This window comes from Arthrobacter sp. Soc17.1.1.1 (assembly GCF_036867195.1).
Taxonomy (GTDB): Bacteria; Actinomycetota; Actinomycetes; order Actinomycetales; family Micrococcaceae; genus Arthrobacter_D.
On the sequence record NZ_JBAJII010000001.1, the window covers coordinates 737,080 to 1,198,452 of the forward strand.

Sequence of the window (461,373 nt, forward strand, 5' to 3'; positions counted from 1 at the left end):
AGGTTCAGGCCCACGAGCAGGGCGACCCCTCGCGGGCCGCGCTATCGGGCAGGCACCTCGGCCTGTACGCCCTGGTGGTCCTCGGGATCACCCTGTTGGGGTTCCTGGTGCTGGTGCTGTGAGCACGGACCGCGACCAGGGGAAGACCACCGACGCCGCCGGCGAGAACGGCGGTTCGCTCGGATCGCTGCCGCTGCTCCGCGGCGAGCGGATCTGGAACGGCGCCGACTTCACCGGCGTCAACATCAGCCTCGCCATCGCCACCTGGGCGTTCCTCGTCGGCGGGTCGACGGCGCTGCTCGTCGGCTTCCAGCAGGGCATCGCCGCGATGGTGATCGGCAACGCCATCGGCCTCGGCTTCATGATCCTCGCGAGCGTCGTCGCCAGCCAGCGCTACGGCGTGGAGCAGTACACCATGCTCCGGCCGGTCTTCGGGCTGCTCGGCGTGGGCATCCTCGTCTTCACCGTCATCCTGATCACCGAGATGGGCTGGTCGTCGCTCCTGGCGATCATGGTCGGCAGGGCGGTCACGCAGGTGTCGAACTCGACCTTCGGCACCGACTTCGGGCCGGAGAGCCTCATGGTGACCCTCTTCGCCCTCGTGGCGATCGCCGTCTCCTGGTGGATCCTGTCGCGCGGCCCGGTGACCATCGGCCGGTTCAACAAGTTCATCGCCCCGGGCCTGATCGTCGTGACCGTGTTCCTCATGGTCTTCCTCGTCCTCAACACGTCGTGGGACACGCTGGTCGACGCGGCACCGCTCGCTCCGTTCGAGGACGACCGCGTCAACTTCGCCCTCGCGGTCGAATTCAACGTCGGCGTGGGCGTGTCCTGGTACCCGGTGATGGGCTCGCTCGCACGCCTGACCAAGACGCCGAGGGCCGCCCTCTGGCCCTCGTACCTCGGACTGCTCGGGGCCACCCTGATCGCGCAGATCGTCGGCATGGCCGCCGCCCTGACGCTCGGCGACTCCGATCCGACGGTGTGGATGCTCCCGTTCGGAGGGCCGATCCTCGGCGCCTTCATCCTCCTGTTCATCGCCTTCGCCAACATCACCAGCACGGCGTCCATCGTCTACTCGACGGTCCTCGCCATCCGGCAGGCGAGCGGCAACCTGCTCTCCCGGGTACGGTGGGCCTGGCTGTGCGCGGGGTTCTTCGTGCTGCCGGCCATCCTCGCGTTCTTCCCCGGCTTCATGTACCTGCGGTTCATGGCGTTCGTGACCCTCAGCGGTGCCTTCCTGGCCCCGATGTGCGGGGCGATCATCGCCGACTACTTCCTGCTCCGCCGCCAGCGCGTGGTCCTCGAGGACCTCTACCGCCACCGGGGAGAGAGCGCCTACCACTTCTCCGGCGGCATCAACTGGGCCGGACTAGCCGCCGTCGTCGTGGGGGCCGTCTTCTACCTCCTGATCTACAACCCGGTCACGCTCACCACCCAGCCCGCCTTCAGCTACATCACGGCGTCGTTCCCCGCCGCGATCGTCGGCGCGATCGTGTACTACGTGCTCGCCCGGGTGCTCTACGTCCGCCGCGGCGTCGGCGGCTACGCCCCCGCAGGGACGATCGAGGGGCGCGCGTGAGCCGCGCCGCACGGGCTGCCGTCCACCGCATCGGTTCGCAGAATCTCGACCTGACAACCGTCACCGTTGCCGATCCCGGTCCGGGCACCGTCCTGGTCCGGATGGGCGCCTCGGGGGTGTGCGGGTCGGACCGCCACGTGCTCGACGGCGATTGGACGCTGCCCTCGCCCACGGTGATGGGCCACGAGGGCGCGGGCACCGTGGAGGCGATCGGCGACGGCGTCATCGACGTGGCGGTGGGCGACCACGTGATCCTCTCCTGGTTCTACCCCTGCCGGCGCTGCACAGCCTGCCTCTCGGGTAAGGCCTACGTGTGCACGGGCAGCCGCTCCGAGGAGTGCCTCCTGCCCGACGGCAGCAGCCCGCTCACCCTCGACGGCGAGCGCGTATTCCCGTACCTGACCGTCGGGTCCATGAGCGAATACGCCGTCGTGCCCGAGTCCGGTGCCATCCGCATCCCGGACGAGGTCCCGTTCGACGTCGCCAGCCTCATCGGCTGCTCCGTGGCCACGGGCTTCGGTGCCGTGGTGAACGACGCCGGCGTGGAGGCCGGCACCTCCGCCGTCGTCGTCGGGACCGGTGGGGTGGGGCTCTCGATCATCATGGCGCTGCGGCTCGTCGGGGCGAACCCGATCATCGCGGTCGATCTCAGCGAGGAGAAGCTCGCGGCCGCGAAGGAGTTCGGGGCAACCCACACCCTGGTGCCGTCGGACGGACTCGCGGAGGAGATCGCAGCGATCACCGGGGGAGGCGCCGCGTACGCGTTCGAGGCGATCGGGCGGGTGCAGACCATCGAGTCCCTCCCCTCGCTCATCGCACCCGGGGGCAAGGCGATCATCGTCGGGCTACCTCCGGAGGACAGCCCGGTGTCGATCGACGCGCTGTTGCTCGCGGAGAGCGGCAAGTCGCTGATCGGCTCGAACTACGGCTCGACCGTGCCGGGGCGGGATTTCCCGCGCCTGGCCGCGCTGTACCTGGCGGGGAAGCTGCCCGTGGACCGGCTCATCTCGCACCGCATCGGCCTCGACGAGGTCAACGAGGCGTTCGACGCGATGCGCCGGGGCGAGCGCGCCCGGAGCGTCATCGTGTTCTAGGCACGACGACGGCGAGAGCTCCGCCGTCGTCGAAGGGTAGAGGACGGGGAGCTGCCTCCACTGATGTCAGACCTCGGGGGCGGCCCGGCATCTTCGCGACCGGGACGGCACAGATCGCGGCTGCGGTGCGTGAGCTACTGCGAGGCCGGCTCCGTCGGGCGGATGTCCGGGACGTCGTGTATAGCTGAGGACAGGCATTCAAAGGTCATCTGTGGCCTGATGATCGTCACAGCTGTCGTCCACCCCCTTCAAGGAGAGCCCATGAAAGTCCTGATCACCGGAGCACACGGCAAGGTAGGCCGTGCCACCACCCAGGCGATGATCGACGCCGGGCACGAGGTCATGACCACCGATCTGACCCGTCCGGGCTTCGACCGCAAGCCCGAGGGTGCCCCGAAGTACACGATGGCCGACCTGACGGACGCGGGCGAGGCCTACGCCGTCGTGCGCGGCGCGGACGCCGTCGTCCACATCGCGGCGATCCCGGAGCCGACCGGCAACCCGCCCCACGTGGTCTTCCAGACCAACCTGATGGCGACGTTCAACGTCCTCGAAGCGGCCATCAGCTTCGGGATCAAGCGATTCGTGTACATCTCGAGCGAGACCGTGCCGGGCTTCTTCTTCCCCGAGCGGGATTTCCTCCCCGACTACGCTCCCGTGGACGAGGAGCACCCCATCCGTCCCCAGGATCCGTACGCACTGTCGAAGCATTTCGGTGAGCAGCTCATGGATGCGGCCGTCCGACGGTCGGACATCCAGTGCATCTCGATCCGCCCGTGCTGGGTGCAGTTCGAAGGCAACTACGAACTGAACCTCGGCCCGCAGATCCGCGACAGTTCCGTGTTGAGCCCCAATCTGTGGAGCTACATCGACGCCTACGACCTGGCCGACGCCATCGTGCTCGCCACGGGATCTGACCTGCCGGGTCACGAGGTGTTCTACATCGCGTCGCCCGACAACGTGGGGGGCTACGACTTCGCCGAGGTCCTCGAGCAGTACTACGGCGACCAGATCGAACTCCGGGAGCTGAGCCGGCCGGACGCCTCCGGCATCTCGAGCGCGAAGGCGCAGCGGATGCTGGGCTGGACCCCCAAGCGTTCGTGGCGCGACTACCTCGATGCGGACGGCAGAGCCCTCCAGCAGTAGGGCCAGACATGGCACAGGGCGGGACTGGCGTCCCGCCCTGTGCCATGTCCCGACTGCGCACCCCCTCCCAGCGGGGCCGCTCGGTCCCGCGCCCGGCCGCGCTGTATCTCGCGGGGAAGCTGCCCGTGGACCGGCTGATCTCGCACCGTATCGGCCTCGATGAGGTCAACGAGGCGTTCGACGCGATGCGTCGCGGCGAGCGCGCCCGGAGCGTCATCGTGTTCTAGCCGACGACGGCCGATGGGGTGGCTGGGGCTGCTGCAGCGACCGTCGTCGAGTACAGCAGCGGGGCGCCTGCAGCAGATCGTCCACCTTCGGCGTCACGAAGCTGCTCGTGGACGGCATCCTCCACCTGCCAGTAGGTATTTCTTCGGGCACTCCGATTCGGGTCGAGGTATCCCGGTGGCGTGAACCAGGGGATGCCGTACTTCGACTCGACGTTCCACTTCCCCTCGTGGATCACATGATGATGCCGCGAGCACAGGAGGACGCCCTGGCTGATACTCGTTGTTCCACCTCTGGCCCAGGGCGTTATGTGGTGGGCCTCGCACCAGGTGGCCGGAATGGAGCAGTCCGGGAACGCGCAGCCCTTGTCTCTCGCAACGAGTGCCCGCCGCAGATGCGCGGGGAAGAGGCGTTGTGCCCGCCCGATGTCGAGGATCTGACCCTGTCCGCCGAGGACCATCGGAATGATGTCTGCATCACAGGCCAGCATGCGGATGCTCCGTGCGCTCATCTGCTGCCCGAACACAGCGTGGCCGGCACGTTCCATCTCGCCCACGAGGTCGGAATAGCTGATGGTCACCATGATCTGGGGCCGGTGTCCGCCTGCTGCGGGAAGCCTGTCGGTCGACAAAGCGATCCTGCAGGCGGCGACCAGCCCGTCGAGGAGGCTCTGCGGGCGTGTCGGCCGATCTGTATCGCCCGCGCGGATGTCGGCCACGCCATCGTCGCCCGCTTCGCTCTGGCGCCCGCCCGTGACACCAGCGTCACCCTCTTCGTTCTCGGCGGCCATCACGTCGGCTCGGTCTCCACCGATGATCGGGTCCCCGGTGTTCTGAAGGGTGGCCACATCCCTCCTCGGATTCGTCGCGGTGTTCATGACGGTGACCAGATGCTCGAACTGCTCGTCGGTGGCGCCGATCTCCAGAAAATGCAGACCGTTGCGTCTGCCCTTGAGGAAGACACCCTGCCGTGCCTTGAGGACCTTCTCGGTGGGTTCCAGCCCGTCCTGGTTGAGCACGCCCTCCCAGCGTCGCGCGAGAATCCTCAGGAGGTCTTCGTCCGATTCGACTGCTTGCCGCGTGAGGTGCTGCTCCATCGAATCGAGTTGCACCGGCGTTGCGAAGGACCGCACCCGTTGCACCGCCTCATGGACGATCGAAACAGCGCATCCGCTGACCTCACCCGCGCTTGCTGCAGCACCGAGGGTACTCATCGACGCGGGAGTGGCAGAGCCGATTGCAGTGACGCCGGGCAGGAGGCTTGCCGCGAGCCTCAATCGGCGGTTCGCCTCGGTGCGGCTGATGCCGAGCCTGGCCCGCAGGAAGTCGGCACAGGACCTGAATTCGGGGCGGAACCCATCATCGTTCCGCTGTTCGGCGCCAGCTGAAGTGCTCCCGCCGCCGCCGCCCCCGGCGACGTCGTCCTGCACTGTCGACAGGCTTTGCTGCGCCCGCAGAAGGAGGGATCCAGGGGCCTCCTGCTCCCCGGTGCCGGTGACGCCGTGTTCCTGGGCGGCTCCAGCGGCAACGATCTGGAGATGATCGATGACCTTCGAGAGCTCTTCGATGTCCACGAGTGCTCGCACGACGTCATGCTTGCCAAGGAGAAGGTGACGCTCGGTCAGTTCCTGCGCGAAAGCGAGCAGTTCCGACCGCATCGACTCCAGGGAAGTAGCAGTTCCCTCGGGCTGCTTGAGCGGGGCGGTGTCCATGACTCATTTTATCGAACACTCGTACTATTACAGTGGGCTCGGACTCTTTGTGGAGGAGAAGTCGAGCACTCTTCCTCCACAGCCGTCAGCTGTCATCGCCGGTCGCGCCAGCGAGTCGGTGTACCGGAGAAATTGGCGAGCCGTGGCGCCATCAGGCACATCTGACTCGTACAGCCCAGGATGAAGCCGACGATCAGCGCTCCGTGGTCGAGAGACCGTCCGCGAAGCGCAGGAGCTCTGCACCCAGCCGGCGGGCCCGGTCGGCCACTACCTCAGGGGTGTCAACAGCAGCAGACGACGCCGGGCTGCCCGCCGAAACCTGCGCGACGGGCTCCCGCTGGATGTCGATGTCGAACACCACGTGATCCGGGTGGTGCCAGGTCGAGAAGACTTCTACGGGCCGACCGTCCTGGTCGAAGCTCGTACCCTCCAGCAGCAGCACGGGCGACGACGCCTCCAGGTGCAGCAGCCGCAGCAGGTCACCGTCACCCGGCACCGCGCGGATCTGCCGCTTGCCGGAGGCGATCTGCACCCCGAACTGCTCGCCCAGTACCGCATGCAGCGACGCGTCCCGCAGTGATTCGGCGTCCAATGCGGAAAAGACAGGTGCCGGCAGCCACGTATGGATGACGGCGATGGGTACGCCGTCAGCCGTACGCAGCCGCTCGAGGGCGAGGACCTGTGGCGTTCCGAGGACCGCCGTCGATGCATCGGCGTCCTGCACGGTCAGCGACAGCACCTCCGTACCGACGCTCGCCCCGGTGCTGCCCAGCTGCGCCGAGAGCCCGGACGTGCGGTGCACCAGCCGGTGGTGCTCGCGGCGAGGAGCAACGGTACTGCCGCGTCCGCGGCCCCGCTCGATCAGCCCTTCATCGGTCAGCGCACCGAGGGCCTGACGCACCACGGACCGGGACACCCCGTACCGCACCTGCAGCTGTGCCTCACTGGGCAGCGACGTGCCCGGCGGCAGCGAATGGTTCAGGATCTGCGCGCGCAGATGCCCGCGTAGCTGTAGGTGCAGCGGCTCGCTGCTCCCGGCATCCAGTGGGCGCTCCCGTGGATCGTCTGGCTCCGTCATGAGCTGCTCCGGTTCACGATGCTGGTCGGGGAACTACGTGTCGGCGCCGTCGGAGGACGACGAGGCGTCGTCATTCGGCGACGACGCGTCGTCGTGCTCCTCGAGGATCTTGCCGTCGTGGACCCGCTTGAGCTCGACACCCTCGAGGTAGCTGGGGACGGGTGGGTCGAGGTCTTCGTCGCTTGTCATGGTTCCGATCCTAGGCGCGTGGGAGCAGCTACTTCTTCTGCGCGGTCCGCCAGACGTGGTCCCACCCCGGCGCGAGCGCAGCGGCTCGCCGCATCGACAGCACGAGGCTCGCCTCGCGGGCGATGCCCTGGCCTGCGATGTCGAACGCCGTCCCGTGGTCCACGGAGACGCGGACGACGGGCAGGCCGACGGTGATGTTCACGCCGTCGTCGCCGTAGACCGCCTTGAAGGGTGCGTGGCCCTGGTCGTGGTAGCAGGCGATGACCATGTTCCACTTGCCCTTGACCGCGGCGGGGATGAGCGCGTCCGCGGGGATGGGCCCGTGGACGTTGATGCCTTTCTCGCGGGCGGCGGCGACGGCGGGGGCGAGGATGTCGGCGTCCTCGTCGCCGAACAGGCGGTTCTCGCCGGCGTGCGGGTTCAGTCCGGCGAGGCCGATCGGCTCATCCGGGTTGCCGAGCGCCTTGGTGAACGCGCTGACGAGCTCGATGACGTTGCCGGTGCGTTCCGGCGTGACGTCCTCGATGGCCCGCCGCAGGGAGACGTGGGTGGTGAGGTGGAAGAAGTAGAGGTCGCCCGCGGAGAGCACGAGGCTGAAGTTCTCCACGCCGAACTCGTGGGCGAGGAGTTCCGTGTGGCCGGGCCACTTGTGCCCACCGGCGTGCATCGCGGCCTTGTTGAGCGGCGCCGTGACGATGCCCTGCACCTTGCCCTCCCGGGCCAGGCGGCAGGCCTCCACGACGAAGCGGTAGGAGCCGTCGCCCGCGGCGGGGCTGAGCTCGCCGAGCTTCACGTCCGCCAGCGACGGGCCGGTCTGCAGCAGCTCGATGATGCCGGGCTCATTGGTCGCGTCCTCGATCGAGGACAGCACGCGGACCTTGTCCGGGTCGCCGCCCACGTTGGTGACGCCCTGGCGCATGGCGGCCTCGTCGCCGATGACGACGGGCCTGCATTCCTGCCGGACGTCGTCGTGCCCGAGGAGGGACTTCGCGGTGATCTCCGGTCCGATGCCGGCGACGTCGCCGAGGGTGACGGCGAGAGTGGGGATGCTCATGAGGATGCCTCCGTTGAGTGGGCGAGGGTGGTGGTCAGTGTCCGGGTGAGTTCGGTGACGGTGTCGAGCAGGGCGGTGACCGGCCCGAAGCCGCCGGCCTTCGTGACGACAATCTTTCCAGCAGCGGTGCCGCCTTCGACGACGCCGACCGGAATGCCCTCCTGGATGGCGCCGGTGATGCGCAGCGCCTGGGCGCGGGTGGCGTCGAGGACGGCGCGGGCGCCGTCGCCGCCGACAAGCACGAGGGCGCCGACGGACGTGCGGGCCAGGGTCTGCTGCACCACCGACGCGAGACTGGCCGCGATGGCGGTCCCGCTGAGGGTTCCAGCGCCGCCGACCGCCTCGGGGGAGGTGATGACGACGACCCGCGGCAGGGATTCCGGGACCTCGAGCTCTGCGGAAGCCCACTGCGCGAGCCGGTTCGGCTGATCGAGCAGGGACTCGTCCGGCTGCAGGATACGGAGGTCGGCGGAGTCCAGCTGGGACTGCAGGTGGTCGGTCTGGGCGCGGGCGACGTCGTGCAGCGAACTGACGACGACGACGATCCGCTGCCCCTGAGCGGCGGGTGCAGGTTCTGCTGCGGCGTGTACTGCTCCGGCGTCGGCCCATGCGGCTGCCATCGCTGCGGCCAGACCGGCCGACCCGGCGGGGATCGCCGTCGGGCCCACGACGACGAGCGCGGCCGCGAGGGCGCGCAGGTCGTCATCGGATGCGGCGTTGACGACCACGACGCCGCTACCCGCCGCGTCCCGAAGGGCCTGCGCATCCCGCTCGGCGGAGCCGCTGAGGCTGATCGTCGTCGTGCCGGGCAGGAGCTGCGAGAACTCGCTCGTCGGGACCGGCGTGACCGGGTCGCGGCCCGCGGGGGAGTCCTCGACCGGTCCGCCATGGACGCGCAGCAGGCCGTCCTCGATGGTCCGCCCCATGGCCGGGTAGGCCGGGCATACGACGGCGAAACAGCCGGGATGCTGCTCCTGCCATGCGTCGAGCGCTCCGGCCACCTGCGCCGGGACGCTGCCGCGCATCGTGGAGTCGATCTTCAGGTACAGATGGTCGGCCCCGGCGGTGACGAGGTTCCTGATGGCGCTCGCCGTGGCCTGTCGGGCGGTGGCGGAGTCCAGAGCGCGAGCGTCAGTGTTGACCGCCAGGGCGCTGCCCGGTACCACCGAGTCGGGGAGCAGTTCCCCCAGCAGCAGCCGGGAGGACCAGCCGGTGCGGGAGAACTGGACCACGGAGTCGGTGGCGCCGGTGACGTCGTCGGCCGCGATGCCGACGATGGGTGCTGTGGATGCCACGGTCAGCTGTTCTCCTCGGTCCGACGGGGCCGGTCCGTGGGTGCGGACGGGTCGCCCGCGGGTGGGAGCTCGGAGGCGGAGGTGGGGAGGACCTGCGCGGCGTCGTCCGTGTCCAGGCCGCCCTGGCGCTTGAGCACCCAGGTGGCCAGGAGCGGGGCGAAGATCGCGGTGACCAAGACGGCCGAGGCGACCTGGGCCGTCGCCACCTCGACGAACGGGGAGAAGCTCGGGTCCGCGGCGGCGACGATCGCCGGGGTCGCGATCGAGTTGCCGGCCGTCGTCGCCGATGCGATACCGATGCCGGACTTGGCGCCGCGGCGCAGGACGAAGCGGTAGCCGATGTACACGAGGGTGCCGGTGATGAGGGTGGCGGCGATGCCGACGAAGATGCCGCTGATGCCGCCGGCGATGACATTGCGGAGGTCGATGCCGGTGCCGAGGGCGAAGGCGAAGAACGGGATGACGATGTTCGGGACGGGCCGCATGACCTCGGTCCACTTCGCGTCGAGGTTGCCGACGATGAAGCCGAGGATCAGGGGGATGACGGCGGCGAGCAGGGTCAGGAACGGGATGTTGCCGAGGCCCGACATGCCGAGGAAGAGCAGGGTGAAGAAGGGGCCGTCGTTGATGGCCGAGGCCATGTAGGCGCCGCGGTCGCGGTAGTCGCCGTAGCGGCCGGTGAAGGCGAGCCAGAGGCCGCCGTTGCTGTTGTCGAAGGACGCCAGCAGGGCGAGGATCGAGATGCCCAGGAAGCCCTCGATGCCGACGACCAGGCCGAGGCCCGCGACGAGGGCGGCGGGGATGACCGTCTTGAAGAGCAGGACGACGCCGGTGGTCGCGAGCACGGGACCCGACGCCTTGGCGGTGATCTGCATGCCGGTCGCGAAGATCAGGACGGCGATCAGCGGCAGGGCCGAGTCGGCGAACAGGGCGGTGGTGAAGCTGCCGAGTTCCAGGAAGCCGGGGGCGAAGGTCCCGACGATCGAGCCGAGGATCAGGGGGATGAGCATGAGTCCGCCGGGGATGCGGTTCATGCCGTCGAACAGGGGGATGCGGGACTTCGGAAGCGATTCGGCTGCCATGGCGAATCTTCTCTCTGTACGGGAGGTCTGTTTCGGAGGAGTACGTACAACTAGTACGGACACGATGTACCTACTGTAGGCCGCGTGGGACACATCACACAAGAAAGAGCAATCCTTTCGCCCGGCCTCGCAGAACTACTCCGTAGTCTTCACTGCCGTGGCGCACGTCCACCTGACCCGACGGGAACCGATGTTGATCATCACCTTGAACGGCGACCGCGGGGGCCGCGCCGCCCGCGCCGAGCAGTGACCCCCTCGACGACCGCCGCGTCGGCACTGGTGGTCATCCCCGCCTTCGGTTCGCCGGAGCTGACCGATGCGGTGGTGCGTGACCTGTGCCGCGACGGGAGCGACCTCGACCCGGCCCTGCGCATCGTCGTGGTCGACAACGCCGGTGACTACGTGCTGCCCGAGGGGAACATCGAGGTCCACCGCCCGGGGCGCAACCTGCGGTGGATCGGCGCCGCCAACTGGGCGCTGCAGAGGGCGTCGCGGGACGGCCATGCGGTCTGCGTGGTGCTGAACAACGACATCCGGCTGTCGCCCGGATTCCTCGACGGACTGCTCGCGCCCTTCTCGACAGCCGACGACATCGCGCTCGCGGCGTCCTGCTACGACGATTTTTGGCTCCACCAGCGGGCCTCGGCGATCCCGGATACCGCCGCGGAGTACGTCCCGCGCGACGTGCTGCGCGACGTCGACTTCTGTGACGGCACCGCCATCGCGTTCGCGGTGCCCGCCGTCGTCGAGCTGGGGGGCCTGGACGAGGTCACCTTCCCGCGGCACGGCTACGGCGCGGACATCGACCTGGCGATCCGCGTGCGGGCGGCCGGCCTGCGGTGCGTGGTCACGGAGGGCGCCTACGTCTCGCACCTGCGGCGGCAGACGATGAACCGGACCGGTCAGAGCTCCGAGGGCAACCGGGCGGAGATCCTCCACGGTCTGGACGCCAAGTGGGGCGACGGGTGGCGGGCCGACGTCGGGCTCGGTCCGGACTCGTTCCCCGCCCACAACACCGGGAGCGGCGCGTCCTGGTACCTGACGGCTCCGGCATGGTGAGGCCTTCCGGACGGTCCCCGGGCCGGATTGTCTACGCGGGGTTCGCCACGCGCCACCACAGCGGCGGCGTGCACGTGATGACCCAGCACGTCCGGCTGCTGCGTGAGCGCGGCCACGAGGCCTGGTTGTGGCTGCCCGACGCGGACGACCGCACCGACTGGATCGGCGACGACGTGCCGATGCTGTTCGGCGCCACGACCGCGATCGGCGCCGACGACCTCCTGGTGCTGCCGGAGACACCGACCATCCAGGGCCGCGATCCGGCACCCGGAGCCCGCAAGGTCATCTTCAACCAGAACCACTTCTACACCTTCGCCGCCGGCGAGCCCGGCGAGGATTTCCCCGGGTGGTCACCGGCGCCCGCAATCTGGGTGGTGTCCGAGGAGAGTCGCGACGTGCTGTCCGCCGCGCTGCCCGGCCTGCCGGTGAGCGTGGTGCCCAACCCGGTCGACGGCGAGCTGTTCGCCCCCGGTGCTGCCGACCAGCTCCGGGTGAGCTGGTTCCCCAAGAAGCGGCCGCGGGAAGCCTCGCTGCTGAAGCGGCTGCTGGCCGACGAGCCACGGCTCTCGGGGGTGGAGCTGGTGGAACTGGTCCAGGCCCCGCGGGCGGAGGTGGCCGCCACTCTGGCGGGCTCGGCAGTCTTCGTCGCCCTCGGGCACACCGAGAGCTACGGTCTGCCGGTCGCCGAGGCGCTGGCGTCGGGCTGCCTTGTGGTCGGATACGACGGCGGCGGCGGGCACGAGCTGTTCGAGGCGCCCGGCGCGTGGCGGGTGCCGGACCAGCGACCGCTGCTGATCCGCGACCGGGTGGCAGACCTGATCCAGGACCTCGACGCCCTGGCGCCGGTCCGTGCGGCGAACCGCCGCTGGGTGCTCGACCGCTACCCGTTCGCCCGGACCGGCGCGGCGCTGCAGGAGGCGGTCGCGGCCGCACGGGCACGGCCCGGCGCAGACGCCGTGGCCGTGCATCCGGTCGCCTGGCTCGACACCCTCGGCCCGCACTTCACAGCGTATGCGTGAGGATTCAGTGGGCTCCCTTCACGACGTTGACGAGGTCTTCACCGGCCACGTAGCGGCGCACCTGCGCGTTGACCAGCGCGAAGGCCCGTGGGCCGGACTGCGCGATCGAGCCGGCGGCGTGCGGAGTGATGATCAGGTTCGGCGCGTTCCACAGCGGATGGTCAGCCGGCAGGGGCTCGGGCTCCATCACGTCCAGGGCGGCGCGCAGCCGCCCGGACGTCAGTTCCGCGAGCAGTGCCAAGGTGTCCACCACCTTGCCGCGCGCCACGTTGACCAGCAGGGCGCCGTCGGGCATCCGGGACAGGAACTCCGCGTCGACGAGCCCGGTCGTGTCCGCGGTGAGCGGAACGGTCAGCACCACCACGTCGGCCTCGGGCAGCAGGTCCGGCAGCTCCGACGTGGCGTGGATGCCGTCGCGTGCCGTGTGCGCCACGAGCACGGGAACGGCGTCGAAGCTCCGCAGGCGGCGCGCGGTCTGCTCTCCGAGATCACCGGCGCCGATGATCAGCACGCGCTTGTCACGCAGGTCGTCGGCCTCCATCGGGTCCCACCGGCCCTGTCGCTGCGCCTCACCGAAGTGGGGCAGCCGGCGCAGCGTGGCCAGGACGACGGCCAGGACCAGTTCGGCGACGGCCGGGCCGTGCACGCCACGCGCGCTGCACAGGGTCACACCGTCCGGGACGTGCTCGAGGATGTCCTCGACGCCGGCGCTCGTCAGCTGGGTGATCTCGAGCTTCGGCATGGCGGCGAACTTCTGGGCCAGATTGGTGGAGTCCTCGACCTGCGGCACCCAGAAGGTGGTCTCCGCCAGGCGCTCGGGCCTCTCGTCCTCGCCGTTCCAGACGATCACCTCGACCTCGTCGGGAAGGGCTCCGAGGAGATCGCGGGCATTCGGATCGGGTACGCATACGACAGTCATTTTGTCAGTGTAAACATTCCCTTGACGAGGCAGGGCTATGGTGTCAGCAGGACTTCTACAGAACTGAGAAATTCATCCACGGTGGCCGGAAACACCCGTGCCCGACGGATCAGCCGCGCCCGTCGGGGCGGCTTCGAAGGCAGAACCGAACTTCTACAGGAGACTCGTCATGGCCATCACACAGCTCACCTACCCGCACCAGGAGCCGGAGCTCACCGGCGAGGACATCCGGCTCCGCAACTGGGCCAGGAACTCCCGGCTGGGCCTGCCCGGCTCGGTCGTCGCGCCGGCCACCGAGGCGGAGCTGTGCGACTTCCTGGCCAGCAGTGACGGCCGGGTCCGGATGATCGGGAGCCGGATGTCTCCCGGCAGGATGATCGAGGTCGCGGACGGAGCCGGCACGCTCCTGGACCTGAGCAGGCTGAGCGGCCTGATCTCCAGCACCGAGGACACCGCGACCTTCGCCGGTTCGACCTCCCTGGCCGAGGTGTACGCGTTCCTCACCGCGCGGGGGCAGATGCTGGACGCCTCACCCGGGGTGATCGCCGAGCAGACGCTGGCCGGCGCCCTGTCCACCGGAACCCACGGTCAGGGCCTGCAGCAGAGCTCGATCGCCGGCGCCGCGCTGGCCATCCGCATGGTGCTGGCCGACGGCACCGTCGCGGAGTTCGACCGTGACCACCCGGACTTCCCCGCCGTCCAGCTCGGCCTCGGCTCACTGGGCGTGATCACCGCCGTCACGCTGCGTGCACGGGAGTCGATGATCTACACCTGCGTGAAGAAGGCCGTCGACGCGGGCACCCTCGAGACGGACCTCGAGACCTGGAACCGGAAGAACATCCTGGTCAAGGCGTGGTGGTTCCCCCAGGAGAACCAGGTCCAGGTGTGGACGGCCAACGAGGCGTCCGACGACGAGGTGTCCCGCTACCGGGCTGGCGGCAGTCAGCTCGTGGAGTACGCGACGACCGATACGTCCATGAACAGCACGATCGAGTCCACGCTGCAGCACCTCCGCGACGACAGCAAGGGTGTCGCCGACAACGGCAAGTCGCTCCGCACGGTGTCGCGCTTCCGGGACTTCACCGACGTCACGGGTGACATCTACCAGGTGTTCTGCAAGGGGATCGCGACCCCCCAGATCAACGTGGAGATCGGCATCCCGCTCGCCCGGGCCGGAGCGGTGATCAGGAAGATCAAGGACTGGCATGCGGAGACCCGCCCCCGCATGCACTACCCGGTGATCCTGCGCTGCACCGGCGCGTCCGAGGGATGGCTGAGCCCGTCCAACGGCCAGGACACCTGCTACTTCGGCTTCGTGGTCTATTACGCGGCGGACGGTTCGCTGTCCGAGGAGGGGAACAGCTTCCTCCGGGCGGTGGAGCGGGCCCTGGCTGAGGAGGGTGGCCGGCCGCACTGGGGCAAGTACTTCGACGAGTCCCTCTACGACTGGCCGGCGCTCTACCCCCAGTGGGAAGCCTTCCGCCGGGTGCGCGAGACGCTGGACCCGGAGCACAGGTTCGCGAATGCATTCACCGATGCGCTCCTCGACTGACCCGACCCGCCCACTAGGACAGGAACACCACCGATGAATGCCTGGGTGACCTTGCTGACTCAACCCGACTACCTGATCGGGGTCCGGACGCTCCGGGCCTCGCTCGAGCGCTCCGGCAGCACCGCCTCCCTCGTGGTCATGGTGACCGAGGGGATCGACGAGCAGGCCCGGCGCCTCCTGCAGGACGACGGGTGCCTCCTGCGCGATGTGGCACCGCTGCGTCCCGCCGGGGGATCGGCTGACAGTTACGCCAACGCCCGATTCGCGGAGGTGTGGACCAAGCTGGCCGTCTGGGGCCTCACGGAGTTCGAGCGCGTCGTCTTCCTGGACGCCGACATGCTGGTGACCCGCAACATGGACGAACTGTTCTCGCTGGACCTGGCCGACGGCGCCATCGCCGCCTGCCACGCCTGCCGGTGCAACCCCAACCGGATCGCGAGCTATCCGCCGAGCTGGACACCCCAGACCTGCTTCTACACGCACTGTCGGGGCGGGGACCACGTCACCGAACCGGGTGCGACGGACAACTACCTGAACGGTGGCTTCCTCGTGCTGTCGCCCGACGAGGCCGTCCTCGCCGACATGGTGGGGCGGCTGGCAGGGGTGGACGACCTGTCGGACTACCCGTTCGCCGAACAGGACTTCCTCAACGAGTTCTACCGCGACCGCTGGCGTCCGCTGCCCTACGTGTACAACGCGCTGAAGACCCTGCAGCACCAGCACCCGTCGGTCTGGGATCCGGCGTCGGTGAAGAACATCCACTACATCATCGACAAGCCGTGGGCGAAGCCGCTGGATCCTACCGACCGGTATGTCGAGGTGAACCGGCTCTGGTGGGAGATGGCCGATACCCTGAGCGCACCTGTCGGCTCCTGAGCCAGGAGACGAGGGTGCTCGGCCCCAACCGGGCCACCGCGTAAAGAGTTCACGTCCCCTGCATTCCGCGCCGCCACGATATGCGTCCGCACGGCGGCATCCGGTCCTCTTCGTGTTGTCGCCGATAACAGGGCATATGACACGGTCAGTCCGTGGAAGTGGAATCAAAACGCTCTAGCTTCTTATCAGCCTCTGGCGCTTCACATGGTGCTGGTTTGGTCGCAATGGCTGCTGCAACTAGTTCGAAGGCAGTCTCGATAGGCACGTGCTCCCAGATCCGCAGCACAGTCCACCCCGCCTCTTGAAGAAGCTTTGTGTTGCGGAGGTCTCGTTTCACGTTCCCAGCGAGCTTCGGTGACCAGTAGGTCTGATTCACCGACGGCTGTGACCCGTGTTCGGGGCAGCAATGCCAGAAGCACCCGTCGACGAACACTGCGACGCGCCGACGGGTGAAGACGATATCGGGACGGACGCGGCCTCCGGGCAGGTCGATGCGGTAGTCACACCGGTAACGGAATCCTGAACGGTGTAACGCTGAGCGCAGTGCCAGTTCGGGCTTCGTGTCCCGGCGCCGATTTGCCTGCATATTCCGGCGACGCCCCGCGCTGGCTGCGGCAGGGGATCGTAAGGCTCCTGCTTCTGATGTACCCCTGCCCATAACACCTACGTTACTCGCGCGAAATGATGCACCCTGTGAGATCTTCATTCACGCTCGTGCGCCCCGTGGACGCCGTGATCGCGGAAGATACGAGTGATGGCTCGTCGGCAGTGTTCCTCGTGAACCGAAATCAGCCTCAATCAATGAGGTTCTCAATTGCTGTCGCTGATCCCGATGCGACCACGATAAGCGCACGGCTGGCCCTGCACGATGACGACCGCCACCCGAAGAACGCCTCCGGGGACTGAAACCAGGCCGTTCGCAGACACTTCTACGGCGCAGCGATGACCGACAGGAAACTCATAGCAGCACTGACCCTCGTGTCAGGGCCAGCCAACTCCCTGACCTGGCCCACGGTCGCTTCCGTCATGTGAGCTGGCCAAAGCGGCATCCGAGTGTACGCGTTTCAAAGGAGTCAGTGGGCCCTGCCAAAATAGGACGATCATGCATGAGACAAAACCCATCACCGAGCTGACAACCGTAGAGATCTGTGCCGGAGCGGGAGGCCAGAGCCTCGGACTTCATCTTGCCGGGTTCCGTCACACCCTCGCCGTCGAGATCGACGCCATCGCAGCTGAGACCCTCAAGCGCAACTTGTCGCGGCTTGCTACGGCCGGAGGGCACCCGGCACCGGACATCGCCATCGGGGACGTCGCTGACGAGTCTGTCTGGAACCCCTGCGACTACCCGGGCGTCTCACTACTTGCCGGCGGTGTGCCGTGCCCGCCGTTCTCCATTGCCGGTAAGCAGCTGGGATCCTCGGATGAGCGGGATCTGTTTGCGTGGGCTGTCGAGGCTGCAGGCCGTATGAAGCCTGACGCCGTCCTGCTTGAGAATGTCCGTGGGTTATCAATGCCGCGTTTCGCCGGATACAGGCAGGCCGTGCTCGATAGGTTCGCCGAGCTGGGGTACCGGGCCGACTGGCGACTTTTAGAGGCCAGGGACTATGGAGTTCCGCAGCTGCGGCCCCGTTTCATTCTCGTAGCGTTGCGTGATGAGTTTGCACCGTATTTTGCGTGGCCTGAGCCGATACCTTCTACGCAGACGGTAGGTGGTGCTCTTTACGATCTGATGGCAGAAAACGGATGGCCGGGCGCCGAAGCCTGGGCGATGAGGGCCAATCGGGTGGCCCCAACCGTTGTTGGTGGTTCGAAAAAGCACGGCGGACCCGATCTCGGTCCGACCCGGGCGAAGCGTGAGTGGCGCTTACTAGGTGTTGATGGTCTCGGAATCGCGGATGCTGCACCTGGTCCTGATGTCCCGGCTGACTTCATCCCCAAATTGACGAATGAGATGGTCGCCCGCATCCAGGGCTGGTGGGGTCCCGAATATGAGTGGGACTTCGCCGAACGTAAAGGGCGTAAGACGTCGACATACCGGCAGATCGGCAACGCGTTCCCCCCACCGGTGGCGCGGGCCGTCGGGGTTGCCATTGCGTCGGCACTACGGAAGGAAGTGAGCGCAACCGGCAATCACGGTGTGGCCAGCCATGACGAGGTGTACCGGGCGCTGCGTGAGCACGGGGGTTTTGTTTCGCTTGCAGGGCTCCGCAGAGTACTTCGTGGGACCCTGGCCGACCGGGAGATCGAGCGCAGGGTGGAGTTCATCCGTCGTGATTTCGACGTTGAGGTGCGTCTGCGCGGCGGCGCACCCACATACAAGCTGGGGGAGTGGCGTGCATTCCGCGGGCAGGAGGACCACTCCCGCCACGAGGTTTTCGCGATCGACCGGCTGCGCTCAAAAATCAGCTGAGCGAACCGGCTTTTGCTAAACGCAGTCGGTTCCCCGAGCAAACCATTCCATGCCCCGGGCTGCGTGGCGCAGGCGGTAAATATGCTTTCAGTGTCAGGATATTGGCAGTCTTCATCAAGAACCAGCTCGAGGAGTTCCTCAATGTCAGACTTCGGCATACCTCCCACAGGGGAGGACATCAAAGCGGTCATCTACCATCGCCTGAAGCAGGCGATGACCGAAGACGGCGCGAAAGTAACAATTGACTGGCGCGGCCAGCCACGTCACTTGTACGTAATTTCCCTGCCGGTCGACATGCTCTTCTTCAACCCTGATACTCACCGTATCCGTGCACAGCGGACGCTCGATCCGGAACGGGATCAGGCAATCCATGAAGATCCCTGGGGATTGGTAGCCCAGAATTACCTCCACGACCTGCTGAGGCAACGGCCTTCAAACCCGGATCAGACGGATCCTGATTACACGGCGTTACTGGAAGAACTGGATGACGACGGTCAGCGCGAGCCTGGCATCGTCAGCCCGCACGGGATCCTCGTGGACGGCAACACCCGGGCCGCGGCGCTGCGCGACCTCAGCGTGCAGAACATCCGGGTCGGCGTCCTGCCTGATGACACCTCTCGTCAGGACATTAACGCGGTGGAGCTGTCTCTCCAGCTCCGGAAGGACCGACGACGTGACTACTCCTATATCAACCGCCTCATCGCGATCGACGAGGAACTAGGGCGCGGACGCTCTGAGGCTGATGTGGCCAGGGGTTTCAACATCAAACTCGGAACCCTCCAGCGCGACCGCTGGGTATACCAGCTCATCCTCGATGCAATCGAGCGCAGCCGGACTTCAGGCGGTGCGTCCCTGCGGCTGATTGATTTCGAGCAGCACCAGGAAAAACTGCGTGAACTCCACCGGGACTACACAAAGCTAGCTACGACTGATCCGGATGCCGCGAAGCGACTCAAGCAATCACGTCTGGCGATGGTACTTCTGGATTACCCGAAAACTTCTTTGCGCCTTGCCGAATCAGACTTTCACGCACGGTACCTCGAAAGCCGCCTGCCGGATGACCTGAGAGGCACCGCTTCGAGCACGAAGAAGATCACCGTTCCGGGTATCCCAGGGGTAACGCTGCCAGCCCAGAGCAACGAGTCAGCGGCAGCTGAAGCCCTCACGAACCAGCTGCTCCAGGCCAGAGCAGTGGCCGGGAACGCCAAGAATGCGTCCCCGGAGGATGTCGCCGACGCATCAGCTGTCATCGATAAAGCAAGGCAAGCGTTCGCCGTGGCAGTGAAGCTCGCCGGGCAGAATGCTGAGCTGGTCAAACGCCAGACCGCGGTTCCCGAACGGCTGACCGACGCAGCAGAGTACGTCACGCAATGTGCAAATGAGTTCGCAGAAGCAAAGGCGAGACGTGCCCTTGACGAGGAAGCCTTCGATGACTCACTTCTCGTTCTCCGTGACAGCCTTGAAAGTCTCGCACGGCAGGCCGGGCGAACCTTTCCCACTCCGGGAGACGGCGTAGCCTGGCTTCTCAGCTCCGTGCGCCCACTGTGATGTCCGCGAGCCCTGCCAGCCTCAGTATCAGCTTCGCGGCCGAGGTAACACGCGCCCGGCTTATCGTGCGGACCGGACTAGAAGGCGATCTTCGCAGACTGGCACTCGGTTTTCACACCAGCACACACCGGTCGCCGGGCACCGTCGAAGTTGATCTAGATGATTTCCTGACGAATCTCGAAGTCCTCAGCACATGGCCTCACCAGGCTGACGGTGAAGTGACCTGGGATGCCCGGCTACAGGCGCTGGTCGTCGATTCGCTGCACGATGCGCAAACGCTCTCCCATCAGCTCAGCAACCCGGAGAACCAGGAAGTTGCGGAGGTCGCCTGGACTCCTAACATTCTCGGACCAGAGTGGACAGGCGATCTCACTTCGTTTCAGCGCCGTGACATCACCAAGCTCCTGTCCCTGCGCCATGGAGCAAATTTCTCAGTTCCCGGAGCGGGAAAAACGAGAGTTGGCTTAGCGGTGTTCCAGGCCCTGCGCCTCCGGGAGGGCATCGAGCGACTGCTTGTCGTCGGGCCGAAGTCGAGTTACAGCGCATGGCAGTATGAAGGCGCCCACTGCCTGAACCCGGCCCTGTCACTCGAAGTAGTCGGCAGTGCTCCATCAGCCACCGCCGACACGCTACTCATCAACTATGAGCGCCTCCCCACCATGGTCAGCGCACTGAGCCGGTGGCTCACCGAGCGACCGTCGATGATCATCCTTGATGAGGCTCACCGAATGAAGCTCGGCGCGGAAGGGGCATATGGCGCAGCTTGCCTCGCCCTCGGCTCGCGCAGTAATCGCCGGCTGATCCTCACGGGGACACCAGCACCCAATGGAGTCAGGGATTTGGAGAACCTGTTCGGCTTTGTATGGCCGGGCACTGGCCGGCACAGCGTCGTGCGGGCTGTCAATGGCGGCAACCTCGCCGACGCAAGCCGCGCACTCAGGCCTCTCTTCACGAGAACCACGAAGAACGAACTCGATCTGCCGCCCGTGGAAACCCTGATCACCCCCGTTCCCCTGCCGCCGCTGCACGCTGAGATATACGAGGCTCTCATCGGCCAGTTCTCTGCCCGTGTGGGCGGACATGAAGGAGATTTCCAGGCTCTGGGCCGGGTCATGGTCTATATGCTCATGGCTGCGACGAGCCCCGCTCTCCTCGCAGTCGGAGGTACAAGATACGAACCGCTTTCGTATCAGGTTCCGCCGCTTTCCGTACCGCGAGACTCAGCGCTCTATCAGCTGATGCAGGATCTACCGTCGTACGAGATGTCGCCGAAGTACCAGGAAGTCCTCGCGATCGTCAGCGAGAACGCCGCGCAAGGCCGTAAGACTCTCGTCTGGTCGACTTTCATCCGCAGTCTCACCACCCTGCAGCAGCTTCTCTCCTCATTTCACCCTGCTCTGGTCCATGGAGGTTCTCCGGACCGCGAGGAACAGATCCAGCGGTTCAGGGACGATCAGGACTGCATGGTTCTCCTCTCTAATCCCGCGACGCTGGGAGAAGGAATCAGCCTCCATCACGACTGCCATGATGCGATCTATGTCGACCGGGATTTCGCGGCCGGCCGTTTCCTCCAGAGCCTGGACCGGATTCACCGTCTCGGGCTTGACCATGGCGTCAGGACACGCATCACCGTCCTTGCCGCCGAGCGGACCATCGATGAAGTCGTCACTGCACGGCTTTCTCAGAAACTGATATTCATGGGGGGCATCCTGGACGATCCGGCAGTTCAGCAACTCGCTGACCTGAATGAGGAGCCTGCAGCAGGCGGAAACCTGGATACGGCAGACCTGCAGGCACTCATGGGGCACCTCCGTGCGCCTTCCGCCTGAGCAGATTCTGCTAGCTGCTAGACGCTGGCTGGAGGTTCTTCCCACAAGCGGTGGCATACCGCGGGCGCAGGCGTTACTGACGAACCATATGCAGTACAGCGATCTCGCTCCTACTCAGTACGCGACTGCACTTGGCTGGTTGCGCGAGGTAGACCTCCTTGAGTCAGCCGGCTCGGTCTCCTCTCCGGCGAATCTCATCCTGACAGCAATTTTCGAGAAGGCAGCGCCTGCCTGGATGCAGGACGCCGATAAGCTCATCCGATCGCCCGATGAGCTACCGTCGGACCTTCTCTCCGCCGGGGACGCGCTAGGCGTGGATGCGAACGAGGTCTTTGAGCAGCTAGTCATCAGCTGGGGCAAGGTCGATACCGCGAGGCGCGAGCTCGTAGGTGCCGCCGGCGAAGCAGCTCTTGTCGCCCTGCTGACGGAGCGCACCGAGGGCCGCGTAGATCACGTCTCGACGCGGTCAGATGGGTTCGGCTACGACATCGCTTTCTTCCACGATGCTGGTCGCGCTCATCTGGAGGTCAAGAGCACAACCCGTACCGGCCGTTTCACGGCGTACCTGTCGCGGCACGAGTGCAGCGTGATGCTCCGCGATGCCCAGTGGGTTCTGGTCGCCGTGCGGCTCACGGCCAGCCTCGATATCGCCGGGGTCGGCTCGGTGCCCCGTGACTGGATCGCGGCGAATGTACCTTCCGACTCGGGGCCGTTCGGGAGCTGGGCGTCATGCAAACTCGAAGTACCCCCTGAGATTATTCAGGATCAGGTTCTGCAGCTGGGCAGAGAAGCAGCGAGCTCGCTCCCGCCGTGGCGTATAGCGCGGTAGGGCGGATGCTCTCAAGGCGCAGGCAGGCTAGTGATTTATTGGCTGCTGATACCTGCCAAGGATTTTCGGAGCGAGGATGTTAGGAAATGGCAACGAGAAATGGGGAAATAACGTGGAAGCACCAGCATGGAATGATCCTGAAAACAATGCCGGAAGTATGATCCGGGGGGCACAGTGGCTCCTGCAGGTAGTCGGGGAAGGGAATACTTTCACAAAGAACGAGCTTCGCCGTGATTTTCCCGAGGTCTCGCAGATAGACCGGCGAATCCGGGATCTCCGCGATTACGGATGGATCGTGTACTCGAGCACTGAAGACGCCTCACTGCTCCTGGAAGATCAGAGGTTCGTCAAAGCAGGAGCAGCTGTATGGGACCCGGAAGAACGCCGGAAGGCCGCTCCGCACAAAACCATATCAGCGAAGGAAAGGCAAGCGGTCTTAGTACGAGATGGATACATGTGCACCCTCTGCGGAATCGCGGCCACAGAGCAATACCCCGACGACATCATCACCACGGCTGTTCTCGCGGTCTCCCGGAGACTCCTCCTCACCGCCGACAACGATGACGAAGAAGTCTTCATGACCGAGTGCAAACGGTGTAAATCAGGACTCGGCGCAGCGCCTATCGACGCACGAGATGTTCTCTCTGCCACCCGTGACCTGAACCCGCGAGAACGCCGCAGGCTCCTGCGCTGGATGGAACGCGGCAGGCGAGGTACAACCGAGCTGGACCGTGCATGGGCGGCATACAGGCGCATCCCGTCGGACCGGCAGAAGGACTTCATAGACCAGATTCGGCTGGAGGAGTGAAAGCTTCCTGAGCCTGCAGGTCAAAAGGCGCCCGGTTGACGCAGAACAAGCTGATCTATCCAGGGCGGCACCCTTCATATTCTGTTAATAAAAATTATGGACGTCTCACCGGATTCCAGGCCGGGCTGCACGCCTAATATTCTGCAGAAGCTATTAGCACGCGTAAACTAAGCGCTTTCACTAAGGGAAGAAATTGACCAGGGTTATCCTTCTGCCATGCGCAGACCACACTAAGATCGCCCATAAAGGGAAATTAGCAGGGGCGGCTGAGTGCAGTCCGCAGATGGGGTAGAGACTGTGAGTTTGTTGTCTTGCTGATCCCAGGTGTGCTGCTCGCAGCACACCTGGGGCCCGGCCCGATCCAGGCTGAAGGCCCGGTTTGATGGATGGCCCCGCTGCCTTCCGCGACTCTGGGGAGCAGCACAGGAACCACAGCTCAGTGACCTCAGGCTTCTCACCGGAAGCCAGCGGGACGAACCAGCCTGGCAGAACTACCATGCGCCGCAAGGTGACGCACCCCGGGCCGGGACGTCATCTGACCCCTTGAAAAAGGCTTTGTGGTCGGCCTTGCCTCATGGATGCTCTGTCCGGGTCCGGGAACGGTTCTGCTGGCTCCCGTCCTTTCCGTTCTGACATGCGGGACACAGGAATGCGGGTTTCAGGCGATATCCGCGCGAATGTCAGTAGTTCACCTTACAGTTGCATAGTGCTGAAGAGGGGGTGCCGGTGAACCGGCTGGACTATGACCAATGGCAGTCAAGGCTGTCCGGGGAATTCTTTCCTGTTAACCGGCCCGGTGAACCCGTCTTCATGTTTCTCGATGACGAGGAACTCAGCCGGATAGCGTCCGATGTAAATGATCCAGAGGACTCACTCAGGTCAGCTGTGCTTTCCGAGCTGAGGCAAACCGACAGGCAGAACATTTTCGACCGTATCGACGGGCGAATCGCCCGCTGGAGGGGAGGCGCACAGGATCAGCCGCCACCCTGCCTGCCCCTGCTGGCGGTCACGGTCCTCGCGGGCACCAGGATGCGCAGGGACGGGGACTTCTCATCCGCTGCCTACTACCCCCGGCTGATCACCTTGATGACGTCCGGCCCGAACAGCCTCACCGCCTCGGGGATGAAAAAGCATTTCGACCAGGTCGCCCAGATGTGGGAGACGCTCGACGTCTGGATCGAACACCACCAGCACCTCGTCGGCCCCAGCACCATACGCACCCACCCCACCTTCAGCAGAGTCGGTTACCCCCTCTCCCAGACGGTCCTGAAGGCATCCGACCGGGAACGGCTATCAGACTTCTTCGACAGGCTCCACGTTGACCGGACCTCCCCGCCACCGGCCTCCCAGCTGCTGCGCAAGCTCCGCATCTGGCTCAACAGGCCACGGGGACTGTCCTCCGGATTCCTGGACCTCGTGCAGACAGGGGAAGGTAATCCCCTCCTGCTCGCTGTGATCACCAAACTCGCAACCGCACAGGCAACGGAAACCTCCCCGACCAGCACGTACGTGCCCCTTGAACTCGCGCTGCGCATCAACTCGCAGGACTGGTCCGCAGACTGGGTGATCCCCGTGCACAAGGATCTGGAACAGGACGAACTGCTCCAGAACAACGCAGCCCCGTTGATCATCACCAGACCCGCCTACGGTCCCGTGTATGACGTAGAGGCCGGGGCCATCCCCGCAGGCCCTTCCTTCATTAACCACCCCTACCGGGCCACAGGAACCAGATCGTCGCTCACGAAGAAAGTACGGCAGCTGTGGATACTACGCCGCGAGCCCCTGTCGGGACAGTGGCAGTCCGTACCCGGAATGCACCCCGGCGAGCAGCACCTTCTGGTCGTCCGGGACCAGGATGCCACCGAGATCAGGGACCTGCTCACGAAAAGCGCAGCACCCGGACACCGGAAACTCCGGAGCGCTCTCTTCCCTGGCTGGACTGTCTACGCCGATGTGTCCTTCATCGAACCCATCGATTTCTCCGCGCCCGGCTCATTCAACAGCCCGGCCCAGCTCTTGCACGCACCCTCTAGCACCCGCGCGAAACTGATCAATGGGCTGGCCCTCCGGACAGATCTCGGAGGACGCCACTACCTCCTGGGCGGTGAGCCCGACGTGCAGCTTCCTGAGAACACCGCAGATGGCCAAGTCCGGATCGTCCTGGACCACAAGCTACCCGGCACATCAGTGAGAGCCAGCGGCCTGCCCTTCCCGCTTCGCCCCTTCGGCCCCTTCACCCCGGGAAAGCACTCCATCCGCGTTGACAGCACAGAACTCGAGTTCTTCGTTCATGCCAGCGGCTCCGCGGCCCAGCGGGAAACCCAGCATGAGCGGACCGCCGACATCGAGGCGCTCAATTCCGCCCAGAGGGGTGAAGCACCCCAGTATGTGCTGAACAGGCGGGGAAGGGCGGCGGCAATATGGTTCGTTACCCCCGCCGGGCTTGTGCGACAGCACACCGAACCATTCCCCCGCCAGTCCCTCACCCGCCTGGGCTTTCCCGAGTCTTACCACTGGAAAGCAAAAGTCCCCGGCGGTACAAGCTGGGCCATCACCGAAAAGGCCGGGAAATTCTCCGATCCGCAGTGCATCACCCCTATCCCGCCGAACTTCGGAGTACTGGACGCCCCCGCCCGTGCATTCTGGCGGCGCGTCGCAAAGCAGACGGTAACGAACCCTGACAGGCTCTGGCGCGACTACCTGTCACAGTCCATCCAGGAGAGCATCCATGGACGGTGACCTGCTCCTTCACTGGCTGAGCTCCCGTGAGAAAGACTCCTTCGGCACCGCGATCACAGCAATCGCCGCCATGGCCGAAGGCACAGCGCAAGCTAGGCACAAGGCTGCCTGGACCTGCCTCAGAGGGATGGAGGAACTGGGGCACCTGGACCTGCTACGGGCAGAGAGCCGGTGGTGCATCCGTCCCACCACCATCACCCAGCTCCCCGGACCAGCGGCGCTCGCCCTGATTATCGGCAGGCGGACCCCGGACCTGGAGGCTCACCTCGACGACGCCGCGGCGCTGCACAGGATAGATCCTGCGCCATCCGGGGCCGTATCGTCGGGCAGGCCTTCGACCCTGCTCCTGGAATACGACAGCGAAGCGGACCTGGAGCAGATCGCAACCCGCGCGGGAGCGCTTTTCGTCTCGTGCATCGCGACTGCCAGAGCCGGGAAGCTCGAACCGCTCGCCCCGGGGCTGCGCACCGCCGGGCCCAACCAACATGGATCCCAGATCGACAGGTACAGCGTCCGGGCCCGAAGATTCGAGACTGCCGGGACAATGCGGGAGAACGGGCTGTTCCGGCAGCTTGTCCACGGCCGTAACCAGTACTGGATCCACAGGGCAGGAGAATGGTTCTCCACCACGCATGCTGAAGGCGTCTGCCTTTCCCTGAAGGGTGACGGAACCTCGTATCTCCGGTTCCTGGACGCCGAGGGAACCGGAGACCCTGCCGGTACGCTGCGGGTCGACCCTGCGCTGGTGCTGCCGGTGCGGTGTCGCCAGGTGCTGACCCTGTGCAGCGGGGTCAGTCCTGCCTATACGGCGGACAGGGCATGGATGTACCACAACGTTCCCCTGTCCGTCGCGGCGGCTGTTGCCCGCTGCGTCCACCAGTCTTTGCGGGTGCCCTGATATGTGCCCGCAGCACTCCCGCCTACCTCACAGGAGAGAATGATGACCCTGGATATCGTCGAGACCTTCAGCCATCTGCGGGGCTCCTACTTCCGCTATTACGACACCCCTTTCGGGCTCGCGGATAAGAGCCTCGAGCAGGAGCGGCGCCGCATCCTGGACCGGGACAATGGCGTCTACCGTGAGCCCTTCATCGAGCTGAGACCGGAATACAAGGTATCCGCACTGTCGCTCGAGGAGTCCGCAGCAACGGCGAGCGCTTCGGCGGACCTCGCCGACTTCGCCCGGATGGGACTGATCCCTGACGGCCGGGACCTTTACACGCATCAGGAGTCCGCGCTGGTATCGGCGGTGCGCGATAGGCGAAATGTCGTGGTGACCGCCGGCACCGGTGCAGGCAAGACCGAAGCCTTCCTGCTGCCTCTGCTCTCGAATCTCCTGTCCGAGTCAGCCTCCTGGGCCGGGCGCGGGGCATCCCCGGCATCGTGGTGGGATCGGGGCAGCACGCCATTCACGCCGCAGCGTGCGACGGAAACCGGGCGCGTTAAGGCTGTCCGCTCCATCATCCTGTACCCGATGAACGCACTGGTCGATGATCAGCTCATCCGGCTTCGCAGGACCCTGGACAGCGACGCGGCGCGCAGCTGGCTGGACGCGAACCGGCGCGGTCATCGCTTTTACTTCGGGCGGTACACCGGCGCCACTCCTGTCACCGGGGAGCCCGGCGACAGTACTGCCTTGCGGAACCTGCGTTCCTATATGCGGGACATTGATCACCGGAGCGCGCAGCTGGAGAAGCTTGAGGGTGACTCCCGGTATTTCATGGCGCGTCCCAGGGGAGCGGAGATGGTGTCCAGGTGGGATATGGCCGATGCGGCGCCGGACATTCTCATCACCAACTACTCGATGCTCAACGTACTGCTGCTGCGTGGTCGCGATAGCAGGTACTTCGACTCCACGCGTCGGTGGCTCGAGGCCAGTCCCGCGAACCGGTTCACCTTCGTGGTCGATGAGCTGCATTCCTACCGGGGTACTGCCGGGACCGAGGTCGCGCTGCTGATCCGCAACCTGAAGATGAGACTCGGGCTGGCGGAGGACTCCGGGCAGTTCCAGGTCATCGCCGCCTCGGCTTCCCTGGAGGCGGGCAGGGACGAGGGCTTCGTCGAGGGATTCTTCGGCGTTCCCCGCCAGTCCTTCGATTTCCTGTCCGGGCAGCTCGTGCGTGCACAGGATTCGGTGCTGGATCTTTCCGGGACGGGATTCGCGGATGCTGAGGGCGTTCCCTCCAAGGAGGATATGTCCGCTGCGGCCAGCGCCCTCGGTAATGTCTTCTTCCGGGGCTCGGACGGGACATCCCAGCCGAAGCCGGAAGCAAAATCACTGAAGGCCCTGGGGGACGGCCTGTTTCCCGCGCTGCCGGCGGATGCGCGCGCCGGAGCGCTGCAGAAGCTCCTGAAAACCGCCGGATCAGCAAGAGAAGACTCCGGGGATCTGAGGTGGCCGCTGCTGCGCGCTCATTTGTTCTTCCGCAATGTCCCGGGCATGTGGGCCTGCACGGACCCGGCATGTCCCCAGGCGCCTAGCGGGAGCAGCAGTGGCCGCCCGGTCGGGCGCCTGTACTCCGAACCGGTTAGCCGGTGCTTGTGCGGGTCGCGGGTGCTGGAATTCCTGTACTGCCAGAACTGCGGAGACGTCTTCCTCGGAGGTTACGCGCCTGCGGGCTCGACCCAGCGTCCCGGGGCGCAGGTAACCCTCCTGGCCGACCTGTCGGATATCGACAGGCTCCCCGACCGGGCAGGCCTTGAACGGACTGCCAGCAACTACCTGCTCTACTGGCCCCGTCAGCAGCGGCCTGATCTGGACGAGCTGGAATGGACCGCTGATGGCAGGAAGGTCGAGTACGCCTTCCGCCGATCGGTTCTGATGCCCGGGACCGGCGAACTGCGCCCGACGGCGGATGACGACCATACGGGTTGGACCTTCCACGTATCCTCCCCTACGGCCAGGCAGGGCCCCGCGGCGGGCGTTCCCAAGCGGGACCCCGAGCAGCTCTCCCCGTTCCCCACGCGGTGCCCGAACTGCGCCGATGACTGGGAGATCACGCACACCGCCGACGGGCCGGTGCGGGGAGACGACAAGAAACGCCAGCGCTCACCGATCAGGGCCATGCGGACCGGTTTCGAGAAGATCAACCAGGTGCTGATCACGGAGCTGCTCCAGGACCTTGACCCGGCAAACCGGAAAACCATCGTCTTCACCGACAGTCGGCAGGACGCCGCTAAACTCTCCTCCGGTATCGGGCTGCGGCACTACCAGGATCTGCTGCGGCTGCTTCTTCACGCCGAACTCGCCATCGCGGACCGGACCACCGCCGATATCTCCCTGGCCAGGGAGCGCATCGTCGGCGGAGAGCGAACGCAGGAGAACCTGGAGGCCGTGAAACGGCTGAAGGATAAGGACCTGGGAGCCTACAGCACCCTGCGCGCGGTCTGGGAGGACGAGAGCGAGCTGCCCGAAGCCGAAGCCATCCGGCGGATGTCCGAGCCGCCCGCGCTCCCTGCGCTGACCGGGCGTGTCGGCAAGCGCCTGACGCAGATGGGGCTCAACCCCGGAGGCCCGGCCGCGTCCCTCCAGCACACCAGGGAAGACCCTCCCTCGGCGTGGTCCCGGATGTACCGCTGGGAGCCCTCCCCGGAACGCAGGCAGGACCTGTCCCTCGCACAGGAAAGACTCCAGGACGCCATCGACCTCACACTGCAGAAAGAGGTCATCGACGGATTGTTCTCGGGAGCAGGACGCGACTACGAATCACTGGGGCTGGGATGGATCGGACCGCTGGAGCCAGGTGCCGCCGTCCAGCATTCCCCCTCCTCCCCGGACGCTATCGCCCAGTCCAGCCTGCGCATCCTCGCGGGAATGCGCAGGTTCGCCGGTATGAGGAACGAATCGGAAACACCGCCCCGGAAGCTGAAGAACTTCTGGAAGGCAGCCGCCACCGGGCTCGGCCTGGACATGGACGACATCCAGGCCGGAGTCCTCCGGGCATGGGGCGGAACCGTCTCGAAGTTCCTCATCCACCCCGATGGAGTGACCATCCACCCGCCGGCGGACACCGAATGGATCTGCCGGAACTGCCACCGCCGCCACCTGGTGTATGCGTGTGGCCTGTGCACCTACTGCGGGAAGGACCTCCCCGAGGGGACCGCCCGCGAGAGCGAGCTCGTGGACTACTACGGGTACAAGGCCGTTCACGCACAGGGAGAGTTCCGCCTGACAGCAGCCGAGCTGACCGGCCAGACCGACCGGCTGGACGCCCAGTCCAGGCAGGCCCGCTTCCAGAATGTCTTTCTCGACCAGGCAGAGAACAGGAAAACCGACGGCATCGAGCTTCTATCAGTCACCACCACCATGGAAGCCGGCGTCGACATCGGCGCCCTCGACTCCGTGGTCCTGGCGAACATGCCGCCCACGCGATTCAACTACCAGCAGCGCGTAGGACGCGCCGGGCGCCGCCTCACCCCGATGGCCGTGTCCCTCACCGTCTGCAGGGGCAGGACGCACGACGAATACTACTTCGGCCGGCCAGAACTCATCACCAACGAGCCGACGCCGAAGCCCTACCTCGCACTGGACCGGCCGGAAATCGTCATCCGCGCCCTGAGAAGCGAGGTACTCCGACGGGCATTCGCCGATCTCACCGCTACCCTCACGGAGGAAGAGGGCTTCTCCGGGCCGGGTAGCAACACGCACGGCCAGTTCGGGCTGGTATCCGACTGGCCGGCAGCCGCCCCGCGGCTCGCCGGATGGCTCCATGACCGCCAGGACCTCATCAGCGACGTCATCCGCGGATTAACGGAATACACAGATCTCCCCCCGGAGGACCTAGCCCGGGCACGGCAGAGCATCGGCTCGCTCGCCGAGGACATCTCGCGGATCACCTCCGGCCACACCGCGGGCCATCCCGATCTCAGCCAGCGGCTAGCGGAAAACGGGCTCCTGCCCATGTTCGGTTTCCCCTCGAAAGTCCGCGACCTCTACCTTCAGAGGCCGCGCTCGCCGTTCCCCTGGCCACCGGATAACACCATCAACCGCGATGCGGCAATGGCTGTCAGCCAGTTCGCCCCGGGCAGCGAGCTCGTGCGCGACGGCAGGATCTACCCGGTCATCGGCGTGGCATCCTTCCGCCCGGCCGGCTTCACCGTCCGCCCCGAGGACAATCCCCTCGGCGAGGAACGACTCATCGACATCTGCAGGCAGTGCGCATTCGTCGAGGAGAAACCGGCAGGAGCGGACCACGCCGATCAATCCTGCCCGCGGTGCGGCGCCGACCCCGGAACCTTCGGCACCATCGACCTCCGCGAGCCCGAAGGATACCGGGCAGGCGATTCCAGGGACTTCGACGGAAACTTCTCATGGTCACCCACCTCGACCTCCACCCGAGCCGTCGCCGATCTGCAGGCACTGCTGCAAGTCCCCCTCAGCGACTCCGTCGCCTACTCCGGCCGCGGCAGGAGATACGTAATCAATGACAACGCGGGCAAGTCCTTTCAGTTCCAGCAGGCGCCCCCCGCCGGCCAGTGGGGCGGATACCTCGCACTTACCCCGGGCACGTCGGGCAGCCAGCAGTCAGCACCAATCATCATGGCCGCACTAGGAACGATCCAGCCAACAGACTTCCTGTTCTACGGGCCCCGCTCAGCAGTCAGCGAAGCCCAGGGACTCCGCCTTGACCTCAGGGGCGGCCGGACGCAGCCATACGGGGTATACGACTCCATCCAGGGCCGCAGGGCCGCATGGTACTCACTGAGCTTTCTCATGAGGACAGTGGCCGCTAAAAATCTCGACATCCAGCCCCAGGAATTCAGCGCCGGAATCCACACAGGAATGCAGCAGGGCGAACCCACCACCTTCGCCTTCCTCGCCGACACGCTGGAGAACGGAGCAGGATTCAGCAGCCACCTCGGATCCCCCGGCGTCCTTCCCGGATACCTCGCGGACATCGACGCCTACCTCGCCGACCTCGGAGGCACCCACTCCACCGAGTGCTCCTCCTCCTGCTACCGCTGCCTCCGCGACTACTCCAACATGGCCTACCACGCCCTCCTCGACTGGCGTCTCGCAAGGGACCTCAGAGCGGTCCTCGATGGCCAAGCACTAGCCATCGACATCAGCCACCACCAGCAGGCCATCAGCAGCTGGGCAAAGGTCTACAACGTGACAGGTATCCATAATCATTTCGCCGCCTGCGGCCTCTGGGAAAACCCCGCCGACGGGCGCGTCGCGGTGATCCTGCGCCACCCGCTGGAATCCGCGGAAACCGGCCTGATGTCCGCCCGCCTCACCAAAGCAACAGAGCAGATCCGCGCGGACCACAAGAACCTCGACGGGGTGGTGTACCTCGACGCGTTCATGCTCGACCGCAACCCAGGCCATGCTGTCGGGCTGATCAGGAGCATCAGAACCGATGACTAACCCAGCGGGCATCATCCCGGTCAGCAATCCCGGGAACAGCCAATGACCACGACGGTCACGGCCATGGAAGTCGTCTCCCGGTTCCGGCGTTCTCCCAGCGCACAGACGATCTACCAGAACTGGCTGGCGTCCGAGCACAAGCGGCACGTTGTCTCCGTCGTCATGAGACACGAGGCGCGCACAGTGCTCGCACTGGAAACTGAGGAGATCCTGCAGGTATGCAAGACAACAACGCATGCCCTCGGCAACGTCAAGCGCAGCCAGATATCCTCCGTCCACTCGATCCGCGACTGGCATGCACCCTTCGCGACCATGCATGTCCTTCATTTCATCACCGAGCACCTGGGAAAGCTGCCGACCTGGGAGGAATTCCGGGCCGCCGCACAGCAGCCCCCGTTCTCGGACATGACCTGGACGCCGGCTCGGGACGCCATCAAGGAAGCAATACGGCGAGGATCCGCCCCTGATGACGCGAGGGGCGCCATGCGCTGGCGCATAGGAAACTTCTACTACTCCTTCCTTCGCGAGCAGTACGTCCAGGCGGTACTCCGGGACATAGGGGTGCCCGTCCGGCAGCACCCCCTGGCAGATGCCCTGTTCCGCGTCGACTGCTGGGCCGGTGACACGAACATCGATCTCTACATCGGAAATCCCCTCTACCGGAAGGAAAAAGAGGGCCGCAAACTGCAGGCGAGGCGCTTCCTGAATGACTCCCGACCCCCTTTCCGGACCTGCGGACTGGAACTGTGCACACAGCACATCTTCGGTGAGGTCCACCTGCCCGGCCGCGACGTCATCCAGCGGGCCGCGGAACAGATCAGCCAGCAACGCCGGCAGTAACCGCCGGCAATCCCGGAATGCTCACCCAGGGTGAAGAGAGCACCTGCCCCAGGAAAGCAGATGCCGCGCCAGTGATCCCGCGAAGCACCCAGCCGTGCCAGGCACCATCAAGCTTATGCTCATCATCGCGACTGGAAGTGGTGTGTCCTGGGTTTCGCGTGGTCCGAATTTCTTGGATTCTCATGCCACGGTGATGATGCGGTTGCGCTCAAACTCTATCGGGCTGAGCCATACAAGCTGGCTATGACGGCGTTTTCGGTTGTGCCAGATCTCGAGGTAGTCGAACATCGCGTTCGCCAGTTCGATGCGGGTGTTCCACTTCTGTCGGTCCAGGAGCTCGACCTGCATCCGTGACCAGAACGACTCGATCATCGAGTTGTCGTAGCAGTCACTAATGCTGCCCATCGAAGCCATCAGGCCAGAATCACGCGCCCTCTTCGTAAAGGCCCAGAACCGGAACTGGACCCCGTGATCGGAGTGAATGATCGTCCCCAAGCTGGTGCTCTTCCCAATCCGGCTGTCGATGGCCATTCCCAGCGCGTTCGTCACCAGTGCGGCCGTGGGCGAAGAGTCGATGGACCAACCGACGACTCGCCGTGAATAGGTGTCTAGGACCGCGCAGCAGTAGATTTTTCCCTCGCGCGCTTGCATTCCAGCAGTCGTCGCAACACGGTTGCTCTATGAGGTTCCCAGTAAGGCAGCAAGACGTTCGGCGGGTGTGTTCTCAGTCGAGGGATTTACGGGGCCGGTCGTTCAATTCCGCGGCGACTTCGAGAAGATGCGTGGGGCCATGGGGCGAGGTCGGTGCCTTTGGGTGCCTCTGTGTTTGTCAAGCGGCTGGGTGGGCTGTCGTAGCATCATGGGTGGCAGGTCAGCGAAGTAGACCTCGACGTTCGTCGCGACGCTGAAGGCGCGATGCTCGGCCATTTCGGCGCCTTGGTCCCAGGTCAGGGACTACCGACGCGATGCGGGTAGGTGGTGGACTGTGGTGATCAGCGAATCGCGGACGGCTTCGGCGTTCCTCTCGCGGCCGAGATGTGCGAGCATCACGAACCGGGTCGTCCGCTCGACCAGGGTGGCGATCGTGGAGCCGCCTAGAGCACTGATGATGAGATCACCTTCCTTACGTTGTTGTGTTGGGTGATTTCGGGGCTGTCGTAGTGTTTCGATCACCCTCGGGCAGCGGGTACGGCTGAGATCGCCCTGCCGCATGGACGGCTTACTGGGAATGACCGCCCGCTGCCCGCCGATGACCCGACCGCTGATTGAGAGTTGCGACATTGATCGCTGGGTAAGGACGTGCCGGCGCGGTTATCGACAGGGCTACCACTAGCTGTTCTGTGTCATGACGTTGGTGACGCCTTGGTGGAGGCGTGCGGCTGGAGGCCGGTTCCCGATTGCGGTATGGGCTCGATGGTAGTTGTAGTGGATGTTCCAGGTCATGATCGCGGCGGCGCGTTGTGCCTCTGAGGTCCATTCGCGGGCGTAATGAAGCTCCTCGGCCAGGGTTCGGTTGTAGCGTTCCACCTTGCCGTTGTGCTTCGGAGTGTGGGGTCGGATGCACTAATGACGGGCCGCGGTGGCCAGGATGCTCCGGTTGAACTTCCTCGCACGGTAGTTGGCCCCGTTGTCGGTCACGGCGCGGGTGATGCGGTGGATGCCGTGAGCGGCGAAAAACGCCCGTGCCCGAGCCCAGAACCCGATCGTGGTCGCCAAGATTTCGTTCGGCAGGGCCTCGGTGTAAGCCAGGCGTGAGAACCCGTCCACGGCCGAATGCAGATACACGTAGCCGACCCGGGCGCCCGCGGTCTTGGCTTGGGCCTTAGCATTGGTTTTGGCCCGGTCAGCGGCCTTCGCGGCCTCTGATCCTCGCCCGTGAGTTCGCCAACCGCCGCCATCGGGGATCCGCCAGACTTTCTTCACATCGAGGTGGACCATGTGAGCAAGGTACCTGGCCACTATTCTGCTGCTTGTGCGGTTCCCGGCACCGGTAGGGTCGATGTCCCGCCGACGGGAGATCCCGAGCCTGCGCAACCACCGGGCCACAATCACCGGAGAGATCCCGTGGCCTTCCCGGACGAGTTCGAGGTGGATCTGACGCACTGCCCACTTGTGCTCTCGGAGCAGGTCATTTAGTGGCGGGTAATAAGGCGTACGAAATAAGTATAACAACTTAGGGGAGAACCCAATTTGGCGCAGCAATCATCCCAGGGTTTAGGTCCTCTAACAGACGCCCCGAGCTAGTTTCTGCTACGACCAGGTCGAACCGCGACGCCAAATCATTTACAACATCTATGGGACGCATCGTGGTACTCGAAGCGAGCCAAATTGACCAAATCTCCAGCATTGCATCAACTAGAGACTGCCCCAGTTGCGCCAGGCCGACTTCTCCAGCAACATCGTGTACGCCATTGTGAAGATGCATATTTCGGGCAGAGTAAAGCGATTTGAGTTGAGCGCTAAAATATTTTGTTCGGTGTTCGAGCCGATTTTTCAAAAGGTGAGGATGCACTGCTAAATCAGTTAAAACCCGAAGTTCAGTTGTGTATTCGTGAAAAATTTCAGCTGCAATTTCACTGAAAGCCGCTCCCTTCGTGGAATTTGAGTTTGTTTTCGATTCCCGAAGAGTCATGCTCCATGCTGAGAAGTCGCCTAAAGTTGCAAAGCTCGAATTTCCGTAGGTGACGCTACCCTCAGATACCTGAACTTGGTTAAGTAAGAAGCGAGTACGATCAGCTTGGTTTTTGCAAAGTACAGATAATCGCTTATGGAATAAAGCAGCAGCGTCCAGATGCAGAGAAGACAGATTCAGTTGATCTGCAAGTTGACCGGCCGCGCCATGTCGACGGAGTCTACGAGCTCGCTTTTTTAAGGTTTCAGCCAAACGGACTTGGTCGTTGTGTGTTCGTGTACTAGCTGCGGAGTAACGAATGAAATCCCGGTACGAAATGAAAAATAGTTGCCTTAGTTCTAGAAGCGTAAGCGCCTTTCCGCAAGCGTCTATATCGTCTTTTTCAATCCCTGCTGCGTCAAGTGCAACCCAACTGAAAGAAGCGCGTGTGACCGTCGCAGGAGCTGTGCGTATCATCGAATTTACCCTCAAAGTCGAGGTGAGTTTTTCGATGGGTTGGAAACCAACAAGGTTTATTGAGTCCCCTTTTCGTTCGTCGCGGTCAAGAAGTGCAAACGAATTTTTCTTACTTTGTCGTTCAGCGGTTCCTACTAAAGAATACAATGAAAGGAGCGCGGTGGGATGTGCCGCATGATATGCATCGAGAATGCGTTGAACAATTCTGAGCGCCTTATTTCCAGCGCTTTCCGAATCTGACGCTGTAACGAGTACCTGTAAAAAAATACGCGGACCAATTAGGTGATCTCGATTGGCAAAGAGTAGTCGCTGGCGTGAAGCTGTGCGAACGAAATCTGCTACTCGTTCTCCTGCCTTTCCCCAAAGTTCAAATCCTACTTCGCGGGACGCGTCACTGAGAAGAGTGACCGATTTATCAACTATCAAAGTCTCGAAGTCGATAAGTTCCGAAGCTCCGAGAATTCCAACAGCAACTATATGCTCTACAGTTGCTGGGGTAAGAAGTTTTTCAATTTGACTTTGAGCACTAAGAAGACTTACTTTTTTCTGGCTTATGATCTCCTTCATTCTTTGATGGAGACCGTTGATTGACCGCTGATCCTCGATCAATCCAATTGCCAATTCTTTAGACCAGCGGTCTAAATGTTCTGGATGTACTGCCGTGTTGATCGATTCTGCGCATACTGACTGTAAAAAAAGATTCCATTCGCCAGGTTGTACAATCTCTACTTCATTATTGCTAAGCCGAGAATACCAATCTGGGGCTGCCGATAGCGCTGAGCTTCCCGGCAAGCTTTCATAAGCTTCCTTAGCGGCGTCACGTGCAGCGTTGCGTAACCACGGGCGAGGCTGAGCTGTTTTGTCATGACTGCGAGAAACCGTATCGGCCCAAAGCACTGTTTGTGCGAGCGTGGGATGGGCCAGCGCGGATCTTGTTAGAACGGAGCGTTCTCGGGCTGCTCGAATTGTACTGATGACGAGATGGTTTAGAGCACGCCATTCCGCCGTTGAGTTCTGGGTGGTCTGCACACTCATATTCTCTCCCGCTACTAAACTAAATAGTTGGCGTTGCTCGTCTCTTCCCTTGGGTGACGGGCTAGGCAGGAACAAAGATTAGCAATCTGACACGCTGTTGAAGGAAGGCTACGAATCAGAGTACAAGACCAGTGTTCGGCGATTGGCGATTGGTGTTCCGCGACTGACGACCGGTGATCGGTTGTGGCGTTGAGGTACATCCTAAATGCGGGCTCTTGGGACATTCGGTGGGGGTAAGTGTTTAAGGCCCGCCGGTTGAGGGGTGGCGTGGAGGGGCCGAGGTCGTGAGGATCAGAAGCGCCAACTGACGGACCCGACCCGAGGACCTCGACGTGTCTCACCCTACTTCGGGGTGCGCTGACGCGCGCTCTGCTATTAATCCTTGTTTGCGCTGCAACTCGTTGTTGGGCCTTGGTGGTCTCCACGTCGAGCAGGTCGAGGAGGTCGAGCGTGACGACGGACTGCTGACGGTGACTGTCTCGACGCCGGTCGGGCTGATTGGTTGCCCGGGGTGCGGGATCATCGCTGTCGGCCGTGGCAGGCGCCGGCGGGTTCTGCACGACGTACCCGGAGTAATCCGAGTACGAATGATCTGGCGGCAACGCATCTGGCGGTGCGGTGACGCGGACTGCGTCAACAAGACGTTCGTCGAACAGTTCCCGTCACTGGTTGCTGCGCGTGGGTCGATCACCACATGCGCGGTCATCTGGGCGATCGGACAGCTCCGCCGGGAACACGCAACCATCGCAGGTCTCGCCCGGCAGCTCGGGACGTCATGGAAGACTGTATGGCGTGCGATCGAATCCGAGCTCATACAGCTCGCTGCTAGGTCTTTGCGGGATGTGTTGCGCCAAGTACACCCCAACGCAACTACGCACCGGCGCTGGAATCGCGTTGTTCTAGGGCCTGTTCACGGTGTTTGCAACAGGGGTGATCGAGGGTCTAGACATCGTGCAACGCTGGTGCGGCGATACGCTGCTTCAGGTTTGTGATGGTGCTCGTGATGCCCAGGTGACAGCCCAGAAGCCACGCGATCACGGTGGCTAGCACTAGAACAAGGGCTACGCCGGCGAGGAGTTTCAGCGACGACGAGTCCACCAATCCCAATTCCCAGTTGCTCACAGGTTGTCCTGCCCGGCCTGGCCGCAAAGGGCTGAGAATACGTGGGAATTGTTTCCGCGAAGGACGTTACCCGTTTCGTCCGTCTTGATACCGAGGCTATTTGGAGGGTCGGAGGGTCGGAGGTTCGGTGTGATGAGATTCGACGCCCAAGGCCAAGTTTTCCTCGTAGCGGATGTGCCTAGCGAGGTTGCTCGGGCGTTGGTCGCCGGTAAACATTCCTGGAGAAGGTTCGATCGAAGCAGTGTGTCGGGCAGAGTTCCGGTGAGCGATCTTACCGACGTCGTCGAAACCTTGACGGAGCTCCCACTTCCGAGGGTGTGATCACTGCGCGTGAGGCGGGAGCCTGACGGAGATCGACCCCAACTACCAGCCCGCTATCAAAAAGCTCGAACAGCTCCAGCCGCGAGGCCAGGCCCAGCCATCAAGGCCCCAACCACCAAGCAAGCCATCAATGAGCAATGCCTACAGGCCCGCTCAGGGAACAGCACCCGTCACCCACGCCGGCTATTGGTCTTCAACTAAAGGACCCTTGTATGACCGTTATTGGGGTACAGGCCCGGACGATCAAATGATCAACATGATGGTCACGCCCAGAAAACTTCATCGCTCACAGTTCTATGGCTCGATAGTGCTAATGGGGTTGTTTCTTGTCGCCGCTGTCGTCTTTGTCTTTTTTCGTTGGTTTGCTTGGAAAAGTCAATGAAGTCGGGACCGATTCCACTTCGACTGAGGAATACGTTTGTGAGCAGGCCCAGCGAATGGGGGGCCCAATACCACCAGGATGTGCTAAGTACGGTATCCCCGAGTTGCACTTCTCGCGAAAGCTCCGCAAGGCACGAGGAGCGGCAAAGGGAGAGTGCGGGCTATGGACGTTCTGGCCAGTACACGAATCATGCTTACTGTCAGCGCGGCCTCAAACATCCGTTAGATGCGACGGAGTCCTGAAGTGAAGGCACGGAGCCAACCGTTTGGAGGGCTCCCGAGCCTATCCGGCAGTTTGCGCTTCAAGTGCGGCAGATGCGTAATGTCTATCCCATCGGTGACCTCCGTAACCGACGCTGTCAGTCGGGGCCGCATGGCGGAACATGGAGTGCACGTGGGCGCTTGTAGCTGAATCGAACGTATTTGCTACACACGGTCGCGACAGCGCGAAACAACTCATAGAACCTAATTTTGTGTGGCAATACTCAGTACCAAAATCTACGGTTCACTGCTGCTTACAAGGGTTGAGTTCCGCGATATCAAGGGGAGGGCACGTCCGGGACAAGTGCTAGGTACCGGGCGTGTTGTCCGTCCCAGTAGCGGATCCTTGAGCGGCATACTCTGTGCCGAGCTAGCGCGGCTGCGTATCGACCCTGCCCGTAGGCTCGGTTCATGAGGTCCAAAGCTAGGAAGTGGCCGACAAAAGGCCAAGCTGTGGCAATGGGAGTTGTTGCGTTGCTATGGATGGCTAGCAATTGGGTGTGCGTGTCGTATGAAGGGCGCTCTGCGACTGGGTTCTACTGGCCGGTACAGGGACTGAACCTTGTTCTCCTGGCAGCGTGCGTGTGGTTCTACCGCAGAGCTGCGAAAAACCCGTTGAAGTCGACTCAATGATGTAAACGGTAAACGTCGAGCGGGACTTCCGCGCTAACTCCGCTCAGTATGCGCGGTCCGCCACTTTCGGACCTCCGTCGCTGTTCATGACCCCCAGTAGCGGAGAATAAGTGCATGCCTGAATCCTGTGCTTTCTGTGGGTTGGCGGGGCCCCTCACCCGCGAGCACGTCTTCGGTCAGTGGGTGAGCAGGACCGGCTTGGATCTAGGTCCGATGCGTCACCATGCGGGTCCGTTGAATGCTCTGCCGCGCGATATGGGAGAGCAGCCCCCTTACCGGCAATCCGTGAAGAGCTTCTGCGCCTTGTGTAACAACGGGTGGATGAGCAACCTCGAAACTGTCGCGCAGCGCGTGTTGACCCCGCTCATCCTAGACAAGCCCGGGATCATCGCGCCGGAAGATCAGGCGGCGATCGCTGCCTGGGTTCACAAGACCGCCCTGACAGCGATGCTCCTCTCCAGCAAGGAGCAGCGGGAAAACGGCTACGGGCTTTCCCCGTCCGAGTACGGAGCGCTCTACGAGCGCCGCGAACTGGTGCAACCGCTGGATTTCAGCCAGTTCTGGATCGGCAGATTCGAGGGAGTGAAGGGATTTTCGGCTGTACGAGTCACTCCGCTGACGGTTCGGATTCCAGGTTTCCCCGAGCCGCCATTACCTCAGGGGTACGCGATGACGGTTGTCCTTGGTGCGGTCCTCCTGCACGGCGTGCGGTTCATCACTCCGGGTCTTCGGGTGGACACGACGACGGATCTGGGGATGCCACCGTTGTGGCCATCGGACACGCCGGTGACGTGGCCAGTCGGCCAGACGTGCACGGAGAAGTCTCTGCTCGCTCTCGCGAATGGGCACACGTTGAGCGCAACGGGCGGGGAGATTCGACTGCAACCGTGGTCCCAGGCAGCTCACCTCCCGCGGAGCGCCTTCGAGAATGGCTCTGTCAAAGTCCCTGCGCTGTGCCGTAAGCACGACATTTATTACCCCGCGGTCCTATTACGGGAAGCGCATCAGGGGCGGTTCTACGCATTCATTACTTCATGCGAGTGCACCGGCACCGCCTATCTGATTCAAACGGACTCTGACCGCGTCCGCTTCCGAGGCACGGGCGAACCGGAAGGAATCGCGGCCATGTACGCGGAGATGGATGGGGACGAGTTCGTCATTGAGGACCAGGGCGGGGAGTTCGCCTGCAAGAGGCTGCTCGCCTGACGTGATCAGCAGCGCCAAGCAGGGAAGCGCACCTGCTGCCTGCGACGGTCTCGACGCGAGTAAGATCCGCCGGTGACGGCTATAACTACCTTCTGCGCACGGTCGTTTCCGCAGACGGCGACAAGTTTCTTTGAGCGCCCCTGACCCACTACTACGCCTAGGCAGGAACCCCACCGGGCCGGTAGCTTGGGTCCGGCGTCGTGTCCCTCGGGAGCGGTCAGCTTGCAGTGGGTGATTGGGTGTCCGAGGTGCAGCTTCAGCTCCTCGTGAGGAGAGGCCATGACCCGATCACCAGACATCCACTTGGATTAGCGTTCCCGGCCTACAAGTCGCTTTCAGAGCGGATTGAGGCGCCGACTGCGGACCTCGATCCAACTCTGTCTCCTGGCGCGATGGGCACCGCAGTCGCGCAAATTGAAGCGGAAGAGACCGAGCGCGGCAAGCGATGGTCCATGGCGGGGTTCGATTTCACATTCTTGGTTCAAATTCAGCATCCGCCTTGAGCAAGCGCGAATGCAGGGGCGCAGGGCCTTGGTCGGGGAGGCTCAACCGCAGGCTGGGTGGTGCGACCTTGCTGATTATTGACTCGCGCGTCCCTAGTACACCAGCCGGCCCGCGGTGCGCGTCCATCTGATGACAACGGTTGCTTAAGGTTGAACCGTTGTCGCTTCAGCGTGTTTGGTTGAAAGTTCGCCGGGCTGCTCATGCCCGGAGGGCTCTTCGCTGTCTTCGCCCTTGTTCTCGCCAAAGACGAACGTGTGAACATCAAAATCGGGATCATGGTTGCCTGCAATGAGGCGCGCTTCCCACGCAAGAAGAGCCTGGTTTCCGGGGAGTTCTGCGACGGCGTTTGCGGCGAACTTGATCGCCTCGTCGTGCCTGCCGGCGGCTTCAAGCTCGTCGGCGATGAATAGTTGAATCAGCGCGTCGATGACAGGGGGAAGTGGCGCTTGGCTCTTGGTGTGCCGAGCGTCGTTTCGGGCCTGAGCCATGGTGACCCACTCATTCACACTCCATGCCGGCATCGGGTGGTTGGATAACAGCGAAACTGTGAACGCACTGGCCGAGGGCGCGTCCAATACAGCCTTATAGTCATCAATGAACGTCGTTGCCTCGGGGCGGTGACGAGCTGGGTCAACCCATGCATGCCAGAGTATGTGCGTTGCGATGAGGGCCGTTTTGGCCTCGCCGTCGGACAGCGTGGGAACCAAGTTTTCAATCTCCTGACAGACTTGATCGAGCGGGAATCCGTCGCTGTGATCCCCAGCAATCCGTCCGATGAGTGCCTCGGCGAAGCCATCAAGCCGGCGGGTTGCCGTTGCCGCCGTGAGGCCGCCGGTCTGCCAAATCCAGTACTGAGGCGCGAGCTGTACCTCAACGATGCCTGGCAGGGCGTCGCGGTAGTCCCAGGGTGCGGGCGCCACCTTATCCGCGTCGGCGGTATACCGACGGACGACATGTCTGATGAGGCGCCACAGGCCGGCGAGGGTAAGCACTCGCTCGAAGTTCGGCTCGTAGGCCGTCTCAGCGCCGTCGGTGAAGACCCACACGCCTTCGCCGAGGTCTTCGAGTACGTGGCTTCGTCGCGACCGGATGTCGTAGGCGATGCTGAGCATCCGTTCGATGTCGGGCGCCCGGGGCGGCCGGACAGTTCCCACTGCGTCATCGCGGTAGTAGCCCGGTGATAGTCGGGCCAGGGTAGAGGAGACGAAACGTCGTTTCAGACCTGCCCGATCAGCTTCGAGGACAGCTGCGCGCACCCTGTCGGTTACAACCTCACCCGCATCAAGCAGGGCCGCGTCGACGATCTTGCGCTTAGAACCGTCGTAGCGGTCCCAAGTCACTGGAGTCGACAGCTCGTCGTCCGACATTGACTCAAGTGCAGCGACCAGGTCGGTATAGGCGCCGGTGGGGTCATCGAGGGCTCGTCGTGTCGCATCGACCGCGTTGCGGATGACTCGCATAACACGCGCGAAGTCCTCTCGGCTGAGGCTAAGAAGGTCGCGCATGAACTGCCGGAGATCGTCCCACTGGTCGGGCTGGACCGTTTGCCTCGGTTCAAACAGCTCCGGGAAAAGATCGTTGGCCGAGCGTCCGCGCGGTGTACCGTCGCCCGTAACCAGACGCCGGGTCTGGTCGTAACTCCGGCTCACGGTGCGGTTCAACGCAAACGTCATCAGGTAGGCAAGGTCATCGACGAGGTCTGTCCCACTAGTGGCGATCATGAAGTCATCGGTACCGTCGGGGCGTTGTTGCTCGAGTCGGTCGACGACCGCGATCATCGCCGATGAGATGTGCCCCATCTCCGTCGAAGCGATCACTTCGCCGACCGGCAATGCGATCGGCGGGTCACCGATGAACCAGGCGTTGCTGTAGACCGTGTAGCGGTGCTCGGTCTCATTAAGCGGGACATGGGGACGAAAGAATCGTCCTGCTGCAATCTGGAGCATCAGCTGCCCTCGTAACTTTCGTGCAATTTTCTTCTTAGCCACGTTTCTAGTGTCGCTTGGCGAGGTGTCGGCACGTTGCGGATTCTCGATCCTAGACCTCGGCTTCCTCGTGCTTGCCTGGCCTTGGCTTCGAATCGTGGTGCTGAGGGCACTGCTGCCACTCCTGCGAGCTACTCTTGTTGCTGCTGCGCTGCCGCCCATTGGGGCTTCCATATGGTCGTTAGGGCCTTAGCTATTTTACGGCAGCATTCTCAATTCTGGTGCGTAAATGCTCTCGACAAATCAATACACGATGTCATCAGGGGGGTGGTAGGTGGGGGAGCGGCTGGGAGTTGCTGCTCGCTGCCGCTGCGCAGCTGTTCTGGTGTCGTTGGGAGGTGAGTGTGCAGTGCAGGGTCTTTCATTGCCCTTTCTGTCGCCCGTCTCCGGCTGGTCGGTGACCGCCTTTCTCAAGAGCTTTCATCGCCTTACGGGCGTGTCCCGCAGTGCTGGAAGGCGGGCATCCACAGCACCCCATTCGAATACCTCGCCCGGAAGGCGCGTAAGCGCCTTGAGCGGGACGCCGAACCTCACCGTAACGCGTCGAAGCTCGTCATGAGCCGTCCGGGGACTTTTGGACGAGGCTCAGTCGGAAGACCTCGTCAAGTGGCTGGTAGCAACAGGAGACACATTCGCGCGGGTCCTCCTAAGGTACTTGTAAGGCTCCCCTCCTGGGCTGGGTATCGACCTGGTACCCAAAAGGGTGCGATCGGTGGACTCCCGGCGCGGATAGCGGGTTTACAGCCCGCTATCCTGAAACTCCGTGCGCAGTGTCGCGCCCGGCTGCAGGAGACAGGTGCCGTACATGCAGCAGCTTCCCACGCCCAGTAACACTCGGAACCAGCACAGCCACACCCCGCCGTCACAGCTGGACCGCATCACCGAACTTGCCGGCGACCTCGCCGGGCAGTTCGAGCTGGTGCCGCTCCTCGAACGTGTACTCGGGCACGCCGCCGCCCTCCTCGGGTGCGAGAGCGGCTCCATCTCGATCGTCCACGAGGCCGAGGGCTACTACCGCAAGGAAGTGGACCAGGGCGTCGGCTGCCGGGAGGGCCAGACCTTCCCCCTGACCGAGGGCCTCACCGGGCAAATCGTGAAGACACGCGGCACAGTCATCCTCGACCGCTACGCATCCGTGCCGATGGGCCACATCGACGCGGCGGATCCGCGGTGGGGGAGTGCCGTCATCGGCGTCCCGATCACCTGGGCCGGCACCATCATCGGCACGTTCGCCATCTTCAGTGACGGGCCTGGCCGGGTTTTCAGCCCAGCCGATGCTTCCCTCGTGGAACTCTTCGCCAACCACGCCGCCATCGCCATCATGAACTCCCGGCTCCACCAGGCCGCCGCTGCAAAGGAACGCGAGGCCGCCGTCGCGGGTGAACGCGAGCGTGCCGTGCAGGAGGTGCATGAGACCATCGGTCGGTCCCTGGGCTCGCTCCTGTTGCATCTCGACCGTGCGGACAAGGCGACGCCAGCAGGCTCGCCCTCCACCCAGCACATAGACTCCGCACGGGTGCTCGCCCACGAGGCGCTCTTCGAGACCCGCCGCACCGTGCTGGGGCTGGGACCCTCCAGCCTGGCCGACCGCTCGTTGGAGGAGGCGGTCCGCCAGGAACTCGACCGGGTGAGCGCGAACGATCCGATGGACGTGACGCTCCTCGTGACCGGCAATCCTCACGAACTGGCACCCGTCGTCGCCCATCAGCTCTTCATGATCATCCAGGAAGCCGTGGCCAACGCGGTGGCCCATGCCAGCGCCACCGCGTGCCGGGTGGGCATCTTCTACGACACCGCCGGCATCACGGCCGTCGTCGAGGACAACGGCCGCGGGTTCGAGGGCCAGCAGAGAACGGACCTGAAGGGCAGCCGGCTCGGGATGCACGGCATGGCAGCCCGCGCCCACTACCTGCGGGGCGAACTCCACGTGGAGTCGACACTGGGCTGGGGGACGAGCGTCCGAGCGCAGGTGCCGTACTCCTCGAACGGCGACGCCTCCCGGGAACGGTGGAAGGTCCTCGTCGCCTGCACCCAGCCCCTACTCCGGGCCGGGCTCGTCCGGCTGCTCGAGACGTCCGAGCCGTCGGTGCAGGTACTGGGCGAGTTCGGGACACTCGAGGACCTCACCGAAGCGGTGTCCCTCCTGCAGCCGGACATGATCGTCCTCGACGAGCACCTGCTGTCTCGGTATGCCGAAGCCCGGGCGACGGGAACGGACACTGTCGAGCGGCCGGTGGTCGCCGTCGTCGACCATTTCGCGGACGAACTGCTGGCGGCCGCCGCGTCGTCGGGCGTACGCGGCTTCCTTTCACTTTCTTCCACGCCGGCGGAGGTGGCACGCGTCGTCGTCGCCGCCGCCCGCGGCGACGCCCTGCTGGACGGGGCGATGTTTACACGCCTCACGGAGAGTCGCGCGGCGGACACAAACGAGGCGATATCACTGACGGCCCGCGAACTCGAGGTACGGGACCTCCTGGCTGAGGGACTGGCGGACAAGCAGATCGCCACGCGGCTCGCCATCTCGGTGAAGACTGTCGAGAAGCACGTGAGCGCCATGCTGCGGAAGACCGGCGCACGTAACCGCACCATGCTGGTAGGCCTGCAGCACCAGGGCCAGGCAATCGCGAACTCCAGGTAGGCTGCGGCACCGGTCCTCAGCCTACGTACTGAGGCGCCACCAGCACGCGTGACAGGTGTGCGGCTCGGAGGATAGTTACGAAGACCCAGCGGCGGTGGCGTTGAGGATGAACCGGGCTGTCTCCTGCGGCTGGTCCCAGTGCGGGAAGTGCCCGCAGTCCTCGAAGACGTGCAGGGTGGCGTCCGGATAGAGAGACATGGCGACGGCGGCCTCACTGAGCGGGGTGACCCTGTCCGATCGGCCCCAGCCGAATGCCAGCGTGCCCTTGATCGTCCCCTGCGGCGCGCCTGCCTGGCGCGGCCCGTGCGCGAGCGATCTACGCGCTTCGTCGAGACTGGGCGAGGTGGCGAATCCGCGGAGCTCCGTCAGGACGAGGTCCGGGTCGAGCTTCCAGGGGGCCGCGGAGAACTGGGCGAGCAGCGCCGTCCGGCCCGCAGCGTGCTGGACGAGTGACGGCAGGACGGGCTGGAGGCGCCGTACCAGTGCAATGGACGCGGTGATGCTGCCGTTGAAGATGCGCACCTGGGTGTCGTTCCAGAATCCTCCGGGATCGAGGGAGACGACGTTGCCGGCGTGACCCCGGCGCGCCAGCTCGACCACGGTCCGCGCACCCATCGAGCTTCCGACTATGTCCGCGTCGCGCAGGTTCTCCTGCTCGAGGAACTGCTCGACGGCGTCCGTGAGGGTTGCGATGGTGACCTCACCCGGGAGCGGCTCGCTGCTGCCGAATCCGGGGAGGTCGATCGCGATGACCTCGCGCTGTTCCTGCAGCAGGGGGAGGACGGGATCCCAGGTGCGGACGCTCGAGCCGAGCCCATGCACGAGGACGAGTGGCTTTCCGGTGCCGGTTCGTTCGGTGCTCAACATGTGGGGGGCCTTCCGTAGCCGGCGCGAAAACCCAGTCTATGTGGGCCCACATCGCTGTAGCTGATCCCCGCAGGACGAAGGGAACCTTCTGTAAGAATGGGCGCATGAGCCAGACAGAGATCCGCCATTACCAGGAGTCCGTCACGATCCAGGCATCGGCGGACAGCATCTACGATCTGGTCTCCGACATCACCCGCACCGGCGAGTGGAGCCCGGTGTGTGCCCGGTGCTGGTGGGAGGACGACGTCAGTGCAGGCCAGGTCGGCGCCTGGTTCACAGGGCGCAATGAGCTTCCGCACCGAACCTGGGAGACCCGGTCGCAGGTCGTGGCCGCAGAGCGAGGCCGTGAGTTCGCCTGGGTGGTCGGCGGCGATCGAGTACGCTGGGGCTACACACTGGCGCTGGCCGGCACCGGAACAACCCTGACCGAATCCTGGGATTTCCTGCCGGGCGGCATCGCTTTCTTCGACGAGAAGTTCGGGGAGGATGCACCCGCGCAGATCGACGACCGGACCCGGCAGGCGCTCGACGGCATCCCGACAACCCTTGCCGCCATCAAGCGGATTGCCGAGTCCGGCACGTCACGTGAGGATGACCTGTCCTAGTGCACTGACCCGCACCAGGGTCAGGCAATCGCGAACTCCAGGTAGGCGGCGGCGCCGGCGGAGGCGACTTCCTGGTCCTGCTCGATGGTGCCCGTGGAGACACCAATGGCGCCGACGATGCTGCCGTCGCGCACCAGCGGGATGCCGCCGGGGAACACCGCGAGCCGGCCGCCGTGAGCGTCGCTCAGCCCATAGATGGGGCCATCCTGTCGGGTGACGCCCTGCAGGTCGCCGGTCTCGCACTGGAACGCGATGGACGTGTAGGCCTTGTTGATCGCGATGCTGATGCTGCCGATGTTCGCGCCGTCCATCCGCACGTGCGCCTTCAGGTTCCCGCCGGCGTCGACCACGGCGATGTCCATGGGCTGGCCGATCTCCTCGGCCTTCGCTGCCGCGGCGTCGATGACGAGGCGGGCCTCTTTGGACGTGATGGTTTCGAGTACTGATCCGAGAGTCATGGGGGTCCTTCGTCGTCGAAGTGGGTGGCCGGGCGGCCGCGGCCCACTCAACCACGCGTATCCATTGCTGACGAGGTGGTGATTACCCCCAGGGGGAGGGCGGGAGAACCCCCATATTCAGGGCGGCAATGCGCACCTAGCGTGGGGGTCAGCCTGACCAGGAGGAATCACCATGGCCGTTGTACCGCTGAAGGACATCGTCGACCCGGCATTCGAGGCACGCTACGGGGTGCCCGCCATCAACATCTTCAACGACCTGACTATGGAGGGCGTGCTCGCCGGCGCCGTGGAGGCCAACTCCCCGGTGATCCTGCAGACCTCGGTGAAGACCGTGCGCAGCATCGGCTCCCGCGTGCTGTTCGACATGTGGCAGTCCATGACGCGCGGCATCGAGGTGCCCGTCACCCTGCACCTCGACCACTGCCCGGACCGCGACGTCGTCACCGAATGCCTGAAGGCCGGCTGGAACTCCGTGCTCTTCGACGCCTCCAACCTCCCGGTCGAGGAGAACCAGCGCCAGACCGTGGACGTTGTCGCCGAGGCCCGCAGCTACGGCGCCCAGGTGGAGGGCGAGATCGAGGCCATCACCGGCGTCGAGGACGACCACGGGTCCGACGACGTCTCCAGGCAGCAGAGCCTCGAAGTGGCACTCGCGTTCATCGATGCCACCGGGATCGATGTCTTCGCCCCCTCGATCGGCAACGCCCACGGCAGCTACAAGGCCGCCCCCGTGCTCGACGCCAACCGTGTCACGCAGATCGTCGAGGCACGCAACGTCCCCATTGCCCTGCACGGCGGCAGCGGCCTGAGCGCCGAGCAGTTCGCCGATCTCATCGCCCGCGGCTGCGCGAAGGTCAACATCTCCACGGCGCTCAAGGAGACGTACATGCAGTCCAGCCTGGCGTTCCTCAAGCAGGCCGAGCAGAACAGCAAGTGGGACCCGCCGTCGCTGTTCAAGCACACCCGCTCCGACGTCGTCGCGATGGTCACGGACCTCTGCAAGCAGTTCGGCAGCGCCGGCAAGGGCGGCCGCTGAGCATGCCGGCCCTCATCTTCGACTGCGACGGCGTGCTCGCCGACACCGAGCAGTACGGCCACCTGCCCGCCTTCAACCGGACCTTCTCCGAGTTCGGCGTGCCCGTGCAGTGGAGCGTCGACGAGTACGCCGAGAAGGTGAAGATCGGCGGCGGCAAGGAGCGCATGCGCAGCATCCTCACCCCCGCGCTGGTCGCCGAGCTCAGCCTGAACGACGACTCCTCGACCGACGCCGCGATCCTCGCCTGGCACAAGCGGAAGACAGAGATTTACAAGGGACTGGTGGAGAGCGGCGTCATGCCCGCGCGGCCGGGCATCGCGCGCATCGTGCGGGAAGCGCACGACGCCGGGTGGACGCTCGCCGTCGCCTCCACCTCCGCGGAACCGGCGGTGCGCGCGGTCCTGGCGCACGCCGTCGGGGATAACCTTGCTTCCCACTTCGCGGTGTTCGCCGGCGACATTGTGCCCGCCAAGAAGCCCGCGCCGGACATCTACCTGCTCGCCCTGTCGGAGTTGAGAGTGCCGGCCGACGACGCGATCGTCGTCGAGGACAGCGGCAACGGGTTGCGCGCTGCCGTCGGTGCAGGCCTGGCCACCGTGGTGACGGTCAGCGGCTTCACGCGCGAGGAGGACTTCACCGGTGCCGCGCTCGTCGTGAGCTCCCTCGGCGACCCGGACGGCGAACAGGCCGAGGTCCTTGAGGACCCGCACGGTGTCGGGGTCCGCGGCGTCGTCACCCTCGCCACCCTGCAGGCCCTACTCGATGCTTCCAGGGCGCCGTCCGCTTCCCATGCATCGTCGACCCGAACGGAGATCCCATGAGCACCACCACGATCGACGACGTCGAATACGTCGTCCACTCCCTGGCACAGACAGCCGTCGAGAAGGAGAAGGAGTTTGGCGACCTCGACGCCGTGGTGGGCGACGGCGACCTCGGCTACTCACTGGCCCGCGGCTTCGAAAAGGTGCTGGCGGACTGGGACTCGTTCAAGCGTGATGACGTCGCCACCTTCCTGCAGCAGATCGCGCTCGCCATCTCTAGCAGGATCGGCGGCACCTCGGGGCCGCTCTGGGGGACGGCCTTCCTCCGGGCGTCCGCTGCCGCGAAGACCACCGAGACGATCGACGGGGCCGCCGTCGTCGCCATGCTCCGCGGTGCCACCGACGGCATCAAGAAGCGCGGCAACGCCGACCTCGGCGACAAGACGCTGCTCGACGCCCTCATCCCCGCCACCGACGAGCTCGAACGCCAGCTCGCCGTGGGTGCCTCGCCGGAGGAGTGCCGGACGGCGTTCGCCGCGAAGGTGCGCGAGTGCGCGGACGCGACGTCGAGCATGCAGGCGAAGCGCGGCCGTGCCAGCTACAGCGGGGAGCGCAGCATCGGTTCACCCGACGCCGGTGCGGTGGCCGTGGCCGTCATCATCGAGCGCATCGTGGCCGACTGGCCCTGACTCTTCCTTCTGCCCGTCCCAACTCACAACGATGTGGAGCCCCCATGAAGAAGTTCGTCAATGATCCGCAGCAGTTCGTCCCGGAGATGCTCGAGGGCCTCGCGCTCGCCAACCCTGACACCCTGAAGTACGTGCCGGAGTACAACCTGATCATGCGCGCCGACGGCCCGGACGAGAGCAAGGTGTCCATCATCCAGGGCTCCGGTTCCGGGCACGAGCCGGCCCACGTGATGATCGTGGGCAAGGGCATGCTCGACGCCGCGTGCCCGGGCGACGTGTTCGCGGCCCCGCCGTTCGACTACGTGTACGAGACCACCAAGCTCATGGCGTCGCCGAAGGGTGTGCTCCTGCTGGTGAACAACTACACGGGCGACAAGATGGTGTTCGAGATGGCCGAGGAGATGTCCTCGGCGGACGGCATCGAGGTGAAGACGCTGTTCATCAACGACGACGTCTCCGTGGAGGACTCGACCTACACGATCGGGCGGCGTGGGGTGGCGGGCAACTTCTTCGTCATCAAGGCCGTGGCCGCCGCCTCCGAGCGCGGTGCGGACCTCGGCGAGATCATCCGCATCGGTGAGAAGGTGAACGCGGTGACCCGCACCATGGGCGTCGCGCTGACCGCCTGTACGCCGCCGGCCAAGGGCAGCCCGCTGTTCGAGCTGGGCGAGGACGAGATCGAGATCGGCGTGGGCATCCACGGCGAGCCGGGCCGCCGTCGGGGGAAGATGATGCCGGCCAACGAGATCGTCGAGGAGATGCTCGTCCCGATCGTGAAGGACCTGCCCTTCAAGGAGGGCGACCGGGTGGCGCTCATGATCAACGGCCTCGGCGGCACCCCGATCAGTGAGCTGTACCTGCTGTACGGGCAGGCGCACAAGCGCCTGGCGGAGCAGGGCATCAGCGTGGGCCGCAGCTATGTGGGGGAGTACTGCACCTCCCTGGACATGGCCGGCGCGTCCATCACGCTGGTGCGGCTCGACGACGAGATCGAGTCGCTGCTCATGGATCCGGCGGAGGTCCCGATCCGCGTGTTCTAGGTTCACGGCGTACGACGGCGGGTCGCTCACCTCTCGGTGGGCGGCCCGCCGTGGTTGCATGAGCCGAGTCATTCCTCGTGCTACGGGTCCGCCAGGTGCTTAGTCGATGAAGGTCACTTGGATGTCGAGAGCGCCGAACATCCCAGTAACTGCAGCTCGGGTGTTTTCGGCGGCCCGCTTGAGAAGTTCGGACTCTTCGGCCGTGGCGGCCATCTTCGCTTCGGCCGCTACGTAGTACTGCGAATCATCGGGTAGATTGCTCGCGTCCGCCACACGGTCGACTATGCCGCGCTCCAGGTCGTACCGCTCAGTTCGACTGTGATCGATATTGGGCTTGTCGAGTTGCGGTTCTGGCAGCCGCACCTTCACCGACTTGCCGTCGTCAGACAGGATGAGGTCATTGTCGGTAAGGTCGGACATGTCGACAAAGGCGTTGACGGTGCCAGCCGTAACTAGTAATGTCCGGCGTCCGGAGACAAAGTCTGGCGCTCCCACTAAGTCCTTTTCTGTCTCTTCGGTCACTACCTCGAAGTTACCCACGGCGGCATGGTACTCACTGAGGTCTTGAATGGAGGTCAGAAGGGCGGGGCGATCCTTTTGGCTACCCTGAAACGGGCTCAGCCCATACTTATCTGCGACACCGAGTCCTCCCAACGCCAAAAAAGCGCCAACCGCCATGGACAAGATGATCTTTGGAAGCTTTGCGATTGTCGGCTCCGTTTCAGCCTTTGAGAGGCCCGGGGGCCGATGTAGTGGTTGCCTGTCCAGCGCTGGTGCCAGATGAGCTAATTCGGCCTTAGTGTAGCGCGTGTACTGCCCCAGCCTGATGATCATCAGCACGTCCGAGCATGACTCGGCCCGAGTTCGATCTCTGAGCGTTTAGCAAGGCGAGATCCTCCACTGCCCGCAATGTCGCCACGCGTGAACAATCGTGGGCTGACCGTGTCGTCGGCCAGCCCACCGCTCTTATCGCGCTTAAAAGTAAACGGTCGAGTCGGATTTTTTATGTTCGGGGTGCGCTGGTCTGCAACGCTAACTTTGTCGAGATCACCTACACAGCGACCGTCTCGTAATCGTCATCAGGGTCAGTCGCCAGCGCGACTGGCAGCGGCAGGCCGTACTTATCGCAGAGGAATCGGGTTTGGCAGTACCGCTGAGCATCAGCGGCTACATTACCAAGAATTGCAGAATTCATACCCGCACCGATTAACACGCCCACGAATGGAACGACCTTGGCAACGTTCTTGAGTGGGACTCTTGCACCGGCCGGACCCAACTGCTGCATCAACTTCTCAAGAGCTGTAAGGAGGCGGTGGTCGGCTCGAAGCTTGGGGGACCAATTGACGCGCCCTTTGACGGCCGCTGCAGCGTGCGCGACATCACGCAGCGGCTCCACTTTCGCTGCCTGCGTCATGAAGGATCGTCTAACGAGGCGCTGAATGAAAACCTGCTCCTTCGGGTCCTTGGCGTCGTAGCCATAGGAGTACGCAATACGAGTTGCGATCGAGACGCTCAGAACCTGAATGACGAGTACGTCCGCTGTCATCGCGATGGGAATGCCGGCAACCGGGACCAGAGCTAGCAGGCCCATGGCACCGCCCTCCACCGCGCCTGCAGTTCGCCATCTGAGCGTATTGAGGGTTAGTAGCCGATCACAGACCTTTAGGTCCTGCTGCCTCAGCGCAGTGAACGAGTTGAGATCGACGCCGCGCTTACGCGCAAGTTTCTCTACGGTTTTCGGGTCGTTTAGCTCGGTGGCCCAGTCGTTCACCAGCTCCAGCAGAGCTGTTGCCGCTTCAAGCGCTGGACGTGCTGCCCTACTGGCGACCGCCTCAGTTGCGCGATAAACCGGCCGCGTGACAGCTTCCGGTATAGCGTCAGCAACCCGGCTTACGGCGTTTCCTGCGACTTTACCTGTCCGGCTAAGCGCAGAATTCGCCCAATTGGGTAGGCCGCGGCGATTGTCGCGGCGCTGCCAGTGCCCGTTGAGCGTCTCCCATACCTGGAGCTCATACGCCGTCATTGAGATTACGCCCTCGAGAAGAGGGCTGCTGTCATCGCTCATTGTGACTCCTTGGTGGCTGGAATTGCAGATAGCACGGGGATGCTCCCCGCTGAACGTTGTTTGAGTGCGCCACGCGGGGGTGAGTTTCGCTGTTCTTATTCAGCAGGGTCGGTAGGTTTTTCCGCCGGGCGCGTAGCAACGAGGGCCGGTGTAGGGGTCTTTCACTGCAGGGGGAGCGGGAGGGATGTACTGCTGGGCGGGTGGGGTGTAGGGCGCGGGCACAGGCGGGAGGTTCCGGATTCGCTCCTGCTCTGCGGCGGCCGCCGCTTCGGCTGCCAGGCGGTCTGCTTCGGCACGAGCGCTGGCTTCTGCCTGAATCCGTTTGGCTTCGACCCGAGCGGCCTCCGCGGCTTCCGCCTGGATCCGTTCAGCCTCGACCCGTGCGGCTTCTGCCACCCGCGCTGCTTCTGCTTCAGCGGCCGCAACCCGCGCAGCCTTCTCGGCCTCCTTGAGGGCGGTGGCTTTGGAGTTCGCGGTAGTCAGCGACTTCTCGCCCTTGGTGATCTGACTGTCGAGTTCACGCGCCAACGCTGTGGTGCGGTCTGCTCCGAGCGCGAGGACACGAACGGTGTCCTTGCCTGCTTCGAGCGCCTCCCTGGCGGCTTTCGCGGTCGTCAGGGCTGCGAGGATGCCGGCGGCTGTTGCAGCGACGGCTGTTCCTGTTTCGCCGACGGGTTTCTCGACGGCTGCAGCGAGCTCCTCTAGGGCCTCGGCTGCCTCTGACGGGAGGGTGCAGCCCTCTGCGACGTCCAGCAGTCCGACGCTCGCTGTGGTGGCCTCGTTGTACGCCGCTTGAACCTCGTCGTAGTACTTCTTGTTCGGCTCGATAAGGATGGGCACTCCCAAACCCGCTCGGGCGAGTTCCGCGTTGACCAGGGTCTGATCCTCGATGAATACGGCGGCCAGCACGCGGTCGTACTTGTCCGTCCGCTCGATATCGAAGTCGAGGCCGACCTTTGTTCCGGGAGGCGTCAACGATTCGAGCTGTTGGGTGGCCTCCGGGCCGAGGCACTCGATGGGTTTGTCCGGGTCCTTCGTCTCGGGCGTGTCCACATTCAGGAGACGAACAGTCTGGTCTTCACCGTCGAAATTGATGACGAGGGTGTCGCCGTCGATCACTCGCACCACGGTGCCGGGCTGGTAGTGAGCTGTCGGTTCGCTGGATAACTCGGGCGCGGTGCAGGCAGTCAGCGTCGAGGCTAGGACCGCGACGGTCAGGAGTGCTGCCGGTGCGAGCCGGCGAAAATGAGCATGGTTCATCGATCTTCTTCTGCAGGTATGAATGCGGATGCTGTGATTGCTGAGAACTATGTCCTCCGGCCATCAGCCCCGCTGGTTCTGATCGTCACCTCTCGACGTGGCTCTGCCTGAAACTCGCTGCCCAAAGGCAACCGCACAGAGGATGACATCAAAGATCTAGCACAAATTCGTTGTTCTGCTTTTCGAGCCGCTGACGGTATTGGGTGTTGCATGCTTCCGGCGGAACGAAATTTCTGATGATTGGAACCCGTCAGGCGCGCTGATTTTTTGGCGTCACCTCCAAAGTGGACCTCCTTTTCGCATTCGATGTGTGCCCTTTGTCGGTCATAAATCCTGACCGAAAGCTGAGCTTGCACAGAGTCGGCGGACGGCGATCGATCGTCGTGGCCGCCTCGGCGGTACCCCGATCAGCGAGCTGTATCTGCTGTACGGGCAGGCGCACAAGCGGCTAGCGGAGCAGGGCATCAGTGTGGGCCGCAGCTATGTGGGGGAGTACTGCACGTCCCTGGACATGGCCGGCGCGTCCATCAGGCTGGTGAGGCTCGACGACGAGATCGAGTCGCTGCTCATGGATCCGGCGGAGATCCCCATCCGAGTTTTTTAGGTTCCAGTGCATGACGGCTGGTGGCGGGTTCCCTGCTTCGGCGCAGCTTCCACTGGATCGCGCTCAGTGCCGTTCTGCTCTTCGCCGCGCTCAGCTCGGCTGCTGGGATCTACGTGCTAAACCACTTCGGTCAGCCGCGGTGGTCCCCGGAAGGAAACGCACCCCTGAGTGCTCCGTCGCTCTCCGAGACACCGATCGTGGGGGAGTTCCTGGTACCACTGGACTCCGCACTGGAAGGAGTGGTGGGCGGGGTTAACGACTTCTGGGCGTTCCAGCAGGCCCTCCCCATAGCCTGGACTTCCTGGCCACGTCCGGCTGGGCATTGCTGGTGTCATTCCCCCTGGTCATTCTCGCCGCGTGCGTCAGCTTCGCGAAGGCTCGACGCCGGAAGGCTGAGTTCACGAAGTACCGTGCCATTGTCGATTCGCTCAAGGATGAGCTCGAGCAGGTCAAGCGTCAGATCGCGGCCGGATACCCCGCCCATCCGGCACGTTCCGCGGGCGAAGAGGATCACCGTCTATCTAGCCCTAAGCCCTATCCCGTGTCCAAGCCGGCGCGGATGCCGGTGGCTTCGGCCTGCTACTGCCTCTGGCGCGGACCAGGACAACCCCCGTCGACACCACGCCGTGAGCGTGCCGCGGCGTCGAGTAGCTTGACCACTTCGTCGTCCTCGGTGGTTGAGAAGTCGTTGTAGTAGCAGCTCACGGCCTCGAATCTCCGCGGTGCAACGAGGCTCACGATCGCGTCCGCCTCCGTGAACGAGGCCACCGTCGATGCCGGCGCTACTGGTACCGCCAGGATCACACGTGCCGCGCCGAGTTGCTTTGCCACCTGGCACGCCGCCCGCGCAGTGGAGCCGGTGGCCATGCCGTCGTCCACGACGACGACGATACGCCCGTCGACATCTGTCCGGGGTCTTCCGTGCCGGTACCGGGTCCGGCGCTCCTCCAGGAGGGCGCGTTCATTCGTCTCGACCGTTCGCAGGTCCTCCTCCGTGACATGAGCCTGCGAAAGGACGTGCGCATCGAGGATCCGGGTGCCGCCCTCCCCAACGGCGCCCATGGCAACCTCTGGCCGGAACGGAACCCCCAGCTTCCGCACCACGATCACGTCCAGTGGCGCACCAAGGATTTTCGCCACCTCGAAGGCGACCGGAACACCGCCGCGGGGCAGACCCAGCACCACCACGTCCTGACCCCGTAGCCCTGCGAGCCTGTGTCCCAACCGCCGTCCGGTGTCCGTCCTGTCCACGAAGGTTCGGGACTCTTTCCTCGGCACGCTGTCCTCCTTGGGTGGTCGGCGGCCTTCATCCGGCGTCTGCACATTGAAGGCGGCGGCCTTGTGTCGCGTGATGACGGCTCGATCGCTCCTTCCTAGGGTTCCATCTTCAGTCAGCTTCAGGGCTGCTGTTCAGAGTCTTTCGTCCGCGCCTTCAGAGCAATTCACAGCGTGTCGGGAACGGGGCGTCCCGGGAAGAGCATGGCGTACTGCCTGCGATACAGCCGGCGTCCTACGAGACGGTAGGCGAGGCGGACCGGCGGCGGGATTGCCTTGAAGAACTCCTCCCGCTCGCCGGGCGGATTCGTGGCCAGCACCATCCCGAGGTACCCGACCAGGAACTTCTTGTCGAACGTCTCCACACCGTGCTTGCCGATCTCCTGCCCCTCCTTCTCGGTCATCACTCTGTCCACAGCGGGCATCACCTCGGTGACCTCGCGGCGCAGGTGCACCTGGAGGACGGTGGACAGCTCCTCGTACCGATCAGCGAGGTCCGCTCTCATGCTTGCGTCGGCTGTTTCCATCCAGCCCAAGCGGACCGGCTCGATACTCTCGAGCCGTTGCGTGACCTGCCTGTGCTGCCCGAGCATCTGCTCTATGTGCAGGGCGCACCCCGGTGCTCTTTCCGCCAGCCGTGGGTACATGAGGAGGTCCTCGCCTTCATGATGCACATGGAGCACCTTGTCGAAGTTCCCCAGTACCTCGCCTACGTAGGCGGCGCGGGCGGTGTCACCGGGCGCGACGGATCTCACCAGGTCGGGCGCCTCGTCGTACGCCCACAGGAAAAAGCGGTGAATCCGCCGCATGCTCGCCGATCCCGTGCAGAGAACGGGCCCTGATGGTACTGGCGCTGCAGTCTCGCCGGGTCTCATGGTGAAGAAGTCGGTCATGGGATTGCCCCTCACGAAGTTGGTCGAGACCAAGTCCTTCCCCGGCAGGATCCTAGGCTTCGCTTCCGCTTCGCACAATGGCCGCCCAGCACCCTGCGCCACCGAGGCCGAAGGCATCTCAGGCTCAGCAGGGACGCCAGCTCTTCCCGCCCGGCGCGTAGCAACGGGGTCCGATGTAGCCGGGGTAGGGATTCCCGGCCGCAGGGGAGCGGGAGGGATGTACTGCTGAGCGGGCGGAGTGTCACCGGTGTGCCCTGTATTCTGCAAAGACTTGTCTCATCACGATGCCGCCCAACTCTGCGGTGGCATCGACACTTCCGGGGGTTCCCATCAATTTGTTTCCGCATCCGCCTGCCCAAAAACTGTCGAGGCGTTCAATGGCGCCGTGGTCCGCGCCGTTCCTCGCGGGAGCGGCCGCTATCGCCCTCCTCGCAGGATGTGCCACCACACCGGCTTCGGACTCGGCGGCGGTCGCCGAACCGGCCGTGCAGGCCAGCCAGTCCAGCACGGCAACGGAGTCCGCAACACCGTCGGCGACGCCATCCCCGACAGCGAGCGCCACGCCGTCGGACGTAGCCCCGCTGGATTCCGAGACGGTCCCGGACGTGACCGGCACGCCCCGTGCTCCGTCGGATCAGCCGGCCTTCGACACCACGGCGCTCGCGCTGCTGGAGACCCTGCCCGTCAAGGGCCGTGCACCGAAGACGGGGTACGACCGCGAGCAGTTCGGCCAGGCCTGGGCCGACGTCGACCGCAACGGCTGCGACACCCGCAACGACATGCTCAACCGCGACCTGACGGACATCGTCCACGCGAACTCGGTGTCCTGCAAGGTGCAGTCGGGCCTGCTCGACGACCCGTACACAGGGACCGAGATCCCGTTCCTGCGGGGCCAGGCGACGAGCAGTGACGTGCAGATCGACCACGTCGTCGCGCTCTCCGACGCCTGGCAGAAGGGTGCGCAGCAGCTCACCGCCGAGCAGCGCCTCGCCTTCGCCAACGATCCGCTGAACCTGCAGTCCACGGACGGTCCCACCAACCAGCAGAAGAGCGACGGCGACGCCGCCACCTGGCTGCCGCCGAACAAGGGCTACCGCTGTGAGTACGTGGCACGTCAGATTTCAGTCAAGGCGACCTACACACTGTGGGTCACCCAGGCCGAGCACGATGCCATGGCGAGCATCCTGTCCAATTGCAACGGCATCCTCGCGCCGACCAACCAGATGGCCCCGTCGGTGGCAGCACCGGTGGAACCGGTCGAGGAAGCAGCTCCGGTCGTGGAGCCCGTAGCTCCTGCCCCGGCGCCCGTCGTGCCGGAACCGGTGGCACCGCCCGTCGTCGAGCCCGCACCGGTAGCTCCGGCTCCAGCGCCGGTGGCTCCTGCCCCCGTGGCGCCCTACCCGAACTGCGATGCTGTCCGCGCAGCGGGCGCTGCCCCGATCTACGCGGGTAGCCCCGGTTTCCAGTCGAAGCTCGACCGCGACGGCGACGGAGTCGCCTGCGAATAGCAGCAGAACCGAACACGACGACGGCGGGGCAGTCACCTCAGGTGACTGCCCCGCCGTCGTCGTCCAGCATAAAGCCCTACATGCTCCAGGGCTCCGCGTGGATGTCCGTCTCGTCGGACCAGCGGCGCTGCAGGGCGAAGAGCTCGTCCACGATGTCCTGCGGCAGCGGCGTGATGTCCTGGCTGAAGGAGAGCAGTTCCTTCAGGTTCTCCTCGCGGCTCGTCGAGCCCACGGTGGAGACCACCTGCGGGGTGCTGTGTGCGAAGCGGATGCAGAAATCGGCCCAGCTCGCGACGCTCGAACGCTCGAAGATCGGCGCCACCTCGACAGCACGCTCCTGCAGGTAGGGCTGCCACGCGGCCCCAGGGACATCGCGCAGGGTATGCACGGGCGCACCGGCCACGGTGCGCATCGAGATGATGGCCTTGTCCTGTGCGAGCAGTTCGTCCCAGAGCTCGTTGGAGGCGAAGCGCTGCAGCGGGTTGAGGTAGAAGATGTAGCCGTCGATCAGCCCGTCGAGGTGCCCGGCCCGCAGCGCGGCGAGGGGCGCCTCGGAGGTCCAGGGGAAGATCTCCAGGACGAAGCGACGCACGAGGCCCTCGTCCTTGATGCGCTGCAGATCGGCGAGGGTGGACCCGCCCGTGACCATGTCCTCCGCGAAGGCGCCGGCGCCGGTGAGCTGGCCGATGTCGATGGAGCTGATGCCCAGGGGTTCGATGTTCTCGGCGATCGTCGCCCGGACGTCGTCGGCCGTGCCGCCGCCGAGCTTCACGATGACGGGCGGGATCTTGCTGGGCTCGTCGGCCAACGCGGCTCCGAGGACCTCGAGGGCGTGGTCGTACTGGCGTGAGGTGTGGAGCCAGAGGCCGGCGTCGATCGCCGTGCGGGCCATGGCTGCCTGCTGCTCGCGGGGGACGTCGTCGTGCCCGAGCCGCGTGGTGCCGTAGATGTACGGGGGGAGGTCTGCCAGAGGTTTCATTGCCTCAGGCTACCGGAGCGGGAAATCCCTCCCCGGGTCCGCCCGGCCGGTGTGACAGAGTGGCAGGCATGCGCCACACGCCCCACTTCGTCCTGTCCGACGTCGGCGAGGTCAAGAGACTCGTCCGCGAGAATCCCTGGGCGACGATCGTGTCCTCACCGGCCGGCGGACTCGTGGCCTCGCACTACCCGGTGATGCTCGAGGAGACGTCCGACGACAGCATCAGCATCGTCAGTCATGTCGGTCGCCCCGACGAGCAGCTGCATGAACTCGGGAACCACGAGGTGCTGGTGATCATCCAGGGCCCGCACGGCTACATCTCACCCGGCTGGTACCCCGAGGACCAGATCATCCCGACGTGGAACCACGTCACCGCACACCTGTACGGGAAGCCGGAGATCCTCACCGACGAGGAGAACTTCCTGGTGCTCGGGACGCTGGTCGACCACTTCGAACACGTCATGCCGGAACCCTCCACGCTGACACTGGACCCCGACGGATCGCGCCGCGTCGCCCGGGGGACGGTGGGGATCCGCCTGCGCGTGACCCGGTTCGACGCGCGGCTCAAGCTCAGCCAGGACAAGGCTCCCGCCGTGGTGGAACGGATCGTGGACGAGCTCGAGCACGGCGAGCACTACGCGAACCCGGCCCTCGCCCGCGAGATGCGGCGGACAGGGCAAGGATGAACAGCTACGTGGGTGGCGTCCTTCTCCGCTCCGCGCGCCTGGTCGGGACCCCCGGTGAACCAGTGGACCTCCTCGTCGAGGACGGCATCATCACGGCCGCGGGCCAGGGCCTCGAGCCCGGCGCCGCCCGGACGGTGGATCTCGGCGGACGGTGGGTGTCACCGGGTCTCTGGGATTCGCACGTGCACATGGGCCAATGGGCGCTCATGCGTCAGCGCCTCGACCTGTCCTCGGCGACCAGTGCCGCCGGCGCCGCGGCACTGGTCGCCGGGCGCCTGCGCTCGACGCCACCGGCGGCCGGACAGCCCCTGATCGGCTACGGCTTCCAGGACGGACTGTGGCCGGACGCCCCGACACAGGAACCGCTCGACGCCGTCGGGGCCGACGTGCCCGTCGTGCTCGTCAGCAAGGACCTGCACGCGGCCTGGCTCAACACCAGGGCCCTCGCCCTCCACGGGCACGCCGACCACCCCACGGGGCTGCTGCGCGAGCAGGCCGCCTTCGACGTCAACGCCCGCATCAGCTCGGTACCCGACGAGCACCTCGACGGCTGGGTGGGGGAGGCGGTCGACGCCGCAGCCGCCCGTGGCGTCGTCGGCATCGTGGACCTCGAGATGACCCTCTCCCTCGACCGGTGGGCCCACCGTGTGGCCGGCGGCATCCGGGGCATGCGGGTCCGGGCCGGCGTGTACCCGCACGACCTCGACGCCGTCATCGCGAGAGGGCTGCGCACCGGGGACGTCATCGGGGGTACGGAGGGCCTGGTGACCATGGGCCCGTTCAAGATCATCACCGACGGTTCGCTGAACACCCGCACCGCGTACTGCCATGCGCCGTATCCCGGCCTCGACGATGCCCCTGAAGGCCGGGGGATCTGCACGGTCGACCGCGGCCGGCTCATCGACTACCTCCGCCGCGCGTCGACGGCGGGCCTGGTGCCGGCGGTCCACGCGATCGGGGACGCGGCGAACACCCTCGCGCTCGACGCGTTCGAGGAGGTGGGCTGCGGCGGAAGCATCGAGCACGCCCAGCTCGTCGACGAGGCCGACTTCGGACGCTTCGCGCGGCTCGGCATCACTGCCAGCGTCCAGCCGGAGCACGCGATGGATGATCGCGACGTCGCGGACCGTTACTGGCCGGGGCGCACACACCGGGCCTTCGCCTTCGGGAGCCTGGTCGAAGCGGGCGCGGAGGTCAGGCTCGGCTCGGACGCGCCGGTCGCACAGCTGGACCCGTGGGTGTCGATGGCCGCCGCCGTGTCCCGGGCACGGGACGGGCGGTCACCCTGGCACCCCGAGCAGCGCGTGCTGGCATCGGTGGCACTCGCTGCGTCCACCGACGGGCGCACGATGCTCCGGCCGGGATCCGTCGCGGATCTCGTGGTCACGGAACTGGACCCGCTCCGCGCCGACGACCACCAGCTGCGGAACTTCGCCGTGTCGGCGACCATGCTCGGGGGCCGGTGGACGCACTCCACCCTCGACGAGGACGCAACCGTCCAGGGCTAGCTGTCGGGGTCCGGGGGACGTCCCGGGTGCGGCAAGATGGAAGGCATGGACCGGGCCGCCGAGATCTCCGCTTTCCTGCGCTCGCGACGCGCACGGCTTTCACCGACCGAGCTCGGAGCGCCGTTCGACGGCAGGGTGCGGCGCGTGCCCGGGCTCCGGCGCGAGGAAGTGGCCCGGCTCGCCGGCATGAGCCCCGACTACTACACGCGGATCGAGCAGGGCCGCGGTGGCGCGGTGTCGCTGGAGATCATCGACTCCATCGCCCTGGCCCTCCGCCTCGACACGGTGGAACGGAACCACCTGCTGAACCTCTGCGGCACTCCGCTGCCGCACCACACGCCCGGCCTGGAGCCCCAGCGCGTGCGCCCCGGGTTGTACGACCTGCTCGCCGTCATGGAATCGGTACCCGCGATCATCCTCGGACGCCGCACCGACGTGCTGGCCAGCAACCGCCTGGCGAGGGCCCTGATGACCGACTTCGAGGCGCTTCCGGCTCCGCACCGCAACTACGCCCGCTTCATCCTGCTCGATCCGAAGGCCCGTGAGCTCTACCGGGACTGGGAGCAGGTGGGCGAGCAGACCACCGCGATGCTGCACCTCGACGTCGGACGCTTCCCGGAGGACCGCCAGCTGGCCGAACTCATCGCCGATCTGCGGGCGGGTTGTCCTGAGTTCACCCGGTTCTGGGAGGACCAGAACGTCCACGAGAAGGACCAGGGCGAGATCCGGTTCACCCACCCGGTCGGCGGGGAGTTCGTGCTGCACTACCAGACCCTCCTGGTCCCGGGAGAAGCGGACCAGAGCGTCTGCACCTACTACGGGGCTCCGGGATCCAGCAGCGAAGCCGCGCTCGCGAGGCTCGCCGGGTTGACGACGTCGTCCCCTGCCTCCGCCTGATCCTGCCGCCGCCGTGGCGCGTGCCACATCTCAGGCTAGCCCTGCGCAAACTAGGTCCAGCGGGGTAGGTCTTGGGCGGTTGGGTGCTCCGGGGGAGTGATGGACTGAAGTCTGTACCAACCCCCACAGGCAGGAGCGCCACCCGTGACGAGAGCATCGGATGCACTGTCGGTTGCAGCCAGTCTGAGCCTGATCCAGGACGAAATCGCCGGAGCAGCCGGCAGCCTGCAGGAGGACCAGCTCGCAGCGCTCGTGGCCGAGATCCAGCAGGCCCGGAGCGTCTTCGTCACCGGTGGAGGCCGTAGCGGCCTCGCCCTGCGCATGCACGCCATGCGCCTCATGCACCTCGGACTCACGGTGCACGTGGTGGGCGAGACGACGACGCCGGCCATCGGCTCCGGCGATCTCCTGATCGTCGCCTCCGGCTCCGGGACCACCGCCGGCGCAGTCGCTGCAGCAGAGACCGCGGTCTCCGTGGATGCCCGGGTGGCGGCCCTGACCACCGACGGAGAGTCGACGCTCGCCGGACTGGCTCACCGCGTGGTGGTCATCCCCGCCGCGCAGAAGACGGACCACGGCGGCACGGCGTCCAGCCAGTACTCGGGCAGCCTCTTCGAGCAGGCACTGCTCCTGGTGCTCGACGCCACGTTCCACACCCTCTGGAAGGCCGACGGCACCCCCGCCGAAGACCTCTGGCCCCGGCACGCCAACCTCGAATAGCGCGCCACCCCTGATCCCCCCCCAGCCAGCAAAGGAAACATCATGAAACTGCAACTCGCCATGGACGTACTGACCGTCGAAGACGCCCTCGAGCTCTCCGGGAAGGTCGCCGAGTACGTCGACATCATCGAACTGGGCACCCCCCTGGTCAAGAACGCCGGACTCTCCGCCGTCACGGCCGTCAAGGAAGCCCACCCGGACAAGATCGTCTTCGCGGATCTGAAGACCATGGACGCCGGCGAGCTCGAGGCCGACATCGCTTTCAAGGCCGGAGCCGACCTCGTGACCGTGCTCGGTGTCGCCGATGACTCGACCATCGCCGGAGCCATCAAGGCCGGCAAGGCCCACGGCAAGGGCGTGGTCGTGGACCTCATCGGCGTCGACGACAAGGCAGCCCGCGCCAAGGAGGTCACCGACCTCGGTGCGCAGTTTGTCGAGTTCCACGCCGGACTCGACGAGCAGGCCCAGGACGGTTACGACCTCAACACCCTGCTGACCGCAGGCAAGGAAGCCGGCGTCGCCTTCTCCGTCGCCGGAGGCGTGAAGCTCGCCACCCTTAAGGACGTCCAGGCCTCGGGTGCCGATGTCGCCGTCATCGGCGGCGGTATCTACAGCGCCGACGATCCCGCACAGGCCGCGAAGGAACTGCGCGCAGCGATCAGCTGATCAACCCGCTCGACCAGCAGGACAACGGACAGGCCGGCTCCTCGGGGCCGGCCTGTCCGTTTCTCCGGGGGCGCTGTGCGAAAGCACACCGGGGTTCCGCTGATCGGTGGAGAACAGCCAGTACCGCGTGGTGCTGCCGCTGGGACGATGGAACGGACATCCAATCCAGCGTCAGAATGGACAGCCATGGGCAACGAAGCCGTAGCCACCCCGAACCCGTCGACCTTCGAGGGGAGGGACGCCGCCTTCCTCCAGGACTTCGCAACGCTCTGCACCTTCGGCGCCACGCCCGGCGGGGGAGTCGAGCGGCAGGCAGGCTCCCCGGCGGACGGCGAGCAGCGGGCCTGGCTCACGCGATTGCTCACCGACGGGGGCTTCACGGTCCGCTTCGACCGGATCGGCAACCAGTTCGGGCTCCTCGAGCTCGTTCCGGGCGCACCCTATGTCCTCGTCGGCTCGCACCTCGATTCCCAGCCCTCGGCCGGCCGGTACGACGGCGCGTACGGGGTGCTCGCTGCCGCGCACGCGGCCTTCGCGCTCGCGGAGGAGTGGCGTGCCGCCGGTGACACCCCGCGCTACAACCTGGCGGTGGTGAACTGGTTCAACGAGGAGGGCGCCCGCTTCAAGCCCTCCATGATGGGCAGCTCCGTCTTCACCGGCAGGCTGCCCCTCGAGGATGCACTCGCCACCGAGGACCCCTCCGGCATCCCCGTCCGGGACGCCCTGGCGGCCACGGCGAGCCAGGGCACGCTCGACGGGCCGGACCCGGCCTACTACGCCGAGATCCACATCGAACAGGGCCGCGGGATGGAGCGCGACGGTGTCACGATCGGCGCCGTCGCATCGAACTGGGCAGCCAACAAGTACGAGTTCGTGGTGCACGGCGAGCAGTCCCACACCGGCTCGACCATCATGGCGGATCGGCAGGACGCCCTCCTGGGAGCGTCGCTCCTGGTGGTCGCCGCCCGGGACGTCGCCGACCGGTTCCCCGACGGCGTCCTCCACACCTCGGTGGGGCAGCTCGACGTCTACCCGAACTCGCCCGTCGTCGTCGCGTCCCGGGTGACGCTGCTGCTGGACCTCCGCTCCGCCGACGAGGAACTCCTCGCCGAGGCCGACAGGGCACTGCACGAGCAGCTCCCGGTCATCGAGGAGCGCGCACGGGTGCGCATCGAGAAGACCGGCTCGCACTGCTGGGGCGTGACGCCCTACCAGCTCGAAGGCGTCGAGCTGGCGGAGAAACTCGCAGCGAACCGGGGCCTGAAGCACGCCCGGGTCAAGACCCTGGCGGGCCACGACTCCACGAACATGAAGGACATCGTCCCGACCGTCATGCTGTTCGTCCCCTCCGTCGACGGGATCTCGCACAACGAGCACGAGTACACCACCGACCAGGACATCGTGGACGGCCTGCACGTCCTGACCGACGTCGTCCGCGCGCTGTGCGTCGGGGAACTCGACCGGTCCGCGGCCTGACCCCGGCATGACGAGAGGAGCCCCGCCATCGGCGGGGCTCCTCTCGTCAGCTGCAGCTCAGGCGGTCTCGGACACTCCGCACCACGTGGCGATGAACAGCGCGATCGTCTTGGTCACGGTGCGGACGGACTCCACAGAGACCCGCTCGTCGAAGCCGTGGATGGACTCCGACGTCGGCCCGTACACCAGGGCGGGGATCCCGGCGTACAGCGAGAACACGCGTCCGTCCAGGTAGCCCGGCGTCGTGAAGCTCTGCAACTCGGCCCCGGTGACATGCTGGTGCGCCGCCGCCAACGCCTGCTCGGCCGCTGATCCCTCCTCGAGGACGTAGCCCTCGGAGAAGAAGCCCGTGCGGACCGCGGAGATCTCCGCCTCGCTCTCGATCGAGCCCAGGCAGTCCTCGATCTCCCGCCAGGCGTCCGCTGCGGAGATCCCGGGGTAAAGGGATGCCCGGACGTCGAACTCGCACCAGGAGGGGACACTCGAGGGCCAGTCGCCGCCGGCGATGGTGCCGATGTTGAAGTTGATCGGATGCTCGAGGTCCTCGAAGTACCGGTGGTTGCCCTTGTCCGCGTTCCAGCGGTCCTGCACCGTGCGGAGTTCCTGCATGACCGGGTAGGCGGCATCGATCGCGTTGAACCCCGACGCCATCTCCCGCACGTGCGTGGGCTGACCCGAGACACGGACCCGGAACCAGATCACGCCCACGTTCGCGCGGACGAGCATGTCCTCCTCCGGTTCGGGGATGACGACGGCGTCCGCCGTGTAGCCGCGCTGCAGGGCCGCGAGGGACCCGTTGCCCGTGCATTCCTCCTCGACCACCGACTGCAGGTGGATCCGTCCCTGCGGCGACAGGCCCGCGGCGCGCACGGCGTCGAAGGCGAACAGGTTCGCCGCGAGCCCTGCCTTCATGTCCGCCACGCCGCGCCCGTACATCCACCCGTCGATGACCGGTGCGTCCCAGGGGCTGCGCGACCACGTCTCCTCGGGACCGGTGGGGACGACGTCGACATGTCCGTTGAGGATCAGCGAGCGGCCCTCCGCGGACCCCTCCGGCGTGTAGGTGCCGACCACATTGGTGAGGTCCTCGAACGCCACGGTGGTGGGGCCGTACCCGACATGGCCGGACAGGGACTCCTCCTCGAGCTGCCACCGGTCCATCTCGAGCCCCCGCTCCTGGAGGGCGGCGAAGAGCAGGTCCTGGGCGCTGGACTCCTGGGCCCGCAGCGACGGGTGACGGACGAGCTCGGCCGTGAAGGCGAGCTGACGGTCGAAGGCGGCATCGACGGCGTCGAGGATCCGGCGGCGCTGTCCGTCGTCGAGGGGCACGCCTCCTACGGGGTTACTGGACAATGGCCTTGTCCTTCACGCGGAGGCGCTCGCCGAAGAAGCCACCGGCGGCGGTGATGAGCGAGACGGCCATGAGCAGCAGGGCTGCGGTCCACGATCCGCCACCGGAGGCACCCTGCAGTGCGACGGCGATCAGCGGGAGGAACCCGCTCAGCGCACCGGCGAGGTTGTAGCCGAGCGCCACGCCGCTGTAGCGCAGGCGGGGTGGGAAGAGCTCGGTCAGCAGTGCACCGGTGACGGCGTAGGCGATGGAGAGGAACGCGATGCCGAGCGTCACGGCGAGGATGATCGCGGCGGGGTTCCTGGTGTCGATGAGCCAGAACAGCGGGAACGCGGCGACGGCGGTGATGATGCCGCCGATGAACGTCATGCGGCCGGGGCCCACCCGCTCGCTGATGCGTCCCATGACGAGTACGACGCCGATCTGGAAGACGGCGGCGACGAGCGTCGCATTGACCATGAGCCCGCGCTCGAGGCCGAGCGTGCCGGTCCCGTAGCTGATGACGAACGTCGTCATGACGTAGAACCCGCCGACACCGAGGAACGCGGCGGCCACGGCGACGATCAGGCGGCCCCAGGCGTGCCGGAAGACTTCCAGGGCGGGGATCTTCGCGCGTTCCTCGAGCTTGACGAGTTCGCGGAAGATCGGCGACTCCTCGACCTTGAGGCGGATGTAGAGGGCGATGAGCAGCAGCGGGAAGGCGGCGAGGAACGGCAGGCGCCAGCCCCAGGCGTCGAAGGACTCCGAGGGCAGCAGCAGCACGAGGGCGAAGGCGCCGGAGGACATGAGCGTGCCGACGGGTGACCCGACCTGGACCAGGGCCGCGAACCGGCCGCGCTTCTCGATCGGCGCGTGCTCGACGGCGATGGTCATCGCGCCGCCCCACTCACCGCCGACGGCCAGTCCCTGCATGAGCCGCAGGATCGCGAGCATGACGGGTGCCGCGAGGCCGATGCTGCCGAAGTCGGGCAGGACGCCGATGAGACCTGTGGCGCAGCCGATCATGACGATGGTGATGAGCAGGGCGGGTCGGCGGCCCACGCGGTCCCCGATGAAGCCGAACAGCACGGCGCCCAGGGGCCTCGCGGCGAAGCCGACGCCGAAGGTCGCGAAGGCGGCCAGGGTCGCAGCCGTGGGATCGAGGGTGGTGAAAAAGAGGCGGTTGAAGACGATGGCCGCGGCGGTGCCGAAGAGGAAGTAGTCGTACCACTCGAGCGCGGTGCCGACGAACGCGGCGCGGGCGATTTTGCCGGCGTCCGCACCGCTGACTTTCGGGACGTCGGACGGGGTGGTGGGTGTTGCCTCGGAGGGTTGCATGGTCAGGCTTCCTGGTCGGAGGGGTGCGTTGCGGTGGCAGGGACGGGGACGGCCGTCCGGGAATCGAGGAACGCGTCGCCGAAGACGCACGCGCCGCCGAGGACGGTGGCGAGGACCTCGATGGCGCCGATGCGCTCCGGGTCCACGTGGGCGGGGTGGTCGGAGAGGACGACGAAGTCGGCGAGCTTGCCGGGCTCGAGGGTGCCGCGGCGCTGCTCGTCCCCGGCGGCCCACGCCGCGTCGACGGTGTAGGCGCGGAGGGCCGCCTCAGCATCGACGCGTTCGTCGGGGCCGATCACGGCGCCCGAGGAGGTGCGGCGCTGAACCATGGACTGCATGCCGAGCAGGGGAGCGCCGCTGGCGACGGGGCGGTCCGAACTGCCGGGCACGCGTACGCCGGAGGCGAGGAACGAGCGGTGGCGGTAGACCCACGGTTCGCGGTCCGGGCCGACGGCGGCGGCCATCGTGTCGCCCACCTCGTACAGGAAGTGCGGCTGCGGGACGGGCGTGATCCCGAGCTCCGCGAACCGGTCCAGCTGGTCGGGGCGCACCATGCCCGCGTGCTCGATCCGATGGCGGACGTCCGGCCGGGGCAGTTCCTGCTGCGCCGCCGCGAACGCGTCGAGGGCGACGTCGACGGCGGAGTCGCCGATGGCGTGTGCCGCGACGGTCCAGCCCGAGTGGTGCGCCGCGATGATGCGGCGGGTCAGCTCCTCGATGGAGAGCTGGAAGGCGCCGGTCCCGTGGGCGTGGTCGCAGAACGGTTCGGTGACGGCCGCGGTACGCCCGATCAGCGAACCGTCCACGAAGATCTTCATCGCGCCGATCCGCACGGCGTCGTCGCCGAACCCCGTGGAGATCCCGAGGTCCAGGCCGAAGTCGATGCGGTCGTCGCCGTGCGACGTGACCGGGTGCAGGGCGTCGCTGGCGACCATGAGCTGCACGCGCGTCTTCAGCGCGCCCTGCCGGCGGGCGAGCGTGTAGGCGGCGAGTTCGACGGGGCTGCGTCCGATCAGCCCGCCGCCGATGCCCGCTTCCACCACATGCGTCAGGCCCTCGGACGCGTACACCTCGCTGGCCGCTGCGATGGCGTCCGCCAGGTCCGCGACGGGATAGGGCAGGACGAGGGCGGTGACGAGCTGCTGGGCCCGTTCCTCCAGCAGGCCCGTTGGGCCGTCGGTGTCCGTCACCACCTTCCCGCCCTCCGGCGTCGCGGCCGTGCCGTCGAGGATGCCGGCCAGCTCGAGGGCGAGGGAGTTCACCGAGCACATGTGGCCGGAACGGTGCTTCAGCCAGACCGGGCGTCCCGGGGCTGCGGCGTCCAGCAGCGTGCGGTGCGGGTGGGCGCCGAGGACGGTGTCGTCGTACCCGGAACCGACGAGCCACTGGCCCTCGTCGAGGACCGCCGCGAAATCCCGCACTGCTGCGGACACCTCGTCGAGGGTGCGGCAGCCGCTGAGGTCGAGCTCCTGCAGCGACTGCCCGAACCACGCCATGTGGTTGTGGGAATCTCCAAACCCAGGGACGACGACGGCCTGATCCAGGTCGATCGTGCGCCGGGCCGGGAGGTCGGAGACGTCGTCGTCGAACCCGACGATGCTGCCGTTGAGGATGCCCATCGCGTGGGCCGTGGGCCGGTCCTCGTTCACGGTGGAGAGTCGGGCGTTCGTGATCAGGAGATCGAGCATGGAGGTCCCTGGGGTGGAGAGGCGGCCGTGGTGACGAGTCCTACCAGTGTGGTCCCCGTCACCTGCGCCCACAATGGGAGGATGGCACCGCCTCCAGCCGTAGAATGGGCATATGCCCAACGAGGTCGAACAGTCGCAGAATGGCCCCTCTCGATCGGTCCTCTCCGAGGTCGTCACACGCTGCCTCGCGGACATCGACGGCATCACCGAGCGGTTCCTCATCGATGTGCAGGACATCGACGGCTACGCGGGCTCGTCGGTGCAGGACAAGGACCTGCGGGAGACGGCCGTCGCCTCGATGGAGCTGCTCCTGCGGATCGTGGGCGACCTGCCCGTCCCCGAACGTCTTGCAGGGATCTCGGAGGCGCTGGGCCACCGCCGCGCCAACCAGGGTGTCCCGCTGGAATCCCTGCTGCGGGCCGTCCGCATGGACTTCCGGATCCTCTGGACGGACATGCTGGCCCGGGTCCCGGCCGAATCCCTGTCCGACTTCACGCAGGACGCCGTCCGCGTATGGGAGGCCGTGGAGTTCCACACCACCCGGGTACATGCCGGCTACATGGACGAACTGGCGTCCATGGCCCACGAGAAGGAGCAGCAGCGCGCATTCCTCCTGTCGAGGCTCCTGTCCTCGGACGGGCGGGACTCGCAGTTGCTCGGTCAGGCCGCTCGGGCGTTGGGAGTGACCTCCTCGGGTGCGTTCGTCGTGGCCGTCGGTGCGGAGAGCGCGCGCAAGGAGTTCCGGGCCGGCGTCGCCCGCGCGCAGGCCGAGGACTACCTGCACGAGCGCGACGGTGCCCTGATCCTCATCCTCGAGGACCGGCGTCCGCCGTCCGGCAGGGCGGGTTCGGCGGTGCCGGCCTGGCTGACCAGACTCCGGTGCTTCGTGGCTCCCGTGGCGGAGTCCCTGGCGGAGGTCCCGAAGATGGTCCGTGTGGCGCTCGAGGCGGTGGCCGTCCTCGACCTGGCCGCACCCGGGCACCAGACGGTCCGCCAGGCCTGGGGTCCGGTGGCGGCCGAACGGCTCGGTGAGTTCGGCGAGGTGCTCGCGGAGGCAGTGCTCGCACCGTTGGCACGCATCCCGGCCGCGGAGCAGGACCGTCTCGTGGAGACCGTCCTCGCCTACGCGCGGACCGGGTCGGTCTCCCTCGCCGCGCAGCAGCTGTACTGCCACCGGAACACGGTGCTCAACCGGCTGGCCCGCGTGCACCAGCTCACCGGATACGACCCGGCCGTCCACACGGATGCCGCCACGCTCATGACGGCGCTGCAGTGCAGAGCGCAGCAGCAGCAGCAGCCGGGGGACCTGTTCGGCCGGTGACGCTCCGCCGTCGCTCGCTGCTGCCTAGCGGGCCACGAGTTCGAACGGCGACGACGGCGCCCCGGTCCACCGGAACAGGTCGAGAACCGCGGTCTGCCGGGTGACGCCGTCCTCGACAGCGCGGCCCTGGGTGGCGATGTAGAAGTAGCCGTTGCCGAGGGACTCCAGGCCGACGTCGGCGGTGAAGTTCCAGCCGCGGATGCCGGTGGGCTCGTGGTGCAGGCCCTGCTCGAGCAGCGGCAGCAGGAGGCCTTCCTCATAGGCGGGCTGGCCCTCGATGGCGCCGCGGACGGGACGGGAGGAGCCATCGATGGCGAAGAGCGAGTAGTTGGGGAACTGCGGTTTCACGCCCTTGTAGACGCCGAGGAGCCAGGTGTGGGTGAAGGCGTCGTAGTCGAGGTTCTGCACCCCGTAGGTGGTGTTGCCGGTGCGGACGAAGTACTTGCCGTCGGGGGTTGCCGGTCCGCTGGTGTGCGGGGCTTCCTGGGTGAGGGGCTGCTCGTACTTCCTCCAGCGCGTGACGTCGTACTGCAGGAGCACCTGGTGGTCGTTGTCCGTGCGCTCGGTGTTGGAGTAGATGCCGTAGGCGACCGTGAGGAGCTGCTTGCCGTTCTTCCAACCGAACGCGGGGCCGAAGGTGACGCCGTCGATCCCGCTGCTGCCGTACCGGTGGTCCGGGGTGTCGGCGATGGTGCCGTCGAAGACGCCGTCGCCGTCCATGTCCGCGGTGAAGTCCTGCACCACCTCGTCGAGGTGGACGGCGGTGACGATGCCGTCCGTCTCGGCGTCCATGTCCATGCCGGTGATGCGGTCGACGTCGAAGATGGCGATGTAGAAGGACTCGGCCTCCTTGTACTCGAGGGACCCGTAGACGCGACCGTCCTTCTCGTTGAAGTCGAGGTCGCCGAGGTGCCCGGTGAAACCGGTGACGGTGCCGAGCACGGTTCCCTCGAGGTCGGTCTTCACGAGCATCGTGGTGAAGGAGTAGTAGACCACCTCGTTCGCGGCGTCCACGGCGATGCCCTGCACGTGCCCGGCGGGCCAGGCGCCGCCGTTCACCGTGGCGGGGAAGTCCTCTACGGCGGGTTTTGCGGAGCCGGTCACGAGGACTGCGGACAGGAGGACGGACAGGACGCGGACGATGGCCTTCATGGAAGCTCCTGGTCAGGCAGCGGTGGTGTCACCTCCACGCTGTCGACGCCGGGCCACGGGGGCGTGGCGCGGATGGAACCGGAAGGTGAACAGCCCGCGAAGTCGCGCTAGGCCCGCAGGGCAGGGGTGGTCGCCCGCACCACGAGTTCCGGCGGCAGCAGCACGTCCTGCGTGGCTTCACCCCTCAGGGTCCTCAGGAGGGCATCCACGCTCAGTGCTCCCATCGCCCTGAGATCACTCCGCACGGAGGTGAGGGGGACGGGAAGCGTGGCAGCCAGGTCGAGATCGTTGTATCCGATGAGCGCCACGTCCTCGCCGACCCGCTTCCCGGCGTCGCGGATGGCCCCCATGGCGCCGAGGGCTAGGAGGTCGTGGACGGCGAAGACGGCCGTCGGTGGATCGGGTAGCCGCATGAGCTGGTTGCCCGCCTCCAGCCCCGAGGGCGTGCTGAACGTCGACTGTACGACGGAGGAATCGGGCAGGGGGTGGCCGGCGGCTTCGAAGGCCCGGCGGAAACCGAGGGTGCGCTCGCGGCCCGTACTCGCCAGCTGGTCCCCGGCGATGACGCCGACCCGACGGTGTCCGAGGCCGAGCAGGTGCTCGGCGGCGAGCTGCCCGCCACGGTAGTCGTCCGTGGTGACGGACAGGTGCCCCTCGAGCTTGCGCATGACGAGCACGTAGGGGACGCCGCGGGCCCGGAGCTCATGGGCGGCGGTGTCCCCGATGTGGGAATCGCCGATGATGACGCCGTCGATCCGCCGCGAGAGCATCGCGTCCAGGCGCACACGGCGGTGCTCCGGGTCGTCCAGGGTGTTGGCGACGACGGTCCCGTAGCCGGCAGCACCGGCCGCGGCGTCGATGCTCTCGTAGATCGACGCGAGCACGAGGTCGGTCAGGCGGGGCACGAGGACCCCGATCAACCGGGACGACCCGGTCCGGAGCCCCGCCGCACCGACATCGCGCCGGTAGCCGAGGGCAGCCGCGAGGTCGCGTACCCGCCGCACGGTGTCGGTGCTGATACCGGCCGGGTCGTCACTCAGCGCGCGCGACGCCGTGGAGACATGGACCTGCGCGTGGCGTGCGACGGTCGTGAGCGTCACGCGGGGTGCCCGTGCCGGCTGCCCGCTGGGATCTTCCTTCATCGCCCTGAGTCTAGGACTGCAACGGCTCCGCGTGTCGCCCTTCGCCGGATCTTCGCAAAGGTTTGCGCCGGGCACAGCGTGAAAGGCGCGGTGCAGCTTTCACCTCGCGGAAACATTGACGAAACCCGGCGCCTGTAGTGTGATGAGCACCACATCCGCCCCGCTGATCTTCCTGCAGCGGAGTGCGCAAACGATTGCACGAAGGACTGATGTTCATGTCCCAGACGATCTTCTCCGAGACCCTCGACCGGATCCGTACCGGCGTGGCGGAGCTCTCCTCCTTCCGCGCCGGCGACCGTCCGGGCTGGACCCGGGAGGTGTTCAGCGAGCCGTACAGGGCGTCGCGGGACTGGACAGTCGCCCGCATGCGTGAAGCAGGACTCGAGGTCGGGACGGACGCCGCCGGCAACATCGTGGGCCGCCTGGCGGGTCGCACGCCGTCCGCTCCGGCGCTCGTCACCGGGTCGCATACCGACACGGTGGACGGCGGCGGGCGTTTCGACGGCATCGTCGGCGTCCTCGGATCCATCGAGGCCGCCCGGCTACTACAGGAATCCGGGAGGCAGCTCGAACGGGACCTGCTGGTGGTCGACTTCCTCGGCGAGGAATCGAACGTCTTCGGCCTCAGCTGCCTCGGGAGCCGCTCCGCGGCGCAGGAACTGACGCCGTCGGACCTCGACCGGCGCGACTACCGCGGCATCACGCTCGGACAGGCGTACACCGACTACGGGCTCGACCCCTCCCGGCTGCTGGACGTCCCCTGGGCGAAGGACCCCCTGCACGCCTTCGTGGAGCTGCACATCGAGCAGGGCCCCACCCTCGAGAAGCGGGGTCTTCCACTGGGCGTCGTCACCGCCATCACCGGGATCGAGCGCTTCATCGCCACCTTCGCCGGGTCTGCCGATCATGCGGGAACCACCTCGATGGAGGACCGCCGGGACGCCATGATCGCCGCCGCCGAGGCCGTCCTCGCGGTGCGCGCCGAAGGCTGCGGGGCGCCCACACACGGCGTCGCGACATCGACCCGCGTGGAATCGGAATCCCGGTCACCGAACGTGGTGCCGTCCCTCGTCCGCATGTACAGCGAGGTCCGCAGCGTCGACTCCTCCTGGCTGTCCGGCGTCAAGGGACGCCTCACGGCGGAGATCGCCGCGAAGGCGACCGATCTCGGCGTCGACGTCGGCTTCGAGTGGTCGACGGACAACACCGTGGTCCAGGCGGACCGGGGCGTGCAGGATGTCGCGGGCGCAGCCGCCGACGCCCTCGGGCTGCCGTGGATGCCGATCCCCAGCGGGGCCACGCACGACGCCGTGCACATGGCCTCCCTCGCACCCATGGGCATGATCTTCATCCCCTCCAAGAACGGCAAGAGCCATTGCCCCGAGGAGTGGAGCAGTACGGAGGACATCGCCACCGGCGTGAGCGCGCTCGTCGCGACCCTCCGACGGCTCGACGGCACCGATACCTGACCGACCGACTGACCGGCTCTTCGACCCCCACCCGCCCCTGCCGACCGGAGTTCCCATGAAAACTGCACTGACTCCCGAGGGACTGTCCACGGACATCCTTGCGATCGCCAACCTGCCCGTCCTCTGGATCCTCGCCCTCGGGGTCTTCGGCGCCATCATCGTCCAGTCGCTGATCTACATGAAGGCCGCGAAGAAGGCCGGACCCGCGGCGGACATCTCACCGGAGGAGCTGCGGACGTCCTTCCGCGCAGGTGCCATCGCCGCGATCGGGCCGTCGCTGGCCGTGGTGCTGGTCAGCATCGCCCTCCTCACGCTGTTCGGCACGCCGGCCGTGCTGGTGCGGATCGGCCTCGTCGGCTCGGCCGCCACCGAATCGGCCTCCGCGAGCCTCGCTGCCGGCACCATGGGCGCCACCCTCGGCGGACCCGACTACACGCAGGCGGTGTTCGTGGTCGCCTTCATGGCCATGAGCCTCTCCGGCGCCGGCTGGATGCTCGCGACGCTCGTGCTGACACCGATTCTGCGCAGGGGCGACACGAAGCTGCGGCGCGTCAATCCCGCCCTGATGGCCATCGTGCCGGCTGCCGCCCTCATCGGGGCCTTCGCAAGCCTCGGTATCGCCGAGCTCGGCAAGACACCGGTCCACATCCTCTCGGTCATCGTCTCGGCCGTCACCATGGCCGTGTGCATCGTCCTCGCGAACAGGACCTCCGCGACCTGGCTGAGGGAGTGGGGCCTCGGCATCTCGATCATCGTCGGGCTGTTCGCCGCCTACATCGCCCACACCTCCGGCATGGCCCCCGCCGCCTAGGCAGTACCTCACCCGAAAGGAACCACCATGTCTGCTGCAGATACTGCCGTCACCTCCTCCGCATCGCTCGCCGAATTCGACCGCACCACCTCCCGCTGGGGCCAGCTCACCATGGGCACCGCCCTCCTCCTCTCCCTCGCCGCGCCCCTGTACCTCGTCTTCTTCACGGACCTGGGCATCACCGCCGGGATGATCTGGACGGCCTATCTCGCCGTCGCCGCAGCGTTCTTCGTGCTCTGGTTCGTGGAACCCATCACCTACTACCCGGTGCTCGGCCCCGCCGCGATGTACCAGGCGTTCATGATCGGCAACATCGCCAACAAACTCCTGCCCTCGGCCCTCGTGGCACAGGCGGCCGTCGGAGCGAAAGCCGGCACCAAGCGCGGCGAGTTCGCGGCCCTCATGGCCATCTGCGGCGCGGCGATGGTCCACGTCGTCTCGATGCTCGTGTTCGTCGGGGTCCTCGGGACCTGGCTGGTCAGCATCATCCCCACCGACATCGTCGACGTGGCGCGGCTCTACATCTTCCCGGCGATCATCGGCGGCGTCCTCGTCCAGCTGATCGTCACCATGAAGCAGCCCCGCGTGACCGTGATCGCCGTCGTCGTCGCCGTGGTGGTGCTCTTCGTCCTGGTGCCGGCGGTTCCCGCACTCGCCAAGCCGGCCACCGGCGTCGTCGTCCTGATCACCGCCGTGCTGGCCTGGTTCCTCCGCTCGCGCAAGGCGACCGCCACGCCCACCACCCTCGTCAACTAGGCTCCCAGACAGACCCGCCCGAAAGGACACCATGACCATCGACACCGCCGTCTTCGACCTCTCCGACGCCGACACCACCGCCATGCATGAGCTGTACCAGCACCTCCACGCCCACCCCGAGCTCTCCATGCAGGAGACGCACACGGCGGCGTTCATCCTCGAGAAACTGAACCACCTCGGCCTGGAGACCTTTCTGTGCGGGGGGACCGGCGTCGTCGGGATCCTGCGCAACGGTGACGGCCCGGTGGTCGGCTACCGCGCCGACACGGATGGCCTGCCCATCGCGGAGGACACCGGCCTCGCCTACGCCAGCACGACGGCGGGCAATCTCGCCGACGGCACCGACGTCCCCGTGATGCACGGCTGCGGCCACGACACCCACATGACCGTGGGCCTCACCGCCGCCCAGCTGCTGGCAGAGAGCCGCGAGGCATGGTCCGGCACGGTGGTCTTCATCTTCCAGCCCGGCGAGGAGACCGGCGAGGGCGCGGAGGCGATGGTCGAGGACGGCCTGTGGGACAAGGCGCCGAAGCCGTCGATCATCTACGGGCAGCACGTGTGGCCGGGACTCGCCGGCACCGTGAACATCAGCAAGGGCACCGCCATGGCGATGGCCGACTCCTGGAAGGTGACCGTGCACGGCAAGCAGGCGCACGGCTCGCAGCCGGAGCAGTCGATCGACCCGATCGTGCTCGGCGCCCACATGGTGGTCCGCATCCAGACGATCGTCTCGCGCGAGGTGCACCCCATGAAGTCCGCTGTCGTCACGATCGGCACCTTCCACGGCGGGCTGAAGGAGAACATCATCCCGGCGTCGGCGGAGTTCACGCTCAACGTGCGGACGTTCGACGTCGACGTGCGCGAGCGCGTCCTCGGCTCGCTGCGGCGGATCATCAGCGCGGAAGCCGCGGCGTCGGGAGCGCCGGAGCCGGTGATCGAGCAGATCACGAATTTCCCCCAGTGCTACAACGACCCTGCCTCGACGGAGGATCTGATGGCGGTTCTCGGCGAGGTGCTGGGGGAGGATGCCGTCATCGAGTCCCCGCCGGTGATGGGCAGCGAGGACTTCGGTCTCCTTGCCGAGGCCATCGGTGTACCGAGCGTCTACTGGTTCTTCGGTGGACACCCGCAGGAACTGCTCGACGGCGACGACCCCGTACCGGGAAACCACTCGCCGTACTTCGCGCCGGCGATCGAGCCGACGCTCTCCACCGGAGTCCGGGCCGCCATGACGGCCCTGCTGTCGAAGGTCGGGACCACCGCGTGACCGGTGCGCTCTCCGACCTGTCCGCCGTCGAACTGACGGGGGCCATCCGCCGTCGGGAGGTGTCCGCACGGGAGGCACTCGAGGCGCACTTCGACCGCATCGACGCCGTCAACGGCCCGATCAACGCCGTCGTCACCGAGGACCGCGAGGGCGCCGCAGCGCTCGCAGATGCGGCCGACGAGTTGACGGCGTCGAGCGCCGACCTCCCGCCGCTGCACGGTCTGCCGATGACGCATAAGGACACGCACAACACCAGGGGACTGCGCACCACGCAGGGATCGACGGTGTTCAAGGACTTCGTGCCGACGTTCGACGACCTGATCATCGGCCGCCTGAAGAGCGCCGGAGTGGTGACGACGGGCAAGACGAACGTGCCTGAGTTCGCCGCCGGCTCGCACACCTTCAACGAGGTGTTCGGGACGACGGTCAATCCGTACGACACCACGCGCAGTGCCGGCGGCAGCAGCGGGGGAGTGGCGGCATCGATCGCCGCCCGCATCCAGCCGCTGGGCGACGGCAGCGACATGGGCGGCTCGCTGCGCATCCCCGCGTCGTTCTGCAACGTGGTCGGGTACCGGCCGTCGATCGGCGTCGTCCCCGCCGTGCCGACGCGCAACGCCTGGGCGTGGCTCGGCCGGAACGGGCTGATGGCGCGTGATGTCGAGGACATCGCGCTGGGGATGACGGCGATCGCCGGTGCCGACCCGGCGGTTCCGTACGCCTACCCCGTGCCGGGCTCGTTCGCAGCCCCGCTGCAGCGGGACCTGACCGGGATGCGCATCGGCTGGTCACCCGATTTCGGGGTGGGCGTGCCGGTGGACCGTGAGGTACTGCGGGTCCTCGAGGGACAGCTGCAGGTCTTCGCCGACCTCGGTGCGATCGTCGAGGAGGCCGCGCCGGACCTGCGCGACGCCGACCAGGTGTTCGGTACGACGCGCGCCTTCGACTTCGTGCTGGGCCTCGGCGAGCTCGTGCGGAAGCACGGCGATGCGATCAAACCCGAGATCCGCTGGAACGTGGAGCAGGGTCTGCAGCTCACGGCGCAGGACATGGTCGACGCCGCCCTCGCCCGGACGCGGCTCGACACCAGCGTGCGGCGCTACTTCGGGACCTACGACGTCTTCGCGAGCCCGACGGCGCAGGTTCTCCCGTTCGACGCCACCGAGCGGTATCCGACGTCGGTCAACGGCGTGGAGTTCGAGACGTACCTGGACTGGATGCGTTCCGCCTGCCTGATCTCGGCGACCGGGCTGCCTGCCGTCTCGGTGCCGGCCGGCTTCAGCGAGGGTGGCCTGCCGGTCGGGCTGCAGCTCGCGATGCCGCACGGCAGCGACGTCGAACTCCTGCAGGTCGCGTATGCGTTCGAGCAGGCGACGGGGTGGGCGAAGCGGGCGCCGGAGCTGGAGGGCTTCCGCTAGCGCCGGAGCAGACCCTCGACCTGGTTCCCGATCAGCACCCCGTCCCGGTCCATCCAGTAACGCCGCAGGACACTCAGTCCCACGCAGGTATCCATGGACTGGACTCCCGGCAGTGCCCCGATCTCCTCGGTGATGAAGTGGGCCAGTTCTGCAGGCCCGGAGAAGACGCCGTTGTAGATGACCGATGCCTTGCCGGTGACCATCGACACCATGCGGGCCGATTTCTGCGTGCTCAGCTCGTCCAGCACGGTGGCGATGGATCGGGGCTTGAGCTGGAGGGAGATGATGGCGTTGAGGGGGAACCCGGCAGCTGCGGGTTCGACTTCGACACGTGGTGACACGGCGCCGCTGCCCAGCAGAAGCTGCATCCCCCGGTAGGCCGACGAGTTGCTGATGCCGAGCTGTCGAGCGGCCTCGGCCGCGGAGATCCGGGCATTCCCGCCAAGCTCCGCCATGATCCGCACTTCCACGTCGCTCAGGTCCTCGAGCCCGCCGATCGGTGGCCTGTTCACGGGGACGACGTACGTCTGTAGCGCAGCCTGCTGCTCGCTGGACAGGCGCTGCAGGCGCCATGACTGTCCCACCCGCTGGGATTCGAGGACCAGCTGGCTCTCCGTCGAGGCCACCCCGGGGATCGACGGAATGGTCCGGGTGAGGAGCTCGTCGATATCGGTCCCGTGCAGGGGGAAGAGATCCGCATAGATGTCGGCACTCCCGGTCGTGAGCAGGAGGAACTGGATCTCCGGGATCGCTTTCAGCGCCACGGCGACGTCGCGCGCCCTGCCGGGGGTGCACCTGAACCACAGCTGCCGGGGATTCCCCGAGGTGACGAGCGGCCAGGCGAAGCGCCCGATGACCCTCACCAGTCGGTCGCGCTGGAGGCGGTTGAGCCGACGCGTGATGGTGCTCGTGGGTTCGTCGAGTATCTCGGCGAGGGCGTTCGCCGGCACCCGGGGTGCGTGCTGCAAGGCGGCAACGATATCGAGATCGGTCTCGTCCATCGCGGCGGGGCGGCTCGAGGGCTGCAGGGTGGGTGCTGCGGTCATGATGTCGAGACTACAGGCGGGTTGCTCAATCCTCAGCAGTTGCGCGCAAGCTTTCCTCAGTTGCTCGGACATATTTGAACGAATTGTTCGAAATATGTTGCCTACTTGAATGAACAGGCCTAAGTTGGTCGTGAGACGCACGCCACACGGACCGTTGCGCGGTGCCTCTACCATCACGGGAGAAGAGATGACCATGACTGTTGCAGAACCCTGGCGCTGGCCCGAGGAGACGTGGAGGAGCCACGTCGAACAGGTTCGTGCAGGACGATCGCTCGTCGATGCCGATCAGGCACGACGCTGGAAGGACGGAGCGAAAGCAGCCGTCCTGTTCTCCTTCGACTCCGACCACGAGACTCCCTCACTGCGCGACGGCGAGACCTCGCCGGGGCGAATGGCGCAGGGTGAGTACGGTGCGCGGGTAGCCGTACCGCGTATCCTCGATCTGCTCGGGCGGTACGAGGTGCCGTCGTCCTTCTACATCCCGGCCGTCTGCGCACTCCTGCGGCCGGACGAGGTGCCCGCCTATGTCGACGCCGGCCACGAGGTGGCCGTCCACGGCTGGATCCACGAACGGAACACCCAGCTCACGTACGAGCAGGAACTGGATCTGCTGGGCAGGGCCCTCGGGGTCCTCGAGGAACAATCCGGGCAACGGCCGGTCGGCATCCGCACGCCGTCCTGGGACTTCTCCGACTCGACCCTGCGGGTCATCCGCGAGCTCGGGTTCCTGTACGACTCCTCCTTGATGGCCGATGACGAACCCTACGAGCTCCTGGCCGAGGGGGAGCCCACCGGCATCATCGAGATCCCGGTGGAGTGGATCCGCGATGATGCGCCGTATCTCATGATGGACCGCTTCGCGTCGCTGCGGCCGTACATGGCGCCACGCCAGCTCGTCCAGATCTGGAAGGACGAGTTCGACGCCGCCTATGCCGCGGGAGGTGTCTTCCAGCTGACGCTGCACCCCCACATCATCGGGCACCGATCACGCCTCGTGGTACTCGAGGAGCTCCTCCAGCACATCCGCACGCACGATGACGTCTGGGTCACTACGCACGCCGAGCTCGCCCACCATCTCCGTCCCGCACTGACCTCCGAGGAAGCCCGATGAGCACAGAAACCACCGCCACGGCGGTTCACGAGACGAAACTCAGCGCCCGCGGGCGGAAGGCCATCATCGCGGGCGGTATCGGCAACGCCGTCGAGTGGGTCGACTGGGCCGTCTACACGACGTTCTCGTCGATCTTCGCGCACCACTTCTTCCCGCCGGGCGACCCGGTGGCGGCGCTGCTCGCCACCCTTGCGATCTTCGCCGTCGGATTCGTCATGCGCCCCGTCGGTGCCGCGGTCATGGGAACCTATGCCGACCGCCACGGCCGCAAGAAGGGCCTGGTTCTCACCATCGGCATGATGGCGGGAGCCACCGCCATCATCGGCTTCGCGCCGACGTACGAGTCGGTAGGGATCCTCGCCCCGATCATCCTGGTGATCGCCCGGATGATCCAGGGCTTCTCGGCCGGTGGGGAATTCGGCTCGTCCTCCGCGTTCCTGGTCGAGTCGGCAGCCCCCAAACGCCGGGCGTTCGCCGGTTCGTGGCAGCAGGTCTCTGTCGGCGCCGGCGTGCTCATCGCCTCCGGGATGGGCGCGATCATCACCTCCACCCTGTCTCCCGAGGCGCTGGACAGCTGGGGCTGGCGCCTCGCCTTCATCGTCGCCGCCCTGCTGGGTCTCGTCGGGCTGTGGCTGCGCTCGTCGGTCGAGGAGACCGATTCGTTCACCACGGCCAAGGCGCAGGCGGAGGCATCCACCGAACAGCGCCGCAACTCGCTCTTCACGATGTTCGTGAAACACCCGAAGGCGGCGCTCAGGGTCTTCGGCATCACCATCGCCGGCACACTCCTCTACTACATGTGGGTGTCCTACATGCCCACGTACGCCGCCGTCGCGACGGGGATCCCGCTCAATCAGGCGCTCACCGCCAACTTCATCGCCGTCGGAGTGTTCCTGGTGCTCCTGCCGTTCGCCGGGATCCTGTCCGACAGGATCGGACGCAAGCCCACCATGAGCGCCTTCGCGGGCGGATTCCTCCTGTTCTCCTGGCCGGCTTTCGCCCTGCTGAACGGCAACTTCTGGATGCTGCTCCTCATCGAGCTGATCGGAATCGTCCTGCTGCTGGGCTACTCCGCGAATTGCGCCGTCATCATGGCCGAGCAGTTTCCACCCGAGGTCCGGGCCACGGGTATCGGTTTGCCCTACGCCCTCGCCGTCGCGATCTTCGGTGGGACGGCGCCCTACATCACGACCTGGATGAACACGAACGGGTATGGCGGGCTCGTGTGGGTCTATTGCGCCGTCGCCGCCGCGATCGGTCTGGTCGTGTATCTGACGATGCCCGAGACGAAGGGGAAGGCACTCGATTGATACGCCACGTCGTCGTGACAGGAGCGGCAAGCGGGATCGGCCGGCAGACGGCACTCCGCTTCGCGGCGCTGGGGGACCGGCTCACTCTGGTCGATGTCCAGCAGGATCGCCTCGACGCCGTTGCATCCGAATGCAGGGCAGCAGGTGCCCCCGACGTCCGTACCGCCGTGCATGACCTCCGATCAGGCACAGCACCGCAGTCGATGATCGAGGAGGCCTGGGATGTCGCGCCTGTCGACGTCCTCGTGAACTCGGCGGGCGTCTACCCGGCCACACCCTTCCGCAGCCTCGATGCGGACACGTGGGATGCGGTCCTGCACCTGAATACGAGGGCGCCGCTCCTGGCGACCGTGGCGCTCGCCAACAAGGCGGTGGATGCAGGACGCCGGGCGAACGTCGTCAACATCTCCTCGGGCGCCGCCCTCCGCGCTCGTCCCGGCGCGGCACCCTACTCGACGTCGAAGGCCGCCCTCGAGATGGCGACGAGGGCCTCCGCACTCGAACTCGGCCCGCTGGGCATCCGGGTCAATGCCGTCGCACCGGGATTCGTGACCGTCGACAGTGCGGCCAATCCGGTGACGGAGGACTACGCCGCAGCAGTGTCCGGGAACCCGCTCGGTCGCAGGGGAGTACCCGATGACATCGCACGGGCCGTCGTCTGGCTCACAGGCGACGAGGCGGAATGGATCACAGGGGAGATCCTGAGGGTCGACGGCGGGTCCTCCACCGGCGCCCTGAACCTGCCCCTGCACTGGCCCACCGACCTCACCAAGAAGGAGCAGAATGACTGACCATCCCTACACGATCGTCGGCGCGGGTGCCATCGGCGGCACCCTGGCAGTGCATCTCCACGCCCAGGGGGTACCCGTCCAGCTGATCGACGCCGACCATGAACACATCGCGGCGATCCGGGCCGGAGGGCTGCGGGTCGACAGCCCGCAGGGAACGATCACCGCAGACCTGCCGGCGTTCACACTCGACGACGCCCCTCAGGAGCTGGAGCGGGTGCTGCTCGCGGTGAAAGCACAGGCCACCGCGAGCGCCGCGGCGTGGATCGCTCCGCGCCTCGGCGCCGACGGCTACGTCGCCTCCCTGCAGAACGGCCTCAACGAGGCGACGATCGCGCACCATGTGGGGGTCGAGAGGACCGTCGCCGCGTTCGTCGACCTCTTCGCGGACGTCGTAGGGCCCGGAGTCATCAAGGACGGCGGGTCCGGGGGGATGGCGCTCGGCGAATACGGCGGCGGCACCAGCGCCCGGACCCGCCGCCTCGCGGAGGATCTGCGGCACTGGGGCACGCCGAAGGTGACGGGCAACGTGCAAGGGTATCTGTGGTCGAAGCTCGGCTTCGGCGCGATGCTCACGGCAACGGCACTCGCGGATCAGGACATGAGCGAGCTGATCGATCGTCATCGTCCCGCCATGAACGGCCTCGCCGCCGAGGTCTTCGATGTCGCTGCGGTCGAGTCCGTGGAGCTCGAACCCTTCGATGCGTTCGATCCGGAGAGTTATCGCCGGGGAGCTGACCCTGATCGGAACACGGCGGCGACCGATGCCCTCGTCGCCTGGCTTGCGACGCAGAGCAAGACCCGCTCCGGGATCTGGCGTGACATCGTGGTCCGCAAACGGCCCACCGAGGTCCCGACGCAGTACCTCCCGGTGCTCGCCCTGGCCGAACGCCACGGCATCGCGACGCCCCTGCTCCGGGATCTGCTGACCCTGATCCAGCAGCGTGAAGCGAACACCATCGACATGAGCGAGGACCACCTCGCGGCCCTCGACCGGAAGGCGGCATCCCGAGCATGACCCCGACATCCCAGCTCCGCTCCTGGATGGAGTCGCACCGCGACGACATGGTGCAGGACCTCAAGGACTACGCCGCGTTGGAGACACCGTCCGACGACAAGGAACTCCTCGACACCGGCCTCGGCTGGCTCGAACGTTGGCTGCACGAACGGCTCGGTGCACCGGCCTCCCGCCGTGTGGTCGACGGCGGCCGGTACGGGGACATGGCGATCGCGGATTATCCGGCGGAGCGTCACGACGGCGAGTGGCTGACAGCGCTGTGCCACTACGACACCGTGTGGTCGAAGGGGACGGTGGACGACTGGCCGCCGAGCATCGAGGGAGACCGGCTGACAGGTCCCGGGGTCTTCGACATGAAGGCCGGTCTGGTGCAGCTGGTCTGGGCCCTGAAGGCCGCCGCAGCACTCGATCTCCCGCGGCCACATGTCCGACTGGTGCTCAACGGTGACGAGGAGATCGGCAGTCCGGTATCCCGCCCGGTCATCGAGGAAGCGGTCTCCCGCGGCGGCCCGGTCTTCGTGTTCGAAGCGAGCGCGGAGGGAGCGATCAAGACGGCACGGAAGGGTGTCGGCATCTTCCGCGTCGAGGCGCAGGGCCTAGAGGCCCACGCAGGGCTCGATCCCGAGGTGGGGGTCAGTGCCATCGACGAGATCGCGCGCGTCGTCGTCCGGCTGCATGACGCGGCCGACCTCGCGGCGGGGACATCGATCAATGTCGGGCTCCTGACGGGCGGCACCCGGACGAACGTCACGGCCGGCATCGCGATCGCGGACGTCGACGTCCGGGTGTCGTCGGCCGCCGAGGCGGCGCGCGTCGATGCCGTTCTCGCAGACCTGGTACCCAGGGACCCCCGCGCGTCCCTCACAGTGAGTGGGGGATGGAACCGCCCCGTGATGACCCGCTCGGCGGGCACCGCAGATCTCTTCTCCAGGGCGGTCGAGGTGGCCGGGAACCTCGGGTTCACGCTGACGGAGACGTCGGTGGGCGGCGCCAGCGACGGCAATTTCGCTGCAGCCCTGGGACATCCGGTGCTGGACGGTCTCGGTGCCGTGGGAGCGGGAGCCCACGCGCGCAACGAGTGGGTCAGCCTCGACGGGCTCGTCGAGCGTGCCTGCCTGGCGGCGGGTCTGCTGGAGTCCGTCGCCCGTGACGCGACCGTGCGGGGCGTGGACGACCGCGTGGGGGTCTAGACGCCGCAGGTGATCCTGGGCGCCCGCCGCCGGCGGCTAGGCTGTTGGGGGCCGTAGGAACGTGCGGCCGGGTCTTCAGGGGGAACAGTGCACGGTCTCAATTTCACGGCGATCGACTTCGAGACCGCGAACAGCAAGCGCGGTTCGGTCTGCGCCGTCGGCCTCGCGAAGGTCCAGGACGGCGTCGTCGTCGGCTCCGCGTCCTGGCTCATCAAGCCTCCGCGCTCGGTGGGTGAGTTCGCGCCGCGGAACATCGAGGTCCACGGCATCCGGCCCGCCGATGTCCGGACGGCTCCCCGGTGGCCCGAGAGCCTGCAGCGCATCCAGGCCTTCGCAGGCTCGGACCCGTTCGTGGCGCACAACGCCTCCTTCGACCGATCGGTGCTGCGGGGCGCCTGCGCGGAGTCGGGTCTCCCCGTACCCGGGACCGCATTCCACTGCTCGGTCCAGCTGGCGCGGCGGCTCCTCGGCCTCGGGTCGAACAGGCTCCCGGACGTCGCGAGGGCCCTCGGCCTGGGCGGGTTCCGTCACCACGACGCAGGGAGCGACGCCGAGATGTGCGCGGCGGCCGTCGTCGCCATCGCACGCAGGCATGTGCTGCACTCACTGGACGTGCTGTGGCCCACGGCCGGACCGGCGGCCGTGTGAGGTAGGGGACTAGGAAGCGCTCTTGTGCGCTTCCTCGTTCCACAGCGTGCTCATCTCGGTCATCGCCCGGGTCATGATGGCCAGCATCGCCGCGTGCGCGTCGGAGGAATCGCCGCGCTGGATGGCGCTGGCCACATCGACGTGCATCTGCAGCGCCTCCTCGTGGGGGTGCTGCGGCATCAGGCCGTAGTGGGTGCGGCCGGTGAGGACCTCCGCGACGAGCGAGTCCAGCATCCCGAACATCTCGTTGCCCGAGCTCGAGAGCACGAGGCGGTGGAACTGGATGTCGAGCGTGAGGAACAGCTCGGTGTCCCCGCTGCGGCCCGCCTCCCACAGCTTCCCGGACAGCCCCATCAGCTCGCTGGCACTGGCCAGGGGTGCGCGCATGGCGGCCAGCGCCGCGGCCTGGGGCTCGACGGCGGTGCGGAGCTCGGAGAGCGACCGCAGCTGGGCCACGCGGCCGTGCGACGCCAGTCGCCACCGGATGACCTGCGGATCGTAGAGGTTCCACTCCGTGGCGGGCCGTACCTGCACGCCCACCCGTCGGCGGGATGCCACCATGCCCATGGATGCGAGGACCCGGAGGGCTTCGCGCACCACGGAGCGTGACACCCCGAACCGCTCCTCGAGCTCGTCGATCCGCACGATCGAGCCGGACGCCATCTCCCCGCGGCACACGGCGAGGCCCAGCCGGTCCACCGTCGACGCGTGCAGGTCCGCTGCCGGCGCGAGCTGGGTCTGGAGCATGGGGAGAGCCTAACAAAGTCCGATCACTGGCTCCTGAGGGGTTCAAAAGTATGATCTGTCGGTCTACTGTGAGGGCTTACAGCAGATGTAACGCGCATCTACTCCCAGCACCGCTGACTGCAGGTGCTCCTCAATGAAGAGAAGTGGAGAAACCGTGGAACGCAGGAATTCGCGCGCCCTCGCAATGACAGTGCTGACGTCGGTCCTGGCCGCAGCGTCGCTCTCGGCCTGCAGCGGCGGAGGCGGAGGCGGGGAGGGTGATGCAGGTTCCGACACGGTCCGCGTCACGCTGGCCAACCATGTCTGGACGGACGCCATCGTGGAGGCCATCCCCGAGTTCGAGGAGGAGACCGGCCTGACGGTCGAGGTGACCCAGCTCGGCGAGGACCAGCTCTCGGCGCAGTACAACGTGCAGCTCAATGCCGGCACCGACGAGATCGACGTCATGATGTACCGCCCGCTGCAGGAGGGCAAGCTCTTCGCCCAGAACGGCTACCTCGCGGATCTCACGGAGCGCGTCAGCTCCAACGCGGACTGGGAATGGGACGACTTCCAGGAAGGTCCGGTGGACTCCACCACCTTCGAGGAGCAGGTGGTCGGTGTCCCCACGATCACCGAGCGGGAGGTCCTCTACTACCGCAAGGACCTCCTCGAGAAGGCCGGGCTCGAGGTGCCCACGACGCTCGAGGAACTGGAAGCGGCCGCCAAGCAGATCAAGGAGCAGAACCCCGACATCGCCGGGTTCGTGGCCCGCACCGGCAAGTCGCCCGCCGTCACCCAGTTCTCCAGCTTCCTCTACGGCTTCGGCGGCGAGTTCATCGACGACGAGGGCAACTCCGCCGTCGACTCGCCCGAGGCCAAGGAGGCCTACGCCTACTACGGCCGGATGATCAACGAGTACGGCCCCGCCAACGTGAGCACCGACATGAGTTGGCCCGAGGCGATGGCCATCTTCACGCAGGGCGGTTCGGCGTTCTACACCGAGGCGGACAGCCTCTACCAGAACGCCACGGACCCCGCGAACTCGCAGGTGGCGGAGACCGTCGGCTTCGCGCCGATGCCTGCCGGGCCCGCCGGCTCCAAGCCCTACAACGTGCCCTCGTGGGGCCTCGGGATCAACGAGGCCTCGGGGAACCAGGACAACGCGTGGAAGTTCATCGAATGGGCGACCAGCAAGGACATGGTCATGCAGATCCAGCAGGAGGGCGTCCCGGGCCCCCGCAACTCGGTGTGGCAGGATCCCGCCGGGACCGAGACCTACCCAGAAGACCTGGCGGCTGCGATCGAGGTCAGCGCCGAGAACGGCGTGGGCGCCGACCGTCCGCTCGTGATCAACGTCGGCGAGGCGCGTGAGATCGTCGGCGACCCGATCGTCGTCGGCATCACGGACGGCGACGTCGACGCGGCCGCCGACGCGGCGGACGAGGCGTTCCAGCAGTTCCTCGACGACGAGCGCGAATAGCACTCCCTGCCGGCCGTCGCCGTCGTCCTGACCGGGACGACGGCGACGGCCACCGCACAGCCCCTAAGCTCCCCGCCGCCGATAGGACGTGGATGATGGCAGTCGCCGCACTTCCCCCCAAGAGACTCCCGCAGAAGCAGACCGCCTGGAAGTCGTACTCCGACTGGGCCAACGAGCACCGCAAATGGCTGTTCGCCGCCCCGGCCATGATCTTCGTCGCGGTCCTCATCGCGTTCCCGCTGGGCTGGACGCTCTATCTCAGCCTGACCGACGCCTCCGGGTCCGTCCGGGCCGAGTCCGAGTTCATCGGCTTCGAGAACTATGCCGACGTCCTCACGGACACCGAACGCTTCTGGCCGGCGGTCGCCCGGACGTTCGTCTTCACGGCGGTGGCCCTGACCGTGCAGCTGGTCCTGGGCATGGCAATCGCCCTGCTGCTCTGGCGGCCGTTCAAGGGCGAGAAGTGGGTGCGCGTCGCGATCCTGCTCCCGCTCGTCGCCACCCCGGTGGCCGTCGGCATGATGTGGCGGCTCATCTTCGACCCGAACATCGGCTTCGCCAACCAGCTGCTCGGCTTCGTGGGGATCGGCCCCCAGCCCTGGCTGTCCGGCCAGTACTCGGCCCTGCCGACCGTCATCTTCATCGACATCTGGCAGTGGACCCCCATGGTGGTCATCATCCTGCTCGCCGGCCTGACGTCGCTGTCGGACGAGCCGGACGAGGCCGCGAGGATCGACGGCGCCAGCGCCTGGCAGCGCTTCCGCTTCGTCACCGTCCCGCTGCTCATGCCCACGATCATCGTGGCGATCCTGCTGCGCAGCATCGACGCGCTGAAGACCTTCGACCTCCTGTACGCCACCAAGGGCCGCGGCGGCGGATCCTTCCACGAGGTGGAGACGCTGAACGTCTACGCCTACGGGCTCAGCTTCGACTACAACGACTACGGCGTGTCCTCGACGGTGCTGATCATCTTCTTCATCATCATCGTCGCCGTGATGTTCCTGCTGACCCGCCGCCGGAAGGAAGTGCAGAAATGAGCCTCGCCGAACCGAAGCTGATCAGGCCGGGTTCCGACCGGGCAGCCCTGTCCGGAGCGCCCGCCCGGCGCAGGAAGCCGTTCCGCACGCGTGCCTACAAGGTGTTCCGCGCGGTGGCGCTCATCGTCGTGGTCGCCGCGTTCATCGCGCCGCTCGTCTGGATGTTCCTCGCCTCGCTGAAGACGAACGTGGACATCTACGACGCGTCCAAGACGCTCGTGTTCACGCCCACCACGGCCAACTACGAGACCGTGCTCGGGCGGAACAACTACCTCTCCTTCGTGTTCAACAGCTTCTGGGTGGCGTTCGCCTCCACCGTCCTGTCCCTGATCATCGGCATCCCCGCCGCCTACTCGATGAGCCGGTTCGCCATGCGGCGCTCGGCACTCGTGGTCCTGATGGCCCGCATCATCCCCGGTGTCAGCCTGCTGGTGCCCTGGTACTACGTGTTCTCGAACCTGTCGATGGTCGGCGGCTACAGCGTGCTGATCCTCTCGCACATGTTCGTGGCGCTCCCGCTGATCGTGTACATCCTCATGTCCTACTACGATTCGATGCCCCTGGAACTGGAGGAGGCCGCCCGGGTGGACGGCCTGACGCACATCGGCGCCTTCCTCAAGGTCACGCTGCCGCTGTCCGTCGGCGGGATCGCGACGGCGAGCATCCTGGCGTTCATCTTCTCCTGGAACAACTTCATGTTCGCGCTGGTCCTGTCCGGAGCCGACACGAAGACCCTGCCTGTGGCCATCTTCAACTTCGTGGCCTACGCGAGCATCGACTGGGGAGGACTCATGGCGGCCTCCGTCGTCGTGACCATCCCCATCATGGTCATCGCCCTGTTCACCCAGAAGTACATCGTCTCCGGGCTGACCGCCGGCGCGACGAAGGGTTAGGCCATGGATCCCGATTCCACGCCCGTGGTGGTGGTGATGGGCGTGCAGGGCTGCGGCAAGAGCACCCTCGGCTCGCTCCTCGCCGGCGCGCTCGGCGTCCCGTTCGTCGACGGCGATGACCTGCACCCCCAGCGCAACCGGACCCTCATGGCAGCCGGCACACCCCTGTCCGACGACGACCGCCTGCCCTGGCTCGCGGCCGTCGGGCAGCGGCTGGCTGACGGCGGCGCGGGTGTCGTGGTGGCGTGCTCGGCGCTCAAGCGGGCGTACCGCGACCTGCTGAGGGACATGGCCCCCGACGTCGTCTTCGTCCACCCCTACGGGTCCAAGGACCTCGTGGCTGCCCGGATCTCCCTGCGGGAACACGAGTACATGCCGCCGTCACTGCTCGACTCGCAGTACGCCACGCTCGAGCACCTCGACGCTGCGGAAGCCGGGATCACCCTCGACCTCGCGTCCCCGCCCTTGGAGCTCGTCTCCTCCGCCGCGGCGTTCATCACCGGAAGCAGGGTCCGTGCGCATCAGCAGGGTTGAGACCTTCCTCGTCCCGCCCCGGTGGCTGTTCGTCCGCGTGGAGACCGACAGCGGGATCGTCGGCTGGGGCGAGCCCGTCGTGGAGGGACGCTCCGAGACCGTCCGCACCGCCGTCGAACAGCTGTCCGAACTGCTCATCGGCGCGGACCCGCTCCGCATCGAGGACCTCTGGCAGGTCATGACCAAGGGATCCTTCTACCGCGGCGGGCCGATCCTGGCCAGCGCGGTCGCGGGCCTCGACCAGGCGCTCTGGGACATCCACGGCAAGTCCCTGGGCGTCCCCGTACACCAGCTGCTCGGCGGCCACGTGCGCGACCGCATCCGGATGTACGGGTGGATCGGCGGTGACGAGCCCGCCGCGATCGCCGACGCCGTCGCCGCCCAGCTGGCCGTGGGACTCACCGCGGTCAAGATGAACGCCAGCGGACGCATGAGCCCCATCGCCAGCGTCGCCGAGATCGACGACGTCGTGCAGCGCGTCGCCGCCGCGCGCGAGGTCCTCGGTCCGCACCGCGACGTCGCCGTCGATTTCCACGGCCGCTTCACCCTCGCCAACACCCGCCGCGTGGCCCCGCTCCTCGAACAGTTCCACCCCCTGTTCTTGGAGGAGCCCACCGTGCCGGAGAACTCACACCTGATCGGCGGCCTCACGGCATCGACCACCATCCCCGTGGCCACGGGGGAGCGGCTCTACAGCCGGCAGGAGTTCCTCCCGGTCCTCCAGGCGGGCATCGCCGTCGCGCAGCCGGACCTCTCGCACGCCGGCGGCATCACGGAGGTACGGAAGATCGCCTCCCTCGCCGAGATCTACGACGTCCAGCTGGCCCCGCACTGCCCGCTCGGGCCGCTGGCGCTCGCGGCCTGCCTGCAGGTGGGCTTCGCCACCCCCAACTTCCTCATCCAGGAGCAGAGCATCGGCATCCACTACAACCAGGGCGCCGAGGTGCTCGACTACGTGCTCGACAAGACACCGCTGAAGTTCGTCGACGGCTTCGTGGAACGGCTCACCGCGCCCGGCCTGGGCATCGAGATCGACGAGGCCGCCGTCCGCCGCGCCGACAGGAGCGGCCACGCCTGGCGCTCGCCCGTCTGGCGGCACGACGACGGCGCGTACGCCGAATGGTAGGGAGAGGACCCATGGACCCGCAGACCCTGATGGCAGGACTCGGCTCGGCCCGGCTGCTGGCGATCATCCGCGGCGCCGACGAGGAGGCGTGCTTCCGGACGGCCATCACGCTCATCGACGAGGGCGTGGCGTATCTCGAGGTGTCGCTGAATTCCGCCAACGCCCCCGCCGTGATCGCGCGCATCCGGCGCGAGGCGGGCGATGACGCCGGCATCGGGGCCGGCACCGTCCTCACGGCCGACGACGTCGCGCGGGTGGCCGACGCCGGGGCCGGGTTCGTCGTGACGCCGGCGTTCGGTCCGTCGCTCGAGGCCGCGGTCGCCGTCGGGCTGCCCGTCCTGGCCGGTGCGCTCACGCCGTCCGAGGCCTACGCCGCGATGACCGGCGGCGCATCGGCGATCAAGCTGTTTCCCGCATCCCTCGGCGGTCCTGCCTATCTGAAGGCGCTGCGCGACCCGTTCCCGGACGTCCCCTTCGTCCCGGTGGGCGGTGTGGACCTCGACGCCGCGGCGGAATACCTCCGGAGGGGCGCCTTCGCGGTCGGCGTCGGATCACCGCTGATCGGCGATGCCGCCGCCGGAGGGGACATCGATGCCCTGCGGACTCGCGCACGGGACTTCCTGGCCGTCGTCCGGGACGCGCCGCAGTGACCGTCCTGCCACCCGTGGAGGTGCTGACCTTCGGGGAGACCATGGGCTCGATCCGCACCCCGAGACCGCTGCGGATGGGCGGGGCGATGTCCATGTCGCTCGGTGGCGCGGAGACGAACGTGGCGATCGCGCTCTCCCGCCTCGGCCACACTGTGCGCTGGGCGGGCCGGGTCGGTGACGACGGGATCGGCGCCTTCGCGGTACGGACCCTGCGGGCGGAGGCGGTGCTGACGGACGCCGTCACCGTCGACGGGACCCGCCCCACCGGGATGATGCTGCTCGAGAGCCATGGCATGGGGTTCTCCCGCGTCGCCTACTACCGCGCGGCGTCGGCCGGGTCCGCGCTGCGCACCGAGGACCTGTCGACGGCGCTGGAGGCCGGCGCGAGGATCCTGCACCTCACCGGCATCACCCCCGCCCTGTCGCCCGGCGCGGCCGAGGCCACACTGGCCGCTGCCGTCCGGGCCAGGGCGGCCGGCATCCTCGTGTCCTTCGACGTGAACTACCGCTCCACGCTGTGGTCCGAGGAGCACGCTGCTGCGGTCCTGTCCGGCCTGGCCGCGCAGGCGGACGTCGTCGTCGCATCCGAGGACGAACTCCGCCTGGTGTGCCCGGCGGACCTCGGCGAGGACGACGCGGTGCGGCACCTGGCCGGCCTCGGCGTCCGCGAGGTGGTCATCAAGCGGGGCGGGCAGGGTGCGACGGCGTGGTCCTTCGGGCCGGGGGACGCCGCCACCGAGCACCGGGACGCACTGGTCGTGCCGGTCGTCGACACGGTCGGCGCCGGTGACGCCTTCTCCGCCGGGTACCTGTCGGCGACGCTGGACGGCCTGCCGCTGGGGCGTCGCCTCGAGCGCGGCGTCGCCCTCGGTGCGTTCGCCGTCGCCGATGCCACGGACTGGGAGGGCCTGCCCACGCGGCAGGACCTGGCCCTGATCGGGCAGCCGGCCGGTACCACCGTCCGGTAGGGCCTAACTCAGGATGTCCTTCGTGCTGAACCGCCCATAGGCCAGCGTCCCGAACACGGCGATGTAGCCGAGCTGCAGCAGCGCGTTGTCCGCGAACGAGTTCCACACGATCGGCTGGCGCAGCAGGTCCGCGAACCCCAGCCAGTAGTTGGTGAACAGCCAGGGGTGCAGCCATTCGAGCTGGGGGAGCGCGCCGAGGATCTGTGACACGGCGGCCAGCGCGGCCGTCGCGGCCATCGCCCCGACCGGGATGGTCGTCAGCGTCGAGATGAACAGGCCGATGGCGCTGAGGCCCATGAGCGACACCGTCACGTACAGGGCGAGCAGCAGCAGCCGCCCGAAATAGCCGGGGATGCCGACGGTGTCCCCGGACAGCAGTGTCACGGGTCCCACCGGGAAGAGCAGCGCGCCGATGATCGCTCCCGTGACCACGACGGTGAGCGTCGCCACGAAACAGAACAGCGCCGCCCCCGCGTACTTCACGAGCAGCAGGCGCACGCGCCCGGCCGGCGCCACCAGCAGATAGCGCAGCGTCCCGAGGTTGGCCTCGCCGGCGATCGTGTCACCGGCCACGACGCCGATGGTCAGCGGCAGGAACAGCGGGATGGCGACGGTCAGCGCGGTCAATGAGACGAACAGGCCGTTCTGCGTGATGCTGTTGAGGAACGCCGGGCCGCGACCGCTCGCCGCACCGTCGGAGGACACGCGCACGACGACGGCGATGAGGATCGGGATCAGCGCGAGTGCCCCGATCATCGCCCACGTGCGGAGCCTGCGGAACAGCACGGTGATCTCGGAGACCACGAGCTCCAGCCCGAGCGACCGTTCAGCCTGCAACATCGAAGCCTTCTCCCGTGAGTGCGACGAACCGGTCCTCGAGGGAGGCCCCGCTCGCCTCGAAGCCCCGCACGCGCACGTCGGCGCGCACCAGGGCGGCGTTCACCGTCTCCGGTTGCAGCCCCGGCACCGAGAGCTCGGCGGTGATGACGTCGTCGCGCCCGTGGATCTCGGGCAGCAGTCCGAGCCCGGTGAGGACACGGTGGGCGTCGGCGTGGTCGGGTGTGGTGATGCGGACCCGGGCGGTGCCCGCGGACCGCAGCTCGTCGAGCGTCCCCTGGGCCACGAGCCGGCCTGCGCTCATCACCGCGATCCTGGTGCACATCTGCTCCACCTCGGCGAGCAGGTGGCTGGAGACGAAGATGGTGGTGCCGTCGTCGGACAGGGACCGGATGAGGTTGCGGACCTCGCGGGTGCCCTGCGGGTCGAGACCGTTGGTGGGCTCGTCGAGGATCAGCAGGTCGCGCGGCGCCAGCAGCGCATTGGCGATCCCGAGGCGCTGCTTCATGCCCAGCGAGTAGGCGTGGGCACGCTTCTTCGCCGCATGGCCGAGACCGACGCGCTCGAGGGCGGCGTCCACGCGCGCGTCGCGGGTGGCCGGTGAGGTGTGGCGGTCGGCGGCGTCGAACCGCTGGAGATTCGCACGCCCCGAGAGGAACGGATAGATGGCCGGCCCTTCGACGAGTGCCCCCACCCGCGGGAGGACGGCCCGGGCGTCCTTCGGCATGGCGCCGTCGAGCAGCCGGATCTCCCCGCTGGTCGCGGCGGCGAGGCCGAGGAGCATGCGGATGGTGGTGGTCTTGCCCGACCCGTTGGGACCGAGGAAGCCGAACACCGTGCCGCGGGGGACGGCGAGGTCGATGCCGTCGACGGCGCGCTGACGGTTGAAGATCTTCGTCAGGCCGCGCGTCTCGATCGCGAAGTCACCGGCGCTCACCCGCGGGCCCGCACTGTTCGTGCGGACTCCGCGGGTACTCCTGCGGTCACTTCCGGGAAGCGGCGACGAGCTGGTCGACGCCGACGGCGCCTGCGAGGATCCGGCCGTCGTCGGTGATCAGCACCGAGACGAGGGACGTCTGGAGCGCCTGGCCGCCCTCGACCTCGGTGAGTGCCTGCTCCAGCATCGCCTGGGCGCCTGCGACCTCGTCGGGATCCATCCCCGGCTTGATCTCCATGATCTCGCCCATCCCGGCGGCGTCGCCGGCCGCCGGGGTCATGCCCAGCGTGCCCGCGGTCCCGGCGGGGAGCTCCACGATGGTGCTCCAGCCCTGGCCGATGACCGTCGGCTGCTGCTGCGCCTCGGCGGGAGCCTGCTTGAGCTGCTGCTTGGCCTCGAGTTCCGCCTTCAGCTCGTCCGCGGTCGGGGCCTCCGTGACGGTGGCACCGGCCGGGGGAGTGAACGCGAACACGTCGGCGTCGGGGGCGCTGAAGTCCACCGAGCTGAAGCCGGCGGAGAACGCGGCCTCCTCCTGGCCCCTGGCCAGGACGGTGACGTTCAGCGGGACGCCGGTCTCGGAGTCGACGCTCACGGAGACCGACCCGATCAGCGTGGCGTCGTCGTCGGGGGTGAGCACGAGCTCGTAGGCGCTGCGGCCGGCGACGCGGCTGGTCCCGTCGACCGTCACGTCGGTGCTGGGGTCGATCCGGGCGAGGAACACCTCGGCGACCTCGGCGGGCGTGCGGGGGAGGTCCTGGAGCTCGGGGTACTCGGCGGTCCTCTTCTGCAGCTCGGCCTCGAGGTCCGCCTTCACGGTGTCCTTGTCGGGAAGGGCGGCGTGCACGGCCTCGTTGGACGCGGAGTCGTAGTACCAGGCGTCGGTCCCGTTGACGATGACGTCGCGCTGCGCCAGCTGGTCGAGCACCTGGACGCGGTCCTTCTCGGTGCCGTCCACGTACACCTGGGCGGTGTGGTCGCCGGTCAGGAGCTCGAGGGCGGTGGAGGTGGGGTCGGAACTGGAGGTGCGGCCCGGGGGAGTGGCCATGCTGATATCGGGGAGGCCGAGGTCGGAGGACTGCTCCACGGTGCCGGAGTAGGCGTCGTCGGCGCTGGTCGCGACGAATTCGAGGAGCTCCTGCGCCGTCTTGGCGGGCAGTTGCGGTTGGGCTTCGGCGACGGCGGAGCCGCTCACGGCAGCAGTGACGATGACAACCGGGACGATGCCGGCAGGAAGCCAGCGCCAGTTCTTGTTCATGATTGAGCCTTCCGAACGGATCTGTGCCCCATCTGGCGCCAAGGCTACACCTGCAAGCTGGACGTTGGGCACATGTACTTCGGTGAACGAGCGGGGGCGCCGGGGAGTGCCCTGAAACGCAGGAAGGGGCGGCCGGAGCCGCCCCTTCCCGTCGTGCCTGAAAGCCCTAGCGCGTGACGCGGCGGCGGCCGGCGACCGTCTCGGCGACGCCGATCAGCAGCACGGCGGCGATGACGGACACGATGAAGCCGAGGACGTTCAGCTCGAAGATGTCGCCCGTTCCGAGGAGGCTCGCGATCGACCCGCCGATGACGGATCCGACGAGGCCGAGCAGCAGCGTGGCGATCAGCCCGAGGTTCTGCTTGCCGGGCTTGACGAGGCGTGCCAGGGCTCCGATGATGAGCCCCGCGATGATGAAACCGATCATGATGAATCTCCTTCTCGTGGACCCGCTCTGGGCGGGAAGCCTATGGTCCTCGTCGTGGCAAGCGAGCAGCTTTTCGCGCATCGGGCGTTGCCATGACCGTCGATCAGTTCGACGATAGAGGAATGCTAAGCCTACTGCGGGATTGTTGATGGCGCGACTCGACCGGCCCGATCGCCCGCGGGGTGCCCGGTTCGCCGGGCGCACCAGGCCCCACGGCGCCAGCCGCGTCATCGGGCTGGTGGTCGGCTGGCTGCTGGTGCTCATCGGGCTGGCGGCCCTCGTCCTCCCGGGGCCCGGCCTGCTGGCCCTGGTGGCCGGCCTCGCGGTCCTCGCGCAGCAGTACGAGTGGGCGCGGCGCTGGCTCCAGCCGGTCAAGCGGAAGGCCTTCGCCGCCGCCGCGCAGGGCGTGAGGACCACGCGGAACATCGTCCTCAGCTTCACCGGCGCCCTCGTCCTGGTGCTGCTCGGTGTGCTGTGGGGCGTCCACCCTCCGACGCCGTCCTGGTGGCCGCTGGCCGAGCGGTGGTGGCTGCCCGGCGGCTGGAGCGTGGGCTCCGGGTTCGTCGTCTCCGGTCTCCTCGCAGCCGCCTTCATCGTCTACAGCATCCGGCGCTTCCGGCCCACCACCTGATCCCACCCGATCCCACCACCCGATCCCGCCCGACCGACACGAGGAGCACCCATGGCCCACGCCCGCACCATGCTCGACACCTACCCCCGCGATCGCGACGGATTCGACAGCGACCTGCTCGCCGAGTGCATCGAGGCGTGCTTCGACTGCGCGCAGACCTGCACGGCCTGCGCGGATGCGTGCCTGGCGGAGGAGATGGTGGCCGAGCTGCGCACGTGCATCCGCACCGACCTCGACTGCGCGGACATCTGCGCCACGACGGGGAAGGTGCTGTCCCGCCAGACGGGCTACGCCGCGGAGCTGACGCGCTCGGTCCTCGAGGCCTGCCGCACGGCGTGCAGGATCTGCGGCGACGAGTGCTCCGGGCACGCCGCCATGCACGAGCACTGCCGGGTGTGCGCGGAGGCCTGCCGGCGCTGCGAGCAGGCGTGTGACGCGCTGCTCGCATCGATGGGGTAGGTGCAGGGCCCGCCTGCTCGCAGCGCCCGGCCGCACGGCGGCGCCGCACCCCGACCGGGATGCGGCGCCGTCGTCGGTACCGCTGATCCTTCCGCGCTAGTCCTTCCCGTAGTCCTCGCCGTAGTCCAGGCGCGTGCGCACCAGCGTGCCGCTCGGTGCGCCCTCGCCCGGCAGGGCGTTCCGGGTGGAGTACAGGTACCCGCCCCTGACCTCGACGTCCGCCGGCTGGGTCGCGTCCGTGAACAGCTCCGCCTCGTCGCTCCCCGCCGGGACGATCGAGATCCGGTTGGCGAACAGCTCGGTGACGAAGAGGTTGCCGTAGCGGTCGAATGCCAGCCCGGTGGGTGACGTCAGGCCGGAGACGACGATCTCGATGTCACCCGAGTCCGGATCGAAGCTCCGCACGGAGCCGAGCGTGGGATCCTCCGGGATTCCCGGCAGCGACGTCAGGTACAGCAGCCCGTCGGGCCCGAGCTCGATGTCCGTGGGGACGGGCTCCGAGTTGAAGGTGTAACCGAGGACGCATTCGGGCAGCGCGATGCCCTGGGCCGCGAGGGAGTCGCGGAGTTCCGCCGTGGCCAGGGTGGGCACGGGGTCCAGGACCGTCGCGTCGACGTCGTCGTCCCAGGTGTCCACCGTCCAGACGGCATTGGCCCCGGCGTCCGCCACGTACACGTACCGTCCCGATTCGGACACCGCCGTGGCGAACGGGTGCGAGTAGACCTCGCCGCCGCGCGGCAGCAGGAACTCGCGGAGGTCCGCGGGCAGCTCGGCCACGCAGTCCTCGGGCAGGTCCTGGAACCCGTACTCGTTGTCGGCGTCGTAGTTGTTCTCCGTCTCGAGTGCTGCGAAGTCGGCGAGCACGCGGGTCTCGCCGTCCTCGAGGACACTGACGTTCGCGACGAACGGATCGGGACTGCCGGGCCCGCCGGCGCTCTCGGTGTAGTAGACGTCGCCGCGCCGGGTGGCCACCCCGCCGATCTCGATGCCGGCGCGCTCCACCAGCGTCGACGTCGCGCCGTCGGCGCCCACGCGGGTCAGCAGGCCGGCGAAGTTCTGGGAGACGTAGGCGGTGTCGTCGCGGCCGACGGCGACGCGGAGCGGTGACAGGAGGCCGGTGGCGAGATCGGTGGAGTCGCCCGCGGTGACCTCCCAGTCATCGTGTCCATCGGTGGACGCGGGTGGCCCTGCGGTCGCCGTGCCGGCGGAGGAGGTGAGGGCGACGGCGAGTGCCGCCGCCGCAATGGACGTGCGTGTACCTTTCATGGTGCCTGTCCTTGGATGCGAGGAGTTGTCGAGACGCTCAGACCGGCCCAGCACCGAGCAGCGGCACCGCCGCTGTCCTGACCGCACGGCCCTCCGATGCCCCCCGGGTCGTCGTGCGGCTTCAAGCGTAGGACTGCCGCCGGAGGGTGTCCATGGTCCCGGCGCGATATCGACGTCATCCGGGACGGAACGGTTCATCCCGTCAGCGCGCCGGCCTGCTCCTGCAGCTCGCGGGCCTTCTCCTCAGCGCCGGCCTCGGAGTGCAGGCGTGCTGCCTCGGCGAGGTGGCGGGCCGCCTGGCGCGGCGCGTTGCTCGCGGCGTGGTACTGGCCGAGGCATTCCTCGAGCTCGGCGACCGATTCGGCATCGAGGACGGCGCGGTGCCCGTCGACGTGGTCCAGCAGTTCCTTCCCCCGGCGCAGGTCCGAGGTGAGAAGGGCGTAGCGGGCCTGGACGAGGCCGAGTTCGAGCCGCTGGAGCTGCGAGCCGACGAGCGCGAAACCGCGTTCGGCGTTGAGGACTGATGCGCGGACGGAGTCGTCCACGATGCCGGCCTGCAGTTTGAAGCGCGCGCTGGCCTTGTGGAACTCGGCCCAGGTCTCGAGGTCGGCCTGCGGCAGCAGCAGCCTGGCCGCCAGGGCGTGCTGCTCCTGGCCTATCTCCACCTCCCCGCGGCGGAAGGCGACGTTGCCGATGGCCCAGGCACCGCGGGCGACCTGGAGGGACGGCACGGAGGGGGCGCCCTCGGTGAGATCGAGGGCCGTCGCCACCTCCCAGGCCTCGTCGAGATCGCCCCTGACCGCCAGCGCGGCGATGAGGACGAAGGCGGCCTGCAGGCGGGCCGGGGCGAGTTCCGGCAGTTCGGCCGCGGACGCGACGGACCGGTGCGCGAGGTCGACGGCTTCGGCCAGGCGCCCCGTGCTGCGCGCGACCATGGACAGCCGGCCCTGCACGATGGAGCGCAGCTCGGCCGAGGCGATCATCAGCGACGACGACTCCATCTGCAGCAGGACGGACTCCGCCTCCTCCATGCGCCGCAGGGCGATCAGTGACTGCGCCTGGAGCATGGACATGTCCCACCAGGCTGGCGCATTGCGCTGCTGGTAGGCGATGTTGGCCGCGTGCTCGGCCTCCGATGCCACCAGGGCGTTGTCGTGCAGGTCGCGGGCATGGTTCGCGGCGAACATCGCGCCGGCCAGGGCCGGGTGATCCTCGAGGTCCGGCGGCTCCACCCACCAGTTCAGCGTCTGCACGTCCATGCCGAGCCGCGAGGCGAAGTGCTGCACCATGTCCCGTGTCGGCTGACGCAGCCCGCGCTCGAGCAGGGAGATGAAGTGGGTGGAGTACACCCCCGCACCCAGCTCGACCTGCGTGAGCCCCTTGGCAGTGCGCGCATGGCGCAGCATCTCCCCGAATCGCATGTGTTTCCGTCCCCCAGATGTGCCGTCACAGCGACCCGCACCGCAGGGTCCGACGAGTGATCCTCCCTGTCTAGCAGATCCTCCGGACATTCGGGAACGGCTGGAGCCTCAGAGGTGCCGGACCGGGACCCGCCTGGGGAGGACGGGGGAGGCCAGCAGCGTCAGGATGCCGGCGAGGGGCACCACGATCAGCCCGACCCGCAGCGAGGAGGCATCGGCGACGGCGCCGACGATCGGCGGCGAGAACAGGAATCCGAGGCGCAGCAGCCAGCTGATCACGGTGAGCCCCGTCCCGGCACGGAGCCCGGGCAGTTCGTCCGCGGAGTGCATGGCGGCGGGTACGAGCGTGGCGACGCCGAGTCCCGCCAGGCCGAAGCCGAGGATGGTCAGCGGGACCGACGGGAACAGCAGGGCCACGCCCATGCCGATGGCCGCCAGCGCGCCGCCCGCCTGTGCCACGGCCCGCTGGCCGAACCGGTCCACGAGGCGGTCCCCGAAGAGGCGGCCCGCGAACTGGAAGGCGACGAGGGCGACGAAGCCGAGACCCGCGATGGTGGGCGTCGCTCCGAGGGAGCCGGACAGGTAGACGGCCGCCCACGTGCTGCCGGCGTCCTCGACGAGGGCCCCGGCGATGCCGATCACCACGAGCGCGGCGAGGATGCCGACCGTGACGAGCACCTTCGGGCCGGCGCTCCTGCTGCCCGCTGCGGTGGACGCGTCGTCGGGCTGCGGCGCGGTCGGCTCGGGACCGGGGAGGAGGAAGCGGTAGCACACGAGGGTGAGCGCGCTGAAGAGGACGAAGGACACCGACAGGTGCAGTCCGCGCGGGATCTCGAGACCTGCCGCCGTCGCGCCCATCAGGCCACCCAGCACGGCGCCGATGCTCCACACCGCGTGGAACGAGTTGAGGATGGAGCGCCGGTAGAGCTTCTGGACCCGCAGCCCGTGCGAGTTCTGCGCCACGTCCGTGATGGCGTCCATGGCACCCGCGAGGAACAGGGTGCCCGTGAGGACGGCCCAGGACGGCGCGATACCGGCCAGGAGGATCGACAGTCCGATGAGCCACGTGCCGACCGTCGCGACCCGCGAGGACCGGAAGCGGCGCACGAGGAAGCCGGAGGCGAGTCCCGCCGTGATCGCCCCGAGCGGGAACGCCGCGACGGAGACGCCGAATGCGGCGTTGCTGAGCTCCAGCCCGTCCTTGATGGCAGGGTAGTGCGGGAGGATGTTCGCGAACATCGCCCCGTTGGTCAGGAACAGCGCACTCACGGCGAAGCGCGCCCTGCCCAGCCGCTGCGCGGTGTACTCCACGGGCTGCGTCGGCGCGGGAAGAGTCATGGTCGGACGATCCTTTCGACGGCCGCTCGGACCGTGCTCACGGGCATGGGGTCGAGCGACAGCGCGCGGTGCAGTGTGGTGCCCTCGATCAGCGCGTCGAGCATGAGAGCGGTCTCCGGGTCGAAATGCCTGTGCAGCGCCTCGCGGCTGCGTGCCATCCATGCGTCGGTGATCGCGCGGAACTCCGGCCGCCGTGCCGCCAGGGCGTAGAGCTCCAGGCTGGCGAGCATGGTCTCCGGGTCGTTGAGCGTCGGCCCGGCGATCAGGCCGACGACGGCGTCGCCCGCCGCCTGGGCGGTCCCGGCCTCCGTCAGGGCCTGGTCGAAGGCGTCCGCCGTGCGCTCGGCCAGCCGCGTGAAGGCGGCGTGCAGGAGGTCGTCCATGCTGCCGAAGTGGTACGTCATGGAGCCGAGGGGCACGTCCGCGGCGGCAGCGACACGGCGATGCGTGGTGCCGGCGACACCGTGCTCCGCGAGGACCCCGAGGGCGACGTCGATCAGCCGGTCGCGCCGGCCGGGATCATGGCGACGAGACCGGGCCTCGGGATCGCGGTTCCCCGCGACGGTCATGATCCGACCCCGCCCTGGAGGTTCTCCCCGTGCATCCACCGCTCCCCGCATCCGCCGTCATCGTCGTGTACAAGTGTACGCATAGTACGTACACCTGTACACAACCGATGATCGCGTGCCGCGGGAGCGGAGGCTCAGGCCTCGGGCGGCAGGGCCTCGTGGTGCTTCCTGCCCTTGGACCGGCGGTCCTCCTTCATCTCCGCCTCGAAGAGATGGCGCTTGCCGTCGACGAGCGCATCGCGGGCCTCCTTCTCGAAGGCCTTGAACTCGGCGTAGTAGTGGTCGTCGTAGTCCTCCACGATCTGGAACGTCCACCGCCCCTCGATCACGTTCCGGCCGATGATCTCCTCAGCCAGCCTGTCGGCGATCCCGGTGTGGCCTGCCTTGCGGAACAGCTCCTCCGCGTCGGAGAGGTTCAGGTCGGCCTTGCCGGTGAGGCGGTGGAAGCCGTAGAGGTAGCCGCGGGCCTGTTCCAGGACCTCGAGGGCCTCGGAGAGTTTGCCGAGGGCTTCGACGGTGATGTCGGAGACCCCGTCGGGGCGCTGGTGGTGTGCATCGGGACCGGGGGTGTCGAGGGTAGCCATACTTCGTACCGTACCCAGACTGCCCGGTGTCCAGACAGCCGCATGCCAGGCCTGACCCAGAAGTCCGCTCAGCCCAGTTCGGGCTTCGCGATCACCGCGATGTCGTCGTCGCCCGAGCCCGCACGCTGCGCGTCGGTGAGGGACTGCAGCACGGCGGTCACGGCGGGCAGCGGATCGGGGGTGGAGCGCAGCATGAGGCGCGCATCCTTGGCGAGGAGGTCCGCCGAGAACTGGGTGTCCCCGAACGTCCCGCCGGTGATGACGGGCCCCTTCATGCCGGCGATGACGCCGAGGCCGGTGCCCTCGAGGAGGTCCAGGGTGCCCGCGGCGTCGAGGCCGTTGGCGCGGCCGAGCCGCAGTGCCTCCACGAGTCCCTGCAGGGTGACGCCGAGCGCGAGGTTGGCGAGCAGCTTGCCGGTCGCCGCGTCCGACGGCGTGGCGACCCGCCGGAGCCGTTCGGCGTCGGCCCACAGCGCGGCCAGCGGCTCGACGACGTCGACGTCCTCCGGCGCACCGCCGAGCAGCACGCCCAGCCGGCCCGCCCGCGCCGGGGCGAGGCTACCGACCATGGGTCCGTGCACGTAGCGGACGCCGGCCGCCGTGGCGTAGTCGGCGAACTCGCGGGCGTCCTCGGGGGAGACCGTGGTGACATCCAGCCACACCGCCTCGGCGGGGATCTCCAGCCCGGAGAGCACCACGGCGCGCACGGTGTCCGGTCCGAAGAGGACGGTCATCACCACGTCGGCGTCGCGGACGGCGTCCTCGGGCGAACCGGCCGGCGTCGCCCCCGCGTCGCGCAGCCGGTCGACGGCGGCCGCCGTCCGGTTCCAGGCGGTCACCTCGTGGCCGGCGGCGAGGAGGTGCACGCCGAGTTCGTATCCCATGCGTCCGACGCCGAGCAGTGCGATCTTCATGAATCCTCCGGTTGCTGGTCGATGTGCCCATTGTCCCGGACGCGGGCCCGGGATAGATTCGTCGAGAGGAGTGAGACCGGTCTCACATCGACCCGGCGAGATCACCGAGAGAAGGAGCCCGACCATGAGTACGGCCCCTGCAGCACGCCGCGTCGCAGTCCTCGGCGGCGGCATCCTCGGAGTCTCGACGGCGGTGCACCTCCTGCGGGAGGGCGCATCCGTCGTCCTGGTCACGGAGGCGGACCTCGCGAGCGGGGCCTCGGGCAGGTCGCTGTCCTGGCTCAACAGTGCCGGCGAGCGGCCCACTCCGTACCACCGGCTGCGCCTCGCGGGGATCGACCGGTACCGGACGCTGTTCGCCGCCGATCCGACCCGCGACTGGCTCCGCTTCGACGGCGGACTGCACTGGGCGGGGACCGGCTCGGACGAGGACACGGTGGCACGCCATGAGTACGAGACGGCGCATGCCTACGACTCGGTCCTCGTGGCGCCCGCCACGGTGGGGGATCACACCCCGGGTATCAGTCCCGAGGCCGTCGGGGCCGTCGCGATCTTCAACCCCGGCGAGGGCTGGGTGAGCCTGCCGCACCTGATCGAGTTCCTGATGGGGGAGTTCACGGCGCGTGGCGGCGAACTCGTGACGAACGCCGGCGCAGCCCGCGTCCTGGTCGAGCACGGGCGCGCCGCCGGTGTCGCCACCGCCGCCGGAGCCGTCGCCGCGGACGCCGTCGTCGTCGCCTGCGGACCGCAGACCCCCGCCGTCGTCGCCGAACTGGGGGTGGAGATCCCCGACGCCTCACCGGTGTCCATGCTCGTGACGACCGCTCCCGTGGAGCACCCCGTCCGCGCGGTCCTCAACACGCCGCGCGCGGCCGTCCGGCCGAACCCGGGCAACACCCTCGCGCTCGACCACGACTGGTACGAGGAGAGCATCACGCAGGACGCGGACGGCACCTACTCGATCCCCGAGGAGGTCGTGGACGAACTGGCCGCCGAAGCGGCCGCACTGCTCGAGGGTCGTCCGCATCTCACGGCGGCGTCATGGAAGATCGGGCGCAAGCCCATCCCCGGTGACGGCGAGCCCGTGCTCGGCGAGCTCGACACCGTTCCCGGCTGCTTCGTGGCCTTCACGCACTCTGGCGCGACGCTCGGGCTGATCGCGGGCGAACTGCTGGCGGGCGAGATCATGACGGGCCGCAGGCACCCGATGCTGGAGACCTTCCGCCCGGGCCGATTCGCGGTCAGGGCTTCCGCGGAGGCGGGCCGATGGACGAGCGGATCCTGAGCTCTGCCGGGAGCATGTGCAGGCGCGGCTCGTACTCGGACGCGCCGATGCGCGACACCACCTGGTCGACCGCGAGCCGTCCCATCTCGTCCACGGGCTGGGCGACCATGGTCAGCGGCGGCTGCATGACCGTCGCCCAGCTGGTGTCGTCGAAGCCCACGAGGGAGACGTCCCCCGGGTAGGACAGGCCCAGGCCCTGGACCGCGTGCAGCGCGCCGATGAGCGCCTCCGCCTCCGACGCGAAGAGGGCGGTGGGAGGGTCTTCCGACTGGAGCATCGCATGGGCGGCCTTCGCCGCGGACTCCTCCGTCTTCGCCCCCGTGGTGACCAGGGCCGGCGCATAGGGGATCCCCGCATCCTGGAGCGCATCCAGGTACCCGCGCAACCGCTCGGCATCGCTCCACAGGCTCCGCGTGTTGACGGTCAGGAGGTCGTCCAGGGTCTCGATGCCGGCGTCGGTGGTGGGACCCCACAGGAACCCGATGCGGCGATGGCCGGCCTCGATGAGCGCGCGGGTCACACGCCGCGCCTCCGCCCGGTTGTCGACGACCACGGCGTCGAGGTGCAGCCCGGGGATCAGCCGGTCGATGAGCACCACCGGCGTGCCGCGCCGGGTCGCCTCGGTGAGGTGCTCCGCCTCGGGTGCGCCGACCGCCGCGGAGGACACCACGATGCCGTCCACCTGCTTGTCGAGCAGGACACCCACGGCGTGCCGCTCGGCCGCCAGGTCCTCGTAGGTGCTGATGACGATCACGTCGAGGTTCCGCGCGCTCGCCGCGTCCGACGCGCCGCGGATCAGGCCGGAGAAGAAGGTGTTGCCGATGTCCGCGACGACGATCCCGAGGGAGTTCGTGACGCCGGTGGTCATGCTCCGCGCCAGGATGTTGGACCGGTACCCGAGGCGCTCGGCCGCGGCGAGCACGCGCTCGCGGGCCACGGCGCTGACCGACCCGTAGCCGCCCAGCGTGCGCGCCGCCGTCGCCCGCCCGACGCCGGCCTCCGCCGCGACGTCGGAGATGGTGGGCGCGCTGCTGGAAGGATGCTCGGACGCCATGGGCTAATGGTAGCGAGGGAGCGGGGCGCCGGAGTCGGCCAGCGCGGCCCGCGCGCCGTCCGGGTCCGCCTCGGAGAACGGCCAGCCGCGCCCGAACGCCCCCTCCACGGTGCACTGCCGCGCGGAGTAGAGCGCCGCCGTCCGCATCGCGGCCGCCACGGCCCCGGCATCCACCCGCCGGTCCCGGGACCACCCGGCCCTCACCAGGTCGAGGAGGAAGGCCGTCAGGTACGCGTCCCCGCAGCCCATCGTGTCGACGATCGACGACGGCGGGACGAACTCCGCGCCGCCCTCGTGGAACACGCCCCCGTCGAGGAAGAGGGCGCCGTCGGTGCCCCGCGTCGCGAGCGCGGCGCCGGCGCCGTGGCGGACCGCCGTCAGGAGGAGCTCGCGCGACTCGCGGTCACTGAGGTCGGCGCAGGAGAACTGGCCCAGATCCACGGAGGGGCACACGGCGGCAAGATAGGCATCCGAGCGCCGGTCGTCGTCGGCGGAGAAGTCGAAACTCACGCGGGGGACGGCAGTCCGGACGGCCGGGAGGTGCTCCTCGATGCCGGAGTAGACGCTCGAGTGCACGACGTCGAACCGGCCGATGTAGTCGAGGTCCTCCGGGGAGGGCCGGAAGGGCTCGCTCAGGGTGATCCCTCCGCCGTTCCAGTCCAGGAACCTCCGTTCGCCCTCCTCGAGCCGGATGTTGGTCCAGCCGCTCGGCCCGTCGCGGGTGACGGCATGCGAGATGTCGACGGACTCGGCCAGCAGGGCCGCCTTCAGGAGGCCACCGAACCGGTCGGCGCCGAACACGCCGACATACGCCGACTCCGCCCCGAGGCGGCGCGCGAAGACGGAGAAGTTGACGCTGTTGCCGCCCGGGTAGGACGTGCGGCGGTCGATGAAGCGGTCGACGATGTTGTCGCCGAGGCCGAGAACGCGCATGGGTACCTTGCTGCTCGAAGGAGGGACCATCGGCCGGGTGCCGTGCACCCGGCCGATGGCGGGATCATGCCGGAGGTCGGCTCAGTACTCCACGACCCGGTAGTACCGGCGCAGGTCGAGCGAGTGGTCGCGCTGCTTCTCGAGGTGCTTGCTGATCCGGCTCGTGATCGTGTCCATGACCAGCGGGCCGAGCAGCCCCCGGAACTCGTCGTCGATGCCTTCCAGCGGGTAGTCCGCCGTATCGAGGACGGTGGTGGCGTTCGAGTACTTCTCGGAGAACGCGACGACGCGCTCCATGAGGGGCCGCGTCTCGTCCTCGCCGACGAAGAGCAGGACGCTGGTGTCCTGCTCGATCAGCTCCAGGGAGCCGTGGAAGAACTCCGCTCCGTGCACCCTCGTGGTGTGCAGCCACTGCATCTCCTCGAGGATGCACATGGAGTACAGGTACGCGTGGCCCCACAGGTTCCCGCTGCCCACCACGAAGTGGAAGTCGGTGTCCCTGTGGCGCTCCGCGAAGGCCTCCGCCATCGGTTCGGCCTGGCGGGCCACGGCGACCAGGGCCTTCGGTACGGCCGGCAGCTGGTCGACCAGCTTGTCGTAGCCGGCGAACTCGCCGCGCTCCGACAGGAAGCGCGTGGTGAACAGCAGCAGGCCGAGATCGAACGGCCAGGCGTCCGGCTCGGTGATGAGCGCGTGATCCACCGCCCGCGCGATAGGGCTGTCCGCGATCCCCGTGAAGCCGACGGTGCGGACACCGCGGTCCCGGCAGTACTCGATGCAGCGGACGACGTCCTCGGTGGTGCCCGACGCCGAGGTGAAGACGGCCACCGCGCGCTCGTTCAGCAGGGCGTCGCCGGAGAGGACCAGTTCCGCGGCGATGGCCGAGCGGACGGGGACGGTGGTGCTGCGGCGCATCAGGTGCTCGTAGGGCCACATGGCGGCGTAGGTTCCTCCCGACCCGACGAGGAAGACCGCCTCGATGCCGGCGAGGCCGCCGACGACGTCCTCGATCTGTGGCTGGAGGGCGAGGAAACTCTGGGCGCGTGCGAGGAACTGGTCCTCATCGAACTTCAGCATGGTGATCCCTTCGAAAGAGGCGAGAGTGACCAGTTGATACCGGTATCACCGGCACATCGTTGCACGGGAAATTCCCGAGCGTCAACCATTCCGGGCAGCATTCGAGCGTCCAAAGGCTGGCGGACAAACTTTGTGCCCACTGCTCTGGTACCGGTATCAAACTTGCGCTACTGTGATCCGCACCACGTGGAAAGGGCGGGCCGATCGGGCAGCCGCCGTCCGCGGGGAAGCTTCCGGGGAGGTCCCGGTCCATGAAGGAGGCTCGGCCATGAACAACGTCCGACTGAGAGTGTGTGCGGTGTCCGCCGCGGTATTGATCGGCCTCACGGCCTGCGGAGGGGGGATCGACGTCGAGGCGGCCGACCTCACGGCCGAGCCCGAGTACGAGGGCACCCTCTCGATCCTCACGAAGTTCGGCGGCGAGCCGCTCTCGCCGTACTTCGAGGACCTGGCCGCCGAGTACACGTCCATGCACCCCGAGGTCGATTTCGAGATCATCCAGGAGACCGACCAGAGCATCAAGGACAAGACGAAGACGCTCGTCGCCTCCTCCGCACTGCCGGACATCTACTTCTCGTGGACCGGCGACTACGCGGACAAGTTCATCGAGGGCGGCCTGGCCACGGACCTCACCTCCGTGCTGGCGCCCGACTCCGAGTGGGGGAGCACCTTCGGGGCCGCGTCACTGGATGCCTTCGCGAAGGACGGGAAGTACTTCGCCGTCCCCCTCTACAACAACGGCAAGTTCATGGGCTACAACAAGGCGGTCTTCGACGCCGCGGGCGTCGCCGTCCCCACGACGTTCGAGGAGCTCATCGCAGCCTGCCCCGCGCTCGAGGCGCAGGGCGTGGAGCCGCTGGCGTTCGGGAACAAGGACGGCTGGCCCGGGCTGCACTTCCTCCAGCAGCTCTTCGCCTACAACGTCCCGCAGGACGTGCTCGAGAAGGACTTCGAGCCGGCCACGGCCGCCTGGGACCACCCGGGATACCTGAAGTCGCTCGAGGAGTTCCAGACGGTGGTGCAGGAGTGCACCGGCACGGGCTCCGACTCCAACGGCGTGCTGTACTCGACGGCGCAGCAGGCGCAGTCGTCCGGCCAGGCCGCCATGTACTTCCAGGAGATCCTCGAGTTCGACTCGGTGGTCACCGAGTCCTCCGCGATCACGGCCGAGGACTTCGGGATCTTCGCGCTGCCGGCCCCCGAGGGAGCCGAGGGTGACCCCGCCGCGCTCGAGGGCTCACCCGAGGGCATGATGGTCAACGCCAGGTCCCCGCGGCAGGCGCTCGCCGTCGACTTCCTCCGGTTCGTCACCAGCAAGGACAACGCCGAGAGGCTCGCCGGTGCTCCCTACAGCCAGCCGAGCACGATCATCGGCGCCGTGTCGGATACGACGGCGAGCCCCGCTGTCGTCGAGGGTGTCACCGAGCTGAACGAGGCCAGCTATATCCTCGGGTGGCTCGACGCCGTCACCGTGCCCGATGTCGCCGACGCATGGCTCGCCGGCGGCGAGGCCCTCGTGTCCGGATCCGAAACCCCCGAAGAGGTCCTGAGCAATGTCCGCGCCGCTTCGGACAGCGCCGAATAGGACGGCCGCCGCACCACTGCCTCTCCACGCCGTGGAGGCAGCGGTGCGGCGCCGCCGCAGGCCCCGCGGCTGGGCATGGGTCGCACCGGCACTCCTGCTGCTGGGCGTGTTCGTGTACCTCCCGCTGCTGCAGAACCTGCAGTACAGCGTCATGAAGTGGGACATCTACGCAGGGGGCTCCACCTTCGTCGGGCTGGCGAACTACGAGAAGCTCGTCGACGACCCGGTGTTCTGGCGCGCACTGTTCAACAACTCGGCCTATGCCGCCGTCTCCCTGGTCTGCCAGGTCTTCGGCGCGCTGCTCCTGGCCGCGCTGGTCGAGGGCCTGCGGTCCGAGCGGTGGCGGCGGGCGCTCCGGGCCATTTACTTCGTCCCGTCCGCGATCTCCCTGACGGTCGCAGGGCTGCTGTTCTACTTCGTCTACGAACCGGAACTGGGGATCCTCAACGCGCTCCTGAGGGGCGTGGGGCTGGACACCCTGACGCAGGCGTGGCTGGGACAGGAGGGCACGGCGATCTGGGCCGTGATCGCGATGAGCCAGTGGCAGGGCTTCGGCTACTCCACGCTGCTGTTCGCGATCGCCATCCAGCGGATCCCGCAGGACCTCTTCGACGCGGCGTCGCTCGACGGCGTCGGCCCGATCCGGCGGTTCTTCCAGGTCACCGTCCCCCTCACCCGCGAGATGACCGGACTGATGATCATCGTCACGCTCTCCGGGGCGTTCCAGGTGTTCAACGAGGTCATGGTCATGACCAGCGGCGGTCCCAACAACTCGAGCCAGGTCCTGGTGACATGGCTCTACCGCATGGGGTTCGGCCGGAACGACTTCGGCTACGCGGCGGCCATCGCCACGGTGATCTTCGTGCTGACGCTCGGCATCGCACTGCTGCAACTGGCCATCACACGCAAGAGGAGAGTCGAATGGTGACCCGAACGGGTGTCCTGGGCGTGATCGTGCGGACCTTCGTCGCGTCCTTCCTGCTCGCCCTGGCCGTCGTCGTGATCTATCCGCTGCTGTGGATGGTCCTCAACGGCTTCAAGACCAACAGCGAGCTCTTCGGGAACCCCTTCGCGCTGCCGCTCCAGGTCACCTGGGAGAACTACGCGAAGGCGTGGAACCGCGGTGTGAGCAGCTACCTGATGACCAGCATCCTCGTGACCGTGACGTCGACGATCGCCACCGTCTTCATCAGCGCCTGGGCCGCGTACGGGCTCACGCGGCTGCAGATCCCCTTCAGCCGGACGGTCCTCGCGCTCATCCTCGGCGGCCTGATGCTCGCCCCGGCCGTCGCACTGATCCCGCTCGTCCGGATGTTCCAGGCGCTCGGGCTCTACAACACGTTCTGGGCGCTCCTGATCCTCTACGTGGCGTTCCGGATCCCGTTCACCACGTTCCTGATCCGCGCCTACATGGTGGACCTTCCGGTCGAGATCGACGAGGCGGCGGCCGTGGACGGGGCCGGCAAGGCCAGGGCCTTCTGGAGCATCGTGCTGCCCATGTGCAGGCCGATCCTCGTCTCCAGCGTGATCCTGAACATCCTCTTCACCTGGAACGAGTACCTGTTCGCCATGGTGTTCACCAGCGGGGGAGACCTGCAGACACTGCCCATCGGGCTGACGAACCTGATGAGCAAGCACGGCACCGAGTACCCGGTGGTCTTCGCCGGCATGACCATCGCCGCCGTCCCGGTGATCCTGCTCTTCTTCCTCACGCAGAAGTACTTCGTCAAGGGGCTCGCCGACGGCGTCGGGAAGTAGCGCGAGGGCTGTCAGTCGGCGCTGACCTGGTGGCGGAAGATGTCCCGCCGGGCGTGCAGGCCCCAGAGGAGGTCGGCGAGGACGTTCGGGTCCTTCTCCGGGTCTCCCTCGATGATCCGGCCGCCGATGATGAGCTGCGACACCTGGATGCCCTCTTCGCCGAGCACCTCGTGGAGGAGCTGGGCGTAGGCGGCCTGGCCGGCGAACGCCACCGACGTCCCCGTGACGGACCGTCCGGGCTTCACGGCGGATCCACCGTTGACGAAGAGGATGGTGCCACGGTTCGCACCGAGGAACCGCATGCCGGGCAGCACCTGGTGGACGGCGGCGACGGGTCCGTAGATGGAGAACTCGATGGGACCGCGAAGATCGGCGGGTGTCGTCTCGAGGACGGGCCGCATGAAGTCCTTCTGGGGGAGGGGGCTGTACTGCAGCACCTCGATGGGGCCGAGGGTCTCGGTGGCCGCCTCGAGGGCGGCCGTGATGGATGCGGGGTCCCGGACGTCCGCCGTGAAGCCGCGGGCGTGGATGCCTTCCCTGCCGAGGTCCTCCGCGAGGGCGTCGAGCTTGCCCTGGTTGCGCGAGATGAGCGCGACGGAAAATCCTTCGGCTCCGAAACGCCGTGCCACTGCGGCTCCGAGGCCGCGTCCTGCTCCGATGATCGCGAGAGTTGTCATATCCGGTTCAAGAGCATCCGGGCCGTCGGCATTCCATGGCCCGGCGAGGGCCCCGTCCTAGTGCAGCGTCCCGAGGATGATGCGCTGGATGACGACGGCCGCGGCACCGCGCGCCCACTGGGCGAAGTCCGAGGGCTGGCGGCTCAGGCGCAGGGGTGCCGCCTCGGGATCGCGGTGGTAGGCGATCGAGTCCCGGAGGGCGGTCTCCGCGACGTCCGCGAGGTCCATGCCCTCACCCGAGAGGACCACGAGGTCCACCATCGTCAGGTTCGCGACCGCCGAGACCAGCAGGCCCAGTGACTGGCCGGCCGCCTCGACGACGGCACCCGCCACGGGATGGCCCGTTGCCGCGAGGTCGAGGATCTCCGCGTAGGGCAGCTGCTCCCCGGTGGTCGCGGCGAACTGGGAGCGGATGGCGGGGATGGTGAGCACCGCCGAGGAGCACCCGCGGTGCCCCTCCATGCAGCGGGGCCCGGACGGGTCGAGGGGATAGTGGCCCACGAGGCCCAGGCCGGCGTCGGGCGGGGCGATGACGGCGTCGTTGATGACGAGGCCGTAGCCCACACCCGCACCCACCGTCAGGACGGCGAAGTTCCTCTCCCCACGCCCGGCGCCGAACCACTGTTCGGCGACCGTGAGGGCCACGACGTCGTTCTCCACGGCGACGGCCAGCCCGGTCCGCTGCTGCAGGAGCTCGGCGAGGGGGACGTCGCGCCACCCGAGGAAGGGGGCCCGCAGCACCATCCCGCCGGGACCCACCTTGCCGCCGATGCTGATGCCGATGCCGCTGAGGCCGTCGAGGGGGCCGAGGTCCGCGACGGCGTCGAGGATGGCCCCGAGGACGTCCTGCACGTCGTGGCCGGGCAGCGCCCGTTCGCTCGCACCGACGACGTCGGACTTCAGGTTGGTGGCGACGGCGGCGGCGGTGTCCCCGGTGAGCTTGACGCCGACGAACCGGTGCGAGTCGGGGCTGATCTCCAGGGGGCGGATGGGCCGCCCGATCGAGGCGACGGCGGCTCCGTCCGCTTCGCGGAGCATGCCGGAGTCGAGCAGGGGCTTGCTGAGGCGCGTGAGGCTCGCGACCGACAGGCCGAGGCGTGCCGCGAGGTCGCCGCGCGAGATGGGGCCGCGGATGAGGACTTCGCGCGCGAGCGCCCGGGCGGGGCTGGAGGGGGCGAGCGAGGTGACCGCGTCCATGGGTTTCCGTTCACACGAGGGGACTTATTTTCAGAATAGCGCTAATCCGTGCTCTTCCGGAGCTTCTGATGCTGCTGCGGCGCTCTCGGCGTGAAATTTCCCTCAAAGATGTGACGGTTGACACCGCTGTTAATTCTGTCGTAAAAATAAACCCTGCCCTCGTCGGAGACCGGCGCCGGCGGCACGCCATCACACTGCACGAAGGAGAGCCTGTTGTGAAGCTTCCCCCCGGACCCGCGAGGCGGGCCCTCCGATGCGTGGCAGGAGGTGCGTCGCTGGCCCTGGTCCTCTCGGGATGCAGTGCCTCCGAGGACGTCGTCACCCTCGATTTCTTCCAGTTCAAGCCCGAGGCCGTGGCGAACTTCAGCGCCATCATCGACGAGTTCGAGGCAGAGAACCCGGGCATCAGGGTGGTGCAGAACCACGTGCCGGACGCCGACACCGCCATCCGCACCCTCCTGGTGAAGGACAAGACGCCCGACGTCCTGACGCTCAACACCAACGGGCGCTACGGCGAGCTCGCCCAGGCCTGCGTCTTCGCGGACCTCTCCGACCTCCCCGTCGTGGAGCAGGTCCGGCCCGCCGTCAGCGGGATCGTCGAGGACCTCGGCTCCTGCGCCGACGGCGAGGTGAACGCCGTCCCGTTCTCGAGCAACGCGAGCGGCATCCTCTACAACAGGGACATCTTCGCGCAGTACGGCGTCGAGGTGCCCACCACGTGGGACGAGCTGATCGCCGCGGCCGAGACCTTCGAGGCAGCCGGCGTGACGCCCTTCTACACCACCATCAAGGACGCCTGGACCATGGGCCCGGCGTTCGTGAACCTCGGGGGAGCGCTGCAGCCCGAGGACTTCTTCGACCGCCTGCGCGCCGAGGGCCCGGACGTCGCCTCGGGCGAGGTGTCCTTCTCGAAGGACTACCCGGAGGCGATGGAGAAGCTCACCACGCTGTACGGATACGGCCAGGACGGCGCCGCGGGCCGTGACTACAACGCGGGCAACGCGGCCTTCGCCTCGGGGGAGTCGGCGATGTACCTGCAGGGCAGCTACGCCATCCCGGCGATCCGCGCCGTGAATCCCGACGTGAACATCGGCTCCTTCCCCTACCCGGCCACCAACTCGCCCGAGAAGACCGTCGTCGTGTCCGGCGTCGACGTCGGAGTTTCGATCGGGCGCGACACCGAGCACCCCGAGGAGGCGAGGAGGTTCGTGGAGTTCCTGATGTCCCCCGACGTCGTGGAGCGCTACGCCCAGGAGCAGAGCGCGTTCTCGCCGCTGGCGACGGGCGCGGACACCACGGACCCGGCCCTCGCCGGCCTCGCGCCGTACTTCGAGGACAACCGGATCATCGGCTTCATCGACCACCAGCTGCCCGCGAGCCTGCCTCTGCCGCAGTACCTGCAGGCCCTGGTACTCGGCGGACGCACCGAGGACTTCCTGGCCACCATGGACCGCGAGTGGAGCAAGATCGCCGCGCGCACCATCCCGAACGAGAAGGACTGACATGAGCACCCACGTGAGCGGGCCCCGGACGAGGATGCGTCCGGAACGGCGCGCACCGCGCGTCTTCTACCTGATGGTGCTCCCGGCCCTCGCCCTGTTCGCCGTCTTCCACACGGTGCCGCTGCTGACCGGCATGTTCTTCAGCCTGACCAACTACGCCGGGTACGGCGAGTGGTCCTTCGTGGGCCTGCGGAACTACGTGAACCTCTTCGGCGACGACCGCATCTACGGGGCGTACGGTTTCACGTTCCTCTTCGCGATCGTGTCCACCGTGGCGGTGAACATCATCGCCCTGTCCATCGCGATCGCCCTGAACGGACGCATCCGCTTCAAGACGGGGTTCCGGGGGATCTTCTTCATCCCGAACATCCTGTCGATCCTGATCGTCGGGTACGTGTTCAACTACCTGTTCTCCAACTCGGTGCCGGCGATCGCCGACGCCCTGGGCATCACGTCGCTGACCACCAGCATCCTGGCGAGCGCCGACACGGCGTGGATCGGCGTCGTCATCCTGTCCGTGTGGCAGGCGGCCGCCTTCAACATCATCATCTACCTCGCCGGGCTGCAGACCATCCCGACGGAGCTCTACGAGGCGGCGGCCCTGGACGGCGCCTCGCCGTGGAAGCAGTTCACGTCCATCACGTTCCCGATGATCGGCGCCTTCTTCACCATCAATATGGTGCTCAGCCTCAAGAACTTCCTGCAGGTGTTCGACCAGATCGTCTCACTGACGGCCGGCGGTCCCGGCACGTCGACGGAGTCGATCTCGCTGCTCATCTACCGCGGCGGCTTCCAGGGCGGGGAGTACGGCTACCAGACGGCGAACGCCGTCATCTACCTCTTCGTGATCATCGCCATCTCATTCATCCAGCTGCGCGTCCTGCAGCGCAGGGAGGCCTCGTTCTGATGACCGCTACATCGCACTCCGCCGAGCGCCGCGTCGTCGCGGACCGGCCCGTCGCCGACGCCGACCGCCCCTTCCGTCCCGACCGCCGCCGCGTGAACTGGTGGCTGACGGCGCTCGTCGCCGTCTGCGCGCTGACGGTGCTGATCCCGCTCTACCTCACGGTGGTGACGGCGCTGAAGACACCGGACCAGCTGGGCGGGACCGGCTTCGGGCTGCCGACGTCGGCCCGCTGGGAGAACTTCGCCGAGGCGTGGACGCTCACGAGCTTCCCGCGGGCCCTGCTCAACACCGGCCTGGTCACCGTGGGCACCGTCCTGCTGACCCTCGTCACCAACTCGATGGTCGCCTACGCGATCGCACGGAACATGCACCGCCGGTTCTTCAAGGGGCTGTACTTCTACTTCATCGCGGCCCTGTTCGTGCCGTTCCCCATCATCATGCTGCCCGTCGTGAAGCAGACCGCCATCCTCGGGCTCGACAACCAGCTCGGCCTGATCCTGCTGTACACGGTGTACGGGCTCTCGTTCAACATCTTCGTGTACGTGGCCTTCATCCGGTCCATCCCGCTGGAGCTCGAGGAGGCCGCGCTGACCGACGGCGCCACCACCTGGACCGTCTTCTGGCGGATCATCTTCCCGCTGCTCGGCCCGATGAACGCGACCGTCGGCATCCTCACCTGCCTCTGGGCGTGGAACGACTTCATGCTGCCGCTGGTGGTCCTCTCGGATCCCTCGGCCCAGACACTGCCGCTGGCACAGTTCATCTTCCAGGGGCAATTCAATACCAACTACCCGGTGGCATTCGCGTCGTACCTCATGGCGATGGCACCGTTGTTGGTGGTGTACCTGTTCGCACAGCGCTGGGTGATCTCGGGCGTCATGCGCGGATCGTCCAAGTAGCACCCCTTCCCCGACCGTCCTCCGAACCACCCTCGAAAGGCCCGCCCCCGTGACTTCCACCGTCAATCCCGACGTCGAACCCGCCGTCGACGCCACCGCGGAACTCTCCGCCGATGCTCTCGCCGAGCGCATGCAGGACCCGCACTGGTGGCGGCAGGCGGCCGTGTACCAGATCTACCCGCGCAGCTTCGCCGACTCCAACGGTGACGGCATCGGCGACCTGAAGGGCATCACCTCCCGGATCCCGTACCTCGCGTCGCTCGGCGTGGACGCCGTCTGGCTGAGCCCGTTCTACCCGTCGGCTCTCGCCGACGGCGGGTACGACGTCGACGACTACCGCGACGTGGACCCGAAGCTCGGCACGCTCGATGACTTCGACGCCATGATCGCCGCGCTGCACGCGGCCGGCATCAAGCTCGTCGCGGACATCGTGCCCAACCACACCTCCGACCGCCACGCATGGTTCCGGGAGGCGCTGGCCTCCCCCCGGGGATCGGCGGCCCGCGAGCGGTACATCTTCCGTGACGGGCTCGGCCCCGACGGCGCAGAGCCGCCCTCGGACTGGGACTCCGTGTTCGGCGGCCCGGCCTGGGAGCGCACGGAGGACGGCCAGTGGTACATGCACATCTTCGCCCGCGAGCAGCCGGACCTGAACTGGGACAACCGGGAGGTCCGCGACGACTTCCTGAAGACCCTGCGCTTCTGGTCCGACCGCGGCGTGGACGGGTTCCGCGTGGACGTGGCCCATGCCCTGACGAAGGACATGAGCGAGCCGCTGCCGTCCAAGGCGGAGCTCGGCCCCGAGGGCGGCAACAACCGCGGGAAGCACCCCTTCTGGGACCGCGACGAGGTGCACGAGGTGTTCGCCGAGTGGCGCACCGTGTTCAACGAGTACACGCCGCCGCGCACCGCGGTGGCCGAGGCGTGGGTGCACGCCGACCGCCGTGCCCGCTACGCCAGCCCCGAAGGGCTCGGCCAGGCGTTCAACTTCGACCTCCTCAAGGCCGACTGGAACCCCCGCCAGTTCCGCGAGATCATCACGAAGAACCTCGTCGAGGCCACGTCCTCCGGCGCGTCGTCCACGTGGGTCTTCTCCAACCACGACGTCGTCCGGCATGCCACGCGCTACGGCCTGCCGCCCGCCGGCCCCGGGAGCGAGGACGGCCAGGACGGCGCGGCGTGGCTCATGAGCGGCGGCACGGAGCCGCAGCTGGACCGCGGGCTCGGCGAACGCCGCGCGCGCGCCGTCTCGCAGCTCATGCTCGCCCTGCCCGGCTCCGCCTACCTGTACCAGGGCGAGGAACTGGGCCTGCACGAGGTCGCGGACATCGCCGACGAGGACCGCCAGGACCCCACGTTCTTCCGCAACAAGGGCGTCGACGTGGGCCGGGACGGCTGCCGGGTGCCGCTGCCGTGGACGCGCGACGGCAGCTCCTTCGGCTTCGGCTTCGGCGGCGCGCACCTGCCGCAGCCCGCATGGTTCGGCGAGTACGCCGTCGAGGTGCAGGAGGAGGACCCGTCCTCCCACCTCAGCTTCTACCGCCGGGCGCTCGCGCTGCGGCGTGAACTGCAGGGCGAGGAGGACTTCGCGTGGGTCGACGAGCCCTCCGACGACGTCCTGCACTTCACGCGTCCGAACGGCTGGCACAGCATCACCAACTTCGGCTCCGCGCCGGTGGACCTGCCCGAGGGGACGGTGCTGCTGAGCAGCTCGCCGCTCGAGGACGGCAGGCTGCCGGGCGGCACGACGGCCTGGCTGGTCTAGCGTCCGGCCCGGCCGGCCGTCGGGGCCGGCCGGTGCCGGGAGAACCGGTTGCGGGGCCGCCCGGGACCTCGGGATACTGGGAGGACCGGCAGTACCAGGCGGAGGGGTAGCGGCATCAGCGGATCTCGGGAGAACGAGGAGAGGCTGCGCAGGGCGGCCCAGTACCGGGCTGCCCGCGGCGCCGGGGACGCCGGCGATGCGCTGACCGAACTGGAACGGCAGAACGAGGGGGACGCCGCCGACGGCGAGCTGGCCCCGCTGCGGGAGGGCGAGGACGAGGTCAAGCGGGCCCGGCTGATCGTGGACCGAGCCGTGGCCCGCGGCGACTTCGACAACCTGGCCCTCGCCGGCAAGCCCATCCCCGGACTGGGCGAGGCGCACGACCCCGACTGGTGGGTCAAGGGCCTCATCCAGCGCGAGAACATCACCGGGCTCGGCCCTGCGGCCATCCTGCTGCGCACGGAGGACGCCGAACTGGACGGCCGCCTCGACCGCCAGTACACGGAGCAGCAGGTCCGCGACGTCCTCGAGGACTTCAACTACCGCGTGATCGATGCACGGCGCCAACTCCTCGGCGGGCCGCCCGTCATCACCAAGCTCCGCGACGTCGACGCCGAGGTGGAGCGCTGGCGCGAGCGCAGGGAAGCGGCCCGCCGGGCGGCCGAGGCGGAGGCCCCGCCCGAGCCTCCGAGGGCGTCATTCTGGCGGCGGGTCTGGCGCGGCAGGAACTGACGGCGCTACAGGTCGGCGTAGCGCCTGGCCTGCGCGAGCGCCTCGCGCATCCCTGCGGCGTCGTGCACCGTCCCGTACGCGGGGGTGTCGCGCTGGTAGCGCCAGCCCTCGGCGAGGGGACCCACGTCCACGGCGTCGAAGCCGAACTCGTCGAGGAGCTCCACGACGGCCTGCTTCGCGTCCGAGTCGTCGCCCGCGACGGGCAGCGCCCGGCGGTTCGGCGTGCCGGCGGGTGTGCCGTCGGTGGTCAGCTGGGAGGCGGAGATGTTGTTGAAGACCTTGACCACGGACGAGCCCGGCAGGTGCCGCTGCACGAGCTCGCTCGTCGTCGTGCTCTCGTCGTCCAGCTCGGCGATCCGGCCGTCCCGGTACTCGTAGTAGTTGCAGGTGTCGATCACCAGCTTGCCCACGAGGGGTTCCACCGGCACGGTGTCGAGGGCCTTCAGCGGGATGGTGACGACGACGACGTCGCCCTCCGCCGCCTCCTGTGAGGTCCCGGCGCGCGCCGCGTCGCCGAGTTCGCCGACGAGGTCGGAGAGGCTGTCCGGGCCCCGGGAGTTGCTCATGACGACCTGGTAGCCCCGCGCGACCGCGAGGCGTGCGAGCTGCGAGCCGATGTGGCCGCTGCCGATGAAGCCGATGGTGCTGCGCCGGGCATCCGTCCGGTTCGTCCTGTTCTCGCTCATGTGCAGCACAACCTTCCTGAGCGGCAGTTATTCCTCCTGCCCCCGATCACGTCCGGGGGGCGCCGTCCGTCCAGACGTAGAACTTCTCGGGGCGCCCCGCCGATCCGTACTGCGGGACGATTCGGGCCTGCCCCCGCGCCACGAGGAACTCCAGGTACCGACGGGCGCTCACGCGCGCCATGCCAAGGCGTTCGGCGACGTCGGACGCCGACGTCCCGCGGCCCTGGCTGCGCAGGTCGAGCATGACGGCGTCGAGCGTCGGCGCGGACAGGCCCTTGGGTGTGGTGATCGTGGCGGTGGCCGACGGCGCGCCGCCCCCGCGGGGTCCCGTCGTCGCCCGCAGGAGCTGGTCGATCCGGCCCTGGTCGAGGGCCGCCGAGCCGTCCGCCGCGTGGCGGTCGAGGTCGCGGCGGTACGCCACGTAGGAATCCAGCCGCTGGTTCAGCACCGCGGCGCTGAACGGCTTCACGAGGTAGTGCAGCACCCCGCCGGCGACGGCCGCGCGGACCGTGTCGAGCTCCCGGGCGGCGGTGATGGCGATGACGTCGAGCGGGTCGCCGGGCCGGTTCCGCAGCGCGCGCAGCACGTCGATGCCCGTCATGTCGGGCAGGTGGATGTCCAGCAGCACGAGGCGCGGCCGCAGGGTCTCGGCCAGCTCCAGCGCCCGCGCGCCGGTGTGCGCGGCGCCGACGACGTCGAACGCACCGTGCGCGAGCAGGAACCCGGTATGGATCCCGGCCACCTCGTGGTCGTCGTCGACCACCAGGGTGGGGATCGGGGCAGGCGCGGCGGTCATGGCACCTGCAGGTGGGGTCGAGGGGCGTCGACGAGCGACGGCGCGAGCCAGACCGTGAACTCGGCCCCGCCGCGATCGGATTCGTCGACGACCACGTGTCCCGACCGGCGGCGGGCGATCCGGTCCACGAGCGCGAGGCCGAAACCGCGCGTCCCGGTGGAGCCGCCGTCCTTGGTGGAATAGCCGGAGGAGAAGATGCCGTCCACGTCCTCAGGGGCGACGCCGGGACCGTTGTCGGCCACGGTGATGCGGGTGTGGTCGTCGTCGGCGAGGTGCACCGTGATGAGCCCGTCGGCTCGTCCGCTGCCGGTCACGGCCTCCATCGCGTTGTCGATGAGGATGCCGAGCACGGTGACGACGTCGGTGGTGCCGTCGGGTTCGAGTACCGAGGTGTCGTCGATGGTCAGGGTGATGCCTTTCTCCGCTGCGATGGTGCTCTTGGTCATGAGCAGGCTCGCGGCGTCCGGATCCTGGATACCGGGCGCGATGCTCCCCGACACGAGGGATCCGCCGTGCCCGGAGCGGGAGATGAAGTCGACGGCCTGCGCCGTGCGGCCGAGCTCGAGCAACCCGGAGATGGTGTGCATGCGGTTCGCGAACTCGTGGGCCTGGGCGCGCAGCGCCTGGGTGGCGTCGCGCTCGCCATCGAGATCCGTGAGCAGCTGGTACAGCTCGGTGCGGTCGCGGAGGATCATGACGCGGCCCACGCGCTTGCCGTCCACGAGGGCGTCCGAGGTACGGGCGAGGAGCACGCGCTCGCCGGACAGGACGGTCTCGTCCGTGTCGGCGGGATCGGTGAGCACCCGGGCGAGGGCCGGTTCCATGACATCGGCCGCCGGCCGGCCCGTCGCGGTGTCGTCGAGCTCCAGCAGCCTCTTCGCCTCGTCGTTGAGCAGCGCAATCCGGTGGTGCTCGTCGACGGCGACCACGCCCTCGCTGATGCCGTGGATCATGGCGTCGCGCGTCTCCAGGAGGGACGCGATCTGCTCCGGTTCCAGGCGGTAGATCCGCCGCCAGACGAGCCGGGAGATCCAGATCGCTCCCGCCGACCCGACGAGTGCGGCCACGATGAGCCATGCCAGCAGGCGGGGGAGGTCCTCGTAGAGATCGGCGTCGAGCTCGGACTCCAGCGTGCCGACCGACGCCGTGCCGATGATGGTGCCGTCGCTGTCGAAGATGGGGACCTTCACCCGCCAGGACTTGCCGAGGGTGCCGGTCTGCGTGCCCACGAAGGTCGCGCCGGAGAGAGGCACCGACGGATCGGTGGAGACGACCTCGCCGATGAGCGCAGGATTGGGGTGGGAGTAGCGGATGCCGTCCCCGTCCGTGACGACCACGTAGGTGACGCCCGTGGACTGGCGGATGAGGTCGGCGATGGGCTGGATGGTCGCGCTGGGATTCGCCTCACCGAAAGCGTCGATGACCGAGGGCAGCTGGGCCACCGACTGGGCGACGCCCACCATGCGGTCCTGGTACTGCTCCCGGATCTGCTGGCGCTGCATGGCGACGGCGGTGGATCCGGCGACGGCGACGATCACGAGCACGATGGCCAGCTGCAGGAAGAACAGCTGTGATCGAAGCGACATCGACCTGATCATCTCCATAGTGTGACACGCCTGGGCACGTCACACCGGGTCGCCGTCGGACCCCGCCCCGCCCGTGGGACCACAAAGACCAATACGAGCACTACGACCGCATGCTTTACCGCCGGTGAGCCGCGTTCCTAGCCTGAGACCAGCAGTGGTGACCCACATCACATCTCAAGGAAGAGAACACCATGATGATCGAACGCACGACGACGCGCCGCTCGGCCCTCACCTCCCTCGCCCTCGTCTCCGCGCTCGCCCTCTCGGCCTGTGGCTCGATGACGGAGAGCACCACCGCCGGGGATGCGGAGGGCACCATCGAGAAACTCAACATCGTGGTCCCCGCCGATCCGGGTGGAGGCTGGGACCAGACCGGCCGGGCCATGGAGACGGACCTCAAGGAGAACGACCTCGTGGGCAACGCCTCCGTGGTCAACGTCGGCGGCGCCGGCGGCACCAACGGTCTCGCCCAGCTCGCCACCGAGACCGACCCCAACACGCTGATGGTCATGGGCTACGTCATGGTCGGGGCCGTGGAGACCAACAAGGCCGCCACCCGTATCGAGGACACCACCCCGATCGCCCGGCTCACCGAGGAACCCCTCGTGATCGTGGTTCCCGCGGACTCGCCGTACCAGACCGTCCAGGACCTCCTCGACGACATCGAGGCCAAGGGCAAGGGCGTCTCCATCACGGGCGGCTCGGCGGGCGGCGCCGACCACATCCTCGCCGGCTCGGTGCTGAAGGAGGCCGGCATCTCCCCGGACAGCCTCAACTACATCCCCTACTCCGGTGGCGGCGAGTCGCTCGCGGCACTGCTCGGCAACAAGGTCAACGCCGGCATCTCCGGCGTCGGCGAGTACGCGGAGCAGGTCGAGGCCGGCAAGCTCCGGGCGCTCGCGGTGTCCGGTGAGGAGGCCGCCCCGCAGCTGCCCGACACCCCGACCCTCACCGAGGAGGGCGTGGACCTCGTGCTCACCAACTGGCGCGGCGTCGTCGCTCCCGGGAACATCGACGAGGCCCAGGCCGAGAAGCTCACGCAGCTCGTGACCGACCTGCACGCGACCGACACCTGGAAGGCCACGCTCGAGGAGAACAACTGGTCGGACGCATTCCTGTCCGGCGAGGAGTTCCAGACCTTCCTCGACGAGGACATCACGAGCGTCAAGACGACCCTCACCGACATCGGACTGCTGTAGCCCATGAGTACCTCCATCCAGAGCAACCCCGGGAGCGGCACGACCGCCGCTCCCGGCAAGCCGATCGGTGAGCTGGTCTTCGCGCTCCTGATCGTCAGCATCGGCGTCGTCGGGTTCGTGGCCGGTGCGGGGATCCAGACCCCCACCTCGGCCAGCGACATCGGACCGCGCGCCTTCCCCTTCGCCGTCTCCGCACTGCTCGTCGCCGTCGGCGCGGGCCTGGTGATCCAGGTGCTCCGCGGCCACCGCGGCTCCGCGGACGAGGGCGAGGACGTGGACCTCGACGCGAAGACCGACTGGCTGACCGTCGGGAAGCTCGCCGGGTTCGTCCTGCTGCACGCGTTCCTCATCGTCCCGCTCGGGTGGCCCCTCGCCGCGGCGATCCTCTTCTTCGGTGCCGCCTGGTCCCTGGGGGCCCGCCCCTGGTGGCGGAACCTCGTGACCGCGATCGTCCTCGCCCTGGTGCTGCAGTTCGTGTTCGGCGGCCTCCTCGGCGTCTCGCTGCCTCCCGGCTTCCTGGAAGGGCTGGGTGTCTTCGGTGGATAGCTTCTTCCTGCTGATGGAGGGCTTCGCCACGGCGATGCAGCCCATGTACCTCCTCTTCGCGCTCGGCGGGGTGCTCGTCGGCACCGCCGTCGGCGTGCTGCCGGGTATCGGCCCGGCCATGACGGTCGCCCTGCTCATGCCCATCACGTACAGCCTGGAGCCGACGGCGGCGATCATCGTGTTCGCCGGCATCTACTACGGCGGCATGTACGGCGGGTCCACGACGTCGATCCTGCTCAACACGCCCGGCGAATCGTCCTCGATCGTCACGGCGCTCGAGGGCAACAAGATGGCCAAGGCCGGCCGGGGAGCGGCAGCGCTCGCGACCGCGGCGGTCGGCTCGTTCGTCGCCGGCACCATCGCGACCGTCCTGCTGAGCTTCCTGGCCCCGTACGTCGCCGCCTTCGCCGTGCAGATCGGCCCCGTCGAGTACGTGGCGCTCATGGTGGTGGCCTTCCTGACGGTCGGTGCACTCCTCGGCTCGTCGGTGCTGCGCGGACTCGCGTCCCTCGGCCTCGGCCTGTTCATCGCCCTCGTGGGCTTCGACGCCCTGACCGCCCAGCAGCGGTACACCTTCGGCAGCCCGTTCCTGGCCGACGGGATCGACGTCGTCCTCGTGGCGGTGGCGCTCTTCGCCGTCGGTGAGGCGCTCTACGTGGCCTCGCGGCTGCGGCACGGACCCATCAAGGTGATCCCCGTGACGGGCGGCTGGACGAGCTGGCTCCGCAAGGACGATCTCCGCCGGTCCTGGAAGCCGTGGCTCCGCGGGACGTTCATCGGCTTCCCGGTGGGTACCATCCCGGCCGGCGGCGCCGACGTCGCGACCTTCCTGTCCTACGCCTCCGAGCGCAAGCTGGCCAAGGGCGAGAACAAGAAGCAGTTCGGCAAGGGCGCCATCGAGGGTGTCGCCGGTCCGGAGGCCGCGAACAACGCGGCCGCCGCCGGCGTGCTGGTGCCCCTGCTGACGCTCGGCATCCCCACGACGGCCACGGCCGCCATGATGCTCGTAGCGTTCCAGCGGTACCAGATTCCCGTGGGCCCGCAGCTCTTCGAGTCCAACAGCGCCCTCGTGTGGGCGCTCATCGCGAGCCTCTACGTGGGCAACCTGATGCTGCTCGTGCTGAATCTCCCGCTGGTGGGCATCTGGGTCAAGATCCTCCAGATCCCGCGGCCCTACCTGTACGCGGGCATCCTGGTGTTCGCCGTGCTCGGCGCGTTCTCGGTGAACTTCACGCCGATCGACGTGATCATCCTCCTGGTGGTCGGCATCCTCGGGTTCTTCATGCGGCGCTTCGGCTATCCGATCGCGCCGATGGTGGTGGGCCTGATCCTCGGCCCGATCTTCGAGAGCCAGCTGCGCCGGTCGCTCGCGATCTCGCAGGGTGATCCGGTGGCCCTCATCCAGTCGCCGGTCGCTGCGACCATCTACGTGGTCCTGATCGTCATCTTCGCCCTCTCGTTCCTGCTCAAGCGCCGTCAGCGCCAGTTCGAGGCGATGGTCGCCGCGAATGCCGACGCGTCGGACGTCGTCCGCGGTTCCGTGGCGCCGTCCGAAGGTGCTCCGACGGACGCGACGGCGGTGGCCACTGCTCCGGCGGCCACCACGACTGCACAGACGACCACGACTGCACCGACGACCACAGCTGCACCGACGACCTCGGGCACCCCCGACCGGAAGGACACCGACCGATGAGCGCGATCGTGGTGGGCTACGTGCCCAACGCCCTGGGGGAGGCCGCCGTCGCCGAGGCGGTGGAGGAGGCACGACGCCGAGGGGCCGAGCTGGTGGTCATCAACACCACGCGGGCCGACCGTCTCGTGAACCCGGCCTACGCCGACTCCGAGGACGTCTTGAAGCTGGAGGGCATGCTCAGTGCCACCGGCGTGCCCTACTCCATCCGTCACAGCATCTCGGAGGCGACCGCCGCGGAGGAGGTCGTCGACACGGCGGAGGAGCTGTCCGCGGAGCTGATCGTGATCGGGCTGCGGCATCGCACGCCGGTGGGCAAGCTCATCATGGGGTCGACGGCGCAGACCATCCTGCTGTCGGCACCCTGCAACGTCCTGGCGGTCAAGCTCTGACGCAGTGATCGTCCGCGGCGATTGTCCGCGATGGAAGGGTCCGCGACCCGGCAGCCGTGCGAAGGCACGACTGCCGGGTCGCTGCTCTGCCCGGTCCCTAGGCGGCGACGGGGTGCACGATGAAGTCGACCACCGAGTGGGTGAACGTCCGCGTCCGCAGGGGCGGAGGCGATCCGGGCAATGGAGGCGCGGTGGAGACGTAGGTGTGCCCGGTGGGGGTGCGGTACTCGATCGCGTGCTGTGGACCGGGCAGGGGCCGGGCTGACCAGCCGGGCGCTTCCTTGACGTAGTTGCAGCTCTCGCACAGGCCCTGCCCGCCCTCGGCGTCCGTGGTCCCGGTGACGCGCCACGGGACGATGTGGTCGGCATGCCGGATCGGCGCGTCACAGTACGGCGTGCGGCAGGTGGCGTCCCTCGTGGCGATCAGGCGCCGGAGTCCTGGCGGGAACAGCCGGGCACGGGAGTCCATCGCCACCAGCCGGCCCGTCTCCGGTGCGGTGTACAACCGGCGCAGCCACACCGGAAGGGCTGCGTCGTCGTGTGTGCCGGGACGGTCGGCTCCATCGGCTGTGATGCCGCTGCCCTCCCTGCCCTTCCTGTGCTCCTGCGCACCGTCCCGGACGAGATCCCGGGCCACCTGCGCCGGGACGGTGCCGTAGCCGGGGAGATGGGCCGGCTCGCTGTCGCCCTGGAGCAGGGTGCGGTCGGTCATGATCAGCTGGACCTCCGTCCGCACGGTTCCTGCGGGCGAGCCGGTGAGACGCTCCACGAGGGCGTCGGCCATCACCTGGCCGCGGCTGCGCCCGTGGCTGCCGCCCTCGCCGATCTCGGCGTCGGCGTGGCGGGACAGGGCGGAGTACGCGCTGATGGCTTCGGCGGCAGGAAGCAGGGCGGTCAGGTAGGCCATGGTGTCCGGGGCGGGCCTGCAACTGACGTAGCGCTCACCGACGGCCCTGCGGGCTCGGGCCACGGCGGCCTCGGGCTCGAGCCGGTAGGCGATGCTGCGGGTCCTGTTCGTCAGGCTCCGGGTGCCGACGCCGTCGAGTGCGCCGGTGTCGGCCGCCAGCTCCGTATCCACAGCGTGCCTGTTCGCGGTGCTGAGGCAGACGGTCTCGCGGACGATCAGCGTGGCGCGCCACTCGGTCAGGACACCGGTCTGCAGGGCCCTGAGGGTGCGGGGCATGTCGGTCACCAGGATCCGGGCGAGGCCCAGCAGCCGGGAGCCCTGGTGCGGGGACTCGCGCCGTGCCAGCGCGACCTCGGTGCCCACGCCCCGCCCGCGCTGATCGGCCGGCACGCCGGCGGCTGCCTCCGCTCGTCGCCGGGCGGTGTCCAGCGCCAGGGCCGCGCGGGCCTGGTCGGCCGCAATCGCACTCTTCAGGTCCTCGAGCGCCCTCAGGTGCGAGATGAGCGCCTCCTCGTACCCCTCGGGGATCGCCTCGGGGAGGGTAGTCGGGATCGCATCAGGGAGGGCATCCGGGACCGAGCCTCGAAGGTCAGCGGCGGTCGGCCTGCCGCAGGAGGCGCAGGCGCCGTCGGCATCGGGGGCGGCATTGCTGGCCCGGGTACCAGCGGGACGCTGCGCCGAGAGACTCCTCGGGGCTATGGCATCTCTCGACGGGGTACCAGCGGGCCGCGGCGTCGAGGGACTCCTCGGGGATGCGAGGCTCGCGGTCCACCCGCGCAACACCGACAGATCCACGGCCGGCGTGTAGGAGCCGGAGGGGTGTCCGTCCTGAGTGCGTCCGCCGTTGTCGAACATGTATTCTATTGTACTATCTGTGATGTAGAACACAATAGCTAATAGTGACGTGGGAGGGAACGTCCGAGTGCAAGCGTCGGTCCTAGGCCTTCGGCGCGAACAGCTCGAGTGCGATGTTGTCCGGGTCACGGAACTCCAGGATGTAGCCCGCACCGATGTCCTTGATCCCGGAGTGCCGGATGCCGCGTTCCTCGAGCTGCCCCACGGCGTCGTCGAGCACGTCGCGGCCTTCGACCGTGAACGCGAGATGGTCGAGGCCCACCCTGTTCTCGCTGAAGACGTCGTCCGCTACCGGCCGCAGGCCGAGCAGCGTGGCCCCGAGCCGGTAGATCACCCCGCCGTACAGGAAGCCGAGCTGCTCGCGCGTCTCCTCGTCGGCACCCTCGGGCACCTCGAACGCGACGGGCAACCCGAAGACGGCGTCGTAGAACGCACGGGACGCAGCGATGTCCGTCACGGTGAGGCGGACATGGGCATAGGCCTTGATGGGGATGGTCATGACCGCAGTGTTGCACGCCCCACCGGTCCGTGGGGCGGAACCGGGGACGCCCCGGACGCTCGATAGTCTGGCGGGATGACCGCCCTCGGGGAAGCCTCCTCAGCCCTCGTCCCGACAGCGGGTGCCGTCGTGCTGCTCATGGCCGTCACCGTGGGAGTCCTCGCCTGGTCCCGCTCGCCCCACCACTGGGCTCCCGCGCTGGCCGTGCTGCGCGGTGCGGTGCAGCTGGGGCTCATCAGCCTGATCCTCGGCGGGGTGATCACCAGTGCCCTGTGGGTGGCCTGTGCGCTGCTGGTGATGTTCACGGTGGCTGCGGCGACGGCGACCCGCCGCATCGGCTCCACCCGGCGCCATGTCCTGCTGATAACGCTGGGGATGGGATCGGGCGTCGTCGTGACCCTCGCCGTCGTATTCCTCACGGGTGCGATCGAGGCCGAACCGCGCTACCTGCTGGCCCTCGGCGGGATCGTCATCGGCAACACCATGTCCATCGCGACGCTCGCCGGGCGCCGCCTCCACGAGGCCACCCTGGAGCGATGGGACGAGGTGGAGGGCTGGCTCGCGCTCGGGGCGACGCGCCGCCGGGCGACCCTCGACATGGCACGGACCACCGTCCACTCGGCACTCATCCCGTCCACCGATCAGACGAGGACCACCGGGCTGGTCACACTGCCCGGTGCCTTCGTGGGCGCGATCTTCGGCGGGATCTCCCCGCTCGAGGCGGGCCGCTTCCAGATCGTGGTCCTCGCGTCGATCATGGCGGCAGGCGCGGTCACCGCCGTCGTGCTGGTGCGCGGGCTCGCGCCCGCAGGGGTGCGGCCCGACCCGCTGCCGTAGCGCGACGCCGGTCCCGGGAATGGGGACACGCTCCCCAGCGCTACAGGGGGCATGAAGAAGATCGGATTCCTGTCCTTCGGCCACTACCAGGACGTGCGCGGCTCGCTCGTCCCCACGGCCCGCGAGGCCCTCGTCCAGGCCGTGGAACTCGCCGTGGCCGCGGAGGAGCTCGGCGTCGACGGTGCCTACATGCGCGTGCACCACTTCGCCCCGCAGTACTCGGCGCCCTTCCCGCTGCTGGCGGCCATGGCCGCACGGACGACGACGATCGAGCTGGGCACCGGCGTGATCGACATGCGGTACGAGAACCCGCTGTACATGGCCGAGGAAGCCGCGGTCACCGACCTCATCAGCAACAGGCGGCTGCAGCTCGGGATCAGCCGCGGCTCGCCCGAGACCGCCCTCGACGGCTTCCGCAGCTTCGGCTACGTGCCCGGGGACGGCTCCACCGACGCCGATCTCGCACGTGACAAGACGGCCCTGTTCCGTGCGGCGATCGCCGGGCACGGCATCGCCGACGCCAACCCGCGCATGACGGGCAGCACGGGGAAGCTGCCCATCGACCCGCTCTCACCCGGACTCTCCGAGCGCATTTGGTGGGGCTCGGGCACCAGGGCGACGGCGCGGTGGGCGGGGGAGCAGGGCATGAACCTGATGAGCTCCACGCTGCTGACCGAGGACACGGGCGTGCCGTTCGACGAACTGCAGGCGGAGCAGATCGACGTCTTCCGGAAGGCCTGGGCGCAGGCGGGCCACGAGGGGACGGGGCGGGTCTCCGTGAGCCGCAGCATCCTGCCCATCGTCAGCGAGGCGGACGAGTACTACTTCGGCGTCCGTGCCCAGCGGGAGTCGACGGACCAGGTGGGCATCCTCGACGGCGCACGGTCCCGCTTCGGGCGCAGCTACATCGGGCCGCCCGATGTCATCGCCGAACAGCTCGCGGCCGACGCGGCGGTGCAGGCCGCCGACACGCTGCTGGTGACGATCCCCAACCAGCTCGGCGTCGAGTTCAACGCAGCGCTCCTCGGCAACATCGTCAGGCTGGTGGGCCCCGCAGCCGGTCTGCGCTGACGCCACCCGGCCCGCCGCGAGGCGGGCCGGGTGTCCGGGTGCCTAGGACGCGGAGGAGTCCACGCCGCCGGTCAGTTCCAGAGCGACGTCCGCCACGGTGCGCCTGCCCTCCTGCGCACGGGCGACGAGTTCCCGCAGGGCGGCGCGTTCGTCGATGCCGCGCTGCGCCATCAGGATGCCCTTGGCCATGCCGATCCGGTCCCGCGTCTGCAGGGCGCCGGCCAGTTCGGCCCGGATGCGCAGGGGCGTCTCCGTGGTCTGTACATGGCCGAGCAGGGCGGCGGCGGAGGCTGCGAAGCGCGTCAGCGCGTGCTCGGTCGCCTCGTCGAAGGCATGCGCCTCCGTGGAGTAGACCTTCATGGCGCCGATGGCGGCCTGTCCCTGGACCAGCGGCACGCTCTGGCAGGAGCGCACCGACATCCCGGCGGCCGCCGCAGCCCATCGGGGCCAGCGCTGGCCGGGGGTGGTGGTGTCGTCGACCCGTGCGGGGCTGCTCGTGGCCCACGCGTCGAGGCAGGGCCCCTCGGAGAGTTCGTACTGCAGTTCGTCGGCCCGCAGGACCGATGCGTCGGTCGCGCCGCTGCTGGTCCGTCGACCGTGGTGGATGAGGGAGACGCCCGCGCCGGTGGCGCCGGGGATGAGGTCCCGTGCCGCTTCGGCGAGGAGGTCCACGGCGTGCTGGACGGTCTCCTCGGTGAGGAGCAACCCGCGGATACGGCCGAAAGCCGCGGCGAGTTCGTTGAGAGTGGGTTCGGAGTTCATGGAGTGCCTTCAGAAATCCTGTGCCGGTCGGAACCGACGGTAGATCCAGCCCACTACTGGACCGGTTCCAAGATAGCCCCCGGGCCCGCGCCGGGCAAATCTCCTCATCGGGCCTCCAGGGTGCGCACCATGGCCGGACCGGAGCATGGTTTGTACCATGGGTGCAGTTGTCACGTCGGCGTCTTGCCCGAAGGGATCTGCGATGAACGAAAGGCCCGCTCTGCACTCCCCGGAGCACACGCAGCACCTCCTGCAGGATCTGGTGATGACCTGTACCGGGCTGGACGACTTCCTCCAACGGCTCGTCGAGGTCGCCTCCGGGGCGCTCGCCGAGGACCCCGGGCAGGTCATGGTCGGCGTCACCGTCCTCCGGCAGCGCGCGAAGGCCGCGATCACGGGCACCTGCCCGGCGGCACACACCCTCACCGCCATCCAGTACCGGTTCGGCGACGGCCCCGCCGTGCAGGCGGCCGCCGGGGAGACGGTGGAGGTGGCGGACTTCCTGCGGAGCGCCGACTTCCCGCTCTACGGCACCGCCGCCCTGCAGCGGGGCATCCGCTCCGCGCTCGGGGTGCCGGTCCCGCTGGACGGCCCGACGACGGCCGTCCTCACCTACTACGCGCGTGAACCCCGTGCCTTCCCCGAGGAGACGGTCCACCGCGCGGAGCAGTTCACGGCCTCGGCGGCCACACCGCTGGGACTCACGGTCCGGCTCGCAGGCCTCACCGACAAGACCGAACAGCTGGCCGCTGCCATGGAGTCCCGCACGACCATCGACCTGGCGGCGGGCGTGATCATGGCACGCAGGGGATGTACGCAGGACGAGGCGATCGGGCTCCTGCGCGCGGCCTCGAGTTCGCGGAACATGCGGCTCCGGGATCTTGCGTCGAATGTCCTCGCGAGCACCGTCGAGGCCCCGGTCAGCACGCACTTCGACTGAACCGGGCCCCCGCTCGGGTCAGGGCCGCCGGGCGGCCGAGGCCACGACGCCCTCGGCGATGACCCGCAGCTTCGCGTTGCGGCTGCTGGAGGCCCGCTGCAGGATCGCGAGGGCGTCGGCCTGCGAGCAGGTGTTCTGGAACATGATGATGCCGACGGCGGTGTTGATGACCCGGCGTGAGGCCAGGGCCGTCTCGAGGTCCTTCTGCCGGTCGTCCAGGTATGCCGCCCGTACCGCGAACCGCAGGGAGGCGGACGCGGACCCGGCGAGTGCCTCGGCGGCCTCGACAGCCGCGCTGCCGAAGGCATGGGGCTGCGCCGCATAGACGTTCAACGCCGCCTGCCCCTCGTCCCCGAGGTCGATGGTGACCCCGAGGATCGACCGGACGTGCCCGGTGTCGAGCCGGCCGAGGTAGGTGGGCCAGCGCGGGTCACGTGCCGTATCGGAGCAGTACACCGTCATCCCCGTCGCGGCCGCTTCGAGGCACGGCCCCTCCTGGAAACGGTTCTGGAACTCGTCGGCTCTCCGTGCGATCCCGTCGCTCGCCGCCAGCGTGCCGGCTTTCCGCCGTCGCACCAGCGTGATCGCGCAGGAGACGTCGCCCGTCATCGACAGCCGGCGCGCGGCGATACCGGCGAACTCGTCGAGGAAGGCCTGGATATCGGCCGTTTCGGTCAGCAGCGCGAACAGTTCGTCGCCGACACTGCCCAGTTCCTGCTGCTCTTTCATCTCGTGTCCTTCGACCCGGCCGACATAGCGCTCCGCAGTCTACGCCGCGCGTGCCCGGGCCGGTTCAGTCTCCGAGGGTTGCGCGGTCCGCTGCGGCGTGGTCCACCTCCTCCTGCGCCCCGGCGACGGCGTCGTCCGCCTTCCGGGCCGCCCGGTCCAGATCGGCCGCCTCCGACGCGATGTCGGTGTGCTCCCTGCGCAGCGCCTCCAGCCGCTCCTCGAGATCCTCGATCGACGCGGCCACCCCGTCGCGCCGCACCGCCAGGCGCTGCGCCCGTCGCCGCAGATCGGCAGCGGCATCCTCGGCTTCCGCGAGTGCGTCGCGTGCCGCTGCGAGACGTGCCTCGGCCTCCCTGCGCTCGCGGGCTCCCGGTTGCTTCGGGCTCCGTCCGTGCCCCGGGGCCGCATCGTCCTCGGCATCCCCGCCGTCGCCGCCCTGCCCCGGCGCGGTGAACGGACCGCCCACGGCGCCGTTGAGGTCCACCGGATCCCAGCCCGACGCCTCCAGCGTGCGGACGAGCCGTCCGGTCAGCACCGCCGCTGCTGCCGCCGGGTCCGCGAGGGCGGCACGCAGCGTCTGTTCGACGCCGGGCAGGGCGGCGGCCCCGATGTCGACGCCGGCCTCCGCGGCCGCCTCGAGCGACTGGCGGGCGACGGCGGCGAGCAGCCGCTGGCGCTGCTGGCCGAGCGCCTGGAGCTGCGCCCGGTCGAGGCCGGCCTGCGCCTCCTTCAGCGAGGCTCCGAGGTCCAGGACCTGCTCCACCTCGTCCCTGCGGCGGGTGACGAGCAGGTTGACGAGCCAGGCGGCCGAGGCGGGCTTGGGGAGTCTGCGCAGGGCAGCGGCGAGCTCCTTGTCGCCCGCCTGCGAGGCCTGCTTCGCGGCGGCGTTGCGCGCCTCCGTGAACCGGTCGAGCGGCAGCGCGTAGAGGGCCGAGGCCTGGTCCACGAGGTCCATGGTGCTGCGTCCTTCCGTCCGGCCTGCGGGCGTCACCCGGGAGCGAGGTCCTCCAACCGTCCCACGGGCAGCGCGATCCAGCCCTCCCGGCGCGCCTGGTCGCGGTAGTCCGTCGGGACGGGGTGCGTGAGGCCCAGGGCGTGGGCACGCGCCGCGAGGGCCGCGACGACGGCGTCGAACGCGTCGTCGGAGTCCGTCATGAGCTGCCGGCCCGGCGGCGTGAGGTCCAGCCAGGGCACGCGCGCCAGGAGCTGCGCCAGGAGCCCACCCCGCACGCCGGCGTCGTTCTTGTACCCGCGCGTGTCGAAGCCCCAGACGCGCAGCGCGGCGCCGGGATAGACCTCGACGGCGGTTCCGCCCCCGGAGCGGTCCACCGGCGTCCCCAGCGCGTCGCCGATCGCCTCGAGCAGGACGGCGCAGTGCATCGCGGTGAGGCCGAGCCGGTCGGTCGCGACGCTCAGCGGCCACCGACCCGTGAGCTCCCGGGTGGCGCGGTCCGTGGCCCGGTAGGACAGGCGGCGCCGCCATGCCATGCCCTGGTCGGCCCCGGTGTCCATGCGCCCGCCGGAGGCATGCCGGGCGAGGAAGGAGACGAAGTCGTCGGGCCACCCGAACGCGCAGTCGATGCCCAGGCGGGCGACGGCAGGAGCGACGGCCGCGATGTCGGCGTCGGGCACTGCCGTCCGCACCTCGGCCGTCACACGAGACCGTGACCAGTCGAGCACCGCGAGGGCCGTGCCCTTCGATTCTGCTGCGAGATCCACCCCGGCTGTGAGCACGCCCGATTATAGGCACCGGTCCCGGCACGCACCAGCAGCAGTCCGCGCACCGGGAGACCCCTGCCCCCGGTAGAGATGGAGGGTGTCCCGCGGCGTCCCGACGCCCACCCGCGAGTTCCAGGAGTCCTCCGTGTACACCTCGGTTGCAGACCAGACCACCGATCAGCTCGGTGGGCCGCTCAGCGTCCTCGTCCGGCAGAAACGGGACCATGTCCGGCTCTCCACGCTGATGGAGCGGCTGGAGGGGACGACCGGCGAGGACCAGGCTGCCGTGCTGATCGGCATCTACCGGCTGGTCTTCCCCCATGCCTTCGCCGAGGAGTCGGTGCTGTGGCCCGTGATGCGGCGGGTCCTGCCGGACGGCGAGGAGCTCACCCTCGAGGTGGAGCGCGAGCACCAGGAGGTCAACGAACTCGTCACGAAGCTCGAAGGGCTCGAGGACGGTTCTCCCGAGCGGGCGGACGTGCTCGGCCGCCTCACGGAGGTCCTCGACGACGACGTCCGCGACGAGGAGGATGCCCTGTTCCCGCGACTCCAGGCCCGGGTCAGCCGGCGGGAACTGCAGGTGCTCGGCATGCTCTGGGAACTCGTGCGGCGGATCGCCCCCACCCGCGCCCACCCCGTGGTCGCCCGCCGCCCGCCGGGCAACGTCGTCGCCGCCCTGCCGCTGTCGGTCCTCGACCGCTGCCGGGACGCCGTTGACCGCGCGCTCCTCGACGCTCCGGAGTCCGCGGCGCCGGCACTCCACCGGGCCGGTTCGGCGCTGGCCGCGGCCTCGCACGCCGTCGAGCTGCTGCCCATCATGCGGTCCGGCGAGGACTCCTCCACGCGTGCCATCGCGGGACGGCCACCGTTCCCGTGGGGGACCGCGGTGCTCGGTGCCGCCGCCGGGCTCGTCGTCGTCGCGCTGCGCCGGTCGGTACGCCGGCGGTAGGACTCCGGCGCGGGCTGGTCGCGGGCCGCCGGTCGGTGTGTACTGGGTAGAGGTGTACTGGGTGGGGCGGCGTTGCCCGCCCCTGCGAGGAGAGGACGTATGCGATGGAAGCCCGATGCCCCAGCTGCGGGTCCGCCCTGACCGAGCTCGACGAGGACCAGTGGCCGGCCGAAGGCCCCGTCCCCGCCGGGACGATCGCCGTGTTCCAGTGCGAGCAGGACCACCGCGTCACGGTCGGGCAGACGCAGGTCTCGGCCTAGGCTCCCGCGTCGTCGATGATGCGCGAGAGCTCGTCCCGGAGCACCCGCGCCTCGTCGACCGTGATCTCGAGGTGCTGGTCCTGTTCCACCCAGCCGATCCTGATCATCGGCCGGTCCTGCGCGTCCTCGGTGTGGGACAGTCCGACGGCGAGGGCACGGCCCCCGGTCCGCGTCACGTCCCCGACGATCAGCTCCCCGCCGTCATCCTCTGCAATGGCCATGGCTCCTCCTCAGGTCGGACTGTTCCTCCCATGCTAGGCGCCGGCGTCCGCCGGGCGCAGGGCGAGATTCGGGTGCAGCAGCTCGAAGCCCTCGTTCGTGAGGGCATCCCGGTCGAAGGCGTCCGGCAGCAGGACCACGGTGGCCCTGCTGTCGCGGATGGTGGGGCCCGCCGTCCCGGGTTCGAGGGGCGTGCATTCGAGGCCCACCCCGATGCCCTCCTCGACGAGGAGGCACACGGTGCCCTCGGTGCCCGTCCCGTCCAGGGGCGTCGCCGCGAAGTACTCCACGCCGTCGCGCTCTGCCAGGAAGCGCGTGCTGTCGAGGTCGATGCCGTCGAGGTCCGTCCGGATGGTCAGGATGTCCTGCTCCGTCTGCTCCTTCTCGAGCAGCCCCATCACCGGCCCTGTACAGCCCGTGAGGACGAGCACCGCCGCACCGCTCCACGCGGCCGGCAGCAGAAGACGGGACAGCAGGCGGCGCATGAAACTCCTGGGGACGGAACGGGAGGTGGCGGTCCCAGCCTAGCCAAGCACCGCGCCTAGGGTGGAGGCCATGGACTCCACCTCGCTGGCAGGGCGCACGTTCGTGGTCACCGGTGTCAGCCGGCGCAAGGGCATCGGCTACGCCGTCGCCTCGCGCCTCGCCGGTATGGGCGCGAGCCTCTTCCTGCACCACTACGCACCGCACGACGCCGAGCAGCCCTGGGGTGCCGACAGCATCGACGACGTCGTCACCTCCCTGCGCGGCCGGCTGCGGGACGGCGCGGACCTCGCCCACGCGAGTATCGACCTCGCGCGACACGACGGCGGCGAGCTGCTCATCAAAGCGGCCCGCTCGGCGCTCGGCCACCTCGACGGGCTGGTCTGCAACCACGCCAGGAGCGGGGGCGACGGACGGCTCGACGAGATCTCCTGGGAGGACCTCGACGCGCACTGGCAGGTCAACACGCGCTCCACCATCCTCGCGACGCAGCACTTCGCCGACCAGCACGACGGCCGGGAGGGCGGGCGCGTCATCTGGATGACGTCCGGGCAGGTGGCCGGCCCCATGACGGGGGAGATCGCCTACGCGGCGTCCAAGGCGGCGCTCGCGGGACTCACGGCCTCCGTCGCCGACCACCTCGCGGACCGGCGCATCCTGCTGAACACCGTCAACCCGGGCCCGGTCAACACCGGCTATCTCGACGACGACACGGCGGACCGGCCGCTCGAGACCCTGCAGGACGTCCTCGCGCACTTCCCGTCGGGGCGCTTCGGAGAACCCGACGACCCCGCGCGGCTCATCGCCTGGCTGCTGAGCGACGAGGGGCGCTGGATGGTGGGCCAGGTGCTGAGCACGGAGGGCGGGTTCCGGCGCTGGTGAGGTTCCCCCTCGACGGCTAGCGGATGCCGCTCCGCGCGAGGCCCTGCACGAAGTACTTCTGGAACGCGAGGAACATGATGACGATCGGTGTGATGGAGAGCAGCGCGAGCGCCATGATGGCCCCGTAGTCGGCGCCGTACTGACCCTGCAGGTACAGCAGCCCGATGGGCAGCGTGAACAGCTGGGCGTCCTTCAGCGCGATCAGCGGCCACGCGAAGTCGTTCCACTGGTACATCACCGTGAGCAGCACCAGCACGGCGATGAGCGGCTTGCAGAGGGGCAGGATGATCTGCAGGAAGATGCGCACCGTCCCCGCGCCGTCCATCCTGGCCGCTTCCAGGAGTTCGTCCGGGATGGCGATGATGAACTGTCGGGCGAGGAAGATCCCGAAGGCGGACGCCGCCGACGGGAAGATGACGGCCCAGAACGTGCCGTAGATCCCGAGCTCGGTCACGAGGCGGAACTGCGCCACCATCAGCACCTGGACGGGCACCATCATGGTGCTGAGGACCAGCAGGAAGACGAAGCCCTTGCCCCTGAAGTCGAGCTTCGCGAAGGCGTAGCCCGCGAGCAGGTTCACCGAGACGGTGAGCACCGTGATGATCGCGGTGACCACCACCGAATTGCCGAACCAGGTGGCCGCGGGGAAGGTGCCGAAGATGGTCCGGAAATTGTCGAGGGTCCATGCGGACGGCCAGAGCTGCAGCTCACGGCTCACGACGTCGGCGCTCGGGGAGAAGGCGATCGTGATCATCCAGTACAGCGGGAACATCATCACGAGACCCACGACGGCGGCGGTCACCAGCCGGGCGATCGCTGAGGCCCGCTGTGCGGGTGACACGCGCCGGACGCGGGGTGGAGGGCCTGCCGGGCCGGCGGGCCGCTCGCGGGTGGGAAGGGGATGTGCCATGGGGATCCTGTCCTGTCCTGGAGGGCTAGCCGACGGTGTCGCGCGAGCGGTTGCCCCGCCACTGGATGGCCGTGAAGACGAGCGTGACCAGGAAGATCACGATCCCGATGGCTGCGGCGTAGCTCTGGTCACGGGTCACGAACCCGTTCTCGTAGGCGTAGGTGACGAGCACCGACGTCGACCGCCCGGGCCCGCCGCCCGTCATCACGAAGATGGTGTCGAAGACCTGGAACGAGTAGATGACGTCCATGATCAGCAGGAAGAACGTGGACGGTCCCACGAGCGGCACCGTGAGATAGCGGAACTGCTGCCACGAGCTCGCCCCCTCCAGCCGCGCGGCCTCGTAGAGTTCCGGCGAGATGCCCTGGAGCCCGGCGAGGTAGATGACCATGTTGAACCCCACCCGGATCCACAGGGTCACCAGGATGATCGAGGCGAAGGCCGCCGTGCCCTGCGACTGCCACGGGACGGTGGCGAGCCCGCCCTCCCGGAGCAGCTTGTTGATGATGCCCGTGGCCTCGTCGAACAGCAGGACGCCCATGAGGGCCGTCGCGATGCCCGAGATGACCATGGGCAGGTAGATCAGCGTGCGGAACAGCTTCCGGCCGGGCAGCACCGAATTCATGAGGACGGCGAGCCCGAGCCCGAGGGCCAGGCTCAGGGGCACGGTGATCAGCGTGAACGCGGCCGTGTTGAGCGCCGACTGCCAGAACGTGGGATCCGTGACGAGTCGCCGGTAGTTCTCGAGGCCCACCCAGCCGCTGGCCCCGAAGCCGCTGGACTCCTGGAAGCTGATGAGGAACGCCCAGCCCAGCGGGAGGAAGAGGAAGATACCGAGCAGGATCAGGTTGGGGCCGAGGAATCCGGCGGCAGCGCCCGTGGAGCGTTGCCGCCGCGAGGCCCTGCCGGGCTGCGCCGTGTAGGTGGCCGCCGGGGAGGGCGGTGGTGCGGTGCTGCCGGTCGACTCCTCGCGGGCCGAGGTGTCGGCGGACATCAGCCGGCTGCCTCGTCGACGGCCGCAGCGATGGTGGCGAGCGTCTGCTCGACGGGCTGGCCCTGGGTGAAGGCGGCCTCCAGCTGGTCCCGGAGCTTCGGGTTGATGGTCGCCATGGCCGGTGACGTGAGCTGCTGGACGTCACCCGGCTCCAGCGTGGTGGCCTGCTCCACGAAGATGCCGGCGATGTCGGGCCGCGTCTGGTAGTCCAGTTCCGTGCCGACGAGGCTGTTGAGGGTGGGCAGCTCCATGGCGCGGGCGCAGAAATCGGACATCTGGTCCGGCTGCGTCATGAACTTCAGGAACTCGGCCGCGAGCTCGGGGTTGCGCGCGTTCCTGGTGGCGACGAGGGCGTTGCCACCGAGGTCGCAGGCGCCGCGCTCGTCGCGCGGGAGGTAGGTGGCGCCCCACTCGAAGCCCTGGATGTTCTCCTCGAGACCGGGCAGCACGAAGTTGCCCACGAAGGCCATGGCCGTCGTGCCCGCGGAGAACGCGTCGTCGGCGTACGTGGAGGACTTCACGGAACTGCTGGGCGGCACGAGGCCGTCGGTGAAGAAGCCCTGCGTGAACTCGAGCGCCTTCCGGCCGGCGTCGGACTCGATGGCCGATCCGGTGAGGTCGTCGTTGAACAGGCGCCCGCCCGCCTGGAACAGCCAGCTCAGCCACCGCGTGGAGCCGCCGAGCTGCCAGTTGTACACGAAGGGGTAGAGGTCGTCGGGGAGGGAGCCGCGCAGCTTCTCCGCCACCTGCCGGAACTCGTCCCACGTCCAGGCGGACTCGAGGCTGTCAGGGACGGCCCCGATGCCTGCCTGCTCGAAGAGGTCCGTGCGGTACACGAGGGCCGAGGTGTCCGTCTGGTGGGGGACGCCGAAGGGCTTGCCGTCGAACTGCACCGCCTCCCACATCGACGGCAGGAACTCCTCGGCGGCCGCGGTGTCGAAGTAGTCGCTGAGGTCCAGGAGCTGGTCCTGGCTGCTGTAGGCGCCGATGGTGCCGTAGTCCACGCGGAAGAGGTCGGGGGCCGTGCCCGCCTGCAGCTGCGCATCGATGTTCTGGAAGATCTGTTCGTAGGGGACGAGGTTGAGCTCCACCTTCGTGCCGGAGTTCGCGGCCTCGAAGGCGGCGATGCCGTTCCGGAACCCCTCCTCCTCGGCCGGGCTGCCCCATGTGGTGAAGGTGAGGGTGTCGGCGTCGCCGTCGCCGCCCCCTCCACCGTCGTTGCCACCTCCCGAGAATCCGGCGCAGCCGTTGAGTGCCGCCGCCGCTGCGAGGAAACCTGCGCCGCCGAGGATCTGCCGTCTGGAAATGGTCATCGTTGTGCCTTCCGGGTCAGGGTGCTCACAACGTACAGCACGCCACCGACACGGCGAAGGGTCTTGCTACGCGGGGACGATCACGCTAGGGCTGCCGGCGCGGCGATCAGAAGCCGACGACGGCGTGCGGCACGTAGTGCTCCTCGAGGGCCGCGACCTCGTCCGCGGTCAGCTCGAGGTCCAGCGACGCGACGGCGTCCTCGAGGTGGTGCGGCTTGCCGACGCCGACGATCGGTGCCGACACCACGGGATTGCGGGACACCCAGGCGAGGGCCACCTGGGCCCGGGTCACGCCGCGTGCCTCGGCCACCGTACCGACGGCATCGGCGACACGGCGATCGGCGTCGACAGTGCCGTAGAGCGTCCTGCCGAACTGGTCGGACTCCGAGCGTGACGTCGTCTCGTCCCACGGCCGCGTGAGTTTGCCGCGCGCGAGCGGGCTCCAGGGAAGGACGCCGATGCCCTGGTCGGCGCACAGCCCGTACATCTCGCGTTCCTCCTCGCGGTTGATGAGGTTGTAGTGGTCCTGCATGGTGACGAACCTCGTCCACCCGTTCAGGCGCTGGAGGTAGAGGGCCTTGGAGAACTGCCACGCGAACATCGAGGACGCGCCGAGGTAGCGCACCTTGCCCGCCTTCACGACGTCGTGCAGGGCCTCGAGGGTCTCCTCGAGGGGCGTCGAGGGGTCGAAGCGGTGGATCTGGTACAGGTCCACGTAGTCGGTGCCGAGGCGGCGGAGGCTGTTGTCCAGTTCCGCGAAGATGGCCTTGCGGGACAGCCCGGCGCCGTTGGGCCCCTCGTGCATGCGCCCGTGGACCTTGGTGGCGATGACGGTGTCCTCGCGGCGCGTGAAGTCGGCCAGGGCCCGGCCGACGATCTCCTCGCTCGAGCCGTCCGAGTAGACGTTGGCGGTGTCGAAGAAGTTGATCCCGGCGTCCACGGCGGCGCGGATCAGGGGCCGGCTCTCCTCCTCGGGCAGCGTCCACGCGTGGTTGCCCCGGTCCGGGGTGCCGTAGCTCATGCAGCCGAGCGCGAGGGGCGAGATGTCGAGGCCGGTGGAGCCGAGTTTCACGTAGCGCATGGTCCCACTCTAGTCAGGACCGCGCGGGGAGGGGGGAGGAGCGGGCGCCCAGTGAAGCCGTTCGCTACCGTGGACGCCCGCGGGCGTGACCCTCACGGATCGGGCAGGGGGCTTCCCCCACGGAGCCCCTACCATGCCAGCAGCAACTGTAGCCGTGGACCGGTGGAAAACAAACCACTTGACCGGTTTATTGCGGCCGGAGGAAGAGCTCCACCAGGTGCGGCACCTGCTCCTGCCGATCGGCGGCCATGACGCCGGGCAGCAACATCCGCCACAGGTCGCCGAGGCGTTCCAGCACGTCCTGCCGGTTCGTCAGGATGCCGGACACCATCTGCACGCCCGTGTAGGAACCCACGACCAGGCGGGCGAACCCCTCCGCATCGAGGTCCCGGCGCAGGTCGCCGTCGTCCTGCGCCGCGCGCGCGAGCTCCGCGAAGCGCGTCGACCAGTCCAGGTAGGGCTGCCGGACGTCCTGCCCGAAGGCCGACGCCTCGAAGGTCAGGCGGATGCCGGCGCGCATCAGCGGGTGCTCGATGAGCTGCAGCGTGAACGCGCGGCAGACGAGGACGATGGTCTCCAGCGCCGGCCGGCCCAGTGCCTGGACGCGCACTCCCTCGGCCGAGGCCATCGCGTGCTGCTCCTCGATGACGGCGACGGCGAGGTCCTCCTTCGCGGGGAAGTGGAAGTACAGCGCGCCCTTGGTGACGCCGGCCCCGGTGGCGACGGCGGCCAGGGCTGTGCCGCCGTAGCCCTGCTCCTCGAAGATGCGGGCGGCGGCTCCGATAATCGCGGTGCGCGTGGACCGCGCGCGCTCCTGCTGCACCATCAGGTGCCGCCGGATCCGGATGCTCGGGTCATGCTCCAATTGTCCGCCCGGTGGCAAGAGGCACAGCGCATGTCGCGCCGGCTGGGGGAGGATGGCTACGTGACACGCTCAGGATCCGGCGACCCGGACGATCAGACACCCGCCCCGCGCCGGCCCCTGCGGCGGCGGAGGCCGCCGGCCCCGGCCCCGGAGCCGCACGGCTCCTCCGTGGCCCGGCGGTTCCGCCCGCACGCGTTCGCCGACGGCCTGCGGGTCAGCGCGGCGTGGACGGCCCGGAGCATCATCGTCCTCGCCGGCCTCGTCATCCTCTGGTACCTGACGCGGGCGCTGTGGTCGATCGTGCTGCCGACGCTGTTCGCGCTGCTCCTCGCCTCGGTCCTGTGGCCCGTCAACCGGTTCCTGCGCCGCGGCCTGCCCAAGGTCCTCGCCGCCCTCGCCACGCTGCTCGGGTTCATCGGCGTGGTGGTGGGGATCGGCGCACTGACCGTGCCCGCCATCGCGAGCGGCATCACCGACCTCTCCACCCTGGCCCGGGACAACATCGCGGACCTCGCCGCCTTCGTGGCCCGCCCGCCGCTCAACCTCGACGCGACGAACCTCGACGGCATCGTGGACACCGCCCTGGCCCAGCTGCAGGCGAACGTGGGGAACATCGTCAGCGGGATCACGGCCGGCCTCGGCGAGGTGACCTCGGCCACCGTCGTCGTGCTGCTGGCACTCGTGTTCACGTTCTTCTGCCTCAAGGACGGCGACCGCTTCATGCCGTGGGCGTCCCGCTGGACCAACTCCGCCGCCTACGGCCACGCGTCGATGATCGCGAGCGGCACCTGGCGGACGCTCTCCTCCTACATCTTCGCGCAGGCCACCGTCGCGCTCGTGGACGCCGTGTTCATCGGCCTGGGCCTCGTGCTGCTGGACATCCCGCTCGCCGTCCCGCTGGCCGTGCTCGTGTTCTTCTCCGCGTTCGTGCCGGTGGTCGGAGCCATCGTCTCCGGACTCGTGGCCACCCTCGTGGCGTTCCTGGCCTACGGCTGGGTGACGGCCCTGATCGTGCTCGGCCTGGTGATCCTCGTGCAGCAGCTCGAGAGCAACTTCATCCAGCCGCTCCTGGTGGGCCGCACGCTCGAGATCCATCCCGCCGTCGTCCTGGCCTCCGTCACCGCGGGCGGCACCCTCTTCGGCATCATCGGCGCGTTCCTCGCCGTGCCCACCACGGCCGTGGCGATCGTGGTCCTGCGGTACCTGCGCGACCTCTCCATCGAGAACCGCCCGGAGACCGGCGTGGCGTCCGGCGACCCCGACGCCGTGCCTGCCCACGCCTCGCCCGCCACGCGCGGGGGCGGGTCGGCCGAGGACACGCCGGCCGAGCCCGGGCCCGTCGGGCACCGATCGGAGCAGCCCGGTGACTAGGCGTCCCGTGATCGCCGTGCTGGAGGGCGGGCGCCCCGTGCGGGGGCTCGAACGCGTCGCCGGGCTCGCCGACGTGCGCGTCACCGGGGCGAACGGCCTCGCCCGGGCGCTCGACGGCGCCGACGTGCTGTACCTCTGGGACTACTTCTCCGGCGCCCTGCCCGCCGCCTGGCATGCCGCCGGGTCCCTGCGCTGGCTCCACGTGGCGGCGGCCGGCGTGGACAAGCTCCTGTTCCCCGGGCTGGTGGCCTCCGACGTCGTCGTGACCAACGCGCACGGCGTCTTCGACCAGCCGATGGCCGAGTACGTGCTGGGCGCCATGCTGCACGCCGCGAAGGGCTTCGGCCCCCTGCGCGACGCCCAGCGCGAGGCGCGGTGGGCGTGGCGCGAGGGGCGCAACATCGCCGGCAGCCGGGCGCTCGTGGTGGGGACGGGCAGTATCGGCCGCGCCACCGCCCGGCTGCTGCGGGCCGTCGGCGTGCGCGTCGAGGGTGCGGGACGGACCGCGAGGGAGCACGACGACGATTTCGGCCGCGTGCACGCGACGACGGACCTCGCGGCCGTGGTCGGGGCGTTCGACTACGTGATCCTCGTGGCACCGCTGACGCCGGCCACCGAGAACCTCGTGAGCGCGGAGGTCGTCGCCGCCCTGAAGCCCACCGCCGTCCTCATCAACGCAGGGCGCGGCCGGCTCGTGGACGAGGGCGCCCTCGTAACCCGGCTGAGCGCCGGGACCCTCGCCGGCGCGGTGCTCGACACGTTCGCCGTCGAGCCCCTGCCGCAGGACAGCCCGCTGTGGTCGCTGCCCTCGGTGCTCGTGACCCCGCACATGGCGAGCAACGCCGACTCCTGGCTCGATGACCTCGCGGCGCAGTTCGAGCGGAACCTCCTGCTCTGGCTGGACGGGCGGCCGCTGCCCGGCGTCGTCGACAAGGCGCTCGGCTACGTGCCCTCGGCGGGCTGATCGGCCGGCGGACCCTGGCGTCGGGGATTGGCGCGCGCCGCGCGGCGGGTGAGACGATGGCGGCTGCCGCCACCCAGACCGACCAGGAGCCACCCGTGCGCATCCGCCTCCTCCGACCGGAGATCCGCAACAGCGCCCGCTCGGTCTGGCTGTACTTCGGCCTCATCCACCTCGGGTTCCTCGCCCGGCTGCTGCCCTTCATCCTCGGCGGAGGAGTGCTCAGCGACATCCGCTTCTACCGCGAGTGGGCCTACCTCGCGCTCGACGACGGCACCTGGCAGGGCATCGACACGGCGTGGGTGTACCCCGTCGGGGCGCTCGCGCCGATGGTCGCCGCCACGGTGTTCGGCCCCTACCTCTACCAGCTCGCCTGGTTCGTGCTGTTCGCCGGCCTCAACGCCCTCGGCACGGCCGCCCTCCTCCGGCGGGGCACCGCGTTGTCGTCCACGGCCGCCTACTGGTGGCTGAGCGCGACGGCGCTGCTCGGGCCGGTCGCGGTCGGCAGGATCGACGGCCTGACGGCACCCATGGTCGTCACCGCGCTGCTCCTGGTCGCCGCGCGTCCGTTCCTCGCATCGCTCCTGCTCAGCGCCGCCACCTGGATGAAGGTGTGGCCCGCCGCCGTCGTGCTCGCGGCGCTCGTCGTGGTCCGGCACGGACGGCTGCGCATCCTCGGCGCAGGGATCGCGCTGACGGCCGGCATCGCCGCCGTCGTCGCGTTGTTCGGCGACGTCCGCAACCTCACCGGTTTCCTCAGCGCGCAGGGCGCCCGCGGCATGCAGCTCGAGGCGCCGCTCAGCACGCCCGGCGTGTGGCAGGCGATCACGGGGACCTCGGGCGCCTACTTCTTCGAGGACGAGGTCATCAACACCATGGAGGTCCGGGGCGCGCTGAGCGGGTTCGTCGGGGACCTCATGACCCCGCTGCTCGCCCTCACCGTCGTCCTCGTCGCCGCGTTCCTGGCCATCGCGCTGCACCGCGGTGCCCGGGCGGACTCCCTGCTCGCCACCGGGTCGCTGGCGCTCGTGAGCACCCTCGTGGTCTTCAACAAGGTGGGCTCCCCGCAGTTCATGCTGTGGATCACGGCCGTGATCGCCGCGGGGCTGGTCCTCGACCGCGCCGCCGAGTGGCGCTACCCGGCGATCGCGATGCTCGGCTGCGCGGCCCTCACCACGCTCGTGTACCCCGTGTTCTACGACGCCCTGCGCTACGAGCTCAACCCCGCCGTCGCCGTCCTGCTCACGCTCCGGAACCTGCTCGTGGTGAGCATCCTCGTCTGGTCCCTCGTGCGCCTCGGACGCCTGACCGCCCGCGCCCGCATCCCCGCCGCCGCGACTACGGGTGCCTGACGCCCTGCCCCGCAAGGACGGCCCGGTAGCCCTCCCGGTACGTCGGGTAGGTGAAGGAGAACCCCGTGGAGCGCAGCAGCCCGCTGTCCACGCGGCGCGCACCACCGCGGGTGGGCGCTGATCCGCCGCGGGGCGGCTCCGGCAGGCCGAGCTCGGCGGCGATGAACCGCAGCACCTCCCCGAGGTCCACGGGCAGCTCGTCGCTGCCGAGGTAGACGGGCGCGGGCTCGGCGACCTCCGTGACGAGATGCACGATCGCCCCGGCGGCGTCGTCCCGGTGGATCCGGTTGGTCCACTGCGGTTCCGCCGGCAGCACGGCCGACCCGCTGGTCACCTGGTCGATCAGGCGCGTCCGGCCGGGCCCGTAGATCCCCGAGAGCCGGAGGACCGTCCCGCGGTCCGACCGGTCCAGGAGCACCTGCTCGGCCTCGCGCACGAGCCGCGCCGTCGGCGCCGTGCTCTGCGCGGGTGAGTCCTCCGTGACGAAGCCGCCGTCGAAGTCCCCGTACACCGCCGTGGAGGAGACGAAGAGGATGCGCCGCGGCGAGACGCCGTCGCGCTCGAGGGCGTCCAGCACGTTGGCCGTCGCGTCCACGTAGGCGCTGCGGTAGGCGGCCTCGGTGCGCTCGCCGGCCGCCGTGGCGATGACGACGACGTCGGTGTCCTCCGGGACGGGCGGCAGCGGCCCGGTCAGGTCCGCTGCCACGCCCTCGATCGCCCGGGGGAGCCGGTCGGGGGAGCGGCGCCAGCCGACCACCCGCGTGCCGGCGGCGGCGAGCCGCAGCCCCACCTCGGTCCCGAGATCCCCGCAGCCCGCTATCAGCACCGTCATCGATCCAGCCCTCCCGCTCGCCGGCCCGGGCGGCCGCGCACGTCGCCAGTCTAGGGTGCCGGCCCCGGCCGGCCTCCCAGCCGCCGGCCGTAGACTGGCCGCAGCGTGCCGGGAGTGCCGGGCGGAGGAGCGAGCGAGGGGGATACGTGGGACGGGTCATCTCGGTCTCGGACAGTGCGGTGATCGCACGGTCGCCCCGGACGCTCTACGCCATGGTCAGCGACGTCACGAGGATGGGCGAGTGGAGCCCCGAGAACAGGGGCGCGGTACTGGCCGGCGCGGCGGCGGACGGCGGGGCGGACGTCACCGTCGGCACGGTGTTCGACGGCGCCAACACGCGCGGCCGTGTCAGCTGGACCACGCGCTGCACCGTGACGGTGGCCGAGCCCGGCCGCGAGTTCGCGTTCCGCGTGCACGCGATCGGCGGCACGAGGCGCCGGGTCCCCGCCCGCATCGCGTCGTGGCAGTACACCTTCGAGGAGCACGACGGCGGCACGCTCGTCACCGAGACGTGGACGGACGACCGGCCCTGGCACGATGCCGCCGCGCAGGCGTTCGACTACGTGGCGACCGGCGGGACGACCTTCGCCGCGTTCCAGCGCGGGAACATCCGGCGCACGCTGCGGAACCTGAAGGCTGCGGCCGAGTCCGGCACGCCCCGGCAGGGCCGCTAGTCGCGGATCCGCACCGCGGTCTCCCGCAGGTACAGGTCCACCCGCGAGTAGGCGTCCCGGGTGAGCGCCTTCCAGAGTTCGACGGCGAGCCGCGGCTCCTCCCTCTCCACGGTCCGGATGGCCTGGGCGGTGAGCACCTTGACGTGGACGTCCTCCAGGGCCTTCACGGTCGTCTCCTGGCGGTCGTCGCTGCCGAGGGCCAGCTCGCCGAACGTCATCCCGGCGCTCAGGGTGGTCAGCTTGAGGCGCTCGCCGGTGGGCCCGGGGACCGAGGTGACGATCCTGCCGGAGAGGATGAAGAACACGCCCCCGAACGTCTGCCCGACGCGCCGCACCACATGGCCCTTCTCGTAGGTGCGGTCCTCCATGTGCCGGGTGAGGGCCTCGACGTCCTCGTCGGAGAGCGGGCCGAGCGCCGGGCACTGCGCCACCTCCACCGTCGAGGGGAGCAGGAGGTCGCCGCCGTACCGCAGGATCAGTTCGTTCTCGCACCACTCGACGGCGGCGGTCCGGGTGTCGAAGGTGGGGACGGGCCGGTCCACGTCCCTGAACGTCTCGGCGAGGGTCCCCTCGCCGTCGATCAGCACCAGGTCGCAGTCGACCTTCGCGAGGTTCTCGCGCACCTCGCCGAGCAGGCGGAGGGAGACGTTCGCCACCTCGTCGACGCGGCGCAGGTCGAGGATCACGAAGTCGACGTCGTCGTCGAGCCCGCTCAGCTCGCGCACCATGGACTCGGTGCCGGCGAACAGGAGGTCGCCGTTGAGCTCGATCACCATGGCCTGGTGCCCGTGCCCGCGCAGCACGTCCATGGCCTCGTCGGTGCGGCGGATCCCCGACGGTGCGGCCAGGATGTCGTAGGTGGCGCGGATGGCCGACCGGCCGGCCCTCGCCGCGCGCACGAAGTGCAGCTCCATGTCGCGGGAGAGGCGCTGGCTCGTCGCCATGCCGCGCACACTGCTGCCGTGCTCGTCGAGCGGCGGCGAGTACACGGCGAGCCCCACCTGGCCGGGCAGGACGGCGATCGTCCCGCCACCCACGCCGCTCTTGGCGGGCATGCCCACGGTGCTGATCCACGTGCCGGCGTCGTCGTACATGCCGCACGTGGTCATCACGGACAGGACCCGCTCCACGGCGAGGAGGTCCATGGCCTCCACGCCGGTCAGGGGGTTGCGGCCCGAGTTGGCCAGCGTGGCCGCCATGACGGACAGGTCGATGCAGTTGACCATCACCGAGCACTGCCGGAAGTAGTCCTCGATGACGGGTGTCGGATCGTCCTCGATGATGTCGAACGACCGCAGGAGATAGGCCAGGGCCCGGTTGCGGTGGCCATGCTCCAGTTCGGACCGGAAGATCTCCTCGTCGACGCCGAGCTGGCGTCCGGCGAAGTGCGAGTAGGTGCTGAGGATGCGCTTGAAGCGCCGGTTGCCGCCGCGGGACTGCACGAGGGACGTGGCCGTCAGGGCGCCGGCGTTGATCATGGCATTCGCGGGGCGGCCCGTGCCCGGCGCGAGCGAGATCTCGTTGAAGGAGTTGCCCGAGGGCTCCACGTCCACCTTCGCGTCCACGGCATCCATCCCGAGGTCGGAGAGCGCCAACCCGTACGTGAAGGGCTTCGAGATGGACTGGATGGTGAATTCCTCGCGCGTGTCACCGACCTCGTACATGTAGCCGTCCACGGTGGTCAGGCAGATGCCGAAGTTGTCCGGGTCCACGTTCGCCATGGCGGGGATGGTGCTGTACGGCTTGCCGTCCTTCAGATCCGAGATCTCCCGGTGGATGGTCCGGAGGTAGCTCTCGATCGGTGATTCCATGCTCTCCACACTACGGTGAGCGGCGTCCCCGTCGGAGCGGCGGTGGTCAGCCGGCGCTCAGCTGGTGCGCACGGTGGTCATGGTGTGGCGGATGGAGAGCACGAAGAGCTGGGCGATGGCGGTCGTGATGCCGAGCAGCAGCAGCACGGGCGCGGCGAAGATCGTCCTGTCGTACCAGGGGGAGACGTAGCTCTGGCCCATGGGGAGCGCCTCCATGTACTGCTGCGCGTAGATCGACGGCGCGGCGAGGAAGAACACCGCGAGCGCGACCAGGACGCCGGCGGTGATCCAGGCCCACCGGTCGTACGGGTTCCGTGGCGGTGCCCCGACCTGCTGCGCGGGGGCCGCCACCTCGCGGATGGCGGAGGTCTCGACGGCCGGGGCCGGTTCGTCGGGCAGCGCGGGGGCGAGCGGCGCCGGTGACGCCATGCGCGAGGCCGACTCCGTGGCTCCGCCGCGCTGGTAGATACCCTCGTAGCGCGGGTCGTACGTGGACTGCACGCGGTCGCTCATCGATCGTCCCTCCCCCTGGTGTGATGGATGACCCAGTAAAGCACGGTGGCCCGGACGAGGGAACGGCGCTGCGGTCCCCGGCGCCGGCGTGGTCAGCGCCGGGTGGCGAGGCTGTGGAGCAGCCGCTCCTCGGCGTCGTGCCCGGGGGCGATGCCGCGGGGGATCCGCAGCAGGAAGATCACGCCGAGCACCCACCACAGGCCGAAGAGGATCCACGGCGGCGGCGTGAGCGCGGCGGGCATGCCGGGCAGGTAGAGGCTGAGCAGGCCGACGCAGAGCACGACGGCGATCCAGCCGATCACGGTGCCACCGTTCCCGGCCCCGCCGATGCGCAGTGGCCGCTCCATGGCGGGCTCGCGACGGCGCAGGATCACGAAGACGAGCGCCACGAGGATGTAGGCGAGGACGATGCTGGGAGCACCGGAGTCGACGAGCCAGCCGAGCATCTGCGTCCCGAAGAACGGGGCGGCGAAGGACAGCGCGCCGATGAACACCAGCGCGTTCACCGGGGTGCGGTAGCGGGGGTGCAGGACCCCGAACCAGCGGGGGAGCATGCCCGATCGCGACATCGAGTACATCAGCCGGGACGCGCCGAGCAGCAGCGAGTTCCAGGAGGTGAGGATGCCGGCGATCCCGCCGGCGATGAGGACATTGGCCATGATGCCGGTCCCGAACATCACACCCATGGCGTCGGCCGTGGCGATGTCTGCCTCGGCGAGGTCCGCCGCCGGCATCGCGGAGGAGGTCGTCACGATGGTCATGACGTACCAGATGGTCGCGAGGACGACGGCGACGACGACGAGGCGGCCGATCTGCCGCGCGGGGATGTTCACCTCCTCCGCGGACTGCGGGATGACGTCGAAGCCCACGAACAGGAACGGCACGACGACGAGGACGGCGAAGAAGCCTGCCGAGCCGCCCGTGAAGAACGGCTCCATGTTCGTGGTCGATCCGCCGGTGAAGCTGCCGAGGACCAGGATCAGTCCGATGACGAGCAGGAACACGACCACGAACGTCTGCGCGGCACCGGCGATCTTCACGCCGCGGATGTTGACGAACGTGATCACGACCGCCGCGACGGCGCCGACGAGTGCCCACGTCAGGTGCACCTCGTCGCCTGCCACGGTCCAGAGCGGGATCCGGCTGAGACCGGGGAGGATGTACTCGGCCGTGCGGGGCAGGGCGACCGCCTCGAAGGCGACGATCGTGACGTAGCCCCCGGTGATGGCCCAGGACCCGACGAAGGACCATCGGGGACCCATGCCCCGCAGCAGGAAGTTGTGCTCGCCGCCGGCCTTCGGCATCGCGGCCGTCAGTTCGGCATAGGTGAGTCCGACCACGCCCATGATGACGCCTCCTGTCACCATCGCGAGCACCGCTCCGCCGGTTCCCGCCGAGGCGATCCACCCGCCGGTGAGCACCACCCAGCCGAAACCGATCATCGCGCCGAACCCCAGGGCGAGGGCGTCCCAGTTCCCGAGGACCTTCAGGAGCGAGGTGTCCTCCCCGTGCGTCGCGCCCTCAGGGCTATCCGGTGTCGGCATGATTGCTCCGTCCTCTGCAGGTCCACTCGCGGGTGATTCACTGTAGGCGGTCGAACGGGCCCGTGGGGAGTGTCGGGGCGACGGCGGATGATGGAATGATCTTCTGGCCGCGGACCCGCGGCCCGGACCACGATCGGAGTCGCGAATGCCAGCGCGTCCTGCCCGCCGCACGACGAACCCACCGCGCCTGTCCCTCCGGCCCCCGCAGGGCGTGACGCGCGTGGACGAGCCGCAGCTGCTCGACGGCGACCACCGCGAGGGCGAGCACTACGAGCGGCTGGTCCTCGACGGCGAGGAGCTCGCCGGGATCACCCTGCAGGAGTGCGTGCTCGACGGGGTCTCGCTCAACGACACCGAGCTGCGGGGAGCCCGGATCATCGAGTGCGCGTTCGAGGACCTCTTCGCCCCGGTCCTCCGCGCCCCGCGGAGCAGCTGGCGGGAGACGTCGCTGCGCAGCACGCGCTGGGGGTCCGCGGAGCTCTACGACAGCAGGCTCGACGCCGTCCACCTCGACGGCGGGAAGCTCGACTACGTGAACCTCCGCAGCGCGCGGCTGACGGACGTGCTCGTGAGCGGATGCATCATCGGGGAGCTGGATCTCACCGGCGTCACGGCGACGCGGCTCGCCCTGGCGGACTGCACCATCGGCACGCTCACGCTCGATGGCGCGCAGCTCCGGGACGCCGACCTGCGCACCAGCAGCTTCCGCAGCATCAAGGGGCTCGACGGGCTGCGCGGCGCCACGATCGACGAGTACCAGCTGCAGCTGCTGGCGCCCTTCCTCGCCGAGAGCATGGGCCTGCGGGTCGAGGACTGACCCGAGCCGCAGCTACTCGGGGTGGCCCGGGCCGGCAGGGTGCGCGACGCCCGGCGGATAGCCGGGCCCGCCCGGGTGCGCGGGGCCGGAGGGATGGCGGTCGTCGTCGTAGTTCCGGCCAGGGGCCGCGGCCGGCGGCGATGCCGGACCAGGCGCCGGGGCAGGCTTCTGGACGGGGGGTGTGACGGGGGGCCTGATGGGGGTCGGGGCAGGAGCCGGTCCGGCCGCGGCACGGTGTGCAGGCGCGCGGAGCGGCGCGAGCGGCTGCCCTGCCTGGGACTGTGCCTGCTGGGACATCTGCTCCGGTGTGCGCGTGCGCGTGCGCGTCCACGGCGGCACGTCCGGGTCGGCCGGCAGGAGCGTGGCGTGGGCGCCCCATCCCCCGGGGTGCGGAGCGGCAGGCTGCAGCACGGGCTGCGGCGCGACGGTGCGCGTGCGCCCGATGCCGCGGCGGTCCGCGAGGCGCACGATGACGACGGCCGTGACCGCCATGGTCAGGGCGGACACGACCAGCCCGCCCACCGAGCCCTCGGTGGAGTTCACGTCCACGAGGCCGAAGGCACCGAGCGCGAAGATCGTCATGTTGTTGATGGCGTGGACCGCGATCGCGGCCTCCAGCCCGCCCGTGCGCCAGCTGATCCAGCCGGCGAAGATGGCGAAGATCGCCACGTCCGTCTGGCCGAGCGGGTCGTAGCCGTGACCGAGGACGAACAGGGGCACGGGGAGCAGGATCGCGTAGGCCGGGTGCCGCAGCCAGCTGCCGATGGCCTGCATCAGGAAGCCCCGGAAGACGTACTCCTCCGCGGCGGCCTGGAACGGGACGGCGAGGAGGGACAGCGCCAGCATGACGAGGAGGATCGTGGTGTCCTGCTGGACGGGTGCAGCGGCGGCCTCCTCGGGGAAGAAGAACCCGATCACGGTCGAGACCGCGAGGCTGGCGAGGAACACGGCCAGCGCCGCACCGGTGCAGACCGCGAGCCATCGCCAGCGGATCCGGCCGGCCACGGAGGACAGCAGGCCGATGGGTTTCGGCCCCGTGATCAGTGCCGCGAGGGCGAGCGCCGGGATCATCAGGATGAGCGACACCAGGGTGAAGGCGAACATCACCGGGTTGGTGAGGTCCAGCACGGTCAGGGCCTCGAGGTAAGGATCCACGCCCGTGGGCGAGAGGAACGCCAGCCCGAGGCCCGCGACCACGACCACCAGGAGGAAGACGATGTAGAACACGAAGCCGAGCAGTGCCGTGAGGAGCGGTTTCCACCAGCGGTGACGCGGCCACGAGAGGGCCAGGCGGTGGAACTCGTACTGTCCGTCGACCTGTTGCATGGTTCTACCGTAGTGCGGATTCCTTGGCGCTCTCTGCGATGTTCTCCCTGCGGTCCCGCCGGTGGCGCAGGTGGCCGAGGAGTGTGACGACGGCGGAGAGCAGCGCGGACACGGCCACCCCGAGCCAGAGGCCCACGGAGAGCGTCAGCGCGCCCACCACGGCACCGGCCATGATGAGCACGATCGCGGAGGCGCGACGCGCCCAGAACGGGCTCTTCCCGCCGGCGAGCCGGGAGTCCGAGGCGAGGCCGGTGATCGTGGAGGTCACCACGACGGTGGTGATCTCCGCGACCTTGAGGCGCTTGGCGGTGGCGGCCTGGACACCCATCACGGTCGCGAGCACCGATGTCGTGATGCTGCCGAGCACCTCATCGGCGTGGACGTCCACCAGCGCCACGTACACCGCGAGCGCCGTCAGGCCGACCGTCACGGCCAGCAGGGTGCCCGAGGTGCGGCCGGACCATCCCTCCGGCGCCTTCCTCAGCACGCGGCCGGCAAGGGCCGCGCCGACCATGAAGAAGACGAGGGCGAGCGCCGGCCGCAGGATCGGGAGCTCGGCACCGCCGGCGAAGGCCATGCCCAGGAGCACGACGTTGCCGGTCATGTTGCCCGTGAAGACGCGATCGAGCCCCAGGTAGCCGACGGCGTCGATCACTCCCGTGGAGAACGTGAGCGCGAGCATGAGCCACAGATGCAGGCGGTCCGTGGCCGGCCGGTTCTTCTTCACCATGTTTTCCTTCGGTAACAACCTTGAAACGAATGTATACGAAGCTTATCGTCGTACCGGTGATTGTATTCAATACGGATACCCATCGCAGTGCAGAAGAAGTTCCGTCCGCCCCCTCGTGAGGAACCCCATGCAGCACTACCCGCAGCACCCCCGGGGCCCGATGCCCCGCCGTCCCGGGAGGTCGGTGCGCCTGCTCGCCGCGGCCGCCGTCGCCCTGGCAGCCCTGACCGCGTGCCAGCCCGTGCAGCCGCTCCCGGCGGCGCCCGTGCGCGACGACGTGACGGGCACGCCCGTCGGGGACACCGCCGTCCGGGAGGGCGGCGACCTCGTCATGGCGCTCTCCGCCGAGCCGGACCGCCTGGACCCGACGACGTCGTCGTCCCTCTACACGCGCTACGTCATGCAGACCATGTGCCAGAAGCTCTACGACATCGACGCCGAGGGCGAGCTCGTCCCGCAGCTCGCCACGGCCCTGCCGGAGATCTCCGAGGACGGCCTGACCGTCACCATCCCCGTGCGCACCGACGCGGTGTTCGCGGACGGCGAGCCGTTCGACGCCGACGCCGTCCGTGCGACCCTCGAGCGCCACCTCACGCTCGAGGGCTCCACGCGCAAGAGCGAGCTCGGGCCGATCAGCGGGATCCGGGCCGTGGGCGCCGACCGCGTGGAGATCAGCTACGAGAAGCCGTTCGCACCGCTCACCGCGGCGCTCGCCGACCGCGCCGGCATGATGCTCTCGCCGAAGGCGATCGCGGAGCAGGGCGCGGACTTCGGCACCAGCCCGGTGTGCGTGGGGCCGTTCAGGTTCGTGGACCGCGTGCCGCAGACGTCCATCACCGTGGAGCGCGACCCGCTCTTCTACGACGCCGAGAGCGTGCACCTGGACACCATCACCTACCGGATCATCACCGACGCGAACATCCGCGCCGCGAACCTGCGCTCCGGCGACGTGCAGGTGGCCGACACCATCTCGCCGCAGGACATCGACGCGCTGCTCAAGGAGGACGGCGTCGGCGTGCTGCAGGTCGGTTCCCTCGGCTACCAGGGGCTCACGGTCAACGTGGGCAACACCGAGGGCGTGGGGGAGCCCACCGGCAGCATCGACACCCCGCTCGCCCAGGAGAAGGCGGTCCGCATGGCCCTGTCCATGTCGATCGACCGGGAGGCCCTCGTCAACACCGTGTTCAACAGCTGGTTCGAGCCCGCCTGCTCGCCCATCTCACCCGACAGCCCGTACAGCTCCGCAGCGAGCGAGGCCTGCCCGCCGTACGATCCGGAGGGCGCGAAGAAGCTCCTGGCGGACGCCGGCCTCGAGACCCCGTACCCCGTGCGGATGCAGGTCACGAACACGCCGGACACCCTGCGCTACGGGCAGGCGCTCCAGGCCGCCGTGGCCGACGGCGGCTTCGAGCTCACCGTGGTGCCCGTGGAGTACTCCACGCTCCTCGACGTGCAGTCCCAGGGCGATTTCGAGGCCCTGCAGCTCGGCTGGTCCGGGCGGATCGACCCGCACGGCAACATGTTCAACTTCCTCTCGACCGGGGGCGGCAACAACTACTCCGGCTACAGCAACCCCGCCGTGGACGACCTGCTCACGCGCGCCGCGCAGATCAACGACGTCGGCGAACGCGCCGCCCTCTACGGCCAGGCCGTGGAGCTCGTGCAGCAGGACAACCCCCTGATCTACCTGTACCGGCAGCGGAACCTCACCGCCTACAGCACGGACGTCGCCGGCGTGGAGACCTTCGCCGACGGCGTGGTGCACCTGAGCAGCGCCGCCTTCATCGAGCCGACCGCCGAGGAGAACTGACATGGGCCGCTATCTCGTCACCCGGCTCTGGCAGTCGGCCGTCACCCTGATCCTCGCCTCGATCGTGGTCTTCATCGGGGTGCGGCAGCTGCCCGGCGACCCCGCGCTCGCCATGGCGGGGGAGGAGGCGACCCCCGAGCAGCTCGCCGCCGTGCGGGCGGAGATGGGCCTCGACCAGCCCCTCGTCACCCAGTACCTCGCGTTCGTGCGGAACATGTTCCGCGGCGACTTCGGCGAGTCCACCCGGACGGGCACACCCGTCACGGAGCTGATCGCCACCACGCTGCCCGTCACGCTGTGGCTCTCGGCGTACGCGATCGTGGTGGCGATCGTCGTCGGGATCGTCTTCGGCGTGATCGCCGAACGGTTCCGCGGACGCTGGCCCGAGTGGGTCGCGAACGCCTTCGCCCTCATCGGCCTGTCCGTGCCGAACTTCTGGCTCGGCATCCTCGCGATCCTGTACCTCGCGGTGACCCTCGGCTGGTTCCCCGCCTCCGGGTACGTGGACGTGCTCTCGGACCCGCTCCGGGGCCTCTACTACCTCACGCTGCCGGCCCTGATCCTCGGTACCGGGCTCGCGGCCGTCATCATGCGCCAGACCCGCGCGTCGATGATCGAGACCATGACCACGGACTACGTGCGGACGGCGCGCGCCAAGGGCCTCGGCCGCGGCCGGGTGCTCGTGCGGTACGGGCTGCGGAACTCGCTGATCGTCGTCGTGACCATCGTGGGCCTGCAGCTCGGCGGCCTCATCTCGGGCGCCGTGGTCACGGAGCGCATCTTCGCGCTGCCGGGCTTCGGGAAGCTCACGCTCGACGCCGTCTTCACGCGCGACTACCCCGTGATCCAGGCAGTGGTGCTGATCATCACCGTCAGCTACATCCTCATCAACCTCGCCGTGGACGTCCTGTACTCGGTGGTCAACCCCAAGATCCGCGTCGGAGGAGCCAACTGATGGCCGTCGAGACACTCACCCCCGGGACAGGGACGGGTGGCGCGGGCCTCGGCTCCGGCCGCGGCCGCATCCTGTCCTCCCTGCGCTCCAACCCGCTCGGCATCACCGGCGGCATCATGCTCGTGCTCGTGGTGCTGGCCGCGCTCCTCGCCCCGGTCCTCGCGCCCTACCCGCCCACCGAGGTGCACTTCGACACCCCGTTCCAGCGGCCCCTCACCGAGGGCTTCCCGCTCGGCACCGACGACCTCGGGCGGGACATCCTCTCCCGCCTGCTGTTCGGGATCCAGACCTCGCTGCAGGTCGGGGTGCTCTCCGTGCTCCTCGCCGTGGTCATCGGTACGCCGCTCGGCCTGCTCGCGGGCTACTCCCGCGGGTTCGACGCCGTCATCTCCCGCCTCACGGACGTCACGCTCGCCTTCCCGTTCCTCATCATCGCCGTCGGCCTCGCCGCGATCAGCGGACCCAGCCTCGGCAACGCGGCGATCGCGCTCGGCATCGCGCAGATCCCCACCATGATCCGGGTGGTGCGCGGCGAGACGCTGCGCATCAAGGAGAGCGACTTCGTGCTCGGCGCCCGCACGATGGACGCCTCGCCGACGTGGATCATGCTGCGGCACGTCCTGCCGAACGCCACCTCCGCGATCATCGTGCAGGCCACGGTGATCATGCCCGTCGCGGTGATCGGCGAGGCCCTGCTGTCCTTCCTCGGCCTCGGCATCCAGCCGCCCACCCCGAGCCTCGGCATCATGCTCTCCGATGCCCAGCAGTACCTCTTCCGCGCACCGAGCGCGGCCATCTTCCCCGGCGTCGCGATCGCCCTGATCTGCCTTGCCTTCAACCTGTTCGGCGACGCCCTGCGCGACGCCTTCGACCCGACGAACACCCGGAAGTGACACGAATGACGTACACGGCCCCACCCTCCTTCACCACGCGACCCACCCTCCAGGGCACGTTCGGCATGACCGCGTCCACGCACTGGCTCGCCACAGCCTCCGCGCAGGCCGTCCTCGAGCGCGGCGGCAACGCCTTCGACGCCGCCGTCGCCGGCGCCTTCGTCCTGCACGTCGTCGAACCCCACCTCAACGGACCCGGCGGCGACATGACCGGCGTCTTCGCGACCGCGGAGGAGCCCGGCCGCCCGGTGGTCCTCATGGGCCAGGGCCCCGCCCCGGCCGCCGCCACCCGCGAGCACTACCTCGCCGAGGGCCTCGAGCTCGTGCCCGGCGCGGGTGCCCTCGCCGCGGCCGTCCCCGCCGCCGTCGACGCCTGGCTCCTGCTGCTGCGCGACCACGGCACCTGGGAACTCGCGGACGTCCTCGCGTTCGCGATCGGGTACGCACGCGACGGCCACCCGGTCGTCGGGCGCGTGGGCGCGACCATCGCCGCCGTGGCGGATCTGTTCACCGAGCACTGGCCCACGTCCGCGGCCCTCTGGATGCCCGAGGGCCGGCCGCCGCGCGAGGGCGAGGTCATCCGGAACGAGGCCTACGCGAGGGTGCTCGGCTCCCTCGTCGCCGCGGCCTCGGACGGCGCCACCCGTGCCGAGCGGATCGACGCAGCACGCCTCGAATGGCGCACGGGCCTCGTGGCGCAGGCCTCCGCCGCGTTCGTGGCGATGCCGCACCGGCACTCCTCCGGCCTCGACCACGCCGGCGTGATCACGGCCGAGGACTTCGCCGGTTTCGAGGCCGGCTACGAGGAGGCGACCACCCTCGAGTTCCGCGGGCACACGATCGCCAAGACCGGACCGTGGGGCCAGGGCCCCGCCCTGCTGCAGACCCTCGCCATCCTCGACGGGTTCGACGACGAGCGCCTCGACCCGTCCACGGCGCTCGGCGCGCACACCATCCTGGAGGCGCAGAAACTCGCGATCGCCGACCGCGAGGCCTACTACGGCGACGCCGACGTCCCCCTGGAGTACCTGCTCTCCGCCGAGTACACCGCCGGGCGGCGGGCCCTCATCGGCGACGAGGCATCCCTCGAGTTCCGTCCCGGCACGGTGCCCGGCGTCGAGCCGTTCGTCCCACCGCTACGCACCGGCTACACCCCGCCGGCACTCGCCGACGGGAGCGGCTTCGCCGGGGTGGGCGAGCCGACGGTCTCGCGCGAGGGGGAGACGCGCGGCGACACCTGCCACATCGACGTCGTCGACGCGGCGGGCAACATGGTCTCCGCGACGCCGAGCGGCGGCTGGCTGCAGTCCTCGCCCACCATCCCCGAACTCGGCTTCTGCCTCGGCTCGCGGCTCCAGATGACGTGGCTCGAGGAGGGCGGCCCGTCCACGCTGCAGGCCGGGAAGCGGCCCCGCACCACCCTCACGCCCACACTGATCCTGAAGGACGGCCGGCCCGTCGTCGCCCTCGGCTCCCCGGGCGGCGACCAGCAGGACCAGTGGCAGCTGCTCTACATCCTCCGCACCATCGTGGGAGGCTACACACCGCAGCAGGCCATCGACGCGCCGTCGCTGCACACCACGTCCATCCCCGGATCCTTCTGGCCGCGCACCTGGGAGCCCGGCGGCGCCGTCGTCGAGGACCGCCTCGGCGAGGATGTCATCGCCGACCTCGAACGCCGGGGCCACGTCGTGACGCGGGCGGGGGACTGGTCGCTCGGGCGCCTGTCCTCCGTGGCCAGGGACAACGAGACCGGCGTGCTGTCCGCCGCCGCCAACCCGCGAGGAGCACAGGGCTATGCTGCAGGACGCTGAGAACATCCTCGAAGTCACGGATCTGGAGGTCGCCTTCGGCGACACGCCCGTGCTGCACCGCATCAGCTTCTCGATGCGGCGCGGCGAGCGCGTGGCCATCGTGGGCCAGTCCGGCTCCGGCAAGTCGACGGCGATCGGTGCGATCCTGCGCCTGCTCCCCGGCAGCGGGCGCATCTCGCACGGCTCCATCGTGCTGGGCGCCGGACGCACGCGGGGCGACGTCGAGGACCTCGCCACGGCGACGGAGCCCGTGCTGCGGACCATCCGCGGGCAGCGCGTGGCGCTCGTGCCGCAGGATCCGATGTCCAACCTGAACCCGGCCATGAAGATCGGCCCGCAGGTCGCCGACGCGATCCTCGCCAGCCTGCGCGGTGAGACGAAGCCCGACCGCGCCGAGGTGCGGAAGCGGGCCGTCGCCCTCCTGTCCGAGGCGGGCATCCCCGACGCCGACCGCCGCTACGGGCAGTACCCGCACGAGTTCTCCGGCGGCATGCGGCAGCGCGTGCTCATCGCCATCGCCCTCGCGGGTGAGCCGGAACTGCTCATCGCGGACGAGCCGACCTCCGCGCTGGACGTCACGGTGCAGCGGCAGATCCTCAACCACCTGCAGTCGCTCGTGGACGCGCGCGGCACCTCGCTGCTGTTCATCACGCACGACCTCGGGCTCGCCGCCGATCGCACGGACCGCATCATCGTCATGTCCGAGGGGCGGATCGTCGAGGTGGGCACGCCCCGGCAGATCCTCCTCGCCCCGCAGGAGGAGTACACGCAGCGGCTCGTCGCAGCAGCGCCCTCCGTCGCGGCGGCACTCGACGCGGCACCGCTGACGGCGTCGGCTCCCGCGGACGGCAGGGCGCCGTCCATCCTCGTGGTCGAGAACCTCGTCAAGGAGTTCGCCCTCCGCGGCCAGCGCGGCAGCACGGTGCGCGCGGTCAACGACGTGTCCTTCACGGTGGCGCGCGGCACCACGACGGCGGTCGTCGGTGAATCGGGCTCGGGCAAGACCACGGTGGCGCGCATCATCCTCGGACTCGAGACGGCGTCGTCGGGGCAGGCACTGATCGACGGGGAGTCCCTCGCGACCACGCGCGGCGCCCAGCGCCGGGCGCTCCGGCGCAAGGTGCAGCCCGTCTTCCAGGACCCCTACGGTTCCCTCGACCCGACGTACAGCATCGAGCGCCTGATCGACGAGCCGCTGCGCATCTTCGGCGTCGGCGACCGGCGCAGCCGCCAGGCGCGGGTGGGGGAGCTCCTCGACCAGGTGGCCCTCCCGCGGTCCGTGGCGCAGCGACGGCCGAACGAGCTCTCCGGCGGCCAGCGGCAGCGCGTCGCCATCGCCCGCGCGCTCGCCCTCGAACCGGAGCTGCTCATCTGCGACGAGGCGGTGTCCGCGCTCGACGTGCTCGTGCAGGACCAGATCCTCGCGCTGCTCGCCGACCTGCAGGATAGGCTCGGTCTCACCTACCTCTTCATCACCCACGACCTCTCGGTGGTCCGGCAGATCGCCTCCACCGTGGTGGTGATGAGGTCCGGCGACGTCGTCGAGAGCGGTTCGGTGGACGACGTCTTCAACCGCCCGCGGGCCGAGTACACGAAGGAGCTTCTTGGAGCGATCCCCGGTGCGGCCTTCGCGGCCTGAGGCGGACGCGGCCGCCCCGCAGCGCGTCCTCGATGCCCTCCGCCGCGACATCATCCTCGGCACCCTGCGCCCCGGCACCCGGGTGACGGAGGCCGCGCTCGCCGCCACGTACGGCGTCTCGCGCATCCCCGTCCGGGAGGCGCTGCGCTCCCTGGAGGCGGAGGGCTTCGTCGAGTCGCGGCCCTACGCCGGCTCCACCGTGGCGAAGATCCCGCTCGACGACGCCGAGGACCTGTTCGCCGTCCGCCGGGTCATCGAGGCCACCATCGCGCGGCGCGCGGCGCTGCGCGCGACGGCGCACTTCGCCGGCGAGGCACCGAGCACCGAGTGGTGGACGGCGCGCCGCGCCCTGGTCGGCATCCTCGACGACGGCGACCGCGCCGTGGCGGCCGACGCCCTCGCGGACCTGCCCGAGCTGAACATCCGCTTCCACCTCGGCGTCGCCGAGCTGAGCGGCAGCGCGTCCCTGGCGGCACTGCTGCGGCAGATCTCCGGCAGGATCGAGTGGCTCTACGCGGCGGACGTGGACAACCGGGGCAAGCAGTCGTGGGGCGAGCACCGCCTGATCATCGCGGCGATCGACGCCGGCAACGCGGACGAGGCCGAACGCCTCATGGCGGGCCACGTGGGCTCCTCGCAGCGCGGGTACATGGAGCGGTTCTCGGCGGACGCGCCGGGACCGGGGGGTGCGGGCACGACGGCGGCGGACGCTACAGGAACGGACGCAGCGGGGCGAGGATGAGTTCGCTGGCGCGGGCCACCACATGGCGGCCCTCCCACTCCTCACGCGTCAGCTCGCGGCTGTTGGACGAATCCACCTCGAAGATCCGCTCCATGGTGCCCGCGAGGTCGCGGTCGAAGATCTCGAGGTTGATCTCGTAGTTGCCCGTGAGGCTGAGGCGGTCGATGTTCGCCGTGCCGACCGTGCTCCACTCGCCGTCGATCGTGGCCGTCTTCGCGTGGATCATGGAGTTCTGGTACAGCAGGATCCGCACGCCCGCGTTGATCAGCGACGAGTAGAAGCCGCGCGACAGCCAGTCCGAGACCACGTGGTTGGAGTCCTCGGGGAGGATCACGCGGACGTCCACGCCGCGGCGGCTCGCCCGCAGGAGGGCGTCGAGGATCTGCCGGTCGGGGATGAAGTACGCGGTGGTGATGAAGATGTGGTGCTTCGCGCGGTTGATCGCCTCGAGGTAGATGCCCCGGATGGGGAACACGAGGTAGGCGGGGAGGTTGTTGACGGCGCGGATGCGCGGTTCCCAGAAGGACGCGCTCAGGTCCGGCAGCTCCGGCCGGCGCGGCTTGGCGCGGAGGTTCCAGAAGCTGGCGAACGCCTCGCGGAGCTCCCACACGGACGGGCCGCGGATCTCCAGGTGCGTGTCGCGCCACTTCGTCGCGTACAGGGAGCCGATGTTGTACCCGCCCACGAACCCGACCTCGTCGTCGACCACGAGGACCTTGCGGTGGTCGAAGCCCGTGCCGCGGATGTTCGTGAACAGGATCGACGGGCGCAGCACGGGGAAGCGGTAGGCGTTGACGAGCGGGTGGAAGGAGTAGAAGAACGGGTTGACCACGAGGTTCGCGAAGCCGTCGTAGATGACGAAGACCTTCACGCCGCGCTCGGCCGCCCGGTTCACGGCGTCGCGGAACCTCGCGCCGACGGCGTCGCCCTTCCAGATGTACGTCTCGAGCAGCACCTGGTGCTCGGCGCCGTCGATCGCCGCGATCATGGCGTCGAAGAGGTCCTCGCCGTAGGTGTACACCGTGGTGTCGGTATCCGCGATCGATGTGTGGAAGGTCCCCGGCTGGGGGAAGCCGGGCCGCCGGGTGCGGCGGCGCTTCTGGTAGGTGTCCACGCCGACGAGGCCGCCGATCACCACGGCCTGCGCCGAGAACAGGGTGATCGCGGCCCGCTTGACCGTCACACCGGCGAACCCCATCATCGTCCTGCGCTCCAACCACCTCATGCGCCCAGCGTATCGCCCCTTCCCGGACAGGCCGTGACGCGGCCCGGCCGGGGGGCCGCGCCGTTGGTGCTGGCGCTGCTCGTGCCGACCGGCTAGTGCCGGCCGATCTCCGTGGCCTGCGCGACCGCGGCGTCGACGCCGGCCCGCCACGGGAAGCCGTGCCCCGGCAGGACGGTGCCTGCGGCGGTGGCGCGCAGTGCATCGAGTGAGCGCAGGGCCGTCGCGAAGTCCGCGGTCGCCGCCATGGCCACCACCTGCGGGCCCGGGTGGCCCGTGTAGGGGTCGCGCGTGACGAGGGCGTCGCCGCTGATCACGGCGTCACGGTCCGGGAAGTGCAGGGCGCAGTGCCCCCTGGTGTGGCCGGGGGTCGGGACCAGCAGGGGCGCACCGGGCAGGGCGGCCAGTGCCTCGGGGGTCAGCGGCAGGGTGTCCTCCACGCCCTTGACGGCCACGGCCCCCGCGGCGGCCATGTGCACGAGGCCGGGGATGGCGCGCGGGTGCCGCAGCGGGTAGAGCAACGGCGAGCGTTCCCGCTCGTAGCTGTAGGGGTGTGCGGCGAGGGACGCGTCGTCGGGGTGGCAGTACACGGGGATCCCGTACCGGGACCGCAGGTGCTCGGCGGTGCCCACGTGGTCGAAGTGGGCGTGCGTCAGGACGACGGCGCGGATGTCCTCCGCGGACCGGCCGATCCGGCTGAGCGCCTCGAGGAGCAGGGCCTTGGAGCGGGGGAGTCCGGTGTCCACCAGGAGCAGGCCGTCATCGTCCTCCACGAGGTAGACGTTGGTCCGGGCGTGCTCGATGAAGTGGATCCCCGGGGCGATGTCCGTCCTGATCATGCGTCTCCTTCGCTCGTCACCTGCACCCGACCCTAGGCATCCGGGGCGGACGCGGACAAGGGCTCGATCAGGTCCGGTCCGTCGTTGCGCACCGACCCCACGCGGTTGCCGACGAGCCGCGGGACCAGCTCGGGGTCGGGGATTGCGTCCAGGAGTCCCTGGACGGCGGGCCGCGAGTCGTTGCGGGGGTCGAGCCAGTCCCCGCGCAGGTCCGGCGGGACGATCACGGGCGTGCGGTCGTGGATCTCACCGAGCGCATCGCTCGCCGGTCGCGTGATGATGGTGCAACTGACCACCCACGAGCCCTGCGGGTTCTCCCCGGACACCGTCGCGGGGTCGCGCCAGAACTCGTACAGCCCCGCGAAGCCCAGGTGCCCGCCATCGGTGCCGTGCAGGTAGATGGGGGTCTTCGACCCGTCGCCGTTCTTCCGCCATTCGTAGTACCCGTCGGCGGGCACGATCGCCCGGCGTTTCAGGGCTGCCGTCCGGAAGGAGGGCTTCTCCAGGACGGTCTCGCTCCGCGCGTTGATCATGCGCGAGCCCACCGAGGACGACTTGGCCCACGACGGGATGAGGCCCCACCTGGCGAGCTCGAGCCTGCGCGTCAGCTCGCCGGTCTCCGGGTCCAGCCGCTCGACGACGAGCTGCACGGTGTCCGTCGGCGCCACGTTCCACGAGGGCCGCACCTCGTCCTCGACCGCCTCGTCCACCTCGAAGGCGTCGATGAGGTCGGCCCTGTTGCCCGCGATGACGAAGCGCCCGCACATGTCAGCCCGTGCCTCCCGCGCCTACTTCTTCCTGCGGTCGAGGATCAGGGACAGGGCGATCCCCAGCATCCAGCTGTCCTTCGCGAGCGCGACGCCGTCCTGCGTGGGGCGGATGCCGTCCTCCATGGTCAGCTCCGGCGTGCGCAGGTACATGGTCACCATGCCGGCCGAGAAGGCGAGCAGGCCGAGCCCGGCCACCCTGCTCGGGACGAAGGGGGCGAGCAGCGCCGCGCCGAGGCCGATCTCGCAGGCGGCGAGCGCCTTGCCGAACTGCTGGGCCTCGAGCTGGCTGAGCTGCGGGAAGGCCCGGGAGGCCATGGCCTGCAGGTAGCCGGCCGAACCCTCGTCGAGGCTGGTCTTCCCGAGACCGGAGTTGAGGATGAAGGCCCCGGTCGTGAGGCGGAGGGGGATGTGGCTGAGGCGCAGACCCATGATGGTGCCTTTCGATGGCGAAGTACGTGGCCTCAGCAGCCTACGACGCCGGCCCAGCGCCCCGCCAGCCCTTCGCCTCCCGCACCTGTTTCCTCAATGTTTCGCGCCATGCCGTGGCGCGTTCATGCAGCCCCCAGCCGGCCCTGCTTGGATGGGTACGAAGGCAGCGAAGTCCCATCAGCTATCGGAGTAGGTTCCATGGTCCCCCGGACGGCAGAACATCCTCGGCCCCAGCACTTCATCCTGCACATGAGCGACACGCACCTGATCGACGGGGACCGGCCCCTGTACGGGGCGGTCGACAGCGAGGAACGGCTCCGCGAGGTGTTCGACGACCTCGAGGCCTCGGGCGCCAGGCCGCAGGCCATCGTCTTCACGGGAGACCTCGCCGACAAGGGCGAGCCCGGCGCGTACGCGAAGCTCCGCGCGATCGTGGACCCCGCGGCGGCCCGGCTCGGGGCCCGGGTCGTCTGGGCCATGGGCAACCACGACGACCGCGCCGCGTTCCGGGCGGGACTGCTCGACGAGACGACGCCGGTCGGCCCCGACGCCCCCGTGGACGCCGTGCACTTCGTCGACGGCCTGAGGATCATCACCCTGGACTCCACCGTCCCCGGCCACCACCACGGCGAGTTCACGTCCGGGCAGCTGCGCTGGCTCGCGGGCGAGCTCGAGGTGCCGGCACCGCACGGGACCATCCTCGCCCTGCACCACCCGCCCGTGCCCAGCGTGCAGGACCTCGCGGTCCTCGTGGAGCTGCGCGACCAGCGGAGCCTCGCCGACGTCGTGCGCGGCTCGGACGTGCGGACCATCCTCGCCGGGCACCTCCACTACTCGACGACGGCGATGTTCGCCGGTGTGCCGGTGTCGGTGGCGAGCGCCACCTGCTACACGCAGGACCTCCTGTTCGACGGCGGCGGCAGCCGCGGGCGCGACGGCGCACAGTCCTACAACCTGGTGCACGTCTACGAGGACACGATCGTCCACTCGGTGGTGCCCGCGGGCCGCCACGCCTCCGTGGGCGAGGTCGTCCCGAGCGAGGAGGCCCGGCGCCGGCTCGCGGCCGCCGGCGTGACGATCGCCGACACGCGCCGGGCGCGCCAGCTCACCTCGGCCTGACGCCCTCCTCCAGCGCGCCGGGCAGCCCCACGCTGAAGAGCGTCCGCGGGTCCTGCAGCAGGGCGGGGGGATCGAAGTCCGCGCGGCGCAGCCACCCGTGCAGGCGTGCCGGGCGCAGCAGGCCGTCCTCGTGCATGAGGACCGGGCCCACGCGGCCTGTGCGGAAGTGCTCGCCGTCGGGATCCGCGATGGCGAAGGCGTCGCCGTCCTCCACGGACTCCTCGAACACGTGGAGCTGCCGCTCCCACTTCGGGGCGGCCCGTCCCCCCGGCGGCTCGGGCGGCATGAGCAGCGTGGCGTCGCCCTCCGGCGGATGGGACGCGGCCCGCCACACCCACAGCCGCCTCCCCTCCGGCTCGACGGGGAGACGCTCCTGCTCCGGCACGGGCCAGACGTAGGGCAGGTCCTCGGGGATCCCGGGGAACCGGCTCCGGTAGATCTCCGGCGCCTTCTGGATCAGGTTCGACTGGTGGCTCACGTGGAACGCGGGCTCGCCCAGCCACGGCGGCATCGGCACGTCCGGGTCGTCGAGCACGTGCGGGGCGAACTCGAGGATCTGCCGGTGCGTGGAGTCCGCGTGCCCGCGCGACACCCACTCGGACACCATGGCCAGGCCGTAGACGGTCAGGGCCGGCACGTAACCCATCCACATTCGGATGGCAGGGTGCTGCCGCCACCCGTAGTCGGGGATCACGAGGGCGCGCAGTGCCTGCAGGGTCTCCACACGCTGCTTGCCGAGCCTCGCCTGGTCCAGCACCCGTGCGCTGGCCGCGAAGTCGGGGTAGGGCAGGAAGGTCTGCATCGCGCCAGTCTCGCATGCGCCGCGGACAGGCCGGCAGGCGGCCTAGATCTCCCAGGGAGCCTTGACCGGGAAGTACTTCTCGAGGAAGTCCGTCACCAGGTGGGCCCGCTCCTCGGCCCCGACCTCGGGGAAGCTGCCGTCGTTGAGGCAGAAGAAGTCCTGGTTGCGCTTGTCCAGCATCTTGTTGAGGCTCTTCAGCCCCGAACGCATGGTGGTGTCCACGTACTTCACCCGGGCCATCTCCTGCGTGACGGCCCGCCCGGTGAGCAGGGCGTAGTAGTGGTACAGCGAGTTGGTCACGGAGATGTTGTCCTTGGCGCGGAAGCGCGACGCCGCGGTCGCCTTGAACTCCGCCGCGAACTCGTCCTCCATCTCGAGCAGCACGCTCCTGCGCAGGGGGGCGGCGGTGTGTTCGAGGTGGCGCGTGGTGATGCGCCCGAAGCGCTCGTGCAGCAGGCGCCGGTTGACGCGCGCCGCGTTCTCGAAGCCGCTGCGCTCGGCGTCGTTCTCGCCGAGGCCGATGCGCGTGTCCGCCTCGATGAACTTCGTGACCCCGCCCGGGGAGAAGAACATGTCCGGCGCCACGGGACGGCCGAAGAACATGTCGTCGTTGGAGTAGAGGAAGTACTCGGACAGTCCCGGGATGTGCTGCAGCTGCGCCTCGACGGCCTGCGAGTTGTGGGTCGGGAGGACGGACGGGTCCTTGAAGTGCTCCTCCGAGCGCACGAGCGTCACCGACGGGTGGTCGGCGAGCCATGCGGGCCGGTCCGAGTCCGTGGCGATGAAGATGCGGCGGACCCAGGGCGCGAACATGTAGACCGAGCGGAGCGCGTACTTCAGCTCGTCGATCTGGCGGAAGCGGGCCTCGTGGTCGTCGCCCTCGCCCACCACCACACCCTGCATACGGGCCGCGCGGGCGGCCTGGAACTCGGGGCTGCTGCCGTCCACCCAGGAGAAGACGAGGTCGATGTCGAAGTCGATGTCCGTGGCGTGGTCCGCGAACATGTTGTCGATCGTGGGCCAGGTGAGCCCGTGGCGCTCGACCTCCCCGCGCACCACCTCGGCGGCCGGGAGGGTGCGTCGTGTCAGGGAGTTCTCGACGGGCAGTTCGATGGCCGACCCGAGCGCCCACAGCTCGATCTGCACGCCGGCGGACGGGCCGTAGGCGAGGCCTCCGAGGGGTTCGATGCGCGGGCGGAACAGGCGGAAGATCCGCGCCTTCCGGCTCTTCGAGAGCTCGCCGTCACTTACGAGGAGCGTGGTGCGGCTCTTGGTGTCCACGGTGCGGGAGTAGAACGGCTCGTCGCGGCACGCCACGACGAGCGCCGCGACGAGCCGTGCGCGGTCCGCGAGGTCGACGGCGATGACGGGCCGCTGGTCGTTGCCGCGGACCAGGAGGAACTCGATGCCCGCCCGGTCCAGGGCCGCGCGGATGAAGAGCAGGTCCTCGACCATGGCCTGGTGGGGCGTGCGGTCCTGGTTGATCAGGGTGAAGCGCCGCTTGACGGTGGTGATGTCCGAGCGGCCCTCGAACCGGGCTACCGCTGCGCGAGACGCCGATTCGAGGATCTCGGCTTCATTCTCCGGCTCGGGGGCACCGAAATAAATGTCGTGTTGGGCAGCCGTGTCTGTAATCGGAACCTCCGGGAGTGGGTGTGTGCGCTCCCCATGATAGGGCCTGGCGGGGCGGTGTCGATGCGGGCGGACACAATACCGCCTCGGGGCGACCCGGTCCAGCCCTTCGCGCGACGGATTCAGGGTTACTGCGGAGTGCGGCGTACCCGGGACGCCACCCCGGCGCGCCGCGCCTGCACGGCGACGGCCTTCTCGTAGTAGGTGACGAGCTGCTCGCACAGCACCGGCCACGTGCGTCCCTGCACCGAGGCGTGGGCGGCACGGCCGAAGGCGCGGCGCTTCGCGTCGTCGCCCGTGAGGTCGGCGACGGCGGCGCGGAGCCCCGCCAGGTCGCCCGGCTCGTAGATCCATCCCGTGCGGGAGGGATCCACGAGGTCCAGCGGCCCGCCCCGGCCCACCGCGACGACGGGCACACCGGACGCCATGGCCTCCTGGATGGTCTGGCAGAACGTCTCGGACTCGCCGGGATGCACAAACACGTCGAACGTGGCGACCATCCGCGCGAGGTCCAGTCCGGTCCGGAAGCCTGCGAAGTGCGCGCGGGGCAGCCGCTCGCGCAGGCTCTCCTTCTGCGGCCCCGATCCGATGATCACGAGCCGCGTACCCGGCACGGCGTCGAGCACGGCGAGGTCGGCCACCTGCTTCTCGGCCGCGAGCCGGCCCACGTACCCGACGATGCGCTCTCCGGGCGCCGCGACGGTGTCCCGCCAGGCGGCATCGTACCGGGTGGGGGAGAAGCGCTCCGTGTCCACGCCGCGCCGCCACAGATTGAGCCGCTGCACCCCGTGGGAGCGCAACTGCTGCAGCGCGAAGGTGGACGGCACGAGGGTGAGGGTCGAGGCGTCGTGGATGTTCTCGACGCGCTGCCAGAGGAGGGACTCGAGCCAGGGGAAGCCGTAGTGGGCGGCGTACGCCGGGACCTCGGTCTGGTAGACGGAGACCGACGGGACACCGAGCTGCTGGCACGCCTGCACCGCGCGCCAGCCGAGGACGAACGGGGAGGCGATGTGGACGACGTCGGGCCCGAACTCGGCGAGGATGCGGCGCACGCGCGCCACCGTGCCGGCCGCCAGCCGCACGTTCGCGTACCCCGAGAGGGGCATGGAGGGGAGTGAGTGCACCGGGTACCCCTCCACGGTGGCGGGTGCCTCGTCGTCGAGCCAGGACGACGACGGGGCGATCACCAGCACCTCGTCCCCGCGGCTGCGCAGGTGCGCGAGCACCTTCAGGAGCGAATGCGTGACCCCGTTCATGTGGGGCAGGAACGATTCTGCGACTACGGCGATCCTCACGCTCCCAGCCTCGGCCGTCGAGGGGGAGGGCGGGCCACGGCCGCATGGAGGTCGGGTGAACTCCGGGCGAACTCGCTCCGGGTCGCGGTTACTCCCGCCCGGCGTGCCCGCCGGATCCGATGCCGCCTGCTCCGCCGATGGCGCCCGGTCCGATGCCGCCCGCTCCGCCGGTGCCCTGCCCGCTGTGCGCGCCGTGGGCGAGCTGCTGGGCCAGCGTGTCGATCTGCAGGCTGACGGTCCTCAGCTGTTCCCGCACCCGGGCCTCCGACTCCGCGCCCTGCGCCGCAGCCGCCTGCTCGTCCGCAGCGCGTACCGTCGCCACGTTTTCCACGAGCCAGGAGGCGAACGCGGCCGTGACGGCGCTGAGCACGCCGATCCCGCCGAGCATCAGTCCGGCCGCCACGATCCGCCCGGTGCCGGTCACGGGGTAGTAGTCGCCGTACCCCACGGACGTGACGGTCGTCAGCGCCCACCACAGCGCGTCGGGCAGGGTCAGGATGTTCGCGTCCGGTGCGTCCTGCTCGACATCGAGCACCGCGAGCGCTCCCGCGTACCCGAGCACGGTCATGGCAGAGAGGACGTAGAGGAGGATGTGCCCGCGCAGCGCGTCGCCCCCGGACCGGTTGAGGACGTGCAGCAGGGGGACGAGGCGGAGCAGGCGCAGGGGACGCAGCATGGGCAGCAGCAGGATCACGAGCTCGTGCAGGTGCCGCACGAACCAGCGGCCCCGCTCCGGCGCGAGGATCAGGCTCACGAGGTAGTCGGCGAGGAAGAGGGCCCAGACGCCCCAGATGACGCCCTCGAGGAGCCGGGCCTCCGCCGGATCCGGCTCGGCCGTGACCTGCAGCGAGTACGCCGCGAGGTAGAGCACGGCGGCGAGCATGAGGGGTATCTCGGAGCGGCGGCGCCACTGCGCCTGCTTCGCCTGCCTCGACTGCTGCGTCGGCTTCGTCTGCTGCGTCGGCACGTGCGCGCTCCTCCATAGGCTCCCCCGTGCCAGGCGGCCCCGGGATTCCTCAGCCTACGGACTGCCCGGCGGCCCCGCAGGCCCGATTCCCGTGCGTCAGTACTCGCGGTAGAGCTCGCCGACGGGGACATCGGCCACGAGGCGGTTGCCGGGACCCGGCAGCGGGCACGCCCACTGCTCGTCGTAGGCGCAGGACGGGTTGTACGCGAAGTTGAGGTCCACCACGAGGCTGCCGGGAGCCCGGCCCTCCCCGAGGTGGGCGCCCTTGATGGTGTCGAGGACGTACCGCCCGCCCCCGTACGTGCCGCCCGCCCTGCCCGCCGTACCGTCCCGGAGGGGCAGGAACAGGCCCCCGCCGTAGGAGCCGAGCCTCCACAGTGCCAGGGTCCCGAGCCCGGACAACACCAGGGTGCCGAGGCGCCGGAACGGCACCACGCCGTCGGTGCCGGTCGCCACGTCCATCTCCTCGCCCGCGCCCTCGTCGTCGAGCAGGGCCTCGAAGCGGTACGCCGGATCGTAGGGGGCGACGGCGAGCCCGGGGAAGGACGCCTTCGCGTGCTCCCCGAGGGCCGAGGCCGGGTGGGTGCGGAAGAGCTCGTCGCGGCCCCTCCGCCACAGGGCGTGCGCGGCCTCGGGCGAGTCGGACGCGGCGCGCTCGCGCACGTCGTCGTACAGGCCGAAGACGCGCCGGCGCCAGTCGGCAGTGGCCAGTGCGGTGGTGAGCGCCGTCATGGTGTCAGGCTACGGGACCGCGGCAGCGTCCGGGTGCCCCCGCGTACTGTAGCGGGGTGACTCTCGGCATCTTCTGCATCGTGCTGGCCTCCATCCTCGTGGGGGCCGTGGCACAGCGTATCGCCGGCCTCGGGTTCGCCCTGCTGATCGCACCGTTCCTCGTGATCATCCTCGGACCGCACGCCGGCGTACTCCTCGTCAACATCTGCGGCGTGGTGTCCTCGGCCATCATCGTGGGCCGGGTATGGAAGGACATCGACTGGAGCATGTTCCGCTGGCTCGTGCTGCCCTCGCTGCTCGGCTCCGTCCCCGGGTCGTTCCTGGCCGTCGCCGTCCCCTCGGCGCCCCTGTCGGTCACGGTCGGCGCCGTGGTGCTCGTCGCCCTCACCATCTCCCTCGTGCTGCAGCGGTCCGACGTCGTGGTGCGCGGCAATGCGCCGAAGGCCGTCGCGGGGTTCACCGCCGGCCTCACGAACTCGATGGCCGGTGTGGGTGGCCCGGCCGTGAGCGCGTACGCCGTGCTCTCGCGCTGGCCGCAGCGCGCGTTCGCCGCGACGCTCCAGCCGTTCTTCGTCTGCATCGGCATCGTGACGCTGGTGCTCAAGCTGGTGCTGGACCCGTCCCAGGCGCCGGTCCTCGCGGCGTGGATGTGGGTCGCGATCGGGCTGGCCATCATCGCCGGTATCTACGCGGGGGAGAAGCTCGGACGGTTCGTCCGCGACGACCAGGCGCGGCTGTTCGTCATCGTCATCGCGTTCGTCGGGGCGGCCCTCGCCGTCGTCAAGGGTGTGCTCGACCTCTCCGCGTGACCGGCGCCACCCCGCCCGGAGGGGTCCGCGGTCCGCGTCGCGCGGCACCCCGGGCTCCCGCCGATGGCACCATGGAGGGGATGAAACTCCCCACCAGACCCCGTGCCCTTCCCATGCCCCTGTGGCTGCAGGGGGTGTTCGAACTCGGCCAGGCGGCCCTGATCTCGGCGCTGCTCGTCCTCCTGCCGGTCGCCGCGGTCTGGCTCACCGGCGGGTTCGCCGACCGGACGCCGGAGTCCGCCGCACGGCTGGCCGGGCAGGGGTGGCTCGTCATGCACGGCGTGCCGCTCTCGCTGGGTCCGGGGCTCCTCCACGCGGTGCCGCTCGGGCTGATCCTCGTGCCCCTGCTCCTCGCCTGGCGGGCGGGTCGCCGCCTCGCCCGGGCCTCGTACACCGATCAGCTGTGGCAGGCACTGCTCGGGGCGCTGCTGACCTACGCGCTGATCGGCGCGGCCGTCGCGCACTTCTCGGTCACCGCCGACGCGTCGGCGTCCGTGGTGGCCGGGGCGCTGATCCCGCCGGTGTCCGCCGGGATCGGCCTCATCACGGGCGCCTACCGGGAGGCGGGGGCGTGGAGCCGGCTCGTCGGCGTCGACTTCGCCGCCTGGGTGAGCCGCACCAGCCAGCACTCCCGCTGGGCGGGCTCCTACGCGTGGTCCGTCCTCCGCTCGGGCTTCCTGGCGGTCATGGTGGCCCTGAGCCTCTCGGCCGCGCTGCTCGCCGTGGCCGTCGGGCTGAACTGGGCGGGTATCGCCGCCATCTACGAGCGGATCGACGGCGGGATCGCCGGGGCGTCCGTGGTGACCCTGCTCCAGCTCGGGTTCCTGCCCAACCTGGCCGTGTGGACCATGACCTGGTCCACAGGGGCCGGCTTCGCGCTCGGTACCGGCAGCTCCCTCACACCGCTCGCCAGCACCGTGGGTCCCCTGCCCGCGCTGCCGATCCTCGGAGCCCTGCCCGCCGGTACGCTCGAGTACGGCTACGCGGCGCTGGCCATCCCCGTCCTCGCGGGTCTCCTCGCCGGGTGGTGGTTCTTCCGCGAGGGCGAGAACCACTTCGACGAGTGGCTCGTCCTCCACAGCCCCCACCGGTGGCTGACCTCGACGGCGTCCACCCTGGCGCTCGCGCTGCTCATCGGCATCACGGCCGGGATCGCCGGCGCGGGAGTGGCCCTCGTCTCGCGGGCCTCGCTCGGCGTCGGCCGCTTCACGGACCTCGGTCCGGACCCGCTCGCGGTGGGCCTGTGGCTGGCCGTCGAGGTGGCGGTCGGAGCAGTACTCGGCCACGCCGTCGGGCCCCTGCTGGAGCGCGAGCCGCGCCGCCGCTAGGGGTGTGTCCCGGGCGGGTTCTGCTGCACGGGCGGGTCAGCTGCCGAAGCCCTCGAGCTCGCGCAGGCCGTCCTCGCACTGCCCCTGCGCCTCGAGCGTGAGGGCGCGCGACATGCAGTCCTCGTAGGTTTGGGTGACGGGCCAGAGGAGCACCGAGGCGCCGATGCCGGCCAGCAGGAAGAGCGCCGCCGCGAGACCGAGCGACGTCGCCACCAGGACGAGGCGGGGGAGCTTCGCGCCGATCGCCTTCACGAGGGCGACCACGCCGGCGCCGAGCGCGAACAGCGACAGCACGAGCGCGATCACCTTCCACGGCAGCACCAGGCTGCTCGCCAGGACGGCGCCCAGCAGGGTCAGCAGGAACAGGCGCAGCCACAGGCGCGCCGAGGCCTCGCCGTCGGTCCTCGTCCGGCCGGCCCCGGTGTGTCCCGGAGCGCCCCGTCCCGTGCCCTGCTGCGTCATCGTTCCTCCCTCGGCATGGTTCAACCCTAGGCGAGCGGCGACCTAAGGTTGAGCCATGCGCATAGTAGTCCTCGTCTCCGGCAGCGGTTCCAACCTCCAGGCCGTGATCGACGCCGTCGCCGACGGCACCCTGAACATCACGCTCGCGGCCGTGGGCGCGGACCGGCCCGGCACCGGCGGCGTGCAGCGGGCGGCCGAGGCGGGCATCGCGACCTTCGAGGTCGACTTCCGCCGGTACCCCGACCGGGCCGCGTGGAACCGGGCACTCACCGACGCCGTCGCTGCCCACGAGCCCGACTACGTGGTGTCCTCGGGCTTCATGCGGATCGTCGACCAGCACTTCCTGGACCGGTTCCCCGACCGCTACCTGAACACGCACCCGGCCCTGCTGCCCAGCTTCCCGGGGGCCCACGGCGTCCGTGACGCCCTCGCCTACGGCGTCAAGGTCACGGGCTGCACGATCATGATCGCTGACGCCGGCGTGGACACCGGGCCCATCCTCGCCCAGGCGCCGGTCGCCGTCCTGCCCGACGACACGGAGGCCACCTTGCACGAGCGCATCAAGGTCGAGGAGCGCAGGCTCCTGATCGAGACCCTCGCGGGGCTCGCCGCGTCCGATGCCGCGTCCGCCACGTCCGCGGCCAGGTCCGACGCCGGGGCGGGCGCCTGACATGCCCCTGGTCGCGAACGCCGTCTACGTCGACGGGAAGAAGCGCATCAACCCGGAGACCCTGGACCAGACGTTCGAGATCATGCGGGACAGCGGCGGCATGGGCTGGATCGGCCTGTACCGGCCGGACCGCGAGGAGATCAGCGCCGTCGAGGCCGAGTTCGGCCTCCACCCACTCGCCGTCGAAGACGCCACCAACGGCCACCAGCGCGCCAAGCTCGAACGCTACGAGGACACCCTCTTCCTCGTGCTGCGGCCGGCCCGGTACCTCGACGCCGAGGAGAAGGTCGAGTTCGGTGAGCTGCACATCTTCGTCGGGCAGGACTTCGTGGTGACCATCCGGCATGCGGAGTCGCCCGACCTCGGCATCGTGCGGCGCCGGCTCGAGGCCGACCCCGCGCTGCTGGGCACCGGGCCGCAGGCCGTGCTCTACGCGCTGCTGGACCAGGTGGTGGACGAGTACGGGCCCGTGGTGCAGGGACTCGAGAACGACATCGACGAGATCGAGAACGAGCTGTTCGGGGGAGCACCCGACGTCTCACGCCGGATCTACGAGCTTCACCGCGAGGTCATCGAGTTCCAGCGGGCCGCGCAGCCCCTCGACGCCATGATGGACGGGCTCCTGCGGGGCTCGGAGAAGTACGAGATGGACGCCGAACTCACGCGGAACCTGCGCGACGTGCAGGACCACGTGATCCGCGTCGTCGAACGCATCGCCACGTTCCGTACGCTGCTCCAGAATGCGCTGACCGTGCACTCGACCCTCGTGGCCCAGCGGCAGAACGAGGAGATGACCCGGATGACGGAGACGTCACTGACGCAGGGCGAGGAGGTCAAGCGGATCTCCTCCTGGGCGGCGATCCTCTTCGCACCCACCCTCATCGCCTCGATCTACGGCATGAACTTCGACGTGATGCCCGAGTTGCACTGGCAGCTCGGCTACCCGTTCGCCCTCGTGCTCATGGTGGGCATGGGCGTGGGCCTGTACTGGGCGTTCAAGCGCAACCACTGGCTCTAGGCCCGGCCGCCTCGCGCCGCCGGGCCCCGCTCCGTCAGTGCAGCCGCGCGCTCCTGGTCTCCGGGGCGTTGAACGCCATGAACACCACGGCCAGCAGCACGAGCCCGCCCGTGAGGGCGAATGTGAGCGGGAGGCCGAGGAGCGGCCAGAGCAGGGTGCCGAAGATCAGCGGCACGAGGCCCGCGCCCACCCGGGAGACGGTCGAGGCCCAGCCGAAGCCGCTGCCCCGCAGTTCCGTGGGGTACAGCTCCGAGACGTACGTGTAGAGCACGGGGATGGCCACCTGCACCACGAACCCGAAGCCGAGCAGCCAGGCCGTCGCCACGGCGGGCAGGTCCAGGGTCAGTGCGAAGGCCACGAGGAGCAGCGCCGATCCCGGGCCCGTGATGGCGAGGAGCCACTTCCGGCCGATCCGCTCCACGAGCAGGGCTGCGGCGACGACCCCGAGGAAGCCGACACCCGTCATGAACGTGGTGGTGATGAACGCGACGGACTGGGCGTAGCCGGAGGCGATGAGGATCCGCGGCATCCACGTCAGCGCGCCGTAGTAGACGAGCAGGATCGTGAGGAACAGGCTCCACGCGGTCAGCGTGATGCGCCAGTCGTAGCGCCACAGGCCGGTGAGCTGCCCCGAGATGCTGCCGAGGGACAGGCGGGGGATGTCCTCCGGATCGGGCAGGCGCCAGGCGCGCTCCGTCGCGCCGGTCCGGGCGACGAGGCCGTCGATGACCTCCCGTGCCTCCTCCTGCCGACCGCGCTGCACGAGGTAGAGCGGGGACTCGGGAACACCACGCCGCACCCAGAACACGAGGAGCGCGGGGAGCACCATGACGAGCATCGCGTAGCGCCAGTCGCCGAACTGCGCGACGACCGCCGTCGTCACCACCCCGCACAAAAAGGCGCCCACGGGCCACCACGCGTCCATGGCCGTGAGGACCCGGCCGCGCTGGCGCCGCGGGGTGAACTCGCCGACCAGTGCGTAGTCCACCGGGATGCAGCCGCCGAGGCCGAAGCCCGCGAGGAACCGGAACACGCAGAACCAGACGATGTCGGGGGAGAACGCCCCGAGCACCGTGAAGACGGAGAAGACGAGCAGCGTCAGGGTGAACGCCTTCTTGCGGCCGATGATGTCCGCCACCGACCCCCAGGCGAACGCGCCGACGGCCATGCCGATCAGGTTCGACGTCGCGATCCACGCGGCCTGGCCGGAGGAGAGCCCCCAGTCGCCGATGAGCAGGGGGATCAGGTAGGCGTTGAGGGTGACGTCCCAGGCGTCGAACATGAAGCCGAGGCCGCCGATGAGGAAGATCTTCCCCTGGACCTTCCAGCGCCAGGGGAGGTCCTGCACCACCTGGTCGCCGGTGGGGAGCTGTGTGTTGATGCTCATGATGCCTTCGTCGAGGGGGCCGGGTACTGCGAGAACTGTACCGGGAAGCACCCCCGCGGGATCGCCCGGCTGCCGGGGGAGTGCGGGACCGGCGAGGCGGTCCCGCACGCCACCGGCTATAGACTGGTGCGCGACCCCGGCGACCCCCGACTGACGGAGAACTGCGTGAGCCCCCACCTCGACCGTGTCCCCATCCGTCGAGCACTGATCTCGGTGTTCGACAAGACCGGCCTGGAGGAGCTGGCCCAGGGCCTGCACCGGGCGGGCGTCTCGATCGTCTCCACCGGCTCGACGGCGCAGCGCATCGCCGCCGCAGGCGTCCCCGTGACGGAGGTGTCCGAGGTAACCGGTTTCCAGGAGACCCTCGACGGGCGCGTGAAGACCCTCCACCCCAAGGTGCACGCTGGGATCCTCGCGGACCGCCGCCGCCAGGAGCACGTGGACCAGCTGGCCGAGCTCGACATCGAGGCCTTCGACCTCGTGGTCGTGAACCTCTACCCCTTCGTGGAGACGGTCCGCTCGGGTGCGGACTCCGACGCCGTCGTCGAACAGATCGACATCGGCGGCCCGGCCATGGTCCGCTCCGCGGCCAAGAACCACCCGTCGGTCGCCGTCGTCGTCGATCCGGCCCGGTACGCCGACGTGGTCGCCGCGGCGGCCGACGGCGGTTTCGACCTGAGGGCACGACGCCGGCTGGCCGCGCTCGCCTTCGCGCACACCGCCGCGTACGACACCGCCGTCGCGTCCTGGACGGCCGAGCAGTTCGACACCGACGACGACGACTTCTCCTGGCCCGGGTACGCGGGCCTCGCGCTGGAGCGCTCCGAGGTGCTCCGCTACGGCGAGAACCCGCACCAGCAGGCGGCGCTGTACGTGGAGAAGGGCGCGACGCCGGGGATCGCCCAGGCGGACCAGCTCCACGGCAAGGCCATGAGCTACAACAACTTCGTCGACGCCGACGCAGCCCTCCGCGCGGCCTTCGACTTCGACGAGCCCGCCGTCGCCATCATCAAGCACGCCAACCCCTGCGGCGTGGCCGTCGGTTCGGCCGACGCCGAGGACCCGATCGCGGACGCCCACGCCAAGGCGCACGCCTGCGACCCGGTGTCGGCCTTCGGCGGGGTCATCGCCGCGAATCGCGAGGTCGCGGCCCGCATGGCGGAGACCGTGAAGGACATCTTCACGGAGGTGGTGATCGCGCCGTCGTTCTCCGCCGAGGCCGTGGAGATCCTCTCGCAGAAGAAGAACATCCGGCTGCTGACCCTGCCCGAGGGCTACGGCCGCAACCCCGTGGAGTTCCGCCAGGTGTCCGGGGGAGTCCTCATGCAGGTCGCCGACACCCTCGACGCCGACGGCGACGACCCCTCGGGCTGGACGCTCGCCGCCGGGGAGCGCGCCGACGACGCCACGCTCGCCGACCTCCGGTTCGCCTGGACGGCCTGCCGGGCCGCGAAGTCCAACGCGATCCTGCTGGCCAGGGACGGCGCCTCCGTCGGTGTCGGGATGGGCCAGGTAAACCGCGTGGACTCCTGCCGCCTCGCCGTCGAGCGCGCCAACACGCTCGCCGACACCGAGCGGGCCCGCGGGTCCGTGGCGGCGTCGGACGCGTTCTTCCCCTTCGCCGACGGGCTCCAGATCCTGCTCGACGCCGGTGTCCGCGCCGTCGTCCAGCCCGGCGGGTCGGTGCGGGACCAGGAGGTCGTCGACGCCGCGAACGCTGCCGGCGTCACCCTGTACCTGACGGGCGCGCGCCACTTCTTCCACTGACGCCACCGAAGGCCCACCGTTAGGCGAAGGCCCGCGGACCTCGGTAAGTTAGAGCCGATGGGCAACCCCCAAACCGACCACCGCAGATCACCAGGGAGAAGCCAACCCATGGCCAAAATCATCTACACCCACACCGACGAAGCGCCGATGCTGGCCACCTATTCGTTCCTGCCGATCATCGAGGCGTTCGCGTCCACGGCGGGGGTCGAGGTGGAGGTCCGGGACATCTCGCTCTCGGGACGCATCATCGCCCTCTTCGGCGACCACCTCACCGAGGACCAGCAGATGGCCGACGCGTTGGCCGAGCTCGGCGCCCTGGCGAAGACGCCGGAAGCCAACATCATCAAGCTGCCGAACATCAGCGCGTCGATCCCGCAGCTCAAGGCGGCCATCGCCGAGCTCCAGGGCCAGGGCTACGCGCTGCCGGACTACCCGGACCACCCGTCCACGGACGAGGAGAAGGACGTCCGCGCGCGGTACGACAAGGTCAAGGGCAGCGCCGTGAACCCGGTGCTCCGCGAGGGGAACTCGGACCGCCGCGCACCGGCGTCGGTCAAGAACTACGCGCGGCAGAACCCGCACAGCATGGGCGCCTGGACGCCGGAGTCGAAGACGAACGTCGCCCACATGACGACCGGCGACTTCCGCTCGAACGAGCAGTCGGTCGTCATCCCGGCCGATGGCACCCTCCGCATCCAGCAGGTCGCGGCCGACGGGACCGTCACCGTGCTCAAGGACTCGATCCCCGTGCTCGCTGGTGAGGTCGTCGACGGCACCGTCATGCGCGCCGATGCGCTCAACGAGTTCCTCGAGGCCCAGGTGGCCCGGGCCAAGGAGGAGGGTGTGCTCTTCTCGGCCCACCTCAAGGCCACCATGATGAAGGTCTCCGACCCGATCATCTTCGGCCACGTGGTCCGCGCCTTCCTGCCCGAGCTCTTCGCGACGTACGGCGAACAGCTCACCGCTGCCGGCCTCAGCCCGAACAACGGCCTGGCGTCGATCCTCGGCGGCCTCGACAAGCTGCCGGAGGACGTCCGCGAGGGCGTCCAGCAGGCCATCGCCAAGGGCATGGAGGACGGCCCGGCGATCGCCATGGTGGACTCCGATAAGGGCATCACCAACCTGCACGTCCCGAGCGACGTGATCGTCGACGCGTCCATGCCCGCGATGATCCGCAGCTCCGGCCACATGTGGGGGCCGGACGGCAAGGAAGCCGACACGCTCGCCGTCATCCCCGACAGCAGCTACGCCGGCATCTACCAGGTGGTCCTGGATGACTGCCGGGCCAACGGCGCGTTCGACCCGACCACCATGGGCACCGTGCCCAACGTCGGCCTCATGGCGCAGGCCGCCGAGGAGTACGGCAGCCACGACAAGACCTTCGAGATCCAGACCGAGGGCAAGGTCCAGGTGCTCGACGCGGACGGCTCCGTGCTGATCGAGCACGACGTCGCCCCCGGTGACATCTGGCGTGCCTGCCAGACCAAGGATGCCGCGATCCTCGACTGGGTGAAGCTCGCCGTCACGCGTGCCCGCGCCTCGGCGACGCCCGCCGTGTTCTGGCTCGACGAGAGCCGCGCCCACGACGCCAACCTCATCTCCAAGGTCGAGGCGTACCTCGCCGAGCACGACACGGACGACGTCGAGCTGCAGATCCTGACGCCCGTCGACGCCACCGCCTTCACGCTCAAGCGGATCCGCGAGGGTGCCGACACCATCTCGGTGACCGGCAACGTGCTGCGTGACTACCTGACCGATCTGTTCCCGATCCTCGAGCTCGGCACGAGCGCCAAGATGCTCTCGGTGGTGCCCCTGATGAACGGCGGCGGACTCTTCGAGACCGGTGCCGGCGGATCCGCCCCGAAGCACGTGCAGCAGCTCGTGAAGGAGAACCACCTGCGCTGGGACAGCCTGGGCGAGTTCCTCGCCCTCGCGGTGAGCTTCGAGCACCTCGCGACGTCGACCGGCAACGCGCGTGCGCAGGTCCTCGCCGACACGCTGGACCGCGCCACCGGCACGTTCCTGCTCGAGAACAAGTCGCCCAGCCGCCGCGTCGGCGAGATCGACAACCGCGGGAGCCACTACTTCCTCGCCCGCTACTGGGCGGAGGAGCTGGCCGAGCAGGAACAGGACGCCGAGCTCGCCGCGAGCTTCGCGCGCGTCGCCGAAGCGCTGACAGGCAACGAGGAGACCATCGTCTCCGAGCTGCTCGCCGTGCAGGGTTCACCCGCGGACATCGGGGGCTACTACCACCCCGACGTCACGAAGGTCACCCAGGTGATGCGTCCCTCCGCGAAGCTGTCCGAGGTCCTCGAGATCCTGGCTAAGTAGTTCCCCACCCGGTTCCTCACCGATCAGCCGGCGTACCGCTCACGCGGTACGTCGGCTGATTACTTTAAGAACAACCATTTACATGCGTCACACGACGGGTCTATGGTGGCTCCACGGTCTCAACCTGGGGTGGTGTAGCAATGAAGATGCAGAAGCGTCGGTCTCCCGCTACCACCCTGCGCGTGTCGCTCCTGACCGGCCTCGGAGCCCTCGGCTGGCTGGCCCTCGGGGCCACCGGAGCCTCGGCCGCCGAGTCTCCCCGCGACGCCGGTCTCCTCGAATCGTTCGTCGGCATCGTCGATTCCGTGACCGCACCCGCCGTGTCCTCCCTCTCCACGCCGCTCTCCCCGGTGGCCCCCGCGGCGCCGGCATCCGCTGCCGCGCGGCCGGTCCTCGCAGATCTCCCCGTCGTCCCCGACCTCGTGGCCCGCGTGCCGCAGGTCGTCGCGCAGCCGGCGGGCACCGTTTTCGCCCCTGTGACCTCGACGGTCGACTCCCTCGTCGCCCAGGTGCCGATCGTGCACTCCCTGGTCCCCGCCGGGACGGTCACGGGTGTGACCTCCCCGGTGATCGGGGTCGTCGACGGAGCTGTCGGTCACGTCACCGCGCCGGTGCTCGAAGCAGTCGCGCCGGTCACGGGGGTCGTGACCCCGGTGGTCGACGCCGTCGTCCCGGCTCCGGGCGTAATTCCTCCCGTCGACGTCGTCCCCCTGCCCGCGGCCGTGCCTGGTGCTGCTCCCGCAGTCCCCACGGTCGATACCCTCCCTGGCATCCAGGAAGCATCTGCCGAGCCGGTCCGTGCCGACGTCGCCGCCTCCGACGGTGTCACCCCCGCTTCCGGCGGAGCGGTCCAGGAGGCGCATCGGAGCGGCTCTGCTGCTCCCGACCACAGCGTCGGAGCAGCCGGCCGGAACAGTTCCGTCCTGCCGGTCACCGCGGCCAGCGTCGCCGGGGACATCGCAGACTCCATTGCCCCCGTTCTCGCCCCCGTCGTCGTAGGTATCGCTCAGGCGACGACCGCCGTGCCGGACCTGCCGACCGCGCCCATCGCCGTGTCTGCGGGCGCCCTGGCGTCCATGACCGCCGGCGGAACCTCGGCGCCGCTCGCGGCGCTCAGCGGCGCGGCCCTCCTCCTCGTCGTCCTGCTCTCCCGCCGTGCCGACCGCTCCGCGGTGGCCGGCCTTCCGACGTCCCCCAGCTTCGATCCCGGCTCCTCTCCGGACTAGTGGTGGCCTCGCCGTGCTCCGCGCGGCTGACGGCTCACGACGCCTCGGGCGTCCCCACACCACTTCGATCCACAGGAGAACATCATGCGTACATGCGTGCAGCGCGGGCTCTACGGGGCCCTTCTAGCCGGGGGCGTCATCGTCCTCGGGGCAGGGTCGGCAGCAGCTGCGGACCTTTCCGCAACAACCGATACCGAGCCGGCTACGAGTCTCGGAACCGTCATCACCGCACCCCTGCAGTCCGGGACCACGAGCGGTTCGGTCATCCAGGAGACCGTCGTCTCGCTCGATGCTTCCCTCGACCTCGACCTCGGTATCGTCGGCAGTGACTCCACCGGTGGGCTACTCGACGGCGGGCTGCTCGGCGGGGGAGTCCTCGGCGGGAACGTGATCTCGCCCGAGATCGTGGTGCCGGTGAATTTGTCGGGCAACTCGGTGTCCGTGATCGGTGATTCGTCGTCGGCAGGCGCATCCGGGTCGACCGGATCGACCGGTGGCTCGGCTCCCGCTCCGGCTCCTGCTCCGGCCCCTGCTCCGGCTCCGGCCCCTGCCCCTGCTCCGGCTGACGGCGGGCTGCTCGGTGGGGGAGTCCTCGGTGGGAACGTGATCTCGCCCGAGATCGTGGTGCCGGTAAATTTGTCGGGCAACTCGGTGTCCGTGCTCGGTGATGCGTCGTCGGCAGGCGCATCCGGGTCGACCGGATCGGCCGGTGGCTCGGCCGCCGCTCCTGCTCCTGCTCCGTCTCCGGCTGACGGCGGGCTGCTCGGTGGCATCGTGGACGGGAACGTGATCTCGCCCGAGATTGTGGTGCCGGTGAATCTGTCCGGTAACTCGGTGTCGGTGCTGGGTGATTCGTCGACGGCAGGCGGATCCGGGTCGACCGGATCAACCGGTGGCTCGGCTCCCGCTCCCGCTCCGACCCCTGCTCCCGCTCCGACTCCGGCTCCGGCTGACGGCGGGTTGCTCGGTGGCATCGTGGACGGGAACGTGATCTCGCCCGAGATCGTGGTGCCGGTGAACCTGTCGGGCAACTCGGTGTCCGTGTTCGGTGATTCGTCGTCGGCAGGCGGATCCGGGTCGACCGGATCGACCGGTGGCTCGGCTCCCGCTCCCGCTCCGGCTCCTGCTCCGGCTGACGGCGGGTTGCTCGGTGGCATCGTGGACGGGAACGTGATCTCGCCCGAGATCGTGGTGCCGGTGAATCTGTCGGGCAACTCGGTGTCCGTGATCGGTGATTCGTCGACGGCAGGCGGATCCGGATCGACCGGATCGACCGGTGGCTCGGCTCCTGCTCCCGCTCCTGCTCCCGCTCCTGCTCCCGCTCCTGCTGACGGCGGGTTGCTCGGTGGGGGAGTCCTCGGTGGGAACGTAATCTCGCCTGTGGTCACGATCCCGGTGACCGTCGGCTGTAACGATGTCACCCTGATCGGTGACAGTGCCTCTGATTGCGCGAGCGGTTCCGCCGGGACCACCGGTACGACGCCCGGCACGACGCCTGGCACTACTGATGGCGGCATCCTCGACGGAAATGTGATCTCGCCTGTGGTCACGGTCCCGGTGAACGTCGGCTGCAACGATGTCACCGTGATCGGCGATAGCGCCTCCGATTGCACGAGCGGGGCCACCGGGTCCACCGGCACGATTGGCGCCACCCCTGGCACGCCTGGCACCACCCCTGGCACGACGCCTGGCGGCATCCTCGACGGAAATGTGATCTCGCCTGTGGTCACGGTCCCGGTGAACGTCGGCTGCAACGACGTGACCCTGATTGGTGACAGTGCCTCTGATTGCACGACCGGTTCCACTGGTTCCACCGGCACGACTCCTGGCACCACCCCTGGCACGACGCCTGGCGGCATCCTCGACGGAAATGTGATCTCGCCTGTGGTCACGGTCCCGGTGAACGTCGGCTGCAACGACGTGACCCTGATCGGCGACAGTGTCTCTGATTGCACGACCGGTTCCACCGGCACCACGCCCGGCACCACGCCCGGCACGACGCCCGGCACTACCCCTGGCACCACTCCTGGCGGCATCCTCGACGGGAACGTGATCGCACCTGTGGTCACGGTCCCGGTGAACGTCGGCTGCAACGGTGTGGCCCTGATCGGTGACAGTGTCTCTGATTGCACGACCGGTTCCACTGGTTCCACCGGCACGACTCCTGGCACCACCCCTGGCACGGCGCCCGGCACGACGCCTGGCGGCATCCTCGACGAAAATGTGATCTCGCCTGTGGTCACGATCCCGGTGAACGTCGGCTGCAACGGCGTCACCCTGATTGGCAACAGCGCCACCGACTGCGGCGCCGGCGCCGGTGTTCCGACGACCCCGACCACTCCGACGACCCCGACCATCCCGACCCCGACGACTCCGACCACTCCGACGACTCCGACGACCCCGACGACCCCGGCCACCCCTGACATCCCCGGATCGGGCGACAACGATGGCGGCACCGATGACGGCGGCTCGGATGACGCCGACGTAGCGGTAACGATTCGCGACACCGCAACCGGTACCGCCCCGGGCACGATCTCCGTGGCGAGCAATTCGGTGAACGTGACCACGGCCGCCGGTGCAGCCGGCGCGGCACCGAGCACCCCGAAGGCCCTCGCCTCCACGGGCTTCGCCGAGCAGCAGATCCTGCTCGTCGGCTCCCTGCTGCTCCTCGCCGGCGCAGGCGGCCTGCTGGCCGCCCGACGCCCGAAGGCAGACGCATAGCGGATCCTGAACGCGAACTAGAAAGGACGGGCCCCCGCAGCGGAAGCTGCGGGGGCCCGTCCTGCGGCGTGCGTCGGCCGCGGCTCGTCAGGCGGCGTCGTTCTCGTACCGCAGACCGATCTGCGCCCGCACGCCGTCGAGCAGGCGCATGGTCCTCACGGTGTCGCCGACCGGCATCGTCGGGCTCTCGGTGAGGCCTTCCTGGATGCAGCGCGTCACCTCGCGGAGCTCGTAGGTGTACCCCGCGCCCACCTGCTCGAACTCCTCCACCCGCGCCTCGCCCGGACCGGCCTGGATGGTCAGTTCCTTCGGGTTGTGGAGGTGCCCGCCGCCGGTCTTCAGCCAGCCCTTCGATCCGCAGACCGTCGCCTGTCCCGGGCACGAGGCGATGAACGACGACGACAGCTGGGCGTAGGCCCCGCTCGCGTAGCCGAGGGTCACGGCTGCCTGCAGGTCGACGCCGTCGTCGTTCAGGGTGCCGACCGCGGACACCGAGTCGGGGAAGCCGAGTGACCCCAGTGCCCACGTGAGCGGGTAGACCGTCAGGTCCATCAGGGCTCCGCCGCCAGCCTTCGGGTCCCACAGGCGGCTGCTCGGATCATCGGGTGCGGCGAAGCCGAGATCCGCCTGCACCCAGCGGATGTCGCCGAGCTCCCCGGAGTGGATGATCTCCCACGCGCGGTTGACGCTGGGGAGGAACCGCGTCCAGACGGCCTCCATGAGGAACAGTCCGCGGTCGGCCGCGATCGCAGCAAGCTCCTCGGCCTCGGTGGCGTTGATGGTGAACGGCTTCTCGCACAGGACGTGCTTCCCGCCCGTCAGGGCCGCCCTGGCGACCTCGTAGTGCTGGCCGTGCGGGGTGGTGATGTAGACGACGTCGACCTCGGGGTCGTCCACGAGGCGCTGGTAGCCCGCTGTGCCGCCCTCGTTCCCGTAACTCGTGGCGAAGCCGAACCGCTCGGCGAACGCGGCTGCGCTGTCCGCGCTGCGCGAGCTCACCGCGTGGAGCACCGCGTCCTCGAGCAGGGCGATGTCCTGGGTGACCTTGGCGGCGATGCCGCCCGTGGCGATCACACCCCACTTCAGGGGGCGGCCGGTGGCGACGACGGGACTGGGAGCCCCCGCTTCCGCGCAGGGGGGAACGATCATGCGGTTCTGTGGAGTCATGGACCCATCCTTGCCGGACGCGGGGCCTGCGTCCAGCACACCACCCGGTCCCGCCCGCTCATCCGCAGACGACGAAGCGCCCCGGCCGGGAGGGCCGGGGCGCTTCGGGTCGAACTGGCCCGGGAAGTCCGGGCGGTCCTTACTTGGTGAGCGCGGACAGCGTGGGGTCGTTGGCGTACGCCTCGGCGGCGTTCTCCTTCGTCACGATCTGCGGCTCGAGGAGGTAGGCGGGAACGGTCTTCACGCCGTTGTCGTACGAGTCGGGATCGTTGACCTCGGGCTCGTCGCCGGCCTGCAGGTTACCGACCATCTCGATGGAGTGCTCCACGAGGGCGCGGGTGTCCTTGTTGATGGTGGAGTACTGCTTGCCCTCCATGATGGACTTCACGGACTCGACCTCGGAGTCCTGACCGGTGACGACGGGCAGCGGCTTGCCTGCACCCTCGACGGACGTCAGGACGGCGCGGGCGAGCGTGTCGTTGGGGGAGAGGACGCCGTCGAGCTCGGTGGAACCGTAGCTGCCGGAGAGCAGGGAATCCGCACGCTTCTGCGCGTTCTCCGCCTTCCACCCCTGGGTCACGGCCTGCTCGAAGGTAGTCTGCCCGGAGACGACCACGAGGTTGCCGTTGTCGATCTCGGGCTGCAGGATGCTCATGGCCCCGTCGAAGAACACCTTCGCGTTGGCGTCGTCGGGCGAACCGGCGAACAGCTCGATGTTGTACGGGCCCTCGGGCTTCTTGGCCTTCATGCCGTCGAGCAGGGCCTGGCCCTGCAGCTCGCCGACCTTGAAGTTGTCGTACGCCACGTAGTAGTCGACGTCCTCGGTGTTGAGGAGCAGACGGTCGTAGGCGATGACGGTGATGCCGGCTTCCTTCGCCTGCGCGAGCTGCGTGCCGAGCTGGGCGCCGTCGATGGCACCGACGATCAGGACCTTCACACCGTTGGTGATCATGGAGCTGATCTGGTTCTGCTGCTCGGAGACGCCACCGTTGGCGAACTGCACGTTCGGCTCGTACCCGGCCTCGGTGAGGCCGTCGTTGAAGAGCGTCTCGGCGAGAACCCAGTTCTCCGACGTCTTCTGCGGCAGGGCTACGCCGATCGCGGACCCGGTCTCGAAACCGGAGGCGGCAGCTTCGCCGCCCTCCGTCGCGGTACCCGTGTCTTCGCGGCCGCACCCGGTCAGCGTCAATGCTGATACTGCAGCGATGGCTGCGAGGGATTTTGCGAACTTACGCATTCCATTCTCTTTCTGTCGCTCTTGCTCTTGCTCTGATGGACGGATGGAGCTTGCCTGGGGCCGGCGTGAGCCGCGTCCCTAGGCGTCGTGGGAGATTACTTCCTTCGTCCCGATGGCCTGCTCCGTCGGAGCGGCCTCGCGAACGGGGGCGTCGGGCTTCCTGCCGCCGCCACCCCCGCCGAAGTTCCTGGTGAGCAGGCCGATGATGGACGGCTTGCCCTGGCTCTTGTTGTAGACGTCGAAGGCGACGGCGACGAGCAGGACGAGGCCCTTGATGATCTGGGTCAGGTCCGCGCCGATGCCGAGCAGCTGGAGTCCGTTGTTGAGCACTGCCATGACGAGGCCGCCGATGATGGACCCGACGACGGTACCGACACCGCCGCTGACCGCCGCGCCGCCGATGAAGACGGCGGCGATCGCGTCGAGTTCCCAGCCGACGCCGTCGGATGGACCGGAGGCGGTGGAGCGACCGACGAAGATCATGCCGGCGAGGGCGGCGAGGACCGACATGTTCATCATGACCATGAAGTTCACGCGCTTGCTCTGGACGCCGGAGAGTTCCGCCGCGTGGCGGTTACCGCCGACGGCGTACACGTGCCGGCCGAGGATCGTCTTGTTGGAGACGAAGGCGTAGATGATGACGAGGACGCCGAGGATCAGGCCCGGGACCGGGAACGAGGTGCCGGGGCGGCCGGTCGCGAACAGGTAGGTCGCGTAGAGGATGACCGCGCAGAGCAGGCCCACCTTGACCACGGGCACCCAGGTCGGGGGGATCTCGGCGCCGATCTTCTCGAGCTTGCGACGGCTGCGGATCTCGCGGTAGATGACGAAGGCCACCAGGGCGAGTCCCAGCAGGACGGTCAGGTTGTTGTACCCGGTGGTGGGGCCCACCTCGGGGAGGTAGCCCGCGCCGAGGTAGCGGAAGCCTTCGGGCACGGGGACCGTGTTCGAGTCGCCGACCGCCTGGTTGGCGCCGCGGAACAGGAGCATGCCGGCCAGCGTGACGATGAACGCCGGTATGCCGACGTACGCCACCCAGAACCCCTGCCACAGTCCGATGACGGCGCCGAGGACCAGGCCGAGGAGGACACCCATGTACCAGGGGATGCCCCAGTCGCGCATGGCGATCGCGACGACGATGCCGACGAATGCTGCGATGGAGCCGACCGAGAGGTCGATGTGGCCCGCGATGATCACGAGCACCATCCCGATCGCGAGGATCAGGATGTAGGAGTTGCCGTTGAACAGGTTCATCATGTTGCCGGGCGTGAGGGTCTTCCCACCGGTCTGCCACTGAAAGAACACGACGAGTGCGACCAGGGCGAAGATCATCCCGAACTGGCGGGTGTTCCCGCCGAGGATTTGTTTGAGTGCTTTCATGGTGTCTTTCCTAGGGCTACGGTCAGGCAGTTTTCCTGCTGGCGGTCATGAGTTTCATCAGCGATTCCTGATTCGCCTCGGTGCGGGTCAGTTCTCCGGTGATGGCACCTTCGAAGATCGTGTAGATCCGGTCGGAGAGGCCGAGCAGTTCAGGCAGTTCCGAGGAGATGACGATAACGCCCTTCCCCTGATCCGCAAGCCTCTGGATGATGCCGTAGATCTCGTACTTGGCGCCCACGTCGATCCCGCGGGTCGGCTCGTCGAGGATGAGCAGCTCGGGATCGGTGAACATCCACTTGGAGAGCACCACCTTCTGCTGGTTGCCGCCGGAGAGCGTGGCGACGCCGTCGTTGACGCTCGGCGCCTTGGTCCGCAGCGACTTCCGGTACTCCTCGGCGACCCGGAACTCCTCGTCCTTGTCCACCACGAGGCCGCGCGTGATCTTCTTCAGGTCGGCGGACACCGTGGTGGCCTTGATGTCGTCGAGGAGGTTGAGCCCGAGCGACTTCCGGTCCTCCGTCACGTAGGCGAGGCCGGCGTCGATGGCCTGGGGCACCGAGCGCAGCGTGACCTCCTTGCCGTTGATGAGGATCTGACCGGACTTGAAGTTGCCGTACGAGCGCCCGAAGACGGAGCGGGCGAGCTCCGTGCGGCCCGCACCCATCAGGCCGGCGAAGCCGACGATCTCGCCGCGGCGGACCTTGAAGCTGGAGTTCTTGCAGACCAGGCGGTCGGGGACCGTGGGGTGCCCGACCGTCCAGTTTCGGACCTCGAAGAAGGTCTCGCCGATGGACGGCGTGTGGTCGGGGAAGCGCGACTCGAGGGAGCGTCCCACCATGCCGCGGATGATGCGGTCCTCGTCCACGCCGTCGTTCTTGACGTGCAGCGTCTCGATGGACCGGCCGTCGCGGATGATGGTGATGGAATCGGCGATCTGCTCGATCTCGTTGAGCTTGTGGGAGATCATGATGCACGAGATGCCCTTGCTGCGCAGGCCCGCCATCAGGTCGAGGAGGTGCTGCGAGTCGGACTCGTTGAGCGCCGCGGTCGGCTCGTCGAGGATGAGGAGCTTCACGGACTTGTTGAGCGCCTTCGCGATCTCGACCAGCTGCTGCTTGCCGACGCCGATGTCCTTGATCTTCGTCGTCGGGTCCTCGGTGAGGCCCACGCGGGCCATGAGATCGAGGGTGGTCCGGTTGACGTAGTCCCAGTCGATGACGCCGAACCGGGTGGGCTCGTTGCCGAGGAAGATGTTCTCGGCGATCGAGAGCTCGGGGATGAGTGCGAGTTCCTGGTGGATGATCACGATCCCCGCGGCCTCGCTGGCACGGATGTCCCTGAACTCGACGACCTCGCCCTGGAACACGATGTCGCCGGAGTAGTCGCCGTAGGGGTAGAGGCCCGAGAGGACCTTCATCAGGGTGGACTTGCCGGCCCCGTTCTCGCCGCAGATGGCGTGGATCTCGCCGGCCTGAACCTGGAGGGATACGTCGGAGAGGGCTTTGACTCCCGGGAATTCCTTGGTGATGGAGCGCATCTCAAGGATGGTGTGGTTGTTCATGGAGCCTCCCGCAGTGACGGCGTTGTCTTGGTGCAGGCCCAACCTCGGCCCGAAAGAATTGAACACGCTGATCGGCATTGTCGTCAAGTGTTGAACGCAAACCTACAGCAAAGCGAGACGGGAACGTTACGCAGTGATCGCGAAGGCCGGGGAGAGGCTCGGCTGGGCGAGGACGACGGCGGCACCGCCGAGGGCCTCTGCGCGGTCGCCGAGGGAGGACATGCACACGCTCGTGGTCTCACCGATGATGGGGACCGCGTGGCGGGCCAGCCCGCGCCGGACGGGTTCCAGGAGGATGTCGCCGAGGCTGGTCAGCGGTCCGCCGATGACGATGGTCTCCGGGTTGATCATGTTGGCCACGTGGGCCAGGGCGCGTCCGATGGCCGCGCCGGCGTCCTCGATGACGCGCAGGGCCGCGGTGTCGCCGGCCAGGGCCCAGTCGACGATGCGCTGCGTGTCGACGGGCTCGGTGCTGCCACGGCCGAGGAGCTCGATCATCGTCGAGGTGGAGGCGACGGTCTCGAGGCAGCCGCGGTTGCCGCACCGGCAGATCACGCCCTGCTCGTTGATGGTGGTGTGGCCGACCTCGCCGGTGACCCCGACGTTGCCGTAGTAGAGCGACCCGTTGAGGACGAGGCCGGAGCCGATGCCGGAGGCCACCTTGATGAACAGCAGGTTGTCCACCGCACTGTGCGGGCCCCACGTGACCTGCGCGAGCGCGCCCAGGTTGGCGTCGTTGTCGATGAACACGGGGACGCGGAGGCGTTCGCCGAACGTCTCGTGGATGTTGATGCCCACCCACTCGGGCAGGATGGCGCCCTGCACCACCGTGCCGGTGCGCCGGTCGATGGGCCCCGGGATGCCGATGCCGGCGCCGAGCAGGGCCCTGCGGTCGATCCCGCCCTCGGTGAGCAGGGTGTCCAGGAGGTCCGAGGCCGCCCGGAGTCCCTCGACGGCGCTGTGCCGCGGCGGCAGGCTGACGGCGGCCTCCTGCAGCACCCGGTAGTTGGGGCTGGCGAGGACCACGCGGACGTGGCGGCGGCCGATGTCGATGCCCGCGGCGACCTGGCCCTTGTCGTTGAGGATCACGGAGAGCGCCCGGCGCCCCGAACTGGTGGTCGGCGCCGTGCTGACGATCCCGCCGGCCGCCATGACCTTCACGATGTTGGAGACCGTGGCCGTCGACAGTCCGGTCTGCCGGGAGAGCTCCGCCTGCGTCTGCGGCCCGTTGCTCATCAGGGCTGCGATGACGCGGCGCTGATTCTGCTCGCGCAGGGCGGATTGGGAGCCCGGCTTCGGAAGCGCGGCGCTCAGGGGTGTCCTCGCCGTCGAGGGGGATTCTGCGGGCATGCTCACAAGGGTGCCGCAGGCGGAGTTTGTAGTCAAGAAGTTAACGCTTGGCGGTGCTCGTGCGCCAGGGCGTCGTACCGGTCCGCGTTGGCGCGGATCCCCTGGACCTCGTCGTCGGTCAGTTCGCGGCGGATCTTGGCCGGGACGCCGGCGACGAGCGAGCGCGGCGGCACCACGGTGCCCTCGAGCACGACGGCGCCCGCGGCGATCAGCGATCCCGTGCCGATGACCGCCCCGTTCAGGACGGTGGCGCCCATGCCGATGAGGCAGTCGTCCTCGATGGTGCACCCGTGCACCACGGCGCCGTGGCCCACGCTGACCCGGTCGCCGATGACCGCGGGGAAGCCGGGATCGGCGTGCACCACGACGTTGTCCTGCAGGTTCGTCCCGTCCCCGATGCGGATGGACGCGGTGTCCGCACGGACGGTGACGCCGTAGAAGACGCTCGCGGAGGCGCCGAGGACGACCCCGCCGATCAGGGACGCGGTGGGCGCGATGAACGTGGCGGCCCCGGTGTCGGGGGTCTTCCCGCGGAACGCGATGAGGTGGGTCATGGCGCCAGCCTAGGGCAGGGCGTCAGTTGAAGACGATCGTGCGGCGCCCGTCGAGCAGGACCCGCCGTTCGGCGTGCCACTGCACCGCCTGCACCAGGGCGCGTCCCTCGAGCTCGCGCCCGATCGAGGCCAGCTGCTCGGCCGTCCGCGCGTGGTCCACGCGGATGACCTCCTGCTCGATGATCGGGCCCTCATCCAAGGCTGCCGTGACGTAGTGCGCGGTCGCGCCGATCAGCTTCACGCCGCGCGCGTGGGCCTGATGGTAGGGGCGTGCGCCCTTGAAGGACGGGAGGAACGAGTGGTGGATGTTGATCGCGCGGCCGCGGAGGTCCTCGCAGAGCCCGTCGCTGAGGATCTGCATGTAGCGGGCGAGGACCACGAGTTCGATGTCGTGCCGGTCGATGAGGGCGCGCAGTGCGTCCTCGGCGTCCTGCTTGGTCCCGGGTGTCACGGGGATGTGGTGGAACTCGACGCCGTAGAACGCCGCGAGGCCCTCGAGGTCCCGATGGTTGGACACGATCACGGGGATGTCGATGGCGAGCGTCCCCGAGCGGTGCTGGAACAGGAGGTCGTTCAGGCAGTGCGCGGCCTTCGAGACCATGATGAGGGTCCGGGTGCGCCGTGCCGCCTCCACGAGCGACCACTGCATGCCGAACTCCGCGGCCACGGGCTCGAGCGCGGCGCGCAGGTCCTGCAGGCCGGCGCCGGTGGTCAGGTCGACCCTCATGAAGAACGTGCCCGTGTCAGGGCTGCCGTACTGCTGGGACTCCGTGATGTTCGCGCCCACCCCGACCAGGGCGCCGGAGACGCCGTGCACGATCCCGGGCCTGTCGGGGCAGGACAGCGTGAGGGAGTACGAGGAGGGTGCGTCGGGGGAGTCCACCTAATCCAGCGTACCGGTAGCCCCGGTGCCGGGGGCGAGGCCGCGCAGCCGGTCCAGGGCCGCCAGCGCCGCTGCACGCCCGGCACGGGACGCCCCGAGCGTGGAGGCGGAGGCGCCGTAACCGACGAGCAGGAGCCGGGGATCCCTGGCGACACGCACGCCGTCCGTCCGGATACCGCCCCCGGGCTCCCGGAGGTGCAGGGGTGCGAGGTGGTCGAGCGCAGCACGGAACCCGGTGGACCAGAGGACGGCGTCGACGCGTTCCTCGGAGCCGTCGGCGAGCACCGCCGAGTGCTCCCGCAGCTCCGCGAGGGGACCGCGGGAGACGAGGATCCCGGCGTCGATCCCCGCCTGGTACTGCGGCGTGAGCGGCAGCCCGGTGACGGACACCACGCTGGCAGGGGGCAGGCCGGCGCCCGTCCGCGCCGTGACCTCGGCCTCGACCTCCCGCCCCCATTCCGGGTCGAAGGCACGCCGCGTGAAACCCGGCGGGCGGCGCGTGGACCACACGGTGGTGGCGCCGGCCTCCGCGAGCTGCAGCAGGAACTGGACGGCCGAGGTCCCGCCGCCCACCACGAGGACACGCTGCCCCGCGAACTCGGCCGCCGACCGGAAGTCGTGCGTGTGCAGCTGGCGCCCGGCGAACACGTCCTGCCCGCGGTAGTACGGCCAGTAGGGGCGGTCCCACGTTCCGGTCGCGTTGACGACCACGTCCGCGATCCAGGTGCCGCCCGTCGTCGTGACCCTCAGGGGCCCCGCACCGCCCCGGTCGGGGCGGTCGGCGTCGTCGGGCTCGACACGGAGCACGGAGACAGGGCGGACGACCGGCAGGGCGAACTCGCGTTCGTACGCGCCGTAGTAGCGGTTCACGACGGCGGAGGCAGGCTCCTTCGGGTCCGGCCTCTCGAGGGGGAACCCGGGCAGGCTGTGCAGGGCGTGGGCGGCGTCGAACGTCAGGGAGGGCCACCGGTGCAGCCACGCGCCGCCCGGTGCAGGGTTGGCGTCGAGGACCACGACCTCGCGATGCGGTGCGAGGCCCCGCCGCGCGAGGTAGTAGGCGCTGCTCAGCCCGGCCTGCCCCGCGCCGATCACGACCACGCGCACCCGACGCGTCAGCACCTCCGCCCGCTCCGTCCCGCGCATGACACCGCCTCCCCGGTCCGGCGCCCGCCGGTCCACAGACCGGAACGGCGCCGGACCGCGCGCTATTCCGTGCCCGCTGCGGAGCGCGGGCACCGGTGGCGACGCGGCCCGCGGTGCAGCTAGCATGGGAGCGTCGCGACTGGCGTAGGGTGGGCAACCACCAGGAAGCGGCGCGGAACCAGGGTCCTCCGGGAGATCCTGCGCTTCCAGTGCAGACCACGGATCGCACGCCTGGGCCGCGGGTCACGTCTCACGTCCCTGCCGCGCGGACAGCGATCCGCCGGTCCGCGACGCACGCTGACCCCCTGTGACATCCAGAGAAGGATCGACCGATGACCACCTCGCCCATGGCCGCGTCCCACGCTGCCGCCGATTCCGTCACCAACGCACCCCTGTCCGAGGTGGACCCCGAGATCGCCGCCGTCCTCCGGGACGAGCTCGCACGGCAGCGGGACACCCTCGAGATGATCGCGTCGGAGAACTTCGCACCCCGCGCCGTCCTCGAGGCCCAGGGCAGCGTCCTCACCAACAAGTACGCGGAGGGCTACCCCGGCCGCCGCTACTACGGCGGCTGCGAGCACGTGGACGTCGCGGAGAACCTCGCCATCGAACGCGTCAAGGCCCTCTTCGGTGCGGAGTTCGCGAACGTCCAGCCGCACTCCGGCGCGCAGGCCAACGCCGCCGCCCTCGCCGCCATGATCAAGCCGGGCGACAAGATCATGGGCCTCTCGCTCGCGCACGGCGGGCACCTCACCCACGGCATGAAGCTCAACTTCTCGGGGAAGCTCTACGAGGTCGCCGCCTACGGCGTGGAGGAGGACACCCACCGCCTCGACATGGAGCGCGTGCGCGAGCAGGCGCTCGCCGAGAAGCCCCAGGTCGTCATCGCCGGCTGGTCCGCCTACCCGCGCCAGCTCGACTTCGCGGCCTTCCGCTCCATCGCCGACGAGGTCGGCGCGCTCCTCTGGACGGACATGGCGCACTTCGCGGGCCTCGTGGCCGCGGGCGTCCACCCCAGCCCGGTACCGCACTCCGACGTCGTCACGTCCACGGTGCACAAGACCCTCGCCGGCCCGCGCTCCGGCGTCATCCTGGCCAAGCAGGAATGGGCCAAGAAGCTCAACTCGAGCGTCTTCCCCGGCCAGCAGGGCGGCCCGCTCATGCACGTCATCGCGGGCAAGGCCACGGCCTTCAAGATCGCCGGTTCACCCGAGTTCAAGGAACGCCAGGAGCGCGTCCTCGAGGGGGCCCGCATCATCGCCGAGCGCCTCACCGGGTCCGACGTCGCCGAGCACGGCGTCTCGGTCCTCACCGGCGGGACCGACGTCCACCTCGTCCTCGTGGACCTCCGCAACTCCTCCCTCGACGGCCAGCAGGCGGAGGACGTCCTGCACTCCGTCGGCATCACGGTCAACCGCAACGCCGTCCCGTTCGACCCGCGCCCGCCGATGGTCACCTCGGGACTGCGCATCGGCACGCCGGCGCTCGCGACCCGCGGCTTCGGCGCCGCCGAGTTCACCGAGGTCGGCGAGATCATCGCGGCCGCCCTGAAGCCGTCGCCCGACGTCGAGGCACTGCGCACCCGCGTCTCCGCACTCGCGGCGGACTTCCCGCTCTACCCGGGCCAGGAGGAGTGGTAGATCCGATCCTCCGCGCCGCCCTCGCCTCGAGGGCGGCGGCGTCACCGGACTTCGACATCCCCGCCGCGGAGTGCTGCTTCACCGGCTGCTGCGACCGCGGCAAGGCATTCCTGCTCGAACAGCTGGACGAGCAACCAGAGAAGGATCCTTCCCATGAACAACGCCCGCATCCTTGACGGCAAGGCGACAGCCGCACGCATCAAGGAGGAACTGACCGAGCGCGTGAGCGCCCTGCGCGAGCGAGGGGTGACCCCCGGGCTCGGCACCGTCCTGGTCGGGGACGATCCCGGAAGCCATTCCTACGTCGCCGGCAAGCACCGCGACTGCGCCCAGGTCGGCATCACCTCGGTCCGGCGGGACCTGCCGGACACCATCACGCAGGAGGAACTCGAGGCGGTCCTCGACGAGCTGAACGCCGACGACGCCACCACCGGCTACATCGTGCAGCTGCCCCTCCCCGCGCACATCGACACCAACGCGATCCTCGAGCGCATCGATCCGGCGAAGGACGCCGACGGCCTGCACCCGACCAACCTCGGCCGGCTGGTCCTCAACGTCAACGCGCCGATGGACTCCCCGCTGCCCTGCACGCCGCACGGCATCGTCGAGCTCCTGCTCCGGCACGACGTGGCGCTCACAGGGCTGAACGTCCTCGTCGTCGGACGCGGCGTGACGGTCGGACGTCCGCTCGGGCTCCTGCTGACCCGCAAGCAGATCAACGCGACCGTGACCCTCGCGCACACCGGCACCGTGGACCTCGCCGACCACCTGGCACGCGCCGACGTCGTCGTCGCCGCCGCGGGGATCCCGCACATGATCACCGCGGAGCAGCTGAAGCCCGGGGCGATCGTGCTCGACGTCGGGGTGAGCCGCGTCGAGGACCCGGCGACGGGGAAGGCGAAGCTGACGGGCGACGTCGACCCCGCAGCCGCGTCGGTGGCGAGCTGGCTGTCCCCGAATCCCGGCGGCGTGGGTCCCATGACCCGGGCCATGCTGCTGACCAACGTCGTCGAGGCGGCCGAGCGTCGGGCGGCAGTCGCCTAGCATCGCCTAGGCTGGGCGGGTGCCTACACCCCTCGCCGGTCCGCCGGTCATCTCCGCGCACCGGCTCAGCAAGCACTACGCCGACTTCACGGCGGTGGACGGCATCTCCTTCGACGTCCCCGCCGGCGAGTCGTTCGGCCTCCTCGGCCCCAACGGCGCCGGGAAGTCGACCACCATGCGCATGATCGGCGGCGTGTCCCAGCGCACGTCCGGCGAGCTCACCATCATGGGCCTCGACCCGCAGGAGCACGGGCCGGAGGTGCGCGCGCACCTCGGCGTCGTGCCGCAGCAGGACAACCTCGACGAGGAACTGCGCGTGCGTGACAACCTGCTCGTCTACGGCCGCTACTTCGGGCTGCCGATGAGCTACCTCAAGCCCAAGGCCGACGAACTGCTGGAGTTCGCGCAGCTCACGGACAAGGCGGGCGCGAAGGTCGACTCCCTCTCGGGAGGCATGAAGCGCCGCCTGACGATCGCCCGCTCGCTCATCAACGAGCCGAAGATCCTCCTGCTGGACGAGCCCACCACGGGCCTGGACCCCCAGGCGCGCCACATCCTGTGGGACCGGCTGTTCCGGCTGAAGGAATCGGGGGTGACCCTGGTCCTCACCACGCACTACATGGACGAGGCGGAGCAGCTCTGCGACCGGCTCGTCGTCGTCGACAAGGGCAGGATCATGGCCGAGGGATCGCCGGCGCAGCTCATCCGCGAACACTCCACCCGCGAGGTGCTCGAGCTGCGCTTCGGGTCGGAGCGCAACACCACGGTCGCCGGCGAGCTGCAGGGCATCGGCGAGCGGCTCGAGCCGCTGCCGGACCGCGTGCTGATCTACACGAACGACGGCGAGGCGGCGCTCGAACAGGTGGTCTCCCGCGGGCTGCGGCCCGTCACGTCCCTCGTGCGGCGTTCCTCCCTCGAGGACGTGTTCCTGCGCCTGACCGGGAGGAGCCTCGTTGACTGACTCCTCGCCCGCAGGTGTCCAGCAGGGCACGGGCCCGGCGTACCGGCTGCACGCGCACGCGCCGGAGGTGTCCGCGCGCCGTGCCCGCGCATTCGGCTCCTGGTACTACGCGGAGCACGTGCTCCGGGCCATGAACGGCTACAAGTGGACCCTGCTGGCCACCAGCGTCGGGACACCGGTGATGTACCTGTTCGCGATGGGCGTGGGCCTCGCGACCCTCGTGGACCGGAACTCCGGGAGCGTCTTCGGTGGCGTCAGCTACCTGGTGTTCATCGCACCCGCGCTGCTCGCCTCGGCGACCATCATGACGGCGGCCACCGAGTTCACGTACCCCGTGATGGACGGCTTCAAGTGGCGCCGGGTCTACTACGGACCACACGCCTCGCCGCTCGGCACGGACCAGATCGTGCACGGCCACGTCCTCGCGATCACGGTCCGCCTGACCGCGACGACGATCGTCTACTTCCTGATCGTGGCGGCCTTCGGCGCCTCGCCCCAGCCGGCGGGCGTCCTGGCGGTCCCCGTCGCCGTGCTCAGCGGGCTCGCCTTCGGTCTCCCGCTCATGGCCTACGCCGCGAGCGTCGAGGACGACAAGGGGCAGTTCGCCCTCGTCATGCGGTTCATCGTCATGCCGCTCTTCCTCTTCTCCGGCACGTTCTTCCCGCTGAGCACGCTGCCCGTGTTCCTGCAGTGGATCGGCTGGATCTCACCGCTGTGGCACGGCACGGAGCTGGGCAGGGCCCTGACCTACGGCCAGCCGCTGCCCGCATGGCTCGCGACCGTGCACGTGCTCTTCCTGGTGGTCCTCGCCGCCGGCGGCCTCCGGCTCGCCCGCCGCGTCTACGCCAGGAGGCTGGGGAAGTGACCACGCAGCTCACCGCCGCCGACTACGCGCTGGACGGCTCGAAGAAGCCGCTGGCCGCGCTCTACTCACGCAACGCGAAGGCCGTGATCGCGCGGGGCCTCCTCGCCACGCGCAGCAACAACTGGCTCGTCATCGTGTCCGGGTTCTTCGAACCCGTCCTGTACCTGCTGTCGATGGGCGTGGGTCTCGGGACCCTCGTCGGATCGGTGGAGGGGCCCGACGGTCAGCCGATCAGCTATGCGGCGTACATCGCGCCGGCACTGCTGGCCGTGTCCGCCATGAACGGTGCCGTGTACGACAGCACCTGGAACGTCTTCTTCCGGATGAACTTCGCGAAGCTCTACCAGGGGATGCTGTACACCTCGCTCGGCCCGCTCGACGTAGCGCTCGGGGAGATCTTCCTCGCCCTGCTGCGCGGCGCCCTGTACGCCACGGGCTTCACCGCGGTCATGGGCCTCATGGGGCTCCTCACCACGCCCGTGGCGCTGCTCATGGTCCCCGCGTCCGTGGTGATCGCGTTCGGGTTCGCGTCCTTCGGAATGGGTATCACGAGTTTCATGAAGACGTTCCAGCAGATGGAGTGGATCAACTTCGTGATGCTGCCGATGTTCCTGTTCTCGGCCACGTTCTACCCGCTCACCGTGTACCCGCAGGGCATCCAGTGGTTCATCCAGGCACTGCCCCTGTGGCACGGGGTGGAACTGCTCCGGCAGATCAGCGTCGCCTCGTTCACCCCGGCCACGGTCATCCACCTCGGCTACTTCCTCGTGATGATCGCCGTCGGGATGCTCCTCACCACGCTGCGCCTGCGGAAGCTGTTCCTGAAGTAGCGCTACACCACGAGGGTGGCGTACACCACGTAGTTGTCGTCGAACTCGCCGGTGTCCGGGTTGTAGCCGTCGCACGTGATGAGGCGGACCTCGGAGCCGGGGGTGTTGCCGTACACCCTGAGGGTGGGGAACTCGTCCTTCTGATACGCCTCCCCGCGCTGGAACTCGAAGACCGCCGTCGTGCCGTCCTCGCGGGTGATGTCGATGCGGTCGCCGGCCTTGAGCGTCCGGAGATCGGCGAAGACGCCCTTGCCCCCGTCCGTCGCATTCACATGGCCGAGCAGGACGGCCGGTCCCCGGTCGCCCGGGGTGGGGGACTGGTCGTACCAGCCGGCCGGCGCGCCGGGGCCGTCGGGCGGCACCTCGAGACTCCGGTTCTCGCGGAGGCCGAGGCGGAGCAGGTCCGTCCTGACGCCGATCGACGGGATCTCGAGCGTCACGGGTGCGGAGGCGGGGAGGACCGGGAGCTCTGCCGGTGCGGCAGGACCCGGCGCTGTTTCGCCGGGAGCACCCGCGGCGGGCGTCGAGGGCGCGGCGGACGGCGTCGCGACGGCCGCCGGGGAACTCGCGGCAGGCGCCTCGGGAGGTGCCGTGGAGTCGGCGGAGCCGCAGCCGGCGAGGAGGAAAAGGGCGACCACCGCCGGGGCCGTGAGGCCCCAGCGGTGGTCGGTTGCTCTACTGGTCACGAGGAACCAGGATCAGGCGTTCTGCGCTGCACGACGGCGGACGGCGAAGGTTCCGCCGGCTGCTGCCGCGAGGACCAGTCCACCACCGAGGGCGAGCATGCCGGTCGAGTCGGAGGACTCGGTGGCGACACCGGTGTCCGCTCCACCGGAAGGCATGGCGCCCATCTGGCTCTGGACGAGGGTGCCGCACAGGGCGGGCGAGGTCGCGCCGAGGGGCAGCTCCGGCTTGAGCTCCGAGGGGCTGCCGAAGACCTCTGCGGGGACGCCGGCGGTCGCGGGATCCAAGCCGTGCACGACGACGACTGCCGTACCGGACTCGAGCGATGCCTTGGTCGCGGCGTCGAGCGTGATGGTGCGCTGGATGGAGTACGTGCCACCCTGGCCGCCGAGCTGGAGGTTCAGGCCCTCGGCAGGCGTTGTCGCGCCGGAGGTGGTGAGCGTGGTCTGGATGTCGCCGTAGCCGGGAGCACCCTCGGCGACGTTGACGATGCCGTCACCGTTCGCGTCGTTGGCCGGGGTCGGGCACACGCCCTTGGCGCCGCCGTGGATGTGCTGGACGTGCGGGTACGGCGCGTCCATGAAGGTCTGGGCGAGGCCGGAGACCTGCAGGTTCACCATCGCCTGGTCGCCCTTGACGTCGACGGTGATGCTGCCGGTGCCGGTGGTGCCGTTCAGCTGACCGAGGGTCGAGGAGTAACTGGCGTCGGCCGCCATGGCGGGGGAGCCGGCCAGGGCGACGGCGCCGAGGGCGAGTGCCGGGACGGCGAGGAAACGCATCTTCTTGTTCATGGGGTGATCCTCCATAGTGCGAGTGAGGCGCGCCGTGGGGCGCGCACAGCTGTACTTCGCGGTGACCGGCATCACGGATTGGAGGAGATGGGAGAAGACTTCGGGAAACCTGACAGTTCGCCTGCGGTGGAAGGCGCCGGGCTGGGCCGGGCGATGCGGAAGAATGATCCCCATGCAGTCACTAGGGAGCAATGAGCGGCCCGCGGGCCGGGGTGTGAGCATGCGCATGGGCAGTGCCGGGATGGCCGTCATGCTTGTCGTGTTCCTCGTCGCCGTGGTCTTCGCCGCGAACCAAAACGACGTGATCGGCTGGCTGGTGGTGATCATCTCGCTCGGGTGGCTCCTGATCTTCAGCTTCGTGGTCCTCAGCCTACGCTCCGCCGCGCGGAAGGCCGCGGCCCGCCTCCAGGGCTCCGGTGCCTTCGGCCCTGCGGGGCAGGCTCCCGCCGGCCCCGTCGCCGCCGACCGGGCGCGCGACCTGAAGCTCGATCACAGCTTCAAGATCGTGCAGGTGCAGGTGGGAGTGGTCCGCGAATACCTCGGCAGGGACGAGGGGATGGTGGAGCGCGCGCTCGAGACGATCGAGATCACCTCGCACAACGCCCGCTCCATGATGAAGGGGTCCACCGAGGGTCCTGTCGAGGGGACCGTCGTCGAGTGACGGGCGTCCCGCCAGGCGCACCGCAGGTACCCTCCGGGGTAAGGTTGATCGGGTGAGCCAGGCACCGAACCTCCCGCAGAAAACCCTGCGCATCGCCTCCGTGAACGTCAACGGGATCCGCGCCGCCTACAAGCGCGGCATGCAGGAATGGCTGGACGGGCGCGACGTCGACATCCTCTGCCTGCAGGAGGTCCGCGCGCCCGATGCCGTGGTCCGCAGCCTCCTGGGGGACGACTGGCACATCCTCCACACCGAGGCCGAGGCCAAGGGCCGGGCCGGTGTGGCCGTCGCCTCCCGCCGTGCGCCGACCGCCACGCGCACCACCATCGGCGACAGCTATTTCGACACGGCCGGCCGGTGGGTCGAGGCGGACTTCGACATCGACGGTGCGAGCCTCACCGTGGTGAGTGCCTACGTCCACTCCGGCGAGGTCGGCACGCAGAAGCAGGACGACAAGTACCGCTTCCTCGACGCGATGATCACGCGGCTGCCGGAGCTCCGGGACGGCGCCGACCACGCCGTGGTCATGGGTGACCTCAACGTGGGCCACACCCCGCTCGACATCAGGAACTGGAAGGGCAACGTCAAGAACGCCGGCTTCCTGCCCGAGGAACGCGCCTACTTCGACCGGTTCTTCTCCGACGAGTGCGGTTTCCTCGACGTCGCCCGGCTCCTCGCCGGGGAGGTCGACGGTCCGTACACGTGGTGGTCCTGGCGGGGCAAGGCCTTCGACAACGACACGGGCTGGCGCATCGACTACCAGCTGGCAACGCAGGCCCTCGCGAAGAGCGCCGTGAGCGCCGAGGTCGACAGGGCGCCGAGCTGGGACACACGGTTCTCCGACCATGCCCCGCTCGTCGTCGACTACCAGATCTAGACCCCAGGACACCTTCCATGACAGCCACCACGACATCCGCCGACTCAGCCCCCGGGACAGCCCCCGGGACCTCCGCGGAGGCATCGTCGACAGCCACCGCGGACACGGGCCGGCGCCAGCGCATCCTCTCCGGCATGCAGCCCTCCGCGGGCTCGCTGCACCTCGGCAACTACCTGGGCGCGCTCGTGCACTGGGTGCGCCTGCAGGACACCTACGACGCCGTCTTCTTCATCCCCGACCTGCACGCCATCACCGTCCCCCAGGACCCGCAGGAGCTGGCGCGGCGGACCCGGCTCACGGCCGCCCAGTACATCGCCGGCGGCGTCGACCCCGACAGGGCCACCCTCTTCGTGCAGTCCCACGTCCCGGAGCACGCGCAGCTCGCGTGGGTGCTCAACTGCTTCACCGGCTTCGGCGAGGCGTCCCGCATGACCCAGTTCAAGGACAAGGCGTCCAGACAGGGGACCGACACCGCGAGCGTGGGCCTGTTCACCTACCCGATCCTGCAGGCCGCCGACATCCTGCTGTACCAGCCCGACGGCGTCCCGGTGGGCGAGGACCAGCGCCAGCACGTGGAGCTAAGCCGTGACCTGGCGCAGCGGTTCAACACGCGGTACGGCCGGACGTTCACGCTTCCGCAGCCCTTCATCCAGAAGGAGTCGGCGAAGATCTACGACCTGCAGAACCCGACGGCGAAGATGTCGAAGTCGGGCCCGTCGCCCGCGGGGCTGGTCAACCTGCTCGACGATCCGAAGACCACGGCCAAGCGGATCCGGTCCGCGGTCACGGACACGGGCACGGAGATCCGGTTCGACCCGGCGGAGAAGCCCGGTGTCTCGAACCTGCTCACCATCTACTCGGCGCTGTCCGGTAGGTCCATCGCGGACCTCGAGGCGGACTACGAGGGGCGGATGTACGGGCACCTGAAGGTGGACCTCGCCGACGTGGTGGTCGAGGCGCTGGCGCCCGTCCGGAACCGCGCCGAGGAGCTCCTGTCGGATCCCGCCGAGCTCGACCGCCTGCTGGCGAAGGGTGCGGCGAAGGCCCGCGACCTCGCGGCGCCGACGCTGGCCGACGTGTACGCCCGCGTGGGCTTCCTCCCCGGCGCGGGGGCCCTCTGATCCATGTGCGCCTCGGACGGTCAGCCCCACGGAGTGGTGACAGCCCTCGCCGGCCCGCGCCCGAACGGGAGCTGCGTCGGCGTCACCATCCCCATCCCCGAGCCGCTCGCCGGTGACCTCGAATCGTGGCGGGCGTCCTTCGGCGACCCCATGGCGGCGGTCGTGCCGCCCCACATCACCCTGATCACCACGACGCCCGCGACCGACTGGGACGAGACGATCGACCACGTGCGTTCCGTGGCCCGCCGGCAGCGACCGTTCACGGTGCGCCTGCACGGCACCGGCTCCTTCCGGCCCGTCTCGCCCGTCGTGTTCCTGAACCTCGTGGAGGGCTTCGACGAGTGCGTCGCCCTGCACACGAAGCTCCAGGCGGGGCCGCTCGACCGCGACCTCGAGTTCCCGTTCCACCCGCACGTCACGGTGGCCCACGACGTCTCCTCGGCAGGGCTCGACGCGGCCGCCGAGGTCCTCCACGCTTTCGAGGCATCCTTCGAGGTGCGGAGCATGGGACTCTATGAGCACGTGCCGTCCGGCCTGTGGAAACTGAGGGAGGAGCTGCACTTTGGCGAAGACGCTGACAGCTCCGAAGCCGCCGCGGGTTGACCAGCCGTCCCCGGCCAGCCTGCCCGATCTGCAGCGGAGGGTCATCGACGCGCAGGTCAAGGTCGGCCGGCTGACCCGTTCCGGTCGCGGGGGAGCGGAGCTCCTGCTCGCGCGGGTGGACCTGCTGCTGTGCAGGTTCTTCACGCTCCGCCCCGTGCGGGTGGTCGTGCTGTACAACGAGCGGCGCGGGCCCCTGATGGCGGCGGGACTGGCCTACCGCCTGTTCTTCGCGATCGCGGCGCTCCTGGTCGTCGCGTTCGCCGCCCTCGGCATCGTGATCGCGGGCGACGAGGACCTCCGGGCGATCTCGGTCGATGCGCTCGACCAGGCGGTCCCCGGACTCATCGGCGACCCGGGCGGCGAGAGCGGCCTGGTGACCGCGGACCGGCTCTTCGAGGTCACCAGCGGGCTCGGGTGGGCGATCGTGGTGTCCTCGGTGGTCATGCTCGTGACGGCCCTCGGCTGGATCGGGGGGATGCGGCAGGCGATGCGCGGCATCTTCGCCCTGCCGCCCGTCGCGGTCCACCCGGTGGTCCTCTGGGTGAAGGACCTCGGGACCCTCGCACTCCTCGGGGTGATCATGGTGGTGACCACCGGGCTCGGGGTGCTCGCGAACAACACCGTGGGTGCCCTGCTCACCGTCCTGCGCCTGAACGTCGTGGACCAGCTCATGACGCAGGCCGCGGGCTTCGCCGTGATGATCCTGCTGGACATCCTCGTGGCCGTGGTCCTGTTCCACTCCGCGTCGGCCATCGGGATGCCGCGGCGGGTCCTGATCCAGGGCGCACTGATCGCGGGGCTCGGCACCACCCTGCTGCGGACGTTCTCGGCGCAGATCCTCGGCGCCTTCGGCAACAACCCGCTGCTGCTGTCCTTCGCCGTGATCCTCGCCCTGTTCATCTGGTTCTTCCTGCTCAGCCAGGTGTACCTGCTGGCCACCGCCTGGTGCGCGATCGGCACGGCGGACGCGGGCGTGGCCTCCGACCGGGAGCACCACGCGAAGGCCGGGACCCTGTGGCAGCGCAGCCGCCGCAAGAGCCGCGGCGCACGCAGCAGCGACCCCTGACCGCGCGTTGGTCCGGCCCCCGGGAACACGAAAGGGCGGCCCCTGCACAGGGGCCGCCCTTTCGCGTGCCGGCATCGGCCGGCAGGGATCAGATCTTGCGGGTCAGGATCGCCTGCTTGACCTCGGAGATGGCCTTGGTGACCTGGATGCCGCGCGGGCACGCCTCCGAGCAGTTGAAGGTGGTGCGGCAGCGCCACACACCCTCCTTGTCGTTCAGGATCTCGAGGCGCATGTCCCCGGCGTCGTCGCGTGAGTCGAAGATGAAACGGTGCGCGTTGACGATCGCCGCGGGGCCGAAGTACTGGCCGTCGGTCCAGAACACGGGGCACGAGGACGTGCACGCCGCGCACAGGATGCACTTGGTGGTGTCGTCGTAGCGCTCGCGCTCCTCGGCGGACTGCAGGCGCTCCTTCGCGGGCTCGTGGCCCTTGCTGATCAGGAACGGCATGATCTCGCGGTAGGACTGGAAGAACGGCTCCATGTCCACGATCAGGTCCTTCTCCACGGGCAGGCCCTTGATGGGCTCCACCAGGATGGGCTTGGACGTGTCGAGGTCCTTCAGGAGGGTCTTGCAGGCCAGCCGGTTACGGCCGTTGATCCGCATGGCGTCCGATCCGCACACGCCGTGCGCGCAGGAGCGGCGGAACGACACCGAGCCGTCGTGCTCCCACTTGACCTTGTGCAGGGCGTCCAGCACGCGGTCCGTGCCGTACATGGTCAGCTTCCACTCGTCCCAGTGCGCCTCGTCCGAGACCTCCGGGTTGTAGCGGCGGACCTTCAGGGTGATGTCGAACGTGGGGATCTCTCCGCCTCCGCCGACACCGGGTGCGAGCTCGACCTTGGAGGCCGGCTCCTTCTCCATCGTTTCGGTGCTCATCAGTACTTACGCTCCATGGGCTGGTATCGGGTGAAGATAACCGGTTTGGTCTCAAGGCGGACGCCGCTGGTGGTAGTGGCGCTGGGGTCCTTGTAGGCCATGGAATGGGTCATGAAATTCTCGTCGTCACGCTCGGGGTAGTCCTCGCGGAAGTGTCCGCCGCGGGACTCCTTGCGGTGCAGCGCCGCCGCGGTCATGACCTTCGCCATGTCGAGGAGGAACCCGAGCTCCACGGCTTCGAGCAGGTCCAGGTTGAACCGCTTGCCCTTGTCCTGCACCGTGATGCGCGTGTACCGCTCCTCCAGCGTATCGATGACACGCAGTGCCTCGAGGAGGGTCTCCTCGGTGCGGAACACCTGGACGTTGGCGTCCATGATGTCCTGCAGCTCCTTGCGGATCAGCGCCACGCGCTCTCCGCCCTCGGAGCTGCGTGCCCGGTTGAGGAGTTCCTCGGTCTCGAGGGTCGGGTTCTCGGGGATCTCCACGAAGTCCGCGGTGAGTGCGTACTCCGCGGCGGCGAGGCCGGCGCGCTTGCCGAAGACGTTGATGTCGAGCAGCGAGTTGGTCCCGAGGCGGTTGGAGCCGTGGACCGATACGCAGGCCACCTCGCCGGCCGCGTACAGGCCCGGCACCACGGTGTCGTTGTCCGCCAGCACCTCGGCCTTGATGTTGGTCGGGATGCCGCCCATGGCGTAGTGGGCCGTGGGGAAGACCGGCACCGGCTCCGTGTAGGGCTCGACACCCAGGTAGGTGCGGGCGAACTCGGTGATGTCGGGCAGCTTCGCGTCGATGTGCGCGGGCTCCAGGTGCGTGAGGTCGAGGAGGACGTAGTCCTTGTTCGGGCCGGCTCCCCGTCCCTCGCGCACCTCGTTGGCCATGGACCGGGCGACGATGTCGCGCGGCGCGAGGTCCTTGATGGTCGGGGCGTAGCGCTCCATGAAGCGCTCACCCTCCGAGTTGCGGAGGATGGCGCCCTCGCCGCGGGCCGCCTCGGACAGGAGGATCCCGAGGCCGGCGAGGCCGGTCGGGTGGAACTGGAAGAACTCCATGTCCTCGAGGGGGATGCCGCGGCGGAACGCGATGCCCATGCCGTCGCCGGTCAGGGTGTGGGCGTTCGACGTGGTCTTGTAGACCTTGCCGACGCCGCCGGAGGCGAAGACGACCGACTTGGCCTGGAAGACGTGCAGCTCTCCCGAGGCGAGGTCGTAGGAGACGACGCCGGCCACGCGCTTCTCGATGCGGGTCTCGCCGTCGACCGTCACCTCCTGGTCGACCATCAGCAGGTCGAGCACGTAGTACTCGTTGTAGAACTCGACGTTGTGCTTGACGCAGTTCTGGTAGAGCGTCTGGAGGATCATGTGCCCGGTGCGGTCGGCCGCGTAGCAGGACCGGCGGACGGGAGCCTTGCCGTGGTCACGGGTGTGGCCGCCGAACCGGCGCTGGTCGATGCGGCCCTCCGGGGTGCGGTTGAAGGGCAGGCCCATCTTCTCGAGGTCGAGGACGGCCTCGATGGCCTCCTTCGCCATGACCTCGGCGGCGTCCTGGTCGACCAGGTAGTCGCCGCCCTTCACGGTGTCGAAGGTGTGCCACTCCCAGTTGTCCTCCTCGACGTTGGCGAGTGCCGCGCACATGCCGCCCTGCGCCGCACCCGTGTGGGAGCGGGTGGGGTAGAGCTTCGTCAGGACGGCGGTGTGGGCACGCTGGCCCGATTCGATGGCTGCGCGCATCCCTGCGCCACCTGCGCCGACGATGACGACGTCGTACTTGTGGACCTGCATGCTGGTCGCTCTTTCTGTTGAAACCGGTGGTTGTGCTCGGGGGCGCTGCGACGGGCCCGCCGTGCTGGTGCTGCCGGGGACCGGCAGCTACTGCTCGTCAGCGCTGGGGACCAGCGCTGTGGGTCGGTGCTGTGTGTCAGTACCGAGGGGCGCTGCTACGGAGCGGGGCAGTAGTCCGCGGCGTGGGCCACGCCGTCGATCACGGGGCAGGGATCGAAGGTGAAGATCACGAGGGTGCCGAGGACCACGATGACGACGGTCGCCGTGTACAGCACGCCCTTGAGCCACATGCGGGTGCTGTTCTTGTCCGCGTAGTCGTTGATGATCACGCGGATGCCGTTGGTGCCGTGCAGCATGGCGAGCCACAGCATCGTGAGGTCCCAGATCTGCCAGAAGGGGCTGGCCCACTTGCCGGCGACGAAGCCGAAGTCGATCCCGCTGATGCCGTCACCGGCGACGAGGTTGACGTACAGGTGGACGAAGATCAGCACCACGAGGATGGCGCCCGAGATCCGCATGAACAGCCACGCGACCATCTCGAAGTTGCTGCGGGAGCTGGTGGTGCGGGTGTAGCCCGGGGCGACGCGTCCGGAGCGGGGGCTTTCGATGATTGGGGTAGCCATGGGTACTAACCTCCGAAGACGTGCGAGAGATGGCGGATCGAGAAGGCGATCATGACGAGCGCCCAGAGGCCCACGACGCCCCAGAGCATCTGCCGGTGGTACTTGGGGCCCTTCTTCCAGAAGTCCACGAGGATCAGCCGGATGCCGTTGAAGGCGTGGAACACGATGGCCGCGACGAGGCCGAGCTCACCGAGGCCCATGATCGGGTTCTTGTAGGAGGCGATCACGGCGTCATACGCTTCGGGCGACACGCGGACGAGGGACGTGTCCAGCACGTGCACGAGGAGGAAGAAGAAAATCACGACCCCGGTGATGCGGTGAGCCACCCAGGACCATTGGCCCTCACGGCCGCGGTAAAGGGTGCCTGCTGGTGTCAGTGTCTTCGGCATTGAAATTACCTCCCTGCATCGCGAGGGCGTTAGCGCGATATACGCAGTGATTACGCCAGTGCGACAGCACTCTTCAGATAAGAATAATCTAGGCCGGTGACACTCCCCGTTCAATTTAGGGGGGCCTCACCTGTGACCTTGTTAACACCGGGGTCACCGCCGGGGCACCGCTTGTATCACCGCCGGTGTTCACCCGGTGTTAATCCCCGGGTCCATGCCGGGGGCGCGACTCACCGGTGCCCGGCGGCACGCGTCGGTTACCGTGGAAGCGATGAATACCGAGAGGGCCGCTGCCCAGACCCCCGACAACGTGCTGGACCGCTTCCACGGCGTCATCCCCGCGGGAGGCACGGGCACGCGCCTGTGGCCCCTCTCCCGGGCGGCCGCGCCGAAGTTCCTGCACGACCTCACCGGTTCCGGCAGCACGCTGATCCGGGCGACCTACGACCGGCTCCGGCCCCTGTGCGACGGCCGCACCATGGTGGTCACGGGGATCGTGCACCGCCGGGCCGTCCTCGCGCAGCTGCCGGAGATCGAGGACATGAACCTCATCCTGGAGTCGGAGCCGAAGGACTCCGGTGCCGCGATCGGCCTCGCCGCCGCCATCCTGCACCAGCGCGACCCGAGCATCATCATGGGGTCCTTCGCCGCGGACCAGGTGATCGCGCCCGTGGAGGTCTTCCAGGCCGCCGTCCGGGAGGCCATCCACACGGCCGCCCGCGGGTACATCGTCACGATCGGCATCAAGCCGACCCACGCCTCCACCGGCTTCGGGTACATCCGCGCCGGCGAGTCCCTCGCGGCCGAGGGCGCCCCCAGCGCCCGCGCCGTCATCGAGTTCGTGGAGAAGCCGTCGCAGGAGGTCGCCGACGGCTACATCGACAGCGGCAACTACTCGTGGAACGCCGGCATGTTCGTGGCGCCGGTGGACCTCATGCTCAAGCACCTCTCCGCCAACGAGCCCGAGCTCTACGCGGGCCTGATGGAGATCGCCGGCGCCTGGGACACCCCCCGGCGGGTCGAGGTGGCCCGCCGCGTGTGGCCCACCCTCCCGAAGATCGCCATCGACTACGCCGTGGCCGAGCCCGCGGCCGCCGCGGGCGACGTCGCCATGATCCCGGGCGAGTTCAACTGGGACGACGTCGGGGACTTCGCCGCGATCGGCCGCCTGAACCCGGCGGAGGAGAACAGCGAACTGACGGTGATGGGGGAGGGCGCGCGCGTGTTCTCCGAGAACGCCTCGGGCATCGTCGTGTCCGACACCAAGCGCGTGATCGCACTGATCGGCATCGACGACGTCGTCATCGTCGACACCCCCGACGCCCTGCTCGTGACGACCAAGGAGCACGCCCAGGAGGTCAAGAAGGCCGTGGAGCGCCTGCGTGCCAGCGGTGACACCGACGTGCTGTAGCGCCGACGCCCTGCAGGGGGCCGATCTGTCGAACACCGCGCCCGCGGTGACCCGGGTGGGGGTGCCCGCCCTGCGGTCGGTAGGCTGAGCGGGTGGAAACGTTCATCACGCAGACGCCGACCTCCCGGGTGGGAGCCGCCCTCGAGCAGCTCCACGACGAGCTGGTGCAGATCCGGCGCGACCTGCACCGCAACCCCGAACTGTCCTACAAGGAGCACCGCACCACGGATGTCCTCGTGGCCCGGCTCGAGCAGGCGGGGCTCTCCCCGCAGCGGCTCGAGGGGACGGGCGTGTTCGTCGACGTCGGCAGCGGACCGCTCCGGCTGGCGCTGCGCGCCGACATCGACGCGCTGCCGATCATCGAGGAGACGGGCCTTCCCTTCGAGTCCGCCACGACGGGCGTCACCCACGCGTGCGGGCACGACATCCACACCACCGTGATGCTCGGCGTCGCGCTCGTGCTCGCCGGGATCCACGCCGACGAGGGGCTGCCCGGCACGGTGAGGATCATCTTCCAGCCCGCGGAGGAGCTGATGCCCGGCGGTGCGCTCGACGTCATCGCGCAGGGCGTCCTCACCGGTGTCCCGCGGATCCTCGCGCTGCACTGCGACCCTCGGATCGACGTGGGCCTGGTGGGCACCCGCATCGGGGCCATCACCTCCGCGTCGGACACCATCCGCGTCGAGCTCAGCGGGCGCGGCGGCCACACCTCGCGCCCCCACCTGACCGAGGACCTCGTCTTCGCGCTCGCCTCCATCGCCGTGAACGTCCCGGCCGTCCTGTCGCGCCGGATCGACGTCCGCAGCGCCGTGTCCGTGGTGTGGGGCCAGATCCATGCCGGCTCCGCCCCCAACGCGATCCCCGCCCACGGGTTCATGTCCGGGACCCTCCGCTGCCTCGAGGGGGAGGCCTGGCACTCGGCCGGCGAGATGCTCGACCGCGCGGTGCGCGAGGTCGCGGCCCCGTTCGGCGTGGACGTCAGGCTCGAGCACATCCGCGGGGTGCCTCCCGTGGTGAACCAGGAGGCCGAGACCGGGCTCCTGGAGGCCGCCGCACGCGCGGAGCTCGGCTCGCACGCCGTCGTCCTGACGCCCCAGTCCATGGGCGGGGAGGACTTCGCCTGGATGACGCAGGAGGTGCCCGGCGCCATGATGAGGCTCGGCACGCGGACACCCGGCGGCGAGACGTTCGACCTGCACCGGGGCGACTACGCGCCGGACGAGCGGGCCATCGGCTGCGGCGTGCGCGTCATGGCCGCCGCCGCCCTCCAGGTCGTGTTCGGCGACGACGCCTGACGCCGGGGCCCCGGCCCCGGCCCCGCCCGCTGCCGTCCCGGAGGGCGCCGCGCATAACGAAACCCGAACGATCCTCCCCTCCGGGCGGGCCGTGTAGTGCTCCCCGTCACTTGGCCCTTAGGATGTTCGCATACGTGCTGCACCGACGGTGTCGCGGCGCCACGGTCTTCCAGTGACAACAGAGCCCCGGATCGCATGAGAACCGGGATGGTCACTCACTGGTACTCGTACCCGTGGCGCATTTCTTTCCTGGAGGCATTTTGAAGAACTCACTGCGCAAGTTTTCGCGCGGCACCGGCCTGTCCGCCGCCGTCCTCGGCGTATCGGCGCTCGTCCTCTCCGGCTGCGGTGCGCCGCCGGCCGAGGATTCGTCCGGCGGCGGCGCCGGCACCGAAGCCAGCTCCGACTACCTCGGCTGCATCGTCTCCGACTCGGGCGGATTCGACGACCGCTCCTTCAACCAGTCCAGCTACGAGGGACTGAAGAAGGCGGAGACGGACCTCGGCATCAAGATCAACCAGGCCGAGTCCCAGGCGGAGACCGACTTCGGCCCCAACGTCGACCAGATGGTCCAGGCCGGCTGCAACCTGACCGTCACCGTCGGCTTCCTGCTCGCCGACACCACGAAGGCCGCCGCCGAGGCGAACCCGGACGCGAACTTCGCGATCGTCGACGACAACTCGATCACGGCCGACAACGTCAAGCCGATCATCTACGACACGGCCCAGGCGGCGTTCCTCGCCGGCTACACGGCCGCGGCGACGAGCGAGACCGGCAAGGTCGCCACGTACGGCGGCATCAACATCCCCACCGTGACCATCTTCATGGACGGCTTCGCCGAGGGCGTCGCCTACTTCAACGAGGAGACGGGCGGCGACGTGCAGCTCCTCGGCTGGGACAAGGAGAGCCAGAACGGCACCTTCGTCGGCAACTTCGAGGACGCGGCCGCCGGCAAGACCAACACCCAGAACTTCATCAACGAGGGCGCCGACATCATCATGCCGGTCGCCGGCCCGGTGGGCTCCGGCACGCTCGACGCCGTCATCGAGGCCAACGGCGCCGGCAAGGACGTCAAGGCCATCTGGGTCGACTCCGACGGCTACGAGACCGCCGGCAAGGGCGAGGAGTTCATCCTCACCTCCGTCATGAAGCTCATGGGCGACGCCGTCGAGGACGTCATCAGCACGGACGTCGAGGGCAACTTCGACAACACCCCGTACGTGGGCACCCTCGAGAACGGTGGAGTGGCGCTCGCGCCGTTCCACGACCAGGAAGCCAACGTGCCGGCCGATCTGCAGACGAAGCTCGACGAGCTGAAGGACCAGATCATCGCGGGCGAGATCACGGTCGACTCGGCCGCCAGCCCCAAGTAGCACCGACCACCGCATCCACGCCGCCTTCCTCCCTGCGGATCCCCGCAGGGAGGAAGGCGGTTTGCGTTCGTCCCCGGTGCGTGGCACCGAGCCGCACCCGGTATCCTTTCCGGTGACTTCCGCACGGGTTCTCGCCTGACGAGAGACGTGAGAACAACAGAACAGGCTGAGCTGTGAAACTCGAACTGATCGGCATCACGAAGCGCTTCGGATCGCTCGTCGCCAACGACTCCATCGACCTCGTGGTGGAACCCGGACAGGTGCACAGCCTGCTCGGGGAGAACGGGGCCGGCAAGTCGACCCTCATGAACGTGCTGTACGGGCTCTACGACCCCACCGAGGGTGAGATCCGGGTCGACGACAGGCCCGTGACCTTCAAGGGCCCCGGGGACGCGATGGCCGCCGGGATCGGCATGGTGCACCAGCACTTCATGCTCGTGCCGGTCTTCACCGTCGCGGAGAACGTGGCCCTCGGCAACGAGGCCACGAAGGCCGGCGGCATGCTGAACCTGCAGGAGACGCGCACGCGGATCCGGAAGATCTCCGACCAATACGGGTTCGACGTCGATCCCGACGCCGTGGTCGAGGACCTCCCGGTCGGTGTCCAGCAGCGCGTCGAGATCATCAAGGCCCTCGTCCGCGACGCCGAGGTGCTGATCCTCGACGAGCCCACCGCCGTGCTGACGCCCAAGGAGACCGACGAGCTGCTCGGCATCATGGCGCAGCTGAAGGCGGACGGGAAGTCGATCGTGTTCATCTCGCACAAGCTGCGCGAGGTCAAGGCCGTCTCCGACGTCATCACCGTGGTCCGCCGCGGCAAGGTGGTCGGCACCGCCGACCCGAGCGCTCCCACCACGGAACTCGCGTCCCTCATGGTCGGTCGGTCCGTCAGCCTGACGCTCGACAAGAAGCCCGCCACGCTCGGCGAGGTGACCTTCAAGGTCCGGGACCTCACCGTGCAGGCCACGAACGGGCAGCGCGTGGTGGACGGCCTGAGCTTCGACGTCGCCGAGGGCGAGATCCTCGCCGTCGCCGGCGTGCAGGGCAACGGGCAGACCGAGCTCACCGAGGCCATCATGGGCCTGCAGGACCACGTCACGGGATCCATCACCCTCGGCGGCAACGAGCTCGTGGGCCGCAGCGTCAAGGACATCATCCGCGCCGGCGTCGGGTTCGTCCCCGAGGACCGCAGCGTCGAGGGCCTCGTGGGTACGTTCTCCGTGGCCGAGAACCTCATCCTCAACCGGTACGACGACGCCCCGTTCGCGAAGGGGCTGTCCATGTCGCCGTCGGCCATCGAGAAGAACGCCGACGAGAAGATCGCCGAGTACGACGTCCGCACGCAGTCGGCGTCCGCCGCGGCCGGCACCCTGTCCGGCGGCAACCAGCAGAAGGTCGTCATGGCCCGCGAGTTCTCGCGGCCGCTCAAACTGTTCATCGCCTCGCAGCCCACCCGCGGCGTCGACGTCGGGTCCATCGAGTTCCTGCACCGCCGCATCGTCGCCGAACGCGACGGCGGCACGCCCGTCATCATCGTCTCCACGGAGCTCGACGAGGTCCTGGAGCTCGCCGACCGCATCGCCGTGCTGTACCGCGGCCGCCTCATGGGGATCGTGCCCGGCGCGGTCTCGCGCGATGTCCTCGGCCTCATGATGGCCGGCATGCCCGCCGACGAAGCGCTGGCGCAGGCCCACGACGTTCAAGGAGGAAACCTGTGACCCCGCAGGAGGAACGGCCGGCAGTCCCGGCCACCGGCGAGGGTGCCCCGCACCCGCGCCGGGAAGCGAAAGACGCCGCCCGCCAGGACGAGGTGCGCCTCGAGAACGCCGTGGAGACCGCCGGAGGGGAGGTGCCGCCCCCGGCCGTGCCCGCGACGGCGGCCGGCCTCGGCGCCGGTCCCGGGCCGGACGCCACGCTGATGCAGCGCATCATGACGGGCAACGCGCTCGTCGCGTTCCTGTCCGTGGTGCTGTCCCTGGTCCTCGGCGGCCTGCTCATCGCGGTGACGGACCAGAACGTCGCCCGGGCGTCGTCGTACTTCTTCAGCCGCCCCCAGGACACCCTGGCCGCGGCGTGGACGGCCGCCTCGAGCGCGTACCTCGCCCTGTTCCAGGGCTCCGTGCTCAACTTCGAGGGGGACACCTTCACGCGGGTGGTCTACCCCCTGACGCAGACCCTGACCGTCGCGACGCCGCTCATCTGCGCCGGTCTCGGCGTGGCCCTCGCGTTCCGGGCGGGCCTGTTCAACATCGGCGCCCAGGGGCAGATCCTCATCGGCGCGACGTTCGCCGGCTGGATCGGCTTCACCCTGCACCTGCCGGCCGGGATCCACCTGCTGCTCGTGATCCTCGCCGGCATGGTCGGCGGCGCCGTCTGGGCCGGACTCGTGGGACTCCTCAAGGCCCGCACCGGCGCCCACGAGGTCATCCTCACCATCATGTTCAACTACATCGCGACGAACCTGGTGCTGTACTTCCTGAGCACCCCGGCGTTCCAGCGACCGGGGTCCACGAACCCCATCAGTCCCCAGCTCGACGCGACGGCGCTCTACCCGCCGCTGCTCGGACCGGCCTTCCGCCTCCACTGGGGCTTCGTGGTCGCCGTGCTCGCCACCGTCTTCGTCTGGTGGCTGCTGAACCGCTCGACCGTCGGCTTCGAACTCCGGGCCGTCGGCGCGAACCCGAGCGCCGCCCGCACGGCAGGCGTCAACGTCAGCAAGGGCTACATCCTGGCCATGGCCATCGCCGGAGCCCTCGCGGGCCTGGCCGGCGTGGCACAGGTGTCGGGCACCGAGAAGGTCCTGACCTCGGGCGTCGCCGCGAGCTTCGGCTTCGACGCGATCACCGTGGCGCTCCTCGGCCGCTCCTCGCCGTGGGGCACCTTCGCCGCCGGTATCCTCTTCGGGGCGTTCCGGGCCGGGGGAGTGGCCATGCAGGCCTCCACGGGCACCAGCATCGACATCGTCCTCGTGGTGCAGTCGCTCATCGTCCTCTTCATCGCAGCGCCGCCGCTCGTCCGCGCGCTGTTCCGCCTCCCCGCACCCGGAGCCTCCCGCGCCGGCAAGGGCGGCGCCTCGACCCGCACGCCAGCCTCGACCGGAGCAGCAGCATGAGCACAGCGATCGCACGCCATGAGAGCGACCAGAGCAAGAATCCCGCCCGCGGTACCGGCGACGCCGGCGTGCGCAGCTGGAAGAACCCCATCATCCTGTCCGTCGTCGCCCTCTTCGCGCTCCTGGTCTTCGCCCTGGGCGCGCCGGGCAACGACGTCACGTTCCGGCTGTCGGAGGACAACGACCCGATCGTGCTCCCCTCGATCGTCGTGTCCGCCCCCGTGATCGGCTGGATCGCGGCCCTCGCGATGCTCGCCCTCGCGGTCCTCGCGATCCTCCGCACCCGCTCCGGGCAGAAGGTCCCCACGTGGGTGCTCGCCGTGTTCGCGGTGCTGTTCCTCGTCGCCTTCCTGACGTGGGTGGTGGGCAGCGCCCGCACCCCGAACGTGGCCCTCTACGGGCTCCTCGCGGGGTCCGTGACCCTCGCGGTGCCGCTGATCTTCGGATCGCTCTCCGGCGTGCTCTGCGAGCGTTCGGGCGTCGTGAACATCGCCATCGAGGGGCAGCTGCTGTTCGGCGCGTTCGCAGCGGCCGTCGCGGCGTCGCTCTCCGGCAGCGCGTTCGTCGGCCTCCTCGCGGCGGCCGTCGCGGGCGTCCTCGTCTCGCTCGTCCTGGCCGTCTTCAGCATCCGCTACGTGGTCAACCAGGTCATCGTCGGCGTGGTGCTGAACGTGCTCGTCTCCGGCCTCACCGGGTTCCTGTTCTCCGCCGTCCTCAGCGAGGACTCGGAGCGGTGGAACTCCCCGCCGCGCCTGCCCGTCATCGAGATCCCGCTGCTCGCCGACATCCCCGTGATCGGCCCGATCCTCTTCCAGCAGACCATCGTGGGCTACCTCATGTACGTCGCGGTCGCCGTGGTCTACGTGGCCCTCTACCACTCCCGCTGGGGCCTGCGCACGCGCGCGGTCGGCGAGCACCCGAAGGCCGCCGACACCCTCGGCGTCAACGTCAACCGGATGCGCTTCATGAACGTCCTGCTCGCCGGTGTGGTGGCCGGGATCGGCGGGTCCTTCTTCACGCTCGTGGCCGTGTCGGGCTTCGGCCGCGACATGACGGCCGGCCAGGGCTACATCGCCCTGGCGGCGCTCATCTTCGGCCGCTGGAACCCGATCGGCGCGTTCTTCGCGGCGCTGCTGTTCGGCTTCGCGACCAACCTGTCCAACGTCCTGAGCCTGCTCGGCACCCCGGTGCCGGACCAGTTCCTGCGCATGCTGCCCTACGTGGTGACGGTCTTCGCCGTCGCCGGCCTCGTGGGCCGCTCGCGGGCACCGGGCGCCAGCGGCATCCCCTACATCAAGGGCTAGGAGCACCCGCCATGACCGACCAGCAGACTCCGGGGACCGAGATCCCCTGGGACACCCTCGCCGCCACGGCCACGGAGGCCATGCGCCGCGCCTACGTGCCGTACTCGAAGTTCCCCGTGGGGGCGGCTGCCCTCCTCGACGACGGCCGGATCATCTCCGGCTGCAACGTGGAGAACGCCTCCTACGGGCTGACGCTGTGCGCCGAGTGCGCCCTCGTCAGCGCGCTCGCCATGAGCGGCGGCGGCCGCATCCGCGCATTCAGCTGCGTGGACAGCGACGGCGCCACGCTCATGCCGTGCGGGCGCTGCCGCCAGCTGCTGTACGAATTCAGGGCACCCGACATGGTGCTCATGACCGTCAGCGGCATCCGCACCATGGACGAGGTCCTGCCGGACGCCTTCGGGCCGCAGCACCTCGCCTGAGCACCCTTCTCCACCAGTTCCCACCAGCTTCTGGCAGCTTCCACCAGCCGAACAACCCGAGGACCCTCCATGACCGAAGCCTTCGACGCCGTCGACATCATCCGCACCAAGCGCGACCGCGGCACCCTCACGCCCGAGCAGATCGACTGGACCATCGACGCCTACACGCGCGGCGCCATCGCCGACGAGCAGATGGCCGCCCTCAACATGGCGATCCTGCTCAACGGCATGGACCGGGCCGAGATCTCCCGCTGGACCGCCGCCATGATCGCCTCGGGCGAGCGCATGGACTTCTCCTCCCTCGGGCGCCCCACGAGCGACAAGCACTCGACCGGCGGCGTGGGGGACAAGATCACCCTGCCCCTGGCCCCGCTCGTCGCCGTGTTCGGCGTGGCCGTGCCCCAGCTCTCCGGCCGCGGCCTCGGCCACACCGGCGGCACGCTGGACAAGCTCGAGTCCATCCCCGGGTGGCGGGCGCACCTCAGCAACGAGGACATGCTGCGGCAGCTCGCCGACGTCGGCGCGGTCATCTGCGCCGCCGGCACGGGCCTCGCCCCCGCGGACAAGAAGCTCTACGCCCTGCGCGACGTCACCGGGACCGTCGAGGCGATCCCGCTCATCGCGTCCTCGATCATGAGCAAGAAGATCGCCGAGGGCACCGGCTCCCTGGTGCTCGACGTGAAGGTGGGCAGCGGCGCGTTCATGAAGGACGTCGGCCAGGCCCGCGAGCTCGCCGAGACCATGGTGGCGCTCGGCAAGGACGCCGGCGTGAACACCGTCGCGCTGCTGACCGACATGAGCACGCCCCTCGGCCTGACGGCCGGCAACGCCATCGAGGTCGAGGAGTCGGTGGAGGTGCTCGCCGGCGGCGGGCCGTCCGACGTCGTCGAGCTCACCGTCCGCCTCGCCGAGGAGATGCTCGCCTGCGCGGGCGTGCACGACGCCGACCCGGCCGCCGCCCTGAGGGACGGACGCGCCATGGACGTCTGGAACCGGATGATCGAGGCGCAGGGCGGCGACCCCCGGGCGGCCCTGCCGGTCGCGAAGGAGTCCGAGGTGATCCTCGCCCCGGCCGACGGCGTCCTCGTGGGCCTCGACGCGCTCTCCGTGGGCGTCGCCGCCTGGCGCCTCGGCGCCGGCCGTGCCCGCAAGGAGGACCAGGTGCAGGCCGGGGCGGGCGTCCGCCTGCACGCGAAGCCCGGTGCCACCGTCCGCGCGGGCGAGCCGCTCATGACGCTGCTCACCGACACCCCGGACAAGTTCGACCGTGCCCGCGAGGCACTGGCCGACGCCGTCGTGATCGCCCCCGAGGGCTCCGGACCCGCGCAGCAGCTCATCCTCGACCGCATCTCCTGACGCTCCTGCTCAGGGTCTCCCCGTAGGGGCTCCGGCGGCCGGCCTCATCCCTGAGGGTGAGCCGGCCGCCGGAGCATGTCGCCCGGAAGGGCGACGACCCGCCAGGGGTGCCACCGGTAGCGTCGGAGGCAGACGCGCGGCGACGCATGGTCCGGACGGGACCGGCCCCGCGCGTCGGGTCCCACGCCCGCCCCCACCTCCGGTTCCGGCGGGCCGACGCGGGACGGACGAGCGGGAGGAACCCGATGGATGCGATCACCAGTGCACTCGGCGGCATCAGCGACTTCGTGCTGGCGGCCGCCGAGCAGCCCTGGGTGTACGTCCTCGTGCTCGTGTGCTGCATCGTGGACGGCTTCTTCCCGCCGTTCCCCAGCGAGTCCGTCGTCGTGGGCCTCGCGTCCCTCGTCATCACGCAGGGTGTGCCCGACCCGTGGCTGCTCATCCTGGTCGCCGCTCTCGGTGCGTTCATCGGTGACAACATCGCCTATCTCATCGGCCGGGGGATCGGCACCACGCGCTTCCGCTGGATGCGCCGCCCGCGGATGCAGCGCTCGTTCACGTGGGCGGGCACGGAGCTGGCGAAGCGGGCCGCCTCGCTGATCCTCGTGGCCCGCTTCATCCCGATCGGCCGCGTGGCCGTGAATCTCACCGCCGGCGCCACGGGCTACTCGCACCGGCGCTTCGTGGCCCTCACCGCCCTCTCCGGAGTGGTCTGGGGAGGGTACTCCGTGGGGATCGGCGCGCTCGCCGGGACCTGGTTCCAGAACAACCACCTGCTCGGCGTGGCGGTGGCCATCGCGATCGCCGTCGTCATCGGGTTCGTCGTCGACCGCGTGATCGCCCTCGTCCGGGGCTCCACCCCGCTCCAGGCGTCCCTCGACGGATCGCCCGACGCAGCGCCCACCACGTCCTCCGCGCAGGCCCGGCACCAGCCGGAGCCGGCGTGCGAGACCAGCCCGCCGTGAGGGTGATCGCGTAGGCTTGGCAGCGTGACCCAGACCCAGAACGACGCCGTCCCCGACGCCGCCATCGACATCCAGACCCTGCCGAAGATCTCCCTCCACGACCACCTCGACGGCGGCCTGCGGCCGGCCACCATCCTCGAGCTCGCCGCCGAGATCGGCCACGAACTGCCTGCCTCCGACGCCGCGTCGCTCGGCACCTGGTTCAGGGAATCGGCGGACTCCGGCTCGCTCGAGCGGTACCTGGAGACCTTCGACCACACCATCGCCGTCATGCAGACCCGCGAGGGCCTCATCCGGGTGGCCCGCGAGTTCGTCGAGGACCTCGCGCTCGACGGCGTCGTCTACGGGGAGGTCCGCTGGGCCCCCGAGCAGCACACCCGGAAGGGCCTCTCGCTCGACGAGGCCGTCGAGGCCGTGCAGGAGGGCCTCGAGGCGGGTGCCGCCGCGGCCGTCGCCGCGGGCCGGGTCATCCAGGTCGGCCAGCTCATCACCGCGATGCGCCACGCCGACCGCGGTCAGGAGATCGCCGAGCTCGCCGTCCGCCACCGCGACCGCGGTGCCGTCGGCTTCGACATCGCCGGCGCCGAGAACGGCTTCCTGCCCTCGCGCTTCGCCGACGCGTTCACGTTCCTCGCCTCCGAGCAGTTCCCGGCCACCATCCACGCCGGCGAGGCGGCGGGCCTCGAGAGCATCCAGGACGCGCTCGTCGCAGGGCGCGCGCTGCGCCTCGGCCACGGCGTGCGCATCGCCGAGGACATCGAGATCGAGGAGTCCGAGGGCGAGGACGCCGCCGACGGCGAGGAGGTCGGCATCGCCAACCTCGGCCGTATCGCCTCCTGGGTCCGCGACCGCGGCATCCCGCTCGAGCTGTGCCCGTCCTCCAACCTGCAGACCGGCGCCATCGCGGCCTTCGGCGACACCATCGACGCGCACCCCTTCGACCTGCTCTACCAGCTCGGCTTCAAGGTCACCGTGAACACCGACAACCGCCTGATGAGCGGGGTCACCCTGACCGGCGAGTTCGAGCTGCTCGTCGACACCTTCGGCTACGACCTCGGCGACCTGCTCGAGCTCACGCTCAACGCCGTCGACGCCGCGTTCCTGCCCCTCGAGGACCGCGAGGCGCTGGCCTCGTTCGTCGCCGAGAGCTTCGACGCGGCCGCCCGGCAGGCCTCGGCCTGACCGACCCCGTGACGCACGCGGGGCCGGGCGCGGCGGTCGAACGGCTCGTGGAGGTCGTGGACCTGCTCCGCCGCCACTGCCCGTGGACCGCCGCACTGGACCACGTGTCGCTGCTCGAATACCTCGTGGAGGAGACGTACGAGCTCTACGAGGCCGTCGACGACGTCGCCCGCGCGCAGGCCCGGTCACCGGCGGTGCCGGCCGGGCTGCGGGACGAACTGCGCGGTGAGCTCGGCGACGTCCTGTTCCAGGTGGTCCTCCACGCTCAGCTGCAGGCCGAGGAGGGCGCCTTCGGGTTCGCGGAGGTGGCGGGCGGGCTGACGGCCAAGCTCGTGCGCCGGAACCCGCACGTCTTCGCGCCCGATGGTTCCCTGCGCGACAGCTTCCCGGCGACCGTGGACGAGATCGTGGCGACCTGGCAGTCCGTCAAGCAGCAGGAGCGGCCCGCGCGCACCTCGCCCTTCGACGGCATCCCGCGCCACCTCCCCGCCCTCGCCCTCGCGGCGAAGACCCTCCGGCGGGCGGGCGAGCCCGTCGGCACCGGTGACCGGGAGCCGGCCGGCACCGGTGGGAGCGCGACCGAGGAGGAGCTCGGCCGGGAACTGCTGGGCCTCACCCGGCGGGCGCTCGCGGCGGGCATCGACCCGGAGCGCGCCCTGCGGCGTGCCGTGCTGGACTACCAGCGGGACGCCGCCCGGGGACCGTGAGCGCGCAGGCGCTCCTCCGGCGGTGATCCAGCCCACGCCGGGACGCGCGTGAACTAGGCTGGGAGCACCACCTCCGTTGCTCTGACAAAGACGTCCCAACACGATGTGAACTTCTACACTCCAACGAAGAGGAGCAAATCCATGGCCATCATCGATGCCATCCACGCGAGGGAAATCCTCGATTCCCGCGGCAACCCGACCGTCGAGGTCGAGGTGCTGCTCGACGACGACACCTTCGGCCGCGCGGCCGTCCCCTCCGGCGCCTCCACCGGCGCGTTCGAGGCCAACGAGCGCCGCGACGGCGACAAGGACCGCTACCTCGGCAAGGGCGTCCTGCAGGCCGTGGAAGCCGTCATCGAGCAGATCCAGCCGGCTCTCCTCGGCTTCGACGCCGCGGACCAGCGCGCCATCGACCAGGCGATGATCGACCTCGACGGCACCGAGAACAAGTCCAGCCTGGGCGCCAACGCGATGCTCGGCGTCTCCCTCGCCATCGCCCGCGCCGCCGCCGAGTCCTCGGCCCTGCCCCTCTACCGCTACCTCGGCGGCCCGAACGCGCACGTGCTGCCCGTGCCCCTCATGAACATCCTCAACGGCGGCTCGCACGCCGACTCCGACGTCGACATCCAGGAGTTCATGATCGTGCCGCTCGGCGCGCAGTCCTACTCCGAGGGCCTCCGCTGGGGTGTCGAGGTGTACCACGAGCTCAAGGCCGTGCTGAAGGAGAAGGGCCTCGCGACGGGCCTCGGTGACGAGGGCGGCTTCGCGCCGAACCTGCCGTCCAACCGCGACGCACTCGACCTCATCACCACCGCCGTCGAGCGGGCCGGCTACACCCCGGGCACGGACATCGCGTTCGCCCTCGACGTCGCCGCCTCCGAGTTCTACAAGGACGGCACGTACCAGTTCGAGGGCAAGTCCCTCAGTACCGAGGAGATGAGCGCCTACTTCGTGGAGCTCGTCCGCGACTACCCGCTGGTGTCCATCGAGGACCCCCTCGACGAGGACGACTGGGAGGGCTGGAAGCACCTCACCGATGCCATCGGCGACAAGGTGCAGCTGGTCGGCGACGACCTCTTCGTCACCAACCCCGTCCGCCTGGCCAAGGGCATCCAGAACCAGACCGCCAACTCGCTGCTGGTGAAGGTCAACCAGATCGGCACGCTGACCGAGACGCTCGACGCGATCTCCATGGCGCAGCGCGCCGGTTACACGACGATCACCTCGCACCGTTCCGGCGAGACCGAGGACACCACGATCGCCGACATCTGCGTCGCGACGAACGCCGGCCAGATCAAGACCGGCGCGCCCGCCCGCAGCGAGCGCGTGGCCAAGTACAACCAGCTGCTGCGCATCGAGGAGGAGCTCGACGACGCCGCACGCTACGCCGGCCGCAGCGCCTTCCCGCGTTTCACCGCGTAGAAGCTCGGCAGTTGATCAGGAGGGCGGTTACCCTCGTTAAACGGGCCCCGCAAGGGACCCGACGCGACAATACGCGAAAGCGTCGACGAGGAGCTCCATGACTGCCCGCCGCCCTAACGTGCCGCGAGCCGGCCGTCCGACGCCTGTGGCGGAGGAACGGCCGGCCCCCGGCACGACCAAGGGCCCGACCATCGACCACGGGTCCCGTGGCGCCGGGCACGCCCCGGCGCGGCCCACCGGCGCCTCCCAGCGGAAGCCCGGCGCGCCCCGGGTCGTCGGTCCCTCCGCCACGAAGGACCCACGCGCGGCGGCGCCCCCCGCGACGGGCAGGTCACATCCTGCCGGAGCGGACGCGACGCCGGCCCGGACCGGGCGCCCCGACGCAGCACGGACCGCGGCGAGGCCGTCCTCCCCGTCCGAGGCACGCGCCGCCGAGCGCTCGCAGCTGGCGGGGAACATCCGCCGGGGCCAGCTCGGTTCGAAGCGGGTGGAATCGCCGATCCAGCCCGCCGAGGAAGCCACACCCATCCCGGCGAAGTCCTTCTCCGGGCGGCTGCTGGCCCTCGCCGTCGTCCTCGTCGCCGTGATCGTGCTCCTCGCGCCGTCCGTCAGCAGGTACCTGCAGCAGCAGAGCGAACTCGACGCCCTGCGTGCGGACATCGCCCGCCAGCAGCAGCAGCAGGCGGACTACCAGTCCGAACTCGCACGCTGGGACGATCCGGCGTTCGTCCGGCAGCAGGCGCGCGAGCGCATCTTCCTCGTCATGCCGGGGGAGACCCGTTACCTCGTGAAGGGTGGCGAGGGCATCGAGGAGGGCACGGGCGAGGGCTCGACCGCCGAACCCGCCGACCTGCCCTGGGTCGACTCCCTCTGGAGCTCGGTCGAGCGCGCGGCAACGGATTGAGCGAGCGGCGGCCGGCGCCCGAGACCGGCCGGCCGTCACCAGGACACCCGGACGCGGTGTCCCAGGAAGGAACAGCGTGACCCAGCAGGACCAGCACGACCGCCACGACCAGCACGGCGGGCACGACGACGAGCACCGGCAGCACGACCGGGCGGCGGATCCGCGGACCCCGAGCGCGCGGGACCTCGATGTCCTCAGCCGCCAGCTCGGCCGCCCCGTCCGGGACGTCGTGGAGATCGGAGCCCGGTGCGTCTGCGGCAACCCGCTCGTCGCCACCACCGCCCCGCGCCTGTCCAACGGCATCCCGTTCCCCACCACGTACTACCTCACCCACCCCGTCATCACGGCGGCGGTCTCACGGCTGGAGGCCGAGGGCGTCATGACGGAGATGAGCGAGCGGCTGGCCGACGATGTCGACCTCGCCGACCGGTACCGCGCCGCGCACGAGGCCTACCTGGCGGCCCGCGCGGCCGTCGGCGAACGCGCGGGCACGGGACCCGTGCCCGAGATCGACGGTGTGTCCGCCGGCGGGATGCCGACCCGCGTCAAGTGCCTCCACGTGCTCGTGGGCCACGCCCTGGCCGCCGGACCCGGCGTCAACCCGCTCGGCGACGAGGCCATCGCACGCATCGCCCCGTGGTGGACCCCCGGACACTGCTCCTGCGAGGGCGCCTGGGACACGACGGGCCAGGCGCCGCACGCCGATCTCAGCCGTCATACGCGGACGCAGGGCCTCAGCGCCGAGGAACTCGACGCCAAGCGCGAGGCACGCCGCAGGGCAGCCGAACCACCGGCGAGCCCCACCCCTTCCGCCGCACCCACCGAGGAGACCTGATGCGTACAGCCGCCATCGACTGCGGGACCAACTCCATCCGCCTGCTCATCGCCGACAGCGAGGACGGCGTCCTGACCGACGTCGTCCGCCTCATGCGCGTCGTGCGCCTGGGCGAAGGCGTGGACGCCACCGGCCGCCTGTCCGAGGCAGCGCTCGCCCGCACCTTCGCCGCCGCGGAGGAGTACGCGGCCCTCCTCCAGGAGCACGGCGCACCGCCCGTGCGGTTCGTCGCCACCTCCGCGTCCCGCGACGCCGAGAACCGCCAGGAGTTCGTCGACGGCATCCGGGAGCGCCTCGGCGTGGAACCCGAGGTCATCACCGGCGACGAGGAGGCCCGGCTCTCCTTCGACGGGGCCGTCAGCGTGCTCGCCACCGCTGCGGACGAGACCGTCCTGGTGATCGACGTCGGCGGCGGCAGCACCGAGTTCGTCGCGGGCACGGAGGCCGGCCTGGTCGCCTCGCTCAGCACGAACATGGGGTGCGTCCGGTACACCGAGCGCTTCCTGACCGACGACCCGCCCACCGAGGCGCAGATCACGGCGATGACGGCGGAGGTCGGGCGCCTCATCGACGCGGCGGCCGCCGAGGTGCCCCTCGACCGCGTGACGAGGATCGTCGGCGTGGCGGGCAGCGTCACGACGGTCACCGCCCACGCCCTCGGGCTGCCGGCCTACCAGCCCGAGCGCATCCACGGCGCAGAGCTCCCCGTCCCCGCGATCTCGGCGGCGGCGTCGGACCTCCTGCACATGCCCCGCGCGGCACGGGCCGCGCTGCCCTACATGCACCCCGGCCGCGTCGACGTCATCGGCGCGGGCGCGCTCATCTGGGCGACCGTCGTCGAGCGCGTCGCCTCGGCGGCCGGCGGGCGCGTCACGACCGCCGTCTCCAGCGAGCACGACATCCTGGACGGGATCGCCCTGAGCGTCGTGGACCGGGTCGGGTGAGCTGATGCGCACCCGGCAGCACGCCGGCCCCGGGCCGGTCCGGGCGGGCGCCTCCGTCGCCCTCGCCGCCGCCGTCCTGCTGCCGGGGGCGGTGCCTGCCGCCGCGGACGAGGTCCGCGACAAGGAGTACTGGCTCGAGGACTACGGCATCACGCAGGCGTGGGAGAGCACGCAGGGCGAGGGCGTCACGGTGGCCGTGATCGACAGCGGGATCGACGGCACGCACCCCGACCTCGTCGGGGCCGTGGTGGGCGGTACCGACGCCTCCGGCGCGGGCGACCCGGGCGGCCTGCGCGGCATCGGCGAGGTCGCGGGCCACGGCACCCTCGTGGGCACCCTCCTCGCCGGGCGCGGGCACACCGACGCCGCACCCGCTCCCGCGCCCGCGCAGCCCACACCCGCCCCCTCCAGAGGCACCGGCGGCACCGGCGGCACCGGCAGGGCCGAACCTCCCGCAGCCCCTCCTCCCGCCCTTCCTCCCGACCCGCCCGCCGGCCCGCTCGAGCAGTACGGCGAGGGCCCCGACGGCATCGTCGGCGTGGCGCCGAAGGCCGACCTGCTCGCCGTCTCCGTCTTCATCGAGGGCCAGAACAGCGGCCCCAACCCCGCGGGCGTCTCGGTGGACCAGCAGGTGCCCGACGCCGTCCGCTGGGCGGTGGACAACGGCGCCGACGTGATCAACATGTCGCTCGGCAGCACCAGCACCGCCTGGCCCGAGAGCTGGGACGAGGCCTTCCTCTACGCGGAGCAGAACGACGTCGTCGTCGTCGCGGCGGCCGGCAACCGCGCCGGCGGGCTCGCGCAGGTCGGCGCTCCCGCGACCATCCCCGGCGTCCTCGCCGTCGCAGGCCTGGACCGGTCCGGGGTCGCCAGCGACGAGGCCTCCAGCGAGGGCATCAGCATCGCCGTCGCCGCGCCGTCCGAGGACCTCGTCGGAGGACTGCCCGGTGGGTTCTACGCCGACTGGTCCGGGACATCGGGCGCCGCCCCCCTCGTCTCGGGCGTCGCCGCACTCATCCGTGCCCGGTACCCCGAGCTCTCCGCGGGCCAGGTGGTCAACCGGATCGTCGGCACGGCCAGGGACGCCGGGCCCCCCGGCTTCGACACCATCTACGGCTACGGGATCCTCGACGTCGCCTCCGCCGTCGACCGGGACGTGGCCGTACCCCAGGAGAACCGCCTCGGCAGCATGGCCGAGTGGATCGAGCTCTACCGGCGCGGTGGGCAGACGCCCGCCCCGCCACCGGCACCCGCGGAGGAGCCCCCCGCGGAGGTCCTCCCCGCACCCGCGGCCCCGCAGGCCGAGGATCCCCTCACCCCGGTGCACGACGTGCCCGCGCTCGTGGTGCTCGGCTTCGGCGGGCTCCTGCTCGCGGTGGTGCTCGGCGGGGCCGTGCACGTCACCCGCGTACACCGCCGGACCGCGGCGGACCGACGGCCGGCACCGGAGGGTCCGGGGCCGTCGGCCGCCTGAACGAGCGGGCCCCGGGGGAGGTTCCGAAGCGCTCCCGGAGCTAGTGAAGATTTTCACAAACTCCGGTAGCATCGGGGCATGGCATCGAACCCACACTTCTCCGACCGCCCGCGCATCCTCGTCGTCGGCGGCGGTTACGTCGGCCTGTACGTCGCGCACCGGCTGCAGAAACAGGTCAAGGACCGTGGCGGCATAGTCACGCTGGTCGACCCCCTGCCCTACATGACCTACCAGCCCTTCCTCCCCGAGGTGGCCGCCGGCAGCATCGAGCCGCGCCACGCGATCGTGTCCCACCGCAAGCACCTGCGGAAGACGGAACTGATCTCCGGCAAGGTCACCTCGATCAACCACGCCGGCCGCACGGCCACCATCGAGCCGACGGGCGGCGGTGAGTCCTTCGAGCTCGGCTACACCGACGTCGTCGTCGCCGCCGGCTCCATCACGCGGACCTTCCCGATCGACGGCCTGAAGGACCAGGGCATCGGCCTCAAGACCATCGAGGAGGCCGTCGCCCTGCGCGACAGGATGCTCGAGCGCATCGAGACCGGCTCCGTCATGCCCGCCGGTCCCGAGCGTGACCGCGCCCTGACCTTCGTCGTCGTCGGCGGCGGGTTCGCCGGTATCGAGGCCATCACGGAGATGGAGGACGCGGCCCGCGACGCCGTCAAGGCCAACGCCCGCCTCAGCCGCTCCGATCTCCGCTTCGTCCTCGTCGAGGCCATGGGACGCATCATGCCCGAGGTGACGGCCGAGCAGGCCGAGTGGGTCGTGGAGCACCTCCGCTCCCGCGAGATCGAGGTGCTGCTGAACACGTCGCTCTCCAGCGCCAAGGACGGCACCCTCAAGCTCATCAACATGCCGGACAAGAGCGCGGCCGACGAGTTCGAGACGGACACGCTCCTGTGGACCGCAGGCGTCCAGGCCAACCCGGTCGTCCGCTCCACCGACTTCCCGGTGGACGAGCGCGGCCGTGTCCGCGCCACCGCCGAACTCCGCATCACCGGCGACGACGGGCCCATCGCCCACGCGTGGACCGCCGGCGACGTCGCGGCCGTGCCCGACCTGACCGGTGGGGGAGTGGGAGGCTTCTGCGTCCCCAACGCCCAGCACGCCGTCCGCCAGGCCAAGCTGCTGGCCGCGAACATCCTCGCCGAGAACTACGGCGTGGGTGAGGTGAAGGAGTACCGCCACACCAACCTCGGCGCCGTGGCCGGCTTCGGCCAGTTCAAGGGCGTCGCGAACATCATGGGCTTCGGCATGAAGGGCTTCCCGGCCTGGCTGGCCCACCGCGGCTACCACGGCTTCGCGATGCCGATGTACGAGCGCAAGGCGCGCGTGATCATCAACTGGAGCATGAGCTTCCTGTTCGGTCGCGACCTCGCCCCGCTGTCCGACCTGCAGACCCCGCAGCGCCAGTTCCGCGAAGCAGCCACCCCGCCGCCGAAGAAGGACACGGCCCTGCAGAGCCAGCCGCCCACGCCGGCCGGCCAGGCCGCCTCCGCGAAGGCCTCCGCCTGACGCTCGGCACCACAGCATGACGGACGACGGCGACCCCTGCCCGGGGTCGCCGTCGTTCCTCGTTCCACCGCCGACCGTCGACCGCCGATCGTCCACCGCCCGCGGCAGGTGTCCCTGACGCGCGGGGTAGGCTGATCCGATCGCCCCAGTAGCCCAATGGCAGAGGCACCAGACTTAAAATCTGTTCAGTCAGGGTTCGAGTCCCTGCTGGGGCACATCTCCCACACACCCCGCCCGTCCGGGTGGAATAGGCAGTGGACTGTCCAGTGCCTGCTGTCAAGGGTCCGATGAGACGCCTGTGACGAGCGTTACAAGGATGTAACCCGATTCCCTTATCTCAGACACAAATTTGGATTAGCTTTTCCTACAAGCCAGGAACACCTGGCACCCAGCATCAAAGGCAGCAAGAGCCTTTCGGTCGAGGAGAATAATTCATGACTGCAACACGCAACTCGATGCGTTTCGGCATCGGGGAGAGTGCCCCGCGAGCGGCAAAGGTCGCCGCACTGGGCCTGGGCATCGCGCTCTTCGCCTCCGGCTGTGGCGGGTCCTCCGGTACCGAGGGTGGAAGCACCGAGACCGAGGCGGGAACCGAGACCAGCGCAGCTGCCGCGTCCGCACTGGCATGCCCCGAGAGCGAGGGAGGCGCCGGCGAGGAGCAGGGCGAGAAGGGCGACCCCGCCGCCGTCCCCGCCAGCAAGACCACCAGCCCGGAGCCCCTCAAGCTCGGCTCCATCCTCCCGACCACCGGAACCCTCGCGTTCCTCGGCCCCCCGGAGATCGCGGGCGTCAACCTCGCCGTCAACGAGGTCAACGCGGCCGGCGGCGTCCTCGGGCAGGACATCTCGATCACGCACCGCGACTCGGGCGACACCACCACCGACATCGCGACGCAGTCCGTGACGGATCTGCTGTCCCAGAACGTCAGCGCCATCATCGGCGCAGCGTCCTCGGGCGTCTCGAAGACCGTCATCAACCAGATCACCGGCGCCGGCGTGGTGCAGTTCTCGCCCGCCAACACCTCGCCGGAGTTCACCGACTGGGACGACAAGGGCCTGTACTTCCGCACCGCACCCTCCGATGTGCTGCAGGGCCGCACGCTCGGCAACTACATCATGGAGTGCGGCGCGCAGACCGTCGGCATGATCACGCTGAACGACTCCTACGGCACCGGCCTGCAGGGCAACATCCAGGAGACCGTCGAGGGCGCAGGCGGCCAGGTCGTCGCGAACGAGATGTTCAACACCGGTGACTCGCAGTTCTCCAGCCAGGTGGACGCCATCGCCGCCGCGAAGCCCGACGCGATCGTCCTCATCAGCTTCGACGAGGCCAAGAGCATCGTCCCGCTGCTCGTCGCCAAGGGCATCGAGGCCGCGTCCATCTTCATGGTCGACGGCAACACCTCCGACTACAGCAAGGACCTGGACCCGGGAACGCTCGAGGGCGCGCAGGGCACCATCCCCGGCCCCTTCACCGGCACCGGTTTCCAGGAAGCCCTCGCCACGGTCGATCCCGCGCTCACCAGCTACGCGTACGCCGGTGAGAGCTACGACGCCGTGAACCTCGTCTCGCTCGCCTCCGAGGCGGCAGGCAGCGTCGAGGGCTCCGCCATCGCGGCGCAGCTCGAGTCGGTGTCCAAGGAGGGCACCAAGTGCTTCGACTTCGCCGGCTGCGTGACCCTGCTGCGCAACGGTGAGGACATCGACTACGACGGCATCTCCGGTCCCGTCTCCTTCGACGCGAAGGGCGATCCCACCGAGGCTGCCATCGGCATCTACAAGTACGACGCCGACAACAAGCCGCAGCCGAGCCGTTCCGAGGTCGGCAAGCTCTAGGGCCGGCCCTGCCGGACCTGCAGTAGCGACACAGAAGGCCCCGTCCGCCCTCCCTCCGGGAGGCGCGGGCGGGGCCTTCTGCTGCCGCCGGTCAGGAGTCGCCCGGTGCGCGCCGGGAGACGGCGTAGGAGGGCTCGCGCACCTTCCGCGCCCAGTCGTACGTCCCGGCGCCCGCGAGCGGGTGGAGGACCGCGTCGAACCGCAGGTCCTTCTCCTCGGCGTCGGGGTCCAGCTGCAGCGTGAGCGTGCCGAAGTGCTGCCATGCACCGCCCGGCGTCGCGAAATAGAGCCCGAGCTGCCAGGGGGAGGGGCCGAGCGACCGTGCGAAGCCGCGCAGCGACGACGGGAGGCCTGCAGGGCCGAGCGTACGGGCGCCGAGGAGCACGGGCCCGGCCTCCCCCCGGTAGGGCATCATGGTGCCCAGGGGGGCCTTCGAGACGTTGAGCCTGGGGATCAGCACGAAGCGGCCGGGGACGGACCAGCCCGTCGAGGACAGCAGGATGTCGGAGAACGTGGACGGGGTGGGACCTGCGCCCTCGTGGTGGAACCGCACGGCGAGCCCGACGACGTCGGGCAGTCCGTCCGGCGTCCCCACGGACCGGGAGATCCGCGCCGTGGCGGCGCCCTCGCCCGGACGGTCGATCCAGGAGATCCCGCTGGACAGGCCGTGGCGGTGCACCACCACGGTCCCGTCGAGCCTCAGGCCGCGCGAGTGGATGGGGCGGTGCCGGCGGACGTGCTTGATGCCGCGGAACAGCACCTCGAAGCCCTTCCCGATCGCGCTGCTGACCAGTCCTGCCATGGGTCGTCCTTCCTCGGAGCACGCGTCCGGCGCCCCTCCAGCCAACGTAGCGGCCCCGACACGGTGATGGGCGGGACCGTTGCCGGTCCCGCCCATCACTTGCACTTCACAGCCCTGTGCGCTGGGCCTCAGGCGGTGTCCGCCAGCGTGCCGAGGTAGAGCTGGATCACCTTCGGGTCCTTCATCAGCTCACGGCCCGTCCCCGTGTAGGCGTCCCTGCCCTGGTCCAGCACGTACGCGCGGTCGCAGATCTGCAGGCAGCGGCGGGCGTTCTGCTCCACCATGATCACCGACACGCCGGCCCGGTTGATCTCGTGCACGCGCAGGAACGTCTCGTCCTGCTTCACGGGGGAGAGGCCGGCCGACGGCTCGTCGAGGAGCAGCACCGCGGGATCCATCATGAGTGCCCGGCCCATGGCGACCATCTGCCGCTCGCCGCCCGAGAGCGACCCGGCGCGCTGCGCCTTCCGCTTGCCCAGTTCGGGGAAGAGGCTCGCCACGAAGTCGAAGCGCTCCTTGAAGTCCTTGGGCCGCTGGTACATGCCCATCTGGAGGTTCTCCTCGATGGTCAGGGTGCCGAAGACGTTGTTGTTCTGCGGCACGAAGCCGACGCCCCGGCTGACCAGCTTGTTGGCCTTCAGCCCCGTGAGGTCCTGCCCGCGCACCACGACGGTGCCCGAGTGGACCTTCACCAGGCCGAACATCGCCTTCAGGAGCGTGGACTTGCCCGCCCCGTTGGGTCCGATGATGCCGATCAGCTCACCGCGGCGCGCCTCGATGCTGCAGCCGTTCAGGATGTTCACGCCCGGCAGGTAGCCGGCGACGAGGTCCGTGACCTTGACGACGGAGTCGCCCTCGAACTCATCCATTACTTCGTCTCCTCGTCCTTGTGCGCGGTGCCGGCGGCGTAGGCCCCGCCCCCGACCTCGGTGACGCCGTGCCCGAGGATGCCCTCGTTCTCCGTGCCGACCACCGATTCCTCGTCGTGGGCCAGTTCCTCCTCGAGGCGCTCGATGCCCGTGGAGTCGCCGAGGTCGACGTCGTGGTGCGCGCCCAGGTAGGCGTCGATGACGGCCTGGTCCTTCATCACGATGTCCGGCGGTCCTTCGGCCACGACCTTGCCCTCGGCCATGACCACCACCCAGTCGGCGATGTGCCGGACCATGTGCATGTCGTGCTCGACGAACAGCACGGTCATGCCCTCGGCCTTCAGGTTCTTGATGTGGTCGAGGAGCGACTGCGTGAGCGCCGGGTTGACGCCCGCCATGGGCTCGTCGAGCATCACCAGGCGCGGCCGCACCATGAGGGCGCGCGCCATCTCGAGGAGCTTGCGCTGGCCGCCGGAGAGCGACGCCGCATAGTCGTCGCGCTTCGTGTCGAGCTTGAACTTCGCCAGCAGCACCTCCGCCTGCTGCGTGATCTCGCGCTCACGGCCGCCCCAGATGCCCTTGAACAGCGCCCGCGCGAGACTCTCGCCCGGCTGGTCCGTCGCCCCGAGGCGCATGTTCTCCATGACGGTGAGCTTGCCCATGACCTTGGTCAGCTGGAACGTCCGCACCATGCCCATGCGGGCCACCTTGTGCGAGGCGACCTTGGCCAGGGGCTTGCCGTCGAACTCCCAGTCGCCGCTGTTCGGGGTGTCGAAGCCCGTCAGCAGGTTGAACAGGGTCGTCTTGCCGGCACCGTTGGGGCCGATCAGCGCGGTGATCTTGTGCCGGGGGATCTCGAGGTGCTCGACGTCCACGGCGTTGATGCCGCCGAAGGTGCGCGTCACGTTCTGGGCGATCACGATGGGATCCCGCTTGCGGCACCCCGGCCCCGTCTCGCCGGTGGTGATCGGCGTGGTGTCGGTCATGTGGTCGTGCCCGGACGCGGTGCCGCCGGCCGTGTGCGAGCCGCTGGTCGTGACGTCGTCGCCGTGTACCGCCGCGGCGTCGTCGGGATTGCTGATGCTGTGGCTGCCGGTCATGCGAACGCCAACTCCTTCTTGTTACCCAGGACGCCCTGCGGCCTGAAGACCATGAGCAGCATCAGGGCCACACCCACGAGGATGTAGCGGAGCTGACCCGCCTGTGAGTTGGACAGGAACGTGATGGCGCCGACCTCGATCAGGCCGTACAGGAGTCCCTGCGTCAACGAGAGCACTACCCAGAAGATCATCGCCCCGATCACCGGTCCGAGGACAGTGGCCATCCCTCCGAGGAGGAGGCAGGTGTAGAGGAAGAAGGTCAGCTCGGTCGCGTAGTTCGCGGGCTGCACGGCGCCGCGGGGGAGGGTGAAGATGATGCCCGCGAGCGAACCGAGGACACCGCCGATCACGAGGGCCTGCATCTTGTAGGCGTAGACGTTCTTGCCGAGCGAGCGCACGGCGTTCTCGTCCTCCCGGATGCCCTTCAGCACGCGGCCCCAGGGGCTGCGCATGAGGAGCCAGACCACGAGGCAGGCGATGATGACGACGGCCCAGCCGACGATGCGGATCCAGAAGTCGCGCTCGTTCATGCCGAGCGGGCCGATGTTGTAGGTGCCGGGCGGGAACGGGTTGAGGGAGTAGAAGCCGCCCTCGAACGCCGCGAGTCCGTTGGCGGATCCCGTGATGTCCGTGAGCCCGTTCGTGGTCACGATGTAGCGGATGATCTCCGCCGCGGCGATCGTCACGATGGCGAGGTAGTCGGCCCGGAGCCGCAGCGTCGGGATGCCGAGCACGATCGCGAAGATCACCGAGGCCAGGAGCGCCACGAGGACCGCCACCGGCAGCGGGGCGTTGAAGCTGAGCGTGGAGATGGCGTACCCGTAGGCGCCGACCGCCATGAAGCCGGCCTGGCCGAAGTTCAGGAGGCCGGAGTAGCCGAAGTGGACGGCGAGGCCGAGCGCGGCGAGCGCGTAGGCCGCGGTCGTCGGGCTGATCAGCTCACCGAAGGCGTTGACGAGGATGTTTCCGAAGTCCATGGGGGCCCCTAACCTATGCGCTCACGGCGGCCGAGGATACCCTGCGGCCGGAACAGGAGCACGAGAATCATGATCAGCAGCGCTCCCACGTATTTGAGGTCTGCCTCGAGCCAGATCGTGGAGATCTCCACGAACAGCCCGACGATGATGGAACCGACGAGGGCGCCGAACACGGTGCCGAGCCCGCCGAGGGTGACGCCGGCGAAGATGAGCAGCAGGATCTGCTGGCCCATGTTGTAGGAGACGCCGGGACGGTAGTAGGCCCACAGGATGCCGCCGAGGGCCGCGAGCATGCCGCCGATGACCCAGACGATCCGGATGACGCGGTCCACGTCGATGCCGGAGGCCGCTGCCAGTGCAGGGTTGTCGGCGACGGCGCGGGTGGCCTTGCCGATGCGCGTGCGCAGGAGCAGGAAGGCGACCAGGAGGATGACCACGAGGCTCACGATGAGCGAGGTCAGGTTGTTGCGCGAGATGGACACCGACCCGAGGTCGATGATCTCGCCCTGCGAGCCCGGCAGCTGCTGGGTCGCGCCGCCGAAGAAGAGCTGGATGATGTAGCGCAGGGCGAGGGCGAGGCCGATGCTGACGATCATCATGGGCACGAGGCCCGTGCCGCGCTGGCGCAGGGGCTTCCACAGCCCGGCGTCCTGCACGTAGCCGAGGAGCCCGCCGCCGATGACGGCGAGGACGATCGCGACGGCGATCGGGAGCCCCGCGGCGGAGAAGGCGAACGCGAGGACGGCGCCCAGCGTGACCATCTCGCCGTGGGCGAAGTTGGTGAGGCCCGTGGTGCCGAAGATCAGTGAGAGCCCGACGGCGCTGAGCGCGAGCAGGAGCCCGAAGCTGAAGCCTGCGAGGGCCCGCTCGGCGAAGGTCTCCAGGAACGGCGTCTGCTGCGTGACGATGCCCTCGCCGAACAGGAACAGCGTCGTGGCGCTGGAGGTGTTGGCGAAGGTGACCTGGCGGGGGTTCTCCTGCCCCTCGGCGAGTGCGATGCCCTCGGGGAGGGTGTCCTCGTCGATCTCCACCTCGTAGGTGCCCTGCTCGGGCACCCCGATGCTCCAGGCGCCGTTGGGTCCGGACGTGGCCTCGCCCTCGAAGCCGTTGCCCGTCGCGGTGACCGTGACGTCGGCGATCGGACCGTCGGCCCCGCGGAGGACGCCGCCGATCCGGTTGTCGAACTCGGCGGCCTGGACGGTTCCGGCCGTCTGGGCCTGGGCCACGGTGCGGTGCTGGGGCGGGTCGGGCAGCTCGGGGGACGCCTGCGCCGCAGGGGCGCCGAGCAGCACGAGCGCCAGGAGGCCGAGCACCAGAAGGAGCGACCTCCTGATCCGTGCAGGCGTCGATAAGGTGATCAAGATGGGAACCTCCACGGTGGGGGCAGGCCCGGCGGCGACCGCCGGGATCAAGAGTTGTGACGAGTGTCACTGGCGTGGGGATCATGTTACTAGCGGCATGTTTCCGCTTTTCACAAAAGCATCCCGACAAGGTAGCGATTCGGTAACGAATGTTTCACTAAGGGCCCTTCCCAGTTGAATTTCCGGGTCCGGGACCCCCTGCGGCTCGCCATCCGTCCGGGAACAAAGGGACGCCGAAAACGTTGCAATTGGTAGGGTTGGACGAACACGCAGCCCCCTACTGGAGGACTAACTCACAATGGCACTTGGCGGTAATCCGGTCTTCAACGGGAAGAACTTCCGTTCCGCGACCCGAGGCAACGGAAGCGCCGGCCTCGGCACCATGACGTACGGCGGTACGGCCATGGCGAACCAGCAGCAGCTGGAGCACATGTACAACCAGCCGTCGGCCGGTCCGGCGCAGACCGGACGCATGACCTTCGACGACGTCATCGTCAAGACGCTGCTCTGCCTGGGCTTCGTGCTCGTCGGTGCCGCCATCCCCGCGTTCGTGGTGCCGGGCCTCGCGGTCCCGCTGATGATCGTCGGTGCTCTCGGTGGCTTCGTCCTCGGCCTCGTCAACTCGTTCAAGCGCGAGCCCTCGCCCGCGCTGATCCTCGCCTACGCGGGGCTCGAGGGCCTGTTCCTCGGCGGACTCACCATGTTCCTCGAGGCGATGTTCCCGGGCATCGCCATGCAGGCCGTGCTGGGCACCCTCGTGGTCTTCGGCGTGACCCTCGCCCTCTTCAAGAGCGGCAAGGTCCGCGCGACCCCGAAGGCCATGAAGTTCTTCATGATCGCGCTCATCAGCTACGCGGTCTTCTCGCTCGTCAACCTCGGGCTCATGGTCTTCGGCCTGACGAGCGATCCCTGGGGTCTTCGGGGAATGGAGATCTTCGGCATCCCGCTGGGCGTCGTGATCGGCCTCCTGGCCATCGGCCTCGCCGCGTTCTCCCTGATCGTCGACTTCACCTCGATCAGCGAGGGCGTCCGCCAGGGCGCGCCCCAGCGCTACTCGTGGACCGCGGCCTTCGGCCTGACGGTCACCCTCGTGTGGCTGTACGTCGAGATCCTGCGCCTCCTCGCGATCCTGCGCGGCGACGACTAGCAGTCCGGTAGCAGTCCCGGGCGCCTCGGCGCCGCGACCACAAGGAGAGGCCCGCACCCGTCAGGGTGCGGGCCTCTCCTGTCGTCGGGCTCGTGTCAGGCGTCGGGCCCCTGTCAGGCCACGCGCGCCGCTCCGGCACCCGGCAGGACGCTGAAGATCACCGGCGCGCGGAAGTCCGCCGCGGCGAAGGCCCGCTCCACGGCCGTGCGGATGGCCGGGACGTCGTCGACCCGGGCGAGGGCGATCGCCGCGCCGCCGAAGCCGCCCCCGGTCATGCGGGCACCGAGGGCACCGGCCTCGAGGGAGGCGTCCACCGCGGTGTCGAGTTCGGCGCAGGAGATCTCGAAGTCGTCGCGCATCGAGGCGTGGCTGGCGACGAGCAGCGGGCCGAGCTCCGTCGGTCCGGTACCGGTGAGGACCTTCACGGCGTCCTCCACCCGCGCGTTCTCCGTGACGATGTGCCGCACCCGCCGGAAGGTCTCCTCGTCGAGCACGCCCGCCGCCTCCGCGAGGTCCTTCACGGAGAGGTCCCGGAGGGCCGGGACGCCCATCAGCTCGGCGCCGAGTTCGCACGAGCGGCGCCGTGCGGCGTAGCCGCCGGTGGAGTGCGAGTGGCTGACCCGGGTGTCGATGACCATGAGCTCGAGTCCGGCACCCTCGAGGTCGAGGGGGACGAGCCGGGAGTCGCCGGAGCGGCAGTCGAGGAAGACGGCGTGGCCCACCTCGCCCAGCAGGGACGCGGACTGGTCCATGATGCCCGTGGGGGCGCCGACCATCCGGTTCTCGGCGAGCTGGCCGATCGCGGCCAGCTCGCGCCGGGAGACGCCGGCCTGCGAGAGGTCGTTGGCCGCGACGGCCACGGAGCACTCCAGGGCCGCGGAGGACGACAGTCCCGCGCCGACGGGGACGGAGGAGTCGACGAGCAGGTCCATGCCCGGGCAGCGGTGGCCCGACTGCTCCATGGCCCACAGGACGCCGAGCGGGTACGCCGCCCACCCCTCCACGCCGCCCTCCTCGAGGGCGTCGAGGTCGACCGTCACCGGGGCCTCGTCGGGCGCGAAGGTGGACGCGACCCGGACGACGCGGTCCGGGCGGACGGCGGCCGCGACCGTCGTCGAGTGCTTGATGGCGAAGGGCAGCACGAAGCCGTCGTTGTAGTCGGTGTGCTCGCCGATCACGTTGACGCGCCCCGGGGCCGACCAGAGGCCGTCCGGTTCCGTGCCGAAGCGCTCGGTGAAGGCCGCCGCGAGATCGAGGGGTGTGGAGTTCATGCCTGGTCCTTACGTGCTGGAGCGGGAGTGGCGCTGCGGAGTGCCTCAGCGACCTTCTCCGGGGTGGTGTCGTTGATGAAGGCGCCCATCGCGGCCTCCGAGCCGGCCAGGAACTTCAGCTTGTCGGCGGCGCGGCGGGGGGAGGTCAGCTGGAGGTGCAGGTATCCGGCGGGCCGGAGGACGTCGTCGATCGGGGCCTGCTGCCAGGCGGCGATGTACGGGGTGGGCGTCGGGTACAGGGCGTCGAGCCTGCCGAGGAGGTCGAGGTAGACCGTGGTCAGCTCGTCCCGCTCCTCACCGGTGAGAACCGTGAAGTCGGCGACCTGGCGGTGGGGGACCAGATGCACCTCGAGGGGCCAGCGGGCGGCGAAGGGCACGAACGCGCTGAAGTGCTCGCCCTCGAGCACCATGCGGTCCCCGGACGCACGCTCGGAGGCGAGCGCGTGCCCCATGAGGGTCTGCGTGCCACCGGAGGCCTCGAAGAACTCGGCCGCCCGGGCGGCCAGCGTCGCGGCGCGCGGCGGGATGAACGGGTAGGCGTAGATCTGCCCGTGCGGGTGCAGCAGGGTCACGCCGATGTCCGCTCCGCGGTTCTCGAAGCAGAACACCTGCTTGATGCCGGGCATCGCGGACAGGGCCTCCGTGCGCTGCGCCCACGCGTCGATGACGGTCCGGGCGCGCTCGGGGCTCAGCGAGCCGAAGGACCCCTCGTGCGCCGAGTCGAACGCCACCACCTCGCATCGCCCGTACGCCGTCGCCGTCGTACCCCACTCCGGGGCGGCCGGGAGGTCGCCGAGGTCAGGGCCGAAGGACGAGAAGCGGTTCTCGAAGACGACGACCTCGTAGTCGGCGGGGACCTCCGAGAGGTTCGCGGCGGTCGTGGGGCACAGGGGGCACTGGTCGGCGGGCGGCAGGTGCGTCCGCGACTGGCGGTGCGCGGCCACCGCGATCCACTCGCCGGTCAGGGCGTCGTAGCGGGCCGTGCCGGCCGGACCGCGCGGGGGCAGGCCGCGGGCGTCATGGGTCGCGGTGGGGTCCCGGTGCAGCGCGGCGCTCTCCTCGCGGGCGTCGAAGTAGATCAGCTCGCGCCCGTCGGACAGGCGCGTGGGGGTGATGTGGGTCATGGTCGCTCTTCCAGGAGGGGGTCGGGAACGGGGTCGCAGAGGATCCGGGTGCGGGCGGCGTACTCGTCGCCCGGCCGGAGATCGGTCACCAGGGTGCCGGCGCTGTCGAGGGGGGCCACGCGGGCGAGGCTCACGACGCCGATCTTGCTCGCGTCGGCGAGGACGACGAGCCGGCCGCAGGTCCGGGCGAACGCCTGGTTCGTCTCGGCCTCGGCCAGGTTGGGGGTGGTGATGCCGGCGTCCGCGTCCACGCCGTGCGCTCCCATGAAGCACAGGTCGGCGCGGAGCGAGGCGATGGTGCCGGTGGCCAGCGGGCCGACGAGGGCCTTCGACGGCGTCAGCTGGCCGCCCGAGAGGAGGACCTGCGGTGCGGCGTCACCCGGGGACACGGCGTGGAGCCGGTGCAGCTCGTCCGCGAGGGGCAGCGAGTTGGTGATGATGGTCAGTCCCTGGATGCGCGCGAGGAGGGGGGCCAGGGCGTAGGTGGTGGTGCCGCCGGTGATGGACACCGTCATGCCCGGTGCGAGGAGGGAGACGGCGGCGGCCGCGATCCTCCGCTTCGCCTCGCCGCCGCGTGTCCTGTTGGCGTCGAAACCGGCCTCCACCGAGCTGAGGCTGCCGGGGCGGACGGCGCCGCCGTGCACCCTGACGAGCGCGCCCCTGGCCTCGAGCACGTCGATGTCGCGGCGGACGGTCATCTCGGAGACGCCGAGCGCCACGGCGAGGCCGCTCACGCGCACCGCGGGCTGGTGGGTGAGGCGGTCGATGATCGCTGCATGGCGTTCGGCTGCGAGCATGATCCTCCTGTCGGCGCCGGGGGTGGGGGTGGGGGTGGCGAAGCACAGCACGGAATCCGAACTGGACCGCACCAAAACGAACAAAACCTATCATAGGCGCCCGTGCCACCGCCGGTGCGGGAAACCGGTGCGTGACAGGGCGGCGGTAGCATCGCACCATGACTTCGGGAACCCGGCCGGCCAGCGGCACCAACTACACGCTGACGGCGGGCCCCGCGACCGTCGTCGTCGCGAGTCTCGCCGCCGCGCTCAGGTCCTACCGGTACGACGGCGTGGCGCTGACCGAGACCTGGGCGGACGACGCCATCCCGGCGGGCGGCGGCGGCATCCTGCTGGCGCCCTGGCCCAACCGGGTGGCCGACGGCCGCTGGACACTGCACGGCGAGGAACAGCGCCTCGATATCACGGAGCCGTCGAAGGGCAACGCCATCCACGGACTGCTGCGCAACACCGGCTACCAGGCCGTGGAGGTCGGCGACGCCCGGCTGGTCCTCGAGGCCGAGATCTTCCCGCAGCACGGCTACCCCTTCCACCTGATGCACCGGGCCACGTACGAGCTCACGGAGGAGCAGCTGACGGTGACACAGGAGCTCTCGAACCTCTCGGCGTCGCCCGCGCCCTTCGCCCTGGGCGCGCACCCCTACCTGAAGATCTCGGACGTCCCCACCGAGGAGCTCGTCCTCACCCTGCACGCGGAGGAGATGTTCGAGGCCGACGACCGGTCCATCCCGACCGGCCGGGCACCCGTGTCGGGGCAGCGCGACCTGCGGCAGGGGCAGCGGATCGGGGACATCGTGTTCGATACCGCCTTCACGGGCCTCGCTCTCGTGGACGGACGCCACGAGCACGTGCTGTCCGCCCCGGACGGACGGCGCGTCACGCTGTGGGCCGACGCCTCCTTCGCCTACGCCCACGTGTTCATCAGCACGATCTACCCCGGCGTCAGCAAGGCGGTGGCGATCGAGCCGATGACCGCGCCCGCCGACGCGTTCAACTCGGGGGAGGGCCTGGCCTGGCTCGAGCCGGGTGCGTCCTTCGCCGCGAAATGGGGCATACTCCCGGGTCTCGGATAGCGGACGCCCGGACCTTCTATGGAAGGATTGGGCCATGCAGCGTCTCCCCGGAGCGAAACCCCAGCGCGCCCTCCAGCGCGCGGTGAGCCGCGGCGCAGCCGCGCTGCCCGATCCGCTGCCCCGGCAGCCCGCCGCCACACGGGATCCCGCACCCAGGGACGAGCTCCACGACCGCAGCGCCGACCGCTCGGACGTCCCCGTCGCCCTCCGGATCGCGGCATCCTGGTCCTGGCGGCTCGCGCTCGTCATCCTCATCAGCGGCGTGCTGGTCTACCTGCTCAGCCGTATCTCGCTCCTCGTCATCCCGCTCATGATCGCGGGCCTGGTGGCCGCGCTGCTCATGCCGCTGAAGAACGCCCTCAGGCGACGCAGGGTCCCCAACGGGGCGGCCGTCGCCATCACGCTCGTCGGCTTCTTCGGTCTCATCACGGGCGCGCTGCTCCTCGTCGGCCGCCAGCTCGCCCTCGGCATCCGGAGCCTCGGAGGCGAGGCGCAGGACGGCGTCCAGCAGGTGCTGGCCTGGCTGTCGCAGGGCCCCCTCCAGCTCACGACGTCGCAGATCGACCAGTACCTCACCGACATCGGCAACGCCGTCCAGAACAACAGCGCCTCGATCCTCAGCGGGGCGCTCTCCTTCGGCACGACGGCGGGCCACGTGGCCGCGGGCACGCTCCTGACGGTGTTCGCCCTGATCTTCTTCCTGCTCGACGGCGGCCGGATCTGGCACTTCCTCGTGGGCCTCACGCCCCGTCGGGCCCGCGCGGCGGTCGACGGCGCGGGGCGGCGCGGCTGGATGTCCATGGCCAGCTACGTGCGGGTGCAGATGGTCGTCGCGGGCGTCGACGCCGTGGGTATCGGCGTGGGTGCCGCCGTCATCGGTGTGCCCCTGGCCCTGCCGCTCGGCGTGCTCGTGTTCCTCGGGTCCTTCATCCCCATCGTCGGAGCCCTCGCCACGGGCTGCGTCGCCGTGCTGCTGGCCCTCGTGGCCAACGGGTGGGTCAACGCCCTGGTGATGCTCGCGATCGTGCTGCTGGTGCAGCAGGTGGAGGGACACATCCTCCAGCCGCTCATCATGGGCCCTGCCGTCGCGCTCCACCCGCTCGCCGTCGTGCTCGCGGTGGCGGGCGGCACCCTGCTCGCCGGGATCCCGGGCGCCCTGTTCTCCGTCCCGCTCCTGGCGGTCCTCAACACCTCCGTGCGCTACATCGCCCAGCGGGCCTGGGAGTACGACCCGGTCGTGGCCCGGGAGGGCTGGCCCGGAGGGGCTGTCATTAGCGGGCCGGCGGAGGAGCGAGGAGCTCCGGCGCCGGCCAGCACCCCGGGACCTCCCGCCGCAGCAGCGGCGCCAGCCCTCCAGAGAGAGACCTCCCAGTGACCGAGCAGACCGTGACGAACACCCGCACCACCGGCAGTGACAGCACCGGCCCGACGGCGGTGCTCGACGTCCCCGCCGGCACCGATCTCCCGGTGACCCTCGCCGACATCGAAGCCGCCCACCGCACCCTCGAGGGCGTGATCGCCCGCACGCCGATCGAACAGTCCCGGGCCCTCGGCCGGCTCACCGGCTCGACCGTGTCCTTCAAGTGCGAGAACCTCCAGCGCGCCGGCTCCTTCAAGGTGCGCGGCGCCTACAACCGCATGGCGAAGCTCAGCGAGGCCGAGCGTGCCCGCGGCGTGGTCGCGGCGTCGGCCGGCAACCACGCGCAGGGCGTCGCCGTCGCCGCGGCCCGCCTCGGGATCGCGGCCCGCATCTACATGCCCCTCGGCGTGGCCCTGCCGAAGCTGGCCGCGACCCGCGGCCACGGCGCCGAGGTGGTCCTCCACGGCCACAACGTGGACGAGGCGCTCACGGAGGCCCGGAAGTACGCCGACGAGACCGGCGCCGTGTTCGTCCACCCGTTCGACAACGTGGACGTGGTCGCGGGCCAGGGCACGCTCGGCCTCGAGATCCTCGAACAGGTGCCCGACGTCGACACGATCCTCATGGGCGTCGGCGGCGGCGGACTCCTCGCCGGCGTGGCCGTCGCCGTCAAGGCGCGCGCGAAGGAGCTCGGCCGCACCATCCGGATCATCGGGGTCCAGGCCGAGAACGCCGCCGCCTACCCGCCGTCCCTCGCCGCGGACGCCCTGGTGCCCCTGACGAAGGTCTCGACCATCGCCGACGGCATCGCCGTCGGACGCCCCGGCCAGCTGCCCTTCTCGATCATCCGCGAACTCGTCGACGACGTCGTGACCGTCAGCGAGGACTCCCTCGCCCGCGCGCTCATCTTCCTGCTGGAACGCTCGAAGATGGTGGTCGAGCCTGCCGGTGCGGTGGGCGTGGCGGCCCTCCTGGACGGGAAGCTCACGGAGAACGGGGCGCAGCCGGGCAACACCGTCGTGGTCCTCTCGGGCGGCAACATCGATCCCATGCTCATGCTGAAGGTCATCCAGCGCGGCCTGGCCGCCGCGGGCCGCTACCTCGTGGTACGCATGCTGCTCGACGACCGGCCCGGCTCGCTGGCCACCATCTCGCGCATCATCGCCGAGTCGGACGCCAACGTGACCGGCGTCGACCACACGCGTGTGGGCGGGTCGATCAGCATGGGCGACGTCGCCATCACCATCAACATGGAGACCAAGGGCGAGGAGCACTGCGAGCAGGTCCTCAGCAACCTGCGCGCCGAGGGCTTCCAGCCCGTCGTCCTCAAGGGCTGAGGGCCCGTGCATCCACTCGCTCACCGGGCCCAGGCGGGCCTCGTCACGGTCGGTGGCCTCGTGGCCGTGATGTGGGTGGTGTTCGTGCTGAACCTGCTCCTGGGGAACCTGCTGGTCCGGACCCTCGGGATCGCGCCCCGGCGCCTCGACGGGCTCGACGGCGTGGTGTTCGCGCCGCTGCTGCACGGCGGGGTGGAGCACCTGGCCGGCAACAGCCTGCCCCTGCTGGTGCTCGGGTTCCTGGCCTTCCTCGAGGGTGCGCGGCGCTTCGCCGTCGCCGTGGCCGCCAGCTGGCTGGCCTCCGGCCTCGGCACCTGGCTCTTCGGCGGCGGACTGACGATCGGCGCCTCCGGTGTCGTGTTCGGCCTGTTCGCCTACCTGATCACCCGCGGGTTCTACAACCGCGACTGGAAGCAGATCCTCCTCGCCGGGGTGCTGTTCCTGGTCTACGGGTCCATCCTGTGGGGCGTGCTGCCGCGGCTGGGCTCCAACATCTCCTGGCAGGCCCACCTCTTCGGGGTGCTCGGCGGCATCCTCGCGGCCTACCTGCTCAAACGGAAGCGGCCCGCCCCCGGGGGGACGGACCGCTTCGGCGCCTAGTGGTGCTGCGCGGCCGGACCTCTCGATCCGGCTGAGGGGGCGTCGTCAGCCGACGTACGGCGTGGCCGAGAGGATCTCGACGGTGATCTGCTTGCCGTTGGGGGCGGCGTACGTGACAGTGTCCCCGGCCTTCTTGCCCTGGATCGCGGCGCCGAGGGGCGACTTCTCGCTGTAGACGTCGACGTCCGTGTCGCCGGCGACCTCGCGGCTGCCGAGCAGGAAGTTCTCCACGTCACCGGCGATCCGCGCGGACACCATCTTGCCCGGTTCCACGACGCCGTCATCGGCGGCGGCCTCGCCGACGTGCGCGTTCTCGAGCAGCTGGGTGAGCTGCCGGATGCGTGCCTCGGCCTTGCCCTGCTCCTCCTTGGCGGCGTGGTAGCCGCCGTTCTCCTTCAGGTCACCCTCCGAGCGGGCCTGCTCGATGCGGGCGACGATCTCCGTGCGACCGGGACCGGAGAGGTGCTCGAGCTCGCTCTTGAGTCGATCGTAGGACTCCTGCGTGAGCCAGGCGACGGAGGCGCTGTTAGTGGACACGGGATTACTCCTTCGGTACGGCCGCCTCCGCGGACGGAGGGGCTTGTGATCGGACGGACGGTCGTGGAGCCACCGTCCGCGGCAAACAAACACCCCGCCTCGTGGTACCGGGGGACCGGTACGCCGGTGAGGCGGGGCGCTAGGTTTCCATCCAGTCTAGAGGGGTGCGGGCTAGAACCCAAGAGATGCCGGCGGAACCGCTCAGTCCTCGACGATCCAGCAGGCGTTGACCCCGCCGGAGACGCCCGGCGAATCGGTCCGGACATCCGTGCGGTGCGCCGTCGTCCCGCCGCCGTTCGCGCCGTCCTCGGCGCTGTTGGGCCCGATGGTGACCACCGTCCAGCCGACCACCGCGTAGTTCTCACTGAGCACCTGCACGGCGCACTGCGCCGTGGCCGAGCGGTCCTTCGACACCTCGAAATCGACGCTCGCACGCCCGTCCGACGCCAGGGCGAAGCCCACGTCCTTCGACGAGACGTCGGGACTGCCGGAGGTCAGGGCCACCAGGCCCACCATCGCCACGGCGGCGGCGAGCACCGCGAGCAGCAGGGTCCGCGCACGGCCCATGCGCCTGGTCGGCTTGGGGGTGCCGTAGCGATTGGCTACTCTTGAGGGCGTAGGGGCGGAGCTCACCGTCCCATTTTACCGCCCGCCGGCCGTCCCCCTCGCGGACGTCCGTGCCCGCAGAGCCAGGAGCTCGTGTTGCCAAGCCAGGATCTTCCCCGCGCGTCCGCTGCGGGCCTCCGCCTCCTCGCGGTCCACGCCCACCCCGACGACGAGTCGAGCAAGGGTGCGGCCACCATGGCCGCCTACGTCGCAGCGGGTGCCGAGGTCATGGTGGCCACCTGCACGGGCGGCGAACGCGGCGACATCCTCAACGCGGCCATGGAGGGTGACGCGCATGCCGGCCGTGACCTGCCGGGCCTGCGGCGCGTCGAGATGGCACGCGCCGTCGCCGAGCTCGGCGTGCAGCAGCGGTGGCTGGGCTTCACCGACTCCGGCCTGCCCGAGGGCGATCCGCTCCCGGACCTGCCCTTCGGCTGCTTCGCGCTCCAGCCTCTCGAGCGGGCGGCCGCACCCCTCGTGAAGCTCGTGCGCGAGTTCCGCCCGCACGTGATCCTCAGCTACGACGAGAACGGCGGCTACCCCCACCCCGACCACATCATGGCGCACCGTGTCGCGGTGGAGGCGTTCGAGGCGGCGGCCGACCCGGAGCGCTACCCGGGCACGGGTGAGGCCTGGAGCGTCGCCAAGCTCTACTACGACCGCGCGTTCAACCCGGAGCGCTTCCGCGCCCTGCACGCGGCGCTCGAGGAGGCCGGCCTCCAGTCGCCCTACGCGGAGCGCATCGCGCAGTGGCTCGAGGCGGACGCGGAGGGACACCAGCCACCGGCCCCGGCGCACCCCACCACCACGCAGATCCGCTGCGCCGACTTCTTCGGGCACCGGGAGCGGGCGCTGCTCGCGCACCGCACGCAGGTGGACCCGGAGGGATTCTTCTTCGCCGTGTCGGTGGAACTGCAGCAGGAGGTGTGGCCGTGGGAGGACTACTCCCTCATCACCTCGCGCGTGGAGTCCTCCGTGCCCGAGGACGACTTCTTCGCCGGGATCACGCCGGGACGCTAGGTCCGCGCCGCATTTCTATCCCGCGTAGAATTATGGCTGGCGGGCACCCCGGACCCGCCGCGAGCTTCGAAAGTGGTGCCTGCGTGTTCCTTCCCCTCAGCCTGGCTGCGACCGTGACGCCGTCGGGGGACCCGACGCTCAAACCGGGCCTCGACCCGGCGTCGGTCACGCCCGGGACGCTCGGCTTCCTGGCGACGCTCTTCGTCGTCGTGCTCGTCATCTTCCTGATCCGCGACATGGTCAAGCGCATCCGGCGCGTCCGATACACCGCCGAGGTGGAGCAGGCGCGGGCCCAGCGTGCCGACGGCGCGGCGACGGCGGGAGGGGACGACGTGCCGGGCCTGTCCCGCGGCGGGGACGGCACGGCCGACGGCGGTCGCCCCCGGCCGGGCGGGAAGCACGGCCCGGACAACCGCTGACCACACGGTCCGTCCCGTACCCGGGTCGGTATCCGGGCCGGGTCAGGCCCCGACCGGGTGCAGGACGGCGAGCATGATCGCGACGAAGTGCGCCGCGAAGGCCGCCACCGTGAACGCGTGGAAGAGCTCGTGGAAGCCGAACACGCGCGGTGAGAAGTTGGGCCGCTTGATGCCGTAGAACACGGCGCCTGCGATGTACAGCACGCCGCCCACGCAGATCAGCAGCGCGGCGGGCACATTGGCCGCGAAGAAGTCCGGCATGTAGAACACGGAGCCCAGGCCGAGCGCCACGTAGATGGGCACGTACAGCCACCGCGGTGCGTCCACCCACAGGTTGCGGAAGAGCACGCCGGCGACGGCGCCGCCCCAGATGATCCACAGGAGCGTCTCCGCCCTGCCCCGGTCCAGCAGGGCCCAGGCGAGCGGCGTATAGGATCCGGCGATGACCAGCATGATGTTGGTGTGGTCCAGGCGCTTCAGGACCACCTTCACGCCCGGACTCCAGTCGCCCCGGTGGTACACCGCGCTCACGCCGAACAGCAGCACGCCCGTCAGGGCGTAGATGGCGGAGGCGACCCGGAGCCCCGGCGTCGGGGCCAGCGCCACGAGGACGACACCCGCGGCGACGGCCAGGGGCGTGGCGACCGCGTGGATCCACCCCCGCCACAGCGGCTTGGCCGCCATCGCGTCCGCGAGCGGTCCCGCCACCGAGGACACCGCGTCCTCGAACGGGCTGTCGCGGCCGGCCGCGGGATCCGAAGGGCCCGGGACAGGGGCCGGATAGCGCGGGGTCATGCCGGAATTCTAGCCCAGGCCGCCGCCCGCCCCTCCGACGGCCGCCTGTCGAGGAGATGGTCGCCGCAGACGGTTCCGCACTGCCTGCAGGCCTTTGCCGGGCAACTGCCGGTACGGTAGAAGCAGGTATCCGGGGTCAGGCGCCCCGTGTCGAGCATGCCTCCGGCCCCGGCCGGAGCGGGAACCAGGGGAGGGCGGCCGGGCGTGAGCTTGAAGTTCCCCGGAGTCGGCTACAGCTTCTACGAGCGCAGGCTGCAGCGGAACCTCGCGCCCGAACGCATCCCGCACCACATCGGCGTCATGGTGGACGGCAACCGGCGGTGGGCGAAGCTCGCGGGCGCGCCCACGAGCCACGGGCACCAGGCGGGCGCGGACAAGATCCACGAGTTCCTCGGCTGGTGCGAGGAACTCGGCGTCGACGTCGTGACCCTCTACATGCTGTCCACCGACAACATGGGCCGGCCCCAGGAGGAGATCGACCAGCTCCTCGACATCATCGCCAACACCCTCGACCGCCTCGGGGAGAGCAACCGCGTGCGGGTCCAGCCCGTCGGCGCCCTCGACCTCCTGCCCGACGACCTGGCCGGCAAGCTCGTGGAGCTCGCGGCGTCCACCGAGCGCATCGACGGGCTGCACGTGAACGTGGCCGTGGGGTACGGGGGACGGCGCGAGATCGTCGACGCCGTCAAGGAACTGATGCGGGACGCCGCAGCCCGCGGGATGTCCCTCGAGACCCTCGCCGAGGAGCTGACGGACCAGCACATCTCCTCCTTCCTCTACACGCGCGGGCAGCAGGACCCGGACCTCGTCATCCGCACCTCGGGGGAGCAGCGGCTCTCCGGGTTCCTCATGTGGCAGAGCGCCTACAGCGAGTTCTACTTCTGCGAGGCGCTGTGGCCCGATTTCCGGCGCGTGGACTTCCTCCGCGCCCTCCGCGACTACGGCCGCAGGCAGCGCCGCTTCGGGTCCTGAGCGTCCGTCCCGAGTGTTCACCGGCGCTTCACGGACGACACGGCGGGCGGCGCTGCGCTGCGGGGATCGACGGCGTAGGGTCTACCCATCGACGGACATCGGATCCGCCGACGGAAGGCCCACCCCACCCCTACGAATTCGGGGCGACCGCCCCGGAGCGGAGTCCATGTGGCTACAACCAACACCCCGGAGCAGGACGCGGTCGATCCGCGGCGCAGCTACGTCATCGACACCTCGGTGCTCCTGTCCGATCCCCGCGCCATCCTGCGGTTCGCGGAACACGAGGTGATCCTGCCCATCGTCGTCATCACCGAGCTCGAGGGCAAGCGGCACGACCCGGAGCTGGGGTACTTCGCCCGGAAGGCCCTGAGGCTGCTGGACGACCTGCGGGTGGACAACGGCGGGCTCGACACCGACGTCCCGCTCGGGGACGAGGGCGGCACGCTGCGGGTGGAACTGAACCACGTCTCGCCCGAGGTGCTGCCGGTCGGGTTCCGCAGCGGTGACAACGACTCCCGGGTCCTCGCCGTCGCGAAGAACCTCGCCGTCGCCGGGCGCGACGTGGTCGTGGTGTCCAAGGACCTGCCGATGCGCGTGAAGGCGTCCGCGATGGGCCTGCAGGCCGACGAGTACCGCAACGAGTTCGTGAAGGACTCCGGCTGGACGGGCGTGGCCGAGCTCGACGCCACGGTCGAGGAGGTCAACGCCCTCTACGACCACGAGGCCGTCCTGACGGCCGGCGGTGCGGAGCAGCCGGTGAACACGGGCGTCATCCTGCTCTCGCCGCGCGGTTCGGCGCTCGGGCGCGTCGGGGCGGACAAGCACATCCGGCTGGTCCGCGGCGACCGCGACGTGTTCGGCCTGCACGGGCGGTCCGCGGAGCAGCGCCTGGCGATCGACCTCCTGCTGGACCCCGAGGTGGGCATCGTCTCCCTCGGCGGGCGCGCGGGGACGGGCAAGTCGGCCCTCGCGCTCTGCGCGGGCCTCGAGGCGGTCCTGGAGCGGCGCGAGCACCGCAAGGTGGTCGTGTTCCGGCCCCTGTATGCGGTGGGCGGGCAGGAGCTCGGCTACCTGCCCGGGAGCGAGAACGACAAGATGAACCCGTGGGCGCAGGCCGTCTTCGACACCCTCGGCGCGATCGTCTCGCCCGAGGTCGTCGAGGAGGTGCTGGACCGCGGCATGCTCGAGGTCCTGCCGCTCACCCACATCCGCGGCCGCAGCCTGCACGACTCGTTCGTGATCGTCGACGAGGCGCAGTCGCTCGAGAAGAACGTGCTCCTCACGGTGATGAGCCGCATCGGGCAGAACTCGAAGATCGTCCTCACGCACGACGTCGCGCAGCGCGACAACCTCCGGGTGGGCCGGTACGACGGCATCGCGGCCGTCGTCGAGACCCTCAAGGGCCACCCGCTGTTCGGCCACGTCACGCTCACGCGGTCGGAGCGCTCGCCGATCGCGGCCCTCGTCACCGAGCTGCTGGAGGGGTCGGACGGCTAGGGATGCTGGCTAGCCCACGATCCAGGGGACGTGCCGGCTGACGTCGCTGAGCTCCGGGGGAGCGGCACGGAAGTAGTCGTCGGTCAGGTACTCGTCGACGCCGAGGATCGCGAGGTCGTGGCCGGCCCCGCGGGTGGCGCCGTCGAGGGCCGTCGTGGACACGCAGACCGCGGTGCCGATGTCCACGAGCACGCGCGTCCGGCCCTCGCCGATCAGCGGACGGCCGGGCGCGGCGGGCTCGTAGGAGGCGTTCGAGGTGACCGTGGCGGCGAGGACCGGGCGGCCCGCGAACGACTCCTCCGCGATGTCCCGGACCTCCACGCGGTCGGCGCCCGGGGCCATGGCCACCGGCGCGTTGCCCGCCAGCTCGACCGGATCCAGCATGGACGACCAGCGCGGATCGCCGAAGACGGCCTCGCCGTAGGCGGCCTCGGGCCGGCGGCGCACGAGCCCGGCGCCGTCGTACACGGGCGTGACGAGGCGGGGCGCCACGAGCCACGACTTCCGCGTGGCGCTGACGTACAGCGCGTCGCGGGAGCGTTCGTTGCCCGTGGTGGAGTGCAGCAGCGTGCCGTCCGCGGCCTCGACGCGCAGCGCCGCCGGGCGGCGGAGCCAGGCACTCAGGGGCGGGGCGGTGTCGAGGCCCTGGTCGGACGGCGCCCGCCAGGCGATGGTGAAGCGCAGGGTCTCCCAGCGCCAGGGGGAGGAGCGGCAGAGGGAACGGAAGGTCTCCTCCGGCGTGGACGCGGAACTGGTGCTGCGCTGGCCCGACATTTCCACAGTGTAACCGGCACCCTTGCGGCCGGTCAGGGCCCCGGGCGTAGCGTGGGGGCGTGACCGCCGTGCTCGCCGACTACCAGGCGCAGGAGCCCCTCGCCTTCGCCCTGCTCGCGGCCGCCCTGCTGGGGTTCGTCGCGGTCGGCGGCCGGCTCGGCGTGGTCGACTGGCGCACGCACCGGCTGCCCGACCGGATCGTCCTGCCCGCCTATCCGGCCGCCGTGCTCCTGCTCGGGCTCGCGGCCGGCGCCGCGGGCGAGTGGCACCGGATCCTCGGGATGCTCGCCGGCGGGGCCGTGCTCTGGCTGGGGTTCGGGGCGCTGCACCTGCTGTCCCGGCGGGGGCTCGGCTTCGGGGACGTCAAGCTCGCGGGACTCCTCGGGCTCTACCTGGGCTTCGCGGGAGGCGCCGCGCTGTGGTGGGGTCCCTTCTTCGCCGTCGTGCTCGGTGGGCTGTGGAGCCTCGCGCTCGTCCTGGCCGGCCGGGCCACGCCCGGATCCTCGGTGGCATTCGGGCCGTTCCTCATCGGCGGGGCCGCGCTCGCGCTCGCTGTACTAGCCTGAAGAGCGTGCCTACTCCCGAATTCGTCGTCGCGCTGCGCGAGAAGATCGGCCACGACCCGCTGTGGCTGCCCGGCGTCGGGGGCGTGGTCCTCGACGACGACGGGCGCGTGCTCCTCGGGCAGCGGGCGGACAACGGCCGCTGGGCAATCATCACCGGCATGGTCGATCCGGGCGAGCAGCCGGCCGTCGCCCTGCGCCGGGAGGTGGAGGAGGAGACCGGCGTCGTCGTCGAGGTGGAGAGCCTGCTCGCCACCGGCGTCGACGGTCCCATCACCTTCCCCAACGGCGACGTGTGCACCTTCCTGACCCTCGAGTTCCGGTGCCGGTGGGTGAGCGGCACCGCGCGCGTCAACGACGACGAGTCCCTCGACGTCCGCTGGTTCCCGCCGAACGCGCTGCCGCCCCTCAAGCCGCGGCACCTCGCGCTGATCCGGCAGGCGGAGGCGTTCGACGGCGTGACCCGCTTCATCCGCTGACGCCGCCGGCCCGGCAGCCCTCCGTCCGAGGGGCTGCCGGGCCGGCGATGGGCTCGGGTGCGTGCGCGGGGTCAGGACCCGGGACGCTCCGAGGACGAGCGTGCGGCGGACGCAGCCTCGGCACGCTCCCGCTCCAGACGGTCCGCCTCCTCGCCGCCGATCGCCTCGCCCCGCGCCACCATGCCCGAGGTGTCGGACAGCGGGATCTCCCGCAGCAGGAGCGCGAGGACCAGGGCGATCACGAGGAACGGCACGAGGTAGAGGAACACGGGGGCCAGCGACTCCGCGTAGTCGCTCACGACGGCCTCCCGCAGCTGGTCGGGCAGTGCGTTCAGGGCTGCCGGGTCGAGGGTCGAAGTCGCCTCGCCGGCGGCCTCGGGGCTCGCACCGGACGCCGCGAACGTCTCCCGCAACCGTTCGGAGAGGCGGCTAGTGAAGATCGCCCCGAAGACGGCGACGCCGAGCGACGCACCCACCTCGCGGAAGTAGTTGTTGGTACTCGTTGCGACACCGACCATGGTCGGCGCCACCGAGTTCTGCACCACGAGGACGATGACCTGCATGATGAGGCCGAGCCCCGCGCCGAAGAAGAACAGCATGGTGCAGATGACCCAGATGGGGGTGTCGGCCGTGAGCGTGGACATCCAGAGCAGCGTGGCCAGGGTCAGCGAGACACCGATGATCGGGTACTTCCGGTACCGGCCCGTGCGGGAGATCGCGAGGCCGGAGAAGATCGACGTGCCCATGAGCCCCACGATCATCGGGACGAGCAGCAGTCCGGAGACGGCCGCCGAGGTGCCGGAGGCCATCTGGAGGAAGGTCGGCATGAACGCGAGCGCGGCGAACATGCCGAGGCCGAGTGTCAGGCCGATGCCGGTGCTGGTGACGAACGTGCGGTTGCGGAAGAGCCCGAGCGGGATGATGGGATCCTCCGCGCGGCGCTCCACCAGGACGAAGCCGACCGCCGCGAGGATCATGCCGGCGCCGAAGCTCCAGGTGAGCGGTGAGGTCCAGCCCTCGGCGGCGTCACCGCCGAAGTCCGTGAGGAAGATGAGGCAGGTCGTGGCGACCGACAGCAGGACGACGCCCGCGATGTCGATCCGTCCGGTCGCCTTCTTCGACGGCAGCCGCAGGGTGAACCAGGCGATGGCGAACGCGGCGATGCCGACCGGGATGTTGATGTAGAACGCCCAGTTCCAGGTCAGGTGGTCCACGAAGTAGCCGCCGAGCAGCGGACCCGCGACGGCGCTGAGGCCGAAGATGCCGCCGAGGGGGCCCATGTACTTGCCGCGCTCGTTGGCGGGCACGATGTCCGCGATGATCGCCTGGGACAGGATCATCAGGCCGCCGCCGCCGAGCCCCTGGATGGCACGGAACACCACGAAGGCCCAGAAGTCGGTGGCGAAGGCACAGCCGATGGACGCCACGGTGAACAGTGCGATGGCGAAGAGGAAGAGGTTGCGGCGGCCGAGCACGTCACCGAACTTGCCGTAGATCGGCATCACGATGGTGGTGGCGAGCAGGTACGCCGTGGTGATCCACGTCTGGTGCTCGACGCCGCCGAGCTGGCCCACGATGGTGGGCATGGCCGTCGAGACGATGGTCTGGTCGAGGCTGGAGAGCAGCATCCCGGCGATGAGCGCCGAGAAGATGATCCAGATGCGCTTCTGGGTCAGGAGGAGCGGGCCCTCCGGCGCCGTCGTTGTACTCATGCGGGTTCCTGGTTCTGGGATACGGGGAGGTCGCGGGCGACTCCCGGGGGCGGGGGGAAGAGAAGGCGGAGCGCGTCGATGTTGCGGCGGATGACCTCGGGGTAGCTCAGTGCGTTCCCCTCGGCGAAGAACTCGTCGAGGGAACGGCGGGCGAGACCGCCCAGCACGAACGTGGCCACGCGGGGCAGGGGATGGTCCGCGGGCAGGCCCTCCCTCGCGATGATGAGGTCGACCAGCAGCTGCGACTTCGCCTCGGCGCGGGCGAAGAGGCGGGGCATGAGCTGCGGTTCCCGGTGCAGGACGGCGGACATCAGCTCGTACTCCTCGCGGGAGATGGTGAGCCGGTCGCCGAACTCCGCGAAGAGGTCGGCCAGCGCGTCGATCAGCGGGGTGGGGGGATCGGTGCGTCCCGACAGGAGGAAGGCGTCGAGGATCGGCTGCGGCAGTTCCTCGTCGGTGGAGCCGAGGACGGCGTCCTCCTTGGAGGGGAAGTAGTTGAAGAACGTGCGGCGGGAGATACCGATCTCATCGCAGAGCTGCTCGACGGTGAAGCCGCCGATGCCGTGCGCGAGCGTCAGCCGGCGGGCCGCCGCCACGAGGGACGAACGTGTCCGGCGGCGCTTGCGCTCCCGCAGACCGAGCTCCTCCGAATGTGCACTATCAGGCATGGAGTACATATTTGCACTCTGAGCACCTCAGTGCAAATTCCGCGGAAGACACAGGAGGGGTGCACCCGGGACGAACCGGGTGCACCCCTCCTGGGACAGGTCCTGCGGGCGCGTCAGGCCTGCGGCGGGCGCGTCATCGAGAGCACGTCGAGGGCGGAGTCCAGCTGCTCCTCGGTCAGTTCGCCACGCTCCACGAAGCCGAGCGCGATCACGGCCTCACGCACCGTGAGCCCCTCGGCGACGGCCTTCTTCGCGATCTTGGCCGCGTTCTCGTAGCCGATGTGCTTGTTGAGCGGCGTGACGATCGAGGGGGAGGCCTCGGCGAGGAAGCGTGCGCGCTCGACGTTGGCGGTGATGCCGTCGATCATGCGGTCGGCGGAGACGCGCGTCGAGTTGCTGAGCAGGCGGATGGATTCGAGGACGTTGCGGGCGATCACGGGGATGCCGACGTTGAGCTCGAACGCGCCGTTGGTGCCGGACCAGGCCACGGTGGCGTCGTTGCCGACCACCTGGGCGCAGACCATGATGACGGCCTCGGCGATGACGGGGTTGACCTTGCCCGGCATGATCGAGGACCCGGGCTGCAGGTCGGGGAGGGCGATCTCGCCCAGGCCCGTGTTGGGGCCGGAGCCGAGCCAGCGCAGGTCGTTGTGGATCTTGGTGAGCGAGACGGCGATGGTGCGGAGCATCCCGGAGACCTCCACGAGGGAGTCGCGGTTCGCCTGGGCCTCGAAGTGGTCCCGTGCCTCCGTGAGGGGCAGTCCCGTGTCCTCGGCGAGGAGCTCGATGACGCGGGCGGAGAAGCCGGCCGGGGTGTTGATGCCGGTCCCCACGGCGGTGCCGCCGAGGGGCACCTCCGCCACGCGCGCGAGGGATGCCTCGATGCGCTCGATCCCGTAGCGGACCTGGGCCGCGTAGCCGCCGAACTCCTGGCCGAGGGTCACCGGCGTGGCGTCCATGAGGTGGGTCCGGCCGGACTTCACCACGGTGCTGAACTCCTCGGCCTTGCGCTCGAGCGCCTCGGCGAGGTGCGCCAGCGACGGGATGAGGTCCTTCACGAGGGCGGAGGTCGCCGCGACGTGGACGGAGGTCGGGAAGACGTCGTTGGAGGACTGCGACGCGTTGACGTGGTCGTTGGGGTGCACCGTGGTGGTGCTGCCGGCCGCCTCGAGCGCCCTGCTCGCGAGGGTCGCGATGACCTCGTTGGCGTTCATGTTGGAGGACGTGCCGGATCCGGTCTGGTAGATGTCGACGGGGAAGTCGCCGTCGTACCGTCCCGACGCGACGTCCTCGGCCGCCGCCTCGATCGCCCGGGCACGCTCCGCGTCGAGCACGCCGAGTTCCGCGTTGGCCGTGGCAGCGGCCTTCTTGATGCGGGCGAGCGCCTCGATGTGCGCGCGCTCCAGGGTGGTGCCGGAGATCGGGAAGTTCTCGACGGCGCGCTGCGTCTGCGCACGGTACAGGGCGTCGACGGGGACCCGCACCTCGCCCATGGTGTCGTGTTCGATGCGGTATTCAGGGCCGGCTGCAGGCGTGGAAGTCATGCGGCAATTCTCGCCTTCAGTCCTTCGGCGTGCCAAATCCCGACACGAGCACGGCCCTGCCCTCGTCCAGGCGGTAGGAGACGCCGATGACGGCGGTGTGCCCGGCGGCCACCGCGTCCGCGATGACGCGGGAACTGTCCACCAGCCGGTGCGCCGTCTGCCGGGTGTGCTCGACGACGGTCGCGTTCACCTCGGTGACGCCGGCCCGGCGTGCCGTGAGGACCGACGGCGTGATGCGCTCCACGAGGTCGCGGATGAACCCGACCGGCATGTCCCCGGTCTCGACGGCGTTCATGGTCGCCGTGACCGCGCCGCAGCTGTCATGACCGAGCACCACGATCAGCGGCACGCCCAGGACGCTGACGCTGTACTCGAGCGAGCCGAGGACGGCGTCGTCGATCACCTGGCCGGCGGTCCGCACCACGAAGACGTCCCCGAGGCCGAGGTCGAAGATGATCTCCGCCGCCAGGCGCGAGTCCGAGCAGCCGAAGATGACGGCGAACGGGTGCTGGTCGTTCACGAGGGCGGTGCGGCGGGAGGCGTCCTGGTTGGGGTGGGAGACGTCGGAGGCGACGAACCGCGCGTTGCCCTCCTGGAGGCGGAGCCACGCGTCGGCCGGGGTCAGTTGCTGGGTCACGCCGCCCACTGTACTGGTCCGGCCGGCCCTGCGGTGGACCTCAGGCGCCGTCGGTGCCGGCCGATGCGAGGCGCTCGGCCTCCTCCGCCGCGTTCTGCCGGACGTCCTCGACGACGGCGGTCCCCGCGGTGTCGAACTCGGAGAGCGTCGCCTCCCCGTTCAGGATCACCGTGGCGCCGTCGACGTCGGCGGTGAGCACGGTGTCGCCGTCCGGCGCGTCGAGCAGCTCCCACTCGAGGCCGCCGATGGTGCGGGTGCCGGAGACCTGCGCGTCACCGATCCGCTGGGCCACCCAGGTGGGGTTGGCGTCGTCAGTCTGGGTGAGCTGGATGAAACCGGTGTCCGCGGTCAGGAACCCGACCTCCCAGAAGTCCACGCCGTCGCTGCGGCCGGTCACCCAGCGCGCGTAGTTCGAGGACCAGCCCTCGGGCAGGGTCGGTGAGGCGGGGAGGTAGCCGGCGTCGCCGGCCGCCTGGCGTGCGACGGTCGAGACGTCGATGTCCCGCCGGTACGTCTCGGCCGTGTACGTGGGGTTCAGGAAGTAGACGGGGAGCACGACGGCGATCGTCGCGCCCGTGGCGATGAGCATGCCGCGCGCTGTCGCGCTGGCACGCTTCGCCTGGTTGGGGGTGAGGCTGATGGGGGGCGCGTCGTCGTCCGGCTCAGCCTCGGGGCCGGGGGTCCGCTCGTCGCTCTGATCGCTCACCCCTCCATTTTCGCTGATGCGGGCCGTGCCGCCTAACCGGAGCGGCCCCTGCTGACCGGGACGTCGGCAGCATCACAGGAACCGCGGGGCGCGGCGCGCCTATGATGGCAGCACGGCACCATCGGGCCCGCGGGGGACCCGACCACCTTCGACGATGAGGATCGACGTGTCCCAGAACGCCAGCAACGCCCAGTACTCCACCCTCTCACCGGCGCTCGCCGTCGGGGACGACGAACCGGACCGGAACCTCGCCCTCGAACTCGTCCGCGTCACGGAGGCCGCGGCGATCGCCGGCGGCCACTGGGTGGGCTTCGGCGACAAGAACCTGGCCGACGGCGCCGCCGTGGACGCCATGCGCTCACTCCTGCAGACCGTCCACTTCAACGGCGTGGTGGTGATCGGCGAGGGCGAGAAGGACGAGGCGCCCATGCTCTTCAACGGCGAGCATGTGGGCGACGGCAGCGGCCCCGAGTGCGACGTCGCCGTCGACCCCATCGACGGCACCCGCCTGACGGCCCTGGGCATCAACAACGCCCTCGCCGTGCTCGCCGTCGCCGAGCGCGGCTCGATGTTCGACCCGTCCGCCGTCTTCTACATGGAGAAGCTCGTGACCGGCCCCGAGGCGGCGGACATGGTGGACCTGCGCCTGCCCGTGAAGCAGAACCTGCACCTCATCGCGAAGGCCAACGGCAAGAAGGTCAGCCAGCTCAACGTCATGATCCTCGACCGCGACCGGCACAAGCCCCTCGTCGAGGAGATCCGTGCCGCCGGGGCGCGCACCAAGTTCATCATGGACGGCGACGTCGCCGGGGCGATCGCCGCGGCCCGCGAGGGCACCGACGTCGACGCCCTCATGGGGATCGGCGGGACCCCCGAGGGCATCGTGGCGGCCTGCGCCATCAAGTCCCTCGGCGGTGTCATCCAGGGCCGCCTGTGGCCCACGAGCGACGAGGAGAAGCAGAAGGCCCTCGACGCCGGCCACGACCTCGACCGCGTGCTCTCGACCAACGACCTCGTCACGAGCGACAACTGCTACTTCGCGGCCACCGGCATCACCGACGGCGACCTGCTGCGCGGCGTGCGGTACAGCAAGGACAAGGTCCTCACGCAGTCCATGGTCATGCGCTCCAAGTCGGGCACCATCCGCGTGGTCGACGGCGAGCACCAGGCCCACAAGTGGGAGACCTACGCCCGCGTCAAGGACTAGGGCGCCGGCCCCTATAGGGTGGTCGGATGAGTCTTTCCGTGTCGCCCTGTTCCGACCGCGCCCGGTGGGACACCACCGTCGACGAGCTGGGCGGGCATCCCCAGCAGCTGTGGGGGTGGGGGCAGACGAAGGCGGCGCACGGCTGGAGCGCCGACCGCGTGCTCGTCGCCGAGGACGGCGTCGTGGTGGGCGCGGCCCAGCTCGTGGTGCGGTCCCTCCCGCTGCCGCTGCGGAGCCTCGCGTACATCCCGCGCGGACCCCAGGCCGCGAAGGGCCGGGAGATCGAGGTCCTCGCGGCGATCGCCGGGTACGTCCGCGAGGCCCACGGCTCGGTGGCGCTCTCGATCGAACCCGACTGGGACGACGCCGACGACGCCGTGGCCGCGCTGCCGGCCGCGGGCTGGAGGCGGAGCACCAACACCATCCTCATCGGGCGGACCCTCATCCTGGACCTGCGCCGCACGGAGGAGGAGCTGCTCGCCGACATGACGAAGAAGCACCGCCAGTACATCCGGAAGTCCGGCCGGGAGGATCTCTCGATCCGCCGCGTGCTGCGGAGCGAGATCCCCTCCTGCCTCGACGTGTACCGGCTGACCGCCGAGCGCGCCGGGTTCGGGATCCACGAGGATTCCTACTACCTCGACATCTTCGACAACCTCGGCGACGCCTCGCCCGTCTACGCGGCGTTCCAGGGCGACGACGTGGTCGCCTTCCTGTGGATCTCCGCGACGGCCACGACCTCCTTCGAGCTCTACGGCGGCATGACCGAGGAGGGCGAACGGCTCCGCGCCAACTACGCGCTCAAGTGGTTCGCCATCCAGGAGATGAAGGCGCGCGGGGTGGCCCGCTACGACTTCAACGGCCTCCTCAACGACGGCGTCTCCCGGTTCAAGATGGGCTGGGCACAGCACGAGGACCAGCTCGCCGGCACCTGGGACCTGCCGCTGTCCCCGTTCTACCCGGTGTTCAGCCGCGCCCTGCCCCTCGCCAAGCGCGGCATGCAGCTCGCGCGGCGGCAGGCCGGGCGAGCGGTCGGCGCGGTGCGGCGGGTGCGCGGCTAGCACCGCGCACCGGAGGCGCCGGCGCCTCCGGCGCCCGCTCCTAGAGCGACGGCATCGCCCCGCCGACCGTGACGGCGAACGCCAGCACGGGGCCGTCCGTCGCCCCGTGCCCGTCGGCTGCCGGGCGGACGACGAGCGGGGCCTCCGAGGCGGCCACGAAGGCGCTGCCGCCGCGCGGCACCAGAAGCGTGGAGTTCGGGGTGTCGAGCAGGATCGGTCCGCTGACGGCCAGGACCACCACGGGCCCGTTCTGCACCACCGGGACGTGTGCCGGTGTGAGGCTCTCGCGCGCGGGCAGGGGCCCGCGCGGGTCGTCGTCCCCGCCGGCGCTCTCGCCCGGCTCGCCCGCGGGACCCGCCGCGGGGTCGGCGAGCTCGATGCGCTGGAGCTGGAACTCGTCGAACGGCGGCCGGTAGAGCTCCTGGTCGAGGAGCGTGGCGTCGGGCGTCAGTGCCGGGGGAGCGAGTGGTTCGAAGACCACGGTGGCGAGCAGCTCCGCGGTGTCCACGTGCTTGGGCGTGAGGCCTCCCCGCAGGACGTTGTCGGAGGACGCCATGACCTCGATGCCGAGCCCGCTCAGGTAGGCGTGGATGTTCCCGGCCGGCAGGTACAGGGCCTCCCCGGGGCGCAGCGACACACGGTTGAGCAGCAGGGCCACGAGGACGCCGGGATCTCCGGGGTACTGGCCCGCGAGCTCGGCGATGGTGGCGAGGTCGCCGGCGACGGCGTCGCCGGATCCCGTCCCGGCGCGCCGCGCTGAGGCCTCGACCTCGTCGACGACCTCGCGCGGGGCCTCGAGCAGCAGCGTGAACGACGACCGCAGGGCCGTGTCGTCCCCCGAGGCGAGGTGCGCCGCGACGTCCTCGAGCAGGGCGTGGGCCGGGGAGCCGGGCGGCACGGCGGCGGCGAGCACCGTGAAGACCCCGGCGGCCTCGGGCAGGGGCCGGAAGCCGCAGAGGGCCTCGAACGGCGTCAGGGCGTAGATCATCTCCGGCTTGTGGTTCCGGTCCCGGTAGTTGCGGTGCGCTGCGTCCCCGGGCACTCCGGCGGCCTCCTCGGCGTCGAAGCCCGCGGCCGCCTGCTCCAGGCTCGGGTGCACCTGCAGGGACAGGGCGGAGCCGGCGGCGAGCACCTTCAGCAGGAACGGCAGGCGGTTCCCGAACCGCTCCGCCACGGGCTCGCCCAGCAGGCTCGCCGGGTCCCGCCCGATGAGCTCGTGCAGGCTGTCCCGGGCGCCGTCGGGGTGGATAACGTACGACGGCGAGTCGGGGTGGGCCCCGATCCACAGTTCGGCCTCCGGGCCGCCGGAGGGCTCCCGGCCGAGCAGATCGGCGATGGCGCGTTCCGATCCCCACGCGTAGGGGCGGAGGGTGTTCTCGAGGAGGTACATCGTTCTCGGTCCTTCGGCTGGTCGGGGTGGTTCGGCCGCGGAGCGGGTCAGGCGGGGGAGCACTGCCCGTTGTCGGCCAGCAGATCGCCGAGGGTCGCGTCGTCGCCGATGGTGGCGAGCTCCTGCAGGTACTCCTCGGTGATGCCGTCGTCCGTGGTCTGGGCCGGGACCTGGGCCGGGACCTGCACGGGGGAGACCATGCCCGCGCGTTCGAGCTGCAGCGGGGCGTCGGCCGCGGGAGCGGCACCGTCCGCGAACATGCCCTGCACGCGCTCGTGGATGAGGTCGAAGTCCGGGTAGGTCGCGAAGTTCTCCGCGGGGGTGCCGAAGTCCGGGGGGCCGATGGTCAGGCGGCGGGTCTCCTGTCCCTTCGCCTTGAGGCCGAGGTCCACGAAGCCGGCCAGCTGGTCCTGGGAGATGTCCGTCTCGACGATCTGCGTGCCCGCGGCGGCGATCGACTGGAAGCGCGTGAGCACGGTGGCGGGGTCGAGCTGCGCGATCATGGCCTGCTGGACGCACTGCTGGCGGGAGATGCGGTCATAATCCGTCACGAACTCCCGCGACCTCGCGTACCAGAGGGCGTGGTACCCGTCGAGCGTCTGCACGCCCGGCTTGATCCAGCCGTCGGGCGGGTAGTGGCGGATCGGGTCGGTGCCGGGGATCTCCGCGGCGGTGATCGGCACCCAGCCGCCGGCGTCGATCCTGATGCCGCCCATGGCGTCCACGAGCTGCTCGAAGCCGTTCATGTCGACGAGGAGGTAGGACTGCACCTCGATGCCGAGCACGCCGCTCGCGGCGTCCATCATGGCCTCGGCCCCGGGGTCCGCGGCGCCCGGGTACAGGTCCGGGTAGCTCTGCGTGACGTCCGTGTAGAGGCTGTTGATGATGCAGGGATCGCCGCAGTTGTAGCCGTCGGGGTAGACCTCCCAGAGCGGGGAGTCCTCGGAGAACTGGGCGTTCTGGAAGTTGCGGGGGATGCTGAACGTCACGGTGGCGCCGGTCTCGGCGTCCACGCTGATCACGGAGATGCTGTCCGGGCGCCGGCCCGTGCGGTCCTCGCCCGCGTCGCCGCCCATGAGCAGGAAGTTGTACCGGCCGTCCACGGGGTCGAACGCGGGGCCGGACTGGAAGATCGACCCCACCGTCGACCGGCCGACGCCGAGCACGTAGGCGCCGTAGGCGAGCGACCCGCTGGTGAGGACCATGAGGAGCGCCAGGGCGCCGGCCACGAGGGGCCGCACGCGGCGCTCGAGCAGGGGCATCCGGATGAGCCGCAGCGTGTTGACGAACAGCAGCGCCCAGCCGAGGGCGACCGCCAGGAGCGCGACGATCAACGCGAGGGACCACCAGCGGTGGGTGACGAGGCCCACCGCGAGGGTGCGGTCCGTGAGGGTGAGGACGAGTCCGAGGACGATCAGCGCCCAGCACGTGAACGTGGCCCTGAGGGCCCGGCGGCCCAGCCGCCGGTCGCCGGCGACGACCTGCGCGGAACCGGGCAGCACGAGGGTCAGGGCGAGCAGGACGAACGCACGCTTCGTGCGGACCTCGGGCGGCGCCCCCTCCGGGTAGCGGACGGGATTGGTGAGTCCGGCGGAGCCGGTGGTGTCCGTGCTGCTCACGCGGGTGCCGGTGATCACTCGTCGTCCGCCGTGGAGGCCGCGATGCGGGAGCGCAGGGCGGCGCCCTTCTCCTCCGCGGTCGTCCGCAGGGCGCCGGCGAACTCGACGAGCTGCGCGCGGAGCGCCGCGGCGTGGTCGCCGGACCCGGCGGCCAGGATGCGGACGGCGAGCAGCCCGGCGTTGCGGGCGCCCCCGATCGACACCGTGGCCACGGGCACGCCGGCGGGCATCTGGACGATCGACAGCAGGGAGTCCATGCCGTCGAGGTAGCGCAGGGGCACGGGCACACCGATCACGGGCAGCGGCGTCACGGAGGCGAGCATCCCGGGGAGGTGCGCCGCACCGCCGGCGCCGGCGATGAGGACGCGCAGGCCCCGGTCGGCAGCCGTCCGCCCGTACTCGATCATGGCGTCGGGCATGCGGTGGGCGGAGACGACGTCGGCCTCGTAGGGGATCGAGAACTCGGCCAGCGCGGCCGCTGCGGCCTCCATCACGGGCCAGTCCGAGTCCGACCCCATCACGAGGCCTACCTGGGCGTTCGTCACTGCATTCCCTTCGGTGGAGTGTTCTCGGAGGAGGGCGGCTCCGTGCCGTCGCGGAGGATCGCGGCAACCCTCGAGGCCCTCGCGCGCACGGCGTCGAGCGGCTCCCCGGGAGCCGCCAGCGCGTTCACATGACCGATCTTGCGGCCGGGACGTACGCCCTTGCCGTAGAAGTGCACCTTAGCGGACGGACCTGAGGACAGGGCCGACGGGTAGGCCGAGTAGATGTCGGTGTTGGAACCGCCGAGCACGTTCTTCATGACCGCGTGCTCGGCGAGGGCGTGCGTGGCACCGAGCGGGAGGTCGAGCACCGCCCGCAGGTGCTGCTCGAACTGGCCCGTGGCGGCGCCGTCCATGGTCCAGTGCCCCGAGTTGTGCGGGCGCATGGCGAGCTCGTTGATCAGGTAGCCGGCTCCGGTGCCGGGGGTCTCGAAGAGCTCCACCGCCATCACGCCCGTGGCTCCCAGGCGTTCGGCGAGACGCAGCGCGGCTGCCGTGACGGCGTCGGCGACTGCGCGGGGGAGCTCGGGGGCGGGCGCGAGGACCTCGTCGCACACGCTGTCCACCTGGATGGATTCGACGACCGGCCACGTCACGGCGTCGCCGGACGGGCGCCGCGCCACGAGCACGGAGAGTTCACGGCTGAAGGGCACGAACTGCTCGACGAGGAGCTCGCCGCCGGTGAACCACGACGCGGCGGCCGCGAGGCTCCCGGCGTCGCGCACCACGAGCACGCCCTTGCCGTCGTACCCGCCGCGCGGCGTCTTCAGGACCACGGGCCACCCCGCCGCAGCCGCGAAGGCCTCGACGTCGCCGGCCGTTCGGACGGCCCGCCAGGCGGGGTTCGGCAGGCCGAGGTCCTCGACCGCCTGCCGCATCACGAGTTTGTCCTGGGCATGGCGGAGGGCGGACGGCGCCGGGTGGAGGGCGACGCCGTCGCGGGCGAGTTCCTCCAGCAGTTCGCCGGGCACGTGCTCGTGGTCGAAGGTCACCACGTCCACGCCCGCGGCGAAGGCGCGCAGCGTGCCGAGGTTCCGGTAGTCGCCGACCTCGGCGTGGGCCACGGCGGCCACCGCGGAGACGTCCGGCCCCTCGGCCAGGACACGGAGTTGGAGGCCGAGCTCGACGGCGGGACCGGCCATCATCCGGGCCAGCTGGCCGCCGCCGATCACGCCTATCACGGGAAAAGTCACCGTTACAGCGTACCCACGGCGCCGTCCGGGCCTGCCATCCGCCGGGCGTGGCCCCGCCCTTCCGGCCGTATTTCCGGCAACCTCCCAGGGTGCCGGCGGGGGATCGGCGACACGGCAGCGGGCCCGACACCGTAAAATGGGGTCGAAACACGCCATGCAAAGGTCAGCCGGGGTGGCTTGCTCTGCCGGCTCCTCCCGCGGTTCGTCCTGCAGTCGCCGGGAGACATGTGCCCTGCGGCGGCGTCCGGACCGACCGCGGAGGTAAGCAGTGGCAGGACTCATGGACAGGATCAGGGGCCTCGCATCCCTCTTCTGGCGCGAGGTGGCGAAGTTCGGCGCCGTCGGAGGCGTGGCCTTCGTGATCGACAACGGGCTGTACTGGTACCTGATCCACGGGCCCATGAGCGGCAGCGAGGTCAAGGCGCGCTTCGTCTCGGCGGGCGTCGCGACGATCTTCGCGTGGGTGGCGAACCGCTACTGGACGTTCCGCCACCGCCGCCAGCCCAACGCCGCCCGCGAGCTCGCCATGTTCGTGTTCATCAACGTCATCGGCATGGGGATCGCCGCCGGGTGCGTGGCGGTCGCGAAGTACGGCTTCGCCGTCGAGGCGCCGCGTGCCCTGTTCTTCGTCGGGATCTTCGGCACGGTACTCGCCACGCTGGTGCGCTTCGTCGCCTACCGCTTCTGGGTCTTCAACGCCGAGCTCGACGCCGAGCCCGAGTTCAGCCACGACAAGGAGCTCCTCCACCCGCGGACCGGCGCGCTGCACCAGCAGGAAGCGGTCCCCGCGGAGGGGGAGCGGACGCCCGCCCCGGGGTCGCCGGCGGCACCGGGCGCACCGGGAGAACCGGTCAGGCAGTCCCCAGCCGGCCCGTGACGCGCTCGCCGGTCAGCAGGCGATCGGTAACTGGCAGGCCGTCCTCGACGAGCACGAGCACGCCGCCCTGAGCCCAGACGGCCAGCGCCGCGGCGAGGGCCCGCTCGAGGCCGGCGCCGGGCTCCAGCAGCAGGGTGCGCCCGTCGGTGTCGCCCGGGTCCGCCGGCAGGGTGACGCTGTCCAGCAGGTCCCGCGCCAGCAGGGTCCGGCCGCCCGCCCGCAGCAGGGGGGCGTCGCCGTCGACGGACCGCCCCTGGTAGACGTCGCCGTGCGACCTCACCTCCGCGGCGAAGTCCACGGCCCCCCGCGGTAGCGGGCCGTCCCAGCCCAGGGCGAGCGAGCCGAGCGCCACGCAGACCAGCTGGCCCGACGGCGCGGTCCCGGGATCGGGGCGCGAGGACAGGACGATGTCCGCATCGGGCGGGGACCCCGCCTCCTCCGGCAGGACCACGAGTGCGCCGACCTGCCAGCAGGCGAACGCGAGGGCGAGGGACTTCCAGTGCGGGGGCAGGTCGAGGGCGATCCGGCTGGTCTCCGTCGCGTCGAGCTCGTCGACGAGGAGGTTGCTGCTCTTGGCCACCCAGTTGTCGAAGACGCGTCCCGACAGCTCGATCCGGCCGTCCTGTCCGTGCCAGACGAGGCGGGGCGAGGAGGGGCTGACGGACCTCATGGTGGACAGGATGCCTGCGGGTGTCTGTGGCATGATGGGCTTCCGGTTCGATCGGAGACTACTTGGACGCGCCGACGAAGACAGGTAGTGGAGTCGGCGTGGCGCTCGTGATTCTGCGGTAGCGAATCTATATCATCCGCCCGACCGCTTGACGAAAATCGACTTACACCCGTGTAATTAGACATCGGATTGGTTCCAGCAGCGGGGCGCGAGGGTCGACCCATGCTGATGTTGGAACGGAAACACCGGAAGGGCTTATTCATGGGGCAGGCAGAACGCACTCACGCACGACCAGATATCGCGGCGCAGGCATCAGCGCGCTACGGATCGAGGGGCGTTCCTGCCGACTGGTTCCTGGACCCGGCCGATCCCCTGGCGGGCGAGCGCTACCGGGACGCCCGGTCCCCGCTCGAGGACCAGGCCACCGCCTTCCTCGCCGCCCACGAGGCTCTCGCAGCACTTCCCGAGGTGGGCGGCCCCAGCAGCCTCCTCGTCCTCCCGACCGTGGCCCCCGGGTCCTTCGGCATCCTGCCCGGCGTGCACGAGGATGCCCGCCCGGCTCCCGCCGGCCGTCCCGGCTGGCCCGGCCAGCCCATGGCTCCCGGGAACGTCGACGACGACGGCGAACTCTCCTGGCAGGCCGACGCCCTGTGCGCGCAGACCGACCCCGAGGCCTTCTTCCCCGAGAAGGGCGGGTCCACCCGCGACGCCAAGAAGGTCTGCGGCTCGTGCATGGTGAGATCCGAGTGCCTCGAGTATGCGCTCGAGAACGACGAGCGCTTCGGCATCTGGGGCGGACTCTCGGAGCGCGAGCGGCGCAGGTTGCGGAAGCGAGCGGTCTGATTCCGCTGCCCCTCCGCGTCACCGCCGTTGTCGTAGCCCACAACGGCGCCGAGTACCTTCCGACCGCCCTGGAAGCACTGGAGCGCCAGACCCGCCGGGCCGACTTCTGCGTCGGCGTCGACACCGGGTCCACCGACGCCTCAGCCTCCATCCTCCAGCTCGGGCTGCCCACGGGCAGCCCGGTGGTCGGGGCTCCCGCCCGGGCCGGGTTCGGCACCGCGGTGCGGACCGCCGTCGCCGAGATCCCCGGTCGGGGCACCGGTGACACGACGGACTGGCTCTGGCTCCTCCACGACGACTCCGCGCCCGAGCCCGCGGCGCTCGCCGAACTCCTCCTCGCCGTCGAGCGTGCGCCCTCCGTGACCATCGCCGGGGCCAAGCAGGTGGGCTGGGACGACCGGCGTGCGCTGGTGGACGTGGGCCTGTCCATCAGCAGGTGGGCCGAGCGGCTCACGCTCATCGACGTCGACGAGCACGACCAGGGGCAGTACGAGGCCCGCAGCGACGTGTTCGCCGTGAACTCCGCCGGCATGCTCGTGCGCCGCGACGTCTTCGACGCCCTCGACGGGTTCGACCCCGCCCTGCACGGGGTGGGCGACGACGTGGACCTGTGCTGGCGCAACCGCCTCGCCGGGAACCGGGTCGTGGTGGTGCCCGCCGCCGTCCTGCGCCACGCCACCGCCAGACCCCATCCCGTCTCCACGCCGCATGCCGCGCGCGCCGCCGAGGTGTACCTCCGGCTCAAGCACGCCGCGCCCCTCGGCGTCCCGTTCCTCGCGCTCGGCGCCGTCCTCGGAGGGCTGGGCCGGCTGCTCCTCGGGCTGCTGGCCAAGGACCCGGCACACGGCACGGGCCAGCTGCTCGGCAGCCTCGCCGGGGTCTGCCGCCCGCTGCAGCTCTGGCGCTCGCGCCGCTCCGCCGCGCGGACCCGTCAGCTGCCGCGCTCGATCGTCCGCTCCCTGGTCACGTCACGGCGTGAGGTCTGGTCCCATCGCAGGTCCGTCCTGGACGCCTTCACCTCACGCGGCGCACAGGCCGGCACCGACGGGCTGCAGGACGCGGAGGAGTACGTCCCGTCCGGGGACAGCCACGACGACTTCACCGCCCTCGCCACACCCGCACGCCTGTGGGTCGGCGCCGGGGCGGTGCTCGCCGCCGTCGTGCTCCTCGCGGCCGCCCTCACGGGCCTGCACCGGCTCGTCGGGGCCGGCGCCCTGGCGGGCGGCGCGCTGCTGCCGGCCTCGGGGACCCCGGAGGCGATCTGGGCGAACGCGACCACCTGGTGGACGGGCCTCGGCACCGGCTCCGCCGCCCACGGCTCCCCGTTCTCCTACGTCCTCTGGCTCCTGTCCCTCCTCGGGTTCGGCTCGGCGAACACGATGATCGTGCTCACCGTCGTCTGCGCGCTGCCGCTGGCGGGACTGTCCGCGTGGATCGCCGCCGGCGCGCTGACGCGCTCCCGCGGCCTCCGGCTCTGGGCCGCCTTCTTCTGGGGCGCGGCCCCCGCCCTCCAGGTGGCCCTCGGCAGCGGTCGCCTGGGAGCGCTGATCGCCCACCTCCTGCTGCCCCTGGCACTGCTCGGGGTGGTGCGCGCGGTCGGCGCCGCCCTGCCGTCGCGGACACTGCCCGACGGCGTGCTCACGCCCGGCGTCGGCGGCACCCGCAGCTGGACCGCGGGCGCCTCCGCAGGCCTCGTCCTCGCGATCGTCACGGCCTGCGCCCCGTCCCTGCTCGTGGTGGTCGTCGCAGCGCTCGCTGGCGCGCTGATCGTCGGCGGGCGCCGGGCCCGCACACTCTGGTGGACGCTCCTGCCCGTCGTCGCCCTCCACCTGCCGTACGCCCTGTCCGCAGTGCGCGCACCCCGCGGCATCCTCGGCGATCCGGGGGTGCCCACGCCCTTCGAGCCCGGAGACCCCTGGCAGCACCTCCTCGGGTTCCCCGTGTCCTTCGACCCCCTCCTCGCGCCCGCGGCGGCCGGCTTCCTGGCTGCCGGGCCGTGGTCGCTCGTCGCCGCAATCCTCATCGGCGGCCCCGTCGTCGTGCTCGCCGCCGCAGCCCTCTTCTCCCGCCGCAGCCGCGGGCGAGTGGTGCGCAGGTCCTGGCTGCTCGCCGTCCTGGCACTCGCCGTGGCGGCCGTGGCGCCCGTGCTGCCCGTGGCGCTCGGCACCGGATCGTTCATCCCGGTCTTCCCCGGCCCGCTGGTGTCCGTGGTCGCCCTCTGCCTCCTGACCGCTGCGCTGTCGGGTCTGCCGGGGCGTGACGCCACGGCACCCGCCCCGCGCCCGCGGGCCGGCCGCAGCTCCCTCCGCCTCGCCGGCGGACTGGTCCTCGCCGTCGGCCCGCTGCTGAGCCTCGGCCTGTGGATCGCCCCCGAGGTGACGGCCCCGCCCGCGGCGGTCGCCGAACCCGTGGTCATCCCCGGCACCCCCGTCGAGGAGGCGTCCGACGCCGGACAGGGCACCACCGACTTCGGCACGGCCGTCGGACTCGACCCGGTGGCCGAACGGCCGCTGCCGGCCACGGCCGCTGATCGCGGCAACGGTGCGGACCGGACGCGCACGCTCGTCATCTCGGTCGACGACGACGACGCCGTGGCGGCCTCCCTCATGCGAGGATCCGGGACCACCCTCGACGCGCTGAACCCGCTCCACGCCGCGCGGACCCTCCGGGGCGGGCAGGATGTCACGCCCGCGGACGACAGCGCGTCCGCCCGGACCCTGCGGACCACCGTCGCGGTGATCGTCGGCGCGAGCGGTGCCGATCCGCGCAGCGACCTCCGCGATCTCGGCGTCGGGTTCGTGGTCCTGCAGCAGTCCGGTACCGCCGGTGATTTCCTCGGCAGCCGGATCGACTCCGTGCCGGGCCTCACCGCCGTGGGCGACACCGACGCCGGGCGCCTGTGGCGCGTGGCCGCGCCCACCCTCGAGGACGGGACGGAGGACGCGGCTGCTCGCACCGCACGCGTGCGGGTGGTCGACGCCGACGGCCGGACCGAGGCGATCGTCCCCTCGTCCGCGGTCCTCGCCGAGGGCGCCGTCCCTCCCGGGGCGGAGGGCAGGAAGCTCGTCCTGGCGGAGGAGGCCGACCCCGGGTGGCAGGCGAGCCTCGGTGGTGAACGGCTCGACCCGGCGTCGGACGGCTGGCAGCAGGCGTTCGACCTGCCGGCGGCCGGCGGCGAGGTCACGGTGTCCTTCGTCAGCCCGTTCCAGCCGTGGGCCGAGGCCGTCCAGGCAGTGCTCCTCGCGCTCACGCTCCTGCTGGCCATCCCGCTGCCGTCGCGTCCGCGCGTCGCGCGGCCCACGGGCGGCCGGCGTTCCCCGGCGGGCCGGCCGGAACCGTCGCAGTACGCCACGACGCGGGCCGACGACGGTGCCGACAGTGCCGACGATGTCGACGATGTCGACGGTGCCGACGGCGACACCCGCGACGACGACCTGCAGCCCGTGACCAGTGGAAGTAGCCCGATGTGATGTGGGGACGCAAGCGGAAGCCGCTGCAGCACGAGGCGGGGACACCGCCGGAGACTGCCGGGCAGGAGATCGATGGGGCCGCCGTCGGGCCGGCACCCGAGGGCGCGGCCGACGCTGCCGGCGCTGCCGTCGGGCCGGCACCCGAGGGCGTTGCCGACGCTGCCGTCGGGCCGGCACCCCAGGGCGCTGCCGACGCTGCCGACGCTGCCGTCGCCGCTCGCGCCGTCGCCCGTGACCGGGCCGCGACCGGCGGCACCCGCCGTGCGCGGCTGGGCGGTGCCGTCGGTGCCGCGACCGGGGTGGTGCTCCTCGTGGCGACGGCCGCCATCTCCTCCGGGACCGTGACGGACGCCCTGGTCCGGTCGGCGGCGACCGACCTCCCCGTCCCGTCCGCCGCCGTGCCGGCCGGCGACTACACGGCCGTCTGCCCCGCCCCGCCCCGCCTGCTCGAGGCGGCGGCCGAGGGTGCCGACCCCCAGTTCGGCCCCGCGTCCGCGACGGCCAGGACCACGGTCGCCGCGCTCGTGCTGAGCGACCTCAGCGCCACGCTGACCGGCAGCGGGCTGCTGCCCGTGGGTGCCGGCGGGCCGCTGTCGATGATCCAGGACTTTGCACCCGAGACGTCCCTCTCCGCGGAGGGTCCGGCCAGTAGCGGTGCGGACGGGCTGACCGCCCGCGTGGCCGGGGTCACCCGGAACGTCGCCGTGGACGCCCCGTCGCTCTTCCGTGCGCAGCCGCAGGGCGGACTCACCCCGGTGGCCGCGGCGACGTCCACGTACACCGCCACCGACGGCGACCTCCGGGGGCTCGCCGCCTCCGGCTGCCAGGCGCCGTCGAACGACTTCTGGCTCCTCGGCGCCTCCACCACGGTGGGGTCCTCCGCCGTCCTCATGCTGACCAACCCGACCGGGACGCCCGCCGCCGTGACCCTGGAGCTGTTCGGCCAGGACGGCCCCCTCGAGGCGGCCGGGACCCGGGGCCAGCTCGTCGCGCCGGGCGAGACCCGGCGGATCGTCCTCGCGGGCCTCGCCGGCAACCAGGACCAGGTGGCGGTGCGCGTCCGCAGCGACGGCGGCCGCGTCACGGGCGTCATCCAGCAGAGCCTGCTGCGCGGCCTCACCCCGGGCGGTGTGGAACTGCTCTCCCCGACGGCGCCCGCCGGCATCACGCAGGTGGTGCCCGGCGTCGTCGTGCAGAACGCGGAGACCGCACGGCGCATCCGGGAGCAGGAGGGCTACGGCACCGCGGCCCCCGCGCTGCAGGTGCTCGTCCCCGGGTCCAGCGACGCCGTGCTGGACATCAAGGTCTACGGTCCCGACGGCGTCGTGGACCTGCCCGGCGGAGGAGTGGCGACCGCCGCGGCAGGCTCCGTGATGACCGTCCCCCTCACCGACCTGCCGGAGGGCACCTACACGGTCGCCGTGACCTCGGACGTCGCCGTGGTGGCGTCGGCGCGCGTCACCCGCGGCATCGAGGCCGGAGGGAAACCCGTGGACTTCGGCGGGGCGCCGTCCGCCGTCCGTCTCGGCACCGACCGAGCGATGGCCCTGGCAGAAGGCGTGGACGCCGCCCTCGTGCTGGGCGCGCCGAGCGGCAGGGGAGAGGTCACTCTGACCCCCGTTGCCGCGGACGGCGCGCTCGGTGCCCCGGTGGTCATCGGTATCGCGGGCGGCACCTCGGTCACCGTGCCGGCGTCGTCCCTCGGCAGCGCTCCCGCCGGTGTCCTCATCGATGCGACGGGGGACCCCGTCTACGGAGCGCAGGTCATGACGCTCCCCGGCGCGGTCGCGGGCATCTCGGTGGCGAGCGTCCCCGCCGGTGCCACGGGCCCGCAGAGCATCCCGGTGGAACTCCGGTACTGACCCCGGTCAGGCCTGGGAGCGCCCGTAGGCCGGGTCGACGGCCTCCGGGGCGAGACCCATCAGCTCGGCGGTCTGCTCCACCACGACGTCGTGCACCAGTTCGTTGACGGGGAGCACGCCCCGCGCGGCCATGAGCACCGGGTGGCGGTAGACGGTGATGACGCCTGGCCTGCCCGGCGCGGCGGGGGAGCAGGATCCGAGGAGGCCGCGGAGCGTCTCGGGTGTCATGTCCTCGAGGCCGTCGGGGATCTCCTGCACCACGATCTGGAGGTCCTGGATGCGCTCGCCCCAGAGGCGCTCGAGCCGCTGCGCGGACTCCATCACCCAGTCGTCGAACTGCTCGGACCGGGACCGGGATCCCGGCAGGTGCTGCGGGAGGAGCTCGCCGCGCATGCCACGACCGCGGCGGTTGCGCCGGCGTTCGTAGAATGACCGTGCCGGACGTCCTTCCGTGGACGAGGGATCGGTCAGCTCGACCGAAAAAGTGGAAGCATCCTGCATGTAAAGACTGTAAGCCTTGCGCCTCTTTGCCGCACGCCCGAAAGGGAGGCCGCCGGCCGGTGCGCGTCCTGCGGGTGGCCGGGGCCGAAGCCCGGTAGGCTTGCCGATCGTGGGATCACTCCGTCAATGCTCCAGATCCGCCTGCCAGCGGCCGGCCGTGGCAACCCTCACCTATGTCTACGCGGATTCGACGGCGGTCCTCGGCCCTCTCGCGACGTACGCGGAACCCCACACCTACGACCTGTGCGCGCTGCACGCGGAGCGCCTGACCGTGCCGCGCGGCTGGGAGGTGCTCCGCCTGACGCTCCCGGAAACGGTTCCCGAGCACAACTCCGACGACCTGCTGGCACTCGCCGACGCCGTCCGGGAAGCGGCGGCGGAACCGGTCGTGGAGCAGCCCACGGGCAAGCGCGGCAGCAAGGCCCCCATGGAACCGCCGGCCGGCGTCACGGGCCCCCGGCGCGGGCACCTGCGCATCCTCCGCGAACCCTGATGCACCCGGCCGGGTCGGGCCCGGCAGTGCGCCCGCGGTAGACTTGGGGTGCACAATTCCCGTCCCTCCCGAGCGAAAGCGTCCCATGGCCAACCTCCCAGCACGGCTGCTCGACGTCCTCCGCTGCCCGGTCACCGGGTCGAAGCTCGTACAGGAGGGCGCCGTCCTCCGCGCCACGGCTGCCGGGCCGGACGGCGCGACACCCACCTACGGACTCGACGAAGGCATCCCGGTGCTCCTCCGCGCCGAACTGCTCGACGGCGCGGCCCCCACCCGATAGGGCCGCTCCCCGCGCCCCGACCTACAGGCAGGTACAGCACCATGTTCGACTACAAAGTCGCCGACCTCTCCCTCGCCGAGGCGGGGCGCCACCAGATCCGCCTCGCGGAGCACGAGATGCCCGGGCTGATGGCCCTGCGCCGCGAGTACGCCGAGGCCCAGCCCCTGGCGGGGGCCCGGATCGCCGGATCCCTGCACATGACCGTGCAGACGGCCGTCCTCATCGAGACGCTCACCGCGCTCGGCGCCGAGGTCCGCTGGGCGTCGTGCAACATCTTCTCCACCCAGGACGAGGCCGCGGCCGCCGTCGTCGTCGGCAACGGCACCGTCGACGAGCCCGCCGGCGTCCCCGTGTTCGCCTGGAAGAACGAGACGCTCGAGGACTACTGGTGGACCGCCACGCAGATCCTCACCTGGCCCGGCCAGGCCGAGGGCCTCGGTCCGAACATGATCCTGGACGACGGCGGGGACGCCACCATGCTCGTGCACAAGGGTGCCGAGTTCGAGGCGCTCGGCGCGGTGCCGGCCAACCCGCAGGAGGGCGACGCCGACTACTCGCACGAGTACACGGTGTTCCTCGACACGCTGCGCGCAACCATCGAGTCCGAGCCGCAGAAGTGGACCGCCGTCGCCGCCGGGATCCGGGGCGTCACCGAGGAGACCACCACGGGCGTGCACCGCCTGTACCAGCTCGCCGCCCAGGGCAAGCTCCTCTTCCCGGCGATCAACGTCAACGACTCCGTCACGAAGTCGAAGTTCGACAACAAGTACGGCATCCGCCACTCCCTGCCCGATGGCCTGAACCGCGCCACGGACGTCCTGATCGGCGGCAAGGTGGCCGTGGTGTGCGGCTACGGCGACGTCGGCAAGGGCGCGGCCGAGGCCCTCCGCGGCCAGGGCGCCCGCGTGATCGTCACCGAGATCGACCCGATCTGCGCCCTCCAGGCCGCCATGGACGGGTACCAGGTCGCTCGGCTCGAGACCGTCCTCGCCCAGGGTGACATCTTCATCACCACCACCGGCAACAAGGACGTCATCATGGCCCGCCACATGGCCGGCATGAAGCACCAGGCGATCGTCGGGAACATCGGCCACTTCGACAACGAGATCGACATCGCCGGGCTGGCCCGCATCCCCGGGGTCGAGAAGATCGAGATCAAGCCGCAGGTCCACGAGTGGGTCATCCCCGCCGACGAGGCCGCGGGAGTCGCGGAGCACTCGATCATCATGCTCTCCGAAGGCCGCCTGCTGAACCTCGGCAACGCCACCGGCCACCCGTCCTTCGTCATGAGCAACTCGTTCGCGAACCAGACCATCGCGCAGATCGAGCTCTACACGAAGTTCGAGCAGGAGGACGCGGAGGGCGACCGCGAGTACGAGAACGAGGTCTACGTGCTGCCGAAGATGCTCGACGAGAAGGTGGCGCGCCTGCACCTCGACGCCCTCGGCGTGGAGCTCACGGAACTCACCAAGAGCCAGGCGGAGTACCTCGACCTCGACGTCGCCGGGCCGTACAAGCCCGAGCAGTACCGCTACTAGGAGGCTCGTCCCGGTCCTCCCCGGCCGCTGCCGGTTCCCGCCGGCAGCGGGAATCGGCAGCGGCCGGATCGTCGCCGAAACAGCCCGCTGCCTGCGCTGCGACGTCGGACCCGTCGCGTAGCATCGCACGGAAGAAGCCACATCGAAGGGCAGATGCATGCGCATGAAGCAGGAGTCGGGCAATGACGCGGCGCGCCGCAGGGGCTGGAAGATCGCGGCCGTCGGCGCGGCTGCGGTCGTCGTCGTCGGAGGCGGCGTGGGGATCGCCACCGCGTCACCCTGGAACGATGCAGCGCCTCTGTCATCCCCGTCGTCCGCGCCGGCGCCCGCGGCGACCCAGGAGCCGAAGGCGGCCCCGGCGCCCGTGGCTCCCGGCACCCCGGCCGGCGAGTACACCGTGGGCCTGACCCCCACCGACAGGGCCTACGCCGTCAACCCGGCCACCGCGGCCGCCATCACGGTCGAGGGCGCCACGCTCGACGCCGTCGAACTGGCCCCGCGCGCCGGCGGCACACCCGTGCCCGGCACGCTCTCGGAGGACGGCACCCGCTGGACCGCCACGGAACGGCTCGCGTTCGACACCGAGTACACGTTCTCCTACACCGTCCTCGATTCCGCCGGCCGGCCCCAGCGGGAGACCGCCGGCTTCACGACCGTCGAACCCGCGAACGAGGCCGACGCCTCGATGTTCCCGCGCAACGGGAGCACCGTGGGCACCGGGCAGCCCCTCGAGTTCACCTTCAGCGAGCCCGTCACCAACCGGGACGCGGTGGAGAAGGCCATCACGGTGACGAGCACCAGCGGCCAGGCGGGTGCCTTCTACTGGCTGTCGGACACGAAGGTCCGGTACCGTCCCGAGACGTTCTGGGCCCCGAACAGCACCATCACCGTGGCCTCGAACCTCTTCGGCGTCGATTTCGGCAACGGCATGATCGGCAACGCCGACACCGCGATGACCGTGAAGACGCACAACACGCGCCTCGCCGTCGTCGACAACATCACCAAGACGATGAACGTGTACCTGGACGGCAAGCTCGACAGGACGTTCCCCATCACCCTCGGCACGGAGGAATGGCCGTCCACCGAGGGGTACATGGTGGTGATGGAGCACTACGAGACCACCGAGTTCAAGGCGGAGTCCATCGGGCTGGAGCCCGGCGACCCGGCCTACTACCCGCCCACCGTCGTGAACCACGCGAGCCGGCTGAGCAACGGCGGGGCGTTCGTCCACGAGGCGCTGCCGGCGGCGCAGGTGGCGCTGGGCAACATCAACGTCTCCCACGGCTGCATCGGGATGTCTCCCGAGGGCGCGGAGTACTTCTACAACACCTTCGGCCCGGGCGACGTGGTGCAGATCCTCAACACCGGCTACGGCCCCATGTACGTCTGGGACGGCTTCGGCGACTGGAACGTGCCCTGGAGCGAATGGGTCGGCCAGCCCTAGGGCTGCCTGGGAGCTTCGACGCCCGAGGGCTCCGTACGCCTGCCGAAGGGCAGCGTGTGGAGCCTTCTCGCTGTCGCCTCGGTGCGCTCGCGCTGCCGCATCATCGCCGTGTAGTCGCGTTCGCGCCGGGCTGCGATGACGGCGTGGAGGAACTCCTCGGGGTGCGTGGTGACCGGCGGCGGCGGAGAGACGTGGTCGCTCGCCTCGGCGGCCAGGTCCAGGGACAGTGCCTGCCGTGCCTGCGGGGTCAGCCGCGGCGCCTGGGCGAGGAACTGCGACATGCGCCGGGCGAGGGCGTCGGGCAGGCGGCCGAAGTCCGCCGTCGCGGCCCACTGCTGCAGTGACGGCGGCATGACGGCGAGCGCGCGCGGCCTGGCGACCACGCGCTCCCGCATCGCGTAGGTGCCCGCGAGCAGGTCGCCGAGGCGCTTGGACCGCTCGTTGAACAGGGACACGAGGAACGCCAGCGACCCGCCGAGCATGTAGATCTCGAAGACCGCGAGCATCCCGCGGATGAAGGCGTGGCGGAAGCGGATGGCGCCGCCGTCGTCGCGCACGATCCGCAGCCCCATGACGAAGCGGCCGAGCGACTTGCCCCGCGTGAGCGTCTCCACGGTCACCGGGACGACGACGAGGAGGAGGACCACCATCACGAGCAGGAGAGCCGTGGTGAGCGCCTGGTCGAGGACCCCGCCGAAGACCCTCCCGACCACCAGCACGAGCAGCACCGCGACGATGACCTGCGCGGTGATGTCGATCAGGACGCTCAGCCCGCGGGCGGCGAATCCCGCCGGCTTGAGTTCGAGGACGACGGCCTCGCCGGTGACGACTGAACTCATGGGTTCCCCTGGATCGGCTGGATGCGACGGGGCCAGCCTATCGCCGGCACGGCCGTGAGCGCGGTCAGGGCCACCCCGTGCTTCCCGCGCCGGAACCGGCCGGAACTATAGGGTGGGCCCATGGACGTGGACGCATTCATCGCCGTGCACCGCAGCGACTGGCAACGACTGGACGAGCTCGTCGGCCGGCGCAGGCTCCGCGGCGAGGAGGCGGACGAACTGCTGGTGCTCTATCAGCGCGTGTCCACCCACCTGTCCATCATCCGCTCCGTCGACCCCGAGAGTGCCCTCTCCGGCTCGCTGTCCACGCGCCTGTCCCGTGCTCGCACCCGCTTCACGGGGGCACGGTCCCACTTCATGGAGGACGTGGCGCAGTTCTTCGTGGCGTCACTGCCCGCCGCCTTCTACCGCATCCGGTGGCTCACGGTCGTGGTCGGCGCGGCGTTCGTGGTGGTCGCCGCGCTCTACGCGGTCTGGGTGGCCGCGACGCCCGGAGTCATTGGGGCCCTCGGCTCGGACGAGGCGCTGCGCCAGTACGTGGAGGAGGACTTCACCGACTACTACTCCGAGAACCCCGCTGCGTCCTTCGCGGGGCTGGTGTGGACCAACAACGCCTGGATCGCGCTGCAGGCCGTCGCCTTCGGGGTCACCGGCATCTGGCCCGCCTTCATCCTGTACCAGAATGCGCAGGGCGTCGGCATGGCTGCGGGCACGATGGCGGCCTACGACCGGCTCGACGTGTTCTTCCTCTACATCCTCCCGCACGGCTTCATGGAGCTCACCGCGATCTTCGTCGCCACGGCCGCCGGGCTGCGCATCTTCTGGGCCTGGGCGGCGCCGGGGCGCAGGCTGCGGTCAGTGGCCCTCGCGGAGGAGGGGCGGTCGCTGATCACGGTGGCGCTCGGCCTGGTGCTGGTGCTGTTCGTCTCCGGGCTCGTGGAGGGCTTCGTCACGCCGAGCGGACTGCCGCCGTGGCTCCGCCTGACCATCGGCGTCCTGGTGCTGGCGGCCTACTGGACCTACACCCTCGTCCTCGGACGGCGGGCGTTCGCGGCCGGGAACCGCGGGGACCTCGGCGCCGTCGACCGCGGCGAGGCCGTCATCACCGCCTGAGCGCCGGCGACGGCCGCCGGCTCACTGCGGCGCGGGGAGTCTCCCGTCGGCTCGCACGAATGCCCGGTAGTGTCGATGGACGTCGGACGTAGCGCCGGCGGGCACCGATCGAGGAGACGCAGTGGCACAGATGGACAGCACCCGTTCGACCGATCCCGGCGCACGGGACCCGGAGCAGGGCGCGTCGGCCGCACCGGCCGACCAGGCCGGCAGTGCGGCCCCGGACGACCAGGCCGCGCGCGGCATCGCCCAGCGCCACGACCTGCCACGGCGGAAGGCCGGCATGATGCCCGATCTGTCGGGCATCGCGGACGACGACGCCGTGGAGACCCGCCGCTCCACCGCCAATGCGCATCCCGCCGGGTCGCCCGCGGACCCGGTCGAGGACGACGCGCCCGGTGAGGCTGCGGCGGAGCACGCCACCCCTGCCGAGGACGGCGGGACCGCGACGCGCATGATGCCCGTCGTCGCCGGCTCCACAGCGGCGACGGCGTCAGATGCCGCGGACAGCGACGACCGCGCCGACGGCTACGACCGCACGGACAGCGTCGACCGCACGGACAGCGTCGACCGCACGGACAGCGTCGACCGCACGGACAGCGTCGACCGCACGGATGGCTACGACCGCGAGGACGGCGACGACCAAGAGGACGGCGACGACCACGAGGACGTAGTCGACCACACGGACCGCGTCGACAGTCACGACCCCACGGACCAGGGGCGGTCCGCGGCGAGCCCGGACACCGATGAGGTCGCCGGCGACCCGGCGCCGGCGCCCGCCGCCGTGGCCGCTGCCGGCGTCGGCAGCCACGCGTCCTCCGGCTCCGGATCGCGGGAACCGTCCACCGACACGGCGGCGCTCTCGATCCGGCCCCCGGACAAGGAGGCCGCGCGGCGTGCGGCCGTCCGCGATCAGGCCGTGGCCGCCAAGCCCGTCCTCGCGCGCTTCCTCCAGGTCGTCGTCGCGCTGTTCTTCCCCGTCGTCGTGGTCGCAGCGGCCGTCCGGGCGGTGGCCACGTCGTCGTTCCTCTGGCTGGAGTACCACCGGCCCGGCTTCCCCGCCGACCAGTACGGTTTCTCGCTGGACGACCGCATGACCTACGGGTCCTACGCGCTCGACTACGTGGTGAACCTCGCGCCCCCGCGGTACCTGGGTGGGCTGGTGACGCCGGAGGGCGAGCCGCTGTTCCTCGAGTCGGAGGTCGGGCACATGGCGGACGTGAAGGGCGTGTTGGGCCTGTCCTTCTTCATCGCCCTGGTGCTCCTCGTGCTGTCGGTGCTCGCCTGCGTCTACCTCGCGCGGCGCTACAAGGGCGGCATCCGGCGGGCGCTGTTCGCGGGAGCGGTCCTGACCCTCGTGGGCATCGCCGCCCTGACGGTGCTCGCCGTGCTGGCCTGGCAGACCTTCTTCACGCAGGTCCATGCCCTCTTCTTCGCGGACGGGACCTGGACGTTCCGGGTGGACGACACACTGATCCGGCTGTTCCCCGAGCAGTTCTGGACCGACTCGGCCATCACCGTCGCGGTGCTGGTCCTCGGCGCGACGCTCCTCACGCTGATCCTCACGTGGCCCACGAAGGCCCGCCGGGAGCGTTCGATGCTGGCCCAGGACGCAGCGCAGGCCCGCTACCGTGAGGCGCTGGACGCCTCGTGACCCCGCCCGGGCCGGGTGCCCGGGTCTAGCGCGCCGCTCCGTACAGCTCCGTTAGTGCGTCCGCATGGTCGGCGACGACGGCGGCGCGCTTCAGCTTCAGCGTGGGGGTCAGGTGCCCGGACTCCACGGTGAACTCGACATCCAGCACCGTGAAGCGCCGGATCTGCTCGGCCCGCGAGACGGTCGCGTTCGCGGCGTCGACGGCGGTCTGCAAGTCCGCCAGGACCTCGGGGTCGCGGGCGGCGTCGGCGGAGGCCAGCCCCTGCTTCCCGTGAGCCGCGGCCCACGGCTCCAGCGCCTCCCGGTCCAGGCTGATGAGCGCGCCAATGAACGGCCTGCCCTCGCCGACCACGACGGCCTGCGCCACGAGCGGGTGCTCCCGGAGCTTCTCCTCGAGCGGACCCGGCGCCACGTTCTTGCCGCCGGCCGTCACGAGCAGATCCTTCTTGCGGCCCGTGATGGTCAGGAAGCCGTCCTCGTCGAGGGACCCGAGATCGCCCGTGCGGAAGTACCCGTCGTCGGTGAAGGCCGCGGCGGTCGCCTCGTCGTTGCGGTGGTACCCGGCGAAGATGGCCGCCCCCTTCACCTGCACCTCGCCGTCGTCGTCGAGCCGGACGCTCATGCCCGGCATGGGGATGCCCACGGACCCCACGCGCGTGAGCGGCACGGTGTTCACGGTGCAGGGTGCGGTGCTCTCGGTCAGCCCGTAGCCCTCCTGCACCAGGATGCCCGCGCCCCGGAAGAAGTGCGCGAGGTGTTCGCTGAGCGGGCTGGCGCCGGACACGGTGTAGGTCACCTCACCGCCGAAGACGCCGCGCAGCCGGGGGTAGACGAGGCGGTCGAACAGGGCATGGGATGCACGCAGCACGGGGGAGGGGCCGCGGCCGCCGCGCCCACGGGCGTCCACGGCCCGGGAGTAGGCGACGGCGGTCCGCTCGGCCGCCGCGAACAGGCGTCCCTTGCCCGCCTCTGCGGCCCTCTGCCCGGCCGACGCGTGGATCTTCTCGAAGATGCGCGGGACGGCGAGGAGGAACGTGGGCCGGAACGTCGTCAGGTCCTCGAGCAGCTGCGCCGCGGACCCGGAGTGGGCGAGCTTGATGCCGCCGGTGAAGCAGACCACCTGCACGGCCCGCGCCAGCACGTGCGCGAGGGGGAGGAACATGAGCGTGCGCGCGTTCTCCTGCTTCAGGAACTCGGGCAGGAACTCCAGGGTGTTCACGGCGAAGAGCGCGAAGTTGCCGTGGGTGATGACGCAGCCCTTCGGCCGGCCCGTGGTGCCCGAGGTGTAGACGATGGACGCCGGGTCGGCGAGCCCGCGCGAGCTCCGGGCGGCATCGAGTGCCGCGTCGGTCACCCCGGTGCCACCCCCGATGAGGGTGGGGAGCGTCGTCGCCGCAGCGGGGGTCCCGGGTGTGCTGTCGGCTCCACCGGCCAGGTACACGACGGTGGTCGTGTCCGCGCGCTTGGACCGAGCGGCGGCGTCGAGCACGATCCCGGCCTTCCCCTCGTCCTCCACGAACACGACGGCGGGCCGGGCGTCCTCGAGGATCCACGCCACCTGGTGGGCGGAGGAGGTCTCGTAGATGGGCACGGTCACCGCGCCGGCGAACCAGATCGCGACGTCGGCGAGCGTCCACTCGTACCGCGTCCTCGACATGACCGCGACACTGTCGCCGGGCCGCACGCCGAGCGCCATCAGGCCCTTGGCCACGCCGCGCACCTGCTGCAGGAACTCCGCCGCCGAGACGTCCCGCCACCGGCCCTCGGACCGCAGCGCGTACAGGGCGTGCCCGGGGTCGGCGTCGTGGGTCCGCAGGAGGAGGTCCGTGGTGTTGTCGGTCGCCGGGAGGTCGACCAGGAGTTCCGTGATGGCTTCGCGCACCATTGCTCGCTTTCGTTCCGGTGGGTGGGGCCGCGCCCTAGATCCAGCTCCGCAGCCACATGCGCATGCGCCACTGGTCGTACGGGATGACCTCGGCCGTCCAGATGGGCAGGAAGTAGGCGGACAGCGCGACGGCGGCCGCCAGGAAGACCCCCACCAGCACGATACCCCGCCGACGGCGGGCGCCGTCCGCGTCCGGTCCGCCGAGCAGGAGTCCCAGGCAGTACACGAGGGCCAGTACGAGGAACGGTTCGAAGGACACGGCGTAGAAGTAGAAGGTGGTGCGCTCCGGGTAGAGGAACCACGGCAGGTAGCCCGCGGCGACGCCGGTCAGGATCGCTGCGGCACGCCAATCGCGGCGGCCCAGCCAGCAGAAGAGCAGCACGAGCAGCGACAGCGCCGCACCCCACCAGATGAGCGGGTTCCCGAGCACCGTCACGGCCTGGGAGCAGGCGTCGGCACCGCAGCCCGAGGGCTTCTCGTAGAAGAACGACGTCGGCCGCCCCATGACCAGCCACGTCCAGGCGCTGGCCTCGTAGGGGTGGTCCGTGCCGAGCCCCTGGTGGAAGGAGAAGGCACTCCGGTGGTACTCGGCCAGCGAGCGAAGCCCGTCCGGGAGCCAGCCCCACTGCTCCGACGGGTTGCGCTCCGCCCAGGTGCGGTCGTACGCGTCCCTGGAGAGGAACCAGCCCGTCCAGGTGGCGAGGTAGGTCAGCAGGGCCACGGGGACGATGCAGGCGAAGGCGAGAGGACCGTCCTTCAGCACCCCGGCACGGAACCAGTGGTGCACCCCCGCGATGCGGCGTGAGCTCAGGTCCCAGGCGACCGTGAGCAGGCCGAACGCGGCGATGAACGGGAGGGCCGACCACTTGGTCCCGAGGGCGAGGCCGAGGCAGAGCCCGGCCACCAGTCGCCAGGCACGGAACCCGAGGAAGGGCCCGTAGGCCAGCCGGGCCGGCGGGGGGATGCCGTCGTCGCCCGCCGTCGCGGAGAGCCGTGCCGCCAGCCGGCGCCTGCCGTCGTCGCGGTCCAGGAGCAGGGCCGCGAAGGCCGCCAGCAGCCAGAAGCTGAGGAAGATGTCCAGCAGCGACGTCCGAGACTCCACGAGGTGGTGCCCGTCGACGGCGAGCAGCAGCCCCGCGGCGGCGCCGAGCAGGGCGGACCCGAACATGCGCTGGGCCACGAGCGCCAGCAGGAGGACCGAGAGCGTGCCGATCGCCGCCGCCGAGAAGCGCCAGCCGAAGGCGTTGTCGGAGCCGAACAGCAGCATGCCGGCGGCGATCATCCACTTGCCGAGCGGCGGATGCACCACGTAGTCGGGGGAGTCGAGGAGCACGCCGGGGTTGCCCGCGTTGAAGGAGTCGTTGGCGTCCTCCGGCCATTCGCGCTCGTAGCCCGACTGCAGCATCGAGTAGGCGTCCTTGACGTAGTACGTCTCGTCGAACACGAGCGACCCGGGTTCGTCGAGCCGCACGAAGCGCAGGATCCCCGCGAGCACCGCCATGGCGAGCGGCAGGATCCAGCGGAGCGCTCCGCCGGGCCCCGCGGCGCCGAGGAGACGGGCGGTGAGGTCGGCGCGCGTGTAGGCGCGCAGCGGAGCGACGATCCAGGAGCCGCCCGGCGGGGGACTGTCCGGTCGGGGCTGGACGGCGGTGTGGCTCACCCTGTCATGCTACCGGCGGACCCTGCGCCCGCCCCGCACGCCGGGACGGGTGGCCGCCGCCGCGGCCCACAGGCCCCTAAGGGTGGTGGCCGGGGCGGCTAGGCTGGTCCGGTGAACCAGCCACGCAACGCCGCGACCCCTGACACGCGCAGTGAGACCTCCCGGGAGGACAGGGACTGGAACGACGACGGCCCCGACGATCCCGCGGACCCCGCTACCGGGCTCGACGAGCAGGACGCCGACGCCGCGGAGCAGGACGCCCGTGTCCCGGGGACGGCCTATCGCGGCACCGCGGGCGACGGCAGCGGCCGGGGACGGATCGTCCTGGCGGCGACACCGATCGGCAACATGGGCGACGCGACCGAGCGGCTGATCGGCCTGCTCCGCACCGCGGACGTCGTCGCGGCCGAGGACACACGCCGACTGCACCGGCTCGTCCAGGCGCTCGGCGTCACGGTCTCGGGCCGCGTGATCAGCTACCACGAGCACAACGAGACCGAACGGACGCCCGAACTCCTGGACCTGGTGCGCGACGGTGCCACGCTGCTCATGGTGACCGACGCCGGCATGCCGTCGGTGTCGGACCCGGGCTACCGCCTGGTGGAGGCGGCGGTCGCGGAGGGTATCGACCTGACGGCGGTGCCGGGCGCCTCGGCCGTCCTCGCCGCGCTCGCGCTGTCCGGCCTCCCCACCGACCGGTTCTGCTTCGAGGGGTTCCTGCCGCGGAAGCCGGGACTCAGGACGGCGCGCCTGATCGACCTCGCGGCGGAGCGCCGCACCATGGTGTTCTTCGAGGCCCCCCACCGCCTCGAAGCGATGCTGCGCTCGCTGCAGCAGACCTTCGGCTCCGAGCGGCCGGCCGCTGTGGCGCGGGAGCTCACGAAGGTGTACGAGCAGGTCATCCGCGGATCGCTCCTCGAACTCCTCCAGTGGGCCCAGGAGGGTGAGGTCCGGGGTGAGATCGCCGTCGTCGTCGCCGGTGCGCCGGAGGCCGCGCCGTCCCGGCCGGAGGACCACGTGGTCGATGTCAACGCCCTGATCGCCGGCGGGATGCGGCTCAAGGACGCCGTGGCGGCCGTGGCCGCGGAGAGCCGGGTCAGCAAGCGGGAACTGTATGCGGCGGTCATCGCCGCGCGCTGATCCGCCCGCGGCGACGCGCGACCGGCCTGTGCAGTCGCCCAATGCGCGAGCACTTCCGGAGTGCAGCCTTCACTGGACACCCCTTCTCCGCCGGGTCTAGCGTGAGCGGGATGCCCCCGCGCGGGGCGACCGGCACGCCGGCCCCGCATCCCGGGACCGGACCACCCGGTAACAACACCCAGTAACGACCCCCAGTACCGAACCCGCAGGATCTTCGCGAAGGAGCTCACAATGGCCGTCACCGCCGACCAGGAGAAGGCAGTACTCGACAAGGTGCCCACCGGGCTCTTCATCGGCGGGCAGTGGCGGGCGTCGTCCTCCGGTGCCACGTTCGACGTCGAGGACCCCGCGACCGGCAGCACCCTGCGGACGCTCGCCGACGCCACCCCCGAGGACGGCATGGCCGCACTGGACGCCGCGGTCGCCGCGCAGGCCGACTGGGCGCGGACCGCTCCGCGCGAGCGGGGCGAGATCCTGCGGCGTGCCTTCGACCTGGTCACGGCCCGCGCCGACGAGTTCGCACTCCTCATGACGCTCGAGATGGGCAAGCCGCTCGCGGAGGCGCGCGGCGAGGTCACGTACGGCGCCGAGTTCCTGCGGTGGTTCTCGGAGGAGTCGGTGCGCGCGTCGGGCCGCTACTCCACGTCCCCCGACGGGAAGTCCCGCCTGCTCGTCAGCAAGAAGCCCGTGGGCCCGTGCCTGCTCATCACGCCGTGGAACTTCCCGCTGGCGATGGCCACCCGCAAGATCGCCCCCGCGATCGCCGCGGGCTGCACCATGGTGCTCAAGCCCGCCAATCTCACGCCGCTGACGTCCTCGCTGTTCGCGACCGTCCTGCAGGAGGCGGGCCTGCCGGCCGGCGTCCTCAACATCGTGAACACGACGACGGCGGGTGACGTCACCGGGCCGCTCATCGAGGACCCGCGCCTGCGCAAGCTCTCCTTCACGGGCTCCACCCCCGTGGGCCGCAGCCTCCTGGCCGCGGCCTCCAAGAACGTCCTGAGGACCAGCATGGAGCTCGGCGGCAACGCCCCGTTCATCGTCTTCGAGGACGCCGACCTCGACGCCGCCGTCGAGGGCGCGATGCTCGCGAAGCTGCGCAACATGGGCGAGGCCTGCACGGCCGCCAACCGGTTCATCGTGCACGCCTCCGTGGCCGACCGCTTCGCCGCGGCGCTCGCGGAGCGCATGCAGGGCATGACGCCGGCCCGCGGTACCGAGGACGCCTCGAAGCTCGGCCCCCTGATCGACCGGAAGAGCCGCGACAAGGTGCACGAGCTCGTGACCTCCGCCGTCGGCGACGGCGCGCAGACGCTCACCGGCGGGGCCCCCGTGACGGGGGACGGCTACTTCTACCAGGCCACCGTGCTGACGGGCGTCCCGCGGACCGCACGCATCATGCGCGAGGAGATCTTCGGGCCCGTGGCCCCGATCATCACGTTCGACACCGAGGACGAGGCCGTGGACCTGGCCAACGACACCGAGTACGGCCTCGTGGCGTACGTCTTCACCCGCGACCTCAACCGCGGGCTCCGCATCGGCGAGCGCCTCGACACCGGCATGATGGGACTCAATGCGGGCGTGGTGTCCAACGCGGCCGCACCCTTCGGCGGGGTCAAGCAGTCCGGCCTCGGCCGTGAGGGCGGCGCCGAGGGCATCGAGGAGTACCTGTACACGCAGTACGTCGGCATCGCCGATCCGTACGCCTCCTAGGCGGCTCAGCCGGCCCAGGCAGCACGAGCAGAAGGCCGGCACCCGATCGGGTGCCGGCCTTCGGTGTCCCTGTTGGCCCTGCACGTGCCCGGCGGTACGAGCCCGGTCAGCGGCGGATGCCGCTCCGGAACCCGTTGAGCAGCGACTGCGGGAACAGGCGGGCCCTGACCCGCCGGCCCCACGGACTGCCGCGCCGGAGCGCTCGCGTCACGGTGTCGACGTCGTCCCAGCGGGGCACTGCCGCGGGCCGTGCGAGCGTCGCCACGGGCGACGCCCCCGGACCGCCCGCGGTGGCTGCGGGATCGTGGTCCGCATACTCCTCGTGCTCGTAGGCCGACTGCAGCCGGCCGAGCGAGGCGACCGGTTCGCCGGCCAGCCCGGCGTCCCGGGCGAGGCGACCGGCGAAGGTGCGGGGGGTGTCGGTGGGTCCGAGCCGGTAGCCGTAGTCGCCGGCGATCTCCGTCGTCTCGGCCCAGGCGGCGGTGGCGGCCCCGGCCGCACCCGGCGAGAGCTCGCCGACCGTCACGGCGCGGCGCCGGGACCGGGTCCTCGAGCTCCGGAGCAGCAGCGGCAGGAGCGCCAGCAGGCCGATGCCCGCCAGGGCGAGCGCGCCGGTGGCCGGCGTCGCCTCGTCCTGCGGTCCGGTACCCGACCCGTCGGCGGAGCCGGACGGCTCGGCCGACGACGACGTCTGCTCGCCCGGGTCGGTGCGGGCGCCGGGGTTCAGGGCGTCGATGTCGTCCGCACGCGGCCCCACCGGCGTGGAGGACTGCTGGGCGTAGCTGGGCACCACGCCGCGTGAGGGCGTCGGTTCGAACTGCACCCACCCCACACCCTCGAAGTACAGCTCGGGCCAGGCGTGGGCGTTGCGGGAGTCGACGACGAACTCGCGCAGCTCGGTGCCGCCCGGACCCTCCGTGGTGTCGCCCGTGGGGCTGCCCGGCGTGTAGCCGATGGCCACGCGGCTGGGGATGCCCGCCGCCCGGGCCATGACGGCCATGGTGCCGGCGTAGTGGACGCAGTACCCGGACTTCGCATCGAGGAACCGCGCCATGACGTCCATGCCGCTGCCGTCGTACCCGCCGTCCACCGGTGCCTCCACCGAGTAGGTGAAGTCGGGGCCGCGGAGGTAGTTCTGGATGGCGATGGCCTTGTCGTACGGGTTCACGAACTCGTCCGTGACCTCGCTGGTCCGGGTGCGGACCACCTCGGGCGTGTCCTGCGGGAGCTGCGTGAAGACCTCCGGGACGGCCTCGTCGTCCGACGGACCGATGGCCCCGAGGCCTTCCCGCGTGAGCTCGGCGGCCCTGCTCTGCACGAGGTAGTCCTGGCGCGCCGTGGATCCGCCGTCGGTCGCGAGGACGGACAGGTTCGCCGGGTCCCACGACCAGTTGCCCACGAGGTTGGAGATGCCCACCGGCGCGTAGGGCGAGAGCAGCCAGGGGCTCGCGTAGCTCTGCGTCCTGACGCGCGTGAACACGGTGGAACCGTCGGGCGCCGAGGCGGGGGAGCCGTCCTCGCTGCCGATCTCGGCGACGCCGTCCTGGCGGTCGTCGAGCCGCTGGTCGGGTTCCCAGCGGCGGCCGTCGAAGTTCTCCAGGGTGACGGCCCGCAGGTACAGCGGGGCGTCCGAGTTGGTGGAGTACGCGATCCTGCCGAAGCCCGTGGGGTTGCGGAGGTCGTTGCCGAGCGTCACGGCCGGGTTCAGGCCGGTGGCATTGCCCCACACGTTGAGGCGGGCGCCCTGCGGGAAGGCGCCGGAATTGAAGCCGGGCACGAACATCGGCAGGATCACGGTCACGGCGAGGGCCGCCGAACCGATGATGGCGCTGCGTCCGGCGAAGCCCGACGACGCCCTGGCCCCACCGGACGCGAGGCGGTTCTCCCGCCACTGCGCCACGGCGAGGAGCAGCAGGAACGCCAGCACCGTGGCGATGAAGGCGGCCATCCCCACGCCGTTGGGCTTCACGACGGCCGGGGTGATCAGGATCGCGAAGAGCCCGAGCCCGCCGGCCGCGGGCATGCGCATGGTGGTGGAGAGGATGTCCACGATGATGGCCACGAGCCCCAGTGCTGCGCACACGATCAGGACGATGCCGGCACCTGGCAGCACGGGGGCCACCTGCGACACGACCGTCTCCTCCGCCTGCGCGAGGAGGCGCCGGAGCTCGAGCGAGGTACCCGGCCCGGGCACGATGCCGAGGATGCTCTGCCGGGGGACGAACTGCGCCGTCAGGGCACCGATCAGGGCGAGCACACCCACGAGGGCCGTGAGGACGCCGTTCAGGCGCAGCGTCCGGCTCAGCGCCATGGCCAGGAGCACCGGGACGAGGGTGCCGAGGACGGGCAGCAGCCACGTCCAGGGTTCGAGGACGCCGTTGAGGCCGGTCCCGGCAGCGAGGACGGCGAGCAGCGACGCCCCGGTGACGAACCAGTGCCAGGGGTCGGCGGACGGCGCGCGCCGGGCCGCCGGGGATCCGGCGGCCGGGGCGGGCGCGGGGCGGGCGAGTGTCGTGGTCATGCCGATCCTGGAGTGTGTCGTGGTGTGCGGGCGGACCCGGGGGAGGTCGGGACGGCTCCGGCGGGGGCGGCGCCGGTGGTCCCGAGGCCCGCCCAGACCGTGGGCAGGTGGGCCGCGGGCGAGGCCGCCGTCGCCTGCCATCCCGCGTCGCGGAGGATGTCGAGCTGCCGCTGGGCGTCGGCCGGCCGCTCCGTCACGATCAGCGCGTAGGACGCCGACCCGTAGTCCGCGGCGGACCCGAGGGCCCGTGCCTCCTCCGCGGTGACCGTACCGAGGACGGCGATCAGCGGACCGCGGTGGCGTGTGGCCGCGAGCCTGTCCAGCAGATCGTCCCCGAACGCGGCGTGCGGCGTGTGCTGGGGGCCGTCCGTGGCCGCGCTGCGGAGCCGGCGTGCGGCGCCGCGCACCGCGTCGCCCGTCCGCGCCGTCACGCCGGGGGCCTCCTCGGGGTGGGCACGCCGCCCGCCCTCGGGACCCAGTTCGAGCGCCGCGAGGCCCTCGGCGATGCCGTTGACGGCCCCCTGGCCGTGGTGTTCCTCGTCGGTCGGGAACGGTGCCGACGGGGAGTGCAGCAGTGCCGGGGCGCCCTGGTGGTCGAGGAACCGCAGGGCGTAGTTGCGCTCCAGCAGGTGGGCGCTGACGGACATCACGGCCGTGACCGCCCACTCGAACGTGGGCGAGGTGGAGAGTCCATTGCCTGTGGCGTCGCCCGCGAAGGCCGCGGTGAACCCGCCGCTGAAGCTCGCGTGCCGCTGGTCCATCAGCAGGGTGGCCTGCGGCGTGGTCACCGACTCCTCCTGGCGCACCATGAGTTCGCTGTGCCGGGCGGTCGCCGCCCAGTGGACCCGCCGCATGGAGTCGCCGTGCCGGTACTCGCGCGTCATGACGTCGTCGTCGCTCGGGTTCGCCTGGCGGTGCGTCGCGGCCAGGCCGTCGTTGCCGCGGGAGCCCGACAGGGTCGAGGCGAGCAGCTCGAGCGGGGCGGGGGTGACCACCAGGCCGTCGGCGCCGCCGAGGACGTGCCGCGACTTCGCGAGACCGAACGGGTCCGTGAACTCGGCGGTGACGGGGCCGATGAAGTAGACGCCGCGCGACGTGGAGCGGAGCCGGTACTCGTAGAGGGACGTGCCGTCCGGCGCCGGGTTGCGCGAGGGGAAGGTGAACTGCGGTGCCTGCCCGAAACGCGCGGGCAGCTGCTCCTCCATGGCGATGCTCGCCCCTCCCGCCACGGAGGCCGTGAGGGAGAGCGTGACGGTCGTCGTCGAGCCGATCTCCATGGACTGCGGCTGGAACCGGCGGCCCACCGTGAAGCGGGGCTTGACGAGCCTCAGGACGACGATCGAGGCGACAGGCAGCGCGGCGAGCAGGATCCCCACGTACAGCAGGTCACGGCGGCCGAGCACCTGGGCGGACAGGAGCGCGACGACCGCGGTGAGGACGAAGCCCCATCCGCGTACCGTCAGGACGCGCGAGGGGAGCCGGTCGAGAAGGGCCATCAGCTGCCCGCCCGGGCCGTCATCGCCGCTGGATCTCGCGCGCCACCGGGACCCGCGACAGGATCTCCTGCACGATGCTCGACGCCGTCTCGCCCGCGCTCGTGGCCTTGCGGTCCAGCAGGAGGCGGTGCGCGAGCACCGCGTCGGCGACGGCGGCGACGTCGTCGGGCAGCACGAAGTCGCGGCCCTCGAGCGCCGCGCCCGCCTTCGCCGCACGGAGGAGCTGCAGCAGGGACCGGGGGCTCGCACCGAGACGCAGCCGCGGGTGCTGGCGTGTGGCGTGCCCGACGGCGACGGTGTACTCCTTGACGGCGGGCGAGACGTAGACACCGCGCACCTCGCGCATCATGGCGGCGATGTCCGCCACGCTCGCCACGGGACGGATCCCCTCGAGCGGGGACACGGACTGGTGCGTCTCGAGCATGTCCACCTCGGCGCGGGAATCCGGGTAGCCCAGGGAGATCCGGGCCATGAAGCGGTCGCGCTGCGCCTCGGGGAGGGGGTAGGTGCCCTCCATCTCGATGGGGTTCTGCGTGGCGACCACCATGAAGGGGTCCCCGAGCGCGTGCGTGGTGCCGTCCACGGTGACCTGGTGCTCCTCCATGCACTCGAGGAGGGAGGACTGCGTCTTGGCCGAGGCCCTGTTGATCTCGTCACCGATGACGATGTTCGCGAACACCGGCCCGGGCCGGAACTCGAAGCGCCGGGTGTCCTGGCTGAAGATGGACACCCCGGTGACGTCGGACGGCAGCAGGTCCGGGGTGAATTGGATACGGTTCACGGTGCAGTCGATGGTCCTGGCGAGGGTCTTCGCGAGCAGCGTCTTGCCGACGCCGGGGACGTCCTCGAGGAGCAGGTGGCCCTGGGCCAGCAGGACGGTGAGGGCGAGGCGCGCAGCCTCGGGCTTGCCGTCGATGACCGTGTTGATCGAGCCGAGGATGCGCGAGCTGATGTCGTGGAAACGGGCACCGGGGACGTCCGGCCCCGCCGGCACCACCCTGAGCGGTTCCGCTGCGGCCTCGGCGATGTTGTGCTGGACGTCCATGGGTACCTTCCATGCGTGCGGCTGCGGGAGCAGGCGTCGGCCGGTCGGCCGTGCAGGCGACACGCAGGGAACGGCCACGGCCTCTCCGGCACGGGGCAGGGCGGCCTGGCTGATTCAACAGATTACTAGGTGAACTTGCTCGCCGACAGATAAGTTCCGGGCCGTCGATAGGCTTGCCCCATGTGTAACAGTGCAGCCTCGGTCCGCCATCCCTACGCGGTGGGGGAGACGCCGCCGGCGTACCGGGAACCGGAGTCCGGCACCGGCGACGGCGGTGCGGACGCCGGTACGGACGCCGGTACGGACGGTGGCGCGGAGGCGGCCCGACGGCGGCGCAAGGGCGGGTACCCGCCCCTGCCGGAGCCGCTGGCCGTCCCCGTGATCGACAACCACACGCACTTCGACTTCCGGGAGGGCCCGGAGGTGTCCATCGCGGACGCCCTGGACGCGGCCGAGGCGGCGGGGGTGCGGGGCGCGGTCCAGGTGGGCACCGACCTCGCGTCGTCGCGCTTCACGGCCGAGATCGTGGAGCAGGACCACCGGCTGCTCGGCGCCGTGGCGCTGCACCCCAACGACGCTCCGCTGCTCGCGGGGGCAGGCACGCTCGACGCCGCCCTCGAGGAGATCGAACGCCTCGCCGCGGGTCCCCGCATCCGGGCGCTCGGGGAGACGGGGCTCGACTACTTCCGCACCGGGGAGGACGGCCGGGGGAGCCAGCTCGCCTCCTTCCGCCGCCACATCGACATCGCGAAGCGGCTCGGCAAGGCGCTGCAGATCCACGACCGGGAGGCGCACGACGACGTGGTGGCCACCCTCCTGGCCGACGGAGCCCCCGACCGCGTGGTGCTGCACTGCTTCTCGGGCGACGCCGGCCTGGCCAGGATCTGCAACGAGCACGGGTGGTACATGTCCTTCGCGGGGACCGTGACGTTCCGCAACGCGGAGAACCTGCGCGAGGCCCTGCTCGTGGCCGATCCCGCCCTGGTGCTGACCGAGACGGACGCACCCTTCCTCACGCCGCACCCCTTCCGCGGCAGGCCCAATGCCGCCTACCTGGTCCCGTACACGGTGCGCGCCATGGCGGGGATCCTGGACACGGACCTCGACGCCCTGTGCGCCCGGCTGACGGAGAACACGGAGGCCGTGTACGGCGCGTGGATCTGATCCGGCCGGCCCCGGACGAGGCCGCGGACAAGGCCCCGGACAAGACCCGGTTCAGGCCCCGGACGGGGCCTGAACCGGCGCCCGCGGGCCTGCGGCGAGGGTGTCCCCGGTCACACGTAGCTCCGGACCGGTGTTCGAGTACCGGTCGACCGGATTCGGGTAGGGGGCACTCGTGCCCTCTCCTTTCTTCCTCCGTACTGTTTCTCGAAGAGAGGCACTGCCGGCGAGTCATCGCGCCGAAGCCGGCGGCCCTCCCAGCACCGTCCTTCTCGTGAGACCGGAAGTCGACGGTGCGACCGGCAGCTTCCTTTCCCAGCAGGGAGCTGCCCCGATCGGGTCGGCGGCGCCGGGGGCTCTCCTGAGACCAGGGCTCCCACCAGGCGTCGCCGACTCCCGATCCGCCCCCTGCCCGTACGCGCAGCACGCGGAGTGCCGCCTGCTGCGACGCGGATACCATGGCAGGGTGACTACGCCCCCCGCCGCCGGCACGCCCGCACCCCTCCTCGGCGCCGCCGACATCCGGCGCCTCGCGGCCGACGTCGACATCCGGCCCACCAAGACCCTCGGGCAGAACTTCGTGATCGACGGCAACACCATCCGCAGGATCGTCGCCGCGGCGAACCTCGGCCCCGACGAGACCGTCCTCGAGGTCGGCCCCGGCCTCGGGTCCCTCACGCTCGGCCTGCTCGACGCCGCCGAGCGCGTGGTCGCCGTCGAGATCGACCCGGTCCTCGCGGGGAGGCTGCCGGCCACCGTCGCGCAGTGGCGGCCCGAGCGCACCGCCGCCCTCGACGTCGTCCTCGAGGACGCGCTGCGCGTGACGGAGCTGCCGCACCCGCCCACCGCCCTCGTGGCCAACCTGCCCTACAACGTCGCCGTGCCCGTGGTCCTCAACCTCCTCGAGCGCTTCGGCTCCCTGCGGCACGGGCTCGTCATGGTGCAGGACGAGGTGGCGGACCGCCTCGCCGCCCCTCCCGGGTCGAAGACCTACGGCGTCCCGTCCGTGAAGGCCGCCTGGTACTCCAGCATGACCAAGGCCGGCGTGGTGGGCATGAACGTCTTCTGGCCGGCCCCGAAGATCGCCTCCGGCCTCGTCCGCTTCACGCGCCGCGAACCTCCGGCCACGACCGCCACACGCGAACAGGTGTTCGCCGTCATCGATGCCGCGTTCGCGCAGCGCCGGAAGACCCTGCGCGCCGCGCTCGCGGGTTGGGCTGGCAGCCCCGTCCTGGCGGAGCAGGCGCTCCGGGACGCGGGCGTCGATCCCACGGCGCGGGGCGAGGTGCTCGACATCGCGGCCTTCGCCCGCATCGCCGAGGCACGGCGGGACGCCCCGGCGCCGACCCGGCCGGTGGGCTAGGTTGGTGGGTATGGTCCCGGGCAGAACAGTCGACATGCGCGCCGGCACACGCTCCGTCCGCGTCCGGGCCCCCGGGAAGATCAACGTCTCCCTCAAGGTGGGACCGCCGCGCGAGGACGGGTACCACGGCATCGCCAGCGTGTTCCTGGCCGTGTCCCTGTACGAGGAGGTCACGGCCACGCTGGCCCCCGGGGACGCCATCACCGTGACCGTCAACGGCCAGGGCACCCTGAACCTCCCGCACGACTCCATCCCGCTGGACCGCACCAATCTCGCGGTCCGGGCCGCCGAACTCCTTGCGGAGGTCAGCCCCGGCCGCACGGGCGTGCACCTCGACATCACCAAGCGGGTGCCCATCTCCGGCGGCATGGGCGGCGGATCGGCCGACGCCGCTGCGGCCCTGCTGGCCTGCGACGCCCTGTGGGGCAGCGGCTTCTCCCGCGACGAACTGGCGAAGATCGCCGTGGACCTCGGCGCTGACGTGCCCTTCGCGCTCGTCGGGGGCACGGCCGTCGGACTCGGGGTGGGCGACCAGCTGACGCCTGCCATCTCGAAGACACCCCTGCACTGGGTCCTCGTCACCTCCGACTACGGCCTCTCCACCCCCGAGGTCTACCGCCGCCTCGACGAGATCCGCCTGCGCGACGGCGTGGAACCGGACCCGCAGCCGCAGATCGACCCGGCCATCCTCGGTGCCATGCGCGCCGGCGATGCCCAGCGCCTCGCCCCGCTGCTGCACAACGACCTGCAGCAGGCCTCGCTGGAACTCGCCCCCGCACTGGGCGATATCCTTGAGACGGGCAAGGCGGCGGGTGCGCTGGCCGGGATCATCTCCGGGTCCGGTCCCACCATCGCCTTCCTCACCTCGAGCTCGGGCCACGCGGCCGAACTCGAGTCCCTCCTCGGCACGGAGGGGCTGCAGGCGTCGTCCGTCCGCGGCCCGGCACACGGGGCCCGCATCGCCGCCTGACCGGACACTCCAGCTCCAACCGAAAGCAGCATCTCCTTGGCACACCTCCTCGGCGCGGAAAACCTCAGCGTCGCCTATGTCACCCGCACCATCCTCGACAACGTGTCCCTCGGTCTCGAGGACGGCGACCGCATCGGCATGGTGGGCCGCAACGGCGACGGCAAGTCCACGCTCATGCGCCTCCTCGCGCAGCGCAGCACCCCCGACTCCGGCCGCGTGACGAAGCGGCGCGACGTCACCGTGGGCTACCTCGACCAGTCGGACGTGCTCGACGGCGACCTCGAGGTGGGGCGCGCCATCGTGGGCGACCAGGCCGACCACGAGTGGGCGTCCAACCCGAAGATCCGCGACGTCATGGGCGGTCTCGTCTCCGAGGTGGACTGGCACGCGAAGGTGTCCTCCCTCTCCGGCGGGCAGAAGCGGCGCGTGGCCCTGGCCAAGCTGCTCATCGGCGACGACGATGTCATCATGCTCGACGAGCCCACCAACCACCTCGACGTCGAGGGCGTCGCGTGGCTCGCGCGCCACCTGCAGCAGCGCTGGCGCGCGACCGAGGGCGGGATGCTCGTGGTCACCCACGACCGCTGGTTCCTCGACGAGGTCTGCAACCACACGTGGGAGGTCCACGACGCCATGGTGGAGGACTTCGACGGCGGGTATGCCGCCTACGTCCTCGCCCGCGCCGAGCGGGACCGCATGAACGCCGTGGTCGAGTCCAAGCGCGTGCAGCTCGTCAAGAAGGAGCTGGCCTGGCTGCGGCGCGGCGCCCCCGCACGCACGGCCAAGCCGAAGTTCCGCATCGAGGCCGCGAACGAGCTGATCGCCGACGTCCCCGAGCCGCGGGACTCGCTCGCGCTCAGCAAGATGGCCATGTCGCGTCTCGGCAAGGACGTGCTCGACCTCGAGGACGTCAGCCTGAGGATCGACGACGGCGAGGGCTCGGACCGGCAGCTGTTCGACCGGATCACGCTCCGGCTCGCGCCGGGCCAGCGCCTGGGCCTCGTGGGGGTCAACGGGTCCGGCAAGACCACGCTGCTGCGCCTGCTCAACGGCGAGCTCCAGCCGGATGCCGGCAAGGTCAAGAAGGGCAAGACCGTCCAGACGGCCGTGCTGTCCCAGGAGGTCCGGGAGCTCGACGACGTCCGCGACAGCCGGGTCATCGAGGTCATCGAGTCCGAGAAGCGGGTCTTCGCGGTCGGCGGCAAGGAGGTCTCGGCCAGCCAGCTGGTGGAGCAGCTCGGCTTCACCAACGAGAAGCAGTGGACGCGCGTCAGCGAGCTCTCCGGCGGTGAGCGCCGACGCCTCCAGCTGCTCCGCCTGCTGGTCGGCGAGCCGAACGTCCTGATGCTCGACGAGCCCACCAACGACCTCGACACCGACACCCTGTCCGCCATCGAGGACGTGCTCGACGGCTGGCCGGGCACGCTCGTGGTCGTCTCGCACGACCGCTACCTGCTGGAGCGGGTGACCGACAGCCAGATGGCGCTGCTCGGCGACGGCAGGCTCCGGGACCTGCCCGGCGGCGTGGACCAGTACCTCGAGCTGCGCAACGCCGCGGGGCCCATGACGGCCACCGGCAGCGCGGCGTCCCCGGCGATCAGCGGCGGTTCCACGGGCGGCTCCTCCGAGGCCGAGCTGCGGCAGGCGCGCAAGGACCTCGCGCGCATCGAACGGCAGATCAGCAAGGTGGATGCGCAGAAGGGCAAGCTCCAGCAGCAGATGAACGACGCCGGCGCCAAGGCCGACGCCGACTTCGAGCACATCGCGGGTCTCAATGCGCGCCTGCAGGAGCTGCAGACGGAGATCGAGGACCTCGAGCTGCAGTGGATGGACACCGCCGAGGTGCTCGGGGAGTAAATTCTGCATTTCCCCGCGTTTCCGGCGCCTGTCAAGCATGTTTAAGCTCACAGTAGGCCGGACCGGGGATGGTCGACACCGGGCTCCGTAGGGCTGCCGGATCCGTCGCGGGCGCGGGAGCCGAGGCGGCTCCGGGCGGCACCGCGAGCGCGTCCGGCCGCCCGTGCCGCCGCGCCCGCCGTCGTCCCGCAACAGCGGCGAAAGCGCAGGTCAGCGGCCGGTCGACGGCTTCCGGAGACCGCTCCACGGGAAGCCAGCCGATGCTTCGCCCGTGCCTCCCGCAGTCGCTCCACGCCCGGCCGTGACCGGCCGTCCGCCTGTCACGGGGCGGGTTCCCGCCCGCTGGAAACCTTGAGTAGGGACAAGTAGTAGCGGCGCTTTTTCGAGTAGGACATGAACTGGCGCGTCCCCCTAGTCTCAAAAAGGGAAGGGTCCTGATCGTCGCATCGGACCTCCTGCCAGGGACCGGCCGCAGCACAGCTGCGGCGGTGACCGGCGCCCCACGCCCGCTGACGTGCATCCCTACAGCCGTTTCATCTTCCAAGGACATCGATGCATTCAATTGCGCTCGCCGCCAGCCCAGCCCCCGCCGTCGACCTCGGCGTGCGGGTCCTGGGCGACCGGTGGTCCGCCTGGACCGCCTCCCTCGACTGGACCGACGTCAGTGCGTTCTGGGCGGAGATCTCGCCCTACTTCCCGATCGCGGTCGCCGGTGCCATCGTCTGGGGCCTCTGGCTCTACCGCTTCATCCTCTCCCACCGTGCCAAGCCGATCGTGACGGACTACCGCACCACCACATCGGTGGTGGTGCCGTCCTTCCACGAGGATCCGGACATCCTCATGAGCGCGCTCGAGTCGTGGCGCTCCCAGGGCCCCGACGAGATCATCATCGTCCTCGACGTCGAGGATCTCGACGCCTACGCCCGCATCGAGGCACTCGGGGATCCGACGATCAAGCCGATCCTGTTCCACCACGTGGGCAAGCGCTCGGCACTCGGCGCCGGCATCCGGCTCGCGCAGTACGACATCCTCGTGCTCACGGACTCCGACACGTGGTGGCAGCCGGAGCTGCTGAAGAACGTCCAGATGCCGTTCATCGACCCGCTCGTCGGCGCGGTGGGCACCCACCAGAACGTCTACCAGCGCGACACCAGCGTGTGGCGCCGAGTCGCCGACTGGCTCGTGAACCTCCGCTACCTCGACTACGTCCCGGCCATGGGCGCCGCCGGCGCCGTCCCGTGCGTGTCCGGACGGACCGCCGTCTACCGCCGCTCCGCCGTGCTGCCCGTGCTCGAGCACCTCGAGAACGAGTACTTCCTCGGCAAGCGCTGCATCTCCGGCGACGACGGCCGGCTGACCTGGCTGGTCCTCGCCTCGGGCTACAAGACCGTCCACCAGTCGACGGCCCGGGCCCTGTCGATGTTCCCCGCCAGCTTCCGCGCCTTCGTCAAGCAGCGCGTGCGCTGGAGCCGCAACTCCTACCGCTGCTACCTGACGGCCATCGGCACGGGCTGGCTGTGGCGGGTCCCCTTCATCACCAAGGTCACCGTCCTGCAGATCCTGCTGACGCCCGTCACCATGGGCCTGACCATGTTCTACCTGCTCTTCAACCGCCTGGACTTCACCGTCCTGGGCGTGGCCGCCGCCCTGTGCTGGCTGCTGCTCGGCCGCGGCGTCCGCGGTGCCTCCCACCTCCGCCGCCACCCCAAGGACATCCTGATCCTGCCCGTCCTCGCCTTCGCCGTCATCCTCGTGGCCCTGCCCATCAAGCTCTACGCCTTCGCCACCATGAACAAGCAGGGCTGGCTGACCCGGCACGCCGACCAGATCGGCGGTGACGGCCAGAACGCCGGCAGCCTCGACACCACGACCACCGCCGGTGCGCTCCCGGGCCAGGACACCCGGGAGGCCGTCGCATGACCAGCCGCAAACCGATCCTGTTCGGCGTCCTCGCCCTCGTCTTCATCGCGCTCGTCGGAGCGGGCTTCCTCGCGGCCGGCAATGCGTGGAAGAAGTCCGAGGCCGACGCCGTGGGGCGCAACGAGATCGCCGCCAACGGCAACGTCCAGGGCGAGCTCTACACCGGCGACCCGCGCAGCGAGGCCCGCATCGTGCAGAGCGAGGAGGAGCGGCTCGTCTACGTACGGACCATCGCCTCCGCGGCCCGCTGGCGCGTGGACGGCCTCGAAGGCCCCTACCGCCTCCACACGGGCGCCACGAACACGCTCGTGCTGCCGGCCCGCACGGAGCCGTACACCACCGCCGACCTCCTCCAGCTCGCACCGGACACCTTCCGGCAGGTGGCATCCTCGACGTTCCTGCTGAGCGAGAACGTCGTGGTGCTGCCCGGCGCCACCCTGTCCCTGAACGGGGCGGAGGGCGTCACGGTCCGCATGCAGAGCGACGAGAACGCCTTCGTCTCGATCGTGGCCCTCGGCGGCTCGCTCGCCATGGCCGGCACGCCGGAGAACGCCGTCGCGCTCAGCAGCTGGAACGGCACGGGCGTCGACACCGACACCTCCGACGGGCGCGCCTACGTGCGGATGATCGGCGGCCACGCTGCGTTCTCGCACACCGCCGTCACGTCCCTGGGCTTCTGGAGCGGCAACACCGGGGGCCTCGCCCTCACGGGCACGGACACGGCGGGCACGTTCCGGGACCCCACCGCCACGCCCGAACCCGTGGCCCCGGCGGGCGCCCGCCTGCTGCCCGACGCCGACCTGCAGTCCATCGCGGACCAGTCGGAGATCGACTACAGCGTGGTCACCGCGGGCATCGACAACCTCACGGTGCAGGACAACGCCTTCGGCCTGTTCATCACCAACGCCCGCGACGTGGCCATCCGCGACACCACCATCAGGGGCAGCCTCGTGGACGGACTGGTGCTGCACCGCTCCGTCACCGACGCCACCATCGCCGGCACCACCTCGTCGGACAACGCGGTGGACGGCATCACCGTCGGACGTTCCAGCATGCGCGTGCAGCTGCAGGACGTCACGGCGCGGGGCAACGGACGCAACGGGATCTCCCTCGACGGGCAGCCCCTCGCGGACGGCCCGAACGCCGTCGGCACGGCCGTGGTCACCTACGGGGCCAACCGCGTGGTCAGGAGCACGGTCAGCGACAACGGCCGCTACGGCGTGGAGGTCAGCGGCGGTGAGAACCTCCGCCTGACGGGCAACACCATCCGCGGCAACGAGGTCGGCGTCGTCGTGAACTACGGAGCCAAGGGAGTCACCATCGTCGACAACGAGATCCGCGACCAGCACCAGCAGGGCGTCGCCGTACGCGACACCGGTGCGCAGGCGGACATCCGCAGGAACGCCATCTCCGGCGGCGACACGGGGGTGTACGTCCGGGACGCGACCGCGGCGATCACCGGCAACACCATGTCCTCCCTCTCCGGGCACGGCGTCTCCCTCCGCGGGAACGTCCCCGACACGCGGGTCACCGGCAACGACGTGGGCGGCTACGGCACCACCGCCATCTGGGACGAGACGTCCACCGGCGCGCTGGTCGAGGAGAACGAGCTGCTGGACTGGCACCCCGCCCCGACCGTGCACAGCGTCGTGAACTCCGTGTTCCAGCCGCTCACGTTCGTCTGGCTCCTGCTGGGTGCGCTGCTCGTCGCGACGGCCTTCACGCGCAAGCGCCACCTGCGGGTGCGGACCATCCGCAACCCCTACGAGGAGCGCGTCCCGCTGACGGCCCTCAGCCGCGGGATCGTCCGCATCGACGACGTCCGGGGTGCCCGATGACGCGCCGGGGCGGCCTGATCGCCCTCATCCTCGCCGTGGCCGCTCTCGCCGTGGCCGCCGTCATCGTGGTGGTGGGCCTCAACGGGACCAACGGCAAGGGATCCGCGGAGGAGGAACGCAGCCCCCAGCCCGGCACCACGCAGGACGCCGCCCCGTTGCCCGCACCCATCGAGACACCCGCCGAGTGCCCCGAGGCGACGGCGACGGTGAGCAACCCGAACGACCTCATGACCGCGCTCGACGCCGCCAAGCCGGGCGACGTCATCGGCCTCACACCCGGCGTGTACACGGGGAACTTCACCGCGTCGGCCGAGGGGACGGCGGAGCAGCCCATCACGCTCTGCGGGACCGCGGAGAGCATCCTCGACGGCGGCACCACCGACGACGGCTACGTGTTCCACCTGGAGGACTCCTCGTACTGGGTGCTGCAGGGGTTCACCGTCCGCAACGGCCAGAAGGGCGTCATGGTGGACCAGACCACGAACACCGTGATCCAGGGCCTGACCGTGACCACCACCGGTGACGAGGCCATCCACCTGCGGAAGTTCAGCACCGACAACCGGGTGTTCGCCAACACCATCAGCGACACAGGCCTGCGGAAGCCCAAGTTCGGCGAGGGCATCTACATCGGCACGGCCGAGAGCAACTGGTGCGACATCAGCAACTGCGAACCGGACCGCAGCGACCGCAACGAGATCGCCGGGAACACCATCTCCGGCACCACCTCGGAGAACGTGGACATCAAGGAGGGCACCTCCGACGGCATCCTGCGGGCCAACAGCTTCGACGGATCCGGGATCGTGGAGGCCGACTCCTGGGTGGACGTGAAGGGCCGCGGCTGGGTCATCGCCGAGAACACCGGCGCCAACTCGCCCCAGGACGGCTTCCAGACCCACGAGATCGTGGACGGCTGGGGGACCGAGAACGTCTTCCGAGACAACGTCGCGGAGGTCAACGGGCCCGGCCTCGGCTACTCCCTGAAACCGGTCCGCGGCAACGTCGTCGAATGCAGCAACACGGCCTCCGACGCCGGCGAAGGCCTGTCCAACGAACCCTGCGCCTCCGGCTGACCCGAGCCCTGCCCCAGACCCCCTACTACCTGCCAGCACCACCCCTTATGACAATCCGTGCTACCCCCTACCCAAAAGAGGACCCATGAGCATCCCCCCTCGTAACGACCAGCCAGCACCCCGGGTGACCGTCATCGGCACCGGCTACCTCGGGGCCACCCACGCCGTCTGCATGGCCATCATGGGCTTCGACGTCCTCGGCGTCGACGTGGACCAGCGCAAGATCGACATGCTGTCGGCCGGCAAGGTGCCGTTCTTCGAGCCGGGCCTGCCCGAGAAGCTCGAGGAGGCCCTCGCCTCCGGCCGCCTCCGCTTCAGCACCGACTTCGACGAGGCCGCCGCCTTCGGCGACGTGCACTTCGTCTGCGTCGGCACGCCGCAGGCAGCCGACTCCTCGGCCGCGGACATGCGCTACGTCGACGCCGCCTTCACGGCGCTGGCCACCCGGATCGACCGGAAGGCCCTGCTCGTCGGCAAGTCGACCGTGCCCATCGGCACCGCGGCGCGCCTCACCACGATGGTGCAGTCGGTGTCACCCCTCGGCGCCGAGCTCGAGCTCGCCTGGAACCCCGAGTTCCTCCGCGAGGGGTTCGCCGTCCAGGACACGCTGTTCCCCGACCGCCTCGTGTTCGGCGTCGGCTCCGCGTGGGCCGAGGAGCAGCTGCGCCGGGTCTTCGCGCCGATCCTCGACCTCGACACCCCCGTGATCGTCGCCGACCTCGCCACCTCCGAGCTCGTGAAGGTGGCAGCGAACTCCTTCCTCGCCACGAAGATCTCGTTCATCAACGCGATGGCGGAGATCTGCGAGGCGACGGGCGCGGACGTCAACCACCTCGCCCAGGCGCTCAGCCTGGACGACCGCATCGGCGGCCGGTTCCTCAAGCCGGGTCTCGGCTTCGGCGGCGGCTGCCTGCCCAAGGACATCCGCGCGTTCAAGTACCGCGCCGAGGAGCTCGGTGTCGGGCAGGCCGTGAGCTTCCTCGGCGAGGTCGATTCGATCAACAACCGCCGCCGCGTGCGCACCGTCGACCTCATCCGCGAGCTCGCCGGCGGGAACCTGGAGGGCCAGCGCGTGGCCGCCCTGGGCGCCGCCTTCAAGCCGAACTCCGACGACGTCCGGGACGCCCCGGCGCTCGACGTCGCCCGGCTGCTCTACCTCGAGGGCGCCATCGTCACGGTCTACGATCCCGAGGCCAACGCCAACGCGCACCGCGCCTACCCGGACCTCAACTACGTGGGGTCCATGGCCGAGGCCGTGGAAGGGGCCGACGTCGTGGCCCTGCTCACCGAGTGGTCCGAGTTCCGCGACGCGGACCCCGAGGAGCTCGGCTCCCTCGTGGCGCACAAGCGGATCCTCGACGGCCGCCACGCACTGAACGCCAACGACTACACGGCGAAGGGCTGGCAGTACCGGGCCCTCGGCCGGCCCGCACAGGCGGCCACCGTGGAGCTCGCGAGCGACGTGCGCGACGAGACGCCGACGCTCGCGCTCTAGCCTTTCCGGGCCGACGCACGGCACATGCAGTAGATGCAGTAGACACGGCAGGGGCCGGGTGGGATTCCCACCCGGCCCCTGCCGTGTCCGGTCGGACTAGCGGCAGGCGATGTTGCTCAGCCCGCGGACGGCGCCGCTGGGCTTGCAGGAGACGGTGTTCCCGAGGCTCGCGGACTGGACCCAGACCTCGTAGCCGGGGACGCCGCCCTGCACGGAGTTGCCCGTCACCACGTTGCCCGTGCCCCAGCCGGCGAGGACCGAGTGCACCTGGATGGCGTCGAGCCTGGTGCCGGAGCCGGAGTTGCCCTCGATCCGGTAGCCGTTGCCTTTCACGTCGATCCAGGAGTCGGCGTCGTTGGCGCCGGAGAACCCCGCGTTGGTGAACACGTTGCCGGCGACCACGCCGCCCGTGGTGCCCTCCTTGATGTCCACACCCTCGGCGGCCGTGTTGCTGATGCGGTTCCCGCGGATGGTAACGCGGTCCGACCGGTCCGGCACGCCGCCGGTCCAGTTGCTCTTGGCGCTGCCCACGTAGACCCCCTCGCCGTACCCGGGCTGCTTCAGCCCGGTGTCGTGGATGGAGGAGCCGAGGAGCGCGCCGTCCGTGCTGCCGGTCCTGAAGTGGACGGCCTCAGCGCCGATGCTGCCGACGTCGACGCCGCTGATGACGGTGTTCTTCGAGCCGTCGAGGACGATCCCCTTCGCGGCCGTCGTGACCGAGAGGCCCTCGACGCGCCAGTAGGAGCCCGTCACGTGCAGGCCGTAGCCGGAGGACGTGGAGCCGGAGGAGAGGACGGCGTTGCGCGAGCCGCGCAGGGTGATCGGGGCTGCGGCGGTTCCCTGGGCCGAGGCCACGAAGGACCCGACGTACCGGCCGTCGGCGAGCTGGATGACAGATCCCGGGCGCGCCGTCCTGAGCGCCGACTTGAGCCCGGCGGTCGTGGAGACCTGCACGACGCCGGTGGGTGCGGGTGTGGCTGCGGGCGCGGGCGCGGCTGCGGGAGCAGGCGTGACGGCGGGTGCAGGTGCAGGTGCGGGTGCAGGTGCGGGGACAGCGGCTGGGACCGGAGCCGGGGCCGGGGCGGGAGCGGGAGCGGGAGCCGGTGCGGGTGCCGGTGTCGGTGCGGGGGAGGCTACCGGGGCGGGTGCGGGCTCTGCGACCGAGAAGACCACGGTGCTCTCCTCCCGTCCGGCGGGCGTCTCCCATCGGACATTGAGCTTATGCGAGCCCGCTCCCGCGGTCACGGGCCATGAGTAGGGGGCGGTGGCGTCCTGGCCCAGGTAGGTGCCGTCCAGCTTGAACTTCACCTTGGCGCCGGCCGGTGCGTCGACGCTCACGGTGAGGGCGCCGTCGGACTGCACGGTGCCGGCGAGGGGGGAACCGTCGCCGAGGACGGTCGGGGTGGCGGCCGATGCCGGGAGGGCGATGGAGGATGTCGCAACTGCGGTGACAGCGGCGACCATCGCGAGCCTGCCGCCGGCGCGCAGGGAGAAGTACGGGTTCATCTGCTTCTTTCCATGTGAGACCTACCGCAAGCGCGGTTCGCACCGAGGCTACGAAGGGCCCGGCCGGGACACCACGGCGTAGACCCGGCTTTGCGAGAAAAAGGGGAAGGTCTGCGGGAACACCGGCAAGGTCTGCGGGAACACTGGAGCTTCCTTGCGCCAACCAGCACCGCCGGACCGAGTAGTACGCCGGTGAAGACGGGTACCGGGGCAGGTAAATCACTCTCGTAATCCGGCTGGGCGCCCTGTTAGCTGAGGGCCACATGGTCAAGGACGAGCGTCACGTGGGGAAGCTATGAGTTACGGTCTCAGCATCGATGTAGGCACCAGCTTCACCGCAGCAGCGGTGCTGCGGACCGACGGGCAGGGGCCCGAGGAACCGAGGATCCTGCCGCTGGGCGGCCGTGGCACCAGCATCCCGACGGTCGTCTTCGTGGGCTCCGACGGCACGCGCCTCGTCGGCGAGATCGCCGAACGCCGAGGGCTCGCGGAGCCGGCGAACGTGGCCAGGGAGTTCAAGCGACGCATGGGCGATTCCGTGCCCCTCGTCCTCGGCGGCACCGCGATCCTCCCGGAGGAGCTCTTCGCCGTGATCGTCACCTGGGTGGTGGGTGTCGCCACCGAGAGGGAAGGTGAACCCCCGGCCTCGATCACCCTCACGCACCCCGTCGGGTGGGGGGAGCACCGCACCTCGCTGCTGAGGGGCGCGCTCGCAGCCGCTGGTCACGACGACGTCGTCCTCATGTCCGAGCCGGAGGCCGCCGCGCTGTCCTACGCCGCGCGGGAGCGCGTGAGCCAGGGCAGCACCCTCGCCGTCTACGACCTCGGCGGCGGGACGTTCGACGCGACCGTGGTCCGCAAGGCCGACGCCGACACGTTCACCATCCTCGGGACGCCCCAGGGCATGGAACGCCTCGGCGGCGCCGACTTCGACCAGGACGTCTTCAACCGGGTGCTCGACGACTCCGACGTGTCCTTCGGGGAGCTGGAGCACTCGTCCCCCGAGGTGCTGGTCGCGCTGAACCGGCTGCGCCGCGAGTGCGCCGAGGCCAAGGAGGCGCTGTCCTCCGACTCGGAGGTGACGGTGTCCGTCATGGTGCCCGGATTCCACTCCCAGGTGCGCCTGGTGCGGTCGGAGTTCGAACTCATGGTGGAACCCGCCCTGCAGGAGACCGTCGAGACCATGCGCTCGGCGCTCGAGAGCGCGGGCGTCAGGGCCGAGGACCTCACCGCGATCCTGCTGATCGGCGGATCCTCGCGCATCCCGCTGGTGGCGCAGCTGCTGTCCGCGGAGTTCAACCGGCCCCTCGCCATCGACGTGGATCCGAAGGCGTCCGTCGCCCTCGGGGCCGCGTTCGCGACGGCCGCCCTCGAGGACACCGACGACGAGCACGCGGCGCAGGCCGTCCCCGCGGCGGGCTCCGGCGAGGGGGCAGGGGCGACCGACCGGCGCAGGACCGGCGTCAACGCCGCCGGGTTCTCCGTACCGTCCAGGGCGGGGGCCGCAACGCCGCACCACGGGCCCGCGGGCCGGCCGACCACGCGGCGGCTGGGCTTCCGCGTCGGGGCGATCGCCTCCGCGGTGGCGCTGCTGGGGGTCGCGACGGCGACGGCGACGAATGCCCCCAATCTGACCAACGTGATCTCCGACTGGGCCGGTGACCCGCGGGCCGATGCGGCCGAGCAGCCGAACGCCGCACCGACCGCACAGGAGCCCGTGGCTGCGCCGGACGCAGCGGGGCTCGGCGTCGGCCCTCTCGCCGATGCGGGGGCACCCACCCTGCAGGACAAGCTCTTCGGCGTCGGCGCGGACGCCGCAGCGGACGCGGCACCGCGTCCAGGGGCGACGCCGTCACCTGCCGGCACGAAGCGCGACACCGACAGGGCCTCCGACGGAGCCGCCAAGGAATCGACCGCCCCGGGATCGGCCGATCCCCGGGCCGGGTCGGGCGCCACGCCCGCCCCGGCGCCTTCGGCGGGAACGCCGGGCGGGAATCCCGGGACGACCCCGGTGGACCCACCGGCATCTCCGTCGCCGTCGAACCCGGCGCCCTCCCCGGTAGATCCCACCACGCCGGCCCCGACTCCTGCACCGGAACCGACCGTCCCGCCGACGGTGCCCCCGACCGTCCCGCCGACGACGCCTCCGACCGTCCCGCCGACAGTGCCCCCGACGACGCCGCCGACGACGCCGGCCCCCGACCCGACAGTGCCCCCGACCACGGCGCCTCCGACGGTTCCGCCGACGACTCCGGCCCCCGAACCGTCCGTCGCGCCGTCGACGGCACCGGTGCTTCCGCCGCCGACCGCTCCGGCCCCTCCGCCGGGGACCGAACCGCCGGCTCCCGGTGAGAGCGTCCTGGCCCTGTCCGTCGCCCTGGGCCTCTGATCGTGGTGGGCTTCCTCGATGCCGGTGTGCGCCCGGCCGCCGCGAACCACGTGCCGGAGCTCGACGCAGCCACCCACGAGGTGGTCCTCGCCCTGTGCATCGGATTCTCGATCCCGGGCCTGCTCCCTCCACTGCTGCACAACGACGGCGTCCCCGCCGAGCAGCTCATGGCACGCGCCAGGACGGCAGGCCTCGTGCAGGCCGACGGCCGCCCCTCGGAGGAGCTGCGCGCGGCCCTGCTGAAGGACGCCGAGGTGTACCAGGTGCGGCGGCTGCAGCGCGCCCTCGTGGACCTGTACTGCGAGGAGTCCCTGCCTCTCGGCCGTCTCGCCCGTCAGCTCGCGACCGACGGCTTCGCCGACGAGCGGCTGGCCGGCGTCCTGGAGAGCGAGGGTGCGGCGCTCCTCAGCGCCGATCCGGGCAGCGCCCTGGAACTGCTCGAGCTGGCCGTCGCCGCCGGCGCCGACGCCTCGCGGACGGCTCCGCAGAGGGCGGAGGCGGCCCTGTCCGTCGGTGATCTCGACACCGCCTCGCGCATCCTCGAGGGCTACTTCGCGCACCATTCGCCGGAGGCCCGGAAGTCGCTGCCCGACCTGCCCCGGGCGCTCCGCGTGTCCTGTGCACTCTGGGCGCATCGCGGCATGATGTCGCGCGCCGCGGACGTGCAGCGGTGGGCCGCGACGCTCCGGCCCCCGGAGATCGAACCCCTGGGAGCCCTCGCACTGCTCGCCGCCGGTGACGCCGCCGGCGCCCGGCGCCTCCTCGAGCTGGGCGGTCATGCCCCCAGTCCGTCGCTGCAGGAGGCCGCGGACACGCTGCTCATGGAGGGGGCCCTGCTGTCCCTGGACGCCAACCCCGCCGGTACGCTCCCCACGCTCATCCGCGCCTCCGACACCCTCGACGCCGCGGGAAGGGTCTCGCCGTCGCCGGAACTGCCGGCCGGGTTCGCGGCGAACGTCGCGCTCCTCGCCGGCAGTCCACAGACAGCGCTGTCCCTCCTCCAGGCCGCACTCGCGAGCGGGCAGGGCGGGCAGGGGATGCGCCCGCGCCTGTGCCTGCTCGGCGGCTGGGCCGCGATGCTCCTCGACCAGTCCGCCGCGGCGCGCAGCTTCATCACCGAGGCAGCGCGCACCGGGGTACGGCTCGGCCCGCGCGACGAGCTGCTGCTCGCATCCCTCGAGGTGGGTCTCGCCCGGAGGGCGGGGGAGGCCTCCGCCCTCGTCCGGACCTGGCAGAAGGCCCGCGAGGCCCTGCTGCACGTCTCCGTGGACCTGCTCACCGTCCTGCCCCTGACCGAACTGGTCATCGCCGCGGCCCGGCTGCGGGACGCCGAGGCCCTCACGCCGCACCTCGACGACGCGTGGAAGCTGCTGACGAACCTGGGCGGCCCGCCGCTCTGGTCGGTGCCGCTCCACTGGTCGGCCGTGCAGGCCGCCCTGCTCCTCGAACGCCCGGACGATCTCGCCCCGCACGCGGCGGCACTGGCGAGCCGCACCGGGACCTACCCGCTGGCGGCCACCTTCGCGACGGCGGGTAAGGCCTGGGTCTCGGTCCTCGCCGAACACTTCGACACCGACGCCGTCGAGGCGGCGGCGCGGGGCCTGGCAGCAGCCGGGTTCTCCTGGGAGGGCGCGCGGCTCGCCGGACATGCATCGGCCCGGGCCGCGGAGCGCAGGGACATGACGCGCCTGCTCTCCTGCGCCCGCGACCTCCGCCCCGCCCGCGACCGCACCGCCAGGCCCGACGTCCGACCGGAGCCCCGGCCGGAGCCGCGCCAGGGGGGACCGGACCTGCCGGCCGACGCACGGCCCCACCGTGACGTGCCTGCCCGCCCGGCGGTCGGCAGTGCGCGCACGGTCGTCTCCCCGCCCCGCGCCGTCCCGGGCAGCGGTCCCCACCGGACAGGAGGGCCCGCGCTCAGCGGACGCGAGCGCGAGATCGCGCAGCTGGTCCTGCTCGGCCGGACCTACCGGGAGATCAGCGAGGAGATCTTCATCTCGCCCCGCACGGTGGAGCACCACATTGCCAGGATCCGGCGCCGCTTCGGGGCGTCGTCGCGCTCCGACCTGCTGGCACGCCTCCGCCTCTCCCTCGAACCCGCCGGCGGCAGCACCGCCCCGGGCCCGGCGGGGGAATCCCCTAACGGCCGCAGGCTAATCCCCTAATGGTTGCCGGGGGCTAGGGGTACAACTACCGATGCCCCGGTACGGCCCCCACTCCTACGTTTGAAACAAGCCGGCAGTGTCGCCGGCGAAACCCGCCCAGTCACTCACGAAGGAACACCTCATGGCTACTCTCGCTTCAGACCTCCTCGACTTCCTCATGGGTCTCTTCAACGACCAGCAGGCCGCCTCCGACTTCATCAGCGATCCCGAAGCAGTGCTGGCCGAAGCCGGCCTCTCCAACGTCTGCGGGGACGACGTCGACGCCGTCATGCCCGTGATCCTCGACTACGCACCGGTCAGCTTCGGCGGCCGGAACGAGAGCTCGTTCGACCGCTCCTACGACACCGGCGGGAACTCCGCCACCGCCGGCGGCGGAGCCATCACCGCTCCCGTCATCCAGGGTGTTCCGGGCGCTCCCGGTGCTCCTGGTGCTCCTGGTGCTCCTGGTGCTCCGGGCGCTCCGGGCCGCGACGGCGAGGACGGCGATGACAGCGACCACGGCAACGCCGTGCAGCAGCTCATGCACATCGTGAACAACTACTCCTACACCTCCACCGTCGACGACCGCGACACCATCACGGACCAGTCCGTGAACCAGAACATCTGGGCCGACGGCGACGTCAGCCAGTGGTTCGACAACGACGCCGTCGTCGCCTCCGGTGACCGTGCGGTGGCAGCGGGCGACGACGTGGACGACGTCGACAACTCGATCGACAACTCCGTGGACAACTCGGAGGACAACTCGACCAACGTCGAGGCCGGCGGCTCGGCGAGCGTGGACATCGGCACCGTCGAGGACTCGTACAACGACAACTCGGAGACCTCCATCGAGGACTCGTACAACGACAACTCCGACAACTCGGTGGACACCGACACGGACATCGACGTCGTCATCGAGGACTCCCTGAACACGGACAACTCCGACAACTCCGACAACTCGGACAACTCGGTCAACACCGACGTCGAGATCTCGGACTCCTTCACCTCGGACAGCTCCACCACGGTGACGGACAACTCGGACAACTCCATCAACACCGACGTCGACATCTCCGACTCCTTCACGGTGGAGGAGACCACGACGAACACCACCACGACGACGGACAACTCCGACAGCTCCATCAACACCGACGTCGTCATCGAGGACTCGTTCACCTCGGACAGCTCGGTGAACACCGACGTCGTCATCGAGGACTCGTTCACCTCGGACAGCTCGGTCAACACCGACGTCTCCTTCGACGACTTCACCTCCATCGACGAGTCCGCGTTCTTCGTGGACAACGAGGTCGAGGTCGCCACGGAGCTCACCGTCGAGGACTCCTCGCTCTAACCGCAGTTCAGCGTTACCCTCAGGCCCAACGGGAGTCCGCTCCCGTTGGGCCTGAGTCACGGTCTCATTCGCAGCACACGGAGGAGTGTTCCATGGACGATCTCGTCCCCCTGGTGAAAAGCGGTCTCGGCCTGGTCGCGGAGGGCGACCGCGCGGATCTCCGGCAGCGGCTGGAGCAGACGCTGGGCCGGCTCGCCAACCCGGATGTGCGGGTGATCGTGGTGGGCGAGTTCAAGCAGGGCAAGAGCAAGCTGATCAACGCGCTCGTCAACGCGCCGGTATGCCCGGTGGACGACGACATCGCCACCTCCGTGCCCACCGTGGTGCGGTTCGGGGAGCCCGCCTCCGCGGCCGTGCTGGTGCCGCGCACCGGCGGCGCCGACCAGGACGGCTCGGCGTTCGAGCGGCGCCCCGTGGCGCTGAAGGACATCGCCTCGTTCGTCTCGGAGCGGGGGAACCCCTCCAACCAGCAGGGCCTCGCGTCGGCGGAGGTGCTGCTGCCCCGCCGGGTGCTGGCCGACGGCCTGTCGGTGATCGACTCGCCGGGCGTGGGCGGGCTCGAGTCGGCGCACGCGCTGACCACCCTGACGGCGCTGCCCACGGCGGACGCCATGATCCTCGTGTCCGACGCCTCCCAGGAGTACACCGAACCGGAACTGCGGTTCCTGAAGCAGGCGCAGCGGATCGTGCCGAACGTCGGGTGCGTGCTGTCCAAGACGGACCTGTACCCGCAGTGGCGGCTCGTGGCCGACCTCGATCGCGCGCACCTCGCGTCGGCGGGCATCGGAACCATCCCGCTGATCCCCGTGTCCTCGGACCTCCGCCTCGCCGCGGCGAAGGCCAACGACGCCGAGCTCAACCAGGAATCGGGCTTCCCGGACCTCGTCGCGTACCTCCGGCGCGACGTCGTCGGGAAGGCCCAGGCGCTGCGCCGGCGGTCCGTCGCCCACGACCTGCTCTCCGTCACCGACCACCTGCGCCTGTCCGTCACCACCGAGCTCTCCGCGCTGCAGAACCCCGAGGGCGTCCCGGTCCTCCTGGCCGAGCTGGAGGAGGCCAAGGAGAAGGCCGACCAGCAGCGCAAGCGGTCCTCGCGCTGGCAGACGACGCTCAACGACGGCGCGTCGGATCTCATCGCCGACATGGAGCATGATCTCCGCGACCGCTTGCGGTCGATCCAGCGCGAGGCGGAGGTCGCCATCGACGCCGGCGATCCCGGGCCCGTGTGGGACCAGTTCGCGGAGTGGATCGAGCAGCGCGTCGCGTCGGCGGTGTCCGACACCTTCGTGTGGACCAACGAGCGCTCGCAGTGGCTCGCCGAGCAGGTGGCCGAACTGTTCGCGCTCGACGAGGTGCCCCTGCCCCTGCTGGAGGTCGCCGGCACCGACGGCGTCCTGGCGCCCGTCGAGGAGATCCCGTATCTGGACCCGGGACGGGTCAGCGCCGCGGGCAAGGTGCTGATCGGCATGCGCGGGTCCTACGGCGGCGTGCTCATGTTCGGTCTGCTGACCGGCATCATCGGCATGTCCCTCATCAACCCCCTTTCGGTGGGTGCCGGTCTCCTGCTGGGGCGGAAGGCGTACCGCGAGGACAAGGATGCCCGGCTCAAGCGCCGGCAGGCCGACGCGAAGAACCTCGTGCGGCGGCAGATGGACGACGTCGTCTTCCAGGTGGGCAAGCAGCTCAAGGACCGGCTCCGCCAGGTCCAGCGCGAGATCCGCGACCACTTCGGCAACATCGCCGAGGAGCACCACCGGTCGCTGGCCGACTCGGTGACCGCCGCCCAGCGGATCGCCGCGACGTACCGGCAGGAACGCGACGGACGCGTGACGGAACTGAAGGCACAGCTCACCCGCATCGACCAGCTCTCCGCCCGGGCGAAACGCCTCGTCCCCCGGGAACCGGTGCCCGCGCAGCAGCCCGTCGAAGCGATGGCAGCGGGATCATGACGGACAGCGGCGCCGTCGAGAGCCTCCTCCAGGAGGCCCTCGGGATCTACGAGCACGAGCCGACCATGCGGACCGAACTCGAGGGCTACGTGCGGCGCCTCCGGGAGCCGCTGCGCGTGGCCGTCGCCGGCATGGTCAAGGCCGGCAAGTCCACGCTCCTCAACGCGGTGATCGGTGAGGAGATCGCGCCCACGGGCACCGGGGAGTGCACCCGCATCATCACGTGGTACCGCTACGCCCCGACACCGCGCATCACGGCGTACCCCGTGGAGGGGGAGCCGTCCCTGCTCCCGCTCACGCGGGTGGACGGGCGGCTCGTGTTCGATCTCGGCGGACGCCAGGCGTCCGAGGTGGAGCGGATCGTCGTCGAATGGCCCGCGGAGAACCTGCGCCGCATGACCCTGATCGACACCCCGGGCATCGCCTCGCTCTCGGAGGGGGTCTCGGAGCTGAGCACGCGGTTCCTCACGCCGCAGGACGCCCCGTCCGAGGCGGACGCCGTCATCTACCTGATGCGCCACCTGCACGCCTCGGACGTCACGTTCCTCGAGGCCTTCCGCGACACGAGCGCCGCGAGGACCGGGACGGTCAACGCGTTGGCGGTGCTCTCCCGGGCCGACGAGGTGGGTGCGGGGCGCATCGACTCGCTCATCTCCGCCTCCCGCGTGGCCGACCGCTACCGCACCGATCCGTCCCTCCGGGCCCTGGTGCTGGACGTCCTGCCCATGGCGGGCCTGCTCGCGCAGAGCTCACGCACCCTGCGGCAGACGGAGTACGACGCCTTCGTGGCGCTGGGCGCCCTGGAGCGGACGCAGCGCGAACGCATGCTGCTCTCCGCCGACCGCTTCGTCACCGGGTGCGTGGAGTTCGGCATCCCCGAGGGCGACGCCCGGGCGCTGCTCGACCGCTTCGGGCTCTTCGGCGTCCGGCTGGCATCGGCCCTGGTGCGCGGCGGGGCCGACAGCGCCACGGCACTGGCGCACGAGCTCGCCCGGCGCAGCGGCCTCGACCTGCTGCTCGCCCTCGTCACCCGCCAGTTCGACGCGCGGTCCTCGACCCTGCGCGCCCGGACGGCGCTCGCGGGACTCGAGGCACTGGTGCGCACCCATCCGCGGGCGGGGAGCGCCGCGCTGAGAACCGGCATCGAGAAGATCAAGGCCAACGCCCACGAGATCCGCGAACTGCAGCTGCTCTCGGCGCTGCGTTCCGGTCAGGTGCCGCTGCCGTCGGCCGTGACGGCCGACGCCGAGCGGCTCATCGGGGGATCCGGCGTCGCCCCGGCGGAACGCCTCGCGCTGGCCCCCGAGGTCTCCCGCGAGGACATCCGCTCCGCGTCGCTGGCGGAACTCGAGCGGTGGCGTGCGCTCGCCGAGAACCCGCTCGTGGCCCGCGGAGCGCTGGAGGCCTGCCAGGTGGTGATGCGCTCCTGCGAGGAGCTCGTGGCGCGTGCGTCTCAGGTCGGCCGCCATACGCGCGAGGCCGTCACCGCCGCGGGTGGGCACTCCTGAACCAGCGCGAGACCGGCGGCAGGAGCGTGACCGCGAGCGCGACGACGGCGAGCGCCAGCTGCGCGATCGCGAGGTGCGGCACGGGCTGGAAACCCGCGGCGTCCGTGCCCAGGAACGCCTGGACCAGCAGCACGGCGCCGGCGTCGAGCACGAGCACGGGGAGCAGCGCCCACCGCGCCCACCCCCGCCCGGCCAGGAGCAGCCGCACGAGGAGCCCCGTGACCAGCAGCACCGCCGCGAGGGCGCCGAGGCTCCCCCAGAAGGCGATCGTGGCGGCCATCTCGGCATCCTCGGGTGCCACCCCCGAGTCGAGACCGACCGCGGTGTCCTGCAGGTCGGTCAGGTAGCCCTCCCGGTCGAGGAACGCGATGACGAGCGCCGCGACGCCGGCGGCCAGCGAGGCGAACCACAGTCCTCGCGCCACCCGCAGCAGCGACGGCGGCTGGGGTGCCGCGGTGATGGGCGGGGGGACGGCGTTGGACATCTCTGGCCGGGGAGGACGCATCCTCGTAATGTAACCGGGCCTCGCGCGGGCCACAACGGGTGAGGCCCGGCGCGTCCTCCCGGCAGGCTCCGGCCTCCCGCCTTAGCCCGTCCACTTTCCTCCGCGCGCCGGCCTCCCGCCCGGCGTCGTTCCTCCGTCTGGCCGCCGTCGTTCCTGCCTTATGGCCCTGGACAGTGTGTCAAACCCCGACACGCCGCCGCGGAGGCCGGTTCACGTCGAAAGGTGGGAACGACGGACGGCGTTCAGCGGATCGGTCTGCGCCCGAGGGCCTGGAGGACCACCGCGAGGAGCTGCTCCGGATGCCCCATCACGTCCTCGAACGTGAACCGGAGCACGGTGTACCCGGCGATCACGGCCGCGTTGTCGCGCAGCCTGTCGCGGCGGAAGGACTGCCGGTCCGAGTGGTAGGCCGCACCGTCGATCTCGACGACCAGGAAGCCCTCGACGAGGAAGTCGACGCGCCCGACACCCGGGATCCGCACCTGCGGCCGGACGTCGAGGCCGGCTCCCCGCAGCAGCAGGCGGGCCACCACCTCGATCGCCGAATCGGCCGTGCACTCGACCCTCGCGAGCGCGGTGCGGGCCTTCCCGTTGCGTCGGCCCTGCAGGCGGGCGTCGAGGGGTGCCCGGGTGGCGGCGCCGCGGCGGAGGGCGCACTCGACGACGGCGACCGACTCCTCCTCCGGCCGGCACTGGAGCACGTGGACCAGCACGTCCATGAGTCCGACCAGAGGCAGGTGCGCATGGACCGCGACCGACCGCCTCCGGTGGTTCACGCAGTCGGAGGAGGTGGCGTCCGGCCGGCTGAGGTGGATCTGCTCCGGATCGTGGACGCGCCACAACCCGTAGTGCGCCGCGGCGGAGACGCAGGTCAGCCGCGCATGCTCGTCGACCGCCTTGACGAAGTCGGCCGGTGCATCCGGCAGCGCCAGGACTCCCCGGCGGATGCGCAGGGCGCGGCCCTCGTCGACACCGCGGTCGATCTGCCACTGACTGATGCCCCGCGCGCGGAGCACATGGGTGGGCGCCACGCCTCCGACGAACGACAGCACGGTCTCCAGGCTCATCCCTGCAGTGAAGGCCGTCCTGACGAGGGGGAGGGGTGGCCCGTGCGGTATGTGCACAGCGGCAGTGGCCCGGGCGGCGCCGGGGAGATCGGCACAGCCGTCGTTCACTGTTCTCGGCCACGGAGTGCGTGTCGGGCGGGGGACACACCGGGTCGCGGGCCGGCCGGGCGCAGAAAGCAGGAACGACGGCCGGCGGCGACCGGAACGACGGCGGGGGCGGCGGGCGGCGGGCGGTTAGCCGGCGGTGGGCAGTGACGGTGGGCGACCCGGGCGGCGGCGGGCGGCCGGGGCGGGTCGCCCCCTCTGCCGGGACATGGCAAACTGGTACACCGTGCGCACATGCTCCGGCACCGGTCGGGCGTGGACGCGGTCCGCCCTGGTGTAACGGCAGCACCCCAGCCTTTGGAGCTGTGGAGTATAGGTTCGAATCCTATGGGCGGAACGGGGAGAGTCCTCGGCCGGTCGGGCCAGGACGCCGCCGGTCAGCTACAGCATTAGGAGCGCTTCTTCATGAGCAACCATGACGGTTCCATCATCGCTGCACGCACGGACGAGACTCAGGAAGCACCGGCCGCGGTGATCGTCCTCGCCGCCGGCGCCGGCACCCGCATGAAGTCCCGGACCCCGAAGATCCTGCACCCCATCGGCGGCCTGTCCATGATCGGGCACGCCCTCGGGGCCGCCCGCGGCGTGCAGCCCCGCGAGCTCGCCGTCGTCGTCCGGCACGAGCGCGACCGCGTGGCCGAGCACGTCACGCAGCTGGACACCACCGCGGTGCTCGTCGACCAGGACGACGTCCCCGGCACCGGCCGCGCCGTGCAGGTGGCGCTCGAGGCCCTCGACGCGCGCTCCGGACAGCTCACCGGCACCGTCGTGGTTACCTACGGCGACGTGCCCCTGCTCACCCCCGAGACCCTCCGCGAACTCGTCGCCGTCCACCAGGGCGACGGCAACGCCGTCACCGTCCTCACCGCGCTCCTCGAGGACCCCACCGGCTACGGGCGCATCCAGCGGCACGACGACGGCACCGTGGTCGCGATCGTGGAGCACAAGGACGCCTCGCCCGAGCAGCGCGCCATCCGCGAGGTCAACTCCGGCATCTACGCATTCGACGCCGCCGTCCTCCGGGACGCGCTGACCCGCGTGGACACCGCCAACGCGCAGGGCGAGATGTACCTGACGGACGTCCTCGCGATCGCCCGTACCGCCGGCGGGCGCGTGGCCGCCGTCGTCCTCGCCGACCGCTGGCAGGTGGAGGGCGCGAACGACCGCGTGCAGCTCGCCGCGCTCGGCGCCGAACTCAACCGCCGCATCGTGGAGCGGTGGATGCTCGCCGGCGTGAGCGTCGTGGATCCGGCCTCCACGTGGATCGACACCACCGTGGTCCTCGACGAGGACGTCACCCTGCTGCCCGGCACCGCCCTCCACGGCCGGACCGTCGTGGCGCGCGACGCCGTCGTCGGCCCGGACACGAGCCTCACCGACGTCGTGATCGGCGAGGGCGCGCACGTGGTGCGCACGCACGGCAGCGGAGCGCGCATCGGCGCCGGCGCCAGCGTGGGGCCGTTCACCTACCTGCGCCCGGGCACCGTCCTCGGCGAGGAGGGCAAGATCGGCGCGTTCTACGAGACGAAGAACGTGACGATCGGCCGCGGCTCCAAGCTCTCCCACCTCGGCTACGCAGGCGACGCCGAGATCGGCGAGTACACGAACATCGGCTGCGGCAACATCACCGCCAACTACGACGGCGTCAACAAGCACCGCACGGTCATCGGCTCGCACGTCCGCACCAGCTCCAACACCGTGTTCGTGGCCCCGGTGTCGGTGGGCGACGGCGCGTACACCGGCGCAGGCGCCGTGGTCCGCAAGGACGTCCCCGCCGGCGCGCTCGCCCTGAGCGTCGCACCCCAGCGGAACATCGCCGACTGGGTGGCGGGCAAGCGCCCGGGCACGGCGGCCGCCACCGCAGCAGCCGACGCCGGCACCGATACAGGCACCACCCAGACCCCCACAGGCACCACCTCGAGCACAACCACAGAAGAGAGCACCAACGCATGAGTGAGATCACGGCACGCGGCGAGAAGAAGCTCGTCCTCGCCTCGGGACGCGCCCACCCCGAACTGGCCGAAGAGATCGCGTCGTGGCTCGGCACGGAGCTCCTTCCGGTGTCTGCCTACGACTTCGCCAACGGTGAGATCTACGTCCGCTCGGGGGAGAGCGTGCGTGGAACGGATGTCTTCGTCATCCAGGCGCACCCGGCGCCGCTGAACAACTGGCTCATGGAGCAGCTGATCATGGTCGACTCGCTCAAGCGCGCCTCGGCCAAGCGCATCACCGTCGTCTCGCCGTTCTACCCCTACGCACGCCAGGACAAGAAGGGCCGCGGCCGCGAGCCCATCTCCGCGCGCCTCGTCGCCGACCTCTACAAGACCGCCGGCGCCAACCGGCTCATGTCCGTGGACCTCCACACCTCGCAGATCCAGGGCTTCTTCGACGGACCCGTGGACCACCTCATGGCCATCCCGCTCCTGGCCGACTACATCCGGTCACGGGTCGACGCCGACAACGTCACCGTGGTGTCGCCGGACACCGGCCGCGTCCGCGTGGCCGAGCAGTGGGCCGAGCGCCTCGGCGGCGCACCGCTCGCCTTCGTGCACAAGAGCCGGGACCTCACGGTGCCGAACCAGGCCGTGTCCAAGCAGGTCGTCGGGCAGATCGAGGGACGCACCTGCGTGCTCATCGACGACATGATCGACACCGGCGGAACCATCTCCGGTGCCGTGCAGGTGCTGAAGAACGCCGGCGCGAAGGACGTCATCATCGCCGCCACCCACGCGGTGTTCTCCGACCCCGCCGCTCGCCGCCTGGCGGAGTCGGGTGCGCGCGAGGTGGTCGTCACCAACACGCTGCCCATCCCGTCCGAGAAGCGGTTCCCGCAGCTCACGGTGCTCTCCATCGCGCCGCTGATCGCCCGCGCCATCCGCGAGGTGTTCGACGACGGATCGGTCACCAGCCTGTTCGACGGCAACGCCTGACAGGAGTTCCACGCATACTGGCACGCAATCAAACACTCGTATCCCACGTATTAATTGCGGGGTTTGCAAGTAGTCTTATGGTTACTACGTGGGTGCAAAGCGAGTAGGTGGCGTGCAACTCCAGTAAGTGCTACTCGTGTAGACGTATGGAAGGCTTTCTAGGCTCGGGGGAACCGCACATTCTTTGAATCCAGGAAGTGTTCCCATGGATGCTCGAACCGCTGGCGCAAGTGTCAAACCCTCGTTATTCTCCATCTGCCGCAAGGCGGTGGCGAGATGAGCAGACTGGCCGAGGCCCCCTTCTTCGTGGGGCGGGCGGACATCGTGGCGTCGGTCGAGGAGGCACTCCTCTCGACCGGGTCCGTGGGTGCGGTCCTGGTGGGTGAGGCCGGCGTCGGCAAGACCGCCGTCATGCAGCAGGCCCTCACCGCACGGGCCGCGGACCTGCTGATCGTCCGCATCCGCGGCTCCAAGGGCTCCTACCACCAGGCATTCCGGCCGGTGAACTTCCTGCTCTCGGAACTCGACACGGACGTCGTCGACCACCCGGTCACCGTCCTGCGGGCCGTGTCCGAGCTGCTGAACTTCCAGGCCCGGGGGCGCCGCGTGGTGCTCGCGGTGGACAACATCGAGTACCTCGACCCGTCCTCCTCCTCGCTCATCACGCAGCTCGTCCTCAACGGGACCGCGAGCGTGCTGCTGACCACGCAGGACTTCACCGCCGCGGATCCCATGTTCGCCTCGCTGTGGCGGGAGGGCTCCCTCAAGCGGTTCGACCTCTCGCCCTTCACCGCCGCGGAGGCGCGGGCCTTCCTCGAAGCCGAACTCGAGGGGCCGGTCAGCGTCGAGTGCGTGCACCTGCTCCTGAGGATGAGCGGGGGCAACGCCCGCTTCCTGCAGGCCTCCACGCGGGCCCTGCGCGGACGCCGGATCGTCCGGCAGGACGGCACCTGGGTGCTCCTGCCCGGAGGCACCCCCGTCCCTGCCGAGGTCACCGAGGCCGCGATCGGCGTATTCGAGGAACTGCCCTCCGGCCAGCGCGACGTCGCCCACCTCCTGGCCCTCGCCGGCCGGCTGCCCGTCTCCGCGATGCACGGGCTCGCGGGCAGCACCGACGTCGACGCCCTCCAGTCCGCAGGCCTCGTGGTGGTCCGCCACGGCAAGCAGGAGGAGGTGGAGCTCGCCGATCCCGTGCTGGGCGCCGGCGCCGTCGAGTCCATCGCCGCGCACCGCGCCCAGGAACTGTACGGGCGGCTGGCCGAGGACACCACCCTGATCGCGGCACTCGACCCGGAGCGCCACGCCCGCTGGCTGCTGCGCTGCCACCATTCGGTGCCCGCGGGCCTGTGCCTGGCCGCCGCACAGTCGGCGAGCGACGACGGCCGCTACTGCGACGCCGTCGAGTTCACCGAGATCCAGGACCTCCACCGGTCGGACGTGGCCCTCGCGGGCGAGCGCGTCCGGGCGCTCATCGACGACGGCCGCTTCGAGGACGCAGCGAACGCCCTCTCCCTCGCTGCCCCGCTCCTGGCGGAGGCCGCGCCGGCCGACGCCGTGCGGATGCTCCTCGCCGACGCCGTCCTGCGGAACTTCCTGGGCCTGCGCGGTGCGGGGGACCCCGTCGCCGATGCGGAGGCCCGCGTCGACGCAGCCGGAGACGCAGCCGGAGACCCTGCCGGGGACACTGCAGGGGATACTGCCGGGGACACGGACGCGCTGCGCGCCGAGATCATCATCACCCGGGCCGAGCTCGCCTCCCTCGACGGCGAGTACCCGCGCTCCCGCGAACTCATGCAGTCCCTCCGGGCGGCGGCCTACCCGCTCAGCCCCGAGCAGAAGATCCGCAGCGACGCCCTCCTGTGCGAGGCGTGGGCGATGATGGAGAGCCAGCTCGAGGCCCTCCAGCTCGCGGACGACCTCGCCGACCGCCTGCAGCACGGCGGCGTGAGCCACCGGACGCGGGAGATCGCCTACCTCCGCCTCATCGCCGTGTACAGCGCGTCGGGCAGCTGGGGTTCCGGTGCCCGGCGGCTCGGCCTGGACGTCGACCACGGGGAGGCCGCGCACCGCGGGTCCTCCGTGCAGCTCGCCCTGGGACTCGTCCTGGCCCGCTACGGCCAGCCCGAGGACGCCCTGGGGCTGCTGAAGCCGGCGTTCGACCAGTTGCGGGGACGCGATCCGCACCGCCTCCTGCCCATCGCCGCGGCGTCGATCGCCTACTGCCACACCATGAACCGCAACATCCAGGACGCCATCCCGTTCCTCGTCCACGCTGAGCCCTCCGCGGGCGTGCCGTGGATGGTGCGGCGGCTCACCTCCCAGCTGCAGCTCTCCAGCCTCGGTCTGCGGGAATCGAAGACGGAGGCCGCGCAGCAGCTGCAGGCACTGGGCCAGCGGGACAGGGAGCGCGGGGCGTCGCTCTTCGAGCTCTCCGCCTTCACCACCGCCGTGCGGCTCGGCAACACCGAGGCGCTGGCCGAGCTGTCCGATGTCGCCGCCCGCGTCCAGGGGCCGTTCGCCCGGCTCAGCGAGATGTTCGCGAAGGGTGTGGGTCACCGCGATGCCGAGGTGCTCCTGCAGGCCATGGAACTCGCGGCCGCGGCCGGCGACCAGAACTTCGGCCGCGACGCCGCCCGGTCCGCGCTGAGCGCGGCGCAGGCCCTGGGCAACAAGTCCACGGTGCGCGAGGTGCAGCAGCGGGCGCGGCAGGTCCTCGTGAACGAGACCTCCGGCGGCCCGATGTCGCAGCTCGAGTCGCTCACCCCGAGGGAGAGCGAGATCGCCCAGCTCGCGGCGGGCGGCTACGCCAACCGGGAGATCGCCGATGTGATGTGCGTGTCCGTGCGGACCATCGAGGGCCACCTGTACCAGATCTACTCCAAGCTACACGTCTCTTCCCGCCTCCAGCTCGCAGAGCTGCTGCCCACCCCACTGCAGTGACGCTCCGGGAAGACGGTTCGGTCCCCCTCGTCGGGACCGAGCGCATCCTGGGTGCGATCGTCCACACACTGTCCCACCCCGATCTCCACGGGGCACTCGTCATCGGCGAGACCGGCATGGGCAAGAGCGCCATCGCGCGCCGCCTCGTGCCGATCATCGACGGCCAGCACAAGCGGTGCTTCGTGATCCGGGCGACGTCGAACCTCGCCGACGTGCCCTACGGCTCGCTCGGCGCCTACCTCTCGGACGCCGCGCCGCAGGCACTGCGCTCGTCCCTGTCCGCCCTCCGGGCGCTCGTCGCCTACCTGAGGGAGGCCTCGCAGGGCCGGGACGCCGTGGTCATCATCGACGATGCCCAGTACCTCGACGATGACAGCAGCCACATCCTCACTCAGCTCGTGGTCTCGCGGACCATCAAGGTGGTGCTCTTCTCCAACGGCATCCCGCCGCGCTCGGGCGAGCTGTTCTCCCTGTACACGGACGGGTTCATCAGCCGCGTGGACCTCACCGGGCTGTCCGACGCCGACGCCGGCAAGTTCTGCGAGAGCGTTCTCGGCGGCCCCGTGACCCGGGGGGCCGAGGCCTACTTCGCCCGCCAGAGCGCAGGGAACCCGCTGATGCTGCGCGCCCTGCTTGACCACGCCTCGGCCACGGGGGAGCTGGTGCTCCGCGACGGCGTGTGGTGCCTCACCGGACGCTTCCACCCGCCCGGCCCGCCGCTCACGGACCTCGCGAAGACCCTGCTGCAGGGGCTCAGCGAGCAGGAGCGGACGGCGTACGAGGCCGTGTCCCTCAGCGGCGGCCTGACCGCGGCACGCCTGGCGCGCCTCGTGGAGGATGCCGTGGCGCAGCAGCTGCTGCGGCGCGGGCTCCTGCGCAGCCCCGGCTCGCCCACCGGACTGCTCCGGGTGGCGCACCCCATGATGACGCGCGTGATGCGGGCGCTCGTCCCGGCCGGCCGGAGCGCCGAGCTGCGCCGGCAGGTGTTCGACGACGATGTCACGCTGCCTGCCCTGCAGGACGGGCGGATCGAGTACCTGAACTGGGCCCTCGACGCCAACGTGCCGGTCCCGGCCACGATCCTCCTCGAGGCTGCCCGGACGGCGGCCCACGTCTCCCGGCCCGAATCGGCCCTCCGGTTCGCCGGCGCCGCGAAGGCCGGGGGAGGAGACGCCGCATCGGCCGTCGAGGAGGCCCGCGTCCGGGTGACCCTGGGCGAGTATGCGGTCGCCGTCGCGATGCTCGACCAGGTGCTGGCCGGTCCGGCGCGGCCGGGCACGCTGGCCGACGCCGCGACGCTCAAGGCCCTGGCCTGTGTGCGGCGCGGTGACGATCCGGACACCCTCCACCGCATCGCGGAAGCGTGCGCGGCGCGGCTCGAGGCCGCCGGAGCGGGGAGTGCCGGCGCACCACCGCCGGAAGGCTCCATCGACGAAGCTGGCTCGGCGCCCGAGGACCTGACGCTGCTCCACCTGCTCGGCTGGGTCCTCGAAGGGCAGTTCGACACGGCCCGCACGCACCTGGAGGCCCTGGACACCTCGCTCTCCTCGCAGCAGGCCGGCCCGCCGGCCCACGTGCCGGTGCTGGTGCTCACGCTGCGCGGCATGATCGACGGCGCCCTCGGCCTCTCCGACGCGGCGCACGCCGAACTGCGGGCGGCCCTCGAGAACGTGGACAGGTCCCAGGGGCGGCTGGAGCATCTTCGGGCGCCCATCGTGGCCCAGTACGTCTCCGCCCTCATGGGGTCGGGCGACTTCTCGACCGCCACCGAGGCGATCGACGAGTACCGCCGGCAGCCGCTGGTGGATTTGAGCTACGTCAGCGGTGCCCTCCCGGTGCTGCAGGCCGTCCTGGAGGTCCGCCGCGGCAAGTACCGCGCGGCGCTGCGCATCCTCGTGCCGGCCCTGGTGTCGCTGCGGCAGGCGGACAGCGAGATGCTGCTGCCCTACGCGCTCGGTGTCGCCGCCTGGTGTGCGCATTCGCTGGGGGAGAAGGACGCCGCGGACGCCTTCGAGCAGGAGTTCAACCAGGTGCCGGGCACCGGTAGCCGCCCCATGCTGCTCGTGGCCCGCGCCTACCTCGCCGCCGCGAACTCCGGCAGCTCCGAGGACGGGCACGATCTCGATGCGCTGCGGGACCTGGCCGAGGCGGCAGGGTCGGCGCCGTTCCCGGCCTGCGAGAAGGACACCCTCGAACTACTACTGGCCCTCGGGGACACAGCACGGGCCTGGCGCCTCGCGGAGCTCGCGGACAGCTTCGAAGGGTCGGAGGCGCAGGTCCTCTCGCAGTACGCCCACGCGCTCACCGCCGCGGATCCCGACGCCCTGCTGCTGGCCGCCGATAAGGCGGAGAGCATCCAGAAGGTCCCGCTCGCCGCGGATGCCTCGGCCCGGGCCATGCGCCTGTATGCGGACAAGGGCGATGTGAGGGCACGCCGGCTCGCCCTGCGGGCCATGCGCCGGCGCCAGTCATTGCTCGAGGGCGTGCTGCCGCATGAGGAGGGCGATACGCGTACCTCCCACGAGCTGACGTCGAGGGAGCGGGAGATCGCGAAGCTCGCGGCCGAGGGTGCGACGAACCGAGCCATCGCGAGGATCCTCGTGCTGTCTACTCGCACGGTGGAGGGGCATCTCTACCGGATCTACGGGAAACTCGGCATCACCACCCGCGAGGAACTGACCGCCGAGTTCACGAACGACCAGGATCAGCGGTGAAAGCCGGCATGACCACGTAGTTTCGAGCTGTGAGTAGGTAGTGGAACAGGTATCTCCGGGTACCCGCGGGAAAAAGACAAGCCCCTCGTACTCGTGAGAGGTATGCAAGCGGTACGTAATGTTGCATGTGTTGGAGCAAGGGTGGTCCAGCAGCAGGGCTCATGCCCTCACCCGAGTGAAGGCGGGTCCCGGACTGGGGCCAGCGGCATAGGAGTCTTCTTGAGACCGAGACTTCGTCCCCAGCTGTCGCTGGCCCCTTCCTCCGGATTCAGGGCAACCTGACCAGGGCGGTACGAACGCAGAAGAAGGGCCGGAGCGAATGCTCCGGCCCTTCTTCTGCGTTCCAGGTGGTGCGAGGTGCTACTGGTTGTTACGCCTCGACGGCGCGACGGCGGGCAACAACGATGCTGCCGGCACCCAGGCCGAGTGCACCGATGCCGGCGGCGCCCCAGAGGACCATCGCGGAATCGATACCGGTGTTGGCGAGGCCGCCCTTGCCGGTGGCCGAGGTGGTGCCGGAAGTGGTCCCACCCGTCGTACCGCCGGTGGTGCCACCGACAGCGTTCGCGGTGTCGACGACGACGGTAGCCGTGATCGGAGCGGCAGGCGTTCCGTCAGCTGCAGCGGCGGACAGCGTGTAGGTGCCTTCCTCGGTCAGCTTCACCGAGTAGGAGAATCCGCCCTTGGCGTCAGCAGTGGTGGTGTCGGTGAGGACGATCTGGTTGAGGACGATCAGACCGCCGCGAGCCGAAGCCGCTCCACCGGCGCCGAAGCCGGCAGCTGCAGGGGTTCCAGCGGTGCGGTCGACGGAGATGTTGAGCAGCTCACCGGGGGTGAAGTAGCCAGCGGGGCCTGAGAAGACGATGGTCTCGCCCGGAGCGGCAGCGGGATCGCTGACGGTGCCGGTAGGAGCGGTGAGGTAGTTGGTGTTCGGAGCGGCCTGTGCCGCACCTGCTCCGAGAAGTGCGAATGTACCGGCGATGGCCAGGACGGAGGCGGTCTTGCGCATGATGGCTCCCCAAAAGGCTGAAAGTGAGACGGGTGAAAAACTGTGAAGTGACCGGGCTTTCGTTCCCCAAGAGCCCTGAGCCGACTTTCCAGACCCTATAGCAATCGCGCCGATTACTCGAACCGGCGCTCATGTTACTTGGACTTGGAAAAGCTACTACTTGAAACCTACCAAGAAAGAGCAGGTAGTGGAAGATTCAAGACTGTCCTGCTCGAGATGTAACGCAGTGTTCATCTGGGCGGTTCGCGAAGCTTGAGCCCCGGCCCTCAGTCGCAAGACTGCAGGCCTTCTGCCGGCAGGATCACGTCAGCGGGGTCCTGCACCGTGGGGGTCACATCGAGGACTGGCTCTGTCTCCTGGACCACCTTCGAGAAGTCCATTTCGAGGGTCGTAGTCTCGCCTGGGCCGAGCTCGGTGGTAAGGATGCCTACTGGCCTGTTCCCATGGAGGAAGGAGCCGATGGGTGTATCCGTTCCGTTGATCCGCGCCCGCTGTAGTACCGACTGGGCAGGGCCGTAGCTCACCGTATTGGTCCTCACCCGTCCTGGGTCGATACCGAACACTCCAGCGCCGGTCACATACTCGGGCAGGCTCGTCGCCGCGTCCGCCGGCGCGGTATTCGCCAGGCTGATTCGGACGGTGTACTGCGAGTACCCGTCACCAACGCAGCTCTTCACGAGCTGGACGGTGCGGCGCACGTAGTAGTCCATCTTCGCGCCAGTGCCGTCATTGAAATACACACCGAAGGCAGCTCCGCCTACCGCGGGCCCGAGCGCGGCTCCGGCGAGGTCGGTCTGGCCAAGAAGCTCCTGCTCCTCGGACGAAGCGGACCACAGGTAGAGCCGCCCCTGGTCGGCGCTCGTCACCAGAGCTTCGATGAGTTGCGTGCCATCTCCCTGGGAGTTGGTCAGAGCACCGAACACCTTCCCCGCGACAGCTGCGAAGTACGCGTCCTGCAAAGCCGGTTCCTTGATCTGCGCGTAGACGTCCGAGAGGAGGGTGGGCACCACGTTGGTGGAATCAAGCGAGGTGGGTAGTTGCGTCTCGGAAAGCAGGGAACCGATCGTTGCATCACCGAAAGTGCCGAGTTCCACCGGTCCGGTGGCCCACAGGATATTGGCCAATACCACCGGGTCCAGTGCAATGACGCCGTCAATACGCGAGTCCGGATGGCGGTCCTGCCACATCCTTTGTGCGGTGGAGGCGGCGGTTGGGAAATCGGGGGTGAGGTTGACGCTCTGCATGAACGTGGCCATCCGATTTGAATAGATCTTCTCCTGCTCGGGGTCCACGTCGAGTGGGGGGTTGAACCGACCCAGTTCCCCGGCACTGCCCTGGTCAGTGAGGGAGATTCGACCGTCCTCGACAGTTAGGACGGCCAATGCTCCGGAGATGCCGCCCGTCGCACGAACTTCGGCGCTGTTCTGCACCAGCACCAAATAGTTGCGGGGGCTGTCCGCACCAAGCATGGCGGGCAGAAGCTGACCGGCGCGGGAAGAGTCGTTTAGAGGCCCTCGCACGTCATCGAGCCGCTCAACTGCGTCCTGAATCGGCCCGGCGATTTGCGGTAGAAGCGCCGATCGGTCGATTCCATTGAGGCGACCGTAGGACAGGTCGACCGTGGTAGCAGCGGCGGAAAGCGTGGGGGCAATTTCAGCCAAGGGAGCGGTATCGATGCGCCCCTCGACGGGGGTGAGCGCGTCCCAATCCAGAGCGGCGATTTTATCCACCATGGGCGCGATCGCCCGGTTGACGATGTCGTCAGCCGAAGCTGTTACTTCGGAGACAGCGCTGAAATTCTGGCCGACAAATGGGAGGATGCCAGCGGCTTTCCACACCGGGTCGGTACCGGCTGCACGAGCTGCATTGGTGTGCTCTGTCAGTTCAGCCGACACGGCTTTGGCTCGGCCGGTGTCACGAGCAACGACAGCCTCCTGCAGATCGGGCAGTAGGGACATACTGCTCTCGAGATGACTGCGCACTTGCTGCGCACGGTGCGCCAGCCACCCACCGGCAGCCACAAGCAGTACCAGCACAATGATGGCGCTCGCCACGAGCGCACGGGAGCCCTTGCGGCGAACGCCCTCTTGCGCTCGCGCGATCCTTGGAGGTTGCGTCGACGCCTCGGAGCTCGCGGACCCAGCGTTGATGGAGTATCCGTCAGTCATGCAAAAGTCCTTCGTGCAGTGGGCGTGAGACCAGGGGAATGTAATGGCAGGTCAGAAGGCGCCGTGGCGGCCAATGACGGCTTTGAAGGTGCGCAACAGGATGGCCAGGTCACCGAGGAACGACCAGTTCTCTACGTAGTACAGGTCGAGCCGAACGGTCTCGTCCCAGGAAAGAAGTGATCGTCCACTGACCTGCCACAGTCCGGTCATTCCAGGACGCACCAGGAGTCGTCGATGTGCGCGAATGTCATAACGCTCCACTTCGGCTGCCAAGGGAGGACGCGGACCCACGAGGGACATGGAGCCACCGAGAACATTGAACAGCTGTGGCAGTTCGTCGAGGCTGAACTTGCGCAGGACTCGACCAACGCGAGTGACACGGGGGTCGTTCTTCAGCTTGAACAGCACCGCGTTGCCCTCGTGGTTCTCCCTGAGCTGCTCAAGCTTCGCCTCCGCGTCCACCTCCATGGAGCGAAACTTGTACATCTCGAAGCGCTCACCTGCAGTTCCTACACGTTCCTGACGAAACAGGACGGGCCCCGGAGAATCGAACCTCACGATCAGGGCGATAGCGGCAAGAAGCGGAGAGGCCGCGAGGATGATCAGGGCGGCGCCGATGATGTCGGTCGTCCGCTTGACGAAGCGCTGACCTTTTTCCAGATTCGGTGTGGAAACGTGGATCAAGGGGAGGCCGGCAACCGGCCGGGTATGTATACGTGGTCCTGCGACATCGGTAAGCGCAGGCGCCATGATGAGGCGGATGTTGAGGTCTGCGAGCGCCCAGCCGAGCGCCCGGATCGTTTCGGGGGCCAATTGCATACTGCTCGAGAGCGCTACGGCATCAGGCCCGAACGATTTAATGTCGGACATGATGTCATCGGCCTCGACGGCCCTACCAACAACTTGCAGATCCAGGTGCTCAGCAGTGCTCGCGCCTGGTTCGACTCCCGGAAGGTAGGCCCCCACTGGGAGATAGCCGGCCATCGGTTGCGCTCGGAGTGAGTTCGCCAGGTGCTGCGCCCCGCTGGAGCTACCGACAACCAGAACGCGCAGAGAACTGTTGCCCCGCTCGCGTTCGATATGAAGGAAGCGACGGACGATGACGCGTGACAGCAGGAGCATGATGAGGCCGGCTGGCAAAGCGACGCCGACATACCCGCGCGCGGTGTCGAACTGCAGCGCATAGCTGACGATGGCTACGAGCCCGAAAAGAATCAGTGAGGCACTGACGACCCGCTTGTACTCCTCCGTGCCGTGTCCGAGTACGGTAGGCTCCCTGCTGCCGCGGAGCGACAACATTACCCACCAGCCGGCTGCGAGCACGAGGGACAAGATCACGTAGGGCTGTTCACGTGCGCTCAGTCGCTCAGCTTCTGGAACCCCAAAACGGATCACGAGCGCTCCGACCGTTGCCCACAGCACGACAGCGGCATCCACAACGGCCAGACGCCTGCCATAGCGCTGAGTCCACCCAGCATTCTGTTTGATCTCCGACACAGTTCCCCGTACCCGTACCTGTACCCCGGAGCACGTCGCCTACAAGCGACATGCTGATTATTTGGTTTGAGACGGAACCCCGAAGATCCGCTCATCGAAGTCAGAGGGAGCATCCTTATTGGATCGTCGGGTGACTGGTGAAGCATCGTCCATAGTGGACGGTTTCACCGAATCGTACGAATAGTAGCTGTATGCGTAAGCATCAGGCCCCTTGCTAGGAAGGAGGTTGATGACGACGCCGAGCAGGTCAGCGCTCACCATGTCCAGGTTCCCAAGTGACTTCTGCAGGTCCGGCAGCCTCACCTTGGACGAGCCGATGACCAACACGACTCCACCTACCTGCTGCGCAAGTACTGCTGCATCGGTGACTGGAAGGAGGGGAGGAGCATCGATGATGACCGCGTCGAACTTCTGCTCAAGCCGAGTAATAAGCTGCTTCATGGCGTCAGATCCCAGCAATTCACTGGGATTCGGTGGGATCTGCCCAGCTGTCAGGATGTACAGCTCGTCCGCCCCCCAAGGCTGAAGCAGATCCTCAACGTCGGCTCGGCCAATCAAAGCTGTGGTAAGTCCTGCATTCCGCTCGAGCCCCAGGTATTCATCCACGCGAGGGCGCCGCAAGTCAGCATCTACGAGTACTACTGACTGGCCGCCCTGAGCGATCGCGATCGCAAGGTTTGTGGCAGTCGTGCTTTTGCCTTCCCCAGGCAATGAAGACGTGACCAGGACCGCTTTGGACTTGTGGCTTACATGCGCAAACTGCAGGTTGGTGCGAATCTGTCGGAACGACTCGGCGCGAGGGCTCTGGGCCGGGGCCTGCGTCAACAGCGGTTTTTTCTGTGCGTCGCTGTCGAAAGAGATGCCACCAAGAAGCGGAGCGTCACTGACCCGGCGAAGGTCAGATTCACCTCGCACCCTGGTATCGAGCATCGTCCGCAACACCGCGACGCCCACGCCCACGGCAAGCCCTACAAGGAGCCCTAGCACGATGTTCAAACGTGTGTTTGGCGCTGAGGACTCAGAGGGCGCAGTCGCGGGTGTAATCACAGTTAGATTGACGGGTGAAGTTCCACCCTCGGCGGGGCTCTCGAGCCCTCCTACCGACTCTACGAGGCTGTCCGCAGTCGCCTGCGCAATAGCGGCCGCCTGCACAGGCGACGTATCATCCACAGAGATCGTGATAATGACGGTGTTGAGGTCAGCGGTGGCAGTCACCTTACGCGCCAGTTCAGCCGCCGTGATGTCCAGGCCCAACGACTCAACGACCGGCTGAAGTACGAGCGGCTCAGCCACCGTTTCTACGTAGGACTGCACACGTGCTTGCGTGAAGGTGTTGCCCTGTTGCAGATCTTGTACGCTTCCCGAACTTTGAATCGCTACGAACAGCTTTGTCTCAGCGGTGTAGGTCGGACGGATGGCGAAGGAAGCAACGGCTCCAACGATTAGGCCGACGACGGCACAGACGAGGATCAGCAGCCAGTTGCGACGCAGGATCCGAAGATAGTCGTTCAGCTCCAAAGGAGACCTCTCTAGATGCTTGTTGTGCTACGAAGCCAACAGGCAACGCAACCGAAGTGCCACTGAGGCAGGGTTATTGGAAGTTTTCAGCCGCGCAGGCTGGACTGGTTTGAGCGATACCAGTCGACTGTATTCTTCACGCCGTCCTCGAGATTAATCTTTGCGGTCCATCCCGCCTCGGCCAGTTTGGACACATCGAGCAACTTCTGGGGCGTTCCGTCCGGCTTGCTGGTATCCCACTTCATGCTGCCCTCGTAGCCCACCGCCGAAGCCACAGTCTCCGCTAGTTCCCTGATAGTCACGTCGCTTCCGGTTCCCACGTTGACCTGGGCGGGACCGTCGTAATGCTCCAAGAGGTGAAGGCAGGCAGCGGCCATGTCGTCGACGTGAAGGAATTCGCGTCGAGGAGACCCTGTGCCCCAGTTCGTGACAGTCTCGCTACCACTTCGCGCTGCTTCGTCATACCGACGGATGAGCGCAGGTAAGACGTGTGATCCTTCCGGCGAGAAGTTGTCGCCAGGTCCGTACAGGTTGGTAGGCATTGCCGAAATCCATGGGAGTCCATACTGACGACGGACAGCCTGAACGTGCATGATTCCAGCAATTTTGGCAATCGCATAGGCATCGTTGGTCGGTTCAAGGTGCCCAGTGAGCAAAGAGTCTTCCCGAATGGGCTGCGGCGCAAGCTTGGGGTAGATGCAAGAGGACCCGAGGAAGAGAACCCGCTCCACATTGTGCTCACGGGCCGCGTCGAGCACGTTCACCTGGATTTGGAGGTTCTCCGTGAGGAAGTCCACCGGGAAAGTGTTGTTGGCCATGATGCCGCCGACCTTTGCGGCAGCCAGTACCAGATAGCGGGGCTGCACATCCGCAATGTAGTCGAAGACCGCCGTGCGATCTTTCAGATCCAAATCGGAGGACGTCTGTCCGTGAAGGGCAGTGAACCCCTCCGACTCAAGCCTGCGCCAAATCGCGGACCCGACAAGCCCTCGGTGACCTGCGACGTAGAAGGGAGCGTCTCGATCGAGAGGCCCAGGTTGGAAATCTGTCATGCTATTTCTCCCAGCTCTCCAGGTCGACCGTGTCGATCCAGTTCCGACCTGCGTGATTGAGGGCTTCAATGTCTGCATCCACCATGAGCCGCGCCAGGTCAGGCGTATGAATGGTCGCCTTCCACCCCAGCTTGTCCTGCGCCTTCGATGCGTCCCCCACCAGAGCGTCGACCTCGGTGGGACGTAGGTATCGCTCGTCGAACTTGACGTGCTCCTCCCAGTTCAGCCCAGCGTGCTCGAATGCGATGCGCAGGAAGTCCTTTACCGTGTAGTTGCCGCCGGTAGCGAGAACAAAGTCGTCCGGCTCATCGGCCTGGAGCATGCGCCACATGCCCTCTACATACTCTGCCGCGTAACCCCAGTCACGCACGGCGTCCAGATTGCCCATGTACACATGCTCTTGCTTTCCAGCCTTAATGGCGGCAACTGCACGCGTGATCTTTCGCGTCACGAAGGTTTCGCCTCGACGAGGAGACTCGTGATTGAAGAGGATGCCGTTCACGGCGTACATGCCGTACGCCTCCCGGTAATTCTTCGTGATCCAGTAGCTGTAGACCTTGGCGGCACCGTAGGGCGAGCGGGGGTAGAACGGAGTCTCTTCATTCTGAGGGGGAGGAGTTGCACCAAACATCTCCGAGGATGACGCCTGATAGAACCTTGTGTCGATGCCGGCGAGTCTTACTGCCTCAAGGAGACGGACAGTTCCCATGCCGGTCGTGTCTGCGGTGTGTTCCGGCTCGTCGAAGGAGACCCGAACGTGTGACTGCGCTGCGAGGTTGTAGACCTCGTCGGGCTTGATATCGGCAAGGAGCGTCACCAGACGAGATCCATCACTGAGGTCCCCGTAGTGAAGGAAAAGCTTTGCCGCCGGGTCGTGAGGATCCACGTACAAGTGATCCACGCGCGTGGTGTTGAAAGTTGAAGCTCGTCGAATCAAACCGTGAACTTCGTAGCCCTTCTTTAGGAGGAGCTCCGCGAGGTAAGAGCCATCCTGACCGGTGATACCGGTAATCAGTGCCTTCTTCATCAATCCACTACTTCCTGTCTGCGGCCACCTGCGCCCAAGCGCCGTCACCGTGATTCGCACTGTTTGAGGTAACCAGCCCAAGCTGCCGCTCCGGCGCTGACTGTTCGATTCTTGCGGAAAAAATGCTGCCCGGATGCTCCCATGGCTCCTGCAAGCGTCGAGTCAGATGCGATCCTCTCGATCACTCCCCTCAGGGAGGTTACATCAGTTGGATCGGCGACAAGGCCCGCACACGCGGACGCGATGTCCAGTGCCGCCTGGGAATCGGCGGAACCCAGAAACAGTATCGGCCTACCCACCGACATGGAGGCGTACACCTTTGACGGTACGCAGGTGCCCGTGGCCTCGACCGCCAAAGAAGCTACGTGCCAGTCCGCGGCTCGCAAAAGCTTACCCATGTCCCCAAACGGAACAGGCGGAAGAAAATGACAGTTCTTCAATGCGAGATCTTGAGCAAGTTGGCTGGCCTCATCAAATTTCGCGCCCTGACCCACAACGACGAGATCGATGTCCGCGTTCTGCGCTTCTGCGAATGACTGAACCAGTCCTGCCAATGGATGATTCTGACCTGCACGCCCGCTGTATAGCATCATGAGCTTCGAAGTCAGTCCGAGATCCGCTCGAAACAGATCGATTTCGCTCTTGGTTGATGCAGTGACATCGGCGTGCCAAATCGGGATGATCTGCGAATTTCTCTTGGCTATCGATCGAACTTCCTCCTGCATGCAGGAGCCAATGACAACTACCTCGTGCGCAGACTTCAATGAAGCGACTTCCATGAACCGTCGTAAGTTTCGCTTTGGCGTGGATCCATTCATTGCCAAGTCTTGGGACCGATACAAGTCTAATGCCCAATTGACAATCTTTGGCGCCGTCGGCCGGAGAATCGAAACAACGCGAAGGAGTAACGTCAGCCCGGTGGGTATGTCCACTAGGATGAGAAACTTGGCGGGTTGGCGCCGAAGCAATATATGACAAGCGAGTTCTAGTGAAAATAGAATTTGCTGGAGTGGACGTGCATTAGATGGCGCCACTTTGGACACGGTAGGACGCACAACCCGCGCATCCAGCCCTTCGGCAATCAAACCGCCCTTCAATTCTTCGAGGGCGCGGGCTACTGCGTCCTTATGATTGTCCGCATAGGCGTATGCTAAATCAACGCGCAAGGAACTCATGAGGGTTTGCCCTTTCCGGCTGGCGAATTTTGATTTGTGTCCATGTGCATAAGTAGCGGCATTGCAAATTGACCTACGATGAAGCTGATGAGTCGGATCCCACTTCAGCGAAATCGTTGGCACGGCTTCGAGCCTGCCGAGCGAGGACAGCAGCAGTTAAAGCAATGACAAGCGCCTGCAAACCTTGCATGACGAAAAACACGACGGGAAGCTGCTGGAGCGTCGACAGGGCGGCGAGGGCCGACACGAGCACAACCGACGACCCGAACCGCATCCATCCGATCGACGCGTATTTGCCGGTCACTCTAACTTGAGCCAGCCACGGAGACCCTAGGGCGAACAGCACCGCGGACAGTACGGCAATGATTAGCGCGAGTCTCGTTGGGGTCGCGTCGAGACCGAAGACCATAGCGATGATTGTCTGTCCGACCGAAAGCGCGAGCGCGCCGCCGGTGATCGACACTCCAAGTATCGCCACCCAAAATACTCTTATGGCGCTTTTTGCCTGCTCCGCCTTCGTGCTCAACAGAGGAGTGAGACTCAGTGTTAATCCGGTAAACACCAGGGAGAGCGGCGAGAGGATCGCGGACAGTGCCCGGATCGCCGCAACGTCGCTGGGGACGCCGAAATGACTGATGATATACAGGGAAACGTGAGCTATTAATACAATACCCACCGCATCAATCAGGAGACTTTTTGCGTTCTTCCAAATCTTTGTTTTGTACCACCCCTTGGCGGTCAGGCTCGGGGGGGTGTTCTTTCTGGTCAGAGCTAAGCACACCAATGCCGACACTAATCCTGCAACGGCCCAGAGGACGAGGAGGCGTTGCCAGCGGTTGGGGTCGTATAGATGATCGGATAAGCCTCCGATGAACAGGATGCAGACCGAGACTGTGGTCGCCGCTAGAGCGGCGGTTGGTCTTTCCAGTGCGTATGCTCTGATCCTGACGAATTCCGCGCCGAGCATCACTCCGATGACTACTCCAATGACGAAGTAATTCCCTTCGAAGGGTAACGCCACTGCAGTACAGAGCATTGCGAGTGCTCCGCCAGCAATTGAAAGGGAAAATGCTATGCGAAGGTATGGCCCTCCGCGGTCTCCCAAAGGTAGCGCCAGGAGAGGCTCTGCGAGCACAGCCCGGCCAAGCGTGAGCAGCCCGAAATACACGGCAGTCACCAGAGCGAATGCTGCGATGCTCTGCGTACCACCCTGAGCAGCGAAGACAACTAGCGCAAGATTGACGACCGCGATGAGGCCTTGATCGGCGATGCCGAACAAGCTGGTACTTCGTGCACGTCGAACGTTCATCAATTGTTATCCTTGGAGGCGAGAGTGGATCTCACACTTGCGCTATGCATCGCGTCGTTCGCCGGCCGGAAACACAATGGCCGCCGGTCCTTTGACTGAGGCAAGATCTGGCACCGACGTAAGGACTACGGCTCCAGCGCCGATCCGGGCCCCCCTTCCAACGGTTATCCCACCCAAAATAATTGCCCCAGCGCCGATTTCTACATCTTCGGATATAACAGGACAAGGTCCTCCATCAACCCGGCTGCCGATGGTGACTCCATGTCGCAGTGTGACATTCTTTCCGAGGACCGCCTGATCGTTAATCACAATTCCGACTCCGTGATAGATCGTCAGTCCAGGACCAACCCTAGTTCGAGGTCGGATCTCGATTCCCATAATCCACTCGACAACCAAGCGGTAGGCGACCACAATTGGCAGGGTCAGCGGCGATCCTTGATCTACCCTTGCCCAATGAGCAAGGCGGAAAAAGCAGCACACGAATCTTGCTTTGCTGTCTCCGGGGTTGGACCGGAAGTCGCTCTTAATCAGATCAATTAAGGAACTGTGATGCTCAGGAGAACTCATTAACAAGTTCCTTCCATGAATCGTCGAATGCTTGACGTGAGAAGCGCGCAGCGAATTTCTCACGGGATGCTCGGGACATTTCTTCCCACAGTACGTCGTCGTTTGCCAGTTTTTCGACAGCTAGTCGTAATGCGTGTCGGTCGCCCTGGCATACAACAAAGCCTTCGCGACCATTCTCAATGATATCGGCAACCCCTCCAGTGTCGTACGCGACGACTGGAATGCCATTTCTCAAAGCTTCTATGAGTGTAAGAGGTTGCGCTTCCAGCTTGTATGTGCTTGGAAATACGAGGATCTTTGAGCGACGCAGAATCAACTGCTTTTCCTCACCAAACACGGCGCCGTGAAGTACTACAGTCTGCTCGTGAATCTGGGAGATTTTCGCCTCCAGCGCAGCCTTATACGCCCTATCAGCATCGGCCCCAACGATCTCAAATGAGAAGTTCGATGCTGATTCCCAGCCGGCTGCAACGTGGACAAAGTCAAGGGCCCCTTTAGAAGGAATCAAGTTCGATATGAAAGTGATGCTCTTGCGTCCTGTGATTGGTTCGTCGGCGGATCCATCATGGCGGTCGGAGAGGCAGTTCTCAATTACGGCGACTGCGTTGGACCTGGCGAACGATTCCACGTCAGCAGTTAGTTTCTCGGATAAACAAACGACTCGGGCCGCCTTGGCAAACATTCGTTTGACCAAGAGTCGCCAAATCATACCCGCCTTAGCTAGTTCAGAAAATCCTACGGTGTGGATATAGAGGATCGTGGGAATGCGGTGATGGCGGATTATTTCGTGAAGCAGGGTGTCCACCAAGAAGGAACCTCGACGCGTCGTTGCGAAGAGGATGATAACGTTCGGTTTCCTTGCGCACGCTTTCTGGACGTCTTTGGCGAGCCCAACAACGAGAAGTAGTTTCCTCAAGCTGAAGCCCCCCACTTCTTCGATAGATCGACTGAACTTCTTGTTGACAAACTGAATGTCGTGCTCGTGTTCTTTGAGCGAATCCAGCAGAGTTGCGGTCATCACGGTTGACCCGTGGACGGGTGGTGGGAGTTGGCTAATTACAGCTACATTACGCGCCACTAAGGCTTTACGCTTCATCCTTAGTTCTTTCCTCGGGCCCCGAGGCGGAACTGCTCGAGGCAGGCCAAAATGAAGCCGACATTTCCGAAAAGGTACCGGCGCCAAAGTCTCCGGGGTTCCGTGATAAGCCTGAATGTCCATTCGAGGCCGAGAGGGGAAAGCCAGGCCGGAGCCTCCCTCTTGGTGCCGGCGCTGAAATCGAAAGCTGCTCCAATAGCTACGGCGACAATGGGTAGTGACTTGGCAAGTCTTGAGACTTCAAGGTCTTGTTTCGGTGTGCCGAGTCCGACCCACACAATGTCGGCTCCACTGCTCTGAATCGCGTCGTCTTGCACGGCCAGTTCTTCATCGGTCAAGGGTCGAAATGGGGGGCTATTCTGACCAACGATAGTGGCGCCTGGATAGTCTCGAGTGAGGTTCGATGCGAGCTTCTCAATCACCTCAGGTGTCGAGCCAAGTAGGTAATGACGGATAGTCCCGTGCTGGGAGGCCGCGAAAACGTCCTTGAAGAGTTGTGGTCCCCGGACCTGCCGGAGTTGCGGCGACCGGTGCATGAGCCGAGACATCCATGCGACTGGCCGGCCGTCGGGAAAGACGAAGGTCGCTGCATTGAGAAGCTGACGGTAGGCGCGATCTTTGCGAGCAAGTGCGACGGTATAGGCATTTGCAAAGTGGACAGCAATGCCCTCGCTTCGCGATGCTGCCGCGACCCCCAAAAGGTCCTGGATCGCGTCGCTCGGCGTGCTTATTGTGAACTTCACTGAACCGAGGAGTAGTTTTCCTGACATTCCGAACCTTATCGATTAGTCGGCCGACTTACGCTTCTTCTCATCGCCCATGAGATGCGACGGTGTGAGCGTGCGTGAACGTGGATGTGCAATATGTTGACGTAGGAGGTCGCAGGGTGCGCTGTTGAGGAGTGGACGGCACCGCGCGGGGGGTGTGGCTAGAGTTAAAGATGGTTCCGCTTGATGGTAACTCGGATGATTTCTTATAGCGGAACCGTCGTGTCGCACCGAGCGAACAAGTAGAGATCCTTGGGCTGTGGGCTCGTCGATCTGCTGACTCCTAATACTGTTTCGTCCTGCACCAACACGGCGATGGCCAGGGCTCGAGCACCGAACTGTCTTCAAGTTGCTGTTTGGAGTACGGTCTCCTGCTGATTTCAGTCGTTACGTGGCGACCGATGTTCGAGCTCCCAAGCAACGATTGATTGCACTGAGGGCACTAGTTCGCGCACCATCTGTTGGTAGACCTCGTCCGGGCGGCGATATGGGTCAACAACATCATCGTGAGAGGGGTCTGAGGGGTGCGCGCTGCGTGCGCGAACGACCTTTGGCAGTAGTGCGCGCCACCGACGTGGGCCGTCGAGCGACTGGTCGCCGTCCACCGTGGCGAGGACGCGCGCGAACTCACGCAAGGTGAAGGTCTTTCGTAGAAGCGACGGAGACATCTCGATCGCTCGGCTCCGGTGCTCCCGGGTGAGGGTCAGGATGAGGTCTTGGTTGCTCAGAATGCCCTCGCTGAGTTGCCTGGCCCGGAACCCCTCAGGGTTCCCATTGAAGACGCGGACAAGGCCGGCTACCTGTGCGTCGATTGGTGCACCAACCAATGCACCGGTGCCTGCGCTGGACAACTCGAACTCACCGGGTGCGATGGTCGCAAAGGAGCTTTGTAGCAGTCGCTCCACCATGGGTGAGCGGCAGATGTTGCCCGTGCATACGGCGAGAATGCGAAACGGAGTATCCATGGTCATGCCCCCAACCGTCAAAGAGTTTGCCCCGCGCAGTGGTTGCCAGCAGCAGTGCGAGAGGCTGCCTCTTGAGCCTACCGTCCGTGCGCCGCCGACCGGGCTAGGCGCGTGAGCCTACACCGCTGAAGTTCAGGATTTGGCAATCGGTCAGGGTCTGCCAATTCCCTTGTAGTTCCAACCCGCGGCTCGCCACTTTAAACTGTCCAGCGTGTTGCGCCCGTCCAATACATTCTTTGCCCGAACCAACTGTGCTGCATGCTGCGGCGCGAGAGACCTGTACTGATCCCACTCCGTCAGCAGCAGCACAGCGTCTGCGTCATAAATCGCGCAGTCCAAATCATGCTCGTATGTGAGCTCCGGGAAGCGGCGCCGCGCGCCGTCAATGGCTTGAGGGTCGGTAACGGTGACCTCGGCTCCTTGTAACTGCAGCTGTGCGGCGATGTTCAAGGCAGGGGAGTCGCGCACGTCGTCGCTGTTGGGTTTGAACGCTGCACCGAGAACGGTGATGTGCTTACCCAGTAACGAGCCGCCGAGGAGCCCGCGAGTGAGCTCGACAGCCCGCATGCGGCGGCGCACATTGATGTCGTCGACTTCGCGCAGGAAGGTGAGCGCTTGATCTGCGCCCAGCTCACCCGCACGCGCCATGAACGCTCGAATGTCTTTCGGCAGGCACCCACCGCCGAAACCGATACCCGCGTTCAGGAACTTGCGGCCGATTCGCTCGTCCATGCCGATGGCGTCGGCGAGCACTGTGACGTCTGCACCGGTCACCTCGCAGACCTCCGCCATGGCGTTGATAAAAGAGATTTTCGTGGCCAGAAAGGAGTTCGCGGCGGACTTCACGAGTTCAGCGGTGGCATAGTCAGCCACGAGGCGCTGCGTGCCGAGGGAGAGCGAGGTGCTGTAGACCTCGTCGAGGGCAGCGGTGGCACGCACACCCGGCTCGCCGTCAGGTATCCCATAGACGAATCGATCCGGTGAGAGCGTGTCCTTGACGGCGAAGCCCTCGCGGAGGAACTCCGGATTCCAGGCAAGCACGGCATCGGGGTGGCGCTCGGCAAGGTTCTCGGCAAGGCGGGCCGCGGTGCCTACCGGGACCGTGGACTTGCCGACTACTACGTTGCCTGGTTCGAGGGAGTCCAGCAGGGAGGCGAAGGCGGTGTCGACGTGGCGCAGGTCCGCTGCGTACTCGCCCTTCCGCTGAGGGGTTCCGACGCACAAGAAGTGGACCTGTGCTCCTTTGGCGTCGGCAATGTCGGGGCTGAACTTCAGCCGGCCAGAGGCCAGGACGTCATTGAGGAGTTCGGGCAGTCCCGGCTCGAAGAAGGGCACGCGTCCTGCCTGCAGCTCACCAATCTTCCAGGTGTCGGCGTCGATGCCGACGACGTCATGCCCCAGCTTCGCCATGCATGCAGCGTGAACCGCACCCAGGTAACCGCAGCCGATGATGGAAATGCGCATGCCGGTGCTCCTCGCGGAAGGGACTGATCCGAGGATGACGCTAGCGAGACCCGGAAGACTCCCAGTGAGCGCAGGCTGGGACTAACTGAACAGTCGGTGAACCTATGACGTCCGCCGGCGGTGGCGCGCCGAGACCAGCATCCATGCCACCAGAGTGCCGCACACCGCCCCGATGGTGTTGGCAAGCACGTCGTCCGGCGTCGCGACCCGTTGCGGCAACAGGAGCGCCTGTGTTCCCTCGATGAGCAGCGAGAGCACCATTCCTGCCAGCGGTCCGGCCCACCGCCAGCCCCGCGGAATGAGGATGAACCAGAACAGGCCCAGGGGCGCGAACATCAGCACATTGGACAGGAATTCCACCGAGGAGTAGGTCACGAATGCGGGTAGCCCATGGGTGTACAGATACGCCAGTGCCCGCTGAAGGAGCGGTCCGCCTGCACGGTCTACCGGTGTCGGCCACAGGACGATCAGCGCCACTGCCACCAGCCATGCCGCACACAAGCCCGCGGTCACAGTCCTGTACCGGGTCGAGGGGAGCGGCGCTGTGCTCACGGGAAGTCCTTCGAGAAAGAAGACTGATGGGCGGTAGGGGAGTAGCGCTTTATTATGGCCGCAAGAACCTGAGGAACAGCCGACCCTCCACCTTCCTGTACGATTGAACGCGATGCCTAGGCGAGGGAGCGGGCCGGAGGAAGAATTATCCGGCCGTACTCCGTGATCGACGGTGGCTAGCGACTCTACTGGTTTCTAGACGACTGCCCCACGCGTGTTCCTTCCGCCCCGGTGACGTCCCAGTGCTCCCGCCTACCGTGGAGAGCCGCAACCGTTCAGGAGAAACCATGTCCGAGCAGAAGCTCGCAGCACACGTCCGCACCGAATTCGGCAAGGGCTCGGCCCGCCAGGCCCGCCGCGCCAACATGATCCCCGCGGTCATCTACGGCCACGGCGCGGACCCCATCCACATCCTGCTGCCCGCGAAGGCGACCACGCTGGCCGTGCGCACCCCCAACGCCCTGCTGACGCTGGACATCAACGGCGAGGACCACCTCGCCCTGGTCAAGGACATCCAGCGCAACCAGCTCAAGCGCATCGTCGAGCACCTCGACCTGCTGACCGTCCGCCGTGGCGAGAAGGTCCAGGTCGACGTCGCGATCCACGTCGAGGGCGAGCCCGCCGCGGACGTCACCTTCAACCTCGAGGCCAACACGGTCCTCGTCGAGGCCGACGCCACCCACCTGCCCGAGACCCTCACGGTCAACATCGAAGGCCGCGGGGTCGGAGAGCACATCCACGCCTCCGACATCGAGCTGCCCCAGAATGTCACCCTCCTCACCGAGGCCGAGACGCTCATCGTCAACCTCATGGCACCGACGGTCCAGGACCTCGGCGAGACCCCGGAGACCGACGCTGACGTCGAAGGCACCTCCGAAGGCGCGACCGCCGGCAACGCCGACGCTGACGCCGTCATCACCGACGCCGACGAGCAGTAGGCAAGCAACCGGTGTCCACTGACACCTGGCTCGTAGTCGGGCTCGGCAACCCCGGGCCCGGCTACGCCGGCAACCGCCACAACGTGGGCCAGATGGTCCTCGACCTCCTCGCTGCCCGGATGGGCGGCCGCTTCACCTCCTCGAAGGCGCAGGCCGTCACACTCGAGGGGCGGATGGGCATCGGCGGACCGCGCCTGGTCCTGGCGAAGCCACTTACCTACATGAACATCACCGGCGGCCCGGTCTCGGCGCTCTCCCGCTTCCACGACGTCGCGCCTGACCACGTCATCGCCGTACACGATGAAATCGATATCCCCTTCAACACCCTCAAGCTCAAGCTCGGCGGGGGTGAAGGCGGACACAACGGCCTGCGCGACATCAGCAAGGCCCTCGGCGCCAAGGACTACTACCGCGTGCGGGTCGGGGTCGGACGCCCGCCGGGGCGCCAGGACCCGGCGGACTTCGTGCTCAAGGACTTCGGCACTGTGGAGAAGAAGGAGCTGCCTTTCCTGCTCGACGACGCCGCGGATGCGGTCGAGCTCCTCATTCGCGACGGACTCACGGCCGCCCAGCAGAAATTTCACGCCCCCGCGTAGGCGAATCAGGCGAGGGCGCGTCCCACCTACCCTTCAGGTGACGCGCAAGCTGCGAATAGCTAGCGACCACCCACGGCAGATGACGGCTCGAAGTTGATTGCGCTAAGTGCCACCTTTGCGGACCTCGGGTCGATGGCCAAGAATGGCGCGTTCGACGGGCAGACAGACGATACAGCCCCTCTTCGTGCCGCACTGCAGGCGGCCACTCACGCCCTAGAACTTGGCGGGCGGACGACGCTAGTGTCCGGGCTCTCGTTCCCACGGGGAAATCTGACTGTCCGCAACGCGACCATCATCGTCGGCGCGCAGACGGCGAACGCCAGCTTTGGGGCGGGCATCACGCACGACTCTCTCGACGGAGTCACCTACGAGAACGTGACCTTCACGCTCGCGGCCGGCGCTAACCCGTCAGCGATGGTGAGGGCGCTGGCATTCGTGAACTGCCGGAACGTGAGTTTCAAGTCGTGCCGATTTAGGGGCTTCACGGGCAACGCCATGTACTCCTCAGGCACGCAAATCGTCCTCGTGGATGACTGCGGCTTTTGAAGCAACAACACCATGAGCACCGGAATCGCCGACCCCGGCGACGACTACGGGGACCTCGCCTTCTTCGGCGGGACTGACGTTACGGTCCAGCGCAGCAGGTTCAATGCGGGAGGCGCTTCCGTCTCCATCTCCGGCGTCAAGCACGCAGTCATCGCCAATAACGAACTCCGGGGAGACCCTGCCAACGTGTGGGCGATGGGTGTCTACATCATGCGCGACGCCGAAGACGTTGTTGTCCTCGAGAACGACGTCTCAGGCTTCGCCAACGAGGCCGTCGTCGTGACCAACATCGGCAACACCGGCGACCCTACCGCTGTATCCCGCAACATCCGGGGTGCGCGACAACAAGATCCGCAAATGCGCGTTCGCAGGCATTGCAGCGGCAGTCGGCGTCGAGGACGTCATCATCCAAGGCAACGACATCGGCAACACCACCATTCCGCTACAGCACGGAATCACGGCTACAGGAGTGCGGACGCTGAAAGTGCTGGACAACAAGGTGCACGGGCAGTCGGGCGCGTACGCCGTCGACCTGAACGCCTGCACGGACTACGAGGTGGGCGGCAACACGCTCTCCGGCTCGTTCGACAACGCTCAACTGTCTCTCACCAGAACAGCCACGACACCGTCGACAAGAACAACCTGACAGTTCCGGCCGCCAAGGTAGGCACCTTGATTTACCCCAAAGCGAGCGATGACCACCTCGACCTCGCAGCTAACAGGATCATCGGACTCATCGCTTCCGCTCAGCTCTTCAACTGCACGACATCAAACAACCTGACCCGCTCTACGATCAGCCGGAACAAGCTCACCCTCGGGTCGGTCTCGCTGCCCTTCAACAAGGTCGTTGTCGTGACAGAGAACATCTTCACGACCGTAACGGGGGCGATCGTAGACAACGGTGGGTGCGTCATCGCGAACAACCCAGGATTGCCTGCTTAGACAGCGGCCAGGTTGCAGTCTGCGGCGAGCTTCAGCGTGGTGGTGCTATCCCGGTAGTTCTTCGGAGATAGGCGCCGGAGGTTGCCGCTGGGTCGCCCTGCGCGAGCCAGATGTACAGCCCAAGGACAAGGATGAGCGCGAGAATGATCGCAACGTTTCGCTGGAGTTGCCGCGTCGCCCAACTCAGTGCTGGGACGTCTGCTCAATCTGAGGCCATGCTGTCAGAATAGCCGGCGGCCCTCATCTAGGATTGCCGAATGCGGGGAACACTCACAGTACAAGGTGCGAAGAAGCCGGTTACAGCCATTACGGGGACGCTAGCAGTTGCCTTGCTACTTGCGGGAACCAGGTGGGGATCGTACATCGGCTACGCTCCACTGTTCCTCACCGACGTGCTCATTGCGCTGGCCGTCATCCACGCCGCACTGGGGCACGCCACGCGTGGCACGAAGGCGCTCAGCGCTGGTCGCCGCAGGCATCCTCCCTTGATGTTCATCGCGTTCTTTGCCTACCTGGTCCTGCGCGCCCTCCTGTCCGTCGAATACGCCTTCACGATGGACTGGGTGCGAGATTTCGTTCCCTTCGCGTATGGAGTTCTCGCCTTTATCTCGGCAGCGAGCTTTGCCGTTGCGAGCAAGGAGGACCAGGCGCGAACAATGAAGTGGATTTGGGGGGCGTTGATCTTTCACCTGCTCTGGACTGCGGGGATAGTTCTCAGTGGGGTGAACACCGAAGCATTCCCTCGGATGCCAGCCTCCGAAGTCCCTGTCTTTTCAGCGCGCCCGGACACCGATATGGCCATACTGGGCATCACGGCAGCGTTGATGCTCAGGCGAGTCCTTCTGAAGCAGAACAGATTCTGGGCAACTATCGGCATGCTTCTGGCGATCGTGACCGCAACCGGAATGCACTCGCGGGCTGGCCTGCTTTCCATGGCCCTGAGCCTGACAACCGCCTATGTCATCACATATGCAGCCGTACCCAAGTCCGACAGAAACCGGCGGACGCTTATGACTCTGGCTGTGCCCGTGTTGCTGTCAGTAGCAGCAGCTGGGGTGGCCCAAACTAACCCAGGCCAGCGCCTGATCGCCTCCGTCTTTCAGACCAGCACCGGAGCCGAGTACGAGCTGAACGCACAAGGAACAGAGCGGGCTCGGGAGATGGCATGGGAAGGCGTCACCGACTGGACTCTCTCAGACCCGAGCAGGTTCTTCTTCGGTGGCGGCTTCGGGAATGACTTCCTCTCGGAATCCGGAGTTCTCGACTACCTGCAAGGAACCGAGTACGTGAATGTCAGAAGCCCTCACAACTGGCTTGTAGGGGTACTTGCCCGCACCGGGATCGTGGGTGTCGGGCTAGCAGTGCTCATTCTCGGCGCGCTGGTAGTTCAAGTTGGCCGGACGCGTGCGCGCTTGGGGCAGGACGAATTACCTGCCGCAGCTGCACTCATCGTCCTTGGCATTATCCCGGTCGCACTCCTTGGAGTTGTACTCGAATCACCGTTCGGCGCAGTGCCCTTCTGGTGGGCGGCCGGCATCCTATTCGCCCTTCGAGCCGAGGAAGTCGAGAGTGCCGGTTGTCCCAAAAACGACACGGCCCGCAAGGAGTCTTCACCTCAGCTATACAGAGTGCGGCAAGCTCAGTTCTGAAGCTCCTGAATCGCAGCTATCAGCCGCTGCGACGTGTACTGGTGGCCAGCGTCGTTTACGTGAGCACCATCTCCAGGGACGAGGAATTGAGCCGAATTCTCCTCCGTAAACCAACCACGGAGCACGGGCTGAATCGTGAAAGCCCCTGCGTCCAAAGCCCCTGACCGAATCGGCTCAGCCATCCGCTGCAGCATCGCGCCCAAAGGCTGAGGCGCTGCCGGCCCCATTACAAGCACAGAGGTGTCAGGCCAAGCCTCCTTGGCTCTGGTCGCTACGTCCTTCACTGCAGCCCGAAGGTCCGCGGGTTCGGCTTTGTCGTCATTCAGCCCGCCTTCAATGACGACCAGGTCCGGGGTCATGTCGGGATCTTCAATCCAGAAGTTCAAGCGGTTGATGTACTGATTGTTGTCGTTCCCAATCGCTCCTTCTTGGGAGCCACCGCCCCGAACGAAGCCCGTGCCACCAATGCCGTCGATAGTTCGCTCCCACCCGAAGTAATCAGCCGTCAGTGCAGCCCAGTTGCCGTCAGCCTTATCAGATGCGCCTACGCCCTCGGCCCACGAGTCACCGATGAACAGCGCTTGCGATCCCGCAGGAAGCGCCGGCATGGTCTGGCCATTATCACGGGAGATGCCGGTTGGGGTGTAGGTCTCAGCTAGCCGAGCGTTAGCTTGCAGCACCTCTTGCTGCCTTAAGTACAAGCCGCTGAGCAGCAGGACAGCTGCAACGGCAGCGCATGCGATTGCCGCGATGCTTGCGCGCCTCGAGATGGACGGGCGGCGTTTGAATTTCCGAACTGACTGCACAACTTCCCCAATGCTCGAGACCTAGAAGGATTATGCCCCGCCGGGAGCCTTGCCATAAATCCGGTTTGTGTGACAGCGATTGGAAACGAGGTAGAGGCTTAGCTGAACGGTGCCCTTGCCCTGAGCCTCACGCTGAGCGCTTCGGACGTCACCCTTTTCGGCACCGCTACGCTCGCAGTATTCTGTCGGGCGCACCGTTTTCCGGCTCTTGGGACAACAGGACGATCGGCGCGGTCTTGATATCGTCCGCTTGCGCGTCGGCTTCAGGCCCTAACTAGTCGTTTCGGCATGGAGAAAAGCCAGCCGAGGCCGGCCCCCCTGAGAAGAATGCACAGCCCAAGGGCGGCCGCAACTAGGGCTACTACCGTGATCGCGGGGTACACGGCGGCGGCAATGGTCGAAACCAATCCGCCGTCGAACGCGGGGGTGTACAGCCGGCTGAGTAGTGCGAGCAGAGGCAGGTGGAGAACGTATACCGGCAGGGTGTGTCTGCCAATGTACTGCCCGAGCCTCTCGAACGGGCTGAATCGTGCGAGTACAGAAAGGACCGTGAGACCGGCCCAGATTGCCACGGCGGAGGCCGCAGGCCTGACGCCAGGAAAGCGGTCAGCGTCCACGACATAGATCAACACAACGCCTAGGTACAAGCCGGAACCTAGAAGGGCGCGGGTGGGGGTCGCCCGTTCTGCTACAGCCTGCACCACATGCGGGAAGTACGCTCCGGCCATGAAGAACACGAGATTGGCGGGCACGCCAAGTTGGACAGTAAGAGGCCATGCCGACACCACAACCGCTAGGCAAACTGCGATCGCCAGACTTACCGGGCGGGGTAGCCCACACAGCCCCTTCGCGATGAGGAAGTAAGCGGCTAGGGCGTATAGGTACCAGAGGCTCGATGCGGGGTATAGGAAGGCTTCAGCTACCCCTCGGGCGCTGGCCGCGTTCGTGCCGTCAATGGGAGTCGCGAGTGCGATGTAGATTGCCGCCGACACCACCAGCCAGATGACGTAGAGGTAGTAGGGCTGGACCACCCTCGGCAGCAGTGTCCTTCCCCAGGGGCGGCCTATTGACCTTGCGGCCAGGAACCCGGAGATAAGGAAGAAGAGTGGCATTCTGAGGGGGTTGAGACCGCGCCCGAAAACCTCCCAAGCGACTCGAAAAGGCTCGGGGCCGGGTAGGAACACGAAGTACTTGTTCGTGACGTGGACGAGCACGACCAAGACGATGCACGTCCCTTTGATCACGTCCGCCCAGGCGAAGTGATCGTTGGGAGCTGCCTTGCTTGCGCCGGTCAGCATCGCGCTACTGTTTGAGAGACCATTTGCGGCGACAGTACGCGGATGGCCGCCTGACCGTGGCGTCTTGCGGATTCCTTATGTCAGCATTTCGCCTCTACCCACCATGAAACTGGTTCAGCTCATTGTTCGACTCGCGTAGTCATCGAATACGGCTTCGCACTCGTTGGAACACCAGGACTTGCCGGGACTTGCGGCGTTGCACCAGCCGCATATCTTGGAAGGCGGCGGCTCGCTGGCCCACCAGTATTTGATGCTTTGCATGAGACCCATGGACGGCATCACACCCGCCATAAATCCGGCTTGCTTATATCGGCACGCAGCTCAGACGCGGACCGCTAGTGGTTCGAATCGATTTCCTGGTATCCCGAACTTGCTTCAGGACTCCGAAACATCAGCGTTCTGGCAGACGCTATAAAGAGTGAGGCCGATGGGCACGCTGTTCTCGTTGCCCCGCCTGTCTTCATGGAACCTGCAGGTTCGTGATCGCCAATCGCCTCGTGCTCCGAGACGCGTGAGGTACTCCATGTTATCCGTAATGACACCGCCCGCCCGCTGGCATTGGAGCCTGCAGCGGAGAAATAGGCGGCGACGAAGCCGGCCTAGGGGCACCTAGCACATCTGCCCTGCCCGCCTTCTCCGCGCGCCGGTACTCGCTCCGGGGCGAGGACTACTTGCGTCAGCGAGCGCTCCCACCGCGATAACGGCGCACAATCAAATGGGATTCGGCGAAACGACCTGGTCGACGAAGCAACGGTCGGGGCGGTCGCCCGCGCAGGGCGGCCGGCGGGGGATTGGTTATGGCCCTGCTGATGGACGGAGGGGACCCGCCGTCATGACCGGCGACTACATGGGTGCCTGGCCGCTACTCGAGCGGCCGGGTGAGGTTCTATCGATCATGACGACTCTCGCCGCCTCCAGCTCGGCCGGCGTGCTGATCGTTGGCGCACCCGGCAGGCAAGGTCGAGATACGGCGTCGGCATCGTGCTCTTCTGCGGGCTGGTCGATGGAAACGCGTTTCACATTGTCTCGTCCGGTTCGGCTGGAATTCGTGAGGCCGCCCCTACACTGAGCCCATGAAGCGCTCGGTCTCAGGCGTAATAGGTCTCATTCTCGCCACAAGTCTTTTCGGAGGGCCCGCCCAGGCCCAAACTCCTCCTGCCGTCGAAGGGAGCAAGACCATCACGTGCACAGCGACGGGGAGCACGGCCACCGCGGTCCGGAAGGTGGCGGCTCCCGCGGCCGGTTCCACCGCGGACTGGGCAGGCACCATCCAGTCGGCCATCGACACGGCCTCGCGGCGCGGCGGGGAGGTGGTGCAGCTCGCCGCCGGCACGTACCCGCTCTCCAAACCGCTCGTCCTCCGCAGCGGCGTCACCCTCAAGGGCGCCGGGGCGGCCACGCGGCTGAAGGCCGGCCCGCAGTTCCTCACCCGGAAGGGACCGTTCGGCGGACACCCCCTGATCACCACCAACGGCGCCACGAAGGTGACCATCTCGGACCTCACCGCGGATCAGAGCGGCAACACCCTCAACGGCAACACGCCGAACCGGCTCAACGAGTACCTGATCGACGTCCGCTACTCCACCAACGCCGTCGTGCAGCGCATCACCACGGTCAACCCCTTCACCTACTCCATCGCCGTGGTGGCCAGCACCGACTTCTGCGTCCGGTACAACACCACGTCCGTGGCCACCAACGGCAAGTACGACCAGCTCGACGGCATCCACATCCTCGACTCCAGCTTCGGCGTGGTGCAGGGCAACACGGTGGACCAGGGCTCGGGAACCGACGGCGACGACGGCCTCGTGGCGCACAGCATGGGCGAGCCGATCCACGACGTCGCCTACCTCGACAACACGGTGCGTGGCGGCCGCCACGGATCCGCGATGCAGATCGCGGTGGCGGACGCCGGGGCCTACAACCTCACGATCGCCGGCAACCGTTTCTGGGGCTCCACGGGCGGGCTCGTCACCGGCTACTACGGCGGCACCGGGCCGGTCACCAACGTGTCGGTCCGGGACAACACCTTCACGGACATCCCCGGACCCTCCGTCGACATCTACGGCGCCATCTCCGGGATCGTGCTCAGCGGCAACACGGCCGTGCGCAGCGGAGCCTTCCAGGTGGTCAGCGGCTTCGGCACCCGTATCGACGTCTGGGGCAACAGCTACTGAGGAACCGGACCTACACGGACGTGGCGTAGTAGGTCTCCGGCTCGAGGGGGATCTGCCCGTCGGGGAACAGGGCATCGGCCTGGGTGCCGTAGCCCCGGATCATGGCCTCCTTCGCGGCGAGGTGCCGGTCCCAGCCGCCCCGCTGCAACCGGTGCGCGGACACGAACTTCTCCTCCACGGGGTAGGACAGGCTGTACGGGAAGTCGGAGTAGTACACCACCTTGTCCGGGAAGAACGTTCCCACCAGGCGGGTGATCAGGTGATCCACGTGGCGGCCGATGCCGATGGGGCAGAACAGCAGTTCGGCGTCGGTCTTCTCCAGGAGTCCCTCCACCTGCGTCCGGAGGTCCTCGATCAGGGCGCGGTCGCCGCGCGAGATGCGTCCCAGCGCGATGTCGTACCGGTAGGTGGGATACCGGTGGACGAGTTCGGGGAGCACCCTCCTCACCAGGGCGGCGACGGGCGACGCGTGCCGCCGGCGGAACAGGGCGTCCTCGAGGCCCAGGTGCACGTGGCGCACCCCCAGCTGCTCCAGCACCTGGCGGTCCTCGGCCTGCCGCTCCTTGAAGAGCGACCGGGCGTCGGTGGCCGAGCACTGGCTGATGAAGGTCTTCGCCGCATGGGTGTGCGGGGGGCTCGACGGCTCGGTGAAGAGCGTCGCCACGGTGATGTCCCGCACCTGGGCGCTCTCGTGCAGCAGCGCACCGCAGGACAGCACGGCGTCGTCGAGGTGCGGTGAGAGCACCAGCCACGGGTTGTTGCTCTGCAGGGACTGCTGGAGGCGGGGCAGGACGGAGATCACGGGGAGCCTTTCGGAAGCGGGACGGAGGGGCCGGGTCATCGGGGCGTCATTGCCCCGCATGCACGGACAGCGCGCTGCGGTAGATGGCGGCCTGACGGTCCGCCTGGGTGTCCCAGTCGAACCGCCGGGCGAAGGAACGGCCCTGCAGCCCGGCGGCGAGCAGGTCGGGCTCGGCGGGGTAGCGCTGCACGAGCTCGGCTGCGAGGGCCTCCGCGTCGAACGGCGCGACCTTCCAGCCGCAGCCCTCCGGGACCACCTCGCGCAGGCTCGGGATGTCGAAGATCACCACGGGCGTGCCGCTCGCGAGGGCCTCCACGGCCACGAGGCCGAACGTCTCATGGCGGGAGGGGACGACGACGAGGCGGGCGGAGCGCATCAGGTCCAGCTTGGCCTGCCCCGAGACCCAGCCCACCAGCTCCACCGAGTCCGACACCCCGAGGGAGTCGATCAGCCGCTCCACCCGCTCCTGGTCCGGTCCGGTGCCGGCGATGACGAGCTTCGCGCCGAGCTGCGGCGCCGCCGTCGCCCAGGCCGCGAGCAGGACGTCGAGGCCCTTGAGGTGCAGTTCCAGCCGCCCCACGAAGAGCACGTCCCGGCCGAGGGTGAGATCGCCGTCGAGCGCCTCGCGGTCGATCCCGTTGCCCACCACCTCCACGGTCGCGGCCGGATTCAGCGAGACCAGCTTGTCCGCCGTGCCCTGCGACACCGCGATCAGCCGCGAGTGGCTGCGGACCCCGAAGCGCTCCAGCCAGTGCAGGGGCAGCCTGTACTGCCTGGCCTTGTCCCGGGCGTGGAGCCACTGGACCACACCGATGGTCGGCCTGCCCGTCCACCGTGGCGCGGCCATGGTGGAGAACGGCGCGAAGAAGTCCTCGACCACGAGATCGGCGCCGTGGCGCCGCCGCCGGGTCTCGAGCGGCAGCCGTGCGATGTACCCGAGGAGGCGCGTCAGCCGGTTGCGCCCCTGCCCGAAACCGATCGGCACGTAGTGCACGCCGTCCTGCAGGCGCTCCTGCGCCCCTGGATAGGTGGTGGTCAGCACGGTCACCTGGAGACCGGCCGCGGCCAGGCGCCGGTTGATCTGGTGGGTACGGACGGAGCCTCCGCCGGCACCCGGCATGAGGGGATCCTCGAACCCCAGGTGCAGCACGCGGAGAGGGCCCTCCTGCGGCGCGGCGCCCGCCGTGGCGCGGTCCAGGTCGGCAGGGCTCGGGGGAGTGCTCATGGCCTTCACCCTTTCAGATCGCGGATGGTCTCCGCGTAGACGGAGAGGGGGACATCTGTTGCCGGGTCGAAGAGATCGTCCTCGAACGCGAAGAGGAAGGTCTCCAGTCCGCAGTCCGCGGCGTACCGGGACGCCGAGCCGAGCTGCTCCCGGAGGGAGTCCGAGTTGGGCGCGCTGCCGGTCCCGGGGAGGGAGGGAGGCCCGGGGTTCTCGCCCATCACCGGGTACCCGGCGCTCCGGGCGACGGCGATCGTCCAGCGGGACGCCGACCACTCGGCCACGCCCGGGGTGTCCTCGAGCGGCAGTCCGGCGTCCTCCGCCTGGCACGTATCGGCGGGCGGGGATTCGTCGCGGGCCAGGACCGCCGTGGCGTCACCGAGTCCCGTGATGTCGGCGACGACGTCGGCCTCCGGGAGCGCAGCCCTGATGGACGGCAGCTGCTCCGGGTAGTAGAGCCCGCGTTCGAGGCTCGCGTCGCGGTCTCCCGTGCCGTCGAGGAATGCCCGGACGGCACTCTCGCGGTCCTCGGGCAGCGTGCCCCGGCCGGCCAGGGGCAGGTGGAACTCCCCGGCGAACCCGAGGCCCTGCAGGAGGCCGATCTGCCAGGCGACGGTCCGCGAGACGGAATCCGTGTACCAGTCGAGCCAGGTGCCGACGTCGTCCGCCGTGACGTCCGACCCGGACCACTCCGTGGCCCCGGGGACCCAGCCGGGCATCGGTGTGGTCTCCATGCCGTCGGGAAGGCCCTCGCCCGTCTGGGCGGCGTCGTTGTAGGCCCAGAAGCTGTTGCGGCCGGACCTGCTCTCCAGCGGGTCGGCGGGGAAGCCCAGCTCGCCGGCCTCGCTGGTGCCCAGCCGGATCGCCGAGACGCTGCCCTCGGGCACCAGCTGCACCACCTCGGAGGCGTAGCGCTCGAAGGCCCGGCGCACGTCGGCGCTGAACATCAGGTTCGGCGCGGCGGCCTCGCTGCGGGTGCCGGTCTGGTCGATGAACTCACCGTCGGGCAGGGCCCGCACCCAGTCCGGGGCGTACTGCGTGCCCAGCCCCAGGACGACGTCGAGCCCGGCGTCCCGGCAGACCTCCAGCATCGAGAAGACCTGCTGGGTGTACGCCGGCGCCGCCGCCGCGGAGTCCGGGTGGTACAGGTCCCAGCGCAGGTCCACGTGCACCACGCTCACCCCGGCCTGCTGGAGCTCCCGGGACCGGACGGAATCGCACTGCGACGCGAGCACGCCGAAGCGGGTGCCGCCGTCCGCCGCGCCGGCGTCGTCGTCGTCCTGGACCGCGACGACCGCGCTCCCGGCCGCTACGGCCGCCAGGGCCGCGATCACACCGAGCTGCCGGCGTGCCCGCCTCCTGCGCCCCTGCGGGGGTTCACCCACGGCGCTACCGCTCGGTCTCGTAGGTCGCGGACGGGAAGCCGATGTTGGCCGCCGCTCCGCTGCGCAGCGTCTCGTCGTCGACCTGCCAGATCACGGTGTCTCCGTTGGTGGGCCCCTCCGCCTCGAACACGGGCTCCGCGTTGGCCTCGAGCCACTCCAGCATGGCCGGCTGGGCGTAGCCGTACCCCATGGAGGTGGGGTGGTCCTGGGTCAGGATGTACTCCACGTCGTTCGCCTCCATGAGCGGTGCGGAGGGCCAGACGCCGAAGCGGGGATCGCCCTCGAAGGCCAGTTCGCCGGTGCTGTTGGAGACACTGACGCGGGCGTCCGCCGGGATGTTCGTGGCCGCCCAGTCGCGTGCCTGGACGAATCCGTTGTCCACGGTGGTGACGGCCCGCACCCCGAACACCGCGGTGAGCGCGGTGAAGGCCACGGCGGCCACGATGACGGGGGTCCGCCAGCGCGGGCGCTTCCCGGCCAGTTCCAGTGCGTACACCGCGGAACTGAGGACGCCGGCGAACAGGACGGGGTAGCCGTACTGCTCCTCGAGGGTGCCGAAGGCTGCACTGTAGAGGCCGAAGAGCCCGAACAGGACAGCTACGAGGCCCACCAGGCGGCGTGCGGCGTGCGCGCTGAAGCACAGCAGGAGCCCGGTCACGGGGGTGAGGGCCAGGAGCAGGTAGGAGGAACCGAACTGGCCGAGCTGGTCGATAACCCGGCTGATCAGGCTCGGCGCACCCTCGGCGTTGAACCCCGTGGTCTGCTCCAGCCCGATCATGCGGCGCACGCCACTGGTCTTGGCCCAGATCCAGGTGTCCAGCAGGTTGTTGGACGCGAGCACCACGAGGTAGATCGCGTAGGGGAGAGCCGAGGCGCCCAGGACGGTCAGGCCGTCCCGCATCGCCAGGGTCTTCCGCCAGAACAGTGCGAGGACGATCGGAGCCACGGCACCGAGGACGAAGACGTCCTTCGTGAGGACCGCGTAGCCCAGCAGGAGTCCGGCGGCCACGAGCTGCAGCGTCCGGTACCTGGTGGAGGGCCGCAGCATCACGGACACGAGGATCAGCAGTCCGCCGAGCATCGCGGCCATGCCGAGGGTCTCCAGGAACACGCGGCTGTTGTTGCGCAGCACGAACGGCTCGAGCGTCAGCACGGCCGCCGTGACCCAGGCGGCGGGGGTGTTGGCCACCTTGCGGACCAGGAGGAAGGCGAGGCCCACGCTGAGGGCGCCCAGCGCCGCATTGAGCCAGCGCAGCTGCAGCACCAGGTCCAGGTTGTCCCCGGTGATGCCGAAGGCGCTGATCACGGCGCCCTCGAGCAGGAAGTAGCCCGGCGGGTGGAGCATGAACGGTCCGTCCGGCAGGTTGGGGATCTGGCCAAGGCTCACGGAGTAGCCGAGGCGGGCGTACAGCATCTCGTCCACCCACAGCTCGAAGCCGCGGGTCAGGCCCACCGCGCGTGTGCCGAAGGCCACGGCGAGCACCACGACGAGACCGAGGAGACCGCTGCGGGTGGGCCGGAAACGCTCCGAGGGGCGGAAGCGGCGCCCGGCCCGGTGGGCCGGCGCCTGCCCGGACGCGTCGTCCGGCGCATGGTCCGGTTCGGCGTCGGGGAGCTGAGTGCGCCGCTGGAAAGCGAGAATGCCGAGACCTGTCATGAGGACCACCAGAAGCCATATCAGTGGCACGGAACCGGCCACGAGGAGGAGGAGGGTCAGCACTGCACCGGCGAGGAGACCCCGGAGTGCCATGCGCCCTGTGGAGGAGGGAAGGAGGGGGATCGCGATGACGGCGAGGATCGCCGCGGAGGCGAGTGCTGCCCCGGCCGTGCCGATGGCCACACCGTGGACACCGTCGAGGGTCCAGCCCAGGGCCATCCCGGCGGGCAGGAGCACCGTCGCCGCGATCAGGCCGAGCTGGCAGCGACGGTAGGCCCGCAGGGCCAGGAGGATGGTGGCGAGGACCGTGAGGATCGCGTACCCGAGGCCGGCACCCGCCAGCCAAGGCAGCAGGGCGATCGACGCGTGGTACTTCTCCGGGAGGAACATCGCCACGAGCGACGCCGGCACGGTGGCGATGACCACGCAGGCGGCGACGGCCAGCAGGCCGAAGGAGCGCAGGGCGGACACCAGGATGGGGCCGCGGTCCGCACCGGCCCGGCGGAGCAGGGGGAAGGCGACGAGCACGGTGCCCGCGGCGACGTAGATGGGTCCCTTGGCGATGGTGGACAGGGCCTGGAAACCGGCCCCCGCGTCCGAGCCGCCGTCGAGGAAGGACATCACCACCACGTCGGCGCCGGTCAGCGCCGTCACGATGCACAGGGTCAGCGCGATGTCGCCGGTCTCCGACCAGCGCCGCCGGTCGCGGATGATCTGCGGACGCCAGGAGAGGTCACGGTAGAAGGAGCGGGGCACGGCGAGTATCACCAGGGCACCGATCGCGAAGCCGAGCACCGCGCCCGTGGCACCCCAGGCCAGGGCGACCACGAGCACGCTGAAGCCGAGCCTGACCAGCACCTCGGCGAGGGATGCCGTCGCGTACCGGAGGAACCTCAGCTCGCCCTGCAGCCAGCCCAGGGGAGCGGCCACCACGAACAGCACGAACGCCGTCAGGGCCGAGACCAGTGCCAGCACGGGGGAGCCGAAGGCCGAGACGATCGCGCCCGTGGCGCCGGCGGCCACCACGCCGGCGATCACCGACACCATCATGGCGAACGCCATGCCGTCCCGGCGGCCGGCGGTACCGGCGCCGTGCGTGGCCACCGCGTGGGACAGGGGCAGCGGCACGAGGGCGGAGGACACGATGCCCACGATGCCGAGCAGCATCTGCGCGGCGGCCAGGTTGCTGTACTCCTGCGAGCTGAGGGCGTTGGCCATCAGGAGGGTGCAGGCGTAGCTGATGACTCCCACGAGGCCGGCGGACACGGAGAGCAGTCCGCTGCTCTGGGCCACCTCGGCGGCCGCGGAGCGTGCCGGCGTGCGCGGCAGGTGCTCGGGTTCGGCGGGGAGCGTCGGGGCTGCCGACGCGCTCACGGGCTGCTGTTCCGGGAGGAACCCGGAACATCCTGCGCAGCGAGGATCCCTGCACCGGGTGCCCCTGCGGGACCTGCGAGGACGCCGTTGCGGTCGGCGAGGCTGATGTCCGCCTCGAAGATGCCGAGCCGGTGCAGCACGCCCAACGCATCGGTCTCGTCGCACCCGTTGAGGAGCACGGCCGTTTCGTCGCCGTCCTGCGTGATCTCGTCCGTGGCCCTCAGGGACGCCGTCGGGCCGAAGCCCACGGGGGTGGGGAAGCGGGCGAAGGCGGACATGTCCGAGCGGGCGTTACGCCGCTGGGCACGGACACCCCGGACGGCGCCGGTCTCCTCGACCAGGACCCCCGCCAGGAGGGCGGCGCTCCTGTCCCAGGTGAAGCGGCCCGCCCAGTCGCGGCAGGCAGCCGTGATGGACCGCGCCGAGCCGGTGTCCCCGATGTCCTTCAGGGCCTCGATGAGGGTGGCGCCGAAGTCGCGTGGTTCGTCGACCAGCCAGCCGGTCTTCCCGTCCACCACGGAGTCCCGGATGCCGGGGACCCTGAGGGCGATGCAGGGCACGCCCCACGCATTGGCCTCGATGACCGAGCAGCCCCAGCCCTCCGCAGCGGAGGTGGATGCCGTGAGCCAGGCACGGCGGAGGAGCCCGTCGCGCACCTCGTTCGACTGGTACCCGTGGAAGGTGACGTTGGAGAGCAGATTGAGGTCCGCGGTGATCTTCTGGAGGCGGTCCTTCTCCGGACCATCGCCCACGATGTCGACGCGGAGGTTCGGGACGGCCTCCACCACCACGGCGATCTGGCCGAGCAGCAGGTCCAGGCGCTTGTGCGGCACGAGCCGGCTGACCACGGTGATCGTGGGATCCGGGTCGCGGGGACCCACATTCAGGGGCAGGTCCATGGTGCCGTTGGGCACCACGAAGATGGGGCTGGTGTAGCCGAGGCGCCGCCGCAGTTCCAGGCGGGTGGACGGTGAGACGGCCGCGATGGACCGCTGGCCGTAGATCACCCGGGCCACGTCCTTCTCGAGGAAGCGTCCCACGGCCGCGAGGGGTTCCGAGAAGCGGGTGGCGAACTGGTCCTGGTGCACGTGGTGCACCACCTGCACGATCGGCGTGGACTGCGGCAGGAAGAGCGGGGAGAAGAACGGGATGCCGTTCTGGCAGTCGATCACGCCGTCGAACTTCTTGCCGTGACGCATCAGCCAGAGCGCTGCGCGGGGGTAGAGCCCGAGGGCCCCGCCGGCCCGGATGACGGTGATGCCGTCGATGACGTCCTCCGGGGCCTGGTTGCTGCCGCGCCCGGTGACCCAGGTGACCTTCGCGCCCGCCTTCACCCAGCGGACCGCGATCTGGTGCATGTACTGCTCCGCGCCGCCGGACTGGGGGTGCTTGACGTCGCGCCAGTTGAGCACGAGCAGGTTCTTGCCGGCCAGACGGTCCAGCGGGGACGTGAGGAGATTCTCCATCAGAACACCCGCGCCATCTGCCGGACGGCGTTGAAGCTCTCCAGGCCGTCGCGGACGGGCCGGAAGGTCGAGGCAGGACCATCGGTCCAGGCGACGGGGAGTTCGAGGATCTGCCCGCCCTGGTGCTGCATGCGCTGGAGCAGCTCGACGTCGAAGGCGAAGCCCGTGGTGCGGCACTCGACGAGCGCCCGCTTGGCGGCAGCGAGATCGAAGAACTTGAACCCGCACTGCGTGTCCGCGATGCCCTGCACCATGCGGCGCGTCAGGAAGCGGAAGGCGCCTCCGCCGAGCCGCCGGCCCAGCCCCTGGGGCTGGACGAACTGGGCTCCCGGTGCGTGACGCGACGCGATGACGGCCGTGGCGCCCGCCTCCAGGAGCGGCATGGCGTTGGTGAGCGTGGAGATCGGGGTGGCGAGGTCGGCGTCGATGAAGCCGGCGTAGCGGGCGCGGCTGCTCAGCAGGCCGCGGCGCACCGCCGCGCCCTTCCCGGGCTGGGCGCAGCCGAGGAGGGTGACGTCCACCGAGTCGGCCGTGCGGGAGAACCTCCGCACCACGGCGCTCGTCTCGTCGACGCTCCCGTTGTCCACCACGACGATCCGCGAGCTCCACGTCTGCGCCTCGAGGTACTCGAGCGTGGCGTCCAAGGTGCCCGGGAGGCGCTCCGCCTCGTTGTAGGCAGGGATGACGACCTCGAGATCGACAGCGGTCCGCGCCGTCGAGCACGCGGCCCCCCGTCCGGTCCGGTACTGGCCGGCAGGGCGGGGCTCCGGTACCCGGTGGTCAGCGGGCATGCGGAAAAAGGCAGTGTCTGTCCCCAAGAGGTGCTCCTCATTGATTGAAATCCCCAGGATGGGCGCCCGGATCATCCACGGGCTTCCAATCAATGACGCTACTTATCCGCGACCGGCGGCACACGAGTAACTGTTACCCGACGTACCCGGCAGGGTACTTACCACGTAGCAGTGGGCTACTGGTGCGCGGTCAGAAGTCGATGATCCCCTGGTCCACCAGTTCAGCCCTCAGCGCGGGGGCGACCTTCAGCTGGTAGGCCGGTGTCATGTGGACGAGATCGCGCTTCGTGGGGGTGGTCCCCACGAAGCTGGGGCACCAGTCTTCCGCGCAGAACCAGAGTTCCGAGTCGATGAAGGAGGCGCCGACGGTGTCCGCGAGCTCCCGCTCGGCGGTGGCGAAGGTGCGCCACTGGGGATCGATCGTGCCCGCGCAGTAGGACGGTTCGGCGATCTTCGAGTAGCAGTCGGTGATGTCCGTGAACAACGGCGGCGGTGTGAGGAACACCACACGGTCCACGGAATCGCTGAACCGCGCCAGGATGGCCTGCATGCTCTCCTGCCACTCCTGCGGGGTCATCGGCTGGTCCCAGGACGCGGGGAAGCGCGGCTCGTAGGTATTGGCGATGAAGACCACGTCCGGTTCCAGCTCGTTGATGGCGTCGACGGCCTGGGACTTGCGGTCCTCGCAGGCCTCGACCACCTCGGGCTCGGGGTTCTCGATCAGCAGGTCCGTGAACGTGCAGCCGAACGTGCCGAGGCTGGTCACGTCCCAGCCCTGGTCCGTACCGAGCGCCTCCCGCAGCGGGGAGACCCAGGTCATGGCGATCGAGTCGCCGACCACGACGGCGTGGCGGTCGGCCGCCGGGTCGCCCCAGGTGCAGTCCTCGACCACGAGGGGTCCGATACCGCCGCACTCCGTGACCTCCGGCGGGGCCTCGGCTCCCGCCATGGCCTCGTCGATGGTGGGCGTCAGGTCCGGCCACTCGGTGCTGCCCAGGGCGGTGCGGATCTGCTCCTGCAGGTCCGCGGTCTCCGGCGACACGTCCTCCGGGAGTGCGCCCACGAGCTGGATGTCCTTCTGCTGCGCGGGGACGAACGGCAGCGCGGCCGCCGTCACCAGGACCGTGGCCGCTGCGCCGACCGCCGCCCGCTTGAAGCCGGCGCCGAACGCCGTCGTCCCGGTGGTCCGGCCACGGCCGGACAGCCACGCGGACCGGCGGACGGGGTCCTCGACGAGGTGGAACGAGAAGACGGCCGCCAGGAGCATCGCCGCCGTGCAGCCGAGGTAGAACAGCGCGGACCGTTCCACGAAGACTGCTCCCGCGAAGATGATCACCGGGAAGTGCCACAGGTAGAGCGAGTAGGAGATATTCCCCAGGTATCCGCTCACCGGGTTGGTGAGGGGGACGATGAACCGGTGCCGGTCCGCGCCGGTGCCGGCGAGGATGACGAGGACGGTGCCCGTCACGGGCAGGAGGGCCCAGGGCGCGGGGAACGCGGACGAGGCATCGATGAGGAACAGGCTGCCGCCCATCATCGTGATCCCGAGCCAGGCGATCACCGGGCGGACGGCATCGGGGAGGCGGCTACAGAGGGGGGCCGCGAAGGCCAGGGCGGCGCCGGCCCCCAGTTCCCAGGTGCGCGAGAAGGTGGAGAAGTAGGCACGCGTGGGGAGCGCCTGCGTCTCCCACAGCGCCCAGGCGAGCGAGGCGAGGGAGATCAGCCCGATCACCACTCCCGCACCGAGGCGTGCGTGGTGGCGGTCCCCGCCCCGCCGGACCACCAGGGTCAGCACGAGGAGCATGACGGCCGGCCACGCGAAGTAGAACTGCTCCTCCACGGACAGGGACCAGAAGTGCTGCAGGGGCGAGACCGGGCCGGCGGCCCGGAAGTAGTCGGTCCCCGCAGCGGCGAAGCGCCAGTTCGCGCTGAAGAGCGCGGCGGCGACGCCGTCCTTCACCGTCTCCACGAAGCGTGCCGCCCCGAAGACGAGGAAGGCGCCGAGGAGCGTCACCGCGATCGCGGCCGTGGACGCGGGGAGGATCCGCTTGATGCGGCGGCGGTAGAAGTTCCCGAAGGAGATGCGGCCCGTCTTCTCGTACTCGCGCAGGAGGAGTCCCGTGATGAGGAAGCCTGAGATGACGAAGAAGATGTCGACGCCGATGAATCCACCGCTCGGCCAGCCGACCAGGTGGTCGAGGACCACCACGATCACGGCGACGGCCCTCAGGCCCTGGATGTCCGGTCGGAACCGTGCGGGAGCAGCTGCGGGCTCGGTGCGATCGAGCGCACGGCGCCTCAGGGAAGGAAATGCGGATCGCATGGGGGCCCTTAGGGTCGGTAACGGCCGCTGAAACCTGCCGTGTCGTCGGTAATGCTAGCGCAACGCCCTGAAGGACCGGGGAGAGGACGGCGGGACCGCCGGTGCGTCCGGGCACCCGCCCGGTCCCGCTGCGGCGGAGGTGGCGCAGCCCCTGCGTCCGGCCGAACGACTCCGCGCGCCGGTACTCGCTCCGCGGCGAGGACTACTTGTTCGGGAGAGCGCTCCCACTGCGATACCGGCGAATAATCGAGTAGGATTCGGCGAAACGACCTGGTCGACGAAGCAACGGTCGGGGCGGATGCCCGGGCAAGGCGGCTGGAGGGGAACTGGCTATGGCTCTGCTGATGGACGGAGGGGACCCGCCGTCATGACCGACGACTACATGGGTGCCTGGCCGCTGCTCGAGCGATCGGGGGAGGTCTCGGCCATCCTGGCGGGCCTCGCGGCTCCCGGCTCGGCCGGCGTGCTGATCGTCGGGGCACCCGGCGTGGGCAAGACGGCCATCGCCCGCGCAGCGGCAGCACAGCTGGAGAGCACCGCGCAGGTGGTCCTCATCCGCGGCTCCGCCGCCATGACCTCCACGCCCTACGGTGCGCTCAGCGTCCTCCTGATGGACGTGGACCCTGCCGGTGACATCGAATCGCTCCCCGTCCTGCATTCCCTCCAGGCCGCGCTGCGCGCGCGGGCGCGCAACCGCCCCGCCATCCTCATGGTGGACAACGTGCACCACCTCGACGACCCCTCCGTCCGGGTACTCTCCTACCTCGCGGAGGTCGGCGCCGCCCGCCTCCTCGTGGCCTGCGACGGACCCACGCCCGCCGCCCGTTTCTTCGACCTCTGGCGCACCGGGCGGCTCGCCCGCGTCGATGTGGCACCGCTGACCTTCGAGGGCATGCGCACCCTCCTCACCCACCTGCTGGACGGGCCGCTCTCCGGCACGGCCGCCGTCGCCCTCTGGCGTGCCTCCCGCGGCAACCTCCGCGCCCTCCAGCTCGCCGTGCGCAGTGCGGTCGCGGCGGGTGCCCTCACGCGCAGCACCGGGGCGTGGGTCTGGCACGACGGCGTGGACGCGCACACCGCGCACGGGACCGAGGGCCTGCCCGGGCCACCGACCGCCCTGACTCACGCCGCCCGGCAGGTCCTCGACGTGGTCGCGGTCGCCGGACCGGTGCCCCTCGACGCACTCCTGCCGTCCTGCAGCGCCGGGACGGTGGACGAGCTCGAGCAGGCAGGGCTGTGCGTCGTCGGACCCGAGGCACCGCATGCGGTCGCGGTGGCCCACGGGATGATCGGCGACCGCCTGCGCGGTGCACTCGCCGTCAACCCGCTGCCCGCCTTCCTCGAACGGCTGAGGAGCCTCGACGCCGGCGGCCTGCCGGTCGCCGGCCGGCTGAACCTGCTGCGATGGTTCCTGGACGCCGAGATCCCGCTGCAGGATGCGTACCTCCGGGACGTCGCCCGGGCCGCCACCGACGCCGGCGAGCCGCGCCTGGCCCTGCTCGCCGTCCGGCACCTCGCGGGGGTCGACGCCGCGGACCTCGCCGAGGTGCGCGCCTGCCTGCTGCGCCTGAAGTACAGCGAGGCCGGGGCGCTCCTCGAGCGGATCGTGGCCGGCGACGCGGCGGCGTCGGACCCTGCCCGCGCGGCCGACCAGGCCCTGACGGTCGCGGTGGAGGCGGCCGCGCACGAAGGACGCTTTCCGGACGTCCTGGAGCTCGCCGCACCCCGGGACGGGGTGCTCCCCACGGGTACGCTCGCCGCGGAACGCGCCGCCCGGGTGGTCCTGGCACGCAGTCTCACGGGCACCGGGCCGGGAGTGAGGCGGTCCCTCGCCCGGCTCCACGGCACCGGCCTGCCCGCCCCCACGGGCACCGCGGCGCGCCTGCTGCAGGAGCACGGATTCGCGGCGCTGGTCGAGGAGGGCTACCTCGAGGACGCCCTGCGCCTCACGGGCGCCTCCTCCCTGGCCGCCGGGCAGTGGCAGGACCCCGTGGTGGCGGACACCCTCGCCGGGACCGCACTGGCAGCCCTCGGGCACCGGGACGCCGCGCTCGCAGTGGTGCGGCCCGCCCTCGAGCAGCTGCGCGCGGACAACCGGAGCGGCCTGCTGCCCATCGCCGACGCGGCAGCCGCCTACGCATCCGTGCTGGGCAGCCAGGACGACGCCCACGCGTCCCCGACGAACGCGCGGGACGGGCGCGACGCCGGGTCGGCGGAGCACCTGCCCTGGGTGCACCGCTCCACGATCGGTCTCCTGCGCACCCTCGCGGACGCCCTCATGTCCGACAGCGATGCCGCCGCGCGCCGGTTCGTCGTCATGGCCGGCGCCCAGCGCGAGGCCGGCAACACCGGCGCCGAACTGCTGCTGCGCATGCACGCCGTCCGGCTCGGCCAGCAGTCCCAGGCCCAGCCCCTGCTCGAGCTCGCGCGGGGCATCGACACGCCCCTCGCCGGAGCCGCGGAGCTCCTGGCCCGCGGCGTGGCGGCCCGCGACCCGATGATCCTGCTGCAGGCCGCCGAGGCGGCGTTCGCCTTCGGGCACCTGGACCTGGCCGGCTCCGCCGCCCTGATGTCCATGCGCCTGCACGACACCGAGGACGAACCGCTCCACTTCATCCGCGCCGAACAGATCTTCCGCCGCACGCACGTCCCCCGGAGGAACACCAGTGCACGGCGCATCCTCACGGACCGGGAGCGCGCCTTCGCCCGCATGGCCGCCCGCGGCGCCACGAACAAGGAAGTGGCCGCCACGCACCACCTCTCCATCCGCACCGTCGAAGGGCACATCCTGAAGGCCATGGGCAAGCTCGGCGTCTCCAGCCGCAAACAGCTCTCCGAGGTGTTCACGCAATGAGCGCGCCCAGGGACGCCGCGCACCTGCTCATCGGACGCGAGGAGCAACTCGCCCGCCTGATCGGGGACCTCTCCGACCCCTCGACCTCGGGCATCCTCCTGCTGGGCGAGGCCGGGATCGGCAAGACGGCCCTCGCCGCCGCCGTCGTCGGGCAGCTCGCCGAGGGCACGCGGGTGCTGCGCGTCCGCGGCAGCGCACCCCTCGGGACCGTGCCATACGGCGCGTTCTCCACGTGGCTCGCCGGCCTGCCGCCCGAGGACATGGCGCAGCCCGTCGCCGTCCTGCGGCGCGTGGGCCAGGCGCTCGGCGGCGCCCCGCAGGCCGACGGGGCACAGTCCGCCGGTGACCTCCCGCTCCTCGTGGTGGACGACGCCCACGACCTCGACCAGGGCTCCGTGACGCTGATCGCGCAGCTCCTGGGCATGCGCCGCGCCCGCGCCCTCTTCCTCGCCCGGTCGACGCCCACACTGCCGCAGGGCCTCGACGAGCTCGTGGCGGACGGCATCGTCGCCGGCATCCCCGTGGAACCGCTGACGCTCACCGACGTCGAGGAGCTGTGCGCCGCGCTCCTCGGCGGGCCCGTGGGCGCCGGGCTCGTCCACACCGTGGAGTACCTGACGCGCGGCAACCCGCTGTTCGTCCGCCTCTTCGTGCGCGACGGCCTCACGCGCGGCTTCATCACCGAGACCGACGGCGTGTGGCAGTCGGCCCCCGACCTCCCGCCCCTCGGCGCGCACCTCACGGACCTCGTGCAGGCCGCGTTTGCCCCGCTCGACACCGCGCAGCGGGACGCGATGGAGCTCCTCGCGGTGGGCGGTCCGCTGCCCGGTGACCAGGCGCGGGAGCTCATCGCCCACGGCGTGCTGCAGCGACTGCTCGGCGGTTCGTGGATCAGGACCCGCGACGACGGCGCACTGACGGTCGGGCACCCGCTGCACGCCGAGGCACTGCGCGCCTCGATCCCCACGGCACGCCGCGTGCTGCTGCAGCGACGCGTCCTGGCCGCCGCGACCACCCCGCCGCGCGACGTCGAGGAGGTCCACCAGCGGGCGGCACTGGCTCTCGACGCCGGGGTGCCGCTCGACGACCGCATCCTCCTCTCCGCCGCGACCAACGCCAACCGCTCCTCCGACAGCGCCTTCGCCGTCCGGGCGATCCGCGCCATCCGGTCCCCGGAGCTCGAGCGGCGCTGCCTCGTGGAACTCGCCTGGGCCCGTGCGAACCGCGGATCGCTCGACGAGGCCCTGGACCTCCTCGGCGACGCCCTCGAGGACCCCGCCCCGCCCGACGTGCTGCGCGGCGGCGCGCTGCTCGCGCTCGAGGTGAGGATGCGCCGGGCCGAGTCCACCGACGGCACGGACGCCGACGCCGAGCGCTGGGAGCAGTTCCTGGCCCGCTCGGAATCGGCGTCGGACCCCCGGACCGTGGCGGTGGGACGCAGCATCGCGGCGCTCGCGCTCGACGACGAACCCTTCGACGCCGTCGCGCTCCGGGCACTGGCCGACGACGACGGCGCCCCGGCACCGCCACGGGTGGCGGCCCTCCTCGCGCTCGCGGTCGACGCGACCGGGGCGGGGCGGCCCGCCGAGGGAGCCCGCCTCGCCGGACGGGCCCTGGCGCTCACCGGCACGGACGCCGACACCGTGGCCTACCGCACCCACGCGATCTGCCTCGAACTCCTGGCACTGGCCGTCGCGGGGGAGTGGGAGCAGGCGCGTGCCACCGCGCTGACCAGGCTCCGGCGGGACGCCCGGCGCACGCACTTCCTGGCCGGGTGGCTCGATCTGCTGGACGGCGTCCACGCCCTGCAGGAGGGCCGGTTCCCCACCGCGCAGTCCCGGCTGGACCTCGCGGTGTATGCACTGCGCACCACCGACCACCTGCACATCCTCCCGTGGATCACCGGGCTGGCCGGCTACGCCGCCCTCCTCGCCGGCGACCAGCGGCAGGCCGCGCTTCTGGTGGAGCAGGGCAGGGAGTGGACGGGCGGCACCCGCCTGGCGCGCATGCTCGGCCGCGTCCACGCGGAGTCCGTCACGGCCGTCCTCGAGACGGACGCCGACGGCGTCCCCCGGCTCCTGCAGATCGCGGACGAGGCCGAGGAGGCCGGGCTGCCGCTCGTCGCCGCCACCGCGCTGAACCAGGCGCTCGTGCTGGGCGACCGCACGGTCTTCGCGCGCCTGGCCGCCCTCACGGAGACGTTCGACGGCCGCGAACAGGCGCTGCTGCACGCCTTCGCCGGCGCCGGCGCCGCCTCGGACGCCGAACGGCTCCTCGAGGCCGGCGACGCCGCGCTCGACGCCGGCTACCGGCCGCTCGCCGCCGTGTGCTTCGAGCGTGCGCGCGAGGTGCTCGACAAGCGGCGCGATACCGCCGCCGCACGCCGTGCCCAGAAGAAGCTCTCTGCCGCGACCGCCGGGTTCGAAGGTTCCTCCACGGAGGCCGTCCGCCTCCCCGCCGCCGTGAAACTGACCCCGCGGGAGACCGCCGTGGTGACCCTCGTGCTGCAGGGGCTGACCAACAAGGAGATTGCCGACCGCCACGGGACCTCGGTACGCACGGTCGAGGGGCACCTCTACCGCCTCTTCATGAAGTTCGGCATCAGCCGGCGCGAGGACCTGCACCTGTTCGCGCAGGGAACTTAGGTACCACTGGGGTGCCCCGGAACGCATCCGGTGGGAGGATTAGAGCAGAGAAGCCTTGCGTAATTGCCGCGGGGCTGCCCGATCCTGAGGAGTCCCACGTGCCCGTGGTCGAAACGCCCGTCACGCTCACGCCGTCCCGCGCGGTGCTGAACGACGCCGAGGTGCACCGCATCCGCAACGACTTCCCGATCCTCGGCACCGAGGTCAACGGCAGGCCGCTCGTGTACCTCGACTCCGGGGCCACCTCGCAGAACCCGCTGAGCGTCATGGAGGCCGAGCAGGAGTACTACGAGCAGCGCAACGCCGCCGTGCACCGCGGGGCCCACACGCTCGCCGTCGAGGCCACGGACGCCTACGAGGACGCGCGCACCGCCGTCGCCCGCTTCATCGGGGCCCGCACCGACGAGCTCGTCTGGACCTCCAACGCCACCGAGGGCATCAACCTCGTGGCCTACGCGATGTCCAACGCCGCGGCCGGGCGCGGGGGAGCGGCGGCGCGCCGGTTCGCCGTCGGACCCGGCGACAACATCGTGGTCACCGAGATGGAGCACCACGCGAACCTCATCCCGTGGCAGGAACTCGCCGCGCGCACGGGCGCGGAGCTGCGCTTCCTCCCGGTGGCCGACGACGGCGCCCTGCGGCTCGACGACGCCGCCGCGGTGATCACCGCCGGCACCCGGCTCGTGGCGTTCTCGCACGCCTCCAACGTGCTCGGCACCATCAACCCCGTGGCGGACCTCGTGGCGCTCGCGCGGTCCGTGGGCGCCCTCACCCTGCTGGACGCCTGCCAGTCCGTGCCGCACCTGCCGGTGGACGTTAAGGCCCTCGACGTCGACTTCCTCGTGTTCTCCGGCCACAAGATGCTCGGCCCCACCGGGATCGGCGCCCTGTACGGGCGGGCGGAGCTGCTGAACGCCATGCCGCCCTTCCTCACGGGCGGCTCCATGATCACCACGGTCACGATGGAACGCGCTGAGTACCTGCCCGCGCCGAACCGCTTCGAGGCGGGGACGCAGCGGATCTCGCAGGCGATCGCCCTCGGTGCCGCCGCGAACTACCTCGCCGAGACCGGGATGCACCGCGTCGAGGCGTGGGAGTCCGCCCTCGGCGCGCGGCTGGTGGAGGGCCTGGACGCCGTCCCCGGCATCCGCGTTCTCGGGCCGCGGGCGGGCGAGCCGCGCATCGGCCTCGCCTCGTTCGACGTCGGGGGTGTCCACGCCCACGACGTGGGACAGTTCCTCGACGACCGCGGCATCGCCGTGCGGGTGGGCCACCACTGCGCGCAGCCGCTCCACCGGCGCTTCGGCCTCACCGCCACCACGCGCGCCAGCACCTACCTGTACACCACCACGGACGAGGTGGACGCCTTCCTCGAGGCCGTCGCCGGGGTCCGTCCCTTCTTCGGAGCGAACTGACATGAGCACGGGCCTCGAACAGCTGTACCAGCAGATCATCCTCGACCACGCGAAGGCACGGCACGGCTCGCCGCTGCGGGAGTACGACGGCGCGGGCCGCGTGGGCGAGTCCCACCAGCTGAACCCCGTGTGCGGTGACGAGATCACCCTGCGCGCCGGCGTGGCCGACGGTACGCTCGCCACGGTGACGTGGGACGGCGCGGGCTGCGCCATCTCGATGGCCTCCGCGTCCGTGCTCACCGACCTGGTGCAGGGACTGCCGCGGGACGAGGCCATCACCCTGGTGGACGCGTTCCGCGAGGTGCTGCGCTCCCGCGGGAAGATCGAGGCGGACGAGGAGGTCCTCGGCGACGCCGCGGCGTTCTCCGGTGTCTCGCGGTTCCCCGCGCGGGTCAAGTGCGCCATGCTCGCCTGGGTGGCGCTCGAGGAGTCGCTGCTCGCCGCGAACGCCTGACCCGGCCGCCCGGAATCCGACCCGCAAGCAGGTTCACATGTGCACACACGTGCACATATGATGAGGTGATCCACTCCTGCGCGAGACGGGTCTCCCATGCTCTCTGTCCTCCGGCGGTCCGCGTACCGCACTCTCTTCACCGCGCAGGTCGTGGCCCTGCTCGGTACCGGCCTGCTCACCGTCGCCCTCGGCCTCCTGGCCTTCGACCTCGCCGGCGGACGGGCGGGCGCGGTGCTCGGCACCGCGCTGACCATCAAGATGATCGCCTACGTCGTCGTCGCACCGGTGATGGCGGCCCTGGTCGAACGGCTGCCGCGCAAGGGTGTCCTCGTGAGCGCGGATCTCGTGCGCGCGGTGATCGCGATGGGCCTGCCCTTCGTGGACCAGGTCTGGCAGATCTACGTGCTGGTGTTCGTCCTGCAGTCGGCGTCGGCGACCTTCACGCCCGCCTTCCAGTCCCTCATCCCCGTCGTCCTGCCGGAGGAGAAGGACTACACGAGGGCGCTGTCGCTCTCCCGCCTCGCCTACGACCTCGAGTCCCTCCTCAGCCCGCTGCTGGCCGCAGCGCTCCTGGCGGTGGTCTCGTACTCCGACCTGTTCGTCGGTACGACGGCGGGGTTCCTCGTGTCCGCTGCGCTGGTCCTCGCGACGAGGCTCCCGGTCATCCCGCCCTCGCAGCACCAGGGCTCCCTCCTGCGCCGCACCACCCTCGGCACCAGGATCTTCCTGCAGGATCCGGCCCTGCGCGGGCTGATGGCCCTGAACCTCGTCGTCGCCACGGCGACGGCGCTCGTCCTGGTGAACACCGTCGTCTACGCCCGGGAGCTCTTCGGCGGGTCGAACACCGATGTCGCGTTCGCGCTGGCCGCCTTCGGCGCCGGGTCGATGCTCGTCGCGTTCATCGCACCCGCAGTCCTCGAGCGCGTGACGGACCGGACGCTCATGCTCGCCGGCGGGACCATCCTCCCGCCGGGCCTGCTCGGCGCGGCCCTCGTCAGCGCGACCGGCGGGTCGTGGGCGCTGTTCCTCGGCCTCTGGGTGGTCCTCGGCATCGGGACCTCCATGATCAGCACCCCGTCCTCGCGTCTGCTCCGCCGCGCGGCGACCGATGACACCAGGAGCCACCTCTTCACCGCCCAGTTCTCCCTGTCCCATGCGTGCTTCATGCTCACGTACCCGGTGGCCGGGTGGGTGGGGGCTGCCGCGGGCCAGCCGGCGGCAGCCCTCGTCCTGGGAGGGCTGGCCCTGGCCGGCACGCTCACCGCGCTCGCCGTCTGGCGCCCGGCGCGGATCGGCGCCGCATCGGCTCAGGCCGGGCAGGGCGCCGTCGCGGAGCGGTAACGTAGGAGCGGCACAGGACACGACGCCGGGACGAGGAGAGTGGTCGAGATCAGCACCCCCAGCGCCTCGGGCGGCGAGCCCGCAGGGCCGAGCCTGGTGCATCCCGTCGCCCCCGACGCGGCCCGGCTGGACGCGGGGGCAGCGACCTTCCGCATGCTCGCCGACCCGACCCGCCTGCATCTCCTGTGGCTCCTCACGCAGGGGGCCGCCGACGTCGGGACCCTCGTCGCGGCGACGGGCGCCAACAGGACCGCGGTGAGCCAGCACCTCGCCAAACTGCGCCTGTCCGGGCTGGTGTCCACGCGCAAGGAGGCCCGCAACGTCGTCTACAGCATCATCGACGGGCACCTGGCCCGGCTCATCCTCGAGGGCATGAACCACGCCGACCACCGCGTCACCGGGGAACCCGTCCACGAGTAGTCGCCGCCACCGGTGCGGCGGCCCGCGCCGGTCGGTCAGGGACCGGCGAGGAGCTCGTCCATCTCGGTAATCTCCGCAGTCTGCGTCTCGACGACCCGTTCGGCCAGGGCGATCGCTTCCGGGTGCTGCCCGTCGTCGATCTCGTCCTGCGCCATGCCGACCGCGCCCTCGTGGTGGGCGGTCATCGACTCGAGGAAGAGGCGGGACGCGTCGGAGCCGTCGGCGGCGTCGAGCTCGGACAGCTCGTCCTCGCTCAGCATCCCGTCGGATGCCGACCCGCCGGTGTCGGATCCCGTGTCGGATCCCATGTCGGATCCCATGTCGTGGCCCTCCATGCCGCCGTCGGCCTCCACGGGCTCACCCCAGGCGTCCAGCCAGCCGGTCATGGTACGGATCTCGGGGCCCTGGGCCTCCTTGATCCTCGTGGCGAGGTCCGTGACCTCCGGGCTGATGCCGTCCTTGGCGAGCATCAGCTCGCTCATCTCCACGGCCTGCTCGTGGTGGGGGATCATCTGCTGCGCGAACATCACGTCCGCGTCGTTGTGCCCGGCCTGGGCGGAGCTCCCTCCCGTGCCCGCCGAGCCCTCCTTGTCCCCGCCGGAGGACGGACCGCAGGCGGACAGGGTGACGAGGGCGGCCAGGGACAGGGATGCCAGGGACAGGGAACGCTTCATGGTCGGATCCTTCGGGGTTCAGAGAGGGGTGGTGTCAGTGAGGGGTGGTGTCAGTGAGGGGTGGTGTCAGGTCGTGCCGTGGTCCCGGCGCCGATCGTGCGGTGCCCGCTGCGCCGATGTGCCGCGGGTTGAGGTCGATCCGCCGCAGCAGCTGCGCGTTGAGCGCCACCACGATGGTGGACACGCTCATCAGCACCGCGCCGGCGGCAGGTGAGAGCAGGATCCCGGCAGACGCCAGCACGCCTGCGGCCAGCGGCACGGCCAGCACGTTGTACCCGGTGGCCCAGATCAGGTTCTGGATCATCCTGCGGTAGCTGGCCCTGGACAGGTCGATCAGCGCCAGCACCGAGCGCGGGTCGTTCCCCGCGAGGACCACGCCGGCGGACTCCATGGCCACGTCCGTCCCGGCGCCGATGGCGATGCCCACCTCCGCTCGGGCCAGGGCGGGGGCGTCGTTGACGCCGTCGCCGACCATCGCGATCCTCAGGCCGCGGCCCTGCAGCTCGGTGACCTTGGAGTCCTTGTCCCTGGGCAGGACGTCGGCGAACACCTCGTCGATGCCCAGTTCCGCGCCGACCACGTCGGCGACCTGGCGGGCGTCGCCGGTGATCATCGCGACCCTCACCCCGCGGGCCTGCAGGGCCTGCACGGCCGTCCGGGATTCCTCGCGGACCCTGTCCTCGAGCCTGAGGGCGCCGATCACCGCACCGTCGCGGATGACGTGCAGGACAGCCGCGCCGCGGCCCACCCATCCGTGCACCGTGGCCGCGATGTCCGAGGGGGTGTCGAGTCCGAGGTCCCTGAGCATGGCCGGCCCGCCGACCGCCACGTCGCGGCCATGGACCGTGGCCCGGACGCCGCGGCCGGTCAGGGAAGTGAACCCCGTGCCGATGTAGGCGAGGTCCGCCGCCTCCCGATCGGCGCGAGCGGCTGTTACGACGGCGCGGGCGACCGGGTGCTCGCTGTCGGCTTCGGCGGCGCCGGCCAGTGCCAGCAGCTCGGCCTCGCTCATCCCGGTGACCGTGGTGGTCGCGGTGACGGCGTGCCGGCCCTCGGTGAGGGTGCCGGTCTTGTCGAACAGGACGATGTCGACGGTGCGCATGCGTTCCAGGGCGATGCGGTTTCTGATCAGTATCCCGGCCTTCGCGGCGCGTTCGGTGGAGATCGCGATCACCAGCGGGATCGCCAGTCCGAGGGCGTGGGGGCAGGCGATCACGAGGACCGTGACGGTGCGGATCACCGCGTCATCCGGGCTGCCGAGGAGCATCCAGGCGAGGAAGGTCAGGATGCCGGCGCCGAGCGCGAAGTAGAACAGCAGGGCGGCAGCCCGGTCCGCCAGGGCCTGCGCCCTCGAGGAGGAGGCCTGCGCCTCGGCGACCAGTCGCTGGATCCCGGCGAGCGTGGTCCCGGACCCGACGGCGGTCACCGCCAGCCGCACGGCGTTGTCGGTGGCGACGGTACCTGCGACGACGGTGTCCCCGACCGCGCGCGGCACGGTACGCGATTCGCCGGTGATCATCGACTCGTCGAACTCGGCCGCCCCGTCGATGATCCGCCCATCGGCGGGTACCCGGGCGCCGGAGCGCACGAGCACGGCGTCCCCGACGGTCAGCGAGCCCACCGGCACGGTCTCGACGCCGGCGGCCGTGATCCTGTCGGCCTCGTCGGGCAGCAGGGCCGCCAGGGCGTCCAGGGCCCCGGCGGCGGAGCCCAGGGCGCGCATCTCCATCCAGTGGCCCAGGAGCATGATCACGATCAGCAGGGCGAGCTCCCACCAGAAGTCCAGGGCGAACCCGCCGATCCGCAGCGTGGTGACCCAGGAGGCGATGAACGCGACGCTGATGGCCATGGCGATCAGCAGCATCATGCCGGGCTGCCGGGACCTCAGCTCCGACACCCCTCCCTTCAGGAACGGGGTGCCGCCGTACAGGAAGATGATCGTGCCGAGCACCGGGGCGATCAGGGTGGAGCCCGGGAACTCCGGCGGCATGCGGCCGAGGAGCATGGTGAACATGGGACTGAAGGCGACGACCGGGACCGCGAGGACCAGGCTGGCCCAGAACCGGCTCCTGAACATGGCCGTCGAATGCCCGGCGTGCTCCCCGTGGGAGTGCACCTGATGATCGTCGTGGTGGGTGTGCCGGGTGGCTCTGATGTCCGGCGTCAGCTGGGTGTGGGGTGTTCCATCCATGGTGTTCTCCTGGGGCGTTCGTCTCCGTCATGAGGAAAGCGGTTCCGGGGACCTCTTTCACGGGATGCGCGGCGGTCGCGCGCTCGCGGCATCCATGGCACGTCTGGTGGCGCAGGGTGGCACTGCCCGACCATCGGGGTCTGCGGAGTGCCCGCCTGCGGCGGTCGTGCGACTGGACCATCACGGTGTGCGTCCCGGAGGGGGAGACAGCCTTTTCAGGTACCGCTGAACTTATACCCCTAGGGGGTATAAGTCAAGGAGTGTGGATCACCGGTCCGCTCCGGCGACGGATGCGGCTCTCAGCGGACCTGGCGGGTGGTGACGATGGACTTCCAGGGACCTGGCGGGACGTCCCCGTCATCGACGAACTGCCAGTCCACGCGGTCGTCCTGGCCGTTCACCTGCTTGAACCCGAGGCAGCCGTTGAGGGCGGGCGAGACGTCCATGCCGGCTCCGTTGAAACTCCTGTTCGCCGGTCGTGCGTCATCGGCGCCGAAGACGTAGGCCTTGTCCCGGTACTGGCCGGGCCCGGCGTCCTGGATCTGTCCGTAGCATTCGCGGCCGCCGCTGCGGATCCTCACCCAGCGGTTCTTCATGTAGCTGAACGAGGTGTCCGTCGCCCTGCCGGCGTAGGCCGGCTCGCCGGCCCAGGGTATGACGGAGGCCCTCTCCCGGAAGGCCGCGGCATTGTTGATGTCGTCGTAGGGCAGGTCCAGGTAGAACGGGTTCTCCCGCGGTGTCATGCGGGTGGGGGCATAGCCGTTCGCGGCCACCCGTGCTTCGGTCCGGCAGGCACCATCGACGACGACGCCGTCGCACCCACCGTAGCTCTCCAGCCACGCGGAGTCGTAGGTCGAGTACGCCTGGCTGCCGTCCGGTGCCTGCGGGTCGAAGATCTCGCCGACCCAGAAGGTCGTGGCCACGATGTCCGTGTGCCAGGGATACGTCCTCCCCGCGGCCGGCTCGGCGCGCGGGGACGGTCGAGGGACGGCGGATGGAGCCACCGGTGGAGCCGCCGGTGGGGGCGACGGTGCGGCGGACTGAACCGGTGGGGACGGCTCAGGGTCGGGCGGCGAACACGCGGCGGTTCCCAGGGCCAGGATCACCAGGAGCGTGCAGGCCACCACGGGAGGCCTGCGGTTCCCGTGACGGGCGTTCTTGACGGCGGACGAGGTGTTCATGGCGCCTGGTTCTCTTCCGACCTGGATTCGCGCGGATTCCATCGCGGGAAGGCGTGCTGGACCTGCGCCCTCCTGCGCAGCCGGGCACGGCGCTCCGCGCCGCCCGGGCGACTGGCCTGGTGCTCCGTCGGCGCAGCACAACGCCGTGCGGCGCCGACGCCCACCAATGTACGGGCCTTTCGGCGGCGACAGGCCGGTCAGGGGTACCCGAATCTCCGGCGGCGGCACTCGGTCAGGGCCGGACGCCGTCCGGCGCAGGCTGCGGGATCAGGATCGTGAAGCACGTGCCCTTGCCACGCTCGCTCGTCACGGTGATGGAGCCCTGGTGCTCGCCCACGATGGTCTTGGTGATCAGCAGCCCCAGCCCGACGCCGGGCACCGCCGTCGCCCGGACCGTCGGCGAGCGGAAGAAGCGGTCGAAGATCCGGTGCAGGTCCTCCGACTCGATACCGATCCCCGTGTCCTCGACCTCGATGACCAGGCCGTCCTCGCCCCGGCGGGCATCGAGCGTGATGCTCCCGCCCCGCCGGTTGTACTTCACGGCATTGGTGAGCAGGTTGTCGACGGCCTGTCCGAGGCGCACCGGGTCCACCACGGCGGGCAGGGACGACGGCGCGCGGTTCACGAGCCGCAGGCCCGCGTGCGTGGCACGGACGTACCCCGACGACGCCGCGTCCGCCAGGAGCCGGCCGACGTCCGTGGGCACGGGGTCCACGCGGAAGGACCCGGCATTGATGGCGAGCAGGTCCTCGACGAGGCGCTCGAGCCGCACCGCGTTGCGGCGCGCCACCTGGAGGTGCCCGGCGACGCCGTCGGGCAGATGGTCCTCACGCTCGAGCGTCAGCTCGAGATACCCGAGGATGGACGTCAGCGGTGTCCTGAACTCGTGCGACACGTTGGACAGGAAGTCGTCCTTCGCCTGCAGCGCGAGGACCAGTTCGGTCACGTCGTTGAAGGAGACCACCGTGCCGGCGAACGTGCCGTCGTCGTCGTGCATGGCGTGCGAGTAGATGTTGAAGGCGCGCTGGCCCCGCCCGCTGCCCACCCACACCTGCTCGGCCTCGAGGTCCTCGCCGCGGATCGCCCGGCGCACCGGCCGCTCCTCCGGCGGCACGGGCGTGACCCGGTCGGCGCCGAAGATCAGCAGTTCGGACTCGTTCGGATCGTCGTTGCCGGGAGGCGCGGCAGCGGCGTGGGCCTCGCGCTGGCGGGCGTTCATGAGGATGTCGTGGCCCCCGGCGTCGACCGCCAGCAGCCCCACGCTGACCGTGTCGAGGACGGTGCCGAGCAGGCGCTCGCGGGCGCGGCCCGCCTCCACGTTCGCGCGCAGCGCCGCCTGGGAGGCCCTCAGTGCCTCCTGCCGCCGCCGGTTCTCCTTGGTGAGCGCGCTGACGAACCAGGCGAGGCCGGCGAGCAGCACGGGGAGCAGCACCGGGTCGGCCAGCTCGTCGAAGGTCACCGGTTCGGCGCGGAGCGCGAGCGGCAGCCAGATGATCGCCAGGGACGCGAGGGCGGAGACGGCGACGGCGGTGCGGGTCCGGACGCGGGACGCCGCGATCCAGACGACGGGGAACGCCGCCAGCAGGCCGACACCTGCGAGGCTCTCGCCCGCCGACGCGCGGGAGAGGCCGATCGCGACGAAGTCGACGAGCGGCATGACGATCACCCAGCGGCTCGGGATGCGTGACCAGGGCAGGATGCAGCACAGGGCCAGGACGAGGAGATTCAGGGCCCAGCCGGCGAGGAAGCCCGGGGCGGAGGCGAGGGCGTCACGCTCGGTGAAGGCCAGTGCCGTGGCGAGGGTGAACGCGATGGTGAGGGCGAGTTCGCTGTAGATGATGCGGCGCCGGTGTCGGAAGAGCCGCGCACTGCGGCCCGTCTCCTCGAGGCTTCCCGCCATCGGCACACGTGCGGCTCGGCCCATGGGGTGATCCTAAGCCAGTAGAGTGGACGGAGGTGAGCCGGGAAGTCTGGTCGGCAGTTTCTTCGTCGACCCGTTCTGAGGACACCATCATGAGCCAGACCCCATCCGTACCGCCACGTTCCGCCGTCCTGGGCAGGGGCACCTACGGCGAGGCGCTGAGGATCGGCGAGATCCTCCGCAAGGAGACCGTGGGCGGCATCCTGCTCGTCGCCGCGGCCGTCATCGCCCTCGTCTGGGCCAACTCCCCGGCCTCCGAGAGCTACTTCGCGCTCCGCGACCTGCGCGTGGGCTACGCGCCGTGGCACCTCGAGCTGTCCCTCGGCGCCTGGGCCGCCGACGGGCTGCTGGCCATCTTCTTCTTCCTCGTCGGCCTGGAGCTCAAGCGCGAGTTCGTGGCCGGCGACCTCCGCAGCTTCAGCCGGTCCGTGGTGCCGATCGCCGCCGCCGTCGGTGGTGTGGCGGTCCCCGCCGTCATCTACGCGCTGGTCAACCTCGGCAACCCGGAGGCGCTGCGCGGCTGGGCGATCCCCACGGCGACGGACATCGCGTTCGCGGTGGCCGTGCTGGCGATCATCGGCTCACACCTGCCGAGCGCGCTGAGGATCTTCCTGCTCACCCTGGCCGTGGTCGACGACCTCATCGCGATCACCATCATCGCGGTGTTCTACACCAGCGACCTCTCCGCCGCTCCGTTGCTGCTGGCGCTCCTGCCCCTGGCCGTCTTCACGTTCCTGGCCCAGCGCTACCGCCGGTTCTTCGGCATCCGGCCCTGGGCGGCCTGGTACATCCTCCTGCCCCTGGGCCTGATCACCTGGGCGCTCGTGCACGCCTCGGGCATCCACGCCACCGTGGCCGGCGTCCTCCTGGGCTTCGCCATCCCGGTGATCCGCTCGCAGGCGAGCGGCGGCCCGTCGGCCGGCCCCGGGCTCTCGGAGGTGTTCGAGCACCGGTTCCGGCCCATCTCGGCCGGCTTCGCCGTCCCGGTGTTCGCCTTCTTCTCCGCCGGCGTCGCCATCGGGGGCTGGGACGGTCTGGTCTCGGCCGTCACCGACCCCGTGGCCGTCGGTATCGTCGTGGCCCTCGTGGTGGGCAAGCCCGTCGGGATCCTGGGCACCACGTGGCTCGTCACGAAGCTCACGCGGGCGTCCCTGGACCGCTCCCTGAAGTGGATCGACGTGTTCGGGATGTCGCTCCTGGCCGGGATCGGCTTCACGGTCTCGCTGCTCGTGGCGGAGCTGAGCTTCGGGCTGGGCAGCATCCACGACGACCACGCCAAGGTGGGCATCCTCACGGCGTCGCTGCTGGCGGCGCTCCTGGCGTCGTCGGTGCTGGTCCTCCGCAACCGCCACTACCGCATCGTGGAGGCCGAGGAGGCCGTCGACGCCGACCAGGACGGCGTGCCGGACGTGTACGAGCAGGACGGCCGGCCGTAGGCCGGACGGGGCCCGTCGCGCGCTGACGGATCCACGTCCGCAGGCCATCAGGCCCTGCGGGCGAACGGGCCCTCCAGCGCCGCCCACTGCAGCAGCATGATGGTCTTGGCGTCGACGATGGCCCCGTCCCGGATGCCGGCCAGGGCGTCGGCGAAGGGCAGCTCGACGACCTCGAGGTCCTCCCCGTCCGAGCGCAGGCCGCCGCCGGGTCCGGACCGGTCGGCGTCGCTGTAGGGCGCGGCATAGAAGTAGATCGCCTCGGTGACGGAGCCCGGGCTCATGTAGGCCGTGAAGACGTGCTCGAGGGCACCGATGGTCACCCCGGTCTCCTCCTCGGCCTCCCGGCGGATCGCGGTGGCCGGGTCGTCCTCGTCGAGGAGGCCTGCCGGAGCCTCCAGGAGCATCCCGTCCGCGTGGTCGTTCACATAGGCGGGGTATCGGAACTGCCGGACGAGGAGCACGGTGCCGTGCCCGGGGTCGTAGAGGAGCACCGTCGCACCGTTGCCGCGGTCATAGGTCTCGCGGGACTCGATGTTCCGCGAGCCGTCCAGGCGGGTGTACTCGAAGGTGGTCCGGCGCAGCACATGCCAGTCCGATGCGAGGACGGACACGCCCAGGATCCTGACCCGTGCGTTCCGCGTCAGGTCGCGTCCTGCCCGGTCGAGCCCTGTCCGGCCGCGCGCGTCCGGCGCGTCGGCGGCGTGGTGCTGCAGATCCTCGAGGTCCTGCTCGCGGGTCATGGTCTGCTCCTGAGGGAGGTACTGTGCTGCGGCCTCAGCCGATGAGGGTGCGGACCCCGATGACGGCGGTGGCCGCGCCGAGGATCATCGACGTGGAGATCAGCATGACATGCACCGTGAGGAAGCGGGTGGGCGCTCCCTTCTCGTCACGGGCGCGCGGGTCCTTGAGGATGCGGCGCAGGAACGGCGGCCAGACGATCAGGGTCCAGACGCCGGCGAGGATCAGGATGAGGGCGAGGGGTGTGGGCAGTTCCATGGCGTGCGGGTCTTCCGGTTCGGGGGAGGGGCTGGACGGGCGCGGGTCAGCGGCTCTCGAGCCACTTCCGGGCCTCGACGGCCTGCACGTTGAGGGCCTTGCCGATCATCGGCTCCGCGGCGCCGGCGATCTTGCCGCCGAGGAACGGGATGGAGGAGGTGACGTTGCCCTGCAGGTCGACGACGGTGTCGGTGCCCTGGGCGATCAGCCGCTGGACCGCGGACACGTTCAGGGGCACACCGGCGACAGTCATCTCGAGCGAGGCCTGGCGGGAGCCGTCCGCTGCGGGCGCCTCCCAGTGCTCGGTCTGCGTGACCGAGAGGGTCTCGCCCACGAACTTGCGGGCCATGTCCGGGAGGCGGGTGGTCGGCATGGTGCGGACCGCGGTGAGGGTGAACGCCCCGGCGGTGTCGCCGTCGACCGTGAGCGACTCCAGGGTGCCGCCGACGTACTCGCTCATGTGGCGCACGAAGCCCTCGTCGGTGAAGACGCCGAGCACCGTGTGGGTGTCGTAGGGGAGCGTGGTGGACGCGTTCAAAGCCATGGTTCCTCCGGGATTTCGGCGCGCTGACCGCGGGAGCGGTGCGCGGGGGTCTTCCGGCAATCCTACGGCCTGCCCCTCGGCGGCCCGGGGACCGATCCTCGGGCCGGAAAGCGTCAGGGCCCCTTGGTAGTGTGGAGACGTCCCGGGAACGATTCGTCTTTCCGGGCTTTCGTGCTGTCCCAGCCCCGCTGCCGCTGCGTTTCGCCGGTGACGGGACGGGGCGGAGGAACCACCGCCTGAGGAGTCCCGAACAGATGAGCCTTAACGGATTGCGCGCGGCCCTGGCCGAGGATGCGTCCTACGCCCGCGTCCGCACCAATGCGTCGCGACCGGTGGACCAGCGCAGCGCGGATCTGCAGATCGGCGCCCCCGCGGGCCTGCGCGCCCCGCTGATCGCCGAGATGGTCGACGGCCTCGCAGTGTCAGGTCCGGAGACCCCCGGGGACGGCGCGGCTCCCGTGGTGCTGGCCGTCACCGCCACGGGGCGCGAGGCGGAGGACCTCGCCTCGGCGCTGCGCAGCTACCTGCCCGAGAGCGCCATCGAGGAGTTCCCCAGCTGGGAGACGCTGCCGCACGAACGGCTCTCACCCCGGTCCGACACCGTGGGCCGGCGCCTGTCCGTGCTCCGCCGGCTCGCCCACCCGGAGGGTCCGCCCGTGAAGGTCATCGTGGCGCCCATCCGCGCCGTCGTGCAGCCGCTCGTCGCGGGCCTCGGGGACCTCGAGCCCGTGGCGCTGAAGGTCGGTGACGAGGTGGCGTTCTCCGACGTGGTCAAGGCCCTCTCCGACGCCGCCTACGCGCGCGTCGACATGGTCACGCACCGCGGCGAGTTCGCCGTGCGCGGCGGCATCATCGACGTCTTCCCGCCCACCGAGGACCACCCCGTCCGCGTGGACTTCTTCGGTGACGAGGTGGACCAGATGCGGTGGTTCGCCGTCGCCGACCAGCGCTCCCTCACCTCGGGGGAGCCGCCCGCCGCCCTGTACGCGCCGCCGTGCCGCGAGATCCTCATCACGCCGTCGGTCATGTCCCGGGCCGCGAAGCTGCAGTCCGAACTGCCGGCCGCCGCCGCCATGCTGGAGAAGATCGCCGGCGGGATCGCCGTCGAGGGCATGGAGTCCCTCGCCCCCGTGCTCGTGGACGCCATGGTGCCGTTCGCCGGGGAGTTGCCGCCCGGGTCCATCGCCGTCGTGATCGAGCCCGAGAAGGTCAGGGCGCGCGCCCACGACCTCGCGGCCACCAACGAGGAGTTCCTCGCCGCCGCGTGGTCGACGGCGTCCGAGGGCGGCGCCGCCCCGCTGGACCTCGGCGGGGCGCTGGGCTCGGACCTGCAGGAGGCGAGCTTCCGCTCCCTCACCGACACCCGCTCGACGGCGCTCGCCAACTCGGTGGCGTGGTGGGGCATCACGTCCTTCGGCGCCGACGAGGAGCTGGCCGACGTGGACAGCTTCACGCTCCACGCCCGTGAGCCCCGCGGCTACCAGGGCGACGTCGCCGAGATGATGGAGTTCATCGGCGGGCGCGTGCGCGACCAGTGGCGCGTCGTCGTCGCCACCGAGGGACCCGGCCCCGCCCAGCGTCTCGCCGAGCTCTTCCATGACAACGACATCCCCGCGAGCCGCGTGGACTCCCTCGACGGCACGCCGCAGCCGGGCATCATCGAGATCACGACGGCCTGCGCCGGCCGCGGCTTCGTGGTGGACGGCCTGAAGATCGGGCTGCTCACCGAGGCCGACCTGCTCGGCCGCACGAGCGCCGCGGGCACCCGGGACATGCGCAAGATGCCCTCGCGCCGCCGCAACGCCGTCGACCCCCTGCAGCTCAAGGAGGGCGACTTCGTGGTCCACGAGCAGCACGGCGTGGCGAAGTTCGTCGAGCTGATGCAGCGCTCCACCGGTGCCGGGCCCACCCGCACCACGCGCGAGTACCTCGTGCTCGAGTACGCGCCGTCCAAGCGCGGCGCCCCGGGGGACCGGCTCTTCGTGCCCACCGACCAGCTCGACCAGGTGACGCGCTACGTGGGCGGCGACGCGCCGGCCCTCAGCAAGATGGGCGGCTCCGACTGGAGCAAGACCAAGAACCAGGCGCGCAAGGCCGTCAAGGAGATCGCCGGCGAGCTCATCCGCCTCTACTCCGCGCGCATGGCCTCGCGGGGCCACGCGTTCGCACCGGACACGCCCTGGCAGCGCGAGCTCGAGGAGGCGTTCCCCTATGTCGAGACGCCCGACCAGCTGACCACCATCAACGAGGTCAAGGCCGACATGGAGCGCGAGGTCCCCATGGACCGGCTCGTCTCCGGCGACGTCGGCTACGGCAAGACCGAGATCGCGGTCCGCGCCGCGTTCAAGGCCGTGCAGGACGGCAAGCAGGTGGCGGTGCTCGTGCCCACCACGCTCCTGGTGCAGCAGCACTTCGAGACGTTCTCCGAGCGGTTCTCCGGCTTCCCCGTGCGCGTGAGGGCCCTGTCCCGCTTCCAGACCGCGAAGGAATCGCGTGAGACGGCGGAAGGGCTCACTTCGGGCGCCGTCGACGTCGTGATCGGCACGCACCGGCTCCTGTCGAAGGAGATCTCCTTCAAGGACCTCGGGCTGGTCATCGTGGACGAGGAGCAGCGGTTCGGCGTGGAGCACAAGGAGGCGCTGAAGAAGATGCGCACCAACGTGGACGTCCTCGCGATGAGTGCCACGCCGATCCCGCGCACGCTCGAGATGTCGCTGACCGGCATCCGCGAGACCTCCACGCTCGCCACCCCGCCGGAGGAACGCCACCCCGTGCTCACCTATGTGGGCCCCTACACGGACAAGCAGGCGTCCGCCGCCATCCGCCGCGAGCTCATGCGCGAGGGCCAGGTGTTCTTCGTGCACAACCGGGTCTCGTCGATCGACCGGACCGCGGCGCACCTCAAGGAGCTCGTGCCCGAGGCGCGCGTCGCCGTCGCGCACGGGCAGATGACGGAGTCGCGGCTCGAGCAGATCATCGTGGACTTCTGGGAGAAGCGGTTCGACGTGCTCGTGTGCACCACGATCATCGAGACCGGGCTGGACATCTCCAACGCCAACACGCTGATCGTGGACCGTGCCGACTCCTACGGCCTGTCGCAGCTGCACCAGCTGCGCGGCCGTGTGGGCCGTGGCCGCGAGCGGGCCTACTCGTACTTCCTGTACCCGTCGGAGAAGCCGCTCGGCGAGGTGGCCCTGGAACGGCTGAAGGCCGTGGCGTCCCACAACGAGCTCGGTGCGGGCATGCAGCTGGCCATGAAGGACCTCGAGATCCGCGGGGCGGGCAACCTGCTCGGCGGCGAGCAGTCCGGCCACATCCAGGGCGTCGGGTTCGACCTCTACATCCGCCTCGTCGGCGAGGCCGTGGCGAACTTCCGGGGCGAGGCGGAGGAGAAGGCGGCGGAGATGAAGATCGAGCTGCCCGTCAACGCGCACCTGCCGCACGACTACGTGCCGGGGGAGCGGCTGCGCCTCGAGGCGTACCGCAAGCTCGCCGCGGCCGTCACGGACGAGGCGATCGACGCCGTCGTCGCCGAGCTCAAGGACCGCTACGGCGAGCCGCCCGCAGCGGTGGAGAACCTCATCGCTGTCGCGCGCTTCAGGGTGAGCGCCCGTGCCCTCGGGCTGACGGACGTGGCACTGCAGGGCAACTTCATCAAGTTCGCCCCGGCGGAGCTGCCGGAGTCCAAGCAGATGCGGCTCACGCGCATGTACCCGGGCGCCGCCGTGAAGCCGGCGCTCAACGCGGTGCTGGTGCCGAAGCCCAAGACCGCGAGGATCGGCGGCCGGGACCTCGTGGACGCGGAGATCCTGGGCTGGGCGAAGGACGTGCTCGACACGGTGTTCACGCCCTAGCCCCCGGACACGGTACCGCCCGGGTGGTGACCGCCGGCCGTCCTATCGGTCGGCGGCGCCGGCCTCTGCGGGGCGGCGGCGCTGTCCGCGGTGCCCGCCGCCGTCCGGTAGCGTCCGCAGCGCCCTCAGGGCCAGGACCGTCACGGGGACGAGTGCCAGGTGGCACAGGGCCAGCGCGATCGTGCTCGGCTCGTCGAAATCGGCGGGAAGTGTCATGCCGATGATCGTGCCGATCTCGAGGACCGGGGCGACGATCAGGGCGACGGTCACCACGGACGGCCACCAGCGGCGCACGACGGCGACGGCGGTGAGCCCGAGGCCGAGCGGGACGAGCGTGAACAGGGCCACGACGGCGGCATCGACGGTCGCCGGTCCCGCCGGCGAGGTGAACGTGTAGGTGCCTCCCGCCAGCGCTCCCAGGAAGAAGATCGCGAGATTCACGACCACCGCGACGACGAGGGCGGTGACGATGACGCGGCCGGCCGACCTCCCCTTCATCGCGTGCCCCCGTGCGTCCCGATGTGCGGGTCCGGCAGGGCGGTGCCCCGTGTGGTGGTGCCAGTGGGTCCGGTCATGCGGTTCACTGTGGACCTGATGCGGGGCGGACGCAAGGGTGGCGGGCCGGACAGGCGAAGAGGCCGCCCCTCAGGGACGGCCTCTTCCGGGACTGGGGAGCGGCGGTGTGCCGCCGGTGCTAGGAGCTGACGCCCGCGGACGTCTCCTTCTCGTCGGTGCGGTTGCCCTCGGCGAGGTTGTAGCCGGTGTCGGCGCGGCCCAGGATGCCCTGCGGGACGAAGAACGCGATGAAGGCCAGCACGATCACCGCGGCCATGGGCCACACGTTCTGCGGGGTGAACCAGGTCAGGAGGTACATCCCGAGCAGGAACAGGCCGAACATGATCACGAACACCAGGATGTTCCCGACGAGGTGGCCCTTGCCGGCGTGGGCGGGCTGGGCCTCGGCGTTGGCTTCGTGTGACATTACGGTCTCCTTGCGTGCTGGATCTGCTGCGCCGTCAGTAGCCTGACGCGCCCTGTTCACCCTTAACGATAGCGACTCCGGAGCTGGCACCGATACGCGTTGCTCCGGCGTCGATCATGGCGCGGGCATCCTCGAGCGAGCGGACGCCCCCGGAGGCCTTCACGCCGATGTCCGGCCCGACGGTCTTCCGCATGAGGGCGACGTCCTCGACCGTGGCGCCCCCGCCGTTGAAGCCCGTGGAGGTCTTCACGAAATCGGCCCCTGCCTCGACAGCGGCCTCGCAGGCAAGGACTTTCTGCTCGTCGGTGAGCAACGCCGTCTCGATGATGACCTTCAGGATGGCGCCCTGCTCGTGCACGGCGTCGGCGACGGCGAGGATGTCCGCCACCAGCACGTCCTTCTCGCCGGCGCGGGCGGCGGCCATGTCGATGACCATGTCGATCTCGTCGGCGCCGTCGGCCACGGCGCCGCGGGCCTCGAAGACCTTGGACTCGGTGGTGGTGGCGCCGAGGGGGAAGCCGATCACCGAGCACGTGAGGACGCCGGAGCCCTTCACGGCCGTGCGCACGGTGCTCACCCAGAGGGGGTTCACGCAGACGGACTTGAACGAGTACTCGACCGCGTCGCGGCACACCGTGAGGATCTGCTCACGGCTGGCCTCGGGCTTCAGGAGGGTGTGGTCGATGTAGGAGGCGAGGGAAACGTCGTTAGGCATGTCCTCCATCCTTCCATGTCGCCCGACGCCTCACAGGCCGAGCGCCTCGCCGACGTCGCGCCGCACGGCATCGAGGCGCGCGCGGGCGGTGCCCTTGGCGGCCTCGAGCTCGGCGGCGGACCCGACCGGCTCCACCACCTCGAGGTAGCACTTGAGCTTCGGCTCGGTGCCGCTGGGCCGGATGATCACGCGGGTCCCGTTCTGCGTCAGGTACAGGAGCCCGTCCGTGGGCGGCAGCTGCGCGGAACCCTCCGCGAGGTCCTCGGCCACGCTCACAGGGGAGTCGGCGAACGACGTCGGCGGGTTCTCCCGCAGCCGGTTCATCATGGCGCCGAGCAGCCCGAGGCTGCCCACCCGCACCGAGAGCTGGTCCGAGGCGTGCAGGCCGTGGACCAGGAACGCGTCGTCGAGCAGGTCGAAGAGCGTGCGGCCGGCGGCCTTGGTGGCGGCGGCGAGCTCGGCCAGCAGCAGCCCCGCGGAGATGCCGTCCTTGTCGCGCACGAGCTCCGGTGCCACGCAGTACCCGAGGGCCTCCTCGTACCCGAAGGCGAGGTCGTGCACGCGGGCGATCCACTTGAAGCCGGTCAGGGTCTGGGCGTGGTCGATCCCTGACACGCCCGCGATGCGCCCGAGGAGGCGCGAGGACACGATCGAGTTCGCGAAGACGCCCGGCCGCAGGGCGTCGGGGTGGGCGTCGCCCCCACCGTGCGACGCCGCGGTGAGGCGTGCGGCGAGGTGCAGGCCGAGGAGCGTGCCCACCTCGTCGCCGCGCAGCATGCGCCAGGCACCCGTGGCGGGCTCGAGCGCCGCGAGGGCCACGCGGTCGGCGTCCGGGTCGTTGGCGATCACGAGGTCCGCGCCGACCTGCCCGGCGGTCTCGAGGGCGAGGTCCAGCGCTCCGGGTTCCTCCGGGTTGGGGAAGGCGACGGTCGGGAAGTCGGGATCGGGCTCCGCCTGGCGCTCCACGAGGGTGACGTCGTCGAACCCGGCCGCGGCGAGGACCGCGTGGGCGGTGCGTCCGCCCACGCCGTGCAGGGGCGTGAGGACGATCCTGAGGTCGCGGTCCCGGCTGGACGGGTCGGCGAGACCGGCGACGGCGGCGACGTAGTCGGTCTCGATGCTCTCCGGCAGCACGGTCCAGCCGCCGGGGGCGAGCTCGATGCCGTCCGCGGCCTCGATGCGGGCGGCGATGCCGGCGTCGTGCGGTGCCACGATCTGGACGCCACGGGCGTCCTCCTCCACGGCGCGCCCGCCGAGGTACACCTTGTACCCGTTGTCCTGCGGCGGGTTGTGGCTCGCGGTGACCATGACGCCCACCTCGCACTCCAGGGCGCGGATGGCGTAGGCGAGCACCGGCGTGGGCAGCTCGCGCGGCATGAGGAACGTCTCGATCCCGGCGGCGGTGAAGATCGCCGCGGTCTCCTCGGCGAAGATCCGCGAGTTGTGGCGTGCGTCGAAGCCGACGACGGCGCGGGGAGCGTAGGCTCCGGCGGCGAGGTCGAGCGCGTGCGCGGCGACACCCACGGCGGCCCGGCGGACCACGACGCGGTTCATGCGGTTCGGCCCGGCGCCCAGCGCGGCACGCAGGCCGGCGGTGCCGAAGGCGAGCGGACCGGAGAAGCGGTCCCGCAAGTCCTGTCCGGCGGCGGCGGAACCGGCGCGCACGTGCGCGATGACCGCGCGGAGCTCCTCCGCGGTCTGCGGGTCCGGGTCCGCGGCGGCCCAGGCCTCCGCGGTGGTGAGGAGGGTGTCCAGTTCCGAGGTGGTCATGCGGGTCCCTAACGTGGGTCGGCGGGAGAGGTCCGACGGGCGCCGGTCAGGGCCCGCGTGCTGCAGATGGCTGGCGCTGGTGCGCCGGTGGCTCGGGTCAGAGGGCGGCGACGATGTCGGCCAGCAGGCGGGAGATGCGAGGCCCGGCCGCCTGCCCGGCCTCGAGGACCTCGGTGTGGCTGAGCGGGACGGGGCTGATGCCGGCGGCGAGGTTCGTGACCAGCGAGATGCCGAAGACCTCCATGCCGGCATGCCGCGCGGCGATGGCCTCGAGCGCCGTGGACATGCCCACGAGGTCGGCGCCGATCCGCTTGGCGTACTGCACCTCGGCGGGCGTCTCGTAGTGGGGGCCGGTGAACTGCGCGTACACGCCTTCCTCGAGAGTGGGGTCTACCCTGCGGGCGAGGTCGCGGAGGCGCGAGGAGTAGAGGTCGGTCAGGTCCACGAACGTCGCGCCGTCGAGCGGGGAGGACGCCGTGAGGTTGATGTGGTCGCTGATGAGCACCGGCGTACCGGGCTGCCAGTGCTCCTTCAGGCCGCCGCAGCCGTTGGTGAGGATCATCGTCGTCGCACCGGCAGCCGCCGCGGTGCGCACGCCGTGCACCACGGCCCGCACGCCCTTGCCCTCGTAGAAGTGGGTGCGCGCACCGAGCACGAGCGCGCGCCTGCCGTTGGGCGTCAGGACGGAGCGGATGGTGCCGGTGTGGCCGACGACGGCGGGGGCCGAGAAGCCGGGGATCTCCGCGGCGTCGAGCGTGTGGGTGGTCTCGCCGATCAGCTCGGCGGCCTCGCCCCAGCCGGAGCCGAGGACGAGGGCGGTGTCGTGCCGGTCGATGCCGGTCGCTCGGGAGATATGGTCGGCAGCGTCGCGGGCCAGGTCAAAAGGATCAGAAGTCACCGTTACAACTTACCCGCTACGCCCTGCCCGCCGCGCTCCGGCCGCCGGGACGGGACGCCCCGTCGTCCTGTCGGACCGCGGGGCCGGCGCCGTTCGGGCATGTCAGTGGCATGGGCGATAATCGGACGGTGACGAACCAACTCGACTTCAGTTCACTGCGCCTCGCGATCCTCGGTGGCGGACCCGGCGGCTACGAAGCGGCGATGGTCGCGGCGTCGCTCGGCGCGAAGGTCACCATCGTGGAGCGCAAGGGCCTCGGCGGGTCCGCGGTGCTCACGGACGTGGTGCCGTCCAAGACCCTCATCGCCACCGCGGACACCATGACGCGCTTCACCGACGCGAGCGGCCTCGGGGTGCACTTCTCCGCCGACAGCGCCGTGTACGCGGACCTCGACAAGGTCAACCAGCGGCTGCTGAAGCTCGCGCTCGAGCAGTCCTCCGACATCCGCGCCACCCTCGAGCGGCTCGGTGTGCGCGTGCTCATCGGCACCGGCAGGCTGCTCGACGACCACCGGCTCGAGGTCGAGGCCGACGGCGGGACCACCATCGTCGAGGCCGACGCCGTGCTGCTCGCCGTCGGCTCCACGCCGCGCGAGCTGCCGACCGCCATGCCCGACGGCGAACGCATCTTCAACTGGACGCAGCTCTACAACCTCCGCGAGATCCCGGAGCACCTCATCGTCGTCGGCTCGGGTGTCACCGGGGCCGAGTTCGCGAGTGCCTACAACGGCCTCGGCTCCAAGGTCACCCTCATCTCCAGCCGCGACCGCGTGCTCCCGGGAGAGGACGCCGACGCCGCCGAGGTGCTTGAGGGCGTCTTCAAGGACCGCGGGATGACCGTGCTGTCACGCTCGCGGGCCAACTCTGTCGAGCGCACCGACACCGGCGTGATCGTGACCCTTGGCGACGGCAGCACGGTCGAGGGCAGCCACTGCCTCGTCGCCGTCGGGGCCGTCCCCAACACGAGCGGCATCGGCCTCGAGGAGGCCGGCGTCGCCGTCAGCGAGTCCGGGCACATCCAGGTGGATGGCGTCTCGCGCACCACGGCGTCGAACGTGTACGCCGCGGGGGACTGCACGGGCGTCTTCGCCCTCGCCTCGGTGGCCGCGATGCAGGGCCGGATCGCGATCGCCCACCTCATGGGCGACTCCGTGAGCCCCATCAAGCTCAAGCAGGTCGCGTCGAACATCTTCACGTCCCCCGAGATCGCCACGGTGGGCGTGACGGAGGAGGACATCGCCTCCGGCCGGTACCAGGGCGACATCGTGAAGCTCTCCCTGCACACCAATGCGCGCGCGAAGATGATGAACGTCAAGGACGGCTTCGTGAAGGTCATCTCGCGCAAGGGCTCCGGCACGGTGATCGGCGGCGTCGTCGTCGGCCCGCGCGCCTCGGAGCTGATCTTCCCGCTCGCGCTCGCCGTGACCAAGAAGCTGCACGTCGACGACGTCGCGAACACCTTCACCGTGTACCCGTCGCTCACCGGCTCCATCTCGGAGGCGGCGCGGCGCCTCCACGTCCGGCTCTGACCTAGGCGTCGCGGCCCGCGCCACGCGGATCCCGTCCGGTTCCCGGCGTCCAACATGTGGACACGTTTATCCACGTGCTGGACGCCGATGGTCTGATATCAGGATTCAAGTGAAGCGCGGGCGCCGTGCTGCGGGAGCTTCGTGCACCCGCGGCGGTGCCTCGTATGAGAAAGCCGCAACCATGACCTCCTCCACCGCCGCTGGTGCCAGCGGGACCACGAAACCGCTGAACTCCCGGGGCAAGGTGATCTTCGCCAGCCTCATCGGGACCACGATCGAGTTCTACGACTTCTACATCTACGCCACGGCCGCCGTGCTCGTGTTCCCGGCGCTGTTCTTCCCGAACCAGACGTCCGCAAACCAGCTCCTGAGCTCCTTCGCCGTCTTCGGCGTCGCATTCGTCGCCCGCCCCCTCGGTTCCATCGTGTTCGGCCACTTCGGCGACAAGATCGGCCGTAAGGCCACGCTCGTGGCCTCCCTGCTGACCATGGGTATCGCCACGTTCCTCATCGGCCTGCTCCCGGCGGCCACGAACGACGGATGGGTGTTCCTGGCGCCGCTGCTGCTCGTGGTGCTCCGCTTCCTCCAGGGGCTCGCCCTCGGCGGCGAGTGGAGTGGTGCAGCGCTGCTGGCCACCGAGAACGCGCCCGAGGGCAAGCGCGCCGTCTACGGCACGTTCCCGCAGCTCGGAGCGCCGATCGGCTTCATCCTCGCCAACCTGCTGTTCGTCCTGCTGAGCAGCACGCTCAGCCCCGAGGCCTTCCTCGACTGGGGCTGGCGTGTCCCGTTCCTGCTGAGCGCGGTCATGGTGATCATCGGCCTCTACGTGCGGCTGAAGCTGATCGAGAGTGCCTCCTTCCAGAAGGTCCAGAAGGAGGGCAAGGTGGTGAAGGTCCCGCTCGGCACCACGTTCCGCCTCCACTGGCGTGCACTGATCCTCGGCACCTTCATCATGTTCGCCACCTACGTGCTGTTCTACTTCATGACCGCCTTCACGCTGACCTACGGGACGGCGCCGTCGAGCCTCGAGCAGGCACAGGCCCGCGCTGAAGCGGCCGGCAAGCAGTTCACCGCGGCCCAGGAGGCCGCCTTCGTGCCCGGTCTCGGCATGGCACGGACCGACTTCCTGTGGATGCTCATCATCGGCGTCGTGTTCTTCGGCATCTTCACCATCGTGTCGGGGCCACTCGCGGAGCGCTTCGGCCGCCGCAAGATGCTGCTCGGCACGACCGTCGGCATCGCCGTCTTCGGTCTCCTGTGGGCGCCGCTGTTCGCCGCGGGGACCATCGGGGCCATGGCCCTGCTCATCATCGGCTTCATCCTCATGGGACTCACGTTCGGACCCATGGCTGCGGTGCTGCCCGAGCTGTTCCCCGCGAACGTCCGGTACACCGGCTCCGCCGTGGCGTACAACGTGTCGAGCATGATCGGCGCGGCACCGGCGTCGTTCATCGCGGTGGCTCTGTGGCAGGCGGCCGGCGGCAGCACGGTCCTCGTCGGCGCGTACCTGACGGTCGCGGCGGTGCTGACGTTCATCGCCCTGTACATCTCGCGGGAGACCCGGGACAACGACTACGAGAACAACGTCGCCTGACCCCGCTTCCCGGTCACGGCCTCCTGGGCCGGTCCGACGGCGCCGCACCCACCTCGGGTGGGGCGCCGTCGTCGTTCCCGGGTGTCCTGCTGTCCTCCTGTCCGGCGCCGCCACTCGCCGTCGTTCCCGGTTTTCGGGGTGATCCTGCGTGTCAGGGGTCAACACGCCGGGCTTCCGGACGGTTCTGCTTCGAAAGCCGGGAACGACGGCGGGTGCGGTGCTGCCCGCTGCCCGCCGTCGGGGCGCACCGTAGACTGGAAGCACAGGTGGCTTACCGATTCCGGTGCGACGCGAGGACTTCGTGTGCCCGGACGCGGGTCGACGGGGTAGTAGAAGCGGGTGGCATGGAGAAGCAGGCACTGGCCGGCCGGTACGCGGTGGGCGCGCGGATCGGGGCCGGGGGTATGGCGGACGTCTTCGCGGCCCGTGACACGAGGCTCGAGCGGGACGTCGCCATCAAGATCTTCCGGCCCGGGACCGCGGACGGCCTGGAGCGCGGCTCCGCCGAGGCCCGGATGCTCGCCGGGCTCGACCATCCGGGCCTGGTCCGCGTGCTGGACATGGACAGCGGCGAGCACGCCGACGGCGCCTACCTGGTCATGGAGCTCGTCGACGGCCCCGACCTGCGGGACCTGCTGAAGGCCGGAGGTCCGCTCGGCCAGGAGGACGTCCGGATCATGGCGCTGGACCTCGCTCGGACGCTGCAGTACATCCACGGGCGGGGCATCGTGCACCGCGACATCAAGCCGTCCAACATCCTCACGCGGCAGGCCGATCCGGAGAGCGGCCTGTTCCGCTACCTCCTCACCGACTTCGGGATCGCCCGGTTCTTCGACGGCACCCGCGTCACGGCCACCGGCCAGGTCATCGGGAGTGCCGCCTACTTCAGCCCGGAACAGACCCGGGGCGATGGCGTGGGGCAGCCCTCGGACATCTACTCGCTCGGCCTGGTGATGATCGAGGCCCTCACCGGAGATCGGGTGTTCCCCGGTACCGGGGTCGAGAGCGCCCTGGCCCGCCTGCACCGGAGCCCGTCCATCCCCCATGCTGCCGGTCCTGCGCTGTCGGCGCTCCTGGTGTCGATGACCCTCGACGAGCCCGGCGACCGACCGGACGCGGCGCAGGTGGTCCGGGCCCTGACGGCCATGGGCCCGCAGCGGCAGGATCATGGGACCACCACCGTCCTGCCCGTCACGGAATCCCCGACGGCGGCCATGCCGGCGTCCGGCGGGACCCTGCCGACCACCGCCCTGCCGACCACCGCCCTGCCGACGACGGCCATGCCGGCGTCCGGCGGGACCCTGCCGACCACCGCCCTGCCGACCACCGCCCTGCCCGCGTCCGCGGCCCCGGCTCCGCAGGGCGATGCGGTGTCGCTGGACGACGCGACGCGGATGTCCGGCGTCGTCCCCGAGGCTGCCCCCGGCACTGTGACGCGACTGTCCGACGCCGGTGCCACGGCCTTCGCCGACGCCACCGCGTCCGCTGCCGCCGTGCCGCCCGATCGGCCGTCCGTGCGTCCGTCGTCCCCGATCAGCGCAGAGCGCCGTCTGCCGTCCGGACGATCCGAGCACGATGCCGTGCACGCCCCCACCGCGGTGCGGCCGAGCACTCCAGCGTCCAGGGACGCGCCGCCGCGAGGCGCCGGGGTGCGAGGACGCCGCCGTCGTTCCGTGTGGTTGCTCGCCGTGCTCGCCGTCGTGGTCCTGGCGGTGGCGCTCTGGGTCGTCGTGCTGCAGACCGGGGGCGATCCCGCCGTCGAGCCCCTGCCCACGGTGCCCGGCGAGACAGGCCAGAGACTGCAGGAACTCTACGAAAGCGTGACGCCATGAGCCGCACCACCAGGTCCAGGGTCGCGGTGCTGGTCTCTGCGGCCGTCCTCCTGGCAGGGTGCGGGGCGCCCGCGATCGACACGGCGACGGCGAGCGACCTCCAGGCCGACGTCCGCAGCATCGCCTCGGCCGCTGCCGCGGGTGACGCCCCGGGAGCGATCGCCCTCGCGCAGGGCCTGAAGCAGGACGTGGACGCCGCCCGGGCGGCGGGTACCGTCACCGAGGACCGCGCCACGACGATCGGTCTGCGCCTCGACGCGGTGATCGCCTCCCTCGAGGCCGGTCAGACACCCGCCGATTCCGGCACGGTCCCGCCGACGCAGGCACCCGAGGACGTGCCCACCCAGGACGTGCCCACTCAGGACGTGCCCGCCGAGGAGGAACCGGTGGAGGAGGACCCGGTCGAGACGGGTGAACCCGCGCCGCAGCCCGCTCCCGTGCAGACCACGCCGGTCCCGGTCCCGTCGGCACCCGCGCCCCCGCAGGACGAGGGCGGCGGGGAGGACGCAGAGGACCCGGGCACCGGTGACGGCGGCACGGGGGGCACAGGCGGGGGGTCCGCGCCGGGGGACAGGGCGGCGGAGAAGGCGGCGGAGCAGCAACGGAAAGCGGCGGAGCAGCAGCGGAAGGCGGCGGAGAAGGCCGCGGAGAAGGCCAGGGAGAACCAGGGCGACAAGGGCAATGGCAGTGGCAAGGGTGGCGAGGACGGCTGAGCGGCGTCGCTCCCGATGCTGACCCTGGAGCGGTGCAGCCCGGTCGGGCGGCGGGCTCTGGCTAATACGCAGGAAGCGCCGGTGGAGGGGTAGTCCACCCGGCGCTTCCTGGTCTAGCTGGCGGTGCGGCTGGTACAACGCTTCTAGCGCCGCACCGGATCTTCAGCGAATGATATTGGTCGCGGCTGAGGGAGCCAGCCTGAAGAGAAAGGCAGCCATAGCGTCACGATTTACCGGCTGAAGAGGCCGGAAAGTTCCGTCCGGCCAGCCGTTCGTTACATCGAGTGCACTCATGAGTGCCATTTCGCGGTAGAACTGATCGGTTGTCCGGACATCCGCAAATGGGCTGCTGGCTGGCTCTTGAAAATTATTGGTGCTGGGCAAGGACCGGAACATGAATGCCGCCATAGCATCCCTCTTGATCTCTGCGAGGGGACGATAGGTGCCATCGGGCCAGCCGGTAGATATTCCTTCGCTTGCTAGCCACGTAATCTCCTTATAAAACTGATCGCCCGGTTTGACGTCTACGAACGGCGATGTGGTCGGCGGTTGGAAATCTGGGGATCCGAGGAATCTGTAGAGGAAGGCAGCCATCGCGTCACGGCGCACTGGTTCCAGTGGCCTGTAGTTGCCGTCGCTGTAGCCTGTGGCGATGCCGGCGTTTCCCATCCATCGAATCTCGCGTTCGAATTGCGTGCCTGCGGGAGCATCCGGGAAGGTTACGTTTCGTTCTTGAGGAAGGGGTATAACGGTGATTTTATCGTTGGGGTGGCTATTCTGAACAACGTACAATTTCTTCCCGTCGGGGCTGAGACTCATGCGTCCAGGACTATTGAGGTGCAAGGGGAAAAACGCGTGGGAACAAATGAGTGCATTGGTTGTCAGGTCGACTACATTGATTCTAGATTGACTCGGGTCGGCGATGAAGGCGCGGCCCTCTGCTTTGCTGAGCAGGAATTGCCAGCCGGTTCTCACGCTGAACCGCATTGTGATCGAAAGGGTTGCGGTATCGACAACATTGATACGGTCGTTGTACCCATCAGTCACGTATAGCGTTCTGCCGTCCTCCGTAAGAGTGATGGAGCCGGGGGGTCCTCCGAGGGCCAGCGTTCCAACAATTGATCCCGTGCGGAGATCGATGACCTGCAAGAGGTGCTTACGAGGGCTTGCTAGGTAGCCGTAATTGCCGGTCGGATCGATGTTGAGGATCACAGATTCGTCGTACTCCGGGAGATCCCAGGCATCGATGATCGTATCGGTCATCGCGTCGACGACTGTGATCCCGTCGTAACTGAGGATGTAGACCTTGGAACCGTCCGGGCTGAAGGCAAGTGACTCCGGGTGTGCTGCTGGAATAGCTGTTGTCATGGTGTTCGTCGTCGCGTCGAAAACCTGAACGGTGCCGGAGTTGGTAGTTAGGTACCCCTTCGTGCCGGTAGCGTTCAGGCGAACCTCTCCCGCGTACGGGTAGTGGCCCGGCACCTTCATCGCAGCTATTTCCTCTAGCGTTATGGCATCCCGAACGGATACGACGCCACTGCCGAGCTCACCGATCTGCGTGAGAGTGACGTATATCCGCGATCCATCAGGACTACTAGTTATCGTCTCTGCCAGACCTTCGGCGATTATCCCGTCCTGCACGGGCGCAACTCCCGTCACCCCGCACCCAGAGACCGTAGTCGAAGCGGCAGACGCTGTTGAATCCGCAACACCGCCGGTCCCGTAGGCGGGAACCGACACCGACGTCACCGAGAGTGCAAACGCTCCGATGAGAGCAACCCTAATTCGAGCAGTGGAACGAAGCAATGAGAGCCCCTATGGATACAAGACTGCAGTTTCGGCGTCGACGGAACTCAGCCTAAAAAGGAAGCACATCAGCTTCAAACCGCAGATTACACGGCACCGTCGTAACGGCCAATAGCCCAACGAAGACAGGTTCACGCCGGCGCCCGGTGCGACCACCCTACGTACGTCACCGAGAGCACGCGCCATGCAAGCAGTTCCTCGACTCAGAGTTCCTGGGCACGACCCTTCACTGTGAGGCACAGCCTTACAAGCGCGCGTCGGGAAGTGCGGCTAGTGACTAATGAGAGAGTCTTGTTTCAAAACATCCAGAACTACTTGGCCAAAACCCCTTGATAAGAGCGAATACTCGACAATAGGGAACTTAGGGCCCCGCTATCGGGTTAGCATCAACGAAATTTTCCTAAAGGATTTCTGCCAGCGGCAAGCACCGAGCGGACCATTTCAACGACCGAATGAACTACTCGGAAGAGCTGCTGTTCGACTGCCGGGCGCGTTCGGACCGCATGGAGGACCCTCCGCCGTCTGGGAGCCGCCGTGAGCGACGCGAGTCTCGTGAGTCTGCTCCGCCGCCGGTACCGCAGGCTCAAGGACCGCGTGCGGGCGCGGCGCGGAGTCGACCAGCGATAACCGACCGAGCACGCCCACCCACCTGGTGTTACACCTATTACGCATTACCGGGACGAGCAACCGCAGCCATGCGCGGAAGTGCGCATTGCTGCTGTCGTGTACTGATTGCCGGCAGTCAGGGTGTTCCATCGGCCCGGTAGAGGAACGCGGCCATCGCGTCCCTGTTCACGGGTTGCAGGGCCCGGTAGGTGCGGGTCCCGTCGGCCTCGGCCCAGCCGGTGCTGATGCCGGTGGATGCGAGCCAGGACATCTCCTTGTAGAACTGCTGGCCCGTGCTGATGTCCGCGAAGGGTGAGACGGCCGGGGGTGTGTAGGCGGGGGAGCCGGCTGCCCGGTAGAGGAACGCGGCCATCGCGTCCCGGTTCACGGGCTGCAGGGCCCGGTAGGTGCGGGTCCCGTCGGCCTCGGCCCAGCCGGTGCTGATGCCGGTGGATGCGAGCCAGGACATCTCCTTGTAGAACTGCTGGCCCGTGCTGATGTCCGCGAAGGGTGAGACGGCCGGGGGTGTGTAGGCGGGGGAGCCGGCTGCCCGGTAGAGGAACGCGGCCATCGCGTCCCGGTTCACGGGCTGCAGGGCCCGGTAGGTGCGGGTCCCGTCGGCCTCGGCCCAGCCGGTGCTGATGCCGGTGGATGCGAGCCACGACATCTCCTTGTAGAACTGCTGGCCCGTGCTCACATCCGTGAACGGTGAGCCCGCAGGAGGCGCATACGGTGCCGGGGTGGTCTTGAACGTGGTCGTCCACTCCGTGACAGAGCTCGGGGCCAGGACGTAGCCGGTGGTGGCGCGTGCGGTCACCGTGACGGTCCCGGTGCCGGGGTAGGTTCCTGCGGCGATGATCCTGTCGCCGATCAGGTACTCGATTCCGCTCGTCGCCGGGACCGTGTAGGTGTCGTCCCTCGTGCCGTCCGGATCCGTGAACACCACAGCTCCCGGGGTGGCGGTCGTCGGGCGTTGAGTGAAGGTGTGGGACCAGGACATCCCACCGAAAACTTTGTAGCCTGCCTGTGCTCGGGCTTCTATGTTCACCGGGCTCCACTGCGAGTGGTGTTCCCCTGGTGGCATCAGCGTCCCGTTGACGAAGTAGTCGACGCCCGTGATAGAGGGGATCCTGTACGTCCCTGTCGCGTCATCCCATACAGGCGCCTGAGTTGTGACGGGCGTCAGTGGTGGGGCATCGAGAGACGGCTTGCCATCGAAGTAGTCCTGCGCCGTTGCGTATGTTCCCGCCGGCGGGGTTGCGAAGGCGAAGAAATTGACCGTCCCGTACATCGTGTAGTTGGCGGGGTCGTTTCTCCAATCCTTATTACCTGTGATGGAGATTCCCACTCCGATTGTCTTGAGCCGAGGATCGCTCATGACCGAGTTGTGTCCAGGCGAGGCGTCCCATTGGACAACGAGGCCCTCGCCCAGGGTGTCCCATCGAGCGGCGATGATTTCACTCGCGGCGCTCCAACGATGGGCGACTCTGGGGTCCGATCCGTAACCGGGGTTGTGGTAGAACGACTTCGTTTCTGCCATGTGGTCCGACCAGTCTTCGGCGACCTCCGAGGCGGTGACGTTGAAGTTCACGGGTTCAAGGCCCTTATTCACACGGAATTCGTTGATGTGGTTGAAGACGTCCACAATCTGCTGCTCGTTGGCGAGATTCAACGTGCTGGGCATCGGACTCGCCTGCGTCACGGCGGTCTCCGGGCTGGCTGCCGCTTGTCGGGTGTCAGCAGGGAGGACGGCAGCTATGACGAGTAGGCCGGCCAGAATTGTGAGAGTTCTCCTACCCCGAGTCATGATGCTTCGATGCTTTCCGGGACCTGCGTGTAGAGGCACAAAGGTGGCTTGCGGCGACAGTGCAACCCCGGTCCGCGCCGTATTTTGGGCAGCGTCGAGTCCGACGAGTGGTGACATTGAATTCCCCAGAGAACAATTGAGTGAGACATTCACAGCCTAGGGCAGCTGATGCCTTCCTACACCGCATTCTTCGCGCAGGTTCGCCACTGAATAGTCTCTGGTCGTCCGAGGCGTCCTGGCGCCCTGTGGTCTCCGGGTGGCGTCGAGATTGCGATGCGGTGTCCGGGCAAGCCTCCGGGATGGGCGAGAATGGACGACGTGAAAGTAGCAGTGCTGGGAGACGTCGGTCAGCCGATCTACCACGTGGGCGATGAGGCGATGACCCATGCCGCGATCGACGAGCTCCGGGCCCGGGGTCTCGACGACGTCGTGGTGTTCACCCGTGACGTGGGGAGTTCGGAGGCAGCCTTCGGCGCTCCCGCCGTTCCTACACTCGCCTTCCCATGGCCCCCTCGTGAACGGTCCGACTATCTCCGCCGCGTCCTCGCCGTCGCCCGGGACGAGCCGGACGCACTCCCGGCAGCGGATCCTGCCCGCGACTTCATCGCGCACCTGCGTCGGTGCGATGCGCTCCTGGTCGCCGGTGGTGGCAACATGAACTCGCTGTACGGGTGGCTGCTGTACGAGCGGGTCGCAGCGGCACGTATCGCTCGGGCGCTCGGCCTGCAGGTCGTCGTCTCGGGCCAGACGCTCGGGCCCGACCTGCACGGGCCCGACCGGGATGCAGCGCGCACCCTTCTCGAGGCTGCCCACCTGATCGGAGCCAGGGAGGCGCCCTCCCTGCAGCTCATGCGGGAGCTCGCTCCCGGCGCGTCGGTGCAGGCGTGCCTCGACGACGCCTCCTTCCTGTCGGACGCCGGCCGGAAGGACACCCCGGCCGGCGGGGTGGACGACCTGCCGACCGGTCCCTACATCGCCGCGACGTTCTCGCCCGGCCACGGCGAGGTGGACCGGGATGCCTACCTGTCCGTCCTGGCAGCCGCGCTGGATGAAGCCGCCGACCTCACGGGGCACCCGGTGGTGTTCCTCCCGCACATGGCCACACCCGGTCGGGGCGACGTCGACGACCAGATGCACCGCGACATCGCCGCCCGCATGACGAGCAGGCAGCCCGTGCTCCTGCCGATCCAGGACGCCCACCGGACTCTGGAGCTCACCCGGCAAGCGGCGCTGGTCATCACCTCCCGGTATCACCCGGTGGTCTTCGCACTCGATGCCGGGGTACCCGTTGTCGCGATCGCGCCTGAAGCGTACAGCGACGTGCGGATGAGGGGCGCTCTCCGGAACTGGGGACTGGACCCCCTGGCCCTGACCCTCCCGTCCCTGCTCGACGGCACCCTGGCCCGGGCTGTGACCGATGTGTGGTCCAGACGCGACGCCCTGGCCTCGTACCTGGCGGACATCCGCGCTTCGCGCCTGGCGCAGCACCGGCGCTGGTGGGACGACGTCGCCTCCGCGCTCAACGGGCAGGCAACCGGTCCCGGTCCTGTGGCCGAATCCACCGGGGTACCCGCCCCGCCGCCCCTCGATCCCGGGTGGCAGGCTCAGGCCGCGGCGTCCGCCCTGTCGTTCCTGCCCACCGCGGCGGCGTCGACCCGGTGGCGGATCGAGAACGAGCACCTGCGCGGAGACCTCGACGCCGTCGCCGGCGAACGGGACAGCGCACGGGACGAGCTGTCGGCCTGGCTCGGATCACGGTCCTTCAAGCTCGCCCGGAAAGCAGCGGCAGTGGCATCGGTCGTCAGGCGGAGGCGATGAGCGAACAGCATCCGACGGCGAAGGTCGCCGTCATCATGCGCACGAAGGACCGGCCGGTCCTCCTGCGGCGTGCCATCGAGGACGTCCTGCAGCAGGGCCTGCAGGACTGGCACCTCGTCGTCGTCAACGACGGCGGAAGCAGGGGACATGTGGACGCCCTCGTCGATGCCGCCTCCAGCCGCCTCCGCAACCGTGTGACGGTCCTCCACCACGGGACGAGCCGGGGCATGGAGGCCGCGTCGAACGCGGGGATCGCCGCGAGCACCTCCGACTACGTGGCGGTGCACGACGACGACGACTCGTGGCACCCGGACTTCCTCTCCCGCACCGTGCACTACCTCGACACCAGACCCGAAGCGGGAGTGGGCGTCCGTACCGAGATCGTCCACGAGCGGCTCGAGGGCGACGACATCATCGAGACCGGCAGGGAGCTGTTCTCGCCGGAGATCCGGGAGCTCATGCTCAGCGACGCGCTGCGCTTCAACCGGTGCGTGCCCATCGGACTGCTCTACCGTCGGGAGCTCCACACGGAGGTCGGCGGCTACGACGAGACCCTGGGCGCGGTGGGCGACTGGGAGTTCCAGCTCCGCGTGCTCCAGCGCCATACGCTCGGTTTCATCGACGGTGAACCGCTGGCGTTCTGGCACCACCGCCACGACGCGCAGGGTCCTAGCGGCAACAGTTTCCTCGCCGGCAAGAACCAGCACCTGTACTACGACAAGTACGTCCGGGAACGCCACCTCCACGAGTACGCTGCCGCGCACGGCCTCGGGGCCCTGCTCTACCTCGCCGGTGAGGGCAAGGAGCAGGCGGACCATCTCAACCAGAGGATGAACTACTCGGAAGAGCTGCTGCACGACCTCCGGGCGCGTTCGGATCGCATGGAGGAGAGCCTCCGCCACCTCGAAGCCGCCGTGAGCGACGCAAGCCTCGTGAGTCTGCTTCGCCGCCGGTACCGCAGGCTCAAGGACCGGGTGCGGGCACGCCGAGCCGGCTGAGCTTCCTCGTCGTCGCTCCTGGAGTGGTACCGGCACACACGACAGCAGCCATGCGCGGGACCGCGCATGGCTGCTGTCGTGTGGTGGTGGCCTCCGGTCAGGGAGCGCCGGCCGCCCGGTAGAGGAAGGCGGCCATGGCATCACGAGCCACGGGCTGCAGGGCCCGGTAGGTGCGGGTCCCATTCGCCTCGTCCCAACCGGTGCTGATGCCACGGGCGGAAAGCCAGGACATCTCCTTGTAGAACTGCTGGTCGGTCCTGATGTCCGCGAAGGGTGAGGTGGCCGGGGACGTGTAGGCGGGGGAACCCGCTGCCCGGTAGAGGAAGGCGGCCATCGCGTCCCTGTTCACGGGCTGCAGGGCCCGGTAGGTGCGGGTGCCGTTCGCCTCCACCCAGCCGATGCTGATCCCCGTGGACGCGAGCCAGGAGATCTCCTTGTAGAACTGCTGGTTCGTGGCGACGTCCGCGAACGGCGACACCGCCGGGGCCGTGTACGTCGGGGATCCCGCTGCCCGGTAGAGGAACGCGGCCATGGCATCCCGGTTGACGGGCTGCAGCGCCCGGTACGTGCGGGTGCCGTTCGCCTCCACCCAGCCGGTGCTGATGCCGCGGTCGGACAGCCAGGAGATCTCCTTGTAGAACTGCTGGTTCGTGGTGATATCCGCGAACGGCGATACGGCCGGCGGGGTGTAGGGCGCTGCGCCGGTCGCCGTCAGTGAGTAGTCGTCCGTGGTGAGAGTGCCGTTGCTGATGAGGTTCAGGCCGATGCTGATCGCCGTGGCGCCTGCCGGTACGGGAAGCGACGTGTAGGTGGCCTGGGTCCAGTTATCGGCAGCGTCGTACAGCGGGCTCGAGTCCCAGTACCTCCAGTTACCCACCCCCGTCCGGTAGTACACGGCGAACTGCGTGGGCGCCGTGGACTTGTAGAAGGCGCTCATCTGATAGGTGCGGCCGGGCGTCGCGCTGGGGGCGCACTCGCCCAGGTCGAGGCTCGGGAGGAGTTTCGCATCCCCGTCCACGTAGTTGTTCATGGTGAGCACCTGTGCGACGTTGCCGGTGCGGCCAGGGCTGACCTGGCTCCATGCCGGCGAGTTCTGCCCGTAGCCGCCGAAGAACCAGCACCTCGGGGTGCCCAAGACGGCGCTCGGATCCTCGAGGCTGGGATTCCGGATGAGGTTCCCGGTGGTGATCGGAGCAGGGGCGGCGGGTCCGGCGACGAGTGGCTTCGTGGCGCCACCGATGACGCCCTGCACCGTCTTGACCTCGATCCTCCCGGCGTCCACCTCGCCCTTGAGCCAGGCGGTGTACTGGGCGAAGACGGCGCTGGTCACGGAGAGTGGGTCCCCGTCACGGCCCACGTTGTGGAAGGTCAGCTGGACCCATCCTCCGCCGCCGTTGACGGACTGGTTGACGACCTGCTGCAGGTCGGCGAGGGTCCAGGTGTTGTCCACCTGCTGCGGGGCACCGGTGTTCCAGGGATTGGCCGGAGGGATGGTCTCTGCGACCGGGTAGGTCGCGGATTCCGGGTTCTTGCTGCGCACGTCGCCCAGGCCCCGGGCACTGTTGTACCCGCAGTCCCTGACGATCGCTTCGACCGCATCGCTGGACGACGCGAACGGGTAGGCGAAACTGGTGATGTTCAGGCCGAGATTGGTCAGGTTCACCCGGTCGTTGCAGACCTGGCGCCTGGCCTCGTCCGCGCCCGCCACGACGAGGTCGGGGTGCGTCACGGTATGTCCGCCGATCTCGTGGCCGGCGGCCTGCAGGGCCTTGACCTGGTCGGTGGTCAGGTACGTCCCGGAATCGAGAGTCCCCGAATTGACGAAGAACGTCCCCCGTAGACCCGCCGCCTGCAGGGTGGCTGCGGCCTCGGCCTGGTTGTTGTTGCCGTCGTCGAAGGTGAGGCTGACGACGGTGTTCGGTGCGGCGTGCGCGGGCGTTGCGAAGACCGCTCCGCCGAGCATGGTGGCGGCCACGGCGAGCACACTGCCCAGCGCCGTCCAGCGGGGCCGGGGGGATGACGCCCGTGGCACCCTTCGTCGTCCGTGCTGTGATCCCGCAGTTGCGGGTCGTTGATCCCGTATTGCCATTGGTGCACCCCGATATCCCGCTCAGGGGGAAACCGGGCCCATTGAAGGCTGCCGTGCCTCGACGGTGATCCGCCGGTGCCCGAGACCTGTTCCGCAACCCTGTTACACGACCGCATCCGATCGCATGAAACCACGCTGTTTCCCCAGCTAATTGTGCAGGTCGTCAATTTCGACCTGTGCTCGAAGCGTATTGACTGCGGAATGCGGCGTCGCCAGTGGTCGCTACTCTATTTCGACGATTCCTACTCGGACTCGGTCGTGTGGCCCGCAGGGAAGGGCAGCAGGTCCGTGCGGAATTCGTCCCGGAGTTTCTTCCGAGAAAGGTACAGGAACGAATACCTGTCGTCGCGGGTGTTCGTTCCTGTACCTTTGCCGGACATTCACCAGGAATGGGTCGGAACGGGTCGGGATCACCGGCGGCCGGTGTCCCGGCACTAGTCCCGGCACTAGTCCCGGCACTAGTCCCGGATTGTCGCGATCACCGATCCGGCCGACACGGTGTCCCCGGGGGAGGCCTTCAGCCCGGTCAGTGTCCCGGCCTTGTGGGCGGTCAGCGGCTGCTCCATCTTCATGGCCTCGAGCACCACGATGAGGTCGCCCTCCGCGACCACCTCGCCGTCCGACGCAGCGACCTTGACGATCGTGCCCTGCATGGGGGAGGTCAGCTCGTCACCGCTGACGGTGGCCTTCCCGGCACGGGCCCGCGAGGACTTCTTGGACTTCACCGGAGCGCTGGCCTTGCCGTTGGATGACGCACCGAGTCCTGCCGGCAGCACCACCTCGAGGCGGCGACCGCCGACCTCGACGACGACGCGCTGGCGGGGATCCTCCTCGGCTGCCGCGTCCGCCGCGCCCTTCCAGGGCTCGATGGTGTTCCTGAACTCCGTCTCGATCCAGCGCGTGTGGATCGAGAACGGGCCGTCGGCGGGGGCGAAGGCGGGATCGGAGACGACGGCGGCGTGGAAGGGCAGCACCGTGGGCATGCCCTCGATCACCATCTCGTCGAGGGCGCGTCGGGCGCGCTGCAGGGCCTGCTCGCGGGTGGCGCCGGTGACGATGAGCTTGGCGAGCATGGAGTCGAAGTTGCCTCCGATGACCTCTCCCGCCTCGATGCCGGAATCGACCCGCACGCCGGGGCCGCTGGGCAGTGTGAGGGTCTGCACCGTGCCGGGCGCGGGCATGAACCCGCGGCCCGCATCCTCGCCGTTGATGCGGAACTCGAACGAGTGGCCGCGCACCTCCGGGTCGCCGTAGCCGAGCTCCTCGCCGCGGGCGATCCGGAACTGCTCGCGGACGAGGTCGAGACCGGTGACCTCCTCGGAGACGGGGTGCTCCACCTGGAGTCGGGTGTTGACTTCGAGGAAGGAGATGGTGCCGTCCTGCCCCACGAGGAACTCGCACGTGCCAGCACCCTGGTAGGAGGCTTCCCGGAGGATGGCCTTCGACGCCTCGTACAGCCGCGTGTTCTGCTCGGCGGACAGGAACGGCGCGGGCGCCTCCTCGACGAGCTTCTGGTTGCGGCGCTGCAGGGAGCAGTCGCGGGTCGAGACGACGACGACGTTGCCGTGGGCGTCCGCCAGGCACTGCGTCTCGACGTGGCGTGGGGCGTCGAGGAAGCGCTCGACGAAGCACTCGCCGCGGCCGAAGGCCGCCGTCGCCTCGCGCACCGCCGACTCGTACAGTTCGGGGATCTCCTCGTGGCTGCGGACCACCTTGATGCCGCGGCCGCCGCCGCCGAACGCCGCCTTGATCGCGATGGGCAGGCCGAACTCCGCCGCGAAGTCGATGACCTCCTGCACCGACCCGACGGGATCCTTGGTGCCGGGCACGAGCGGGGCGCCGACACGCTCGGCGATGTGGCGGGCCTGGACCTTGTCGCCCAACTGCGCGATGGAGTGCGGGGACGGGCCGATCCAGGTGAGGCCGGCATCGATGACGCGTTGGGCGAACTCGGCATTCTCGGACAGGAACCCGTAGCCCGGGTGGACGGCGTCGGCGCCGCTGCGCTCGGCCGCCTCGAGCAGGCGGTCCGCCACCAGGTACGACTCCGCGGCCGTGTCCCCGCCGAGCGCGAAGGCCTCGTCGGCCATGCGGACGTGCAGGGCGTCGCGGTCCGGATCGGCGTACACGGCGACGGAGGCGATGCCCTCGTCCCGGGCGGCGCGGATGACCCGGACGGCGATCTCCCCGCGGTTGGCCACGAGGACCTTCGTCACCGGACGACGCTGCCCGGCGGGGGTCTCGGCGTCGGGGGAGCTGCTGGCATCCGTGGAGACGGATGGTGCGAGGGGGGACTTGCTCATGGGGCGTGGACTCCTTTTTCTCATTTCGGAGCCTAGCCCGGTTTGGCGGCTTCCGCCCATGGATCGTGCCGAACGGGAGTGTTGTCCCGCCATCCTTTGTAGGGAACCTACAACGCGTTCGTCTGCGCCCACAGATCGGTGACGGAGACGCCGGCAGCGTGCAGGAGGCCGCGCAGCGTCGAGATGCTCAGCCCGACGACGGCGTGCGGGTCGCCGTCCACGCGCTCGATGAACGCGCCGCCGAGGCCGTCGATGGTGAACGACCCGGCGCAGTGCAGGGGTTCCCCGCTCGCCACGTACGCCGCGACCTCGGCGTCGGACATCGTCCCGAAGTGCACCGTCGCGGAGGACACCGCACCGATCGTTGCGCCCGATCCGCCGTCGCGCGTGTCCACGAGCCAGTGGCCCGTGTGCAGGACGCCCGAGCGCCCGCGCATCCGGCTGATGCGCTCGATGGCGACGGCGGGCTCGTAGGGCTTGCCGTGTGCCTCGCCGTCGAACTCGAACACCGAGTCGCAGCCGAGCACGAGTGCGTCATCGGCGTCGTCGAGCGCCGCGACGGCCTCGGCCTTGGCCCGCGCGAGCAGCAGGGAGGTGTCGTGCGGGTCGATCTGCCCGTAGGCGGCGACGACGGCCGGCTCGTCGACGTCGGAGACCAGGACGGTGTGGCCGATGCCGGCGTCGGTCAGCAGCTTGGTGCGGGCGGGGGACTTGGAGGCGAGGATCAGGCGGGCCGTCATAGGCCAAGCCTAGAGGCCCGTGGGGAGGGGGCGGCACCCGTCGGTCCCGTCCCTGCGGGGGACGGGACCGGCAGGAGTCTCACCAGCGGTGCGCGACGTCGACCACCACCCTGGATCCGCCGTCGTGGCCCGGCAGGACGACGACGCGGACGGGGAGGCGTGCCCGGACCCCGAGTCCGATCGTCGTACGGCCCTCGAAGCTCCCCGCCCAGGCGACCTGGCGGAAGGTCGAGTACCCGCGGACGTCGACGACCTCGGCGCGATGGGAGGGGAGGTACGTCGCGTGGCCGTCGCGGTACGCCGGGGCGTGGACGACGACAGCGAGCCGTGCGCCGCCGCGGAGCGGGACGACGCGCCCGGACCCGTCCTGGTGGACGGTGCCGACATACCTCACGGTGTAGCCCGGCGCCCGGCCCCGGACATCGACGACGAGCCGGTCGAAGCACTCGTGCCGCCCGGAGCGCACATCGGTGACGGTGCCGGAGGAGTAGGAGCCGACGACCTTCGTCGTCGAGCCCCAGGAGATGCCGCAGTACGCGGCGGACGCCGGAGGCGCACCTGCGAGGCCGAGGCCCCCTGCGAGTGCGAGTGCGGCGAGTGTGGCGGAGAGTCTCTCCGCCATGCGCGATGTGATCATGGCGCACCACCTGGTCGAACTGGATAGGTGCATCCATGGTCCTCCCGGAGGGGAGGGAAAGCGCCGCCGTCCACCGGAACGGCGCCGAATCGTTAGCAGGGGATGCGGCTGCGGCCCGCCCCGGGTACCGGGACGGGCCGCAGGACGCGGCCGGCGGGCGGCTAGCGCGTGACGGACGCCGAGATGCCGTCGTTCGGCGCGGCCTCGTCCACCCCGTCGATGGCGCTGTCGTCCGCGAACGGGTCGCCGGTACGCCGCGCGTTGTAGAGGTCGAGGTCCAGGAGCTGCTCGCGCCGCGCCACGATGGTGGGCACGAGCGCCTGGCCCGCCACGTTCACGGCGGTGCGGCCCATGTCGAGGATGGGGTCCACGGCCAGGAGCAGCCCGACGCCGGCGAGGGGGAGTCCCAGCGTGGAGAGCGTGAGCGTCAGCATCACGACGGCGCCGGTGGTGCCGGCGGTCGCCGCGGAGCCGAGCACCGAGACCAGGGCGATGAGGAAGTACTGGGCCAGGGTCAGGTCGATCCCGAAGAACTGGGCCACGAAGATCGCCGCGATGGCCGGGTAGATGGCGGCGCAGCCGTCCATCTTCGTCGTCGCGCCCAGCGGCACGGCGAAGGAGGCGTAGCCGCGCGGCACACCGAGGTTGCGCTCGGTGACGCGCTGGGTGAGGGGGAGCGTGCCGACCGACGAGCGGGAGACGAAGGCCAGCTGGATGGCGGGCCAGGCCCCCGAGAAGTACTGGCGGACCGACAGGCCGTGCGCCTTGATGAGCACGGGATACACGGCGAACAGCACGAGCGCGAGGCCCACGTAGATGGCGAGCGTGAACTTGCCGAGCGAGCCGATGGTGTCCCAGCCGTAGACGGCCACGGCGTTGCCGATCAGGCCCACGGTGCCGAGCGGGGCGATCCGGATGATCCACCAGAGGACCTTCTGGATGACGGCCAGTGCCGAGGCGTTGAAGGTGAGGAAGGGCTCGGCCTGCCTGCCGACCTTCAGGGCCGCGATGCCGACGGCGACCGCGACGACGAGCACCTGCAGCACGTTGAAGTTCAGTGCCGTGGTGACCGCACCGGACTCGGCGACGGTCGACGACGCCTGGAGGCCGAGGAAGTTCGCGGGGACGAGTCCTGTCAGGAACGCCCACCAGCTGCCCGTGCTCCCGGTGTACTCGGCGGGCTGGGTGGCGTCGGTGCCCGCACCGGGCTGGAAGAGGACGCCGAGGCCGATGCCGATGACCACGGAGATCAGCGCGGTGATGGCGAACCAGAGCAGCGTCTGCCCCGCGAGGCGTGCCGCGTTGTTGACCGCGCGGAGGTTGGCGATGGAGCTGACGACCGCGGTGAAGATCAGGGGGACGACGGCGGCACGCAGCAGGGCCACGTAGCTCGAGCCGAGCGTCGCGAGCGTGGTGCCCAGGCCGTTGGGGGTCTCCTTGGTGTGGCCCGTGTACTTGGCGAGGAGGCCGAGTGCGAGTCCGACGAGGAGGGCCGCGATGATCTGCGGGCCGAAGGAGGTCACCCAGCGGGGCAACCGGCGCCGCGAGGGCGGGGAGCTGGTTTCAGTAGACACGCCCGAAACACTAGGGGGCGCCTTATATCGAAGCGAAGCGGGAGTTGCGAAATGTTACGGCCCGGACGGGCGGTCGCCGTCGTTCCTGGTTCCTGCCCACCGGGTGCGTGTCGCGGCAGGACGCGCCGGGCGCCGCGGGTGGGTGGCCGGGAAAGGCGGGAACGACGGCGGCCGGACGGGTCAGGACACCAGGGCGCGACGCAGGGTGTCGAGTCCCACGGAGCCGAGGTTGAGCGCGCGCGTGTGGAAGGCGCGGAGATCGAAGGCATCACCCTCGCGGGCGCGCACCTCGTCGCGGACCTGCTCCCACAGGCGCTGGCCGATCTTGTACGACGGCGCCTGCCCCGGCCAGCCGAGATAGCGCGTGTACTCGAAATCGAGCTGGCCCTCGCTGATGGCGATGTTCTTCTTCAGGAAGTCGTAGCCCTTCTCCGGGGTCCAGGTGCCCTCGCCCCAGCGCTCGGGCACGTCGAGTTCGAGATGCACGCCGATGTCGAAGACCACGCGGGCCGCGCGCATGCGCTGGGCGTCGAGCATGCCGAGGCGGTCGCCGGGATCGGACAGGAACCCGAGTTCCTGCATGAGGCGCTCGGCGTACAGCGCCCAGCCCTCGCCCTGGCCCGAGACCCAGATGGCGTTGCGGCGCCAGGGGTTCAGCAGGGCCCGCTGGTAGGTGGCGGTGGCGACCTGGAGGTGGTGGCCGGGCACGCCCTCGTGGTAGACGGTGGTGGTCTCCTTCCAGGTGGTGAAGGAGTCCTCGCCCTCGGGCACGGACCACCACATGCGGCCCGGGCGGGAGAAGTCGTCGCTCGGCCCGGTGTAGTAGATGCCGCCCTCGTTGGTCGGGGCGATCCTGCACTCGAGGCGGCGCATGATGTCCGGGATGTCGAAGTGCACCCCGGCCATGGCGTCGACGGCCCTGTCCGAGAGTTCCTGCATCCATGCCTGCAGGGCGTCGGTGCCCTGGAGCTGGCGGGCGGGATCCTCGTCGAGGAGGCGCATGGCCTCCTCGATGCTCGCGCCCTCACGGATCTCGTCCGCCACGGCCTCCTGCTCCGCGATCACGCGGTCGAGTTCCTCGACGCCCCACTGGTAGGTCTCCTCGAGGTCGACGGCGGAACCGAGGAACACGCGGGACATCAGGGCGTAGCGCTCGCGGCCGACGGCGTCCTTCTCGGGCGCGGTGGGCAGCAGGTCGTCCTGCAGGAAGGCGGCGAGGGCGCGGTAGGCGGCACGGGCTGCGTCGGCACCGGCGCGGAGCTGCTCGCGCACGGGCTCGGGAAGCTCGGCGTCGCCCCCGCGCGCGGTGGTACCGAGCGCGTCGAAGAAGCCGCCGTCCTCCGCGTACTTCGTGGACTGCTCGACGACGATGGAGACCTGCCGGCGGGCGGCGACGAGGCCGCGCTCGCGGCCGGCACGGAGTGACGAGATGTACCCGTCGATCGCGGCGGGCACGTTCGCCATGCGACCGGCGATGTGGCTCCACTGCTCTACTGTGTCGGTGGGCATGAGGTCGAAGATCGCGCGGATGTTCTGCGCCGGGCATGCAATGTTGTTCAGTTCGGCGTAGGTGAGGCCCGTCCCGTGGATCTCGAGGTCGAGCCCGAGGCGCTCCCGCATGGCGTCGAGCGTCACGGCGTCGACGTCGTCGGTGGGCTGCAGGTCGTCGAGGCGGAGCAGGGTCTCCCGGGTGGCCTCGGCCAGGGCCTCGATGCCCGCGGGCGAGTAGTCCTGGTACTCGGTCTCGTGGCCGGGGATGCCCAGTTCGGTGGCGAAGTTCGGCATCAGTTCGAGCAGGGTCTCGTAGTAGGACGTGGCGACGGCGTCGATCGCGGTCGCCGGGCGTGCCGGGGGAGCGCCGGGCGAGGTGGATGCGTCGGGAGCGTCGGAGGACGAAGTGTTGTGGGTCACGTGTCGAGCCTAGCGTCAGACGGTTGCTCGAGGCCACAGCCACCCCGTCCTGCCGGGAGGTAGGGGCGCGTGATGAGCTCCAGGTAGTGGCCGGACGGGTCGAGGAGGTAGACGCCGCGGCCGCCGTGCTCGGTGTTCGTCTCCCCGGGGCGGGTGCGCTGCGGATCGGCCCAGTGCTCGGTCCCTGCAGCGACGATCCTGGCGTACGCACGATCGAAGTGGTCGTCGTCGAGCAGGTAGGCGTAGTGCTGGGGAGGGAACTCCAGGGGCGGGCTCGCGAACTGCAGCAGCACCCCGTCCGGGAGCTGGATGTTGGTGAACGGCCCCCAGGCGGGGGCGTCCGCTGCCTCGAGCAGGTCACGGTAGTAGGCGCCCATGGCGGCGCTGTCGAGCGAGGCGATGATGGTGTGGTTGAAATGCGCTGTCATTGGATCTCCTTGTGTGCGTGGGCTGTCGGGCTTGCTGTACAGCGACGCAGGGAGGAGCGCGGATCAGGTGCCGACCAGGTCGCCTCTCCGGGAGCGGCCCGATCGGGCCTGACTGGTCATCATGGCGAGGAGCCTAGCCGTCACATCCGCGGCGGTCCAGACCCACGACCTCGTCCGACCGGGGGCACCGCGGCTGATGGGTCGGGAGCGGTGGTGCCGGTGCGGCCGGTGGGGGATGTCCCATGGCCCCCCGACGTCGACGGGTCTACCGTGGGGCGCAGCGAACAGCCGGGCCGGCACCGGACCCGTCCGAGCCCAGGGGGAACCATGCAGCAGCCACGCACGCCGAGGACACGACGAACCGGGACGACGGCCACCGCGCCGGACCAGCGGAGGTCCCCCGTGGAGCGCGTGGCCGTGCAGCAGGATCAGCATGCCGACGCGCAGGCGGCCCTGCTGCGGACCTCCTTCCGGCTCGGGGCGGCCCTCACCGCGACACCGTCCATCAACCAGGTCACCAGCCCCCTCGGCGCGCTCCACGCCCTCTCGATGCTGCGCGCCGGCGCCGGCACCACGACGGCCGACGAGATGGACACCGTGCTGGGACTCACCGATCACCACCACGAAGCCATGAACGCGCTGCTCGCGAGCGTGCAGCAGTTCGACGGCGATCCCGGGGGCGTCGACGAGGAGAACCCGCCCGCGAGGCCGCTGCTGCACCTGGCCGACGCCGTCTTCGTCCCGGAGGACGGCCAGACCGGCGAGGCCTTCCTCGACGTCCTCGCACGGCAGTACGGTGCGGGCGTCTTCCCGGTGGACTTCGCCGACCCCTCGACGGCGGCCCGCATCGACGCCTGGATCTCCCGGGAGACCGGCGGCCGCATCGCGAAGGCCCCGCTGGAGCCCGACCCGGACGCCACACTGTCGCTGCTCACCACGGTCTACTTCGCCGCAGCCTGGAGGAGACCCTTCGACGCCACGTCCACGAGCGACGCCCCCTTCACCCTGGCGAGCGGGGACACGGTCGACGTCCCGACCATGCACGCCTCGCCCACGGCGCGGTACGCCGGCGGCGCGGGGTGGAGCGGCATCGACCTGCCGTACGGGGACGGCTTCTGCCTGCGGCTCGTCCTCCCCGACGAAGGCTCCGCACCCGTCTGGGACGACCAGGGACTCGCCGCCATCGCGGACGCCCTCGGTACCGCCGAGCCCGTTCCCGTGATGGTGGCCCTACCCACCTGGGACCACGAGTACACCCAGGACCTGATCGGCCTGCTGCGGGCCCTGGGGCTCGAGGAGACCTTCGGCTCCACCCCCGACTTCGATGCCATCCGGCCCGGGACGGAGGTCTCGGGCGGTGCTCAGACCGCCACCATCACGGTGGCGGAGAAGGGGACCATCGCCGCAGCGGTCACGCAGTTCGCGATGCGGATGACCAGCATGCCGATGCTGCCGGATCTCAGCATCTCGCTGGACCGGCCCTTCGGCTACCAGGTTGTCCACGAGGCCACAGGGCTGCCGTTCGTCCTGGGGACCGTGGCGGATCCCCGCGGCGATCGGTAGCAACGGCGATCCTCAGCAGTGGTTATCGGTCAGCAGTGGCGATCGGTAGCAGCGGCGATCCGCAGCAGCAGGGCGGACCGGCCTAGCGGACGCTCCGCCGCCAGGACCCGGGCCCGGGCGTCGGGCCCAGCCGCAGCAGGGCGCGCCGTACCCAGGACCGACCGTGGTCCGGGGCGTCGTCGGCCTCGCCCGCACCCTGGAGGGTGAGCACGACGGCGGTGAGGGCCGCGAGCTCCTCGTCGGTCGGACGGCCGGACACCACCGACAGGACGGCCGGGCTGTCGGCCGGGCTGTCGGCGGGGCTGTCTGCGGGGCTGTCGGTGGGGTTGCCGGCCGCGTCGCCGGCCGGGGTCACGCCGCTCACAGCGGGATGTTCCCGTGCTTCTTGACGGGGTTCGAGGCGCGCTTGTCCCGCAGGGCGCGCAGCCCGCGGACGATCTGCAGGCGCGTCTCGGACGGGGCGATGACGGCGTCGACGTAGCCGAGCTGGGCCGCCTGGTACGGGTTCAGCAGCTCCTCCTCGTACTGCTGCACGACGTCGGCCCGCGCGGCCTCGACGTCCCCGCCGGCCTCGGCGACGGCCTTGAGCTGCCCGCGGTAGAGGATGTTGACCGCGCCCTGGGCGCCCATGACGCCGATCTGCGCGGTGGGCCAGGCGAGGTTGAGGTCCGCGCCGAGCTTCTTGGAGCCCATGACGATGTACGCGCCGCCGTACGCCTTGCGCGTGATGACGGTCAGCTTCGGCACGGTGGCCTCCGCATAGGCATAGAGGAGCTTGGCGCCGCGCCGGATGATGCCCTGGAACTCCTGGTCCTTGCCGGGCAGGAACCCGGGCACGTCCACGAGGGTCAGGATGGGGATGTTGAACGCGTCGCAGTGCCGCACGAAGCGCGCGGCCTTCTCGGACGCGTTGATGTCGAGCGTTCCCGCGAACTGCAGGGGCTGGTTGGCCACGATCCCGATGGTGTGCCCCTCCACCCGGGCGTACCCGGTGACCACGTTCGGCGCGTACAGGGACTGCAGCTCGAGGAAGTGCCCGTCGTCCACGACGGCTGCGATGACGGCGTGCATGTCGTACGGCTGGTTCGCGGCGTCGGGGATCAGCTCGTCGAGGGCGAGGTCGTCGTCCGTCACCTCGGGCTCCTCCAGGAAGGCCGTGAGCGGGGCCTCCGCGAGGTTGTTCGACGGCAGGAAGTCGAGGAGCTCGCGCACGAACCCGATGGCGTCGGCCTCGTCGGAGGCGAGATAGGCGGAGGTGCCCGTCGTCGTGTTGTGCTGCCGGGCGCCGCCGAGGGTCTCCATGTCCACGTCCTCGCCCGTGACCGTCTTGATGACGTCCGGGCCCGTGATGAACATGTGGGAGGTCTTGTCCACCATGACCACGAAATCGGTCAGGGCGGGGGAGTAGGCCGCGCCGCCCGCACATGGGCCCATGATGAGGGAGATCTGCGGGACCACACCCGAGGCGTGGACGTTGTTGCGGAAGATGTCCGCGAACATCGCCAGCGATGCGACGCCCTCCTGGATGCGGGCGCCGCCGCCGTCGTTGATGCCGATCACGGGGCAGCCGTTGCGCAGCGCGAACTCCTGCACCTTCACGATCTTCTCGCCGTTGACCTGGCTGAGCGACCCGCCGTAGACCGTGAAGTCCTGGCTGTAGATTGCGATGAGCCGGCCGTCCACGGTGGCGTAGCCGGAAACCACGCCGTCGCCGAGCGGTTTCTTCCGTTCCATGCCGAACGCGGTGGAACGGTGCACCGCGAGGGCGTCGAACTCGACGAAGGAGCCCTCGTCCACGAGCAGGTCGATGCGCTCGCGGGCGGTGTTCTTGCCGCGCGCGTGCTGCCTCTCGACCGCCTCGGGACCGGAGGGCTGCTCGGAGAGCGCCTTGCGCCTCCGGAAGTCAGCGAGCTTCCCGGCCGTCGTGGTGAGGTCGGGCTGCAGGTCCTGATGCATGAATACTCCGGTCGGCGGTCGATGGTCGGCGCGTGGAAGGTGTGCGCCGCCGGCTGGAGGTTTCCTCCAACCCGCGGCACAATTCCACCAGTCTAGTGAGGTTCGGGAGGTCCGCCGTTGTAGGACGTCTACAGTTTCGGTCCCCATCGCTTAGCCGGGCCGGTGATGTTACCCATGAGTAACATCGGTGCGTCGCGGCGCCGTCGCGCCCCGTCCGCTGCTTATGGTGGAGCCATGACTCCACGCAACGAAGGCCCGCTCTCCGCCGCGGCGAGGACCGGCCGCGTCACCGGCGCCACGCTGGCCGGGCGCACCATCATCATGTCCGGCGGGAGCCGCGGCATCGGACTGGCGATCGCGCTCCGAGCCGCCCGCGACGGCGCGAACGTGGCCCTCATGGCCAAGACCGGCGAGCCGCACCCGAAGCTCGAGGGCACCGTGTACACCGCCGCCGAGCAGATCGAGGCGGCCGGCGGGCGCGCCCTGCCGATCGTCGGCGACGTACGGAACGACGACGACGTCCGCGCCGCGGTGGACGCCGCGGTGGGCACCTTCGGCGGCATCGACATCGTGGTCAACAACGCCTCCGCGATCGACCTGTCGAAGACGTCCGACGTCGACATGAAGCGCTACGACCTCATGGCGGACATCAACGTCCGCGGCACCTTCATGCTCAGCAAGTTCTCCCTCGATGCGCTGAGCAAGTCCGCGAACCCCCACATCCTCACCCTCTCCCCGCCGCTGAACCTCGCGCCGCGGTGGGCCGCCATGCACCTGGCCTACACCATGGCGAAGTACGGGATGAGCCTGACAACGCTAGGGCTCGCGGAGGAGCTGAAGGACGAGGGCGTGGCCGTGAACTCGCTCTGGCCCGCCACCCTGATCGACACCGCGGCCATCCGCAACATGCCCGGCGGCGGCCGGATGGTCCAGGCGGCCCGCAGCCCCGAGATCGTCGCCGACGCCGCGCACGCCATCCTGGTCCGCGTGGCCAGCAGCTGCACCGGGCACTTCTACACCGACGAGCAGGTACTGCGCGAGGAAGGCATCACCGACCTCACCGGGTACAGCCTCGGAGCGGCCGAGGACAAGCTCGTCCCGGACATCTTCCTCTGACACCCGGTTCCCGTCCCCGGGCCGGCCGGCCGGATGTGGTCGGGCCGGAGGGAGGCGCTCCGGATAAGATCGATGCCATGTCCTCCCGCTACTCCAATCTCGAGCGCCCGGGCCTGAACCTCGGCGCGCTGAGGACAGCGCTGTGCATGCCGTCGGGTCCGTTCTCGCGCCTCGACATCGTGCCCCGGACGGGGTCCACGAACACGGACCTCGTGGAGCACGCGCAGCGCGAGGCGGCGGGCTGGCCGGATCTCAGCGTCCTGGGGGCCGAGGTGCAGACCGCGGGCCGGGGGCGGCTGGGCCGCAGCTGGGTGGCCCCCGAGCGGTCCTCGCTCTTCGTGAGCGTGCTCCTGCGGCCCTTCAACCGCCACGGCAGGCCCGTGCCCACCGCCGCCTACTCCTGGTTCTCCCTGCTGGCAGCCCTCGCGCTCGCCGAGAGCATCGAGGACCGCACCGAGATCGCCCCGCAGCTCAAGTGGCCCAACGACGTCACCGTGGACGGCCGGAAGCTCGCCGGGGTGCTCGCGCAGTTCGTACCCGGCGCCGGCGCCGAGCCACCCGCCGTCGTCGTCGGGGTGGGTCTCAACGTCAGCCTCACCGAGGACGAGCTCCCCGTCCCCACGGCCACCAGCCTGCTCCTCGAGTACGCGGGCACCACCGACCGGAATATCCTCCTGAAGTCCTTCCTGCGCTCGTTCGCCGACGCGTACCGCGCCTTCTGCGACGTGGACGGCGACGCCGAGGCCGCATGGGACGGCGGTCCGTCCCTCCACGCGCGGGTGGGCGCCCGCATGACGACCCTCGGCCAGGACGTCCGGGCCGAGCTGCCCGGCGGCGGCCTGCTCAGCGGGCGCGCCCTGGCCCTCGATGCGCAGGGTGCGCTGATCGTGCGCGACGACGACGGCGAACGCCACACCGTCTCGGCGGGCGAGGTCGTGCACCTCCGTCCGCAGGCGTAGCCCGTGCGGATCAAGCTGCTGCCGGGGGAGCGGGTCCTCGTCCGGACCCGTCCCAACCCCCTGCCGCTCGTCGGCCCGGTCCTCGCGGGTCTCGTGCTCCTCGGCGTCGGCGGCTTCGGCCTCGGCTACCTGACCGGCAGGTCGGTCCCCGGCCTCGCCGAGTGGCAGCCGGTGATCGCGCTCGCGGCGCTCGCCGCCGTCGTGCTCCTGCTGGTCCGGTTCACGGTCCGGCCCCTCGTCCGCTGGTCCGGCAACCGGTACGTGCTCACGAGCATGCGGCTCATCCACCGGCGCGGTGCCACCCGGCGCACCGAGCACCAGATCAACCTGTCGGCGATCTCCCAGCTCCAGACCGAGCAGGGCCTCGCGCAGCGCATGGTGCGCAGCGGCACGCTCGTGGTGGACCTCGGGTTCGACCGCGCGCACGCGTACCCGCACGTGCCGCAGGTCGCCACGTTCAAGGAGTACGTGGTGCAGGCCATCGGCGAGCTCCCGCTGACGCGCATGTTCGATGGTGTAGACATGGAGATCGACCCGCAGTACGCCCACGGCGGGACACCGGGGGCGCAGGAGCGGACACAGCGGGGATGGGCGCAGCAGCAATGGAGGGGCGAGCAGTCGTGACAGTCGAGGACCGCCACGAGTCCGGCCGGCCGGCCGCGACCCCTCCTCACCCCGAGGAGATCGTCCCGGACGCGGACCGGATCGACGATGCCCCCGACGCTCCCGCCACCACCTCCCCGAAGGCCGTCTGGCAGCTGCAGTCCGACATGGCGACGGATGCCGGGGACCCGACGCCGTCCGTCCCCTCCCCGCTGGACCGCGAGACCATCCGGCGCCTCGAGCGGAAGCTCCTCGGCGCCGAGCGCACCCTCAAGCGCCGCGACATCGCCGCCGGCGCGGGTGTGTCCCTCCTGTCCGCGCGGAAGCTGTGGCGCGCCATGGGCTTCCCCAACATCGGCGACGACGACGTCGCGTTCACCGAGAAGGACCTCCAGGCGCTCACCACGATCATCGACCTGGTGCGCCAGGAGCAGCTCACCGAGGACGCCGCCATCTCGATCACCCGTGCCGTGGGGCAGATGACGGACCGCATGGTGGTCTGGCAGATCGAGGCCATCGTGGAGGAGATGGTGGCGCAGCGCGGACTCACGGACGCGGACGCGCGGAAGACGCTCGTCTCCGAGCTGCCGGATCTCATCGAGCCCCTCGAGAAGACCCTGGTGTACGCGTGGCGCCGGCAGATGAACGCGGCCGTCCAGCGGCTCGCGCTGCGCGCCGAATCGGGCCTGCGCTCCAGCGAGGCCGGGCGCGACGGCGACGAGCAGGACGCGCCGCTGCCGCTCGCCCGCGCCGTCGGCTTCGCGGACCTCGTCTCCTACACGAGCCTCTCCCGGCAGATGAACGAGCGCACCCTCGCGCAGCTGGTGCAGCGGTTCGAGAACAAGAGCGCGGAGATCATCTCGGTGGGCGGCGGGCGGCTCGTCAAGACGATCGGCGACGAGGTGCTCTACATCGCGGAATCGCCCGAGGCCGGCGCGGAGATCTCCCTCGCCCTGTCCAAGGCCTTCTCCGAGGACGAGTTCCTCCCCTCGGCCCGCTGCTCGCTCGTGTGGGGCCGGGTGCTGTCCCGGCTCGGCGACATCTACGGGCCCACCGTGAACCTCGCCGCGCGCCTCACGGCGCTCGCCGAACCCGGCGAGGTGCTCGTGGACTCCGGCACGGCCGCGACGCTCACGCAGAACGAGAAGTTCGTCCTGACGCCCCACGAGGCGCGCCAGGTGCGCGGGTTCGGCGAGGTGCGCCCCGTGACCCTGGCCCGGGGGACGGGCACGGGGATCATCCTCGACTGACCGCGGGAACGCCGGCGCGCGAACACGCGCGTGGGGAGCGGTCCCCGCGGTCCGGCGTTGGCACTTCGCCGGACCCGTGCGAGACTGCTACCGACCGCCCACCCGTGTGGGCGGCCCGCAGCACGATCAAATGGGGCACCAAGAGTGAAGTTCGCAGGTCTCAACCGCACAAGGCCGCAGCGCCGCCGTGCCATGTCCGCCGCCGTCGTGACCACTGTCACCGGGGCCGTCGTGGCCGGAGCGCTGCTGTACCCGGGTTTCGCGACCGCGGACGTCGACCTGAACGACGGCGGCGTCTGGGTCACCAACGAGACCCTCGGCATGGTGGGCCACCTGAACTACCAGTCCCGCCTGCTCGACGGCGGCTACGCCGCGAACAGCGACGCGTTCGACATCCAGCAGCAGACCTCCACCGTCTTCAACATCAACTCCGACCAGGCGAAGGTCAGCCCCGTCGACATCGCCAACGTGGTGCGCGGCACCGAGGTGCAGCTGCCCGGCGACGCGGTCCTCGCGATGGGCGGCACCACCGCGACCGTCACCGACCGGTCCACCGGGTCGGTCTGGATCACCACGACGGCGGCCCTCGCCGCCTTCAGCGACCAGGAGACGGACCCGGTCTCCACGGGCCGCGGCTCCGTGGCCGCCGTCTCGTCGTCGGGCCGGGTGACCGTCGCCGATCCCGAGGCCGGCACCATCAGCAGCTACGCCGTCGCGGCGGACGGCACCTGGGAGGAGCCCGACGTCCGGGAGGCGCCGGAGCTCGCGAACACCGGCGACCTGCAGGTCGCCGCCGTGGGGGAGGACACCGTCGTCCTCGACCCCGCCTCGGGGCTCGTGGTCCTGCCGGACGGGAGGACCGCCACCTTCGAGGACACCGAACGCGCGAAGCTCCAGCAGAGCGGACCCGCCGCGGAGACCGTCTCGATCGCCACCGAGACGTCCCTCATCCAGCAGCCGCTCGACGGTTCGGACGCCGTCACCACCGACATCGGCAACGGGCTGCCCGCCGCACCGGTGATGCAGGCCGGCTGCCTGCATGCCGCGTGGTCCGGCGCCGAGACGTACATCCGCGACTGCCGCGACGACGCGGACGACCGCCGGGAGGACATCCCCAACATCGGCGCCCAGTCGGAGCTCGTCTTCCGCGTGAACCGGGACGTCGTGGTCCTCAATGACGTCGCCGCGGGCGACGTGTGGCTCGTGCAGCAGAACCTCGAACTGGTCGACAACTGGGGGGACATCGTCCCGCCGAAGGACGAGTCGGACGAGGAGGACCAGGAGTCGGCGAGCGAGAACCCGGTCAACACCCTGCCGGACCGCTCCGGGGAGAACCGCCCGCCCGTCGCCTCCGACGACTCGTTCGGCGCGCGTGCCGGACGCACCACGATCCTCAACGTGCTCGACAACGACACCGACCCGGACGGCGACCTCCTGACCGCCACGCTCTCCGGCGACCAGCCGCCGTCGGGCACCGTGCAGAGCATCTACGACGGCGCCGGGATGCAGATCGTGGTGCCCGCCGACGCGCCCGTGGGGCGCAGCACCTTCCGGTACGACATCGAGGACGGCCGCGGCGGCAAGGCCGGGGCCGCCGTCACGCTCGACGTCCGCGGGCCGGACGCCAACGAGGCGCCGCGCGCGAAGCGGCCCACGACCATCCTCGTGGAGCAGGGCCGCAGCGTCAGCCAGAACATCCTCAGCACGTGGGAGGACCCGGACGGCGACGACCTGTTCCTCGTCAGCGCGACCCCCACCCCCGACGGCGACCAGGTGCGCACACGCTCCGACGGTCTGCTGACCTTCCGGGACGTCGGCAAGAGCCAGGGCGTCAAGGAGGTGAAGATCGTCGTCTCCGACGGGCTGGAGGAGGTCGAGGGCACGGTCACCTTCGACGTGCGGGCGAACGGCATCCTCCCGCCGGTGGCGAACTTCGACCACTTCACGGCGATCGTGGGCCAGGAGGTGCAGCTGTCCCCGCTGCAGAACGACCTCGACCCGGCCGGCGGGCAGCTGAGCCTCGCCAAGGCCGAGGCCACGGGCCAGGACGCCGCGATCACCCCCGACTACGACACCGGGACCATCGCCTTCACGCCGTCGCAGGCCGGGACGGTGTACCTCGAGTACCTCGTGACCAACGGCCCCCAGACCGCCAGCGGCCTCATCCGCGTGGACGCCAAGGCCAGCGGCATCGAGGGCGCCCCCGTGGCCGTCCGCGACGTGGCCCTGCTCCCGCGGAACGGGGACGTCCTGGTGGACGTCCTCGCCAACGACACCGACCCGACGGGCGGCGTCATGGTGGTGCAGTCCGTGACCACGCCGGACGGCTCGCCGCTCGACGTCGCCCTGCTCGACCACAACATCCTGCGCCTCCACGACGTGCGCGGCCTGAACCAGCAGAGCACCCTGAAGTACACCGTCTCCAACGGTGCCGCGTCGGCCACCGGGGAGGTCAGCGTGCTCTCCGTCGCCGGCCCCGAGACGCTCCTGCCGCCGCAGGCGACGCCGGACACCGCGACGGTCCGCGTGGGCGACGTCGTCAACATCCCCGTGCTCGACAACGACACCCACCCCAACGGCGACGCCCTCACCCTGGACCCCGTGATCGTGCAGGGCGTGGATCCCGCGGACGGCCGCATGTTCGCCTCCGAGAACGTGCTGCGCTTCGTCGCCGGCCCCACCGCGAAGACCGTCTACGCCATCTACAACGTGCGTGACACCTCCGGCCAGGTGGACTCCGCCGAGGTGCGGATCACCATCAAGGCGCGCGACGACGCCAAGAACACCCAACCCGTCCCGAAGAACCTCGAGGGACGCGTGATCGCGGGCTCCACGGTGCGCATCCCGGTCCCGCTCGACGGCATCGACGCCGACGGCGACTCCGTGTTCCTCACCGGCATCGACAGCGCCCCGAAGCAGGGCGCGGCCGTCCCGGGTACGAACTACATCGACTTCACCGCGTCCGCGACCGGTGCGGGCACCGACTCATTCACGTACAGGGTGCGCGACCGCTTCGGTCTCGAGAACACCGGCACCGTGCAGGTGGGTATCGCCCCCGCGGCCGAGGCGAACCAGAAGCCCATCGCGGTGAACGACGGCGCCATCCTGCGTCCCGGCCGCGCGATCGCCGTCGAGGCCCTGCGCAACGACTCCGACCCCGACGGCGACATCATCCGGCTGAACCCGGACGCCCTCGCGGCGACACCCGCCGAGATGGCGCCCGAGACGAAGGACGCGCGGGTGCTGTTCACGGCGCCCGATCAGCAGGGCACCTTCAACGTCCGCTACCAGGTGGTCGACGGCCGGGGCGGCAGCGCGGACGGCAACATCACCGTCACGGTGGACCAGAACGCAGAGCTGCTCCTGCCGATCGCCCGCGACGACCGCGTCGAACCCGCCCAGACGCGCGGCGAGACCGCCGTCGACGTCCCCGTGCTCGACAACGACGAGGATCCCGACGGCGTCCGCGAGGACCTCGAGGTCACCGTGGACCCCGAGTACACGGGCGTGACGGTGGGCAGCGACAACGTGGTGAAGGTGGATCTCACCGAGGAGGACCAGCTCATCCCGTACCAGGTGGAGGACATCGACGGCGGCGTGGCCCGCGCCGTCATCTGGGTGCCGAGCCTCAGCGAGCAGTACCCCACGCTCGTGTCCGACGCGCCCATCGACGTCACCGCGGGGGAGGACCTCGCGCTGGACCTCGGGGAGCTGGTGGAGGTCCGTGAGGGCCGGACGCCGCGCATCACCGTGGCCGAGAAGGTCGCGGCGATCGGTGCGGACAACGGGGCCGAGCTCATCCGTGACCCCTCGAACCTCGTGTACGGGGCTGATCTCGGCTACGCGGGACTCGGCTCCATCACGTTCGAGGTGACCGACGGCACCGGTCCGGACGACCCCGAGGGCCTCACGAGCACCCTCACGGTCCTCACCAACGTGATCCCGGCCCCCGAGACCAACCTCCCACCCACCCTGACCTCCGCCTCGCTCGAGCCGGCCACGGCGGAACCCGCGGTGTCGCTCGACCTGCGGCAGCTCGCGGCGGACCCGAACCCGGAGGACGTCGACGCCCTCGTGTTCGCGCTCGAGGGCGACGTGCCGGCGGGGTTCGAGGCCCGGCTCGACGGCTCGGTGCTCGAGGTCGGTGCCACCGACGACGCGCGCATCGGGGCGGTCGGAAGGCTCGGCATCTCCGTCTCCGACGGCGAGGAGAAGGCCGTCAACGCGGTGGACCTCACGGTGCTCGCCTCCAGCCGGCCCCTCGCCGTCGCCAACACCGACGTGGTGCCGAAGGCCATCCAGGGCGAACCGGTCACCGTGCCCGTGCTCGCCAACGACGTGAACCCCTTCGAGGACACCCCGCTCACCATCGTGGACGTCATCGCCGACGGGAACGGCAGTGCGTCGCAGCAGGGGGACTCCGTCGTCGTGACGCCGTCGGACAGCTTCGTGGGCAGCATGACCGTCCAGTACTCCGTGGCCGACAAGACCGGTGAGAGCAACCGCTACGTGACCGGGCGGATCCAGCTCACGGTCGAGGGCAAGCCCGGTGTGCCCGGGACGCCGACGGTCGAGTCGACGCGCAGCCGGACCGTGGTCATGTCATGGGACCCGCCGGCCAGCAACGGCTCGCCCATCACCGGGTACACCGTCACGAGCGCCAACGGGGTGAGCCAGGAATGCCCCACGACCACGTGCACCATCACGGGGCTGACCAACAACGTCGAATACGTTTTCCAGGTGACCGCCACGAACGCCAACGGCACCTCGGACCCGTCGCCCGCGAGCGCCCCGGCCCGGCCGGACACCAAGCCCGATCAGCCGGCGCCGCCCACCCTCGTGTTCGGCGACCGGTCCCTGACCGTGAACTTCACCCCGCCGAACAACGAGGGCTCGCCCATCGAGGGCTACGAGCTGCAGATCTCGCCCGCACCGGCGAGCGGGGCGCCCCAGCGGTCCGCCGCCGGCAGCCCCGTGACGTGGGAGGGCCTCGAGAACGGCACGGCGTACAAGGTGCGCGTCCAGGCCCGCAACGCGGCCCCGGACCCGTCCGACTGGAGCGACTACTCCGCGGCGGAGACCCCGGCAGGGCCGCCGGGTGTCCCGCAGGCCCCCACGACGACGCGCGCCAAGTCCGTGGGCGCGCAGAGCCAGCTCGCCGTGGACTGGAACGATGCCGATCCCAACGGTGCCCCGGTCACCAAGTACGAGGTGCAGGAGTACCGCGGGGGCGCGCTCGTGCGCACCCTGCCCGAGATCCCCGCCTCGCAGCAGACCATCACGGTGGACAACGCCGAGGCCGACTACTCCTACGCGGTGCGCTCCTACAACAAGGCCGGCTGGTCCGCGTACGGGGCGCAGTCGGCGCCGCGGCGAGCGGTCGGCGCGCCTGCGCCGCCCCCACCGCCCGCACTCGTCGAGGCGGACACGGGCGGTGCCGGCCGCGCCGTCACCATCACGTACACGCCCCTCTCGGCGGCGCAGCGCAACGGCGCCCGCGAGAACGAGGTGTCCTACCAGGCGAGCTTCAACGGCCGCGCGTGGCAGCCGGTCAGCCAGAACCAGACCGTGGGCGGCTTCGCCAACGGCGAGAACGTCACCGCGGTGATCCGCGCGATCGTCACCAGCGACGGCGCCGGCTACACGAGTGAACCGGGGGCACCGTCGGCCGCGGTGCGGCCCTACGGGTCGCCCGGTGCGGCGACCGCCGGCGGGCGCGACGGCAGGCCGGAGCAGAAGAACCTCGAGCTCAGCTGGGGTGCCCCGAACACGAACGCCCACGACGTCAAGCAGATCCAGATCCGGATCGACGGCGGCGGCTGGGAGAATGTGGGCGCCTCGGGCAGCCGGACCATCAACACCGGCGGCTACGAGGAGCGGCACACGATCGACGTCCGCTCGCTCAACTCCCGCGACCAGCCGGGCCCGGTGGCGTCCGCGGCAGCGAGGAGCGGAACCCCGCCGCCGCCCCCGCCACCCGAGCCGCCGCCGAAGACGGAGTGGACCATCAGGGCCGGAGGCCCGGAACTCGACACCCGCAGCTGCATGGATCCGGCCAACGGCACGAACTGGACGGGGTCGGGCTGTACCGGAAGCCACTGGATGTACAGCGAGACCGAACTGGTCTCCGACTGCTACATCAACCGTTCCAGCGGACCCTGGTACCGGCAGAAGTCCGGTCCGAACCGCGACGCCAACAACAACGGCCTGTTCCTGAAGGGGATCCACACCTACAACGGGAACAACCCGCCGGCCGGCATGAGGACGTGCTGATCCGGTGATGGGACGGGCAGGTCCTCGATGGGGAGTCCTCCCCATCGAAGACCGGTCCGGCGCGCCGCTACACTGATGCAGGCATACCTCACGTGTGCCGCAGGTCTCCGGGGGAAATAGCGTGAAGTCTGGTCTCACCGCGCGCAGGCGCAGGTCCGCCACTGCCGTGGCCGCGTCGGTCGCGGGTGCGCTCGCCATCACGGGTGCCGTCATCTACCCCGGCGTCCGTACCGCCGACGTGGACCTCAACGACGGCGGCGTGTGGGTGACGAACCTGGCGCAGGGCAAGATCGGGCACCTGAACTACCAGTCGCGCACGCTCGACGGCGGCCTGCTGGCACCGAGCAACGCCTTCGACGTCCTGCAGCACGAGGGGTCGGTGTTCGCGAGCAACCTGGACCAGGCGGGCGTGGCCCCGATCAGCAACGTCACAGTGACCCTCGGCGAGGAAGCGGCGCTGCCCTCCTCGGGGGACCTCCAGTTCGGCACGGCCTCCCTCCTGCTCGCCAACAGCGAGGACGGGACCGTCCGCACCGCGCCGGCGGCCGACCCCGGGGCCTTCGCCCGGACGGATGCCGCACCGCTCGTCGAGGGGAAGCCGGGTCTCGCCGCGGCCATCGGCCCGGACGACACCGTGGTGGTCGCCGACCCCGGCGCCGGTACCCTCACCACCTACACCCCGGCCGGCGACGGCACCCTCGTGGAGTCCGGCACGCGCGAGGTCGAGGCGCTGCGCGGTGCGAAGGACCTCCAGGTGACCCTCGTGGGCGAGGACGCCGTCGCCTTCGATCCCGCCGACGGGGAGCTCGTCCTGCCGGGCGGGGACACGCGCGTCATCGACGACGTCGACGACGCGCAACTGCAGCAGAGCAGCGGGGCGGGTGACGTCGTCGCGCTGTCCACGGCACGCGGCCTCGTCACGGCGCCGCTCGACGGCTCGGAGCCGGAGACCACGGACGTGGCCGCCGGTGCCCCCGTCCGCCCGGTCCAGCTGAACGGCTGCATCCACGCCGCCTGGAACGGCTCCGGCCTCTACGCCCGCGACTGCGTGGACGACGCGGACGACACCTCGGCCGAGATCCCGTCGGTCACCGCGACGTCCCAGCTGGTATTCCGCACCAACAGGGACATCGTGGTGCTCAACGACGTCCTGGCCGGCGACACCTGGCTCGTCCAGGACGACCTGCAGCTCGTGCAGAACTGGGACGACATCATCCCGCCGCCGGACGAGTCCGACGAGGACGAGGAGGAATCCGCGGACGAGAACCCCGTGTCGACGCTGCCCGACCGCACCCAGGAGAACAAGCCGCCCGTCGCGGAGGACGACGAACTCGGCGCCCGCGTCGGCACCACCACCATCCTGCCGCTGCTGGACAACGACGCCGACCCCGACGGCGACCTCCTCACGGTGGTGGCGCGCGGGGACCTGGGGGAGACGGGGACCCTGCAGCAGGTCTACGACGCCACGGGACTCCAGGTGGTCGTCAGCCCGGGTGCCCTGCCCGGCCGGCAGACCTTCGACTACGAGGTCGACGACGGACGCGGCGGCACCGACTCGGCGCAGGTGACCCTGAACATCCGGAACCAGGACGGCAACGAGCCCGCCACCCAGAAGCGCAGGACACGCCTGACGGTCGAGCAGGGCCAGAGCATCGAGCAGAGCATCCTCTCCGACTGGACCGACGCCGACGGCGACGACCTCTACCTCGCCGGGGCCGCCGCACCCGGCCCGGCCGACGGCGTGCAGTACCGCGAGGACGGCCTGCTCACCTTCCGCGACGGCGGTACCGAGCTCGGGGAGAAGCGCCTGACCGTCACCGTCTCCGACGGGCGCTCGACCAGCGAGGGCGAGGTCATCATCGACGTCCAGCCGGCGGGCAACGTGCCGCCGTTCCCGACACCGGACCACGTCACGGTCGCCGTGGGCGAGGAACTGCTGGTCGCGCCGCTCGACAACGACCTCGACCCCTCGGGGCGCGGCCTTCGCCTCACGCGCGTGAGCGGCGGCGACGGCGCCACCCTCACACCCAACTACGAAGTGGGGACCTTCACCTTCTCCTCCGGGACGCCCGGCCCCGTGTACCTCGACTACGTCGTGGCCAACGGCCCGGCCAGCGCCCCGGGACTCATCCGGGTCGACGTCGTGCCCGACGCCGGTGACGCCGGCCTGCCCGTCGCGGTCAAGGACACGGCCCTGCTGCCCGCCGGCGGGCGCACGCTCGTCGACGTCCTCGCCAACGACGCCGACCCCGGAGGAGGCGTCCTCGTGGTGCAGTCGGTGGCGCTGCCCGCCGGCGCGCCGTTCACCGTCGCCATCCTGGACCACAACATCCTGCGCATCAGCGACACCCAGGGCGTGCGCGAGCGCACCTCCTTCAGCTACACGGTGTCCAACGGCGCCTCCACCGCGACGGGCGAGGTGTCCGTGGTGCCCGTCCCCGCCCCCGAGAAGCTCCAGCCCCCGAGGGCCGCCGACGACGAGGTGACCGTGCGCGCCGGCGACGTCGCGACGATCGACGTCCTCGCCAACGACACCCACCCGGACGGCGAGGACCTCACGCTGGACCCGGTGCTCGTCGAGACCATCGCGGACGGCCAGGGGCTCCTCGCCGTCTCCGGCAACACCCTGCGCTTCCAGGCGGGCACGACGGCCGGCACGTACCAGGCGGTCTACGCCGTCCGCGGCCCCGACGGGCAGGAGGACTCCGCGCAGGTGACCCTCCGCGTCAAGGCCGTCGGAGAGGACAACGCCAGGCCCCTGCCGCGGACCGTCAAGGCCCGCGCCATCGCCGGCACCACCGCGCGCATCCCCATCCCGCTCACCGGGATCGACCCCGACGGCGACTCCGTGGCACTGGTCGGCATCGACACAGCACCTTCGAAGGGCACGGTGAAGGTCGGCTCCACCTTCATCGAGTACACGGCCGCCACGGGGACGTCCGGGCAGGACTCGTTCAGCTACGTGGTCGAGGACCGGCTGGGCGCCCGCTCGGTCGGCACCGTGCTGGTCGGCGTGGCCCTGCCGACGGCAGTCAACCAGAACCCCGTGGCGCTCGACGACGCCGTGGACGTCCGGCCGGGCCGGCTCATCACCGTCGATGCGCTCGCCAACGACTCCGACCCCGACGGCGACGCGCTGGCCCTGCCCGCCGACGGCGTGGAGGCGGCACCGGAGCTCGCTGCCGCCGTCGTCGACCGTAAGATCACCTTCACCGCCCCCCAGGCCCCCGGCAACACCGCCGTGCGCTACCGCGTCGAGGACCCGCGCGGCGGCGCGGCGATCGGGACCGTGCGCGTGCAGACCCGCCCCGACGCCCCGAGCCTCGCGCCCGTGGCCTTCGACGACCGCGTGGCCTTTGCCGAGACCCTGGGACGCGACGCCGTGGACATCCCCGTGCTGCGCAACGACACCGACGAGGACGGCTCGCCGAGCGAGCTGACCATCACCTTCCCCCTCGGAACGGACACCGCCAGCGTCGTCGACGCGACGCTCGAGGACGGCAGCACGGGCCGGATGGTCAACGTCCGCCTCCTGCCCGGACCGCAGATCATCCCCTACACCGTGACGGACCGGGACGGCCTGGCGGCGACGGCGTTCATCCATGTCCCGGGACTCGCGGACCAGCCCCCTGCCCTCGCGCGGGCCGAGCCGCTCGAGGTGCAGAGCGGGGACGAACTCGTCCTCGACCTGAACGAGCTCGTGGCGGTCCGCGAGGGTCGTTCGCCGTCCCTCACCGACGACGCCAGGGTCACCGCGGTCGCCTCCGACAACTCACCGCTGGTCCGTGACGCCACGACCCTCGCCTTCACCTCCGCCGAGGACTACTCGGGCGCCGCGTCGGTCAGCTTCGAGGTCACGGACGGCTCGTCCCTCGAGGACCCGGACGGCCTCCGCTCCGTGCTGACCGTCAGCATCCGCGTGCTCCCGAACCCGGACACGAACCACGTCCCGGAGGTCCGCTCCACGCAGCTGCAGGTGGCCCAGGAGGAGTCGACGACCCTCGACCTGGCGCGGCTGGTGGCCGAGCAGGACGAGCAGGACGTGGCCGGCCTCCGCTACGCGCTGGTGGGCGACGCGCCCGCCGGCCTGGCCCCCGCGCTCGACGGATCGACGCTCACGGTCGGCGCCGGCTCGGCGACCCGCGGTGGCCCGTACACCGTCCGGTTCACCGTGACGGACGGACGGTCCGACCCCGTCGAGGCGGGCGTGGAGGTCACCGTCACGGCCTCGGGCCGGCCTCTCGCGGTGGCCAACGACGACGTCGTCGCCGACGCCGAACAGGGCAGCACCGAGCGCATCCCCGTGCTCGCCAACGACGCCAATCCCTTCCCCGACACGCCGCTGCGGCTGATCCGCACGGACACCGAGACGGGCTCCGGCAGCGCGACCATCGAGGGTGACGCCGTCGTGGTCACGCCCGGCGAGGACTTCGTGGGCACCCTCGTGGTGCGCTACCGCGTGGGAGACCGCACCCAGGACGCGTCGCGCGAGGTGGAGGGCCGTGTCCGGCTCACGGTCCGCGGCGCACCCGACGCACCGTCCCTCCCGGCGGTGACCGAGGTGCGCAGCCGCACCGTCGTGCTGTCCTGGGATCCGCCGGCCGCCAACGGAGCGGCGATCACCGGGTACACGGTCACGGGCAGCGGCGGCTTCACGCAGCAGTGCCCCACCACCACCTGCACGCTGACCGGTCTGACCAACAACGTCGAGTACTCGTTCACCGTGACGGCGGAGAACGAGGTGGGGGAGTCCGCGCCGTCGGCCGCTTCCGCGCCGGCGCGTCCGGACGAGAAGCCGGACGCACCGGCCCCGCCCGCCCTCGTGTTCGGCGACCGGTCGCTGCAGGTGACCTGGAGCGTCCCGGCCACCGAGGGCTCACCCGTGGAACGCTACGACCTCGAGATCTCCCCGGCCCCGCCGGGCGGCGGATTCCAGAAGGCGGGCGTCACCGGCACCAGCACGCAGTGGACCGGCCTGGAGAACGGGGTGCCCTACCAGGTGCGCGTGCGTGCCTTCAACCAGGCGCCCGACCCCTCCGACTGGGGCGCCTACTCCGCCGCCGAGGTGCCCGCCGGCATCCCGGGCGCCGTCCCCCAGCCGTCCGTGCAGGTCTCCAGCCAGGGCGGGGCCGCCAACTCGATCCTCGCGGTCTCGTGGCCGCAGCCCACCGCCGAGGGGAAGAACGGCGCCGAGATCGACGCCTACACCCTGACGACCCTCCGCGGCGGACAGGTGGTCGGGACGCAGGAGCTCTCCGGCTCCCAGCTCTCCGCCTCCGTGACGGTCGAGAACTCCAGCAGCCCCTACACGTTCACGGTCGCCGCGCGGAACAAGGCGGGCGCCGGGCCGGCCGGCACGCCGTCCGAGCCGCGCCAGGCCGTCGGCGCACCCGGCGCGGTGCCCGGCGTCGCCGCGGCGCCGGGGGACCGGCAGCTGACCGTCAGCAGCGGCACGGCACCGGCCAACGGTGCGACGGCGGAGCAGACCCGCTACGAGTACCAGCTCAACGGCGGCGCCTTCTCGGCCCTGCCGGCGGACAGGACCATCCGCGGGCTGACCAACGGCACGTCCTACCGCGTGGGCGTCCGGGCCGTGAACGCCGCCGCGGGCTCCAGCTTCCCCGGGCCGGTCACGCAGTCCAACGAGGTGGTGCCCTTCGGGAAGCCGAACACCCCGGGTGTCACGAGCAGCCCCGCCGAGCAGCGCGTGAACTTCGCGATCGGGGGTACCGCCACCAACGGCCGGCCCATCGCGTCCGTCGCCTGGAGCACGAGTACCGGGCAGTCCGGCGCGGTCCCCGCGGGTGGCGGTGCCGCGACGGGCGGCACCGGGTACGACCAGAGCGTCACCATCACCGTGACCGTGACGGACTCCGAGGGGCAGGTGTCGACGACGTCGGCCACCGGCCGGACCGGGCCCACCCCACCACCACCCACGCGCAGGGCGATCATCCAGGACCCCTACGTCCCCGGCGGGTGCGAGTACGGTGCGCGTTCGGGCGCCGCGGCCGACACCCAGGCGAACTGCCGGGCGGCGGGCGGCACCTGGCAGCCCAACGGCCACGAGTTCCAGGCGCAGTGCATCCAGTCGGGCGATCCCTACCCCGTGTACGACGTGAACGGGGGCGGCGGTGTCACCCAGACCGGGTCCAACACGGAGTGGGTGGGCAACACCCACGGCGGCTGGTTCAAGATCACCGCGATGCAGTTCCCCGAGGGCAGACCCCAGGGCACCTGTTGACCCCGTCCCGCTCCACGACCTTCCACCGATCACGCCACACCAAAGGACGAACAGCATGACAATGACAGCAGAGCAGGCCACCTGGTTCGCCGGCACCTTCGACAAGCTCGTCGGCAACGTGGGCCAGGCGGTCCTCGGAAAGTCGACGGTGGTGCGCCTCGTGCTGACCGCCATGCTCGCCGAGGGCCACGTGCTCCTCGAGGACGCCCCCGGCACCGGCAAGACGATGCTCGCCCGGTCCCTCGCGGCCACGGTCCAGGGCACGCACTCGCGCATCCAGTTCACGCCCGACCTCCTGCCCTCCGACGTCACCGGCGTGACCATCTACGACCAGAAGACGCAGGCCTTCGAGTACCACAGGGGGCCCATCTTCGCGAACATCGTGCTCGCCGACGAGATCAACCGCGCCTCCCCGAAGACCCAGTCCGCGCTGCTCGAGGTCATGGAGGAATCCCGCGTCACGGTGGACGGCGTGAGCTACACCAACGAGCGGCCCTTCATGGTCATCGCCACCCAGAACCCGATCGAGCAGGCCGGCACCTACCGGCTGCCCGAGGCGCAGCTGGACCGCTTCCTCATCAAGACGGAGATCGGCTACCCGGACCACGCCTCCACCGTGCAGCTGCTCGGCGGCGCGGCCACGCGTGACCGCTCGCTCGCGCTCACCCCGATCATCACCACCTCCGCGGTGGTCGACATGGCGAACCTCGCGGCCGAGACGCACGTGGACACCGCTGTCCTCGAGTACATCTCGCGCCTCACCGAGGAGACGCGCTCGGCACCCGAGACCCGCCTGGGCGTCAGCGTCCGCGGCGCCCTCGCCATGGTGCGCGCCGCGAAGGTCTGGGCCGCCGGACAGGGCCGGCACTACGTGCTGCCCGACGACGTCAAGGAGCTCGCGCCCTACGTGTGGACGCACCGTTTCGTGATGGACCCGGAGGCCGAATTCGCCGGAGCCACCCCCGAGGCCGTCCTCCGGCGCGTCCTCGCCGACGTGTCCGCGCCGCAGCAGCGCGCATCCGCCTAGCCCGACCCACGCAGACCGACACAGCAGGCAGCAGGCAGACGATGGCAACCTCCACCACCGGGACCCGGTCCCGCCGTGCGGACCGGGCGGACCGTGCCGCCCGATCCACCCCGCCGGGAGCACCCGGAAGCGGCCCCTCGGGCCGCGCGCCCCGCCCCGAGCGCCGGCGGAACCGGGCGGGCGGCGCCCTGCGCCCCGGCTCGCTCCTCGCCGAGTCCGGGCGCTTCGTCCGGGCCGCGCTCGCTCCCGCCGCCACGCGTGCGACGACGGCCACCGGCAGGGTGCTCGGACCCGTGGTGTCCGTGGTCAGTCCGCTCGGCCGGCTCCTGATCGTCGCCGTCGCGGTCCTCTGGGTCCTCGGCACCGTGCTGGGCTGGAGCGAGGCCCTCGTGGCCGCCGTGATGGGCACGCTGCTGGTCCTGCTGGCTGCCGGGTTCATCCTGGGGCGGTCCTCCTACGGCGTCGACCTCGACCTGGCGCGGACGCGCGTCGCGGTCGGGGACCGGGCGGTGGGCAGCGTCTCGGTCTCGAACACCTCGGACAGGCCGCTCCTGCCCGCGTCGCTCGAACTGCCGGTCGGCGCGGCCACGGCCATCTTCCACCTCCCGCGGCTCACCCCCGGGCAGGTCCACGAGGACCTCTTCAGCATCCCCACGCAGCGGCGCGCGGTCATCGTCGTCGGGCCCGTGCGGTCCGTCCGGGCGGACCCGCTCAGCATCCTCCGCCGTGAGGTGCTCTGGACGGAGCCGACGGACCTGTTCGTGCACCCGCGCACCACGCCGCTCGTCGGCTCGGCGGCCGGGTTCATCAAGGACCTCGAAGGGCTCCCCACCAAGGAGCTCTCCAGCGCCGACGTGTCCTTCCACGCGCTGCGCGACTACGTGCCCGGCGACGACCGCCGCCACATCCACTGGAAGACCACGGCCCGCACCGGCACGCTCATGGTCCGCCAGTTCGAGGAGACCCGCCGCTCCCACCTCGCCGTCGCCCTGTCCACCAACACGGACGAGTACGCGTCCGAGGCCGAGTTCGAGCTCGCGGTGTCCGTCGCCGGCTCCATCGGGCTGCAGGCCATCCGCGAGCAGCGCAACCTGAGCGTCCTGACGCAGGACGGGCCGCTGCGCACCGAGACGGGCCGCAACCTGCTCGACGACATGACGCGCATCGAGGGGCGCGCGGTCCGCGCCACGGCCCTCGACCTCGCCCGGACGACGGCGGACGCCGTACCCAATGCCTCCGTGGTCTTCTTCGTCGTCGGCCCCGGGGTGACGCCGTCCCAGCTGAGGTCCGCCGCCGCGTCCATCCCGCCCGGCATCCGCTGCCTCGCGGTCCGCTGTGTGACCGACGGCCAGCAGAGCCGCGCCACCATCGGGGACCTGACCGTCCTGACCCTGAACTCCCTCGACGACCTCGCGCTCGTCCTCCGGAAGGCCGCAGCATGAACCGCGCCGCCCAGACAGCCCTGCCGCCGGTGCCGCGCCTGCAGGCGGGCATCGACGCCGGTGTGCTCCTGCTCCTGCTCGGCCTCGGCGTGCTCGGTTTCGGCCCGACGTTCGGCGGGGACACCCGCTACCTCGTCGCAGGCTTCGCGGGCATCGTCCTCGGCCTCGGCCTCGCGTGGCTGGGACGTCTCCGGCGCTGGGGCCTCTGGCCCATGACCGGGGCGTTCCTCGGCACCTATCTGCTGCTCGGCCACGCGCTCGCCGCCCCGCAGGAGGCCTTCCTCGGGTTCCTGCCCACCCTGCGGTCCCTGCGGATCCTGATCGTCGGCGTCATCTTCTCCTGGAAGGACCTCCTGACCGTCGCGGACCCCGTGGGTACGGCCAGCGGCATGCTCGTGGTCCCGTTCCTCGCCACCCTGCTGTGCGCCGTGCTGGCCGGCACCCTCGCCTGGCGCGTGCGCACCCCGTACTGGTCCATGCTGCCGGTCCTCACGCTGTTCGTCGTCGGGATCGCGTTCGGCACCGACCGGGCCTCCCTGCCCGAGCTCCGCGGGATCCTGATCATCGCCGCGGCCCTGGCGTGGCTGGCGTACCGCCGGGACATCGCCCGCACCGACGCCCGCACCCGGGTGGCCGTCAACCCCGCCGTCACGGACCCCGCCACCGCCGGGTCCGGCAGGAACCGCAGGCTCGCGCTCGGCGCGGGCGTCCTCGCGACCGCCACCGTCCTGACGCTCGCCGTGAGCCCCCTGGTCGCCGCCGGCCAGGACCGCAAGGTGCTGCGCGACGTCGTCGAACCCCCGGTGGACCTCTTCGCCTACCCCAGCCCCCTGACGAGCTTCCGGAAGTACGTGAAGGACAACGAGGACACCGTCCTGTTCACCGTGGACGGGCTGCCCGAGGGGGAGCGCGTGCGGCTGGCGGCGCTGGACGCCTACGACGGCGTGGTCTACAACGTGAATCCGCAGGCCGCCGGGAACTTCGCCCGCGTGGGCGATGCGCAGCAGCTCGGCGACGTGGATCCCGACGACCTCGACGGCGCCACGAGCGCACAGCTCACCTTCGACATCCGCGACTACTCCGGCGTGTGGCTGCCCGCGGGCGGCGAGCTCGAGGGCGTCCGGCTCGGCGGCCCGCGCGCGCAGGAGCTCGGCCGGTCCCTCTACTACAACGACGAGGCCCGGACCGCGCTCTCGACGGTCGGCGTGCGGTCCGGCGACACCTACGAGGTCAACGCCGTGTTCCCCGAGACGTTCTCCGAGGAGCAGCTGGCGCAGTACGGCTTCGCGGACCTCACCCTGCCGCGCGTGCAGAACGACCCGCCCGTCGTCGCGGCGAAGGCCGGCGAGTACGTCGGCGCCGTCTCGGAACCGATCGAGCGCGCACGCCGCCTCGAGCAGGTGCTGAGCGCGCAGGGCTTCTTCAGCAACGGCAAGGAGGACGAGGCGAAGTCGCTGCCCGGTCATGGCGCAGCCCGCATGCTGGGCCTCCTCGACGCGGAGCAGATGGTCGGCGACGACGAGCAGTACGCGGTGGCCATGGCGCTCATGGCCCGCAAGGTCAACATCCCCGCCCGCGTGGTCATGGGCTTCTACCCGGACTGGGACGAGGTCGGAAGCGCGCAGGGCCCCCTCGAGATCAAGGGCGGCGACGTACACGCCTGGGTGGAGGTGGCGTTCGACGGCGTGGGCTGGGTGGCTTTCAACCCCACACCCCCCGAGGACAACGAACCCGTGCCTCCGCAGCAGCAGCCGAAGTCCTCGCCCAAACCGCAGGTGCTGCAGCCGCCGCCCCCGCCGCAGGAACCCGCCGAGCTCCCACCGGACTCGGCGCCCGAGCCGCAGGACGCGGAGGAGCGCGAGAAGGACCTGCTCGACGAGCTGGCGCCGTACCTGGCGATCATCGGCGTCGTCCTCATCCCCGTCGTCGTGCTGCTGGTGCCGCTCCTCGTCGTCGCCCTGCTCAAGCGCAGGCGGCGGAAGCGCCGCGAGTACCGGGGCAGGCCCGCGGACCGCGTGGGCGGCGGCTGGAGCGAACTCGTCAGCCTCGCCACGGACCTCGGTGCGGAGACGAACCCGCGCGCCACCCGCCGCGAGAGCGCGCGCGACCTCGGGGCGGCCTTTCCGCAGAGCAGCGAGTCCACCACGCTGCTCGCCTCACGCGCCGACGCCGGCATCTTCGCGGCCGGCGACCCCAGCGAGGACGAGGTGCAGGACTACTGGCGGGACGTCCGCACCTCCCTCGACGGCATGCGCGGCTCGGTGGGCTTCTGGAAGCGCCAGCGCGCCCGGTTCTCGCCGCGCTCGCTCCTGCGCGACGCCGAGGCCCGCAAGGGCGGCGGCAGGCCGGACGCCGGCCCGCGGAGGGGCCGCGGCAGCAGGCGTGCGCGCCGCCAGGGCGGGGCCGGAGGCGGACGATCATGAGTACGAGTACGCTCCAGTGCCCGCGGTGCGCCGCGTCCCTGCGCCCGGGCACGCTTTATTGTGTTTCCTGTGGCAACAGGATCGGGCACCGGACCGGTCCGGACCCGGCGCCGGCCGGAGGAAGCGATGGGGTGGGCATGGCGCAGCGTGACCTGGTGGACGCCGCGGCGCTTCGGCGCCTCGTGGCGAAGCTCGTGGACGTGCTGCCTCCTGCGATCCTCACCGGGGTCCTGACGGCCGTCGGGGTGAGCACCATCGAGACGCAGCAGGTCTCGGCCGTCAGCCAGCAGGTCGACCTCACCGGGCTCCTCGTGTCCCAGGGCATCGGCACGCTCGTGTCCCTCGCGTACTCGGTCTTCATCTGGGGCTGGGAGGCCAGGACCGGCAAGACGCCGGGCAACCTCCTGCTCGGCATCCGCACCACCGACGAACAGGGCCACCCGGCGGGCTGGCTCGCCGTCTTCGTCCGCGGACTCCTCGTGGGAGTGGCCGGCATCGTCCCCGTGATCGGCCCCGTGCTCATGCTCGTCTCCAATGTGTTCGATCCCCACGGCAGGAAGCAGGGCTGGCACGACAAGGCCGCGCACACCCGCGTCTTCGACGTGCGGGCCGGGCGGAACCCCCTGGAGACCGGCGGTATCGGCGGGCCCGCCTCCTTCGCACCGTCGGAGCCCGCGCCCGGCCTGCAGCCCGTCGCCTCCCCGGTCCCGGGTACACGCGCGGCCGGCGCACAGGAGCCGGCAGTCCAGCCTGCCCCCGGATCAGCGCCGCCTACCGAACGCGCTCCTGTGCCTGCCTCCGGGTTCGCCGTGGCCCCGGCATCCTTCCACTCGGACGCGCCCGACGACGCCACGTCGCGCCCCGTGCCGCGGGTCCCGCAGCCGGCCGAGCACGCGTCGACCGGCAGCGGCATGCTGCTCCCGGGCCCCGTCCCGCCCTCGGAGGCACCGGACCGTCGCCGCGACACCCCGCCCCCGGCCGCCCCGGCCGTCGTCTCGTTCGCGCCCGCACCGTCGGAGCCGGCCGGGTCGGCTCCTGCTGCGTCAGCCCCTGCAGTCCCCGCGCCTGCAGCGCACCCCGACGACGACGTCGAGCAGACCCGCGTGACCACGGGCCGCGCCCCGGGTCCGCTCAAGATCCTCTTCGACAACGGCCGCGAGGTGGAGCTGCGCTCCCACGCGCTGATCGGCAGGAATCCCGCAGGGCAGAATGGGGAGATGATCGACCAGCTCATCGACTTCTCCGACCAGGGGCGCTCCGTGTCCAAGACGCATCTCCATGTCCGGGTGGAGGGTCAGGGCCTGTGGGTCTCCGACCGCAACTCCACCAACGGCAGCGCGATCACCGCACCCGACGGGCAGCGCACCCCGGTCCGTGCAGGGGAGACCCTGCTGGCACAGCCGGGGTCCACCGTGCATTTCGGTGACCGCAGCTTCCTGGTGGTGCGCCCATGACTGACCGGACCGCGCCCGCCCCGCCGCCCCGGGACCTGCGCCTCACCTACGGCTTCGCAACCGACCGGGGGCTGCGCAGGGAGCTGAACGAGGACTCCCTGATCGCCTCCGAGCCCATCTTCGCGGTGGCCGACGGCATGGGCGGCCACGCGGCCGGCGAGATCGCCAGCGGCATCTGCGTGCGCACCCTCGGGGACAGCCCCATCATCGGGCGGCACCTGCCGGAGTTCTCGGCGGCGGATCTCGAGGAGCTCATCGAGGACGCCGACCACGAGATCCGGCGGCAGACCGGCGGCCAGGCCGGCACGACGCTCACCGGGGTGGTCCTCGTCCAGGAGGCCGGCATGCCCTACTGGCTGTTCTTCAACGTGGGGGACTCGCGGACGTACCGCCTGAGCCAGGGTCAGTTCGGCCAGATCTCCGTGGACCACTCCGAGGTCCAGGAACTCGTGGACACCGGCAGCATCTCCGCCGAGCAGGCCCGCACCCATCCCCGCCGGCACGTGGTCACGCGCGCCCTGGGCACGGGTGACGACGCCGAGGCCGACTTCTGGCTCATGCCCGTCGAGGAGGGCGACCGCATCCTCGTCTGCTCGGACGGCCTCAGCGGCGAGCTCACCGACGACGGCATCTACGCCGTCCTCAGCACGGTGCGCGACCCGCAGCACGCCTGCGAGGAACTCGTCGAGGCCACCCTCCGCTCCGGGGCACGCGACAACGTGAGCCTCATCATCGTCGACGCCACGGGCGTGGGCGACGAGGCGGAGATGCAGACCACCGCACCGCGCGGCGGTACCTTCGCCGCGGACGTCGGGCACGCCGTCGAGACCGGCAGCCACCCGGCCCAGCCGGAGGGGCGGATGCCCGCCGGGGCGCACGCCGTGCCGACCGACCCGGCCCACGGGACGCCGGACCGCCGGACCACGGAGGAATCATGACCGATCAGCCGGCGCCCGCCTACGCCTACGCACCCGGCGAGTGGACGGTGCTCGTGCGCGGCCGCCTGCTCGCGGCGCTGCCCGCCGGGACGGCCCCGGCCACCGTCGGCGCCGTGTGGGACGCGATGGACGACGACGCCGGGATCGGCACGCTCCTGCCGCTCGTGAGCGGCGGCTTCGGGGCCGGACTGGCCGCGATGCCCCCGTTCGCCGTCGCCTCGACGGCGCAGGGCCTGCACGTCATCCTCCGCGGCCACGTCACCCTGACCGTCGCCGGTCCCACCGGGTCCACCACCTACACGGGGGAGCGGGTCACCACCTGGACCGAACACCTCCTCGACGGCGGCTCCTCCTTCACGCTGACCTGCGGCCCGCTGGACGGTGTGGAGCCGTCGCTGCCCCTCGTGGGCGGCGTCGTGCTCGCCGGCTCGATCACCGCGACCCCCGCCGGCACGGGTGCCGGGACAGCCGCCGACACCGGGGCGAAGGCGCAGCTGGCGGCCGGGGCGGAGGCTCAGCCGGCGGCTGCCGCCGACGCCCGCCGTGCCAGGACCGGCACACCGACCACCGAATCTTCCATCGAGTCTTCGCCCGCGCCGTCCACCGTGTCTTCCGCCACGCCTTCGCCCGCGTCTCCCGCGGCCCACGGCCGGGAGACCGGTGGCGGCGTCGTGCCCGTCGCGGAGCCCGGCAGCCTCGGCGCCATGGATCCGGAGCTCGAGGCCGAGCCGTCCACGGCCGTCGGGCAGCAGGCAGGCGGGCAGCCCGCCGGTGACGCGGGCCCTGCTGCCGGTGCGCCCGATGCCGACGACTCCGCTACGATCAACCCGAACCTCTACCTCACGAGCGTCCCCTCCGATGTCGCCGATCCGTCCGTCGTGTCGGCGGCCGAGCCGCTCGTCCCCGTGACCGCCCCTCCGGCTGCGGGCCCTGCGGAGGACGACGCCGGACCCGACGGCGGTCCCGGAACTGCCGCCCCGGCGGGCACGGCCGACCAGGCCGTCGAGGCCGTCGAGGCCGTCGAGGACGACGGCACCTCGGGCCCCGGCTACGACCACCTGTGGGACCAGACCATCGCGCGGCGCGTCGAGGACGCCGCGGTCCGCGAGGACGACGACGCACCCACCCTCGGCCCGACCCCGGCAACGGAGCCGGCCAGCCCGCCAGTCACCGAGCCGGCTGCATCCGACACCGACGCCGCAGTGCCGGGAGCGAGCGCGGCGGCACAGGCCCCGGCAACGGGACCGGTCCCCGCGCCGGAGCCGGTCACCCCGCCGACCTTCCTCATCGACTCGGTGCCCTGGGCGAAGCCCGCCCCCGCGCCTCCCGCCCCAGCCCCCGCGCCTTCCGCCCCGGCCCCCGCGCCTCCCGCGCCCGAACCCGCGCCCAACCTGCCACCCGCCCCCGCCGATCCCCTCGGCGACCACGACGGCCAGACCATCATGCGCAGCCAGCTGCCCGGCGCCGCGGGGGACACGGGGGCCGGCGACGGGCCGGAGGCTCCGGCCGGTGCGGACCGCGTCACGGGTACCGGGCCGCTCGTCCTGGCGAGGCTCTGCGTCGCGGGCCACGCCAACGCGCCCACCAGCTCCGCGTGTTCCGTGTGCGGGGGCCGGCTGCAGGCCGAGACGCGGCAGGTGCACCGCCCCACCCTCGGCGTCATGAGGATCTCCACGGGTGAGGTCGTCGACCTCGACCGGTCCGTCGTCGTCGGACGCCAGCCGTCCGTGTCCCGCGTGCAGGGCCGGGAGATGCCGCGGCTCGTGCAGGTGCAGTCCGCCTCGGGCGACATCTCGCGCTCCCACGTCGAGGTGCGCCTCGACGGCTGGCACGTGCTGCTGTGCGACCTGAAGGCCACCAACGGCACGGTGCTCATCCGCGAGGGCCAGCCCCCGCGCCGGCTCGGCCAGGGGGAGACGGCCTTCCTGCTCGACGGCGACATCGCGCAGCTGGGCGACGACGTCTCCCTCCGTTTCGAGGACCTGCCGTGAGCAGCAGGCGCTCCGCCGCACCCCCGCCGTCCATCCCCGGGTACCGCTACATGAGCCTGCTCGGCTCCGGCGGCTTCGCCGACGTCTACCTCTACGAGCAGGACAGGCCCCGCCGCCAGGTGGCCGTCAAGGTGCTCATCTCCGATCTCAAGACCGAGGGCGCCCGCCGCGCGTTCGAGTCCGAGGCCAACCTGATGGCGCAGCTGTCCTCCCACCCGTACATCGTCACGATCTACGAGGCGGACACCACCGCCGAGGGGCACTCGTACCTGGCCATGGAGTACTGCTCGCGGCCGAGCCTGGACATCCGCTACCGGCGCGCACGCCTGTCGGTCGCGGAGGCCCTGACCATCGGCATCCAGGTGGCGTCCGCCGTGGAGTCGGCCCACCGCGCGGGGATCGCGCACCGTGACATCAAGCCCGCGAACATCCTCGTGACGGACTACAACCGGCCCGCCCTGACCGACTTCGGCATCTCGGGCACCATGGAGTCCAGCGGTACGGACGAGGACCAGGGCATGTCCATCCCGTGGTCCCCGCCCGAGGCGTTCCACGGCGGCGGGCTCGACGGCGTCAAGGTGGACGTCTGGGCGCTCGGCGCCACGGTCTACACGCTGCTCGCCGGGCGTTCGCCCTTCGTGTTCCCCGGCATGGACAACTCGCAGGCCGCGCTCATGGACCGCATCGCCACCATGCCCCTGCAGCGCACCGGGCGCGAGGACGTGCCCGACTCCCTGGAGCTCGCGCTCGCCACGGCCATGTCCAAGCAGCCGGGCTCACGCTTCGAGTCCGCCTACTCCTTCGCCCTGACCCTGCAGCGCATCCAGACGGAACTGGGCTACTCGGTCACCCCGTTCGAGGTGCTCGACGACGCCCCGCAGCAGGACACCGACGACGACGGCGGCGCGGAGGAGACGCGCGTGCGGCGCGTCGTGTCCATCGACCCCGAGTCCACCACCTTCGGGCCCACGTTCCCGAAGGCCGCCCTCCCGGGCGCGGCGTTCCCGGAGCGTGACGGGACGGGCCGCACCGGCCGGAACCGCCCCGTGGTCGGGGAGGCCACCGGAGGACCCGGTGCTCCCGGCTCCACCACCCCCTCGGTGACGGGCGCACTGCCCGCCCCGGCGTCCGCCGCCGTCCCGGCCGGCCTCCCGGACACGGGCTGGGAGGAGCGGACCGTCCTGCGCGGAGCCGGCGCCTCGGACCCGCTGCCTCTCGACACCACGCTGCACCGCCCCGCGACGGCGGGAGCGACCGCGGCCGAAGCACCCGGGGCGGTCGCGCCGGCCCGGCGCCGGCTCCCGCTGCTGCTCGGCGTCGGGGCGCTCCTGGTGCTCGGCACCGCGGGCGGGGCCGCCGCCGTCGTGCTCGGCGGCAGCGACGCGGAACCGGCGCCGCCGCCGGGGCTGACCCAACCGCCGTCGGACCCGATGGCCGGCCTCGAGGGGAACGTCCCGGCGCCCGAGGGCCTCACGGGTGTCCCCCAGGGCGGCGACGTCGTCTTCGCGTGGACCAACCCGGACCCCCAGGAGGGCGACCTCTTCCGCTTCCGCACCGTCACGGTGCAGGAGGAGGGCGACTGGGTCCGGACGCAGCAGCTCTCGGCGACCGTCCAGGCCAACCCGTCCGGCACCACGTGCATCGAGGTGCAGCTCGCACGCAGCAACGGGGCCTCCTCGACACCCGTGCCCGCCTGCTACCCGGAATAGGAGAGGAACACCTTGGGGGAACTCGCACTGGATTTCTGCGGCGAATGGCACGAGCCCGCGGACGACCAGGTCTTCGACATCGGCAGGGAGGGTGACCTCGAGGTCGACGACAACCCGTACCTGCACCGGAAGTTCCTGCAGATCGAACGCCAGAACGGCATCTGGTGGCTGAGCAACGTCGGCAGCATCATCTCGGCCACGGTCGCCGATGTCAGCGGCGGCATGCAGGCCTGGGTGGCGCCCGGTGCGCGGATCCCGCTCGTGTTCGGCCAGACCCGGGTGGTCTTCACGGCCGGCCCCACCACGTACGAGTTCGACGTGCACCTGAAGACGCCCGCGTTCCGGCAGGAGAGCCGCAGCGGTGACAGCGCGGGCGACACGACCATCGGTCCCGTCCGCTTCACGGACGCGCAGAAGGCGCTGATCGTCGCGCTCGCCGAGCCGATGCTGCGCCGTGAGGGCACCGGGTTCAGCGCCATCCCGTCCTCCGCGGAAGCGGCGCGGCGCCTCGGGTGGACGCTCACGCGGTTCAACCGCAAGCTCGACAACGTGTGCGACAAGCTGGACCGGGTCGGCGTCGTGGGCCTGCGCGCCGGCGGCGGGAAGCTGGCCACCAACCGGCGGGCCCGCCTCGTGGAGCACGCCGTCACCTCGCACCTCGTCACCTCCGACGACCTCCACCTGCTGGACACCCCCGACGCACTGAAGGGCACCCCCGATGACGATTGAGCGGACCGCATGAAGCTTCGCCTGACCCTCCGGCGCGAGCCGGAACCGGCCAAGGACCTCGCCGTCACCGTGGACGGCCTCGCGACCGTCAGTGATGTGGCCCGTGAGCTCTACGCCTCCGACCCCGGCCGGGCGGGCGCCGCACCGCCCGCCGGCCTGTCGCTGACCGTCGAGGAGTCCTATGTGGCCGGCGGCATGCGCGGACGCACCCTCGACCCGGAGCGGAGCCTGTTCGAATCCGGGCTGCGCCCCGGCTCCACCGTGACCCTGACCCAGGTCAGCGACCAGTTCGACGTGCCGGGCCAGGACCGCGGCCCGTCGGTCGCGACGCTGCGCGTCCTCGCGGGGCCCGACGCCGGCAAGGAGTTCTCCCTGCCCGTCGGCGCCAGCTACCTCGGCCGCGACCGCAACGCCGACATCCGCTTCTCGGACCCCATGATGTCCAAGCGGCACGCGCGCATCAACATCGCCGACACCATCGAGATCATCGACACGAACTCCGCGAACGGCCTGCTGATGGGCGGCACGCGGGTCAGCCGGGCCACCCTGACATCCGCCGACGAGGTGGCGCTGGGGGACACGACCATCAGCGTCGTCTCCCTCGGCCGGGCCGGCGCCGGGGAGTCCACCAATCCGCTCGTCGAGTTCAACCGGTCACCGCGCGTGGTGCCGTCCTTCGACGTGACGCCGAGGACGCCGCCCGCCGGGCCGAAGCGCCCGCAGCCCCAGCGCTTCCCGTACATCATGATGGCCGCGCCCCTGCTCATGGGCACGGTCATGTTCGCGGTGACGCGCAGCCCCTTCAGCGCCCTGTTCGCACTCATGATGCCGCTCATCCTCGTCGCCAACCACTTCGACCAGCGCGGCACGGCACGCCGGGCCTTCCGGGAGGCGGTCGAGCAGTACACCGGGGCCATGGCGTCCTTCCGGAAGGACCTGGACCGCCTGCAGCGCATCGAACGCGCCGTCCGGCACGCCGAGGCGCCGTCCGTCGCGGACACCGTCGACTCCATCTACAAGCTCGGCCCGCTGCTCTGGACGCACCGGCCCGAGCACGCGTCCTTCCTGACGCTGCGGTTCGGCACCGGGACGGCGCCCTCACGCGTCGGGATCCGTGAGGCGTCCAGCAACGACACCCTCGCCGAGTACGCGGAGGAGATCGCGGCCGCCGTCGAGCAGTACGCGACCGTCGACGACGTCCCCATCGTCGCGAACCTGCGGCTCTCGGGCGCCCTCGGCCTCGCGGGCCCGCGTGGGGCGGTCGACGACGTCGCCCGCGGTCTCGTCGTCCAGGCCATCGGCCTGCATTCGCCGGCCGAGCTCGTGCTGGCCTCGCTCACCTCGGTGGGTTCGAAGGCGCGCTGGGGCTGGCTGCAGTGGCTGCCCCACGCCGGCTCCGTGCACAGCCCTCTCGCCGGCGACCACCTCGCCGCCGGGCCCGCGGCGGGCGCCGCGCTGCTGTCCCAGCTCGAGGACCTCATCGCTGCCCGCTCGGACCGGCGGGCCGGGGCCGCGCTGCGCGGGCGGCTGGAGCCCAAGGACGCCGACCTGCCCGCGCCCGTGGTGCCGAGCGTCCTGGTGGTGGTCGAGGACGACGCCCCCGTGGATCGCGCCCGGCTCACGCGCGTCGCCGAACTCGGGGCCGACGTCGGCGTCCACCTCCTGTGGATCGCCACGTCCGTGCCCGCCCTGCCGGCCGCGTGCCGCGACTTCCTGGCCGTCGACGGCGACGCGGCCAACGTCTCCGGCCAGGTGCGCCTCGGCCGGCTCTCCACGCCGGTGAGCTGCGAGAGCGTGGACGAGGCGCTCGCCGGGCAGCTCGCCCGCATGCTCGCACCGGTGGTCGACGTCGGCACCCCCGTCGACGACGACTCCGACCTGCCGCGCGCCGTGTCCTACGTGACGCTCGCCGGGCACGACCTGATGGAGGCCACCGCGGCCGTCGCCGACCGCTGGACGGAGAACAACTCGGTCGCCGCGTCGGCCGTCCCCAACCGGAAGCACCAGGGGTCGCTCCGCGCGCTCGTCGGGTCCAAGGGCGTGGAGCCGATGTACCTGGATCTCAAGACCGAGGGCCCGCACGCCCTCGTCGGCGGCACCACGGGCGCCGGCAAGTCCGAGTTCCTGCAGTCCTGGGTGCTAGGCATGGCCGCGGCCTACAGCCCCGACCGGCTGACCTTCCTGTTCGTGGACTACAAGGGCGGCGCGGCCTTCGCGGAATGCGTGCAGCTCCCGCACACCGTCGGGCTCGTCACCGACCTGTCACCGCACCTCGTCCGCCGCGCGCTCACCTCGCTGCGGGCGGAACTGCACTACCGGGAGCATCTGTTCAACCGCAAGAAGGCCAAGGACCTGCTGGCCATGGAGCGCGAGGCGGACCCGGAGACACCGCCGTCGCTCGTCATCGTCGTCGACGAGTTCGCCGCCCTGGCCCGCGAGGTGCCCGAGTTCGTGGACGGCGTCGTGGACGTCGCCGCCCGCGGGCGGTCCCTCGGCCTGCACCTGATCCTCGCCACCCAGCGGCCCGCCGGCGTCATCAAGGACAACCTGCGCGCCAACACGAACATGCGCATCGCCCTGCGCATGGCGGACACCGACGATTCCGAGGACATCCTCGGCGAACCGACGGCCGCGTACTTCAGCCCCACCATCCCCGGCCGCGGAGCAGCCAAGACCGGGCCCGGCCGCATCCAGGGCTTCCAGACCGGCTACGCGGGCGGCTGGACCACGCGCACGCCCGCCCGACCCCGCATCGACATCGTCGAGATGGACTTCGGTTCCGGCCCCGCCTGGGAACACCAGGGCGTCGAGGAGGTGGAGGAGGTCGGCGGACCGAACGACATCTCGCGCATCGTGGCGAACGTGTCGCAGGCGGCGATCGAGCTCGGGATCAAGCCTCCCCGGAAGCCGTGGCTGGCGGAGCTCGCGGCGGCCTACGACTTCTCGAAGCTGCCGAACCCGCGCACGGACGAGAAGATGCTGCTGGGCGTCGCCGACGATCCCGCCCACCAGGCGCAGCCCACGGTGTTCTACTCGCCCGACGTCGACGGCAACATGGCCTTCCTCGGCGCCGGCGGGTCGGGCAAGTCCGCGGCCCTGAGGACGCTGGCGATCGGCGCGGCCGTCACGGTGCGCGGCGGCCCCATGCAGGTGTACGGGATCGACTGCGCGTCGAACGGCCTGCAGATGCTCGACCAGCTGCCGCACGTCGGCGCGGTCCTCGACGGCGAGGACTCCGAGCGGATCGGGCGCCTGCTGCGCTACCTGCGCGGCGTCATCGACGAGCGCGCCGACCGCTTCGCCGAGGTGCGCGCCGGCACCATCACGGAGTACCGGAAGCTCGCGGGCAGGCCCGACGAGCCGCGGATCCTGCTGCTCGTGGACGGGCTGTCCACATTCCGTGAGAACTACGAGTTCAAGGGTTCGGCGCGCCACTTCGAGATCTTCCAGCAGATCGCGACCGACGGGCGCCCGATGGGCGTGCACGTCGTGGTGACGGGGGAGCGGACCAACGCGCTGCCGCCGTCGCTGGCGGCCTCCATCCAGCGCCGGATCGTGCTGCGGCTCGCCGGCAAGGACGACTACGCGATGCTCGGCGTGCCCAAGGACGTGCTGTCCGCCACCTCCCCGCCCGGGCGCGGCCTCAGCGACGGCCAGGAGATCCAGCTGGCCATCTTCGGCGGCAACGCCAACCTGGCGCTGCAGGCCCGCGAGGTGGAGAAGCTCCGCGACGCGATGCTGCGCCAGGGCGTGCCCCGCGCGCCGGGGGTACTGAGCCTGCCCGAGACGATGGACCTCGACGTGCTGCCCATGGGCGAGCCCGGCGCGCCCGTGATCGGCGTCGACGACTACAACCTGGAGCCGGCGGCCCTCGCCGCGCACGGCGGGTTCATGGTCAGCGGCCCTCCCGGTGCCGGTCGCACGGTGGCTTTGGTGACCCTCGCCGCGGCGCTGAAGCGCTCCTCGCCGCAGACGCGCCGGGTCTACCTCGGTGCCCGGAAGTCCTCGATCGCGTCCCTGCCCGTGTGGGACGAGGCCTACGCGACGCCCGCCGCCGTGCAGCCCGAGCTGGCACGGTTGCTGGCGCTGACCACGGAGGCCGACGACGCCGTGGCCTTCTTCATCGAGGGTGTTACCGAGTTCACGGACTCGCCCGCCGAGATGGAGCTCTCCACCCTGGTGAAGGCCGCCATCAAGGCGAACCAGTGGGTGGTGGGGGAGGCGGAGACGTCCACCTGGTCGAGTGCGTGGAACCTCGCCGGGCCGTTCAAGTCCGGCCGGCGGGGGCTCCTGCTGAACCCGGGCGAGATCGACGGCGACACCCTGCTGAGCACGTCGCTGGGACGGACCGCCGGGAACCGGTTCATCCCGGGCCGGGGCTACGTGATCGGCCGGGGCAAGGCGTATAAGGTTCAAGTTGCCACCACGATGGGCGGCGCGTCCTAGGTCTCTTCCAGCGCCTGCAGGGCCCGCTGGTGGCGCCTGACCCCGCATGGGGAGAGCTCCCCATCGACCAGTCGCAGGGGCTCGCATAGGTTGTTGGTAGGTGCTCGGCCGGACGGACCGGCGGGGCAGCCGGTACCGGGAGAACCGGACCGGCACAGTTGAAAGGTGGGGACAATGAGCAACATCACGCACGGTAACAACCCTCAGGAGATGCAGGAACTCGCGACGCTGCTGACGCAGAAGTCCGAGGAGATCAACCAGATGGTCGGCCAGCTCACCACGAAGCTCGCCTCCACGGGTTGGGAAGGCCCCGACGCCGGGCGCTTCCGCAGCGACTGGGAGGGCCACCGTGCCAAGCTCACCGCCATCGCCTCCGAGCTCGGCACCGTGAGCCAGACGGTCCAGAAGAACAAGCAGGACCAGGAGACCGCCTCCGCGTAGGCTCCCGCAGTCCCGCCCACCGGCCCGCAGCCTCGGCTGCGGGCCGGTGGTGTTCCCTCCACGTCCCCGAAGCACAGAAAGCGGAGCCGCCCGTGGCCGATGCACCCGAGACCCCGATCGTGGCGAGCCTTCGCAGGGCGCTGGCGGCGAACCCGGACGACGTCGTCCTGAGGCTGCACCTGGCGCAGACGCTCCTGTCCGCCGGCGACGCCGCGGGAGCCATCGCCGAGGCGAGTATCGCGTTGCAGGCCGACCCCGGGAACCGGCAGGCGCTGGGGCTGCTCGCGGCGGCGGCGACCGCGCTGAGCACGCCCGCGGAAACCATGCCACCTGCAGCGCCGTCGGCACCCGCGGCACCGGCGGGTGCGCAGGACGCGCAGGATGCGCCCGGGACGTCGGGCGGTTTCGACTGGGAGCAGGCCGAGCAGGAGGTGGGCAGTGCCGTGCCGCCGCCCTTCGTGGAGCGCGTCCCGGTCAGCCCCCTGGCCGAGGACGACGGGTCCGGTGCCCCGGTCGAGGTCGCGCGCGAGGCCGTGACGCTGGCGGACGTCGGGGGCCTGGACGACGTGAAGCGCCGGCTCGAGGAGTCCTTCCTCGCCCCGATGCGCAACGCCGACGTGGCGAGGGCGTTCGGCAAGTCGCTGCGCGGCGGGCTCCTGCTGTACGGGCCGCCGGGCTGCGGCAAGACGTTCCTGGCACGGGCGGTCGCCGGCGAGCTGGGCGCAACGTTCATGTCGGTGTCCATGACCGATGTCATCGGCGCCTACATGGGGGAGACGCAGAAGAACCTGAAGCGCGTGTTCGACGAGGCCCGGGCGCAGGCGCCGACGGTCCTGTTCATCGACGAGATCGACTCCATCGGCATGCGGCGGGGCGCCCTCTCGGGCGGCGGTGCGGCCTGGCTGCGCCAGATGGTCAACGAACTGCTGCTGCAGCTGGACTCCATGAGCGGGGACAACGACGGCCTGTACGTCCTGGCGGCCACCAACAACCCGTGGGACCTCGACGAGGCCCTGCTCCGGCCGGGCCGGCTCGACCGCTCCATCCTCGTCAGCCCGCCCGACGCCGCGGCGCGCGCCTCGATCCTCCGCCACCACCTGAAGGACCGGCCGATCGCCGGCATCGACGTCGGGCACCTCGCCGCGGCGACCGAGGGGTTCTCCGGCGCGGACCTCGAGCACGTGGCCGTCACCGCGGCGGAGAAGGCCATGATGCAGTCCATCGCGCACGGCTCGATCAGCCCCATCACCATGGACCACCTCGACGCCGCGCTGCGCGAAATCAGGCCGAGCACCCTCGCGTGGCTCGCGTCTGCACGCAACGTGGTGAGGTTCTCCAACGCCGACGGCCGGTACGACGACCTCGCAGCCCTGCTGGACCGGAAGCGGCGGTGACCCAGGTCCCCGACCTCGCGCTCCTGGCCAGCCGGTTCGAGGTCCTCACCGCCCAGCAGCGCGCCGCGGACGCGGTCGAGCTGCTCGAGGGGCAGGAGGCACACCATGGCGACGAGCCCCTGTTCTGGGTGCTCCTGGGGCGGGCGTTCGCCATGGACCGGCGGTTCGTCGACGCCGAAGCCGCGGGGCGCCGCGCGGTGGAGCTCGAACCCGACGCCGTCGCCACGCAGGTCACCCTCCTGCTCGCGTTCATCGGTCAGCGCCGTGCCGACGAGGCGGTGGATCTCGCCCGGTCCATCGTGGAGCGGCACGCGGAGGACCCGGACGCCCACCACTGGCTCAGCCAGGCGCTCCTCGCGCGCCGGCGCGACCACCAGGACCTCGTCGTGGCCCACCGGGCCGCGCGGCATGCGCTGTCGCTGAAGGCGGACGCCGGTGCGTTCCTGCAGGCCGCCCAGACGGCGTCGCTCCTCGACGACGATCGGGAGGCCCGGGCGCTGCTGGCGGACGGTCTCGCGCAGTTCCCGCAGGACCGGGACCTCCTCCTGCTCAGCGGCCGGATCAAGGGCGGGGAGACGGTGGTGGGGCCGCGCGAGGAACTCGTCGGCGGGATCCTGCGGTCGAGCCCGCTCGACGCCCCGGCGGAGGCGGACCTCGCCGGCAGCCCGCTGCGGTGGCTGCGCGGGCGCCTCTTCCTGCTCTGGTACCACGTGCTGGCCTTCGCCCTCCTGGCGGTCCTCCCGCTGCCGGTGCCCGTGCTGCTCGCCGTCACACTGCTGGGAGCCGGGGTCCACGCGGCGCTGGTCCTCCGGAGCTACCGCACGCTGGAGGCCGTGCTCCCACCGGGCTACCTGCGCGAGCAGCTGAGCGATCCGGCGCGCGGGAGGACAGGCGCCACAGCGTACGCGGCGGCCGCCGTCCTGGTGCTCGCCGGGACCGTCCTCGCCGCCCTCCACCCCGTACCGGGTCCGGGCGTCGGGGACGTGCTCCTCGTGCCGGCCGCCGTCGTCCTGGCCGGGGGCCTGCTGTCGGTCGACCGGTCCCTGGCCCGCCTGTCAGTGGCCGGCCATGCGGAGGACCGACGCCGGCAGGGCTACCACCTCGTCCGCTTCGGGGACAACGCGTCCTCCTACCGGCGCTACTGGCTGGTGGCGCTCGCCGGGATCGTCCTCGTGACGGTCACGGCCAGTACGGGAGGCGACGCCACGGCCGGCGCCGGCATGCTGTCCGTCGGCATCCTGTGGACCGTCAAGACCCTCGACCTGGTGGCGCACTCGCGGGCGGTGGACGGTGGCGAGAACCCCTGGGTCACCGGTGCCGCGCTGAGCCGGCCCGGGCGGGGCCGGCAGCCCGTGCGCGCCCGGCTCATGGGTGCGCGGTTCCTGCTGGTCCTGCTCCTGGTCTGCTGCTTCACCTCCCTCCTCGGTGTCGGGATCCTCATCGGCGGGTTCGTCGAGGGCTCCTGAGGCACCCCCGGCACCCCGCCGCGCCGGTGGCCGGTGTCAGGGCCGTAGGGCAAGATAAGGAAAGTGACCACAGGAACCGAAGACGCAGCCCAGACCGCCGGATCCGCCGACCGTCAGCCGCCGGGGGACGAGCTCCGGGCGGAGTACGCGCAGCTCGTCGAGGAGATCCGTGCGCACCGCACCGCGTACTACCAGGACGCCGCCCCCACCATCTCCGACGCGGAGTTCGACGCCCTCTTCCGGAGGCTCGAGGAGCTGGAGGCGCTGCACCCGGAGATCGTCGCGAACGACTCGCCCACGCAGGAGGTGGGCGGGGAGGTGTCCGCCGCCTTCGCCCCCGTGGACCACCTCGCCCGCATGTACAGCCTCGAGGACGTCTTCTCGCTCGACGAGCTGATGGCCTGGCTGGACCGGGCGTCGGCCGGAGTCGAGCAGCGCAGCCCGGGTGCGACGATCGCCTGGCTGACGGAGCTCAAGATCGACGGCCTCGCCGTGAACCTGCTGTACCGCGACGGCGAGCTGGTCCGCGCCGCCACGCGAGGCGATGGCGTGACGGGGGAGGACATCACCCACAACGTCCTCACCATCGCCTCCGTCCCGCGGCACCTCGCGGGCAGCGACCACCCCGAGGAGGTGGAGATCCGCGGCGAGGTGTTCTTCCCCACGAAGGAGTTCGCGCAGCTCAACGAGCGGATGGTCGCCGCCGGCAAGGCACCGTTCGCCAACCCGAGGAACGCCGCCGCCGGGTCGCTGCGGCAGAAGGACCCGGCCATGACGGCCGAGCGTCCCCTCGACATGTACGTGCACGGCATCGGCGCGCGCACGGGGCTGGCCGCCGAGACGCAATCCGAGACGTACGAGCTCCTCAAGGCCTGGGGGCTCCCCACCTCGCCCTACTACAGGGTGCTCGCCACGCAGGACGAGGTCATCGAGTTCATCGGGCACTACGGCGAACACCGCCACGACCTGCTGCACGAGATCGACGGCATCGTGGTGAAGGTGGACAGCTTCGCGCTGCAGCGGGCGCTCGGCCACACGTCCCGCGTGCCGCGCTGGTCCGTGGCGTACAAGTACCCGCCCGAGGAGGTGAACACGAGGCTGCTCGACATCCTCGTGAACGTGGGCCGCACCGGCCGCGTCACGCCGTTCGGCCTCATGGAACCCGTGAAGGTCGCCGGGTCCACCGTCGGCATGGCCACCCTGCACAACCAGGAGGTCGTGAAGGCCAAGGGCGTGATGATCGGCGACATCGTGGTGCTGCGGAAGGCCGGCGACGTCATCCCCGAGATCGTGGGACCGGTCATGGCCCTGCGCGACCCCGCGAAGGTCCGCCCGTTCGTCATGCCCACCGAGTGCCCGTCCTGCGGCACCCCGCTGCAGCCGGCGAAGGAGGGCGACGTCGACATCCGCTGCCCCAACGCCCGCTCCTGCCCCTCCCAGCTGCGCGAGCGCGTGTTCCACCTCGCCGGCCGGGGTGCCTTCGACATCGAGGCACTCGGCTGGGAGGCGGCGATCGCCCTGACCCAGCCCGCCGAACCCGCGGTGCCGCCGATCACCACCGAGGCCGAGATCTTCGACCTCACGCCGGAGAAGCTGGCCGACGTCCGGATCGAGCGGGACAGGAAGGTCAAGGGCGTGGTGACGGGACGCGAGCTGGTGCCCTACTTCTACTCGAAGGGCACCGCCAAGAAGCCGTCCGAGCCGAGCGCCACCACCCGCAAGCTCTTCACGGAGCTGGAGAAGGCGAAGAAGCAGCCGCTGTGGAGGGTCCTCGTCGCCCTGTCCATCCGGCACGTCGGCCCCACCGCGTCGCGTGCCCTCGCCACCGCGTTCGGCTCCATGGACCGCATCCGTGCCGCGAGCGAGGAGGAGCTCGCGCACGTCGACGGCGTGGGCCCCACCATCGCCGTCGCGCTCAGGGAGTGGTTCGCGGAGGACTGGCACCGCGAGATCGTGGACCGGTGGGCGGCGGCGGGCGTGCGCATGGAGGACGAGGCGGACGAGAGCACCCCGCGGACCCTCGAGGGCCTCACCGTCGTGGTCACCGGATCCCTCGAGCGCTACAACCGCGACGAGGCGAAGGAAGCCATCATTACGCGCGGCGGCAAGGCCGCCGGGTCGGTGTCGAAGAACACGAGCTACGTGGTGGCCGGCGAGAACGCGGGCACCAAGCTCGAGAAGGCCGAGGCGCTCGGCATCCCCGTACTGGACGAGGACGGCTTCACGGCCCTGCTCGCGAACGGACCGGCCCCTGCGGACGGCGACGGACCGGACGGCGACGAACCGGCGGGGGTCGCAGCCGGCGACCCGAGCGAGGACGCCGAGGTCGCCGAGGAGCTGGAGGCCGGAGCCGGCGGATCGGCCGCCGGGACCACCGCATGAGTCCCGCGCCCTCGCCCGGGGCACTCCTGCACGTGGCCCGGCATGCCGCGGCCGCCGGCGCCGACGTCCTCGCCCGCAGGGACCCGTCGGCGCTCGGGGCGACCAGCAAGAGCTCGGACAGCGACTGGGTGACGGCGTACGACCTCGCCGCCGAGCGGGCCGTGCGCTCCGTCATCGGGGACTCCCGCCCGCACGACATCATCACCGGCGAGGAGCTCGGCACCACGGTGCCCGCCGGCAGGCACGACGGCGCCCGCATCCGCTGGTCGATCGACCCCCTCGACGGCACCACCAACTTCATCCGCGGCATCGTCTACTACTGCACGTCCGTCGCCGCTGCCGACGAGGACGGCACCTGGCTCGCCGGCGTCGTGCACGCCCCCGCCCTCGGGCGCATCTACTGGGCGTCCCGCGGCGGCGGCGCCTGGCTCAGCGACCGGACCGGGGTGCGCCGCCTCACGGGACCGGGCGCCGAGCGCGGGCGGCTGCTCGCCACAGGCTTCGCGTACGACGCCGCGACCCGGGCCGAGCAGGTCGGGGACCTCGGCGCGCTCCTGCACGGGTTCGGCGACATCCGGCGCCTCGGCTCGGCCGCCCTCGACCTGTGCATGGTGGCCGACGGCACCCTCGACGCCTTCGCCGAGCGCGGCCTCAACGAACACGACATCGCGGCCGGCGCCCTCATCGCCGAGGAGGCGGGCGTCGTCGTCGTCCGGCCGCCGCTGCGGTCCGTGCTCGACGGCGGCCCCACCGAGGCCGAGCGACTCGCCGCGGTCACGCTCGCCGCACCCGCCGATCTTCTCCGCTCCCTCACCGATCCCCCGTCCACCGAGAGGCACCCATGACCACCCCGTCCTGGCAGAAGGTCCTGTCCACGCTCGCGGGGGAGCGCTCCCGCGCGCTGTACGCGCGGGCCGTCCTCGGGCAGCCGCTCGAGGCTGCGCCCCGGGAGGTGCAGCGCCTCGTCGACGCCGGGCTCCTGACGCCCGAGCTCACCGTCGCGGGCGGGCTGTTCAAGGAGGTGCTCGCCGCGGCCGGGCCGGGGACGCCGAAGGGCGTGGACCGGTTCTTCCGGGACGGGCGGATCGACGGCCTGCCGCGCGCAGGGCAGGACCGCACCGACCTGCTCGCGCACCTCGCCGAGCGGCTGCTCCCGGCCGACGAGGAGATCAGCGAGCCGGAGGTCAACCGGCTGCTCGCCACCGTCACCCGCGACATCCCCACCCTGCGGCGCGCGCTCGTGGACCACGGTTTCATGGAGCGCTACCCGGACGGCACCGGCTACCGGCGGGTCGGGACGTCCTGACGCCTCCGGGCAGGAGCGCTCACCTCGGCACCCTGATACCCAGTCTGGCGATCCGGCGGTAGATCGTGGCCCGGCTGATGCCGAGTTCCGCGGCCGCCGCCGCGACGGTCACCCCGGGCCGAGCCAGGCTGCGGACGATCTCGTCGCGCTCCAACGCCTCGATCCGGCTCAGGTGCAGGCCGGGTCCGCCCAGGAGGTGGGCGGGCAGGTGCTGGAGGTCGATGGTCTCCGCACGGACCGCGGCGTCATGGATCACCGTGAAGAGCTCGTCCACGTTGTCGGGCCAGTCGTGCGCCAGCAGTGCCCGCTCCGCCGCAGGGGTGAGGCCGATTTCGCGCTGCCGGGTCTGCCGGGCGGCGTACCGTGCCAGGTGCAGGACGTCGTCGCCCCGGTCGCGCAGTGCGGGGACCGGGATCACGGTGTCGACCGAGGCCGCCAGGGGATGCGGCACGGCCTCCAGTTCGGTGGCGGTCACCGCCCAGGCGAGGGGGTGGGCTGCCCCGTCCGCCGACGACGGAAGCGCCCGGAGCGCGCGCGTGACGTGGCCCTGGAGCTCCTGCGCGGCCCAGGCTGGCAGCAGGTCGGCGTTCTCGACGATGACCGCGGTGTCCGGTTTGGCGAGCTCCGGGGTCCACAGCGACAGCCAGGCGTCGACGTCCTCGGGCGCGGGCGCGGCGGCGGACAGGATCCGCGTGCCCGGGCGCGCACGGCGGAGCGCCTGCGCGAGGAGGGTCACCCGCCCCGAGCCGTGCTCGCCGACGGCGGCGACGACCCGCCCGGTGTCGAGGGCGCCGGTCGCGGCGTCGAGCGCGACCGTCCAGGCCGTGGACAGGGTCCGTAGCGTCCCGGTTGCCGGTTCGAGCCCGCCCCGCTGCAGGCGGAAGACGCCGCCGCCCTTCCGGCCGGTTCGCTGCCGGCGCCCCAGGGACCGTGCCAGCATCAGCGCCGCCGTGTTCCCGGCGGCCGACTGCGCCAGGGCGAGCAGCAGTGCGGGGGAGGACCTCGACCACGTGGTGATGTTCACGCATCCCTCGAGGGCACCGCTCACCGGATCGAAGACCGGGACCGCGGCACACGTGTAGGTCCGCAGGCTCGCGCTGTAGTGGTCCTCCGCGCGGACCAGGGCGGGAGCCCGGTCGGCGAGCGCCAGTCCCATCCCGTTGGTCCCGGCGTCGCGCTCCGAGTAGGTGAAGCCGGGCGCCAGGTGCACCCGGTCGAGCGAGCGCAGGAGGCCCGGGCTGCCGCTCAGCCGGTCGAGCAGCAGTCCGTCGGCGTCGGTGAGCATGAGGCTGATCGGTTCGTCCGCCAGCGTGCGGTGCAGCGCGGTGAGCACCTCCTGCCCGCAGGAGGAGTAGAGCGAGTCCGCCTGCACGGTACCGGCCCAGGTGGGGTCCACCATGTCCGCCGACACCCCGTACTCCTCGCTGCGCTGCCAGGACGCGACGAGGCGCCTGGCAGCGACGACCAGCCGGCCGCTGCCGGCCCCCGCTGGAGTGATCCCGTCATCCCGAGTCGGCACCCTTGCCGCCCTCCTCGTTCGCTGGGTCGAGGCTGCGTCCATGTGCGGGCGTCTCAAACTGAGACACGCATCGCATGGTGGAAGCCATCTTCGCACCTAGTCTCGGTCCTGTCGCGACTACGGCAGTCACGAGAAGGAGATCAGAGATGTACAGCAAAGACGGCGAGAACTACTTCATCGTGGACGCGCACATAGCCCTCTGGGACGCGCGTCCGGAGAACCAGCGCAACATCCACGGCAAGCAGTTCATCGACTGCTTCTACGACTACCACCGCAACCTCTCCCCGGAGTCCGAGCAGTGGACGTACGACGAGTACCTATACCAGGGCGGCGAACGCCTCATGAAGGACCTGTTCACGGACGGGTACGTGGACCACGCCATCTTCCAGCCGGCATACCTCGGCGAGTTCTACCACCGGGGGTTCGGACAGACGGAGGAGGCCTACGGCCTGGCCGCGGCGAACCCGGACCGGCTGACGTACAACCACTGCTTCGACCCCCGGCAGGGCGAGGCGGGGCTCGACCAGCTGCGCGCGGACCACGAGCGGATGGGCTTCCAGGGCGTCAAGCTGTACACGGCCGAGTGGCACGGCGAGTCCCGCGGCTACAAGCTCTCCGACCCCTGGACGTACCGGTACTTCGAGGAGTGCCGCAAGCTCGGCATCAGGAACATCCACGTCCACAAGGGCCCGACCATCCGGCCCCTCGACCGCGACGCGTTCGACGTGTCCGACGTCGACCACGCGGCCTCCGACTTCACGGACCTGAACTTCATCGTGGAGCACGTGGGCCTGCCCCGGCTGGAGGACTTCTGCTGGATCGCCACCCAGGAACCCAATGTCCACGGCGGGCTGGCGGTGGCGATGCCGTTCATGCACAGCCGCCCACGGTACTTCGCGCAGATCATCGGTGAGCTCATCTACTGGATCGGGGAGGACCGCATCCAGTTCTCCAGCGACTACGCACTGTGGACGCCGCGGTGGCTGGTGGAACGGTTCGTCGACTTCCAGATCCCCGAGGACATGACCGAGTACGCGCAGCTCACCACGGCACAGAAGAAGAAGATCCTCGGCCTCAACGCGGCGAAGATGTACGGCATCCCGGTACCGGCGGAGCTGCAGATCCCCGACGCAGCGGAGACCGCCACCGGCCCCCGGCAGCCGGAACGGGCCGACCTCGCGAGTGCCCGATGACCACAGCACCCCTCGAAGCACCCCTCGATGCACACCCCGATGCGCACCTCGGAGCGGAGCCGCCGGCGGGCGTGGTCACCGACGACGTCGTCCGTCGAAGCCTGCACACCGTCCTCGACCCCGAGCTCGACGAGCCCATCACCGAGCTCGGGTTCGTCCGGTCCGTCCGCGTGGCACGCGGTGCCGTCGACGCGGGCGCCACGGTGGAGGTCCACCTGCGCCTCCCCACCTCCTTCTGCTCACCCAACTTCGCGTACCTGATGGCATCCGACAGCAAGGACGCCATCTCGGCGATCCCCGGTGTGGGGACGGTGATCGTCGAACTGGACGACCACCACGACTCCGGCCTGATCAACGCGGGACTCGCCGCCGATGCCGGCTACCGCGGCACCTTCCGCCACGAGGCCGAGGACAGCCTCGACGAGCTGCGGGGCACGTTCCGCCGCAAGGCCCACACCGCCGCCATGGAGCGGTGCCTCACGGGCCTGCTGCGCGCCGACCGGGATCTTCCCGAGGAAGAGCTCGGCCGCGTCCGTCTCGGCGACCTCCCGGCCGGTCGCGAGAAGGACGCGCTGCTGCGACGCCGGTCCGCGCTCGGGCTCCCCGGGGACGACGGCGCGCCCGTCCTGGTCGACGCCGAGGGCCGCACGTACCCCGAGGAGGCCGTCCCCCTGGCCCTGCGGCGAGCCCGTTCGACGCGCATCTCGATCGACGGCAACGCGCACTTCTGCCGCGGACTCCTCCGCACCCGCTACGAAGGCTCCGGCACGGACCAGGCCTTCCGGCCCGAGGGCTCGGAACCCGCGGACCAGCACGGACTACTGAACCTCACAGTGAAGGGACCCCACTCATGAGCACGATGCGCGCCGTCCAGGTGGTCGGCTACCACGAGGCCCTCAAGATGGCCGAGGTGCCGATGCCGAGCGCCACCGGCCCGTTCGACGTCGTCGTCCGGATCGGCGGCGCCGGGGTGTGCCGCACCGATCTCCACATTCTCGAGGGGCAGTGGGCGGAGAAGTCCCAGGTCCACCTGCCCTACACGATCGGCCACGAGAATGCCGGCTGGGTGCACGCCGTCGGCGGCGCCGTCACGAGCGTCGCCCCGGGTGACAAGGTCATCCTCCACCCCCTCATCACGTGCGGCCTCTGCCGTGCCTGCCGGTCGGGCGACGACGTGCACTGCGAGGAGAGCCAATTCCCCGGCATCGACACCAACGGGGGCTATGCCGAGTACCTCCTCACCACGGCGCGGTCCGTCGTCCGGATCGACGACTCGCTGGAACCGGCCGACGTCGCCGCGCTCGCGGACGCCGGCCTCACCGCCTACCACGCCGCCGCGAAGGCCGCGAAGCGGCTGACGGCACGCGACACCTGCGTGGTCATCGGGGCCGGCGGGCTCGGGCACATCGGTATCCAGGTCCTGAGGGCGCTCACCCCTGCCCGGCTCGTCGTCGTCGACCGCAACGAGGCGGCCCTCGACCTGGCCCGGGACATCGGGGCGCACGTGGGCGTCCTCGCGGACGGCACGCAGGTGGAGCAGGTCCTCGCCCTCACCGACGGGAAGGGCGCGGAGGCGCTCGTGGACTTCGTGGGCGAGGGCGGCGCCACCGCGCAGGGGATCGCGATGCTGCGCCGGGCGGGGGACTACTACGTGGTCGGCTACGGCGAGAACATCGACGTGCCGACGATCGACATCGTCTCGGCCGAGATCAACATCATCGGCAACCTCGTGGGCTCCTACAACGACCTGCAGGACCTCATGGCGCTCGCCGCCCGCGGCGCCGTCACCCTGCACACGCAGAAGTACGCGCTCGACGACTTCCAGCAGGCCATCGACGACCTCGACGCGGGCAGGGTGAGGGGCAGGGCCATCCTCGTCCCCTGACGGAACCGGCGACCCAGCCAGCGAGACCAGCCGGCGACATCAGCCGGCGACATCAGCCATCGGCACAACCATCGACAACGACGTCCAGGAGGTTCCCATGAACGCCACCAGTCCCATCCGCTCGGTCATCAGCCCGGGCCGGTACGCCCAGGGCCCGGGAGCCATCTCCCGGCTCGGGGAGTACCTCGCACCCATCGGAAGCACACCGCTGATCGTCGCCGACGACGTCGTGTGGGGTTTCGTGGGACACGACGTGACCACGTCCCTGAAGGCGGCGGGGCTCCCCGTCACCCGGGAGGCGTTCGGCGGCATGCCGTCGGCGAAGGAGATCGACCGCCTCGTCGGCGTCATCGCGAGCACGAAGGCCGACGTCGCGGTCGCGGTGGGCGGCGGTAGCACCATCGACGCCGTCAAGGCCTCCGGCTTCCTGGCGGGCATCCGGTGGGTCACCGTGCCCACGGTCGCGTCGACCGACGCACCGACGTCGGCCCTCGCCGTCGTCTACACCGAGGAGGGCGCGTTCGAGGAGTACCGCTTCTTCCCGCGCAACCCGGACCTCGTCCTCGTCGACTCCCAGATCATCGCCAACGCCCCGGCGGCCTTCCTCGCCGCCGGGGTGGGCGATGCGCTGGCGACCTGGCTCGAGGCACGGGCGACGGCGGCGTCGGGTTCACGGACCATGGCGGGCGGACTGCCGACCCTCACCGGCACGGCCCTGGCGAGGCTGAGCTGGGACGTCCTGTGGGACAACGCGCTGCCGGCCCTCGACGCGGTCCGCGACCGGCTGGTGACGCCCGCCCTGGAGAAGGTCATCGAGGCCAACACCCTGCTCTCCGGCCTCGGCTTCGAGTCCGGTGGCCTCGCGGCGGCGCACGCCATCCACAACGGCCTGACCGCCGCCCCGCAGACCCACGGGCTGGCGCACGGCCAGAAGGTGAACATCGGCTCCCTGACCCAGCTCGTGCTCGAGGGCGCCCCGACCAGCGAGATCCGGGACTTCGTGGAGTTCACCACGCGGGTCGGCCTCCCCACCACGCTCACCGAGGTGGGGCTCACGCCGGAGGACACCGAGGAGCTCGAGCTGGTCGCCGCCGCAGCGACCGTGCCGGGGGAGACCATCCACGCCATGCCGTTCGAGGTCAGGGCCGCCGACCTGGTCTCGGCACTGGCCTCGATCGAACGGTCCTCGCGGCGCATCAGGGAGGAGGCGGGCCTCCCCGGGCCGACACCGTACAAGGCCTCCCACTGACAAGGCCCCCCACTGACAAGGCCTCCCACTGACAAGGCCCCGTACCGGGCCCTCCGCCGGCCGCGCGCCGATCCGGGCCGGTCCGTCGCAGCGGGTGACGAACCGGCCCTCCGCGCGCGACAATCATGGGGCGGAGGCCGGAGGCCGGCGCCGGGCGGCCCGGAGCAGCCGGAGCAGCCGGAGGAGGAGACACCGTGGCAGCTGACCGGAACCCCGGAGCGGGCGCCGACCGGCCCGCCCGCAGGCCCGCGCGACTGCTCCCCGGCCCGGCGCGCCTGCTCGTGGTCGTGGCGGTCGCCGTCTTCGCCGCCTCGCTCGGCTTCGTGCTCCTCTATACGACGTCGCTCCCGCCGGCACTCTGCATCCTGATCGCGTTCGTGCTCGGGGGAGCGCAGCTCTACGCCCTGCGCGGCAACCTGTTCCGCGGTGGGCGGGGCGGCACCGACGTCTGACCTCCCCGCCCCCGGGCAGGGCCGCTGCGTGGCAAAATAGGCCGGTGACCACGAACGCCCTCTCCGACTCCCGCACCATCATCCGGCCCGTCCAGCCCGAGGACTACGAGGACGTCCGCCGCATCACGCGCGGCGCCTACCTCGAGGCCGGCTACTTCGCCGACGAGGCGCACCCCTACATGGCGGTGCTGGCCGACATCGAGCACCGCGCCGAGCACGCCGAGGTCTGGGTGGCGGAGCGCGACGGCGCCGTGGTCGGATCGGTCGCCCTGACCTTCGCCGGCCAGCGGTACACGGAC

General features: G+C 69.7%; 383 protein-coding genes, 2 tRNA genes and 2 pseudogenes (2 of these 387 cut by a window edge). 217 read left to right on the plus strand and 170 right to left on the minus strand.

Features of this window, described 5'->3' with window-relative positions; translation table 11 throughout:
* The 5 genes from V6S67_RS03465 to V6S67_RS03485 all read left to right on the plus strand — a co-directional run.
* Positions 1-122 carry the 3' portion of a hypothetical protein gene (locus V6S67_RS03465; RefSeq protein ID WP_334208915.1) on the plus strand. The gene continues 52 nt to the left of window position 1, outside the view, so the window shows 122 of its 174 coding nt (coding positions 53-174); its start codon lies off the left edge, out of view; it ends in the stop codon at positions 120-122.
* Complete coding sequence (locus V6S67_RS03470) at positions 119-1,582, plus strand: purine-cytosine permease family protein (RefSeq protein WP_334208916.1); 1,464 nt, start codon at positions 119-121, stop codon at positions 1,580-1,582. Before V6S67_RS03465 ends, V6S67_RS03470 begins: the two co-directional genes overlap by 4 nt.
* Complete coding sequence (locus tag V6S67_RS03475; RefSeq protein ID WP_334208917.1) at positions 1,579-2,676, plus strand: alcohol dehydrogenase catalytic domain-containing protein; 1,098 nt, start codon at positions 1,579-1,581, stop codon at positions 2,674-2,676. The genes V6S67_RS03470 and V6S67_RS03475 overlap by 4 nt, the downstream gene beginning before the upstream one ends.
* 261 nt (positions 2,677-2,937) lie before the next feature.
* A complete protein-coding gene (locus tag V6S67_RS03480) occupies positions 2,938-3,822 on the plus strand; it encodes an NAD-dependent epimerase/dehydratase family protein (RefSeq protein ID WP_334208918.1) in 885 nt (294 codons plus the stop codon).
* 44 nt (positions 3,823-3,866) lie between these two features.
* Positions 3,867-4,049: a hypothetical protein gene (locus V6S67_RS03485; RefSeq protein ID WP_334208919.1), complete on the plus strand. Its 183-nt coding sequence runs from the start codon at positions 3,867-3,869 to the stop codon at positions 4,047-4,049.
* Here V6S67_RS03485 and V6S67_RS03490 read toward each other — a convergent pair.
* The 6 genes from V6S67_RS03490 to V6S67_RS03515 all read right to left on the minus strand — a co-directional run bounded on the left by V6S67_RS03490 (position 4,046) and on the right by V6S67_RS03515 (position 10,456).
* Complete coding sequence (locus V6S67_RS03490) at positions 4,046-5,758, minus strand: HNH endonuclease signature motif containing protein (RefSeq protein WP_334208920.1); 1,713 nt, start codon at positions 5,756-5,758, stop codon at positions 4,046-4,048. The genes V6S67_RS03485 and V6S67_RS03490 overlap by 4 nt on opposite strands.
* Before the next feature lie 193 nt (positions 5,759-5,951).
* Positions 5,952-6,836, minus strand: a complete 885-nt coding sequence (locus V6S67_RS03495; protein WP_334208921.1) for a GntR family transcriptional regulator — start codon at positions 6,834-6,836, stop codon at positions 5,952-5,954.
* A 33-nt stretch (positions 6,837-6,869) separates the two neighbouring features.
* Entirely contained in the window at positions 6,870-7,025 is a 156-nt protein-coding gene (locus V6S67_RS03500; RefSeq protein WP_334208922.1) for a hypothetical protein, read from the minus strand.
* 28 nt (positions 7,026-7,053) lie between these two features.
* A complete protein-coding gene (gene pdxA, locus V6S67_RS03505; RefSeq protein WP_334208923.1) occupies positions 7,054-8,079 on the minus strand; it encodes a 4-hydroxythreonine-4-phosphate dehydrogenase PdxA in 1,026 nt (341 codons plus the stop codon).
* Positions 8,076-9,374, minus strand: coding sequence for a four-carbon acid sugar kinase family protein (locus V6S67_RS03510; RefSeq protein ID WP_334208924.1), 1,299 nt, complete (start codon positions 9,372-9,374; stop codon positions 8,076-8,078). The genes pdxA and V6S67_RS03510 overlap by 4 nt, the downstream gene beginning before the upstream one ends.
* A gap of 2 nt (positions 9,375-9,376) precedes the next feature.
* Positions 9,377-10,456: a 2-keto-3-deoxygluconate permease gene (locus V6S67_RS03515; RefSeq protein ID WP_334208925.1), complete on the minus strand. Its 1,080-nt coding sequence runs from the start codon at positions 10,454-10,456 to the stop codon at positions 9,377-9,379.
* A 246-nt stretch (positions 10,457-10,702) separates the two neighbouring features.
* Here V6S67_RS03515 and V6S67_RS03520 point away from each other — a divergent pair, with 246 nt between their 5' ends.
* Together V6S67_RS03520 and V6S67_RS03525 are read left to right on the plus strand one after the other, a co-directional pair.
* Positions 10,703-11,515, plus strand: coding sequence for a glycosyltransferase (locus tag V6S67_RS03520; RefSeq protein ID WP_334208926.1), 813 nt, complete (start codon positions 10,703-10,705; stop codon positions 11,513-11,515).
* Positions 11,516-11,592: 77 nt separating this feature from the next.
* On the plus strand, positions 11,593-12,534 hold the full coding sequence (locus tag V6S67_RS03525; protein WP_334208927.1) for a glycosyltransferase: 942 nt from the start codon (positions 11,593-11,595) through the stop codon (positions 12,532-12,534).
* Positions 12,535-12,538: 4 nt separating this feature from the next.
* Here the strand turns inward: V6S67_RS03525 and V6S67_RS03530 are convergent, their stop codons facing one another.
* Positions 12,539-13,453 carry a 2-hydroxyacid dehydrogenase gene (locus V6S67_RS03530; RefSeq protein ID WP_334208928.1) on the minus strand — a complete coding sequence of 305 codons (915 nt, stop codon included), beginning with the start codon at positions 13,451-13,453 and terminating at the stop codon, positions 12,539-12,541.
* Between the two features lie 169 nt (positions 13,454-13,622).
* On the opposite strand from V6S67_RS03530, the gene V6S67_RS03535 reads away from it, so the two are divergent.
* Together V6S67_RS03535 and V6S67_RS03540 are read left to right on the plus strand one after the other, a co-directional pair.
* Positions 13,623-15,005, plus strand: a complete 1,383-nt coding sequence (locus V6S67_RS03535) for a D-arabinono-1,4-lactone oxidase (RefSeq protein ID WP_334208929.1) — start codon at positions 13,623-13,625, stop codon at positions 15,003-15,005.
* Positions 15,006-15,050: 45 nt separating this feature from the next.
* The gene (locus tag V6S67_RS03540; RefSeq protein WP_334208930.1) at positions 15,051-15,881 is read left to right on the plus strand and encodes a glycosyltransferase family 8 protein; all 831 of its coding nucleotides are present in this window, start codon (positions 15,051-15,053) and stop codon (positions 15,879-15,881) included.
* A gap of 145 nt (positions 15,882-16,026) precedes the next feature.
* Here the strand turns inward: V6S67_RS03540 and V6S67_RS03545 are convergent, their stop codons facing one another.
* Complete coding sequence (locus V6S67_RS03545; RefSeq protein ID WP_334208931.1) at positions 16,027-16,587, minus strand: very short patch repair endonuclease; 561 nt, start codon at positions 16,585-16,587, stop codon at positions 16,027-16,029.
* A 396-nt stretch (positions 16,588-16,983) separates the two neighbouring features.
* Here V6S67_RS03545 and dcm point away from each other — a divergent pair, with 396 nt between their 5' ends.
* The 9 genes from dcm (at position 16,984) to V6S67_RS03590 (ending at position 33,254) form a co-directional block, all read left to right on the plus strand.
* Positions 16,984-18,291, plus strand: coding sequence for a DNA (cytosine-5-)-methyltransferase (gene dcm, locus V6S67_RS03550; RefSeq protein WP_334208932.1), 1,308 nt, complete (start codon positions 16,984-16,986; stop codon positions 18,289-18,291).
* Positions 18,292-18,432: 141 nt separating this feature from the next.
* Positions 18,433-19,839, plus strand: coding sequence for a transcriptional regulator (locus V6S67_RS03555; protein WP_334208933.1), 1,407 nt, complete (start codon positions 18,433-18,435; stop codon positions 19,837-19,839).
* Entirely contained in the window at positions 19,839-21,668 is a 1,830-nt protein-coding gene (locus V6S67_RS03560; protein WP_334208934.1) for a DEAD/DEAH box helicase, read from the plus strand. The genes V6S67_RS03555 and V6S67_RS03560 overlap by 1 nt, the downstream gene beginning before the upstream one ends.
* Before the next feature lie 139 nt (positions 21,669-21,807).
* Positions 21,808-22,497 (plus strand): DUF3883 domain-containing protein, encoded by a 690-nt coding sequence (locus tag V6S67_RS03565; protein WP_334208935.1) that lies wholly within the window; start codon positions 21,808-21,810, stop codon positions 22,495-22,497.
* A 112-nt stretch (positions 22,498-22,609) separates the two neighbouring features.
* The gene (locus V6S67_RS03570; RefSeq protein ID WP_334208936.1) at positions 22,610-23,305 is read left to right on the plus strand and encodes a hypothetical protein; all 696 of its coding nucleotides are present in this window, start codon (positions 22,610-22,612) and stop codon (positions 23,303-23,305) included.
* A gap of 810 nt (positions 23,306-24,115) precedes the next feature.
* Positions 24,116-26,044 (plus strand): hypothetical protein, encoded by a 1,929-nt coding sequence (locus V6S67_RS03575; RefSeq protein ID WP_334208937.1) that lies wholly within the window; start codon positions 24,116-24,118, stop codon positions 26,042-26,044.
* The gene (locus V6S67_RS03580) at positions 26,034-26,942 is read left to right on the plus strand and encodes a hypothetical protein (RefSeq protein WP_334208938.1); all 909 of its coding nucleotides are present in this window, start codon (positions 26,034-26,036) and stop codon (positions 26,940-26,942) included. The genes V6S67_RS03575 and V6S67_RS03580 overlap by 11 nt, the downstream gene beginning before the upstream one ends.
* Positions 26,943-26,981: 39 nt before the next feature.
* Entirely contained in the window at positions 26,982-32,414 is a 5,433-nt protein-coding gene (locus V6S67_RS03585; RefSeq protein ID WP_334208939.1) for a DEAD/DEAH box helicase, read from the plus strand.
* Positions 32,415-32,597: 183 nt separating this feature from the next.
* Positions 32,598-33,254, plus strand: coding sequence for a hypothetical protein (locus V6S67_RS03590; RefSeq protein WP_334208940.1), 657 nt, complete (start codon positions 32,598-32,600; stop codon positions 33,252-33,254).
* Between the two features lie 180 nt (positions 33,255-33,434).
* Here the strand turns inward: V6S67_RS03590 and V6S67_RS03595 are convergent, their stop codons facing one another.
* The 4 genes and pseudogenes from V6S67_RS03595 to V6S67_RS03610 form a co-directional block, all read right to left on the minus strand.
* On the minus strand, positions 33,435-33,905 hold the full coding sequence (locus V6S67_RS03595) for a DDE-type integrase/transposase/recombinase (RefSeq protein WP_334208941.1): 471 nt from the start codon (positions 33,903-33,905) through the stop codon (positions 33,435-33,437).
* Between the two features lie 27 nt (positions 33,906-33,932).
* Positions 33,933-34,376 (minus strand): annotated as a pseudogene (locus tag V6S67_RS19930) (IS30 family transposase); the annotation flags it as partial.
* Positions 34,377-34,583: 207 nt separating this feature from the next.
* A pseudogene (locus V6S67_RS03605) lies at positions 34,584-35,381 on the minus strand (integrase core domain-containing protein); the annotation flags it as partial.
* A 46-nt stretch (positions 35,382-35,427) separates the two neighbouring features.
* Positions 35,428-37,371 carry a hypothetical protein gene (locus V6S67_RS03610; protein ID WP_334208942.1) on the minus strand — a complete coding sequence of 648 codons (1,944 nt, stop codon included), beginning with the start codon at positions 37,369-37,371 and terminating at the stop codon, positions 35,428-35,430.
* A gap of 593 nt (positions 37,372-37,964) precedes the next feature.
* Between V6S67_RS03610 and V6S67_RS03615 the strand changes: the two genes are divergently transcribed.
* Positions 37,965-38,369, plus strand: coding sequence for a helix-turn-helix domain-containing protein (locus tag V6S67_RS03615; protein WP_334211509.1), 405 nt, complete (start codon positions 37,965-37,967; stop codon positions 38,367-38,369).
* Here V6S67_RS03615 and V6S67_RS03620 read toward each other — a convergent pair.
* Entirely contained in the window at positions 38,320-38,499 is a 180-nt protein-coding gene (locus tag V6S67_RS03620; protein WP_334211638.1) for a hypothetical protein, read from the minus strand. The two genes, V6S67_RS03615 and V6S67_RS03620, sit on opposite strands and share 50 nt — an antisense overlap.
* 451 nt (positions 38,500-38,950) lie before the next feature.
* Between V6S67_RS03620 and V6S67_RS03625 the strand changes: the two genes are divergently transcribed.
* The 3 genes from V6S67_RS03625 to V6S67_RS03635 all read left to right on the plus strand — a co-directional run bounded on the left by V6S67_RS03625 (position 38,951) and on the right by V6S67_RS03635 (position 41,804).
* A complete protein-coding gene (locus V6S67_RS03625; RefSeq protein ID WP_334208943.1) occupies positions 38,951-39,202 on the plus strand; it encodes a hypothetical protein in 252 nt (83 codons plus the stop codon).
* 1,214 nt (positions 39,203-40,416) lie between these two features.
* On the plus strand, positions 40,417-41,301 hold the full coding sequence (locus tag V6S67_RS03630; RefSeq protein WP_334208944.1) for a hypothetical protein: 885 nt from the start codon (positions 40,417-40,419) through the stop codon (positions 41,299-41,301).
* A gap of 239 nt (positions 41,302-41,540) precedes the next feature.
* Positions 41,541-41,804 (plus strand): hypothetical protein, encoded by a 264-nt coding sequence (locus tag V6S67_RS03635; RefSeq protein ID WP_334208945.1) that lies wholly within the window; start codon positions 41,541-41,543, stop codon positions 41,802-41,804.
* Positions 41,805-41,948: 144 nt separating this feature from the next.
* Here V6S67_RS03635 and V6S67_RS03640 read toward each other — a convergent pair whose 3' ends face one another.
* The gene (locus V6S67_RS03640; RefSeq protein ID WP_334208946.1) at positions 41,949-43,793 is read right to left on the minus strand and encodes a hypothetical protein; all 1,845 of its coding nucleotides are present in this window, start codon (positions 43,791-43,793) and stop codon (positions 41,949-41,951) included.
* Between the two features lie 802 nt (positions 43,794-44,595).
* Between V6S67_RS03640 and V6S67_RS03645 the strand changes: the two genes are divergently transcribed.
* The gene (locus tag V6S67_RS03645) at positions 44,596-46,428 is read left to right on the plus strand and encodes a hybrid sensor histidine kinase/response regulator transcription factor (protein ID WP_334208947.1); all 1,833 of its coding nucleotides are present in this window, start codon (positions 44,596-44,598) and stop codon (positions 46,426-46,428) included.
* A 75-nt stretch (positions 46,429-46,503) separates the two neighbouring features.
* Here the strand turns inward: V6S67_RS03645 and V6S67_RS03650 are convergent, their stop codons facing one another.
* On the minus strand, positions 46,504-47,295 hold the full coding sequence (locus V6S67_RS03650; protein WP_334208948.1) for an alpha/beta fold hydrolase: 792 nt from the start codon (positions 47,293-47,295) through the stop codon (positions 46,504-46,506).
* 104 nt (positions 47,296-47,399) lie between these two features.
* Here V6S67_RS03650 and V6S67_RS03655 point away from each other — a divergent pair, with 104 nt between their 5' ends.
* Positions 47,400-47,900, plus strand: coding sequence for an SRPBCC family protein (locus V6S67_RS03655; RefSeq protein ID WP_334208949.1), 501 nt, complete (start codon positions 47,400-47,402; stop codon positions 47,898-47,900).
* Positions 47,901-47,920: 20 nt separating this feature from the next.
* On the opposite strand, the gene V6S67_RS03660 is transcribed toward V6S67_RS03655, so the two are convergent.
* On the minus strand, positions 47,921-48,358 hold the full coding sequence (locus V6S67_RS03660; protein WP_334208950.1) for a GlcG/HbpS family heme-binding protein: 438 nt from the start codon (positions 48,356-48,358) through the stop codon (positions 47,921-47,923).
* A 172-nt stretch (positions 48,359-48,530) separates the two neighbouring features.
* Here V6S67_RS03660 and V6S67_RS03665 point away from each other — a divergent pair, with 172 nt between their 5' ends.
* Genes V6S67_RS03665 through dhaK form a run of 4 tightly spaced genes read left to right on the plus strand, consistent with a single transcriptional unit; the run spans position 48,531 to position 51,884 of the window.
* Positions 48,531-49,394, plus strand: coding sequence for a class II fructose-bisphosphate aldolase (locus tag V6S67_RS03665; RefSeq protein ID WP_334208951.1), 864 nt, complete (start codon positions 48,531-48,533; stop codon positions 49,392-49,394).
* A 2-nt stretch (positions 49,395-49,396) separates the two neighbouring features.
* Complete coding sequence (locus V6S67_RS03670; RefSeq protein ID WP_334208952.1) at positions 49,397-50,215, plus strand: HAD-IA family hydrolase; 819 nt, start codon at positions 49,397-49,399, stop codon at positions 50,213-50,215.
* Positions 50,212-50,844, plus strand: a complete 633-nt coding sequence (gene dhaL / locus V6S67_RS03675) for a dihydroxyacetone kinase subunit DhaL (RefSeq protein WP_334208953.1) — start codon at positions 50,212-50,214, stop codon at positions 50,842-50,844. The genes V6S67_RS03670 and dhaL overlap by 4 nt, the downstream gene beginning before the upstream one ends.
* Positions 50,845-50,888: 44 nt before the next feature.
* Positions 50,889-51,884, plus strand: coding sequence for a dihydroxyacetone kinase subunit DhaK (dhaK, locus tag V6S67_RS03680; protein WP_334208954.1), 996 nt, complete (start codon positions 50,889-50,891; stop codon positions 51,882-51,884).
* Positions 51,885-51,983: 99 nt separating this feature from the next.
* Here the strand turns inward: dhaK and V6S67_RS03685 are convergent, their stop codons facing one another.
* From V6S67_RS03685 to V6S67_RS03695, 3 genes are all read right to left on the minus strand, one after another.
* Positions 51,984-52,718, minus strand: a complete 735-nt coding sequence (locus V6S67_RS03685; protein WP_334208955.1) for a DUF4230 domain-containing protein — start codon at positions 52,716-52,718, stop codon at positions 51,984-51,986.
* A 217-nt stretch (positions 52,719-52,935) separates the two neighbouring features.
* The gene (locus tag V6S67_RS03690; protein WP_334208956.1) at positions 52,936-53,949 is read right to left on the minus strand and encodes an EcsC family protein; all 1,014 of its coding nucleotides are present in this window, start codon (positions 53,947-53,949) and stop codon (positions 52,936-52,938) included.
* A gap of 99 nt (positions 53,950-54,048) precedes the next feature.
* Positions 54,049-55,209, minus strand: a complete 1,161-nt coding sequence (locus V6S67_RS03695; protein WP_334208957.1) for a thermonuclease family protein — start codon at positions 55,207-55,209, stop codon at positions 54,049-54,051.
* A gap of 373 nt (positions 55,210-55,582) precedes the next feature.
* Here V6S67_RS03695 and V6S67_RS03700 point away from each other — a divergent pair, with 373 nt between their 5' ends.
* Complete coding sequence (locus V6S67_RS03700; RefSeq protein WP_334211510.1) at positions 55,583-55,813, plus strand: dihydroxyacetone kinase subunit DhaK; 231 nt, start codon at positions 55,583-55,585, stop codon at positions 55,811-55,813.
* A gap of 579 nt (positions 55,814-56,392) precedes the next feature.
* Here the strand turns inward: V6S67_RS03700 and V6S67_RS03705 are convergent.
* Together V6S67_RS03705 and V6S67_RS03710 are read right to left on the minus strand one after the other, a co-directional pair.
* On the minus strand, positions 56,393-57,091 hold the full coding sequence (locus V6S67_RS03705; protein WP_334208958.1) for a phosphoribosyltransferase: 699 nt from the start codon (positions 57,089-57,091) through the stop codon (positions 56,393-56,395).
* 164 nt (positions 57,092-57,255) lie between these two features.
* Positions 57,256-57,981 (minus strand): hemerythrin domain-containing protein, encoded by a 726-nt coding sequence (locus V6S67_RS03710; protein WP_334208959.1) that lies wholly within the window; start codon positions 57,979-57,981, stop codon positions 57,256-57,258.
* Positions 57,982-58,358: 377 nt separating this feature from the next.
* Here V6S67_RS03710 and V6S67_RS03715 point away from each other — a divergent pair, with 377 nt between their 5' ends.
* Complete coding sequence (locus V6S67_RS03715) at positions 58,359-59,489, plus strand: GmrSD restriction endonuclease domain-containing protein (protein ID WP_334208960.1); 1,131 nt, start codon at positions 58,359-58,361, stop codon at positions 59,487-59,489.
* A gap of 76 nt (positions 59,490-59,565) precedes the next feature.
* Here the strand turns inward: V6S67_RS03715 and V6S67_RS03720 are convergent, their stop codons facing one another.
* On the minus strand, positions 59,566-60,468 hold the full coding sequence (locus V6S67_RS03720; protein WP_334208961.1) for an aldo/keto reductase: 903 nt from the start codon (positions 60,466-60,468) through the stop codon (positions 59,566-59,568).
* 68 nt (positions 60,469-60,536) lie between these two features.
* Between V6S67_RS03720 and V6S67_RS03725 the strand changes: the two genes are divergently transcribed.
* The 6 genes from V6S67_RS03725 to V6S67_RS03750 all read left to right on the plus strand — a co-directional run bounded on the left by V6S67_RS03725 (position 60,537) and on the right by V6S67_RS03750 (position 66,421).
* On the plus strand, positions 60,537-61,154 hold the full coding sequence (locus tag V6S67_RS03725; RefSeq protein ID WP_334208962.1) for an FMN-binding negative transcriptional regulator: 618 nt from the start codon (positions 60,537-60,539) through the stop codon (positions 61,152-61,154).
* Positions 61,151-62,662: an amidohydrolase gene (locus V6S67_RS03730; protein ID WP_334208963.1), complete on the plus strand. Its 1,512-nt coding sequence runs from the start codon at positions 61,151-61,153 to the stop codon at positions 62,660-62,662. Before V6S67_RS03725 ends, V6S67_RS03730 begins: the two co-directional genes overlap by 4 nt.
* 45 nt (positions 62,663-62,707) lie before the next feature.
* On the plus strand, positions 62,708-63,559 hold the full coding sequence (locus V6S67_RS03735) for a helix-turn-helix transcriptional regulator (protein ID WP_334208964.1): 852 nt from the start codon (positions 62,708-62,710) through the stop codon (positions 63,557-63,559).
* Between the two features lie 144 nt (positions 63,560-63,703).
* Positions 63,704-64,279 (plus strand): 6-phospho-3-hexuloisomerase, encoded by a 576-nt coding sequence (hxlB, locus tag V6S67_RS03740; protein ID WP_334208965.1) that lies wholly within the window; start codon positions 63,704-63,706, stop codon positions 64,277-64,279.
* Positions 64,280-64,321: 42 nt separating this feature from the next.
* On the plus strand, positions 64,322-64,945 hold the full coding sequence (hxlA, locus tag V6S67_RS03745; RefSeq protein ID WP_334208966.1) for a 3-hexulose-6-phosphate synthase: 624 nt from the start codon (positions 64,322-64,324) through the stop codon (positions 64,943-64,945).
* A gap of 186 nt (positions 64,946-65,131) precedes the next feature.
* Positions 65,132-66,421 (plus strand): M20 family metallo-hydrolase, encoded by a 1,290-nt coding sequence (locus V6S67_RS03750; RefSeq protein WP_334208967.1) that lies wholly within the window; start codon positions 65,132-65,134, stop codon positions 66,419-66,421.
* Between the two features lie 57 nt (positions 66,422-66,478).
* On the opposite strand, the gene V6S67_RS03755 is transcribed toward V6S67_RS03750, so the two are convergent.
* The 3 genes from V6S67_RS03755 to V6S67_RS03765 are packed head-to-tail and all read right to left on the minus strand — an operon-like array spanning position 66,479 to position 70,777.
* On the minus strand, positions 66,479-67,774 hold the full coding sequence (locus tag V6S67_RS03755; RefSeq protein ID WP_334208968.1) for an ArgE/DapE family deacylase: 1,296 nt from the start codon (positions 67,772-67,774) through the stop codon (positions 66,479-66,481).
* Positions 67,764-69,089 carry an MFS transporter gene (locus V6S67_RS03760; protein WP_334208969.1) on the minus strand — a complete coding sequence of 442 codons (1,326 nt, stop codon included), beginning with the start codon at positions 69,087-69,089 and terminating at the stop codon, positions 67,764-67,766. The genes V6S67_RS03755 and V6S67_RS03760 overlap by 11 nt, the downstream gene beginning before the upstream one ends.
* Positions 69,090-69,091: 2 nt before the next feature.
* The gene (locus tag V6S67_RS03765; RefSeq protein WP_334208970.1) at positions 69,092-70,777 is read right to left on the minus strand and encodes an amidohydrolase; all 1,686 of its coding nucleotides are present in this window, start codon (positions 70,775-70,777) and stop codon (positions 69,092-69,094) included.
* 112 nt (positions 70,778-70,889) lie between these two features.
* Between V6S67_RS03765 and V6S67_RS03770 the strand changes: the two genes are divergently transcribed.
* Positions 70,890-72,098, plus strand: coding sequence for a PucR family transcriptional regulator (locus V6S67_RS03770; RefSeq protein WP_334208971.1), 1,209 nt, complete (start codon positions 70,890-70,892; stop codon positions 72,096-72,098).
* 24 nt (positions 72,099-72,122) lie between these two features.
* On the opposite strand, the gene V6S67_RS03775 is transcribed toward V6S67_RS03770, so the two are convergent.
* On the minus strand, positions 72,123-73,250 hold the full coding sequence (locus V6S67_RS03775; protein WP_334208972.1) for a hypothetical protein: 1,128 nt from the start codon (positions 73,248-73,250) through the stop codon (positions 72,123-72,125).
* 107 nt (positions 73,251-73,357) lie between these two features.
* A complete protein-coding gene (locus tag V6S67_RS03780) occupies positions 73,358-74,392 on the minus strand; it encodes a LacI family DNA-binding transcriptional regulator (RefSeq protein ID WP_334208973.1) in 1,035 nt (344 codons plus the stop codon).
* 215 nt (positions 74,393-74,607) lie between these two features.
* Here V6S67_RS03780 and V6S67_RS03785 point away from each other — a divergent pair, with 215 nt between their 5' ends.
* From V6S67_RS03785 to V6S67_RS03805, 5 genes are read left to right on the plus strand one after another with little or no spacing between them, the layout of a single operon-like run.
* A complete protein-coding gene (locus tag V6S67_RS03785) occupies positions 74,608-75,861 on the plus strand; it encodes a M20 family metallo-hydrolase (protein ID WP_334208974.1) in 1,254 nt (417 codons plus the stop codon).
* A 55-nt stretch (positions 75,862-75,916) separates the two neighbouring features.
* Positions 75,917-76,672 carry a DUF5058 family protein gene (locus V6S67_RS03790; protein WP_334208975.1) on the plus strand — a complete coding sequence of 252 codons (756 nt, stop codon included), beginning with the start codon at positions 75,917-75,919 and terminating at the stop codon, positions 76,670-76,672.
* A gap of 27 nt (positions 76,673-76,699) precedes the next feature.
* Positions 76,700-77,428, plus strand: a complete 729-nt coding sequence (locus tag V6S67_RS03795; protein ID WP_334208976.1) for a hypothetical protein — start codon at positions 76,700-76,702, stop codon at positions 77,426-77,428.
* Positions 77,429-77,459: 31 nt separating this feature from the next.
* A complete protein-coding gene (locus tag V6S67_RS03800) occupies positions 77,460-78,695 on the plus strand; it encodes an amidohydrolase (RefSeq protein ID WP_334208977.1) in 1,236 nt (411 codons plus the stop codon).
* A complete protein-coding gene (locus V6S67_RS03805) occupies positions 78,692-80,113 on the plus strand; it encodes an amidase (RefSeq protein ID WP_334208978.1) in 1,422 nt (473 codons plus the stop codon). Before V6S67_RS03800 ends, V6S67_RS03805 begins: the two co-directional genes overlap by 4 nt.
* Here V6S67_RS03805 and V6S67_RS03810 read toward each other — a convergent pair.
* Positions 80,110-81,159 carry an Lrp/AsnC family transcriptional regulator gene (locus V6S67_RS03810; RefSeq protein WP_334208979.1) on the minus strand — a complete coding sequence of 350 codons (1,050 nt, stop codon included), beginning with the start codon at positions 81,157-81,159 and terminating at the stop codon, positions 80,110-80,112. The genes V6S67_RS03805 and V6S67_RS03810 overlap by 4 nt on opposite strands.
* Before the next feature lie 193 nt (positions 81,160-81,352).
* On the opposite strand from V6S67_RS03810, the gene V6S67_RS03815 reads away from it, so the two are divergent.
* The 6 genes from V6S67_RS03815 (at position 81,353) to V6S67_RS03840 (ending at position 87,224) form a co-directional block, all read left to right on the plus strand.
* Complete coding sequence (locus tag V6S67_RS03815) at positions 81,353-82,270, plus strand: polysaccharide deacetylase family protein (protein WP_334208980.1); 918 nt, start codon at positions 81,353-81,355, stop codon at positions 82,268-82,270.
* The gene (locus V6S67_RS03820) at positions 82,267-83,580 is read left to right on the plus strand and encodes an MFS transporter (protein WP_334208981.1); all 1,314 of its coding nucleotides are present in this window, start codon (positions 82,267-82,269) and stop codon (positions 83,578-83,580) included. The genes V6S67_RS03815 and V6S67_RS03820 overlap by 4 nt, the downstream gene beginning before the upstream one ends.
* Entirely contained in the window at positions 83,577-84,371 is a 795-nt protein-coding gene (locus V6S67_RS03825; protein WP_334208982.1) for an SDR family NAD(P)-dependent oxidoreductase, read from the plus strand. The genes V6S67_RS03820 and V6S67_RS03825 overlap by 4 nt, the downstream gene beginning before the upstream one ends.
* Positions 84,364-85,386 (plus strand): ketopantoate reductase family protein, encoded by a 1,023-nt coding sequence (locus V6S67_RS03830; protein ID WP_334208983.1) that lies wholly within the window; start codon positions 84,364-84,366, stop codon positions 85,384-85,386. The genes V6S67_RS03825 and V6S67_RS03830 overlap by 8 nt, the downstream gene beginning before the upstream one ends.
* On the plus strand, positions 85,383-86,576 hold the full coding sequence (locus V6S67_RS03835) for a M20 family metallopeptidase (RefSeq protein WP_334208984.1): 1,194 nt from the start codon (positions 85,383-85,385) through the stop codon (positions 86,574-86,576). The genes V6S67_RS03830 and V6S67_RS03835 overlap by 4 nt, the downstream gene beginning before the upstream one ends.
* Positions 86,577-86,663: 87 nt before the next feature.
* Positions 86,664-87,224: a 3'-5' exonuclease gene (locus V6S67_RS03840; RefSeq protein ID WP_334208985.1), complete on the plus strand. Its 561-nt coding sequence runs from the start codon at positions 86,664-86,666 to the stop codon at positions 87,222-87,224.
* Between the two features lie 9 nt (positions 87,225-87,233).
* On the opposite strand, the gene V6S67_RS03845 is transcribed toward V6S67_RS03840, so the two are convergent.
* Positions 87,234-87,971, minus strand: a complete 738-nt coding sequence (locus V6S67_RS03845; protein ID WP_334208986.1) for a FadR/GntR family transcriptional regulator — start codon at positions 87,969-87,971, stop codon at positions 87,234-87,236.
* A gap of 154 nt (positions 87,972-88,125) precedes the next feature.
* Here V6S67_RS03845 and V6S67_RS03850 point away from each other — a divergent pair, with 154 nt between their 5' ends.
* The 7 genes from V6S67_RS03850 to V6S67_RS03880 all read left to right on the plus strand — a co-directional run bounded on the left by V6S67_RS03850 (position 88,126) and on the right by V6S67_RS03880 (position 94,641).
* Positions 88,126-89,433: an ABC transporter substrate-binding protein gene (locus V6S67_RS03850; RefSeq protein WP_334208987.1), complete on the plus strand. Its 1,308-nt coding sequence runs from the start codon at positions 88,126-88,128 to the stop codon at positions 89,431-89,433.
* Positions 89,434-89,525: 92 nt separating this feature from the next.
* On the plus strand, positions 89,526-90,470 hold the full coding sequence (locus V6S67_RS03855; protein WP_334208988.1) for a carbohydrate ABC transporter permease: 945 nt from the start codon (positions 89,526-89,528) through the stop codon (positions 90,468-90,470).
* Complete coding sequence (locus tag V6S67_RS03860; RefSeq protein WP_334208989.1) at positions 90,467-91,363, plus strand: carbohydrate ABC transporter permease; 897 nt, start codon at positions 90,467-90,469, stop codon at positions 91,361-91,363. The genes V6S67_RS03855 and V6S67_RS03860 overlap by 4 nt, the downstream gene beginning before the upstream one ends.
* 3 nt (positions 91,364-91,366) lie before the next feature.
* Positions 91,367-91,897 carry a gluconokinase gene (locus tag V6S67_RS03865; protein ID WP_334208990.1) on the plus strand — a complete coding sequence of 177 codons (531 nt, stop codon included), beginning with the start codon at positions 91,367-91,369 and terminating at the stop codon, positions 91,895-91,897.
* A complete protein-coding gene (gene dgoD / locus V6S67_RS03870; RefSeq protein ID WP_334208991.1) occupies positions 91,878-93,023 on the plus strand; it encodes a galactonate dehydratase in 1,146 nt (381 codons plus the stop codon). Before V6S67_RS03865 ends, dgoD begins: the two co-directional genes overlap by 20 nt.
* Before the next feature lie 11 nt (positions 93,024-93,034).
* Complete coding sequence (locus V6S67_RS03875) at positions 93,035-93,673, plus strand: bifunctional 4-hydroxy-2-oxoglutarate aldolase/2-dehydro-3-deoxy-phosphogluconate aldolase (protein WP_334208992.1); 639 nt, start codon at positions 93,035-93,037, stop codon at positions 93,671-93,673.
* Positions 93,670-94,641 carry a sugar kinase gene (locus tag V6S67_RS03880; RefSeq protein WP_334208993.1) on the plus strand — a complete coding sequence of 324 codons (972 nt, stop codon included), beginning with the start codon at positions 93,670-93,672 and terminating at the stop codon, positions 94,639-94,641. The genes V6S67_RS03875 and V6S67_RS03880 overlap by 4 nt, the downstream gene beginning before the upstream one ends.
* A 3-nt stretch (positions 94,642-94,644) precedes the next feature.
* On the opposite strand, the gene V6S67_RS03885 is transcribed toward V6S67_RS03880, so the two are convergent.
* The 4 genes from V6S67_RS03885 to V6S67_RS03900 all read right to left on the minus strand — a co-directional run bounded on the left by V6S67_RS03885 (position 94,645) and on the right by V6S67_RS03900 (position 98,097).
* Entirely contained in the window at positions 94,645-95,481 is an 837-nt protein-coding gene (locus V6S67_RS03885; RefSeq protein ID WP_334208994.1) for an ABC transporter permease, read from the minus strand.
* Entirely contained in the window at positions 95,468-96,415 is a 948-nt protein-coding gene (locus V6S67_RS03890) for an ABC transporter ATP-binding protein (RefSeq protein ID WP_334208995.1), read from the minus strand. Before V6S67_RS03890 ends, V6S67_RS03885 begins: the two co-directional genes overlap by 14 nt.
* Positions 96,416-96,461: 46 nt before the next feature.
* A complete protein-coding gene (locus V6S67_RS03895; protein WP_334208996.1) occupies positions 96,462-97,670 on the minus strand; it encodes a LolA family protein in 1,209 nt (402 codons plus the stop codon).
* A 166-nt stretch (positions 97,671-97,836) separates the two neighbouring features.
* Positions 97,837-98,097: a GlsB/YeaQ/YmgE family stress response membrane protein gene (locus V6S67_RS03900; protein ID WP_334208997.1), complete on the minus strand. Its 261-nt coding sequence runs from the start codon at positions 98,095-98,097 to the stop codon at positions 97,837-97,839.
* 148 nt (positions 98,098-98,245) lie between these two features.
* Here V6S67_RS03900 and V6S67_RS03905 point away from each other — a divergent pair, with 148 nt between their 5' ends.
* Together V6S67_RS03905 and V6S67_RS03910 are read left to right on the plus strand one after the other, a co-directional pair.
* Positions 98,246-98,728, plus strand: a complete 483-nt coding sequence (locus tag V6S67_RS03905) for a PGPGW domain-containing protein (RefSeq protein ID WP_334208998.1) — start codon at positions 98,246-98,248, stop codon at positions 98,726-98,728.
* Between the two features lie 51 nt (positions 98,729-98,779).
* On the plus strand, positions 98,780-99,187 hold the full coding sequence (locus V6S67_RS03910) for a four-helix bundle copper-binding protein (protein ID WP_334208999.1): 408 nt from the start codon (positions 98,780-98,782) through the stop codon (positions 99,185-99,187).
* A 96-nt stretch (positions 99,188-99,283) separates the two neighbouring features.
* Here the strand turns inward: V6S67_RS03910 and V6S67_RS03915 are convergent, their stop codons facing one another.
* The 6 genes from V6S67_RS03915 to V6S67_RS03940 all read right to left on the minus strand — a co-directional run bounded on the left by V6S67_RS03915 (position 99,284) and on the right by V6S67_RS03940 (position 105,279).
* Positions 99,284-100,453, minus strand: coding sequence for a ScyD/ScyE family protein (locus V6S67_RS03915; protein ID WP_334209000.1), 1,170 nt, complete (start codon positions 100,451-100,453; stop codon positions 99,284-99,286).
* A 194-nt stretch (positions 100,454-100,647) separates the two neighbouring features.
* Positions 100,648-101,874 carry a helix-turn-helix domain-containing protein gene (locus V6S67_RS03920; RefSeq protein ID WP_334209001.1) on the minus strand — a complete coding sequence of 409 codons (1,227 nt, stop codon included), beginning with the start codon at positions 101,872-101,874 and terminating at the stop codon, positions 100,648-100,650.
* Positions 101,875-101,982: 108 nt separating this feature from the next.
* Positions 101,983-103,212 carry an MFS transporter gene (locus V6S67_RS03925; RefSeq protein WP_334209002.1) on the minus strand — a complete coding sequence of 410 codons (1,230 nt, stop codon included), beginning with the start codon at positions 103,210-103,212 and terminating at the stop codon, positions 101,983-101,985.
* Positions 103,209-103,781 carry a TetR/AcrR family transcriptional regulator gene (locus tag V6S67_RS03930; protein ID WP_334209003.1) on the minus strand — a complete coding sequence of 191 codons (573 nt, stop codon included), beginning with the start codon at positions 103,779-103,781 and terminating at the stop codon, positions 103,209-103,211. The genes V6S67_RS03925 and V6S67_RS03930 overlap by 4 nt, the downstream gene beginning before the upstream one ends.
* 134 nt (positions 103,782-103,915) lie before the next feature.
* Positions 103,916-104,365: a hypothetical protein gene (locus V6S67_RS03935; RefSeq protein ID WP_334209004.1), complete on the minus strand. Its 450-nt coding sequence runs from the start codon at positions 104,363-104,365 to the stop codon at positions 103,916-103,918.
* A gap of 68 nt (positions 104,366-104,433) precedes the next feature.
* Positions 104,434-105,279 (minus strand): NAD(P)-dependent oxidoreductase, encoded by an 846-nt coding sequence (locus V6S67_RS03940; RefSeq protein WP_334209005.1) that lies wholly within the window; start codon positions 105,277-105,279, stop codon positions 104,434-104,436.
* Positions 105,280-105,403: 124 nt separating this feature from the next.
* Here V6S67_RS03940 and V6S67_RS03945 point away from each other — a divergent pair, with 124 nt between their 5' ends.
* Positions 105,404-106,564: an NAD(P)/FAD-dependent oxidoreductase gene (locus V6S67_RS03945; protein ID WP_334209006.1), complete on the plus strand. Its 1,161-nt coding sequence runs from the start codon at positions 105,404-105,406 to the stop codon at positions 106,562-106,564.
* Here V6S67_RS03945 and V6S67_RS03950 read toward each other — a convergent pair.
* The 3 genes from V6S67_RS03950 to V6S67_RS03960 form a co-directional block, all read right to left on the minus strand.
* Positions 106,521-107,618: a LacI family DNA-binding transcriptional regulator gene (locus tag V6S67_RS03950; RefSeq protein ID WP_334209007.1), complete on the minus strand. Its 1,098-nt coding sequence runs from the start codon at positions 107,616-107,618 to the stop codon at positions 106,521-106,523. The genes V6S67_RS03945 and V6S67_RS03950 overlap by 44 nt on opposite strands.
* Before the next feature lie 3 nt (positions 107,619-107,621).
* A complete protein-coding gene (locus V6S67_RS03955; RefSeq protein ID WP_334209008.1) occupies positions 107,622-108,551 on the minus strand; it encodes a PfkB family carbohydrate kinase in 930 nt (309 codons plus the stop codon).
* Positions 108,552-108,632: 81 nt separating this feature from the next.
* Positions 108,633-109,628 carry an SIS domain-containing protein gene (locus tag V6S67_RS03960; RefSeq protein WP_334209009.1) on the minus strand — a complete coding sequence of 332 codons (996 nt, stop codon included), beginning with the start codon at positions 109,626-109,628 and terminating at the stop codon, positions 108,633-108,635.
* 268 nt (positions 109,629-109,896) lie between these two features.
* Here V6S67_RS03960 and V6S67_RS03965 point away from each other — a divergent pair, with 268 nt between their 5' ends.
* From V6S67_RS03965 to V6S67_RS03975, 3 genes are read left to right on the plus strand one after another with little or no spacing between them, the layout of a single operon-like run.
* Positions 109,897-111,213 (plus strand): ABC transporter substrate-binding protein, encoded by a 1,317-nt coding sequence (locus tag V6S67_RS03965; RefSeq protein WP_334209010.1) that lies wholly within the window; start codon positions 109,897-109,899, stop codon positions 111,211-111,213.
* Complete coding sequence (locus V6S67_RS03970; protein ID WP_334209011.1) at positions 111,182-112,141, plus strand: carbohydrate ABC transporter permease; 960 nt, start codon at positions 111,182-111,184, stop codon at positions 112,139-112,141. Before V6S67_RS03965 ends, V6S67_RS03970 begins: the two co-directional genes overlap by 32 nt.
* The gene (locus V6S67_RS03975; RefSeq protein WP_334209012.1) at positions 112,135-112,971 is read left to right on the plus strand and encodes a carbohydrate ABC transporter permease; all 837 of its coding nucleotides are present in this window, start codon (positions 112,135-112,137) and stop codon (positions 112,969-112,971) included. Before V6S67_RS03970 ends, V6S67_RS03975 begins: the two co-directional genes overlap by 7 nt.
* A gap of 11 nt (positions 112,972-112,982) precedes the next feature.
* Here the strand turns inward: V6S67_RS03975 and V6S67_RS03980 are convergent, their stop codons facing one another.
* Together V6S67_RS03980 and V6S67_RS03985 are read right to left on the minus strand one after the other, a co-directional pair.
* Positions 112,983-113,648, minus strand: a complete 666-nt coding sequence (locus V6S67_RS03980; protein WP_334209013.1) for an SDR family NAD(P)-dependent oxidoreductase — start codon at positions 113,646-113,648, stop codon at positions 112,983-112,985.
* A gap of 57 nt (positions 113,649-113,705) precedes the next feature.
* Positions 113,706-114,845, minus strand: a complete 1,140-nt coding sequence (locus tag V6S67_RS03985; RefSeq protein ID WP_334209014.1) for an ROK family transcriptional regulator — start codon at positions 114,843-114,845, stop codon at positions 113,706-113,708.
* A 215-nt stretch (positions 114,846-115,060) separates the two neighbouring features.
* On the opposite strand from V6S67_RS03985, the gene V6S67_RS03990 reads away from it, so the two are divergent.
* The 5 genes from V6S67_RS03990 to V6S67_RS04010 all read left to right on the plus strand — a co-directional run bounded on the left by V6S67_RS03990 (position 115,061) and on the right by V6S67_RS04010 (position 120,650).
* Positions 115,061-116,347, plus strand: coding sequence for an ABC transporter substrate-binding protein (locus tag V6S67_RS03990; RefSeq protein ID WP_334209015.1), 1,287 nt, complete (start codon positions 115,061-115,063; stop codon positions 116,345-116,347).
* A 1-nt stretch (position 116,348) separates the two neighbouring features.
* Complete coding sequence (locus tag V6S67_RS03995) at positions 116,349-117,254, plus strand: carbohydrate ABC transporter permease (RefSeq protein WP_334209016.1); 906 nt, start codon at positions 116,349-116,351, stop codon at positions 117,252-117,254.
* The gene (locus V6S67_RS04000; RefSeq protein WP_334209017.1) at positions 117,254-118,153 is read left to right on the plus strand and encodes a carbohydrate ABC transporter permease; all 900 of its coding nucleotides are present in this window, start codon (positions 117,254-117,256) and stop codon (positions 118,151-118,153) included. Before V6S67_RS03995 ends, V6S67_RS04000 begins: the two co-directional genes overlap by 1 nt.
* 130 nt (positions 118,154-118,283) lie before the next feature.
* Positions 118,284-119,918 carry a glycoside hydrolase family 13 protein gene (locus V6S67_RS04005; protein WP_334211511.1) on the plus strand — a complete coding sequence of 545 codons (1,635 nt, stop codon included), beginning with the start codon at positions 118,284-118,286 and terminating at the stop codon, positions 119,916-119,918.
* A gap of 114 nt (positions 119,919-120,032) precedes the next feature.
* Positions 120,033-120,650, plus strand: a complete 618-nt coding sequence (locus V6S67_RS04010; protein ID WP_442884846.1) for a DnaJ family domain-containing protein — start codon at positions 120,033-120,035, stop codon at positions 120,648-120,650.
* Positions 120,651-120,655: 5 nt separating this feature from the next.
* Here the strand turns inward: V6S67_RS04010 and V6S67_RS04015 are convergent, their stop codons facing one another.
* Genes V6S67_RS04015 through V6S67_RS04025 form a run of 3 tightly spaced genes read right to left on the minus strand, consistent with a single transcriptional unit; the run spans position 120,656 to position 123,718 of the window.
* On the minus strand, positions 120,656-121,336 hold the full coding sequence (locus tag V6S67_RS04015; protein ID WP_334209018.1) for an NADPH-dependent F420 reductase: 681 nt from the start codon (positions 121,334-121,336) through the stop codon (positions 120,656-120,658).
* A gap of 46 nt (positions 121,337-121,382) precedes the next feature.
* A complete protein-coding gene (locus V6S67_RS04020; protein ID WP_334209019.1) occupies positions 121,383-122,132 on the minus strand; it encodes a response regulator in 750 nt (249 codons plus the stop codon).
* Positions 122,129-123,718: a sensor histidine kinase gene (locus tag V6S67_RS04025; RefSeq protein WP_334209020.1), complete on the minus strand. Its 1,590-nt coding sequence runs from the start codon at positions 123,716-123,718 to the stop codon at positions 122,129-122,131. Before V6S67_RS04025 ends, V6S67_RS04020 begins: the two co-directional genes overlap by 4 nt.
* A 191-nt stretch (positions 123,719-123,909) precedes the next feature.
* On the opposite strand from V6S67_RS04025, the gene V6S67_RS04030 reads away from it, so the two are divergent.
* The 4 genes from V6S67_RS04030 to V6S67_RS04045 are packed head-to-tail and all read left to right on the plus strand — an operon-like array spanning position 123,910 to position 127,545.
* Complete coding sequence (locus V6S67_RS04030) at positions 123,910-124,917, plus strand: Bug family tripartite tricarboxylate transporter substrate binding protein (protein ID WP_334209021.1); 1,008 nt, start codon at positions 123,910-123,912, stop codon at positions 124,915-124,917.
* 3 nt (positions 124,918-124,920) lie between these two features.
* On the plus strand, positions 124,921-125,463 hold the full coding sequence (locus tag V6S67_RS04035; RefSeq protein WP_334209022.1) for a tripartite tricarboxylate transporter TctB family protein: 543 nt from the start codon (positions 124,921-124,923) through the stop codon (positions 125,461-125,463).
* A complete protein-coding gene (locus tag V6S67_RS04040) occupies positions 125,456-127,156 on the plus strand; it encodes a tripartite tricarboxylate transporter permease (RefSeq protein ID WP_334209023.1) in 1,701 nt (566 codons plus the stop codon). Before V6S67_RS04035 ends, V6S67_RS04040 begins: the two co-directional genes overlap by 8 nt.
* The gene (locus V6S67_RS04045; protein ID WP_334209024.1) at positions 127,153-127,545 is read left to right on the plus strand and encodes a universal stress protein; all 393 of its coding nucleotides are present in this window, start codon (positions 127,153-127,155) and stop codon (positions 127,543-127,545) included. Before V6S67_RS04040 ends, V6S67_RS04045 begins: the two co-directional genes overlap by 4 nt.
* Positions 127,546-127,642: 97 nt before the next feature.
* Here the strand turns inward: V6S67_RS04045 and V6S67_RS04050 are convergent, their stop codons facing one another.
* The gene (locus tag V6S67_RS04050; RefSeq protein WP_334209025.1) at positions 127,643-129,307 is read right to left on the minus strand and encodes an HNH endonuclease; all 1,665 of its coding nucleotides are present in this window, start codon (positions 129,305-129,307) and stop codon (positions 127,643-127,645) included.
* An 82-nt stretch (positions 129,308-129,389) separates the two neighbouring features.
* A complete protein-coding gene (locus V6S67_RS04055; RefSeq protein ID WP_334209026.1) occupies positions 129,390-129,806 on the minus strand; it encodes a VOC family protein in 417 nt (138 codons plus the stop codon).
* A 75-nt stretch (positions 129,807-129,881) separates the two neighbouring features.
* Here V6S67_RS04055 and V6S67_RS04060 point away from each other — a divergent pair, with 75 nt between their 5' ends.
* Together V6S67_RS04060 and V6S67_RS04065 are read left to right on the plus strand one after the other, a co-directional pair.
* Positions 129,882-130,643: an ABC transporter permease gene (locus V6S67_RS04060; protein ID WP_334209027.1), complete on the plus strand. Its 762-nt coding sequence runs from the start codon at positions 129,882-129,884 to the stop codon at positions 130,641-130,643.
* 51 nt (positions 130,644-130,694) lie between these two features.
* On the plus strand, positions 130,695-131,714 hold the full coding sequence (locus tag V6S67_RS04065; protein ID WP_334209028.1) for an LLM class flavin-dependent oxidoreductase: 1,020 nt from the start codon (positions 130,695-130,697) through the stop codon (positions 131,712-131,714).
* A 42-nt stretch (positions 131,715-131,756) separates the two neighbouring features.
* Here V6S67_RS04065 and V6S67_RS04070 read toward each other — a convergent pair whose 3' ends face one another.
* On the minus strand, positions 131,757-132,476 hold the full coding sequence (locus tag V6S67_RS04070; protein WP_334209029.1) for a GAF and ANTAR domain-containing protein: 720 nt from the start codon (positions 132,474-132,476) through the stop codon (positions 131,757-131,759).
* Between the two features lie 202 nt (positions 132,477-132,678).
* Here V6S67_RS04070 and V6S67_RS04075 point away from each other — a divergent pair, with 202 nt between their 5' ends.
* On the plus strand, positions 132,679-133,416 hold the full coding sequence (locus V6S67_RS04075) for a GAF and ANTAR domain-containing protein (protein ID WP_334209030.1): 738 nt from the start codon (positions 132,679-132,681) through the stop codon (positions 133,414-133,416).
* 18 nt (positions 133,417-133,434) lie between these two features.
* Here the strand turns inward: V6S67_RS04075 and V6S67_RS04080 are convergent, their stop codons facing one another.
* From V6S67_RS04080 to V6S67_RS04090, 3 genes are all read right to left on the minus strand, one after another.
* A complete protein-coding gene (locus tag V6S67_RS04080) occupies positions 133,435-134,145 on the minus strand; it encodes a GAF and ANTAR domain-containing protein (RefSeq protein ID WP_334209031.1) in 711 nt (236 codons plus the stop codon).
* Positions 134,146-134,209: 64 nt separating this feature from the next.
* On the minus strand, positions 134,210-135,100 hold the full coding sequence (locus tag V6S67_RS04085) for a hypothetical protein (protein ID WP_334209032.1): 891 nt from the start codon (positions 135,098-135,100) through the stop codon (positions 134,210-134,212).
* Positions 135,101-135,132: 32 nt separating this feature from the next.
* A complete protein-coding gene (locus tag V6S67_RS04090) occupies positions 135,133-135,879 on the minus strand; it encodes a DUF429 domain-containing protein (protein WP_334209033.1) in 747 nt (248 codons plus the stop codon).
* Positions 135,880-135,961: 82 nt separating this feature from the next.
* Between V6S67_RS04090 and V6S67_RS04095 the strand changes: the two genes are divergently transcribed.
* Both V6S67_RS04095 and V6S67_RS04100 read left to right on the plus strand, forming a co-directional pair.
* Positions 135,962-136,813, plus strand: a complete 852-nt coding sequence (locus tag V6S67_RS04095) for a hemerythrin domain-containing protein (protein WP_334209034.1) — start codon at positions 135,962-135,964, stop codon at positions 136,811-136,813.
* Positions 136,814-136,917: 104 nt separating this feature from the next.
* Positions 136,918-137,073 carry a hypothetical protein gene (locus tag V6S67_RS04100; protein ID WP_334209035.1) on the plus strand — a complete coding sequence of 52 codons (156 nt, stop codon included), beginning with the start codon at positions 136,918-136,920 and terminating at the stop codon, positions 137,071-137,073.
* On the opposite strand, the gene V6S67_RS04105 is transcribed toward V6S67_RS04100, so the two are convergent.
* Positions 137,070-137,294 carry a hypothetical protein gene (locus V6S67_RS04105; RefSeq protein ID WP_334209036.1) on the minus strand — a complete coding sequence of 75 codons (225 nt, stop codon included), beginning with the start codon at positions 137,292-137,294 and terminating at the stop codon, positions 137,070-137,072. The genes V6S67_RS04100 and V6S67_RS04105 overlap by 4 nt on opposite strands.
* Before the next feature lie 33 nt (positions 137,295-137,327).
* Positions 137,328-137,777, minus strand: coding sequence for a hypothetical protein (locus V6S67_RS04110; protein ID WP_334209037.1), 450 nt, complete (start codon positions 137,775-137,777; stop codon positions 137,328-137,330).
* 70 nt (positions 137,778-137,847) lie between these two features.
* On the opposite strand from V6S67_RS04110, the gene V6S67_RS04115 reads away from it, so the two are divergent.
* A complete protein-coding gene (locus V6S67_RS04115) occupies positions 137,848-138,657 on the plus strand; it encodes an SDR family oxidoreductase (protein ID WP_334209038.1) in 810 nt (269 codons plus the stop codon).
* A 16-nt stretch (positions 138,658-138,673) separates the two neighbouring features.
* On the opposite strand, the gene V6S67_RS04120 is transcribed toward V6S67_RS04115, so the two are convergent.
* The 5 genes from V6S67_RS04120 to V6S67_RS04140 form a co-directional block, all read right to left on the minus strand.
* A complete protein-coding gene (locus tag V6S67_RS04120; protein WP_334209039.1) occupies positions 138,674-139,567 on the minus strand; it encodes a carbohydrate ABC transporter permease in 894 nt (297 codons plus the stop codon).
* Between the two features lie 25 nt (positions 139,568-139,592).
* Positions 139,593-140,561: a carbohydrate ABC transporter permease gene (locus tag V6S67_RS04125; RefSeq protein WP_334209040.1), complete on the minus strand. Its 969-nt coding sequence runs from the start codon at positions 140,559-140,561 to the stop codon at positions 139,593-139,595.
* On the minus strand, positions 140,561-141,874 hold the full coding sequence (locus V6S67_RS04130) for an ABC transporter substrate-binding protein (RefSeq protein WP_334209041.1): 1,314 nt from the start codon (positions 141,872-141,874) through the stop codon (positions 140,561-140,563). The genes V6S67_RS04125 and V6S67_RS04130 overlap by 1 nt, the downstream gene beginning before the upstream one ends.
* Positions 141,875-141,980: 106 nt before the next feature.
* On the minus strand, positions 141,981-142,955 hold the full coding sequence (locus V6S67_RS04135; protein WP_334209042.1) for an aldo/keto reductase: 975 nt from the start codon (positions 142,953-142,955) through the stop codon (positions 141,981-141,983).
* A 187-nt stretch (positions 142,956-143,142) separates the two neighbouring features.
* The gene (locus V6S67_RS04140; protein ID WP_334209043.1) at positions 143,143-143,820 is read right to left on the minus strand and encodes a ScbR family autoregulator-binding transcription factor; all 678 of its coding nucleotides are present in this window, start codon (positions 143,818-143,820) and stop codon (positions 143,143-143,145) included.
* Between the two features lie 60 nt (positions 143,821-143,880).
* On the opposite strand from V6S67_RS04140, the gene V6S67_RS04145 reads away from it, so the two are divergent.
* From V6S67_RS04145 to V6S67_RS04155, 3 genes are all read left to right on the plus strand, one after another.
* Entirely contained in the window at positions 143,881-145,191 is a 1,311-nt protein-coding gene (locus tag V6S67_RS04145; protein ID WP_334209044.1) for an AI-2E family transporter, read from the plus strand.
* The gene (locus V6S67_RS04150) at positions 145,184-146,155 is read left to right on the plus strand and encodes a D-2-hydroxyacid dehydrogenase (RefSeq protein ID WP_334209045.1); all 972 of its coding nucleotides are present in this window, start codon (positions 145,184-145,186) and stop codon (positions 146,153-146,155) included. Before V6S67_RS04145 ends, V6S67_RS04150 begins: the two co-directional genes overlap by 8 nt.
* Before the next feature lie 95 nt (positions 146,156-146,250).
* Positions 146,251-147,504 (plus strand): glycosyltransferase 87 family protein, encoded by a 1,254-nt coding sequence (locus V6S67_RS04155; protein ID WP_334209046.1) that lies wholly within the window; start codon positions 146,251-146,253, stop codon positions 147,502-147,504.
* Here the strand turns inward: V6S67_RS04155 and V6S67_RS04160 are convergent.
* Positions 147,491-148,336, minus strand: a complete 846-nt coding sequence (locus V6S67_RS04160) for an SDR family oxidoreductase (protein WP_334209047.1) — start codon at positions 148,334-148,336, stop codon at positions 147,491-147,493. The genes V6S67_RS04155 and V6S67_RS04160 overlap by 14 nt on opposite strands.
* Before the next feature lie 146 nt (positions 148,337-148,482).
* On the opposite strand from V6S67_RS04160, the gene V6S67_RS04165 reads away from it, so the two are divergent.
* Complete coding sequence (locus V6S67_RS04165) at positions 148,483-149,010, plus strand: SRPBCC family protein (RefSeq protein ID WP_334209048.1); 528 nt, start codon at positions 148,483-148,485, stop codon at positions 149,008-149,010.
* On the opposite strand, the gene glsA is transcribed toward V6S67_RS04165, so the two are convergent.
* The 3 genes from glsA to V6S67_RS04180 form a co-directional block, all read right to left on the minus strand.
* On the minus strand, positions 149,007-150,821 hold the full coding sequence (gene glsA, locus V6S67_RS04170) for a glutaminase A (RefSeq protein WP_334209049.1): 1,815 nt from the start codon (positions 150,819-150,821) through the stop codon (positions 149,007-149,009). The genes V6S67_RS04165 and glsA overlap by 4 nt on opposite strands.
* A gap of 57 nt (positions 150,822-150,878) precedes the next feature.
* Complete coding sequence (locus V6S67_RS04175) at positions 150,879-151,334, minus strand: hypothetical protein (RefSeq protein WP_334209050.1); 456 nt, start codon at positions 151,332-151,334, stop codon at positions 150,879-150,881.
* Positions 151,335-151,426: 92 nt separating this feature from the next.
* Positions 151,427-152,878 (minus strand): APC family permease, encoded by a 1,452-nt coding sequence (locus tag V6S67_RS04180; RefSeq protein WP_334209051.1) that lies wholly within the window; start codon positions 152,876-152,878, stop codon positions 151,427-151,429.
* A gap of 145 nt (positions 152,879-153,023) precedes the next feature.
* On the opposite strand from V6S67_RS04180, the gene V6S67_RS04185 reads away from it, so the two are divergent.
* On the plus strand, positions 153,024-153,695 hold the full coding sequence (locus tag V6S67_RS04185; RefSeq protein WP_334209052.1) for a pentapeptide repeat-containing protein: 672 nt from the start codon (positions 153,024-153,026) through the stop codon (positions 153,693-153,695).
* A 12-nt stretch (positions 153,696-153,707) separates the two neighbouring features.
* Here the strand turns inward: V6S67_RS04185 and V6S67_RS04190 are convergent, their stop codons facing one another.
* Both V6S67_RS04190 and V6S67_RS04195 read right to left on the minus strand, forming a co-directional pair.
* Positions 153,708-155,021: a CPBP family intramembrane glutamic endopeptidase gene (locus V6S67_RS04190; RefSeq protein ID WP_334209053.1), complete on the minus strand. Its 1,314-nt coding sequence runs from the start codon at positions 155,019-155,021 to the stop codon at positions 153,708-153,710.
* Between the two features lie 4 nt (positions 155,022-155,025).
* The gene (locus V6S67_RS04195) at positions 155,026-155,751 is read right to left on the minus strand and encodes a YoaK family protein (protein WP_334209054.1); all 726 of its coding nucleotides are present in this window, start codon (positions 155,749-155,751) and stop codon (positions 155,026-155,028) included.
* A gap of 127 nt (positions 155,752-155,878) precedes the next feature.
* Between V6S67_RS04195 and V6S67_RS04200 the strand changes: the two genes are divergently transcribed.
* From V6S67_RS04200 to V6S67_RS04225, 6 genes are read left to right on the plus strand one after another with little or no spacing between them, the layout of a single operon-like run.
* On the plus strand, positions 155,879-157,561 hold the full coding sequence (locus V6S67_RS04200; RefSeq protein ID WP_334209055.1) for an ABC transporter substrate-binding protein: 1,683 nt from the start codon (positions 155,879-155,881) through the stop codon (positions 157,559-157,561).
* Between the two features lies 1 nt (position 157,562).
* Positions 157,563-158,516, plus strand: a complete 954-nt coding sequence (locus tag V6S67_RS04205; protein ID WP_334209056.1) for an ABC transporter permease — start codon at positions 157,563-157,565, stop codon at positions 158,514-158,516.
* Positions 158,516-159,409, plus strand: a complete 894-nt coding sequence (locus V6S67_RS04210) for an ABC transporter permease (RefSeq protein WP_334209057.1) — start codon at positions 158,516-158,518, stop codon at positions 159,407-159,409. The genes V6S67_RS04205 and V6S67_RS04210 overlap by 1 nt, the downstream gene beginning before the upstream one ends.
* 5 nt (positions 159,410-159,414) lie before the next feature.
* Entirely contained in the window at positions 159,415-161,223 is a 1,809-nt protein-coding gene (locus tag V6S67_RS04215) for a gamma-glutamyltransferase family protein (protein ID WP_334209058.1), read from the plus strand.
* A complete protein-coding gene (locus tag V6S67_RS04220; RefSeq protein WP_334209059.1) occupies positions 161,207-162,862 on the plus strand; it encodes an ABC transporter ATP-binding protein in 1,656 nt (551 codons plus the stop codon). Before V6S67_RS04215 ends, V6S67_RS04220 begins: the two co-directional genes overlap by 17 nt.
* Positions 162,828-163,604, plus strand: coding sequence for a GntR family transcriptional regulator (locus V6S67_RS04225; protein WP_334209060.1), 777 nt, complete (start codon positions 162,828-162,830; stop codon positions 163,602-163,604). The genes V6S67_RS04220 and V6S67_RS04225 overlap by 35 nt, the downstream gene beginning before the upstream one ends.
* On the opposite strand, the gene V6S67_RS04230 is transcribed toward V6S67_RS04225, so the two are convergent.
* The 4 genes from V6S67_RS04230 to V6S67_RS04245 all read right to left on the minus strand — a co-directional run bounded on the left by V6S67_RS04230 (position 163,573) and on the right by V6S67_RS04245 (position 166,864).
* A complete protein-coding gene (locus tag V6S67_RS04230; protein WP_334209061.1) occupies positions 163,573-164,829 on the minus strand; it encodes a phospholipase D-like domain-containing protein in 1,257 nt (418 codons plus the stop codon). The genes V6S67_RS04225 and V6S67_RS04230 overlap by 32 nt on opposite strands.
* A gap of 92 nt (positions 164,830-164,921) precedes the next feature.
* Positions 164,922-165,665, minus strand: a complete 744-nt coding sequence (locus tag V6S67_RS04235) for an MBL fold metallo-hydrolase (protein WP_334209062.1) — start codon at positions 165,663-165,665, stop codon at positions 164,922-164,924.
* A 32-nt stretch (positions 165,666-165,697) separates the two neighbouring features.
* Positions 165,698-166,432, minus strand: a complete 735-nt coding sequence (locus V6S67_RS04240) for an SOS response-associated peptidase (RefSeq protein WP_334209063.1) — start codon at positions 166,430-166,432, stop codon at positions 165,698-165,700.
* 21 nt (positions 166,433-166,453) lie between these two features.
* Positions 166,454-166,864 carry a hypothetical protein gene (locus tag V6S67_RS04245; RefSeq protein ID WP_334209064.1) on the minus strand — a complete coding sequence of 137 codons (411 nt, stop codon included), beginning with the start codon at positions 166,862-166,864 and terminating at the stop codon, positions 166,454-166,456.
* 249 nt (positions 166,865-167,113) lie between these two features.
* Here V6S67_RS04245 and V6S67_RS04250 point away from each other — a divergent pair, with 249 nt between their 5' ends.
* Entirely contained in the window at positions 167,114-167,983 is an 870-nt protein-coding gene (locus V6S67_RS04250; RefSeq protein ID WP_334209065.1) for a phosphodiesterase, read from the plus strand.
* Here the strand turns inward: V6S67_RS04250 and V6S67_RS04255 are convergent.
* From V6S67_RS04255 to V6S67_RS04275, 5 genes are all read right to left on the minus strand, one after another.
* Positions 167,970-168,785: an MSMEG_6728 family protein gene (locus V6S67_RS04255; protein ID WP_334209066.1), complete on the minus strand. Its 816-nt coding sequence runs from the start codon at positions 168,783-168,785 to the stop codon at positions 167,970-167,972. The two genes, V6S67_RS04250 and V6S67_RS04255, sit on opposite strands and share 14 nt — an antisense overlap.
* A 42-nt stretch (positions 168,786-168,827) precedes the next feature.
* Positions 168,828-170,354: a stealth family protein gene (locus V6S67_RS04260; protein ID WP_442884847.1), complete on the minus strand. Its 1,527-nt coding sequence runs from the start codon at positions 170,352-170,354 to the stop codon at positions 168,828-168,830.
* A 191-nt stretch (positions 170,355-170,545) separates the two neighbouring features.
* Entirely contained in the window at positions 170,546-171,712 is a 1,167-nt protein-coding gene (locus V6S67_RS04265; RefSeq protein ID WP_334209067.1) for a glycosyltransferase family 4 protein, read from the minus strand.
* Between the two features lie 88 nt (positions 171,713-171,800).
* Positions 171,801-172,679 (minus strand): potassium channel family protein, encoded by an 879-nt coding sequence (locus V6S67_RS04270; RefSeq protein ID WP_334209068.1) that lies wholly within the window; start codon positions 172,677-172,679, stop codon positions 171,801-171,803.
* A gap of 96 nt (positions 172,680-172,775) precedes the next feature.
* Positions 172,776-173,411, minus strand: coding sequence for a DUF1684 domain-containing protein (locus tag V6S67_RS04275; RefSeq protein ID WP_334209069.1), 636 nt, complete (start codon positions 173,409-173,411; stop codon positions 172,776-172,778).
* 56 nt (positions 173,412-173,467) lie between these two features.
* On the opposite strand from V6S67_RS04275, the gene V6S67_RS04280 reads away from it, so the two are divergent.
* Positions 173,468-174,220: a sulfite exporter TauE/SafE family protein gene (locus V6S67_RS04280; protein ID WP_334209070.1), complete on the plus strand. Its 753-nt coding sequence runs from the start codon at positions 173,468-173,470 to the stop codon at positions 174,218-174,220.
* A gap of 80 nt (positions 174,221-174,300) precedes the next feature.
* On the plus strand, positions 174,301-175,548 hold the full coding sequence (locus V6S67_RS04285; protein ID WP_334209071.1) for a cell division protein PerM: 1,248 nt from the start codon (positions 174,301-174,303) through the stop codon (positions 175,546-175,548).
* Between the two features lie 36 nt (positions 175,549-175,584).
* Here the strand turns inward: V6S67_RS04285 and V6S67_RS04290 are convergent, their stop codons facing one another.
* Entirely contained in the window at positions 175,585-176,010 is a 426-nt protein-coding gene (locus V6S67_RS04290) for a hypothetical protein (protein WP_334209072.1), read from the minus strand.
* 55 nt (positions 176,011-176,065) lie between these two features.
* Here V6S67_RS04290 and purN point away from each other — a divergent pair, with 55 nt between their 5' ends.
* Positions 176,066-176,680 (plus strand): phosphoribosylglycinamide formyltransferase, encoded by a 615-nt coding sequence (gene purN, locus V6S67_RS04295; protein ID WP_334209073.1) that lies wholly within the window; start codon positions 176,066-176,068, stop codon positions 176,678-176,680.
* A 1-nt stretch (position 176,681) separates the two neighbouring features.
* Entirely contained in the window at positions 176,682-177,698 is a 1,017-nt protein-coding gene (gene corA / locus V6S67_RS04300) for a magnesium/cobalt transporter CorA (protein WP_334209074.1), read from the plus strand.
* A gap of 34 nt (positions 177,699-177,732) precedes the next feature.
* Here the strand turns inward: corA and V6S67_RS04305 are convergent, their stop codons facing one another.
* Entirely contained in the window at positions 177,733-179,085 is a 1,353-nt protein-coding gene (locus V6S67_RS04305; protein WP_334209075.1) for an MFS transporter, read from the minus strand.
* A gap of 165 nt (positions 179,086-179,250) precedes the next feature.
* Here V6S67_RS04305 and purH point away from each other — a divergent pair, with 165 nt between their 5' ends.
* The 4 genes from purH (at position 179,251) to V6S67_RS04325 (ending at position 187,130) form a co-directional block, all read left to right on the plus strand.
* Entirely contained in the window at positions 179,251-180,852 is a 1,602-nt protein-coding gene (purH, locus tag V6S67_RS04310; RefSeq protein ID WP_334209076.1) for a bifunctional phosphoribosylaminoimidazolecarboxamide formyltransferase/IMP cyclohydrolase, read from the plus strand.
* Positions 180,853-180,960: 108 nt separating this feature from the next.
* Positions 180,961-183,183, plus strand: coding sequence for an NADP-dependent isocitrate dehydrogenase (locus tag V6S67_RS04315; protein WP_334209077.1), 2,223 nt, complete (start codon positions 180,961-180,963; stop codon positions 183,181-183,183).
* A 140-nt stretch (positions 183,184-183,323) separates the two neighbouring features.
* Positions 183,324-184,409 carry a hypothetical protein gene (locus V6S67_RS04320; RefSeq protein WP_334209078.1) on the plus strand — a complete coding sequence of 362 codons (1,086 nt, stop codon included), beginning with the start codon at positions 183,324-183,326 and terminating at the stop codon, positions 184,407-184,409.
* 84 nt (positions 184,410-184,493) lie between these two features.
* Positions 184,494-187,130, plus strand: coding sequence for a hypothetical protein (locus tag V6S67_RS04325; protein WP_334209079.1), 2,637 nt, complete (start codon positions 184,494-184,496; stop codon positions 187,128-187,130).
* Between the two features lie 87 nt (positions 187,131-187,217).
* Here V6S67_RS04325 and V6S67_RS04330 read toward each other — a convergent pair whose 3' ends face one another.
* The 8 genes from V6S67_RS04330 to V6S67_RS04365 form a co-directional block, all read right to left on the minus strand.
* Entirely contained in the window at positions 187,218-188,297 is a 1,080-nt protein-coding gene (locus tag V6S67_RS04330; protein WP_334209080.1) for a Gfo/Idh/MocA family protein, read from the minus strand.
* A 139-nt stretch (positions 188,298-188,436) separates the two neighbouring features.
* Positions 188,437-189,534, minus strand: a complete 1,098-nt coding sequence (locus tag V6S67_RS04335) for a sugar-binding protein (RefSeq protein ID WP_334209081.1) — start codon at positions 189,532-189,534, stop codon at positions 188,437-188,439.
* 78 nt (positions 189,535-189,612) lie between these two features.
* A complete protein-coding gene (gene mmsB, locus V6S67_RS04340) occupies positions 189,613-190,914 on the minus strand; it encodes a multiple monosaccharide ABC transporter permease (RefSeq protein ID WP_334209082.1) in 1,302 nt (433 codons plus the stop codon).
* Between the two features lie 22 nt (positions 190,915-190,936).
* Positions 190,937-192,475, minus strand: coding sequence for a multiple monosaccharide ABC transporter ATP-binding protein (mmsA, locus tag V6S67_RS04345; protein ID WP_334209083.1), 1,539 nt, complete (start codon positions 192,473-192,475; stop codon positions 190,937-190,939).
* A 126-nt stretch (positions 192,476-192,601) separates the two neighbouring features.
* The gene (locus V6S67_RS04350) at positions 192,602-193,825 is read right to left on the minus strand and encodes an ROK family transcriptional regulator (RefSeq protein WP_334209084.1); all 1,224 of its coding nucleotides are present in this window, start codon (positions 193,823-193,825) and stop codon (positions 192,602-192,604) included.
* A gap of 32 nt (positions 193,826-193,857) precedes the next feature.
* A complete protein-coding gene (locus V6S67_RS04355; RefSeq protein ID WP_334209085.1) occupies positions 193,858-194,379 on the minus strand; it encodes a gamma carbonic anhydrase family protein in 522 nt (173 codons plus the stop codon).
* A gap of 22 nt (positions 194,380-194,401) precedes the next feature.
* Positions 194,402-195,262: a formyltetrahydrofolate deformylase gene (purU, locus tag V6S67_RS04360; RefSeq protein WP_334209086.1), complete on the minus strand. Its 861-nt coding sequence runs from the start codon at positions 195,260-195,262 to the stop codon at positions 194,402-194,404.
* A complete protein-coding gene (locus V6S67_RS04365; RefSeq protein ID WP_334209087.1) occupies positions 195,263-196,405 on the minus strand; it encodes an FAD-dependent oxidoreductase in 1,143 nt (380 codons plus the stop codon).
* A 332-nt stretch (positions 196,406-196,737) separates the two neighbouring features.
* On the opposite strand from V6S67_RS04365, the gene glyA reads away from it, so the two are divergent.
* The 6 genes from glyA to V6S67_RS04395 are packed head-to-tail and all read left to right on the plus strand — an operon-like array spanning position 196,738 to position 201,745.
* Positions 196,738-198,045, plus strand: a complete 1,308-nt coding sequence (gene glyA, locus V6S67_RS04370; RefSeq protein WP_334209088.1) for a serine hydroxymethyltransferase — start codon at positions 196,738-196,740, stop codon at positions 198,043-198,045.
* Positions 198,039-198,221: a hypothetical protein gene (locus V6S67_RS04375; protein WP_334209089.1), complete on the plus strand. Its 183-nt coding sequence runs from the start codon at positions 198,039-198,041 to the stop codon at positions 198,219-198,221. The genes glyA and V6S67_RS04375 overlap by 7 nt, the downstream gene beginning before the upstream one ends.
* A complete protein-coding gene (locus V6S67_RS04380; RefSeq protein WP_334209090.1) occupies positions 198,199-199,089 on the plus strand; it encodes a bifunctional methylenetetrahydrofolate dehydrogenase/methenyltetrahydrofolate cyclohydrolase in 891 nt (296 codons plus the stop codon). Before V6S67_RS04375 ends, V6S67_RS04380 begins: the two co-directional genes overlap by 23 nt.
* A 19-nt stretch (positions 199,090-199,108) precedes the next feature.
* Positions 199,109-200,050 (plus strand): ABC transporter ATP-binding protein, encoded by a 942-nt coding sequence (locus V6S67_RS04385; RefSeq protein ID WP_334209091.1) that lies wholly within the window; start codon positions 199,109-199,111, stop codon positions 200,048-200,050.
* Positions 200,043-200,915 (plus strand): ABC transporter permease, encoded by an 873-nt coding sequence (locus V6S67_RS04390; protein ID WP_334209092.1) that lies wholly within the window; start codon positions 200,043-200,045, stop codon positions 200,913-200,915. The genes V6S67_RS04385 and V6S67_RS04390 overlap by 8 nt, the downstream gene beginning before the upstream one ends.
* Positions 200,916-200,944: 29 nt before the next feature.
* Positions 200,945-201,745, plus strand: coding sequence for an ABC transporter permease (locus tag V6S67_RS04395; protein ID WP_334211514.1), 801 nt, complete (start codon positions 200,945-200,947; stop codon positions 201,743-201,745).
* Positions 201,746-201,747: 2 nt separating this feature from the next.
* On the opposite strand, the gene V6S67_RS04400 is transcribed toward V6S67_RS04395, so the two are convergent.
* Together V6S67_RS04400 and V6S67_RS04405 are read right to left on the minus strand one after the other, a co-directional pair.
* A complete protein-coding gene (locus V6S67_RS04400; protein WP_334209093.1) occupies positions 201,748-202,431 on the minus strand; it encodes a class F sortase in 684 nt (227 codons plus the stop codon).
* A 12-nt stretch (positions 202,432-202,443) separates the two neighbouring features.
* Complete coding sequence (locus V6S67_RS04405; protein ID WP_334209094.1) at positions 202,444-203,220, minus strand: hypothetical protein; 777 nt, start codon at positions 203,218-203,220, stop codon at positions 202,444-202,446.
* A 172-nt stretch (positions 203,221-203,392) separates the two neighbouring features.
* Between V6S67_RS04405 and V6S67_RS04410 the strand changes: the two genes are divergently transcribed.
* The 5 genes from V6S67_RS04410 to V6S67_RS04430 are packed head-to-tail and all read left to right on the plus strand — an operon-like array spanning position 203,393 to position 207,548.
* Positions 203,393-203,881, plus strand: a complete 489-nt coding sequence (locus V6S67_RS04410) for a hypothetical protein (RefSeq protein WP_334209095.1) — start codon at positions 203,393-203,395, stop codon at positions 203,879-203,881.
* 52 nt (positions 203,882-203,933) lie between these two features.
* Entirely contained in the window at positions 203,934-204,758 is an 825-nt protein-coding gene (locus V6S67_RS04415; RefSeq protein WP_334209096.1) for an exodeoxyribonuclease III, read from the plus strand.
* A 17-nt stretch (positions 204,759-204,775) separates the two neighbouring features.
* Positions 204,776-205,879, plus strand: a complete 1,104-nt coding sequence (gene trpS, locus V6S67_RS04420) for a tryptophan--tRNA ligase (RefSeq protein ID WP_334209097.1) — start codon at positions 204,776-204,778, stop codon at positions 205,877-205,879.
* A 36-nt stretch (positions 205,880-205,915) separates the two neighbouring features.
* Positions 205,916-206,482 (plus strand): 2'-5' RNA ligase family protein, encoded by a 567-nt coding sequence (locus V6S67_RS04425; RefSeq protein WP_334209098.1) that lies wholly within the window; start codon positions 205,916-205,918, stop codon positions 206,480-206,482.
* A complete protein-coding gene (locus tag V6S67_RS04430) occupies positions 206,442-207,548 on the plus strand; it encodes a YihY/virulence factor BrkB family protein (RefSeq protein WP_334209099.1) in 1,107 nt (368 codons plus the stop codon). Before V6S67_RS04425 ends, V6S67_RS04430 begins: the two co-directional genes overlap by 41 nt.
* Positions 207,549-207,636: 88 nt before the next feature.
* Here V6S67_RS04430 and V6S67_RS04435 read toward each other — a convergent pair whose 3' ends face one another.
* The 4 genes from V6S67_RS04435 to sdhC all read right to left on the minus strand — a co-directional run bounded on the left by V6S67_RS04435 (position 207,637) and on the right by sdhC (position 211,215).
* On the minus strand, positions 207,637-208,425 hold the full coding sequence (locus tag V6S67_RS04435; protein WP_334209100.1) for a succinate dehydrogenase iron-sulfur subunit: 789 nt from the start codon (positions 208,423-208,425) through the stop codon (positions 207,637-207,639).
* Positions 208,425-210,203 carry a succinate dehydrogenase flavoprotein subunit gene (gene sdhA / locus V6S67_RS04440; RefSeq protein WP_334209101.1) on the minus strand — a complete coding sequence of 593 codons (1,779 nt, stop codon included), beginning with the start codon at positions 210,201-210,203 and terminating at the stop codon, positions 208,425-208,427. The genes V6S67_RS04435 and sdhA overlap by 1 nt, the downstream gene beginning before the upstream one ends.
* Positions 210,204-210,358: 155 nt before the next feature.
* Complete coding sequence (locus V6S67_RS04445) at positions 210,359-210,826, minus strand: succinate dehydrogenase hydrophobic membrane anchor subunit (protein ID WP_334209102.1); 468 nt, start codon at positions 210,824-210,826, stop codon at positions 210,359-210,361.
* 5 nt (positions 210,827-210,831) lie between these two features.
* Complete coding sequence (gene sdhC / locus V6S67_RS04450; protein ID WP_104049190.1) at positions 210,832-211,215, minus strand: succinate dehydrogenase, cytochrome b556 subunit; 384 nt, start codon at positions 211,213-211,215, stop codon at positions 210,832-210,834.
* Positions 211,216-211,486: 271 nt separating this feature from the next.
* Here sdhC and V6S67_RS04455 point away from each other — a divergent pair, with 271 nt between their 5' ends.
* The 19 genes from V6S67_RS04455 to V6S67_RS04545 all read left to right on the plus strand — a co-directional run bounded on the left by V6S67_RS04455 (position 211,487) and on the right by V6S67_RS04545 (position 233,274).
* Positions 211,487-212,626 (plus strand): mannose-1-phosphate guanylyltransferase, encoded by a 1,140-nt coding sequence (locus tag V6S67_RS04455; protein ID WP_334209103.1) that lies wholly within the window; start codon positions 211,487-211,489, stop codon positions 212,624-212,626.
* A 128-nt stretch (positions 212,627-212,754) separates the two neighbouring features.
* Positions 212,755-213,921, plus strand: a complete 1,167-nt coding sequence (locus V6S67_RS04460; RefSeq protein WP_442884848.1) for an amidohydrolase — start codon at positions 212,755-212,757, stop codon at positions 213,919-213,921.
* 260 nt (positions 213,922-214,181) lie between these two features.
* A complete protein-coding gene (locus V6S67_RS04465; protein ID WP_334209105.1) occupies positions 214,182-215,294 on the plus strand; it encodes a BMP family lipoprotein in 1,113 nt (370 codons plus the stop codon).
* A 173-nt stretch (positions 215,295-215,467) separates the two neighbouring features.
* A complete protein-coding gene (locus V6S67_RS04470) occupies positions 215,468-217,012 on the plus strand; it encodes an ABC transporter ATP-binding protein (RefSeq protein ID WP_334209106.1) in 1,545 nt (514 codons plus the stop codon).
* Positions 217,009-218,406 carry an ABC transporter permease gene (locus V6S67_RS04475; protein WP_442884690.1) on the plus strand — a complete coding sequence of 466 codons (1,398 nt, stop codon included), beginning with the start codon at positions 217,009-217,011 and terminating at the stop codon, positions 218,404-218,406. The genes V6S67_RS04470 and V6S67_RS04475 overlap by 4 nt, the downstream gene beginning before the upstream one ends.
* A complete protein-coding gene (locus V6S67_RS04480; RefSeq protein WP_334209107.1) occupies positions 218,403-219,710 on the plus strand; it encodes an ABC transporter permease in 1,308 nt (435 codons plus the stop codon). Before V6S67_RS04475 ends, V6S67_RS04480 begins: the two co-directional genes overlap by 4 nt.
* An 11-nt stretch (positions 219,711-219,721) precedes the next feature.
* On the plus strand, positions 219,722-220,132 hold the full coding sequence (locus V6S67_RS04485; RefSeq protein ID WP_334209108.1) for a cytidine deaminase: 411 nt from the start codon (positions 219,722-219,724) through the stop codon (positions 220,130-220,132).
* Positions 220,133-220,201: 69 nt separating this feature from the next.
* Positions 220,202-221,488, plus strand: coding sequence for a thymidine phosphorylase (locus tag V6S67_RS04490; protein WP_334209109.1), 1,287 nt, complete (start codon positions 220,202-220,204; stop codon positions 221,486-221,488).
* Positions 221,489-221,733: 245 nt separating this feature from the next.
* Complete coding sequence (locus tag V6S67_RS04495) at positions 221,734-222,453, plus strand: DedA family protein (RefSeq protein WP_334209110.1); 720 nt, start codon at positions 221,734-221,736, stop codon at positions 222,451-222,453.
* A gap of 24 nt (positions 222,454-222,477) precedes the next feature.
* A complete protein-coding gene (locus V6S67_RS04500; RefSeq protein ID WP_334209111.1) occupies positions 222,478-223,635 on the plus strand; it encodes an adenosine deaminase in 1,158 nt (385 codons plus the stop codon).
* Positions 223,636-223,643: 8 nt separating this feature from the next.
* Entirely contained in the window at positions 223,644-224,342 is a 699-nt protein-coding gene (locus tag V6S67_RS04505; protein ID WP_334209112.1) for a MazG nucleotide pyrophosphohydrolase domain-containing protein, read from the plus strand.
* A gap of 141 nt (positions 224,343-224,483) precedes the next feature.
* Entirely contained in the window at positions 224,484-225,764 is a 1,281-nt protein-coding gene (eno, locus tag V6S67_RS04510; RefSeq protein WP_334209113.1) for a phosphopyruvate hydratase, read from the plus strand.
* Between the two features lie 97 nt (positions 225,765-225,861).
* Complete coding sequence (locus V6S67_RS04515; protein WP_334209114.1) at positions 225,862-226,668, plus strand: septum formation initiator family protein; 807 nt, start codon at positions 225,862-225,864, stop codon at positions 226,666-226,668.
* A gap of 76 nt (positions 226,669-226,744) precedes the next feature.
* Positions 226,745-227,503, plus strand: coding sequence for a DUF501 domain-containing protein (locus V6S67_RS04520; protein WP_334209115.1), 759 nt, complete (start codon positions 226,745-226,747; stop codon positions 227,501-227,503).
* Complete coding sequence (locus tag V6S67_RS04525) at positions 227,500-228,447, plus strand: Ppx/GppA phosphatase family protein (protein ID WP_334211516.1); 948 nt, start codon at positions 227,500-227,502, stop codon at positions 228,445-228,447. Before V6S67_RS04520 ends, V6S67_RS04525 begins: the two co-directional genes overlap by 4 nt.
* 4 nt (positions 228,448-228,451) lie before the next feature.
* Positions 228,452-229,921: a S8 family serine peptidase gene (locus V6S67_RS04530; protein ID WP_334209116.1), complete on the plus strand. Its 1,470-nt coding sequence runs from the start codon at positions 228,452-228,454 to the stop codon at positions 229,919-229,921.
* A gap of 78 nt (positions 229,922-229,999) precedes the next feature.
* Positions 230,000-231,439: an NAD(P)/FAD-dependent oxidoreductase gene (locus tag V6S67_RS04535; protein ID WP_334209117.1), complete on the plus strand. Its 1,440-nt coding sequence runs from the start codon at positions 230,000-230,002 to the stop codon at positions 231,437-231,439.
* A 142-nt stretch (positions 231,440-231,581) separates the two neighbouring features.
* Positions 231,582-231,654 (plus strand) — tRNA-Leu (locus V6S67_RS04540).
* Positions 231,655-231,873: 219 nt separating this feature from the next.
* On the plus strand, positions 231,874-233,274 hold the full coding sequence (locus tag V6S67_RS04545; RefSeq protein WP_334209118.1) for an ABC transporter substrate-binding protein: 1,401 nt from the start codon (positions 231,874-231,876) through the stop codon (positions 233,272-233,274).
* A 91-nt stretch (positions 233,275-233,365) separates the two neighbouring features.
* Here V6S67_RS04545 and V6S67_RS04550 read toward each other — a convergent pair whose 3' ends face one another.
* The 5 genes from V6S67_RS04550 to V6S67_RS04570 form a co-directional block, all read right to left on the minus strand.
* A complete protein-coding gene (locus V6S67_RS04550; protein ID WP_334209119.1) occupies positions 233,366-234,076 on the minus strand; it encodes a hypothetical protein in 711 nt (236 codons plus the stop codon).
* Between the two features lie 128 nt (positions 234,077-234,204).
* On the minus strand, positions 234,205-234,945 hold the full coding sequence (locus tag V6S67_RS04555; RefSeq protein WP_334209120.1) for an ABC transporter ATP-binding protein: 741 nt from the start codon (positions 234,943-234,945) through the stop codon (positions 234,205-234,207).
* Positions 234,945-235,931 (minus strand): ABC transporter ATP-binding protein, encoded by a 987-nt coding sequence (locus tag V6S67_RS04560; protein ID WP_334211517.1) that lies wholly within the window; start codon positions 235,929-235,931, stop codon positions 234,945-234,947. The genes V6S67_RS04555 and V6S67_RS04560 overlap by 1 nt, the downstream gene beginning before the upstream one ends.
* A gap of 110 nt (positions 235,932-236,041) precedes the next feature.
* Positions 236,042-237,022 (minus strand): branched-chain amino acid ABC transporter permease, encoded by a 981-nt coding sequence (locus V6S67_RS04565; RefSeq protein ID WP_334209121.1) that lies wholly within the window; start codon positions 237,020-237,022, stop codon positions 236,042-236,044.
* An 8-nt stretch (positions 237,023-237,030) separates the two neighbouring features.
* A complete protein-coding gene (locus tag V6S67_RS04570) occupies positions 237,031-238,383 on the minus strand; it encodes a branched-chain amino acid ABC transporter permease (RefSeq protein ID WP_334209122.1) in 1,353 nt (450 codons plus the stop codon).
* Between the two features lie 298 nt (positions 238,384-238,681).
* Between V6S67_RS04570 and V6S67_RS04575 the strand changes: the two genes are divergently transcribed.
* Positions 238,682-239,530: a Bax inhibitor-1/YccA family protein gene (locus V6S67_RS04575; RefSeq protein ID WP_334209123.1), complete on the plus strand. Its 849-nt coding sequence runs from the start codon at positions 238,682-238,684 to the stop codon at positions 239,528-239,530.
* Positions 239,531-239,643: 113 nt separating this feature from the next.
* Here the strand turns inward: V6S67_RS04575 and galK are convergent, their stop codons facing one another.
* The 3 genes from galK to V6S67_RS04590 are packed head-to-tail and all read right to left on the minus strand — an operon-like array spanning position 239,644 to position 242,722.
* Positions 239,644-240,801, minus strand: a complete 1,158-nt coding sequence (gene galK / locus V6S67_RS04580) for a galactokinase (RefSeq protein WP_334209124.1) — start codon at positions 240,799-240,801, stop codon at positions 239,644-239,646.
* Positions 240,798-241,925 (minus strand): galactose-1-phosphate uridylyltransferase, encoded by a 1,128-nt coding sequence (gene galT, locus V6S67_RS04585; protein ID WP_334209125.1) that lies wholly within the window; start codon positions 241,923-241,925, stop codon positions 240,798-240,800. Before galT ends, galK begins: the two co-directional genes overlap by 4 nt.
* On the minus strand, positions 241,922-242,722 hold the full coding sequence (locus V6S67_RS04590) for a DeoR/GlpR family DNA-binding transcription regulator (protein WP_334209126.1): 801 nt from the start codon (positions 242,720-242,722) through the stop codon (positions 241,922-241,924). The genes galT and V6S67_RS04590 overlap by 4 nt, the downstream gene beginning before the upstream one ends.
* Positions 242,723-242,880: 158 nt before the next feature.
* On the opposite strand from V6S67_RS04590, the gene V6S67_RS04595 reads away from it, so the two are divergent.
* The 4 genes from V6S67_RS04595 to V6S67_RS04610 are packed head-to-tail and all read left to right on the plus strand — an operon-like array spanning position 242,881 to position 247,092.
* Complete coding sequence (locus tag V6S67_RS04595; RefSeq protein ID WP_334209127.1) at positions 242,881-243,795, plus strand: aldose 1-epimerase family protein; 915 nt, start codon at positions 242,881-242,883, stop codon at positions 243,793-243,795.
* A gap of 34 nt (positions 243,796-243,829) precedes the next feature.
* Positions 243,830-245,170 (plus strand): AI-2E family transporter, encoded by a 1,341-nt coding sequence (locus V6S67_RS04600; protein WP_334209128.1) that lies wholly within the window; start codon positions 243,830-243,832, stop codon positions 245,168-245,170.
* A 59-nt stretch (positions 245,171-245,229) separates the two neighbouring features.
* Positions 245,230-246,492 carry a threonine ammonia-lyase gene (gene ilvA / locus V6S67_RS04605; RefSeq protein ID WP_334211518.1) on the plus strand — a complete coding sequence of 421 codons (1,263 nt, stop codon included), beginning with the start codon at positions 245,230-245,232 and terminating at the stop codon, positions 246,490-246,492.
* A 6-nt stretch (positions 246,493-246,498) separates the two neighbouring features.
* On the plus strand, positions 246,499-247,092 hold the full coding sequence (locus tag V6S67_RS04610) for a rhomboid family intramembrane serine protease (protein WP_334209129.1): 594 nt from the start codon (positions 246,499-246,501) through the stop codon (positions 247,090-247,092).
* A 45-nt stretch (positions 247,093-247,137) separates the two neighbouring features.
* On the opposite strand, the gene greA is transcribed toward V6S67_RS04610, so the two are convergent.
* Positions 247,138-247,629, minus strand: coding sequence for a transcription elongation factor GreA (greA, locus tag V6S67_RS04615; RefSeq protein ID WP_334209130.1), 492 nt, complete (start codon positions 247,627-247,629; stop codon positions 247,138-247,140).
* A gap of 201 nt (positions 247,630-247,830) precedes the next feature.
* Complete coding sequence (locus V6S67_RS04620; protein ID WP_334209131.1) at positions 247,831-248,262, minus strand: DUF4307 domain-containing protein; 432 nt, start codon at positions 248,260-248,262, stop codon at positions 247,831-247,833.
* Between the two features lie 69 nt (positions 248,263-248,331).
* On the opposite strand from V6S67_RS04620, the gene mca reads away from it, so the two are divergent.
* Positions 248,332-249,255 (plus strand): mycothiol conjugate amidase Mca, encoded by a 924-nt coding sequence (gene mca / locus V6S67_RS04625; RefSeq protein ID WP_334209132.1) that lies wholly within the window; start codon positions 248,332-248,334, stop codon positions 249,253-249,255.
* Positions 249,256-249,338: 83 nt separating this feature from the next.
* Positions 249,339-249,674: a hypothetical protein gene (locus V6S67_RS04630; RefSeq protein ID WP_334209133.1), complete on the plus strand. Its 336-nt coding sequence runs from the start codon at positions 249,339-249,341 to the stop codon at positions 249,672-249,674.
* A 42-nt stretch (positions 249,675-249,716) separates the two neighbouring features.
* On the opposite strand, the gene trhA is transcribed toward V6S67_RS04630, so the two are convergent.
* Entirely contained in the window at positions 249,717-250,358 is a 642-nt protein-coding gene (gene trhA, locus V6S67_RS04635) for a PAQR family membrane homeostasis protein TrhA (RefSeq protein WP_334211519.1), read from the minus strand.
* Between the two features lie 321 nt (positions 250,359-250,679).
* Between trhA and V6S67_RS04640 the strand changes: the two genes are divergently transcribed.
* Positions 250,680-251,441 (plus strand): isoprenyl transferase, encoded by a 762-nt coding sequence (locus V6S67_RS04640; RefSeq protein ID WP_334211520.1) that lies wholly within the window; start codon positions 250,680-250,682, stop codon positions 251,439-251,441.
* 168 nt (positions 251,442-251,609) lie between these two features.
* A complete protein-coding gene (locus V6S67_RS04645; protein ID WP_334209134.1) occupies positions 251,610-252,938 on the plus strand; it encodes a PhoH family protein in 1,329 nt (442 codons plus the stop codon).
* A gap of 9 nt (positions 252,939-252,947) precedes the next feature.
* Here V6S67_RS04645 and V6S67_RS04650 read toward each other — a convergent pair whose 3' ends face one another.
* Positions 252,948-253,712, minus strand: coding sequence for a hypothetical protein (locus V6S67_RS04650; protein ID WP_334209135.1), 765 nt, complete (start codon positions 253,710-253,712; stop codon positions 252,948-252,950).
* Positions 253,713-253,771: 59 nt separating this feature from the next.
* Between V6S67_RS04650 and V6S67_RS04655 the strand changes: the two genes are divergently transcribed.
* Positions 253,772-254,278, plus strand: a complete 507-nt coding sequence (locus tag V6S67_RS04655; protein ID WP_334209136.1) for a prepilin peptidase — start codon at positions 253,772-253,774, stop codon at positions 254,276-254,278.
* A gap of 5 nt (positions 254,279-254,283) precedes the next feature.
* A complete protein-coding gene (locus tag V6S67_RS04660) occupies positions 254,284-254,754 on the plus strand; it encodes an NUDIX hydrolase (RefSeq protein WP_334209137.1) in 471 nt (156 codons plus the stop codon).
* A 71-nt stretch (positions 254,755-254,825) separates the two neighbouring features.
* Here the strand turns inward: V6S67_RS04660 and V6S67_RS04665 are convergent, their stop codons facing one another.
* From V6S67_RS04665 to V6S67_RS04685, 5 genes are all read right to left on the minus strand, one after another.
* A complete protein-coding gene (locus tag V6S67_RS04665) occupies positions 254,826-256,466 on the minus strand; it encodes an MDR family MFS transporter (RefSeq protein ID WP_334209138.1) in 1,641 nt (546 codons plus the stop codon).
* Complete coding sequence (locus V6S67_RS04670; RefSeq protein ID WP_334209139.1) at positions 256,463-257,134, minus strand: TetR/AcrR family transcriptional regulator; 672 nt, start codon at positions 257,132-257,134, stop codon at positions 256,463-256,465. The genes V6S67_RS04665 and V6S67_RS04670 overlap by 4 nt, the downstream gene beginning before the upstream one ends.
* Before the next feature lie 113 nt (positions 257,135-257,247).
* The gene (locus V6S67_RS04675; RefSeq protein WP_334209140.1) at positions 257,248-258,678 is read right to left on the minus strand and encodes a class II fumarate hydratase; all 1,431 of its coding nucleotides are present in this window, start codon (positions 258,676-258,678) and stop codon (positions 257,248-257,250) included.
* Between the two features lie 16 nt (positions 258,679-258,694).
* Positions 258,695-259,315 carry a carbonic anhydrase gene (locus tag V6S67_RS04680; protein ID WP_334209141.1) on the minus strand — a complete coding sequence of 207 codons (621 nt, stop codon included), beginning with the start codon at positions 259,313-259,315 and terminating at the stop codon, positions 258,695-258,697.
* A 40-nt stretch (positions 259,316-259,355) separates the two neighbouring features.
* The gene (locus V6S67_RS04685) at positions 259,356-260,021 is read right to left on the minus strand and encodes a DUF4245 domain-containing protein (RefSeq protein WP_334209142.1); all 666 of its coding nucleotides are present in this window, start codon (positions 260,019-260,021) and stop codon (positions 259,356-259,358) included.
* 154 nt (positions 260,022-260,175) lie between these two features.
* Here V6S67_RS04685 and glpX point away from each other — a divergent pair, with 154 nt between their 5' ends.
* Together glpX and V6S67_RS04695 are read left to right on the plus strand one after the other, a co-directional pair.
* Positions 260,176-261,228 carry a class II fructose-bisphosphatase gene (gene glpX / locus V6S67_RS04690; RefSeq protein WP_334209143.1) on the plus strand — a complete coding sequence of 351 codons (1,053 nt, stop codon included), beginning with the start codon at positions 260,176-260,178 and terminating at the stop codon, positions 261,226-261,228.
* A 26-nt stretch (positions 261,229-261,254) separates the two neighbouring features.
* Positions 261,255-262,289, plus strand: a complete 1,035-nt coding sequence (locus tag V6S67_RS04695) for a lipid II:glycine glycyltransferase FemX (RefSeq protein ID WP_334209144.1) — start codon at positions 261,255-261,257, stop codon at positions 262,287-262,289.
* Positions 262,290-262,329: 40 nt separating this feature from the next.
* Here the strand turns inward: V6S67_RS04695 and manA are convergent, their stop codons facing one another.
* From manA to V6S67_RS04715, 4 genes are read right to left on the minus strand one after another with little or no spacing between them, the layout of a single operon-like run.
* Entirely contained in the window at positions 262,330-263,679 is a 1,350-nt protein-coding gene (gene manA, locus V6S67_RS04700; protein ID WP_334209145.1) for a mannose-6-phosphate isomerase, class I, read from the minus strand.
* 47 nt (positions 263,680-263,726) lie between these two features.
* The gene (locus V6S67_RS04705) at positions 263,727-265,316 is read right to left on the minus strand and encodes an LCP family glycopolymer transferase (RefSeq protein WP_334209146.1); all 1,590 of its coding nucleotides are present in this window, start codon (positions 265,314-265,316) and stop codon (positions 263,727-263,729) included.
* The gene (gene purE, locus V6S67_RS04710; protein WP_334211521.1) at positions 265,313-265,816 is read right to left on the minus strand and encodes a 5-(carboxyamino)imidazole ribonucleotide mutase; all 504 of its coding nucleotides are present in this window, start codon (positions 265,814-265,816) and stop codon (positions 265,313-265,315) included. Before purE ends, V6S67_RS04705 begins: the two co-directional genes overlap by 4 nt.
* Positions 265,817-265,839: 23 nt before the next feature.
* Entirely contained in the window at positions 265,840-267,033 is a 1,194-nt protein-coding gene (locus V6S67_RS04715) for a 5-(carboxyamino)imidazole ribonucleotide synthase (protein WP_334209147.1), read from the minus strand.
* A gap of 280 nt (positions 267,034-267,313) precedes the next feature.
* Between V6S67_RS04715 and V6S67_RS04720 the strand changes: the two genes are divergently transcribed.
* Positions 267,314-267,910, plus strand: a complete 597-nt coding sequence (locus tag V6S67_RS04720) for a GtrA family protein (RefSeq protein WP_334209148.1) — start codon at positions 267,314-267,316, stop codon at positions 267,908-267,910.
* Here V6S67_RS04720 and V6S67_RS04725 read toward each other — a convergent pair.
* The gene (locus V6S67_RS04725) at positions 267,885-268,613 is read right to left on the minus strand and encodes a TIGR03089 family protein (protein WP_334209149.1); all 729 of its coding nucleotides are present in this window, start codon (positions 268,611-268,613) and stop codon (positions 267,885-267,887) included. The genes V6S67_RS04720 and V6S67_RS04725 overlap by 26 nt on opposite strands.
* 228 nt (positions 268,614-268,841) lie before the next feature.
* Here V6S67_RS04725 and V6S67_RS04730 point away from each other — a divergent pair, with 228 nt between their 5' ends.
* From V6S67_RS04730 to V6S67_RS04740, 3 genes are read left to right on the plus strand one after another with little or no spacing between them, the layout of a single operon-like run.
* On the plus strand, positions 268,842-269,423 hold the full coding sequence (locus tag V6S67_RS04730; RefSeq protein WP_334209150.1) for a WhiB family transcriptional regulator: 582 nt from the start codon (positions 268,842-268,844) through the stop codon (positions 269,421-269,423).
* Complete coding sequence (locus V6S67_RS04735) at positions 269,327-272,893, plus strand: glycosyltransferase family 2 protein (RefSeq protein ID WP_334209151.1); 3,567 nt, start codon at positions 269,327-269,329, stop codon at positions 272,891-272,893. Before V6S67_RS04730 ends, V6S67_RS04735 begins: the two co-directional genes overlap by 97 nt.
* On the plus strand, positions 272,893-274,755 hold the full coding sequence (locus tag V6S67_RS04740; RefSeq protein ID WP_334211522.1) for a DUF5719 family protein: 1,863 nt from the start codon (positions 272,893-272,895) through the stop codon (positions 274,753-274,755). Before V6S67_RS04735 ends, V6S67_RS04740 begins: the two co-directional genes overlap by 1 nt.
* 6 nt (positions 274,756-274,761) lie before the next feature.
* Here V6S67_RS04740 and V6S67_RS04745 read toward each other — a convergent pair whose 3' ends face one another.
* Positions 274,762-275,148 carry a metallopeptidase family protein gene (locus V6S67_RS04745; protein WP_334209152.1) on the minus strand — a complete coding sequence of 129 codons (387 nt, stop codon included), beginning with the start codon at positions 275,146-275,148 and terminating at the stop codon, positions 274,762-274,764.
* A gap of 217 nt (positions 275,149-275,365) precedes the next feature.
* Here V6S67_RS04745 and V6S67_RS04750 point away from each other — a divergent pair, with 217 nt between their 5' ends.
* The 4 genes from V6S67_RS04750 (at position 275,366) to V6S67_RS04765 (ending at position 279,011) form a co-directional block, all read left to right on the plus strand.
* Positions 275,366-275,749 carry a DUF3499 domain-containing protein gene (locus tag V6S67_RS04750; protein ID WP_334209153.1) on the plus strand — a complete coding sequence of 128 codons (384 nt, stop codon included), beginning with the start codon at positions 275,366-275,368 and terminating at the stop codon, positions 275,747-275,749.
* Positions 275,750-275,834: 85 nt separating this feature from the next.
* Positions 275,835-276,029 (plus strand): hypothetical protein, encoded by a 195-nt coding sequence (locus V6S67_RS04755; RefSeq protein ID WP_334209154.1) that lies wholly within the window; start codon positions 275,835-275,837, stop codon positions 276,027-276,029.
* Positions 276,030-276,070: 41 nt separating this feature from the next.
* Entirely contained in the window at positions 276,071-277,567 is a 1,497-nt protein-coding gene (ahcY, locus tag V6S67_RS04760; protein WP_334209155.1) for an adenosylhomocysteinase, read from the plus strand.
* A 157-nt stretch (positions 277,568-277,724) separates the two neighbouring features.
* Positions 277,725-279,011, plus strand: a complete 1,287-nt coding sequence (locus V6S67_RS04765) for a L,D-transpeptidase (RefSeq protein WP_334209156.1) — start codon at positions 277,725-277,727, stop codon at positions 279,009-279,011.
* Here V6S67_RS04765 and V6S67_RS04770 read toward each other — a convergent pair.
* On the minus strand, positions 279,008-279,850 hold the full coding sequence (locus V6S67_RS04770) for an RDD family protein (protein ID WP_334209157.1): 843 nt from the start codon (positions 279,848-279,850) through the stop codon (positions 279,008-279,010). The two genes, V6S67_RS04765 and V6S67_RS04770, sit on opposite strands and share 4 nt — an antisense overlap.
* A gap of 120 nt (positions 279,851-279,970) precedes the next feature.
* Here V6S67_RS04770 and V6S67_RS04775 point away from each other — a divergent pair, with 120 nt between their 5' ends.
* Positions 279,971-280,963, plus strand: a complete 993-nt coding sequence (locus V6S67_RS04775) for a stage II sporulation protein M (RefSeq protein WP_334209158.1) — start codon at positions 279,971-279,973, stop codon at positions 280,961-280,963.
* 130 nt (positions 280,964-281,093) lie between these two features.
* A complete protein-coding gene (locus V6S67_RS04780) occupies positions 281,094-282,617 on the plus strand; it encodes a TIGR01906 family membrane protein (RefSeq protein WP_334211523.1) in 1,524 nt (507 codons plus the stop codon).
* A gap of 25 nt (positions 282,618-282,642) precedes the next feature.
* On the opposite strand, the gene V6S67_RS04785 is transcribed toward V6S67_RS04780, so the two are convergent.
* Together V6S67_RS04785 and V6S67_RS04790 are read right to left on the minus strand one after the other, a co-directional pair.
* Positions 282,643-284,499 carry an AMP-dependent synthetase/ligase gene (locus V6S67_RS04785; RefSeq protein ID WP_334211524.1) on the minus strand — a complete coding sequence of 619 codons (1,857 nt, stop codon included), beginning with the start codon at positions 284,497-284,499 and terminating at the stop codon, positions 282,643-282,645.
* 37 nt (positions 284,500-284,536) lie between these two features.
* Complete coding sequence (locus V6S67_RS04790; RefSeq protein ID WP_334211525.1) at positions 284,537-286,003, minus strand: dolichyl-phosphate-mannose--protein mannosyltransferase; 1,467 nt, start codon at positions 286,001-286,003, stop codon at positions 284,537-284,539.
* Between the two features lie 477 nt (positions 286,004-286,480).
* On the opposite strand from V6S67_RS04790, the gene rsmI reads away from it, so the two are divergent.
* Both rsmI and V6S67_RS04800 read left to right on the plus strand, forming a co-directional pair.
* Positions 286,481-287,302: a 16S rRNA (cytidine(1402)-2'-O)-methyltransferase gene (rsmI, locus tag V6S67_RS04795; RefSeq protein ID WP_334211526.1), complete on the plus strand. Its 822-nt coding sequence runs from the start codon at positions 286,481-286,483 to the stop codon at positions 287,300-287,302.
* Positions 287,303-287,533: 231 nt separating this feature from the next.
* Positions 287,534-289,015: an NAD-dependent succinate-semialdehyde dehydrogenase gene (locus tag V6S67_RS04800; RefSeq protein WP_334209159.1), complete on the plus strand. Its 1,482-nt coding sequence runs from the start codon at positions 287,534-287,536 to the stop codon at positions 289,013-289,015.
* A 106-nt stretch (positions 289,016-289,121) separates the two neighbouring features.
* On the opposite strand, the gene V6S67_RS04805 is transcribed toward V6S67_RS04800, so the two are convergent.
* Genes V6S67_RS04805 through V6S67_RS04815 form a run of 3 tightly spaced genes read right to left on the minus strand, consistent with a single transcriptional unit; the run spans position 289,122 to position 294,077 of the window.
* The gene (locus tag V6S67_RS04805) at positions 289,122-291,536 is read right to left on the minus strand and encodes a transglutaminase family protein (protein WP_334209160.1); all 2,415 of its coding nucleotides are present in this window, start codon (positions 291,534-291,536) and stop codon (positions 289,122-289,124) included.
* Positions 291,533-293,032 carry a DUF58 domain-containing protein gene (locus V6S67_RS04810; RefSeq protein ID WP_334209161.1) on the minus strand — a complete coding sequence of 500 codons (1,500 nt, stop codon included), beginning with the start codon at positions 293,030-293,032 and terminating at the stop codon, positions 291,533-291,535. The genes V6S67_RS04805 and V6S67_RS04810 overlap by 4 nt, the downstream gene beginning before the upstream one ends.
* A 19-nt stretch (positions 293,033-293,051) precedes the next feature.
* Entirely contained in the window at positions 293,052-294,077 is a 1,026-nt protein-coding gene (locus tag V6S67_RS04815; protein WP_334209162.1) for an AAA family ATPase, read from the minus strand.
* A 180-nt stretch (positions 294,078-294,257) separates the two neighbouring features.
* Between V6S67_RS04815 and V6S67_RS04820 the strand changes: the two genes are divergently transcribed.
* The 8 genes from V6S67_RS04820 to V6S67_RS04855 all read left to right on the plus strand — a co-directional run bounded on the left by V6S67_RS04820 (position 294,258) and on the right by V6S67_RS04855 (position 305,751).
* Positions 294,258-295,241 (plus strand): TatD family hydrolase, encoded by a 984-nt coding sequence (locus V6S67_RS04820; protein ID WP_334209163.1) that lies wholly within the window; start codon positions 294,258-294,260, stop codon positions 295,239-295,241.
* Between the two features lie 463 nt (positions 295,242-295,704).
* Complete coding sequence (rsmA, locus tag V6S67_RS04825; RefSeq protein ID WP_334209164.1) at positions 295,705-296,601, plus strand: 16S rRNA (adenine(1518)-N(6)/adenine(1519)-N(6))-dimethyltransferase RsmA; 897 nt, start codon at positions 295,705-295,707, stop codon at positions 296,599-296,601.
* Between the two features lie 34 nt (positions 296,602-296,635).
* The gene (locus V6S67_RS04830) at positions 296,636-297,571 is read left to right on the plus strand and encodes a 4-(cytidine 5'-diphospho)-2-C-methyl-D-erythritol kinase (RefSeq protein WP_334209165.1); all 936 of its coding nucleotides are present in this window, start codon (positions 296,636-296,638) and stop codon (positions 297,569-297,571) included.
* Between the two features lie 36 nt (positions 297,572-297,607).
* On the plus strand, positions 297,608-299,428 hold the full coding sequence (locus V6S67_RS04835; RefSeq protein ID WP_334209166.1) for an ABC-F family ATP-binding cassette domain-containing protein: 1,821 nt from the start codon (positions 297,608-297,610) through the stop codon (positions 299,426-299,428).
* 552 nt (positions 299,429-299,980) lie between these two features.
* Positions 299,981-301,348, plus strand: a complete 1,368-nt coding sequence (locus tag V6S67_RS04840; RefSeq protein ID WP_334209167.1) for a glycosyltransferase — start codon at positions 299,981-299,983, stop codon at positions 301,346-301,348.
* On the plus strand, positions 301,345-303,186 hold the full coding sequence (locus V6S67_RS04845) for a right-handed parallel beta-helix repeat-containing protein (RefSeq protein WP_334209168.1): 1,842 nt from the start codon (positions 301,345-301,347) through the stop codon (positions 303,184-303,186). The genes V6S67_RS04840 and V6S67_RS04845 overlap by 4 nt, the downstream gene beginning before the upstream one ends.
* Complete coding sequence (locus V6S67_RS04850; protein ID WP_334209169.1) at positions 303,183-304,256, plus strand: right-handed parallel beta-helix repeat-containing protein; 1,074 nt, start codon at positions 303,183-303,185, stop codon at positions 304,254-304,256. Before V6S67_RS04845 ends, V6S67_RS04850 begins: the two co-directional genes overlap by 4 nt.
* An 85-nt stretch (positions 304,257-304,341) precedes the next feature.
* The gene (locus V6S67_RS04855; protein ID WP_334209170.1) at positions 304,342-305,751 is read left to right on the plus strand and encodes a UDP-glucose dehydrogenase family protein; all 1,410 of its coding nucleotides are present in this window, start codon (positions 304,342-304,344) and stop codon (positions 305,749-305,751) included.
* Positions 305,752-305,847: 96 nt separating this feature from the next.
* On the opposite strand, the gene V6S67_RS04860 is transcribed toward V6S67_RS04855, so the two are convergent.
* Positions 305,848-307,257, minus strand: a complete 1,410-nt coding sequence (locus V6S67_RS04860) for a right-handed parallel beta-helix repeat-containing protein (RefSeq protein WP_334209171.1) — start codon at positions 307,255-307,257, stop codon at positions 305,848-305,850.
* 295 nt (positions 307,258-307,552) lie between these two features.
* Here V6S67_RS04860 and V6S67_RS04865 point away from each other — a divergent pair, with 295 nt between their 5' ends.
* The 5 genes from V6S67_RS04865 to V6S67_RS04885 all read left to right on the plus strand — a co-directional run bounded on the left by V6S67_RS04865 (position 307,553) and on the right by V6S67_RS04885 (position 316,595).
* Positions 307,553-309,646, plus strand: a complete 2,094-nt coding sequence (locus V6S67_RS04865) for an Hsp70 family protein (RefSeq protein WP_334209172.1) — start codon at positions 307,553-307,555, stop codon at positions 309,644-309,646.
* 2 nt (positions 309,647-309,648) lie between these two features.
* A complete protein-coding gene (locus tag V6S67_RS04870) occupies positions 309,649-311,811 on the plus strand; it encodes a LuxR C-terminal-related transcriptional regulator (RefSeq protein WP_334209173.1) in 2,163 nt (720 codons plus the stop codon).
* 121 nt (positions 311,812-311,932) lie between these two features.
* Entirely contained in the window at positions 311,933-313,138 is a 1,206-nt protein-coding gene (locus V6S67_RS04875; RefSeq protein ID WP_334209174.1) for an IniB N-terminal domain-containing protein, read from the plus strand.
* A gap of 92 nt (positions 313,139-313,230) precedes the next feature.
* Entirely contained in the window at positions 313,231-315,087 is a 1,857-nt protein-coding gene (locus V6S67_RS04880) for a dynamin family protein (protein ID WP_334209175.1), read from the plus strand.
* The gene (locus tag V6S67_RS04885) at positions 315,084-316,595 is read left to right on the plus strand and encodes a dynamin family protein (RefSeq protein WP_334209176.1); all 1,512 of its coding nucleotides are present in this window, start codon (positions 315,084-315,086) and stop codon (positions 316,593-316,595) included. Before V6S67_RS04880 ends, V6S67_RS04885 begins: the two co-directional genes overlap by 4 nt.
* On the opposite strand, the gene V6S67_RS04890 is transcribed toward V6S67_RS04885, so the two are convergent.
* Entirely contained in the window at positions 316,570-317,100 is a 531-nt protein-coding gene (locus tag V6S67_RS04890) for a hypothetical protein (protein WP_334209177.1), read from the minus strand. The genes V6S67_RS04885 and V6S67_RS04890 overlap by 26 nt on opposite strands.
* Before the next feature lie 242 nt (positions 317,101-317,342).
* Entirely contained in the window at positions 317,343-318,167 is an 825-nt protein-coding gene (locus tag V6S67_RS04895) for a DUF559 domain-containing protein (RefSeq protein ID WP_334209178.1), read from the minus strand.
* Between the two features lie 370 nt (positions 318,168-318,537).
* Here V6S67_RS04895 and V6S67_RS04900 point away from each other — a divergent pair.
* The 5 genes from V6S67_RS04900 to V6S67_RS04920 all read left to right on the plus strand — a co-directional run bounded on the left by V6S67_RS04900 (position 318,538) and on the right by V6S67_RS04920 (position 326,856).
* Positions 318,538-318,609 (plus strand) — tRNA-Gln (locus V6S67_RS04900).
* A gap of 68 nt (positions 318,610-318,677) precedes the next feature.
* The gene (glmU, locus tag V6S67_RS04905; protein ID WP_334209179.1) at positions 318,678-320,225 is read left to right on the plus strand and encodes a bifunctional UDP-N-acetylglucosamine diphosphorylase/glucosamine-1-phosphate N-acetyltransferase GlmU; all 1,548 of its coding nucleotides are present in this window, start codon (positions 318,678-318,680) and stop codon (positions 320,223-320,225) included.
* Complete coding sequence (locus V6S67_RS04910; protein WP_334209180.1) at positions 320,222-321,202, plus strand: ribose-phosphate diphosphokinase; 981 nt, start codon at positions 320,222-320,224, stop codon at positions 321,200-321,202. The genes glmU and V6S67_RS04910 overlap by 4 nt, the downstream gene beginning before the upstream one ends.
* Before the next feature lie 276 nt (positions 321,203-321,478).
* Positions 321,479-324,142 (plus strand): LuxR C-terminal-related transcriptional regulator, encoded by a 2,664-nt coding sequence (locus V6S67_RS04915; RefSeq protein ID WP_334209181.1) that lies wholly within the window; start codon positions 321,479-321,481, stop codon positions 324,140-324,142.
* Complete coding sequence (locus tag V6S67_RS04920) at positions 324,139-326,856, plus strand: helix-turn-helix transcriptional regulator (protein ID WP_334209182.1); 2,718 nt, start codon at positions 324,139-324,141, stop codon at positions 326,854-326,856. Before V6S67_RS04915 ends, V6S67_RS04920 begins: the two co-directional genes overlap by 4 nt.
* A 370-nt stretch (positions 326,857-327,226) precedes the next feature.
* On the opposite strand, the gene V6S67_RS04925 is transcribed toward V6S67_RS04920, so the two are convergent.
* From V6S67_RS04925 to V6S67_RS04990, 14 genes are all read right to left on the minus strand, one after another.
* Positions 327,227-327,865: an LPXTG cell wall anchor domain-containing protein gene (locus tag V6S67_RS04925; protein ID WP_334209183.1), complete on the minus strand. Its 639-nt coding sequence runs from the start codon at positions 327,863-327,865 to the stop codon at positions 327,227-327,229.
* A 266-nt stretch (positions 327,866-328,131) separates the two neighbouring features.
* The gene (locus V6S67_RS04930) at positions 328,132-330,033 is read right to left on the minus strand and encodes a DUF4012 domain-containing protein (protein WP_334209184.1); all 1,902 of its coding nucleotides are present in this window, start codon (positions 330,031-330,033) and stop codon (positions 328,132-328,134) included.
* 51 nt (positions 330,034-330,084) lie between these two features.
* Complete coding sequence (locus V6S67_RS04935; protein WP_334209185.1) at positions 330,085-331,530, minus strand: sugar transferase; 1,446 nt, start codon at positions 331,528-331,530, stop codon at positions 330,085-330,087.
* Between the two features lie 57 nt (positions 331,531-331,587).
* Complete coding sequence (locus V6S67_RS04940) at positions 331,588-333,048, minus strand: polysaccharide biosynthesis tyrosine autokinase (protein WP_334209186.1); 1,461 nt, start codon at positions 333,046-333,048, stop codon at positions 331,588-331,590.
* An 86-nt stretch (positions 333,049-333,134) separates the two neighbouring features.
* Positions 333,135-334,100, minus strand: coding sequence for a GDP-L-fucose synthase family protein (locus tag V6S67_RS04945; protein ID WP_334209187.1), 966 nt, complete (start codon positions 334,098-334,100; stop codon positions 333,135-333,137).
* Between the two features lies 1 nt (position 334,101).
* Positions 334,102-335,130, minus strand: a complete 1,029-nt coding sequence (gene gmd, locus V6S67_RS04950; protein WP_334209188.1) for a GDP-mannose 4,6-dehydratase — start codon at positions 335,128-335,130, stop codon at positions 334,102-334,104.
* Between the two features lie 41 nt (positions 335,131-335,171).
* Entirely contained in the window at positions 335,172-336,302 is a 1,131-nt protein-coding gene (locus V6S67_RS04955; protein WP_334209189.1) for a glycosyltransferase, read from the minus strand.
* A gap of 73 nt (positions 336,303-336,375) precedes the next feature.
* On the minus strand, positions 336,376-337,581 hold the full coding sequence (locus V6S67_RS04960; RefSeq protein ID WP_334209190.1) for a hypothetical protein: 1,206 nt from the start codon (positions 337,579-337,581) through the stop codon (positions 336,376-336,378).
* Between the two features lie 72 nt (positions 337,582-337,653).
* Positions 337,654-338,178 (minus strand): serine O-acetyltransferase, encoded by a 525-nt coding sequence (locus V6S67_RS04965; protein ID WP_334209191.1) that lies wholly within the window; start codon positions 338,176-338,178, stop codon positions 337,654-337,656.
* On the minus strand, positions 338,165-339,274 hold the full coding sequence (locus V6S67_RS04970; RefSeq protein ID WP_334209192.1) for a glycosyltransferase family 4 protein: 1,110 nt from the start codon (positions 339,272-339,274) through the stop codon (positions 338,165-338,167). Before V6S67_RS04970 ends, V6S67_RS04965 begins: the two co-directional genes overlap by 14 nt.
* Before the next feature lie 2 nt (positions 339,275-339,276).
* Complete coding sequence (locus tag V6S67_RS04975; protein ID WP_334209193.1) at positions 339,277-340,044, minus strand: WecB/TagA/CpsF family glycosyltransferase; 768 nt, start codon at positions 340,042-340,044, stop codon at positions 339,277-339,279.
* A gap of 377 nt (positions 340,045-340,421) precedes the next feature.
* On the minus strand, positions 340,422-341,012 hold the full coding sequence (locus V6S67_RS04980) for an arsenate reductase/protein-tyrosine-phosphatase family protein (RefSeq protein WP_334209194.1): 591 nt from the start codon (positions 341,010-341,012) through the stop codon (positions 340,422-340,424).
* A 144-nt stretch (positions 341,013-341,156) separates the two neighbouring features.
* Positions 341,157-342,470 carry a UDP-glucose dehydrogenase family protein gene (locus tag V6S67_RS04985; protein ID WP_334209195.1) on the minus strand — a complete coding sequence of 438 codons (1,314 nt, stop codon included), beginning with the start codon at positions 342,468-342,470 and terminating at the stop codon, positions 341,157-341,159.
* Positions 342,471-342,572: 102 nt separating this feature from the next.
* Positions 342,573-343,022: a VanZ family protein gene (locus V6S67_RS04990; RefSeq protein WP_334209196.1), complete on the minus strand. Its 450-nt coding sequence runs from the start codon at positions 343,020-343,022 to the stop codon at positions 342,573-342,575.
* Between the two features lie 287 nt (positions 343,023-343,309).
* On the opposite strand from V6S67_RS04990, the gene V6S67_RS04995 reads away from it, so the two are divergent.
* The 5 genes from V6S67_RS04995 to V6S67_RS05015 all read left to right on the plus strand — a co-directional run bounded on the left by V6S67_RS04995 (position 343,310) and on the right by V6S67_RS05015 (position 347,693).
* Positions 343,310-343,960, plus strand: a complete 651-nt coding sequence (locus V6S67_RS04995) for a 50S ribosomal protein L25/general stress protein Ctc (protein WP_334209197.1) — start codon at positions 343,310-343,312, stop codon at positions 343,958-343,960.
* Positions 343,961-343,971: 11 nt separating this feature from the next.
* Positions 343,972-344,556, plus strand: a complete 585-nt coding sequence (pth, locus tag V6S67_RS05000; RefSeq protein ID WP_334209198.1) for an aminoacyl-tRNA hydrolase — start codon at positions 343,972-343,974, stop codon at positions 344,554-344,556.
* Between the two features lie 132 nt (positions 344,557-344,688).
* Entirely contained in the window at positions 344,689-345,102 is a 414-nt protein-coding gene (locus V6S67_RS05005) for a hypothetical protein (protein WP_334209199.1), read from the plus strand.
* A gap of 12 nt (positions 345,103-345,114) precedes the next feature.
* Positions 345,115-346,044 carry a hypothetical protein gene (locus tag V6S67_RS05010; protein WP_334209200.1) on the plus strand — a complete coding sequence of 310 codons (930 nt, stop codon included), beginning with the start codon at positions 345,115-345,117 and terminating at the stop codon, positions 346,042-346,044.
* Between the two features lie 257 nt (positions 346,045-346,301).
* Entirely contained in the window at positions 346,302-347,693 is a 1,392-nt protein-coding gene (locus tag V6S67_RS05015) for an O-antigen ligase family protein (RefSeq protein ID WP_334209201.1), read from the plus strand.
* Here the strand turns inward: V6S67_RS05015 and V6S67_RS05020 are convergent.
* A complete protein-coding gene (locus tag V6S67_RS05020; protein ID WP_334209202.1) occupies positions 347,684-348,373 on the minus strand; it encodes an SGNH/GDSL hydrolase family protein in 690 nt (229 codons plus the stop codon). The genes V6S67_RS05015 and V6S67_RS05020 overlap by 10 nt on opposite strands.
* Before the next feature lie 389 nt (positions 348,374-348,762).
* Positions 348,763-349,797 (minus strand): acyltransferase family protein, encoded by a 1,035-nt coding sequence (locus V6S67_RS05025; protein ID WP_334209203.1) that lies wholly within the window; start codon positions 349,795-349,797, stop codon positions 348,763-348,765.
* Positions 349,798-351,020: 1,223 nt separating this feature from the next.
* On the opposite strand from V6S67_RS05025, the gene V6S67_RS05030 reads away from it, so the two are divergent.
* Positions 351,021-351,971, plus strand: coding sequence for a glycosyl hydrolase family 28-related protein (locus V6S67_RS05030; RefSeq protein ID WP_334209204.1), 951 nt, complete (start codon positions 351,021-351,023; stop codon positions 351,969-351,971).
* A 10-nt stretch (positions 351,972-351,981) separates the two neighbouring features.
* On the opposite strand, the gene V6S67_RS05035 is transcribed toward V6S67_RS05030, so the two are convergent.
* From V6S67_RS05035 to V6S67_RS05065, 7 genes are all read right to left on the minus strand, one after another.
* Positions 351,982-352,773, minus strand: a complete 792-nt coding sequence (locus V6S67_RS05035; RefSeq protein ID WP_334209205.1) for a PIG-L deacetylase family protein — start codon at positions 352,771-352,773, stop codon at positions 351,982-351,984.
* 46 nt (positions 352,774-352,819) lie between these two features.
* Complete coding sequence (locus tag V6S67_RS05040; protein WP_334209206.1) at positions 352,820-353,998, minus strand: glycosyltransferase family 4 protein; 1,179 nt, start codon at positions 353,996-353,998, stop codon at positions 352,820-352,822.
* 5 nt (positions 353,999-354,003) lie between these two features.
* Entirely contained in the window at positions 354,004-355,380 is a 1,377-nt protein-coding gene (locus tag V6S67_RS05045; RefSeq protein WP_334209207.1) for a hypothetical protein, read from the minus strand.
* A gap of 4 nt (positions 355,381-355,384) precedes the next feature.
* Positions 355,385-358,411, minus strand: coding sequence for a glycosyltransferase family 39 protein (locus V6S67_RS05050; RefSeq protein ID WP_334209208.1), 3,027 nt, complete (start codon positions 358,409-358,411; stop codon positions 355,385-355,387).
* Positions 358,408-359,877, minus strand: a complete 1,470-nt coding sequence (locus V6S67_RS05055; protein WP_334209209.1) for a glycosyltransferase family 4 protein — start codon at positions 359,875-359,877, stop codon at positions 358,408-358,410. The genes V6S67_RS05050 and V6S67_RS05055 overlap by 4 nt, the downstream gene beginning before the upstream one ends.
* Positions 359,877-360,668, minus strand: coding sequence for a glycosyltransferase (locus V6S67_RS05060; protein WP_334209210.1), 792 nt, complete (start codon positions 360,666-360,668; stop codon positions 359,877-359,879). Before V6S67_RS05060 ends, V6S67_RS05055 begins: the two co-directional genes overlap by 1 nt.
* A gap of 190 nt (positions 360,669-360,858) precedes the next feature.
* The gene (locus V6S67_RS05065; RefSeq protein ID WP_334209211.1) at positions 360,859-362,991 is read right to left on the minus strand and encodes an acyltransferase family protein; all 2,133 of its coding nucleotides are present in this window, start codon (positions 362,989-362,991) and stop codon (positions 360,859-360,861) included.
* Positions 362,992-363,358: 367 nt separating this feature from the next.
* Between V6S67_RS05065 and V6S67_RS05070 the strand changes: the two genes are divergently transcribed.
* From V6S67_RS05070 to V6S67_RS05095, 6 genes are all read left to right on the plus strand, one after another.
* On the plus strand, positions 363,359-365,845 hold the full coding sequence (locus V6S67_RS05070) for a LuxR C-terminal-related transcriptional regulator (RefSeq protein WP_334209212.1): 2,487 nt from the start codon (positions 363,359-363,361) through the stop codon (positions 365,843-365,845).
* Positions 365,842-368,490 carry a LuxR C-terminal-related transcriptional regulator gene (locus tag V6S67_RS05075; protein WP_334209213.1) on the plus strand — a complete coding sequence of 883 codons (2,649 nt, stop codon included), beginning with the start codon at positions 365,842-365,844 and terminating at the stop codon, positions 368,488-368,490. Before V6S67_RS05070 ends, V6S67_RS05075 begins: the two co-directional genes overlap by 4 nt.
* Before the next feature lie 98 nt (positions 368,491-368,588).
* Positions 368,589-369,905 carry a cysteine desulfurase gene (locus V6S67_RS05080; protein WP_334209214.1) on the plus strand — a complete coding sequence of 439 codons (1,317 nt, stop codon included), beginning with the start codon at positions 368,589-368,591 and terminating at the stop codon, positions 369,903-369,905.
* Position 369,906: 1 nt separating this feature from the next.
* A complete protein-coding gene (sufU, locus tag V6S67_RS05085) occupies positions 369,907-370,359 on the plus strand; it encodes a Fe-S cluster assembly sulfur transfer protein SufU (protein WP_334209215.1) in 453 nt (150 codons plus the stop codon).
* A 96-nt stretch (positions 370,360-370,455) separates the two neighbouring features.
* A complete protein-coding gene (locus V6S67_RS05090) occupies positions 370,456-371,700 on the plus strand; it encodes an MFS transporter (protein WP_334209216.1) in 1,245 nt (414 codons plus the stop codon).
* A gap of 39 nt (positions 371,701-371,739) precedes the next feature.
* Positions 371,740-372,120 (plus strand): ArsR/SmtB family transcription factor, encoded by a 381-nt coding sequence (locus V6S67_RS05095; RefSeq protein WP_334209217.1) that lies wholly within the window; start codon positions 371,740-371,742, stop codon positions 372,118-372,120.
* 35 nt (positions 372,121-372,155) lie between these two features.
* Here the strand turns inward: V6S67_RS05095 and V6S67_RS05100 are convergent, their stop codons facing one another.
* The 4 genes from V6S67_RS05100 to V6S67_RS05115 form a co-directional block, all read right to left on the minus strand.
* The gene (locus V6S67_RS05100) at positions 372,156-372,794 is read right to left on the minus strand and encodes a DUF305 domain-containing protein (protein ID WP_334209218.1); all 639 of its coding nucleotides are present in this window, start codon (positions 372,792-372,794) and stop codon (positions 372,156-372,158) included.
* 34 nt (positions 372,795-372,828) lie between these two features.
* Positions 372,829-374,871 carry a copper-translocating P-type ATPase gene (locus V6S67_RS05105; RefSeq protein ID WP_334211527.1) on the minus strand — a complete coding sequence of 681 codons (2,043 nt, stop codon included), beginning with the start codon at positions 374,869-374,871 and terminating at the stop codon, positions 372,829-372,831.
* A 413-nt stretch (positions 374,872-375,284) separates the two neighbouring features.
* On the minus strand, positions 375,285-375,908 hold the full coding sequence (locus tag V6S67_RS05110) for a hypothetical protein (protein ID WP_334209219.1): 624 nt from the start codon (positions 375,906-375,908) through the stop codon (positions 375,285-375,287).
* Between the two features lie 490 nt (positions 375,909-376,398).
* Positions 376,399-378,090: an ATP-binding protein gene (locus tag V6S67_RS05115; RefSeq protein ID WP_334209220.1), complete on the minus strand. Its 1,692-nt coding sequence runs from the start codon at positions 378,088-378,090 to the stop codon at positions 376,399-376,401.
* 89 nt (positions 378,091-378,179) lie between these two features.
* Between V6S67_RS05115 and nhaA the strand changes: the two genes are divergently transcribed.
* On the plus strand, positions 378,180-379,523 hold the full coding sequence (gene nhaA / locus V6S67_RS05120; protein ID WP_334209221.1) for a Na+/H+ antiporter NhaA: 1,344 nt from the start codon (positions 378,180-378,182) through the stop codon (positions 379,521-379,523).
* Between the two features lie 47 nt (positions 379,524-379,570).
* On the opposite strand, the gene V6S67_RS05125 is transcribed toward nhaA, so the two are convergent.
* From V6S67_RS05125 to V6S67_RS05135, 3 genes are read right to left on the minus strand one after another with little or no spacing between them, the layout of a single operon-like run.
* Positions 379,571-380,263: an NUDIX domain-containing protein gene (locus V6S67_RS05125; RefSeq protein WP_334209222.1), complete on the minus strand. Its 693-nt coding sequence runs from the start codon at positions 380,261-380,263 to the stop codon at positions 379,571-379,573.
* A gap of 34 nt (positions 380,264-380,297) precedes the next feature.
* Complete coding sequence (locus V6S67_RS05130; protein WP_334209223.1) at positions 380,298-380,519, minus strand: SCO4848 family membrane protein; 222 nt, start codon at positions 380,517-380,519, stop codon at positions 380,298-380,300.
* A 46-nt stretch (positions 380,520-380,565) separates the two neighbouring features.
* Positions 380,566-381,063 carry a DUF2505 domain-containing protein gene (locus V6S67_RS05135; RefSeq protein ID WP_334209224.1) on the minus strand — a complete coding sequence of 166 codons (498 nt, stop codon included), beginning with the start codon at positions 381,061-381,063 and terminating at the stop codon, positions 380,566-380,568.
* A 254-nt stretch (positions 381,064-381,317) separates the two neighbouring features.
* Between V6S67_RS05135 and mfd the strand changes: the two genes are divergently transcribed.
* Complete coding sequence (gene mfd, locus V6S67_RS05140; protein ID WP_334209225.1) at positions 381,318-384,917, plus strand: transcription-repair coupling factor; 3,600 nt, start codon at positions 381,318-381,320, stop codon at positions 384,915-384,917.
* Between the two features lie 42 nt (positions 384,918-384,959).
* On the opposite strand, the gene V6S67_RS05145 is transcribed toward mfd, so the two are convergent.
* From V6S67_RS05145 to V6S67_RS05165, 5 genes are all read right to left on the minus strand, one after another.
* Positions 384,960-385,415: a DUF6069 family protein gene (locus V6S67_RS05145; RefSeq protein ID WP_334209226.1), complete on the minus strand. Its 456-nt coding sequence runs from the start codon at positions 385,413-385,415 to the stop codon at positions 384,960-384,962.
* 196 nt (positions 385,416-385,611) lie between these two features.
* Positions 385,612-385,899: a hypothetical protein gene (locus V6S67_RS05150; RefSeq protein WP_334209227.1), complete on the minus strand. Its 288-nt coding sequence runs from the start codon at positions 385,897-385,899 to the stop codon at positions 385,612-385,614.
* 34 nt (positions 385,900-385,933) lie between these two features.
* Positions 385,934-386,614 carry a deoxyribose-phosphate aldolase gene (gene deoC, locus V6S67_RS05155; RefSeq protein ID WP_334209228.1) on the minus strand — a complete coding sequence of 227 codons (681 nt, stop codon included), beginning with the start codon at positions 386,612-386,614 and terminating at the stop codon, positions 385,934-385,936.
* A 30-nt stretch (positions 386,615-386,644) separates the two neighbouring features.
* Positions 386,645-388,384, minus strand: a complete 1,740-nt coding sequence (locus V6S67_RS05160; RefSeq protein WP_334209229.1) for a phospho-sugar mutase — start codon at positions 388,382-388,384, stop codon at positions 386,645-386,647.
* 97 nt (positions 388,385-388,481) lie between these two features.
* Positions 388,482-389,282 carry a purine-nucleoside phosphorylase gene (locus V6S67_RS05165; RefSeq protein ID WP_334209230.1) on the minus strand — a complete coding sequence of 267 codons (801 nt, stop codon included), beginning with the start codon at positions 389,280-389,282 and terminating at the stop codon, positions 388,482-388,484.
* Positions 389,283-389,410: 128 nt separating this feature from the next.
* Between V6S67_RS05165 and V6S67_RS05170 the strand changes: the two genes are divergently transcribed.
* The 4 genes from V6S67_RS05170 to V6S67_RS05185 all read left to right on the plus strand — a co-directional run bounded on the left by V6S67_RS05170 (position 389,411) and on the right by V6S67_RS05185 (position 394,950).
* Positions 389,411-390,811 carry an NAD(P)H-quinone dehydrogenase gene (locus V6S67_RS05170; RefSeq protein ID WP_334209231.1) on the plus strand — a complete coding sequence of 467 codons (1,401 nt, stop codon included), beginning with the start codon at positions 389,411-389,413 and terminating at the stop codon, positions 390,809-390,811.
* Between the two features lie 181 nt (positions 390,812-390,992).
* Complete coding sequence (locus V6S67_RS05175; protein ID WP_334209232.1) at positions 390,993-392,405, plus strand: MFS transporter; 1,413 nt, start codon at positions 390,993-390,995, stop codon at positions 392,403-392,405.
* Between the two features lie 344 nt (positions 392,406-392,749).
* Positions 392,750-394,237, plus strand: a complete 1,488-nt coding sequence (locus V6S67_RS05180; protein ID WP_334209233.1) for a serine/threonine-protein kinase — start codon at positions 392,750-392,752, stop codon at positions 394,235-394,237.
* Entirely contained in the window at positions 394,234-394,950 is a 717-nt protein-coding gene (locus tag V6S67_RS05185) for a hypothetical protein (protein WP_334209234.1), read from the plus strand. Before V6S67_RS05180 ends, V6S67_RS05185 begins: the two co-directional genes overlap by 4 nt.
* Before the next feature lie 162 nt (positions 394,951-395,112).
* Here the strand turns inward: V6S67_RS05185 and V6S67_RS05190 are convergent, their stop codons facing one another.
* Together V6S67_RS05190 and V6S67_RS05195 are read right to left on the minus strand one after the other, a co-directional pair.
* Positions 395,113-396,609 (minus strand): S-layer homology domain-containing protein, encoded by a 1,497-nt coding sequence (locus V6S67_RS05190; protein ID WP_334209235.1) that lies wholly within the window; start codon positions 396,607-396,609, stop codon positions 395,113-395,115.
* Between the two features lie 889 nt (positions 396,610-397,498).
* Positions 397,499-399,046 (minus strand): CAP domain-containing protein, encoded by a 1,548-nt coding sequence (locus V6S67_RS05195; protein ID WP_334209236.1) that lies wholly within the window; start codon positions 399,044-399,046, stop codon positions 397,499-397,501.
* 441 nt (positions 399,047-399,487) lie between these two features.
* Here V6S67_RS05195 and V6S67_RS05200 point away from each other — a divergent pair, with 441 nt between their 5' ends.
* Both V6S67_RS05200 and V6S67_RS05205 read left to right on the plus strand, forming a co-directional pair.
* The gene (locus V6S67_RS05200; RefSeq protein WP_334209237.1) at positions 399,488-400,987 is read left to right on the plus strand and encodes a polysaccharide pyruvyl transferase family protein; all 1,500 of its coding nucleotides are present in this window, start codon (positions 399,488-399,490) and stop codon (positions 400,985-400,987) included.
* Positions 400,984-401,985: a glycosyltransferase family 2 protein gene (locus V6S67_RS05205; RefSeq protein WP_334209238.1), complete on the plus strand. Its 1,002-nt coding sequence runs from the start codon at positions 400,984-400,986 to the stop codon at positions 401,983-401,985. The genes V6S67_RS05200 and V6S67_RS05205 overlap by 4 nt, the downstream gene beginning before the upstream one ends.
* Before the next feature lie 97 nt (positions 401,986-402,082).
* Here the strand turns inward: V6S67_RS05205 and V6S67_RS05210 are convergent, their stop codons facing one another.
* From V6S67_RS05210 to V6S67_RS05240, 7 genes are all read right to left on the minus strand, one after another.
* The gene (locus V6S67_RS05210; protein WP_334209239.1) at positions 402,083-404,017 is read right to left on the minus strand and encodes a polysaccharide deacetylase family protein; all 1,935 of its coding nucleotides are present in this window, start codon (positions 404,015-404,017) and stop codon (positions 402,083-402,085) included.
* 515 nt (positions 404,018-404,532) lie between these two features.
* Positions 404,533-406,377: an acetyl/propionyl/methylcrotonyl-CoA carboxylase subunit alpha gene (locus V6S67_RS05215; protein WP_334209240.1), complete on the minus strand. Its 1,845-nt coding sequence runs from the start codon at positions 406,375-406,377 to the stop codon at positions 404,533-404,535.
* 107 nt (positions 406,378-406,484) lie between these two features.
* On the minus strand, positions 406,485-407,117 hold the full coding sequence (locus tag V6S67_RS05220; RefSeq protein ID WP_334209241.1) for a Maf family protein: 633 nt from the start codon (positions 407,115-407,117) through the stop codon (positions 406,485-406,487).
* Positions 407,118-407,196: 79 nt separating this feature from the next.
* Entirely contained in the window at positions 407,197-407,739 is a 543-nt protein-coding gene (locus V6S67_RS05225) for an AMIN-like domain-containing (lipo)protein (protein ID WP_442884850.1), read from the minus strand.
* 176 nt (positions 407,740-407,915) lie between these two features.
* Positions 407,916-409,328: a dicarboxylate/amino acid:cation symporter gene (locus V6S67_RS05230; RefSeq protein WP_334209243.1), complete on the minus strand. Its 1,413-nt coding sequence runs from the start codon at positions 409,326-409,328 to the stop codon at positions 407,916-407,918.
* A 180-nt stretch (positions 409,329-409,508) separates the two neighbouring features.
* Positions 409,509-411,239, minus strand: a complete 1,731-nt coding sequence (locus V6S67_RS05235; RefSeq protein ID WP_334209244.1) for a DUF885 domain-containing protein — start codon at positions 411,237-411,239, stop codon at positions 409,509-409,511.
* On the minus strand, positions 411,236-411,667 hold the full coding sequence (locus tag V6S67_RS05240) for a VOC family protein (protein ID WP_334209245.1): 432 nt from the start codon (positions 411,665-411,667) through the stop codon (positions 411,236-411,238). The genes V6S67_RS05235 and V6S67_RS05240 overlap by 4 nt, the downstream gene beginning before the upstream one ends.
* Before the next feature lie 327 nt (positions 411,668-411,994).
* Here V6S67_RS05240 and V6S67_RS05245 point away from each other — a divergent pair, with 327 nt between their 5' ends.
* Entirely contained in the window at positions 411,995-413,230 is a 1,236-nt protein-coding gene (locus V6S67_RS05245; protein WP_334209246.1) for a serpin family protein, read from the plus strand.
* 82 nt (positions 413,231-413,312) lie between these two features.
* Here V6S67_RS05245 and V6S67_RS05250 read toward each other — a convergent pair whose 3' ends face one another.
* A complete protein-coding gene (locus tag V6S67_RS05250) occupies positions 413,313-413,594 on the minus strand; it encodes an acyl-CoA carboxylase subunit epsilon (protein ID WP_442884701.1) in 282 nt (93 codons plus the stop codon).
* Positions 413,591-415,174, minus strand: a complete 1,584-nt coding sequence (locus tag V6S67_RS05255) for an acyl-CoA carboxylase subunit beta (protein ID WP_334211529.1) — start codon at positions 415,172-415,174, stop codon at positions 413,591-413,593. The genes V6S67_RS05250 and V6S67_RS05255 overlap by 4 nt, the downstream gene beginning before the upstream one ends.
* Positions 415,175-415,420: 246 nt before the next feature.
* Between V6S67_RS05255 and V6S67_RS05260 the strand changes: the two genes are divergently transcribed.
* From V6S67_RS05260 to V6S67_RS05360, 21 genes are all read left to right on the plus strand, one after another.
* The gene (locus V6S67_RS05260; RefSeq protein WP_334209247.1) at positions 415,421-416,302 is read left to right on the plus strand and encodes an SDR family oxidoreductase; all 882 of its coding nucleotides are present in this window, start codon (positions 415,421-415,423) and stop codon (positions 416,300-416,302) included.
* Positions 416,303-416,379: 77 nt separating this feature from the next.
* The gene (locus tag V6S67_RS05265; protein ID WP_334209248.1) at positions 416,380-417,261 is read left to right on the plus strand and encodes a biotin--[acetyl-CoA-carboxylase] ligase; all 882 of its coding nucleotides are present in this window, start codon (positions 416,380-416,382) and stop codon (positions 417,259-417,261) included.
* Between the two features lie 3 nt (positions 417,262-417,264).
* Positions 417,265-417,885, plus strand: a complete 621-nt coding sequence (locus tag V6S67_RS05270; protein ID WP_334209249.1) for a PH domain-containing protein — start codon at positions 417,265-417,267, stop codon at positions 417,883-417,885.
* A gap of 146 nt (positions 417,886-418,031) precedes the next feature.
* The gene (locus tag V6S67_RS05275; RefSeq protein WP_334211530.1) at positions 418,032-419,114 is read left to right on the plus strand and encodes an adenylate/guanylate cyclase domain-containing protein; all 1,083 of its coding nucleotides are present in this window, start codon (positions 418,032-418,034) and stop codon (positions 419,112-419,114) included.
* Positions 419,115-419,258: 144 nt separating this feature from the next.
* Complete coding sequence (locus V6S67_RS05280) at positions 419,259-425,387, plus strand: Ig-like domain-containing protein (RefSeq protein ID WP_334209250.1); 6,129 nt, start codon at positions 419,259-419,261, stop codon at positions 425,385-425,387.
* A 121-nt stretch (positions 425,388-425,508) separates the two neighbouring features.
* On the plus strand, positions 425,509-431,628 hold the full coding sequence (locus V6S67_RS05285; RefSeq protein WP_334209251.1) for an Ig-like domain-containing protein: 6,120 nt from the start codon (positions 425,509-425,511) through the stop codon (positions 431,626-431,628).
* A gap of 55 nt (positions 431,629-431,683) precedes the next feature.
* Complete coding sequence (locus V6S67_RS05290; RefSeq protein WP_334209252.1) at positions 431,684-432,655, plus strand: AAA family ATPase; 972 nt, start codon at positions 431,684-431,686, stop codon at positions 432,653-432,655.
* Positions 432,656-432,696: 41 nt separating this feature from the next.
* Positions 432,697-434,097, plus strand: a complete 1,401-nt coding sequence (locus V6S67_RS05295; protein WP_334209253.1) for a DUF58 domain-containing protein — start codon at positions 432,697-432,699, stop codon at positions 434,095-434,097.
* Entirely contained in the window at positions 434,094-436,520 is a 2,427-nt protein-coding gene (locus tag V6S67_RS05300) for a transglutaminase family protein (protein WP_334209254.1), read from the plus strand. The genes V6S67_RS05295 and V6S67_RS05300 overlap by 4 nt, the downstream gene beginning before the upstream one ends.
* 137 nt (positions 436,521-436,657) lie before the next feature.
* Positions 436,658-437,974: an RDD family protein gene (locus V6S67_RS05305; RefSeq protein ID WP_334209255.1), complete on the plus strand. Its 1,317-nt coding sequence runs from the start codon at positions 436,658-436,660 to the stop codon at positions 437,972-437,974.
* Entirely contained in the window at positions 437,971-438,912 is a 942-nt protein-coding gene (locus V6S67_RS05310; protein WP_334209256.1) for a PP2C family protein-serine/threonine phosphatase, read from the plus strand. The genes V6S67_RS05305 and V6S67_RS05310 overlap by 4 nt, the downstream gene beginning before the upstream one ends.
* Entirely contained in the window at positions 438,909-440,903 is a 1,995-nt protein-coding gene (locus tag V6S67_RS05315; RefSeq protein ID WP_334209257.1) for an FHA domain-containing protein, read from the plus strand. Before V6S67_RS05310 ends, V6S67_RS05315 begins: the two co-directional genes overlap by 4 nt.
* Positions 440,900-442,612 carry a serine/threonine-protein kinase gene (locus V6S67_RS05320; RefSeq protein ID WP_334209258.1) on the plus strand — a complete coding sequence of 571 codons (1,713 nt, stop codon included), beginning with the start codon at positions 440,900-440,902 and terminating at the stop codon, positions 442,610-442,612. Before V6S67_RS05315 ends, V6S67_RS05320 begins: the two co-directional genes overlap by 4 nt.
* A 12-nt stretch (positions 442,613-442,624) precedes the next feature.
* The gene (locus V6S67_RS05325; protein ID WP_334209259.1) at positions 442,625-443,341 is read left to right on the plus strand and encodes a hypothetical protein; all 717 of its coding nucleotides are present in this window, start codon (positions 442,625-442,627) and stop codon (positions 443,339-443,341) included.
* A gap of 9 nt (positions 443,342-443,350) precedes the next feature.
* Complete coding sequence (locus tag V6S67_RS05330; RefSeq protein WP_334209260.1) at positions 443,351-447,787, plus strand: FtsK/SpoIIIE domain-containing protein; 4,437 nt, start codon at positions 443,351-443,353, stop codon at positions 447,785-447,787.
* 174 nt (positions 447,788-447,961) lie between these two features.
* Positions 447,962-448,228 (plus strand): WXG100 family type VII secretion target, encoded by a 267-nt coding sequence (locus V6S67_RS05335; protein ID WP_334209261.1) that lies wholly within the window; start codon positions 447,962-447,964, stop codon positions 448,226-448,228.
* A 92-nt stretch (positions 448,229-448,320) separates the two neighbouring features.
* Positions 448,321-449,622, plus strand: a complete 1,302-nt coding sequence (locus V6S67_RS05340) for an ATP-binding protein (RefSeq protein ID WP_334209262.1) — start codon at positions 448,321-448,323, stop codon at positions 449,620-449,622.
* Positions 449,619-451,088, plus strand: a complete 1,470-nt coding sequence (locus V6S67_RS05345) for a hypothetical protein (RefSeq protein ID WP_334209263.1) — start codon at positions 449,619-449,621, stop codon at positions 451,086-451,088. The genes V6S67_RS05340 and V6S67_RS05345 overlap by 4 nt, the downstream gene beginning before the upstream one ends.
* 63 nt (positions 451,089-451,151) lie before the next feature.
* Positions 451,152-453,470 carry an NAD-dependent DNA ligase LigA gene (gene ligA / locus V6S67_RS05350; protein WP_334209264.1) on the plus strand — a complete coding sequence of 773 codons (2,319 nt, stop codon included), beginning with the start codon at positions 451,152-451,154 and terminating at the stop codon, positions 453,468-453,470.
* Positions 453,467-454,315, plus strand: a complete 849-nt coding sequence (locus V6S67_RS05355) for an inositol monophosphatase family protein (protein WP_334209265.1) — start codon at positions 453,467-453,469, stop codon at positions 454,313-454,315. The genes ligA and V6S67_RS05355 overlap by 4 nt, the downstream gene beginning before the upstream one ends.
* The gene (locus tag V6S67_RS05360) at positions 454,312-454,776 is read left to right on the plus strand and encodes a DUF2087 domain-containing protein (protein ID WP_334209266.1); all 465 of its coding nucleotides are present in this window, start codon (positions 454,312-454,314) and stop codon (positions 454,774-454,776) included. Before V6S67_RS05355 ends, V6S67_RS05360 begins: the two co-directional genes overlap by 4 nt.
* A 19-nt stretch (positions 454,777-454,795) precedes the next feature.
* Here the strand turns inward: V6S67_RS05360 and V6S67_RS05365 are convergent, their stop codons facing one another.
* On the minus strand, positions 454,796-456,295 hold the full coding sequence (locus V6S67_RS05365) for a GAF domain-containing protein (RefSeq protein ID WP_334209267.1): 1,500 nt from the start codon (positions 456,293-456,295) through the stop codon (positions 454,796-454,798).
* 146 nt (positions 456,296-456,441) lie between these two features.
* Between V6S67_RS05365 and V6S67_RS05370 the strand changes: the two genes are divergently transcribed.
* The 6 genes from V6S67_RS05370 to V6S67_RS05395 all read left to right on the plus strand — a co-directional run.
* Positions 456,442-457,488, plus strand: coding sequence for an amidohydrolase family protein (locus V6S67_RS05370; protein ID WP_334209268.1), 1,047 nt, complete (start codon positions 456,442-456,444; stop codon positions 457,486-457,488).
* The gene (locus V6S67_RS05375) at positions 457,485-458,342 is read left to right on the plus strand and encodes a metal-sulfur cluster assembly factor (RefSeq protein ID WP_334209269.1); all 858 of its coding nucleotides are present in this window, start codon (positions 457,485-457,487) and stop codon (positions 458,340-458,342) included. The genes V6S67_RS05370 and V6S67_RS05375 overlap by 4 nt, the downstream gene beginning before the upstream one ends.
* A complete protein-coding gene (locus V6S67_RS05380) occupies positions 458,339-459,373 on the plus strand; it encodes an NAD(P)-dependent alcohol dehydrogenase (RefSeq protein ID WP_334209270.1) in 1,035 nt (344 codons plus the stop codon). The genes V6S67_RS05375 and V6S67_RS05380 overlap by 4 nt, the downstream gene beginning before the upstream one ends.
* 97 nt (positions 459,374-459,470) lie before the next feature.
* Positions 459,471-460,622: a glycerol dehydrogenase gene (locus V6S67_RS05385; RefSeq protein ID WP_334209271.1), complete on the plus strand. Its 1,152-nt coding sequence runs from the start codon at positions 459,471-459,473 to the stop codon at positions 460,620-460,622.
* 194 nt (positions 460,623-460,816) lie between these two features.
* The gene (locus V6S67_RS05390; protein ID WP_334209272.1) at positions 460,817-461,074 is read left to right on the plus strand and encodes a hypothetical protein; all 258 of its coding nucleotides are present in this window, start codon (positions 460,817-460,819) and stop codon (positions 461,072-461,074) included.
* Positions 461,075-461,118: 44 nt separating this feature from the next.
* Positions 461,119-461,373, plus strand: partial view of a GNAT family N-acetyltransferase gene (locus V6S67_RS05395; protein WP_334209273.1) — the 5' end (the start) only. It continues 267 nt past the right edge of the window; 255 of the gene's 522 nt are visible here — the first part of the coding sequence; its start codon is at positions 461,119-461,121; its stop codon lies off the right edge, out of view.

Coding starts and splice junctions, on each gene's coding strand:
- V6S67_RS03480 (WP_334208918.1), top strand. CDS start 2,938: ATGAAAGTCCTGATCACCGGAGCACACGGCAAGGTAGGCCGTGCCACC.
- V6S67_RS03485 (WP_334208919.1), top strand. CDS start 3,867: ATGTCCCGACTGCGCACCCCCTCCCAGCGGGGCCGCTCGGTCCCGCGC.
- V6S67_RS03490 (WP_334208920.1), bottom strand. CDS start 5,758: ATGGACACCGCCCCGCTCAAGCAGCCCGAGGGAACTGCTACTTCCCTG.
- V6S67_RS03495 (WP_334208921.1), bottom strand. CDS start 6,836: ATGACGGAGCCAGACGATCCACGGGAGCGCCCACTGGATGCCGGGAGC.
- V6S67_RS03500 (WP_334208922.1), bottom strand. CDS start 7,025: ATGACAAGCGACGAAGACCTCGACCCACCCGTCCCCAGCTACCTCGAG.
- pdxA (WP_334208923.1), bottom strand. CDS start 8,079: ATGAGCATCCCCACTCTCGCCGTCACCCTCGGCGACGTCGCCGGCATC.
- V6S67_RS03515 (WP_334208925.1), bottom strand. CDS start 10,456: ATGGCAGCCGAATCGCTTCCGAAGTCCCGCATCCCCCTGTTCGACGGC.
- V6S67_RS03525 (WP_334208927.1), top strand. CDS start 11,593: ATGACCCAGCACGTCCGGCTGCTGCGTGAGCGCGGCCACGAGGCCTGG.
- V6S67_RS03530 (WP_334208928.1), bottom strand. CDS start 13,453: ATGACTGTCGTATGCGTACCCGATCCGAATGCCCGCGATCTCCTCGGA.
- V6S67_RS03535 (WP_334208929.1), top strand. CDS start 13,623: ATGGCCATCACACAGCTCACCTACCCGCACCAGGAGCCGGAGCTCACC.
- V6S67_RS03545 (WP_334208931.1), bottom strand. CDS start 16,587: ATGAAGATCTCACAGGGTGCATCATTTCGCGCGAGTAACGTAGGTGTT.
- dcm (WP_334208932.1), top strand. CDS start 16,984: ATGCATGAGACAAAACCCATCACCGAGCTGACAACCGTAGAGATCTGT.
- V6S67_RS03555 (WP_334208933.1), top strand. CDS start 18,433: ATGTCAGACTTCGGCATACCTCCCACAGGGGAGGACATCAAAGCGGTC.
- V6S67_RS03560 (WP_334208934.1), top strand. CDS start 19,839: ATGTCCGCGAGCCCTGCCAGCCTCAGTATCAGCTTCGCGGCCGAGGTA.
- V6S67_RS03575 (WP_334208937.1), top strand. CDS start 24,116: ATGTTTCTCGATGACGAGGAACTCAGCCGGATAGCGTCCGATGTAAAT.
- V6S67_RS03580 (WP_334208938.1), top strand. CDS start 26,034: ATGGACGGTGACCTGCTCCTTCACTGGCTGAGCTCCCGTGAGAAAGAC.
- V6S67_RS03585 (WP_334208939.1), top strand. CDS start 26,982: ATGATGACCCTGGATATCGTCGAGACCTTCAGCCATCTGCGGGGCTCC.
- V6S67_RS03595 (WP_334208941.1), bottom strand. CDS start 33,905: ATGCAAGCGCGCGAGGGAAAAATCTACTGCTGCGCGGTCCTAGACACC.
- V6S67_RS03615 (WP_334211509.1), top strand. CDS start 37,965: ATGATCTGGCGGCAACGCATCTGGCGGTGCGGTGACGCGGACTGCGTC.
- V6S67_RS03625 (WP_334208943.1), top strand. CDS start 38,951: ATGAGCAATGCCTACAGGCCCGCTCAGGGAACAGCACCCGTCACCCAC.
- V6S67_RS03630 (WP_334208944.1), top strand. CDS start 40,417: ATGAGCAACCTCGAAACTGTCGCGCAGCGCGTGTTGACCCCGCTCATC.
- V6S67_RS03645 (WP_334208947.1), top strand. CDS start 44,596: ATGCAGCAGCTTCCCACGCCCAGTAACACTCGGAACCAGCACAGCCAC.
- V6S67_RS03650 (WP_334208948.1), bottom strand. CDS start 47,295: ATGTTGAGCACCGAACGAACCGGCACCGGAAAGCCACTCGTCCTCGTG.
- V6S67_RS03655 (WP_334208949.1), top strand. CDS start 47,400: ATGAGCCAGACAGAGATCCGCCATTACCAGGAGTCCGTCACGATCCAG.
- V6S67_RS03660 (WP_334208950.1), bottom strand. CDS start 48,358: ATGACTCTCGGATCAGTACTCGAAACCATCACGTCCAAAGAGGCCCGC.
- V6S67_RS03665 (WP_334208951.1), top strand. CDS start 48,531: ATGGCCGTTGTACCGCTGAAGGACATCGTCGACCCGGCATTCGAGGCA.
- V6S67_RS03670 (WP_334208952.1), top strand. CDS start 49,397: ATGCCGGCCCTCATCTTCGACTGCGACGGCGTGCTCGCCGACACCGAG.
- dhaL (WP_334208953.1), top strand. CDS start 50,212: ATGAGCACCACCACGATCGACGACGTCGAATACGTCGTCCACTCCCTG.
- dhaK (WP_334208954.1), top strand. CDS start 50,889: ATGAAGAAGTTCGTCAATGATCCGCAGCAGTTCGTCCCGGAGATGCTC.
- V6S67_RS03685 (WP_334208955.1), bottom strand. CDS start 52,718: ATGATCATCAGGCTGGGGCAGTACACGCGCTACACTAAGGCCGAATTA.
- V6S67_RS03690 (WP_334208956.1), bottom strand. CDS start 53,949: ATGAGCGATGACAGCAGCCCTCTTCTCGAGGGCGTAATCTCAATGACG.
- V6S67_RS03695 (WP_334208957.1), bottom strand. CDS start 55,209: ATGAACCATGCTCATTTTCGCCGGCTCGCACCGGCAGCACTCCTGACC.
- V6S67_RS03710 (WP_334208959.1), bottom strand. CDS start 57,981: ATGACCGACTTCTTCACCATGAGACCCGGCGAGACTGCAGCGCCAGTA.
- V6S67_RS03715 (WP_334208960.1), top strand. CDS start 58,359: ATGGCGCCGTGGTCCGCGCCGTTCCTCGCGGGAGCGGCCGCTATCGCC.
- V6S67_RS03720 (WP_334208961.1), bottom strand. CDS start 60,468: ATGAAACCTCTGGCAGACCTCCCCCCGTACATCTACGGCACCACGCGG.
- V6S67_RS03725 (WP_334208962.1), top strand. CDS start 60,537: ATGCGCCACACGCCCCACTTCGTCCTGTCCGACGTCGGCGAGGTCAAG.
- V6S67_RS03730 (WP_334208963.1), top strand. CDS start 61,151: ATGAACAGCTACGTGGGTGGCGTCCTTCTCCGCTCCGCGCGCCTGGTC.
- V6S67_RS03735 (WP_334208964.1), top strand. CDS start 62,708: ATGGACCGGGCCGCCGAGATCTCCGCTTTCCTGCGCTCGCGACGCGCA.
- hxlA (WP_334208966.1), top strand. CDS start 64,322: ATGAAACTGCAACTCGCCATGGACGTACTGACCGTCGAAGACGCCCTC.
- V6S67_RS03750 (WP_334208967.1), top strand. CDS start 65,132: ATGGGCAACGAAGCCGTAGCCACCCCGAACCCGTCGACCTTCGAGGGG.
- V6S67_RS03760 (WP_334208969.1), bottom strand. CDS start 69,089: ATGCAACCCTCCGAGGCAACACCCACCACCCCGTCCGACGTCCCGAAA.
- V6S67_RS03765 (WP_334208970.1), bottom strand. CDS start 70,777: ATGCTCGATCTCCTGATCACGAACGCCCGACTCTCCACCGTGAACGAG.
- V6S67_RS03770 (WP_334208971.1), top strand. CDS start 70,890: ATGCCCAACGAGGTCGAACAGTCGCAGAATGGCCCCTCTCGATCGGTC.
- V6S67_RS03775 (WP_334208972.1), bottom strand. CDS start 73,250: ATGAAGGCCATCGTCCGCGTCCTGTCCGTCCTCCTGTCCGCAGTCCTC.
- V6S67_RS03780 (WP_334208973.1), bottom strand. CDS start 74,392: ATGAAGGAAGATCCCAGCGGGCAGCCGGCACGGGCACCCCGCGTGACG.
- V6S67_RS03785 (WP_334208974.1), top strand. CDS start 74,608: ATGTCCCAGACGATCTTCTCCGAGACCCTCGACCGGATCCGTACCGGC.
- V6S67_RS03790 (WP_334208975.1), top strand. CDS start 75,917: ATGAAAACTGCACTGACTCCCGAGGGACTGTCCACGGACATCCTTGCG.
- V6S67_RS03795 (WP_334208976.1), top strand. CDS start 76,700: ATGTCTGCTGCAGATACTGCCGTCACCTCCTCCGCATCGCTCGCCGAA.
- V6S67_RS03800 (WP_334208977.1), top strand. CDS start 77,460: ATGACCATCGACACCGCCGTCTTCGACCTCTCCGACGCCGACACCACC.
- V6S67_RS03810 (WP_334208979.1), bottom strand. CDS start 81,159: ATGACCGCAGCACCCACCCTGCAGCCCTCGAGCCGCCCCGCCGCGATG.
- V6S67_RS03815 (WP_334208980.1), top strand. CDS start 81,353: ATGACTGTTGCAGAACCCTGGCGCTGGCCCGAGGAGACGTGGAGGAGC.
- V6S67_RS03820 (WP_334208981.1), top strand. CDS start 82,267: ATGAGCACAGAAACCACCGCCACGGCGGTTCACGAGACGAAACTCAGC.
- V6S67_RS03830 (WP_334208983.1), top strand. CDS start 84,364: ATGACTGACCATCCCTACACGATCGTCGGCGCGGGTGCCATCGGCGGC.
- V6S67_RS03835 (WP_334208984.1), top strand. CDS start 85,383: ATGACCCCGACATCCCAGCTCCGCTCCTGGATGGAGTCGCACCGCGAC.
- V6S67_RS03845 (WP_334208986.1), bottom strand. CDS start 87,971: ATGCTCCAGACCCAGCTCGCGCCGGCAGCGGACCTGCACGCGTCGACG.
- V6S67_RS03855 (WP_334208988.1), top strand. CDS start 89,526: ATGATGGCAGTCGCCGCACTTCCCCCCAAGAGACTCCCGCAGAAGCAG.
- V6S67_RS03860 (WP_334208989.1), top strand. CDS start 90,467: ATGAGCCTCGCCGAACCGAAGCTGATCAGGCCGGGTTCCGACCGGGCA.
- V6S67_RS03865 (WP_334208990.1), top strand. CDS start 91,367: ATGGATCCCGATTCCACGCCCGTGGTGGTGGTGATGGGCGTGCAGGGC.
- V6S67_RS03875 (WP_334208992.1), top strand. CDS start 93,035: ATGGACCCGCAGACCCTGATGGCAGGACTCGGCTCGGCCCGGCTGCTG.
- V6S67_RS03885 (WP_334208994.1), bottom strand. CDS start 95,481: ATGTTGCAGGCTGAACGGTCGCTCGGGCTGGAGCTCGTGGTCTCCGAG.
- V6S67_RS03895 (WP_334208996.1), bottom strand. CDS start 97,670: ATGAACAAGAACTGGCGCTGGCTTCCTGCCGGCATCGTCCCGGTTGTC.
- V6S67_RS03900 (WP_334208997.1), bottom strand. CDS start 98,097: ATGATCGGTTTCATCATCGCGGGGCTCATCATCGGAGCCCTGGCACGC.
- V6S67_RS03905 (WP_334208998.1), top strand. CDS start 98,246: ATGGCGCGACTCGACCGGCCCGATCGCCCGCGGGGTGCCCGGTTCGCC.
- V6S67_RS03910 (WP_334208999.1), top strand. CDS start 98,780: ATGGCCCACGCCCGCACCATGCTCGACACCTACCCCCGCGATCGCGAC.
- V6S67_RS03915 (WP_334209000.1), bottom strand. CDS start 100,453: ATGAAAGGTACACGCACGTCCATTGCGGCGGCGGCACTCGCCGTCGCC.
- V6S67_RS03920 (WP_334209001.1), bottom strand. CDS start 101,874: ATGCGATTCGGGGAGATGCTGCGCCATGCGCGCACTGCCAAGGGGCTC.
- V6S67_RS03925 (WP_334209002.1), bottom strand. CDS start 103,212: ATGACTCTTCCCGCGCCGACGCAGCCCGTGGAGTACACCGCGCAGCGG.
- V6S67_RS03930 (WP_334209003.1), bottom strand. CDS start 103,781: ATGACCGTCGCGGGGAACCGCGATCCCGAGGCCCGGTCTCGTCGCCAT.
- V6S67_RS03935 (WP_334209004.1), bottom strand. CDS start 104,365: ATGGCTACCCTCGACACCCCCGGTCCCGATGCACACCACCAGCGCCCC.
- V6S67_RS03940 (WP_334209005.1), bottom strand. CDS start 105,279: ATGAAGATCGCACTGCTCGGCGTCGGACGCATGGGATACGAACTCGGC.
- V6S67_RS03945 (WP_334209006.1), top strand. CDS start 105,404: ATGAGTACGGCCCCTGCAGCACGCCGCGTCGCAGTCCTCGGCGGCGGC.
- V6S67_RS03950 (WP_334209007.1), bottom strand. CDS start 107,618: ATGGCGTCCGAGCATCCTTCCAGCAGCGCGCCCACCATCTCCGACGTC.
- V6S67_RS03955 (WP_334209008.1), bottom strand. CDS start 108,551: ATGCGCGTTCTCGGCCTCGGCGACAACATCGTCGACCGCTTCATCGAC.
- V6S67_RS03960 (WP_334209009.1), bottom strand. CDS start 109,628: ATGCTGAAGTTCGATGAGGACCAGTTCCTCGCACGCGCCCAGAGTTTC.
- V6S67_RS03965 (WP_334209010.1), top strand. CDS start 109,897: ATGAACAACGTCCGACTGAGAGTGTGTGCGGTGTCCGCCGCGGTATTG.
- V6S67_RS03970 (WP_334209011.1), top strand. CDS start 111,182: ATGTCCGCGCCGCTTCGGACAGCGCCGAATAGGACGGCCGCCGCACCA.
- V6S67_RS03975 (WP_334209012.1), top strand. CDS start 112,135: ATGGTGACCCGAACGGGTGTCCTGGGCGTGATCGTGCGGACCTTCGTC.
- V6S67_RS03980 (WP_334209013.1), bottom strand. CDS start 113,648: ATGACAACTCTCGCGATCATCGGAGCAGGACGCGGCCTCGGAGCCGCA.
- V6S67_RS03985 (WP_334209014.1), bottom strand. CDS start 114,845: ATGGACGCGGTCACCTCGCTCGCCCCCTCCAGCCCCGCCCGGGCGCTC.
- V6S67_RS03995 (WP_334209016.1), top strand. CDS start 116,349: ATGAGCACCCACGTGAGCGGGCCCCGGACGAGGATGCGTCCGGAACGG.
- V6S67_RS04000 (WP_334209017.1), top strand. CDS start 117,254: ATGACCGCTACATCGCACTCCGCCGAGCGCCGCGTCGTCGCGGACCGG.
- V6S67_RS04005 (WP_334211511.1), top strand. CDS start 118,284: ATGCAGGACCCGCACTGGTGGCGGCAGGCGGCCGTGTACCAGATCTAC.
- V6S67_RS04015 (WP_334209018.1), bottom strand. CDS start 121,336: ATGAGCGAGAACAGGACGAACCGGACGGATGCCCGGCGCAGCACCATC.
- V6S67_RS04020 (WP_334209019.1), bottom strand. CDS start 122,132: ATGACCGCCGCGCCTGCCCCGATCCCCACCCTGGTGGTCGACGACGAC.
- V6S67_RS04025 (WP_334209020.1), bottom strand. CDS start 123,718: ATGTCGCTTCGATCACAGCTGTTCTTCCTGCAGCTGGCCATCGTGCTC.
- V6S67_RS04030 (WP_334209021.1), top strand. CDS start 123,910: ATGATGATCGAACGCACGACGACGCGCCGCTCGGCCCTCACCTCCCTC.
- V6S67_RS04035 (WP_334209022.1), top strand. CDS start 124,921: ATGAGTACCTCCATCCAGAGCAACCCCGGGAGCGGCACGACCGCCGCT.
- V6S67_RS04045 (WP_334209024.1), top strand. CDS start 127,153: ATGAGCGCGATCGTGGTGGGCTACGTGCCCAACGCCCTGGGGGAGGCC.
- V6S67_RS04050 (WP_334209025.1), bottom strand. CDS start 129,307: ATGTTCGACAACGGCGGACGCACTCAGGACGGACACCCCTCCGGCTCC.
- V6S67_RS04055 (WP_334209026.1), bottom strand. CDS start 129,806: ATGACCATCCCCATCAAGGCCTATGCCCATGTCCGCCTCACCGTGACG.
- V6S67_RS04060 (WP_334209027.1), top strand. CDS start 129,882: ATGACCGCCCTCGGGGAAGCCTCCTCAGCCCTCGTCCCGACAGCGGGT.
- V6S67_RS04065 (WP_334209028.1), top strand. CDS start 130,695: ATGAAGAAGATCGGATTCCTGTCCTTCGGCCACTACCAGGACGTGCGC.
- V6S67_RS04070 (WP_334209029.1), bottom strand. CDS start 132,476: ATGAACTCCGAACCCACTCTCAACGAACTCGCCGCGGCTTTCGGCCGT.
- V6S67_RS04075 (WP_334209030.1), top strand. CDS start 132,679: ATGAACGAAAGGCCCGCTCTGCACTCCCCGGAGCACACGCAGCACCTC.
- V6S67_RS04080 (WP_334209031.1), bottom strand. CDS start 134,145: ATGAAAGAGCAGCAGGAACTGGGCAGTGTCGGCGACGAACTGTTCGCG.
- V6S67_RS04085 (WP_334209032.1), bottom strand. CDS start 135,100: ATGGACCTCGTGGACCAGGCCTCGGCCCTCTACGCGCTGCCGCTCGAC.
- V6S67_RS04100 (WP_334209035.1), top strand. CDS start 136,918: ATGGAAGCCCGATGCCCCAGCTGCGGGTCCGCCCTGACCGAGCTCGAC.
- V6S67_RS04105 (WP_334209036.1), bottom strand. CDS start 137,294: ATGGCCATTGCAGAGGATGACGGCGGGGAGCTGATCGTCGGGGACGTG.
- V6S67_RS04110 (WP_334209037.1), bottom strand. CDS start 137,777: ATGCGCCGCCTGCTGTCCCGTCTTCTGCTGCCGGCCGCGTGGAGCGGT.
- V6S67_RS04115 (WP_334209038.1), top strand. CDS start 137,848: ATGGACTCCACCTCGCTGGCAGGGCGCACGTTCGTGGTCACCGGTGTC.
- V6S67_RS04120 (WP_334209039.1), bottom strand. CDS start 139,567: ATGGCACATCCCCTTCCCACCCGCGAGCGGCCCGCCGGCCCGGCAGGC.
- V6S67_RS04125 (WP_334209040.1), bottom strand. CDS start 140,561: ATGTCCGCCGACACCTCGGCCCGCGAGGAGTCGACCGGCAGCACCGCA.
- V6S67_RS04130 (WP_334209041.1), bottom strand. CDS start 141,874: ATGACCATTTCCAGACGGCAGATCCTCGGCGGCGCAGGTTTCCTCGCA.
- V6S67_RS04135 (WP_334209042.1), bottom strand. CDS start 142,955: ATGCGCTACGTGAAACTCGGCTCCACCGGCCTCGACATCTCGCCCCTC.
- V6S67_RS04160 (WP_334209047.1), bottom strand. CDS start 148,336: ATGACGGTGCTGATAGCGGGCTGCGGGGATCTCGGGACCGAGGTGGGG.
- glsA (WP_334209049.1), bottom strand. CDS start 150,821: ATGGAATCACCGATCGAGAGCTACCTCCGGACCATCCACCGGGAGATC.
- V6S67_RS04175 (WP_334209050.1), bottom strand. CDS start 151,334: ATGAGCGACCGCGTGCAGTCCACGTACGACCCGCGCTACGAGGGTATC.
- V6S67_RS04180 (WP_334209051.1), bottom strand. CDS start 152,878: ATGCCGACACCGGATAGCCCTGAGGGCGCGACGCACGGGGAGGACACC.
- V6S67_RS04185 (WP_334209052.1), top strand. CDS start 153,024: ATGCCAGCGCGTCCTGCCCGCCGCACGACGAACCCACCGCGCCTGTCC.
- V6S67_RS04190 (WP_334209053.1), bottom strand. CDS start 155,021: ATGCAACAGGTCGACGGACAGTACGAGTTCCACCGCCTGGCCCTCTCG.
- V6S67_RS04195 (WP_334209054.1), bottom strand. CDS start 155,751: ATGGTGAAGAAGAACCGGCCGGCCACGGACCGCCTGCATCTGTGGCTC.
- V6S67_RS04200 (WP_334209055.1), top strand. CDS start 155,879: ATGCAGCACTACCCGCAGCACCCCCGGGGCCCGATGCCCCGCCGTCCC.
- V6S67_RS04205 (WP_334209056.1), top strand. CDS start 157,563: ATGGGCCGCTATCTCGTCACCCGGCTCTGGCAGTCGGCCGTCACCCTG.
- V6S67_RS04210 (WP_334209057.1), top strand. CDS start 158,516: ATGGCCGTCGAGACACTCACCCCCGGGACAGGGACGGGTGGCGCGGGC.
- V6S67_RS04215 (WP_334209058.1), top strand. CDS start 159,415: ATGACGTACACGGCCCCACCCTCCTTCACCACGCGACCCACCCTCCAG.
- V6S67_RS04220 (WP_334209059.1), top strand. CDS start 161,207: ATGCTGCAGGACGCTGAGAACATCCTCGAAGTCACGGATCTGGAGGTC.
- V6S67_RS04230 (WP_334209061.1), bottom strand. CDS start 164,829: ATGAGGTGGTTGGAGCGCAGGACGATGATGGGGTTCGCCGGTGTGACG.
- V6S67_RS04235 (WP_334209062.1), bottom strand. CDS start 165,665: ATGATCAGGACGGACATCGCCCCGGGGATCCACTTCATCGAGCACGCC.
- V6S67_RS04240 (WP_334209063.1), bottom strand. CDS start 166,432: ATGTGCGGGCGCTTCGTCATCGCGGGCAACAGGGCCGACCTCATCGAC.
- V6S67_RS04245 (WP_334209064.1), bottom strand. CDS start 166,864: ATGGGTCTGCGCCTCAGCCACATCCCCCTCCGCCTCACGACCGGGGCC.
- V6S67_RS04250 (WP_334209065.1), top strand. CDS start 167,114: ATGAGCGACACGCACCTGATCGACGGGGACCGGCCCCTGTACGGGGCG.
- V6S67_RS04255 (WP_334209066.1), bottom strand. CDS start 168,785: ATGCAGACCTTCCTGCCCTACCCCGACTTCGCGGCCAGCGCACGGGTG.
- V6S67_RS04275 (WP_334209069.1), bottom strand. CDS start 173,411: ATGACGGCGCTCACCACCGCACTGGCCACTGCCGACTGGCGCCGGCGC.
- V6S67_RS04285 (WP_334209071.1), top strand. CDS start 174,301: ATGAAACTCCCCACCAGACCCCGTGCCCTTCCCATGCCCCTGTGGCTG.
- V6S67_RS04290 (WP_334209072.1), bottom strand. CDS start 176,010: ATGACGCAGCAGGGCACGGGACGGGGCGCTCCGGGACACACCGGGGCC.
- purN (WP_334209073.1), top strand. CDS start 176,066: ATGCGCATAGTAGTCCTCGTCTCCGGCAGCGGTTCCAACCTCCAGGCC.
- corA (WP_334209074.1), top strand. CDS start 176,682: ATGCCCCTGGTCGCGAACGCCGTCTACGTCGACGGGAAGAAGCGCATC.
- V6S67_RS04305 (WP_334209075.1), bottom strand. CDS start 179,085: ATGAGCATCAACACACAGCTCCCCACCGGCGACCAGGTGGTGCAGGAC.
- V6S67_RS04315 (WP_334209077.1), top strand. CDS start 180,961: ATGGCCAAAATCATCTACACCCACACCGACGAAGCGCCGATGCTGGCC.
- V6S67_RS04320 (WP_334209078.1), top strand. CDS start 183,324: ATGAAGATGCAGAAGCGTCGGTCTCCCGCTACCACCCTGCGCGTGTCG.
- V6S67_RS04325 (WP_334209079.1), top strand. CDS start 184,494: ATGCGTACATGCGTGCAGCGCGGGCTCTACGGGGCCCTTCTAGCCGGG.
- V6S67_RS04330 (WP_334209080.1), bottom strand. CDS start 188,297: ATGACTCCACAGAACCGCATGATCGTTCCCCCCTGCGCGGAAGCGGGG.
- V6S67_RS04335 (WP_334209081.1), bottom strand. CDS start 189,534: ATGCGTAAGTTCGCAAAATCCCTCGCAGCCATCGCTGCAGTATCAGCA.
- mmsB (WP_334209082.1), bottom strand. CDS start 190,914: ATGAAAGCACTCAAACAAATCCTCGGCGGGAACACCCGCCAGTTCGGG.
- mmsA (WP_334209083.1), bottom strand. CDS start 192,475: ATGAACAACCACACCATCCTTGAGATGCGCTCCATCACCAAGGAATTC.
- V6S67_RS04350 (WP_334209084.1), bottom strand. CDS start 193,825: ATGCCCGCAGAATCCCCCTCGACGGCGAGGACACCCCTGAGCGCCGCG.
- V6S67_RS04355 (WP_334209085.1), bottom strand. CDS start 194,379: ATGACCCACCTCATCGCGTTCCGCGGGAAGACCCCCGACACCGGGGCC.
- V6S67_RS04365 (WP_334209087.1), bottom strand. CDS start 196,405: ATGCGCGGGACGGAGCGGGCGGAGGTGCTGACGCGTCGGGTGCGCGTG.
- glyA (WP_334209088.1), top strand. CDS start 196,738: ATGACCACCTCGCCCATGGCCGCGTCCCACGCTGCCGCCGATTCCGTC.
- V6S67_RS04380 (WP_334209090.1), top strand. CDS start 198,199: ATGAACAACGCCCGCATCCTTGACGGCAAGGCGACAGCCGCACGCATC.
- V6S67_RS04405 (WP_334209094.1), bottom strand. CDS start 203,220: ATGAACAAGAAGATGCGTTTCCTCGCCGTCCCGGCACTCGCCCTCGGC.
- V6S67_RS04410 (WP_334209095.1), top strand. CDS start 203,393: ATGCAGTCACTAGGGAGCAATGAGCGGCCCGCGGGCCGGGGTGTGAGC.
- trpS (WP_334209097.1), top strand. CDS start 204,776: ATGACAGCCACCACGACATCCGCCGACTCAGCCCCCGGGACAGCCCCC.
- V6S67_RS04435 (WP_334209100.1), bottom strand. CDS start 208,425: ATGAGCACCGAAACGATGGAGAAGGAGCCGGCCTCCAAGGTCGAGCTC.
- sdhA (WP_334209101.1), bottom strand. CDS start 210,203: ATGCAGGTCCACAAGTACGACGTCGTCATCGTCGGCGCAGGTGGCGCA.
- V6S67_RS04445 (WP_334209102.1), bottom strand. CDS start 210,826: ATGGCTACCCCAATCATCGAAAGCCCCCGCTCCGGACGCGTCGCCCCG.
- sdhC (WP_104049190.1), bottom strand. CDS start 211,215: ATGCCGAAGACACTGACACCAGCAGGCACCCTTTACCGCGGCCGTGAG.
- V6S67_RS04455 (WP_334209103.1), top strand. CDS start 211,487: ATGAATACCGAGAGGGCCGCTGCCCAGACCCCCGACAACGTGCTGGAC.
- V6S67_RS04480 (WP_334209107.1), top strand. CDS start 218,403: ATGAGCACAGCGATCGCACGCCATGAGAGCGACCAGAGCAAGAATCCC.
- V6S67_RS04485 (WP_334209108.1), top strand. CDS start 219,722: ATGACCGACCAGCAGACTCCGGGGACCGAGATCCCCTGGGACACCCTC.
- V6S67_RS04490 (WP_334209109.1), top strand. CDS start 220,202: ATGACCGAAGCCTTCGACGCCGTCGACATCATCCGCACCAAGCGCGAC.
- V6S67_RS04495 (WP_334209110.1), top strand. CDS start 221,734: ATGGATGCGATCACCAGTGCACTCGGCGGCATCAGCGACTTCGTGCTG.
- eno (WP_334209113.1), top strand. CDS start 224,484: ATGGCCATCATCGATGCCATCCACGCGAGGGAAATCCTCGATTCCCGC.
- V6S67_RS04515 (WP_334209114.1), top strand. CDS start 225,862: ATGACTGCCCGCCGCCCTAACGTGCCGCGAGCCGGCCGTCCGACGCCT.
- V6S67_RS04530 (WP_334209116.1), top strand. CDS start 228,452: ATGCGCACCCGGCAGCACGCCGGCCCCGGGCCGGTCCGGGCGGGCGCC.
- V6S67_RS04535 (WP_334209117.1), top strand. CDS start 230,000: ATGGCATCGAACCCACACTTCTCCGACCGCCCGCGCATCCTCGTCGTC.
- V6S67_RS04545 (WP_334209118.1), top strand. CDS start 231,874: ATGACTGCAACACGCAACTCGATGCGTTTCGGCATCGGGGAGAGTGCC.
- V6S67_RS04550 (WP_334209119.1), bottom strand. CDS start 234,076: ATGGCAGGACTGGTCAGCAGCGCGATCGGGAAGGGCTTCGAGGTGCTG.
- V6S67_RS04555 (WP_334209120.1), bottom strand. CDS start 234,945: ATGGATGAGTTCGAGGGCGACTCCGTCGTCAAGGTCACGGACCTCGTC.
- V6S67_RS04560 (WP_334211517.1), bottom strand. CDS start 235,931: ATGACCGACACCACGCCGATCACCACCGGCGAGACGGGGCCGGGGTGC.
- V6S67_RS04565 (WP_334209121.1), bottom strand. CDS start 237,022: ATGGACTTCGGAAACATCCTCGTCAACGCCTTCGGTGAGCTGATCAGC.
- V6S67_RS04575 (WP_334209123.1), top strand. CDS start 238,682: ATGGCACTTGGCGGTAATCCGGTCTTCAACGGGAAGAACTTCCGTTCC.
- galK (WP_334209124.1), bottom strand. CDS start 240,801: ATGAACTCCACACCCCTCGATCTCGCGGCGGCCTTCACCGAGCGCTTC.
- galT (WP_334209125.1), bottom strand. CDS start 241,925: ATGACCCACATCACCCCCACGCGCCTGTCCGACGGGCGCGAGCTGATC.
- V6S67_RS04590 (WP_334209126.1), bottom strand. CDS start 242,722: ATGCTCGCAGCCGAACGCCATGCAGCGATCATCGACCGCCTCACCCAC.
- V6S67_RS04595 (WP_334209127.1), top strand. CDS start 242,881: ATGACTTCGGGAACCCGGCCGGCCAGCGGCACCAACTACACGCTGACG.
- V6S67_RS04600 (WP_334209128.1), top strand. CDS start 243,830: ATGCAGCGTCTCCCCGGAGCGAAACCCCAGCGCGCCCTCCAGCGCGCG.
- trhA (WP_334211519.1), bottom strand. CDS start 250,358: ATGGCGGCCAAGCCGCTGTGGCGGGGGTGGATCCACGCGGTCGCCACG.
- V6S67_RS04650 (WP_334209135.1), bottom strand. CDS start 253,712: ATGTCGGGCCAGCGCAGCACCAGTTCCGCGTCCACGCCGGAGGAGACC.
- V6S67_RS04665 (WP_334209138.1), bottom strand. CDS start 256,466: ATGAGTACAACGACGGCGCCGGAGGGCCCGCTCCTCCTGACCCAGAAG.
- V6S67_RS04670 (WP_334209139.1), bottom strand. CDS start 257,134: ATGCCTGATAGTGCACATTCGGAGGAGCTCGGTCTGCGGGAGCGCAAG.
- V6S67_RS04675 (WP_334209140.1), bottom strand. CDS start 258,678: ATGACTTCCACGCCTGCAGCCGGCCCTGAATACCGCATCGAACACGAC.
- glpX (WP_334209143.1), top strand. CDS start 260,176: ATGAGGATCGACGTGTCCCAGAACGCCAGCAACGCCCAGTACTCCACC.
- V6S67_RS04695 (WP_334209144.1), top strand. CDS start 261,255: ATGAGTCTTTCCGTGTCGCCCTGTTCCGACCGCGCCCGGTGGGACACC.
- manA (WP_334209145.1), bottom strand. CDS start 263,679: ATGTACCTCCTCGAGAACACCCTCCGCCCCTACGCGTGGGGATCGGAA.
- purE (WP_334211521.1), bottom strand. CDS start 265,816: ATGGGGTCGGACTCGGACTGGCCCGTGATGGAGGCCGCAGCGGCCGCG.
- V6S67_RS04720 (WP_334209148.1), top strand. CDS start 267,314: ATGGACAGGATCAGGGGCCTCGCATCCCTCTTCTGGCGCGAGGTGGCG.
- V6S67_RS04725 (WP_334209149.1), bottom strand. CDS start 268,613: ATGCCACAGACACCCGCAGGCATCCTGTCCACCATGAGGTCCGTCAGC.
- V6S67_RS04730 (WP_334209150.1), top strand. CDS start 268,842: ATGGGGCAGGCAGAACGCACTCACGCACGACCAGATATCGCGGCGCAG.
- V6S67_RS04740 (WP_334211522.1), top strand. CDS start 272,893: ATGTGGGGACGCAAGCGGAAGCCGCTGCAGCACGAGGCGGGGACACCG.
- V6S67_RS04745 (WP_334209152.1), bottom strand. CDS start 275,148: ATGCGCGGCGAGCTCCTCCCGCAGCACCTGCCGGGATCCCGGTCCCGG.
- V6S67_RS04755 (WP_334209154.1), top strand. CDS start 275,835: ATGGCCAACCTCCCAGCACGGCTGCTCGACGTCCTCCGCTGCCCGGTC.
- ahcY (WP_334209155.1), top strand. CDS start 276,071: ATGTTCGACTACAAAGTCGCCGACCTCTCCCTCGCCGAGGCGGGGCGC.
- V6S67_RS04765 (WP_334209156.1), top strand. CDS start 277,725: ATGCGCATGAAGCAGGAGTCGGGCAATGACGCGGCGCGCCGCAGGGGC.
- V6S67_RS04770 (WP_334209157.1), bottom strand. CDS start 279,850: ATGAGTTCAGTCGTCACCGGCGAGGCCGTCGTCCTCGAACTCAAGCCG.
- V6S67_RS04775 (WP_334209158.1), top strand. CDS start 279,971: ATGGACGTGGACGCATTCATCGCCGTGCACCGCAGCGACTGGCAACGA.
- V6S67_RS04780 (WP_334211523.1), top strand. CDS start 281,094: ATGGACAGCACCCGTTCGACCGATCCCGGCGCACGGGACCCGGAGCAG.
- V6S67_RS04790 (WP_334211525.1), bottom strand. CDS start 286,003: ATGGCGGTGCTCGCGGGGATCCTGCGCTTCGTGCGGCTCGACGAACCC.
- V6S67_RS04800 (WP_334209159.1), top strand. CDS start 287,534: ATGGCCGTCACCGCCGACCAGGAGAAGGCAGTACTCGACAAGGTGCCC.
- V6S67_RS04805 (WP_334209160.1), bottom strand. CDS start 291,536: ATGACCACGACACTCGCCCGCCCCGCGCCCGCCCCGGCCGCCGGATCC.
- V6S67_RS04810 (WP_334209161.1), bottom strand. CDS start 293,032: ATGGCCCTTCTCGACCGGCTCCCCTCGCGCGTCCTGACGGTACGCGGA.
- V6S67_RS04815 (WP_334209162.1), bottom strand. CDS start 294,077: ATGGACGTCCAGCACAACATCGCCGAGGCCGCAGCGGAACCGCTCAGG.
- V6S67_RS04820 (WP_334209163.1), top strand. CDS start 294,258: ATGTGTAACAGTGCAGCCTCGGTCCGCCATCCCTACGCGGTGGGGGAG.
- V6S67_RS04830 (WP_334209165.1), top strand. CDS start 296,636: ATGCGCGCCGGCACACGCTCCGTCCGCGTCCGGGCCCCCGGGAAGATC.
- V6S67_RS04840 (WP_334209167.1), top strand. CDS start 299,981: ATGCATTCAATTGCGCTCGCCGCCAGCCCAGCCCCCGCCGTCGACCTC.
- V6S67_RS04845 (WP_334209168.1), top strand. CDS start 301,345: ATGACCAGCCGCAAACCGATCCTGTTCGGCGTCCTCGCCCTCGTCTTC.
- V6S67_RS04850 (WP_334209169.1), top strand. CDS start 303,183: ATGACGCGCCGGGGCGGCCTGATCGCCCTCATCCTCGCCGTGGCCGCT.
- V6S67_RS04855 (WP_334209170.1), top strand. CDS start 304,342: ATGAGCATCCCCCCTCGTAACGACCAGCCAGCACCCCGGGTGACCGTC.
- V6S67_RS04860 (WP_334209171.1), bottom strand. CDS start 307,257: ATGAACCCGTACTTCTCCCTGCGCGCCGGCGGCAGGCTCGCGATGGTC.
- V6S67_RS04865 (WP_334209172.1), top strand. CDS start 307,553: ATGAGTTACGGTCTCAGCATCGATGTAGGCACCAGCTTCACCGCAGCA.
- V6S67_RS04875 (WP_334209174.1), top strand. CDS start 311,933: ATGGCTACTCTCGCTTCAGACCTCCTCGACTTCCTCATGGGTCTCTTC.
- V6S67_RS04880 (WP_334209175.1), top strand. CDS start 313,231: ATGGACGATCTCGTCCCCCTGGTGAAAAGCGGTCTCGGCCTGGTCGCG.
- V6S67_RS04885 (WP_334209176.1), top strand. CDS start 315,084: ATGACGGACAGCGGCGCCGTCGAGAGCCTCCTCCAGGAGGCCCTCGGG.
- V6S67_RS04890 (WP_334209177.1), bottom strand. CDS start 317,100: ATGCGTCCTCCCCGGCCAGAGATGTCCAACGCCGTCCCCCCGCCCATC.
- V6S67_RS04895 (WP_334209178.1), bottom strand. CDS start 318,167: ATGAGCCTGGAGACCGTGCTGTCGTTCGTCGGAGGCGTGGCGCCCACC.
- glmU (WP_334209179.1), top strand. CDS start 318,678: ATGAGCAACCATGACGGTTCCATCATCGCTGCACGCACGGACGAGACT.
- V6S67_RS04910 (WP_334209180.1), top strand. CDS start 320,222: ATGAGTGAGATCACGGCACGCGGCGAGAAGAAGCTCGTCCTCGCCTCG.
- V6S67_RS04915 (WP_334209181.1), top strand. CDS start 321,479: ATGAGCAGACTGGCCGAGGCCCCCTTCTTCGTGGGGCGGGCGGACATC.
- V6S67_RS04925 (WP_334209183.1), bottom strand. CDS start 327,865: ATGCGCAAGACCGCCTCCGTCCTGGCCATCGCCGGTACATTCGCACTT.
- V6S67_RS04930 (WP_334209184.1), bottom strand. CDS start 330,033: ATGACTGACGGATACTCCATCAACGCTGGGTCCGCGAGCTCCGAGGCG.
- V6S67_RS04945 (WP_334209187.1), bottom strand. CDS start 334,100: ATGACAGATTTCCAACCTGGGCCTCTCGATCGAGACGCTCCCTTCTAC.
- V6S67_RS04955 (WP_334209189.1), bottom strand. CDS start 336,302: ATGAGTTCCTTGCGCGTTGATTTAGCATACGCCTATGCGGACAATCAT.
- V6S67_RS04965 (WP_334209191.1), bottom strand. CDS start 338,178: ATGAGTTCTCCTGAGCATCACAGTTCCTTAATTGATCTGATTAAGAGC.
- V6S67_RS04970 (WP_334209192.1), bottom strand. CDS start 339,274: ATGAAGCGTAAAGCCTTAGTGGCGCGTAATGTAGCTGTAATTAGCCAA.
- V6S67_RS04975 (WP_334209193.1), bottom strand. CDS start 340,044: ATGTCAGGAAAACTACTCCTCGGTTCAGTGAAGTTCACAATAAGCACG.
- V6S67_RS04980 (WP_334209194.1), bottom strand. CDS start 341,012: ATGACCATGGATACTCCGTTTCGCATTCTCGCCGTATGCACGGGCAAC.
- V6S67_RS04985 (WP_334209195.1), bottom strand. CDS start 342,470: ATGCGCATTTCCATCATCGGCTGCGGTTACCTGGGTGCGGTTCACGCT.
- V6S67_RS04995 (WP_334209197.1), top strand. CDS start 343,310: ATGTCCGAGCAGAAGCTCGCAGCACACGTCCGCACCGAATTCGGCAAG.
- V6S67_RS05005 (WP_334209199.1), top strand. CDS start 344,689: ATGGCCAAGAATGGCGCGTTCGACGGGCAGACAGACGATACAGCCCCT.
- V6S67_RS05010 (WP_334209200.1), top strand. CDS start 345,115: ATGAGCACCGGAATCGCCGACCCCGGCGACGACTACGGGGACCTCGCC.
- V6S67_RS05015 (WP_334209201.1), top strand. CDS start 346,302: ATGCGGGGAACACTCACAGTACAAGGTGCGAAGAAGCCGGTTACAGCC.
- V6S67_RS05025 (WP_334209203.1), bottom strand. CDS start 349,797: ATGCTGACCGGCGCAAGCAAGGCAGCTCCCAACGATCACTTCGCCTGG.
- V6S67_RS05040 (WP_334209206.1), bottom strand. CDS start 353,998: ATGAGCACTCCCCCGAGCCCTGCCGACCTGGACCGCGCCACGGCGGGC.
- V6S67_RS05055 (WP_334209209.1), bottom strand. CDS start 359,877: ATGGAGAATCTCCTCACGTCCCCGCTGGACCGTCTGGCCGGCAAGAAC.
- V6S67_RS05060 (WP_334209210.1), bottom strand. CDS start 360,668: ATGCCCGCTGACCACCGGGTACCGGAGCCCCGCCCTGCCGGCCAGTAC.
- V6S67_RS05065 (WP_334209211.1), bottom strand. CDS start 362,991: ATGCGATCCGCATTTCCTTCCCTGAGGCGCCGTGCGCTCGATCGCACC.
- V6S67_RS05070 (WP_334209212.1), top strand. CDS start 363,359: ATGACCGACGACTACATGGGTGCCTGGCCGCTGCTCGAGCGATCGGGG.
- V6S67_RS05075 (WP_334209213.1), top strand. CDS start 365,842: ATGAGCGCGCCCAGGGACGCCGCGCACCTGCTCATCGGACGCGAGGAG.
- sufU (WP_334209215.1), top strand. CDS start 369,907: ATGAGCACGGGCCTCGAACAGCTGTACCAGCAGATCATCCTCGACCAC.
- V6S67_RS05090 (WP_334209216.1), top strand. CDS start 370,456: ATGCTCTCTGTCCTCCGGCGGTCCGCGTACCGCACTCTCTTCACCGCG.
- V6S67_RS05100 (WP_334209218.1), bottom strand. CDS start 372,794: ATGAAGCGTTCCCTGTCCCTGGCATCCCTGTCCCTGGCCGCCCTCGTC.
- V6S67_RS05105 (WP_334211527.1), bottom strand. CDS start 374,871: ATGTTCAGGAGCCGGTTCTGGGCCAGCCTGGTCCTCGCGGTCCCGGTC.
- V6S67_RS05115 (WP_334209220.1), bottom strand. CDS start 378,090: ATGGGCCGAGCCGCACGTGTGCCGATGGCGGGAAGCCTCGAGGAGACG.
- nhaA (WP_334209221.1), top strand. CDS start 378,180: ATGAGCCAGACCCCATCCGTACCGCCACGTTCCGCCGTCCTGGGCAGG.
- V6S67_RS05125 (WP_334209222.1), bottom strand. CDS start 380,263: ATGACCCGCGAGCAGGACCTCGAGGATCTGCAGCACCACGCCGCCGAC.
- V6S67_RS05130 (WP_334209223.1), bottom strand. CDS start 380,519: ATGGAACTGCCCACACCCCTCGCCCTCATCCTGATCCTCGCCGGCGTC.
- V6S67_RS05135 (WP_334209224.1), bottom strand. CDS start 381,063: ATGGCTTTGAACGCGTCCACCACGCTCCCCTACGACACCCACACGGTG.
- mfd (WP_334209225.1), top strand. CDS start 381,318: ATGAGCCTTAACGGATTGCGCGCGGCCCTGGCCGAGGATGCGTCCTAC.
- V6S67_RS05145 (WP_334209226.1), bottom strand. CDS start 385,415: ATGAAGGGGAGGTCGGCCGGCCGCGTCATCGTCACCGCCCTCGTCGTC.
- V6S67_RS05150 (WP_334209227.1), bottom strand. CDS start 385,899: ATGTCACACGAAGCCAACGCCGAGGCCCAGCCCGCCCACGCCGGCAAG.
- deoC (WP_334209228.1), bottom strand. CDS start 386,614: ATGCCTAACGACGTTTCCCTCGCCTCCTACATCGACCACACCCTCCTG.
- V6S67_RS05160 (WP_334209229.1), bottom strand. CDS start 388,384: ATGACCACCTCGGAACTGGACACCCTCCTCACCACCGCGGAGGCCTGG.
- V6S67_RS05175 (WP_334209232.1), top strand. CDS start 390,993: ATGACCTCCTCCACCGCCGCTGGTGCCAGCGGGACCACGAAACCGCTG.
- V6S67_RS05180 (WP_334209233.1), top strand. CDS start 392,750: ATGGAGAAGCAGGCACTGGCCGGCCGGTACGCGGTGGGCGCGCGGATC.
- V6S67_RS05185 (WP_334209234.1), top strand. CDS start 394,234: ATGAGCCGCACCACCAGGTCCAGGGTCGCGGTGCTGGTCTCTGCGGCC.
- V6S67_RS05195 (WP_334209236.1), bottom strand. CDS start 399,046: ATGCCCAGCACGTTGAATCTCGCCAACGAGCAGCAGATTGTGGACGTC.
- V6S67_RS05205 (WP_334209238.1), top strand. CDS start 400,984: ATGAGCGAACAGCATCCGACGGCGAAGGTCGCCGTCATCATGCGCACG.
- V6S67_RS05215 (WP_334209240.1), bottom strand. CDS start 406,377: ATGAGCAAGTCCCCCCTCGCACCATCCGTCTCCACGGATGCCAGCAGC.
- V6S67_RS05220 (WP_334209241.1), bottom strand. CDS start 407,117: ATGACGGCCCGCCTGATCCTCGCCTCCAAGTCCCCCGCCCGCACCAAG.
- V6S67_RS05225 (WP_442884850.1), bottom strand. CDS start 407,739: ATGGCGGAGAGACTCTCCGCCACACTCGCCGCACTCGCACTCGCAGGG.
- V6S67_RS05240 (WP_334209245.1), bottom strand. CDS start 411,667: ATGACAGCGCATTTCAACCACACCATCATCGCCTCGCTCGACAGCGCC.
- V6S67_RS05245 (WP_334209246.1), top strand. CDS start 411,995: ATGCAGCAGCCACGCACGCCGAGGACACGACGAACCGGGACGACGGCC.
- V6S67_RS05260 (WP_334209247.1), top strand. CDS start 415,421: ATGACTCCACGCAACGAAGGCCCGCTCTCCGCCGCGGCGAGGACCGGC.
- V6S67_RS05265 (WP_334209248.1), top strand. CDS start 416,380: ATGTCCTCCCGCTACTCCAATCTCGAGCGCCCGGGCCTGAACCTCGGC.
- V6S67_RS05275 (WP_334211530.1), top strand. CDS start 418,032: ATGGCGACGGATGCCGGGGACCCGACGCCGTCCGTCCCCTCCCCGCTG.
- V6S67_RS05290 (WP_334209252.1), top strand. CDS start 431,684: ATGACAATGACAGCAGAGCAGGCCACCTGGTTCGCCGGCACCTTCGAC.
- V6S67_RS05295 (WP_334209253.1), top strand. CDS start 432,697: ATGGCAACCTCCACCACCGGGACCCGGTCCCGCCGTGCGGACCGGGCG.
- V6S67_RS05300 (WP_334209254.1), top strand. CDS start 434,094: ATGAACCGCGCCGCCCAGACAGCCCTGCCGCCGGTGCCGCGCCTGCAG.
- V6S67_RS05305 (WP_334209255.1), top strand. CDS start 436,658: ATGGCGCAGCGTGACCTGGTGGACGCCGCGGCGCTTCGGCGCCTCGTG.
- V6S67_RS05310 (WP_334209256.1), top strand. CDS start 437,971: ATGACTGACCGGACCGCGCCCGCCCCGCCGCCCCGGGACCTGCGCCTC.
- V6S67_RS05315 (WP_334209257.1), top strand. CDS start 438,909: ATGACCGATCAGCCGGCGCCCGCCTACGCCTACGCACCCGGCGAGTGG.
- V6S67_RS05330 (WP_334209260.1), top strand. CDS start 443,351: ATGAAGCTTCGCCTGACCCTCCGGCGCGAGCCGGAACCGGCCAAGGAC.
- V6S67_RS05335 (WP_334209261.1), top strand. CDS start 447,962: ATGAGCAACATCACGCACGGTAACAACCCTCAGGAGATGCAGGAACTC.
- V6S67_RS05355 (WP_334209265.1), top strand. CDS start 453,467: ATGAGTCCCGCGCCCTCGCCCGGGGCACTCCTGCACGTGGCCCGGCAT.
- V6S67_RS05360 (WP_334209266.1), top strand. CDS start 454,312: ATGACCACCCCGTCCTGGCAGAAGGTCCTGTCCACGCTCGCGGGGGAG.
- V6S67_RS05370 (WP_334209268.1), top strand. CDS start 456,442: ATGTACAGCAAAGACGGCGAGAACTACTTCATCGTGGACGCGCACATA.
- V6S67_RS05375 (WP_334209269.1), top strand. CDS start 457,485: ATGACCACAGCACCCCTCGAAGCACCCCTCGATGCACACCCCGATGCG.
- V6S67_RS05380 (WP_334209270.1), top strand. CDS start 458,339: ATGAGCACGATGCGCGCCGTCCAGGTGGTCGGCTACCACGAGGCCCTC.
- V6S67_RS05385 (WP_334209271.1), top strand. CDS start 459,471: ATGAACGCCACCAGTCCCATCCGCTCGGTCATCAGCCCGGGCCGGTAC.